General features: G+C 72.1%; 408 protein-coding genes, 4 tRNA genes and 4 pseudogenes (2 of these 416 only partly in view). 186 read left to right on the top strand and 230 right to left on the bottom strand.

Annotated features, from left to right (window positions below; genetic code table 11):
- Together otsB and ABZ738_RS04475 are read left to right on the top strand one after the other, a co-directional pair.
- Positions 1-476, top strand: partial view of a trehalose-phosphatase gene (gene otsB / locus ABZ738_RS04480; protein WP_131055138.1) — the final stretch only. It extends 2,086 nt beyond the left edge of the window; only the last 476 of its 2,562 coding nucleotides appear in the window; its start codon lies off the left edge, out of view; its stop codon occupies positions 474-476.
- A gap of 787 nt (positions 477-1,263) precedes the next feature.
- On the top strand, positions 1,264-1,848 hold the full coding sequence (locus ABZ738_RS04475; protein WP_357210860.1) for a hypothetical protein: 585 nt from the start codon (positions 1,264-1,266) through the stop codon (positions 1,846-1,848).
- A gap of 428 nt (positions 1,849-2,276) precedes the next feature.
- Here ABZ738_RS04475 and cobA read toward each other — a convergent pair whose 3' ends face one another.
- Genes cobA through cobC form a run of 3 tightly spaced genes read right to left on the bottom strand, consistent with a single transcriptional unit; the run spans position 2,277 to position 5,685 of the window.
- Entirely contained in the window at positions 2,277-3,524 is a 1,248-nt protein-coding gene (gene cobA / locus ABZ738_RS04470; protein ID WP_131052208.1) for a uroporphyrinogen-III C-methyltransferase, read from the bottom strand.
- On the bottom strand, positions 3,521-4,603 hold the full coding sequence (gene cobT / locus ABZ738_RS04465; protein ID WP_357210957.1) for a nicotinate-nucleotide--dimethylbenzimidazole phosphoribosyltransferase: 1,083 nt from the start codon (positions 4,601-4,603) through the stop codon (positions 3,521-3,523). Before cobT ends, cobA begins: the two co-directional genes overlap by 4 nt.
- Positions 4,603-5,685 (bottom strand): Rv2231c family pyridoxal phosphate-dependent protein CobC, encoded by a 1,083-nt coding sequence (gene cobC, locus ABZ738_RS04460; protein WP_176095051.1) that lies wholly within the window; start codon positions 5,683-5,685, stop codon positions 4,603-4,605. Before cobC ends, cobT begins: the two co-directional genes overlap by 1 nt.
- 121 nt (positions 5,686-5,806) lie before the next feature.
- On the opposite strand from cobC, the gene ABZ738_RS04455 reads away from it, so the two are divergent.
- Positions 5,807-7,939 (top strand): transglycosylase domain-containing protein, encoded by a 2,133-nt coding sequence (locus ABZ738_RS04455; RefSeq protein WP_131057339.1) that lies wholly within the window; start codon positions 5,807-5,809, stop codon positions 7,937-7,939.
- 25 nt (positions 7,940-7,964) lie between these two features.
- Here the strand turns inward: ABZ738_RS04455 and ABZ738_RS04450 are convergent, their stop codons facing one another.
- A complete protein-coding gene (locus tag ABZ738_RS04450; protein ID WP_176095052.1) occupies positions 7,965-9,422 on the bottom strand; it encodes a cobyrinate a,c-diamide synthase in 1,458 nt (485 codons plus the stop codon).
- Positions 9,423-9,658: 236 nt separating this feature from the next.
- On the opposite strand from ABZ738_RS04450, the gene ABZ738_RS04445 reads away from it, so the two are divergent.
- Positions 9,659-10,510 (top strand): SURF1 family protein, encoded by an 852-nt coding sequence (locus ABZ738_RS04445; protein WP_131057625.1) that lies wholly within the window; start codon positions 9,659-9,661, stop codon positions 10,508-10,510.
- Between the two features lie 33 nt (positions 10,511-10,543).
- Here ABZ738_RS04445 and ABZ738_RS04440 read toward each other — a convergent pair whose 3' ends face one another.
- The 4 genes and pseudogenes from ABZ738_RS04440 to ABZ738_RS04425 all read right to left on the bottom strand — a co-directional run.
- Positions 10,544-12,103 (bottom strand): ATP-dependent DNA ligase, encoded by a 1,560-nt coding sequence (locus ABZ738_RS04440; protein WP_357210854.1) that lies wholly within the window; start codon positions 12,101-12,103, stop codon positions 10,544-10,546.
- Between the two features lie 63 nt (positions 12,104-12,166).
- Positions 12,167-12,373, bottom strand: coding sequence for a hypothetical protein (locus tag ABZ738_RS04435; protein ID WP_131055226.1), 207 nt, complete (start codon positions 12,371-12,373; stop codon positions 12,167-12,169).
- Positions 12,374-12,436: 63 nt separating this feature from the next.
- The gene (locus ABZ738_RS04430; protein ID WP_357210954.1) at positions 12,437-13,792 is read right to left on the bottom strand and encodes a dipeptidase; all 1,356 of its coding nucleotides are present in this window, start codon (positions 13,790-13,792) and stop codon (positions 12,437-12,439) included.
- A pseudogene (locus tag ABZ738_RS04425) lies at positions 13,785-14,622 on the bottom strand (hypothetical protein); the annotation flags it as partial. The gene ABZ738_RS04430 and the pseudogene ABZ738_RS04425, both read right to left, overlap by 8 nt.
- Between ABZ738_RS04425 and ABZ738_RS04420 the strand changes: the two are divergent.
- Positions 14,557-14,958 carry a rhodanese-like domain-containing protein gene (locus tag ABZ738_RS04420; RefSeq protein ID WP_131055236.1) on the top strand — a complete coding sequence of 134 codons (402 nt, stop codon included), beginning with the start codon at positions 14,557-14,559 and terminating at the stop codon, positions 14,956-14,958. The pseudogene ABZ738_RS04425 and the gene ABZ738_RS04420 overlap by 66 nt on opposite strands.
- Before the next feature lie 44 nt (positions 14,959-15,002).
- Here ABZ738_RS04420 and ABZ738_RS04415 read toward each other — a convergent pair whose 3' ends face one another.
- The 4 genes from ABZ738_RS04415 to ABZ738_RS04400 form a co-directional block, all read right to left on the bottom strand.
- Positions 15,003-15,623, bottom strand: a complete 621-nt coding sequence (locus ABZ738_RS04415) for a hypothetical protein (RefSeq protein ID WP_357210851.1) — start codon at positions 15,621-15,623, stop codon at positions 15,003-15,005.
- A 103-nt stretch (positions 15,624-15,726) separates the two neighbouring features.
- Complete coding sequence (locus tag ABZ738_RS04410) at positions 15,727-17,268, bottom strand: cobyric acid synthase (protein WP_131055232.1); 1,542 nt, start codon at positions 17,266-17,268, stop codon at positions 15,727-15,729.
- Positions 17,265-18,251 carry a cobalamin biosynthesis protein gene (locus tag ABZ738_RS04405; protein WP_357210848.1) on the bottom strand — a complete coding sequence of 329 codons (987 nt, stop codon included), beginning with the start codon at positions 18,249-18,251 and terminating at the stop codon, positions 17,265-17,267. Before ABZ738_RS04405 ends, ABZ738_RS04410 begins: the two co-directional genes overlap by 4 nt.
- Positions 18,252-18,323: 72 nt before the next feature.
- Positions 18,324-19,142, bottom strand: coding sequence for a single-stranded DNA-binding protein (locus tag ABZ738_RS04400; RefSeq protein WP_357210845.1), 819 nt, complete (start codon positions 19,140-19,142; stop codon positions 18,324-18,326).
- Positions 19,143-19,476: 334 nt separating this feature from the next.
- On the opposite strand from ABZ738_RS04400, the gene ABZ738_RS04395 reads away from it, so the two are divergent.
- The 7 genes from ABZ738_RS04395 to ABZ738_RS04365 all read left to right on the top strand — a co-directional run bounded on the left by ABZ738_RS04395 (position 19,477) and on the right by ABZ738_RS04365 (position 24,657).
- Positions 19,477-19,902: an HPF/RaiA family ribosome-associated protein gene (locus ABZ738_RS04395; protein ID WP_131051752.1), complete on the top strand. Its 426-nt coding sequence runs from the start codon at positions 19,477-19,479 to the stop codon at positions 19,900-19,902.
- Positions 19,903-19,962: 60 nt separating this feature from the next.
- Positions 19,963-20,169, top strand: a complete 207-nt coding sequence (locus tag ABZ738_RS04390; RefSeq protein ID WP_161594905.1) for a hypothetical protein — start codon at positions 19,963-19,965, stop codon at positions 20,167-20,169.
- An 82-nt stretch (positions 20,170-20,251) separates the two neighbouring features.
- Positions 20,252-21,271: an alpha/beta hydrolase gene (locus ABZ738_RS04385; protein ID WP_357210842.1), complete on the top strand. Its 1,020-nt coding sequence runs from the start codon at positions 20,252-20,254 to the stop codon at positions 21,269-21,271.
- A gap of 169 nt (positions 21,272-21,440) precedes the next feature.
- Positions 21,441-21,513 (top strand) — tRNA-Arg (locus tag ABZ738_RS04380).
- A gap of 292 nt (positions 21,514-21,805) precedes the next feature.
- Complete coding sequence (locus ABZ738_RS04375; protein WP_357210840.1) at positions 21,806-23,302, top strand: alpha/beta hydrolase; 1,497 nt, start codon at positions 21,806-21,808, stop codon at positions 23,300-23,302.
- Positions 23,303-23,376: 74 nt separating this feature from the next.
- Positions 23,377-23,844 (top strand): MarR family winged helix-turn-helix transcriptional regulator, encoded by a 468-nt coding sequence (locus ABZ738_RS04370; RefSeq protein WP_357210838.1) that lies wholly within the window; start codon positions 23,377-23,379, stop codon positions 23,842-23,844.
- Positions 23,845-23,868: 24 nt separating this feature from the next.
- Positions 23,869-24,657 (top strand): AraC family transcriptional regulator, encoded by a 789-nt coding sequence (locus ABZ738_RS04365; RefSeq protein ID WP_131051747.1) that lies wholly within the window; start codon positions 23,869-23,871, stop codon positions 24,655-24,657.
- Here the strand turns inward: ABZ738_RS04365 and ABZ738_RS04360 are convergent.
- Complete coding sequence (locus tag ABZ738_RS04360; protein ID WP_201272288.1) at positions 24,589-25,134, bottom strand: dihydrofolate reductase family protein; 546 nt, start codon at positions 25,132-25,134, stop codon at positions 24,589-24,591. The two genes, ABZ738_RS04365 and ABZ738_RS04360, sit on opposite strands and share 69 nt — an antisense overlap.
- Positions 25,135-25,666: 532 nt before the next feature.
- Complete coding sequence (locus ABZ738_RS04355; protein WP_131051746.1) at positions 25,667-27,172, bottom strand: PQQ-dependent sugar dehydrogenase; 1,506 nt, start codon at positions 27,170-27,172, stop codon at positions 25,667-25,669.
- 319 nt (positions 27,173-27,491) lie between these two features.
- Here ABZ738_RS04355 and ABZ738_RS04350 point away from each other — a divergent pair, with 319 nt between their 5' ends.
- The 4 genes from ABZ738_RS04350 to ABZ738_RS04335 all read left to right on the top strand — a co-directional run bounded on the left by ABZ738_RS04350 (position 27,492) and on the right by ABZ738_RS04335 (position 31,317).
- A complete protein-coding gene (locus ABZ738_RS04350; RefSeq protein ID WP_131051745.1) occupies positions 27,492-28,670 on the top strand; it encodes an ATP-binding protein in 1,179 nt (392 codons plus the stop codon).
- Positions 28,671-28,722: 52 nt separating this feature from the next.
- Positions 28,723-29,850: a hypothetical protein gene (locus ABZ738_RS04345; protein WP_254877080.1), complete on the top strand. Its 1,128-nt coding sequence runs from the start codon at positions 28,723-28,725 to the stop codon at positions 29,848-29,850.
- Positions 29,823-30,536 carry a response regulator transcription factor gene (locus tag ABZ738_RS04340; RefSeq protein ID WP_131051743.1) on the top strand — a complete coding sequence of 238 codons (714 nt, stop codon included), beginning with the start codon at positions 29,823-29,825 and terminating at the stop codon, positions 30,534-30,536. Before ABZ738_RS04345 ends, ABZ738_RS04340 begins: the two co-directional genes overlap by 28 nt.
- Positions 30,537-30,615: 79 nt before the next feature.
- A complete protein-coding gene (locus tag ABZ738_RS04335; protein WP_357210835.1) occupies positions 30,616-31,317 on the top strand; it encodes a hypothetical protein in 702 nt (233 codons plus the stop codon).
- Positions 31,318-31,394: 77 nt separating this feature from the next.
- Here the strand turns inward: ABZ738_RS04335 and ABZ738_RS04330 are convergent, their stop codons facing one another.
- The 9 genes from ABZ738_RS04330 to ABZ738_RS04290 all read right to left on the bottom strand — a co-directional run bounded on the left by ABZ738_RS04330 (position 31,395) and on the right by ABZ738_RS04290 (position 40,780).
- Positions 31,395-32,141 carry a lysophospholipid acyltransferase family protein gene (locus ABZ738_RS04330; RefSeq protein WP_131051741.1) on the bottom strand — a complete coding sequence of 249 codons (747 nt, stop codon included), beginning with the start codon at positions 32,139-32,141 and terminating at the stop codon, positions 31,395-31,397.
- A 76-nt stretch (positions 32,142-32,217) separates the two neighbouring features.
- On the bottom strand, positions 32,218-34,278 hold the full coding sequence (locus tag ABZ738_RS04325) for a glycogen debranching N-terminal domain-containing protein (RefSeq protein WP_131051740.1): 2,061 nt from the start codon (positions 34,276-34,278) through the stop codon (positions 32,218-32,220).
- Positions 34,278-34,646 carry an SCP2 sterol-binding domain-containing protein gene (locus tag ABZ738_RS04320; protein WP_131051739.1) on the bottom strand — a complete coding sequence of 123 codons (369 nt, stop codon included), beginning with the start codon at positions 34,644-34,646 and terminating at the stop codon, positions 34,278-34,280. The genes ABZ738_RS04325 and ABZ738_RS04320 overlap by 1 nt, the downstream gene beginning before the upstream one ends.
- 200 nt (positions 34,647-34,846) lie before the next feature.
- Positions 34,847-35,263: a CBS domain-containing protein gene (locus ABZ738_RS04315; RefSeq protein WP_131051738.1), complete on the bottom strand. Its 417-nt coding sequence runs from the start codon at positions 35,261-35,263 to the stop codon at positions 34,847-34,849.
- Positions 35,264-35,323: 60 nt separating this feature from the next.
- On the bottom strand, positions 35,324-36,346 hold the full coding sequence (locus tag ABZ738_RS04310) for an aspartate-semialdehyde dehydrogenase (protein WP_131051737.1): 1,023 nt from the start codon (positions 36,344-36,346) through the stop codon (positions 35,324-35,326).
- A 73-nt stretch (positions 36,347-36,419) separates the two neighbouring features.
- On the bottom strand, positions 36,420-37,766 hold the full coding sequence (locus ABZ738_RS04305) for a pitrilysin family protein (protein ID WP_131051736.1): 1,347 nt from the start codon (positions 37,764-37,766) through the stop codon (positions 36,420-36,422).
- A 174-nt stretch (positions 37,767-37,940) separates the two neighbouring features.
- Positions 37,941-39,233 carry a pitrilysin family protein gene (locus tag ABZ738_RS04300; protein WP_131051735.1) on the bottom strand — a complete coding sequence of 431 codons (1,293 nt, stop codon included), beginning with the start codon at positions 39,231-39,233 and terminating at the stop codon, positions 37,941-37,943.
- Between the two features lie 82 nt (positions 39,234-39,315).
- Positions 39,316-39,531 carry a hypothetical protein gene (locus ABZ738_RS04295; protein WP_131051734.1) on the bottom strand — a complete coding sequence of 72 codons (216 nt, stop codon included), beginning with the start codon at positions 39,529-39,531 and terminating at the stop codon, positions 39,316-39,318.
- A 94-nt stretch (positions 39,532-39,625) separates the two neighbouring features.
- Entirely contained in the window at positions 39,626-40,780 is a 1,155-nt protein-coding gene (locus ABZ738_RS04290) for an alkaline phosphatase PhoX (protein ID WP_357210829.1), read from the bottom strand.
- 299 nt (positions 40,781-41,079) lie between these two features.
- On the opposite strand from ABZ738_RS04290, the gene ABZ738_RS04285 reads away from it, so the two are divergent.
- The 3 genes from ABZ738_RS04285 to ABZ738_RS04275 all read left to right on the top strand — a co-directional run bounded on the left by ABZ738_RS04285 (position 41,080) and on the right by ABZ738_RS04275 (position 42,927).
- Entirely contained in the window at positions 41,080-42,186 is a 1,107-nt protein-coding gene (locus ABZ738_RS04285) for a 3-deoxy-7-phosphoheptulonate synthase (protein ID WP_131051732.1), read from the top strand.
- A gap of 253 nt (positions 42,187-42,439) precedes the next feature.
- The gene (locus ABZ738_RS04280; RefSeq protein ID WP_131051756.1) at positions 42,440-42,682 is read left to right on the top strand and encodes a hypothetical protein; all 243 of its coding nucleotides are present in this window, start codon (positions 42,440-42,442) and stop codon (positions 42,680-42,682) included.
- Between the two features lie 47 nt (positions 42,683-42,729).
- Entirely contained in the window at positions 42,730-42,927 is a 198-nt protein-coding gene (locus ABZ738_RS04275) for a hypothetical protein (protein WP_131051755.1), read from the top strand.
- Between the two features lie 86 nt (positions 42,928-43,013).
- On the opposite strand, the gene ABZ738_RS04270 is transcribed toward ABZ738_RS04275, so the two are convergent.
- From ABZ738_RS04270 to ABZ738_RS04260, 3 genes are all read right to left on the bottom strand, one after another.
- Positions 43,014-43,544: a DUF1360 domain-containing protein gene (locus ABZ738_RS04270; protein ID WP_131051731.1), complete on the bottom strand. Its 531-nt coding sequence runs from the start codon at positions 43,542-43,544 to the stop codon at positions 43,014-43,016.
- A 98-nt stretch (positions 43,545-43,642) separates the two neighbouring features.
- Positions 43,643-43,966 carry an SRPBCC family protein gene (locus tag ABZ738_RS04265; RefSeq protein ID WP_131051730.1) on the bottom strand — a complete coding sequence of 108 codons (324 nt, stop codon included), beginning with the start codon at positions 43,964-43,966 and terminating at the stop codon, positions 43,643-43,645.
- Positions 43,966-44,289 carry a DUF6158 family protein gene (locus ABZ738_RS04260; protein ID WP_131051729.1) on the bottom strand — a complete coding sequence of 108 codons (324 nt, stop codon included), beginning with the start codon at positions 44,287-44,289 and terminating at the stop codon, positions 43,966-43,968. The genes ABZ738_RS04265 and ABZ738_RS04260 overlap by 1 nt, the downstream gene beginning before the upstream one ends.
- A 125-nt stretch (positions 44,290-44,414) precedes the next feature.
- On the opposite strand from ABZ738_RS04260, the gene ABZ738_RS04255 reads away from it, so the two are divergent.
- Together ABZ738_RS04255 and ABZ738_RS04250 are read left to right on the top strand one after the other, a co-directional pair.
- Complete coding sequence (locus ABZ738_RS04255; protein ID WP_131051728.1) at positions 44,415-44,888, top strand: hypothetical protein; 474 nt, start codon at positions 44,415-44,417, stop codon at positions 44,886-44,888.
- A 25-nt stretch (positions 44,889-44,913) separates the two neighbouring features.
- Entirely contained in the window at positions 44,914-45,252 is a 339-nt protein-coding gene (locus ABZ738_RS04250) for a DUF3817 domain-containing protein (protein WP_131051727.1), read from the top strand.
- Positions 45,253-45,276: 24 nt separating this feature from the next.
- Here ABZ738_RS04250 and ABZ738_RS04245 read toward each other — a convergent pair whose 3' ends face one another.
- Positions 45,277-45,807, bottom strand: a complete 531-nt coding sequence (locus ABZ738_RS04245; RefSeq protein ID WP_357210822.1) for a DUF6232 family protein — start codon at positions 45,805-45,807, stop codon at positions 45,277-45,279.
- Positions 45,808-46,260: 453 nt separating this feature from the next.
- Here ABZ738_RS04245 and ABZ738_RS04240 point away from each other — a divergent pair, with 453 nt between their 5' ends.
- On the top strand, positions 46,261-47,232 hold the full coding sequence (locus tag ABZ738_RS04240; RefSeq protein ID WP_131051726.1) for a C40 family peptidase: 972 nt from the start codon (positions 46,261-46,263) through the stop codon (positions 47,230-47,232).
- An 84-nt stretch (positions 47,233-47,316) separates the two neighbouring features.
- On the opposite strand, the gene ABZ738_RS04235 is transcribed toward ABZ738_RS04240, so the two are convergent.
- The 3 genes from ABZ738_RS04235 to ABZ738_RS04225 all read right to left on the bottom strand — a co-directional run bounded on the left by ABZ738_RS04235 (position 47,317) and on the right by ABZ738_RS04225 (position 50,590).
- Entirely contained in the window at positions 47,317-48,306 is a 990-nt protein-coding gene (locus ABZ738_RS04235) for a sigma-70 family RNA polymerase sigma factor (protein ID WP_176095990.1), read from the bottom strand.
- 419 nt (positions 48,307-48,725) lie between these two features.
- The gene (locus ABZ738_RS04230) at positions 48,726-49,679 is read right to left on the bottom strand and encodes an N-acetylmuramic acid 6-phosphate etherase (protein ID WP_357210818.1); all 954 of its coding nucleotides are present in this window, start codon (positions 49,677-49,679) and stop codon (positions 48,726-48,728) included.
- A complete protein-coding gene (locus tag ABZ738_RS04225) occupies positions 49,676-50,590 on the bottom strand; it encodes a MurR/RpiR family transcriptional regulator (RefSeq protein ID WP_131057883.1) in 915 nt (304 codons plus the stop codon). Before ABZ738_RS04225 ends, ABZ738_RS04230 begins: the two co-directional genes overlap by 4 nt.
- A gap of 189 nt (positions 50,591-50,779) precedes the next feature.
- Here ABZ738_RS04225 and ABZ738_RS04220 point away from each other — a divergent pair, with 189 nt between their 5' ends.
- A complete protein-coding gene (locus ABZ738_RS04220) occupies positions 50,780-51,475 on the top strand; it encodes an SDR family NAD(P)-dependent oxidoreductase (protein WP_357210816.1) in 696 nt (231 codons plus the stop codon).
- On the opposite strand, the gene ABZ738_RS04215 is transcribed toward ABZ738_RS04220, so the two are convergent.
- Positions 51,460-52,248, bottom strand: coding sequence for a dTMP kinase (locus tag ABZ738_RS04215; RefSeq protein WP_357210814.1), 789 nt, complete (start codon positions 52,246-52,248; stop codon positions 51,460-51,462). The genes ABZ738_RS04220 and ABZ738_RS04215 overlap by 16 nt on opposite strands.
- Before the next feature lie 94 nt (positions 52,249-52,342).
- Between ABZ738_RS04215 and ABZ738_RS04210 the strand changes: the two genes are divergently transcribed.
- The 10 genes from ABZ738_RS04210 (at position 52,343) to ABZ738_RS04165 (ending at position 61,739) form a co-directional block, all read left to right on the top strand.
- The gene (locus ABZ738_RS04210) at positions 52,343-52,969 is read left to right on the top strand and encodes a nucleotidyltransferase (RefSeq protein ID WP_255446618.1); all 627 of its coding nucleotides are present in this window, start codon (positions 52,343-52,345) and stop codon (positions 52,967-52,969) included.
- Positions 52,966-53,241: a hypothetical protein gene (locus ABZ738_RS04205; protein WP_131053599.1), complete on the top strand. Its 276-nt coding sequence runs from the start codon at positions 52,966-52,968 to the stop codon at positions 53,239-53,241. Before ABZ738_RS04210 ends, ABZ738_RS04205 begins: the two co-directional genes overlap by 4 nt.
- A gap of 9 nt (positions 53,242-53,250) precedes the next feature.
- Positions 53,251-54,027, top strand: coding sequence for a metallophosphoesterase (locus tag ABZ738_RS04200; protein WP_131053598.1), 777 nt, complete (start codon positions 53,251-53,253; stop codon positions 54,025-54,027).
- Positions 54,018-54,161: a GPGG-motif small membrane protein gene (locus ABZ738_RS04195; RefSeq protein ID WP_162854360.1), complete on the top strand. Its 144-nt coding sequence runs from the start codon at positions 54,018-54,020 to the stop codon at positions 54,159-54,161. The genes ABZ738_RS04200 and ABZ738_RS04195 overlap by 10 nt, the downstream gene beginning before the upstream one ends.
- A 215-nt stretch (positions 54,162-54,376) precedes the next feature.
- Positions 54,377-54,871: a TspO/MBR family protein gene (locus ABZ738_RS04190; RefSeq protein ID WP_176095072.1), complete on the top strand. Its 495-nt coding sequence runs from the start codon at positions 54,377-54,379 to the stop codon at positions 54,869-54,871.
- A gap of 602 nt (positions 54,872-55,473) precedes the next feature.
- Complete coding sequence (locus ABZ738_RS04185) at positions 55,474-56,829, top strand: ABC transporter substrate-binding protein (RefSeq protein WP_131053596.1); 1,356 nt, start codon at positions 55,474-55,476, stop codon at positions 56,827-56,829.
- Between the two features lie 69 nt (positions 56,830-56,898).
- Positions 56,899-57,954: a sugar ABC transporter permease gene (locus ABZ738_RS04180; protein ID WP_131053595.1), complete on the top strand. Its 1,056-nt coding sequence runs from the start codon at positions 56,899-56,901 to the stop codon at positions 57,952-57,954.
- A gap of 1 nt (position 57,955) precedes the next feature.
- Positions 57,956-58,921 carry a carbohydrate ABC transporter permease gene (locus tag ABZ738_RS04175; protein ID WP_131053594.1) on the top strand — a complete coding sequence of 322 codons (966 nt, stop codon included), beginning with the start codon at positions 57,956-57,958 and terminating at the stop codon, positions 58,919-58,921.
- 64 nt (positions 58,922-58,985) lie between these two features.
- Positions 58,986-60,020: a LacI family DNA-binding transcriptional regulator gene (locus ABZ738_RS04170; protein WP_131053603.1), complete on the top strand. Its 1,035-nt coding sequence runs from the start codon at positions 58,986-58,988 to the stop codon at positions 60,018-60,020.
- Positions 60,021-60,080: 60 nt separating this feature from the next.
- Complete coding sequence (locus ABZ738_RS04165) at positions 60,081-61,739, top strand: glycoside hydrolase family 13 protein (protein ID WP_176095991.1); 1,659 nt, start codon at positions 60,081-60,083, stop codon at positions 61,737-61,739.
- Between the two features lie 209 nt (positions 61,740-61,948).
- Here ABZ738_RS04165 and ABZ738_RS04160 read toward each other — a convergent pair whose 3' ends face one another.
- The 3 genes from ABZ738_RS04160 to xylA form a co-directional block, all read right to left on the bottom strand.
- Complete coding sequence (locus ABZ738_RS04160; protein WP_357210809.1) at positions 61,949-63,373, bottom strand: MFS transporter; 1,425 nt, start codon at positions 63,371-63,373, stop codon at positions 61,949-61,951.
- Positions 63,374-63,720: 347 nt separating this feature from the next.
- Positions 63,721-65,139, bottom strand: coding sequence for a xylulokinase (gene xylB, locus ABZ738_RS04155; protein ID WP_357210806.1), 1,419 nt, complete (start codon positions 65,137-65,139; stop codon positions 63,721-63,723).
- Positions 65,140-65,148: 9 nt separating this feature from the next.
- Entirely contained in the window at positions 65,149-66,336 is a 1,188-nt protein-coding gene (gene xylA / locus ABZ738_RS04150; protein WP_131057701.1) for a xylose isomerase, read from the bottom strand.
- A gap of 49 nt (positions 66,337-66,385) precedes the next feature.
- Here xylA and ABZ738_RS04145 point away from each other — a divergent pair, with 49 nt between their 5' ends.
- Together ABZ738_RS04145 and ABZ738_RS04140 are read left to right on the top strand one after the other, a co-directional pair.
- Entirely contained in the window at positions 66,386-67,645 is a 1,260-nt protein-coding gene (locus ABZ738_RS04145) for an ROK family transcriptional regulator (protein WP_357210803.1), read from the top strand.
- Between the two features lie 135 nt (positions 67,646-67,780).
- Entirely contained in the window at positions 67,781-69,436 is a 1,656-nt protein-coding gene (locus ABZ738_RS04140; protein WP_357210801.1) for a PP2C family protein-serine/threonine phosphatase, read from the top strand.
- Positions 69,437-69,446: 10 nt separating this feature from the next.
- Here the strand turns inward: ABZ738_RS04140 and ABZ738_RS04135 are convergent, their stop codons facing one another.
- Complete coding sequence (locus tag ABZ738_RS04135) at positions 69,447-70,004, bottom strand: MarR family winged helix-turn-helix transcriptional regulator (RefSeq protein WP_131055790.1); 558 nt, start codon at positions 70,002-70,004, stop codon at positions 69,447-69,449.
- 98 nt (positions 70,005-70,102) lie between these two features.
- On the opposite strand from ABZ738_RS04135, the gene ABZ738_RS04130 reads away from it, so the two are divergent.
- Entirely contained in the window at positions 70,103-71,230 is a 1,128-nt protein-coding gene (locus ABZ738_RS04130) for a PP2C family protein-serine/threonine phosphatase (RefSeq protein ID WP_176095078.1), read from the top strand.
- 10 nt (positions 71,231-71,240) lie between these two features.
- Here ABZ738_RS04130 and ABZ738_RS04125 read toward each other — a convergent pair whose 3' ends face one another.
- The 7 genes from ABZ738_RS04125 to ABZ738_RS04095 all read right to left on the bottom strand — a co-directional run bounded on the left by ABZ738_RS04125 (position 71,241) and on the right by ABZ738_RS04095 (position 80,262).
- Positions 71,241-72,728, bottom strand: coding sequence for a sugar transferase (locus ABZ738_RS04125; RefSeq protein ID WP_131055794.1), 1,488 nt, complete (start codon positions 72,726-72,728; stop codon positions 71,241-71,243).
- Positions 72,729-72,937: 209 nt separating this feature from the next.
- On the bottom strand, positions 72,938-74,701 hold the full coding sequence (locus tag ABZ738_RS04120) for a substrate-binding domain-containing protein (RefSeq protein ID WP_357210798.1): 1,764 nt from the start codon (positions 74,699-74,701) through the stop codon (positions 72,938-72,940).
- A 145-nt stretch (positions 74,702-74,846) separates the two neighbouring features.
- On the bottom strand, positions 74,847-75,881 hold the full coding sequence (locus ABZ738_RS04115) for a lactonase family protein (protein WP_357210796.1): 1,035 nt from the start codon (positions 75,879-75,881) through the stop codon (positions 74,847-74,849).
- Positions 75,882-76,022: 141 nt separating this feature from the next.
- On the bottom strand, positions 76,023-76,625 hold the full coding sequence (locus ABZ738_RS04110) for an ATP/GTP-binding protein (protein ID WP_131054266.1): 603 nt from the start codon (positions 76,623-76,625) through the stop codon (positions 76,023-76,025).
- Entirely contained in the window at positions 76,606-76,995 is a 390-nt protein-coding gene (locus tag ABZ738_RS04105) for a DUF742 domain-containing protein (protein WP_131054265.1), read from the bottom strand. The genes ABZ738_RS04110 and ABZ738_RS04105 overlap by 20 nt, the downstream gene beginning before the upstream one ends.
- Entirely contained in the window at positions 76,985-77,404 is a 420-nt protein-coding gene (locus ABZ738_RS04100; RefSeq protein WP_176095081.1) for a roadblock/LC7 domain-containing protein, read from the bottom strand. The genes ABZ738_RS04105 and ABZ738_RS04100 overlap by 11 nt, the downstream gene beginning before the upstream one ends.
- Positions 77,404-80,262 (bottom strand): nitrate- and nitrite sensing domain-containing protein, encoded by a 2,859-nt coding sequence (locus tag ABZ738_RS04095; protein ID WP_357210948.1) that lies wholly within the window; start codon positions 80,260-80,262, stop codon positions 77,404-77,406. The genes ABZ738_RS04100 and ABZ738_RS04095 overlap by 1 nt, the downstream gene beginning before the upstream one ends.
- A 377-nt stretch (positions 80,263-80,639) precedes the next feature.
- Between ABZ738_RS04095 and ABZ738_RS04090 the strand changes: the two genes are divergently transcribed.
- The 3 genes from ABZ738_RS04090 to ABZ738_RS04080 all read left to right on the top strand — a co-directional run bounded on the left by ABZ738_RS04090 (position 80,640) and on the right by ABZ738_RS04080 (position 82,677).
- Positions 80,640-81,236, top strand: coding sequence for a hypothetical protein (locus tag ABZ738_RS04090; protein WP_131054263.1), 597 nt, complete (start codon positions 80,640-80,642; stop codon positions 81,234-81,236).
- Positions 81,237-81,246: 10 nt separating this feature from the next.
- On the top strand, positions 81,247-82,170 hold the full coding sequence (locus ABZ738_RS04085; RefSeq protein WP_357210793.1) for a hypothetical protein: 924 nt from the start codon (positions 81,247-81,249) through the stop codon (positions 82,168-82,170).
- Positions 82,171-82,299: 129 nt separating this feature from the next.
- Entirely contained in the window at positions 82,300-82,677 is a 378-nt protein-coding gene (locus ABZ738_RS04080; RefSeq protein ID WP_357210791.1) for a hypothetical protein, read from the top strand.
- A gap of 146 nt (positions 82,678-82,823) precedes the next feature.
- On the opposite strand, the gene ABZ738_RS04075 is transcribed toward ABZ738_RS04080, so the two are convergent.
- Positions 82,824-84,629, bottom strand: coding sequence for a glycoside hydrolase family 6 protein (locus ABZ738_RS04075; RefSeq protein ID WP_357210789.1), 1,806 nt, complete (start codon positions 84,627-84,629; stop codon positions 82,824-82,826).
- Between the two features lie 535 nt (positions 84,630-85,164).
- Between ABZ738_RS04075 and ABZ738_RS04070 the strand changes: the two genes are divergently transcribed.
- The gene (locus tag ABZ738_RS04070) at positions 85,165-86,145 is read left to right on the top strand and encodes a hypothetical protein (protein WP_357210786.1); all 981 of its coding nucleotides are present in this window, start codon (positions 85,165-85,167) and stop codon (positions 86,143-86,145) included.
- Positions 86,129-86,854, top strand: a complete 726-nt coding sequence (locus ABZ738_RS04065) for a class F sortase (protein WP_131051856.1) — start codon at positions 86,129-86,131, stop codon at positions 86,852-86,854. Before ABZ738_RS04070 ends, ABZ738_RS04065 begins: the two co-directional genes overlap by 17 nt.
- 156 nt (positions 86,855-87,010) lie before the next feature.
- On the opposite strand, the gene ABZ738_RS04060 is transcribed toward ABZ738_RS04065, so the two are convergent.
- A complete protein-coding gene (locus ABZ738_RS04060) occupies positions 87,011-92,062 on the bottom strand; it encodes an NAD-glutamate dehydrogenase (protein WP_357210783.1) in 5,052 nt (1,683 codons plus the stop codon).
- A 290-nt stretch (positions 92,063-92,352) separates the two neighbouring features.
- Between ABZ738_RS04060 and ABZ738_RS04055 the strand changes: the two genes are divergently transcribed.
- Positions 92,353-94,305: a penicillin-binding transpeptidase domain-containing protein gene (locus ABZ738_RS04055; RefSeq protein WP_357210781.1), complete on the top strand. Its 1,953-nt coding sequence runs from the start codon at positions 92,353-92,355 to the stop codon at positions 94,303-94,305.
- Positions 94,306-94,309: 4 nt separating this feature from the next.
- On the opposite strand, the gene ABZ738_RS04050 is transcribed toward ABZ738_RS04055, so the two are convergent.
- From ABZ738_RS04050 to ABZ738_RS04025, 6 genes are all read right to left on the bottom strand, one after another.
- Positions 94,310-95,545 (bottom strand): arginase family protein, encoded by a 1,236-nt coding sequence (locus tag ABZ738_RS04050; RefSeq protein ID WP_357210778.1) that lies wholly within the window; start codon positions 95,543-95,545, stop codon positions 94,310-94,312.
- Between the two features lie 121 nt (positions 95,546-95,666).
- The gene (locus ABZ738_RS04045; RefSeq protein ID WP_357210776.1) at positions 95,667-96,581 is read right to left on the bottom strand and encodes a tetratricopeptide repeat protein; all 915 of its coding nucleotides are present in this window, start codon (positions 96,579-96,581) and stop codon (positions 95,667-95,669) included.
- A gap of 101 nt (positions 96,582-96,682) precedes the next feature.
- Entirely contained in the window at positions 96,683-98,371 is a 1,689-nt protein-coding gene (locus ABZ738_RS04040) for a methylmalonyl-CoA mutase family protein (RefSeq protein WP_131056815.1), read from the bottom strand.
- Positions 98,372-98,473: 102 nt separating this feature from the next.
- A complete protein-coding gene (locus ABZ738_RS04035; protein WP_131056813.1) occupies positions 98,474-98,878 on the bottom strand; it encodes an Asp23/Gls24 family envelope stress response protein in 405 nt (134 codons plus the stop codon).
- Positions 98,879-98,966: 88 nt separating this feature from the next.
- On the bottom strand, positions 98,967-99,968 hold the full coding sequence (meaB, locus tag ABZ738_RS04030; protein ID WP_131056811.1) for a methylmalonyl Co-A mutase-associated GTPase MeaB: 1,002 nt from the start codon (positions 99,966-99,968) through the stop codon (positions 98,967-98,969).
- Between the two features lie 91 nt (positions 99,969-100,059).
- Positions 100,060-101,259 carry an acetyl-CoA C-acetyltransferase gene (locus tag ABZ738_RS04025; RefSeq protein WP_176095092.1) on the bottom strand — a complete coding sequence of 400 codons (1,200 nt, stop codon included), beginning with the start codon at positions 101,257-101,259 and terminating at the stop codon, positions 100,060-100,062.
- 61 nt (positions 101,260-101,320) lie between these two features.
- On the opposite strand from ABZ738_RS04025, the gene mce reads away from it, so the two are divergent.
- From mce to ABZ738_RS04010, 3 genes are all read left to right on the top strand, one after another.
- Entirely contained in the window at positions 101,321-101,785 is a 465-nt protein-coding gene (mce, locus tag ABZ738_RS04020) for a methylmalonyl-CoA epimerase (protein ID WP_131055907.1), read from the top strand.
- Between the two features lie 685 nt (positions 101,786-102,470).
- Complete coding sequence (locus tag ABZ738_RS04015; RefSeq protein ID WP_131055905.1) at positions 102,471-103,739, top strand: DivIVA domain-containing protein; 1,269 nt, start codon at positions 102,471-102,473, stop codon at positions 103,737-103,739.
- Positions 103,740-103,915: 176 nt separating this feature from the next.
- A complete protein-coding gene (locus ABZ738_RS04010) occupies positions 103,916-106,216 on the top strand; it encodes a hypothetical protein (protein ID WP_357210770.1) in 2,301 nt (766 codons plus the stop codon).
- A gap of 172 nt (positions 106,217-106,388) precedes the next feature.
- Here the strand turns inward: ABZ738_RS04010 and ABZ738_RS04005 are convergent, their stop codons facing one another.
- The gene (locus tag ABZ738_RS04005; RefSeq protein ID WP_131056397.1) at positions 106,389-106,733 is read right to left on the bottom strand and encodes a hypothetical protein; all 345 of its coding nucleotides are present in this window, start codon (positions 106,731-106,733) and stop codon (positions 106,389-106,391) included.
- A gap of 349 nt (positions 106,734-107,082) precedes the next feature.
- Here ABZ738_RS04005 and ABZ738_RS04000 point away from each other — a divergent pair, with 349 nt between their 5' ends.
- From ABZ738_RS04000 to ABZ738_RS03990, 3 genes are all read left to right on the top strand, one after another.
- Positions 107,083-107,883, top strand: coding sequence for a helix-turn-helix transcriptional regulator (locus ABZ738_RS04000; protein ID WP_131056395.1), 801 nt, complete (start codon positions 107,083-107,085; stop codon positions 107,881-107,883).
- On the top strand, positions 107,874-108,056 hold the full coding sequence (locus tag ABZ738_RS03995) for a DUF397 domain-containing protein (protein ID WP_131056393.1): 183 nt from the start codon (positions 107,874-107,876) through the stop codon (positions 108,054-108,056). The genes ABZ738_RS04000 and ABZ738_RS03995 overlap by 10 nt, the downstream gene beginning before the upstream one ends.
- Before the next feature lie 446 nt (positions 108,057-108,502).
- Positions 108,503-109,606, top strand: a complete 1,104-nt coding sequence (locus ABZ738_RS03990; RefSeq protein ID WP_236145967.1) for an AI-2E family transporter — start codon at positions 108,503-108,505, stop codon at positions 109,604-109,606.
- A gap of 10 nt (positions 109,607-109,616) precedes the next feature.
- Here the strand turns inward: ABZ738_RS03990 and ABZ738_RS03985 are convergent, their stop codons facing one another.
- From ABZ738_RS03985 to ABZ738_RS03970, 4 genes are all read right to left on the bottom strand, one after another.
- Positions 109,617-110,426, bottom strand: a complete 810-nt coding sequence (locus ABZ738_RS03985; protein WP_131056390.1) for an alpha/beta hydrolase — start codon at positions 110,424-110,426, stop codon at positions 109,617-109,619.
- A 226-nt stretch (positions 110,427-110,652) separates the two neighbouring features.
- The gene (locus ABZ738_RS03980) at positions 110,653-110,979 is read right to left on the bottom strand and encodes a hypothetical protein (protein WP_131052243.1); all 327 of its coding nucleotides are present in this window, start codon (positions 110,977-110,979) and stop codon (positions 110,653-110,655) included.
- Positions 110,980-111,090: 111 nt separating this feature from the next.
- Entirely contained in the window at positions 111,091-112,857 is a 1,767-nt protein-coding gene (locus ABZ738_RS03975) for a 3-hydroxybutyryl-CoA dehydrogenase (RefSeq protein ID WP_357210763.1), read from the bottom strand.
- Between the two features lie 168 nt (positions 112,858-113,025).
- A complete protein-coding gene (locus ABZ738_RS03970) occupies positions 113,026-113,430 on the bottom strand; it encodes an FHA domain-containing protein (RefSeq protein WP_236145640.1) in 405 nt (134 codons plus the stop codon).
- A 273-nt stretch (positions 113,431-113,703) separates the two neighbouring features.
- On the opposite strand from ABZ738_RS03970, the gene ABZ738_RS03965 reads away from it, so the two are divergent.
- Positions 113,704-115,200, top strand: a complete 1,497-nt coding sequence (locus ABZ738_RS03965) for an aldehyde dehydrogenase family protein (protein ID WP_357210760.1) — start codon at positions 113,704-113,706, stop codon at positions 115,198-115,200.
- A gap of 102 nt (positions 115,201-115,302) precedes the next feature.
- A complete protein-coding gene (locus ABZ738_RS03960; protein WP_357210757.1) occupies positions 115,303-115,980 on the top strand; it encodes a class I SAM-dependent methyltransferase in 678 nt (225 codons plus the stop codon).
- 66 nt (positions 115,981-116,046) lie between these two features.
- Here the strand turns inward: ABZ738_RS03960 and nucS are convergent, their stop codons facing one another.
- Positions 116,047-116,706, bottom strand: a complete 660-nt coding sequence (gene nucS, locus ABZ738_RS03955) for an endonuclease NucS (protein ID WP_131052248.1) — start codon at positions 116,704-116,706, stop codon at positions 116,047-116,049.
- Positions 116,707-116,777: 71 nt separating this feature from the next.
- Between nucS and ABZ738_RS03950 the strand changes: the two genes are divergently transcribed.
- The 5 genes from ABZ738_RS03950 (at position 116,778) to ABZ738_RS03930 (ending at position 120,159) form a co-directional block, all read left to right on the top strand.
- Positions 116,778-117,398, top strand: coding sequence for a DUF4126 domain-containing protein (locus ABZ738_RS03950; protein ID WP_131052268.1), 621 nt, complete (start codon positions 116,778-116,780; stop codon positions 117,396-117,398).
- A 51-nt stretch (positions 117,399-117,449) separates the two neighbouring features.
- Complete coding sequence (locus ABZ738_RS03945) at positions 117,450-117,893, top strand: DUF4878 domain-containing protein (RefSeq protein WP_131052249.1); 444 nt, start codon at positions 117,450-117,452, stop codon at positions 117,891-117,893.
- A gap of 73 nt (positions 117,894-117,966) precedes the next feature.
- Positions 117,967-118,266, top strand: a complete 300-nt coding sequence (locus ABZ738_RS03940; protein WP_131052250.1) for a DUF1540 domain-containing protein — start codon at positions 117,967-117,969, stop codon at positions 118,264-118,266.
- 160 nt (positions 118,267-118,426) lie between these two features.
- Positions 118,427-119,317, top strand: coding sequence for an ABC transporter ATP-binding protein (locus ABZ738_RS03935; protein ID WP_357210753.1), 891 nt, complete (start codon positions 118,427-118,429; stop codon positions 119,315-119,317).
- A complete protein-coding gene (locus ABZ738_RS03930) occupies positions 119,314-120,159 on the top strand; it encodes an ABC transporter permease (RefSeq protein ID WP_131052252.1) in 846 nt (281 codons plus the stop codon). Before ABZ738_RS03935 ends, ABZ738_RS03930 begins: the two co-directional genes overlap by 4 nt.
- Before the next feature lie 145 nt (positions 120,160-120,304).
- On the opposite strand, the gene ABZ738_RS03925 is transcribed toward ABZ738_RS03930, so the two are convergent.
- The gene (locus ABZ738_RS03925; RefSeq protein ID WP_131052253.1) at positions 120,305-121,153 is read right to left on the bottom strand and encodes a 3-hydroxyacyl-CoA dehydrogenase family protein; all 849 of its coding nucleotides are present in this window, start codon (positions 121,151-121,153) and stop codon (positions 120,305-120,307) included.
- Between the two features lie 75 nt (positions 121,154-121,228).
- The gene (gene murA / locus ABZ738_RS03920) at positions 121,229-122,671 is read right to left on the bottom strand and encodes a UDP-N-acetylglucosamine 1-carboxyvinyltransferase (RefSeq protein WP_131052254.1); all 1,443 of its coding nucleotides are present in this window, start codon (positions 122,669-122,671) and stop codon (positions 121,229-121,231) included.
- Between murA and ABZ738_RS03915 the strand changes: the two genes are divergently transcribed.
- The gene (locus ABZ738_RS03915; protein ID WP_131052255.1) at positions 122,670-123,242 is read left to right on the top strand and encodes a cob(I)yrinic acid a,c-diamide adenosyltransferase; all 573 of its coding nucleotides are present in this window, start codon (positions 122,670-122,672) and stop codon (positions 123,240-123,242) included. The genes murA and ABZ738_RS03915 overlap by 2 nt on opposite strands.
- A complete protein-coding gene (locus ABZ738_RS03910; protein ID WP_131052256.1) occupies positions 123,218-123,637 on the top strand; it encodes a VOC family protein in 420 nt (139 codons plus the stop codon). The genes ABZ738_RS03915 and ABZ738_RS03910 overlap by 25 nt, the downstream gene beginning before the upstream one ends.
- A 31-nt stretch (positions 123,638-123,668) precedes the next feature.
- Here ABZ738_RS03910 and ABZ738_RS03905 read toward each other — a convergent pair whose 3' ends face one another.
- From ABZ738_RS03905 to glyA, 14 genes are all read right to left on the bottom strand, one after another.
- The gene (locus tag ABZ738_RS03905) at positions 123,669-124,475 is read right to left on the bottom strand and encodes an SGNH/GDSL hydrolase family protein (protein ID WP_357210748.1); all 807 of its coding nucleotides are present in this window, start codon (positions 124,473-124,475) and stop codon (positions 123,669-123,671) included.
- A 247-nt stretch (positions 124,476-124,722) separates the two neighbouring features.
- Positions 124,723-125,181 carry a DUF2550 domain-containing protein gene (locus ABZ738_RS03900; RefSeq protein WP_131052258.1) on the bottom strand — a complete coding sequence of 153 codons (459 nt, stop codon included), beginning with the start codon at positions 125,179-125,181 and terminating at the stop codon, positions 124,723-124,725.
- A 12-nt stretch (positions 125,182-125,193) separates the two neighbouring features.
- On the bottom strand, positions 125,194-125,478 hold the full coding sequence (locus tag ABZ738_RS03895) for a F0F1 ATP synthase subunit epsilon (protein WP_131052259.1): 285 nt from the start codon (positions 125,476-125,478) through the stop codon (positions 125,194-125,196).
- An 89-nt stretch (positions 125,479-125,567) separates the two neighbouring features.
- Positions 125,568-126,716, bottom strand: coding sequence for an LCP family protein (locus tag ABZ738_RS03890; RefSeq protein ID WP_131052260.1), 1,149 nt, complete (start codon positions 126,714-126,716; stop codon positions 125,568-125,570).
- A 226-nt stretch (positions 126,717-126,942) separates the two neighbouring features.
- Positions 126,943-128,394 (bottom strand): F0F1 ATP synthase subunit beta, encoded by a 1,452-nt coding sequence (gene atpD, locus ABZ738_RS03885; protein WP_117225973.1) that lies wholly within the window; start codon positions 128,392-128,394, stop codon positions 126,943-126,945.
- Entirely contained in the window at positions 128,394-129,332 is a 939-nt protein-coding gene (locus ABZ738_RS03880) for a F0F1 ATP synthase subunit gamma (protein WP_131052261.1), read from the bottom strand. The genes atpD and ABZ738_RS03880 overlap by 1 nt, the downstream gene beginning before the upstream one ends.
- A 9-nt stretch (positions 129,333-129,341) precedes the next feature.
- A complete protein-coding gene (gene atpA / locus ABZ738_RS03875) occupies positions 129,342-130,985 on the bottom strand; it encodes a F0F1 ATP synthase subunit alpha (protein WP_357210741.1) in 1,644 nt (547 codons plus the stop codon).
- 92 nt (positions 130,986-131,077) lie between these two features.
- Complete coding sequence (locus tag ABZ738_RS03870; protein WP_357210738.1) at positions 131,078-131,899, bottom strand: F0F1 ATP synthase subunit delta; 822 nt, start codon at positions 131,897-131,899, stop codon at positions 131,078-131,080.
- Positions 131,899-132,429, bottom strand: a complete 531-nt coding sequence (locus ABZ738_RS03865; RefSeq protein WP_131052264.1) for a F0F1 ATP synthase subunit B — start codon at positions 132,427-132,429, stop codon at positions 131,899-131,901. The genes ABZ738_RS03870 and ABZ738_RS03865 overlap by 1 nt, the downstream gene beginning before the upstream one ends.
- A gap of 29 nt (positions 132,430-132,458) precedes the next feature.
- Entirely contained in the window at positions 132,459-132,683 is a 225-nt protein-coding gene (gene atpE / locus ABZ738_RS03860; protein ID WP_357210735.1) for an ATP synthase F0 subunit C, read from the bottom strand.
- 85 nt (positions 132,684-132,768) lie between these two features.
- Complete coding sequence (atpB, locus tag ABZ738_RS03855) at positions 132,769-133,548, bottom strand: F0F1 ATP synthase subunit A (RefSeq protein WP_131052265.1); 780 nt, start codon at positions 133,546-133,548, stop codon at positions 132,769-132,771.
- A gap of 42 nt (positions 133,549-133,590) precedes the next feature.
- Positions 133,591-133,812, bottom strand: a complete 222-nt coding sequence (locus tag ABZ738_RS03850) for a hypothetical protein (RefSeq protein ID WP_131052266.1) — start codon at positions 133,810-133,812, stop codon at positions 133,591-133,593.
- Between the two features lie 164 nt (positions 133,813-133,976).
- Complete coding sequence (locus tag ABZ738_RS03845) at positions 133,977-134,411, bottom strand: hypothetical protein (RefSeq protein ID WP_176095105.1); 435 nt, start codon at positions 134,409-134,411, stop codon at positions 133,977-133,979.
- On the bottom strand, positions 134,408-135,694 hold the full coding sequence (glyA, locus tag ABZ738_RS03840; RefSeq protein ID WP_131054806.1) for a serine hydroxymethyltransferase: 1,287 nt from the start codon (positions 135,692-135,694) through the stop codon (positions 134,408-134,410). Before glyA ends, ABZ738_RS03845 begins: the two co-directional genes overlap by 4 nt.
- Positions 135,695-135,729: 35 nt before the next feature.
- On the opposite strand from glyA, the gene ABZ738_RS03835 reads away from it, so the two are divergent.
- Positions 135,730-137,214: an SDR family oxidoreductase gene (locus ABZ738_RS03835; RefSeq protein ID WP_131054807.1), complete on the top strand. Its 1,485-nt coding sequence runs from the start codon at positions 135,730-135,732 to the stop codon at positions 137,212-137,214.
- A gap of 15 nt (positions 137,215-137,229) precedes the next feature.
- Here the strand turns inward: ABZ738_RS03835 and ABZ738_RS03830 are convergent, their stop codons facing one another.
- The 4 genes from ABZ738_RS03830 to prmC form a co-directional block, all read right to left on the bottom strand.
- The gene (locus ABZ738_RS03830; protein WP_357210731.1) at positions 137,230-139,341 is read right to left on the bottom strand and encodes a transglycosylase domain-containing protein; all 2,112 of its coding nucleotides are present in this window, start codon (positions 139,339-139,341) and stop codon (positions 137,230-137,232) included.
- Positions 139,342-139,436: 95 nt separating this feature from the next.
- Positions 139,437-140,048: a phosphotyrosine protein phosphatase gene (locus ABZ738_RS03825; protein ID WP_131054809.1), complete on the bottom strand. Its 612-nt coding sequence runs from the start codon at positions 140,046-140,048 to the stop codon at positions 139,437-139,439.
- Positions 140,049-140,693: an L-threonylcarbamoyladenylate synthase gene (locus tag ABZ738_RS03820; protein WP_176095993.1), complete on the bottom strand. Its 645-nt coding sequence runs from the start codon at positions 140,691-140,693 to the stop codon at positions 140,049-140,051.
- Positions 140,693-141,652 carry a peptide chain release factor N(5)-glutamine methyltransferase gene (gene prmC / locus ABZ738_RS03815; RefSeq protein WP_201272447.1) on the bottom strand — a complete coding sequence of 320 codons (960 nt, stop codon included), beginning with the start codon at positions 141,650-141,652 and terminating at the stop codon, positions 140,693-140,695. The genes ABZ738_RS03820 and prmC overlap by 1 nt, the downstream gene beginning before the upstream one ends.
- 74 nt (positions 141,653-141,726) lie before the next feature.
- Here prmC and ABZ738_RS03810 point away from each other — a divergent pair, with 74 nt between their 5' ends.
- Complete coding sequence (locus tag ABZ738_RS03810; protein WP_357210728.1) at positions 141,727-143,277, top strand: GGDEF domain-containing protein; 1,551 nt, start codon at positions 141,727-141,729, stop codon at positions 143,275-143,277.
- A 6-nt stretch (positions 143,278-143,283) separates the two neighbouring features.
- Here ABZ738_RS03810 and prfA read toward each other — a convergent pair whose 3' ends face one another.
- From prfA to thrB, 4 genes are all read right to left on the bottom strand, one after another.
- Positions 143,284-144,372, bottom strand: a complete 1,089-nt coding sequence (prfA, locus tag ABZ738_RS03805; RefSeq protein ID WP_131056837.1) for a peptide chain release factor 1 — start codon at positions 144,370-144,372, stop codon at positions 143,284-143,286.
- Positions 144,373-144,466: 94 nt separating this feature from the next.
- Positions 144,467-144,691, bottom strand: a complete 225-nt coding sequence (gene rpmE / locus ABZ738_RS03800) for a 50S ribosomal protein L31 (RefSeq protein ID WP_131056839.1) — start codon at positions 144,689-144,691, stop codon at positions 144,467-144,469.
- A 329-nt stretch (positions 144,692-145,020) separates the two neighbouring features.
- Positions 145,021-147,069, bottom strand: coding sequence for a transcription termination factor Rho (gene rho / locus ABZ738_RS03795; RefSeq protein ID WP_357210724.1), 2,049 nt, complete (start codon positions 147,067-147,069; stop codon positions 145,021-145,023).
- A gap of 296 nt (positions 147,070-147,365) precedes the next feature.
- Positions 147,366-148,319, bottom strand: coding sequence for a homoserine kinase (gene thrB / locus ABZ738_RS03790; RefSeq protein ID WP_357210721.1), 954 nt, complete (start codon positions 148,317-148,319; stop codon positions 147,366-147,368).
- A 117-nt stretch (positions 148,320-148,436) separates the two neighbouring features.
- Here thrB and ABZ738_RS03785 point away from each other — a divergent pair, with 117 nt between their 5' ends.
- The gene (locus tag ABZ738_RS03785; RefSeq protein WP_254876969.1) at positions 148,437-148,913 is read left to right on the top strand and encodes a hypothetical protein; all 477 of its coding nucleotides are present in this window, start codon (positions 148,437-148,439) and stop codon (positions 148,911-148,913) included.
- A gap of 10 nt (positions 148,914-148,923) precedes the next feature.
- Here the strand turns inward: ABZ738_RS03785 and ABZ738_RS03780 are convergent, their stop codons facing one another.
- The 3 genes from ABZ738_RS03780 to ABZ738_RS03770 all read right to left on the bottom strand — a co-directional run bounded on the left by ABZ738_RS03780 (position 148,924) and on the right by ABZ738_RS03770 (position 155,470).
- On the bottom strand, positions 148,924-150,168 hold the full coding sequence (locus ABZ738_RS03780) for an MFS transporter (RefSeq protein ID WP_357210719.1): 1,245 nt from the start codon (positions 150,166-150,168) through the stop codon (positions 148,924-148,926).
- A gap of 109 nt (positions 150,169-150,277) precedes the next feature.
- Positions 150,278-153,562 (bottom strand): efflux RND transporter permease subunit, encoded by a 3,285-nt coding sequence (locus tag ABZ738_RS03775; RefSeq protein WP_357210716.1) that lies wholly within the window; start codon positions 153,560-153,562, stop codon positions 150,278-150,280.
- A 9-nt stretch (positions 153,563-153,571) separates the two neighbouring features.
- Positions 153,572-155,470 (bottom strand): ABC transporter ATP-binding protein, encoded by a 1,899-nt coding sequence (locus ABZ738_RS03770; protein ID WP_236145624.1) that lies wholly within the window; start codon positions 155,468-155,470, stop codon positions 153,572-153,574.
- 76 nt (positions 155,471-155,546) lie between these two features.
- Here ABZ738_RS03770 and ABZ738_RS03765 point away from each other — a divergent pair, with 76 nt between their 5' ends.
- Positions 155,547-156,110, top strand: a complete 564-nt coding sequence (locus tag ABZ738_RS03765) for a TetR/AcrR family transcriptional regulator (protein ID WP_357210943.1) — start codon at positions 155,547-155,549, stop codon at positions 156,108-156,110.
- Between the two features lie 12 nt (positions 156,111-156,122).
- On the opposite strand, the gene ABZ738_RS03760 is transcribed toward ABZ738_RS03765, so the two are convergent.
- The 5 genes from ABZ738_RS03760 to argS all read right to left on the bottom strand — a co-directional run bounded on the left by ABZ738_RS03760 (position 156,123) and on the right by argS (position 162,928).
- A complete protein-coding gene (locus ABZ738_RS03760; RefSeq protein WP_161594916.1) occupies positions 156,123-157,331 on the bottom strand; it encodes an acyltransferase family protein in 1,209 nt (402 codons plus the stop codon).
- Positions 157,332-157,405: 74 nt separating this feature from the next.
- A complete protein-coding gene (gene thrC / locus ABZ738_RS03755) occupies positions 157,406-158,455 on the bottom strand; it encodes a threonine synthase (RefSeq protein WP_131052105.1) in 1,050 nt (349 codons plus the stop codon).
- A 73-nt stretch (positions 158,456-158,528) separates the two neighbouring features.
- Positions 158,529-159,839: a homoserine dehydrogenase gene (locus tag ABZ738_RS03750; protein WP_201272314.1), complete on the bottom strand. Its 1,311-nt coding sequence runs from the start codon at positions 159,837-159,839 to the stop codon at positions 158,529-158,531.
- A gap of 8 nt (positions 159,840-159,847) precedes the next feature.
- The gene (gene lysA, locus ABZ738_RS03745) at positions 159,848-161,260 is read right to left on the bottom strand and encodes a diaminopimelate decarboxylase (protein ID WP_131052097.1); all 1,413 of its coding nucleotides are present in this window, start codon (positions 161,258-161,260) and stop codon (positions 159,848-159,850) included.
- Positions 161,261-161,263: 3 nt separating this feature from the next.
- Positions 161,264-162,928 carry an arginine--tRNA ligase gene (gene argS, locus ABZ738_RS03740; protein WP_357210711.1) on the bottom strand — a complete coding sequence of 555 codons (1,665 nt, stop codon included), beginning with the start codon at positions 162,926-162,928 and terminating at the stop codon, positions 161,264-161,266.
- 101 nt (positions 162,929-163,029) lie between these two features.
- Between argS and ABZ738_RS03735 the strand changes: the two genes are divergently transcribed.
- The 7 genes from ABZ738_RS03735 to ABZ738_RS03705 all read left to right on the top strand — a co-directional run bounded on the left by ABZ738_RS03735 (position 163,030) and on the right by ABZ738_RS03705 (position 169,987).
- Positions 163,030-163,845 (top strand): DUF3105 domain-containing protein, encoded by an 816-nt coding sequence (locus ABZ738_RS03735; protein WP_131052095.1) that lies wholly within the window; start codon positions 163,030-163,032, stop codon positions 163,843-163,845.
- A gap of 28 nt (positions 163,846-163,873) precedes the next feature.
- On the top strand, positions 163,874-164,503 hold the full coding sequence (locus ABZ738_RS03730) for a DUF305 domain-containing protein (RefSeq protein WP_236145623.1): 630 nt from the start codon (positions 163,874-163,876) through the stop codon (positions 164,501-164,503).
- Between the two features lie 398 nt (positions 164,504-164,901).
- Positions 164,902-165,594 (top strand): winged helix-turn-helix domain-containing protein, encoded by a 693-nt coding sequence (locus ABZ738_RS03725; RefSeq protein ID WP_131052104.1) that lies wholly within the window; start codon positions 164,902-164,904, stop codon positions 165,592-165,594.
- Positions 165,595-165,860: 266 nt separating this feature from the next.
- Positions 165,861-165,935, top strand: a tRNA-Arg gene (locus ABZ738_RS03720).
- A gap of 211 nt (positions 165,936-166,146) precedes the next feature.
- Positions 166,147-166,851, top strand: a complete 705-nt coding sequence (locus ABZ738_RS03715) for a hypothetical protein (protein ID WP_131052091.1) — start codon at positions 166,147-166,149, stop codon at positions 166,849-166,851.
- A 20-nt stretch (positions 166,852-166,871) separates the two neighbouring features.
- Positions 166,872-169,226, top strand: a complete 2,355-nt coding sequence (locus ABZ738_RS03710; RefSeq protein WP_131052090.1) for a metallophosphoesterase — start codon at positions 166,872-166,874, stop codon at positions 169,224-169,226.
- Positions 169,227-169,393: 167 nt separating this feature from the next.
- Positions 169,394-169,987, top strand: a complete 594-nt coding sequence (locus ABZ738_RS03705; protein WP_131052089.1) for a DoxX family membrane protein — start codon at positions 169,394-169,396, stop codon at positions 169,985-169,987.
- A 237-nt stretch (positions 169,988-170,224) separates the two neighbouring features.
- Here the strand turns inward: ABZ738_RS03705 and ABZ738_RS03700 are convergent, their stop codons facing one another.
- Together ABZ738_RS03700 and ABZ738_RS03695 are read right to left on the bottom strand one after the other, a co-directional pair.
- Entirely contained in the window at positions 170,225-171,187 is a 963-nt protein-coding gene (locus tag ABZ738_RS03700) for an ATP-dependent DNA ligase (RefSeq protein ID WP_357210706.1), read from the bottom strand.
- Positions 171,188-171,342: 155 nt separating this feature from the next.
- Positions 171,343-172,113, bottom strand: a complete 771-nt coding sequence (locus ABZ738_RS03695) for an isocitrate lyase/phosphoenolpyruvate mutase family protein (protein ID WP_131054001.1) — start codon at positions 172,111-172,113, stop codon at positions 171,343-171,345.
- Positions 172,114-172,239: 126 nt separating this feature from the next.
- Here ABZ738_RS03695 and ABZ738_RS03690 point away from each other — a divergent pair, with 126 nt between their 5' ends.
- Positions 172,240-172,788, top strand: a complete 549-nt coding sequence (locus tag ABZ738_RS03690; protein ID WP_131054002.1) for a TetR/AcrR family transcriptional regulator — start codon at positions 172,240-172,242, stop codon at positions 172,786-172,788.
- A 38-nt stretch (positions 172,789-172,826) separates the two neighbouring features.
- Entirely contained in the window at positions 172,827-175,061 is a 2,235-nt protein-coding gene (locus ABZ738_RS03685; protein ID WP_131054003.1) for an MMPL family transporter, read from the top strand.
- A gap of 117 nt (positions 175,062-175,178) precedes the next feature.
- Here the strand turns inward: ABZ738_RS03685 and ABZ738_RS03680 are convergent, their stop codons facing one another.
- A complete protein-coding gene (locus tag ABZ738_RS03680) occupies positions 175,179-176,435 on the bottom strand; it encodes an erythromycin esterase family protein (protein ID WP_357210702.1) in 1,257 nt (418 codons plus the stop codon).
- Between the two features lie 74 nt (positions 176,436-176,509).
- On the opposite strand from ABZ738_RS03680, the gene ABZ738_RS03675 reads away from it, so the two are divergent.
- Positions 176,510-176,701 (top strand): DUF2795 domain-containing protein, encoded by a 192-nt coding sequence (locus ABZ738_RS03675; protein WP_131054005.1) that lies wholly within the window; start codon positions 176,510-176,512, stop codon positions 176,699-176,701.
- Positions 176,702-176,781: 80 nt separating this feature from the next.
- Here ABZ738_RS03675 and ABZ738_RS03670 read toward each other — a convergent pair whose 3' ends face one another.
- Positions 176,782-177,684, bottom strand: a complete 903-nt coding sequence (locus ABZ738_RS03670; protein ID WP_131054006.1) for a Gfo/Idh/MocA family oxidoreductase — start codon at positions 177,682-177,684, stop codon at positions 176,782-176,784.
- Positions 177,685-177,833: 149 nt separating this feature from the next.
- On the opposite strand from ABZ738_RS03670, the gene ABZ738_RS03665 reads away from it, so the two are divergent.
- Both ABZ738_RS03665 and ABZ738_RS03660 read left to right on the top strand, forming a co-directional pair.
- A complete protein-coding gene (locus tag ABZ738_RS03665) occupies positions 177,834-178,229 on the top strand; it encodes a hypothetical protein (RefSeq protein ID WP_176095118.1) in 396 nt (131 codons plus the stop codon).
- Positions 178,222-178,638, top strand: coding sequence for a hypothetical protein (locus ABZ738_RS03660; protein WP_357210698.1), 417 nt, complete (start codon positions 178,222-178,224; stop codon positions 178,636-178,638). Before ABZ738_RS03665 ends, ABZ738_RS03660 begins: the two co-directional genes overlap by 8 nt.
- 86 nt (positions 178,639-178,724) lie before the next feature.
- Here ABZ738_RS03660 and fabG read toward each other — a convergent pair whose 3' ends face one another.
- On the bottom strand, positions 178,725-179,483 hold the full coding sequence (gene fabG, locus ABZ738_RS03655) for a 3-oxoacyl-ACP reductase FabG (protein WP_357210695.1): 759 nt from the start codon (positions 179,481-179,483) through the stop codon (positions 178,725-178,727).
- 114 nt (positions 179,484-179,597) lie between these two features.
- Positions 179,598-181,250 (bottom strand): alpha-amylase family protein, encoded by a 1,653-nt coding sequence (locus ABZ738_RS03650; RefSeq protein ID WP_131054010.1) that lies wholly within the window; start codon positions 181,248-181,250, stop codon positions 179,598-179,600.
- 94 nt (positions 181,251-181,344) lie between these two features.
- Here ABZ738_RS03650 and ABZ738_RS03645 point away from each other — a divergent pair, with 94 nt between their 5' ends.
- A complete protein-coding gene (locus ABZ738_RS03645) occupies positions 181,345-181,935 on the top strand; it encodes a DUF1349 domain-containing protein (RefSeq protein ID WP_176095119.1) in 591 nt (196 codons plus the stop codon).
- A gap of 58 nt (positions 181,936-181,993) precedes the next feature.
- Positions 181,994-182,653 (top strand): DedA family protein, encoded by a 660-nt coding sequence (locus ABZ738_RS03640; protein ID WP_176095120.1) that lies wholly within the window; start codon positions 181,994-181,996, stop codon positions 182,651-182,653.
- A gap of 387 nt (positions 182,654-183,040) precedes the next feature.
- Here ABZ738_RS03640 and ABZ738_RS03635 read toward each other — a convergent pair whose 3' ends face one another.
- Positions 183,041-184,444 carry a cellulose binding domain-containing protein gene (locus ABZ738_RS03635; protein ID WP_176095121.1) on the bottom strand — a complete coding sequence of 468 codons (1,404 nt, stop codon included), beginning with the start codon at positions 184,442-184,444 and terminating at the stop codon, positions 183,041-183,043.
- Positions 184,445-184,639: 195 nt separating this feature from the next.
- Positions 184,640-186,058, bottom strand: a complete 1,419-nt coding sequence (locus ABZ738_RS03630; RefSeq protein WP_176095122.1) for a carbohydrate-binding protein — start codon at positions 186,056-186,058, stop codon at positions 184,640-184,642.
- 258 nt (positions 186,059-186,316) lie between these two features.
- Here ABZ738_RS03630 and ABZ738_RS03625 point away from each other — a divergent pair, with 258 nt between their 5' ends.
- From ABZ738_RS03625 to ABZ738_RS03605, 5 genes are all read left to right on the top strand, one after another.
- The gene (locus tag ABZ738_RS03625; RefSeq protein ID WP_176095123.1) at positions 186,317-187,465 is read left to right on the top strand and encodes a glutamate--cysteine ligase; all 1,149 of its coding nucleotides are present in this window, start codon (positions 186,317-186,319) and stop codon (positions 187,463-187,465) included.
- A gap of 14 nt (positions 187,466-187,479) precedes the next feature.
- Positions 187,480-188,853 (top strand): FAD-dependent oxidoreductase, encoded by a 1,374-nt coding sequence (locus ABZ738_RS03620; RefSeq protein WP_176095124.1) that lies wholly within the window; start codon positions 187,480-187,482, stop codon positions 188,851-188,853.
- A gap of 87 nt (positions 188,854-188,940) precedes the next feature.
- On the top strand, positions 188,941-190,359 hold the full coding sequence (locus tag ABZ738_RS03615) for a WGR domain-containing protein (RefSeq protein WP_357210687.1): 1,419 nt from the start codon (positions 188,941-188,943) through the stop codon (positions 190,357-190,359).
- Positions 190,360-190,367: 8 nt separating this feature from the next.
- A complete protein-coding gene (locus ABZ738_RS03610) occupies positions 190,368-191,228 on the top strand; it encodes an aminoglycoside phosphotransferase family protein (protein WP_236145953.1) in 861 nt (286 codons plus the stop codon).
- Between the two features lie 189 nt (positions 191,229-191,417).
- Positions 191,418-193,016: a ricin-type beta-trefoil lectin domain protein gene (locus tag ABZ738_RS03605; protein WP_357210684.1), complete on the top strand. Its 1,599-nt coding sequence runs from the start codon at positions 191,418-191,420 to the stop codon at positions 193,014-193,016.
- Positions 193,017-193,109: 93 nt separating this feature from the next.
- On the opposite strand, the gene ABZ738_RS03600 is transcribed toward ABZ738_RS03605, so the two are convergent.
- Genes ABZ738_RS03600 through ABZ738_RS03590 form a run of 3 tightly spaced genes read right to left on the bottom strand, consistent with a single transcriptional unit; the run spans position 193,110 to position 195,025 of the window.
- Positions 193,110-193,916: a DNA-formamidopyrimidine glycosylase family protein gene (locus ABZ738_RS03600; RefSeq protein WP_131056550.1), complete on the bottom strand. Its 807-nt coding sequence runs from the start codon at positions 193,914-193,916 to the stop codon at positions 193,110-193,112.
- Between the two features lie 31 nt (positions 193,917-193,947).
- Entirely contained in the window at positions 193,948-194,145 is a 198-nt protein-coding gene (locus tag ABZ738_RS03595) for a DUF397 domain-containing protein (protein WP_117226020.1), read from the bottom strand.
- Positions 194,138-195,025: a helix-turn-helix transcriptional regulator gene (locus ABZ738_RS03590; protein ID WP_357210681.1), complete on the bottom strand. Its 888-nt coding sequence runs from the start codon at positions 195,023-195,025 to the stop codon at positions 194,138-194,140. The genes ABZ738_RS03595 and ABZ738_RS03590 overlap by 8 nt, the downstream gene beginning before the upstream one ends.
- Positions 195,026-195,343: 318 nt before the next feature.
- Here ABZ738_RS03590 and ABZ738_RS03585 point away from each other — a divergent pair, with 318 nt between their 5' ends.
- From ABZ738_RS03585 to rocD, 6 genes are all read left to right on the top strand, one after another.
- The gene (locus ABZ738_RS03585) at positions 195,344-195,559 is read left to right on the top strand and encodes a hypothetical protein (protein ID WP_131056545.1); all 216 of its coding nucleotides are present in this window, start codon (positions 195,344-195,346) and stop codon (positions 195,557-195,559) included.
- Positions 195,556-195,879: a hypothetical protein gene (locus ABZ738_RS03580; protein WP_131056543.1), complete on the top strand. Its 324-nt coding sequence runs from the start codon at positions 195,556-195,558 to the stop codon at positions 195,877-195,879. The genes ABZ738_RS03585 and ABZ738_RS03580 overlap by 4 nt, the downstream gene beginning before the upstream one ends.
- A 110-nt stretch (positions 195,880-195,989) precedes the next feature.
- Positions 195,990-196,682 (top strand): SDR family NAD(P)-dependent oxidoreductase, encoded by a 693-nt coding sequence (locus ABZ738_RS03575; protein ID WP_131056541.1) that lies wholly within the window; start codon positions 195,990-195,992, stop codon positions 196,680-196,682.
- A gap of 265 nt (positions 196,683-196,947) precedes the next feature.
- Complete coding sequence (locus ABZ738_RS03570; protein ID WP_357210677.1) at positions 196,948-198,084, top strand: hypothetical protein; 1,137 nt, start codon at positions 196,948-196,950, stop codon at positions 198,082-198,084.
- 874 nt (positions 198,085-198,958) lie between these two features.
- The gene (gene ddaH, locus ABZ738_RS03565) at positions 198,959-199,774 is read left to right on the top strand and encodes a dimethylargininase (protein WP_201272469.1); all 816 of its coding nucleotides are present in this window, start codon (positions 198,959-198,961) and stop codon (positions 199,772-199,774) included.
- On the top strand, positions 199,771-200,985 hold the full coding sequence (rocD, locus tag ABZ738_RS03560; protein ID WP_201272468.1) for an ornithine--oxo-acid transaminase: 1,215 nt from the start codon (positions 199,771-199,773) through the stop codon (positions 200,983-200,985). The genes ddaH and rocD overlap by 4 nt, the downstream gene beginning before the upstream one ends.
- 53 nt (positions 200,986-201,038) lie before the next feature.
- Here the strand turns inward: rocD and ABZ738_RS03555 are convergent, their stop codons facing one another.
- The 6 genes from ABZ738_RS03555 to ABZ738_RS03530 are packed head-to-tail and all read right to left on the bottom strand — an operon-like array spanning position 201,039 to position 208,371.
- Positions 201,039-202,187: an FHA domain-containing protein gene (locus ABZ738_RS03555; RefSeq protein ID WP_131055763.1), complete on the bottom strand. Its 1,149-nt coding sequence runs from the start codon at positions 202,185-202,187 to the stop codon at positions 201,039-201,041.
- The gene (locus ABZ738_RS03550; protein ID WP_131055761.1) at positions 202,184-202,477 is read right to left on the bottom strand and encodes a 4a-hydroxytetrahydrobiopterin dehydratase; all 294 of its coding nucleotides are present in this window, start codon (positions 202,475-202,477) and stop codon (positions 202,184-202,186) included. The genes ABZ738_RS03555 and ABZ738_RS03550 overlap by 4 nt, the downstream gene beginning before the upstream one ends.
- Positions 202,478-202,534: 57 nt before the next feature.
- Positions 202,535-206,146 carry a hypothetical protein gene (locus ABZ738_RS03545; RefSeq protein ID WP_357210672.1) on the bottom strand — a complete coding sequence of 1,204 codons (3,612 nt, stop codon included), beginning with the start codon at positions 206,144-206,146 and terminating at the stop codon, positions 202,535-202,537.
- A 48-nt stretch (positions 206,147-206,194) separates the two neighbouring features.
- Positions 206,195-206,515: a divalent-cation tolerance protein CutA gene (gene cutA, locus ABZ738_RS03540; RefSeq protein ID WP_131057047.1), complete on the bottom strand. Its 321-nt coding sequence runs from the start codon at positions 206,513-206,515 to the stop codon at positions 206,195-206,197.
- 9 nt (positions 206,516-206,524) lie between these two features.
- Positions 206,525-207,541 carry a 1-acyl-sn-glycerol-3-phosphate acyltransferase gene (locus ABZ738_RS03535; protein ID WP_131057049.1) on the bottom strand — a complete coding sequence of 339 codons (1,017 nt, stop codon included), beginning with the start codon at positions 207,539-207,541 and terminating at the stop codon, positions 206,525-206,527.
- Positions 207,541-208,371: a patatin-like phospholipase family protein gene (locus ABZ738_RS03530; RefSeq protein WP_131057051.1), complete on the bottom strand. Its 831-nt coding sequence runs from the start codon at positions 208,369-208,371 to the stop codon at positions 207,541-207,543. Before ABZ738_RS03530 ends, ABZ738_RS03535 begins: the two co-directional genes overlap by 1 nt.
- Positions 208,372-208,540: 169 nt before the next feature.
- On the opposite strand from ABZ738_RS03530, the gene ABZ738_RS03525 reads away from it, so the two are divergent.
- Complete coding sequence (locus ABZ738_RS03525; RefSeq protein WP_176095133.1) at positions 208,541-210,130, top strand: serine/threonine-protein kinase; 1,590 nt, start codon at positions 208,541-208,543, stop codon at positions 210,128-210,130.
- A 237-nt stretch (positions 210,131-210,367) separates the two neighbouring features.
- Here ABZ738_RS03525 and ABZ738_RS03520 read toward each other — a convergent pair whose 3' ends face one another.
- The 7 genes and pseudogenes from ABZ738_RS03520 to ABZ738_RS03490 form a co-directional block, all read right to left on the bottom strand.
- A complete protein-coding gene (locus tag ABZ738_RS03520) occupies positions 210,368-211,429 on the bottom strand; it encodes a glycosyltransferase family 4 protein (protein WP_131055004.1) in 1,062 nt (353 codons plus the stop codon).
- Between the two features lie 148 nt (positions 211,430-211,577).
- Positions 211,578-212,249 carry a BON domain-containing protein gene (locus tag ABZ738_RS03515; protein WP_131055000.1) on the bottom strand — a complete coding sequence of 224 codons (672 nt, stop codon included), beginning with the start codon at positions 212,247-212,249 and terminating at the stop codon, positions 211,578-211,580.
- Between the two features lie 180 nt (positions 212,250-212,429).
- A pseudogene (locus ABZ738_RS03510) lies at positions 212,430-213,898 on the bottom strand (trypsin-like peptidase domain-containing protein).
- Positions 213,899-214,237: 339 nt separating this feature from the next.
- Positions 214,238-215,797 (bottom strand): HAMP domain-containing sensor histidine kinase, encoded by a 1,560-nt coding sequence (locus tag ABZ738_RS03505; protein WP_131055001.1) that lies wholly within the window; start codon positions 215,795-215,797, stop codon positions 214,238-214,240.
- Entirely contained in the window at positions 215,794-216,495 is a 702-nt protein-coding gene (locus ABZ738_RS03500) for a response regulator transcription factor (RefSeq protein ID WP_131055002.1), read from the bottom strand. The genes ABZ738_RS03505 and ABZ738_RS03500 overlap by 4 nt, the downstream gene beginning before the upstream one ends.
- Before the next feature lie 71 nt (positions 216,496-216,566).
- Positions 216,567-217,514, bottom strand: a complete 948-nt coding sequence (locus ABZ738_RS03495) for a lysophospholipid acyltransferase family protein (protein ID WP_357210665.1) — start codon at positions 217,512-217,514, stop codon at positions 216,567-216,569.
- On the bottom strand, positions 217,511-218,275 hold the full coding sequence (locus ABZ738_RS03490) for a GNAT family N-acyltransferase (RefSeq protein WP_357210663.1): 765 nt from the start codon (positions 218,273-218,275) through the stop codon (positions 217,511-217,513). The genes ABZ738_RS03495 and ABZ738_RS03490 overlap by 4 nt, the downstream gene beginning before the upstream one ends.
- A gap of 171 nt (positions 218,276-218,446) precedes the next feature.
- Between ABZ738_RS03490 and ABZ738_RS03485 the strand changes: the two genes are divergently transcribed.
- From ABZ738_RS03485 to ABZ738_RS03460, 6 genes are all read left to right on the top strand, one after another.
- On the top strand, positions 218,447-219,127 hold the full coding sequence (locus tag ABZ738_RS03485; protein ID WP_131053077.1) for a hypothetical protein: 681 nt from the start codon (positions 218,447-218,449) through the stop codon (positions 219,125-219,127).
- A 112-nt stretch (positions 219,128-219,239) separates the two neighbouring features.
- The gene (locus tag ABZ738_RS03480) at positions 219,240-220,175 is read left to right on the top strand and encodes an ATP-binding cassette domain-containing protein (protein WP_131053078.1); all 936 of its coding nucleotides are present in this window, start codon (positions 219,240-219,242) and stop codon (positions 220,173-220,175) included.
- Positions 220,172-220,987 carry an ABC transporter permease gene (locus tag ABZ738_RS03475; RefSeq protein ID WP_131053079.1) on the top strand — a complete coding sequence of 272 codons (816 nt, stop codon included), beginning with the start codon at positions 220,172-220,174 and terminating at the stop codon, positions 220,985-220,987. Before ABZ738_RS03480 ends, ABZ738_RS03475 begins: the two co-directional genes overlap by 4 nt.
- A 268-nt stretch (positions 220,988-221,255) precedes the next feature.
- Positions 221,256-225,005, top strand: coding sequence for a multifunctional oxoglutarate decarboxylase/oxoglutarate dehydrogenase thiamine pyrophosphate-binding subunit/dihydrolipoyllysine-residue succinyltransferase subunit (locus tag ABZ738_RS03470; protein ID WP_131053080.1), 3,750 nt, complete (start codon positions 221,256-221,258; stop codon positions 225,003-225,005).
- 75 nt (positions 225,006-225,080) lie between these two features.
- Complete coding sequence (locus ABZ738_RS03465) at positions 225,081-225,260, top strand: DUF6104 family protein (protein WP_131053081.1); 180 nt, start codon at positions 225,081-225,083, stop codon at positions 225,258-225,260.
- Positions 225,261-225,360: 100 nt separating this feature from the next.
- On the top strand, positions 225,361-226,386 hold the full coding sequence (locus ABZ738_RS03460) for a glycoside hydrolase family 6 protein (RefSeq protein WP_131053082.1): 1,026 nt from the start codon (positions 225,361-225,363) through the stop codon (positions 226,384-226,386).
- 44 nt (positions 226,387-226,430) lie between these two features.
- Here ABZ738_RS03460 and ABZ738_RS03455 read toward each other — a convergent pair whose 3' ends face one another.
- Together ABZ738_RS03455 and ABZ738_RS03450 are read right to left on the bottom strand one after the other, a co-directional pair.
- Positions 226,431-228,584 carry a glycosyltransferase gene (locus ABZ738_RS03455; RefSeq protein WP_236145717.1) on the bottom strand — a complete coding sequence of 718 codons (2,154 nt, stop codon included), beginning with the start codon at positions 228,582-228,584 and terminating at the stop codon, positions 226,431-226,433.
- A 140-nt stretch (positions 228,585-228,724) separates the two neighbouring features.
- The gene (locus tag ABZ738_RS03450; RefSeq protein ID WP_131053084.1) at positions 228,725-229,258 is read right to left on the bottom strand and encodes a hypothetical protein; all 534 of its coding nucleotides are present in this window, start codon (positions 229,256-229,258) and stop codon (positions 228,725-228,727) included.
- Between the two features lie 121 nt (positions 229,259-229,379).
- Here ABZ738_RS03450 and pta point away from each other — a divergent pair, with 121 nt between their 5' ends.
- On the top strand, positions 229,380-231,476 hold the full coding sequence (gene pta, locus ABZ738_RS03445; RefSeq protein WP_201272370.1) for a phosphate acetyltransferase: 2,097 nt from the start codon (positions 229,380-229,382) through the stop codon (positions 231,474-231,476).
- A complete protein-coding gene (locus ABZ738_RS03440) occupies positions 231,476-232,597 on the top strand; it encodes an acetate kinase (protein WP_357210657.1) in 1,122 nt (373 codons plus the stop codon). Before pta ends, ABZ738_RS03440 begins: the two co-directional genes overlap by 1 nt.
- A gap of 26 nt (positions 232,598-232,623) precedes the next feature.
- Here ABZ738_RS03440 and ABZ738_RS03435 read toward each other — a convergent pair whose 3' ends face one another.
- Positions 232,624-232,791, bottom strand: coding sequence for a hypothetical protein (locus ABZ738_RS03435; RefSeq protein WP_162854353.1), 168 nt, complete (start codon positions 232,789-232,791; stop codon positions 232,624-232,626).
- A gap of 163 nt (positions 232,792-232,954) precedes the next feature.
- Here ABZ738_RS03435 and ABZ738_RS03430 point away from each other — a divergent pair, with 163 nt between their 5' ends.
- A complete protein-coding gene (locus ABZ738_RS03430; protein ID WP_131053087.1) occupies positions 232,955-233,809 on the top strand; it encodes an alpha/beta hydrolase in 855 nt (284 codons plus the stop codon).
- A gap of 97 nt (positions 233,810-233,906) precedes the next feature.
- On the top strand, positions 233,907-234,887 hold the full coding sequence (locus ABZ738_RS03425; RefSeq protein WP_176095146.1) for a chlorophyllase: 981 nt from the start codon (positions 233,907-233,909) through the stop codon (positions 234,885-234,887).
- Positions 234,888-235,034: 147 nt separating this feature from the next.
- Here ABZ738_RS03425 and ABZ738_RS03420 read toward each other — a convergent pair whose 3' ends face one another.
- From ABZ738_RS03420 to ABZ738_RS03410, 3 genes are all read right to left on the bottom strand, one after another.
- Positions 235,035-235,997 carry a zinc-binding dehydrogenase gene (locus ABZ738_RS03420; protein WP_131055284.1) on the bottom strand — a complete coding sequence of 321 codons (963 nt, stop codon included), beginning with the start codon at positions 235,995-235,997 and terminating at the stop codon, positions 235,035-235,037.
- Positions 235,998-236,086: 89 nt separating this feature from the next.
- On the bottom strand, positions 236,087-237,265 hold the full coding sequence (locus tag ABZ738_RS03415) for an NADP-dependent malic enzyme (RefSeq protein ID WP_176095148.1): 1,179 nt from the start codon (positions 237,263-237,265) through the stop codon (positions 236,087-236,089).
- 141 nt (positions 237,266-237,406) lie between these two features.
- A complete protein-coding gene (locus ABZ738_RS03410) occupies positions 237,407-237,739 on the bottom strand; it encodes a S24/S26 family peptidase (protein ID WP_131055289.1) in 333 nt (110 codons plus the stop codon).
- Positions 237,740-237,824: 85 nt separating this feature from the next.
- On the opposite strand from ABZ738_RS03410, the gene sodN reads away from it, so the two are divergent.
- Both sodN and ABZ738_RS03400 read left to right on the top strand, forming a co-directional pair.
- Positions 237,825-238,229, top strand: a complete 405-nt coding sequence (gene sodN, locus ABZ738_RS03405; RefSeq protein ID WP_131055291.1) for a superoxide dismutase, Ni — start codon at positions 237,825-237,827, stop codon at positions 238,227-238,229.
- A gap of 183 nt (positions 238,230-238,412) precedes the next feature.
- A complete protein-coding gene (locus ABZ738_RS03400) occupies positions 238,413-238,820 on the top strand; it encodes an anti-sigma regulatory factor (RefSeq protein WP_131055293.1) in 408 nt (135 codons plus the stop codon).
- Between the two features lie 7 nt (positions 238,821-238,827).
- On the opposite strand, the gene ABZ738_RS03395 is transcribed toward ABZ738_RS03400, so the two are convergent.
- Entirely contained in the window at positions 238,828-239,217 is a 390-nt protein-coding gene (locus ABZ738_RS03395; protein ID WP_131055295.1) for a hypothetical protein, read from the bottom strand.
- Between the two features lie 42 nt (positions 239,218-239,259).
- On the opposite strand from ABZ738_RS03395, the gene ABZ738_RS03390 reads away from it, so the two are divergent.
- Both ABZ738_RS03390 and ABZ738_RS03385 read left to right on the top strand, forming a co-directional pair.
- On the top strand, positions 239,260-240,204 hold the full coding sequence (locus tag ABZ738_RS03390) for a diacylglycerol kinase family protein (RefSeq protein WP_131055297.1): 945 nt from the start codon (positions 239,260-239,262) through the stop codon (positions 240,202-240,204).
- 445 nt (positions 240,205-240,649) lie between these two features.
- A complete protein-coding gene (locus ABZ738_RS03385; RefSeq protein ID WP_007072794.1) occupies positions 240,650-240,907 on the top strand; it encodes a WhiB family transcriptional regulator in 258 nt (85 codons plus the stop codon).
- Between the two features lie 145 nt (positions 240,908-241,052).
- Here ABZ738_RS03385 and ABZ738_RS03380 read toward each other — a convergent pair whose 3' ends face one another.
- The 4 genes from ABZ738_RS03380 to ABZ738_RS03365 are packed head-to-tail and all read right to left on the bottom strand — an operon-like array spanning position 241,053 to position 244,501.
- A complete protein-coding gene (locus tag ABZ738_RS03380; protein ID WP_357210936.1) occupies positions 241,053-241,814 on the bottom strand; it encodes a CbiX/SirB N-terminal domain-containing protein in 762 nt (253 codons plus the stop codon).
- A gap of 29 nt (positions 241,815-241,843) precedes the next feature.
- Positions 241,844-242,617, bottom strand: a complete 774-nt coding sequence (locus ABZ738_RS03375) for a phosphoadenylyl-sulfate reductase (protein ID WP_176095149.1) — start codon at positions 242,615-242,617, stop codon at positions 241,844-241,846.
- Complete coding sequence (locus ABZ738_RS03370; RefSeq protein ID WP_162854390.1) at positions 242,614-242,775, bottom strand: hypothetical protein; 162 nt, start codon at positions 242,773-242,775, stop codon at positions 242,614-242,616. The genes ABZ738_RS03375 and ABZ738_RS03370 overlap by 4 nt, the downstream gene beginning before the upstream one ends.
- A 13-nt stretch (positions 242,776-242,788) precedes the next feature.
- Positions 242,789-244,501 carry a nitrite/sulfite reductase gene (locus ABZ738_RS03365; RefSeq protein WP_357210649.1) on the bottom strand — a complete coding sequence of 571 codons (1,713 nt, stop codon included), beginning with the start codon at positions 244,499-244,501 and terminating at the stop codon, positions 242,789-242,791.
- A gap of 334 nt (positions 244,502-244,835) precedes the next feature.
- Here ABZ738_RS03365 and ABZ738_RS03360 point away from each other — a divergent pair, with 334 nt between their 5' ends.
- Entirely contained in the window at positions 244,836-246,443 is a 1,608-nt protein-coding gene (locus ABZ738_RS03360) for a glycosyltransferase family 39 protein (RefSeq protein WP_357210933.1), read from the top strand.
- Positions 246,444-246,539: 96 nt separating this feature from the next.
- On the opposite strand, the gene ABZ738_RS03355 is transcribed toward ABZ738_RS03360, so the two are convergent.
- Together ABZ738_RS03355 and ABZ738_RS03350 are read right to left on the bottom strand one after the other, a co-directional pair.
- A complete protein-coding gene (locus ABZ738_RS03355) occupies positions 246,540-248,111 on the bottom strand; it encodes a histidine kinase N-terminal domain-containing protein (protein WP_357210647.1) in 1,572 nt (523 codons plus the stop codon).
- A gap of 25 nt (positions 248,112-248,136) precedes the next feature.
- Complete coding sequence (locus tag ABZ738_RS03350) at positions 248,137-249,168, bottom strand: SIS domain-containing protein (RefSeq protein ID WP_131054333.1); 1,032 nt, start codon at positions 249,166-249,168, stop codon at positions 248,137-248,139.
- A gap of 194 nt (positions 249,169-249,362) precedes the next feature.
- Here ABZ738_RS03350 and ABZ738_RS03345 point away from each other — a divergent pair, with 194 nt between their 5' ends.
- Positions 249,363-251,015, top strand: a complete 1,653-nt coding sequence (locus tag ABZ738_RS03345; RefSeq protein ID WP_357210645.1) for a tetratricopeptide repeat protein — start codon at positions 249,363-249,365, stop codon at positions 251,013-251,015.
- A 121-nt stretch (positions 251,016-251,136) separates the two neighbouring features.
- Here ABZ738_RS03345 and ABZ738_RS03340 read toward each other — a convergent pair whose 3' ends face one another.
- The gene (locus ABZ738_RS03340; protein ID WP_131054328.1) at positions 251,137-252,717 is read right to left on the bottom strand and encodes an MDR family MFS transporter; all 1,581 of its coding nucleotides are present in this window, start codon (positions 252,715-252,717) and stop codon (positions 251,137-251,139) included.
- Between the two features lie 108 nt (positions 252,718-252,825).
- On the opposite strand from ABZ738_RS03340, the gene ABZ738_RS03335 reads away from it, so the two are divergent.
- Complete coding sequence (locus ABZ738_RS03335) at positions 252,826-253,416, top strand: TetR/AcrR family transcriptional regulator (protein ID WP_201272417.1); 591 nt, start codon at positions 252,826-252,828, stop codon at positions 253,414-253,416.
- A gap of 37 nt (positions 253,417-253,453) precedes the next feature.
- Here ABZ738_RS03335 and ABZ738_RS03330 read toward each other — a convergent pair whose 3' ends face one another.
- From ABZ738_RS03330 to ABZ738_RS03300, 7 genes are all read right to left on the bottom strand, one after another.
- Complete coding sequence (locus tag ABZ738_RS03330; RefSeq protein ID WP_357210643.1) at positions 253,454-253,966, bottom strand: GNAT family N-acetyltransferase; 513 nt, start codon at positions 253,964-253,966, stop codon at positions 253,454-253,456.
- Positions 253,963-254,178 (bottom strand): biotin/lipoyl-binding carrier protein, encoded by a 216-nt coding sequence (locus ABZ738_RS03325; protein WP_093405215.1) that lies wholly within the window; start codon positions 254,176-254,178, stop codon positions 253,963-253,965. Before ABZ738_RS03325 ends, ABZ738_RS03330 begins: the two co-directional genes overlap by 4 nt.
- A 365-nt stretch (positions 254,179-254,543) precedes the next feature.
- The gene (rsrA, locus tag ABZ738_RS03320; protein WP_131054331.1) at positions 254,544-254,831 is read right to left on the bottom strand and encodes a mycothiol system anti-sigma-R factor; all 288 of its coding nucleotides are present in this window, start codon (positions 254,829-254,831) and stop codon (positions 254,544-254,546) included.
- A 1-nt stretch (position 254,832) separates the two neighbouring features.
- The gene (locus ABZ738_RS03315) at positions 254,833-255,648 is read right to left on the bottom strand and encodes a sigma-70 family RNA polymerase sigma factor (protein ID WP_162854371.1); all 816 of its coding nucleotides are present in this window, start codon (positions 255,646-255,648) and stop codon (positions 254,833-254,835) included.
- Positions 255,649-255,909: 261 nt separating this feature from the next.
- Positions 255,910-256,524 (bottom strand): alpha/beta family hydrolase, encoded by a 615-nt coding sequence (locus ABZ738_RS03310; RefSeq protein ID WP_176095154.1) that lies wholly within the window; start codon positions 256,522-256,524, stop codon positions 255,910-255,912.
- A 208-nt stretch (positions 256,525-256,732) separates the two neighbouring features.
- The gene (locus ABZ738_RS03305; RefSeq protein WP_131054846.1) at positions 256,733-257,125 is read right to left on the bottom strand and encodes a WhiB family transcriptional regulator; all 393 of its coding nucleotides are present in this window, start codon (positions 257,123-257,125) and stop codon (positions 256,733-256,735) included.
- 196 nt (positions 257,126-257,321) lie between these two features.
- Positions 257,322-258,032, bottom strand: a complete 711-nt coding sequence (locus ABZ738_RS03300; RefSeq protein WP_131054847.1) for an SOS response-associated peptidase — start codon at positions 258,030-258,032, stop codon at positions 257,322-257,324.
- Between the two features lie 102 nt (positions 258,033-258,134).
- Here ABZ738_RS03300 and aroA point away from each other — a divergent pair, with 102 nt between their 5' ends.
- From aroA to ABZ738_RS03280, 4 genes are all read left to right on the top strand, one after another.
- Entirely contained in the window at positions 258,135-259,436 is a 1,302-nt protein-coding gene (gene aroA, locus ABZ738_RS03295) for a 3-phosphoshikimate 1-carboxyvinyltransferase (protein WP_357210635.1), read from the top strand.
- Positions 259,406-260,530, top strand: coding sequence for a ribosome small subunit-dependent GTPase A (rsgA, locus tag ABZ738_RS03290; protein ID WP_357210633.1), 1,125 nt, complete (start codon positions 259,406-259,408; stop codon positions 260,528-260,530). The genes aroA and rsgA overlap by 31 nt, the downstream gene beginning before the upstream one ends.
- 64 nt (positions 260,531-260,594) lie before the next feature.
- Positions 260,595-261,398: a histidinol-phosphatase gene (gene hisN / locus ABZ738_RS03285; RefSeq protein WP_357210630.1), complete on the top strand. Its 804-nt coding sequence runs from the start codon at positions 260,595-260,597 to the stop codon at positions 261,396-261,398.
- A 59-nt stretch (positions 261,399-261,457) separates the two neighbouring features.
- Positions 261,458-262,447 (top strand): hypothetical protein, encoded by a 990-nt coding sequence (locus tag ABZ738_RS03280; protein WP_201272449.1) that lies wholly within the window; start codon positions 261,458-261,460, stop codon positions 262,445-262,447.
- Here ABZ738_RS03280 and ABZ738_RS03275 read toward each other — a convergent pair.
- Positions 262,402-263,604 carry a glycosyltransferase gene (locus tag ABZ738_RS03275; RefSeq protein ID WP_357210627.1) on the bottom strand — a complete coding sequence of 401 codons (1,203 nt, stop codon included), beginning with the start codon at positions 263,602-263,604 and terminating at the stop codon, positions 262,402-262,404. The two genes, ABZ738_RS03280 and ABZ738_RS03275, sit on opposite strands and share 46 nt — an antisense overlap.
- Positions 263,605-263,739: 135 nt before the next feature.
- On the opposite strand from ABZ738_RS03275, the gene ABZ738_RS03270 reads away from it, so the two are divergent.
- The gene (locus ABZ738_RS03270) at positions 263,740-264,762 is read left to right on the top strand and encodes an SDR family oxidoreductase (RefSeq protein WP_357210624.1); all 1,023 of its coding nucleotides are present in this window, start codon (positions 263,740-263,742) and stop codon (positions 264,760-264,762) included.
- Positions 264,763-264,771: 9 nt separating this feature from the next.
- A complete protein-coding gene (locus ABZ738_RS03265; protein WP_131056431.1) occupies positions 264,772-265,344 on the top strand; it encodes a DUF5709 domain-containing protein in 573 nt (190 codons plus the stop codon).
- Between the two features lie 78 nt (positions 265,345-265,422).
- Here the strand turns inward: ABZ738_RS03265 and ABZ738_RS03260 are convergent, their stop codons facing one another.
- Together ABZ738_RS03260 and ABZ738_RS03255 are read right to left on the bottom strand one after the other, a co-directional pair.
- Positions 265,423-266,067, bottom strand: coding sequence for a response regulator transcription factor (locus ABZ738_RS03260; protein ID WP_131056433.1), 645 nt, complete (start codon positions 266,065-266,067; stop codon positions 265,423-265,425).
- Between the two features lie 14 nt (positions 266,068-266,081).
- Positions 266,082-267,218 (bottom strand): DUF5931 domain-containing protein, encoded by a 1,137-nt coding sequence (locus ABZ738_RS03255; protein ID WP_131056429.1) that lies wholly within the window; start codon positions 267,216-267,218, stop codon positions 266,082-266,084.
- Between the two features lie 104 nt (positions 267,219-267,322).
- Here ABZ738_RS03255 and ABZ738_RS03250 point away from each other — a divergent pair, with 104 nt between their 5' ends.
- Positions 267,323-267,793 (top strand): ATP-binding protein, encoded by a 471-nt coding sequence (locus ABZ738_RS03250; protein ID WP_131056427.1) that lies wholly within the window; start codon positions 267,323-267,325, stop codon positions 267,791-267,793.
- 15 nt (positions 267,794-267,808) lie between these two features.
- Here ABZ738_RS03250 and ABZ738_RS03245 read toward each other — a convergent pair whose 3' ends face one another.
- The 6 genes from ABZ738_RS03245 to ABZ738_RS03220 form a co-directional block, all read right to left on the bottom strand.
- The gene (locus tag ABZ738_RS03245; RefSeq protein ID WP_131056425.1) at positions 267,809-268,642 is read right to left on the bottom strand and encodes a phosphoribosylaminoimidazolesuccinocarboxamide synthase; all 834 of its coding nucleotides are present in this window, start codon (positions 268,640-268,642) and stop codon (positions 267,809-267,811) included.
- A 75-nt stretch (positions 268,643-268,717) separates the two neighbouring features.
- On the bottom strand, positions 268,718-268,960 hold the full coding sequence (locus tag ABZ738_RS03240; protein WP_131056423.1) for a hypothetical protein: 243 nt from the start codon (positions 268,958-268,960) through the stop codon (positions 268,718-268,720).
- A 145-nt stretch (positions 268,961-269,105) separates the two neighbouring features.
- A tRNA-Met gene (locus ABZ738_RS03235) sits at positions 269,106-269,179 on the bottom strand.
- Between the two features lie 152 nt (positions 269,180-269,331).
- Positions 269,332-269,405 (bottom strand) — tRNA-Met (locus tag ABZ738_RS03230).
- 143 nt (positions 269,406-269,548) lie between these two features.
- Positions 269,549-272,548 carry a UPF0182 family protein gene (locus ABZ738_RS03225; protein ID WP_357210618.1) on the bottom strand — a complete coding sequence of 1,000 codons (3,000 nt, stop codon included), beginning with the start codon at positions 272,546-272,548 and terminating at the stop codon, positions 269,549-269,551.
- A gap of 189 nt (positions 272,549-272,737) precedes the next feature.
- Positions 272,738-273,751, bottom strand: a complete 1,014-nt coding sequence (locus ABZ738_RS03220; protein WP_131055852.1) for a PDZ domain-containing protein — start codon at positions 273,749-273,751, stop codon at positions 272,738-272,740.
- A 114-nt stretch (positions 273,752-273,865) separates the two neighbouring features.
- On the opposite strand from ABZ738_RS03220, the gene ABZ738_RS03215 reads away from it, so the two are divergent.
- Positions 273,866-275,188 (top strand): zinc-dependent metalloprotease, encoded by a 1,323-nt coding sequence (locus ABZ738_RS03215; protein ID WP_131055854.1) that lies wholly within the window; start codon positions 273,866-273,868, stop codon positions 275,186-275,188.
- Positions 275,189-275,249: 61 nt separating this feature from the next.
- On the opposite strand, the gene ABZ738_RS03210 is transcribed toward ABZ738_RS03215, so the two are convergent.
- Positions 275,250-275,870, bottom strand: coding sequence for a hypothetical protein (locus ABZ738_RS03210; RefSeq protein WP_357210613.1), 621 nt, complete (start codon positions 275,868-275,870; stop codon positions 275,250-275,252).
- Positions 275,871-275,901: 31 nt separating this feature from the next.
- Positions 275,902-276,423 carry a M48 family metallopeptidase gene (locus tag ABZ738_RS03205; RefSeq protein WP_131057806.1) on the bottom strand — a complete coding sequence of 174 codons (522 nt, stop codon included), beginning with the start codon at positions 276,421-276,423 and terminating at the stop codon, positions 275,902-275,904.
- A 533-nt stretch (positions 276,424-276,956) separates the two neighbouring features.
- Between ABZ738_RS03205 and ABZ738_RS03200 the strand changes: the two genes are divergently transcribed.
- From ABZ738_RS03200 to ABZ738_RS03190, 3 genes are all read left to right on the top strand, one after another.
- Positions 276,957-277,124: a DUF5679 domain-containing protein gene (locus tag ABZ738_RS03200; protein WP_012014940.1), complete on the top strand. Its 168-nt coding sequence runs from the start codon at positions 276,957-276,959 to the stop codon at positions 277,122-277,124.
- Positions 277,125-277,316: 192 nt separating this feature from the next.
- Positions 277,317-278,420, top strand: a complete 1,104-nt coding sequence (locus ABZ738_RS03195; RefSeq protein WP_357210609.1) for a TOMM precursor leader peptide-binding protein — start codon at positions 277,317-277,319, stop codon at positions 278,418-278,420.
- 10 nt (positions 278,421-278,430) lie between these two features.
- Positions 278,431-279,759, top strand: a complete 1,329-nt coding sequence (locus tag ABZ738_RS03190; RefSeq protein WP_131056530.1) for an AarF/ABC1/UbiB kinase family protein — start codon at positions 278,431-278,433, stop codon at positions 279,757-279,759.
- 309 nt (positions 279,760-280,068) lie between these two features.
- Here ABZ738_RS03190 and ABZ738_RS03185 read toward each other — a convergent pair whose 3' ends face one another.
- From ABZ738_RS03185 to ABZ738_RS03175, 3 genes are all read right to left on the bottom strand, one after another.
- Positions 280,069-280,434 (bottom strand): WhiB family transcriptional regulator, encoded by a 366-nt coding sequence (locus tag ABZ738_RS03185; protein WP_131056526.1) that lies wholly within the window; start codon positions 280,432-280,434, stop codon positions 280,069-280,071.
- Between the two features lie 132 nt (positions 280,435-280,566).
- The gene (locus ABZ738_RS03180; protein ID WP_131056524.1) at positions 280,567-280,851 is read right to left on the bottom strand and encodes a hypothetical protein; all 285 of its coding nucleotides are present in this window, start codon (positions 280,849-280,851) and stop codon (positions 280,567-280,569) included.
- Positions 280,852-280,991: 140 nt separating this feature from the next.
- Positions 280,992-283,142: an ATP-dependent DNA helicase UvrD2 gene (locus tag ABZ738_RS03175; protein ID WP_176095164.1), complete on the bottom strand. Its 2,151-nt coding sequence runs from the start codon at positions 283,140-283,142 to the stop codon at positions 280,992-280,994.
- 93 nt (positions 283,143-283,235) lie between these two features.
- Here ABZ738_RS03175 and ABZ738_RS03170 point away from each other — a divergent pair, with 93 nt between their 5' ends.
- Positions 283,236-283,478, top strand: a complete 243-nt coding sequence (locus tag ABZ738_RS03170; RefSeq protein WP_176096007.1) for a mycoredoxin — start codon at positions 283,236-283,238, stop codon at positions 283,476-283,478.
- A gap of 56 nt (positions 283,479-283,534) precedes the next feature.
- On the opposite strand, the gene ABZ738_RS03165 is transcribed toward ABZ738_RS03170, so the two are convergent.
- Positions 283,535-284,851 carry an MFS transporter gene (locus tag ABZ738_RS03165; protein ID WP_357210605.1) on the bottom strand — a complete coding sequence of 439 codons (1,317 nt, stop codon included), beginning with the start codon at positions 284,849-284,851 and terminating at the stop codon, positions 283,535-283,537.
- Between the two features lie 223 nt (positions 284,852-285,074).
- Between ABZ738_RS03165 and ABZ738_RS03160 the strand changes: the two genes are divergently transcribed.
- The 3 genes from ABZ738_RS03160 (at position 285,075) to ABZ738_RS03150 (ending at position 286,844) form a co-directional block, all read left to right on the top strand.
- The gene (locus tag ABZ738_RS03160) at positions 285,075-286,055 is read left to right on the top strand and encodes a helix-turn-helix transcriptional regulator (protein ID WP_131053857.1); all 981 of its coding nucleotides are present in this window, start codon (positions 285,075-285,077) and stop codon (positions 286,053-286,055) included.
- A gap of 68 nt (positions 286,056-286,123) precedes the next feature.
- On the top strand, positions 286,124-286,360 hold the full coding sequence (locus ABZ738_RS03155; protein WP_131053856.1) for a DUF397 domain-containing protein: 237 nt from the start codon (positions 286,124-286,126) through the stop codon (positions 286,358-286,360).
- 211 nt (positions 286,361-286,571) lie between these two features.
- A complete protein-coding gene (locus ABZ738_RS03150) occupies positions 286,572-286,844 on the top strand; it encodes a hypothetical protein (RefSeq protein ID WP_131053855.1) in 273 nt (90 codons plus the stop codon).
- Between the two features lie 242 nt (positions 286,845-287,086).
- Here ABZ738_RS03150 and nudC read toward each other — a convergent pair whose 3' ends face one another.
- From nudC to ABZ738_RS03105, 9 genes are all read right to left on the bottom strand, one after another.
- A complete protein-coding gene (gene nudC, locus ABZ738_RS03145; protein ID WP_131053859.1) occupies positions 287,087-288,040 on the bottom strand; it encodes an NAD(+) diphosphatase in 954 nt (317 codons plus the stop codon).
- A 47-nt stretch (positions 288,041-288,087) separates the two neighbouring features.
- Complete coding sequence (locus ABZ738_RS03140) at positions 288,088-289,425, bottom strand: pitrilysin family protein (RefSeq protein ID WP_357210600.1); 1,338 nt, start codon at positions 289,423-289,425, stop codon at positions 288,088-288,090.
- Positions 289,422-290,735, bottom strand: coding sequence for a pitrilysin family protein (locus ABZ738_RS03135; RefSeq protein ID WP_131053853.1), 1,314 nt, complete (start codon positions 290,733-290,735; stop codon positions 289,422-289,424). Before ABZ738_RS03135 ends, ABZ738_RS03140 begins: the two co-directional genes overlap by 4 nt.
- Positions 290,736-290,841: 106 nt before the next feature.
- The gene (locus tag ABZ738_RS03130) at positions 290,842-291,030 is read right to left on the bottom strand and encodes a hypothetical protein (RefSeq protein WP_131053852.1); all 189 of its coding nucleotides are present in this window, start codon (positions 291,028-291,030) and stop codon (positions 290,842-290,844) included.
- A gap of 216 nt (positions 291,031-291,246) precedes the next feature.
- Positions 291,247-291,450, bottom strand: coding sequence for a cold-shock protein (locus ABZ738_RS03125; protein WP_013735772.1), 204 nt, complete (start codon positions 291,448-291,450; stop codon positions 291,247-291,249).
- 221 nt (positions 291,451-291,671) lie between these two features.
- Positions 291,672-295,031, bottom strand: coding sequence for an ATP-dependent DNA helicase (locus ABZ738_RS03120; protein ID WP_357210594.1), 3,360 nt, complete (start codon positions 295,029-295,031; stop codon positions 291,672-291,674).
- A 25-nt stretch (positions 295,032-295,056) separates the two neighbouring features.
- The gene (locus ABZ738_RS03115; RefSeq protein ID WP_357210592.1) at positions 295,057-298,608 is read right to left on the bottom strand and encodes an ATP-dependent DNA helicase; all 3,552 of its coding nucleotides are present in this window, start codon (positions 298,606-298,608) and stop codon (positions 295,057-295,059) included.
- Positions 298,609-299,026: 418 nt separating this feature from the next.
- Positions 299,027-299,572, bottom strand: coding sequence for a TIGR00730 family Rossman fold protein (locus tag ABZ738_RS03110; RefSeq protein WP_131057487.1), 546 nt, complete (start codon positions 299,570-299,572; stop codon positions 299,027-299,029).
- Between the two features lies 1 nt (position 299,573).
- On the bottom strand, positions 299,574-300,428 hold the full coding sequence (locus ABZ738_RS03105) for a TIGR00730 family Rossman fold protein (RefSeq protein ID WP_131057490.1): 855 nt from the start codon (positions 300,426-300,428) through the stop codon (positions 299,574-299,576).
- 138 nt (positions 300,429-300,566) lie between these two features.
- Here ABZ738_RS03105 and ABZ738_RS03100 point away from each other — a divergent pair, with 138 nt between their 5' ends.
- Complete coding sequence (locus ABZ738_RS03100; protein ID WP_162854397.1) at positions 300,567-300,719, top strand: hypothetical protein; 153 nt, start codon at positions 300,567-300,569, stop codon at positions 300,717-300,719.
- A gap of 106 nt (positions 300,720-300,825) precedes the next feature.
- On the opposite strand, the gene dapE is transcribed toward ABZ738_RS03100, so the two are convergent.
- On the bottom strand, positions 300,826-301,899 hold the full coding sequence (gene dapE / locus ABZ738_RS03095; protein ID WP_131054898.1) for a succinyl-diaminopimelate desuccinylase: 1,074 nt from the start codon (positions 301,897-301,899) through the stop codon (positions 300,826-300,828).
- Positions 301,900-302,036: 137 nt separating this feature from the next.
- Here dapE and dapD point away from each other — a divergent pair, with 137 nt between their 5' ends.
- Positions 302,037-302,996 (top strand): 2,3,4,5-tetrahydropyridine-2,6-dicarboxylate N-succinyltransferase, encoded by a 960-nt coding sequence (gene dapD / locus ABZ738_RS03090; protein WP_357210588.1) that lies wholly within the window; start codon positions 302,037-302,039, stop codon positions 302,994-302,996.
- Between the two features lie 107 nt (positions 302,997-303,103).
- Here dapD and ABZ738_RS03085 read toward each other — a convergent pair whose 3' ends face one another.
- Entirely contained in the window at positions 303,104-306,430 is a 3,327-nt protein-coding gene (locus ABZ738_RS03085) for a S8 family serine peptidase (RefSeq protein WP_176095171.1), read from the bottom strand.
- 140 nt (positions 306,431-306,570) lie between these two features.
- On the opposite strand from ABZ738_RS03085, the gene ABZ738_RS03080 reads away from it, so the two are divergent.
- Both ABZ738_RS03080 and ABZ738_RS03075 read left to right on the top strand, forming a co-directional pair.
- Complete coding sequence (locus tag ABZ738_RS03080) at positions 306,571-307,131, top strand: sugar O-acetyltransferase (RefSeq protein ID WP_357210585.1); 561 nt, start codon at positions 306,571-306,573, stop codon at positions 307,129-307,131.
- A 142-nt stretch (positions 307,132-307,273) separates the two neighbouring features.
- Positions 307,274-309,901, top strand: a complete 2,628-nt coding sequence (locus tag ABZ738_RS03075) for a hypothetical protein (protein WP_357210582.1) — start codon at positions 307,274-307,276, stop codon at positions 309,899-309,901.
- Here the strand turns inward: ABZ738_RS03075 and ABZ738_RS03070 are convergent.
- From ABZ738_RS03070 to fdxA, 5 genes are read right to left on the bottom strand one after another with little or no spacing between them, the layout of a single operon-like run.
- Positions 309,878-310,525, bottom strand: a complete 648-nt coding sequence (locus ABZ738_RS03070) for a nucleoside/nucleotide kinase family protein (protein ID WP_131057041.1) — start codon at positions 310,523-310,525, stop codon at positions 309,878-309,880. The genes ABZ738_RS03075 and ABZ738_RS03070 overlap by 24 nt on opposite strands.
- Positions 310,525-311,169 carry an SIMPL domain-containing protein gene (locus ABZ738_RS03065; RefSeq protein ID WP_131057043.1) on the bottom strand — a complete coding sequence of 215 codons (645 nt, stop codon included), beginning with the start codon at positions 311,167-311,169 and terminating at the stop codon, positions 310,525-310,527. Before ABZ738_RS03065 ends, ABZ738_RS03070 begins: the two co-directional genes overlap by 1 nt.
- 58 nt (positions 311,170-311,227) lie before the next feature.
- Complete coding sequence (locus tag ABZ738_RS03060; RefSeq protein WP_236146008.1) at positions 311,228-312,220, bottom strand: prephenate dehydrogenase/arogenate dehydrogenase family protein; 993 nt, start codon at positions 312,218-312,220, stop codon at positions 311,228-311,230.
- Positions 312,220-313,329 (bottom strand): succinyldiaminopimelate transaminase, encoded by a 1,110-nt coding sequence (gene dapC / locus ABZ738_RS03055; protein ID WP_357210927.1) that lies wholly within the window; start codon positions 313,327-313,329, stop codon positions 312,220-312,222. The genes ABZ738_RS03060 and dapC overlap by 1 nt, the downstream gene beginning before the upstream one ends.
- Positions 313,326-313,652 carry a ferredoxin gene (fdxA, locus tag ABZ738_RS03050; RefSeq protein WP_030490464.1) on the bottom strand — a complete coding sequence of 109 codons (327 nt, stop codon included), beginning with the start codon at positions 313,650-313,652 and terminating at the stop codon, positions 313,326-313,328. The genes dapC and fdxA overlap by 4 nt, the downstream gene beginning before the upstream one ends.
- A 79-nt stretch (positions 313,653-313,731) precedes the next feature.
- Here fdxA and ABZ738_RS03045 point away from each other — a divergent pair, with 79 nt between their 5' ends.
- Positions 313,732-314,706: a GNAT family N-acetyltransferase gene (locus ABZ738_RS03045; RefSeq protein WP_357210578.1), complete on the top strand. Its 975-nt coding sequence runs from the start codon at positions 313,732-313,734 to the stop codon at positions 314,704-314,706.
- 28 nt (positions 314,707-314,734) lie between these two features.
- Here ABZ738_RS03045 and ABZ738_RS03040 read toward each other — a convergent pair whose 3' ends face one another.
- The 3 genes from ABZ738_RS03040 to mshB all read right to left on the bottom strand — a co-directional run bounded on the left by ABZ738_RS03040 (position 314,735) and on the right by mshB (position 316,656).
- Positions 314,735-315,199 carry a hypothetical protein gene (locus ABZ738_RS03040; RefSeq protein ID WP_131056368.1) on the bottom strand — a complete coding sequence of 155 codons (465 nt, stop codon included), beginning with the start codon at positions 315,197-315,199 and terminating at the stop codon, positions 314,735-314,737.
- Positions 315,200-315,277: 78 nt separating this feature from the next.
- Positions 315,278-315,715: a hypothetical protein gene (locus tag ABZ738_RS03035; RefSeq protein WP_131056371.1), complete on the bottom strand. Its 438-nt coding sequence runs from the start codon at positions 315,713-315,715 to the stop codon at positions 315,278-315,280.
- A gap of 14 nt (positions 315,716-315,729) precedes the next feature.
- Positions 315,730-316,656: an N-acetyl-1-D-myo-inositol-2-amino-2-deoxy-alpha-D-glucopyranoside deacetylase gene (gene mshB, locus ABZ738_RS03030; RefSeq protein ID WP_131056366.1), complete on the bottom strand. Its 927-nt coding sequence runs from the start codon at positions 316,654-316,656 to the stop codon at positions 315,730-315,732.
- An 86-nt stretch (positions 316,657-316,742) separates the two neighbouring features.
- Between mshB and ABZ738_RS03025 the strand changes: the two genes are divergently transcribed.
- The 6 genes from ABZ738_RS03025 to ABZ738_RS03000 all read left to right on the top strand — a co-directional run bounded on the left by ABZ738_RS03025 (position 316,743) and on the right by ABZ738_RS03000 (position 326,114).
- Positions 316,743-318,890 (top strand): prolyl oligopeptidase family serine peptidase, encoded by a 2,148-nt coding sequence (locus ABZ738_RS03025; RefSeq protein ID WP_131056364.1) that lies wholly within the window; start codon positions 316,743-316,745, stop codon positions 318,888-318,890.
- 145 nt (positions 318,891-319,035) lie between these two features.
- Positions 319,036-320,472, top strand: coding sequence for a TldD/PmbA family protein (locus ABZ738_RS03020; RefSeq protein WP_357210575.1), 1,437 nt, complete (start codon positions 319,036-319,038; stop codon positions 320,470-320,472).
- 129 nt (positions 320,473-320,601) lie between these two features.
- On the top strand, positions 320,602-321,996 hold the full coding sequence (locus ABZ738_RS03015; RefSeq protein WP_357210573.1) for a metallopeptidase TldD-related protein: 1,395 nt from the start codon (positions 320,602-320,604) through the stop codon (positions 321,994-321,996).
- 270 nt (positions 321,997-322,266) lie between these two features.
- Positions 322,267-323,079, top strand: a complete 813-nt coding sequence (locus ABZ738_RS03010) for a hypothetical protein (protein WP_131052709.1) — start codon at positions 322,267-322,269, stop codon at positions 323,077-323,079.
- An 11-nt stretch (positions 323,080-323,090) separates the two neighbouring features.
- Positions 323,091-325,040, top strand: coding sequence for a fumarate reductase/succinate dehydrogenase flavoprotein subunit (locus tag ABZ738_RS03005; RefSeq protein ID WP_357210570.1), 1,950 nt, complete (start codon positions 323,091-323,093; stop codon positions 325,038-325,040).
- Between the two features lie 3 nt (positions 325,041-325,043).
- Positions 325,044-326,114: a succinate dehydrogenase/fumarate reductase iron-sulfur subunit gene (locus ABZ738_RS03000; protein ID WP_131052711.1), complete on the top strand. Its 1,071-nt coding sequence runs from the start codon at positions 325,044-325,046 to the stop codon at positions 326,112-326,114.
- A gap of 104 nt (positions 326,115-326,218) precedes the next feature.
- Here ABZ738_RS03000 and ABZ738_RS02995 read toward each other — a convergent pair whose 3' ends face one another.
- Both ABZ738_RS02995 and ABZ738_RS02990 read right to left on the bottom strand, forming a co-directional pair.
- Positions 326,219-327,499 carry an ATP-grasp domain-containing protein gene (locus ABZ738_RS02995; RefSeq protein ID WP_357210569.1) on the bottom strand — a complete coding sequence of 427 codons (1,281 nt, stop codon included), beginning with the start codon at positions 327,497-327,499 and terminating at the stop codon, positions 326,219-326,221.
- 102 nt (positions 327,500-327,601) lie between these two features.
- Entirely contained in the window at positions 327,602-328,075 is a 474-nt protein-coding gene (locus tag ABZ738_RS02990) for a (deoxy)nucleoside triphosphate pyrophosphohydrolase (protein ID WP_131052713.1), read from the bottom strand.
- 182 nt (positions 328,076-328,257) lie between these two features.
- Here ABZ738_RS02990 and ABZ738_RS02985 point away from each other — a divergent pair, with 182 nt between their 5' ends.
- The 4 genes from ABZ738_RS02985 (at position 328,258) to ABZ738_RS02970 (ending at position 330,992) form a co-directional block, all read left to right on the top strand.
- On the top strand, positions 328,258-328,581 hold the full coding sequence (locus ABZ738_RS02985) for a 4a-hydroxytetrahydrobiopterin dehydratase (protein ID WP_176095181.1): 324 nt from the start codon (positions 328,258-328,260) through the stop codon (positions 328,579-328,581).
- 73 nt (positions 328,582-328,654) lie between these two features.
- The gene (locus tag ABZ738_RS02980; protein WP_131052715.1) at positions 328,655-329,017 is read left to right on the top strand and encodes a PH domain-containing protein; all 363 of its coding nucleotides are present in this window, start codon (positions 328,655-328,657) and stop codon (positions 329,015-329,017) included.
- Positions 329,018-329,243: 226 nt separating this feature from the next.
- Positions 329,244-329,981, top strand: coding sequence for a class I SAM-dependent methyltransferase (locus ABZ738_RS02975; protein WP_357210564.1), 738 nt, complete (start codon positions 329,244-329,246; stop codon positions 329,979-329,981).
- 288 nt (positions 329,982-330,269) lie between these two features.
- Positions 330,270-330,992, top strand: a complete 723-nt coding sequence (locus ABZ738_RS02970; RefSeq protein WP_131052717.1) for an ElyC/SanA/YdcF family protein — start codon at positions 330,270-330,272, stop codon at positions 330,990-330,992.
- A gap of 20 nt (positions 330,993-331,012) precedes the next feature.
- Here the strand turns inward: ABZ738_RS02970 and ABZ738_RS02965 are convergent, their stop codons facing one another.
- From ABZ738_RS02965 to ABZ738_RS02950, 4 genes are all read right to left on the bottom strand, one after another.
- Positions 331,013-331,951 (bottom strand): hypothetical protein, encoded by a 939-nt coding sequence (locus ABZ738_RS02965; protein ID WP_131052718.1) that lies wholly within the window; start codon positions 331,949-331,951, stop codon positions 331,013-331,015.
- 210 nt (positions 331,952-332,161) lie between these two features.
- The gene (locus ABZ738_RS02960) at positions 332,162-332,773 is read right to left on the bottom strand and encodes a hypothetical protein (RefSeq protein WP_131052719.1); all 612 of its coding nucleotides are present in this window, start codon (positions 332,771-332,773) and stop codon (positions 332,162-332,164) included.
- Positions 332,774-332,808: 35 nt separating this feature from the next.
- Entirely contained in the window at positions 332,809-333,894 is a 1,086-nt protein-coding gene (ychF, locus tag ABZ738_RS02955) for a redox-regulated ATPase YchF (RefSeq protein ID WP_131052720.1), read from the bottom strand.
- Positions 333,895-333,941: 47 nt separating this feature from the next.
- A complete protein-coding gene (locus tag ABZ738_RS02950) occupies positions 333,942-334,427 on the bottom strand; it encodes a hypothetical protein (RefSeq protein ID WP_176095184.1) in 486 nt (161 codons plus the stop codon).
- A gap of 231 nt (positions 334,428-334,658) precedes the next feature.
- Between ABZ738_RS02950 and ABZ738_RS02945 the strand changes: the two genes are divergently transcribed.
- The 5 genes from ABZ738_RS02945 to valS all read left to right on the top strand — a co-directional run bounded on the left by ABZ738_RS02945 (position 334,659) and on the right by valS (position 343,528).
- Positions 334,659-336,263 (top strand): AlkA N-terminal domain-containing protein, encoded by a 1,605-nt coding sequence (locus tag ABZ738_RS02945; protein WP_131052722.1) that lies wholly within the window; start codon positions 334,659-334,661, stop codon positions 336,261-336,263.
- Positions 336,260-336,814, top strand: a complete 555-nt coding sequence (locus ABZ738_RS02940; protein ID WP_176095186.1) for a methylated-DNA--[protein]-cysteine S-methyltransferase — start codon at positions 336,260-336,262, stop codon at positions 336,812-336,814. The genes ABZ738_RS02945 and ABZ738_RS02940 overlap by 4 nt, the downstream gene beginning before the upstream one ends.
- Positions 336,815-337,175: 361 nt before the next feature.
- On the top strand, positions 337,176-338,975 hold the full coding sequence (locus tag ABZ738_RS02935) for an ABC transporter transmembrane domain-containing protein (protein ID WP_357210923.1): 1,800 nt from the start codon (positions 337,176-337,178) through the stop codon (positions 338,973-338,975).
- A complete protein-coding gene (locus ABZ738_RS02930) occupies positions 338,972-340,918 on the top strand; it encodes an ABC transporter ATP-binding protein (protein ID WP_357210558.1) in 1,947 nt (648 codons plus the stop codon). Before ABZ738_RS02935 ends, ABZ738_RS02930 begins: the two co-directional genes overlap by 4 nt.
- Positions 340,919-340,963: 45 nt before the next feature.
- Positions 340,964-343,528, top strand: coding sequence for a valine--tRNA ligase (valS, locus tag ABZ738_RS02925; RefSeq protein ID WP_131053874.1), 2,565 nt, complete (start codon positions 340,964-340,966; stop codon positions 343,526-343,528).
- A gap of 150 nt (positions 343,529-343,678) precedes the next feature.
- Here valS and ABZ738_RS02920 read toward each other — a convergent pair whose 3' ends face one another.
- Genes ABZ738_RS02920 through ABZ738_RS02905 form a run of 4 tightly spaced genes read right to left on the bottom strand, consistent with a single transcriptional unit; the run spans position 343,679 to position 347,127 of the window.
- The gene (locus ABZ738_RS02920; protein ID WP_131053875.1) at positions 343,679-344,389 is read right to left on the bottom strand and encodes an ABC transporter permease subunit; all 711 of its coding nucleotides are present in this window, start codon (positions 344,387-344,389) and stop codon (positions 343,679-343,681) included.
- Positions 344,389-345,342 carry an ABC transporter ATP-binding protein gene (locus ABZ738_RS02915; RefSeq protein WP_357210554.1) on the bottom strand — a complete coding sequence of 318 codons (954 nt, stop codon included), beginning with the start codon at positions 345,340-345,342 and terminating at the stop codon, positions 344,389-344,391. The genes ABZ738_RS02920 and ABZ738_RS02915 overlap by 1 nt, the downstream gene beginning before the upstream one ends.
- Positions 345,339-346,220: an ABC transporter permease subunit gene (locus ABZ738_RS02910; protein WP_131053877.1), complete on the bottom strand. Its 882-nt coding sequence runs from the start codon at positions 346,218-346,220 to the stop codon at positions 345,339-345,341. Before ABZ738_RS02910 ends, ABZ738_RS02915 begins: the two co-directional genes overlap by 4 nt.
- A complete protein-coding gene (locus tag ABZ738_RS02905) occupies positions 346,213-347,127 on the bottom strand; it encodes an ABC transporter ATP-binding protein (RefSeq protein ID WP_357210551.1) in 915 nt (304 codons plus the stop codon). The genes ABZ738_RS02910 and ABZ738_RS02905 overlap by 8 nt, the downstream gene beginning before the upstream one ends.
- A 263-nt stretch (positions 347,128-347,390) precedes the next feature.
- Here ABZ738_RS02905 and ABZ738_RS02900 point away from each other — a divergent pair, with 263 nt between their 5' ends.
- The 4 genes from ABZ738_RS02900 to galT all read left to right on the top strand — a co-directional run bounded on the left by ABZ738_RS02900 (position 347,391) and on the right by galT (position 352,541).
- Positions 347,391-348,950, top strand: a complete 1,560-nt coding sequence (locus tag ABZ738_RS02900; protein WP_357210548.1) for a glycosyltransferase family 2 protein — start codon at positions 347,391-347,393, stop codon at positions 348,948-348,950.
- Positions 348,951-349,057: 107 nt separating this feature from the next.
- Positions 349,058-350,587, top strand: coding sequence for an adenylyl-sulfate kinase (gene cysC / locus ABZ738_RS02895; RefSeq protein WP_176095191.1), 1,530 nt, complete (start codon positions 349,058-349,060; stop codon positions 350,585-350,587).
- Positions 350,588-350,679: 92 nt separating this feature from the next.
- Positions 350,680-351,468, top strand: coding sequence for a DeoR/GlpR family DNA-binding transcription regulator (locus ABZ738_RS02890; protein ID WP_131053881.1), 789 nt, complete (start codon positions 350,680-350,682; stop codon positions 351,466-351,468).
- Positions 351,465-352,541, top strand: coding sequence for a galactose-1-phosphate uridylyltransferase (gene galT / locus ABZ738_RS02885; protein WP_357210543.1), 1,077 nt, complete (start codon positions 351,465-351,467; stop codon positions 352,539-352,541). Before ABZ738_RS02890 ends, galT begins: the two co-directional genes overlap by 4 nt.
- Before the next feature lie 364 nt (positions 352,542-352,905).
- On the opposite strand, the gene ABZ738_RS02880 is transcribed toward galT, so the two are convergent.
- Positions 352,906-354,123 (bottom strand): NADP-dependent isocitrate dehydrogenase, encoded by a 1,218-nt coding sequence (locus tag ABZ738_RS02880; RefSeq protein ID WP_131053261.1) that lies wholly within the window; start codon positions 354,121-354,123, stop codon positions 352,906-352,908.
- A gap of 165 nt (positions 354,124-354,288) precedes the next feature.
- A complete protein-coding gene (locus ABZ738_RS02875; RefSeq protein ID WP_131053262.1) occupies positions 354,289-354,687 on the bottom strand; it encodes a VOC family protein in 399 nt (132 codons plus the stop codon).
- 82 nt (positions 354,688-354,769) lie between these two features.
- Here ABZ738_RS02875 and ABZ738_RS02870 point away from each other — a divergent pair, with 82 nt between their 5' ends.
- Positions 354,770-355,537 carry a TetR/AcrR family transcriptional regulator gene (locus tag ABZ738_RS02870; RefSeq protein WP_236145737.1) on the top strand — a complete coding sequence of 256 codons (768 nt, stop codon included), beginning with the start codon at positions 354,770-354,772 and terminating at the stop codon, positions 355,535-355,537.
- A gap of 124 nt (positions 355,538-355,661) precedes the next feature.
- Here the strand turns inward: ABZ738_RS02870 and ABZ738_RS02865 are convergent, their stop codons facing one another.
- Together ABZ738_RS02865 and ABZ738_RS02860 are read right to left on the bottom strand one after the other, a co-directional pair.
- Positions 355,662-356,612 (bottom strand): malate dehydrogenase, encoded by a 951-nt coding sequence (locus tag ABZ738_RS02865; protein WP_131053264.1) that lies wholly within the window; start codon positions 356,610-356,612, stop codon positions 355,662-355,664.
- Positions 356,613-356,711: 99 nt separating this feature from the next.
- Positions 356,712-357,572: a bifunctional methylenetetrahydrofolate dehydrogenase/methenyltetrahydrofolate cyclohydrolase gene (locus tag ABZ738_RS02860; RefSeq protein ID WP_176095192.1), complete on the bottom strand. Its 861-nt coding sequence runs from the start codon at positions 357,570-357,572 to the stop codon at positions 356,712-356,714.
- Positions 357,573-358,005: 433 nt separating this feature from the next.
- On the opposite strand from ABZ738_RS02860, the gene ABZ738_RS02855 reads away from it, so the two are divergent.
- The 5 genes from ABZ738_RS02855 (at position 358,006) to ABZ738_RS02835 (ending at position 363,784) form a co-directional block, all read left to right on the top strand.
- Complete coding sequence (locus ABZ738_RS02855; RefSeq protein ID WP_357210537.1) at positions 358,006-359,607, top strand: ABC transporter substrate-binding protein; 1,602 nt, start codon at positions 358,006-358,008, stop codon at positions 359,605-359,607.
- A gap of 75 nt (positions 359,608-359,682) precedes the next feature.
- Entirely contained in the window at positions 359,683-360,621 is a 939-nt protein-coding gene (locus tag ABZ738_RS02850) for an ABC transporter permease (protein WP_357210534.1), read from the top strand.
- Positions 360,622-360,781: 160 nt separating this feature from the next.
- On the top strand, positions 360,782-361,738 hold the full coding sequence (locus ABZ738_RS02845) for an ABC transporter permease (RefSeq protein WP_131053268.1): 957 nt from the start codon (positions 360,782-360,784) through the stop codon (positions 361,736-361,738).
- A 5-nt stretch (positions 361,739-361,743) separates the two neighbouring features.
- Complete coding sequence (locus ABZ738_RS02840; protein ID WP_357210531.1) at positions 361,744-362,775, top strand: ABC transporter ATP-binding protein; 1,032 nt, start codon at positions 361,744-361,746, stop codon at positions 362,773-362,775.
- On the top strand, positions 362,759-363,784 hold the full coding sequence (locus ABZ738_RS02835) for a dipeptide ABC transporter ATP-binding protein (RefSeq protein ID WP_131053270.1): 1,026 nt from the start codon (positions 362,759-362,761) through the stop codon (positions 363,782-363,784). The genes ABZ738_RS02840 and ABZ738_RS02835 overlap by 17 nt, the downstream gene beginning before the upstream one ends.
- 97 nt (positions 363,785-363,881) lie before the next feature.
- On the opposite strand, the gene purH is transcribed toward ABZ738_RS02835, so the two are convergent.
- Together purH and purN are read right to left on the bottom strand one after the other, a co-directional pair.
- Positions 363,882-365,453: a bifunctional phosphoribosylaminoimidazolecarboxamide formyltransferase/IMP cyclohydrolase gene (gene purH, locus ABZ738_RS02830; RefSeq protein WP_176095197.1), complete on the bottom strand. Its 1,572-nt coding sequence runs from the start codon at positions 365,451-365,453 to the stop codon at positions 363,882-363,884.
- Positions 365,450-366,061 carry a phosphoribosylglycinamide formyltransferase gene (purN, locus tag ABZ738_RS02825; RefSeq protein ID WP_131053272.1) on the bottom strand — a complete coding sequence of 204 codons (612 nt, stop codon included), beginning with the start codon at positions 366,059-366,061 and terminating at the stop codon, positions 365,450-365,452. Before purN ends, purH begins: the two co-directional genes overlap by 4 nt.
- Before the next feature lie 172 nt (positions 366,062-366,233).
- Between purN and ABZ738_RS02820 the strand changes: the two genes are divergently transcribed.
- Positions 366,234-366,524: a CD225/dispanin family protein gene (locus ABZ738_RS02820; RefSeq protein WP_131053273.1), complete on the top strand. Its 291-nt coding sequence runs from the start codon at positions 366,234-366,236 to the stop codon at positions 366,522-366,524.
- A 13-nt stretch (positions 366,525-366,537) separates the two neighbouring features.
- Complete coding sequence (locus tag ABZ738_RS02815; protein WP_131053274.1) at positions 366,538-367,227, top strand: DUF4190 domain-containing protein; 690 nt, start codon at positions 366,538-366,540, stop codon at positions 367,225-367,227.
- Positions 367,228-367,318: 91 nt separating this feature from the next.
- On the opposite strand, the gene ABZ738_RS02810 is transcribed toward ABZ738_RS02815, so the two are convergent.
- On the bottom strand, positions 367,319-368,611 hold the full coding sequence (locus ABZ738_RS02810) for a DUF6350 family protein (RefSeq protein ID WP_357210527.1): 1,293 nt from the start codon (positions 368,609-368,611) through the stop codon (positions 367,319-367,321).
- Positions 368,612-368,768: 157 nt separating this feature from the next.
- On the opposite strand from ABZ738_RS02810, the gene ABZ738_RS02805 reads away from it, so the two are divergent.
- The gene (locus ABZ738_RS02805) at positions 368,769-369,029 is read left to right on the top strand and encodes a DUF4190 domain-containing protein (protein WP_131056226.1); all 261 of its coding nucleotides are present in this window, start codon (positions 368,769-368,771) and stop codon (positions 369,027-369,029) included.
- A 44-nt stretch (positions 369,030-369,073) separates the two neighbouring features.
- On the opposite strand, the gene sucD is transcribed toward ABZ738_RS02805, so the two are convergent.
- The 3 genes from sucD to ABZ738_RS02790 all read right to left on the bottom strand — a co-directional run bounded on the left by sucD (position 369,074) and on the right by ABZ738_RS02790 (position 372,141).
- On the bottom strand, positions 369,074-369,961 hold the full coding sequence (sucD, locus tag ABZ738_RS02800) for a succinate--CoA ligase subunit alpha (RefSeq protein ID WP_176095199.1): 888 nt from the start codon (positions 369,959-369,961) through the stop codon (positions 369,074-369,076).
- 2 nt (positions 369,962-369,963) lie between these two features.
- The gene (sucC, locus tag ABZ738_RS02795; RefSeq protein WP_357210523.1) at positions 369,964-371,142 is read right to left on the bottom strand and encodes an ADP-forming succinate--CoA ligase subunit beta; all 1,179 of its coding nucleotides are present in this window, start codon (positions 371,140-371,142) and stop codon (positions 369,964-369,966) included.
- A 594-nt stretch (positions 371,143-371,736) separates the two neighbouring features.
- Positions 371,737-372,141: a cobalamin B12-binding domain-containing protein gene (locus ABZ738_RS02790; protein WP_131056220.1), complete on the bottom strand. Its 405-nt coding sequence runs from the start codon at positions 372,139-372,141 to the stop codon at positions 371,737-371,739.
- Between the two features lie 424 nt (positions 372,142-372,565).
- Between ABZ738_RS02790 and ABZ738_RS02785 the strand changes: the two genes are divergently transcribed.
- Both ABZ738_RS02785 and ABZ738_RS02780 read left to right on the top strand, forming a co-directional pair.
- Positions 372,566-373,279: a M23 family metallopeptidase gene (locus ABZ738_RS02785; RefSeq protein WP_131056218.1), complete on the top strand. Its 714-nt coding sequence runs from the start codon at positions 372,566-372,568 to the stop codon at positions 373,277-373,279.
- A 275-nt stretch (positions 373,280-373,554) separates the two neighbouring features.
- Positions 373,555-374,364 (top strand): M23 family metallopeptidase, encoded by an 810-nt coding sequence (locus tag ABZ738_RS02780; protein ID WP_176095200.1) that lies wholly within the window; start codon positions 373,555-373,557, stop codon positions 374,362-374,364.
- A 48-nt stretch (positions 374,365-374,412) separates the two neighbouring features.
- Here ABZ738_RS02780 and pcrA read toward each other — a convergent pair whose 3' ends face one another.
- Positions 374,413-376,812, bottom strand: coding sequence for a DNA helicase PcrA (gene pcrA, locus ABZ738_RS02775; protein ID WP_357210519.1), 2,400 nt, complete (start codon positions 376,810-376,812; stop codon positions 374,413-374,415).
- A gap of 318 nt (positions 376,813-377,130) precedes the next feature.
- On the opposite strand from pcrA, the gene ABZ738_RS02770 reads away from it, so the two are divergent.
- Positions 377,131-377,499 (top strand): chorismate mutase, encoded by a 369-nt coding sequence (locus ABZ738_RS02770; protein WP_357210518.1) that lies wholly within the window; start codon positions 377,131-377,133, stop codon positions 377,497-377,499.
- Between the two features lie 221 nt (positions 377,500-377,720).
- Here the strand turns inward: ABZ738_RS02770 and ABZ738_RS02765 are convergent, their stop codons facing one another.
- From ABZ738_RS02765 to ABZ738_RS02735, 7 genes are all read right to left on the bottom strand, one after another.
- Complete coding sequence (locus tag ABZ738_RS02765) at positions 377,721-378,731, bottom strand: dipeptide ABC transporter ATP-binding protein (RefSeq protein ID WP_131053637.1); 1,011 nt, start codon at positions 378,729-378,731, stop codon at positions 377,721-377,723.
- On the bottom strand, positions 378,724-379,761 hold the full coding sequence (locus ABZ738_RS02760) for an ABC transporter ATP-binding protein (protein ID WP_131053635.1): 1,038 nt from the start codon (positions 379,759-379,761) through the stop codon (positions 378,724-378,726). The genes ABZ738_RS02765 and ABZ738_RS02760 overlap by 8 nt, the downstream gene beginning before the upstream one ends.
- A 156-nt stretch (positions 379,762-379,917) precedes the next feature.
- A complete protein-coding gene (locus ABZ738_RS02755; RefSeq protein WP_131053633.1) occupies positions 379,918-380,856 on the bottom strand; it encodes an ABC transporter permease in 939 nt (312 codons plus the stop codon).
- Positions 380,857-381,014: 158 nt separating this feature from the next.
- On the bottom strand, positions 381,015-382,025 hold the full coding sequence (locus ABZ738_RS02750) for an ABC transporter permease (RefSeq protein ID WP_131053632.1): 1,011 nt from the start codon (positions 382,023-382,025) through the stop codon (positions 381,015-381,017).
- A gap of 100 nt (positions 382,026-382,125) precedes the next feature.
- Positions 382,126-383,763 (bottom strand): ABC transporter substrate-binding protein, encoded by a 1,638-nt coding sequence (locus tag ABZ738_RS02745; protein WP_131053630.1) that lies wholly within the window; start codon positions 383,761-383,763, stop codon positions 382,126-382,128.
- A 374-nt stretch (positions 383,764-384,137) separates the two neighbouring features.
- Positions 384,138-384,824: a response regulator transcription factor gene (locus tag ABZ738_RS02740; protein ID WP_131053629.1), complete on the bottom strand. Its 687-nt coding sequence runs from the start codon at positions 384,822-384,824 to the stop codon at positions 384,138-384,140.
- Positions 384,821-386,089, bottom strand: coding sequence for an ATP-binding protein (locus ABZ738_RS02735; protein WP_131053627.1), 1,269 nt, complete (start codon positions 386,087-386,089; stop codon positions 384,821-384,823). The genes ABZ738_RS02740 and ABZ738_RS02735 overlap by 4 nt, the downstream gene beginning before the upstream one ends.
- Before the next feature lie 171 nt (positions 386,090-386,260).
- On the opposite strand from ABZ738_RS02735, the gene ABZ738_RS02730 reads away from it, so the two are divergent.
- The 3 genes and pseudogenes from ABZ738_RS02730 to ABZ738_RS02720 all read left to right on the top strand — a co-directional run bounded on the left by ABZ738_RS02730 (position 386,261) and on the right by ABZ738_RS02720 (position 389,979).
- A complete protein-coding gene (locus ABZ738_RS02730; RefSeq protein ID WP_357210513.1) occupies positions 386,261-388,024 on the top strand; it encodes a PspC domain-containing protein in 1,764 nt (587 codons plus the stop codon).
- Positions 388,021-388,203: pseudogene (locus ABZ738_RS02725) on the top strand (hypothetical protein); the annotation flags it as partial. The gene ABZ738_RS02730 and the pseudogene ABZ738_RS02725, both read left to right, overlap by 4 nt.
- 528 nt (positions 388,204-388,731) lie before the next feature.
- The gene (locus ABZ738_RS02720; protein ID WP_131053289.1) at positions 388,732-389,979 is read left to right on the top strand and encodes a phosphatidylserine decarboxylase; all 1,248 of its coding nucleotides are present in this window, start codon (positions 388,732-388,734) and stop codon (positions 389,977-389,979) included.
- Positions 389,980-390,039: 60 nt separating this feature from the next.
- Here the strand turns inward: ABZ738_RS02720 and ABZ738_RS02715 are convergent, their stop codons facing one another.
- The 3 genes from ABZ738_RS02715 to ABZ738_RS02705 all read right to left on the bottom strand — a co-directional run bounded on the left by ABZ738_RS02715 (position 390,040) and on the right by ABZ738_RS02705 (position 393,283).
- Entirely contained in the window at positions 390,040-390,957 is a 918-nt protein-coding gene (locus tag ABZ738_RS02715; protein WP_131053301.1) for a CDP-alcohol phosphatidyltransferase family protein, read from the bottom strand.
- 366 nt (positions 390,958-391,323) lie between these two features.
- Positions 391,324-392,229 carry an NUDIX domain-containing protein gene (locus ABZ738_RS02710; RefSeq protein ID WP_357210510.1) on the bottom strand — a complete coding sequence of 302 codons (906 nt, stop codon included), beginning with the start codon at positions 392,227-392,229 and terminating at the stop codon, positions 391,324-391,326.
- Positions 392,230-392,335: 106 nt separating this feature from the next.
- On the bottom strand, positions 392,336-393,283 hold the full coding sequence (locus ABZ738_RS02705) for an NUDIX hydrolase (RefSeq protein WP_131053291.1): 948 nt from the start codon (positions 393,281-393,283) through the stop codon (positions 392,336-392,338).
- A gap of 144 nt (positions 393,284-393,427) precedes the next feature.
- Here ABZ738_RS02705 and ABZ738_RS02700 point away from each other — a divergent pair.
- A pseudogene (locus ABZ738_RS02700) lies at positions 393,428-393,661 on the top strand (PspC domain-containing protein); the annotation flags it as partial.
- A gap of 238 nt (positions 393,662-393,899) precedes the next feature.
- On the opposite strand, the gene guaA reads toward ABZ738_RS02700, so the two are convergent.
- Positions 393,900-395,456 (bottom strand): glutamine-hydrolyzing GMP synthase, encoded by a 1,557-nt coding sequence (gene guaA / locus ABZ738_RS02695; protein ID WP_131053293.1) that lies wholly within the window; start codon positions 395,454-395,456, stop codon positions 393,900-393,902.
- Positions 395,457-395,542: 86 nt separating this feature from the next.
- Positions 395,543-397,249 carry a GMC family oxidoreductase gene (locus ABZ738_RS02690; protein WP_357210506.1) on the bottom strand — a complete coding sequence of 569 codons (1,707 nt, stop codon included), beginning with the start codon at positions 397,247-397,249 and terminating at the stop codon, positions 395,543-395,545.
- A 182-nt stretch (positions 397,250-397,431) separates the two neighbouring features.
- Between ABZ738_RS02690 and ABZ738_RS02685 the strand changes: the two genes are divergently transcribed.
- Positions 397,432-398,544: an LCP family protein gene (locus tag ABZ738_RS02685; RefSeq protein WP_357210503.1), complete on the top strand. Its 1,113-nt coding sequence runs from the start codon at positions 397,432-397,434 to the stop codon at positions 398,542-398,544.
- A gap of 77 nt (positions 398,545-398,621) precedes the next feature.
- Here ABZ738_RS02685 and ABZ738_RS02680 read toward each other — a convergent pair whose 3' ends face one another.
- The 3 genes from ABZ738_RS02680 to guaB all read right to left on the bottom strand — a co-directional run bounded on the left by ABZ738_RS02680 (position 398,622) and on the right by guaB (position 402,893).
- Positions 398,622-400,040 (bottom strand): M1 family metallopeptidase, encoded by a 1,419-nt coding sequence (locus tag ABZ738_RS02680; RefSeq protein WP_357210500.1) that lies wholly within the window; start codon positions 400,038-400,040, stop codon positions 398,622-398,624.
- Positions 400,041-400,175: 135 nt separating this feature from the next.
- Complete coding sequence (locus ABZ738_RS02675) at positions 400,176-401,294, bottom strand: GuaB3 family IMP dehydrogenase-related protein (RefSeq protein ID WP_131053297.1); 1,119 nt, start codon at positions 401,292-401,294, stop codon at positions 400,176-400,178.
- 36 nt (positions 401,295-401,330) lie between these two features.
- Positions 401,331-402,893: an IMP dehydrogenase gene (gene guaB, locus ABZ738_RS02670; protein ID WP_176095206.1), complete on the bottom strand. Its 1,563-nt coding sequence runs from the start codon at positions 402,891-402,893 to the stop codon at positions 401,331-401,333.
- Between the two features lie 221 nt (positions 402,894-403,114).
- Here guaB and ABZ738_RS02665 point away from each other — a divergent pair, with 221 nt between their 5' ends.
- On the top strand, positions 403,115-403,525 hold the full coding sequence (locus ABZ738_RS02665) for a DUF5319 domain-containing protein (RefSeq protein WP_131053299.1): 411 nt from the start codon (positions 403,115-403,117) through the stop codon (positions 403,523-403,525).
- 111 nt (positions 403,526-403,636) lie between these two features.
- Here ABZ738_RS02665 and ABZ738_RS02660 read toward each other — a convergent pair whose 3' ends face one another.
- Entirely contained in the window at positions 403,637-404,437 is an 801-nt protein-coding gene (locus ABZ738_RS02660; protein ID WP_176095207.1) for a helix-turn-helix transcriptional regulator, read from the bottom strand.
- 254 nt (positions 404,438-404,691) lie between these two features.
- On the opposite strand from ABZ738_RS02660, the gene ABZ738_RS02655 reads away from it, so the two are divergent.
- A complete protein-coding gene (locus tag ABZ738_RS02655) occupies positions 404,692-405,075 on the top strand; it encodes a WhiB family transcriptional regulator (RefSeq protein WP_131057755.1) in 384 nt (127 codons plus the stop codon).
- Between the two features lie 57 nt (positions 405,076-405,132).
- Here the strand turns inward: ABZ738_RS02655 and ABZ738_RS02650 are convergent, their stop codons facing one another.
- The 3 genes from ABZ738_RS02650 to groES all read right to left on the bottom strand — a co-directional run bounded on the left by ABZ738_RS02650 (position 405,133) and on the right by groES (position 408,900).
- On the bottom strand, positions 405,133-406,746 hold the full coding sequence (locus tag ABZ738_RS02650; protein ID WP_357210495.1) for a molybdopterin-dependent oxidoreductase: 1,614 nt from the start codon (positions 406,744-406,746) through the stop codon (positions 405,133-405,135).
- A 122-nt stretch (positions 406,747-406,868) separates the two neighbouring features.
- The gene (groL, locus tag ABZ738_RS02645; protein ID WP_357210493.1) at positions 406,869-408,515 is read right to left on the bottom strand and encodes a chaperonin GroEL; all 1,647 of its coding nucleotides are present in this window, start codon (positions 408,513-408,515) and stop codon (positions 406,869-406,871) included.
- Between the two features lie 70 nt (positions 408,516-408,585).
- Positions 408,586-408,900, bottom strand: coding sequence for a co-chaperone GroES (gene groES / locus ABZ738_RS02640; RefSeq protein WP_089155197.1), 315 nt, complete (start codon positions 408,898-408,900; stop codon positions 408,586-408,588).
- A 498-nt stretch (positions 408,901-409,398) separates the two neighbouring features.
- Here groES and ABZ738_RS02635 point away from each other — a divergent pair, with 498 nt between their 5' ends.
- The 8 genes from ABZ738_RS02635 to ABZ738_RS02600 all read left to right on the top strand — a co-directional run bounded on the left by ABZ738_RS02635 (position 409,399) and on the right by ABZ738_RS02600 (position 418,449).
- Positions 409,399-410,643 (top strand): methyltransferase domain-containing protein, encoded by a 1,245-nt coding sequence (locus tag ABZ738_RS02635; RefSeq protein ID WP_357210490.1) that lies wholly within the window; start codon positions 409,399-409,401, stop codon positions 410,641-410,643.
- A gap of 30 nt (positions 410,644-410,673) precedes the next feature.
- The gene (ybaK, locus tag ABZ738_RS02630; protein ID WP_131054914.1) at positions 410,674-411,153 is read left to right on the top strand and encodes a Cys-tRNA(Pro) deacylase; all 480 of its coding nucleotides are present in this window, start codon (positions 410,674-410,676) and stop codon (positions 411,151-411,153) included.
- Positions 411,154-411,351: 198 nt separating this feature from the next.
- On the top strand, positions 411,352-412,446 hold the full coding sequence (locus ABZ738_RS02625; RefSeq protein WP_131054915.1) for a substrate-binding domain-containing protein: 1,095 nt from the start codon (positions 411,352-411,354) through the stop codon (positions 412,444-412,446).
- Positions 412,447-412,548: 102 nt separating this feature from the next.
- Positions 412,549-413,367, top strand: a complete 819-nt coding sequence (locus ABZ738_RS02620) for an ATP-binding cassette domain-containing protein (protein ID WP_131054916.1) — start codon at positions 412,549-412,551, stop codon at positions 413,365-413,367.
- 67 nt (positions 413,368-413,434) lie between these two features.
- Positions 413,435-414,694 (top strand): ABC transporter permease, encoded by a 1,260-nt coding sequence (locus ABZ738_RS02615; RefSeq protein WP_131054917.1) that lies wholly within the window; start codon positions 413,435-413,437, stop codon positions 414,692-414,694.
- A 29-nt stretch (positions 414,695-414,723) separates the two neighbouring features.
- The gene (locus ABZ738_RS02610) at positions 414,724-415,905 is read left to right on the top strand and encodes an ROK family transcriptional regulator (RefSeq protein ID WP_131054918.1); all 1,182 of its coding nucleotides are present in this window, start codon (positions 414,724-414,726) and stop codon (positions 415,903-415,905) included.
- Between the two features lie 145 nt (positions 415,906-416,050).
- The gene (locus ABZ738_RS02605) at positions 416,051-416,788 is read left to right on the top strand and encodes a DUF4142 domain-containing protein (protein WP_131054919.1); all 738 of its coding nucleotides are present in this window, start codon (positions 416,051-416,053) and stop codon (positions 416,786-416,788) included.
- 17 nt (positions 416,789-416,805) lie between these two features.
- Entirely contained in the window at positions 416,806-418,449 is a 1,644-nt protein-coding gene (locus ABZ738_RS02600) for a copper resistance protein CopC (RefSeq protein WP_357210485.1), read from the top strand.
- Between the two features lie 15 nt (positions 418,450-418,464).
- Here the strand turns inward: ABZ738_RS02600 and ABZ738_RS02595 are convergent, their stop codons facing one another.
- The 4 genes from ABZ738_RS02595 to tsaB form a co-directional block, all read right to left on the bottom strand.
- Positions 418,465-418,719, bottom strand: a complete 255-nt coding sequence (locus ABZ738_RS02595) for a hypothetical protein (protein ID WP_131056998.1) — start codon at positions 418,717-418,719, stop codon at positions 418,465-418,467.
- Between the two features lie 14 nt (positions 418,720-418,733).
- Positions 418,734-419,780: a tRNA (adenosine(37)-N6)-threonylcarbamoyltransferase complex transferase subunit TsaD gene (tsaD, locus tag ABZ738_RS02590; RefSeq protein WP_357210482.1), complete on the bottom strand. Its 1,047-nt coding sequence runs from the start codon at positions 419,778-419,780 to the stop codon at positions 418,734-418,736.
- Positions 419,781-419,786: 6 nt separating this feature from the next.
- On the bottom strand, positions 419,787-420,230 hold the full coding sequence (gene rimI, locus ABZ738_RS02585; protein WP_357210918.1) for a ribosomal protein S18-alanine N-acetyltransferase: 444 nt from the start codon (positions 420,228-420,230) through the stop codon (positions 419,787-419,789).
- Between the two features lie 68 nt (positions 420,231-420,298).
- The gene (gene tsaB / locus ABZ738_RS02580) at positions 420,299-420,976 is read right to left on the bottom strand and encodes a tRNA (adenosine(37)-N6)-threonylcarbamoyltransferase complex dimerization subunit type 1 TsaB (protein ID WP_357210479.1); all 678 of its coding nucleotides are present in this window, start codon (positions 420,974-420,976) and stop codon (positions 420,299-420,301) included.
- 180 nt (positions 420,977-421,156) lie between these two features.
- Here tsaB and ABZ738_RS02575 point away from each other — a divergent pair, with 180 nt between their 5' ends.
- The 3 genes from ABZ738_RS02575 (at position 421,157) to ABZ738_RS02565 (ending at position 426,183) form a co-directional block, all read left to right on the top strand.
- A complete protein-coding gene (locus ABZ738_RS02575; protein ID WP_131057862.1) occupies positions 421,157-421,690 on the top strand; it encodes a SigE family RNA polymerase sigma factor in 534 nt (177 codons plus the stop codon).
- Positions 421,674-422,831 (top strand): hypothetical protein, encoded by a 1,158-nt coding sequence (locus tag ABZ738_RS02570; RefSeq protein WP_357210476.1) that lies wholly within the window; start codon positions 421,674-421,676, stop codon positions 422,829-422,831. Before ABZ738_RS02575 ends, ABZ738_RS02570 begins: the two co-directional genes overlap by 17 nt.
- 115 nt (positions 422,832-422,946) lie before the next feature.
- Positions 422,947-426,183 (top strand): S8 family serine peptidase, encoded by a 3,237-nt coding sequence (locus tag ABZ738_RS02565; protein WP_357210474.1) that lies wholly within the window; start codon positions 422,947-422,949, stop codon positions 426,181-426,183.
- A gap of 63 nt (positions 426,184-426,246) precedes the next feature.
- Here ABZ738_RS02565 and ung read toward each other — a convergent pair whose 3' ends face one another.
- The 5 genes from ung to ABZ738_RS02540 form a co-directional block, all read right to left on the bottom strand.
- A complete protein-coding gene (gene ung / locus ABZ738_RS02560) occupies positions 426,247-426,948 on the bottom strand; it encodes a uracil-DNA glycosylase (RefSeq protein WP_357210472.1) in 702 nt (233 codons plus the stop codon).
- 74 nt (positions 426,949-427,022) lie between these two features.
- The gene (tsaE, locus tag ABZ738_RS02555) at positions 427,023-427,529 is read right to left on the bottom strand and encodes a tRNA (adenosine(37)-N6)-threonylcarbamoyltransferase complex ATPase subunit type 1 TsaE (protein WP_131055872.1); all 507 of its coding nucleotides are present in this window, start codon (positions 427,527-427,529) and stop codon (positions 427,023-427,025) included.
- A complete protein-coding gene (locus tag ABZ738_RS02550; protein WP_357210468.1) occupies positions 427,508-428,602 on the bottom strand; it encodes an alpha/beta hydrolase in 1,095 nt (364 codons plus the stop codon). The genes tsaE and ABZ738_RS02550 overlap by 22 nt, the downstream gene beginning before the upstream one ends.
- Complete coding sequence (gene alr, locus ABZ738_RS02545; RefSeq protein ID WP_357210466.1) at positions 428,599-429,717, bottom strand: alanine racemase; 1,119 nt, start codon at positions 429,715-429,717, stop codon at positions 428,599-428,601. Before alr ends, ABZ738_RS02550 begins: the two co-directional genes overlap by 4 nt.
- A gap of 82 nt (positions 429,718-429,799) precedes the next feature.
- Positions 429,800-431,269 carry an NAD(P)H-hydrate dehydratase gene (locus ABZ738_RS02540; RefSeq protein WP_357210463.1) on the bottom strand — a complete coding sequence of 490 codons (1,470 nt, stop codon included), beginning with the start codon at positions 431,267-431,269 and terminating at the stop codon, positions 429,800-429,802.
- Positions 431,270-431,488: 219 nt separating this feature from the next.
- Here ABZ738_RS02540 and ABZ738_RS02535 point away from each other — a divergent pair, with 219 nt between their 5' ends.
- Both ABZ738_RS02535 and ABZ738_RS02530 read left to right on the top strand, forming a co-directional pair.
- On the top strand, positions 431,489-431,785 hold the full coding sequence (locus ABZ738_RS02535) for a type VII secretion target (RefSeq protein ID WP_176095223.1): 297 nt from the start codon (positions 431,489-431,491) through the stop codon (positions 431,783-431,785).
- Entirely contained in the window at positions 431,782-433,395 is a 1,614-nt protein-coding gene (locus ABZ738_RS02530; protein ID WP_357210460.1) for an alpha/beta hydrolase, read from the top strand. Before ABZ738_RS02535 ends, ABZ738_RS02530 begins: the two co-directional genes overlap by 4 nt.
- 10 nt (positions 433,396-433,405) lie before the next feature.
- On the opposite strand, the gene glmS is transcribed toward ABZ738_RS02530, so the two are convergent.
- Entirely contained in the window at positions 433,406-435,319 is a 1,914-nt protein-coding gene (glmS, locus tag ABZ738_RS02525; RefSeq protein ID WP_131053674.1) for a glutamine--fructose-6-phosphate transaminase (isomerizing), read from the bottom strand.
- A gap of 155 nt (positions 435,320-435,474) precedes the next feature.
- Here glmS and ABZ738_RS02520 point away from each other — a divergent pair, with 155 nt between their 5' ends.
- Positions 435,475-436,668 carry a pyridoxal phosphate-dependent aminotransferase gene (locus ABZ738_RS02520; RefSeq protein ID WP_357210457.1) on the top strand — a complete coding sequence of 398 codons (1,194 nt, stop codon included), beginning with the start codon at positions 435,475-435,477 and terminating at the stop codon, positions 436,666-436,668.
- Between the two features lie 98 nt (positions 436,669-436,766).
- Here ABZ738_RS02520 and glmM read toward each other — a convergent pair whose 3' ends face one another.
- From glmM to ABZ738_RS02485, 7 genes are all read right to left on the bottom strand, one after another.
- Positions 436,767-438,119, bottom strand: a complete 1,353-nt coding sequence (glmM, locus tag ABZ738_RS02515) for a phosphoglucosamine mutase (protein ID WP_131053672.1) — start codon at positions 438,117-438,119, stop codon at positions 436,767-436,769.
- Positions 438,120-438,237: 118 nt separating this feature from the next.
- Complete coding sequence (gene rpsI, locus ABZ738_RS02510; protein WP_102658823.1) at positions 438,238-438,702, bottom strand: 30S ribosomal protein S9; 465 nt, start codon at positions 438,700-438,702, stop codon at positions 438,238-438,240.
- A 20-nt stretch (positions 438,703-438,722) separates the two neighbouring features.
- Complete coding sequence (gene rplM / locus ABZ738_RS02505) at positions 438,723-439,166, bottom strand: 50S ribosomal protein L13 (RefSeq protein WP_131053671.1); 444 nt, start codon at positions 439,164-439,166, stop codon at positions 438,723-438,725.
- Positions 439,167-439,373: 207 nt separating this feature from the next.
- The gene (locus ABZ738_RS02500; protein WP_357210451.1) at positions 439,374-440,744 is read right to left on the bottom strand and encodes a nitrate/nitrite transporter; all 1,371 of its coding nucleotides are present in this window, start codon (positions 440,742-440,744) and stop codon (positions 439,374-439,376) included.
- A 101-nt stretch (positions 440,745-440,845) separates the two neighbouring features.
- Positions 440,846-441,139 (bottom strand): type II toxin-antitoxin system PemK/MazF family toxin, encoded by a 294-nt coding sequence (locus ABZ738_RS02495; RefSeq protein WP_131053669.1) that lies wholly within the window; start codon positions 441,137-441,139, stop codon positions 440,846-440,848.
- Positions 441,129-441,386, bottom strand: a complete 258-nt coding sequence (locus tag ABZ738_RS02490; protein ID WP_117226201.1) for a DUF6364 family protein — start codon at positions 441,384-441,386, stop codon at positions 441,129-441,131. The genes ABZ738_RS02495 and ABZ738_RS02490 overlap by 11 nt, the downstream gene beginning before the upstream one ends.
- A gap of 29 nt (positions 441,387-441,415) precedes the next feature.
- Positions 441,416-442,159 carry a class I SAM-dependent methyltransferase gene (locus ABZ738_RS02485; protein ID WP_131053667.1) on the bottom strand — a complete coding sequence of 248 codons (744 nt, stop codon included), beginning with the start codon at positions 442,157-442,159 and terminating at the stop codon, positions 441,416-441,418.
- Between the two features lie 175 nt (positions 442,160-442,334).
- On the opposite strand from ABZ738_RS02485, the gene ABZ738_RS02480 reads away from it, so the two are divergent.
- The 5 genes from ABZ738_RS02480 to ABZ738_RS02460 all read left to right on the top strand — a co-directional run bounded on the left by ABZ738_RS02480 (position 442,335) and on the right by ABZ738_RS02460 (position 450,025).
- Positions 442,335-444,557 carry a molybdopterin oxidoreductase family protein gene (locus ABZ738_RS02480; protein ID WP_357210446.1) on the top strand — a complete coding sequence of 741 codons (2,223 nt, stop codon included), beginning with the start codon at positions 442,335-442,337 and terminating at the stop codon, positions 444,555-444,557.
- A gap of 76 nt (positions 444,558-444,633) precedes the next feature.
- Entirely contained in the window at positions 444,634-446,073 is a 1,440-nt protein-coding gene (locus tag ABZ738_RS02475; RefSeq protein WP_176095228.1) for an FAD-dependent oxidoreductase, read from the top strand.
- Entirely contained in the window at positions 446,070-448,592 is a 2,523-nt protein-coding gene (gene nirB, locus ABZ738_RS02470) for a nitrite reductase large subunit NirB (RefSeq protein ID WP_131055222.1), read from the top strand. Before ABZ738_RS02475 ends, nirB begins: the two co-directional genes overlap by 4 nt.
- Positions 448,589-448,936 carry a nitrite reductase small subunit NirD gene (gene nirD / locus ABZ738_RS02465; protein ID WP_131055220.1) on the top strand — a complete coding sequence of 116 codons (348 nt, stop codon included), beginning with the start codon at positions 448,589-448,591 and terminating at the stop codon, positions 448,934-448,936. The genes nirB and nirD overlap by 4 nt, the downstream gene beginning before the upstream one ends.
- Positions 448,937-450,025, top strand: a complete 1,089-nt coding sequence (locus ABZ738_RS02460; RefSeq protein WP_131055218.1) for a uroporphyrinogen-III synthase — start codon at positions 448,937-448,939, stop codon at positions 450,023-450,025.
- 52 nt (positions 450,026-450,077) lie between these two features.
- On the opposite strand, the gene ABZ738_RS02455 is transcribed toward ABZ738_RS02460, so the two are convergent.
- The 4 genes from ABZ738_RS02455 to ABZ738_RS02440 all read right to left on the bottom strand — a co-directional run bounded on the left by ABZ738_RS02455 (position 450,078) and on the right by ABZ738_RS02440 (position 454,654).
- Entirely contained in the window at positions 450,078-450,701 is a 624-nt protein-coding gene (locus ABZ738_RS02455) for an ATP/GTP-binding protein (protein WP_131055216.1), read from the bottom strand.
- A complete protein-coding gene (locus ABZ738_RS02450; RefSeq protein WP_117226208.1) occupies positions 450,682-451,047 on the bottom strand; it encodes a DUF742 domain-containing protein in 366 nt (121 codons plus the stop codon). Before ABZ738_RS02450 ends, ABZ738_RS02455 begins: the two co-directional genes overlap by 20 nt.
- An 86-nt stretch (positions 451,048-451,133) precedes the next feature.
- Complete coding sequence (locus ABZ738_RS02445; RefSeq protein WP_007465177.1) at positions 451,134-451,541, bottom strand: roadblock/LC7 domain-containing protein; 408 nt, start codon at positions 451,539-451,541, stop codon at positions 451,134-451,136.
- A complete protein-coding gene (locus ABZ738_RS02440; protein WP_357210439.1) occupies positions 451,538-454,654 on the bottom strand; it encodes a sensor histidine kinase in 3,117 nt (1,038 codons plus the stop codon). The genes ABZ738_RS02445 and ABZ738_RS02440 overlap by 4 nt, the downstream gene beginning before the upstream one ends.
- A 447-nt stretch (positions 454,655-455,101) precedes the next feature.
- Between ABZ738_RS02440 and ABZ738_RS02435 the strand changes: the two genes are divergently transcribed.
- The gene (locus tag ABZ738_RS02435) at positions 455,102-456,283 is read left to right on the top strand and encodes an ABC transporter substrate-binding protein (RefSeq protein ID WP_131056511.1); all 1,182 of its coding nucleotides are present in this window, start codon (positions 455,102-455,104) and stop codon (positions 456,281-456,283) included.
- Positions 456,284-456,289: 6 nt separating this feature from the next.
- Here the strand turns inward: ABZ738_RS02435 and ABZ738_RS02430 are convergent, their stop codons facing one another.
- Together ABZ738_RS02430 and ABZ738_RS02425 are read right to left on the bottom strand one after the other, a co-directional pair.
- Complete coding sequence (locus tag ABZ738_RS02430) at positions 456,290-457,150, bottom strand: ABC transporter permease (RefSeq protein WP_176095231.1); 861 nt, start codon at positions 457,148-457,150, stop codon at positions 456,290-456,292.
- A gap of 105 nt (positions 457,151-457,255) precedes the next feature.
- Complete coding sequence (locus ABZ738_RS02425; RefSeq protein WP_131056595.1) at positions 457,256-458,278, bottom strand: ABC transporter substrate-binding protein; 1,023 nt, start codon at positions 458,276-458,278, stop codon at positions 457,256-457,258.
- A 268-nt stretch (positions 458,279-458,546) separates the two neighbouring features.
- Between ABZ738_RS02425 and ABZ738_RS02420 the strand changes: the two genes are divergently transcribed.
- The 4 genes from ABZ738_RS02420 to ABZ738_RS02405 all read left to right on the top strand — a co-directional run.
- Positions 458,547-459,329 carry an ABC transporter ATP-binding protein gene (locus ABZ738_RS02420; protein WP_131056597.1) on the top strand — a complete coding sequence of 261 codons (783 nt, stop codon included), beginning with the start codon at positions 458,547-458,549 and terminating at the stop codon, positions 459,327-459,329.
- A gap of 2 nt (positions 459,330-459,331) precedes the next feature.
- On the top strand, positions 459,332-460,282 hold the full coding sequence (locus ABZ738_RS02415) for an LLM class F420-dependent oxidoreductase (protein ID WP_131056601.1): 951 nt from the start codon (positions 459,332-459,334) through the stop codon (positions 460,280-460,282).
- On the top strand, positions 460,279-460,590 hold the full coding sequence (locus ABZ738_RS02410) for a cupin (protein ID WP_131056599.1): 312 nt from the start codon (positions 460,279-460,281) through the stop codon (positions 460,588-460,590). Before ABZ738_RS02415 ends, ABZ738_RS02410 begins: the two co-directional genes overlap by 4 nt.
- Positions 460,591-460,667: 77 nt before the next feature.
- On the top strand, positions 460,668-461,373 hold the beginning of the coding sequence (locus ABZ738_RS02405) for a hypothetical protein (RefSeq protein ID WP_357210433.1). It continues 1,835 nt past the right edge of the window; only the first 706 of its 2,541 coding nucleotides appear in the window; the start codon lies at positions 460,668-460,670; its stop codon lies off the right edge, out of view.

Here is a 461,373-nt window from a genome sequence, read left to right as displayed (position 1 = left end):
AACTGCGCGACCGGATCGGCGCCAACGTCCTCGAACACGGCTGGCACGAGCAGGCCGAGGCGTACAGCGTCGCGTACGGCGACGAGGACATGGACGCCTCGTCGCTGTGGATCGGCCTGTCCGGGCTGCTGCCCGGCGACGACCCGCGCTTCCTCTCCACCGTGCTCAAGATCGAGGCGGACCTGCGCAGCGGCCCGGTCGTCTACCGCTACCACTGGGACGACGGCCTGCCCGGGCGGGAGGGCGGCTTCCACATCTGCACGTCCTGGCTGATCGAGGCGTACCTGCGCACCGGTCGGCGTACCGACGCCGAGGAACTGTTCCTCCAGATGATCGACACGGCGGGCCCGACCGGACTGCTCCCCGAGCAGTACGACCCGCTCGCCGAGCGTGGCCTGGGCAACCACCCCCAGGCGTACAGCCACCTCGGCGTGATCCGCTGCGCGCTGCTGCTGGACAACATGCTCAAGCAGTAGCCCACGTACGCGCACACGGGCGGCCGGAGACCCAAAGGGCTCCGGCCGCTCCGCCGTCCCCACTGCGTCCTCCCCAGCGCTCCGCACTCTCTCCCACGTCTCACCCCCACACCCCTTTCCCCGCCCGCGCTACGTCCCACCCCCCGGCCCCACCCCGCCCCGCCCTCCCCCGCATATCACTCACCAGTCCCGCCCTGGGATGGTTCGGCCATGGCTCGGGGATGACCTCCCGGTTGATCAAGAAGTTTCAATCCGGATTCGCCGCCCATACACACCAAACTCCTTGATCAACGACTGACCTTGCGGCGGGTCGGCCTTGCGGGCTGGCGCGGACGGGCCCTGCGGGACAGCACGGGAGGCAGCGCGCGCCGGGGATTTCTGCCTGGATGGCGGCCGTGTCCGCTATGAGTCGAATTCGGGTCGGTGCTGGGCGGAATCGGGGTGGGGTCGGGGGCGTTGTCATCGGGTGGCTGACCGCGCAGGACCTCAACCCCGCGCAGGCGGTTCGACTCTCGCCTCGGCGCAGGATGGCGGGCGGGTGTCGGAATGGTCTGGCTCGGTCGGTGGTTATACCTGGTCCCGGCGCCGCGACAGGCTGGTGGATGGCCTGGGAATGATGCGGGCTGCCAGGTGGTTGTGTATTGACCCGACGCCGCAAAGCCGGATCCGCTGATCCCCTTCTCGGACCCGTGTTGCCGTCGGACTTCCCCTTCTTCTAGCGCCTGACGGCGTTTGCGTCACTCTCAATCCCCCTGTGGGTGGCGTCTACCCCCGAATGGAGCTTGTGATGAACTCGAAGCTGCTGCGTAAGAGCGTTCTCGGTGTTGCCGGTCTCGCGTTTGCCGGTGGTGTGTTCGCCGGCCCGATCATGCAGGCTGACGCCACCCCTGTCACGGGTTCGCTGGTGGCGGTGCAGGCGGACAAGCCCGACAGCGGCAAGTTGATTCCGCATGGTGTGCAGGGTGCCCAGTCGCGTATCGACCTGTCCGACGAGCAGGTCGCCAACGCGAAGGCGATCATCGCGGCGACGAAGAAGGCCGGTATGGACGAGCGTGCCGCCGTCATCGCGATCGGCACCGCGTTTCAGGAGTCCAAGCTGGAGAACCTGGGTCACCTCGGTGACCGCAACGACCACGATTCGCAGGGCTTGTTCCAGCAGCGCCCCTCCAGTGGTTGGGGCACGGTGGAGCAGATCACCGACCCCGAGTACTCCACCCTCGCGTTTCTGAAGGGTTTGAAGCAGGTCGACGGTTGGCAGGACATGCCCCTGACCGTGGCCGCGCAGACCGTGCAGGTGTCGGCGTTCCCGGATCACTACGCCCAGTGGGAGCAGCAGGCCGCCGACCTCGTCGCCGAGCACTGGAACAGCTGACCCCGCACCGAACAGACTTTCCTCGCACAAGGGGGAGCAAGAACGCTGCCGGCCGGCACCCACCACGGGTACCGGCCGGCAGCGTCTTCTCCGCGCCCCGGATCCCCGCACGACTTGCGGTGTACGGCGGGGTGGGATGTAAGCAGGGGTCCCCTGCTATACACCAGGCGTTAGCAGGGGACCCCTCCTTACGAAACAAGCAAGCACACGAACAAGCCGGCAAGCAGAATCCGCCGCGCGACCGGGAACAACGAGCTGTGGAGCGCGGTTGTACCGGGCGTCGGTGTGATCCAGTGTCCCCGGGCCTCACCTAAAATGCCGTCGCGGAATACCAGTTCGGCTGGAGCCGCGTCGCGCCACTCGCCGAGAGGCGACCTGCACACCGACCTACTGGCCGGCATCCCACTCGGGGTGCCGGCCAGTCGCCTTCACTCGGACAGGTCGAGAGCAGTGACCACGTCACCGAGTACGACCACGGCGGGCGGGCGCAGTCCCGCGTCGGCGACGGCGGCGGCGACCTCGCCCAGCGTGGCGCGCACGACCCGCTCCGAGCCGGTGGTGGCCTCCTGGACCACGGCCGCCGGGGTGTCGGCGGGTCGCCCGTGTGCCAGCAGGGTGGCGGTGATCGCCGGCAGGTTCTTGAGCCCCATCAGGATCACCAGCGTGCCTCGGAGACCGGCCAGGGCCTCCCAGCGCACCAGCGAGTCCGGTGAGTCGGGCGCGACGTGGCCGGACACCACGGTGAACTCGTGGGCCACGCCCCGGTGGGTGACCGGGACGCCGGCCGCTGCGGGGGCGGCGATGGAGCTGGTCACGCCGGGAACCACGGTGACCGGTACGCCGGCCTCCGCGCAGGCCAGCAGTTCCTCCCCGCCTCGGCCGAAGACGTACGGGTCGCCGCCCTTGAGCCGGACCACGAAGGACCCGGCGCGCGCCCGGTCGACCAGGATCTGGTTGATCTCCTCCTGTGTGCGGGACGGGCCGTAGGGGATCTTGGAGGCGTCCACCAGTTCGACGTCGGAGCGCAGCTCGTCCAGGAGCAGGCCGGGCACCAGGCGGTCGGCGACCACGACGTCGGCCTCGGTGAGCAGACGCCATCCCTTCAGGGTGATCAGCTCGGCGTCGCCCGGCCCGGCACCCACGAGGGCGACAGCGCCGCCCCGACCCGTCCGGGTGTTAACAAGGGGCCCTTCCTCTACCGGAGGCGTTAATAAGGTGCCCTTCCTTACGTGCAGGAGGGTGCGGATGGCGTCTCGGACGGCCATGGCGCGGTGTGGGTCTCCGCCGCCGAGGACGCCGACGGTCACCGGACCGTGCCGGGTCACCGCCGGGGTCCAGGCGGTCGCCGCCGTACGGTCGTCGGCGCGTACGCAGAAGATCCGGCGTTCGGCGGCGGCGGCGCTGACCGTGGCGGCGGCGACCGGGTCGTCGATGGCGACCTGCACCAGCCAGGCGCCGTCGAGGTCCTCAGGGACGAAGCGACGCTCCGCCCAGCGCAGCCGTCCGGCGTCGGCGTGGGCGCGCAGGGCCGGACTGATCTCGGGCGTCACCAGCAGCACGTCCGCCCCGGCGTCGATCAGGGCGGGTACCCGGCGGGTGGCCACCGTTCCCCCGCCCACCACGACCACCGGAAGGCCGGCCAGGCGCAGTCCGAGCGGATAGGGGTTCGCGGTCACTTCTCGGCCACCCCGGCGGAGTCGAAGGTGGCGACCTCGTGCAGGACGCGGGCCGCGCCGGTGACCACGGGCAGGGCCAGCAGGGCGCCGGTGCCCTCGCCCAGCCGCAGGCCGAGGTCGATCAGCGGGTCGAGACCGAGCCGGCGCAGCGCGACCGTGGCGCCCGGCTCGGCGGAGCGGTGACCGGCGATCATCGCGCCGACCGCGTCGGGGGCGAGGGCCGCGGCGGCGAGCGCGGCGGAGACCGCGATCACGCCGTCCAGCAGCACCGGTACGCGTCGCGCGGCGGCACCGAGGACGAACCCGGTCAGTGCGGCGTGTTCCAGCCCGCCGACGGCCGCGAGCACTCCCAGCGGGTCGTCCGGGTCGGGGGCGTGTCGGTGCAGCGCGGCCCGCACCACTTCGATCTTGTGGTGGTACGTCGGGTCGTCGACGCCGGTGCCCCGACCGGTCGCCTCGGCGGCGTCGACCCCGGTGAGGGCGGCGATCAGGGCAGCGGCGGGTGTCGTGTTGCCGATGCCCATGTCCCCGGTGAGCAGGATTCTCGCGCCCGCGTCGATCAGTTCCCCGGCGATCCGGATGCCGACCTCGATCGCCGCCGTGGTCTCCTCGCGGGTCAGCGCGGCGGTGACGGTCAGGTCCCGGGTGCCTCGGCGTACGGGGGTGGTGACCAGTCGGGGCAGCCCGCCGTTGTCGTCCGCGTCGGTCGGGTCGGGGGCGGGCAGCGGGGTGGCCACGCCGACGTCGACCACGGTGACCGAGGCACCGGCCTGCCGGGCGAACGCGTTGACCACGGCACCGCCGGCCAGGAAGTTGCCGACCATCTGCCCGGTGACCTCCTGCGGCCAGGGGCTGACCCGCTGGGCGTGCACCCCGTGGTCTCCGGCGAAGATCGCCACTGCGGCCGGGGTCGGCAGCGGTGGCGGGCAGGTGCCGGCCAGGCCGGCGAGGCGTACGGACAGCTCCTCCAGGGCACCCAGCGAGCCGGCCGGCTTGGTCAGCCGGGCCTGCAACTGGCGGGCCGCGGTCATCGCCGGCTCGTCGAGCGGGCCGATCGCCGCGATGGTGGTCTCCAGCATCATGCCTCCAGGATCTCCGCCAGCACCTCGATGAACGCGTCCGTGGTCGCCCGATCGCGTACGGCGATCCGCAGCCAGTCTGGTCCGAGTCCCGGGAAGGTGTCGCCCCGGCGTACCGCCCAGCCGCGTTCGCGCAGGTCGGCGCGGAGCCGGTCGGCACCGGGCCGCTGCACCAGGACGAAGGCGCTGGCCGGACGGCCGGCGACGCGTACGCCCGGCAGGGTCGACAGCCGGTCGACCAGGTAGGCGCGGTCGTCGGCGAGTTGCGCGGCGATGGCGCGCTCGGCCTGGACCGCGACGTCGGTGGCGCAGGCGGAGGCGGCGGCCAGGGCGGGGGTGGCGACGGCCCAGAGCGGCTGTACGGCGGCCAGCCGCGCCAGCAGCGTCGCCTCGCCGAGCAGGTAGCCGATCCGGAGTCCGGCCAGTCCCCAGGTCTTGGTGAGGCTGCGCACGACCAGCAGGCCGGGCAGGTCACGTCGGGCGGCCAGCGACTCGGGTTCACCGGGTACGCCGGGCGTGGCCGTGGTGTCGGCGAACGCCTCGTCGATCACCAGGACCCGGCCGGGGCGGGCCAGGGTGGCCAGGTCGGCGGCGGGGTGCAGCACCGAGGTGGGATTCGTCGGGTTGCCGATCATGACGAGGTCGGCGTCGGCCGGGATGCGCTCCGGGTGCAGCCGGAAGTCGTCGGCCGCGTCGAGCAGCACCCGTTCCACGGTGTGCCCGGCGGCCCGCAGCGCGGCCTCCGGTTCGGTGAACTGCGGGTGCACCACCACGGGTCGGCGTACTCCGCGCAGCGCCTGGGCGAGCAGCACGAAGCCCTCGGCAGCACCGGCGGTGAGCAGCACCTCCTCCGGTGGGCGGCGGTGCCGGGCGGCGACGGCGGCGCGGGCCGGACGCGGGTCCGGGTATCCGGCGAGGTCGTCCAGGGCGGCTCTGATCGGGTCGCCCAGCCAGGCCGGCATGGGGGCGCGCCGGACGTTGACGGCGAGGTCGACCAGGCCGTCGCCGACCTCCGCGTCACCGTGGTGCGCGAGGTCGGGTTCGGGTGTCGGGTGGGACGCTCCGGTGAGCGGACCGTGCATGCCCGCGATCCTGCCGGGAAGGCGGCGCGGGCGACAGCAGCCCGTGGAGTGCTCCGCATCACCACTGATCACTTCATGAGTATTTCTCATGTGCGAATCGGAAATGTCATAACTTATCGGTGTGAGTAATCGACCCCTTGCCGCCGCAGGTCGACTCGTTCCTCTCCTCCGCGCCGGGCTGATCGCCGGTGTCGTCGTCGCCGCCGTCGCGTACCCCGTGGTCGCCGTGACCGGCCTCGGCGCCAAGGCCACCGCGCACGCCGTGGAGAGCAAGACCCGCCTGCTGGCCACCGCCCTGCCCGCCGAGACCTCCTACCTGTACGCGCCCGACGGCAAGACCGTGCTGACCATGTTCTTCGAGGAGTACCGGCAGTACACCAAGCTGGCCGACATCTCCCCGCACATGCAGCAGGCGATCGTCGCCGCCGAGGACAACCGCTTCTACCAGCACCACGGCGTCGACCCGAAGGGCGTCGCCCGCGCCTTCGTGGCCAACGCCCGCTCCAGCGGCGTCTCCCAGGGCGCCTCCACGCTGACCATGCAGTACGTGCGGATGGCGCTGCGGGACAGCGCCACCACGCCCAAGGAGGTGCAGGAGGCCACCGCGCAGACGCCGATCCGCAAGGTCAAGGAGATGCGGATGGCGGTCGACCTGGAGAAGGAGCTGGGCAAGGAGGACATCCTGGAGCGCTACCTCAACTCCGCGTACTTCGGGCACCGCGCGTACGGCATCTACGCGGCCAGCGAGATCTTCTTCTCCAAGACGCCGAAGGAACTCACCCCGGTCGAGGCGGCCACCCTCGCCGGCCTGGTGAAGTCCCCGTCGCAGTACGACCCGGCCAGCTCCGACCAGAAGGACGCGACCACCCGGCGCAACTACGTGCTCGACAACATGACGCGGCTGGGTTACCTGTCGCCGGACTCCGCCGAGGCGGCCAAGGGCGAACCGATCCGGCTGCGGCTGACCTACCCGCCCAACGACTGCGCGGCGGTCCCGGAGAAGTGGAACAGCTGGGGCTTCCTCTGCGACTACCTGAAGAACTGGTGGAGCGCCCAGCCCGCGTTCGGCAAGAACCGCCTGGAACGCCTGGACAAGCTGCGTCGGGGCGGCTACCGCATCGTGCTCAGCATGGACCCGAAGGTCCAGGAGGCGGCGGAGAAGAACGTCGGCACCGAGGGCAACACCGGCAGCCCGTTCGCCAACGGCATCGTGGTCTCCGAGCCCGGCACCGGGCGGGTCAAGGCGATGGCGGTGAACCGCACCTACTCGTTGGAGGTGAACGAGAACCCGCTCAGCTCGAACCCGGAGGCGGGCCCGAACGTACGGGCCAACTACCCGAACACGGTTGCCCCACTGATGGGCGGCGGTGACCTGCCGGGCTACCAGGCCGGATCGACGTTCAAGATGTTCCCGATGCTGGCCGCGCTGGACGCCGGCATGACGCTGAACACCAGCTTCAACGCCCCGCACAGCTACCGCTCCGAGGTCTACGACGGCTGGCAGCCGTCGAACGCCAGCGGCGCGATGAGCGGTACGCAGACCATGTGGTCCGGCTTCGGCAAGTCGGTGAACACCTACTTCGTCTGGCTGGAGGAGCAGGTCGGGGCGGAGAAGGCCGTCCGGCTCGCCGAGCAGTTGGGGCTGCGCTGGCGTACCGACGTGGACCGCGACCACGCCTCACCGGCGAAGGCGAACAAGTGGGGCGCGTTCACGCTCGGCGTCTCCGACGCCACCCCGCTGGAGATGGCCAACGCGTACGCGGCGATCGCCGCCGACGGACGCTACTGCGAGGCGATCCCGGTGAACGCCATCTACAACCGGGACGGCACGCCCGCGATGTTCACCACCCCGGGCGGTATCCAACGCGAGATCGCCAAGCCGCGCTGCCGCCAGGTGGTCAACGCCGACGCGGCGCGGGCCGCGACCGACGCCGCCCGCTGCCCCACCGGGGACACCCCGGCCAGGGGAAGCTGCGGTGGCTGGTCGACCGCGGACAGCGTGCGCGGCACGGTGGGCCGCCCGGTGGCCGGCAAGACCGGCACCACGGACAGCACCCGGTCGGCCTGGTTCGTCGGCTACACCCCGGAACTGGCGGCGGCCAGCTTCATCTCCGACCCGGACAACCCGTTCAACGCGGTCGGCGACGGCCAGTCGCAGATCCCCATCGCGGCGGTCTCGAACACGCTCCGCGACGCCCTCAAGGGCACCCCGACGCGGGACTTCACACCCCCGTCGGACCGCATCGTCGGCTGACTCCCGACACGCGCCGGAGCGCCGCTCAGGCCGGTGCTCCGGCGGCCGGTTCGGCCGCCACCACACCGGCGGGCGTGATCGGGACACCCAGGTCGGGACCGGCCGGGATCGCGGCCGGCTCGGTCACCGCGGCGGCCACCAGACGCCCGGCGATCCGTGGGTACGCGGCCCAGTGCGGGACGAGCTGGGAGGCGTGCACGCCGCGCCAGACGAAGCCCTCCGGCGCGCCACCCGCCCAGCCCCACGCCGGACGGGGCCCGCCCCGGGGGGTGAGCACCGCGCGGTGCTCCTTGTGCCCGGTCACCACCTCGCCCCGGGTCGCCACCACACTGTCGCTCTGGGCGGTCGCCTCGCGGTACCCGACCACCAGACCGTCCCGGATGCTGCCGATCGCGTCGAGCACCCCGCACATCGGCAACCCGTCGAGTTCCCGAGCCAGCCAGAGCAGCCCGGCCCCCTCGGCGACGACCGGTCGGCCGGTACGCGCCAACTCGGCCACCGCGATGCAGAGCCGCCGGTTGGCGGAAAGCTGCTCGGCGTACGACTCGGGCAGCGCGCCGCCGACCACCAACGCCCGGGTGCCGACCGGCAGCACCTCGTCGACGAAGGGATCGAGCGTGACCACGTCGGCACCGGCGGCCCGCAGCAGCTCGACGGTCTCGGCGTGGCTGAAGCTGCCGCCCGGCCCACCGGCCACCGCTACCACCGGCCGTCCGGCACCGGCCGGCACCGGCGGTGCGGCGGCCCCCTCCGGGTGCGGCGACCACGGCGACACCGCGAGTGCGGGGGCCGACCGGGCCAGCCCGAGCAGCCGTTCCAGGTCGACGGTGGCGGCGACCGCCTCACCGAGCCGGCGGACCGCCCGCGCGGCCTCGCCGCCGTTCTCCAGCACCGGCATCACCCCGTGCCGGCGGCTCGGCAGCACGGCCGGCAGGTCCTGGCGGCGCAGCGCGCCGTAGACCGGTATGCCGATGTCGTCGAGCGCCTCGCGCAGCAGCGTCTCGTGCCGGGCGGAGGCGACCCGGTTGAGGATCACGCCCCCGATCCAGAGCTGCTCGTCGTACGCCCGGAAGCCGTGCACCAGGGCGGCCACCGACTGGCCCATCGCGGCGACGTCGACCACCATCACCACCGGGCTGCGCAGGGCGGTGGCGACCGCTGCGGTCGACTCGGTCTCGCAGCGTCCGCTGAGGCTGTCGTAGAGGCCCATGCTGCCCTGCACCACGGCGAGCCCGGTGTCGGCGGCACCGTGCAGCAGCAGCGGCGCGAGCCGGTCGGTGCCCATCAGCCGAGGGTCCAGGATGCGCCCGGGTCGCCCGGCGGCGAGCCCGAGGTAGGCGGCGTCGACCGGATCCGGGCCGATCTTGAATCCGGCCACGTCGAGACCGCGATCGGCGAGCGCGGCGAGGATGCCGATCGCCAACGCGTTCTTGCCGTGCCCCGACGAGGGGGCACTGAGCACCAGACGCGGCACGACGGTCATCATCGACTCCTCGCGAGCGGAGAGCGTGCCGACCGTCGGCGCGCCCCGTGCGCGTGACGATAACCCACGCCGGTCGCCCGTAGGCGCCGCCCGCCGTCCCGACCCACTTCGATCCGCCCGACCGGAGCGGACCGCCCCGGCACCGACACGCTCCGTCGTCGACCGGCCGGTTTCCGGCCGTCACCTCGACGGGCGGGGCGGCGCAGTGGCGACGGTCATACGGGTAGCCTCGTGGCGTGTACCGGTTCCTGCTGACGCCGCGCTGGCTGGGCATCCTCGCGCTGACCCTGGTCCTCGCCACGATCATGGTGATGCTCGGCAACTGGCAACTGGACCGCTACCACGGTCGGACGGCGGTCAACGAACGCATCGACGCCGGGTTGCGGATGGACCCGATGCCGCTGCGCGAGGCGGTGCCCGCGCCCACCGGCGGCGCTGGCAGCGTCGGCCCGGCACCGGCCGAGGACCGGACCTTCATCCGGGTGATCGCGACCGGCCGGTACGACACCGACAACGTGGTCCTCGTCCGGGGCCGGACGGTGGAGAGCAAGGTCGGCTTCGAGGTGCTCACCCCGCTGGTGCTGGCCGACGGCACCGCCGTCCTGGTGAACCGGGGCTGGATCCCACCGGCGCCCGGCGGCGCGATGGCCCAGCCCGAGGTGCCGGCGGCGCCGGCCGGTGAGGTGACCGTCGAGGGCCGGGTGCACGCCAGCGAGAGCGGCTCCGGCAACGTGGCCCGACGGGAGGGCCGGCTGGAGACCCGCCGGGTCGCCGTACCGCAGCTCGCCGCGCAGTTGCCGTACCCGGTGCACGGGGCGTACGTGCTGCTCGACGAGCAGACCCCGGCCGCCGACCCGGTCTTCCGTGCGGTGCCGGTGGGGCACGCCAACAACTGGCAGAACCTCGGGTATGTCGTGCAGTGGTGGATCTTCGCGGCGATGACGCTCTTCGGCTACGGCTGGATCGCCCGCCGGGAGGCCCGCCGGTTGGCCGGTGTGCCCGACGACGACCGCCCGCGCGACCGGGCCGCCGAACCGGCCCCGAGCAGCCCCGCGACGAGCAGCACGGCTCCGACCAGCTCTGCCTGAGCAGCCCGCCCCGGCCAGCTCTGTCTGCGCTGGTCAGCGGCCGGCGTGGATGGCGCGTACGGCGTCGATGGTGTCGGCCTCGGCGGCGGTCTTGTCGTCGCGGTAGCGGACCACCCGGGCGAACCGGAGAGCCACCCCGCCCGGATAGCGTGAGCTGGTCTGCACCCCGTCGAAGGCGATCTCCACGACCTGTTCGGGCCGGACCCGCACCACCCAGTCCCCGCGCTCCACGGCCAGCTCCAGGAACCGTTCGGTCTGCCACCGCAGCAGCTCGTCGGTGAGGCCCTTGAAGGTCTTGCCGAGCATCACGAATCCGCCGGTGGCCGGATCCCGCGCCCCGAGGTGCAGGTTCGACAGCCAGCCGCTGCGCCGACCACTGCCCCACTCGACGGCGAGCACCACCAGGTCGAGGGTGTGCCGGGGCTTCACCTTCACCCAGGCCGCACCGCGCCGACCCGCGTCGTAGGGCGCGTCGGGCGACTTCACCACGACGCCCTCCTGGCCGGCGTCGAGCGCGGCGGCGAATGCCGCGCCGGCCTGCTCCGGCCCGTCCACCTCGATCCGCCCGACCAGCACCGACGCGTCGACGGTCGCGGCGAGCGCGGCCCACCGCTCGCGACCGGGCAGGTCGATCAGATCCGCGCCGTCGAGGTGCAGCAGATCGAAGAAGTACGGCACGAGCACGGTCTCACCGGTCCGTGCGGCGGCGGCACGGACCGCCGGGGCGACGGATGCCCCGGTGGCCCGCCGGGCGGCGGCGCTCGACGTCTGCTGGAACGGCAACGGGCGGCCGGTGGCGTCCAGCCCGATCGCCTCCCCGTCGAGCACCAACTCGCGGGCGGGCAGGGCGCGGACGGCGGCGACCACCTCGGGCACCCGGCCGGTGATCTCGTCGAGGCTGCGGGTGAAGACGGCGATGTCCTCGCCGCTGCGGTGCACCTGGACGCGGATGCCGTCCAGCTTCACGTCGACCACGGCGGGTGTGCCGGTGGCGGCGAGCGCCTCGTCGACCGTGGCGGCGCTCTGCGCCAGCATCGGCGCCAGCGGTCGCCCGACCCGCAACCCGAACTCGGCCAACGCCGGGGCACCGCCGTCGAGTGCGGCCACCGCGACCGCCCGCAGGTCACCGGCGAGCAGCAGGGCCCGGCGTACCGCGCCGACCGGCACCTCGGCGGCCCGGGCGATCGCGTCGGCCAGCAGCCCGGCCTGGGCGCCCTGACGCAGTTCGCCGAGGAAGAGGCCGGTCAGGACGCGCTGCTCCTCGGCGGTGGCGGCGGTGTAGAGCGCGGCCACCAGGTCCCGGCGGCGGGCCTGCGAGCCCGCGCCGTGCACCGCCGCGATCTCGTCGATCGCCGCGTCGACCCCCGCCACGGTCAGCGTCGCCTCGGCAGCCGGTGGCGGCAGGTCGCGCAGCGCGGCCAAGCCGACGCCGGTCTGTCGCTGGCGCAGCTCGCCCGCGAGCCAACCGGCTCCCGCCGCCACCTCGTCCGGGTCGAGCCGGCGCAGGGCGTCGGCGAGCAGCTCGACCTTGGCCCGTCGGCCACTGACGGCACCGACGGCTGCGGAGGTGGCAGCCAGGTCGAGGAAACGCACGACCTCATCCTGCCAGCCACCCCCGACAACGGGTGTCACCTGCGCGGGAGCTGCTCCGGCGGGTCAGGCCGGGACCGGCTCCTCGACCCGCAGGCCGCGCGCGCGGACCTCCTCGGCGATACGGGACAACGACGCGTCCACGGCGACCAGGGCGGCGGACAGCTCGGCGAGCTGTTCCTTGAGCGTGGCCTCGGGCCACGCGGAGACGTCGACGTCTCCCAGAGCGCTGACGGCGGCCTCCAGCGGGGCCATCACCTCGTTCGTACGCATGTTCGAGAGGCTACAACAGTGACGCGTCCGACACGCCGGAAACCGCCACCATTCGCGCGACGTTCACCGAGTTGGGGCCGCGCCCGCCTCGGCCACCTTGGCCAGCAACAACGCCTCGGCGAGGCAGACCCGGGCGAACTCGCCCAGGTGCAGACTCTCGTTCGGCCCGTGGGCCCGCGCGTGCGGATCCTCCACACCGGTCACCAGGATCGCCGCCTGCGGGAACATCTCCTGGAAGGTGGCGATGAACGGGATCGACCCGCCGACGCCGATGTCCACCGGGTCGGTGCCGTCCCAGGCCGCGCGGAAGGCCGCGCGCGCCGCGTCGAAGACCGGGCCGGAGGCGTCGATGACGCACGGTGCGCCGTCGTGCTCGAAGGTGACGTCGACCTGCGCGCCCCACGGCGCGTGCCGCTCCAGGTGGTCGCGCAACGCGAGGTACGCCTGCTTCGGCTCGTCGCCCGGCGCCAGCCGGAGGCTCAGCTTGGCCTTGGCGGCCGGCACCAGCGCGTTCGGCGCCTCGGCGGTGGCCGGGGCGTCGATGCCGAGCACGGCCAACGCGGGCCGGGTCCAGAGCCGGTCGGTGATCCGGCCGGAGCCGATCAGGCGTACACCCTCGACGAGGCCCGCCTCGGCCCGGAACCGGTCCTCGGGGTAGTCGACGCTTGCCTCGTTCCGACCGACCAGCCCCTCCACCACCACGTTCCCGGCGTCGTCGTGCAGCGTGGCCAGCAAGCGGACCAGCGCGGTGAGCGCGTCCGGCACGGCTCCGCCGAACATCCCGCTGTGCACCGCGTGGTCCAGGGTGCGGACCTCGACGAAGCAGTTGACGACGCCGCGCAGCGAGGTGGTCAACGCCGGCACGCCGACGTCCCAGTTGGTCGAGTCGGCGATCACGATGACGTCCGAGGCGATCGCGTCACGATGGTCGGCGAGCAGCTGCTCCAACGAGTCGGAGCCGTACTCCTCCTCCCCCTCGACGAACAGCACCACGCCCACGGGCAGGCGGTCACCGAAGGCCCGCAACGCGGCGACGTGCGCCATGACGCCGGCCTTGTCGTCGGCGGCACCCCGGGCGTAGAGCCGGCCGTCCCGCTCGACCGGCTCGAACGGGTCGGACTCCCACAGCGCCCGGTCCCCGACCGGCTGCACGTCGTGGTGGGCGTAGAGCATGACGGTGGGCGCGCCGGGCGGGGCGGCCCTGCGGCCGATCACCGCGGGCTGGCCGCCGGCCCGCACGATCTCGACGTCGAGACCGCAGCCCCGCAGCAGCTCGGCCACCGCCTCGGCGGAGCGCTCCACGTGCGAGTGGTCGAATCCCTCGAAGGCGATGCCCGGGATACGGACGAGGCGTTCCAGGTCGGCCCGGACGCCGGGCAGTTCCCGGGTCAGGGCCTCCCGCAACTCGGACTCGGTCATGATCGGTGTGCTCATGACCGGCATGGTATGCCGCCCCCACCTGCGGTTCCCCGCCGAGCCAGATAGTAGTGACGGTCATCGTGCGGCAACCCGGGGTCACCGTCGACCACCAGGTCGGCCCGCCTCTGCGTGTCGTCGGCGGCGAAGTGCGCCTGCTCGGTGTCGTGCCACAAACGCAGCTCCGGCAGGATCCCCGGGCCGTCGCGCGCCACCGCCCGCGCCAGCCGCAACGGGTGCGGCGCGGTGACGAAGACGGCCAGCGTCAGGTCCGGCCCGGCGGCGGCCCGGGACGTGCTGACCCCCTCGACGATCAGCACCGGTTCCACCGGCACCGACACCGGCTCGGGTCGGAAACACCGGCGCACCCAGTCGTAGCACCGGTACGACCCGACCCGGCCGGACCGCACCGGCCGCAACACGTCCCGCTCCAGCCGCGTCCAGAAGGTGAGCTGGTCGTCCCACCCGTCGAGCAGGTCGTCGGTGTGCACCACCGGCGGACGTACCGCCTGCGGCCCGATGCCGCCGAGGGCGTCGGCCAGGCGCGCGGCGAACAGCGTCTTGCCCGCCCCGCTCGGCCCGTCCACGGCCACCAACCGGGTACGCCCCAACCGGGCCGGTGCCGCCAGCACCCGCCCCGCCAGTCCGGCGTACGACTCGAAGACCGCCACCACGGACACCGACGTTACCGATCGGGTTGTCCCGCAGCGCTTCGGACCGCCTGCCGAGAAGCCGCACGGCATGATCGTGGCGTGTCCCATTCCGTGATGAGTCCCGGCGTCGAGGCGTTGCTGGAGCAGGCCCGCTCGGGCATGAACCGGCTGTCCCCACAGGAGACGGTGCAGGCCGCCGCCCGGGGTGCCCTGGTGATCGACACCCGTACCGACGGGCAGCGGCGGGAGCAGGGCGACCTGCCCGGTGTCATCGTGATCGACCGGACCGTCCTGGAATGGCGGCTCGACCCGGCCAGCGACTGGCGGATCCCCGAGGCCACCAACTACGACATGGAGATCGTCGTGGTGTGCCGCCAGGGCTACAGCTCCAGCCTGGCGGCGGCCAGCCTGCGCGCGCTCGGCCTACACAAGGCGACCGACATGATCGGCGGGGTGGAGGCGTGGCGGTCCGCCGGGATGGCCTTCTCCGACCAGCCCGCCGACGTCCGCTACTGATCCACCGCCACGAGGGCTCGACTGCCGGCCCGCCGGCATCCCGCTCAGGCGATCATCAGCGCCAACGCCTCCTCCGCGTACGCGACCAGCAGCGCTTCCGTCTCGGCCTCGCCGGGCACCTCGGCCGCGTACGACATCAGTTCGAGCATCACGAGCGCGTTGCCCCGCGCCACGTACACCGTCGCCCTCCGCCCCGCCACCGGCTCGGAGGAGTCGGGAAGCTCCAGCCCTTCGTCGACGGGTAGCAGCCAGATCCACGCCCCGTCCCCGAGCTGGGGCACCTCGTGCCAGGTGCCGCGAGCCTGCGCCTTCGGTTGCGCGGGTATGCCTTCTTGGGCGAGCTCGGGGGAACCCGTGAGCGTGGTGCTGACGGAGAGGGCGTGCATGGCGGTCGGGTCCCGCCGGCTGGCCGCCAGCCCGCACTTGCTCATCTGCCGGTCCGGCCGAGACGGCCACTCCCGCACCTTCGCGGTGCCGCCGTCCAAGGCTGTCAACGGCTCCGGGTCCAGTTGCGCGCACAACTCTGCGACCAGTTGATAGCTGGCCGGGGAGGGCTGCGGCTCGGCTGCCGGAGCGGGCGGACCCGCACAACCAGCCAGCACCGTGGCAACCAACACGGGTGGCAGCGCCACGGCATCTCGGAGCCGACGGGCGAGAAACGTCACGGCGAGATGATGCCACGACCATCGATCCGACGAAGGCCCGGAGAGTCGATCGACGTCGATCGGCGTCGGGCGACGGCCCCGCCTCGGCTGGTGCGGGCGGCGGCTAGCCGGGGACGCCGGGCGGGATGAAGGGCAGGTCGGCGGGGGGCCCGGACTCGACGAGCCGACGCAGGGCGGCGGTGTCGAGGTGTTCCTCGACGAGGTCGCCGAGCAGGTCGAGGGTGCGTTCGCGGGCGGCGGCGAAGGACGTGTCCGGGGCGACCCGGAAGCCGGTCCGACCGGCCAGGCGGGCGGCCCGGTCGAGGAACCAGCGGCGGAACTCGTCGGACTCGAAGGTGCCGTGCCAGTGCGTACCGTGCACGACTCCCCGCATCATGCCCTCACCGGCACCGTCGGCGTCCCGCAGCAGCGGCGTCGACTCCGGGTCGGTGGCCGAGACGTACCCGTGGTGGATCTCGTAGCCCCGGACCGGAAGCTCCCCGGCGGCGGCGGTGCCGGCCGCCTGGCGGACGGTCTTGCGCGGGTCGAAGGTGATCTCGACGGGCAGCAGTCCGAGACCGTCGACGCTTCCCCGGCGGCTCTCCACCGGGTCGTGGATGGCGCGGGCCAGCATCTGGAAGCCGCCACAGATGCCGAGTAGTGGTCGTCCGGCCGCGACGTGCGCGGTGACCGCGTCGGCGAGGCCGGTCTCGCGCAGCCAGGCCAGGTCGGCGACGGTCGACTTGGAGCCGGGCAGGACGACGAGGTCGGCGGCGGCCAGTTCGGCCGGTTCGACGGTCAGCCGGACCCGCACGCCGGGCTCGGTGGCGAGCGCCTCCACGTCGGTGGCGTTGCTGATCCGGGGCAGCCGCACCACGGCCACGTCGAGCCATTCGGTGCCGCGCGGGGCGGCCGGGCGACCCAGCACCCGGCCATAGGCGAGCGAGTCCTCGGCGTCCAGCCACAGGTCCAGCGCCCAGGGCAGGACGCCGTACGTCGGGCGGCCGGTGAGCTGCCGCAGCGATTCCAGCCCGGGGGCCAGCAGGCCGAGGTCGCCCCGGAACTTGTTGACCACGAACCCCGCGATCAGGGCCTGGTCGGCGGGTTCGAGCAGGGCCAGCGTGCCGAACATGGCGGCGAACACGCCGCCCCGGTCGATGTCACCGACCACGATCGTCGGGAACCCGGCGTGCCGGGCCAGCCCCATGTTGACGTAGTCGCCGTCGCGCAGGTTGATCTCCGCCGGGCTGCCCGCCCCCTCGCAGACCACCACGTCGTACGCCGACCGCAACTCGGCCAGCGCCGCGTACGCGGTCTCGGACAACCGGGGACGCAGGGTCCGGAACGAACCGGCGGTCATCGTGTCGACCGCCTCGCCGAGCAGCACCACCTGACTGCTCAGGTCACTGCCCGGCTTGAGCAGCACCGGATTGAACCGCAGGTCCGGGGCGAGCCCGCAGGCTGCCGCCTGCATCGCCTGCGCCCGCCCGATCTCGCCGCCCCGGCCGTCCGGCCCGACGACCACGGCGGAGTTGTTGGACATGTTCTGTGCCTTGAAGGGCGCCACCCGGACGCCCTCGCGGTGCAGCCAGCGGCAGATGCCGGCGGTGAGCACGCTCTTGCCGGCGTCGGAGGTGGTCCCGGCGACCAGCAGGCCACCGCTCACCGTGTGCCTGTGAGGCGTCGGGCCACCGCGCCGACCAGCCGTCCGGCGGTCAGCGGATACGCCGCCGCGAGGCCGAGTGCGGCCAGTCCGACCGCACCGGAGATCCGGGCGGCCCGAGGCAGGTGCCGTGCCTCGGGACGGGGACCGTCACCGAGGAAGGGCCGCACCTCGGACCGGCCGAAGTAGACGTTGCGCCCACCGAGCCGGACGCCCAACGCGCCGGCCATCGCCGCCTCGCACTGCCCGGCGTTCGGGCTGGGGTGGTCGTCGCGGTCCCGACGCCACACCCGCCAGGCCCGCTCCCGGTCGCCCTTGCCGGCTGGCGCCAGCGCGACGGTCAGCAGGCCGGTCAGTCGGGCCGGCGCCAGGTTCAGCAGGTCGTCGAGGCGGGCGGCCGGGGTGCCGAACCGGGCGTAGCGCGCGTTGCGGTGACCGACCATGGCGTCGAGGGTGTTCACCGCCCGGTAGCCGAGCAGGCCCGGCAGCCCGGCCACCGCACCCCAGAAGAGCGGGGCGACCACGGCATCCGAGGTGTTCTCGGCCACCGACTCGACCGTGGCCCGGGCCAGCTCCGACTCGTCGAGGGCCGACGGGTCCCGACCGCACAGGTGCCCGAGCCGTGCCCGGGCGGCCGGCAGGTCCCCGCCCCGCAGCGCCCGTCCCATGGTCTTCGCCTCGTGCCGCAGACTCTGCCCGCCCAGCACCGCGAACGTGCCGGCGGCCACCAGCGCCGCACGGGCCAACGGCTGCCGCCGGGTCGCGTACGCGAGGGCGGCCCCGGCCAGCACCGGACCGCCGACACAGAGCGCGGTGTGAGTGCCACCGGCCAGCCGGTCGGGCCGGTAGAGCCGACGTTCCAGGGCAGCGGCGGCCCGGCCGAAGCCGGCGACGGGATGGCCGCGACGTGGGTCACCGAAGTACGCGTCGAGCGCGTACCCGGCGACGAGTCCCGCCGCGTTCGCCACTGCACCCGCGTGTCGCACCCGCACCACCTCCGGCCGGCCAGCCTAGCCGAGCCCGGCCACCGGAACCGCTGCTCGACCGCCCCGCCCAGGTCAGACGGGCTGCGGCAGTCGACCCCGCCCCCGCCGGCCACGCCCGGTCGCCGCCGCCCCGCTGCCGGCCTCCACCGGAGCGTCCGCCGAGGCCGTCGTCGAATCCTCGACGTCGTCGCCCCGCTCGCCCGACTCGGACCCACCCGGCGTGCCGTCACCCGTGCCCGGGATCTCGCCCGTGGCCAAGAAGTCGCCCGTGCTCGGGGGATCGCCCGCGAGGCCGCCCGTGCTCCGGAGGTCGCCCGTGCCGGGCAGGTCGTCGAAGGGGTCGGTCCCGCCCAGGTGCTGCGGGTAGCCGGTGCCCGCCGGGACGTACTCGGACAGCTCGAAGTCGTCGTCCAGCGGCCCGTCCTGCGGCAGGGCGGGCGCGTCGTCGTCCGACACGGCCTCGGTCAGTTCGCCGTGCACCCGCTGCTCGGTCTCGGCGTCGGAGACGGTGCTGGTCGCCAGGTTCGGCTTGTTGCGCAGGAAGCGCCCGCGTCCCCGGGACAGGTCGTGCCCCACCGCCACCGCCTCCAGTTCGTAGAGGGTGCGGTGGTTGCCGGCGTCGTCGGTCCAGTCGCGGGTGTAGAGGCGACCGCAGACCACCACCGGGTCCCCGACCATCACCGACGAGGCCACTCCCTCGGCGAGCTTCCGCCAGCAGTTGACGCGTACGCGCAGGCTGTTGCCGTCCACCCAGCGCCCGCTGTCCCGGTCGAGGCGGCGGGCGGTGGAGGCGACCTTGAAATTGGCCACCAGCGTGTTGCTCTGCGTGGTGCGACGCCATTCGGGGGCGGTGAGCACGTTCCCGACGACCGTCACGTAGGTATCGAACATCGTTCCTCCAGCGGAGATCCGGGTCGGCTGGTACCGACTCGCCGCCCAGCCTCGCGCCACGCGGGCCACCCGAGCAGCCCCTCCGGTCGTACCTGTGGACAACCTGGCGGCCTGTGGACGAACGCCTGATCAAGGTCCCGATGTGCTAGGCCGACCGCCCCTGCCCGGCGCGGGCCCGGCGGCGGACGATCGGATCGCACAGGAAACCGTCAGGTTCCGGACCGGTCCGCCTGGGTAGGAAATCGCCAACCGCACCTGCGACGTCGAACGAAAGGTCAGCGATCATGATGATGACCATCGCTTGTTCCGCCCGCGTCCCTGGTCAGGTGCGGCGATGAGCGAGAACCCGGCCACCGTCGACAAGTGTCTGCGAATGGGCGCCGGATTCTCGCAGGCCGACCGGGACTGGATCGTGGTCCAGTTCGCCACGCTCGACGCCCGTCTGGCCGGTTTCCACGCCGACTCCACCGAACTCGAACTCTCGGTCAAGGACCGGGAGGCCAAGGGCCAGCGGGTCACGCTGGAGTGCTGGATCGCCGGCCGACAGAAGATCGTCACGACCTCCTCCGAGGAGGACCTGCGCGCGGCGCTCAACGACGCCCGTGACGACCTGCGCCGCAAGCTCAACGACTCCAAGACCCGTCAGGAGCCGCGCAACAACAAGCACCTGCGGGTCACGCCCCCGCCCGGCGAGCCGACCCCGGTCGACGAGCTGGCCGAGGAACTGGCCGCCGCCGGGACGAAGACCGACGAGAGGTGACCGTGTCGCCGTCCGGACACCCGTCCGGTCGGCGGCGCTGAACAGGGAGAGGTGAACGGCATGCCCAACGTGCAGCAACCGGAGATGCGCCGCAGCGGCGAGACCCGGCTGGTCCAGGACAGCGACGGACCGATCCCGGGGGGTGGCTCCGCGACCAAGCAGGAGCACCGGACGGTCCCGGTGGACCAGGTCTCGCCGTACGGGCCGGATCGTGGGCGGGCCTCGACCTCGCACGAACCGACCGACCGGGACGCCCACGGCGACTGACCCGCCGCACGGTCGTAGCCCCCGTCCCACGCTGGGCGGGGGCTACTACCGTGCGGTAGCTTCCCGGCGTACCGTCGGTCCAGTGGAACCCGACGTGCTGGGACCGCCCTACGAGCGGCACACCATCGACCTTGGCCGCGACGACGAGGGACCGGTGGTCGCGACCCTGGTCCGCCGCCGGGCCGAGCGACCCACCGGGCGCGCGGTGCTCTACGTGCACGGCTTCGTCGACTACTTCTTCCAGACCCACGTGGCCGACTACTTCGCCGCCCGGGGCTGGGACTTCTACGCACTCGACCTGCGCAAGTACGGCCGCAGCCTGCTCCCCCACCAGACCGCCAACTTCTGCCGCGACCTCGCCGACTACTTCCCCGAACTGGACGCCGCCGCCCAGATCATTCGCACCGAGGACGAACACGACACACTGCTGGCCATGGGCCACTCCACCGGCGGGCTGATCGTCTCGCTCTGGGCGGACGCCCGCCGCGACACCGGGCTGGTCGACGGCATCTTCCTGAACAGCCCGTTCTTCGACCTCAACGCCCCCTGGTTCGTGCGTCGACCCCTCGCGGCCGCCGTCGCGCGCCTGGGCCGTCGGGCACCTCACCGCGTCCTCCCCTTCGGCCTCGGCACCGTGTACGGCGAGAGCCTGCACGCCGACCATCGCGGCGAATGGACGTACGACCTGGCCTGGAAGCCGCTCGCCGGATTCCCCGTCCGGGCCGGCTGGCTCAACGCCGTCCGCACCGGCCAACGACGCCTGCGCGCCGGACTCGACATCCCGGTGCCGGTGCTGCTGGCCTGCTCGACCCGCTCGTTCCGGGGCGCCAAGTGGCACGATTCGGCGACCCTCGCCGACGCCGTCCTCGACGTCGAACACATGGTCCGCTGGGCTCCCCGCCTCGGCCAGCACGTCACGCTCGCCCGCTTCGACGGCGGCCTGCACGACCTGACGTTGTCCGGCCCCGCCGTACGCGACAAGGTCCTCACCGAGGTAGGCCGCTGGGCGGACGCCTTCCTCGACGCCGGACCGACGCCCCCTCCCCCACCAGCCCCACGCCGCCCGGCCGACAGCGAGTCCACCTCGCACGCCACCCCCTGATCCATCGGCCGCCTGGGCCGCCGTCTCGCCTGGCCCCGGGTCCGCCCGGGTCTGCCGACGCCGTGGATTCGCAGGTGCGCGGGGTCCATGGCGCGTGCGACGCTGACCGGGCACCCGTTCCGTCGCGCCGGGCCGGTGCGGCGGTACCCTTCTCGCGCGATACCACAGCGCGCCCGTAGCTCAGCGGATAGAGCAGGGGACTTCTAATCCCAAGGCCGCAGGTTCGAATCCTGCCGGGCGCACCTCTGTTCGCACTGCTCAGCGGCTAGTCGCCGAGTCGAGTCGACACCCGGATCGCGGCGATGGCGGACATCGGAACCGCCTCGCGCGCTCTTTGCTCTCGCATCCACCACAAGATCGCGCTCGATCCGGGATCAAGTGGCTATCGTCGCGCTCCGAAACCACTCGATCCCGGATCCGGCGTGATCTCGAATCGCGGATTAGACACTGTGTGTATAGCCTGTGTGTATAGCGGCCCGGACACCGTCGGACTCCGGTGGGCACGGGAGGGCCGCGAGAGACGGAGGCTGTGACGTGAGACGACAGACGCTGACCGGTACGGCGGCCGCCGCGCTGGCGACCGTGGTGGCGCTCGGCATCACACCCGCCCAGGCGAACCCACGGACCGAGGCACCCGCCGCCGGTACGGGCATCGCGTGGGAGCCGTGTGACGACGAGCCGGAGGCGGAGTGCGGCAGCGTGACCGTACCCGTCGACTGGTCCACGCCGGACGGCCCGACGATCGACGTCGCGCTGGCCCGCCGGACCGCCACGGACCCGACCGCCCGGATCGGCACGATCCTCACCAACCCCGGCGGACCGGGTGCATCGGGGGTGCAGGACGCCATCCTCGGCGGCATCGGCGGCAGCTTCAGTGACGAGGTCCGCCGCCGCTTCGACGTGGTCGGCTTCGATCCTCGGGGTGTGGGCGGCAGCGACCCGATCCGGTGTCAGGTGCCGGAGGGCCCGGAGCCGAAACTGTTCCCCACCACCGCCGAGGAGTTCGACGGCCTGCGCGCCTGGACCCGCGCGTACGGCGAGAGCTGCCGGGAGCACAGCGGCCCGCACGTCGACTTCCTCGACAGCCGGACCGTCGCCCGTGACATGGACGCGATCCGGGCCGCGCTCGGCGAGAAGAAGCTGACCTTCTACGGCAACTCGTACGCCACCATGATGGGACAGCAGTACGCCACGCTGTTCCCGCAGCGGGTGCGGGCGATGGTGCTCGACAGCACGATGGACCACAGCGCGGCTACCACGTGGGACTTCCTGCGCAGCGAGACGAAGGCGACGCAGGACAGCTTCGACAGGTACGTCGAGTGGTGCCGCACCTCGACCGAGTGTGCGCTGCACGGCCAGGACGCCCGCACGGTCTTCCGGGAGCTGTACGCCAAGGCCGAACGCGGTGAGCTGGTCGACCCGGGCAGCTCGCGGACGATGAGCCCGACCGATCTGCTGGAGGACATCCAGTGGACGTTCCTCGGCCCGTACTGGACGCAGTTGTCGGAGCGGCTGGCGGGCCTGTCGGCGGGCGAGCCCGGCCCCACGACGGACGCCGCCCGCCCCACCACGGCGCGGACGGCGACGACGGAGCAGGAGCCCGTCGAGGATCCGAGCCTCGCCATCTTCTGCCAGGACTGGAGGTTGCCGGTGCGCGACGTCGACCAGTTGCGGGCGTACCAGGAACGACTGGCCCGGGTGGCACCGGAGATGAAGCTCAACCTCCAGGCGTGGGGCTCGACGATGGCCTGCCTGGGCTGGCCGACCGAGGTCCGCAACCCGCAGGCGCCGCTGCGGTGGAAGGGCGTGCCGCCGGTGCTGGTGCTCAACAGCCGGTACGACCCGGTCACGCCGCACGAGTGGGCCCGGAACGTGGCGCGCCAGTCGGGTGCGACCCTGCTGACCTACGAGGGTGCGGGGCACGGCGTCTACTCGTTCGGCAGCGACTGCGTCGGCGACGCCACCACGCGGTACCTGATCCACGTCAAGACGCCGAAGAAGGGTGCCCGCTGCCCGGCCGTGGCGCAGTGACCGGCGTCTTGACCTGAATCGGACGTGAGGTTCTACGTTCCTCCTCCAACCGTTCGCCACTCGGAGGAAGACCCATGACGACGGAACAGCTCTCCGACGCCGAACTCGCCGCGCAACCCGCCGCCTACTGGACGGGTGTCGCGTACCAGTCCCTGATCACGTTCACCCGCGCCCGGCACGTCGAACTCGGCTTCACGCAGCCCCAGTTCTGGCTGCTGCGCAACCTCTCCGCGCACGACCTGCGGCCGGACGGCAGCGGCATGACGGTGCCCGAACTCGAACAGGCGATGAGTTCGTACCTGCGGCCCGAGGACGACCTGGACGCCGAGGCGACCGTGTTGCAGGAGCGCGGGTGGCTGACCCGGGACGGTGACGGGCGGCTGTGGATCACCGGGGCGGGCGAGGAGGCGCGCGTCAGCCTCAAGCAGCACGCACCGTCGATCCGCGCCCGCATCCACGAGGGCATCGACGACGCGGACTACGTGGCGGCCCTCAAGGTGCTCCGCCAGTTGATCCGCAACACCGGCGGCGCGGTGGACTGACAGCCACGTCGTAGTGTTGCCGGCGTGGGGCTGGTGAACACGTCGCGTTCCTCGGACTCACCGTGGATCTCCTCGGTGTGGACCGGTCACAGCACCCAGGTCTCGCAGATGACGTCCGTCGCCAGCGAGACCTGGGGGCTCGTGTTCTGGGAGTCCAGGGGTACGCCGTTCGCCGCTGTCGTCGGCCCGGAGGACCGCACCGACTCGGCACCCGTACCGCAGGAAGCCCGGTTCGTCGGCGTCCAGTTCGCCGTCGGCACCGTACTGCGGGCGGCACCCACGTCGACGCTGCTGAACTCGGGGATCGAGCTGCCCGACACCACCTCCGGGCGGTTCTGGCTCGACGGCGGGCGCTGGCACACCCCGCGTGTCGACGACGACGCCGAGGCCCTGGTGGCGAGGCTCGTCCGCGCCGGCGTGCTGGTGCGCGACCCGCTGGTGCAGGCGACACTGGACGGCAGTCCGGTGGCCACCGCGAGCCGCACCGTGGAGCGCCGCTTCCGGGCCGCCACCGGCCTCACCCGGGGCACCGTCGCGCAGATCGGACGCGTCCGGGCCGCCGCGGAGCTGCTGTCGGCGGGCGTCCAGGTCAGCACCGTCGTGCACTGGCTCGGCTACTACGACGAGCCGCACCTCGCGCGGGCGTTGCGACGGTACGTGGGGCGTACCGCCGGTCAACTCCGCAGCGGCGCCGGCGGCGCGATCGCGCTCCCGGCGCCAGCCGACGACGCCGCGCTCACGGCGTTAGCGGACGACGTCGTAGACGGCCTTGAGCACGCCGTTGCCGTAGGCGGCGGAGTCGCGCAGCGCTAGCCGCTGCTCCCGCTGCTCGCGCCGGGGGAACACGCTCTTGCCGTCACCGAGCAACACCGGAAAGACCAGCAGGTGGTACCGGTCGACCAGCCCGGCCTCGGCCAGGCTCCGCGCGAGTTCCGCGCTGCCGTGTACGAAGATCGCCCCACCCTCGGTCTCCTTGAGCGCGGCCACGTCGTCCGTCGACCGCAGAACGTGCTGATCACCCCAGTCACCGACCAGCGCGTCCTCCCCGAGCGTCGAGGACACCACGTACTTCGGCAGATCCCGGTAGGCCACGTGGTCCTCGGACTGCGGCCAGATCGGTGCGAACGCCTCGTAGCTGCGGCGTCCGAACATCAACGCGCTGGTCTCGGCGAGTTCCTCACCCTTCAGCGAGTACGCCTCGGGGTCGAACTCGGTCCGGAACACCCATCCCCCAGCGGGGTGCCCTTCGACCGTACCGCCGGGCGAGTCGACGATCCCGTCGATCGACATGAATCCGGTCCACACCAGTTCGCGCGTCACCACTGTCTCCGCTTCGGTCCTCGTCACACCTGCACCTCGGCCCGAAGGTCCCACACCCCGCGCCACACGGGTGACGCTATCGCCCCCGCCCCCACCGGTCTTGTACGAAACCGACACCCCCGACTCACCCCCCACTCACCGACACCCACCCGACGACCCGGGCCCACCCGACGACCCGGGCCCACCGGAGATGACCAAGGAGTTCGCACGCTCAGACCTGCCCCTCCGTGACCAAACTCCTTGATCAACGCGGAGGTCGGCGGGGGTCGGCGTGTGGGCGGGATGCTTGCGCCCGGACGGGGCACGATCCGCGCAACTTCAGCGATATTGCTGTCTCCGCGCGCGCCTGAGGCAGCAGTATCCGTGAAGTGACCCGGATGGGGGATGGTCCCGGGCAGCCCACCCTCGACGGGTGGGCTGCCCGGGTCGGCGCCGTGGCGCCGGTCGCCCGGGGACGCGGGCGGGAATCAGCTGAGCCGGCGCAACGTGCTGCCGACGGCAATCAGCTCAGCTGGCAGGACGTGCCGTTGAGGCGGAAGTCGCCGGGACGGTCGTTGGTGCCGGAGTAGGTGGCTTGGAGGCCGAAGGTGGCCGTGCCGTTGGTCGGCAGGCTGCCGTTCCAGGACACGTTGCGCGCGGTGACGGTCCGGCCGGACTGGGTGACCTGGGCGTTCCAGGCGTTGGTGACCTGCTGGTTGCCGGCGAACGTCCAGGTCAGCGTCCAACTGGTCAGGGCGGACCCACTGTTGGTGACGCGCACGTCGGCGGTGAAGCCGTTGCTCCACTGGTTGGCCGTCCAGCTCACCGCGCAGGCAGCCGGGCCGGTCGTCGGCGGGGGCGTCGTGGGTGGCGGCGTCGTGGGAGGGGGCGTGGTCGGCGGGGGCGTGGTGCCGTCGCGGGGCGGGAAGCGCAGCACCCGGTCGTCGGTGGACGCCGGGGTGCCCCGGCCGTCACGGTTGCTGGTGGTGACCCAGAGCCAGCCGTCGGGGCCGTACTCGACGGTGCGCAGGCGTCCGTAGGTGCCCAGCAGTTCGGCGGTGGGGGTGCCGACGCCACCGGAGCCGTTCAGCGGCACGTTCCAGAGCCGGGTGCCGCGTAGGCCGGCCACGAAGAGGCGGTTCCCGGCGATGGTGACGCCGCTCGGGGACGCCTCGGCCGGCGTCCAGACGAGCAGGGGGTCGCGGAACCGGGGGTCGTTGGCGCGGCCCTCGACAGTGGGCCAGCCGTAGTTGCCGCCCGCGACGATCAGGTTGAGCTCGTCCCAGGTGTTCTGACCGAACTCGCTGGCATATAGTCGGCCTTGGGCGTCCCAGGCTAGACCCTGCACGTGGCGGTGGCCGAGGCTGTAGACGGGTGAGCCGGCCGTCGGGTTGTCCGGCGGGACGGTGCCGTCGGGTCGGATGCGCAGGATCTTGCCGTTGCGGCTCTGTGGGTTCTGGGCAGTCGCGGTCTGTCCGGCGTCACCCACTCCGACATAGAGCATGCCGTCCGGTCCGAAGGCGATCCGGCCTCCGTTGTGGATCGACGCACGGGTCAGTCCGGTGAGGATCGGTTGCTGGTCCTGCACGGCGGTGAGCCGGAACCGGGAGATGCGGTTGTCGGTCGCGGTGGTGAAGTAGACGTAGATCCAGCCGTCCTGCGCGTAGGTCGGCGAGACGGCGAGACCGAGCAGGCCACCCTCGCTGGTCGCGGCCACTCCGGAGATCGTGACGACGGGTACGGGCTGCTGGCCGGGACGGACCCGGACCACCTGGCCGGTGGGACGTTGGGCGACCAGGGCGCTGCCGTCGGGCAGGAAGTCCATGCCCCATGGCACCTGGAGCCCGGTGGCGACCGTTTCCGGGCGGGTGAAGTCGAAGTCGCCGACGGCGAGCAGCCCGGGGGCTGCGGCGGTGCCGGCGGACGGGCGTTCGACGGCGGGTACCGCGCCGGCGAGACCACCGACACCGACGGCACCGGCGACCAGCCCGGCGGTGAGTACGGCCCCGACCCTGAGTCGGATTTTCATGCCACCTCCCGAAATAGAGATGTTTATCAATGTAACATGCGCGAATTCCTGACGCGCGGGATCACGCCCCGAAGAAACAGCCACGGAGCAGGAAAAGGTGGGGAGAATTCATATTTCTGTCTCGGACTCGCATCGACTACGGTAGGAAACACAGGTGATCCAGACCGGGTCGCCAGACGACGGCGACGGCCGCCCGCACAGCAGCAACAGCCTCGACACGCTCGGTCACCGAGAACGCCGACACGTGCTATTCTCCGGCGTCGATCTCCGCAGCGCGGACCCGGATCGGGTCGATTGTCGCAAAGGACGCCCTCCCCCGATGTCGGTCCACACCGCTTCGACCGCGCCACCCACTTCGGTGCAGCGCCCCGCCACCGGTGCGTTCACGCTGATCTTCACCCGGTTACCGGCATTGCTGCGACTGTCCTGCGGCCTTTTCGTCGCGGTGGTGGCGCTCTCCGTCCGTACCCCTCCGGTCCGGGTCGAGTTGTTGATCCCGGCCGTGACGGTGTTGACCGCCTGGGCCGTCTGGTATTCGCTGCGTGCCTTCCGACACGGCATCGGTGCGGCCATGGTCACCGGGGACGTGGCCCTGACCACCCTCGCGTGCCTGGCGATGCCGGTCCTGGTCGCCCCGGAGGTGCTGCCCGGCGAGGCGAGCTGGATCGCGGTGCTGGCCAGCACCACGGTCATCAACGCCCAGGCGACCGCTCCGGCGCGCTGGTCGATCACCGCCGGTCTACTGGTCACCGCGAGCTACGCCGTCGGCGCGTACGCGGCCGCGGACCCCGTCGAGGCCGGCGCCCACTCGGTGACGCTGCTGGCACAGATCGCCTGCACCGCCATGATGACCGCGGTGATGCGTCGCCGGATGCTCCGCGCCGACGCCGAGTTCGTGACGAGCCAGAAGGCCACCCGGGAGGCGCTGCTCGCACGTACCTCGCGGGAGTCGGAACGGCAGCAGAACCGCGACCTGCACGACACCGTCCTGGCGACGCTGACCATGGTGGGACAGGGTGCCGTACCCGGCCCGTCGCCGGCCCTGCGCGACCGGTGCGCCACCGATCTGCGTACCCTCGCCGCCCTGGCGGACGCCCGGTCGGTGCCGGCGGGCGGCACGGCCCGGGTGGACGAACGGCTGCGGGCGGTGTTCGCCCGGCTGCCCGGACTGCCGGTCAACGCCGACCTGCCGCCGTGCCCGGCACCGGCGCCGGTCGCCGAGGCGCTCGCGGAGAGCACCCACGCGGCGCTGACCAACGTGCTCCGGCACGCGCCCGGCGCCGCCACCACCGTGCGGCTGCGGCGCATCACCGGCACCGTCGCGGTCGAGGTGGTCGACGACGGTCCCGGTTTCGACCCCAGCACCGTCCCGGCGCACCGGTACGGCCTGCGCGAGTCGATCCACGGCCGGATGGCCACGATCGGCGGGCGGGCCGAGGTGGACTCCGCCCCCGGTCACGGCACCCGGATCCGGTTGGAGTGGTCGGATGTCGGCTGAGGCGGGGACGGCACCCGGGGCGGTGGTGCGGCCTGCGGCGCGTACCCCCGGGATGGTCGACGGTGCCGACGCCGGCCGGGCGGCGGCTGCGGTGGCGCGGATCTCCGACCGGGGTGCCCGGGTCGTCGCGGTGACCATCGCGCTGGTCTGGCACCTGGCGATCGGGCTGCCGGCGGTGCTGTCCGCCTGGTCCGAGCTGGCGGTGCCGCAGGTGGTGCTCGGCGGCTGGCTGCTGGTGACGGCGGCCGGGGTGACCGCCGGCGTACGCCTGCTGCACGACCACCCGCTGCCGGCGGCGCCGATGGCCGGGCTGCTGCTGGCGGTCGACGTGGTGGTCTTCGCGGCGGTCGGCCGGGTGCACCTGTTCAGTCCCGCCAACTGGGTCTGGGGCACGCTCGCCTGGTTCTTCCTGGTGGTGCTCTGGGGGCAGCGGGTGCGCTGGCTGCTCGCCCTGCTGGTGGCGCACGCGGCGATCGCGATGTCCGCCGTCGCGTTGTACGGCGCGACCGGCGCGGCGGACCTGGCCCGTTCCACGATGGCGTTGTACGGCACCTCCTCGCTGCCGGCGGCGGTCTTCGTCGGCGCGGTGGCCCTGTCGCTGCTCTCTCGCGAGCGGGCCGCCACCGTCGCGACCACGAACGCGATGGTGGCCGAACGGGAGGCCGCCGAGCACGCCCGACGGGAGCGGCGGGAGCGGCTGGCGCTGGCCAGCGCGGCGGCCAGCGAGGTGTTGACCGAGCTGGCGCAGGGCCGGGCCGATCCGGCCGACCCGGAGGTGCAGCGCCGCTGCGTACGCGCGGCCGGACAGTTGCGTCGGTTGATCGCCGAGTCCGACGACGTGCCGCATCCGCTCCTGCACGAGCTTCGTGCCGCAGCCGACCTGGCGGAGCGCAACGGTCTGCCCATCGACCTGGTCACAATTGGTGCACCGCCACCGTTGCCGGTGCAGGTCCGCCGGAGCCTGACCGATCCGCTCATCGCCGTCCTCGCCGAGGCACGGGAGTGGGCCCGGATGACAGTCGTCGCCGGCCCCGACGAGGTGGTGGTCAGCCTGGTCACACCGGACCGGGGCGGCCCGGAGGCCACCGGGCCGCCGCCGGAGGACGGTGACGCGCAGGTCGAACAGGTACACGAACGGGACGGGGAGATCAGATGGACGCAGACGCGGTGGCGCCGTTGACGCCACACCGCCCCGTCGGAGTGGCCATTGTGGACGACCATCCGGTGGTCATCGACGGGGTACGCGCCTGGCTGGCCACCGAGCCGCGACTGACCGTACTCGCCACCGGCGACGACCCCGACGAGGTGCTGCGCGCCGCGCCCGAGGCCGACGTGGTGCTGCTGGACCTGCGCCTGCACGGCCGGCTGGTGCTGGACAAGCTCGCCGAGCTCTGCGCCTCGGGCCGGCGGGTGGTGGTCTACTCCGAACACTCCGATCCGCGCACCATGCTCGCCGCGCTCGATGCCGGGGCGGTGGCCTTCCTCGCCAAGCACGAGGGGCGGGAGCACTGCGTGGCGACGGTGCTGGACGCGGCGAGCGACCGTCCGTACGTCGCCCCGTCGTTGGCGGGCGCGATGGTCGGTGACCCCCGACCGGACCGGCCGGTCCTCTCCGACAAGGAGCGCGAGGCGCTGCTGCTCTGGTTCCAGTCGATGTCCAAGGCGTCGGTGGCCCGCCGGATGCGGATCAGCGAACACACCGTCAAGCAGTACGTCGACCGGGCGCGGATCAAGTACACCCGGGCCGGACGGCCGGCGGCCACCAAGGCGGCACTGCTCGCCCGGGCGATCGAGGACGGACTAGTCCGACCAGAGGAAATAGGCATCTATCGGTCGCACGCGTCGACCGATTGGCCGACCCCCTAACGGGCGTCATGACAGGGAGTGTCGGATTGGGCGAGGCTCGTGATCAGATGCCCCCGCCAGCACCGGAGGTTCCGTCCCGATGCACGATGATGCGTCCCCGTTCTTCATCGCCCCGCATCGCTTCGACGCGGTGCACGACGACGCCGGCCCGGTCCTGGACCGCCGGCACGAGCTGGTGCCGGAGGCCGGCGAGCAGGTGATCGGCCGCCACCGACTGAACGTGGCGGGCTACCTGCTCGGACCCACGGACGCCTCCCGGTCGTGGACGCTGCCCGCCCCGGTCACCCTCACCGTGACCGATTACCGCATGGTCTACGTCGGGACGCGTTCCCACCTCGCCCTGGTCGGTTCCCGTTCCGGCCCGGACGGCCGGACCCCGGGCCTGGTCAGCGGGCAGATCCGCTGGCAGTGGCCGTCCCGGCTGGAGTGGCTGCCGGGCACCGGCGACGACGAGATGCGGTTGCTGGTGGTCTGCGACGCGTTGCGGACCATCCGACAGCCGGCGCTCGGCCTGACCGGGCAGCGTGCCGAGGTGAGTGAGCTGGCCCGGCAGATCCGCCGCGCGGTGGCCGTTTTTCGGCTCACCCGGCCGGAGCTGGTGGACCTGTCGCCGCCGGAGCGGGACGCGCTGGCCCGGGTCGCCCGCAGTACGCCGCTGGCCGGCCCGGCGCGGGTGGTGCTGCCCGGCTCTCTGCCCGTCGAGTTCCACTCCCGGGACGACTACTACCGGCCCCGGCACTCCGATCCGATGCCGTACGACGCGGCCTCCGGGCTACGGTGATCCGCCCGCCGACCTGAACCCGCACAGCCCTGATCCGCGCCGGTCCGATCGGCACGGTCTGTCGTGCGCCGGGCGGGTCAGGGGTTCCGGGCACCCCGTCCGGCGTCGATGGCGTCGGCCTGCTCCGGGGTCGGCGCGGTGCCGCCGAGGTGGGCCGGCAGCCACCAGCGGTCCTCCGGCCCGGCGGGCTGGTCCGGGTACTCCCGTTGGACCCGGTCCACCATCGCGCCGAGCCGGGCGGCCAGGTCGGCGGTCATCGCGGCGGTGTCCGGGTACGCGCCGGGCAGCATCGGCTCGCCGACCAGGATGGTGATCGGGGTGTGCCGCCGGCTCAGCGTGCGCGGTCGGCCCTTGGTCCAGAGGCGCTGGCCACCCCAGAGCGCCACCGGCAGCACCGGCACGTCGGCGTCGCGGGCCATCCGGGCGGTCCCGCTCTTGAGAGTCCGCAGGGTCAGGGACCGGCTGACGGTGGCCTCCGGGAACACTCCGACCGCCTCGCCGGCCCGCAACGCGCGCACGGCGGCGGCGTACGACTCGGCACCCGCCTGCCGGTCCACCGGGATGTGCCGCATCCCGCGCATCAGCGGGCCGGACACCCGATGCCGGAACACCGCGTCCTTCGCCATGAACCGGACCAGTCGCCGGGAATCCAGCGCCCCCAACCCGCAGAAGATGAAGTCCAGGTAGCTGACGTGGTTGCTGGCCAGCACCACACCACCGGTGCGGGGCACGTGGTGCGCCCCCTCCACGGCCAGCTTCAGGTCGAGTACGCGGAACATCGTCTTACAGGCGGCGATCACGGGCGGATACACGAGTTCCGGCATCCGGTAACTTTACCCCTAGTAGGTTACGCGCTGGTAGGACGCCCGTCCGGGCTGCTCAGCCACCATGACCGCGCCCTCAGTCGGCGAGTTTGTGCAGTTCGAGCCGACCACGGGCGAAGGCGTCCACCCGGCCCCATCGGCCCGGGATGTCCAACACCTCGATCCGACCCATGCCCACCGGCAACCGTGGCTCGACCGCCAGGTGACCCTCGTGCGGCTCCAGGCCCAGCATGGTGCGCAGCAGCAACAGTGGGGCCCCCGTCGACCAGGCCTGCGGGCTGCACGCCGTCGGGTACTCCACCGGGAACTTCGTCTGCTCACGCTGGTAGCCGCCGAACGCCTCGGGCAGCCGCCCGTCGAAGTAGCGGGCGGCGTCCAGGATGCCGTTGGCGATGACGGCCGCCTCCTCGGCGAAGCCGTACCGGCGCAGGCCCCAGGCACAGAACGAGGTGTCGAACGGCCAGACCGTGCCGTTGTGGTAGCCGATCGGGTTGTACCGCACCTCGCCCTCGGCCAGCGTGCGTACCCCCCAGCCGGAGAAGAGTCGCGGCCCGACCAGGTGGTGCGCGATCTGCGCGGCCCGGTCCTCGTCGACGATCCCGCTCCACAGCAGGTGACCGATGTTCGAGGTGAGCACGTCGCACTGTCGTCCCTCCGGGTCCAGCGCCAACGCGTAGTAGCCGCCGTCGGAGACCCACCAGTCCCGGTTGAACCGCTCCTTGAGCGCCGCCGCCTCCCGCTCCAACTGGTCGGCGAACCCCGGGTCGTCCCAGAACTCGCGGGCCAGCCGGGCGCCGCGCATCTTCGCGTCGTACGCGTACCCCTGCACCTCACACGTGGCCCGGGGAAACGGCGGCAGGCTGCCGTCGGCGTACGAGATGGAGTCCCAGGAGTCCTTCCAGCACTGGTTCTCCAGGCCGGTGTCGGTGTTGCGGCGTTCGTACCAGATGTAGCCGGTGCCGACGAGGTCCGCGTAGTCGTCCATCCACCGGAACGCCCGACGGCACTCCTGCTCCAACTCCTTGACCAGCGCCGCGTCTCCGCTCCACCGCTCGTACTCGTCGAGCAGCACCACGAACAGCGGGGTGGCGTCCACCGAGCCGTAGTACGGCGAGTGCGGCTGCTCCTCGAACGCGGCACTCTCGCCGTAGCGCATCTCGTGCAGGATCCGACCCGGGTCCTCCTCCCGGAAGTCGTCGCACCGGGTGCCCTGGAGTGCGCCGAGGATCCGCAGCGTGGTGGCGCTCAGCTCGGGCGTGAACGGCAGGGTCTGCAGGCAGGTCAGGATGCTGTCCCGGCCGAACATGGTCATGAACCAGGGCAGGCCGGCCGCCGGCAGCGTCTGTCCGCCGAGCGAGAGCGGCGCGAACCGCAGCGCGGCCAGGTCCACGATGCACCGCCGGTACGTCGCCGCGACCTGGTCGTGCTCGCTGTTCACCTTCGGCGCCTTGGCGATCCACTCCTCCAGGTCGTGCTGGAGGGCGAGCCGCTCGGTGCCGTGCACCCGCAACCCGATCCGCAGGTCCCGGTGGTCCGGGCCGAGCGCCAGCGTCTGCACGTCGATGGTGGTGTGCCACTGCTCGTTCGGTTCCAGGTGGATCGTGTACGAGAAGCCGTTGCGGTCGTACCGGGTCGGCTCGGAGGAGGAGATGACGGTCTCCCGCCGGAAGTTGCCGCGCCGGTAGCCGATGCGCAGCTTGTCCGAGTCCACCTCGGCGTACGTCTCGCCCTTCTTGTTCAGGATCTCGTCCTTGACCTCGAACAGGTCGGCGAAGTCGCACGCCGCGTCCATCCGCACCTGGAGGTCGACGGCCTTCTCGTCGTGGTTGAGGATGGTGATGTTCTCCCGGAAGCTGCCCCCGACGGCCCGCTCGCGGATGATCGACAGTTTCGCGTCCACGTAGTGCGTGGCCAGGCCGGGCACCAGGAAGAAGCGCGACTCGAAGTACTGGAGATCGTCGTAGGAGAGCGCGTTCAGCCGCTCACCGTTGACGGTGAGCACCCACTTCGACAGGTAGCGGGTGTCGAAGGAGAACAACCCGGTCGGCTCGGTCGGTGTCGCCTCGATGTCGCCGGTGGCCTCGCAGACCACGAAGGTGCTGCCGTCGAGGATCCGTACGGTGTGACTGGGAGCCATCAGCGGACCCCCTTGCGGTACCGACGCGGCCCCTCGGCCTGCGGCGGCCCGGGAAAGAGCCGGTCCACCTGGACGACCAGGCGCGCGTCGCCGGAGACCGTGACGTCCCCGCGCAGCAGCGCCGCCAGCCCGTTCTCCCGACCGGTCACCAGGTCCTCGAACAGCTCCGGGCTGGTCCCGACCACGGTGTCGGCCGCCAGGTCCTCCCGGGAGACCGTCAGGTTCCCCCGGTCGATGCGCAGCAGCCAGTGGCTGGTCCGGGGCCCCTCGTGCAGATCGAAGCGCAGGGCGCCCGACGACTTCGCCAGCAGGGGCTCGTACCCCCGGTGGTCGAGGTCCTCGAAGAACCGTGTGGTCGCGTCCGACATCACCGCACTCCTCCCGGTCGCTGTGCTCTCCGGAAGGCGGGTCCCCATGCGCGACGGGGTCAACCTCGCCCGGATCGGGTGAGCTGAGCGGGATCCTCACGGCGACCGGCGGGCGGCGCGGCGCTGCCGGCACGCCTGCGGCGGGAAGCGTCGACGCCGGCCCCCGAGGCGGGGACCGGCGTCGCACGGGCGGGGAGGCGTCAGTTGTTGGGATCGTCGGCGCTGATGTCGGCCAGCACCGACTGGGGCTCCCGCTCCACGGCCAGGTCACCCATGGAGACCAGACCGATCAGCCGGCCGTCCTCGACCACCGGCAGCCGACGTACGGCATACGTCCGCATCAGGTCGGCGGCGGCCACGGCGTCGTCGTACTGACTGACCGTGATCACGTCCTTCGAGGTGATCTGGTCGAGCTGAGCGGTGTTCGGGTCCATGTCCTCCGCGACGCCCCGGACCGTGATGTCCCGGTCCGTGATGATGCCGACCACGTTGTCGCCGTCGCACACCACCACGTCGCCGATGGCGGAATCCCGCATCTCCTGCGCGGCGGCGGCGAGCGTGGCGCTGCCGTCCATGGTCACCACCCGGGTCGTCATGAAGTCTCCGACCGTTGTCATGGCGCCTCCCTCTCGGTGTGGGCAACCCGGTGTCTACCCCACGACCGCAGGCAGTAACGCTCAGTGCTCGGCGGCGACCAGCTCGGCGAGCTGCACGGCATTGAGCGCGGCACCCTTGCGCAGGTTGTCGTTCGCGCAGAACAGGGCCAACCCGTGCGGGACCGTCTCGTCGGCGCGGATCCGGCCCACGAACGTCGGATCCTGCCCGGCCGCCTGCAACGGGGTCGGCACGTCGGAGAGCGCCACGCCCGGCGCGTCGGCGAGCAGCTCGTGGGCCCGCTGCGGGCTGATCGGCCGGGCGAACCGCGCGTTGATCTGGAGCGAGTGCCCGGTGAACACCGGCACCCGGACGCAGGTGCCGGAGACCTTCAGCTCGGGGATCTCCAGGATCTTGCGGCTCTCGTTGCGCAGCTTCTGCTCCTCGTCGGTCTCGGCGGAGCCGTCGTCGACGATCGAGCCGGCCAGCGGCAGCACGTTGAACGCGATCGGCCGGGCGAACGAGCGCGGGGCCGGGAACTCCACCGCCGCACCGTCGAAGGTCAGACCGGACGCGGTCTCCACCACCTTGCGGACCTGCTCGTCCAGCTCGGCCACGCCGGACAGCCCGGCACCGGACACCGCCTGGTACGTCGAGACGACCAGGCCGACCAGCTCCGCCTCGGCGTGCAGCGGACGCAGCACCGGCATCGCGGCCATCGTGGTGCAGTTCGGGTTGGCGATGATGCCCTTGGGGCGGACGGTGGCGGCGTGCGGGTTGACCTCGGCCACCACCAGCGGCACCTCCGGGTCCATCCGGAACGCCGACGAGTTGTCGATGACCACGGCCCCGGCGGCGGCGACCCGGGGCGCCAGCTCCTTGGCGGTGCTCTTGCCCGCCGAGAAGAGGACGATGTCCAGCCCCGAGTAGTCGGCGGTGGTCGCGTCCTCGACCGTGACCTCCTCGCCGCGCCACGGCAGCGTCCGCCCCGCCGACCGCGCCGAGGCGAACAACCGCACCTGCTCCGCCGGGAACTCCCGATCCGCCAACACCTGCCGCATGACGCCACCGACCTGGCCGGTGGCCCCCACAATGCCGATCCTCATGCCCGCGAGGCTACCCAGCGGGCCGGTGGCGGTGGGAACGCTTTCCCACCGCCCGGACCGTCCGATCGCCTGATCAGCGCGTGGCGTCGATCACCTCGCCCAGATCCGCCGCCACGAGTTCGTCCCTGATCACCGCCGCGTCGCCCTCGACGACGAGGGTCAGCGACTCCGGGAACAGGTGGGCGGCGGCCGCCGCCGAGACCTCCGCCACGTCGGCGGCGAGCAACGACTCACGCAGCCGGGCGTGGTAGTCGTCCGGCAGGTCGTGCACCACGAGCGTGGTGAGCGCACCGGCGATCGCACGGGGACTCTGCAACTCGACCGAGAGCTGCCCGGCCCGCCAGGACCGGGCCACCGCCAGCTCCTCCTCGGTCACCCCACCGGCCTGGGTACGCGCGATCTCCCCGACCGCGTCCACCAGAGCCGGCGCGGTGACGGCGGTCTGCACGCCGGAACTGACCCCGAACCGGCCGAACCGGCGCGACGAGGCGAAGTCACCCCGGATGCCGTACGTGTAGCCGCGTACCTCACGGATCAGGTGGTTCAGCCGGGACGTGAAGGCACCACCGAGCACCGTGCCGGCCAGCGCGATCGGCACGTGGTCCGGGTGGGCCCGGTGCGGCGCCGGATGCCCGAGCCGCAGCGTGGACTGCACCGAACCGGGCCGGTCGACCAGGATCACCCGGCGGCCGGAGCGCAGCGGCACCTCGATCGGCGTGCCCCGGTCCACCGGTCCACCACCGGTGCCGGCGAACGCCGTCGCGGCCAGCGCGTCCAGGTCGAGCCGGTCCAGGTCACCGGCGACGACCAGGGTCCCCGGGCGGATGAACCACTCCGAGTGGAAGACCGTGACGTCCTCGACGTCCAGCCCGGCCACCGATTCCGGGTCGCCGTACATCGGGCGGCCCCACCGGGTGTCGCCACCGAACAGGTCGGCGCGCAACGCCGCGTCGGCCCGTGGACCCGGGTTCGCCCAGTCCATCCGCAACGCGGTCGCCTCGTCGTCCCGGACCCGGCGTACGTCGTCCGGGTCCAGCCTCGGCGTCCGCACCGCCTCGGCGAGCAACTCCACGGCGGCGCCCAGTCGGTCCACCGGCACCTGCACACTGGCCTGGAAGGTGTCCCAGTCCAGCCCGGTCACCAACTCGGTGCCGAGCGCCTCGATGGCCAACGCGTACGCGGTGGCGTCCCGCTGGCTGGTGCCCTCCTCCAGGGCCTTGGCCAGGACCCCGCCCAGCCCCTCCTTGCCCACCGGCTCCCGGCCCGCGCCCGCGTCGAGCAGCAGCAACGCGACGGCCAGGTTCTGCCCGGGCAGGTGCGCGGCGACGACCTGCCCGCCCGCCACGCTCCGACGCACCACCTGTGGGAACCGGTACGGACGGGCCGCACCCGGTCCCGGACGATCGGCAATCAACGTCACTGGGCTTTCCTTTCGTTCGCGACTGCGGGGCTCGCGCACACCAGGCCACGGCCACCAACCGGTCCGCGCCGCTCACTCCTCGCGCTCACCGGGCTTTCCTTTCGTTCGCGACTGCGGGGCTCGCGCACACCAGGCCACGGCCACCAACCGGTCCGCGCCGCTCACTCCTCGCGCTCACCGGTTGTCCTCCGGAACATAGGTCAGAGTCGCCCGGTCGGCGGGGGCGAGCACGTCGGCGGCGACCTCGGCGATCTGCTCGGCGGTCACCGCGAGCCAGCCCGGCAGCCGATCGGCGAGCACCCGGGGGTCACCGAACTGGGTGGTGTACCGGCCCAACGCGTCGGCCCGACCGTCCACCGTGGACATCTGCCGCCACCAGGCGGTGGTCAGCAACGCCTTGGCGCGGTCCAGCTCGGCGGCGGTGACCGGCACGGTGGTCAACTCGTCGATCACCTCGGCCAGCCCGGCGGCCAGTCGCTCGGCGTCCACGCCGGGACGGGCGGTGGCGGTGGCGATCAGCGGTGCCGGCGCGTGCGCCAGGTCCACCCCGTACGCCCCGACCAGATCCGGCTGGGCGATCCGCTCACCGTCGGCGAGGCGCTGGTAGAGGCGACTGCCCCGACCGCTGCCGAGCACGGTGGCGAGCACCGTCACCACGTCGTACCCGGGGGTGCCGAAGGGGTGCGTGCGGTGCGCGACGTACACCCGGGGTGCCGGAACGTCCGCGACCACCGTCTCCCCCACCGGCTCGCCGCTACCGGCGACGACCAGGCCGTCCGGGGCGGAGGGGATCTCCGGCCGGGGCGGGATGGCGCCGAAGTACTTCTCGGCCAGCGCGGTGACCTCGTCGACGGTCGTGTCACCGACCACGGTCAGCACCGCGTTGTTCGGTGCGTAGTACGTCCGGTGGAACGCCTGGAAGGTGGCCAGGTCGGCGGCGTTCAGGTCGGCCATCGAGCCGATGGTGGCGTGATGATACGGATGGCCCGGCGGATAGAGCAGCGGCAGCAGGCGCAGCCAGGCGTCGCCGTACGGCACGTTCTCGTAGCGCTGACGGCGCTCGTTCTTGACCACGTCCCGCTGGTTGTCCAGCGTCTCCTGGGTCAGCGCCGGCACCAGGCCGCCCATCCGGTCGGCCTCCAGCCACAACGCCAGTTCGAGGTGCTCGGCCGGGACCGTCTCGAAGTAGTTCGTGCGGTCCGGGTTGGTGGTGGCGTTGAGCGAACCCCCCGCGCCCTGCACCAACTTCATGTGTTCGGTCTTGGCGACGTTCACCGAGCCCTCGAACATCAGGTGCTCGAAGAGGTGTGCGAAACCGGTCTGTCCGGCCGGCTCGTGCCGCGAGCCGACGTCGTACCAGAGGTTGACCGCGACCGCCGGGGCGGTGCGGTCCTCGCTGACCACCACGCGCAGGCCGTTGTCCAGTCGGGTCGTCGAGATGGGCCAGGGATAACCGCTGTCGGGCATGGCCCCGACGCTATCCGATCTCCCGGCCCGGGCGGGGGTGGGACGCGGCGCCCGTGTCGCGGGCGTCCGCGTCCCGACACGGTCAGTCCGGCGGCTCGATCGGGGTCACCGTCTGCTCCGAGGTACGCCGTTCCAGGACGGTGTCCGGTGCGGCGTTGCGGTCGGCCTCGCGGAGGTCCGACTCGGTCAGGATCGCGTCGGCCTGGGCCTGGGGGTCGTCGCTGCCGACCGCCGCCTCCTCCGGCAGCAGGTGGGCCCGCGACTCGATCCGCTCCTGGTCGCTCTGCGCGTTCGTCATGCCGGTTCCTTACCCCCACCCCGTTGCTCACACGCGTGTAAGGAAGGGCCCCTTACTAACGCCTCGTGTCGTACCCGGGTCCCCTCCTTACATCTCAGGCGCGGAACGGCCCACGGACCTCGTAGGTGATACCGCCCGAGGAGGACCCGCTGGTGCCGCGCTGCGAGGAGAAGTAGAACCGGGTGCCGTCGGGCGAGAAGGCCGGCCCGCAGATCTCCGAGGAGGACTGGCCGGTGATCCGTAGGAACGGCGCGACCACCTCGTCCGGGGTGATCACGCAGATCTCCATGGTGCCGCCGTCCTCGGCGACGTAGAGATCACCCGAGCGGGCACCGGTGATGTTGTCCACCCCGGTCAGCGGTGCGGTGCCGGAGACCAGCGAGTCGTCGTACGCCAGGTCGATCCGCTGCCGGACCGCGTCGTACGCCCAGACCCGGTTGTCGCCCTTCGTGGTGAACCAGCAGGTGCCGTCGGCGTACCAGCAGCCCTCTCCACCGTTGAAGCCCTTGGCGCCGGAGACCTGGCGGCGGGTGAGCGTGCTCGACGCCGCCGGGTCGGGCACCCGCGCCCAGGTGACCGGGCCACTGGTGCCGCTGCCGGCGACCAGCACCTCCAGCATGCCGGTGGAGAGGTCGCCCCAGTTCGTCGGCCGGAAACGGTAGAAGCAGCCGTCGGTCTCGTCCTCGGTCAGATAGATCACCCGCCGGTCCGGGTCGCAGGCGGCGGCCTCGTGCGTGAAGCGGCCCATCGCCGCCCGCCGCACCGCCGTGGTGCCGCCCTGCGGGTACGTCTCGTAGACGTACCCGCGACTCACCTCCTCGCAGGAGAGCCAGGTGCCCCACCCGGTGGCGCCCCCGGCGCAGTTCTGGTTGGTGCCGGAGAGGAGCCGGTACGCCGACGCGACGCTTCCGTCGGCGTGGAACCGGACCGCCGAGGCCCCGCCGCCCGGTGTGATCTCAGAGTTCGAGACGTAGATCCAGCCGGTGCCGGCGGCGAAACAGGCGCCGCCGTCCGGTGCGTCGTGCCAGACGTATGACGTGCCGGGCACCGCCTGGCGGGACCGGGCGATCACCCGGCTGGTGAATCCGGTCGGCAGCATGATGCCGTTGGCGTCGGCGGTGCGCAGCGGACCGTACGGGCCGGCACCGGGTTGAGCAGGGGCGGCGACGGCAGCGCCGGCCCAGAGACCGCCGGAGAAGGCGGCGGCGCCACCGGCGACGGCGGTACGCAGAACGGTACGACGATCCATCGGAACCCCTCGGGAGACGTCTGTCGGTCGCGCCGAAACTACCGAGCGTTTCATCGACGAGGGTGAACCTGAGGCGAGGCTTCGGCGACGAGAAGGTGAGCATCCGCGCACCGTCAGGTACTCTTACCGCCGTGACGCGGTCGTATCGATGGTTTAGGCAGCCGGCTCGGCCGGTGACCTCACCATGATCTGACGTCACCGAATTCGAGCCGGCCGGGCAGGAGCTTTCGTTCCTGCCCTTTCGCGTACGAGCAGCCGGCTCGACCCGGGCACCGGCCCCGGGTGCGGTCGGCGAAAGGATGCCCACCGTGACGACCCCGGAGAACCACCGGGTCATCGACCAGCGGATCGACCGCGTCGTGCCGCTGACCACCCCGGCTCTGCTGCTGCACGAGTTGCCCCTGGACGCCGGCCTCACCTCGGCCGTGCTGTCCGGGCGACGCGCCGTCGGGCAGGTCCTCGACCGTGCCGACGACCGCCTGCTGGTGGTGGTCGGGCCGTGTTCGGTGCACGACCCCGCCGCCGCCCTGGACTACGCGCACCGGCTGCGCGAGGCGGCCGACCGGGTCTCGGACGACCTGTTGGTGGTGATGCGGGTCTACTTCGAGAAGCCGCGTTCCACGGTGGGCTGGAAGGGCCTGATCAACGACCCGGGGCTGGACGGTTCCGGTGACGTGAACACCGGCCTGCGGCTGGCCCGGGCGCTGCTGCTCGACGTGCTGCGCCTGGGGCTGCCGGTGGGCTGCGAGTTCCTCGACCCGATCACCCCGCAGTACATCGCCGACACGGTGGCGTGGGGTGCGATCGGGGCGCGCACGGTGGAGAGCCAGGTGCACCGCCAGCTCGCCTCCGGCCTCTCCATGCCGATCGGCATGAAGAACCGCCCCGACGGCAGCATCTCCACCGCGGTGGACGCGATCCGGGCGGCCGGCGTACCGCACGTCTTCCCCGGCATCGACGTCTCCGGCACCCCGGCGATCATGCACACCCGGGGTAACGCGGACGGCCACCTGGTGCTGCGCGGCGGTGGCGGTCGGCCCAACTACGACGCCGAGTCGGTCGCCGGTGCGCTGGAGCTGCTGCGGGCCGCCGGCCTGCCGGAGCGGCTGGTGGTGGACGCCAGCCACGCCAACAGCGGCAAGGACCACCGCAACCAGCCCACCGTGGCCGCCGACGTGGCCGCGCAGATCGCCGCCGGCCAGCAGGGCATCGTCGGGATCATGCTGGAGAGCTTCCTGGAGCCCGGCCGGCAGGACCTGGACCCGACCCGCGAGCTGACCTACGGGCAGTCCGTGACCGACGCCTGCATCGGCTGGGACAGCACCGACGAGGTGCTCGACGCACTGGCCACCGCCGTCCGCACCCGCCGCGCCCACCACTCGCAGACCCTGCCCACCCCCGCCTGACCTGCTCCCGTCGATCGGAGGTCGGCGTGCGGCGCGACCAGCGAGAACGCCGCCGACCTCATGATCGCCCCGGTTACAGGGGGAGTTTGGCCGGGTGGGGTGGGGGTAGGTGGCGGACGTGACCGATGACGTACCCGTGACCGGGGCACCCGTGGTGCCCACGGCACCGACGACCGAGGCGCGGCTGCCCGACGCCATCCTGGCCGACGTGCCCGTGGTCGACACCGCGGGCATCGACCCGGCCGTCACCGACCTGCCCGGTACGGCTGCCGCCGTACCCGACGAGGTGGAGACGGAGGAGGTGGACACCCGGCCGCTCGTCGATCTGCTCGACGACCTCTACCACGGTCAGGAGCGGATCAGTCAGGTGGACATCTACCGGCGGGCGGTCGCCGCGGAGTTGCCGGCGCAGCTGCTCTCCCGGCTCAACGCGCTGCCCCAGGGCGAGTACGCGGTCGACGAGGTGACCGACCTGCTGGGTGGTACGGCGGGGTGACGTCCGGCGCCGACCCGGCCGGTGCCGGCGACGAGAAGAGGAACACGATGTCGCAGCCCGAGGAAGACCAGGACGACCGGATGCCCGCGCTCGGCCAACCCCCGGAGGGCACCGACACCCTCCCCGAGCCGGACTTCGCCAACGAGCACGACCGCACGGCCGTGGACCGGGACATCATCACCGGCGACGACGAGGGCGAACGCGAACCGGAGTCGCCGCGCGGCTGGTCCGGCATGCAGCGCTGACACGACCGGCGTGCGGCGCTGACGCACGCGCACGGAGAGGCCCGGTGTCCCGGCGGCACACGCCACCGGAGGACACCGGGCCCACGTCACTCCTTGTGGTCGCCCTCGGCACCTCGCTGCGCCATCGCGTACGCCATCTGGAGGAAGTCCGATGCGGTCACCGCGGTCAGGGCGGTGGCCACCAGTCGGGTCAGCCTCGGCGTGAGCACCAGCGCACCGGTGAACCCGGTGGCCACCCAGACCGCCAGGCAGAACGGGCAACTCAGCAGCTCACCGATGGCGTGCCGGGTGGAGCTGCCGGAGTCGCGTACCTGCTCCATCACCTCGCCGCTGCCGATCGGCCGGTCGTACTGCGTGAACGGCGCCCGCAACGGACTGGTCACCGCGTCCTTGGACAGCAGCCGGCTGAGCTTGTGGGTGGCGATGGCCAGGAGCACGACGTCGGACGTGGCGGGCCGCTCCGGCACCGGGCGGCCGGTCGCCTTGACCAGTCCGGCGATGGCACCGGTCACCGCGGCGTAGGTGCCCATCGCCGCCAGGTAACCGCCCAGCGGGCGGTGCTCGTGCGGGGCGTACGCCTGACGCAACCGCGCCACCTTCTGCTTCAGCTCGCTCACCCGGCCTCCTTCGTCTCACGCGGGGGTGAGCCGTCCCGGCCGGGACGGCCCAGATCGCCGCCCGGACTCCGGGCGGCTCTGGTCGGTGTTTCGGCGGGTCAGCCGGCCTGGAGGTTGTCGTCCACCTCGCGGGCCAGCTTGGTGAGGGCCTCGTCGGCGAGCCGGTCGGTCTCGGCACCGCCGCCGGAGATGTCCAGGCGGACCCGGGCACCACCGGCGTCGACCGGCTCCACCCGCAGCTCCGCCCACCAGTCGGTGCCGTGGCCGGCCCACCGGGCCCGCATCCGGTCGCCGTCGCCCTGGTCGGACGAGTCGCCGGTGCGCAGGGGTTCGGGCAGCCAGGCGGCGACCCGGTCGGGATCGGTCGCGGTGTTGAAGACGACCTCGGGGGGCGCGGACACACCGCGTTCGGCGTACGCCATCACGCGTCCCGCAGCCGGCTCGGGTCGACCTCCCGCCCGGGGTGCCGGGCGAGGTACTCGGTCTCGAGTTCGGCGGTGCGCCGCAGGTGGTTGGCCAACGCCGAGTCGGTGGCGTGGCGCAAGGTGTCCAGGCGGGTGCGGTGCAGGCTCTGCACCTCACGGATCAGGTCGTCCTCGCTCAGCTCGGCCGGGTCGACGCCGGGCAGGTCCCCGTCGAGCGGGCCGGCTGTCGTCCGGTCCTCGCCCCACTCGGGGATCCGCTGCTCGGGGCTCACCTCGGTGCCACCGCCGGGAAACCCGTCCGATCGTCCTGATCCGGTCATCTCGCGCCCCCTCGTCCGTGCTGGGCTGGCATCTGTACGGTTGCCCACGCCGGGTGCGGCCAAACCAGCGCGGCCACTACGACACCGCGTCGGAGAGCGGAGCCGCTCCCGGTACCCTCGTTGCCATGAAGCGGCTCTGGACCCCGGCGTGGATCGCCCGCCACGTGGCCCTGGTCGTGCTGGTCACCACCTTCCTCAGCCTCGGCTGGTGGCAGGTCAGCCGGGCCGCCGCCGGCAACGCCATCAGTTGGGGTTACGCCGTGGAGTGGCCGATCTTCGCGGGTTTCGTGGTCTTCGTGTGGTGGCGCGAGGTGCGCCACACGCTGCGGGAGCAGCCGACCGCCGAGTCCGGCGACAGCACGGGAGCGCCCGACACCTCGACGGCGCCCGACACCTCGGCCGGCGGCGACCAGGCCGGAGTGATCGCCGGTACGCCGGAGGCGGACCGGCCGCGATCCGGATTCCGCCGCCCGGTACGGGTGGCCCGCGCCACCGCCGTCGAGGAGGTCTCCGACGACGCGGACCTGGCCGCCTACAACCGCTACCTGTCATGGTTGAACGCCAATCCGGGCGCCAAGCCCGGTGACTACCCCGGCTGAGCCCGGGCCGGAAGGACTGACGGACGTGCGCGCTGCCCTCACCCGCTACCGCGTGATCGCCTGGATCGTCGGCGTGGTGCTGATCCTGCTCGTCGTGATCGGCATGCCGCTCAAGTACGGCTTCGACAACCCGATCCTGGTGGAGACCGTCGGCCAGGCGCACGGCTTCCTCTACATGCTCTACCTGGTCGCCGCGTTCGACCTCTCCCGGCGGGTCAACTGGCCGCTCAAGCGGATGGTCCTGGTGATGCTGGCCGGCACCGTGCCGTTCGTCTCCTTCTGGGCCGAGCGCCGGGTGAGCGCGTTGTACCTGGCCGAGCAGCGGGAGCGGGAGCAGCAGACGCCGGAGCCGGTGGCCGGCTGACCACCCGCCCCGCGCGGCGGGCTCTCACCGGCGCGGTCGCCACGGGTCGGCGGTCGCCATCGGGTCCTCCCACCCGCCGTAGCTGTGCATCTCCCGGGCCCGGCGCAACGCCCGGCTCACCTGGCCGAACTGCTGCTCGTCGTCGCTGCTGAACAGCAGTTCCTCAAGATCACCGCGACGTCCCCACAGCTCGTACGGCGGCGGGCGCCAGCGGTCCCCGGCCGCCGCGAGCAGCACCGGCACCAGGAAGACCGCCCCCAGCAGCAGGTACGCCTCGGCGGTGAGCCGGTGCAGTCCCCCGGTGAAGCCGAGCACCAGGCCGATGCCACCGATCACCACGGCGGAGACCAGTACGGCCCGGGCCGCCACCGGGTCGTGATCCCCCCGGGTGGTGTGCAGATGGGTCAGCTCGGCGACCCGCCAGCTGCTGCGCCCGACGGTGAACCGGTCGGCGGTGACGACGATCCCGGGTCGGGCGTAGAGCAGCCGTTGGCTCCGACGGGCACCCCCGGGCGCGGAGCGTGGTGGTCGTGTCCTCGCACCATCCGGATTCACGGCACCTCCTCCCCCACCACCGGGCACCGCCGGACCGGTCCACCGATCCTCGGTGCCGGGCTGACGGGAATCCCGGCTGTGCGCCCATTGTCTGCCGGACGCGCCAGCCTCACCGGCCTGTTTCCGGTGGTCACGCCGCTTCCTCGGCCCGCCAATGCCGGAAAGAGCCGCCCAAGTCCGTCTTATCGGTTATAGCGCCGAGGCATCCGACGTCATATGCCGAGAGCGACCAGTACGGCATCTGCCCAGATAACCCTACATACCCCCTTAGGGTGAATCAGATTCGCCACACGCTCCTCACATGTCCCGACAATCCCTGCCGGTAACTCTGTTCCCGTACTACCTTGGGCAGGTCGGCCCGGTCGACCGCCGTCCACCCGGACGGCACCGGGTCGGTGCCGTCGCGGAGCGTCAGCAGGCCCGCGCCGGCCCTGGGAGAGGAGCATCGAGCTCTTGTCGTCCCTGACGAACACGCTGCGCGCTCTGGCCGTGGCCGCCTGCTCGCTGGCGCTTGTCGCGCCCGCCACGGTGGCCCGAGCCGAGCCGTCGACCGCCGAGTTGACCCGGCGGATCGACAAGTCCTCCGCCGAACTCCAGGACGTGGTGGAGTCACACAACGAGCTGCGCGAAAAGATCAAGGACAACCGGACCGCTGTCGACCGGTTGCAGGAGCGGATCGGTCCGCTGGAGCAGCAGGCCGAACAGAGCCGGGCGGACGTCGGCCAGATGGCCGTGACCGCGTACAAGACCGGCAACCTCGGCGCCGCCGAGGCCCTGCTGCGCACCGACGACTCGACGTCCATGCTCGACCGGCTCGGCACGCTGGACCACCTGACCCGGCAACGCCAGGCGACCGTGGCCAGCTACACCGCCGACCAGCAGCGGCTGCTCGACGAGAAGACCCGGCTGGACGTCACGCTCAGCCGACAGGCCGCACAGTCCCGGGAGTTGGCCGCCGCGAAACGGCGGATCGAGCGGGACCTGGCCAAGCTCTACGAGATGCGCCGGCAGGCGTACGGCCGGGCGACCGAACGCCCGACCAGCAACTCCGGCGGCGCCGACAACGCGCCCTCGGTCTCCGGGCAGGCCGGTGTGGCCGTCCGGTTCGCCTACGGCGCGCTCGGCAAGCCGTACGCCTGGGGGCAGGACGGGCCGAACGGCTACGACTGCTCCGGGTTGACCTCGGCCGCCTGGCGGGCCGCGGGCAAGTCCCTGCCGCACAACACCCGGATGCAGTGGGGCAAGGTGGCACAGATCAGCCGTGGCGAGCTACGCCCCGGCGACCTGGTCTTCTATCGCAGCCTCGGGCACGTGGCGATCTACGTGGGCGACGGTCAGGTGATCCACGCCCCCACGTTCGGCCGCAACGTGGAGAAACGTGCCGTCGACCTGATGCCCCCGTACGGCTACGGACGGGTGCGCTGAGTCGACGGCTCGGCGCGCCCGCAGACGGTGAACGGCCGGCGTCCCCCTATCGGACGCCGGCCGTTCGCCGTCATTGATACCAGCTCAGGCGGCCTGTAGGCCCTCCGCGCGAGCCAGCTCGCGCAGGCGCCCGAGCGCCTGGATCTCCAACTGCCGGATCCGCTCCCGGGAGAGCGAGAACCGCGAGGCCACCTCGGTGAGCGAGTGCTCCCGACCGTCCTCCAGCCCGTAGCGGGCCCGCATGATCCCGGCCGAACGGTCGTCGAGGTGGTTGAGCAACCCCTCGATCCGCTGCCGCTCCAGCCCGGTGAGCACGATCTCCTCCGGCGACGGCGCGTCGCTGTCGGCGACCAGGTCACCCAGGTTGGTGTCGCCGTCGTCGCCGACCGGCGTGTCCAGCGACACGGTGTCCTGCGACCAACGGACCAGCTCGTTGACCCGCTCGACGGTCACGCCGAGCGCCGCGGCGATCTGCTCCGGCTCCGGGTCGCCGCCCAACTCGCGGGTGAGCTGGCGAGCCACGTTGCGCATCCGGTTGACGTCCTCCACCAGGTGCACCGGCAGCCGCACGGTGCGCTCCTGCTGGGCGATGGCCCGGCTGATCGCCTGGCGGATCCACCAGGTCGCGTAGGTGGAGAACTTGTAGCCGCGCTCGTAGTCGAACTTCTCGACCGCCCGGACCAGACCGGTGTTGCCCTCCTGGATCAGGTCCAGCATGGGCATCCCGGAGCGGACGTAACGGCGGGCGATCGACACGACGAGCCGGAGGTTGGCCCGGATGAACAGGTCCTTTGCCCGCTCGCCCTCGGCGACCAGCCGGGCCAGGTCGTCCCGGGTGGCACCGTCGGGAATCCGGTCCTCACCGAGCAGGTGCTCGGCATAGAGGCCGGCCTCGATCGCCTTGGAGAGATCGACCTCCTTGGCGGCGTCCAGCAGTGGCGTCCGGGAGATCTCGTGCAGGTAGACTCCGACCAGGTCGCGCTCCTCGGCGACCTCGTCGGTGCGCATTCCGATGTTCTTGTCCACGTTGCCCACGGTCCCCTCGCTCGCGCCGGTTGCCCGGTTCCTTGCCATCCCCACGCCCATCGGCCCTCCCCGCGCCTTCCGCTGTGCCCACCGGAGCCGGCATCTACACAACAGATGAGACGTGTCAGGGATTCCATGTCGTGGGTCGAAAGTGTCACGAATGCCTGATAATCCGCTGAGAGCGCGGTCCACGTTTGCTGTCAGCACCCTGCCTGACTGGGGTCGGCAGGCACCTCGTGAGGTCGACGGATCGACGGATCGCCGTCCGTCCCGGTCCATGGCAACACTGCCCGGCCGACCGACACAGCGACCCGGGTCACCGCCGTGCTGCGATCCTGGTCACTGGCTGATACGCGTACGCGGACCAGTCGGTTCATCCACGCCGGTGGTAATACCCCACGCCCAGATGAACAATCCGTGCCCCGCTTCTATGCCCGGCCCGTCGGGCGCCCGTGGGCGTGTCGGATTCAGGACGCGAGGAGCGCGAGCGCACCGCGTACCTGGTCGGCGGAACGCGCCAGAGCCGCCCGCGCGGTCGGCGCCCCCACCCCCGAGACGAGGCTGACCAGGGCGGTCTTCAGATCGCCGTCCGCCTCGTCGAGGGCCTGCCGGGCCCGCTCCTCGGCACAGCCGGTCGCCTCGACCAGGATCGAGAGCATTCGCCCCCGGAGCTTCGCGTTGGTCGCCACCATGTCGATCATCAGGTTCGAGTAGACCCGGCCCAGCCGCACCATGACCGCGGTGGAGAAGCTGTTCAGCACGATCTTCTGGGCCGTGCCCGCCTTCATCCGGGTCGACCCGGCGACCACCTCCGGCCCGGTGTCCAGGCCGATGAAGACGTCCACCGACCGGGCGGCCGGAGCGTCCGGGTTCGCGCAGAGCAGCACCGTCGAGGCACCCTCGGTCCGGGACGCGGCGAGCGCCCCGAGGACGTACGGGGTGCGACCGCTGGCGGTGAGACCGACCACCACGTCACCGCTACGTACGCAGTCGGCCGCCTCGGCCACGCCTCGGGTGTCGTCGTCCTCGGCGTCCTCCACCGCCCGCCACACGGCGTCCGGTCCGCCGGCCACGTGGGCGCAGAACCAGTGGCGGGGTGAGTTGAAGGTGGGGGCCAGCTCGGCGGCGTCCAGCACGCCCAGCCGCCCCGAGGTGCCGGCCCCGAAGTAGTGCACCCGGCATCCACCGCGCAGCGCCGTGACGGCGAGGTCGACGCTCTCGGCGATCCGGTCGAGGGCGGCGGCCACCGCGGCCGGTACTCGCCGGTCGGCTTCGTTGATCACGGCCAGCACGTCCCGGGTGGACATCAGGTCCAGATCGACGCTGAGGGGGTTGCGCCGCTCGGTCGGCGCACCGACCCGGATCGTCGGGCGGACGGCGACCGGGGCCACCGCGTCGGGCTCCACCGCACCGGCGGTCATGCCCGCCTCCGGGCGGACCCGACCCGGTGGGACCGGACCGCCTCGGCGGTCGCCTCCAGCGCCTTGCGGGCCCGGGGACGGTTGCGCGCGGCCACCCCGACGAAAAGGCAGTCGACCACGGTGAGCTGGGCGATCCGGCTCGCGGTGGCGCCGGAACGGTACGTCGTCTCCCGGGCGGCGGTGGTCAGGATGTGGTCGGCGACGTCGGTCACCGGCGAGCGCGGGAAGTTGGTCAGCACCACCGTGGTGGCACCTCGGCCCCGCGCCTGCTCCAGCACCTCCACCACGTCCGACGTGGTGCCGGTGTGCGAGATGCCGACCGCGACGTCGCCCCGGCCGAGCAGGGCCGCCGAGGTCAACGCGGTGTGCACGTCCGGGAAGTAGAAGGCGGTCCGACCGATACGGTGCAGCTTCTGCTGGAAGTCCGAGGCCACGAATCCGCTCGCCCCGGCACCGTAGATGTCGATCCGTCCGGCGGCGACGATGGCGTCCACCACCCGCTCGCAGACCGCCGGGTCGAGTTGCTCGGCGGTCTCCTCGACGGCACGGGCGTCGTTGAACGCGATGGTCGCGATGATCTGGGCGAAGTCGGCCCCGGGCGGGATGTCACCGCCCACCACCCGCGCGTCCGGCGGTTCGATCCGCCGGGCCGCCTCGGCGGCGAGCCGGATCCGCAGTTGCGGGTAGCCGTCCATACCGACCGAGCGGCAGAACCGGATGACGGTGGCCTCCGATGTCTGGGCGGTGGTGGCGAGGTCGGTGATGGTGCGCCGGGCCGCGTCGGCGGGGTCGGCGACCACCAGCCGGGCGACGCGTTGCTCGGCCGGTGACAGCGACGGGAGCAGGCCGCTGATGTGGACGATCAGTCCACCCGGCTCCTGACTCGCGGAAATCTTCGGACTCTTCCCCACGTATGAAACTTACTTTCACACGCCGTGAGCGTCAACCACGCCGCGCCCGCCCGACGGACGACACGTAGCGGGCGCACGACCACAGCCTGCCACCCGTCCGAAGGGGCCCGCCTCCTCCGGCGGGCCGGGTCCGGCCGGTCGGGTGGGGCCGACCGGGGGCCGACCGGACGGCGGCACTAGCGTGAAGCCATGACGCGACGCAGTGTGCTGGTCACCGGGGGCACGGGCGGGCTGGGCGGGGCGGTTACCGCCGCGTTCGCCGAGGCGGGCTGGCGGGTGGTCGCGCCGCACCGCGACCGGTCGACGCCGGAGGCCGACCCCGAGGGCGACGCACCGGTCCGACCCGTCGCGGACCTCACCGACCCGCAGGACGTCGCCCGCGCCGTCGAGGTGGCCGCCGGCGACCCCGACGCGCCGTTGCGCGCCGTGGTCAACCTGGTCGGCGGGTACGCCAGCGGTGGCCTGGTGCACGAGACCCCGATCGAGGAGTTCGAGCGGATGCTCACCCTCAACCTGCGCCCGACCCACCTGGTGACCCGGGCGGCCCTGCCGCACCTGGTCGCGGCCGGCGGCGGCGCGGTGGTGTGCGTGGCGGCCCGGGCGGCCCTCGCGCCGTTCCCCGGGGTGGCCGGCTACGTGACCGCCAAGGCCGCCGTGCTCGGTTTCGCCTCGGCCGTGGCGGTGGAGTACAAGGCTGCGGGCGTGCGCTGCAACACGGTGCTGCCCAGCGTCATCGACACGCCTTCCAACCGGACCGCGATGCCCGACACCGACCACTCCCGCTGGGTGGTCCCCGCCGAGATCGCCTCGGTGATCCGCTTTCTGGCCTCCGACGATTCCGCGCCGACCAGCGGCGCCGCGGTGCCGGTCTACGGCCGGGCCTGAATCGCGACCGGCCCGGTCGCCCACGGCAGGGCCTGGATCGGGACCAGCGCGGTCGCCGGACCGGGCAGCCACGGCCTGACCCGCCGTGGACCCGGCTCGTCCGGCTCGTCGTCAGCGGGAAGCCATGCGGCGAGATGGTCACGGATCTCGCGGGCCACCAGGTCCGCCGGCCGGTCCCCGTCGACCGGTACGAAGCCCGGCGACTCCGGCAGGGTGCGGTAGGCGAGGTCGGCGGCGGTCAGGTAGGGCAGGCTCTCCTGGTCGGTGCCGCGCCGCTCGATCCGCCGGTACGCCTCGGCCGGCGGCACCGTCAACAGGAACGTCACCTGCGGCTGCGGAAAGACCCGGTACGCGGCCCGGACCAGCCGCTCCCAGCGCTGGCCCCCGTGTGCCCGCAGGCTCGCGTACTGGCATGCGGCGTACCGGTCCATTACCGCCACCCGGCCGGTGCACAGGCTGCCGAGCAGGGCCATGGCGATGGCGAGCCAGCGCAGCACGGACTCCAGCAGCAGCATGCCGTCGCGCCCGACCAGTCCCTGGGCGTCCGGTCGGCCGAGCCGGTGCGCGGCTCGCCCCAACCAGAGACGTCCCCCGGCGTTGCGGTGATAGGTGGCCGGGTGGCCGGCGGCGGTGAGCGCCTCGGCGAGCCGGTGCGCCTGAGTGGTCTTGCCCGAGCCGTCCACCCCGATCAGGGCCACGGTGCGCAGTCGGGCCGTGCCGCACCGAATACCCGTCGATCTGGCCACTCTCGACAGGATATCCGAACCCCGCATCACGGCCGAGAGGTTCATCCCGTTATGTGGTTGATCGCGCCCTTACCCGCGCCGCACAGGTGTGGGCGACCGGATTGCCGGGTACCGATCCGGCATCCCACCGGTAGCACTGAACGAGTTCGACGGGAGAGGCGACATGGCCGAGCGCGACGACGAGACTCTCCTGCACACACTGAAGAAGGTCGCCGCCGTGCTCAAGCAGTCGGACATTCCGTTCGCACTCGGCGGCAGCTTCGCCGTGTACGCGCACGGCGGTCACTCCAGCGAGCACGACGTCGACTTCCTCATTCGTGAGCCCGACGTCGAAGCCGCCCTGGAGGCGCTGGTGGCGGCCGGGTTCACCGCCGAGCGACCCCCGGAGGACTGGCTGGTCAAGGTCTACGACGGCGGCCGGATGGTGGACCTGATCCACCGCCCGATCGAGACGCCGGTGACCGAGGAGACCTTCGCCGACACGGTCGTGCGGCCGGTCGACGCCATCCACATGCCGGTGCTGTCCGCCTCGCAGTTGATGGTGCACAAACTGCTCAGCTTCTCCCAGCACTACTGCGACTTCGCGCGAGGGCTGCCGCTGGCCCGGTCGCTGCGGGAGCAGATCGACTGGGAACGGGTACGCAAGGAGACGCAGCACTCGCCGTACGCGGAGGCGTTCCTGGTGCTGCTGGACAGGCTGGACGTCGTGCCCGACGGCGGCACGGCCGACGGGAGGGGAACACCGTGACCACGTACCGCGACCCCGGCGCCGGGCCGCCGGACGAGTACGTCGAGGCGGAGATCCACCGGCTGCTCGCCGAGGATCCCGCCGTCGCCGAGCAGGGCATCTCCGTGGTCCGTACGGATCGCGGTCTGGTGCTCCGGGGTGAGGTGGAGAGCGCCCACCGACGGGAGGAGATCCTGCGCCGGGTAACCGAGCGCTTCCCCGAGGAGCCGGTCACCAGCGACATCGGGGTGATCCGCGCGCAGGCGCCCACTGAGATCGAGCAACTGCCCTGAGGAGGCGCGATGGCTATCCGGATCGCCGCGGTGGGCGACGTACACGTGGACGAGGATGTGGTCGGCCGTTTCCGGCCGGCCCTGGAGGAACTGCCGGACAAGGCCGACGTGCTGCTGCTCGCCGGTGACCTGACCCGGCACGGCACCGAGGCGGAGGCCCGGTGCGTGGCACGGGAGTTCGGCGGGCTGGGGGTACCGGTCATCGCCGTGCTCGGCAACCACGACCACCAGTGCGACCAGGTGCCGCAGGTGGTCGGCGCGTTGCAGGAGGCGGGGATCATCGTGCTGGAGGGCGACGGCGTGGTGCTGGACTGCGCCGGCGGCCGACTCGGCGTCGCCGGGGTGAAGGGCTTCGGCGGCGGGTTCGCCGGTCGGTGCGCCAGCGACTTCGGCGAACCGGAGATGAAGGCGTTCGTCCGCACCACGACCGAGAGCGCGGACCGGCTGAGTGCCGCGCTGCGCTCACTGGACTGCGACACGTTGGTGGCGTTGACCCACTATTCGCCGGTGCCGGACACGCTGGCCGGGGAGCCGCTGGAGATCTACCCGTTCCTGGGCTGCTACCAGCTCGGGCAGGCGGTCGACTCGGCACCCACCGCGCTGGCCCTGCACGGCCACGCGCACCACGGCTCGGAGCGCGGCACGACGCCGGGCGGGGTACGCGTCCGCAACGTCGCACACCCGGTGATCAAGCAGGCGTACAGCGTCTTCCATCTGGGTGAAGACCTTGATCAGCCGCAGGTTTCCGGAGTCGGAGTGGGGGGTATTCAGCAAACATGGAGCTGATTCTCTGGATTCTCGCAGTCGTACTGGTGGTCTCCGGCATCCTCGCGCTGTTCCGCCGGCAGATCCTGTGGGGCATCGTCCTCATCGTTGTTGGCCTGCTCGTGGGCCCGGGTGGTGTGAGCATCTTCAGTTGACGTGGCGGCGCAACGCGTCGCCTGTCCCGGACCCGCCGGGGTCGTCGTGACCGGAACTCCGTCCTCCCGACAGGAGTCACCGGCCACGGCGACCCCGGCGTGCTTGCGTCCGGGCCCGGTCCGCGTCGCGGGCCGGGATACCGCCGATCCACCGAGGCGGGAGCCCGCCCTGCCGGTGGGGTTTGCCGGCCTGACCGACGGAGAAGCAGGTGAGCATGCGAACGAGTGCGAGCGACACCCGGCGAGGCGGCGCCCGGCAGTGGTGGGCGTTGGCCGGGTTCGCGGCGGCGGTCATCGCGGCAGCGGTCATCGGCAACCTGGCCGCCGTCGGCGCTGCGGACGAGTACCGCAGCGTCGAGCAGCCCTCCTGGGCACCCCCGTCCTGGTTGTTCGGCCCGGTCTGGACGCTGCTGTACGTGACCATCGCGCTGGCCGGCTGGCTCGTCTGGCGCCGGGTCGGTTTCGGCCCGGCCGTGCTCGCCTGGGTGGTACAGCTGGCGCTCAACGCCGCCTGGACCCCGCTGTTCTTCGGTGCCGGGCGGTACGGCCTGGCCTTCGCGGAGATCGTGCTGCTGTGGTTGGCGATCGGCGTGACCGTCCTGCTGTTCCGGCGGGTCAGCACCGCGGCGGCCGTCCTGCTGCTGCCCTACTGGGCCTGGGTGACCTTCGCGGCGGCGCTGAACTACTCGATCTGGCAACTCAACGGCTGACCCGCCCGACGGCCCCTGCCGACCAGACGGGCGGATCGCCCCGATCAGCAGCAGGCCACGTCCGGCACCCTTCGCGATCGTGCCGAGGCAGCCATCCGCATCCGCGCACCGACCGCCCGTGTTGATCAAGAAGTTTGGTCACGGAGCGGGACGACTCAGGGTGCAAACTTCTTGGTCAACTCCTGCGGACCCGACCCGTTGAGGGTGCGGTCGACCGTCGACGTGGGTCGGCCGTCGGGAATAGGTCGACCGGCGGCGGGTCGCCCCTGTCACAGTGCACCGGGCATTGGGAGTGGGGCGGCGGCAGCAGGTCGCGCCATGACAATCGGCGGCCCTTGGGAGTGGGGCGGGCGTGAGCGTGGGCTTGTCCGGGGGGTGGTCCGTCGGGCCTGGAGGTCGGGGACGCCGATCGACGAGGGTGATCGCCGACGCTGGGAGCGCACCCACGCAGCGACGACAGGTTTCCGGATTGTTACTCGGTCGTGTCCGTCCCAGGGCTGGACCGCGCGAGATGCAAGCGCTTACATGTGAAAACGCCCATCGGACCGGCGCCAGGTCACCGGATGCGATCCCGGCCGGCGCCGGCTAGGAAGGAGGACGGCATGGCAGTCTTTGCCAGGCCACGCCAGGCCCTCGTGATCGCCGGCGCGCTCGGACTGGCGCTCGGCGCCACCGCCTGCGGCACCGGCAGCAGCACCAGTAGCGGCAACAACACCAACGCCGATTCCGCCGAGTGTGCCCCGTACGAGAAGTACCAGGGCCACGACGGCAAGAAGGTGTCGATCTACTCGTCGATCCGGGACATCGAGGCCGACCGGCTGGACGAGTCGTGGAAGCAGTTCGAAGAGTGCACCGGCATCGAGATCAACCACGAGGGCAGTGGTGAGTTCGAGGCGCAGCTGCCCGTACGCGTCGACGGCGGCAATGCCCCCGACCTGGCGTTCATCCCCCAGCCCGGTCTGATCCAGCGGTTCGCCGAGCGGGACCAGATCAAGGCCGCCGGCGCCGAGACCAAGGCGATGGCCGAGGAGAACTACCCGGCCGACTGGCTGACGTACAGCACGGTCAACGGCACCTTCTACGGCGCGCCGCTCGGCTCGAACGTGAAGTCCTTCGTCTGGTACTCGCCGAAGATGTTCCAGGAGAAGGGCTGGGCCGTCCCGACCACCTGGGACGAGATGATCAAGCTCAGCGACACGATCGCGGACAGCGGCACCAAGCCGTGGTGCGCCGGGATCGAGTCCGGCGAGGCCACCGGCTGGCCGGCCACCGACTGGATCGAAGACCTGATGCTGCGTACGCAGACTCCCGAGGTCTACGACCAGTGGACCAAGCACGAGATCCCGTTCAACGACCCCCGGGTCGCCGAGGCGCTCGACCGCGCCGGCACCATCCTGAAGAACGAGAAGTACGTCAACGGCGGCTTCGGCGGGGTGCGCAGCATCGCCACCACCTCCTTCCAGGAGGCGGGCGTTCCGATCACGGCCGGCAAGTGCGCGCTGCACCGGCAGGCCTCGTTCTACGCCAACCAGTGGCCGCAGGGCACGCGGGTGGCCGAGGACGGCGACGTGTTCGCGTTCTACTTCCCGGCCATCGACCCGGCCAAGGGCAAGCCGGTCCTGGGCGGCGGCGAGTTCGTGACGGCGTTCAGCGACCGTCCCGAGGTGCAGGCGGTGCAGACGTACCTCGCCTCCGGTGAGCACGCCAACAGCCGCGCGAAGATCGGCGACTGGGTGTCGGCCAACAACAAGCTCGACCTGGCCAACGTCGCGAACCCGATCGACAAGCTCTCCGTGGAGCTTCTCCAGGACGACAGCTCGGTCTTCCGCTTCGACGGGTCCGACCTGATGCCGGCGGCCGTCGGCAACGGCACCTTCTGGAAGGGCATGGTCGAGTGGATCAACGGGCGGGACACCGCCACGGTCCTCCAGGGCATCGAGAGCAGCTGGCCCAAGTAAGTCCAGTGGTGGGCCGGTCCGCGAGCGCGGGCCGGCCCACCGGCTCTGCCGACACCTCTGGGAGGGTTGATGAACTTCGACTTCGCCGCACAGGCGCCGAAACTGATGATGTTGCTGTGGGGGCTGGTCGCCTTCGCAGTGGTGGTCGGCGGCCTGCTCATCCTGCTCGACGTGGTACCGGCGTTCTTCGCCCGGCGCCGTGAGGCGCAACTCGTCGCGGCCTCCGCCGGCGGCGGCGTGCCCCTGCCCCGCCGGACCAAGCCCCGGGAGGGGCTGTTCGCTCTCTTCTTCCTGCTGCCGACCGTACTGCTGCTGATGATCGGCCTGGTCGTCCCGGCGATCCGCACCACGCTCCTGTCCTTCATGGACGGCGGCAGCCAGAACTGGGTCGGTCTGGACAACTACCGCTGGATGTTCGCCGAGGACGCGATCGTCCGGGTACTGATCAACACGCTGGTCTGGGTGACGCTGGTCCCGCTGGTCGCCACCGGCATGGGCCTGCTCTACGCCGTGCTGGTCGACAAGGCCCGGCTGGAGTCGCTGGCGAAGTCGCTGATCTTCATGCCGATGGCGATCTCGTTCGTGGGCGCCGCCATCATCTGGCGGTTCGTCTACGCCTATCGGGGTGAGGGCCAGGAACAGATCGGTCTGCTCAACCAGATCGTCGTCAGCCTCGGCGGCGAACCCAGACAGTGGCTGCTCGACTCACCACTGAACACGCTGCTGCTCATCGTGATCATGGTCTGGATCCAGGCCGGATTCGCCATGGTGGTGCTCTCCGCGGCGATCAAGTCCATTCCGGCCGACATCGTGGAGGCGGCCCGCCTCGACGGGGTCACCCCCTGGCAGATGTTCCGGCAGATCACCGTGCCCAGCATCCGGCCGGCCATGATCGTCGTCGTGGTCACCATCTCGATCGCCACGCTGAAGGTCTTCGACATCGTCCGCACCACGACCAACGGCAACTACGACACCAGCGTGATCGCGAACGAGATGTACAACCAGGCGTTCCGGTACGGCCAGAACGGGCAGGGATCCGCCCTCGCGGTCTTCCTCTTCATCCTGGTGCTACCGATCGTGATCTTCCAGATCCGGAACCTGCGTCAGCAGCGACGGGAGGGCTGAGATGACCACCACCACTCCCCCGGTCGCCGCCGGCGCCCAGGACACCAACGGCCCGTCGACGCGGGCGTCCCGGGTACGCAAGCGGCTGAACAGCCGTACCGCGACCGTGGTCGCGATCGTCATCGCGGTCGTCTGGACCATCCCGACGTTCGGCCTGCTCGTCTCCTCGTTCCGGCCGGAGCCCCAACTCAAGACCACCGGCTGGTGGACGTTCTTCCGGGACCCGCAGTTCACCCTGCAGAACTACCAGGACGTGCTGTTCGGACAGGCATCCGGCTCGGGACAACTCGCCAACTACTTCGTCAACTCGCTGGTCATCACCCTGCCGTCGGTACTGTTCCCGCTCGCGTTCGCCGCGCTGGCCGCGTACGCGCTGGCGTGGATCAACTTCCGCGGCCGGGACTGGGTCTACATCGGCATCTTCGCGCTCCAGATCGTGCCGTTGCAGATGGCGCTGGTGCCACTGTTGAGCTTCTTCTCGCGCGGAGTCAGCATCGGCGGCGTCACCCTGATGCCCGCCTGGAACCTCGACGGCGCGCAGAACTTCGCCCAGGTGTGGTTCGCCCACACCTGTTTCGCGTTGCCCTTCGCCGTGTTCCTGCTGCACAACTTCATCTCGCAGCTACCGAAGGACCTGATGGAGGCGGCGCGGGTCGACGGGGCCACCCACCCCAGGATCTTCCGCACCATCGTGTTGCCGCTGGTGGCGCCCGCGCTGGCCGCGTTCGGCATCTTCCAGTTCCTCTGGGTCTGGAACGACCTGCTGGTCGCGCTCATCTTCGCCGGTGGCAGCGACGTCACCGCACCACTCACCGTCCGGCTGGCCGAACTGGCCGGTACGCGCGGCAACGAGTGGCAACGGCTGACCGCCGGGGCGTTCGTCTCGATCGTCGTACCGCTGATCGTGTTCCTGTCGTTGCAGCGTTACTTCGTTCGAGGGCTGCTCGCCGGCAGCGTCAAGGGCTGACACCCCGGGTGGTGCCGCCGTCGACGGCGACGGCGGCACCACCCGGGACATGAGCGGGGTAAGCGTGACCAGGATCGACGACGTCGCCCGGCTGGCCGGAGTCTCCACGGCCACCGTCTCCCGGGCACTACGCGGACTGCCGACCGTGTCGGCCGCCACGCGACACCGGGTGCTGGCCGCCGCCGAGCAGTTGCAGTACGCCGTGTCGCCGAGCGCCTCCCGGCTGGCCGGCGGACGTACCGGCACCGTCGCGGTGGTCGTCCCCCGGATCACCCGGTGGTTCTTCGGCGTCGTCGTCGAAGCGGTCGAGGACTTCCTGCACCAGGCGGGCTACGACCTGCTGCTGCACAACCTCGGTGGCCGGGAGCAGAACCGGCAACGGCTGCTGCACCCCGCCAACCTGCACAAACGGGTGGACGCGGTGATGCTGGTCGCCACCCCGCTGCGGGCACCCGAGCTGAGCGCCCTCGCCGCACTCGACCTGCCCGGCGTGACCGTCAGCTCCGGCACCGACGTACCGGGCTGGCCCTGCGTACGCATCGACGACGTGGTTGCCGCGCGGACCGCCACCCGGCACCTGCTGGACCTCGGCCACCGACGCATCGCCCACATCTCCGGCGACCCCGACGACGAGCTCGCCTTCACCGCGCACCTGGACCGGCGCCGGGGCTATCAGGAGGCGCTGCGCGCCGCCGGGTTGTCACCCGACCCGAGCCTCGACGTGGAGTCCCGGTTCGACATCGCCGGTGGCACCCGGGCCACCGAGGAACTGCTGCGTCGGGGCGACCCGCCCACCGCGATCTTCGCCGCCTGTGACGAGATGGCGATGGGCGCGCTGACCGCGTTACGCGACGCCGGCCTGCGGGTACCCCAGGACGTCAGCGTGATCGGCATCGACGACCACGCGCTCGCCGGGGTGCTCGGGCTGAGCACCATCGCCCAGCCCGCCGCCGAGCAGGGCCGGTTGGCCGCGAAACTGCTGCTCGACCCGCTCGCCGGACCGCCCCGGCAGCCCGGACCGCACCGGGCCACGTCGCCGGTGATCCTGAACACTCGGCTCGTCGTGCGGGAATCGACCGCACCGGCGCGGGCACACTAACGACCAGTCACCATCGTCGTCCGGCGACCCGCCGGGCCGGCTCGATTACGGGAGTCCGTCCTGAACGACAACGCGACGCAGCAGACCACGCCCTCCGCCCCGATCACGGGCTGGTGGACCGAGGCGGTGATCTACCAGATCTACCCGCGCTCGTTCGCCGACGCCAACGGCGACGGGATCGGCGACCTGCCGGGAATCACCGCCCGCCTCGACCACCTCGCCGAACTGGGGGTCGACGCGGTCTGGCTCTCCCCGTTCTATCCGTCGCCGCAGGCCGACGCCGGTTACGACGTGGCCGACTACCGGGACGTGGAGCCGCTGTTCGGCACGCTCGCCGACGCCGACGAGCTGATCGCGCAGGCCCGCGCCCGGGGGCTGCGGGTGATCGTCGACCTGGTGCCCAACCACACCTCGTCGGCACACCGGTGGTTCCAGGCCGCCCTGGCCGCCGCGCCGGGCAGCCCCGAACGGCAGCGGTACGTCTTCCGCGACGGCCGGGGCCCGGACGGCACCGAGCCGCCCAACGACTGGCAGAGCGTCTTCGGCGGACCGGCCTGGACCCGGGTCCCCGACGGGCAGTGGTACCTGCACCTGTTCGACACCGCCCAGCCCGACCTGAACTGGGACGCACCGGAGGTACGCACCGAGTTCCTGGACGTGCTGCGGTTCTGGCTGGACCGGGGCGTGGACGGCTTCCGCGTCGACGTCGCGCACGGGCTGGTCAAGCAGGCCGACCTCGCCGACTGGCGGGAGCCGCAGGAGATCCTCTCCGGGCAGGAGGCCGACAAGCCCCGCCCGCCGATGTGGGACCAGGACGGCGTACACGAGATCTACCGGGAGTGGCGGCGGCTGTTGGACGGCTACCCCGGGGAACGCGTCCTGGTCGCCGAGGCGTGGGTGGAGCCGGCCGAGCGGCTGGCCCGCTACGTCCGCCCCGACGAGATGCACCAGGCGTTCAACTTCGAGTACCTGGTCGCCTCCTGGACCGCCCCCGCCCAGTACGCGGTGATCACCCGGTCTCTGGAGGCCACCGACGCGGTCGGCGCACCCACCACGTGGGTGCTCTCCAACCACGACGTGGTCCGGCACGCGTCCCGGCTCGGGCTGCCGGTCGGCACCGCCCGGCCCAACGGCATCGGCGTCGGCGACGAGCAGCCGGACGCTGCGCTCGGGCTGCGCCGTGCCCGGGCGGCCACCCTGCTGATGCTCGGTCTGCCCGGTTCGGCCTACCTCTACCAGGGCGAGGAGTTGGGTCTGCCCGAGCACACCAGCCTGCCCGACGAGGCCCGGCAGGACCCGACCTGGGAACGCAGTGGGCACACCCAGCGGGGCCGCGACGGCTGCCGGGTGCCGATCCCGTGGGAGGCCGACGCCCCGTCGTACGGGTTCGGGCCCACCAACGCGAGCTGGCTGCCGCAGCCGCCGGTCTGGGCCGAGTACGCCCGGGACCGCCAGCGCGACGTGCCCGGCTCGACGTACGAGATGTACCGCACGGCGTTGCGGCTGCGGCGTACGCACGGGTTGGGTCGGGGCACCCTGGAGTGGCTCTCCTCCGGCGACGACGTGCTGACCTTCCGCAACGGCGACCTGGTCGTCTCGACCAACTTCGGCCCGGAGTCCGTGCCGGTGCCCGACGGCGAGGTGCTGCACAGCAGCGCCCCGCTCAACGAGGACGGCTCCCTCCCCACCGACGTCACCGTCTGGCTCCACACCCCCTGACCGACGTAGGTCCGGTGCAAGGAAGGGCACCTTATTAACGCCTGAGGTAGAGGAAGGGCCCCTTGTTAACACCGCCCGCCGCGTGCTGCGGCGGGCCGGGCGCCGCCCTCCCGGGGATACTCGGGTAGGGCTCGCCGGCTGGCGGCTGCTGTTAACAGGGGGCCCTTGCTATGCACGAGGCGTTAACAAGGGGCCCTTCCTTACATCTGTCACAGCTTTTCGGCGCGGGTGTGCAGCAGGTCGCGGACGTCGGCGATGTCCTTGGGCGACGTCCGGGCGGCGAACCAGTACATGATCCCGGTGGGGATGAAGAAGAGCTGGAACGCGGCCAGCCCGACGGCGTAGTTCAGCGGCGGCGGGAAGGCCGCCCGCAGAGCGTGGAAGACCACGCCGACCAGCCCGTTGCCGGCCGCCCGCCCCACCCCGTTGACCAGGTTGCCGAGGCTGTAGACGGTGCCCCGGTGCTCGGGCGGGTTGGCGTCGGCGATCAACGCGAACCAGTTCGGTGAGTTCGCCGACGTCAACGCCAACGCCAGCAGCGCGGTGAGCAGGCTCAGCCCGACCGTCGGCTCGGTGAACACGCTGCCCACCACCGCCGCCACCACCGCGCCGGTACCGGCGCCGTCGGGCACGTCGATGCGGATCGGCACGAAGAACAGCACCAGGTAGAGCGGGACCGCGGCGAGGATGCCGACCGCGGCGACCAGGGCCCGGCCGGAGGGCGTACGCCGTTGCAGCGCGTCGCCGATCAGACCGCCGACGATGGAGAACACGCCGCCGAGCTGGAACAGGGTGGCGAAGACGCTGCCCACCACGATCGCCGTCGCCGGTGAGTAGCCCTGGTCGCGTGCCCGCTCGGTGAAGAGCACCGGCAGCCAGACCAGCGAACCGAACGCGGCCTGTGCGGTGAGGCCCTGCAGGACGAGCCACCGGTTGGTCCGCCGTCCGAGGATGACCGGCAGGTCGGAGCGGCTGATCCGGTGGTCGTACTCGGCGCCGCTCGCGAGCGCGGCGGCCAGTTCCGGTTCGCTCTGCCCGCGCCGGATGTCGTAGGTGAACAGGTACGCCGCGGTGGCAGCCAGGCCGACGACGGTGAGCAGGAGGAACGGGCGTCGCCAGTCGGCCGCGCCCAGCAGCCCGCCGACCAGCGTGCCGGCCAGCGTGCCGATGCCCTGGGAGAGTCCCCAGAAGCTCATCACCAGGCCACGGCGGCGGGGCGAGATCAGGTCGGTGACGACCGAGAAGCCGACCGATCCGACCGCACCGAGCCCGATCGCCGCCAGCAACTGCGCGGCGAGGAACGTCGGGTAGTTGTCGGCCAGACCGCTACCGCCGGTGCCGACCGCCCAGATCAGCGTGCCGATCATGAGCAGTGGCTTGCGGTTGGTGCGGTCCCCGAAATACGCCCAGCCGACCGCCGCGACGGCACTGATCAGGAAGCTGATCGCGGTGACCAGGCCGAGCAGGCGCTGCGGCACCGCGAAGGAGTCGGCGATCGCGCCGTAGAGCGGCGGCACCAGCCCGATCGCCACGTTGTCCAGCGAGGCGAGCAGCACGAAGACCACGACGCTGTAGATCCGGTGCGTGGCGCTCCCGCCCCACACCCGCGCGGATCGGCCCGTGCGCAAGGTCATGCCGGCAGCCAACCAGGAAAGGATATCGGCCTGGTCACCGGGTCCACCCATCCCGTCACCGCGACGGCGGACCGGTCCGAACCCGCGCCACCGATCCGCGCGGCCCGACGACCGTGCGGCCCCGCCTTGCCGAGATCACGCTCGATCCTGGATCGAGTGGCATCCCGGCGCCGCAATGACCACTCGATCCTGGATCGAGCACGACCTTGGGGCGAGCACGACCTTGGGGCGAGCACGACCTTAGGGCGAGCACGACCTTAGGGCGAGCACGACCTTAGGGCGAGCACGACCTTGGGCGGCGGGATCCGGGCCGGGGCGGTGTCGCACCCCGGCCCGGAACGCGTGCGCTATTCGGCCGTCAGGCGGTCCAGGTGACGCTCCCGGGCTTCGGCGTAACGCTCCCGGATGGCCGGTACCGGCTCGGCGGCGTACTCCTCGGTGCCGGACGGTGACCACGACGGCGGTTCCGCACCGCCGAGGGCCAGCCAGGCGGCCTGGCGGGCGGCCCCGTCGGCGACGTACTCGCCGGGGGGTGGGACGACCACCGGGCTGCCGAAGACCTGGGCGGCGATCCAGCGGACGGCGGCGGAGCGGGCCCCACCACCGACCAGGATCACCCGCCGGACGGTCGCCCCGTGGGCGGCCAGCGCGTCCAGCCCGTCGGCGAGCGCGCAGAGCAGGCCCTCCACCGCTGCCCGGGCCAGGTGGGCCGGGGTCGAGGTACCCAGGGTCAGCCCGTGCACCGCCCCGGTGGCCAGCGGCCGGTTCGGCGTCCGCTCACCCTCCAGGTACGGCACTAGGACCAGCCCGTCCGCACCGGGCGGTGCCGCCAGCGCCAGCTCGGCCAACTCGTCCAAGCCGACCCGCAGCATCCCGGCGGCGGCGTCCAGCACCCGGGCCGCGTTGAGGGTGCAGACCAGCGGCAGGAACCGGCCGCTGGCGTCGGCGAAGCCGGCGACGATCCCGGTCGGGTCGGCGGCCGGGGCGTCGGCGACGCTGAACACGGTGCCGGAGGTGCCGATCGAGACGACCACGTCGCCGGGTCCGGCGCCGACCCCGAACCCGGCGGCGGCGTTGTCCCCCGCGCCGGGTCCGAGCAGCGCACCGCCGGGCAGCGCGCCGGCCGCCTCGGCGGCACCCAGCACGGTCGGCACCCGTACCGTCCGGCCGAGCGCCCGTTCCAGCAGGTCGGGGCGGTACTCGCCGGTGGCCGGCGACCAGTATCCGGTGCCGCTGGCGTCACTGCGGTCGGTCCGCAACGCCGCCAGGTCGGACGACCCGGACAGCCGCCAGGTCAACCAGTCGTGCGGCAGGCAGACGGCGGCCACCCGGTCGGCGTTGGCCGGCTCGTGCCGGGCCAGCCAGCGCAGCTTGGTGACGGTGAAACTCGCCACCGGCACGCTGCCCACCGCGTCAGCCCAGAACTGCCGGCCCGCCGTACCGGCGCCGGCCTCCTCGACCAGGTCGGCGGCGGCCTGCGCGGAGCGGGTGTCGTTCCACAGCAGCGCCGGCCGCACCACCTCGCCCGACTCGTCCAGGCAGACCATGCCGTGCTGCTGGCCGGCGACGGAGACGGCGGCGACGTCGTCCAGCCCACCGGCGGCGTCGATCGCCGCCTGGAGGGCCGACCACCAGGCCGAGGGGTCGACCTCGGTGCCGTCCGGGTGCGGGGCCCGGCCCTGGCGGACCAGGTCACCGGTGTCCGCGTCCCGGACGACCACCTTGCAGGACTGGGTGGAGGAGTCCACCCCCGCGACGAGCGGCATGCCGTCGCCTCAGCGCGCGCCGAGCACGTGCTCGACGGCGAGCTGGTTGAGCCGGATGAAGCCGAAGCCCTTGGCGCCGGCCGCGTCGACGTCGTAGCCCTCGAACGCGCTGGTGTCGGCGAGCAGCTCGGCGTAGCCCTCACCCTCGCCCAGGGTCGGTACGCCCAGCTCGCCGACCTTGGCGGCGGCCAGTGCCTCGACCACCTCGGGGTCGGCCCGGAACGCCGCGGCCCGCTCCTTGAGCAGCAGGTAGGTCCGCATGTTCGCGGCGGCGGAGACCCACACCCCGTCCATGTCCTCGGTGCGGGAGGGCTTGTAGTCGAAGTGGCGCGGCCCGTCGTACCCCGGGCCGCCACCCGGGGCGCCGTGCTCCAGCAGGTCCACCAGCGCGAACGCGTTGAGCAGGTCACCGTGGCCGAAGACCAGGTCCTGGTCGTACTTGATGCCGCGCTGGCCGTTGAGGTCGATGTGGAACAGCTTGCCCTGCCAGAGCGCCTGGGCGATGCCGTGCACGAAGTTCAGCCCGGCCATCTGCTCGTGGCCGACCTCCGGGTTGACGCCGACCCGGTCGGGGTGGGCGAGCGTGGAGATGAAGGCCAGCGCGTGCCCGACGGTCGGCAGCAGGATGTCGCCGCGCGGCTCGTTCGGCTTGGGCTCCAGCGCGAAACGCAGGTCGTAGCCACGGTCGACGACGTACTGGCAGAGCAGGTCGACCGCCTCGCGGTAGCGGTCCAGCGCGGCCTGAACGTCCTTGGCGACGTCGTACTCGCCGCCTTCCCGGCCGCCCCACATCACGAAGGTCTGTGCGCCCAGCTCGGCGGCGAGGTCGACGTTGCGCAGTACCTTGCGCAGCGCGTACCGCCGGACGTCGCGGTCGTTGCTGGTGAAGCCGCCGTCCTTGAAGACGGGCTGCTGGAAGAGGTCGGTGGTGACCATCGGCACCACCAGGCCGGTCTCGTCGAGCGCCTTGCGGAACCGGGCGATCTGGCCGTCGCGGGCGGCGGCGTCCGCACCGAACGGCACGAGGTCGTCGTCGTGGAAGGTGACGCCGTACGCGCCCAGTTCGGCGAGCCGGTGCACCGACTCCACCGGGTCCAGGGCCGGTCGGGTGGCGTGACCGAACGGGTCTCGGCCCTGCCAGCCGACCGTCCAGAGGCCGAAGGAGAACTTGTCGGCGGGGGTGGGACGGGATGCCATTACAGACCTCCGGTGGTGTCGTCCGCTATTTGTTCAGTGGTTGAATTAAATGGCTGCGATGTGGCAGTGTCAAGGGGTGACCCGACTCGCAGCCCCGGCCGGTGGCGTACGCCAGGGCAGCCTGCGTGAGCTGAACCTCGCCCTCGTCCTCGGCCGGATCGCCGCGGCCGACCGCCCGCCCTCCCGGGCCGCGCTGGCGGCCGAGACCGGGCTGACCCGAGCCACCGTCTCGGCCGTGGTGGAGGACCTCGTCGCCGGTCGACTGGTCACCGAGGCCGAGCCGACGCCACGCGCCGGTGCCGGGCGACCCGCCCGTGGCCTGGTGCTCGCCGGTGACGGCCCGGCCGGGCTCGGGCTGGAGATCAACGTCGACTACCTGGCCGCCTGCGTGGTCGACCTCTCCGGCGAGGTCCGGCACCACACCGTGCACCGGGCCGACCTGCGCCCGGTCTCCCCCACCGACGCGCTGGCCCGGCTGGCCCGGCTCGCCGCCCAGGCGCGCGCCGACGCCGACGCCCAGGGCCTCACCCTGGCCGGCGCGGCCCTCGGCGTACCCGGGTTGGTCGACGACACCGGCCGGGTCCGCCTCGCGCCGAACCTGAGCTGGCGCGACGTGCCGGTGCCGGAACTGTTGGCCGCGCTCCCGCCGCTCACCGAGACCGTCGAGGGCGTACCGGCGCTGGTGGTGGACAACGAGGCCAACCTCGCCGCGCTCAGCGAACTGCACGCCGGCGCCGGACCGGGCAGCTTCCTGCACCTCTCCGGCGAGGTCGGCATCGGTGCCGGGATCGTGCTCGACGGCGCGTTGTTCCGGGGCGTCCGGGGCTGGAGCGGCGAGATCGGGCACATCCCGGTCCGGCCGGACGGACCGCCCTGCCGGTGTGGCGGGCGGGGCTGCCTGGAGCGTTACGCCGGACAGGAGGCGATCCTCGCCGCCGCCGGCCTGGCCGGGGCCGACCTGCCGGCCGACACCGCATCGGTGCGGCTGGCCCAACTCGCCGAGGCCGGTGAGCCCACCGCCCGGCACGCGCTGCACGAGGCCGGTACGGCCATCGGGATCACCGTGTCGAGCGTGATCAACCTGCTGGACCTGGACACCGTGGTACTCGGCGGCGGTTACGCCCCGCTCGCCCCCTGGATCCGGCCGCCGGTGCTCGCCGAGATCGAACGTCGGGTACTCACCGCCGCCTGGTCACCGGTGACCGTACGACCGGCGACCCTCGGCGCCACGGCCGCCGCGGTGGGCGCGGCGGGCTCGGTGGTGCGCCGGATCATCGCCCGCCCCGCCGGATGGCTGGCCCGGCTCTAGACCCCCGGCTTTCCTGGACGGACGGCCCTCGGAGGACCTCGGTACCCTTGCCCCCAGGCAACAAACCCGTGGACCCGAGGAGCAGAGCACCGGCATGCGTACAGGTCGACAGCGCGTGGCGCAGGGCGACCGCCGGTGACCAGGACCCGACGGGGCCCGGCCGCCGGCGCCACCGGCCGTGGGCGAGCCGGCCGCCTCGGCTCCGCCCCCTCGGTGGACCCGGATCTCGCGCGGGAACTCCTCGACGGGCTCGCCGAGGCGGTGCTGATCGCCGACAGCGTCGGGCAGGTTCTCCTGGTCAACGCCACGGCCAGCGCGCTGCTGCCGGAGCTGCACCCGGGCGTCGCCCTGCCCGGATCCCCGGTGACGATGCTGTCGCAGGCGTACGCGACCGGCGCGGACGACGTCGAGGGTGAGCACCGGGACCGGCGGCTCCGGGGCATCCGCCGCCCGTTGGCCGGTGACCGGTCGGCGTGGTACGTACGGGACGTCACCGACGACCATCAGCGCGCCGAGGCGCTGCGGACCGAGCGGGGGCGTACCGACTTCCTGGCCCAGGCCGGCCGCCGTCTCGGCCTGGCGCTACAGCGCGAGCAGGCGCTCCAGGCCGCCGCGACGCTGCCGGTGCCGTACCTCGCCGACCTGGCCCTGGTCGTGTACCTGCCGAGCGGGACGGTCGAGTACCAACCGCAGTGGATCCGGCACTCCGGCCACGGATCGACGCCGACCCTCGGCGCCGCCGGCTGGGACGCGGTCAGCGCCGTACCCGGGCTGGTCGAGGCGCTCGACGGGGAGACCGGCGTCCCACGGCCCTGGCCCGTCACCGAGCGCGGCGGAGCCGGGCCGCTGATCCCCGACGACCTCGATCCGGCCGCGACGCTGCTGGTCAGCCCGATGCCGGGGGCCGGGCGGACGGCAGGCGCGCTGGTGCTGGTGCGGACCGGAGCACGTGACGGGTTCGACCGGCGCGACGTCGAGCTGGTCCGGGAGTTCGCCGCCCGAGCCGGTGCCGCCCTGGCCACCGCGCAGCTCTACGACGAGCAGATCCACCTGGCCCGGGTCCTGCAGAACAGCCTGCTCCCGCCGGACCTGCCCGCCGTGGGCGGCGTACGGCTCGCCGGTGGGTACCGGGCGGCCGGCGACAGCCTGCGCATCGGCGGTGACTTCTACGACGTGCTCCCGACCGACGGGGGCGCGCTGTTCGCCCTCGGCGACGTCAGCGGCAAGGGCGTCGGCGCGGCCGTGCTGACCGGCCGGGTCCGGCAGTCGTTGCAGACGCTGCGGCTGGTCGAACACCGGCCCCGGGAGTTGCTCGCCCTGCTCGACCGGGCTCTGCTGGACATCCCGGACGCGACCCGTCGCGGCCAGTTCACCACCCTGCTGCTGGGCGCGCTGCATCCGGAGCCGGACGGCGGGCTACGGGTACGGGTGGCCGGCGGCGGGCACCCGCCGCCGCTGCTGGTCGACGCTGCCGGGACGGTGACCCCGGTCCAGGTGGGCGGCATGCCGGTGGGTGCGGTGCCGGGGGCGCGGTTCGACGAGGCCGAGATCCGCCTGCGGCCGGGTGAGCTGCTGCTGGCCCGCACCGACGGGGTCACCGAGGCCCGGGGCGGGCCGCACGGCACCGAGATGTTCGGCGAGCGGCGGCTGCACCGGGCCCTGGTCGAGGTCGCCGGGTCGTCACCGTCGGCGCTGGTCGACCGGGTGCTCCGGTTGGTCGACGAGTGGTGCGGCGGGCACCGGCACGACGACGTGGCGATGCTGGCGGTGGGCCCGGCCGGGCACGGCTGAGCGCCGCCGGTCAGGCGGTGCGGGAGACCGAGGTCTCCCCCGCGGACCAGCCCCGTGCCGGCGGCTCGGCGACGTGCTCCACGGCGGTCAGCCCCGCCGGCAGCTGTTCCGGGTGCGTCTCCTGCTGCGGCACCAGCGGCGACACCGGCCGCATCACCCGCGCCCGGGCCGCCGCGTCGAACTCGCGCAACCCGTGCAGCAACGCCTCCCGGGCCTCCGGGGCCATCGCGGCGAGGATCGTGGCCAGATGCTGACGGCGGTCCTCGCGCAGCTCGGCGAGGAGCCGGCGGGCCTCGGCGGTGAGGTGCAGCGAGATCTCCCGGCGGTCGGCACGGCCGGGCTCGCGTTCCAGCATCCCGGCGGCGACCAGCCGGTCGCAGAGCCGGCTGGCCGAGGAGAGCAGCATGTCCAGCCCGGCGGCCAACCGGCGCAGGTTGATCCCGTCCTGCCGTTCGACGAGCATGACGGCTCGCAGCTGGGCGGTGGAGATCCGGTTGGCCGTTCGTTCCCGTGCACCGTCCCAGACGGTCAGCAGGGCGCCTGCCGCGGTATCCAGCTCGGCAGCCATACTCGTCTCAGGTCCCGGTGGACCATGCAGTTCCGCCATGGTGGGCCTGAGCGTACTCCGATTCTGTCGCCGCATGGGCTTGTGATCAAGGAGAGACGATGAGCGAGCCGGTCGACGAGGCCCGTGCCACACTCACGGCGGCCCCGGCAGACCTGCTCGTCCGGCGGGTCGCGGAGCTGCTGGAGCGGGAGTACGGCATCACCGAGACCGAGCTGCTCCAGGTCGACTACCGCCTGGCCGCGCTGCTCCCGCTCACCGGGGGCGACGAGGTGACCAGCCCCGGTCACCCCGCCTGGCGCTGTTTCGACCACGAGACCCCGGTGTACGCGGACGGCACCGGTTACCTGCCGGTCAACATGCGCGGTGAACGGCGCGGAGTGCTCCGGGTCGCGCCGCTGGCCGACGACGGGCTGCTGGGCGAGCTGCTGGAGATCGCCACGTCCCTGGCCCACGAGCTGACCGCGGTCGACCCCGGCACCGACGTGTACCGCATCGCCCGGCGTACCCGACGGCTCACGCTCGCGGCCGAGGTGCAGTGGGAACTCCTCCCCGGGCGCAGCCGCACCCGGCCCTCGTTCAGCCTGGCCGGCCAGCTCGAACCCGCGTACGCGGTGCGTGGCGACAGCTTCGACTGGTCCGACGACGGTGAGCGGGTCTGGACCGCGACGATCAACGGGATGGGCGAGGGGGTGGCCGCCTCGATGCTCACCACGCTGGCCACCTGCGCACTGCGCAACGCCCGACGGGCCGGCATCCCGCTGGCCGACCAGGCGACCCTGGCCGACCAGGCGATCTACGACCTGCACCGGGGTGAGCAACATCTCTCCACCCTGCTGCTCGAACTCGACCTGCGGACCGGCCTGCTCACCGCCGTCGACGCCGGTTCGCCCCGGCTGGTGCTGCTGCGGGCCGGCCAGGTCACCGTGCAGCCGCTGGAGGCGCAGTTCCCGCTCGGCATGTTCGAGGGGACGACCTACGTCGAGCAGTACATCCAGCTCCAGCGCGGCGACCGCCTCTTCATGATCAGCGACGGGGTGATCGACGCCACCGGGCGCAACATCCGGTACGGCGAGACCGCACTGGACCGGATGTTGCGCCGTACCGCGCCGATGACTCCGCTGGACGCGGTCCGTTCCCTCCTCGGCGATCTGCGGGCCTTCGTCGCCGGCGACCTGACCGACGACGCGGTCGTGGTGTGCCTGGACTGGACCGGCCCGCAGCCGTAGCCACCTCGGGTCAGTACGCGCCCCGACTGTTGATCACCGCGCCGAAGGTCTTCCAGAGGATGGTCAGGTCGGCCGCGAGCGACCAGTTCTCCACGTAGTAGAGGTCCAACCGGATGCCGTCCTCCCAACTCAGGTCGGACCGGCCGCTGACCTGCCAGAGACCGGTCATTCCGGGCTTGACCAGCAGACGGCGGGCCACGTCGCCGTCGTAGCGGGCCACCTCCGACGGCAGCGGCGGCCGGGGCCCGACCAGGCTCATCTGCCCCAGCAGCACGTTGACCAACTGGGGAAGCTCGTCCAGGGACCACTTGCGCAGCAGCCGACCGACCCGGGTCACCCGGGGGTCGTCCCGCATCTTGAACATCAGGCCGTCGGTCTCGTTGCGCACGGTCAACTCGGCCAGCAGGGCGTCCGCGTTCACCACCATGGTGCGGAACTTGAAGACGCCGAACTCACGCCCGCCCTGACCCACCCGGGTCTGCCGGAACAGCACCGGCCCCCGGCTGTTCACCTTCACCGCGAGCGCGATGGCTGCCAGCAGCGGCAGCAGCAGGGTCAGCGCCACCAGCGAGACCGAACGGTCGACCAGCCCCTTGACCAGTTTGCGCACCCCACGGAACTCGGGTGCCTCCACGTGGATCAGGGGCAGCCCGGCGACCGGGCGGGTGTGGATGCGCGGGCCCGCGACGTCGGTCAGCGCCGGGGCCAGCACCAGGTCGATGCCGGTTCCCTCCAGCTGCCACCCGAGCCGGCGCAGCCGGGTGGCGGTCAGCTCCCCGCAGGCGGTGACCGCGACCGTGTCCGCACCGATGGCGTCGGCGGCCTCCGGGATGCCCCGGAACGAGCCGACCACCGGCACGTCACCGAGCCGCTGCGCCACCGGAGCCAACAGTGCGTCCGGGATGCAGGCGCCGACCACCTGGTAGCCGGCGTACGGCTCGCGGCGCAGCGTGTGCACCAGCTCCAACACGTGTGCGGTGTCACCGACCACCAGCACCCGCCGAGACCAGCCCGTCCCCCGCGACCGGGCTCGGTGCAGACGTTTGCGCGCGGCGAACCGGGCCACTTCCAGCCCGATCGTGCCCACCGCGAACGAGATCGCCAGGAAGCCACGGGACACGCCGACGTCGGCGACGTACCCGAGGATCGCGACGGCGCCGGCCAGCCGGAGGCTGGCCATGCTCACCCGCCGGTACTCGTCCGCGCCGTAGCCGACCACCCGGTCGTCGTAGCAGCGCAGGACCTTCAGGGAGACCAACCAGGCCAGCACCAGGGCCGGCGCGAACAGGACGTAGGGCACGTGGGTACCACGTGGCACGGATTCGCCGAATCGAGCCGCGTAACCGATGAGCACCGCCACGGACAGGACGGTGGCGTCCAGCACGACCAGGGAACGGACGTACGTCCGCTGGTCGCCACGCACCGACCCGCTCGATGGCGGAGTGTCACCCGATCGCGATGACGATCTGGCGGGGGTCAACAGCGTCGCCGAGGTCACCAGCCCTCCCACACTTCGCTCGGAGACGGCCCGGGACCGGCCGGGACGGAGGCCAGATCTGCCGGTGCACGAGAACATCCTGCCTTGATAACTATGACGGCCGATTGCTTCGGACGTATTGCCGTCACTTTCCGGGGTGGAGGACGACCGGAAAGGGGCCTGTCGTACCGCTTTCTCCGGTACCGCAGACCCCGTCCCTGTGCATTCGCTCAGGCCGGCGCCTTCCTCAGGGCGATCGCCCTGAGGAAGATGTCACTGATGTTGGTGGGGTCGGCGGCGATGAACGCCCCGCCACCGGCTGCCCCGGCGATGGTGTCCAGCTCCGACTTGCTCACCTCGGTGCCGATACCCACGATGATGACCTGGATCGGCTGCTCCGGGTCCTTGATCCGATCGAGCTCGGCGAGCAGATCACGTTGCGAGATGCCGTCCGGGTTCTCGTTCTTGCCGTCGGTGAAGAGCACGATCGAGTTGACCTTGCCCGGTTCCCAGTTGCGCTGGACGTCCTTGTAGGCGGCCAGCAGCGTGTCGTACAGCCCCGTGTCACCGCTGGACGAGGTGACCGTGTCCAGTCCCCGCTCCAGCGTGCCGCGCTGCCGTGACAGCGGCCCGATCGGCACCAGCTCGCGGTAGTCCCGCGACCCGGCCAGCTTGGTGGAGAACACCCACAGCCCGATCGACCAGGAGTCGTCGAAGAGGTTCAGGCCGCGCCGGGCCGCCTCGATGGTGACCTGTTGCCGGGTTGCCCCGTTGGCCGTCGGCACGGTCTTCTTCATCGAGCCCGAGACGTCGATGATGCAGAGCATCCGGCCGGACAGGGTCGCGATCGACCAACTCGACACCGCCCGCTCCACCGCGTCCGGCGCCAGTCCGCCGGCGGCCACCCCGCCCTGCGGCGGGGGCGCTGCGGAGGCGTCGCCACCGGCCGGAGAGGGCGCGCCCTGCGGGGCGGCGAAGCCGCTCCCCCAGTTCCCGTCCGGCCCGCGCAGCGACTGCGCGGCCAGCTTGTCCTTGAACGACGAGGTGGTCAGCGCCTCGAACAGCACCCGGGCGGCGGACGCCTTGGCCGGATCGATACCGGGCAGTACCGCGTACGGATAGTCCAACGGCAGCGGCGCCGGTTTGAGATAGAGCGCCGCCAGCGGCACCGGAGGCTTGCGGGCGTTGTACTGGATGACGTCCTCTTCGGAGAGGGCCGCCGCACCGAGCGCACTGGCGAGCGTGGTGTTGTCCGTCGAGGTCGGGAACTTCGCGAGCAGGTCCTGACGCAGCGCCGAGGCGCCCGACGCCAGCGCCCGCAACGCGCCGACCCGGTCCTGCTCGGCGGTGGCACCACCGGTGGACGACGCCGCGGTCATCAGCGACAGCAGGCCGGACAGCCCGGCGGCGTCCCGGGTCGGCTCCACGATCCCGGTCCGCAGCGGCCGGTCGCTGTTGACCCGGGCCAGCAACTGGGTCCAGTCGAGTTCCTTCTGCGGCCAGCCCAGCCGGGCGGCGATCGGCTCGGGCATCGCGACGACCACCGGACTGCTGGCGATCGACGCCCCGTTGCCCGGCTCGAAGGCCGCCGCGCCACCGGTCTTGAGCCGCAGCAGCCAGGTGGAGGAGTCCGGGATCCAGACATCGGGGCTCACCGCGGTGCCACTGGCCTGGCCGACGCCGGCCAGGGTCGCGCCGTGCTTGGCCGCCACCACCGCCGCCACCTCGACCGGGTCGGCCGCCGAGACCGTCACGTCGATGCAGGTCCCCTCGACGGCGGCACCCTTCTCCTCCCACTCGGTGGCCGCTTGGTCCACCGCGGGAGCGAGCTCGTTGGCCACGGCGACGGACAGCTCGATCTTGCCCGAGCAGTCCTGACCCGCGAGTTGGCGATAGCCGACCCACCCCCCGGCCGTGACGACGAGAACGCCGACCGCCGCCGCGGCGGCGGCGCCGTGAAAACCTGAACGCATGCGATGGCGGCCTGCTGACACGCAGACCATCTTGCGTATCCCGCCGGTGGACTGCCATGGCCGTTCGGTCGAAAGTTACAGAGGAGAAACAGTTTCCCTCGATTTGATAACTTTGCGTGACGAAGCCACGGCGCAATGTGGATGCATCTATGTCTCAGGCCCACGATCAGGGCAGAACGCAAGTGGGGCTCGCGACCACGAGCGGCTCCCCCAGTGGCGCCGGTACGCCGGTCTCCCGATCGAGGAGAAAAATGCGTACCATATCCGCCCGCTCGTCGGCGACATAGAGGTGCTCGCCGATGATGACGAAGTGGCGCGGCCACTCGCCGCCGGTGTCCACCTCGGCGACCTGCTCCGGAAGTTTCGCGCCGAGGGCGAAGACGGTGATCGTGCCCACTCCCCGGTTGGCGACGTAGAGGAAACGCCCGTCGGCACCCACGGCGATCTCCGACGGCTGTACGTGCCCGCCCCTGCTGCTGGCCTCGACCCGACCGAGTTCCTGGAGCCCACCGTCGCCGGTCACCTCGTACGTGAGGACCGAGCCGTCCAACTCGCCCGAGACGTAGCAGCGCCGGCCGTCCGGGTGCCGGGCCAGGTGCCGCGGCCCCACCCCCGGGGCGGTCCGTACCCGGGCGCCCCGGGGCGACAGTGCGCCCGCCGCGTCGAGGTCGTACCGGTAGATCGAGTCGGTGCCCAGGTCGACGGCGAACAGCGGTGCGCCGTCCGTGCCGGGCACGACCATGTGGGCGTGCGCCTGCTCCTGCCGCTCGGGATCCGGCCCGTGCCCCTGGTGGGCCACCACGTCGGTACGCGCGCCCGGGACACCGTCGGCGTCGAGCGGGAACACCGTCACGCTGCCGCTGCTGTAGTTGGCCACCACGAGATGCCCGCCGTCCGGCGTGACTGCCAGGTGGCACGGATCCGCGCCACCGGTCGGCTGAGTGCCGGCGGCGTCCAGCTCTCCGTCGGCCCCCACCCGCCAGGCGCTGATCTCGCCGGTGGGTAGTTCGTTGACCGCGTACAGCATCGGCAGTCGGGGGTGGCGGGCGAGGAAGGACGGCGACGCGGTGACCGCGACCGTGCCCAGCGACGTCAGGTCGCCGGTGTGCGGATCCCGGCGGGCCGCGACGATGCCGGTGGCCCGGCCGCCGCTGGACGCCGTGTAGCCGCCGATGTGCACGATCTCGCCCTGAACCGCCACCGTGTTCCGCCTCCCTGCCGAATGTCGTGTCGATCTCACCAGAAGCCTTGCCCCGATGCGGGCCGGTTAGACCTGGAATCCGCGACGGACCTCCGGTCCGTCCCGGAGCAGCCCGGCCCCGGCCCGCCTCCGGGATCCGGGTCAGGCGGCCGGCACCGGCTCGCCCCGCTGCCGGGCCACGTGCTCGACCAGGGAGATCAACACTGTCTTGCCGGACTGCCGGTCGCGGGCGTCGCAGAGCACCATCGGCACGTTGCCGTCGAGGTCGAGAGCGCGGCGGACCGCCTCCAGGCTGAACCGCTGCGAGTTGTCGAAGCAGTTGACGCCGACCACGAACGGGATGCCACGCTGCTCGAAGTAGTCGATCGACGGGAAGCAGTCGGCCAGCCGCCGGGTGTCCGCCAGCACCACCGCACCGAGCGCCCCGAACGCCAGCTCGTCCCAGAGGAACCAGAACCGGTCCTGCCCGGGCGTACCGAACAGGTAGAGCTGGAGGTCGTCGTTGATGGTGATGCGGCCGAAGTCCATCGCCACCGTGGTGGTCGACTTGGTCTCCACCCCGGAGAGGTCGTCGGTCTCGATGCCCGCCCCGGTCAGGATCTCCTCGGTCTGCAACGGCCGGACCTCGCTCAACGCGCTGACCAACGTCGTCTTGCCGGCGCCGAAGCCACCGGCGACGAGGATCTTCAGCGCGATCGGGATACCGTGTTCCCGCCGCTCGCCGTCATAACGCACGGAGTCCATCGACCACCGCCTTGAGGATGTCGTTGTCGGGCAGGTACGTGGCACGTGGCGGCTGGTGCACGGCGACCAGTCCCCGGGAGAGTAGATCGCCGAGCAGTACCCGGACCACACCGATGGCGAGATTGAGGTCGGCGGCGAGTTCCACCACCGGCGTTCCCCGACCGGCGAGTTCCACCAACAGCCGGTGTTCCGGGTACAGCTCCGGGTAGGCGCCGAGGTCCGGGTCCGGCTTCGCCAGCACGTACGCCACCAGGTCCAAGGCGTCCGCGCTGGCCCGTACCCGGCCACCGGTCAGCGTGTACGGCCGGACCACCGGCCCGGCATCGGCGTCGAGCCATTCGTGCTGGTTCCCCGGTAAGTCAGTGCGCATCGGCGGCACCCACCGACGCCCGGGTCGGTGTCCCGAGATTCTCGCCCACCCGGGTCACCAGCATCGCCATCTCGTACGCCACCAGGCCGATGTCGGCATCGGCGTCACTGGCGACAGCGAGGCAGGCACCCTGCCCCGCCGCCGTCACGAAGAGGTACGCGTCCTCCATCTCCACCACCGTCTGGCGCACCGGCCCGCCGGTGAGGTGGCGGCTCGCGCCCCGGGCCAGGCTGGACAGTCCGGAGGCCAGCGCACAGAGGTGCTCGGCGTCGGCCTTGTCCATCCCGGTGGAGCAGCCGAGGAGCAGCCCGTCCGCCGAGAGCACCACCGCCTGCCGCGCGGTCGGTACCCGCTCCAACAAGTCGTCCAACAACCAGCCGAGATCGGCACTCTGCCTCGTCGAATGCATCAGGCGTCCCTCTCAGTCGCGGTCGGGGGTTGCACAGTCGCCGGGTCACCGGCCGGCGGCCCTGCCGGCTCGGTGTCTCGGTCCTGCTCGTGGTCGGGGGAAGCCACACCGGATCGACCCGGCGAGAGCGATCCGGTACGCCCGGCCTCTCCGGTGGGTGCTCCGGCCGTCACCGCCTGGTCGGTCGGTGATCCGCTACGTCCCGCCTCGCCGTTCGGCGGTCCGGTACGTACCGCGTCACCGGTGGACGGTCCGGTGGACCCCGCGTCGTCGTTCGGCGCGACGGCGGCGCGTCGGCCCCGCGCGGTGCCCGCCTGGAGTGCCGACATGAACCGGCGGGCCTCCTCCGGGCTGCGGGGGGTCGGCTCGCCGAGCGGCCGGATCGGCCCACGCGGGACCACCACCGGTTGCCGCATCGTCGGCCCGTCGATCGCCGAGGACACCGCCGGCATCTGCACCGTCGGCGCGTCGAGGCCGCCCTGCGCACGGCGCGGTGCCGCCCGGTGCCCGGCCGGACCGGACGACCCGTCACTGGACGCACCGCTGCCGGACGGACCGGTGCCGGAGGCCACTGGGGGCGTCGACCCGACCGGTGCCGGTCCGGCGGCGTCGGCGACCGGGGATGAGGTGGCGGCGGAGGGTACGGCGGTGTCTGGCGACGCGGTGACGGCCGACGGCGTGGTGGCGGCCGGGCCCCGCTGACGGATGCGGCGGGGCAGACCGTCCGCCTCGGCCGGGCCGACCGTGGAGCCGAAGGTGGGACCGCCCCGGCCACCGGTCGTACTCGCCGGCACCGCCTCGGTGGTGGTCGGCTTCTCCGGCTCGGCCTGTGATCGCGTGGTCTGCCGGGGCACTGTGGTCAACCGGGTGGCCCGGGCCAGCCGGCGCTGTTCCGGGGTGGTGGCCTGGTCGTCCCCGGCGGGAGTGTCCAGGTCGGGCAGGGGTGACGGCTCGGCGGTGATGAGTGCCCCCGGGATCAGCACCACGGCGGTCAGCCCGGTCCCGTCCGACTCCCGCAACCGCACGCGTACGTCGTGCCGGGCGGCGAGCCGCGCGACCACGAACAGCCCCAGCCGCGCGGTCTCGGCCGGGTCGAAGTCCGGTGACCGGGCGAGCTTGCGGTTGGCCTCCTCGATGGCGGCGGCCGTCATGCCGAGCCCGTGATCGGTGACGGAGAGCGCGTACCCGTGGGCGACGTGCTCGCCCGAGATCTCCACACGGGAGTCCGGCGGCGAGTACGCGGTGGCGTTCTCGATCAGTTCGGCGAGCAGGTGGATGACGTCGCCGACGACCCGACCCACCGTGCCGGCGGCCTGGACGTTGACGATGTCCACCCGGTCGTACGACTCGACCTCGGAGATCGCGCCCCGGATCAGGTCCACCATGGCGACCGGGTTGCGCCAGCCCCGCCCGGGTGCCGCACCGGCGAGGATGACCAGGTCCTCGGCGTGCCGCCGCAGCCGGGTGGCGAGGTGGTCCACCCGGAACAGTTCGGCCAGGTGGTCCGGGTCCTCGGCGTCGCGTTCCATCCGGTCGAGCACGGTGAGCTGCCGGTGCACCAGGCCCTGGCTGCGTCGGGCGATGTTCAGGAAGACCTCGTTGAGGCCGCGACGCAGGCTCACCTCGACCATGGCGGACCGGATCGCGGCCTTGTGCACCTCGGTGAACGCCTGGGCCACCTGGCCGATCTCGTCCGCGCCCCGGTCGGCCAGCGGCGCCTCGTGGGCCACGTCCACCTGCTCGCCCCGGCGCAGCCGCTCCACCACCTCGGGCAGGCGCTCCTCGGCCTCCTTGACGGTGCCGCGTACCTGGGTCAACCGCTTCGCCAGCGACCGGCCGACCCGCAGCGCGACGACCAGCGAGAGCACGACGGCGACCAGACCGAGCAACCCGGCGGCGGCCAGCCGGACCAGGGTGCGCACCGCCATCGGCACCGAGCGGTCGGCCAGACCGTCGGCCTGGGTCAGCTCGAAGTCGCGCAGCGACCGCTGCACCGTGTCGTAGCTGGTCTGCCAGGCCTGCTGGTCGATCCGGAGTCGGGCCGAGGGATCGGCGGCGACCAGCTCGTCCTGCATCTGCCGCAACTGCGTGAACTCGTCCTGCTCGGTCAACCGCTGGTACGCCACACGGTCCGGCTCCGGCAGGTCGGCCACCGCGCTCTCGGCCAGGAAGCGCTGGTTGGCGATGCCCTGCACGAGCAGCGTGTGCTCGCCCTCGGCGAGTCGTCCGCCGATCAACGCGCCGGCCAGCAGCGCGTCGGTCTGACCGAGCAGCTCCCGCGAGCGGCCGATGTCGGTCAGCGCCCGCGCCTCCCGGTTGAGATCCTGGTCCGGCAGGTTCGCCAGCGCGGAGAAGGTGTGGAACGCGGACGAGATCATGCCACTGTAGAGACCGATCACCCCGGCCCGGTCGAGATCCCGGCGATCGATGAACGCGCGCCCCGACGGCAGCGCCTCCAGTTCGCCGAGGAGCCGGTCCAGCCGGGTCTCCAGCAGCTCACCGGCGGCGTCGCGCAGTTGCTCTCCGGAGACCCGGCGCTGGAGTTCGGCGATCGCGATGTCGGTGCGGTCCCGCTGTGCGACGAGCTCCGGCAGTACGCAGTTGGTCGGTGGTTGACCGCAGACCGTGCGCGGCGAGCCGAGATGGACCACCGAGAGCCGCCGCTCCCGTTGCAGCTCGGCCACCACCGTCTCGCCCGGCCGGCCCAGGTCGTACAGAAGGGTCCGGGCGGCGAGCAGATCCAGTGCGGGGCCGAAGGTGAGCGTGGTCGCGAAGATCCACAGTGCCAGCAGCGCGGTCACCGGCACCACGACCAGCGCGGTCAGCTTGGAGCGGATCGGCCAGTCGCGGGTGTTCAATCGGACCTCGCCCGGGAGGGTGGCTGGAAGGGCTCCGGCACGGCCGGGCAGCACCGTCACCGACACGCGCCTCGGCTGCCCGCCGGGGCGCCGGGGTTCGGGCGCCTTGGGCAGGATACGTAATCCCCGCCGGACGCACTACCGTCTGTCGAGACTACCTATACGGTGCCGGACGTACCGAGGACGCCCCTGCCGCCCGCAACGGGCGACCGTGCGGTGCCCGTCCCGTTCCCGGCCTCGGTCGATGTGACTGTCCGCCCTTCGCCCCCTTCGGACGACGTTCCGCCCTGGCCACCACCGATCCGGATGAGGAAAGTGCCCCGGAACGGGATTGGCGATCAGTGCCAGGAGGGAATACCTGAAGCGAAGGAGGAGCCATGTCGCCCACGCAGATAGTCGTCACCGTCCTCGTCATCCTGGTGGTCGCCGCCGTGGCCGCGGCCGTCGTCGTGGCCGGCCGCCGCCGTTCGCTACGGCAACGCTTCGGCCCGGAGTACGACCACGTCGTCGCCGAGCGGGACAGTCGCAGCGACGCCGAGCGCGAGCTGCGGGACCGGGAACGCCGGCACGCGGATCTCGAACTCGTCCCGCTGGACCCCGAGTCCCGCGCCCGGTACGCCGCCGCCTGGGAGGAACTCCAGGTGCGTTTCATCGACTCCCCCGCCGAGACCGTCGGTCAGGCCGACGAACTGGTCACGCGACTCGTCGCCGAGCGGGGTTACCCCACCGGTGACTTCTCCGACCAGCTCGCCCACCTCTCCGTCGAGCACGCCCGGACGCTCGGCCACTACCGGGACGCGCACGAGATCCACCTGCGCAACTCGCGGGGCGAGGCCGGCACCGAGGACCTTCGCCAGGCCGTCGTCCACTACCGCGCCCTCTTCGCCGACCTGCTCGGCGAGGAACCGGTCGCGTCGACCACCACCCCGGAGCAGCGCCACCCCGAGGCCGCCCATGACGCCACGAACCGCTGAGGAGAGCACCATGCGGCAAGACGAGCAGCAGCTCAACAACGACCACCCCGAGGCCGTCCGGTCTGCCCCGGTGGCAGTGCCGCCGAACGGTGACCACCGGGACGTACCGGACGACCTCGACCACACAGACGAGCCGACGGACCGCGACCGGGTGGAGTCCACCGACCGTAACCGCCCCTGGGACGGTCGGCCGGGCGACGACGACCGTGCCGACGAGGTGACCGATCCCGCTCCGGTGCCGACCGCTTTCGGTGCCACCTCGGTCGGTGGCGCGGTGGCCGCGTCCGCGCTGGCCAGCCCGCGCCCGGAGGACGAGATCGACCCGCGCGAGGAGCGCACCGCGGCGCCGGGCGACGGCGCGGTCGACGGTGAGCGGGAGGGGCTGCGGGCCGACCCGACCGCCGAGTTTGACCGGAGCGGCGACGACCTCGACGAACTCGACGACACTGGTACGGCCGTCGACCGTGGGCCGGGCGGCCACCGGGCCGACGACCTCGACGGGCGGATCGAGTCGCGGGACCTCCCCGGTGACGCGTCGACCGTCGACACCACCGACGTGGCGGCGGCCGGCGGCCCCGGTTACGGCAGCGCCACCCCGACGATGGTCGACCCGGACGGGCAGTCGCCGGCCGGCGGCACCGACGCCGGATCGACGGTTCCGGCCGGCGCGGCGACCCTCTTCGACGAGTCGACCGCACAGGGCTTCCGGGACCGCTGGCGTGACGTCCAGCTCCGTTTCGTGGACGACCCGCAGGCCGCCGCCGGTCAGGCGCAGTGGCTCGTCGACGAGGCCATGCAGGCGCTGTCCGCGGCGCTGGCGGAGCACAAGAGCAAGCTCGGCGGGTGGCAGGATGCGGGCTCGCCCGACACCGAGCAGCTCCGGGTGGCGGTCCGCGGTTACCGCGACTTCCTCGACCGGGTGCTCGGCCGCTGATCACCGTCGAAGGCGGGTGTCCCCGAACGGGACGCCCGCCTTCGTCGTGTCGTCGCAGGCATGGCCCGGTGACCGGCGGGTACCCGCAGGGGGCCGGAGGAACCGTGCGGCGGACAGGAGGGCGGCAGGATGACGGATCGCGACCGACCGCTGGAGGAGCGCCCCGAGGTGGCCGCGGCGGTGGACGACGACAGCGGCGTGCCCGAGCTGATGACCGGCGGCGGGACCGACCGGGACACCCCGGCCTTCGCCGGGCCGGGTGAGCGGATCGACCTCGACGCACCCACCGAGGACGTCATCGCCGACCCGTACGCGGCGGGCACCGGCGCGACCGGGACCGGCACCGGAGCCGCCCCGGCCGACATCCGTACCGGCGCCGAGCAGCCGTGGGACCCGGAGGACCTGGTGATGGCCCGGGGCCAGGACCTCACCCCCGAGAACATCGAGCGCGCCCGGCGTGAGCTGGCCGAGACCGGCCGGGCGGCGATCGAGAAGACGGTGCCCTGAGCACGGGACGGGCCCACCCGGTTCGAGTGGACCCGCGCCGCGCGGCGAGAGGGGCCCCTGGTCCGACCGGTGCGGTCGGACCAGGGGCCCGGGGAACCCGCCGCCGCAGCGCCTCACCTACTGCTGGCGGCCGGTATGCCTGACCGTCAGGACAACGGCGGGTAGGCGTTGCGCATCAGCTCGGCGAACTGCGCCGAGAACCAGGCGCCCGAGATCGGGGCGTCGGCCAGGGCACCGCTGCGGCTGTTGCCGTTACGGTCGTTACCGGTGTAGGTCGGGTCGCACATCCGGTCGAAGCCCTTGCCGTCGTTGTTCGGGATCTCGCGGCTGGAGCCGTCCGACTCGCCCGGGGGCTTGGCCCAGACGTACGCGTCGATACCCGCCGCCGGCGCGGCCTTCGGCCGCTCGCCCATGCCCGCACCGGCCTGGTTGCACCAGTTGCCCTTGTGGATGCGACGGTCGACCCGGCCACCGTCCACGTAGGCGTCCACGCTGGTCGTCGGGCCCGCGCCGGTGGGCCGGGCGCTGCCGCCCCAGCCGTTACGGGAGGTGTCGATCAGCATGCCGATGCCGCTCGGGAAGCCCTGCCGGACCAGTTCCTGCCGGAACGCCTGAGCGAAGCTCTGCTCGTCGTTGTAGAAGTTCCAGTCGATCCACTTGGCCTGGCGCACCGTCTGCCCGTTGACCGTGTCGCTGATCTTCGCGTACGGCTCGATCAGGGCGGAGTAGTTCGCCGTGTTGGTGATGAAGCCGTGCACGTGGTTGACCGTGCTGCCGGAGGCGGTCGCGGCCTCCTTCAGGACCTGGGCGCTCGGGACGAAGTTGCTGTCCCAGCCGAGCCAGCCGTGGTGCCCGGCGTCGACGTAGTTGTAGACGTTCGAGAGCGCGCCCAGCTTGGCCAGCGCGTAGCCGACACCCTGCACGTACGCGCCGTTGGCCTTCACCGTGTCGCACATCACGGTGCCACCCGGGTTGTTGGAGGTGTTGGTCACCAGGTTCGGCAGCGAGTCGACCTCGATGACGTTGATGATCCGCAGGTTGCGGTACTTCGCGTCACCCATGATCGCCGCGATCGGGTCGATGTACTCCGCCTTGTACTTCGGCAGCTCGTCGGCCTTCAGCTCACCGTTGGAGGCGAGCGCCGCGCAGTCACGGCCGGGCAGGTTGTAGATGACGAACTGGATGTACTCGGCGTTCTGCCGCAGCGCCTCGTCCAGGTGGTCCCGGATGCCCATCGGGCCGTTGGACTGGCTGTTGTCCGTACCCTCGATCGCGGCGATCCGGTCGATCCAGACGGCGGTCGAGATGCTCGACACCCGGTTGCCGCCGGTGACCGACTCGGCCCGGGCCTTCCACTCCGGGTTCACGTAGCCCCGGGCGTTCAGGTACGGGTTGTCGACCTTGGTGCCGGGCGGCGGCGTCGTGGGCGGCGGGGTGGTGGGCGGAGGCGTCGTCGGCGGAGGCGTGGTGGGCGGCGGAGTGGTCGGCGGCGGAGTGGTGGGGGGCGGCGTGGTCGGCGTGGTGCCGCCGTTGCAGGCGACCCCGTTCACCGTGAACGAGGTGGGCTTGGGGTTGCTGCCGCTCCAGGCGCCGTTGAAGCCGATGCTGGTGCTGGCACCGGTGGCCAGGTTGCCGTTGTAGGACTCGTTCTGCGCGGTCACGTTCCGGCCAGACTGGGTCCAGCGGGCCGACCAGCCCTGCTGGACGCGCTGGTTGGCGTCGGGGAACGTGAAGCCGAGCGTCCAGCTGGTGAGCCGGTCACCGATGTTCCGGATGGTGATGTTGGCGGTGAAGCCGCCCTGCCAGTCGTTGGTCGTGTACGCGACGTCGCACTGCGTCGCGGCGTGCGCCGCGGTGACGGGGATCGTCACCAAACCGCCCGCGACCAGCGCGCTCGCGCCGGCCAGCGCGACAGTCCGTCGTCGACTGGACAGCCTTCTCCACACATTCATGCCACTGATCTCCTTGGGCGAGACCGGATCCGCGTACGGCCCGGCACGTGGCGTCCGAGGGACGTCCTACGCGGACGACCGCCGATGCCAACGGGATTCTTCGGGAGCGCCCGACCCGGGCGGGCGTTGGTGGTGGTGCACGACCGGCGTACCCGGTCGACGGCACGGTGGTCGTCCGGTGACACCGGCTGCCCTCGACACCTGCCTGCGCGGTGTGGCTCCGATCACCGCGTGCAGCGATTCTTGCATGGGAGCGCTTCCATGGCAATGGTTCGATATTTTCGAAAGCTTAACCCGGCATTTCTGGCGCTGCCCGTGACACACCGCCACCGGATGACGTCCACCGACCACAGGACGTGAACCACCCCACCCGGGACGCCCCGGCACGCGTCCCTCAGCAGAACCCGACCGATCGGGTAAACCGTATGAATGCCAGAACACGAATCTTTCCCTACATAGGTCATGAAACGGTCTAACGTCAGTTCTGGCTCGGTTGTGCGGGCCGCAGGACAACAGGGATGGAGTGACACAGGTCATGGCTAAGAAGATGCTGGGGAAGGTCGTTGCGGGTGCCGCCCTCGGCGGTGCTTCCCTGCTGGTGTTCGCGCCCGGGGTCGCGCTCGCCGACGGCCACGCTCCCGAAGACGAGGGCAAGGTCTTCGCCAAGCCGCACGCGGTGAAGCCCGGCGACGAGGTCAAGCTCGTTCAGATCTGCGAAGAGGCGCAGGAGCACCCCTTCGTCTGGTCCAAGGTCACCGGCAAGGTCAAGCTCGAAGCGGCCCACAAGGGCGGCGACAAGGGTGACCAGGGCGGCGACCGGGACTGGAAACAGGACCGCAAGGACTGGCAGGACAACAAGGACTGGCAGGACCGTGGGGACTCGCAGGACGGCAAGGACTGGCAGTCCGGCGGCGAGGACCGCTCCGAAGGCAAGGACTCGGGCGAGGACCGCTCCGAGGGCAAGGACTGGTCGGGCGAGGCCGAGTCGGCGCCGGAGTCCAAGGGCGCCGGTGGCGGTGCGGCCGACGCGGCCGACGCCGGAGGCAAGGACCGCGACTGGAAGGCCGAGGAGCACGGCCAGGACGCGGAAGGTGCGCGGGACCACAAGGCCCCGTCCGCCGAGGAGGAGCACGGCGCGAAGTCCGAGAAGGACTGGTCGAGCGAGGCCGAGCGCGAGTGGTCCGGCGAGAAGGACTGGTCGAGCGAGGGCGACTGGTCGGGCGAGCGCGGCAAGGACGACTCGGGCGACCGCTGGGAGCACGAGAAGGACTTCGTCTACTACGGCGAAGCCCGCGTCGCCAAGGACGCCAAGCCCGGCACGTACGAGCTCAAGGGCTCCTGCGGCGTCGGCGAGATCGTGGTCCTGCCGCACGGTGGGGTCGACGGCGGAGACGGTGGCATCGCCACCGGCGCCAACGGTGGCCTGGCCACCGCCGGAGCGGGCATGGTCGGTGCGGCGGCCCTCGGTGGCCTCGTGCTGATGCGTCGGCGCCGGGTCGATGAGTTCGCGGCCTGACGCGACGGCGAGACGGGCCGGCGGCCGTCACGGTTCTCCGTGGCGCGCCGTCGGCGCCGCCGTCGTCGTCCTGCTGGCCATGGTGGGTTCCGGGCTGATCGGCGCGTCGCTGCGGCCCGTCGAGCCGGTACGCCCACCGCAGCCCCTGGCGCAGGCCGGTCCGAGTACCCCCGAGCCCCGCGCGTCCGAGCCGTTCGACGACGCGGACCTCGACAGTGGTGATGCCGTCACGACCCGCCCCGCGACCGGGCTGCCCCGGTCCGCGCCGACCACGATCACCATCCCCCGCATCGGCGTCAACGCGAAGATCATGATGCTCGGCACCAATGCTGACGGCACCGTGGAGGTCCCCCCGCTGGACCAGGCCATGCTCGCCGGTTGGTACTCGCCGGGTCCCAGCCCGGGCGAGGTGGGCAACTCGGTGATCGTCGGGCACGTGGACTCCGCGGCGATCGGTGCGGCGGTGTTCTTCTCCCTCGGCGCGCTGCAGTCCGGCGACGTCATCACGGTCAGCCGGGCCGACGGGGGCTCCGTCGACTTCCGGGTCGACTCGGTGGCCGCCCACCCCAAGGACGCCTTCCCCACCGAGCAGGTGTACGGCCCCTCCGACCGACCCGGGCTCCGCGTGATCACCTGCGGCGGCCAGTTCGACGAGGTCAAGGGCGACTACCCGGACAACGTGATCGTCTTCGCCTCGCTGATGAGCTGACCGAGAAGTCGGTGATGAGCCGACCGGGACGTCGGTGATGAGCCGACCGGGACGTCGGTGATGAGCCGACCGGGACGTCGCCGGTGAACCGACCGAGACGTTAGGAAGGGCCCCTTCCTATGCACGAGGCGTTAGAAAGGGGCCCTTCCTTACATGTCAGCTGGCTGAGGAGGTCCGCACCAGCGTCCGGATCTGCCGCAGCAGCACCGAGAGCGCGGCCAGGTCGGCGCGGGACTCGTCGAACTCCCCCATCGCCCGCTCGGCGCGGTGGATCGATGTGGCGTTCGACTGTTCCCACTGCTGCACCCGCTCCGACGGCGAAAGGTCACCCGGCGTGGAGTCGAGCACCTCCCCGGTGAGCGCGGCCAACGCGGCGTACAGGTCGTAGCGCAGCGCCATCCGGGCCAGCGTCTGCCAGCGGTCCTCGCGAGGCAGCAGGGAGATCTTCGACAGCAGCGAGTCGACCCGGAACCGGTTCGAGAGCACGAAGTAGACCGAGGCCACCTCGCTCACGTTCCGCCCGCTGCCGGCCGCGGTCTCCACCACGTCCAGCAGACCGAAGCTGTACATCAGGCGGGTGTTGCGCTCGGCCAGCTCACGCGGCACGCCCCGCTCGGTCATCGAGTCGATGTGCGCCGCGATGCCCTCCCGCTCGGTGCCGTAGAACAGCGTCTCCAGCTTCGGCAGCAGCTCCGCCACGCCCTCCCGCAACCGGGCGATCTCGGCCGGCACGTCCAGCGGCGAACGCCGGTTGGTGACCAGCCAGCGCACCGCCCGGTCGAGCAGCCGCCGGGTGTCCAGGTAGGCGCTGGTCTGCAACTCCGGGTCGACGCGGTTGTCCAGGGCTTCGATGGCGTCCCAGACCTCCCGCAACCCGAACACCTCGCGGACCACCACGTACGCCCGGATGACGTCGGCGGCGGTGGCGGCGGTCTCCTCGACCACCCGATAGACGAACGAGATGCCGCCCCGGTTGATCGCCTCGTTGACCAGCACCGTGGTCACGATGTCGCGACGCAGCCGGTGCCGGTCCATCCGGTCGGCGAACCGCTCCCGCATCGGGGTCGGGAAGTAGTTGACCAACACCTCGTTGGTCCACTCCTCGTCGGCCAACCCCTCGGCGATGATCTCCTTCTCCAGGGCGATCTTCACGTACGCGAGCAGCACCGCGAACTCCGGCGCGGTCAGCCCGGACTCGGCGCGTACCGCCAGTTCCTCGTCCGGCGGCAACGCCTCCAGCGCCCGGTTCAACTCGCCGGAGCGTTCCAGGTGGGTGATCATCCGCCGGTGCACCGGCAGCAGCGACGCGGCCTGCGTCTGGGCGTTGTTGATCGCGCGGGCCTGGTCGTAGTTGTCCCGCAGCACCAGCTCGGCGACCTCGTCGGTCATCCGGGCCAGCAGGTCGTCCCGCTCGGGGACGGACAACTCGCCGTCGGCCACCGCCGTGTTCAGCAGGATCTTGATGTTCACCTCGTGGTCGGAGCAGTCCACCCCGGCCGCGTTGTCGATGAAGTCGGTGTACATCCGGCCGCCCGACTGGGCGTACTCGATCCGGCCCTGCTGGGTGAAGCCCAGGTTGCCGCCCTCGCCGACCACCCGGCAGCGCAGGCTGCGCCCGTCCACCCGGATCGCGTCGTTGGACTTGTCGCCCACCTCGCCGTTGGTCTGGGTGGAGGCCTTGACGTAGGTGCCGATGCCGCCGTTCCAGAACAGGTCGACCGGTGCGGTGACGATCGCCTTCATCAACTCCTGCGGGCTGATCTGCGTCACGTCGTCGGGCAGCCCGAGCACGGCGCGGACCTGCGGCGACACCGGCACCGACTTCGCGGTACGCGGGTAGACGCCGCCGCCCGCCGAGATCAGCTCGGTGTTGTAGTCCTCCCAGGTCGAACGGGAGAGCTCGAACAGCCGTTTGCGCTCGACGAACGAGGTGGCCGCATCCGGATTCGGGTCCAGGAAGATGTGCCGGTGGTCGAAGGCGGCCACCAACCGGATGTGCTCGGAGAGCAGCATCCCGTTGCCGAACACGTCGCCGGACATGTCGCCGACGCCGACCACGGTGAAGTCCTGGCTCTGGGTGTCGTGGCCCAGCTCGCGGAAGTGCCGCTTGACCGACTCCCAGGCACCCCGGGCGGTGATGCCCATCTTCTTGTGGTCGTACCCCGCCGAACCGCCGGAGGCGAACGCGTCGCCCATCCAGAAGTTGTGTGCGACGGAGATCTCGTTGGCGATGTCGGAGAAGGTCGCGGTGCCCTTGTCGGCCGCCACCACCATGTACGGGTCGTCGCTGTCGTGCCGGACCACGTCGTCGGGCGGCACGATGTCACCGGCCACGATGTTGTCGGTGACGTCCAGCAGCGCCGAGATGAACTCCTTGTAGCAGAGCACGGCCTCGTCCCGGTCGCCCGGCTTCTGCTTGAGCACGAAGCCGCCCTTGGCGCCCACCGGCACGATCACCGCGTTCTTGACCATCTGCGCCTTGACCAGGCCGAGCACCTCGGTGCGGAAGTCCTCCCGCCGGTCGGACCAGCGCAGCCCGCCCCGGGCCACCGGCCCGAACCGCAGGTGCACACCCTCGAACCGGGGCGAGTAGACGAAGATCTCGAACTTCGGCCGGGGCGCCGGCAGGTCCGGGATGGCCTGCGGGTCGAGCTTGAACGCCACGTACGACTTGGGCCGCCCGCCGACCGGCTTCTGGTAGAAGCTGGTCCGCAGGGTGGCCTGGATCAGGTTCAGGTACGCCCGCAGGATGCGGTCCTGGTCGAGGCTGGCCACGTCGTCGAGCGCGGCGTCGATCTCGGAGACCAGCTCCGCCGCCCGCTCCTCCCGCTGCTCGGAGGTGAGCGACCCCGGTTCGAACCGCGCCTCGAAGAGCCGCACCAGCAGTGTGGCCATGACGGGGTACGCGATGAACGTGGACTCCATGTAGTCCTGGGAGAAGACGGTGCCGGTCTGACGCAGGTACTTGGCGTACGCGCGCAGCACCACCACCTGCCGCCAGGTGAGCCCGGCGCGCAGCACCAGCTCGTTGAAGCCGTCCACCTCGGCCTCGCCCCGCCACGCCGCCGCGAAGGCGTTCTCCACGTGCGGGCGGACCTCGGCCAGCTCCTGGTGGCCCTCGGGCAGGCGCAGCCCGAAGTCGTACAGCCAGATCCGGCCGTCGACGCGTTCCACCTCGTACGGGTGTTCGTCGACCACCTTCACGCCGAGCGAGTGCAGCACCGGCAGCACCGCGGAGAGCATCATCGGCTCGCCGTAGCGGTAGACCTTGAACCGGACGTCCATCGACTCGTCGACATCGGACCGGACGACCGCCCGCGGCAACGGCTGCTTGCGGAACAGGTGCATCTCGAGCTGGCCGGACTCCTCCAGCAGCTCCAGCTTGGCCAGGTCCTTCATCGCCTCGTACGGCGTGTGCCCGTCCTTGTAGCCCTCCGGGAACGCGTCGGCGTACCGGGCGAACAGGTGTTTGGCCTGCTCGTCACCGAGCTTGCGTTCCAGCACCAGCCGGTAGTCGTCGTCCCACAGCCGGGTGGCGTCGGCCAGCTCCTCGGCGAGCAGGTCGGCGTCGATGTCCCCGGGCGGGCTGCTCGGGTCGGTACGCACGATGAAGTGCACCCGGGCCAGCATCGACTCGGTGACACGGGTGGTGTAGTCCACCCCGACCCCGTTCAGCTCGCGCAGCAGGATGTCCTGCATGCGCAGCCGGTTCTGGGTGGTGAACCGGTCCCGGGGCAGATAGATCAGGCAGGAGATGAACCGCCCGTACGCGTCCCGGCGCAGGAACACCCGCAGTTGCCGGCGACCCGCCATCCGCAGTACGCCGATCACCGCGTGGTAGAGGTCGTCGGTCTTGATCTGGAACAGCTCGTCGCGCGGGTACGTCTCCAGGATCTGCAACAGGTCCTTGCCGGAGTGGCTGCGCTGGCTCAGTCCGGAACGGTCCAGCACCTCGGCGACCTTGCGTCGCACCACCGGCAGCTCCTGCACGCTGGTCCGGTACGCGGCGGTGGAGAAGAGCCCGAGGAACCGCCGCTCGCCCACCACCCGACCGTCGGCGTCGAAGATCTTGAAGCCGATGTAGTCGAGGTACGCCGAGCGGTGCACGGTGGCCCGCGAGTTCGCCTTGGTGATGATCAGCAGGCGCTTCTCGGTGACCTTCTCGTGCGCCTCGGGTGTCATCGACGACAGCGCCCGCGCCTCCGGCGAGTCCTGCCGCAGGATGCCCAGCCCGGTGCCGAGCACCGCCTCCAGCGCCGGCCCGCTCTCGGCCGAGTTCTGCACCAGCCGGTACTCGCGGTACCCGAGGAAGGTGAAGTGGTCGTGGGCCAACCAGCGCAGCAGCTCGACCGAGTCGGTGATGTCCTTCTCCGGCACCGGCGGCCGGTTGTCGCTGGTCCGCGCGGCGGCCAACTCGTCGGCGAGGGAGAGGGCCCGCTGGCGCATCTTGGGCCAGTCCTCGACGGCCTCGCGCACGTCGGTGAGCACCCGCTGCAACTCGCGGCGCAGCTTGTCGCGTACCTCCTGGTCGCGGACCGGGTCGATCTCGATCCGCATCCAGCTCTCGACCAGGTCACCGTCGATCGCGTCGTCCGGCTCCACGTCGGCGGCGACCTCGACCAGTCGTCCCAGCGGCTCACGGCGCACCACGACCAGCGGGTGCACCAGCAGGTGCACGTCCAGGTGGTGGCTGTTGAGCAGGGCGGTCACCGAGTCGACCAGGAACGGCATGTCGTCGGTGACGATCTCGACGACGCTGTGGTGCTGCTCCGCGTCGGGTGAGTGGATCCGCAGCTTCAACTCGCCCGGCACCCGCTGGTCGGCGAGCTGGCGGTGGGCGCGTGCGGCGTCGAGCATCTCCTCGGCGGTGAAGCCGATCAGCTCCTCGTCCGGCGCGAACCGCCAGAACCGACCCACCAGGGTCGCCGCGTCGTGGTCGTCGCCGGCGAGGGCGACCGCCTGGGCCACCAACCGCTCGGCGTTGGGCACCGGCTCGTCGAGTTCGGCGTCCTCCACGTCGTCCGCCAGCGCCTCTGGTGGCAGACCCAGGTCGTAGAGGGTGTCGATGCTCGAACCGGTCATCCCGGTCGTTCCTGTGTCGAGTCGGCCGTAGCCGTCTCCGTCGGTCGCCGTGTCGAAGCTGTCGTCCCGGCCGGTGTCAGCCTGCCGGAGGTCGGGTCCCGGTTTGATCGCCGGACGCCGGTCCATTCGGTGCCACTCCCCTCGACCCACCGCGTTGTGGGTCACTCTCGCCGCCCAGCCTAGGCCAGACCGACCGGTCGCCCCGTCGGCGTACCACCTGCCGGACTTCCGGTGCGTGACGTCGTCCTTTCGCCCGTTGCGGTACGAGGTTCGGCCGGGTCAGGAGTACCCCGCCAGATGTTGTTCATCACACCGGCGCGGCCCCGTCTTTCGCCCACCTGGGACATCACGGGGCAACCCCAGGTGCCGCGGCGTACTAGCGTGCAGGGCAGCCCGAGCAGGAGGACCCCAGGCTGATGCACCGTGCGTACCGCAACCGTCACGTCTCGTCACGATTGGCCGCTGTCGCCGCCTGCCTCGTGATCTCGGCCACTCTGGTCGCCTGCTCCGGTGAGGACGGCCCGGAACGCAGCGTGGACGCCTTCCTCTCCGGCTGGCCCACGGGTGATCTCCAGGCGGTCGGCTTCGTCGACCCGACCGGCAGCCGGCTGGCCGCCGCCGACGTCGCTCGGGAGATCAAGGAGCTCTCCGGCGAACTGGCCGAGACGCCGCCCAAGCTGAGTCGACAGGGCAAGCCCACGGTGGAACAGGAGACCGCGACCAGCACCGTCCGCGTCGAGTGGACGCTGCCCGGCGACGTCACGTGGACGTACGACCGGCCGGTCCGGCTGGTCAAGGGACGCGACGACGTCTGGCAGGTGATCTGGGAGCCGCAGGTCCTCGCCGAGCAGCTCACCCGCGGCGACCGGCTCGGTCTGCGGCGCGACCCGGCACCCCGCGCCGGGCTGCTCGACGGTGCCGGCGCACCGCTGGTGGCCCCCCGGGCGGTGGTCCGGGTCGGGTTGGAACCCCGCGCGGTGACCGACGTGAAGGCCGTCACACGCGACCTGGACGCGGCGTTCCGGGCGATCCGCCCGGCGATCACCCCGCCGGTCGACCTGTCCGGTCTGGCCGACCGACTCGACGAGGCGAAGCCGGACGCGTTCGTCGAGGTGGTCACGCTGCGCGACGAGGCGTTCCAGCAGATCAAGTCACGGATCGACGGCCTGCCCGGGGCCATCACCCAGAACGACGAGTTGGATCTCGCCCCCACCCGTGAGTTCGCCCGCGCGGTGCTCGGCACGGTCGACCCGGCCCAGGCCGACGACCTGACCAAGTTCCCGGACCGCTACTCCCCCGGCGACATGGTCGGGCACGGCGGCTTGCAGGGCCGCTGGGACGAACGGCTCCGCGGCGTGCCGGGCCTCACCGTGGTGGTCACCCGGGCGTCGGCGACCGGCACGGTGGAACGCACCGGCACCGAACTGTTCCGGCACGACCCGAAGCCCGGCGAGCCGGTGCGGACCAGCCTCGACGTGGCCACCCAGAACGCGGCCGACCAGGCGCTGCGCGGCGAGCGGCGACGCTCCGCCCTGGTCGCCGTCAGGATCGGCGACGGCGCGGTGCTCGCCTCCGCCAACGGCCCCGGTGCCGCCGGGGAGAACCTGGCCTTCACCGCCCAGGTGCCGCCGGGCTCCACGTTCAAGATGGTCAGCGCGCTCGGGCTGGTGGACCGCGGCGCGGTGACCCCGGACACCCGGGTCGACTGCCCCAAGACCCAGGTCGTCGACGGCCGGTCGTTCAAGAACTCGAACGACTTCGCCCTCGGCGAGGTGCCCTTCCGCACCGTCTTCGCCCGGTCCTGCAACACCACGTTCGCTGCCCTGGCACCGCAGCTCGGCGGCGACGGACTGGCCGCGACCGGCCGGACGCTCGGCCTGGAGGGCCAGTGGACGGTCGGGCTCGACGCCTTCACCGGCAAGGTCTCCGCGAACGGCGGCGCCACCGAGCAGGCCGCCGCCGCGATCGGCCAGGGCACGACCCTGGTCAGCCCGTTGGCCATGGCGGCGGCGACCGCAGCGGTGGCCAAGGGCGGTTTCACCCCGCCGAAGCTGGTGCTGGACCCCGCGCCCGAGGCGACGGCCGCGCCGGGACCGGAGCTGAACGCCGAGGCGGTGGCGGCGGTTCGGGGGATGATGCGCGAGGTCGTGACCAGCGGCACCGGCAGCGCGTTGAAGGACGCCCCGGGCGGGCCGGTGCACGGCAAGACCGGCACCGCCGAGTACGACGACGACCCGAAGAACACCCACGCCTGGTTCGTCGGCTGGCAGGGCGATGTCGCCTTCGCCGTCTTCGTGGAGAAGGGCGGCTCGGGCAGCGGCACCGCCGTGCCGATCGCCGAGCGATTCCTGCGCGCGCTGTCCCGCTGACCGCTCAGGCGGTCAGACCGCCCGGTGCCGACGCGGGCCGGGTCACGTCGTCGGCCGGGTCGACGTCGTCGACTTCGGCCTCGTCGGAGTCGGCGCCGTCCGGTTCCGACTCCGGGTACGCGCCGTCCGGTTCCGGCTCCCGGTCGGTCCGGACGTCCCGCTCGGGTTCGCCCCGGCGCTCATCGGTCGGCGGGGCGGCGGCGACCGGTGGCACCACCGGCAGGAGCGGTCCGGCCGGTGGCGGGTCGACCGGGTCGAGGCCCCGGCGCGGGGCCGGAGCGGGGCGCTCGACGGTCTCGGGACGCAGCCGGGGCGGCACCGAGCCGGGCGCGGTCACCGGGCGCAGCCCGGCCACCAGCGTGTTGACGATCTCGGCCGCGTACGCGCCGTCCGGGTCGTAGTCGGGGTCGAAGACGGTCAGCTCGACGCCGAGGCAGTGCGGGGTGTCGACCAGCCCGGCGAGCAGGATCTCCAGCTCGGCGAAGGCGATCCCACCCGGGTCGGGCGCGTCGACCGCCGGCATCACGGCCGGGTCGAGGACGTCCACGTCGACGTGCACCCAGTAACCGGCGCAGTCGGCGAGCTGCTCGTGCGTCCACTGGGCGGTGCGGGCGGCGCCCTCGGCCCGCAGCGCCGGGACCGGCCGGGTCAGGATCCCGGCGGCCTGGAGGTCCAACCGGTACTCGTCCTGGGCACGGATGCCGAGCACCACCACGTCGATGTCCCGGAAGTACGGGCGTCGCCCCTCGATCGCCGCCAGGTCGGCCTGACCTCGGCCGGTGACCAGGGCGAGGTCCTCACCGGCCGCAGCGCCCACGTAGGAGGCGTTGCCCGGATGCCGGAAGTCGGAGTGCCCGTCCACGAAGACCAGGCCGATCCGGCCGCCCACCGCCTCGCCGAGCCGATGCATGGCCAGTGCCGAGCCGAGCAGGATCGAGCAGTCGCCACCCAGGATCACCGGGAACTCACCCCGGTCGATGATCGCGCCGATCCGGTCGGCCAACCCCACCGAGTAGTCGGCGATCTCCCGGGCGTGGCACACCCCGTCGCCCGGCCGCCAGTCCCCGGCGTCGTACCGGGGCGGCGTCAGATGACCGGCGTCACGGGCCCGCAGCCGGGGCAGCAGACCCTGGTCACGCAGTGCGCCGGGCGCCTTGCCGCAGCCCGGCACCGAGGTCGGCGTGGGTGGCCGCAGGCCGAGGTTGCTCGGCGCGTCGAGGACGGCGATCCGACGCATCATCGACCGCTTTCGTTCGCGACTGCGGGGCTCGCAAGCTCACTCCTCGCGCTCACATGGGCTCCCGTCCTCCGATGTCGGGCGGGCCGGCATCACGCCGGCCCGCGCTGGCGTGGTAAGTGACTCAGAACAGGGCGCTGGCCAGGGCCCGACGCGCCGACGCGACCGCCGGATCCTCCGGACCGGCGATGGTGAAGAGGCCGACCAGGTGCTGTCGTACCTTCTCCCGGTCCTCCCCGGTGGTCCGCCGGACCACCGAGACCAGCCGCTGGTACGCCTGCTCGGCCAGACCGCTGAGCACCTCGATGTCGGCGGCCAGCAGTTGCGCGTCGACGTCGTCGGGGTCGGACGCGGCGGTGGCGAGCGCCGCCTGCGGGTCCGCGCCGGCCACCCGGCGGGCCAGCCCGACCTGGGCCAGCCCGGCCGCCGCCGCCGCGTCCGCCGGCGTCTCCGCCAGGATCTTGCGGTACGCCTGCTCGGCGGCGTCCAGGTCGCCGGTCATCAGGGCGTCGTCCGCCTCGTCCAGACGCGGGTCCTCCGGCTCGGCGACGGCCACGCCGCCGGCCTTCAGCACCGCCCCGATCCACTGGCGGAGCTGCGCCTCGGGGACCACGCCGGAGAAGGCGTCGACCGGCTGCCCGCCGACCACCGCGTACACCATCGGGATGCCCTGCACCCGGAACATCTGCGCCAGTCGAGGGTTGGCGTCCACGTCGACCTTGGCGAGCACCCAGGCGCCGCCGCCCTCCGCCGCCAACCGCTCCAGCACCGGGGAGAGCTGCTTGCACGGCTCGCACCACTCGGCCCAGAAGTCCACCACCACGGGTGTGGTCAGCGAGCGCTCCAGCACCTCGGACTGGAAGGTCGCCTCCGTCACGTCGATGACGGTGACGCCGCCGCCGACAGGGTTGCCGGGCACGGCGGCGGGCGGGCCGGACTGGGCCGGTGCCGGGGTGGGACTGGGCGCGGCGGGGCGCAACGCGCTGAGGTCGACCGCGCCGCGGGTGAAGATCGACGAGGTGATCCGTGGGTCGCTCATGGTTACCTAGTCTCGCACGCGATTTGCCGAACTCAGGTGCAGCCACCGCCCGTGCGGTTGCCGCTGTCGCCCCTGCCCAGACACCCCCGCCGGAGCGGGTGTCAGAACCGGGCGGGCTCGCGGTAAACGCCCCATTCCGCACGCAGCGCGTCGCAGATCTCGCCGAGCGTGGCCTCGGCCCGGACGGCGTCGAGCATCGCCGGGATCATGTTCTCCCCGGTACGGCTCACCGCCACCATCTCCGCGACGGCCGTCCTGGCCCGGGCCTCGTCCCGGCCGGCCCTGCGCGCGGCCAGCAGCCGGCGCTGCTCCAGCTCCACCTCGTGCGAGATGCGCATGATCTCCAGTTCCTTGGCGACCGTGCCGGTGTGGCAGTTGACGCCGACGATCTTCTTGTCGCCCTTCTCCAGCGCCTGCTGGTAGACGAAGGCCGACTCGGCGATCTGGCCGGTGAACCAGCCGTCCTCGATGCCGCGCAGGATTCCGGAGGTCATCGGACCGATGGTGTGCGGACCCTCACCGCCCAGCGCGCGGATCCGGGCGAAGATCTCCTCCGCCTCCGCCTCGATCCGGTCGGTCAGCGCCTCGACGTACCACGAGCCGCCGAGCGGGTCGGCGACGTTGGTCACCCCGATCTCCTCCATCAGCACCTGCTGGGTCCTCAGGGCGATCTCGGCGGAGGAGTCGGTGGGCAGCGCCAGCGTCTCGTCCAGCGCGTTGGTGTGCAGCGAGTTGGTGCCGCCGAGCACCGCGGCGAGCGCCTCGACGGCGGTACGCACCACGTTGTTGACGGGCTGCTGGGCGGTCAACGACACCCCGGCGGTCTGCGTGTGGAAGCGCAGCCAGAGCGCCTTCTCGCTGGTGGCGCCGTAGACGTCGCGCAGCCAGCGGGCCCAGATCCGGCGGGCGGCGCGGAACTTGGCGATCTCCTCGAAGAAGTCGACGTGCGAGTCGAAGAAGAAGCTCAGCCCCGGGGCGAAGACGTCGACGTCCATCCCGCGCGAGAGCCCCAGCTCGACGTAGCCGAACCCGTCGGCCAGCGTGTACGCCAACTCCTGCGCGGCGGTCGAGCCGGCCTCGCGGATGTGGTAGCCGGAGACGGAGAGCGGCTTGTAGCGCGGGATCTCCCGGGCGCAGTACTCCATCAGGTCGCCGATCAGACGCAGGTGCGGCTCGGGGTCGAAGAGCCACTCCTTCTGCGCGATGTACTCCTTGAAGATGTCGGTCTGCAGGGTGCCGTCGAGCGTCGACAGGTCGGCGCCCTGCCGCTCGGCGGCGACCAGGTACATGCAGAAGACCGGCACCGCCGGACCGGAGATGGTCATGCTCGTGGTGACCGCCGCCAGGTCGATGCCGTCGAAGAGCGCCTCCATGTCGACGGCGCTGTCCACCGCCACCCCGCAGTGGCCCACCTCGCCGAGCGACTGCGGGTCGTCGGAGTCGCGGCCCATCAGGGTGGGCATGTCGAAGGCGACCGAGAGACCGCCGCCGCCCGCGCCGAGGATCATCTTGTAGCGCTCGTTGGTCTGCCGGGCGTTGCCGAAACCGGCGAACTGCCGGATGGTCCAGGTCCGCCCGCGATAGCCGGTCGGGTGCAGGCCCCGGGTGTACGGGAACTCGCCCGGCCAGCCGATCCGGTCGAAGCCCGGGTACGCGGCACCCTCCGGGGGCCCGTAGACCGGCTCGACGGGCAGCCCGGAGAGCGTGGTGAAGTCCGCGTCCCGCTTGTGCGCGGCGTCGTACCGGGCCTGCCAGCGGGCCCGTCCGGCGGCGATCTCGTCGGCGTTCATCCCCGGGCTCCTCCTCGAGTCCTCGACAGCACGTCGAGTGTAGAGCCCCTACCTGAACGATCGCTAAGGAAACTCCTACCGGTCGGTAATGTCGAACCGCCCTCAGACGGCGGGACCACCGATGGCGACGTCGTCCACCCGGATGTTGATCTCGTCGACCCCCAGGCCGTACGCCTCGATCGCCTGGGTCACCCCGACCCGCACCGCCGAGGTCACCTCGGGCACCGCGTGCCCGGCGTCGATCACGATCACCAGGTTGACCACTGCCGCGCCGTTGGTGACGTGCGCCGAGCACCCGCGCCGGGCGTCACCCACCTGGTCCAGCCCGACCCGGTCGAGCACCGCGTTGAAGAACCGCGCCACGTCACCGCCCAGCTCGACCACACCGGGCACGGCCTTCGCCGCGGCCACCGCGATCTTCTCCACCACCTCGTCCGAGATGTCGGTACGACCGCCCGGCACCGCGTCCGGCGTCATCGGCAACTCCTGCGTCATCTCGTGGTCCATCTCTCTCCAGCAGCCGTCACACCACCCCACGCGCTCTGCGAAGGCGGTGCGAGCGTAACCGCCGGAGACGGTCCGCAGTGGACTACGTTCAGCCGGAGAGCTGGGCCAGCAGGGTGTCCGCAGCGGCGTACGGATCGACCGCACCGGCGGCGACCTCGGCGGCGAGCGCCGGCAACTGCGTACCGTCGCGAAGCGAGCCGATCCGGGCGCGCAGCGCGCCGAGCGCGATCGCCTCGATCTCGGCGGCGGCCCGCGCCTCCCGGCGGCGGCGCAGCTCGTCGTGCGCGACCAACCAGTCACGGTGCTTGTCGACGGCGGCGGCGACGTCGTCGATGCCCTCGCCCCGCACGGCGACCGCCCGCACCACCTGTGGCCGCCACTGCCCCGGTCCGCGCTCACCGAGCGCGATCATGCCCTGGATGTCCCGGACTGTCGCGTCGGCGCCGTCCCGGTCGGCCTTGTTCACCACGAAGATGTCGGCGATCTCCAGGATGCCGGCCTTCACCGCCTGGATCGCGTCGCCCATGCCCGGCGCGAGCAGCACCAGCGTGGTGTCGGCGAGCGAGGCCACCTCCACCTCGGCCTGCCCGACCCCGACGGTCTCCACCAGCACCACGTCGCAGCCGGCGCCCTCCAGCACCCGCACCGCCTGCGGGGTGGCCGCCGACAGCCCGCCCAGGTGACCCCGGCTGGACATCGACCGGATGTACACACCGGGGTCGGTGGCGTGGTCCTGCATCCGTACCCGGTCACCGAGGATCGCCCCACCGGTGAACGGACTGGACGGGTCGATCGCCAGCACGCCGACCCGGTGCCCCCGCGCCCGCAGCGCGCGGACCAGCTCGTTGGTGGTGGTCGACTTGCCCACCCCCGGCGAACCGGTCAACCCGACCACCTGGGCCCGGCCGGTGTGCGGTGCGAGCGCCGCCGCGATGCGCGGCAGCGTCTCGTCACCCGACTCGACCAGGGTGATCAGGCGGGCGACCGCGCGCGGGTCACCCTCGCGGGCCCGCTCGACCAGCATCGGTACGTCCCGACTGCGCCGCACCGAACCGGCCGCGGCCGGCGCGCTCCCCGTCGCCTCGCTCATGCAGCCGCCCTCGACCGCACGACCCGCCCGCGCACCGCGCCACTCGTCGTTCCCGACTGCCGGGCTCGCCGGACCGGCGTGTTCCTCGTGCTCACAGGTCGGTCTCGGTGGGGGCGGGGACGTGGATGATCAGTGCGTCGCCCTGGCCGCCGCCACCGCAGAGCGCCGCCGCGCCGGTGCCGCCGCCGCGCCGCTTGAGCTCCATCGCCAGGGTCAGCACCAGCCGGGCGCCGGACATGCCGATCGGGTGCCCCAGCGCGATCGCGCCACCGTTGACGTTGACCTTGTCCGGGCTGATCCCGAGATCACGGGTGGACTGGATGCCGACCTGGGCGAACGCCTCGTTGACCTCGATCAGGTCGAGGTCGGAGATGCCCAGCCCGCCCTTGCGCAACGCGTGCTGGATGGCGTTGGACGGCTGCGAGTGCAGGGAGTTGTCCGGGCCCGCCACGTTGCCGTGCGCGCCCACCTCGGCCAGCCAGGTCAGCCCGAGTTCCTTGGCCTTCGCCTTGCTCATCACGACCACCGCGGCGGCGCCGTCGGAGATCGGCGACGAACTGCCGGCGGTGATGGTGCCGTCCTTGGCGAAGGCCGGACGGAGCTTGCCCAACGTCTCGACGGTGGTGTCCGGACGGATGCCCTCGTCCTCGCTGACCACCAGCGGGTCACCCTTGCGCTGCGGGATGACGACCGGGGTGATCTCGTCGGCGAAGTGACCGTTCTTCTGCGCGGCGGCGGCCCGCTGGTGGCTGGCGGCGGCAAAGGCGTCCTGCTCCTCGCGGCTGATCTCCCGCTCGGCGCCGTGGCGCTCGGTGGACTCCCCCATCGAGCAGCAGTCCCACGCGTCGGTCAACCCGTCGAGCGCCATGTGGTCCTTGACCACCACGTCGCCGTACTTGTAGCCGCCCCGCTGACCGAGCAGCAGGTGGGGGGCATTGGTCATCGACTCCATGCCACCGGCCACCACCACGTCGAACTCGCCGGCCCGGATCAACTGGTCGGCCAGCGCGATCGCGTCCAGGCCGGAGAGACAGACCTTGTTGATGGTCAACGCGGGCACCGACATCGGGATGCCAGCCTCCACCGCCGCCTGGCGGGCCGGGATCTGGCCGGTACCGGCCTGGAGCACCTGCCCCATGATCACGTACTGGACCTGGTCCGGGGCCACGCCGGCACGTTCCAGTGCCGCGGAGATGGCGATACCGCCCAGTTTCGTCGCGGGTAGGTCCTTCAGGTTGCCCAGCAGGCGCCCCATCGGGGTCCGCGCGCCACTGACGATCACCGAAGCCATGACTGCCTCCGAGGGGGTGCCGACCTGTACGCCTTAACTATCGTTCGGCCAGACTAGCGTCATGCCTGAGAACTCCCCCGCCGAGCCCGCTGCCGACTATGTCACAGACATCGGTCTACGCCGCATCGACCATGTCGGGATCGCGGTCGCCGACCTCGACGCCGCGATCGACTTCTACCAACGGACCTTCGGCATGCGCTGCGTGCACACCGAGGTCAACGCCGAGCAGGGGGTACGCGAGGCGATGCTGACGGTCGGACCGACCGCCGAGGGCGGGTGCGTGCAGCTGCTCGCCCCACTGACCCCGGAGTCGACGATCGGGAAGTTCCTCGACCGCAACGGCCCCGGCGTGCAGCAGGTCGCGTACACCGTGGCCGACATCGACGTGGCCTGTGCGGCCCTGCGCGAGCGCGGCGTACGCCTGCTGTACGAGACGCCCCGACGCGGCACCGCCGACTCCCGGATCAACTTCGTGCACCCCAAGGACGCCGGCGGCGTCCTGATCGAGCTGGTCCAACCCGCCTGAGTACCCGACGTCGAGCGCGCCGTGGTCGAGCGCGCCGTGTCGAGGCCCGACGCCGGGGGTGCGGTGTAAGGAAGGGCCCCCTGCTAACGCCTCGTGCATAGCAGGGGTCCCCTCCTAACACGCAGCGCGCCGCACGCACCCGCACCGCGCCGCACGCGCCGCACGCACCCGCACCGCGCCGCACGCACCGCACGCACTCGCACCGCGCCGCACGCACCCGCACGCACCCGCAGTGCGCCGTGCGCATACGCAGCTCGCCCTCACCCACACCCAGCGCGCCGTACCCTCGCGCAGTTCGCCCGCACGTACACGCAGCGCAGCGGATGCAGCCGCAGCTCGCCGGGACGACGCGGCTCGGGTGCGGGCGGTCACTGTGCCCGGGTACGGCGGAGCGGACGCGACGGCTGACCTCACGGACGAGGTCCCGGTGGCCATTCGGTGAACCGCCTTTGGCTTTCCCAGAGGTACGCCGACACCCATTCGAGTGGGACGGGGCGGCCGGAAACATAAGGACACCGGGCCCCTTTTCCGCGTCACGCTGCGTGCCATCACGCTCGCCTCGGAGCTGGCAAGATCGCCACTTCCCCCGGCGGTCCGGCGCGCTGTCGAGTTGACCATGTAATGAGGACGGCAAAGGGCGGCACGCTCTTGCGAAGCACCCCGGGGGGTCTGCCAGTATGTCCCAATGCCCCAGCAGCAGTCCTCCCCTCTCGCGTTCTTCGATAACGCGAACTCGCAGCCCGATTTCACGGTTGGCCTGCGCGGATACAACACCGGTCAGGTCGACGACTTCATCGGCCGGCTCAACGCCGCCCTGAGCCAGGCCAACAAGGATCGCGCTGACGCCGAGCAGGCGCTCAACGACGCCCAGCGCCGGCTCCGGCAGTCCGAGCAGCGGCTCACCGCCCTGGAGCAGAAGCTCACCGACACCAGCAAGCAGCTGGAGGAGAACAGCCGCCCGACGCTCTCCGGTCTCGGCACCCGGGTCGAGCAGATCCTCCGGCTCGCCGAGGAGCAGGCCAACGACCACCGCAACGAGGCCAAGCGCGAGTCGGAGGGCATCCTCTCCGCCGCCCGCCTCGAGGCGCGGGAGATCACCGACAAGGCCCGCGCCGAGGCCGCGGCCATGAAGGCCAGCGCCGAGCGGGAGGCGGGCAACGTCCGCACCGCCGCCGAGCGCGAGGCGGCCGAGGTCCGGGTGCAGGCCCGCCGGGAGGCCGACACGCTGCGCGCCGACGCGGAGCGGGAGACCAAGCAGCTGCGTACGGTGACCGCGCACGAGGTCGCCGAGCTGAAGTCGACCGTCGAGCGTGAGGTTGCCACGCTGCGGGCCACCGCCGAGCGGGAGATCACCCAGCAGCGGGCCAAGGCCGCCCGTGAGGCCGAGGAGAAGCGCGCCGAGGCGACCAAGCTGCTCACCGACGCCCGCGACAAGCGTGACAAGGACCTCCAGGCGCTGGAGCTGCAGCTCGCCGAGCGGCGGGAGAAGGCCGAGCGCGAGGAGTCCGAGCGGCACGCCGCCCAGGTCGCGCAGACCCAGAAGCTGGTCAGCGAGGCCGAGCAGCGTGCCCGGGCCGCGCAGGAGCGCGCCAAGGAGATCGAGCAGCGCGCCGAGGCCCGGCGGGTCGAGTCCGAGCGCAACGCCACCGAGACGATCGAGAAGGCCAAGGCGCTCTCCGAGCGGACCCTCAGCGAGGCTCGCGCCGAGTCGCAGCGTCTGCTCAACGAGGCGCGCACCGAGGCCGAGCTGACCACCCAGGCGGCCCGCCGCGAGGTCGAAGACCTCACCCGGCAGAAGGACGCGGTCACCTCGCAGCTCGGGCAGATGCTCTCCGGACTGGCCGGCATCGTGCCGGGCGTACCGAACAACGCGAACGCCGCCGCAGCCGACAAGCCGGCGGCCAAGAAGGCCGACGAGGCCGACGAGAAGGTCGCTGCGGAGACCACCAGCTGATCCGGCGGATCGGGGCATGATCGACGGCGCGGGGTGACACCGGGTGACGGTGCCACCCCGCGCCGCCCTGCATAGGCGGGACGCGTCGGCAACCCGCTCCCCCGGCACGTGAAGTAGCTCCCAACAGGGGCGTCCGTATCGCCCCAGGAGTGGCCGTTGCGTGTGAGGATGGGAGCATGTCGCACGGCGAGGAACTGTTCTCTCTCGGCGGGGATGTGACCACGGAGCCCAGCTTCGAGTCCGCCCTGCGAGGGTACGAAAAACGGCAGGTCGACCGGTATGTCGCTCGTGCGGAGCACGAGATCTCGGCGTTGGCGGCCGAACGGGAACAGGCCTACACCCAGATCCACAAGCTGGCCGGTCAGGTCGAGGTGCTCCAGCGTGACCTCGCCCAGGTCCGTAAGCAGGTCGGCGTGGTCGACCGGGCCGCGTTCCGTCATCTGGGCCCCCGGGTGGAGCAGATCCTCGCTCTGGCCGAGGAGCAGGCCGAGGACATTCTCGGTGCCGCCCACGAGGAGATCGAGGCGCGCCGGGCCACCGCCGAACACATCATCGACGAGGCGCGCGCCGAGGCCGCCAAGGCGCTCAAGGACTTCGAGATCGCGCTGGCCACCCGGCGGGCCGAGGAGGAGCGCCAGGCCGCCGCCCGTAAGGCGGAGTCCGAGGCCGCCGCCCGGGCCGCCCGCGAGGAGGCCGCCCGGCTGCGCAAGGTCGCCCAGGAGGCGCTGGCCAAGGCCGAGCAGGAGGCCACCCAGCTCCGCGACGCCGCCAAGGAGATCCACACCCGGGCCCAGCAGGAGGCGACCAAGCTCCGCGAGGCGGCCCGCGAGGTGCACGCCACCGCCCAGCAGGAGGCCACCCAGCTCCGCGACGCCGCCAAGGAGGTGCACGCCAAGGCGCAGCAGGAGGCCAAGCGACTGGTCGACCAGGCCACCGAGGCGGGTCGCGCCACGCACGCCAAGGCCCAGCAAGAGGCCAAGCAGATCATCGACGACGCCGCCACGGCCGGTCGCGCCACGCGCGACAAGGCCCGCCAGGAGGCCGATCGGCTGACCGCGCAGACCACCGAGGCCGCCCGTCGCACCCGCACCGAGACCGAGGCGTACGCGCAGCGCATGCGCACCGAGACCGAGGCGTACGTGCAGCACGCCCGCGCCCAGGCGCAGCAGGAACTGGGTGCCTGGCGGGCCGGGGTGGAGAAGGAGGTCAACGGCCGGCGGGAGGCGGCGGACCGGGAGCTGGCCGAGCGACGGGCGACCGCCGAGCGTGAGTTCACCGGCCGTCGCGAGGAGCTGGAGAAGCAGTACACGACGCGCAACGCCGAGCTGGACGAGCAGTTCCGGGCCCGTACCGTCGAGTTGGAGTCGGGTTTCGAGACCCGCCGCACCGAGCTCGAATCGCAGTACACCACCCGGAAGAACGAGATCGAGCAGGGCGCCGACGCGATCCGCCGGGCCGCCGAGGAGGAGGCCGCGACGGTACGCGCCGAGGCCGAGGAGCGGGCCACCGCGCTGCTGCGCGACGCCGGCACCGAGGCGGCCGACAAGCGCCGCGAGGCCGACGAGTACGCCACCGTCACCCGCCGCGAGGCCGACGAGCACGTCACCGGTGCGCGCCGCGAGGCCGACGAGTACGTCGCCTCCTCCCGCCGCCAGTTCGAGGAGTACGCCGCCACCACCCAGCAGCACCTGGCCACCACGCAACAGCACCTGGCCGCGACGCAGCAGGAGGCGGCGGCGAGCCGCCAGCAGCTCGCCCAGGTGATGCTGGAGATCGCCAAGGCTCAGCAGCAGCTCGCCGACCTGCGTCAGGAGACCTGGAAGTCCCGGCAGGAGTCCGACGACCTGCAGCGCAAGCTGCTCGACCTGCGGCTGACGGCGGCGACGGGCCCCGACGGTCCGGGTGCTCCCGCCACCGTGGCCGCGCCCGCCCCGGCCGCCGCCATGGCCGCCTCCACCACGGGTGCCTCCGCCACCACCGCGTCTGTCCCGGCTGCCTCCGCCACGGCGCCGGTCGCCGTCAACGGCAACCGCCCGATCAACGGCGTCGTCGGTGCGGCGAGCGGACCGGGTGGCGCGGCCGACACCGCCACCAGGCCCGCGATCGCAGGTGACGACGGGTCGGCGGCCACGGGTGGCGACGGACCGGCCACGGGGCCCGCGACCGCAGGTGACGACGGACCGGCCACGGCGTCGGCGACCACGGACGACGACGGGCCGGCGACGAAGCCGGTCGCGGAGCCGGTCACCACGGTCGAGGACGCGACGGCGAAGCCGGCCACCGAGCCGACCTCGGTCGACGGCAGTACGGCGAGCGCCGGTGTGGACGGCGAACCGACGGTGGCGGCGGTGCCCGGCACCGGCGGACGCAGCGCCACGCCGACGAAGATCACCAGCACCGGCGAGAACGGCAAGCGCCCGACCAAGCCGACCACTGACGAACGCAGCGCCAAGCCGAGCAAGGTCACCTCGGACTGAGCCGGATGCGGGGCGACGCGGCCCTGCCCCGGCCCGCCGAGGGCTGAACACCGCGCCGCGTCCCGAACTCCGGCTTCCGGCACCCGGTAAGGCACCTACCACCCGGCACCCGATGCTCAGCACCCGGTGCTCGGTGCCCGGTGCTCGGTGCTCGGTGCTCGGTGCTCGGCGGTCAGAGTGAGTCGGGGCGGCGGTGGGCGATCGGTCGACGGGCCGCGCCCCAGGCGACGAACCGGTCGAACAGCGTCCGGGGTTCAGGGCCGTCGTGCGGGTTCAGGTGGTACAGGTCCCGCATCGCCTCGTACATCAGACCGGCCAGATAGATGGTGAGGCCGGCGCTGTTGGCGTCGTACTCCATCCGGAGCAGCAGGCGGGCCTCTCCGCAGGGCCACGGCTGCCCGTCGGCGCGGCAACACCAGGTCGGCCGGAGCGGGGTGTGCGGGGGCCGACTGCCGACGGAGCGGGGGCGCTCGGGACGGGGACCGTCACCCGGTACGGGCAGGCGTGTCGTGATCATGACCGGCCGCCCGGCGAACTGCCCTTCGCCCGCCACCTCGTCGGGCACTGGCAACGCTGACTGCGCACATCGACCTCCCTCGGGAAAGCCCGGACACACCTGCCGCTCACGCGACGACGGATGCGGCCAGGACTGCGGGAGGGGCCGCCCACGCGGGGGGAAGGCGGGGGCGGCCCCGGCCTGGCCCAGCCCGCGCCCCCTCGGCTACGAACCAGTCCGGCATGGCTGACAGTCTGCTGAGCAAACCACTACTGTCGGAAGGCATCGAGGCTGGTCGTCGTACCGCTGCGAAGTCCCGCCCCCGACCGGAAATCCCGAGCGTTTCTCGGGCGCAGACTGTGGAGGCACTGTGGAGGGAACGACGGCGGACCTGATCCGGGCGCAGCTTCGCCGACTGCGCGTGGCCGCCGGGCTCAGTCAGGAGGAGTTCGGCAAGCAGGTGCACTACTCGCCGTCGATGGTCTCGGCCGTCGAGACCGGCAGCCGACCGTACGACCGGTCGTTGCTCGCCCGCGCCGACGAGGTGCTGCGCTCCGGCGGGCTGCTGGTCGCGTTGCAGCGGATCGCCGAACGGGAGGGACAGCCCTCGTGGTTCCTGCCGTGGCTGGACGCCGAACGCATGGCCCGGCAACTCCGGGTCTTCCAGCCCACGCTGATCCCGGCCCTGTTGCAGACCGAGGGCTACGCCCGCGCGGTGATCCGCTGCGACGACCTGCTCAGCGACGAGGAGGTGGACCGGCGGGTCGCCGCCCGGCTGGACCGGCAGACCGTCCTCACCCAGCCGGAGCCGCCGCAACTCATCGCGGTCGTCGACGAGGCCGTCCTGCATCGGAGGGAGGAGCGCTTCTGGCCTGTCATGGTGCACCAGATCGAGCACCTGATCGCCTGCGCGGAGCGAACCCAGGTCAGCATCCACGTCGTCCCGCTCGGGGTCGGGGTGCACATCGGGCTCTCCGGTCCGTTCTCGCTGGCCCGCAGCGAGGAGGGCGGCTGGGTGGCGATCATGGAGAACCAACTGACCGCCACGCCGACCGACAGCGAGACGGACCTGGCTACGCTGTTGGCGCGCTGGGAGACGGTGCGCAACGAGGCGCTGTCTCGCCAGCAGTCGATCGAACTCCTCGACAGGGTGGCGAAGTCATGGACCTGAACGGCGCGACCTGGCGCACCGCCAGCCGCAGCGGCAACACCGACTGCGTGGAGGTGGCCGACAACCTGCCCGGCGTGGTCGCGGTCCGCGACAGTAAGGACCGGCAGGGCCCGGTGCTCGCATTCGCCCCGCAGATCTGGCGCTCGTTCATCCGGCAGATCAAACAGCGCTGAGCCGGTGGCAACCGCGAGGGTGAGCGACCACGCGGGTCGGTGACCAGCAGCAAAGCCCCACCGCCCTGGTCGAGTCATCCCGGCCCACGAGCGGTCGGGCGGCTCAGCAGCCCCCGATACGACGCATCTGCTGGCTCGGTCCGCCGACCCCGCATTACCCTGCCGAGCAGGATCCGACGGCCAGCGAGGCTAGGCGGGACCGACACGGCTCAGGCAGCGATCAGCCCGGGCCAGAGCGGGGAGACCGAATGGCGCAGGACGGGCCGGAGCAGCCCGAACGAGAGCAACCCAAACGTGAGCAACCAAGGGCGGGCCAGCACGACAGCGCGAGCCAGGACGACAGGGACCAGCCCCGAGCGGGCCAGCGTGCCGGGGAACAGCCTACGGCGGGGCAGCCCAGGGCGATGGCGGTGAGCTCCGACCACGAGAGCTCGTCGACTGCCGAGATGGCCAGGGAAGCGTCGGCCTCCGGGGCAATGGACGGTCCGGCCGGAGTGGAGGCGGGTCGGTTCGGTACGCCGGGGCGACCGCTGCGGCGCAACAGCTTCCTGGTCGGGTTCACCGGTGCGCTCGGCGTGCTGCTCGCGTACGCCGTCTATCTGGGGTTGCGCAACGCGGCCGGGATGGTCGTGCTGGTGGTCATCGCGCTGTTCCTCGCGGTGGGCCTGCACCCGGCGGTCGTGCGCCTGCGGTCGTGGGGGGTGCCGCGCGGCCTGGCCGTGGCACTCGTGGCGCTCGTCGTGGTGGCGCTGCTGAGTGCGGGCGTACTGGCCCTGGTGCCGCCGATCGTCACCCAGACGACGCAGTTCATCGACCAGTTGCCGAGCTACCTGGAGTCGTTGCGTCGCAACGAGACGGTCAACGATCTGGTGGAACAGTTCGACCTGATGCGGCGGGCGCAGGAGTTGGCCAGCGCCGACGTGGTCGGTCGGGCGCTGGGCGGTGTGCTCGGCGGTGCCCAGTTCCTCTTCGGCACGCTGTTCCGGGTGCTCACCGTGCTGGTGCTGACGATCTATTTCCTGGTCTACTTCGACCGGATGCGCGACCTCGCGTACGCCCTGGTGCCGCGCTCGCGTCGGGAGCGGGTGCAGCTCATCGGGGACGAGATGCTGACCAAGGTCGGCGCGTACATGGTCGGCGCGCTCTCCATCGCCGTGCTGGCCGGTGTCGCCGCCTTCGTCTTCGCGCTCGCGGTGGGCCTGCCGTACCCGTTCGCGCTCGCCGTGGTCGTGGCGATCACGGACCTCATCCCGCAGATCGGCGCGACGCTCGGCGCGGTGGTCGTCAGCCTGGTCGGGTTCGCCACCGAGCCGTCCGTCGGCATCGCCTGCATCGTGTTCTTCGTGATCTATCAGCAGATCGAGAACTACCTGCTCTACCCCAAGATCATGCGTCGGTCGGTGCACGTCAACGAGGTGGCGGCACTGGTCGCCGCGCTCCTCGGGGTGTCACTGCTCGGGGTCATCGGCGCGCTGATCGCCATCCCGACGGTCGCCGCGATCCAGATCGTCCTGCGCGAGGTGGTGATCCCCCGCCAGGATCGCCGCTGACCGGCAGGACTCAGTCGGCGCGACGCTGCTCCGGGCCGGTGACCGGGGTGTCGGCGAAGGCGGCCACCGTGCGGTCGGCGTACGCGCTGGCGTCGCCGGTCTCCATCGGACCGTCCCAGGTCGTCGGCAGCGGCACCGGCACCGCCGGGTTGACCCGCCGGACCACCTCGTCCAACACCGTCTCGGCGTCTCCGACCCAGAGGTGCTTCGCCCCCGGCACCCCGACCACTTCGGCCTGCGGCACTGCGGCGAACCGCTCGCGGGCCTGCTCGGGGCGGAGGTAGTCGTCGAACTCCGGCACCAGCGCGGTCAACGGTCGGCCCGACTCGGCCCAGTGAGCCAGGTCGGCCGGCTCGGAGAAGCGCAGCGGCGGGGAGAGCAGGATCGCGCCGGACACGGCCGGGTCACCGCCGTACTTGAGCACCAGGTCGGTGCCGAACGACCAGCCCAGCAGCCAGATGTTCGGCAGCTCGTGGAACTCGGCGTACTCGATGGCGGCGACCACGTCGTACCGCTCGCCGACGGCCGAGTCGAAGCTGCCCTCGCTGGTGCCGCGCACGCTGCTGGTGCCTCGGGTGTTGAACCGCAGCACGGCCAGGTCGGCCAGCGCGGGCAGTCGCCAGGCCGCCTTGCGGAACACGTGGCTGTCCATCATTCCGCCATGGGTGGGCAGCGGATGCAGGCAGACCAGGGTGGCCACCGGCTCGCGGTCGGCCGGGCGGGCCAGCTCACCGACCAGCCGCAGTCCGTCCGCGGTGTGCAGTTCGATGTCCTCCCGGCGGCCGGGCAGGATCGACGACGCGCGAATGGGTGCACTCACTCCCCCATCCTCCCGTCCCACCGGCCCGGCCGCGCGGGCAGGTGACAAAGATCGCCGGAAGGCGGGTACAGGCTGCCCGCGCCGCCGCAACGGGCGACTCGGCAACCCGGCGACCCGCGACCCGGCGACCGGCGACCGGCAACCCGGCGACCGGCGACCGGCAACCCGGCGACGGGCGACGGGCGACTTGGCGACCCGGCGGCCGACGACGGACGTGCGCCGGCGTTCAGCCGTGGCGGGGGGCGCTGCGGCCGCGCTGGATCCCCGGTGTCCGCCGGTCCCGGGCGCGCCAGCAGCCGGTGTGCCAGTGCCGCCGGTCGGTCAGGTCGCCCCGGTCGTCGGCCGGCCAGGCGACCAGATGCGCCACGCCGGGCCGGATCTCCTGGTCGCAGCCGGGACAGCGGTACGTCTTGGTCGACCCACCGCCGCTGATCGCGCGTACCTGCCAGTCGCCGTCCCGCCACTGCTGCACCGAGGCGACTCCGTGCCGGGCACGTTCGGCGTCCAGACGCGTGTCGTCGTCACGGCGGGGACGGTTGCGACGAGGGCTCACATCACCCAGCGTAAGGCCGGGTGGCACCGTGCTTCGCGTCGGCTGGCCGGCGCTGCGGTTAGCAGGGGACCCTTCCTATACCGCAGGCGTTAATAAGGTGCCCTTCCTTTCTCAGCGGAAGCCGCGCCCGGTGCGGTCGCCGAGGTGACCGGCGGTCACCAACTGCTCCAGCAGTGGGGCCGGGGCGAAGCCTGGATCGCGCAGTTCCCCGTACAACCGCCGCTGGACGGCCAGCGCCACGTCCAGACCGACCGCGTCGAGCAGGGCGAACGGGCCGACGGGGTAACCGCAGCCGAGCCTCATGGCGTGGTCGACGTCGTCGGTGCCGGCGTAGCCGGCCTCCAGCATCCGCACCGCGTCGTTGAGGTACGGGAACAGCAGCGCGTTGACGATGAAACCGGCCCGATCGGCGCAGACCACTGCGGTCCGCCCCAGCGTGGCACAGACCGCCCGCGCGGTGTCCACCACCTGGTCCGAGGTCCGGATGGTCCGCACGATCTCGACCAGCGGCGTCGACGTGCCCGGGTGCACGAGGTGCAGGCCCACCACGTCGTCCGGCCGCCCGGTCGCCATCGCCAGGTCGATCACCGGCAGCGCGGAGGTGGTGGTGGCCAGCACGGCGCCCGGCTTGCAGACTGCGGCCACCTCGGCGAGGAGGGCCTTCTTGACGTCGAGATCGTCGGCCACCGCCTCGACCACCAGATCGGCGTCGGCCAGCGCCGTCGACGCCGTCGACCAGGTGATCCGGCCGAGGGCGGCGACACGGTCGGCCTCGCTCACCCGGTCGGGGGCGACGTTCTCGTCCAGTGCGGTCCGCACCGCCGCACCGGCCGTCGTGGGGTCCCCGGATCCGGGGCCGACCGCGACGACCTGGTATCCGGCGGCGGCGAAGACCGCGACGAGCCGGTGCGCCGACGCGCCTGCTCCGACCACGCCGACGGTGCGTACCGGGTCGGTGGGTGCCTCGCCGGCCGGTGCCGGCGTCCGTGCGTCGGGCACGACGGTGCCGGAGCCGGGCCGCTCGTAGGTGTAGAAGCCCCGGCCGGACTTCCGCCCGAGCAGCCCGGCGGTCACCATCTGGCGCAGCAGTGGTGCCGGGGCGTGTCGGCGGTCCCGGCCGCCACGGCGGTACATGGTGTCCAGGACCTCGTAGGACGTGTCCAGCCCGATCAGGTCCATCAGGGCCAGCGGGCCCATCGGCAGTCCGCAGCCGAGCTTCATCGCGACGTCGATGTCCTCGCGGGTCGCGTACCCCGCCTCGACCATCGCGACGGCGTGGTTGAGGTAGCCGAACAGCAGCGCGTTGGCGACGAAGCCGGCCCGGTCGCCGATGGTGACGTCGACCTTGCCGAGTCGCCCGCAGAGCGCCTCCACGTCGCTCACCACGTCGTCGGCGGTGACGACCGTGCGCACGACCTCGACCAGCTTCATCACCGGTGCCGGGTTGAAGAAGTGGATGCCGATCACCTGTTCGGGCCGGCCGGTGGCGACCGCGATCTCGGTGACGCTCAACGACGAGGTGTTGGTGGCGAGGACGGCCTCGGGCCTGCAGATCCGGTCCAGGTCGGCGAAGAGCCGCCGCTTCAGGTCGAGGCGCTCGGGTACCGCCTCGATCACCAGGTCGACCGCGTGCAGCGCGTCCAGCCCGACGGCGAAGGTGACCCGGCCGTGCAGGGCGTCCCGGTCGGCGGCGGCGAGCCGGCCCTTGGCCACGGCCCGGTCGGTCGAGCGGGTCAGCGTGGCCCGGCCACGGTCCAGGGCGTCGTCGGTGATCTCGACGGCCACCACGTCGACGCCGCTGCGGGCGAAGACCTCGACGATGCCGGCACCCATGGTGCCCAGACCCACCACACCCACGCTGGTGAACTCGCGCGCCACGCCCGGCCTCCCCTTGTCCGCGGAACCGGCGACCGGACTTTAACGGTCGCTCAGGTCATGCGCGCGAGTCTGCCACGTGGCGCGGGCCTGTCCAGACGCGGTGGGGTTTGTCACCGCGCCGGGCACAGGTCGGCGGTCGGGCTCAGGCCAGCGGCCGGGTGCAACAGGTCAGGAGCCGCCGGTGATGGCGCGTGTGGAGGGCGCGACCGGCAGCGGCAGCGTCGGTCGCCGCTCCTGGCGCGGCACCCCGAAGCTGAAGCCCACCGGGTCGGTGAGCGCCACCCCCGGGTCGAAGAACCGCAGGTCGGTACGACCGATCCGGACCACGTCGCCGTCGCTGAGCCGGGTCAGCTCGGTGATCCGGCGTTCGTTCACCCAGGTGCCGTTCGTCGAGCCGAGGTCCACCAGGGACACCCCCTCGCCGGCCAGCCAGATCTCGGCGTGCCGACGACTCAGATGCGGATCGTGCACGACGATGTCGACCGCCGGATCGCGGCCGATCACCTGCGGCTGACGACGCAGCCGGAACCCGAGCCCGCGCATGGGCCCGGCGGCCACTGTCAGCAGCGGCATCAGTTGCGGATATTCCTCCATGGACAGTCGGACCTCCACCCCGCGCGGCCACCCCCGCGTCAGCCTGCCACCACCGGGCGGCCACCTCCACCACCCGGCCAGTCATCACCGAGTAACCGGCCGGACACCTTCCGTTCGACCCTTTCGGTGGACAGGGCACCTGCCTTCCGGCGAAAACTGCTGCTCAGTCCGATTCAACCATCCGCCGCCCAGCCCGCTCGGCCCCGCACCACTCCCCTACCTGTGAGTAATATTCGGGTCTAGACTCCCGTCATGACGGCTCCCCACCGCCCCGGCACCCCGACGATCGAGGGCGGCCACCTGATCTCGACCAACCCGGCCACCGGCGACGAGGCGGGACGCGTACCGGTCGCCACCGGCGTGGAGGTGGAGCGCGCCGTCGCGAACGCCCGCGCCGCCGGCCTGTGGTGGGCCGGTCTCGGCTTCGACGGGCGGCGGGAACGGCTGCTGCGCTGGCGGCGGCTGCTCGCGCAGCGGATGGAGACGCTGGCGGAGCTGGTCCACGCCGAGGGTGGCAAGCCGATCGCGGACGCGCTGGTCGAGATCGTGACCGCGGTGGAGCACGTCGACTGGGCGGCGAACAACGCGCGCCGGGTGCTCGGCGCCCGCCGGGTCCGCTCCCGGCTCATCCTGGCCGAGTTCTCGGCCCACCTGGAGTACCAGCCGTACGGGGTGGTCGGGGTGATCGGGCCGTGGAACTACCCGGTCTTCACCCCCATCGGCTCCGCCGCGTACGCGCTGGCCGCCGGCAACGCCGTGGTCCTCAAGCCGAGCGAGTACACCCCGGTGGTCGGGCAGTGGCTGGTCGACACGTTCGCCGAGGTGGTGCCCGAGCAGCCGGTGTTCAGCGCGGTGCACGGCCTCGCCGACGTGGGCGCGGCACTGTGCCGGTCCGGCGTCGACAAGCTCGCCTTCACCGGCTCCACCGCCACTGCGAAGAAGGTGATGGCGGCCTGCGCCGAGTCGCTGACCCCGGTGCTGTTGGAGGCTGGCGGCAAGGACGCGATGATCGTCGACGCGGACGCCGACCTGGACGCCGCCGCCGAGGCCGCCGTCTGGGGTGCGATGACCAACGCCGGGCAGACCTGCATCGGCATCGAGCGGGTCTACGCGGTGGAGCCGGTCTTCGACGCGTTCGTCGACAAGGTGGTCGAGCGGGCGGGCCGCCTCACCGTGGGCCCCGACGACGCCGACGTCGGCCCGATCACCATGCCCAGCCAGCTCGACGTCATCCGACGGCACATCGACGACGCGCTGACCCGGGGCGGACGCGCCGCCCTCGGCGGCCGGGACGCGGTCCGGCCGCCGTATGCGCACCCGACCGTGCTGGTGAACGTGCCCGAGGACTCTGCGGCCGTACGCGAGGAGACCTTCGGCCCGACACTGACCGTCAACCGGGTGCGGGACGCGGACGAGGCGCTCGCCCGGGCCAACGCCCTGCCCTACGGTCTGGGCGGTTCGGTCTTCGGGCGGCGTCGGGCGGTGGCGATCGCCCGTCGACTCCGGTCCGGCATGGCGTCGATCAACTCGGCGCTCACCTTCGCCGGCATGTCCACCCTGCCCTTCGGCGGGGTCGGCGAGTCGGGGTTCGGCCGGATCCACGGCGAGGACGGGCTGCGCGAGTTCGGCCGGGCCAAGGCGGTGACCCGTCGCCGGGGCCGGACGCTCCTGCCGTCGACCACCTTCGACCGCACCCCTGCTGACGTGGCCCGTCTCGTCAAAGCGGTCAAGGTGCTCTACGGCAGGTGACCAGGCGGTCCGAAAGCCGCCACTGTCGGAAAGCCGATCATCGTCGGCTTCGATACGGGACAGAGGTTTAGCGTCGGTAGCCGCGACGGTACATTCCGTTAAATGCGCCCCCATCGATTGCGATTCCATCTCGTCGACAAGGACGGCTCATGGGCCGCGCGGCAACGCCAACGCCGCGCCGAATGGCTGGTCCGCACGTTTCCCCGGCTGTCCGAGATGAACGTGATCGACCTTGGTGGACGCCTCGGCACCTGGAACCGCGCGGCCGTCCGGCCGGCCCGCGTACACGTGGTCAACCTGGAGCGACCCGCCGTCGACGTGCCCGAGTGGGCCGAGGTCGACCAGGCCGACGCCTGCGACCTGCCGGCCCACATCACCGGGCGCCGCTACGACCTGGTCTTCTCCAACTCGGTGCTGGAACACGTGGGTGGACACGAGCGCCGGCTGCGGTTCGCCGAGGCGGTGCACACGCTGGCCGAGCGGCACTGGGTGCAGACGCCGTACCGCTACTTCCCGATCGAGCCGCACTGGATCGCCCCGGGCATGCAGTTCCTGCCGGTACGCCTGCGCACCGCGGTCGCCCGGCGCTGGCCGCTCGGGCACAAGGCCACCCACTCCCACGACGCGGCCATCCACCAGGTGCTCTGGACCGAGCTGCTGGACCGGTCCCAGATGCGGCACTACTTCCCGCAGTCCCGCATTCTGATAGAACGGGTCGGCGGCCTGCCGAAGTCGCTGATCGCGGTCCGCACCACGATCCCCCGCCAACGCACCACCTGACCGCGCCGCCGACCCTAGGACGACGGCGGCGGGACGGGCGGAGACGGCGGAGTTCCGGGCCGCCCCTCAGAACAGGGTCAGTTCGTCGCGCTCGATGCCGCGCAGCCGGTCGTAGTCGACCACCACGCACCGGATGCCGCGATCCCGGGCGAGCACCCGCGCCTGCGGCTTGATCTCCTGCGCGGCGAAGACGCCGGCCACCGGTGCGAGCAACGGATCGCGGTTGAGCAGTTCGAGGTAGCGGGTGAGCTGCTCGACGCCGTCGATCTCGCCCCGGCGCTTCACCTCGACCGCGACCGTGCCCTGGTCGGCGTCGCGGCAGAGCAGGTCGACCGGCCCGATGGCGGTCATGTACTCGCGGCGGACCAGCGTGTACCCCTCGCCCAGCGTCTCCGGGTTGGCGGCCAGCAGCTCCTGCAGGTGTGCCTCCACCCCGTCCTTGCGCAGCCCCGGGTCGACGCCGAGTTCGTACGAGGTGTCCTGGAAGATCTCCTCCAGGGTGATCCGCAGTTCCTCACCGGCCTTGTTGACCACCCGCCACACCCCGGGCGCCTCCTCCAGCCGACAGGGCGGGCTCATCCAGTTCAACGGCTTGTAGGCCCGGTCGTCGGCGTGGATGGACACCGAGCCGTCCGCCTTCACCATGAGCAGCCGGGTGGCCGGCGGCAGGTGGGCCGAGAGGCGTCCGACATAGTCCACCGAGCATTTCGCAATCACCAACCGCACCCGACGAGGGTAGCGGAGAGGCCGGGCATCGCCGCCGAGCGGCACTGGCGCGCCGGTGCCATGCTGAGATGGTGCTCGAAGTGCTGACCGGTACCGGCCTCGCCGCCTCGGCGGGGCTCAACGCCTACATCCCGCTGCTGTTGATGGGCGGTCTGGCCCGTTTCACCAGCGTCATCGACCTGCCCGGCGGCTGGCAGTGGCTCGGTAACGACTGGGTGCTGGGCATCCTCGCCGTGCTGCTCGTCGTCGAGGTCGTCGCGGACAAGGTGCCGGTGGTGGACCACGTCAACGACCTGGTGCAGACGGTGGTCCGCCCGACCGCCGGTGGGCTGGCCTTCGGTGCCGGCTCCGCCTCGGAGACGGTGACGGTCAGCGACCCGGACAGCTTCTTCACCGACGGCGGCCAGTGGCTACCGGTCGTCGTCGGGGTGTTGATCGCGCTCGGCGTACACCTGCTCAAGTCCGCCGCCCGGCCGGTCATCAACGCCACCACGGCCGGTTTCGGCGCCCCGGTGGCGAGCACCGCCGAGGACGCGACCAGCGTGGTGATGTCCCTGGTGGCGATCGTGCTGCCGGTGCTGGTGCTGGTGTTCCTGGTCGCGTTCGCCCTCTATCTGCCGTGGTTCCTGCGCCGACGCGCGGACCGACGCCGGGAACGCCAGGCCGCCCGGGACGCCGGCTTCCGGGTCTGATCCCGGGTACGCGGGGCAGACCGGTTGCGTAGTGGATCTACGCTGCCCCGCATGACGTACCACCCGACTCCGGTCCCGCCCCGCAACAACCGCCCGCTGAGGATCGTGCTCGTCGTGGTGGGGGTGGTCGTCGCCCTCTGCTGCCTGGGCGGTGCGGTCGGCGGCTGGTTCCTCTACCAGACCGTGCAGGACGCGGTCGGTCCGGCCCGCAGCGCCACCGGCGAGTATCTGGACGCCCTCCGGGACGGCGACCACCAGCGCGCCTACGACCGTCTCTGCCAGCGGCAACGCGACGAGGTCACGGCGGACGAGTTCGCCCGGCAACGGCAGGCGATGCCGAAACTGGTGGAGTACGACATCACCGGGATGCGGGTCTCCACCAACAACGGCCGGACCACCGGGGCCGCGTCGGTACGCCTGGAGACGGCCAACGGCGAGACGAACGAGTCGATCAGCCTGCTCCGCGAGGACGGCGAGTGGCGCGTCTGCCCCTGAGGACCGGCGAATCGGTCCAGGCCAGCCCTCCGAAAGCCTAAAATTAGGGCAAATCAACGGAGGAGGGTGGGTCATGACCGCAGCGATGGAGATGCCCCGGGTCCAGGAGTGCGTGGTGTCCGCCTGCGCGTACAACCACACCGGCGACTGCAACGCCTTCGCCATCACGATCGGCAGCATGGACCACGCGCACTGCCACACGTTCATCGAGATGCCGGCCGTCCGCGCCGGCATCGACGGCCAGGTGGCCCAGGTGGGCGCGTGCCAACGGGCCGACTGTCGGCACAACCAGCAGTTGGAGTGCCAGGCCCCGTCGATCAAGGTCGGCCCGGACGCCGACATGGCCGACTGCATGACGTACAGCCACCGCTGATCGGCCTCCGGGTGGCGTCCGCCGGGCGGACGGACCCGGAACTGTGCAGAACCGCACAGCGGAACGACGGTGACGCCCGGGTCCGAGTCGCCCGTGACGGGGAGGAACCACCACCCCCCGGTGCGGACGGCTGACCCGGGCGCCCCGCACACTTGACGGCATGAGTGACGACGTCGCGATCCACGTCCGGGGCCTGCGCAAGGCGTACGGCGACAACGTCGCCGTGGCCGATCTGGACCTCGACGTCCAGCGGGGCGAGGTGTTCGCTCTGCTCGGCCCGAACGGCGCCGGCAAGACCACCACCGTGGAGATCCTGGAGGGCTACCGGCAGCGCGACGCCGGTGAGGTACGCGTACTGGACGCCGACCCCTCCTTCGCCCACGGCTCCCGGTCGGGCGGATCCCGCGCACCGGGCCGCTCGGTGCGCGACTGGCGGGGTCGGGTCGGCATCGTGCTCCAGGGCACCGGCGAGTTCGACGAGCTGACCGTGGCCGAGGTGGTGCACCACTTCGCCGGCTTCTATCCCGACGGCGACGACCCGGACAAGGTGATCGACCGGGTGGGGCTGACCGCCAAGGCCGGCGCCCGTACGCACACCCTCTCCGGCGGGCAGAAGCGTCGCCTGGACGTGGCGCTGGGCATCATCGGCCGTCCCGAACTGCTCTTCCTCGACGAGCCGACCACCGGTTTCGACCCGGAGGCCCGCCGCGAGTTCTGGGAACTGATCCGGGACCTCTCCGCGGCCGGCACCACCATCGTGCTCACCACGCACTACCTGGACGAGGCCGAGGCGCTCGCCGACCGGGTGGGCGTCATCGCCGGCGGCCGGCTGGTCGAGGTCGCCGTACCCGCCGAGCTGGGCAACCGGCAGGACGCGCTGGCCACGGTCTCCTGGCGTACCCCGGAGGGCACGTCGGAGAGCGCGCAGAGCGCGACGCCGACGGCGCTGGTGGCCGAACTGGCCGCGCGTTTCGGTGGCGAGGTGCCCGGCCTGACCGTCACCCGGCCCACGCTGGAGGACATCTACCTGCGGATGATCGGACACTCATGACCACCACCACCCGACCGGACGCCCCGGTCGCCGCCCCCGCCACCCGCCGCCCCGGACCCGGCGGTCTCGCCCTGCGCCAGGGCCGCATGGAGATCCGGCAGTTCCTGCGCAGCCGGGAGTCCGTCGTCTTCACGCTGGGCTTCCCGATCATCATGGTGCTGATCTTCGCGTCGATCTTCGACGGCGACCTCGGCGAGGGTGTCAGCTACACGCAGTACTTCATCACCGGAATGATCGCCACCGGCCTGATGACGGTCAGCTTCCAGAACCTCGGCATCTGGATCCCGATCGAGCGGGACCGGGGCGTGCTCAAGCGGTACCGGGGCACGCCGATGCCGAAGTGGGTCTGGTTCGCCGGCAAGGTGATCATGGTGCTGGTGACCGGCGTGGTGATGACCGCACTGCTGCTCACGGTCTCGGTGCTGCTGTTCGACCTGAGCCTGCCGACCACCGCGACCGCCTGGGTCACCTTCGGCTGGGTCAGCGCGCTGGGCATCACCGCCTGCACCCTCTGCGGCATCGCCATCTCGTCCCTGGCCCGTACGGCACGCAGCGGCTCGGCCGTGGTCACCCCGGTCGCCCTGGTGCTCCAGTTCATCTCCGGGGTGTTCTTCGTCTTCACCAACCTGCCGAGCTGGATGCAGCAGGTGGCGGCCATCTTCCCGCTCAAGTGGATGTGCCAGGGGCTGCGGGCGGTGTTCCTGCCGGAGAGCTTCGGCGCCAACGAACCGGGTGGTTCGTTCGAGCTGACCCGGGTCGCGCTGGTGCTGGGCGCCTGGTGCGTGATCGGCCTGGTGCTCTGCCTGACCACCTTCCGCTGGACCACCCGCCGCGACGGCTGAGGTGCAAGGAAGGGCACCTTGTTAACGCCTGCGGTAGAGCAGGGGTCCCCTGCTAACAACCCGGCAGCCCTCGACGGGCAGCGCCGTTAAAAGGGGTCCCCTGCTATGCACGAGGCGTTAGCAGGGGACCCCTCCTTTCATCCGGTCAGTACGAGTAGAAGCCCTGGCCGGTCTTGCGGCCCAGGTCGCCGGCGGTGGCCATGCGCTGGAGCAGTTCCGGCGGGAAGAACTTCTCGTCACCGGTGTCGGTGTAGATGTTGCGGGTGGCGTTGAGCAGCACGTCCACGCCGGTCAGGTCGACGGTGGCGAGCGGCCCCATGGCGTGCCCGAAGCCGAGCTTGCAGGCGGTGTCCAGGTCCTCGGCGGAGATCACGCCGGTCTCGACCAGCCGGACCGCCTCCATCGCCAGTGCGGTGATCAGCCGGGTGGTGACGAAACCGGCGATGTCCCGGTTGACCACCACCACGGTCTTGCCGATCTCCTCGGCGAACGACTTCGCCGTGTCGAGCGTGGCGTCACTGGTCTTGTAGCCCCGGATCAGCTCGCAGAGCTTCATCATCGGCACCGGCGAGAAGAAATGGGTGCCGACGACCGCCTCGGGCCGTTCGGTGACCGCCGCGATCTGGGTGACCGGGATGGCCGACGTGTTGGTGGCCAGCACCGCGTCGGACTTGCAGATCTTGTCCAGCGCGCGGAACACCTCGTGCTTGATCTCCAGCCGCTCGAAGACGGCCTCGACCACGATGTCCGCGTCGGCCGCCGCCTCCAGGTCGGTGGTGGCCGTGATCCGTCCCAGCGCCGCCTCGGCGTCATCGGTGGAGATCCGGCCCTTCTCCGCGAACTTCCCCAGCGACGTACGGATGCCGTCCAGACCGCGCCGGGTGGCCGCGTCGTCCAGGTCCCGCAGCACCACCTGCCAGCCCGCCTGTGCCGCCACCTGTGCGATGCCCGAGCCCATCAGCCCGGCGCCCACGACCGCGAGTCGACCCGCCATCTGATACTCCCTCGCTGCGATTTCGAGTGTCTTCCTGCACCCTAGTCGGCGAGCCTGAACGAAGGCTAAGGAGGCTCAGATGGTCAGTTCGGGTTCCTCCGGCGCGGTGGCCCGCTCCACCTCGATGCCGAGCGCCCGCAGGTCGGCCACGAAGTCGGGGTACCCCCGGTCGACGTGGTGCACGTGCGACACCTCGGTCACCCCGTCGGCGCAGAGCCCGGCGATGATCAGTCCCGCGCCGGCACGGATGTCGGTGGCGCGCACGGGTGCGCCGGAGAGTTGCTCGCGTCCGCGTACGACGGCGTGATGGCCGTCGGTCTTGATGTCCGCGCCCAGGCGCATCATCTCGTTGGCGAACATGAACCGGCCGTCGAAGATGTTCTCGGTGATCAGGGACGCGCCCTCGCTGAGCGCGGCGAGCCCGATCGCCATCGGCAACAGGTCGGTGGCGAAGCCCGGGTAGGGCAGCGTCACCACGTCCACCGCCCGGGGGCGGTCGTCCATGCGTACCCGGAAGGCGTCCGGCCGCGTCTCCACCAGGCCGCCGGCCGCGACGACCTTGTCCAGCGCGACCTCCAGGAAGCCGGGGTCGAGACCGGTCACGGTCACGTCGCCACAGGTCATCGCCGCGCCGAAGGCCCAGGTACCGGCGACGATCCGGTCGCCCACCGTGGCGTGCCGGACCGGTTGCAACCGGGGTACGCCGACGATGGTGATCGTGGAGGTCCCCTCCCCCTCGATCACCGCGCCCATCCGCTGGAGCATGGTGCAGATGTCCACGATCTCCGGCTCGCGGGCGGCGTTCTCGATCACGGTGGTGCCCTCGGCCAGCACCGCGGCCATGACCAGGTTCTCGGTCGCGCCGACGCTCGGGAAGTCCAGCGTGATCTCCGCGCCCCGCAGGCCGTCCGGCGCGGCGGCGATCACGAAGCCGTGTTCGCCGGAGATGTCGGCGCCCATCCGGGTCAACCCGGAGATGTGCATGTCCAGACCGCGCGAACCGATCGCGTCGCCGCCCGGGTGGGCCACCCGGACGTAGCCGCGCCGGGCCAGCAGCGGCCCGAGTACGCAGATCGACGCCCGCAGCCGGCGGACGAGGTCGTAGTCGGCCTCGACGCCGGGCTGTTCCGGCACGTCGATGGTGACCGAGCGGGACCGGGCCACCCCGCCGACGGCGACCATCGGGTCCACCGGCTCGTCGGCGTCGAAGCGCACGCCGCAGCCGAGCCGGCGCAGCACCTCGCCCATGATGGCGATGTCGGTGATCCGGGGCACGTTGGTGATCACCGTCCGGCCCGGCGCCAGGAGCGCGGCGGCCATCAGCTTCAACGCGGAGTTCTTCGCCCCCACCACGTGCACGGTGCCGGCGAGCCGGGCTCCGCCGCGTACCCGGATGACGTCGACGTCGGCGACCGCCGCGTCACCCGCGTCACCCGGGCCGACCCCGCTGGACCAGCCCGTACCGGCTGTCGGCCGAGTCGGGATCGTCAGGTCCGGTATCCGTAGGCTGTGCGTCATGGCCGTCCACCTCACGCGCATCTACACCAAGGCCGGCGACGCCGGCATGACCAGGCTGAGCAACAACGAGCAGGTGCCGAAGAACGATCCACGGATCGCCGCGTACGCCGACGTGGACGAGTGCAACGCCACCATCGGCATGGCGCTCGCCCTGGGCGGGCTCGACGACGGGTTGCGAGCGGTGCTGGGGCCGATCCAGAACGACATGTTCGACGTGGGGGCGGATCTGTCCACCCCGGTCGAACCAGACCCGAAGTACCCGCCCCTGCGGGTGACCGAGGAGTACGTCGAGCGCCTTGAGGGCTGGTGCGACGAGTACAACGGGCGCCTGAGCAAGCTCGACTCCTTCATCCTCCCCGGCGGTACCGCGGGTGCGGCACTGCTGCACGCGGCGCGGACCGTCGCCCGGCGCGCCGAGCGGTCGGCATGGGCCCTCGTCGCACACGACCCCGACCGGACCAGCCATCTCCCGGCAAAGTATCTCAACCGGTTGTCGGATCTACTCTTTATTCTGGCAAGAACGGCAAATCCGGACGGAGACGTGCTATGGGTTCCGGGCGGAGGTCGTTGACGCTCGGAGCACTGCACCACGTGGAGGTCTGGGTACCCGACCTGGGCGTCTCGATGCGCAGTTGGGGCTGGCTCCTCGGCCAGTTGGGCTGGACCCCTTTCCAGGAGTGGCCGGCCGGTCGGTCCTGGCGGCTCGGCCCGACGTACCTCGTCCTGGAGGAGTCCCCCGCGCTCTCCGGGCGGCGTCATGACCGTCTCGCGCCCGGCCTGAACCACCTGGCCTTCCACGCCGGCCCGCCGGCCGCCGTCGACCGCCTGGTGGCCACTGCTCCCGGGTACGGCTGGACGCTGCTGTTCCCGGACCGCCACCCGCACGCCGGTGGCCCCGACACGTACGCCGCCTACCTGACCGACGGGCAGGGGTACGAGGTGGAGTTGGTCGCCGCCACCTCGTGACCCCCGCCCGGCCGGCCGGGACGAGCCTCGCTCAGCCGGCCACGGCGCGGAAGACCGGGTAGTACCCGCCGGACTGGCCGGCCGCCGTCGGGTGGTAGGAGACGCCGATGTTGGCGAAGTTCAGCGCGTGCAGCCACTTCTCGCCGTAGCTGCAGAGCTGGTGGCCGACGAACTGGGAGCGGACGTCGGCGAACGCGAAGCCGGCGGCCAGGGCGGCGGTGCGGATGATGTCGTTCACCAGGTTGATGCCCTCGTTGATCTTCGTGCGGGAGGTCGCGCTGAGTCCCGCGCAGATCGTGCCGAGCTGATAGAAGACCGGGTAGGCGGTGACCACCACCCGGGCCGACGGTGCCCGACTCCTGATCCCGTCGTAGACGGCCCGGAGCAGCCTCGGCAGGTCGGCTCGGGCCTTGGCCTGTGCCGCGTCGACCGCGGCGACGCATTCCGTGGTGCCCTGGAGCACGCAGGTGCTCATGATGGTGCCGAAGCCGACGTCGTTGCCGCCGACGGTGACGCTGACCAGCGTGGTCCGACTGGCCAGGGCCGAGAGCTGGGTGTTGACCACGCTGGTGGTGGTGGCGCCCGAGCAGGCGACCGAGCGGTACGACGCCGGGCCGACACGGGTCGCGTAGAGCGCCGGATAGGCGGCGGTGCTGCGTTGGCAGGAGCCGCTCTCGGAGGTGTAGCTACCGGCACCCACTCCGGAGGCGTACGAGTCGCCGAGGGCCACGTAGTGGTCGCTCGGTGCCGCCTGGGCGGGGGCGGCGGTCAGGCTGAGGGTGGTGGCGAGGGCGACGACCATGCTTGTGGCAAGCGTCGCCAGACGGGTTCTCCGCACGTCGTTACTCCGGGGTAGCAGGGGGACGTTCGGAGATTGATATCACTAGATATCGATGAAGGGAAGATCTCTAGGCGATTCCACCGGACACCCGGGCGAGATCTGGCACGGATGTGCCACCACCGCACGGGCACGGTGGTGGCGCTGAGGTCGGTTACCGGGACCGGTCAGACGGGCGGGAGCGACACACCGGGACACGGCCGGACACGGCACACACCCGGTGCGTGCCGTTGAGACACGAGATCGATCAGGCGGCGGGCCAGTCCTGCGACGAGGCCAGACGCGGCGAGGCCGCCCCCGGAGGGGCGGCCTCGAGCCAGGAGAGGAATCCGGTGACGGTGGATCGCGCCATGGCGATCTCGACCGGAGCATGTCCGCTGCTACACCGGAGGATGATCCAGTCCGAGGGCATGGACATTCGCTCCTGCCCCTCGGGCAGGCGCCGTCGATCCACGGTCAGCCCCTCGCGGCACAGCACCCGCTTGGGCCGCACCGCGAAACTGACCAGGCGGTACCAGCGGAGCTCGTCACCGGCGAAGCGGCCGAAGCCGGGCGCCCAACCACGGCCGTCGAGCATGGTGGAGGTCCGCACGCTGAGCCGGATGATCCCTCCGCTACGGGTCACCAGCGCCCGCCGGGCGAAGAGGACCAGGATCGCGCCGAGGATCACGGCGACGCCGATTCCGACCCCTTCGACGATCTCCATCGGCGGGTCGGCTCAGTTGCCCTGAGCGGCGGAGGCCCGGGTCGCGGTCTCGGCCAGCACAGTCACGCCCCGCTCGTTCACCGAGAGGAAGCCGCCGGCCACCTCGTAGACGACCTGCTCGCCGCCGGGCAGCTTGATGCGGACCTGGCCGGAGTCGGCGAGCTGGCCGAGCAGGGGCGCGTGCCCCGGCAGCACACCCAGCTCACCCTCGGTCGTACGGGCCATGACCATCTCGGCCTCGCCCGACCAGACCTTCTCCTCGACGGCCACGAGCTGGACGTTAAGGTGTTGTGCCACGCTGTCTCCTTGCTGAGGCGGCGGATTGGGGAAAGTCTAGTCGCGGCCCTGACCTGTGCTTCATGCGGGTGCCGGGAGCCACGCCGCGATCAGCCCTTGTTGACGAACTTGGGATGTTCGAGCAGGAACGGGTCCAGGAGTTCCCGCTCCAGCGCGACGAAGAAGTCGTCCACCTCGGGCTCGAACCGCTCGCCGAGGTAGTTGCCGTTCTGCAGGATCCCGCCACCCGGCAGCTTGATCATCTGAATGTTGCCGGGCCGGATGTCCTTGAGCGCGAGGCCGAAGTCGATCACGCTGTGCCCCCGGCCGCTGAAGATCAACGACTCACCGGCCGCCCGCAGCACCCGGTCCAGCTTCACCGGGTTGGTCACCACGTCGGCGCTGAGCGCCTGACCGGCCATCGCCTTGACGAACTGCTGCTGGTGCCGCTGCCGGCCGTAGTCACCGTCCGGCACACCGTTCTCCGGGTAGCGCTGGCGGACGTAGTCCAGCGCCTGCCACCCCTGCAGGTGCTGCTTGCCCTTCGGATAGATCGCCTGCGGCCCGATGTAGCCCCCACCGCCGGGCCGGCCCTCACGGTGCTTGCCGTCCGGCTGGCGGTGCCGGGAACGGACCTCCCGCTCGATGTTCATCGTGACGCCGCCCATCGCGTCGACGATCTTCTGGAAGCCGGAGAAGTTGATGATCGCACCGGCGTCGAACCGCTCGATGCCGGTGACCTTCTGCGCGGTGAGGGCGAGCAGCTCGAAGCCGCGCGCGGCGTCCGGCTTCCCATCGGGCACCCGGCTGCCGAAGGACATCGCCGCGTTCAGCTTGGTGGTGCTGCCGTTGAAGTTCGCCTTGGGGAACGCGGGGATCTCGACGTAGAGGTCCCGGGGCAGGGAGAAGAGGTACGCCCGGTCCATCTCCTTCGGCACGTGCAGGATCATGATGGCGTCGCTCAGCGGCGGCCGGTCGTCCCGGACCGGGTCGATGCCGACCAGCAGGATGTTGAGCGGGCCCTCGATGTCGCTCTTGGCCTCGCCCGCCGCCTGGTCACCGAAGAGGTCGGCCTTGCCGATCGCCCCCTCGTAACGGGCCATCAGCGCCTCGGCCCCCACCAGCGACGTGCCGCTGACCATCATCAGCACCACGCCGAAGATGGTGCAGAGCTTCGCCCACAGCGGTACGCCCCGCCAGATCGACGTCTTCTTGCCACCACGCGTGCCGCGCGTACCGCCCCTGCCGGCCTTGCCCACAAGCTTCTCCGTTCGTCGCGTCCCCGGGAGGTGTACGGGTCCGCGTAGCCGAAAGGTTTAAGTCGTTCGCCGCTCATCCGCGCCTGAGCTGCACTAGACGGTATCTCGGGCACGGCGTGATCGCCGAGCACGGGAAACCGGGCAGCCAGGATGGTACGTCCCGTAGATGAACGAAAGGCCGTCCCGGCGTGAACCGGGACGGCCTTTCTTCGTTCGAACCGAAGGGTCAGCCCTTCATCAGCTCGGCGGCCTTCTTCTCCAGGTCGTCGAGCCCACCGCACATGAAGAACGCCTGCTCGGGGAAGTGGTCGTACTCACCCTCGCTGATCTTCCGGAACGCCTCGATGGTCTCCTTGATCGGGACCGTCGAGCCCGGCACACCGGTGAACTGCTCCGCCGCGTAGGTGTTCTGCGACAGGAAGCGCTCGATCCGACGGGCCCGCTGGACCGTGATCTTGTCTTCCTCGGAGAGCTCCTCGATACCGAGGATGGCGATGATGTCCTGCAGGTCCTTGTAGCGCTGGAGGATCCGCTTGACCTCGCTGGCCACCTGGAAGTGCTCCTGGCCGACGAACTCCGGGGCGAGGATCCGCGACGAGGACGCCAGCGGGTCCACCGCCGGGTAGATGCCCTTGTCGGAGATGGACCGCTCCAGGTTGGTGGTGGCGTCCAGGTGGGCGAAGGTGGTGGCCGGGGCGGGGTCGGTGTAGTCGTCCGCCGGCACGTAGATCGCCTGCATCGAGGTGATGGCCTGGCCCTTGACGGAGGTGATCCGCTCCTGGAGCTCGCCCATCTCGTCGGCGAGGGTCGGCTGGTAACCCACCGCGCTGGGCATCCGGCCCAGCAGGGTGGAGACCTCGGACCCGGCCTGGGTGAAGCGGAAGATGTTGTCGATGAAGAGCAGCACCTCCTGCTTCTGCACGTCACGGAAGTACTCCGCCATGGTCAGCGCGGAGAGCGCGACGCGCAGCCGGGTGCCCGGCGGCTCGTCCATCTGACCGAAGACCAGCGCGGTCTTGTCGATGACGCCGGACTCGGTCATCTCGTGGATGAGGTCGTTGCCCTCACGGGTCCGCTCCCCCACACCGGCGAAGACGGAGGTACCACCGAAGTTCCGGGCGACTCGGGTGATCATCTCCTGGATGAGCACCGTCTTGCCCACGCCGGCACCGCCGAACAGGCCGATCTTGCCGCCCTTGACGTACGGGGCGAGCAGGTCGATGACCTTGATGCCGGTCTCCAGCATCTCGGTCTTCGGCTCCAGGTCCGCGAAGGCCGGGGCCTTGCGGTGGATGCCCCAGTGGTCGTCGGCGGAGATGGTCTCGCCCTCGGTGAGGTTGAGGCACTCGCCGATCGCGTTGAAGACGTGGCCCTTGACCGCGTCGCCGACCGGCACCCGGATCGGGAAGGCGGTGTCCCGCACCTCGGCGCCCCGGACCAGACCGTCGGTCGGCTGCATCGAGATCGCGCGGACCAGGTTGTCACCCAGGTGCTGGGCGACCTCCAGGGTCAGCGTCTTCTCGCCACCGGAGAGGGACACGTTCACGTGCAGGGCGTTGAAGAGGTCCGGCATGGCGTCGCGCGGGAACTCGGCGTCGACGACCGGGCCGATGACCCGGACCACGCGACCGGTGGCGGTCGTGGTCTCGGCTGGTCCTCCAGCAGTGGAAACAGTCATCACACTTCACTTCCCGACGCGGCCAGCGCGTTGGCGCCGCCGACGATCTCACTGATCTCCTGGGTGATCCCGGCCTGGCGGGCCGAGTTCATCTCACGCGTGTACTTGTCGATCATCTCTTCGGCGTTGTCGGTGGCGCTCTTCATCGCCCGCCGCCGGGCCGCCGACTCGCTCGCCGCCGACTCCAGCAACGCCGCGTAGATCCGCGTGTTGATGTACTTCGGCAGCAACGCGTCGAGCAGTTCCTCCGGGTTCGGCTCGAACTCGTAGTCGGGCAGCAGCCCGGGGGCCGCCTCCGACCGAGGCCGCTCCTCCACCTGCAGCGGACCGATGATCCGGGTCACCGGCGTCTGGGTCATCAGGGACTTGAACTCGGTGAAGACGATGTGCAACTCGTCCACCCCGAGTACCCCGTCCGCACCCGGACCGCCGTCGAGGTCGTCCGCGCCGGCCGAGAACGCCTTGACCAGCGTCTCGCCCACCTCGCGGGCGTCGGCGAACGACGGCTGCTCGGAGAAGCCGGTCCAGCTCGCCTCGATCGGCCGGTTACGGAACCGGTAGAACGAGACGCCCTTGCGACCGACGACGTAGAGCACCGGCTCCTTGCCGTCCTCCTTGAGCCGCGCGACCAGCGACTCCGCCGTCTTGATGGCGTTGGAGCTGTAACCGCCGGCCAGACCCCGGTCGGCGGTCACCAGCAGCACGCCCGCCCGCCGCACCCGCTCGCGCGGGGTCAGCAACGGGTGGTCGACCGACGCGTTGGACGCCAGCGCCGTGAGCACGCCGGTGATGGCCCGGGCGTACGGCAGGGACGCCTCCACCCGGGCCTGGGCCTTGGCGATCCGGCTCGTCGCCACGAGCTCCATCGCCTTGGTGATCTTCTTCATCCCCTTCGCCGAGCGAATGCGTTGACGAAGAACACGTACCTGCGCCGCCATGGCCCGGCCCTAACGCTTCTGGGCCGGCGCTGCGCTGTAGCGGGTGACCGTCTCCTGCTCGGCCTCGCCCTCCAGCGGCGCCGCCGGCGCCTCGTTGATCGTGCGCTCGTCCTCCCGGCCGAGGAAGCCCTGCTTGAACTCCGTGACGGCCGCGTCGAGGGTGGCGATGATCTCGTCGTCCCACTTGTTGTCCGCGATCGCCAGCAGCGTGGCGTTGTGCTTGCGCCGCAGGTGCTCCAGGAACTGGGTCTCGAAGCGCCGCACGTCGCCGACCGGAACGTCGTCCAGCTTGCCCTCGGTGCCGGACCAGACCGCGATGACCTGCTCCTGCACGGAGTACGGCGAGTAGTTCGGCTGCTTGAGCAGCTCCACCAGGCGGGCACCACGATCGAGCTGGGCGCGGGAGGCCTTGTCCAGGTCCGAGGCGAAGGCGGCGAACGCCTCCAGCTCGCGGTACTGGGCCAGGTTCAGCCGCAGCGAACCGGAGACCTTCTTCATCGGCTTCACCTGCGCCGCGCCACCGACCCGGGAGACCGAGGTACCGACGTTGATCGCCGGCCGGACGCCCTGGTTGAACAGGTCGGTCTCCAGGAAGATCTGACCGTCGGTGATCGAGATGACGTTGGTCGGGATGAAGGCCGAGATGTCGTTGGCCTTCGTCTCGATGATCGGCAGACCGGTCATCGACCCGCCGCCCATCTCGTCGGAGAGCTTCGCGCAGCGCTCCAGCAGACGGGAGTGCAGGTAGAAGACGTCACCCGGGTACGCCTCACGGCCCGGCGGGCGACGCAGCAGCAGCGACACGGCCCGGTACGCCTCGGCCTGCTTGCTCAGGTCGTCGAAGACGATCAGGACGTGCTTGCCGCCGTACATCCAGTGCTGACCGATGGCCGAGCCGGTGTACGGGGAGAGGTACTTGAAGCCGGCCGGGTCGGAGGCCGGGGAGGCGACGATGGTGGTGTACTCCATCGCGCCCGCCTCCTCCAACTGCCCCTTGATGGAGGCGATGGTGGAGGCCTTCTGGCCGATGGCGACGTAGATGCAGCGGACCTGCTTCGTCGGGTCGCCGGAGGCCCAGTTCTCGCGCTGGTTGAGGATGGCGTCCAGGGCGACCGTGGTCTTGCCGGTCTTCCGGTCACCGATGATCAGCTGCCGCTGGCCACGACCGATCGGGGTCATCGCGTCGATGGCCTTGATGCCGGTCTGCATCGGCTCGGAGACGGACTGCCGGGCCATCACGTTCGGGGCCTGGAGCTCCAGCTCGCGGTAGCCCTCGTCGGCGATCTCGCCGAGGCCGTCGATCGGGACGCCGAGCGCGTTGACCACGCGCCCCAGGAAGGCGTCACCGACCGGCACGGAGAGCACCCGGCCGGTGCGCTTGACCCGCTGGCCCTCTTCGAGGCCGGCGTAGTCGCCCAGGACGACGACACCGATCTCGCGGACGTCGAGGTTCAACGCCACGCCGAGCGTGCCGTCCTCGAACTCGAGCAGCTCGTTGGTCATGGTCGAGGGCAGGCCCTCGACGTGGGCGATACCGTCGCCGGTGTCAGCGACGGTACCGACCTCTTCACGGGAGACGTCGGGCGAATAGGAGGAGACGTAGCGCTCCAGGGCGCCGCGGATCTCCTCCGTCGAGATGGTCAGCTCGGCCATCCTCTGCTTCCTTAAGTATCAGGGGCCCGGGATACCTAGTACCGACCGGTCCTCGGGTCGACTGTTATTCCGGGCGCTTCGCGGGGTGCTGGTCAGCGCTTCGCGAGCGCGTTGCGGGTCTCGTTGAGGCGACGCAGGATCGTCCCGTCGTACAGGTCCGAACCCACCCGGACGCTCGCTCCGCCGAGGATCGTCGGGTCAACCGTAAGCTTCACCGCGACCGCCCGGCCGTAGATGGCCGAGAGCTGGTTGGTGAGCCGGCTCTCCTCCTCCGCGGTCAGCGGGGCCGCGACGGTCACGTACGCGACCTGACGGTCACGGCGCTCGGCCGCCAGCTCCACCAGCCGGGACAGCGCGGCGGAGAACGACCGACCGCCGAAGCCGGCCAGTGCCGCCTCCACCAGTCGCACCGTCACCGGCCGTGCCTTGCCCGTCAGGAGCATCCCGATCAGCTCGGCCCGCTGGGCCACCGGTGCCGCCGGGTCGGACAGGGCGTTGGAGAGCCGCCGGTCCGCCGCGACCACCTGGCCGAAGCGGAACAGCTCGTCCTCCACCTCACCGAGGTCGTCGGCGCGGTCCGCGCTGGCGAGCAGCGCCTGCACACCGAGACGCTCGGCACCGTCGAGCAGCTCCGACGGTGCCGACCACCGGCCGGCGACCAGTGCACCGAGCAGGTCGAGCGTGTCCGCGCCGACCTTGCCGGAGAGCACCGAGGTGAGCAGGCCGCTGCGGTCCGCACCGGCACGGGCCGGGTCGGAGAGAGCCCGACGCAGCCGGACCTCCCGCCGCAGCAGGTCCGCCACGGCGAGCAGCTCGGCACCGGTGGTGGCGAGAGCCGTCGAATCGGCGCCCCGGACGTACTCCTCCAGCCGCTGACTCACGGCGGTGTAGGACTCCCGGCTGGCGGCCTGCATCAGCGGGCCCCCGCGCTCTCGAGGTCGGTGAGGAACCGCTCGACGGTGCCCTTGCGGCGGGCCTCGTCGGCGAGCGACTCGCCCACGATCCGGCCGGCCAGGTCGACCGCGAGACCGCCGACCTCCGCGCGCAGCTCGCGCACGATGGTCTCACGCTCCACAGCCAACGAGTCCCGGCCGGCGGCGATGATCCGGTCGGACTCCTCCCGCGCCTTGGCGAGGATGTCGGTGCGGATCGACTCGGCGTCGGCCCGGGCGTCGTCCCGGATCCGTGCCGCCTCGGTACGCACCTCGGCGAGCTGGGCACGGTACTGCTCGAGCAGCTGGTTGGCCTCAGCCTGCGCCGCCTCGGCGCGCTTGAGGCCACCCTCGATCGCTTCGACCCGCGCCTGGTACATCGCCTCGATGCGCGGCATGACGAACTTCAGCAGCACGAAGCAGAGCAGGGCGAAGGCGATCGTCCCGATGACCAGCTCCTGCCACAGCGGCACGAGCGGGTGGTGCTCCACACCTTCGGCGGCGACAAACATTTCAGACCTCCGGGTCGGGAAGCGGACGGTCAGTTAACGGCGAAGGCGAGCACCAGGCCGAACAGGGCGAGCGCCTCGACCAGGGCGAAGCCCAGGACCAGCCAGGTCCGGTTGTAGCCGGCCGACTCGGGCTGACGGGCGCTGGAGTTGATGTACGCCACGAAGATCAGGGCCACGCCGATCGCGGGGCCGACAGCGGCGAGGCCGTAGCCGATCGTGTTGACGTTACCGCTGATCGCAGCAATAGCACTCATTGCGGGTATTCCTCCTGTTTGACACGTGAGGTTTCACGCGTACCGGTCGTACCTGAAGCTTTGGGCGGGTGCCCCGCGAAAAGGATCAGTGTTCGGTTGCGAGCGCCGATCCCATGTAGTTGGCGCTCAGCGTGACGAAGACGTATGCCTGCAACAGCGCGATCAGCACCTCGAAGAAGGCCATCACGATCGCCATGATGAACGAGAAGATCGAGGTCGCCTGGATGAAGATGTTGTCCGAGGCGAGCAGCACGAAGCCACCGATGGTGAAGACCAGCAGGATCAGGTGACCGGCGAACATGTTGGCGAAGAGACGCACCGCCAACGTGACCGGCCGGTTGATGAAGGTCTGCAGGAACTCGATCGGGATCAGCAGGATGTGCATCGGCCACGGGATGCCCGGCAGGATCAGGCTCTGCTTGAGGTAGCCGCCCACGCCGTGCGTACGCATGCCCATGTAGATGTACATCACGTAGGTGATCGCCGCGAGCACGATCGGGAAGGCGATGTGCGAGTTCGGCGAAATCTGCAACCCCGGGATGATGCCGAAGAGGTTGGTCAACGCGATGTAGCAGAAGAGCACCGTGAAATAGGGCGCGAACTTGACGCCCGCGCTGCCCATCTGTTCCTTGGCGATGTTGTCCCGGACCAGGCCGTAGATCGACTCCGCCATCCACTGGCCCTTGGTCGGCACCAGCTTCGGGTTCCGATAGGTGACCATGAAAAAGATGATCAGCAGGCCGACGGCCAGCCAGATCATGAGGGTGAACTTGGTGACGAATGGGCCGGCCACTTCCGGCAGATAGAAGTCCGAGACCCCCGGGGGCCAGGGCAGCCCTTCAGCGGCGACAAGCTGTGCGCTCACCGTGTCATCCTCCGCACTCGACAGACCCGCGTGTGCCGAAACTCAGGCACCGAGCCTCTTCATGATCAGGTAGATCGCTCCGGCTGCGCCGAGCATCATGCCCACGCCGATCCCGATGCCGGTCGGCAGGCCGAGGAGCGTCCCCGCCAACCAGCCGAGGAATCCCCACACGAGGATGCCGGCGAGCAGGTAGCCAAGAACGGCTCCGGCAACGCCTTCCGACGAGTGCTCGTCGGAGCTTCCGCGATGAGGGTTGTCGGCCATGACGAGGCGAACTTTATCAGCCGGGGGTTTCGCGAGTGTGCGGCACCCCCCACACTGCGAGCAGCGTGCGGGCAATCGATACGGCGCCTCAGCCGCGCTCAGCTTACTCCTGCACGGCCCGCCGGGAAGGGGGGCGAAACGCCGGGCGAACACCGGCCGTACGGTCAGTGACCCGACGCCCGGTCGACGGTGGGCAGCGGGGAGCGCCAGGCCCAGGTGGTGTGCGCGACGATCCACACCAGCACGCCCGCGATGATCGCCACCCCCATGTCGGGCAGCCCGGGCCAGCCGGCCTGCGCCACGGCGGCCATCACCACGCCCAGGAACACCATCTTGGTGGCGTAGGTGACCAGCCCCACCGGCATGACCATCTTCGGGCTCACCGCGTCCGCCCAGGCCACCGAGAACCCGGAGACCAGGTAGCTCACCATCACCAGACCGATCCCGGCGGCCACCCCGGCCGCGCCGGTCGGGCCCCGCAGCAGCGCGGCGACCGGCACGCCGACCACGGCCAGCCCGGCACAGGCCAGCAGCGGCAGGCGCAGGTGCGGCAGGCGGGCACGGATGGCGCCGGGCTCCCCCGCACGAGGCGCGGTCATCGGGCGTACGCCGGGAACTCGGCGACCAGCTCGGCCACGTCGGAGGCGACGCGGGCCAGCTCGTCGGTGCCACCCGGAGCCGCCGGGTCGGTGCGTACCGCCCGGGCGATCAGCTCGGCGACCTGGCGCATCTGCGGCTCGCCCATGCCCTGCGTGGTGACGCTCGGGGTGCCCACCCGGATGCCGGAGGCGACCATCGGCTTCTGCGGGTCGTACGGGATGGCGTTCTTGTTCAGTGTGATGGTCGCCGCGTCGCAGCGGGCCTCCGCCTGCGCTCCGGTCACCCCGGTCTCCCGCAGGTCGACCAGGGCCAGGTGGGTGTCGGTGCCGCCGGAGACCGGCCGCATCCCCTCCGCCGCCAACCCGTCGGCGAGCGCCTGCGCGTTGGCCACCACCTGCGCGGCGTACGTGCGGTACTCCGGCTGCGCCGCCTCGCGCAACGCGACGGCCTTGGCCGCCACCGCGTGCATCAACGGTCCGCCCTGGGTGAACGGGAAGACCGCCTTGTCGATCCGCTCGGCCAGCGACTCGCGGCAGAGGATGATCCCGCCGCGTGGACCGCGCAGCACCTTGTGCGTGGTCGCGCAGACCACGTCGGCGTACGGCACCGGGGAGGGGATGGCCTGCCCGGCGACCAGCCCGATGAAGTGCGCCGCGTCCACCATCAGGTACGCGCCCACCTCGTCGGCGATCTCCCGGAACCGGGCGAAGTCGATCAGCCTCGGGTACGCCGTCGCGCCACAGATGATCATCTTCGGTCGGTGCGTGCGGGCCAGGTCACGAAGATCGTCGTAGTCGATCAGCTCGGTGTCCCGCCGGACGGTGTAGCCGACCGTGTCGAACCACTTGCCGGAGAAGTTCACCCGGCTGCCGTGGGTCAGGTGCCCGCCGTGCGGCAGTTCCATCGCCAGCACCGTGTCACCCGGCTGCACCAGCGCGGCGTACGCGGCCAGGTTGGCGCTCGCGCCCGAGTGCGGCTGGAGGTTGGCGTGCTCGGCGCCGAACAGCTCCCGGGCCCGGGCGATGCCGAGTTCCTCGGCCCGGTCCACCTGGGCGCACCCGCCGTAGTAGCGCCGACCCGGATAGCCCTCGGCGTACTTGTTGGTCAGCGTCGAGCCGAGCGCGGCCAGCACCGCCGGGGAGGTGAGGTTCTCGCTGGCGATCAGTTGCAGACCGCCGCGCAGCCGGTCCAGCTCGCCGAGCACCACCTCCGCGATCTCCGGATCCGTGGTGCTGAGCTGCTCGAAGTCGGGCCCCCAGAAGGTGCCCTTACCGGTCTCCACAGCGCCCGAGTCTATTCGGCCGCAGACTGGAGGCCGTGAGATGTCTGGTGACCGGTGCGACAGGCTACATCGGCGGGCGGCTGGCGCCGCACCTGCTGGCCGAGGGACACACCGTGCGCTGCCTGGCCCGGCGGGCCGGACGGCTGCGGGACGTGCCGTGGGCCGGGCAGGTCGAGATCGCCGAGGGGGACCTGAGCCGGCCGGAGAGCCTGGCCGGGGTCTTCGACGACGTCGACGTCGCGTACTACCTCGTGCACTCGCTCGGGCAGGCCGGTTTCGAGGACGCCGACCGGCAGGCCGCGTCGGCCTTCGCGACGGCGGCCCAGGCGGCGGGCGTACGCCGGATCGTCTATCTCGGGGGGCCGGAACCGGCGGCCGGTGACGCCTCCTCGGCGCACCTGCGCTCGCGGACCGAGGTGGGCCGGATCCTGCTGGGCAGCGGCGTGCCCACGGTGGTGCTGCGCGCGGCGGTGATCATCGGTTCCGGCTCGGCCTCGTTCGAGATGCTGCGTTACCTGACCGAACGGCTGCCGGTGATGGTCACCCCGCGCTGGGTGTCGAACCGGGTGCAGCCGATCGCCGTCCGGGACGTGCTGCGCTACCTGGTCGGCTGCGTGGGCCTGCCGCCGGAGGTGAACCGGGCCTTCGACATCGCCGGCCCGGACGTGCTCACCTTCGGCGACATGATGCAGCGGTACGCCCGGGTCGCCGGACTGAGCCGCCGGGTCCTGCTGCCGGTCCGCGCGTTGACGCCCCGGCTCTCCTCGCACTGGGTCGGTCTGGTCACCCCGGTACCGAACGCCCTCGCCCGTCCGCTGGTGGAGAGCCTGGTGCACGAGGCGGTGGCGCACGAGCACGACATCGCGGCGTACCTGCCGGACCCGCCGGAGGGGTTGACCGGCTTCGACCGGGCGGTCGATCTGGCGCTGGCCAAGGTCCGCGACGCCGAGGTGGAGACCCGCTGGTCGTCGGCGGCGGGCCGGGACGCCCCGGCCGAGCCGCTGCCCAGCGACCCGCACTGGAGCGGCGGCAGCGTCTACACCGACGTGCGGGAGCAGCCGGTGGCGGCCTCGCCGGAGGCGCTGTGGCGGGTCGTCGAGGGGGTCGGCGGCCAGCACGGCTGGTACTCGTTCCCGCTGGCCTGGTCGGTGCGCGGCTGGCTGGACCGGCTGGTGGGCGGCGTCGGGCTGCGCCGGGGCCGGCGGAATCCGCACCGGCTGCGGGTGGGCGAGGCGCTGGACTTCTGGCGGGTGGAGGAGATCCTCCCCGGTGAGCTGCTCCGGCTGCGGGCCGAGATGCGGCTGCCCGGCCGGGCCTGGTTGGAGATGCAGGTGCGGCGCGACGACGACGGGCAGGTCCGGTACCGCCAGCGGGCCGTCTTCATTCCCAGGGGCCTGGCCGGGCACGCGTACTGGGCGGCGGTGGCGCCGTTCCACGCGGTGGTCTTCGGCGGGATGGCCCGCAACATCGCCGCCGACGCCGAGCGGACCGCCGTCGAGGCGCCACCGGCGGCGCGCTGACCGTCGCCCGCTCGCTCAGTCGCCGCTGCGGGTGGTGGTGTACCGCCACGCGGTCGTCTCGCTGGGCGGCACGAAGTCCCGGGACGGCACGTCGCGCAGCGCGAAGGCGAGGATCTCCCCCACCCCCTCCACCATCCGGCTCTGCACCGCCCGGCCGACCGCGTCCTGCGGATCGTCCGGGTTGGCCGCCATCGCCGCCGCCGCGAGCTGCGGGGTGAAGGCCACCACGGTCTCCGTGGCGTACCGCTCGGAACTGCCCGTCTTGCCGGCCACCGGCCGACCGAGCTGTCCGCGCAGGGCGGTGGCGGTGCCGCCGTGGCAGCCCTGGTACATCGACTGGTCCCCGACCGGGCAGCGGGCGGCGTCCGCCGCCGCGCGGGCCACGTCCACGTCGAGCACCTGGCGGCAGTCCGGTTGGCCCGCGGTCACCCGGCGGCCGGTGCCGTCGACGATCGAGGTGACCGGGGTGGGCGCGCACCACGTCCCCTCGGCCGCCAGCGTGGCGTACGCCCCGGCCAGGTCCAGCGGGGTGGTGGCGGCCACCCCCAGGGTGAACGGCCCCCACTCGCGCGCGCCGTGCCGGGCCAGCCGGACGTCGTCCTCGGCCCGCAGCACGATGCCGAGCCGCTCGGCCATCTCCACCACGCGGTCCGCGCCGACCCGCTCGGTCAGCCAGACGAAGTACGTGTTGACCGACTCGCCGAACGCGGACCACATGTCGTGCTCGCCGCGCATCGAGGCGCTGGCGTTCGACGGGCACCAGTACCCGCCGCAGTTCGTCTCGCCGCTGATCCGGTAGTCGGTGAGGATGCGGGTCGGCGCGTCGTAGACGGTCCGCAGCGGCATCCCGGCCTCCAACGCGGCCAGCATGGTGAACAGCTTGAACGTCGAACCGGCCTGGTACCCGACGATCGTGCCGCCCCCGGCGACGAGCTGGTTGACCGTGTTCGGGTAGTTGGTCTGCCCGTGCGGGTTGGCCGCGACGCTGTAGTTGCGGTTGACCGACATGGCGAGCACCCGACCGGTGCCGGGCTCGACGACCGCCGTCGGCATGGCATGCGGCTCGTCCACCGAGTAGACCCGCCGCACCTGCTCGGTGGTGGCCCGCTGCACGCTCGGGTCGAGCGAGGTGACGATGGTGAAGCCGCCCCGGCGCAGGGTGCGCTGCCGCTCGTCGACCGTGCCGCCGAACGCCTTCTGCTCGTTCCACCAGCGGGTGAACCAGTCACAGAAGAAGCCCCAGTCGTTGTGTCCCGAGGGCACCGCCGTGCAGTCGTTCGGCGTCTCGCTGGGGCGCAGGTTCAGCGCTTCCGCCCGGGCCGCGTCCGCCACCTCGCCGGTGACCTGACCGGTGGCGACCAACTGGTCCAGCACGTACCCCCGGCGGGCGGTGGCCGCGTCCGCGTCACCGTTGATCGGGTCGTCGGTGTGCGGGGAACGGACCAGCCCGGCCAGCATCGCCGCCTGTGCCAGCGTGAGCCGGTCCGGCGAGGTGGAGAAGTAGCGCTTGCTGGCGGCGGCGACGCCGTACGCCCCGGCACCGAAGTACGCGATGTTGAGGTACCGGGCCAGGATCTGGTCCTTGGTCAGCTCCCGTTCCAGCGCCAGCGCGTACCGCATCTCCTGGATCTTGCGGGCGGTGCTCACCTCGGTGGCCGCCGCCCGTTGCGACTCGGTCAACCGGGGGTCCGTGCTCAACACGTTGCGGACGTACTGCATGGTCAGCGTGGAGGCACCCTGCCGGGTGCCGCCGGAGCCCTGGTTGGCGGCGAAGGCCCGCGCCACGCCCCGCAGGTCGACGCCGCTGTGCTCGTGGAACCGGACGTCCTCGGCGGCGATGATGGCCTGGCGCATCACCGGGGCCACCTCGTCCAGCGGCACGTCCACCCGGTCCTCCTGATAGAAGGAGGTGATCAGGGTGGTGCCGTCCTTGGCGTACAGGTTGGACCGCTGGGCCGTGGGTGGCGTCCGGAGTGTGTTGGGCAGCTCGGTGTACGGCTCGGCCACCGCCGAGAAGCCGATCCCGAACACCAGCGCGGCCGGCAGTGCCGCCACCGCCAGCGCCAGGCCGGCCAGCGTGCCGGCCAGCAGAACGGTGAACACTTTCGGCAGGAACGCCCGGGTCATCAGCTCTCCCCGCAGGAGCCGTCAGGACCCTCCCAGAATGGCGCTAACCACCCTTTACGCCTCGGTTTTCCTCAAACCCGGAGGTAATTCACCGATCAGGGCAGCAGGATCGCCGCGAGCGGATGGATCGTCTCCTCGATCTCGTCCGCCACCCGGCTGAAGCACTGGTCGCCGCGTCCCCACGGATCGTCGAGGTCGTCGCTGGGCAGCAACGACGTGCCCTGACGGGCGACGTTCGCGGCCTCCACCACCGCCACGCCCCGGGCGTACACCGCGTCCGGGGTGGCCTCGACCGAGGGCAGTCCGTCGCGGTCCAGCGCGGTCAGCAGCCGACCGAACTCACCCAGCACGAAGGTGCGCGCGGCGGCGTCGGGGCGCAACGCCACCACGTACTCCTGCTGGTCGGCGGTGGCGGTCAGGACCAGGTCCGCGGCGTCGATGTGGTCGGAACGCAGCTTCCGCGCGGCGAAGCCGCTCACGGTGCCGCCCCGGGTGGTCACCTGGCGGGCCGCCGGCGGGTTCATCTCCTCGCCCGCGTGCCAGCCCCCGGTGCCCGCGCTGTGGCTGTGCAGCAGCTCCTCCACCCGGCCGGGGTCCAGGTCACGCCGGGCCAGTCGCTGGCCCACCGCGAGGGTGAGCAGCCGCTCCGCCATCGGCGAGCGGCAGATGTTCCCCATGCAGACGTGCAGGACGGTGAACGGAGGCATTCACGCCACCCGGCTCTCGACCAGCTCCGGCACCACGTCGCGCAGCCGGGCCAGGTCGATGGCGCCCTCACGGACCATCGTCGGCACCTCGCCGGTCAGGTCGACGATCGTGCTGGGCAGCGGGTCGACGGCCGGTCCGGCCTCCAGGTACGCCCGCACCGAGTACGCCAGCTGCTCCCGCGCCTCGTCGGCGGTCTGCGCCGCCGGACGGCCGATCTTGTTGGCCGAGGCGACCGCCATCGGCCCGGTCTCCCGCAGCACCTCCAGCGCCACCGGGTGCAGCGGCATCCGGACCGCCACCACCCCGCTGTCGTCACCGAGATCCCACCGCAGGCTCGCCGAGTGCTTCACCAGGATGGTCAGCGCCCCCGGCCAGAACGCCTCCACCAGATCCCGGGCGGCCTGCGGCAGCGTGTAGACCAGACCGTCGAGGGTGTGTCGGGAGCCGATCAGCACCGGCGGCGACGCCTGCGTCCCACCCTTGGCGTCCACCAACGCCTTCACCGCGTACGGCGTGAAGGCGTCGGCACCGACCCCGTACACGGTGTCGGTCGGCAGGACGACCAGTTCGCCGTTGCGCACCGCCTCGATGGCCGCAGCGATGCCGCGGTCCCGGTCGGCGAGGGACCGGCAGTCGTAGAGCATCACGAGGAGCCAGTCTGCCACGTGTCGGCCGTCGCGGGTCGCCGGTGGTCCGTGCGACGGAACGCGGTGGCGAAACGGGAGCGGCCGGCGAGGTCGTGGTGCGCGGTGATCGCGGTGTACCGGCCGTCGGCGGCGAGCAGGTCGGGCACCGACGCGCCGTGGGTGTCGTCGTGCTCCACCCCGAGCGCACCACCGGGCCGCAGCAGGGCCGCCGCCCGCCGCAGCACCGGACGGATCACGGTCAGACCGTCGTCCCCGCCGAACACCGCCTCCGCCGGGTCGTGCCCGGCCACCTCCGGCGGTACGACCACCGCGAGCGGCACGTACGGCGGGTTGCAGAGCAGCACGTCCACCCGGCCGACCAGCTCCGCCAGCAGGTCCGGTGCGGTCACGTCGGCCGCCAGCACCTCGATCGGCCGGTCCCCCGCCGCCGCCCGGGTCGCCGCGTTGCGACGCAGCCAGGCCAGCGCGGCAGGCGCACGTTCCACCGCCACCACGCGGGCGGCCGGCACCTCCTGCGCCACCGCCAACGCGATCGCCCCCGACCCGCTGCACAGGTCCACCACCACCGGCGTCACCCCGTCGGCCACCCGCTCGGCGGCCCGCTCGACACCCCAGCCGGCGAGCAGCTCGGTCTCCGGGCGGGGCACGAAGACGCCCGGCCCGACGGCCAGTTCCAGATGCCGGAAGCCGGCGCTCCCGGTGAGATGTTGCAGCGGTTCACGCCGGCAACGCCGGCTCACCAACGCCTCGAAACGGTCGCGTTGCTCGTCGGTGAGACCGTCCGCGAGCGCCAGCCGTCCCCGGGGCACGGCCAGCACGTACGCGGCCAGAATCTCCGCCTCGGCACGGGCCGAGGGCACCCCGGCGTCGGCCAGCGCACGGGCGGCCCACGCCAGCACGACGGTGGGGCGCTCACGTCTCGTCCCTTCGGACGGGTGTTGCGGCACGGAGGTCACGCCATAATCATGAGTCGTCGCGGTGCACGTGCATAAGCGGGTGCATCCGGCGACACACCGACGGGAGGTCGCGGGTGGGCTGGCTCGACCGGGTCGATGACCAGGTTGACGCCCTGACGAAGGCGCGGGCGTTGCAGGAGGTGAGCCGCTCGGCCGAGGCGTCCGCGCTCCTGGATCGGGTGCTGTGCACCAGCAGCGACTCCCGGGTCCGCGCCGACGCGCTCGTCCAGCGGCTCTCGGCGTTGATCAATCTCGGCCGTACGGCGGAGTACACCCGGGCGATCGAGGAGGCGTCCGCCGCCGTCCGCGACCTCGCCGAGCCGTACCTGCACGGCCACCTCAACGCGCTGGCCGCGCTGGCCGCCCACCACCAGGGCGCGCTGGACCGCTGCGTGACGCACCTGGTGAAGGCCGCCCGGGCGCTGGGCGCGGTCGACGACCCGGACCGCGACACCGCCTGGGGCTGGCACGACCTGGCGATGGCGTACTCCTATCTCAGCTTCCACGGGTACGCGCTCGGTGCGATCGAACGGGCCCGTCAGCTCGGCACCGCCGCCGGAATCCCGGAGGAGACCTTCGCCGCCCCCGGGATCCGGCTGCGCAACGCGGTCGCCCTGGACCACACCGGCGACAGCGACGGGTGCCTGCGGGTCCTGCGGGACGTCGCCACCGACCTGGACCGGTTCGTCACCGCCGGCCGCGCCGACCGGTTGCGGCCGAGCAGCCTGGCCGCGTACGGCTACGCGGCGGCCCGCCGGGCCGCCCTCGGCGACGTGATCGACTCGCCGTCCGGGGCCGACCCGGCCCGGTTGCTCGGCCACGGCGCGGACAGCGCCCGGGCCCGCGACATGCGCCAACTCGGCCAGGCCTGCCTGGCGGTGGCGGCCGGTCGGCCGATCGAGGCGGTCACCCGCCTGGACGCCGTCCAGGTCTCCGCCGAGACGCTCGGCGCGGCCGAACCGGCACGCCTGCGCAGCATCGCGTTGGCCCGCGCCGGTGACCACGCGGCGGCGCACCGCGCCGACCGGCTGGCCTTCCGGCTCGCCGCGCAACGACACGACCGGCTCCGCGACGTCTACATCGACGGCATCGCCGCCCGGATCGACCACGAGGAGATGCGGCGCGAGGCGGCCCGGTTCGAGGGCGAGGCGCTGACCGATCCGCTGACCGGGCTGCCGAACCGGCGCCGTCTGGAGCGGTACATCGCCGCGGTGGTCGCCCGGGGCGAACGGGTGGTGATCGGCGTCTGCGACCTGGACGGCTTCAAGGCGGTCAACACCCGGCACGGCCACCACTCGGGCGACCTGGTCCTCCAGCGCGTCGCCGGGGTGATCAACCGGGTGATGCGCCGGGGCGACTTCGTGGCCCGCTACGGCGGCGACGAGTTCGTCGTGGTGCTGGCCGGTGCCGGGATGTCCGAGGCCGCCGAGGTCGCGCGCCGGATCGACGCCGCGATCCGGACCGAGGACTGGGAGTCGCTGGTGCCCGGCACGCCGGTCGGCGTCAGCATCGGCTTCGCCGAGGTGGGCGCCGCCGGGCCGGGACAACGCGACGCGCTCGGCGCCGCCTTCGAGGCCGCCGACCGCGAGATGTTGCAGGCCAAGGTCCGGCCGCGCAGCGCCTGAGCGGCGTCAGCGGCGGGTCAGCTCCGGGTCGCCGGCCAGGCGGGCGGCCCGGTCCGCCTCACTGAGCGCGTCGAGCACGCCGTCCAGGTCGCCGGCCAGGGCCAGATCCAGGTTGTACGCGGTGTAGCCGATCCGGTGGTCGGTGATCCGGTTCTGCGGGAAGTTGTAGGTGCGGATCCGCTCCGAGCGGTCCACCGTACGGACCTGCGCCTTGCGGGCGTCCGACGCGGCGGCGTCGGCCTGCTCCTGGGCGGCGGCGAGCAGCCGGGCACGCAGGATCCGCAGGGCCTGCTCCCGGTTCTGCAACTGGGACTTCTCGTTCTGGCAGGAGACCACGATGCCGGTCGGCAGGTGGGTGATCCGCACCGCCGAGTCCGTGGTGTTGACCGACTGGCCACCGGGACCGGACGACCGGAACACGTCGATCCGCAGCTCGTTCGGGTCGATGGTGACGTCGACCTCCTCGGCCTCCGGCAACACGAGGACGCCGGCCGCGCTGGTGTGGATCCGCCCCTGCGACTCGGTCACCGGCACCCGCTGCACCCGGTGCACGCCGCCCTCCCACTTGAGCCGGGACCAGACGCCGTTGCCCCCGTCGGGTACGCCCTTGGTCTTGATCGCCAGCGAGACGTCCTTGACCCCACCGAGGTCGGAGTCCTGGGCGTCGATCACCTCGGTGAGCCAGCCCCGCCGCTCCGCGTACCGGGTGTACATCCGCAGCAGGTCACCGGCGAACAGCGCCGACTCCTCGCCGCCCTCACCGGCCTTGATCTCGACGATGACGTCCTTGGCGTCGTGCGGGTCGCGCGGGATGAGCAGCTCGGCCAGGCGTTCCTCCAGGGCCGGCAGCGTCGACGCGATCGTCTCCGCCTCGGCCGCGAACGACGCGTCCTCGGCGGCCAACTCCCGTGCCGCGACCAGGTCGGCCCGGGCCTGCGCCAACTCCCCGGCGGCCTTGTGCAGCGGCACCAGTTCGGCGTACCGGCGGCCGACCCGACGGGCGGTGCCCTGGTCGGCGTGGATGGCGGGGTCGGCCAGGCGCTTCTCCAACTCGGCGTACTCGTCGAGGAGGGCGGCCAGGCGCTCGCTGCTCATGCTGCGGATCGCTCCTTGGACGGCGGGGAGACCGGACGACAGACGGACGACGCCCGCGTCCGGGAGAAACCGGACGCGGGCGTCGGACCAGGAGCTACTTGGCCTTCTTGGCCTGAACCTTGGCGTACTTCTGCTGGAACTTCGCGACCCGGCCCGCGGTGTCCAGGACACGCTGCTTGCCCGTGTAGAACGGGTGGCAGGCGCTGCACGTCTCGACGTGGATCGCGCCGCCCTTCGCGGTGCTGCGGGTGGTGAAGGTGTTGCCGCAGGAGCAGGTGACGTTCGTGGTCACGTACTCCGGGTGGATGTTGGACTTCATCTCGCCTCGGTCCTCTCGTCGTGGTCGCCGGGTCGCCCTCGCGCGCCAGTACGCGCGAACGGGGCGTGAACCGGAACCGGTGGCCGATTGACCAGTCTGCCATGGGGCCCAGCAGACCCGCGAAGCGGGCCGTACCGGCTGATCGACCAGGTCAACGCCGGACCCGTCCTCGGCATTCCCCGCGCGGGCTCGCGCATTCCGACCTGCCGGCGGCGGTACGCGAGAGGTCGGTGGGGCCGCCGTGGCGCAGGAGAGAACCTCCGGCGGGTACGGCGAAGGGGCGCGACCGTGTCGGCCGCGCCCCTTCGCCGAGTGTCACCCGGTGGAGGTCACTCCCCCGGCGTCGACTTGGCGATCTGCATCAGGAACTCGATGTTGGTGCGGGACTGCTTGAGCCGGTCCAGCAGGAGGTCGAGCGCCGCCTGCGAGTCCAGCGAGTGCAGCACCTTGCGGAGCTTGTGCACGATGGCCAGCTCCTCCGGCGCGAGCAGGATCTCCTCCTTGCGCGTACCGGACGGGTGGATGTCGATGGCCGGGAAGGTCCGCTTGTCGGCGATCTTCCGGTCCAGCTTCAGCTCCGCGTTGCCGGTGCCCTTGAACTCCTCGAAGATGACCGTGTCCGCCATCGAACCGGTCTCCACCAGCGCGGTGGCGAGGATGGTCAGCGAGCCGCCGTTCTCGATGTTCCGGGCCGCGCCGAGGAACCGCTTCGGCGGGTACAGCGCGGTGGAGTCGATACCACCCGACATGATCCGGCCGCTGGCCGGCGCCGCCAGGTTGTACGACCGGCCGAGCCGGGTCACCGAGTCGAGCAGGACGACCACGTCGTGACCCAGCTCGACCAGGCGCTTGGCCCGCTCGATCGCCAGCTCGGCGACGGTGGTGTGGTCCTGCGGCGGACGGTCGAACGTGGCCGCGATGACCTCGCCCTTCACCGACCGCTGCATGTCGGTGACCTCTTCGGGTCGCTCGTCCACCAGCACCACCATCAGGTGGCACTCCGGGTTGTTGTGCGTGATGGCGTTCGCGATCGCCTGGAGCACCATCGTCTTACCCGCCTTCGGCGGCGAGACGATCAGTGCCCGCTGGCCCTTGCCGATCGGCATGACCAGGTCTATCACCCGGGTGGTGAGGATGTGCGGCTCGGTCTCCAGCCGCAGCCGCTCCTGCGGGTACAGCGGGGTGAGCTTGTAGAACTCCGGCCGACGCTTGGCCTCGTCCGGCTCCATCCCGTTGATGGTGTCCAGCCGGACCAGCGGGTTGTACTTGTCCCGCCGCTGCTCGCCGTCGCGTGCCGCGCGGACCGCGCCGGTGATCGCGTCACCACGCCGCAGTCCGTACTTCTTGATCTGGGACATCGAGACGTACACGTCGTTGGCACCGGCCAGGTAGCCGGTGGTCCGGACGAAGGCGTAGTTGTCGAGCACGTCGACGATGCCGGCCACCGGGACGAGTACGTCGTCCTCGCTGACCTGCGGCTCACGACCGCTATCGGTGCCGCCGCCCTCGTTACGGTCGCCACGACCGCGTCGGCGGTCCCGGAAGCGGCTGCGCCGGCTACGCCGACCGCCGCCCTCGTCGTCGTCACCGTCGTTGTCCCGATCGACCCGCTGCCCGCGCTCGCCCCGGTCACCCCGGTCGTTGCGGTCACTGCGGTCGTTGCGGTCGCCGCGGTCACCCCGCTCGGTGCGCTCGCCCCGCTCGGTGCGGTCAGTGCGCTCGCCCCGCTCGGTGCGGTCGCCACGGTCGCCCCGCTCCGCACGCTCGGCGCGGTCGGTGCCACGCTCGGCGCGGTCGGTCTTCTCCGCGCGGTCGGTGCCGCGCTCGTTGCGCTCGCCCCGCTCCGCACGGTCGCCACGCTCGGCGCGGTCGCTCCGCTCCGCACGCTCGGCGCCGCGCTCGCGGCCGGACCGGCCCTCGGTGCGCTCACCGGTCTCGGCGGCGGGCTCCTCGGTCCGGGGCTCCTCGGTCCGGGGCTCCGCAGCGGCGGTCCGGCTGCGCCGGGTCCGGCTACGTCCCTCGGTCTCGACGCTCGCCGCCGGCTGCTCGGTGCGGCGCTCGGCCTCCGGCCGCTCACCCGCGTCGCGGACCTCCGCGTGAACCTCCTCGCGGACCGGTGCGGCGGCCGCCGCGACCTCGGCCCGTGGTCGAGGGGCCCCGGCGGCGCTGCCCTGGCGCTCGGAGATCGCGCTGATCAGCTCGCCCTTGCGCATACGAGCCGTACCCGAGATGCCGAGCGACGCGGCCAGGCTCTGTAGCTCCGGCAGCAGCATCGCCGACAGGCCGGTGCCGCTGCGCCGACGCCGGGCAGGGGCAGCGGTGGTGGCATCGCCAGCGACGTTGGAAACATCCGACGTCACGTCGGTGGTGTCGCTCAATGGATTCCTTCCCTCGATAAGGCCGGGACTGCCCGGAATCGACTAACAGGTGGCCGGGCGGCCTCGGTGCACCCGCCTCGCATGACGCTTCGCGGGAGTCTGTGACACAGCAGCCGGTCGGTCGCCCGACCCACCAGGAAGCTGGTGAGCGGGTTTCGCCGTCTGCGGCGACCAGTGAAGACTGCGGTGCGGCGTGTGCCTAGGCAGGGGTGACGGGCTTACCGCCGAGAGCTTCGGGGGTGCGCCGACCCGCAGGAGATCGCATGCTTCGCGGCTGTGCTAAGTCTAGAGCGTAATCAACTCTTCCGACCTGCGGCAACAGGGTCCCGCTCCGCGTGTCCGAGTCTACCCTGCTCGACCTGCGCGCCGGGCACGTCTATCGGCAACCGCAGAATCTGCCATTCTGTTCCCGCGTCGAAGCCTTCCGGCAGCTCAGACAGGGCGAGCACGGTCGGTCCGGCACCACTGACCACGGCTGCCACACCGGCCGCACGCAACTCCTCGACCACTGCGGCCGTACCCGGCATCGACGATGCGCGATAACTCTGGTGCAACCGGTCGACGGTGGCCGGCAGCAGCAGACCCGGCTCGGTGGTCAACGCGTGCACCAGCAGCGCCGCCCGTCCGGCGTTGAGCGCGGCGTCGGCGTGCGGCACGGTCGCCGGCAACGCCGCCCGCGCCGACGCGGTCAGTCCGCGCTCGGTCGGCACCAGCACCGTCGGGTGTACGCCCTCGGCCACCGGCAACGACACCGCCCGCGCACCGCCGGACTCCGTCCAGGCCAGCGTGAACCCGCCGAGCAGGCAGGGCGCGACGTTGTCCGGATGCCCCTCGATCCGGGCGGCCAACCGCAACGCGGCGGCCTCGTCGAGCCGCTGCTCCCCGTCGACCACCAGGGCACGGGCCAGCAGCACACCGGCCACGATCGCGGCCGAGGAGGAACCGAGGCCACGCGCCTGCGGGATCCGGTTGACACACTCCAACGCCAGCCCGGACGGCTGGCCGCCGAGCTCGTCGAAGGTCGCCCGCATGGCGCGTACCACCAGGTGTCCGTCGTCGACCGGCAGGTCGTCGGCGCCCTCACCGGCCACCGACACGGTCACGCCACCCGCCGTCACCTCGGCGGCGACGTCGTCGTAGAGCGCGAGGGCGAGGCCCAGGGCGTCGAAGCCGGGACCCAGGTTCGCACTGGTGGCGGGGACCCGGACCCGGACCGGGCCGGCGGCGAATGTGGTCGGCACGCCGCCCATGCTAGGGCCCCACCGGCGACGCCCGACGCGCTGCCCGCCCCCTGGGACGCACCTCGCGCCCGGCACCCTTGCCCACAGGTCCTAGTCTGCCCAGACCGACGGCTTCGGGAGGACTGCGTGAGCGACGTCAGATATCTGCTGGTGCAGGTAGCGATGGATCTGCCGACGTTGATGGTGCTGATCACCGGAGGTGTGCTGGCGACGTCGGCCCGGGGGCGGCTGCCGGGAGCGGCCCGTCGTCTGCTGCTGGCCGGGCTCGCCGTCCTGCTGGCCGCCACGCTGATCAGCCTCGTGTGGTCGGTCGCGTTGCCCTGGGCGGTCACCGGGGGTACCGCCCGGTTCAGCGCGCTGTCCCTGGTCGTCGGGGTGATCAACGCACTGCTCTTCCCGGCCGGAGTCGGGCTGCTGATCGCGGCCGCGCTGGTCGGCCACCGGAGGGCGCCGGCACCGGGCGCCGCCGCACCGGGCGCCCCCACGGCCTGGGGTCCGCCGCCAGCCGACGCGTACCGACCTCCGGCGGACGCGTACCAGCCGCCGGCCGACCCGTACGGACCTTCGGCGGACCCGTACCGGCCGCCCACCGTCACGCGCTAACGGGGCGGTTCTACCGGGTCCCGGTCTCGGCGACGGTCGGCGCCGGGGCGGCGAGCGAGAGCCGTCGGGTGGCCACCCGCCAACCGATCGCGTACGTCAACGTGACCAGGCCGCAACTGGCCAGCACGATCCGTTCGTCCACCACGTCCACCACGGCGGCGACCGCGAGCTGGCTGACCGAGATCGCCAGGGTCGCCAGCATCATGTCGGTGGCGAACACCCGGCCCCGTAACCGGTCCGGCACCTCGCCCTGCAACGCGAAGTTCGACATCACCCAGTTGCTGCCGCCGGCGAAGTGCGCCACGAAGACCAGCACCAGCACCAGCGGGAACCAGGGCACCACCGAAGTGCCCAGATAGGCCAGCCCGTACGCCGACATGGACAGTGCCAGTCCGGGCAGCAGCCAGGCCCGGTTGGTCAGTACCCGGCGCATCAGGATCGGGCCGACCAGCGCGCCCGCGCCGCGTACCGCGAACAGCAGGCCGGTGCCGAGCGCGCCGACCCCGTACACCCCGGCCAGCAACGGGAAGACGGTCAGCACGCCGTTGCCCAGGCCGACCGCCGACTTCACCGTCACCAGGGCCAGCACCCGTGGGCGGTGCGCGATGTAGCCCAGCGCCTCGCGGATCGCCGCCCAGGTCTGCGGCGGCGCCTCGTCCTGCTCGCGCGCCGCCTGGAGGGGCCGGCGGATGCGGGTGGCCAGCAGCGCGGCGAGCACCAGCGCGACCGCGGCGACCCAGAAGCAGACGTACGGCCCGGCGGCGGCACTGAGGACCCCGCCGAGGGAGGCACCGACGACGGTCATGGTGCCCCAGGCCGACCCGGCCACCGCGTTGCCCGCCGCCAGCTCGTCCGGGTCGAGCACGTTCGGCAGGGCCGCCTGCGCGGCCGGGGAGTAGAACGCCTTGGCCACCGCGATCACGCCGATACCGAGCATCGCCAGCCAGGCGGTGCCGGCGTCGCGTACGCCGAGCAGCAGCAGGGCGCCGACGAGCGCGGCCACATTCGCGGCGATCATGATCGTACGACGGTCGAAGCGGTCGGCGACGGTCCCGGTGTACGGCAGCAGCAGCGCCACGATGCCGGTGTCCACGGCCAACACGAGCGCGCCCCACACGCCACTGCCGGTGAGCTGCGGCAACAGGACCAACAGCGGCACCATCACGAACCAGTCGGCGCCGAAGACCACCAGTTGAGCCAGGAAGAGACTGCGGAAGTTCCGGTTGCGGGTGATGACCCCGACGGTGGACGCCACGAGCCGGACCCTACCCGGCCGTACTCCCCCGGTGAGTCGGGGCGCGGACACCCGGATGTAAGGAGGGGTCCCCTGCTATGCACGAGGCGTTAGCAGGGGACCCCTCCTTTCACTCGGTGGGTGGGAACGGTGAGTTGCGGGTCTTCGGCAGCCGGAGCACCTCGAACTGGTCGGTGCTCTCGATCAGGGCGCCGGAGGGTGCCGCCGGCACCGGCCGGCTCTCCGGTCTGCGCTCCTCGGCGGGCGGCGCGGTCGCCGTCGCCTCCCGTCCGGCCGGCTCGTCGCCGGGCGCGTCGTCCGGGTCGGCGTCGCGCGGCTCGTCCTCGGACGACGGGCCGGACCGGCCCCGACGCCGGGCCAGCACCGACTCCTTGGTGTCCTCCACCATGGCGTACAGCGTGGGCACCAGGATCAGCGTGAGCAGGGTGGAGCTGAGCAGACCGCCGATCACCACGATCGCCAGGGGCCGGGAGATGAAACCGCCCTCGCCGGTGAGCCCGAAGGCCATCGGCGTCAACGCGAAGATGGTCGCGATGGCGGTCATCAGGATCGGGCGGAGCCGGTGGCGTCCACCCTCGACCACCGCCTCCCGCACGCCCATCCCCTGGGCGCGGTACTGGTTGACCAGGTCCAGCAGCACGATCGCGTTGGTCACCACAATGCCGACGAGCATGAGCACGCCGATCAGCGCCGGCACGCTCAACGCGGTGCCGGTGGCCAGCAGCAGGGCGACCGCGCCGGTGGCCGCGAACGGGATCGAGACCAGCAGGATCAGCGCCTGTACGACGCTGCGGAAGGTCGCCATCATGATCAGGAACACGATCGCGATCGCGGCCAGCACGGCCAGACCGAGATCGGCGAAGGTGTCCCGCTGCTCGGCGCTGACGCCACCGATGGTCAGGGTCGCTCCGGGTACGTCGATCGCGTCCAGCTCGCGTTGCAGCTCGGCGCTGATCGCACCCAGGTCGGAGCCGGTGACCGTGCCGGTGACCGAGACGCTGCGCTCACCGTCGATCCGTCGCACCTGCTGCGGTCCGGTGGTCTCGGTGACCTCGGCGATGTCGTCCAGCTTGACCGCGCCGACCCGCATCTCGCGCAGCTCGGTCACGGTCGTCGGCGGCTGCGCGGACAGCCGCAGCACCACGTCGCGCGCACCGCCGTCCAGGCTCACCTGGCCGAGCGGCGTACCCCGGAACGCCTGCGCGACGAGCTGACCGACCGCGGCCTCGGTGAGCCCGGCCCGGCTGACGGCCGTCCGGTCGACGGTCACCTCCACCCGTGGCACCTGCTCGGTCAGGGTGGACGAGACGTCCTCGACGCCCCGCAGGCGGGTCAGCACCGCCTGCGCCTGCTCGGCCGCGCGGGTCAGCGCCTCGGGGTCGGCGGCCCGCACCACCACGGCCAGCTCGTTCGCGGACGCGCCGCCCTGGCCCGCCGGGAACGTGATCTCGCCCGCGTCGGCGCCGAGCGCGCCGATCCGGTCCCGCAGGATGCCGCGCATCTCCTTGGCATCGGTCCCCTCGCCGAGCAGCAGCGCGTAGCTGGCCACGTTGTTGCCGGCGCCACCACCCCACGGCGAGTCGCCGCCACCGGCGGTGACCTGGTACGACCGCACCCCCGGCGTCTCCGCCAGCACCGCCTCGACCCGGCGGGCCGCCGCATCGGTGCCGCCCAGCCCGGTGCCCACCGGCAACTCCTGCCGGATGTTCAGGGTGTCCTGGCCGGAGTCGTCGAGAAAGTTGGTCTCCAACTGCCGGGCCAGGCCGAACGTGCCGAGCAGCACCACCAGACCGGCCGCCAGGGTGGCCAGGCGGAACGCCCGCCGGCCGGTGGCGAACCGGATCACCGGCAGGTACGCCCGCTGCAACGGGCTGCGCAGTTCCCGTTCCTCGGCGGCACGGCGCACGGTCGCCCCGTGGGCGCCGGTCACCGGCTTGAGGAACCAGTACGCGAGCACCGGCACCACCGTCAGCGAGACCAGCAGCGAGGCCAGCAGCGCCACCGTGACCGTGATCGCGAACGGCGCGAAGAGCTGGCCGACGAAGCCGCCGACCAAAGCGATCGGCGCGAAGACCGCGACCGTGGTCAGGGTGGAGGCGGTGACTGCTCCGGCCACCTCGCGGACGGCGGTGAGGATCGCCTCCCGCTTCGGTCCGCCGTACGTCAGGTGCCGTTTGATGTTCTCCAGCACCACGATCGAGTCGTCCACCACCCGCCCGACGGCGACCGTCAACGCGCCGAGGGTGAGCAGGTTGAGCGAGTAGTCGCCGATCCAGAGGGCGAGCAGCGCGACCACCACCGACAGCGGGATGGAGACCGCGGTGACCACGGTGGAGCGGATCGACAGCAGGAACACCAGGATGACCACCACGGCCATGATCAGGCCCAGCAGACCCTCGGTGCTCAACGTCTTGATCGACTTCTCCACGAACGGGGCCTGGTCGAGCACGACGGTCAACTCGGCACCGGTGGCGGCCCGCAGTCCGTCGAGCCGGTCGGCCACCTCGTGCGAGATCTGCACCGCGTTGCCGTCCGGGTCGGCGGTGACCGTGATGCCGAGGCTCTCACGACCGTTGGTACGCGTGATCGCGGTGGCCGGGGCGAGCTGCTCGGAGACGGTGGCGACGTCACCCAGACGGACCGGACCGGTCTTGCCCTTCGGCGGCGCGACGATGACGGCCCGCAGGTCGTCCAGCGTGGTCAGGGGCGCGCCCACCTGCACCGGCAGCGCCCGGTTGCCGTCCAGGACCGCCCCGGCGGGCACCGACACCCCGTTGGCCTGCAACGCGGTGCCGATCGCGGTCGGCTGCACCTTGGCCCGGGACAGCTTGGCCGGGTCGGGGGTGATGACCACCAGGTCGTCACGGACGCCGGTCAGCTCGACACCGCGTACGCCCTCGATGGCCGCCAGCTCGGGCACCACCGTGTCCCGCAGCTTGGCCGCGAGGGCACGCTCGTCGTCACCGCCGCTGGCGGCCAGCACCACGGCCGGCAGGTCGTCCGTGCTGCCCGCGATCACCTGCGGCTCGACGTCGTCGGGCAACCGGGTGCGGTTGAGCGCGGTCTGCATCCGGTTGACCACGTCGTCCAGGTCGGTGCCGAACTCGTACTGCACCTGGATGGTGCTCAGTCCCTCGCGGGAGGTGGAGGTGACGCTGTCCAGCGCGGGGATGCCCCGCAGGCTGTTCTCGATCGGGACGGTCACCTGGGACTCGACGACCTCGGGTCCGGCACCGGGGTAGGACGCCACGATGAACGCGGCGGGGAACTCCAACGAGGGCAGGAGTTGCTGCTTCAGCGACGGCACGGCGTACGCACCGAACGCCGTGGTCACCACCGCGATGAGGGCGACCAGCCCTCGGTTGGCGAGGCTGAATCTGGCGAGCAGCGACATCGGCGTGGCTCACTCCTGGGGGAGACGTTCGAAGGGCACGAGCAGTGTGCCCGACCCGATTCGCCCGTCGGTGTCCGGGGCGGGCCCGGCGGGCACCGGTTCGGCGGTGCCGATCCGCAGCGACGCCACCAGGTCCCGATACAGCTCGTCGGTGCGCAGCAGGGTGGCGTGGTCCCCGACCGCGCGGATCCGGCCCCGCTCCATCACCACGATCTGGTCGGCGTCGAGCACGGTGGAGAGTCGGTGCGCGATCGTCACCACCGCACCTTCCTCGGCCCGCTGCCGGACGCACCGGCTCACCACCGCCTCGGTCAGGCCGTCGACCTGCGAGGTGGCCTCGTCGAGCAACAGCACGTCCGGCGTCCGCAGCACCGCCCGCGCCAGCGCGATGCGCTGCCGTTCGCCGCCGGAGACGGTGGTGGCCGCCAGCGGCGTGTCCAGCCCGAGTTCCAGCCCGCTCACCTTCTCGTGCAGGTTCACCGCCCGCAGCGCGGCCCAGAGTTCGTCGTCGCTCGCGTCGGGGTGGGTGAAGCGCAGGTTGTCCCCGATGGTGCCGGGCACGACCGGCGCCTCCTGCTCCACGTAGGCCAGACGCCCACGGATCTGCGCCGGGGTGTGGTCCGGGTAGCGCCGGCCGTCGAGCAGCAGTTCCCCGTGCTCCGGTTCGACGAAGCGCAGCAGCAGGGAGAAGAGTGTGGTCTTGCCGGCTCCGGAGGGCCCGACCAGCGCGGTGTGGCCGACGCGGGGGATCTCCAGGTCGATGTCGCGCACGGCGGGTGGCGCGGAGGGCGCGTACCGGGCGGTGACGCCCCGCAGCGTCAGCACCGGCCCGGAGCGGTCGCGGTGGCCGGCGGTGACGACCGGCGGTACCGGCTCCGGCGCGGCGGACGCGGTGACGGTCGGCGACGAACCGGGTTCGGCCTCGACCGCCTCGATCTCACGGAGCCGACCGGCCGCCGCGATCCCGGCCTGCATGGCGGTGAGGTTCTGGGTCAGCTCGCCGATCGGCCCCATCAGCCCGAAGGCGTAGAGCAGGAACGCGATCAGGGTGGAGACCTCGATCAGGCCGCGTTCGGCCCGTGCCGCCCCGACGCCCAGGATGACGATGACGGCGAGCTGGATGCCGGTCCAGGAGATGGTCCACACCAGGGCGCTGCGTCGGGCCGCGCGGAGCCCGTGCTCGGCGGCCTCGCGGGCGTGCGTGGTGAGCGCCGACGTCTGGCGCTGCTCGGCGCGACTGGCCTTGACCGTCCGGATGGCGCGCAGAGAACCCTCCAGGGCCCCGCCGAACCGCCCGACGGATTCCTGCGCCGCTTCCTGGGCGCGGCCGATCGAGGGCAGCAGGTATCCCATCAGGACCGCCACCACGACCACCGCGACCATGGTGGCGCCGAGCAGCACCAGGTCGAGCGCACCCATCAGCACCAGCGTTCCGACCAGCGCCAACGCACCGTTGGTCAGGCCCACCAGGCTGCCGGACGCCTGGTGCAGCAACGCAGGGTCGGAGGTGGCCCGGGTGACCAGTTCACCGCCGGAGCGGTGCGTGAGCTGGTCGATCCGGGCGGCGAAGTAACGGCGGATCACCCCGGTGCGGGCGTCGAGCACCACCCGTTCGGCGATGCGGCCCATCAGGATCCACTGCCACAGCGAGATGGCGGCACCCACCACCACGAGCACCAGCAGCACGGCGACCGGTCGGGCCAGCGACTCACCGGCGCCGAGGGTGTCCAGCACCCACTTGGTCACCAGCGGGGTGGCCAGCCCGGCCGCGTTGGCGACCAGGCCGAGCAGCAGCCCGACCAGCATGGCCGGCCAGTGCGGCCGGAGGTAGGTCAGCAGCAGCCGGGTCCGGGCCCTCGGGGCGGTCGGCTCCGATTCGGTCGCGGCGGGTACGGCGGTCACAGTCACCCGGCAATGGAACACCACTGTTCCACTACGGGCAAGCAATATTCCGAATCTGTACGTTGGTAACCTGTCCGGCGTGATGACCACCGACCAGAGCGGCAGCCGGGCGCGGACCCGGCAGGCGATCCTGCAGGCCGCGATCGAGGTGCTCAGCCACAACCAGGCCGCCAGCCTGAGCGAGATCGCCACCGCCGCCCAGGTCGGCCGGACCACCCTGCACCGCTACTTCGCCGAACGCTCCGACCTGCTGGCCGCCGTGGCCGCCGAAGGCGCGAACCGGCTCAACGAGGCCACCGGACGCGCCCGCCTGGCCGACGGCACCGGCGCCGAGGCGCTGCTCCGTCTCTGCGCGGAGTACTTCGACCTGGGTGACCTGCTCTCGCTCGTCTTCGCCGAGCCGACGATCATCGAGGACCCGATCTGGGGCACCGAGGTCTGCGACGACGACTTCTACGCGATGATCGCGCGCGGCCACGCCGACGGCAGCATCGACCCGGCGCTGCCCGCGCCGTGGGTGCAGTCGGTGCTCTGGTCCCAGCTCTACGCCGGCTGGAGCTACCTGGCCTCCCACGAGGTCTCCCGGCACGAGGCCCTCGGCCTGGTCATCCGGACCGTCGCCGGCGCTGTCGCACCCCGGGGCTGACCCTCCGCCGGCTCACCCTCGTTCAGCCCCGACCGGCGGCATCGGCCCGTCGACGGCGGTCCGTCCACGCGGCACGCCCGCACCACCACGGCGCGTCGAGCGGGACACCGCCGGGGCGCCCACCCGCAGCAGCCGTGGACGCCGCCGGGCGGCGAGGTCCTCGATCCACCCGACGGCCAGCGCCGCGACGGCCGTCAGCAGGACCATCCCGACCAGCCGTATCCCCACGTGGGCGACGGAGTCGAAGGAGAGCCACGGCATGAGCAGGGCGGTGATCGCCGCACTGGCCGGGATGTGCCACAGATAGACGGTGAGCGCCCGGGCGTTGACCAGGCGCAGCAGCCCGCCGCCCCGCGTCGGCCGGACCTCCCCGGTCGACCGGGCAACAGCGGTCGACCGGGGGGCCCACCGCAACAGCGCCGCGACCCAGGCCATCGACCAGATGGTGGAACCGGCCGGGATGTGGTTGAGCTCGCCCGGCGCACCCGTGGTGGCGGCGAGCAGCACCCAGGTGCCACCGACGGTGGCCAGCACCAGGACCAGACCGTGGTAGAGGCGGGCCGGCACCCGCCGCAGCAGTCCGTCGTGGTACGCGAAACCCAGCAGCCAGCAGGGCAGGTACGACACGACGAAGTAGAACTGGGTCACCCCGGCGAGATGAGCACACACCGGCAGGGCGGTGGCCGCCGCCAGCACGGGCCACGGCCAGCGGCGGTACAACGGCAGGAGCAGCGGTGAGAGCAGGGTCAGCCACAGGTACGTCGAGACGTACCAGAGGCCGACGGTGAACGCCCACCCCCAGGACATCGCGCCGGCCGACGGCACCCGCAGCGGCAGCAGCCACCAGCAGACGTCGCCCCAACCGAACCCGCTCGGCGTGCCGGAGACCTGACCGGCGACGGCCACCAGCACCAGCACCGTCGCGCCGAAGGCCCAGAACGGCACCAGCAGCCGCCGCATCCGACGGCCGACGGCACGGGTGCCGTACCGGTCCAGCGACGCGGCGAGCAACGCGCCGGCGACGCCGAACATGACGCCCATCGCCGGGACCAGCAGGCTCAGCCACAGCCACCCGGTGGCGTGGTACAGCAGCACCCGGGCCAGTGCCGCCGCGCGCAGCAGGTCCAGGTAGGAGGTCCGTGACTGCGCGGCCACCACGGGCGCGACGCCTGTCGCGTCGGGTGTCCGCCGAGCCTCGGCAGCCACCGGGTCGGTAGCCACCCCATAGTTGTACCGCCAGAAGACGCCTTTGCGACCAAAATGCCCATAAAGGAGCAAGTGTCGGTTTGGCTGCCTCAGGCGAGATCGAGCGAACGGGCGGCGGCGAGCGGGTCGTTGGCGATGGTGACCGGCGCCGGAGCCGTGGTGATCGCCCACTCCGGATCCTTCAGACCGTGCCCGGTGACCGTGCAGACCACGGTGGAACCGGCCGGCACCCGCCCGGCGGCGGCCTGCTGCAACAGACCCGCCACGCTGGCCGCGCTGCCCAGTTCCACGAAGACGCCGACCTCCCGGGCCAGCAGGCGGTACGCGGTCAGGATCTCCCGGTCGGTGACCGACTCGATCAGGCCGCCGCTGGCGTCCCGGGCGTCCAACGCCTTCGTCCAGCTCGCCGGGTTGCCGATCCGGATCGCGGTGGCGATCGTGGACGGCTCGGGCACCACCTGCCCGGTCACGATCGGTGCGGCACCGGCGGCCTGGAAGCCGTACATCTTCGGGGTGCGGGTGGCGTTGCCGGCGGCGGCGTCCTCGCCGTAGCCCATCCAGTACGCGGAGATGTTGCCGGCGTTGCCGACCGGCAGGCAGTGGATGTCCGGCGCGTCGCCGAGCGCCTCCACGATCTCGAACGCGGCCGTCTTCTGACCGTGCAGCCGATCGATGTTGACCGAGTTGACCAGCGCCACCGGGTAGTCCTGGGCGAGCTTGGCGGCGAGTGCCAGACAGTCGTCGAAGTTGCCGGTGACCTGGAGCAGCTTCGCGCCGTGCACCAGAGCCTGGGCCAGCTTGCCGAGGGCGATCTTGCCCTGCGGCACCAGCACCGCGCAGGTCACCCCGGCGCGGGCCGCGTACGCGGCGGCGGAGGCACTGGTGTTGCCGGTGGAGGCGCAGATGATCGCCTTGTTACCCGCCTCGACCGCCTTGGAGACGGCCATCGTCATGCCCCGGTCCTTGAACGAACCGGTCGGGTTGGCGCCCTCCACCTTGAGGTAGACGTCGCAGCCGAGCCGCGCGGAGAGCACCGGCGCGGGCAGCAGCGGCGTGTTCCCCTCGTGCAGCGTGACGACCGGCGTGGCGTCGGTGACCGGCAGCCGGTCCCGGTACGCCTCGATCAGACCCCGCCACATGCCGCTCTCCTCGCCTCTCGTACCCGTCACCGGTCACCACCGGCCGGGAGCCGCACCCATCCGGTCCGCCCGCTCACGAGCCCCCCTCGACCCGCAGCACGCTCGCCACCGAACGGACGATATCGAGCCCGCGCAGTTCGCCGACGGTCGCCGCGAGCGCCGCGTCCGGCGCCACGTGGGTCACGATGACCAGGATCGCCTCGCCCGCTCCCCCGGTACCGCCGCCGGCCGGCCCCTGCCGCACGGTGGCGATCGAGACGTCGTGGCGGGCGAACACCCCGGCCACCGCCTCCAGCACACCCGGACGGTCGGCCACGTCGAGACTGATGTGGTAGCGGGTGAGCGCCTCGCCCATCGGGCGTACCGGCAGGTCGGCATAGGCGGACTCGCTGGCCGCCCGGACCCCGGCCAGCCGGTTGCGGGCCACCGCGACCACGTCGCCCAGCACCGCGCTGGCGGTCGGCGACCCTCCCGCGCCCCGGCCGTAGAACATCAACTGCCCGGCCGCGTCGGCCTCGACGAAGACCGCGTTGAACGCGTCGCCGACGCCGGCCAGCGGGTGGCTCAGCGGGATCATCGCCGGATGGACCCGGACGCTGACCGTCTCGCGGCCCTGCCCGTCGGCACCGCGCGCGGCGATGCAGAGCAGCTTGATCGTGCACCCCATCGCCTTCGCGCTGGCCACGTCGGCGGCGGTCACCTCGGTGATGCCCTCACGGTGCACGTCGTCGGCACCGACCCGGGTGTGGAAGGCCAGCGAGGCGAGGATCGCCGCCTTGGCCGCCGCGTCGAAGCCCTCCACGTCGGCGGTCGGGTCGGCCTCCGCGTACCCCAGCTCGGTGGCCTCCTCCAGCGCCTCGGCGAAGCCGGCGCCGGTGGCGTGCATGGCGGAGAGGATGAAGTTGGTGGTGCCGTTGACGATGCCGGTGACCCGGGTGATCCGGTCACCGTGCAGCGACTCGCGCAGCGGGCGCAGCAGCGGGATCGCCCCGGCCACCGAGGCCTCGTAGTAGAGGTCCGCGTCGCCCTCGGCCGCCGCGTCGTGCAGCGTGCCGCCGTCCTCGGCGAGCAGCGCCTTGTTGGCGGTGACCACGCTCTTGCCGGCCCGCAGCGCCTCGACCAGCCAGCCACGCGCCGGTTCGATGCCGCCGACCACCTCCACGACCACGTCCACGTCGTCGCGCTTGATCAGCCCGAGCGCGTCGGTGGTGAACAGGGCCGGATCGACCGGCAGGTCACCACGGTCACGCCCGAGCCGGCGTACCGCGATGCCGGCGATCTCCAGCGGAGCACCGATCCGGGCAGCGAGGTCGGCGGACTGCACGTGCAGCAGCCGCACCACCTCGGCGCCGACGGTGCCGCAGCCGAGCAGGGCCAGGCGCACAGGTTGATTCATCCCACATCCAAGGCGAGCAGGTCCTCTTCGGTCTCCCGTCGAACGATCAGCCGGGCCTGGCCGTTCCGCACCGCGACCACCGGGGGGCGGGGCACGTGGTTGTAGTTGCTGGCCATGCTGCGGCAGTAGGCACCGGTGCCCGGCACCGCGACAAGATCTCCGGGCTGCACGTCGGCGGGCAGGAATTCATCCTTCACCAGGATGTCCCCGGACTCACAATGCTTTCCCACCACGCGGGCGAGCATCGACCCGGCGGAGGTCGCCCGGGAGGCCAGCGTCGCCGAGTACGCGGCGTCGTAGAGCGCGGTCCGGATGTTGTCGCTCATCCCCCCGTCGACGCTGACGTAGGCACGGTGCCCGTCGGCCGCGTCACCACCGGCGCCGACCAGCACGGACTTCACGGTGCCCACCTCGTAGAGGGTGAACACGGCCGGGCCGACGATCGCCCGACCCGGCTCGATCGAGACGCGCGGCACGGCCAGCCGCTCCGCCGCGCACTCCGCGTCGACGATCCGGCGCAGCCGCTTGGCCAGCTCGTGCGGGGTCGAGGGGGCGTCCTGGGTGGTGTACGCGATGCCGAAGCCGCCGCCGAGGTCCAGCTCCGGCAGCTCGACACCACGGGCGTCACGGATCTGCGCCTGGAGCGCGAGCACCCGGCGGGCGGAGACCTCGAAGCCGCTGGTGTCGAAGATCTGCGAGCCGATGTGCGAGTGCAGGCCGCGCAGTTCCAGCACGTCCTCGTCGAGGATGCGCAGCGCCGCCGCGCTCGCCGCGCCCCCGGCCAGCGAGAAGCCGAACTTCTGGTCCTCGTGCGCGGTGGCGATGAACTCGTGGGTGTGCGCCTCCACGCCGACGGTGACCCGGATCATCACCCGGGGCCGGACGCCCCGCTCGCGGGCCAGCGCGGTGAGCCGGTCGATCTCGGCGGACGAGTCGACGATGATCCGGCCCACCCCGGCGTCCAACGCCCGGGTCAGCTCGGCCACGGACTTGTTGTTGCCGTGGAAACCGATCCGCGCCGGATCCATCCCGCCGGCCAGCGCCACGGCCAGCTCCCCGCCGCTGCACACGTCGAGGAAGAGGCCCTCCTCGGCGATCATCCGGACCACCGCCCGGCAGAGGAACGCCTTGCCCGCGTAGTAGACGTCCTCGTCCGGAAAGGCGTCCCGGAAGTCGCGGCAGCGCGACCGCAGGTCCTCCTCGTCCAGCACGTACACCGGGGTGCCGAACCGGGCGGCCAGGTCGCGGACGTCCAGGCCGGCGACGACCAGCGCGCCGTCGTCGCCGCGCCGGGTCGTGCGCGGCCACAGGCGCGGCACCAGGGCGTTGACGTCGGCCGGGGCACGCAGCCACGACGGCCCCCGGTTGCCGATGTCACCGTGCAGCGCACCGGCCTCGTGAGCGCGCATCGGTCACATCCTCTCGGGGGCCGAGACGCCGAGCAGGCGCAGGCCGTTGGCGATGACCACCCGGGTGGCGTCGTTCAGCCAGAGCCGGGCCCGGTGCAGGTCGGTGATCTCCTCGTCGCCCCGGGGCAGGACCCGGCAGTTGTCATAGAACCGGTGGTACGCCCCGGCCAGGTCCTCCAGGTAGCGGGCCACCCGGTGCGGCTCGCGCAGCTCGGCGGCGGCGGCCACCACGGCGGGGAACTCGGCGAGCGCCTTGAGCAGCTCGTTCTCCTTGTCGTGGTCGAGCAGCTCGGGCCGGAACGAGCCGGTGTCGCCCCGGGTCAGCCCGACCTCGGCGGCGTTGCGCGCGACGTTGGCCGTCCGGGCCGCCACGTACTGCACGTAGTAGACCGGGTTGTCGCGGGTGGCCCGGGTCCACAACTCGATGTCGATGTCGATGGGCGAGTCGCTGGAGTAGCGGGCCAGCGCGTACCGGGAGGCGTCCACCCCGATGGCGTCGACCAGGTCCTCCAGGGTGATCACGGTGCCGGCGCGCTTGCTCATCCGTACCGGGGCGCCGTCGCGCACCAGGTTGACAAGCTGGCCGATGAGGATCTCCAGGGTCTGCTCCGGCTCGTCGCCGAAGCAGGCGGCCATCGCCTTCATCCGGCCGATGTAGCCGTGGTGGTCCGCGCCCAGCATGATCACGACCCGGTCGAAGCCGCGCTCCCGCTTGTCCAGGTAGTAGGCGCAGTCGGCGGCGAAGTACGTCCACTCGCCGTTGGACTTGCGCAGCACCCGGTCCTTGTCGTCACCGAAGTCGGTGGTGCGCAGCCAGGTCGCGCCGTCGGCGTCGAAGACGTGCCCCTGCTCGCGCAGCCGGGTCAGGGCGTGCTCCAGCTCACCCCGGTCGTGCAGGTCCTTCTCGTTGAAGTAGGTGTCGAACTCCACCCCGAAGTCGCGCAGCGAGGACTTGATCTCCTCGAACATCAGCGCGACGCCCTCCACCCGGAAAACCTCCTGGGCGGCGGTCTCGTCGAGCGACAGCACCTCCGGCCGCCGGGTGGTGACCTCGGCGGCGATCTCCGCGATGTACGCCCCGCCGTAGCCGTCCTCCGGCGCCGCCTCGCCCCGGGCCGCGGCGAGCAGCGAGCGGGCGAACCGGTCGATCTGGGAACCGGCGTCGTTGAAGTAGTACTCCGTACCGACCTCGGCACCGGCGGCCCGCAGCAGGCGGCTCAGCGCGTCGCCGACCGCCGCCCACCGCACGCCGCCGATGTGCACCGGTCCGGTCGGGTTGGCCGAGACGAACTCCAGGTTGACCTTCAGGCCGGCGAGCCGGTCGCCACGGCCGTACTCCTCGCCCGCCTCGACGATGCTCCGGGCGAGCTGGCCGGCGGCGGCGGCGTCCAGCCGGATGTTGAGGAAGCCGGGGCCGGCGATCTCCACCGACTTGACCCCCGCCGTGCTGCCCAGCGCGGCGGCGAGCCCGGTGGCCAGCTCGCGGGGCGGTACGCCCACCTTCTTGCTGAGCTGGAGCGCCAGCGTGGAGGCGTAGTCGCCGTGCTCGGGGTTGCGGGGCCGCTCGACCGTCGTGTGCTCCGGCAGCGCGGAGCGGTCCAGCCCCCGGTCGGTGAAGACGGCGTGAGCGGCGGCCAGGACGGCTTCGGCGAGTTCAGCGGGAGTCACCGAACCATGTTATCGGGGGTAGACTCGGTCCCCGCGGCGGCGACCCGGCATCGGGGGCTGGGCCGCCGGACTCCTCTGACCGACCGACCTGACGAGGCACGATGAGCATCAGCACCCCGGGCGGCCCGCAGCGCCGCCCGACCGTGGTCAGCACCGGTAAGAAGCCGGCGGCTGGTCGGCCGGCCGCCGGCGACAAGCCGACCGGCGACAAGACCGGGTCCGGCAAGCCGGCGACCCCCCGCTCCGGCGGTGGCAAGGGTCCCCGCAAGCCGATCACCCCGGTGAAGGTCAGCCAGGGGCGCTCCTGGGGGCCGATCGCCCTCTTCGTCGCCGTGGGCGTGCTCGCCACCTCGATCATCGGCTTCGGCGCCTGGGCGACCTTCAAGGGCAGCCAGTCGTGGCAGGACAAGGCTGCGGCGATCGACGGCGTCGTCAACTTCCGGGAGAGCGACCCGGAGAGCATCGCCAACCAGGAGCACCGGGCCGGCAAGATCGAGTACCCGCACAGCCCGCCGGTCGGCGGCCCGCACAACAACACGTGGCAGCGCTGCCAGGGTGACGTCTACACCGCGCCGATCGCCAACGAGCACGCGCTGCACAGCCTGGAGCACGGCGCGGTCTGGATCACCTACCGCCCCGACCTGCCCGAGGCGGACGTGGCGAAGCTCGCCGACATCATCCGCGGCAACGACTTCATGCTGATGAGCCCCTACGAGGGCCTCGACAAGCCCGTCTCGATCCAGGCGTGGGGCTACCAGCTCAAGGTCGACGACGCCGGCGACTCCCGGCTGAAGGAGTTCGCCACCGTGCTGGCACAGAACGCCTCGATGGAGCCGGGCGTGCCCTGCTCCTCCGGCAACTACACCACCGGCACCGGCACCGAGCCGCGCGAGATGCAGCCCACGCAGGGCGGCTGACATGCCCACCGCCGTGCAGGACCCACCGGTGACCGAGCAGACGGGCGGGGCAGCACCCCGCCCGGCCTCCCGGACCCTGCGGTACCTGACGCTGGCCGTGACCGCGCTGATGCTGCTCGCCGTCGGGTGGACGGCTGCCACGCTGGCCGCCGGGCGGACGCCGGGTGAGGAGTCGGCCGAGGCCGGCTTCGCCCGGGACATGTCCCGGCACCACGCGCAGGCGGTCGAGATGGCCATGCTCGCGTACGCCAAGGGGCAGGATCCGGCGATCCGGCAGATGGGGTACGACATGGCCCTCACCCAGCAGGCGCAGATCGGGCACATGCAGCGCTGGTTGCAGGAGTGGGACCTGCTGCCCACCGGCACCCGGCCGGCGATGGAGTGGATGCCGGACGGCGTACGGGTGGACGCGAACGGGCTGATGCCCGGCATGGCCACCCGGGAGCAGATCACCCAGCTCCACGAGGCCCAGGGTGCCGAGGTCGACCGTCTCTTCATCGACCTGATCATCAAGCACCACCTCGGCGGGATCCACATGGTCGACGGGCTTCTCAAGACGTCCGACCGGGCCGAGGTGGTCCGGATGGCCGAGGCCATGAAGCAGGCGCAGCAGAAGGAGATCAACGAGCTCCGGAAACTCCAGCAGGCCGCCGGCTGAGACCGGGACGGTCCGCGACCGCCGCGACACGTGTACGACCGGAGAGGGGCCCCGCCGGAACACCGGCCGGGCCCCTCGCCCGTCCGCAGGTCAGCCGGCGACCCGTAGGTCCCACGGTGGTCCCGGTCTCCTCGGCACCACCCGCAGCCGACGTCCGCCGGGCACTTCTCCGTCTGACCGGAACGAGCTACCGGGAGTGGCCCGACGCGCACCGCCACCACGTCGCGTCGGGCCGCTCCGGCGTCAACCGGACCTGCCGTCCCGCCGACCGCCCGACCGCCCTAGATGATCCACATCCACTATCATCCGATTTGACACATCTGAGCTATTTACTGAGCTTGACAACCTTTCTCCCCACATATCGTGACCAGTTGGGATTCGGGCTCGTTGCGCAGGACGTGGGGGTTGCACTCAGAGACGCACGGCGTTCGGTCACCAGCTGGTGCCGACGCCACACCATCGGCGGTGACGGGACGGTGGCAGCCGTCCGTCGCGGACAGCGGCAGAGCGAGTCGGGAGCGCTCAGCCGCGAGCAGGAGCTGGAACTCATCGACACCCTGCGGGGCGTCCACCCCGACGAGTTCGGGCTGGACGAGGAACTCTGGACTCGCCAGAGTCTGCACACCCTGATCGAGCAGCACTTCGGGCTGACCCTGGACGCCGGGGTCGTCGGGGCGTACCTGCGGGCCTGGGGGCTGGGCCCCCGCGAGCCGCGCGAGCGCGCCTGCGGGCTCTGCGTCGGCGCGGTCGAGCGGTGGGTACGCGGCGAGTACCCGGCCATCACCCGGGCCGCCCAGGAGCACCTCGCCGAGGTCTACTGGCTCGGCCGGGTACGCCTCCGGGGCACCATGCCGGCAGCCGACGTGATCTCGGCGGTCTCCTCGCGCGGCCGGGTGCGGTTCATGGTCACCACGCCGTCGGTGGATCCGGCACTACCCCGGGACTTCGTGCTCCGCCTCAGCGGCACCGAGCAGCGCACCGTGCACCTGATCGTGGACGGCTCCTGGGCCCGCAACGAGTGGCCCCGCCGCCTCCCCCGACGCATCGTGCCGCACCCCCTCCCGAGCTGCGGCCGAGCCCAAGCCGCCTGACCCACCCCACCCCGTCCCCGCCCCGCCCCGCCCCGTCCCATCCCGTCCTCGTCCGCCCACCAGCCTGACGTCGATCATGGAGTTGTGGCACCCGCAAAAGCCCACATGAAGGGTTAAAAGGTCGCCACAACTCCATGATCACCGGGGTTAGGCGGGGTGAGGGCGCGGGGTGGGGCGCAGGGTGGGGCGCGAGGCGGGCGCGGGGTGGGTCGGGGTGCCGGTTCGGCGATCGGGGGGCGGGTTTGCTAGTCTTCTCCAGTCGCTGAGCCCCCGTAGCTCAGGGGATAGAGCACCGCCCTCCGGAGGCGGGGGCGCAGGTTCGAATCCTGCCGGGGGCACCAGAGCAGACCAGCACGAGCAAGGCCGTTGACCAGAAATTCCCGGTCAGCGGCCTTTTTCGCGCCCAGCGGGCAGCACCGGACACGCACCGACCAAGGTCGGATCGCCCTTCCGGGCCGTGACGACCCCCGATCGGCGGTCAGTACGGGGATGCGTGCCGACACTATGCTGTGAGCACCTCGCCACTCTGCGGAAGGGCTGCCGGTGCCCCGGGTGAACGTACGGTGGTCGCGGATCTCGGCCACCGAGAAGGCGTCCTACGGTGGTGCGGCGATCGCGGCCTCGGCCACGGTGGCGGTGGCGGTCGTGCAGGGCGCGGTGCCGTTGCTCGCCGGGCAGGGCGGAGCGGTCGCGGTCGCGGTGGTGTCGTTCCTCGCCGGGGTGGCCGTTACCGGCGCGACGGTCGCGGTGGTCGCCACCGTACGCCGACGATCCCTGGCCGGTGACGGACCGGAGTTCGACGTCTTCGTCTCGACGCCGATGGCCTCCCTGCCAAAGTCGGAGTACCCGGCCCACCGCCGACAGATCATGACGCTGATCCGGGAGATCGAGCAGCGCGCCGGGCTGAGCTGCTACTACGCCGGACGGGACCGTCCCGAGATCGCCGACTTCCCCGCCGTCGACCTGGGGTTCCGGGACGAGTTGCGGGCGCTGACCCACAGTCGACACTTCCTGCTGGTGCTGCCCGTGTCGAATCCGTCGAGCGCGCTGGTCGAGGCCGGGGTGGCGATCGCCCTGCGCACACCGTCCATCTATTTCAGACACACGTCCGCGGTGCTGCCGTTCCTCCTCCGGGGAGCGGCCAACTCCAATCATCCGGACATACCCCGAATCCGGGTCTACGAATACGCTGATTTCAGCGAGTTGGCGACCCTGGTCCGGGTCAACGGCAAGGGCCTTTTCGAGAGCCACACCTGACCAGCACGATCGGAACGTGGATGTCGAACATCTCGGGCGCCAAGAAACTCTTCGTCATCATGCCGTTCGGTCTGAAGCGGCTGCCCTCCGGCCTGATGCACGACTTCGACCGCTTCTATCACGGGATCCTGCGCCCGGTGGCTCAGGACGCCGGGTGGTCGGTGTTCCGCGCCGACGAGATCACCGAGCCGGGCACCATCGTCAACCAGGCGTTCCGGCACCTCCAGGCCGCCGACGTGGTGGTCGCCGACATCAGCTCGCCCAACGGCAGCGTCTACTACGAGTTGGGCGTGCGGCAGGCCATCTCGCCGGGCAAGACGATTCTCGTCGCGGTGCACGGCACCGAGTTGCCGTTCGATCTGAAAAGCCAGCGGGTGCTCTTCTACAGCCCACAGTTCGACCAGGATCCACGGTTCCGGTTCGCGTACCGCGAGGCGCTCATCTCGGACAGCCCGCACGTCCACAATCCGGTCCGGGACGCGTTGAGCGACCTCGGGTTGAACTTCCATCCGCGTACCGACCGGGTCGCCTTCGAGCAGGAACTGCACCACAAGATCGAGCGGAGCCGCAACATCGAGCAGTTGCTCGCGGTCTGGCACTGGGCGCGGCAGTCGGGTGACCTGCCGACCGGGGCGTTGCTGTCGTTGAGCAACCGGTTGGCCGCCGAGGGCGACTACGCCAGCGCGGTGCAGGTCCTCGACGCCGCCTTCCCTGAGGCTGACGGCGACTGGGAGGTGCACCGGCAGCGCGGCTTCTACCTGCGCAAGCTGACCCGGCTCGACGCGGCCGAGGTGGCGCTGAACCGGGCGTACGAGCTGAACCCCTCGGACCCGGAGACGCTCGGCATGCTCGGCGGCGCACTGAAACGTCAGGGCCGGTACGCCGAGGCGCTGCGCCTCTACCAGCAGGGTGCCACCCTCTCCCCCACCTCGTTGTACCTCGCGGTGGCCTGCGCCGGCATGCTGGCCATCGCCGATCCCGGCAACCCCGAACCGGCGCTCGCCCGGTACCGGCAGTTGCTCGACGAGATCGACTCCCGCCCCGGGCAGGAGACCGACTCCTGGGCGAACCTGGTCCGGGCCGAGGCACACTTCGTGCTGGGCGACGTGGAGGCGGCCCGCCGCTTCGGCCGGGCGGCGGTCCGGTACGGCGCGGAACGGCTGCACCTGGAGTCGACCGCCGACCAGATTCTCATGCTGCACGCCAACGGCCTGCCGCTGCGCGACGCGGACGGTTTCGCGCGCTGGCTCGTCGACGGGGCCAGGGACCCGGCGTCCACGACCGTGGAGGAGCGGGGCGCACCGGCGACCGATCCGGACTTCCCTCGTCGGATGATCTTCCACATCTCCGACGTCCACTTCGGATCGATCACCGAGGACGGCAGCCGCATCGACGTGCACCGGTTCGCCGACACCGAGAACTCCGACCGGCTCAGCGTCGAGCTGACCCGGGAGTTCCACGGCGCCCTCAAGCGGTCGGGCTGCGCCGCCTCGGACGCCGTCCTGGTGGTCTCCGGCGACTCCACCTACACCGGTCGGCAGGACGAGTTCGACCTGGTCCGGCAGTTCCTCACGGAGCTGTGCGAGAACACCGGGATGGACCGCAGCCAGGTGGTGCTGGTCCCCGGCAACCACGACATCGACTGGCTCCAGACCAAGTCGAACCGGGCCAACCGCTTCGACAACTACCTCACCTTCGCGCACCAGTTCTATGGCGAGGAACTGTTCCACGAGGTCTATCCCCGCATCGAGTGGGACCTGCGGACCTCGGGCACCCGGCCGGAGGCGAGGGAGATCGTCTATCGGCGTACCGACCGGACGATGACCGTCGTCGGGTTGAACTCCTGCATCTTCGAGGACGACCAGAACCACTACGGCTACATCGGCAAGCGTCAGCTCGACATCGTCAAGGACCTGCTGGAGCAGGAGCCGCCGGAGAACGTACGGGTCGCGGTCATGCACCACCACCTGCACCCCTTCCCCGAACCGCTGGAGCCGCGACGGGGTGACGCGGTCGTGCTCGACCTGTCCACCGTCCGCGACGCCGGGCTGGTGGAGCAGCGCCTGGAGCGGCTCGGCTTCTCGCTGCTGCTGCACGGGCACAAGCACAAGCCGCAACTGCGCGAGACGCTGGTGCGGATCCCGCAGAACGACTCCAGCGTGACGCCCCGCCCGCTGATCGTCTCCGGCTGTGGCAGCACCGGAGTCAGCCAGCACGAACTGGAGCACAACCAACCGAACCACTTCGCCGTCCTGGAACTGGCCCAGCCGGTCCGGGTGCCGGGTGCCGACTTCCTGGTCATCGAGTGGCGCGAGCTGGCCGTGGCACCGGGCGCCGAATGGGTCACCAAGCAGCGCTGGACCATCAAGGGCTGACCTCGCCCGGTGCCTCCGCGAGGGCCGGGTCCGCGCACGTGCCGGTCGCCGAGGGGCCTGTCGGGGACGGGACCTTGGTCCTGCCCGGCTCAGGTGTTCCGGCCCGGGTGCCGGAGCCCCGGCGCGGGGGATGGTGATCCCGTAAGAAGCTGACTGCGGAGGCGACGATGACCATCCACCACGGCACCCGACGATCGATCGAACGGCCGCTGGAGCACGCCGAGATGCCCGGCGCCATGCTCACCGTCACCGCCGCGCGGGCGCTGGCCGTGCTGCGGGTCGCCACCGGCCTGATCTTCCTCTGGGCCTTCCTCGACAAGACCTTCGGCTTCGGGTACGCCACCCCGGCCGAGCGGGCCTGGATCAACGGTGGCTCCCCCACCCGGGGCTTCCTCGCCAACGTGGAGGTGGGCCCGTTGCAGTCGATCTCCCACACGATCGCCGGCACCTGGTGGGCCAACGTGCTGTTCATGGTCGGTCTGGCCGCCATCGGCGTCGCCCTGGTGGCCGGTGTCGGGCTGCGCGTCGCCGCCGCCTCGGGCACCGTGATGATGGCGCTGATGTGGCTGGCCGAGTTCCCGCTTGCCCGGTTCACCGCCGCTGGCGACCCGACCGGCTCGACCAACCCGCTGGTCGACTACCACCTGATCTACGCGGTGGCGCTGATCGCCCTCGCCGCCGCGTACGCCGGACACACCTGGGGTCTGGGGCGGATCTGGGCCCGCCTGCCCTTCGTGCAGCGGCACCGCTGGATGATCTGACGCCCCGACCGACGCCGGGCCGGACCGCCTCCAGGGTCCGGCCCGGCGTCGTGTCGGCACCTGTCGACGAACCCGCACCGTCTTCCGGCGGACCGGACCCGGCACAGCACCAGGCGGACCGGACCCGCACCGCACCGCACCGGGCAGACCGGACCTCAGCCCGACTCTCCGGAACGGGTTCCTCGACGCGTCGGTCCTCTGCTGCCGCCCTCGGCGCGCCGGCCCATCACCCCGTCCTCAGCCGCCCTCGGCGCGCCGGGCGCGGGCCCGGCGCCGGCCCTCGTGCATGGCCTGCACCCGGGGTACCGGGATGGTCCGCCCCTCCTCGACCAGGTCGGCCGGGAGCGGCTGCGGGGACGGCATCGCCTCGGCCCACGGGTCACCGTCCGCGAGCAGGCCGGGCACCGTCCGGATGGTGAACTCCGCCGGGGCCACCGACTCCAGGTCGGCCCAGGGCACCGGGAAGGAGACCGGCACACCGGGCCGCAGCCGGGGGCTGTAGACGGACACGACGGTGGCTCCGCCGGACCGGGTCGGGTCCACGAAGACCTTGCCGGCCCGGTCCTCCCGGATGAACGCGGTGGTGGCCAGCGCCGGATCGAGCCGTTCCGCACGGGCCGCGAGGGCCCGGGTGGCGGCGGCCAGTTCCTCGGCGTCCGGACCGGCCGCGATCGGCACGAAGACGTGTACCCCCTTGGCGCCGCTGGTCTTCACCGCACCGGTCAGCCCGGCGTCGGCGAGGGCCTGGCGGACCAGCAGGGCGGCGGCCACCCCGGCGCCGAAGCCGCCGTCGGAGGGTGGGTCGAGGTCGAGCACCAGGTGCGTGGGACGGCTCAGGTCGTCGACCACCGCCAGCGTCGGGTGGTACTCCACCGCGCGCTGGTTGGCGAACCAGAGCAGGGTACGGCGATCGTCGCAGAGCGCGTACGCGATCTCGCGGTGGGACGCCTCGGCCCAGACCGGCGTCCGGCGTACCCAGTCGGGGGTGTAGCGGGGCAGGTTCTTCTGCATGAACGGCGGCTGCCCGGGGCGTACCCGGACCACTGACAGCGGCCGTCCGCGCAGGTGCGGGACGAGCCGGTCGGCGACCGCGTCCAGGTAGTCGACCAGGTCCCGTTTGATCGCGCCGGACCCGTCGAAGAGCGCCTGATCGAGGTTGGTCAGCGCCACGCCGTCCCTGGTCTCGTCCCCCCGACTCATCCGCCCACCATCCCGCCGCCGCGACACGCGGTCAACCGGAACGCGCCGATCCGCCTACGCACTCAGCTCGAAAGGCGCACTGGCGCACTGGGGCGCGGACGGTCGGCTCGACTCACCCGCGGGACGGGGCACCCGGCTCCGCCCAGCTCACCCGCTCAGGCCAGTCGTTCGCCGGCGGCGACCGTGGCGAGCAGTCGGGCGGTGTGCGCACGGATCGCCGCGTACACAGCGGAGCCGTAGCTGATCCGGGCCACGCCGAGCGAGGCGAGTTCGGCGAGCGTCGGTGCCGCCGGGCGGGCCAGCACGTTCACCGGTCCGGGCACCTCCGCCACGAACGTCCGCAGGTCGGCGGCGTCGGCGAGCACGATCGGATAGACGCAGTCCGCACCGGCCGCCAGGTAGCGGCGGGCCCGGCGGATCGCCTCGGCGAGTCGCCGGGCCGGGTCGCCGGCCTGCTGGAGGAAGACGTCCACCCGGGCGTTCAGCACCACCGGTACGCCGGCAGATCCGGCCGCCGCCCGGATCTCGGCCAGCAGGTCGGCCTGCTTCTCGGTGTCCACCATCGCGCCGCCGGCCGGCTCGGAGTCCTCCAGGTTGAGCCCGACCGCGCCAGCGTCGAGCAGGCGCTCGACCAGTTCCGCCGGAGGCAGGCCGTACCCCCGCTCCAGGTCGGCGGTGACCGGCACGGTCACCGCACGGGCGATCCTGGCCACCGCCGCGAACATCTCGGCCGGTGGGGTGCGCTCGCCGTCGGCGTAGCCGAGCGACTCCGCGACGGCGGCGCTGCCGGTGGCGACAGCGGGGAATTCGGCGTCGGCCACGGCCCGAGCCGAGCCGGCGTCCCAGGCGTTGGGCAGGACGAGTGGTTCACCGGGACGATGCAGCGCGCGCAGTGCCGCCGCCCGATCGATCGCGGTAGAGGTCATAGCGCGATTCTGGGCATCGGACGGGCGGGAGCCCGAGAGCCAATCACACCCGGGTGGTTGTGGCGAAGACCACTGATCTGACCGATCGGTCAGCCTCTGACCGATCGGTCAGGCATGCTGGCTGCCATGGCCCGCCCGACCCAGCAGACCCACGACGAGATCCTGGCCGCCGCCACCCGGCGGTTCGCCGCCACCGGCTACCGGGGCACCTCGTTGCAGGACATCGCGCGCGAGGTCGGCTGCTCCAAGGCGGCGGTGCTCTACCACTTCGCCAACAAGGAGGCGATCCTCACCGAACTGATGGCGCCCGCCGTCGAGGTGTTGCAGGCGCTGGACGACCGGATCGCGGCGCAGGCCGACCCCGCCCGCGCCCAGCAGGTCGCCACCGAGGGTTTCGTCGACCTCGCCGTCCGGTTCCGTGGCGAGATCGCCCTGCTCCGCGGCGAGTTCCCCGAGCTGCTGCAACAACCCGACTTCGCGCACATCCACGAGATCTCCGAGCGGCTCATCGCCGCCCTGGCCGGACGCTCGTCCCGGGACTCGGCCCGGATCTGCGCGCTGGTGCTCCTCGCCGGCATCGCGGAGACCTGCGGACAGTTCGCCGAGGTGTCCGACGAGGACCTGCGGGCCGCCCTGCTCGCCCTGCTGCGACGGGCGCTGGAGCCCGTTCACTGACCCGTTCCACCATTCACTGAACCGAGGGAAAGGACCTCATGGCGACCCTGCTCTACCGGCTTGGCCGGGGTTCGATGCGCCGACGGCGGCTCGTGGCCGCGATCTGGCTCGTCGTACTCGTCGGGCTCGGCCTGGCCGCAGCGACCCTGCGCGGCCCGACGGCCAGCAACTTCACCATGCCCGGGACCGAGTCGCAGCGCGCTCTCGACCTGCTCGCCGAGCAGTTCCCGGCCGCATCCGGTGCCACCGGCACGATCGCCGTCAAGGCGCCCACGGAGGGACAACTCGGCACACCCGAAGGCCAGGCGGTGGTCCAGTCGATCACCCAGGAGGCCACGGCGGTTCCCGGCGTCCTCGCCGCCGTCGATCCGTTCCAGGTCGGCGCCGTGTCGCCGGACGGCCGGTACGCCCTGATCCAGGTGCAGTTCGGCGGTGGCTCCGACGCGATCACCGACGAGCAGCGCGAGGCGTACGAGCAGGTCGGCACCCAGGCCGAAGGCCAGGGCTGGCAGGTCGCGCCCGGCGGTGAGGTGCTGAACGCCGAGCCCGAGGTGGGCTCGACCGAGGCGATCGGTGTCGCGGTCGCCCTGGTCGTTCTGGTGATCACCTTCGGTTCGCTGGTGGCGGCCGGGATGACCATGCTCAACGCGCTGATCGGTGTCGGCGTCGGCATGGCCGGTCTCTTCGCGCTCAGCAGCGTGGTGGAGCTGACCAGCACCGCGCCGATCCTCGCGCTGATGCTCGGCCTCGCCGTCGGCATCGACTACTCACTGTTCATCACCTCCCGCTACCGGCAGAACCTCCTCGAAGGACTGCCCGCCGACGAGGCGATCGGTCGAGCGGTCGGCACCGCCGGATCGGCGGTGGTCTTCGCCGGGGCCACCGTGGTCATCGCCCTCGCCGGCCTGTCGGTGGTGAACATCCCGTTCCTGACCGTGATGGGTCTGGCCGCGGCCGGCACGGTGACCGTAGCCGTGCTGGTGGCGATCACCCTGCAACCGGCCCTGCTCGGCTTCGCCGGCCGCCGGGTGCTGCCCCGCAAGCTGCGTACGGCCGCACCGCAGGCCGCCGACGGCGACCAGAGCACGCCGGAGCCGACCGAGAGCGGTGCGGGCACCGACGTGGCCGCCGTCACCGGCGAGGACCGGTCGACGTTCGGGTTCCGCTGGGCGGCATTCCTCACCCGCTTCCGGATCCCGGTGATCCTGGCCGGCGTGATCGGTCTCGGCCTGCTCGCGCTGCCCGCGCCGGACATGCGTCTGGCCCTGCCCGACGCCGGCACCGCGCCGGCCGGTTCGGCTCCCCGGGTCGCCAACGACCTGATCACCGAGGGCTTCGGACCGGGCTTCACCGGCCGTCTCGCGGTGGTCGTGGCCGGCGACGACGCGCAGGCCACCGCCGCTGCTGTGCCGCAGGTGGCGAACCTGGTGCAGAACACCGAGAACGTGCTGGCGGTGGCTCCGCCGCAGCTCAGCCCGGACGGCCGAACCGCGCTGCTCGGGGTGATCCCGCTGACCGGCCCGACCGACCCGGCCACCGAGACGATGGTGCACGACATCCGTACGGCGGTCGACGGCGTCCAGGGCGCCGACGTGCTGCTGACCGGCGTGACCGCGATCGGCATCGACATCTCGGAGAAGCTCTCCGACGCGATGCCGGTCTATCTGGGCCTGGTGGTCGGCCTGTCGATCCTGCTGCTGATGCTGGTGTTCCGGTCGGTGCTGGTGCCGGTCAAGGCGGCGCTGGGCTTCCTGCTCACCGTGGCGGCCACCTTCGGTCTCACGGTGGCGGTGTTCCAGCAGGGGCACCTGGCGGGCCTGCTCGGCCTGGACACCCCGGGCCCGCTGATCAGCTTCCTGCCGATCCTGCTCATCGGCATCCTGTTCGGCCTGGCCATGGACTACGAGGTCTTCCTGGTCTCCCGGATGCGGGAGGACTTCGTCCACGGTGACACCGCCCAGCAGGCCACCATCAACGGGATGGGGCACGGTGCCCGGGTGGTCACCGCCGCCGCGCTGATCATGACGTCGGTCTTCGGCGGCTTCGTCTTCCTCGACGACCCGGTCATCAAGTCGATGGGCTTCGCGCTGGCGGTCGGTGTGGCCATCGACGCCTTCGTGGTCCGGATGACCATCGTCCCGGCGGTGATGTCGCTGCTCGGCAAGGTGGCCTGGTGGCTGCCGCGTTGGCTGGACCGGATCCTGCCCAACGTCGACATCGAGGGCGAGAAGCTGCGCGCCAAGCTCGACGACAAGGCGCACGCCAACACCTGACGGCATGCGTGAAAGGAAGGGTCCCCTGCTAACGCCTCGTGCATAGCAGGGGACCCTTCCTAACATCAGCACCCCGAGCGCCCGCACCCCGCACCGCACCGCAGCGCGAGCGCGCGTTCAGACGCCCGCTGGATAGGTCTCCATCTCGCCCGGTGTGGTCAGCGCGGGCAGCGGATGCAGGGCGGTGGTCTCGTCACACCAGACGAAGGCGTCGTACCGGTCCCCCAGCCGGGTCGGCACGTAATTGCCCCACGACTCGAACGACGGGTCGTAGACCACGCCGATCGCCCGGTGGTCGAGCGTGTCGGTGACCCAGCCGGGCTGGTCCGGGCCGCCGAAGACCAGCACCGCCCGGTCCGGCATCAGCTCGTGCAGCCGGTGCTCCAGCGAGCCGGGGCGGGCCGGCGGCACCACCATCGCCTCCGCCGGGGACCCCCAGCGCGGTGCCGCCGTCACCGTGCCGTGATAGCTGCCGAAGCCGATCAGGGCCACCCCGTCCGGTCCGTACCGCTCCCGGGCCAACTGGCCGATGGTGAGCATCCCGTCGTCGGTCATGTCGGTGGCCCGTGCGTCGCCGACGTGCGTGTTGTGCGCCCAGACCACGCCCCGGGCACCCGGCCCGTAGCGGTCCAGCAACCGGTCCAGGGTGTCGGCCATGTGGCCGTCCCGGATGTTCCACGACCCCGGCCCGCCGGCCACCATCTCCCGGTAGTACCGCTCCGCGCCGGCCACCACCTCCGCGTTCTGCCAGGCCGAGAAGGCGCCCGGCCCGTCCGTGGCGGCGTGTTCGCGGGTACGCGCCAGCAGCCGCACCACCTCCTCCTCGCAGCGGGCGGAGACGAAGCGGCTGGCCAACCCGTACTCCTCGACCTGCTTGCCGTACGGCTCGAAGCACCGGTAGGCGTCCTGGGCGGCCTCCAGCGACGCCGGGTCCTCCTCGCCGAGGTAGTCGAAGATCGCCTGCATGGACTCCCAGAGGCTGTACACGTCCAGCCCGTGGAACCCGGCCCGGGACGTCTCGGGCCGTTCCAGGTTCCAGGCTCGAAGCCAGCGGCAGAACCGGGCCACCTCGGCGTTGGACCACATCCACGTCGGCCAGCGTTCGAAGCGTTCCAGCGCGGTCTGCGGCTCTGTCGCCCCACCCGACGCAGCGGTCACCGACCGGTTCACCCGGTCGCAGTCCGGCCAGTCCCCCTCCACCGCGACGAAGCTGAACCCGCACTCGGCGATCAACCGCCGGGTGAGCTGTTCCCGGATGCGGTAGTAGTCGTGGCTACCGTGCGTGGCCTCGCCGATCATCACCACCCGGACGTCCCGGACTCGCTCCAGCAACGGGTCGAGGTCGCTCGGTGCGCCGAGCCGCTGTACCAGCATGCCTGCGGCTACCCGGCACCCCCGGCAGCAAACCCGGGGGTGTGCCGGGCGCCTCGGGCGGGTAGGCCGTCAGCATGACCGACAGTGGCGCCCTCCTGCCGGAGCAGATCGCGGGGCTGGACTTTCCCGTCTCCCGCGAGGACCTGATCCGCTGGTGCCAGGAGAACGGCGCCAGCACCGAGCAGTTGGAGGCGGTCCGGGCGCTGCCGGTGGCGCACTTCGGCTCCCCGGCCGACCTCGGCGAGGCCCTACGCGCGGCGACCTGAGCAGACGTCACCGTGGTGACCTGACCGGCGTCAGCGTGCGCTGCGCGGCGACCTGAGCCGACGTCAGCACGGGACGCGGGTCAGGCGGGCAGGTCGACGGTGGCGGAGCGGGTCCGGGCGGTCTCGGCGGCGGCCAGGACGGCGACCACCTCACGGCCGAAGCGGACGTCGCAGCGGTGGTCCCGGGTGCCGCCGTCCACCTCAGCCAGCAGTTGGTCGATGGCCACGCCGAGGGCGGTCGCGGAGGAAGCGCTCGGGTTCGGCAGCCGCTCGACGCCGTTGTCGCCGTAGAGGGTGAACTCCGCCGCCACCGCCTCGGGCGGGGCGTCCAGCGTCAGCGACACCGTGCTGGTGGCCCCGCCGTCGTGGGTGAGCAGCAGGTGCACCAGGTCACCGGGGCCGTCGACGGCCGCCACCCGCCGTACCCGGCCCAGCACCGGCAGCAGGACGGCCAGCGCGTGCGGGCCGATGTCCCAGAGCGCGCCGCGTTCCCGTCGCCAGGGCGACTGGGCGTACGGGCTGCTGGGCTGGAAGACCGACGCGAAGCGGACCACGTTGGCGGTGTGCCAGCCGCCGGCCGCCGCGACGGCCGTGAGGAAACCGGCGACCTCCGGTTGGTACCGGCCGGTGAAGAAGACCACCGAGGCCACGCCCGAGGTGGTGGCGGCCTCGACCACCCGGTCGGCGTCGGCGACGGTCAACGCCAGCGGCTTGTCCAGCAGCAGGTGACGCCCGGCGGTGGCGGCCCGGACGGCGATGTCGGCCTGTACGTCCGGGGGCAGCGCCACGGCGACCGCCTCGCACGCCTCGATCAGCGCCTCGACCTCGGCGAAGGCCGGTACGCCGTACCGGGTGGCGAGCGCGGCGGCCCGATCCGGGTTGCGTCCCCAGACGCCGACCAGTTCCGCCCTCGGGTGCGCGTCGAGCGCCGCCGCGTGCGTCTGTGCCGCCCAGTGGCCGGTGCCGAACAACCCGAACCGCATTACCGGTACCTCCGCCGTCTCGCCTGGCTGCCGCGTACCCGCAGCGGGTCCACGCTAGTCCCCGGTCGGTCCGGCCCGGCGCCCCGCCGCCTGTACTACGGGGGTTAGTAGAGTGGGCCGGTGATCGGAACGAGCACCGGACGGACCCGGTGACCGCCGCGCCCGTCGCCGGGTCCCCGGTCGACGGCGTCCCGGCGACCGTCGCCATCGTGCTGTCGCTGCTGGTCGCCGTGTGGGCGCTGGTGGCCACGCTGCGCCACCGCGCGCCGGACCGGGTACAGATGATCGGCCTGGCCGTGCTGGAGTTGGCGTTGCTCGGGCTGGCGGTGCTGGCCGGGGTGGCCCTCGCCGGTGGCGAGCAGCCCGGCGAGCCGGGCGCGTTCTTCGGCTACCTGGTGACGCTGGTCTGCCTGCCGCCGCTGGCTGCGGTGCTGGCCCGGATGGAGCCGACCCGCTGGGGTTCGGCGATCGTCTGCGCGGTCTGCCTGGTGACGCCGGTGGTCGTGGTGCGGCTCCAGCAGACCTGGGAGGTGCTCGGTGGCTGAGGCGCGGACCGCCGGGACGGCCCGGACCAACGCCGGCCCCGGCCGTCTGCTGATCGCGGTGTACCTGCTCTTCGCGATCGCCGCCACCAGCCGCGCCGGCCTCCAGATCATCACCCGGTTCGACGAGGCGCCGCTGGCGTACCTGCTCTCGGCGTTGGCCGCACTGGTCTACATCGTGGCGGCGGTGGGGCTGGCCCGGGCCGGGCACACCGGTCGTCGGGTGGCCCTGGCCTGCTGCCTCGTGGAGTTGGTCGGCGTGGTCGGGGTGGGCGCGTTCAGCCTGGCCCGCCCCGACCTGTTCCCGGACGAGACGGTCTGGTCCGGTTTCGGCAGCGGGTACGGCTACATCCCGCTGGTGCTGCCGGTCCTCGGCCTGGTCTGGCTCTGGTCCACCCGCCCCCGGATGTAAGGAAGGGCCCCCTACTAACGCCTCGTGTATAGGAAGGGTCCCCTGCTAACACCCAACACTCACCACCCACCACCAACAGGAGCGGGTCAGTCACGCGGCCCGCCCGCGACGTAGACCACCTGACCGGAGACGAAGGACGCGCCCTCGCTGGCCAGGAACGAGATGGTGTGCGCGACGTCCTCGGGCCGCCCGACCCGACGGACCGGGATCTCCCCCTCGGCGTGCTTCTGCATCGCCTCGAAGTCGATTTTCATCCGGGCGGCGGTGGCGGCGGTCATGTCGGTGACGATGAAGCCCGGCGCCACCGCGTTGACGGTCACCCCGAACGGCCCCAGCTCGATGGCGAGGGTCTTGGTGAACCCCTGCATCCCGGCCTTCGCGGCGGCGTAGTTGGCCTGCCCCCGGTTACCGAGCGCGGACGTGCTGGAGAGGTTGACGATCCGACCCCACTTGGCCTCGACCATGTGCTTCTGCGCGGCCTGACTGACCAGGAACGCACCCCGCAGGTGTACGCCCATGACCGTGTCCCAGTCGGCGTCGGTCATCTTGAACAGCAGGTTGTCCCGCAGTACCCCGGCGTTGTTGACCAGCACGGTCGGCGCGCCCAGCTCGGTGGCGACCCGTTCGACGGCGGCCTCCACCTGCGCCCGGTCCGACACGTCCGCGCCCACGCCGAGCGCCCGGCCACCGGACGACGTGATCGCCTCCACCGTCTCGGCGGTCGCCGACTCCTCGATGTCGACCACCGCGACGGCCAGCCCGTCGGCGGCCAACCGCCTGGCGGTGGCCGCGCCGATTCCCCGCGCCGCCCCGGTCACGATCGCGACCCGCTGCCCCTCCGACATGCCTACCTCCCGGTAACCTCGCTCGACGGCAGGAGCCTAACCCACCGTGCGCCCACCTCCGGCCCACCGAGATCCCCGACCGGCCGGCGACGGTCGGGGAATCCGGTGGGGAGGCTAGACGGACCAGGATCGACAGAGCCGGATCCACCGGTACCCGTGGCCGGCGATCTTGAGCTTGTCCAGCTTGCCCACGTCGTCGTAGTTGCGGTCGGCGAGCACGTCGATCGGCAGCTCCGCCTCCGACTCCAGCAGGCTCAGGTCGACCTCGGCGTCGTCGGTGCCCAGGTTGTGCAGGAAGACCATCGTGCCGGTCGGCCCGTCGGCCCGGTGCGCCAACACCCCCGCAGGCATGGGTACGTCGATGTGGGTGGTCGAGCCGAAGCCGATCTCCGGCGCCTCGCGCAGCGTACGGATCATCCGCTCGAACCAGCCGAGCAACGAGTTGCGGTCCCGTCGTTGCAGGGTGACGTTCACCTTCTCGTACCCGAACTCACCCTTGTCGATGACCGGGCGCACGAGCTTCTCCGACTCCGCCCGGGAGAAGCCGGCATTGGGCTCGTAGGACCACTGCATGGGGGTACGGATCGCCTCCCGCCCCGGCAGCGCCAGGTCCTCGCCCATCCCGATCTCCTCGCCGTACCGCAGCACGGGCGTGCCGCGCAACGAGAACTGGAGCGAGTACGCCAGCTCGATGCGCCGCCGGTCGTTGCCGAGCATCGGCGCGAGCCGCCGACGGATGCCCCGGTCGTAGATCCGCATGTTCTCGTCCGGGCCGAACTGCGCGTACACCTGGTTGCGCTGTTCGGCGGTGAGCCGGGACAGGTCGATCTCGTCGTGGTTGCGCAGGAAGGTGGCCCACTGGCCGCCCTCGGGCAGGGCCGGGGTGTCGCGCAGCGCCTCGATCACCGGCTCCGGGTCCTGGCGCGCCATGGCCAGCATCAGCCGCCCGTTGAGCATGAAGTCGAAGAGCATGTGCACCCGGTTCGCCGAGCCACCGCGGTCGCCGAAGAAGGCGGGCAGTTGGTCCGGCTCGACGTTCGCCTCGGCCAGCAGCACCGCGTCGCCCCGACGCCACTGCACGTGCTGGCGCAGCTCGGTGAGGAACTCGAAATCCAGCTCCGGGTTCGGGTCGCCGGGCTCGGTGCGCTCGATGATGAACGGCACCGCGTCCATCCGGAACCCGGCCACCCCGAGCTGGAGCCAGAACGACATGATCTTCTTGATCTCGGCGCGTACCTGGGGATTCGTGGTGTTGAGGTCCGGCTGGAACTTGTAGAAGCGGTGGTAGTACCAGGACTTGGCGGTCCGGTCGTAGGTCCAGGTCTCGTGCTGCTCGCCGGGGAAGACCATGCCCTGGTGCCGGTCCGCGGGCTCCTCGTCGGACCAGACGTACCAGTCGCGGTACGGCGAGTCCGGCGACGACCGGGCGGAGACGAACCAGGGGTGCTGGTCCGAGGTGTGGTTCACCACCAGGTCGATGATCACGCGGATGCCCCGGTTGCCGGCCTGGTGCAGCAGCTCGGCGAAGTCGCCGAGGGTGCCGAAGCGGGGGTCGACGTTGTAGAAGTCGGTCACGTCGTACCCGTCGTCACCGTTGGGCGACGGGTGGATGGGGTGCAGCCAGAGGCAGGTCACGCCCAGCCGGGCCAGGTAGTCCAGCCGGCCGATCAGACCCCGGATGTCACCGACCCCGTCGGCGTCGGAGTCCGCGTACGTGTCGATGTCGAGGCAGTACACGACCGCCTCGGAGTACCACCTGTCAGACATGCCCGGGAACCTTCTCCGTACGGCTCGCCCGGCAAACCCGCCGAGGTCGCGGGCGGGGCCCCGCCGGGGGGCGGCTGCTCGGTACGGTGCCGTCATGCGGAGCATCGATTGGTCCAGCGGGACCTGGCACGGGCAGCCGGTGCGGACGACCCAGGAGCCGGCCGGCGTCCTGAGCGTCGAGCCGGGGGCGAGCAGCGACCTGTGGCGGCACACCAGCTACGGATTCGTGCACGACGACGCCCCGGCCCTGCTCACGCCCTTCCCGGTGGGCAGCGCGATGGAGGTGGACTTCCCGCTCGACTACACCGAGCAGTTCGACCAGGCCGGCGTACTCGTGTGGGTGGACGACCGCACCTGGGTCAAGGCCGGGGTGGAGGTCAGCGACGGCCACCCGCAGGTCGGTGCCGTGGTCACCCGGGACTTCTCCGACTGGTCGGTCGCCCCGGTGCCCGAGTGGGCCGACCACGAGGTGACGGTACGCGTCAGCCGCACCGGCGACGCGCTGACCGTACGCGCCCGGGTGGCCGGCGAGCAGTGGCGGCTGGTCCGGCTCGCGCCGCTCGCGCCCGACGCGGTCGCCTCCGCCGGGCCGTACTGCTGCTCTCCCAGCCGGGGCGGGCTGACCGTGCGCTTCACCGACTGGCGACTCGGCCCGGCCGACGCCGCCCTGCACCCCGAGGAGTAGCAGCGGCTCCGGGCGGGTAGGAGCCTTCCCTCTACGCCGATCCTCGCGGAGGCACCGGATGGCACTCGCCCAGGACGTCGACCCGAGCCAGATCGGTGGACTGACCGGCTGGGTGGCCGGTGTGATCGACGCGGGCGGTGCGGTCGGCGTGGCGCTGCTGGTCGCCCTGGAGAGCATCATCCCGCCGATCCCCAGCGAGATCGTGCTGGCGATGGCGGGATACCTGGCCGGCGAGGGCCGCTTCAACGTGGTCGTGGTGACCGTCGCGGCCACCGCCGGTTCCCTGCTCGGTGCGCTGGTGCTCTACTGGCTCGGCGCCGCGCTCGGCGAGGAACGGCTCAAACGCTGGCTCGACCGGCTGCCGCTGGTGGACCTGGAGGACCTGGAGAAGGCCGACCGCTGGTTCGAGCGGTACGGCCGGTGGGCGGTCTTCTTCGGCCGGATGGCACCGGTGGTCCGCAGCCTGGTGTCGGTACCGGCCGGCGCCAACCGGATGCCGCTGGTCGAGTTCGTCACGCTGACCACGCTGGGCAGCGGCATCTGGAACGGGCTGTTCATCGGGCTCGGCTACGCGCTCGGCTCGCAGTGGCACGAGATCGACCGCTACAGCTCCTGGTTCGACTACGGCATCATCGCCGTCTTCGTCTTCATGATCGCCTCCTGGGCGATCAAGAAGAAGCGCCGCCGCGCCCGCCCCCGCACCCCCGTCTCCCGCTGACCCCACCCCCGCGCCTCACCCTCCTCCCCGCCCCGCCCCCGCCCGCCGCGCCCCCGCCCGGCCACGCCCGGCCCCGCCCGGCCCGGCCCGGCCCGGCCCGGCCCGGCCCGGCCCCGCCCGGCCCCGTCGATCATGGAGTTGTGGCGCTCGCTTTGACCCTTTGTGCAGTCTTTGTCGAGGCCACAACTCCATGATCGACGTTCACGACGCCGCGTTGCAGCTCCCGGTCGACCTTGTCCAGCGCCGAAGGGCCAGAGCTCCATGATCGGCGCGGGCAGGGCGGGCAGGGCGGGCAGGACGGGCAGGGCGGGCAGGGCGGGCAGGGCGGGCAGGACGGGCAGGGCGGGCAGGGCGGGCAGGGCGGGCAGGGCCGCGAGAGTCAGGCGGTCAGGGGAGGGTGCGGAGGTGGGGGGCGACGGTGCGGGCGAAGGAGTTGTTGTGGGTGACGTCCCAGTTGATCGACCAGGTCATCGCGCCACGCAGGCCGGGGTAGGTACGCGGCGGACGGAAGCTGCCGCAGTTGGTGCCCCGGGTGAGGCAGTCCATCGCGGCGTTGACCACGCTGGGCGCGACGATGCCGCCACCGGCAGCCCCGGGACCGGCCGGCAGGCCGAGCCCCACCTGGTCGGGCCGTAGCCCCGCCTCCAACTGGATGCAGGCCAGCGCGACGATGAAGTTGACCGTGCCCTGGGCGTACGCGGCGTTGTTGTCGCAGCCGAGCATCGCCCCGGAGTTGTAGAACTGCGTGTTCACCACGGTCAGGATGTCCTTGATGTCCAGCGCCAGCTTGAAGTAGCTGGTGGTGGGGTTCTGCATGTCGATGGTCTGCGGCGCCATCGCGATGATCAGTCGGCTGCCCACCTTCGCCCGCAGGGAACGCAGCGCCTGCCCCATGTAGGTCGGGTTCAGGCCGTTCTCCAGGTCGACGTCGACGCCGTCGAAGCCGTAGCGCTGGATCAGCGCGTACACACTGTCGGCGAAGGCCACCGCGGACGCCGCGTCGTTCACCGCGACCCGGCCGGTCTCACCGCCGACCGAGATGATCACCTTCTTGCCGCGGCTCTGGAGGGTGCGCACGTCGGCCGAGAAGTCGGCGTCGGTGTAGCCGCCGAGGGCGGCGGACAGGCCCGGGTCGATGGCGAAGGAGACCGCGCCGGGCGTGGTGGTGGCGTCGGCGAAGGCGACCGCGACCAGGTCGTACTCGGTGGGCACGTCCCGCAGCCGCAGCTCGACGGCCGGGTTGTCGAAGTTGTGCCAGTACCCGGTGAGGATGTGCTTCGGCAGGCCGGTGACCGGCGGCGGGCTGGTCGGCGGCGGTGTCGTCGGAGGTGGCGTGGTGGGCGGCGGCGTCGTCGGGGGCGGGGTGGTCGGCGGCGGGGTGGTCGGGGTGGTGCCGCCGGCGCAGGCCGCGCCGTTGAGCCGGCAGTTCGCGGGTACGCCGGAGCCGCTGCCGAGGAAGCCGAAGGAGACCGACGCGCCGGGGGCGATGGTGCCGTTCCAGGAGCGGTTGGTGAACGTGTGGCGCTGGCCGCTGGAGGTCAGCAACGCGTCCCAGTAGCTGCCGAGCGTGGTGCCGCTGGGCAGGTCGAAGGCGAGGCTCCAGCCGTTGACCGTGCTGCTGCTGCCGTTGGTGATGGTGTACTTCGCCTCCCAACCGGAGCCCCAGTCGGACGTCTTGGCGAAGCTGGCGGTGACTCCGGCGGCGTACGCGGCGGGCGCCAGCCAGACCGCACCGAGTGCGGCGGCCAGTGCGCCGACCACTGTGAGCACCAGGGTTCTGGACCGTTTCATGTGAGCCTCCAGACCGGACGGAAATCCATGGGCATCGACCTGGCGCTCATTATTAAGACTGTTAACTATTTCTGTCCAGGGTTGGTGTGAGGTTGTTAGGAGGGGTCCCCTGCTATGCACGAGGCGTTAGCAGGGGACCCCTCCTTGCACGGACCCGCGTGCGCGACGAGCACCGCCCTGCCGGGCAGCGTGTGCTCAGCGGCGGAACTGGAACCAGTTGACGTTGACGAAGTCGTTCGGCTGGCCGCTGCTGAACGTCAGGTAGACGGTCTGCCGGCCGGTTACCGAGGTGACGTTGCCGGGCACCGAACGCCAGCTCTGCCACCCGCCGGTGTTCGCGAGGGCGAAGCTGCCGATCGGCGTACTCGTCGGGCTGCCGATCCGCACCTCGACCAGACCGCTCACGCCGGCCGCCGCGCCGGAGGCCACCCGGGCCACGAAGTCGCGCGGCGCGGTGGAGCCGAAGTCGACGTTGTCGAAGCGGACCCAGTCACCGTTGCGCAGCGCGGCGATGTTCTGCCCGCCCTCGGAGCACGCCTCGACGATCACGCCGTTCTGCGCGTTGTACGACTCGGCCTGGATGGTGCCGTACGCGTCCCGCACCCCGGTCGGCGGCGGGGTGGTCGGCGGCGGCGTGGTGGGCGGGGTGCTGCCGCCACGGCTGTAGACGGCCACGTAGTCGACGAGCATCGGCCGCCCCGGCACGGTGCCCGAGGTCGGCGTGGTGCTGCCGGCCACCCCGTTCGGGAAGGCGCCACCCATGGCCACGTTGAGCAGCAGGAAGTAGCCCGCGTGGCTGGTCATCTGCGACCAGTACGGCTCGCCGACCCGGGACTGGCTGACGGAGTGGTAGAGCTGCCCGTCGACGTACCAGCGCAGTTGCTGGGGGCTGGTCGAGGCGTCCCACTCGAAGCGGTAGGTGTGGAAGGCCGACTGGCAGGTGCTGCCGGGGCAGGCGCGGGAGCCGCCGATGCCGTTGAACTCGTCGCACGGGCCGCCGGGCGCCACGCCGCAGTGCAGCACGCCCCAGACGGTGTTGAGCCCGTTCACGTTCTCCATCACGTCGAACTCGCCGATGCCGGGCCAGTTCTGGTAGTTGCCCCGGTACGGCGCGCCGAGCGCCCAGAAGGCGGGCCAGTAGCCGGAGGCGGCGGCGCCGGTGACGTTGGGCATCTGGATGCGTCCCTCGATGGCGAGGATGCCGCCGCTCGGGGCCTTGAAGTTGCTGCGGACCGTCTCGATCCGGGCCGAGGTCCAGCGGCCGGAGCTGTCGCGCAGCGGCGTGATCCGCAGGTTGCCGGCGCCGTCGTGGCTGACGTTCGCGGTGCTGTTGGTGTACGTCTGGATCTCGCCGGTGCCCCAGTTGGGCGGCCCGCCCGGGTAGCTGGTGCCGGTGTCGATGATCCAGTTGTTGGACGACGGGAGGGTGCCGGCGGCGCCGGTGAAGTCGTCGCTCCACACCAGGCTCCACCCGGACGGGGGCGTCGGCACGGCGGCGTCGGCGGTCGCGGCGAGCCCGGCGACGCCGGTGACGGTGGCGGTGATCAGGGCCAACGCGAGCCGCAGTCGGCGTCGCGCGGGCAGGGCGGCGGGCGCCGCCGGGGCAGGTGTCATGGGACGTACCTCTCTGCGGGACGGAGGTGTGAGAGCGCTCTCTCAGGAGTTGTACGTCCCACTCGAACAGTTGTCAATGTCGATCGACGGTGCTCCGGTTCCGCCGGATGTTAGGAGGGGCCCCCTGCTATGCACGAGGCGTTAGCAGGGGACCCCTCCTTGCACCGAGCAGGGCGGGTTTCCCTGGACCACCACGGGGGGTAATTGCCGGCCGACGGCGCGGACGTACCGCCCCGGCAGAAGCGGACGGTGGTAGTGATGGTCAGGCAGGTGGCGACGGCGCCGACCCGGCCGGTCGAGGAGACCGACCTGCTCACGGTGGGAGTCGAGGAGGAGTTCCTGCTGGTCGACCCGGACGGCGGCGCCGCGGTGCCCGCCGTCGAGGCGGTCATGGAACAGGTACCGGCGGAACTGCACGGCCAGGTCGAACGCGAGTTCCAGACCAGCCAGATCGAGATCGGCAGCCCACCCGGGCTGGAACTCTCCTCGATCCGGCACTCCCTGGCCCTGCTCCGCGCGGGGCTCGCCGACGCCGCCGAGCGGGCCGGTGCCCGGCTGCTCGCCATCGGCACCGGGCCGATCGACGGGCCGGTGCCGCCGGTGGTGGACAAGCCCCGCTTCGACCGGATGATCGAGCGCTACCGGCTGCTGGTGCCGGGGCCGGGCAACAACGGCATGCACGTGCACGTCGGGGTGCCGGACCCGGACACCGGGGTGCAGGTGCTCAACCACGTCCGGCCGTGGCTGCCGATCCTGCACGCGGTGACCACCAACTCGCCGTTCTCCGCAGGCGAGGACACCGGGTACGCGAGCTGGCGCTCGATCGAGTGGGAACGCTGGCCGTCGGTGGCGCCGACCCCGTTCCTGACCTCCCACCACCACTACCGACGGCTGATCGACCAGCTGATCGGCAGCGGGGTGATGCTCGACGAGGGGATGCTCTACTGGTATGCCCGGCTGTCGGCCAAGTACCCGACGGTCGAGCTGCGCATCGGCGACGTCTGCCCGACGGTGGACGACGCGGTCCTGGTCGCCGGCCTGGTCCGCGCGCTGGTGGCGACCGCGCTGGACGACATCGCCGCCGGACGGCCGCCACTGCCCGCCGACCACCACCTGCTGGTCGGCGCGCACTGGCGGGCCGCGCACGACGGCATGGAGGGCGACGCGGTCGACCTGGCCACCGGTGAGCTGCGCCCGGCGTGGGACCTGCTGAACCAGCTCGTCGGTCGGCTCGGCCCGGCGCTGGACCGGCACGGTGACCTCGCCGAGGTGACCGAGCTGCTGGACCGGCTGCGGGAGCACGGCACCGGCGCGACGCGGCAGCGTGCGGTGTTCGCGCGTACCGGTCGGTTGGAGGACGTGGTGGCGGACGTGGCGCGACAGACCCGGGGCGAGATCCCCGGCTGAGGAGGAGGATGGCCGTGGCGGAACGGTTGATCGTCGTCGGCGGGGACGCCGCCGGCATGGCGGCTGCCGCCCAGGCGCGGCGCCGCCGCGGCCGGGAGGACCTGGAGATCGTCGCGTTCGAGCGGGGGCACTACACCTCGTACTCGGCGTGCGGCATCCCGTACTGGATCAGCGGGCTCGTCGCCGACGCGCAGCAACTCGTGGCCCGGGATCCGGCGACCCACCGGGAGAAGTACGACATCGACGTCCGACTCCGGCACGAGGTCACCGAGATCGACCTGGACCGCCGCGAGGTGGTCGCCCGCGATCTGGACGGCGGCGGCGAGGTCCGGGAGGGCTTCGACACCCTGATGTACGCCACCGGCGCGGTGCCGACCAAGCCGGACTGGGCGGGTACCGACGCGCTCGGGGTCTTCGGGGTGCAGACGCTCGACGACGGCGCGGCCCTGCGCACGTGGCTGGAGTCCGACCCGAGGCCGGAGCGCGCGGTGGTGGTCGGCGGCGGCTACATCGGCGTGGAGATGGCCGAGGCACTGGTCCGACGTGGGCTGTCGGTGACCCTGGTCGAGCGCGACGAGCAGCCGATGTCGACCGTGGACCCGGACATGGCCACGCTCGTCACCGAGGCGATGCGGGGCCTCGGCGTGGACATCCGCACCGGCGTGCAGGTCGAGTCGCTCGGTGTCCGCGACGGCCGGGTCAGCGAGGTGGTCACCGACGACGGCCCGATCCCGACCGACGTGGTGGTGCTCGGCCTCGGCGTACGCCCCAACACCGCACTCGCCGAGGCCGCCGGTATGCCGCTCGGGCCGACCGGCGGCATCCGGGTGGACCGCCGGATGCGGGTGGCCGAGGTGCCCGGGGTGTGGGCCGCCGGGGACTGCGTGGAGACCCTGCACCGGGTCAGCGGCATGCCGGTGCACGTGCCCCTCGGCACCCACGCCAACAAGCAGGGCCGGGTGGCCGGCATCAACATCGGCGGCGGGTACGCCACCTTCGCCGGGGTGATCGGCACGGCCGTGGCCAAGGTCTGCGACCTGGAGGTCGGGCGGACCGGGCTGCGGGAGCGGGACGCGCTGGCGGCCGGCTTCGAGTTCGTCTCGGTGATCGCCGAGTCGACCAACCGGGCCGGCTACTACCCGGGCGCCCGGCCGATGACGGTCAAGCTGATCGCCGAACGCCCCAGCGGGCGGCTGCTCGGTGCCCAGATCGTCGGCTGGACCGAGGCGGCGAAGCGGATCGACACGTTGGCCGTGGCGCTGTGGAACCGGATGACGGTGGACGACATGACCGCGCTCGATCTCGGCTACGCCCCGCCGTACGCCCCGGTCTGGGATCCGGTGCTGGTCGCGGCCCGCAAGGCCGTCGACGCGCTCGACCCGCGCTGAGGTCTGCTCGGATCTCTGTCGGTGGGGGTGGCTAGGTTGTGCCTGCCGCCCCAGACAGGGGCGGTGCCGACCCCTCGGAGGACCCGCATGTCGCAGGAGACGACCTACCTCGAACTGTCCGAGACGGACGGAGCGCACAAGTTCTACGAGGTGGTGGTCGACGACACCACGCTGACCGTGCGCTACGGCCGGATCGGCGACCAGGGTCAGGTCAAGACCTCCGGCTACCCGGACAACGTGCGGGCGCGGGCCGCCGCCGCGAAGAAGATCGGCGAGAAGGTCCGCAAGGGGTACGCCCCGGCGGTGCCGGGCGTCCGCCAGAAGCGTTCGGTGTCGCGGCGGCAGATCGTCAGCACCCGCTCGACCGCCCGCACCGCCCCGGTGCTGTGGCGATACGACTCCGGCGCTCCCGCGTTCGGCATCTTCATCGACGGCCGCACCTGCACGGTCGGCAACGAGCGGGGCGTCATCACCACGCTCGACCACGACGCCCGGGTGCTGGACCAGGTCCGGCTGCCCGACGGGGTGAAGTGCATCGTCGCCGACGACGCCTGGATCTACGCCGGCTGCGACGACGGCAACGTCTACGACCTCTCCGGCAAGATCCCCCGGGTGGCGTACACGATCGCCCCCGACATCGACATCTACTGGCTGGACATCCACGACGGCGTGCTCGGTGTCTCCGACGCCGACGGCGGGATCGCCGCCGTCGACCACGAGGACGAGTTCCTCTGGCGGCGGGGCGGGCGCGGCAGTTCGGCCTGGATGGTGCGCTGCGACAGCGACGCGGTCTACCACGGCGACTCGACCGGGGTCAGCGGCTACGACTGGCGTACCGGGCAGGAGCTGTGGCACACCCGCACCGGCGCGGTGCTGTTCGGCTGGCAGGAGCGCGACGCGGTGTTCGCCGGCACCGCGACCCGCGAGGTGGTCCGCATCGGCAAGGACGGCCGGCACGCCCGCACCTACCGCGCCGATGCGGCGGTCTTCTCCTGCGCCACCGCCTCCGACGGCCGGTACGTCTTCGCCGGTGACAGCCAGTCCTCGATCTACTGTTTCGCCGAGGACGGCACCCGGTTGTGGAAGCTCGGCACGGGCTGCGGCTCGGCGTACTCCATGCAGTATCACGACCAGCGCCTCTACGTGGTGACCACCAGCGGCCACCTGGCCTGCATCGACGCCAGCGAGCCGGCGATCCGGGCGGCCGAGGCGGGCAGCGTGCCGACCGTGGTCGACGTGAAGGCACCGGCCCGGATGCCCGAGCCGGCGGCCGTCACCCAGGTCGAGGTGGTCGCCGACGGCGGTGACGGGGTGATCGTCGAGTGCGTCGAGCAGGGCGGTCGGCTGCGGGTGCACGTGCTCTCCGCCGGCTACCACCAGAACTGGTCGGTGCAGTTCCCCAAGGGCATCCGCCAGCCGGGCGCCCGCTACCTGGTCACCGAGGTCCGCGAGTCCGGCCGGGGCGGTTTCTACCGCGCCTACGGCGACATCCGCCGCCTGCGATGACCCACCCGGTGCGGATCCCTGACGAGTTGACCTGGTTGCGCTCGATGCCGGGCGGTCCAGAGTGGTTGGCCGGGCTGCCGGAGCGGCTGACCACCTGCGCCCGGCACTGGTCGCTGCGGGTCGGGCCGCCCTTCGGGCACGGCACGACCTCGCTGGTGGTGCCCGCTGACCTGCCCGACGGCACCCGCGCGGTGCTCAAGTTGCAGTTCCCGGACTCGGAGAGCGAACACGAGGCGACCGCGCTGCACCACTGGGACGGCGACGGTGCCGTCCGGCTGCTCGCCCACGACCCCGACCTGCGGGCGCTGCTGATCGAGCGTTGCGATCCCGGTACGCCGTTGCGCGTACTCCCCCTGGACGACGCGGTGGACGCGGTGGTGGCGCTGCTCCCGCGCCTCTGGCTGCCCGCAGATCGGCCGTTCCTGTCGCTGGCCGAGGCGGTGCGGGGCTGGGCGGTCCGGCTACCGGCCGCCTGGGAACGGGCCGGGCGACCCTACGAGCGGCGGTTCGTGGACCTCGCCCTCGACCTGCTCACCGGGCTGGCCGCCAGCCAGGGCGAGCAGGTGCTGGTCAACCAGGACCTGCACGCCTCCAACGTGTTGCGGTCCACCCGCGAACCGTGGCTGGCGATCGACCCGAAACCGCTCGTCGGCGAGCGGGAGTTCTCGGCGGTGCCGATGGTGCGCGGCACCGAGCTGGGCCATTCCCCCGCAGCCGTGCGCCGCCGACTGGACCGGCTCAGCGCCGAGCTGGGCCTGGACCGGAGCCGGGTACGCGACTGGACGATCGGCCACACGATGGCCTGGAGCATCGCCGGTGACACGGTCTTCACCGACCACATCGAGATCGTCCGCTGGCTCCTCGACTAGTGCCTGTCTCCTGAGGGCGGCCGGCCGGTCCTCAGGAGACGGGCCCCGAGCGCGGAGGACGTCCCCCGGTCCGCCGTAGGATCCGGCCGTGATCCGTGCCCCGGAAAAGTATGTCGGCGAGGTCGTGAACGCGAAGCGGTCAGGATCCGTCGCCACTGGTGTCGCCACGCCGAAAGGGATGGCCTACCTGTGACACGCGACCTCCTCCTCAAGAAGCTCAAGCTGGAGCGGATGCCACGCCGGTTCGTGGCGTTCGTCCTTGCCGCGCTGGCGCTCCTCTCCGCCGCCACCGCCGTCGGTTTCGGCGTCGCCTCCGCCCGTGACGACGTGCTTGTCGGCGACGCGGTCACCGACAAGCAGATGACGGTGCTCATCGCTGCCGCCGGGTCCTGCCCGACACTGACACCGGCGAGGCTCGCCGGGCAGCTCATGGCGGAGTCCGGGTTGGACGACCGGGCGGCGAGGACCATCTCCGGCGGTCAGGGCATCGCCGGACTCGAAGACGACAAGTGGAAGACGTGGAAGCCGTGGCCGGACGCCCGACGCTCCGACATGTCGGCGAACATCCTGGCCCTCGCCCACCAGATGTGTGACCTCACCGGTCACCTCCGGCTGGCGGGTGCCGCCGGTGACCAGTGGCGTCTCGCGGTGGCGGCCTTCCATGTCGGGCTGAACTCCGTCGCCGAGGTGCGCGGGGTGCCCGACGCCGCCACGACCTACGTCGACCGGGTCAGCGCCTACGCCGGGTACTACGGCAAGCTGCGGCAGTTCGGTGGGCCCGGTGAGGCCGACCGGACGGCACCGGCCGCCGAGGCGAAGGGGGTTCCCGCCGAGTACGTGCAGCACATCAACCGGGCGGGTTCACTCTGCCAGGAGGTGACCCCACCACTGGTCGCCGCCCACATCATGGCGCAGTCCGGGTTCGACGCGAACCGGCTCGGTGCGACCGGTCAACGCGGCGTCGCGCAGTTCCGGTCGGACATGTGGCAGTCGTACGGGCCGAAGGGTCGTTCGGTGTGGGAGCCGGAGGTCGCCGTCCCCACCATGGGCTACGCCCTGTGCAGCCTGGTCCGCGAGCTCTCCGGCCTGAAGGGTGACCCGCTTCAGTTGGCGCTCGCCGCGTACCGCAACGGCACCACGGCGGTGCGACAGAACGGTGGCACCATCGACCGGCAGACCGAGACGTTCCTGCGGTCGGTGAAGACCTTCACCGACGTCTACGCGCTCGACAGCCGGCTGACGGCGAGCCTGCCGACCAGCCCCTCCCCCTCACCCACCCCGTCGCCGTCCGGGTCCCCGAGCCCGAGTCCGGACGCCAGCCCCTCCGGCAGCCCGAGCCCGAGCAGCCCCAGTACGGCGGGGGCGAACGCGGGCGCATCGACGCCGCCGGCCCCCGACCCGAAGCCGACGCGCCCGGCCGACGCGGTGCAGATCCTGCACGTGCAGACCAAGCGGTGCGTCAGTGCCGGCGGTGGCGACGGTATGCAGCTCAAGTTGCGCACCTGCACCGAGGATCCGGCGCAGTGGTGGACCTTCCGCAGCGACGGCACCATCCGTGCCCGTGGCCTGTGCATGGACATCGCCTGGGGTGGTTCCGAGGACAACACGGTGGTGCAGGCGACCACCTGTAGCGGTAACCCCGCTCAGCACTGGCAGATGAACTCCAAGGGCCGCATCGTCAGCAAGCTGAACGGCAAGGTCCTCGACACGATCATGGCCGACCCGGAGAAGCCGCTCATCATCTACACCGACAAGGGCTACGCCGACCAGAACTGGCGCAAGCAGTAGTAGCACCACCCCGGATCGGCGGGCGCGAGCACCGTCGCCGGGCGTTAGGAAGGGTCCCCTGCTATACGCGAGGCGTTAGCAGGGGACCCTTCCTTACATCTGGCACGTCGAGCACCAGTACAGGTTGCGGGCGCCGAGGGTGCCCCGGCTGACGGCGGTGCCGCAGACGTGGCAGGGCTGGGCGGCACGGCGATAGACGTACACCTCGCCGCCGTGCCGGTCGACGCGGGCCGGGCGGCCCATCGCCTCGGGCAGGTGCGCGGCACGAACGGTGTCGATGCGACCGGCGGCGACGGCGAGCGTCATCAGCTCGACCAGGTCGGCCCAGATGGCGTCCCAGGCGGGACGGCTCAGCTCCCGGCCGGGCATCCTCGGCGGCAGCCCGGCGCGGAACAGCGCCTCCATCACGAAGATCAGACCGGTGCCGGCCACCACCGACTGATCGAGCAGCAACGAGGCCAGCGGCGTGGAACTGCGCCGGATCCGGTCGTACGCGCGGTCCGGGTCGGCATCGGCACGCAGCGGATCGGGGCCGAGGCGGGCCCGCAACGCCGCCACCTCGGGCGGGGTGAGCAGCTCACACGCGGTCGGCCCACGCAGGTCGAGCCAGTGCCGGTCGCTGGCCAGCCGCAGCCGGATCTGCCCCACCGGCTCCGGCGGCTCACCGTCACCGTCGGTCACCTTGCCGTAGAGACCGAGGTGTACGTGCAGGGTCCGCTCACCGGCGTAGTGGTGCAGCAGGTGCTTGCCATACGCCTCGGTGGCCTCCAGCACACTCCCGGAGAGCAGCGCGGCACCCTCGGCGAACCGGCCCTGAGGGCTGGCGGCGAGCACCTTGTCCCCGGCGAACAGCTCGGCGTGCCGAGCCGCCAGGCGATGGATCGTATGTCCCTCTGGCACGACACCAAGCGTAGTCAGCCCGCCGTCGTGGTCAGTGTGAGCGGTGCCGCACCTGCCGCACGAAGGCCGTCCAGGCGTACGGCGTGACGGTGAGCACCGGGCCGCACGGGTCCTTGCTGTCCCGGACGGCCACCACGCCGGGCAGGTTGTCGGCCACCTCGACGCAGTCGCCTCCGCTCCCGCCGCTGCGGGTGCTCTTGCGCCAGACGGCCCCGGCCAGATCAGTCATGATGCTCCTCGATGATCATGTTGATCATTTTCTCTGATTCTGCCTCACCGGAGGCGAGTGACTCCAGGTCGTTCCAGACGTGTGCGAAGGCGGCCACCTCCGTCGGCCGGTCGAGATAGAGCGCGCCGGTGATGTTCTCCAGGTAGACGGTGGTGGGCTCGGTCGAGACCCGGCCGAGCCCCTGCGGGAAGCCCAGCACGACGAAGGTGCCGGTCTCGCTGGCCAGCGGCGGGCCGGCGGCCAGTGGCAGGACCCGCAGCGAGACGTTCGGCAGCGCGGCCACGTCGAGCAGGTGGCGGAGTTGCTCGACCATCGCCTGCCGGTCGGGGAGGGTGCGGCGCAGCACGGCCTCGCTGAGCACCACCCTGAGGGTGGGCGCGACGGGCAGCCGCCGGACCAGGATGCTCTGCCGTTGCAGGCGCACCGCCACCAGTTTCTCCCGCTCCTCGGGGGTCATCGTCGGGTTCTTGCGGCGGAAGAGTTCGCTGGCGTAGGCGCGGGTTTGCAGCAGCCCGGGAATCAACTCGGAATCGTAGCGCCGAATCAGTGAGGCGGCCGATTCCAGGCCGACGTAGAGCGAGAACCAGGACGGGACCACGTCGCCATAGGAGTGCCACCACCCCTTGGCCCGGGTCTCCTTCGCGAGCCCGGCGACGATCGCCGCCATCTCCTCCGGCACCCGATAGAGATCACACATCGCACGGGCGTCCACCAGCCGGACCGGCACCAGGCCCTTCTCGATCCGCCAGATCTTCTGTCGTGAACAGTCCAGCGCCCGCGCCGCCTCGTCGAGGGTGATCGTGGCGTGTTCCCGCAGCTCGGTGAAGAGTCGCCCGAGCTGCCGTCGGGGCACGGTGGACCCGCTTGTTTCATCCAGCATGCAACATCACCGCTCTCCTTCCTGCAACACGTGATGTTCCCGGACGCACGCGATCGCGTTTCCGGACGCACGCGATTTATTTCCATTCGTCGCGTGCAATTACCGAAAGGCAGTAGGGCGGTGCGGAACGTTGCGCAAGACGGGCGGGAGACGGATTGTGGAGGCCGTCCGGGGCTGAATGAAATGCCGTCATGAATTGACGTGAAAACGCAACGGAGCACTTCTTGCCGACGATCATCGCCGCGCCGAGAGGACCACGATGGGCGTAGCCTCCACGACCACGACCGGCACGGTCGCGTACTCCCCGGGTGATGCACGGTGACCCGCCACGGCCCGGTGCTGCCCACCTGGATGTGCGCCGGATGCGACCGGCCCTGGCCCTGCGCCCGCCGCCGCATCGAACTCCGCGCCGAGTACGACCAGGCGCCCGTCTCGCTCCGGCTCTATCTGGGCTCCTGCCTGGTGGCCGCCAGCCAGGACATGTCCTGGGCCACCGCGGGCACCCTGCACCACCGCTTCCTGGGCTGGCTGTGACCCGCCACCTCCCCACCGACCGCGTCCCGGCCGAGCGGGGGCACGACGGTCAGCTTCGGGCCGGTGACCTGGTGCGCGTGACCCGTCGGGCCAGCGTGCAGTTCCATCGGTCGATCATGTTCCGGGTGATCCGCGAGCTGGACTGGACCACCTACGACGGGTGGGTCTGGCTGGACGGATACCAGCTCGACATCCAGGGTCACGCGGTCACCCGCCGGTCGATATTCGTCCAGCGCGCCGGCCTCACCCTGGTCCGCGCCGCACCCCGCCAGACCTCCGCCCGCACCACACGGAGTCCGGCCCGAGGCGTACGCCGATAGCCGGCCGGACTCCCTACTCATTGGTAGGGAGTACTCAGAAAACTCTGGTTCAATTGCGCCTCGGGCCGCCGGGAGGGCGGGCACCATCGGTGCGATGAGGACGGTGGGGCATGGCGGAACGAATGCGCTGCGCAGTGGTGATCGGCAACAGTGACGGGATCGGGTTGGCGTTCACCCGACGGCTGCTCGCCGACGGCTGGCGGGTCGCCGGAGTGTCCCGCCGCGACAACGGCATCGGAGTCCCCACGTACGCCCACCACACCGTCGACGTGACCGCGCCCGACTACCCGGAGGTGCTGACGAAGGCGATCGACGAGCTGGACGGGGTGGACCTCTGCGTCTACGCCGCCGGCATCGGCGAGCCCGTCGACCTGGCCGACCTGGAGGCGCAGACCCGCACCCTGGAGGTCAACCTGATCGGGGCGGCCCGCACGGTCGCCACCGTCGTGCCGAGGATGGTGGCCGCCGGTGACGGGCACCTCATCGGGCTGTCCAGCATGGCGGACCGGATGGTCTCCGGCGACGCACCCGGGTACGCCGGGTCGAAGGCGGGACTGTCGTCGTACCTGCTGGGGCTCTCGGCGGCGCTGCGCGGACAGGGCGTGAGCGTGACCACCGTGCGGTTCGGGTTCGTCGACACCAAGATGGCCAAGGGCCCGGTCCGGCCGCTGATGATGACGGTGGACCGCGCGGTGGACGTCCTCGTCCGGTGCGTCCGCAACCGTCCCGTCCTGGTCTCCCGCCCCCGGCGGGCGGCCCTGCTCACCACCCTCCTGGCACCCCTCACCCGCCCCCGCCGCTGACCCTCGCTGCCCGCCCTCGCTGCTGGGCCTCGCTGCCGGGCCGGATCCGCCTTCGCTGCCGAGCCGGTCCTGCCTCGTTGCTGAGCCGGATCCTGCACCGTCGCTGCCGGGTCCTTCCTCCCCGGGAACCGAGCTTCCCAAGATCTAATTGGCTCGATGCCGCACGGGTGTCGGGAAAGTGCGGGCTGGGTATCTCGATGGCGTTGACGCGTGGCGGGCGAAGGACGGGGTCGGCGCCGGCCACGCATGACCTGGAGGTGAACCCATGAGATTTCCTTCGCTGTCCCGCCGGGAGGAGCCCGCGCCGCCCCCGGCCGCCGGTGACGAGGCCGACCGCACCGGCACGGTGGCCACCGAGGCCCGTCCCGCCGACCGCCCGAGCGTCGAGGAACGCACCGACGACGGCACCACCTACCGGGGCGCGGCGGCGACCACCACCACGACCACCGACCCGGACCGCACCGCCGCCGAGCGCGCCACAGGCCGATACCGCGCCGCCGCCGAGCGCGCCACCGACCGGCTCCGCGCCGCCACCGGACGCGCCACCGGTCGGGACCGCACGGCCGCCACCCCCGCCGCCGTCGAGGACCGCGCCGACACCGGCCGGGATCGCTCCGTCGGCGCCGTAGCCGCAGATCGCACCGCTGCCGACGCGGACCACGCCGCCACCGCCCGTGCGACCGACCGAGACCGCACGGCTTCCGCGCGGGCCGCCGACCGGGACAACGCCGCCGGTGCGGCCACCACCACCGAAGCCGGTACCGGTCGGACGACCGACGGTCCCGCCGCCGAGCGGGCTGCCGTGGCGCGTGCCGTCACCGCCCGTTCCGGCGTCGACGGTTCCCGCCGCGCCCGCACCACCGCCCCGGTCACGGCCTCCGCCCCGGTCACCGAGACCGACCCGGACGTGCGTACCGACCGGGCCCCGGTCACCACCGACCGCGACACCGTGGGCGACCGCGACACCGTGGGCGACCGCGACACCGTGGGCAGCCGGGACACTGTGGCCAGCCGGGAGACGACGGCCGACCGGGACACCGTTCCCGCTCCCGACGCACCGCCCGCGCCCGCCGGGCCGCGCCCCCGGGCCAGCCTGCTGGCCACACTGGGCCTGATCGTCGGCGTCGGCGGCATCCTCTTCGTCCTCACCGGAACCCTCGCCGGATACGGCATCGCGGTCGGCGCGATCGGCGCGGTCCTCGCCGTACTGGGCCTGATCGCCACCCGGCGGCGGCACATCGCCGGCAAGGCCGACGCGCTGTTCGGCATCGCCATCGGCCTCGGCGCGGTGGTCCTCGGCATCCTGGCGATGACCGGCCAGTACGACTGGCCGACCACCGACGGCGACACCGTGGCCCGCTTCCGCGAGTGGCTTGACTCACAGTTTGTCGATCGCATCTAGAGGGCACATTTCAGCCCGCCGGTGGTTCACCGGCGCCCGGCCGGCGAGGTACCGGCCGTAGCCCGACCAGTTCTGGTGGTTCACCAGCCGGGCGCACACACCCTCGTCAGGGGCGGCGATTCGCCGCCCCTGACGCGCGTCCGGGGCACCTCGAACAGTCCTCTCGATGCGGTGGCGTGAGCAGGTCCGTGGAGCCACGCAGCGGCGTGAGTAAGGCCGTGGGGCCACGCAGCGACGTGAGCAGGTCCGTGGGGCCACGCAGCGGCGTGTGAGCGACCCTTGTGGGCCGAGAAGCGGGAACTGGGGCCTTGCCGGGCGGAGCGGGCGAGGCGTGCGGTGGCCAGGTCACGTGACCGCGTCCTCCGAACACACCCCGAGCAGGATTCGCCTGGCAATCTTGGACAGTTTCCGTTAGCAGCTAACGGAAACTGTCCAAGATTTGCGTTGCGCTGACGGGACCGTGGGCGTTGTGAGGTTCGCCGGTCCGCCGGTCGCTCGAACGGAGGCCGCTCCGGCCGATTCCACCCGACCAACGGTGTCCAGGACACCGACAGCACCCCCGACACCGCGAGCACCGATAGCGCCAGGGAGCCAGGCAGCGTCCGGCTGCCGCGCCACCGCTGCGGACGTCATCGACCGCGCGGCGAGACGACCACGCACGGTGAGCAAGCCGAGGGCCTCTCGCACGAGGCCATCGAGACGTGAACGCAACGATCAACCGCCACCGCCACCTGAGACGCAACGATCAGTCGTACTGCGCAAGGGTCGGCGGTGGATTATGCGGCTGGGCGGCGCATAACGTTGAGCAACGGCGCCAGCCCGTGGGCCGACGGTGGCCAGGGCGCGCCCGAGCCCTGGGAGCAGGACAATGACGATGGACGCCACCAGCCAGCGCTTCCTGATGTGCCGGCCGACGTACTTCGCCGTCGACTATGCGATCAACCCGTGGATGGACCCGACCGCCCCGGTCGACACCGACCGTGCCGTGCGGCAGTGGGAGCGGCTGCGGCAGGTGTACCGCGACCTGGGTCACGTCGTCGAGGAGATCACCCCGCTGCCGGGCCTGCCCGACATGGTCTTCGCCGCCAACGGGGGCACCGTGATCGGTGACCGGGCGATGGCCGTGCAGTTCCGCGACCCGCAGCGCGCCGACGAGGCGCCCGCGTACCGGTCCTGGTTCGAGAACGCCGGCTTCGAGGTGTACGACCCGAAGCACGTCAACGAGGGCGAGGGCGACGTCCTGCTCGCCGGTGACGTGGTGCTCGCCGGCACCGGCTTCCGCACCGCGCACGCCTCGCACGCCCAGTTGCAGGAGGTGTTCGGCTACCCGGTGGTCACCATGCACCTGGTCGACCCGCGCTTCTACCACCTGGACACCGCGCTCACCGTGCTCGACGAGCGGACCGTGGCGTACCTGCCGGAGGCGTTCTCCCCCGGCAGCCAGGCCGTGCTGCGCCGGTTGTTCCCGGACGCGGTGCACGCCACCATGGCCGACGCCGAGGTGCTGGGCCTGAACGCGGTCAGCGACGGTCGGCACGTGGTGCTGCCGGAGCAGGCCACCGGCCTGGCCGCGAAGCTGCGGGACCGGGGCTACCAGACGATCGGCGTCGACCTGTCCGAGCTGCGCAAGGCCGGCGGTGGACCGAAGTGCTGCACGTTGCGACTCCGTCAGGGAAAGGCGAGCCAGTGATCGAGGACATGCTGCGGACTCCGGCCGTGGTGCGGGACGCCGAGCGTCACACCGCGCACAACTACCACCCGCTGCCGGTGGTGATCTCCTCCGCCGAGGGTGCCTGGGTCACCGACGTGGACGGTCGGCGGTATCTCGACTGCCTGGCCGGCTACTCGGCGCTGAACTTCGGGCACCGGCACCCGACGCTGATCGCCGCCGCGCACGCCCAGCTCGACCGGCTGACGCTGACCAGCCGGGCGTTCGTGCACGACCAGTTCGCCGACTTCTGCCGGGAACTCGCGGCGCTCTGCGGCAAGGACCTCGTGCTGCCGATGAACACCGGCGCCGAGGCGGTGGAGACCGGCATCAAGGTCGCCCGCAAGTGGGGTTACCAGGTCAAGGGCGTACCGGACGGGCAGGCCACCATCGTGGTCGCCGACGGCAACTTCCACGGCCGGACCACCACCATCGTCAGCTTCTCCACCGACGAGGACGCGCGGGCCGACTTCGGGCCGTACACGCCGGGCTTCCGGATCGTGCCCTACGGTGACCTGGCCGCGCTGGCCGAGGCGGTCGACGAGCACACCGTGGCGGTGCTGCTGGAGCCGATCCAGGGCGAGCAGGGCGTGGTGGTGCCGCCGGAGGGCTACCTGGCCGGTGTCCGGCGGCTCTGCGACGAGCGCACCGTGCTGTTCATCGCCGACGAGATCCAGTCCGGTCTGGGCCGCACGGGCGCCACCTTCGCCTGCGAGCAGGAGGGCGTGGTGCCGGACATGTACCTGCTGGGCAAGGCGCTCGGCGGCGGCATCGTGCCGGTCTCGGCGGTGGCCGCCGACGCGGCGGTGCTCGGGGTGCTCCGGCCCGGCCAGCACGGCTCCACCTTCGGCGGCAACCCGCTGGCCTGCGCGGTGGCCACCGAGGTGGTCCGGCTGCTGGCCACCGGCGAGTTCCAGCGGCGCTCGACCGAGCTGGGCGAGCGGCTGCACGCCGGCCTGCGCGCACTGATCGGCAAGGGCCTGGTCGCGGTACGCGGCCGGGGGCTGTGGGTCGGGCTGGACATCGACCCGACGCTGATGAGCGGCCGGGAGGCGTGCGAGCGGCTGATGGAGCGCGGCGTACTCGCCAAGGACACCCACGGCTCGACCATCCGCCTCGCCCCGCCGCTGGTGATCACCGAGGAGGAGATCGACCACGCGGTGGCCCAGTTGACGGCGGTACTGGCCGGCTGACACCCGCAGGGCGGGCGTCGGGACCACGGTCCCGGCGCCCGCCGTCGTCCGCGTCAGCGGGGCAGGCGCATCGCCATGGTCGGCGCCTCGGACATCACCGAGTCGGGGTTGTACGGCGCACCCGAGGGCAGATCGCTCGGCCGCCCGATCTGCACGCCCGGGTACAGCTCCACCATGTCCCCGCTCCCGAGGGCGCGGGACTGCTGCGGCGCCAGCGGCAGGCGGTCCGACTCGGCCATCGAGCCGCCCGGCCGGATGCCGGAGCCGTTGGTGCTCACGTCGGTCGCGACGATGTCGCCGCCCCGCAGCTCAAGCCGCAGATGACTGCGGCTGATCCAGCGCCGGGCCTCGTCGTTGAGCCACTGGCCCAGCATGATCGCGTTGGCGCTCTCCGGGGCGCGGCCGATCGTGACCGGCTGGTCCTCGGTGAGCACGAAGCGACGCCGGATCAGGCCACCGACGCGTACCGCCAGGACCTCGCTGCGCGGCCGGGGGCCGTCGTCGCGGAGCCGGGTGCCGTGCCGGGGGCAGGTGGGTACGCCACCGCGCAGCGACGGTGGCGGCTGGCCGGTCGGCGCGCGGTCGATCCGGGCCAGGTCGGCGAAGGCACCCCCGCCGCCGGCACCGCCGAAGAGGGTGCAGCCCGACTCGGAACAGCGCCACTGCCGGGCGAGCAACTGGACACCGGCCGGTGACGGCGGCCCGGTGAGCGGGATGTGGCCGCCACCGACATGGGCGATGAAGACCGGCCCACCGGCACCGGGCACCGGGGCGAGCACCCGGCCGGGCTGGTCGACCAGCCAGGGGAACCGCCCGCGCAGGCCGTCGAAGCGGACCCGGCTGAGCACCGGCAGGCCGAGCAGGTCGGCCACCTCAAGCATCCGGTCACCCGGATTGTCCAGCACCTCGACCAGGCCGTCGTCGGCCCAGCGGCGGACCACCATCCGCTCGTTGGAGGTCAGGTCGGCGTCGGAGAGCACCCCCCGGTGCACCACCGCGTAGACCGGGACGGTGTCCTCCTCCAGGCTGCGCGCCAGCGCGTCGAAGACCATGCCGAGGCGCAACGTGCTGGCCGGTCGGCCGCCGTCGAGGTCCTGGTAGCGGATGACCTCGGCGAGGTCGATCACCGCACGGACGAGCTGCGGGTCGGTGCAGACCCGCCCCTCGATCGCGTCCAGGACCTTGCTGATCTCGAACCTCATCGGGCCGCCCCCACGATCTCGTCGATCCGCCGGGCCAGCTCGACGTCGCGCAGGGTGACGCCGCCGGCCGAATGGGTGACACAGCGGAACGTCAGCGTCCGCCATCGGATGTCGATGTCCGGGTGATGGTCCAGCTCCTCCGCCACCACGGCGACCCGGTCGACGACCGTGACGGCGGCCGGGAAGCTGGCCAGCTCCACCGTGCGAATGATCCCGGCGGGGTCTCCCGACCAGTCCGCCAGTCCACCCAGCTCGTTTCGCACCGCCTCGGCGGTGAGCACGTCAGCCATGGCAAGGACCCTACCTGTGCCGTCCGACGGCGGCGCGACCAGCGGCTGCGCCATCGATCAGCTCATCCTGCCCATGGCGTCACGGAGACGACCCAGGTCGCGACGGCGGCGTTCGTAGGTGGCCGCGAGACCGATCAGCGCCAACCCGGCGACGGCCAGGAAGACCCACCGGGGCAGCAGGTCCCAGCTACGTCCCGCCTCGTGCAGGGCGAGCCGGGCGAGGGTCAACCCGCCGAGCACCACCGGCGCCTGCCAGCGGCGGACCGCCCCGAGCAGCGTGACGGCCAGCGCGGCGACACCGAGCAGCAGACGGCGCCACGGCTGGTCGTCGGCGTCGAACAGCAGGGTTCCCAGACTGGGCAGCAGCAGCGCGACCAGACCCGGGCCGAGGGCGAGCCAGCTCTTCAACCCCGGCCGGGTACGCATCGCCACCGCACCGAACACGAGCGCCAGCACCGCCGCCGGCACCGTGTACGCCTCGACCACCCGCACCTCGCCGGAGCGCAGCAGAAGCCAGATGGCGAGGAGTTCGCTGCCACCGGCCACCGTGGCGAAGACCCACCGTCGTCCGGTCGACTCGCCCCGGCGCAACAGCCGTACCCCGACCGCCACTCCCCAGAGCACGCAGATCGTCGCGGCGTACCGGCCGGAGCCGACGGTCAGCAGCACCGCGACCAGCGCCACCGCCTGCGCGGTGACGTCCAGCACCGAGCGGACCGCCGACAGGGCGACGGCCAACGCGAGGACCAGCACCGCGACACCGAGCACCGTGAACCCGGCCACCCGCAGCGGCAGCCCACCGGCCAGCGGGGCGGTGATCGCGAGACCGATCGCCGCCGCGATCGCGACCAACCAGCCGACCAGGCGTACCGCGACCGCCCGGGCGGCCACCCCGACCACCGTCGCCGCCACCACGAGCAGGCCCAGACCGGCCAGCGTGCCCGCCCTGGTGGCCTGGAGGTTGAGCAGCCCGGCACCGGTCAGCACCAGACCGACGGGCAGGCCGGCACCGAGCAGCGCGCCGGACCGGCCGCGCAACGCGGTGACCAGCAACGCGGCCACCCCGCCGAGCAGCGCCGTCGCCGGCACCAGCGGCCAGGGTGCGGCGGCGGCCACCAGCAGCACCGGCCCGGCGGCGGCCACGAACGGCAGCAGCACCGCGACCGTCCGACCCCGACCGGCCCGGTGAGCCGGCCAGGTGGCCAGTGCCGCCGCCAGGGCCAGCACGGTCAGCGCCACGCCGACCGGCAACGCGCCCGGGGCGGCCACCGTCGACGGCACGCCGGACCACGGGACGGGCGGCGGGCCGTACGGGGCGACCAGCGCGACCACGGTCACCGGGAGCGCCGCCAGCACCGCCGCCACGGCCAGCCACACCCCGGCCACCAGCGCCGGAATCGGCGGGCGGGACCGGACCACGGAGACCGCGAGCAGCAGCGCCGCGACCGCCGCATAGACCGCCAGCCGCTCGTCCCCCGGCACCATCAACGGCGCGAGGCCGGTCAGCAGGGCCGCCACGGCGAGACCCGCCGAGGCGTACGGGTGCAGGTCCGACCAGAGTCGGCGGACGACGAGCAGCACGACCACCGGCAGGGCGAGAGCGGCCAGGGCCGCCCGTGCCTGCCACCACGGGGTTGCGCCGGCACCGATCAGCGCGATCGCCGTGCCGGCCGGCACCACCAGCACCGCCAGGGCGGCACCGACGCCACCGACGGCACGCTGCACCACACTGCCGCGCCGGCCCAGCACGGCCGCGCCGACGCCGACGGCCAGGATCACCGCGCAGGCCGCACCGGCTCCGGCCGGTGCGGCCAACCCCACCAGCAGACCGTGCCCGAGCAGCGCGACACCGGTCAGCGCCGCCGCCACCGGAAGCACACTCCGCGTCGCCGGGCGGGCCACCGCGACGAGCACCAGCGCCGCCCCCACCGGCAGGTCGAGGGCGACCAGCGCCGGCCACGGCGCGGCCCAGGACAGCGGCACGGCCAGCGCGGCCAGACCGACGCCCGCCGCCACGACCGCCGGACGGGCCGTCCGGGGCAGCAGCCACCCCACCGCGACCGCGACCAGGGCGACCGTCACGGCGAGCTGCCAGCCCAGGTCGAACGTCTCTCCCGCCGCAGCCCCCCGCCACGGCGGCAACGACCTGCCCACCGCCATCGCGGCCGTCACCAGGGTCGTCAACGTGACCAGCAACCCCACCCCGGCGACCACCAGCATGGTGCCCGCCCGGGGACCGGGCCGCCAGGAGGCCGGCAGCAGCCCCAGCGCGCCGACCAGCGCCACCGCGAGCAGGCCCCCCGCCAGCAGCCACACCGACGGCTCCACCTCGGCGACGGGCCGGAGCACCGCGCCGGCCAGCACCGGCACCAGGAACGCGCCGGCCAGGGCCCGCCCGGTCGGGCCACCGGCCCACAACGACGCCCCGAGCAGGGTGAGCGCCACCAGCAGCATCGGCCCGCCGGCCAGCACCGTGCTGCCGCCCGCCTCGCCGACCAGCAGCGGCACCAGGGCACACCCGGCGGCGAACAGCACCGCCACGGCGTACCCGACCCAGGCCGCCATCTGACCGGCGAACCTCGGCCCCGGAGTCGTCGTGGCCCCCTCGCCCGCGACGACGGTCCGGCGCCGTAGCGCGACGATCACGGCCAGGTCCACCAGTGCCACCCCGACGAAGGCCACCGCCCATCCCGCCGCGCCCGGCCGGGCCTCGGCGGCGAGCAGCGGCACCACCGGCTGCGCGGCGAGCAGCGCCGCGAACCACGGCACGGTCAGTCGGCTGATCAGGGCGTACCCGGCGGCCACCCCGGTCGCGACCACCGCGACCAGCCCCGCGTACCGGCTGCCCGGCCAACTGGAGACCCCGAACAGGTCCACCGTCCAGGCGGCGTACCCGTCGAGCACCACCAGCAGCAGGCCGACGGCGGCGAACGTCTCGGCGGTGCTGTACAGCCGACGCCAGCGGGCGACGAACGGCACGGTGAGCATCAGCGCGGTGATCGCCAGCAGGATCAACGCCCGGCCGGGCACCCCGACCGACGCCCAGGCGACGGCGGTGAACACCGTCGCGGCCGTGCCGAGCAGCAGACCGCCGAGGACGAAGAGCAGGTTCTGCACCGTCTTGGTGGAAGCCTCCGCCCCGCCCGGCCCGGCGGCGTTCGCGACCGGCATCGCCGGCACCGGCGGCCACCCCGCGCCGGGCCCAGGCCCCTGCGGCTGCGGTCCGCCGGGGACCGGTCCACCGGGCATCTGCCCCGGCGGCAGTTGCCTGCCCGGCACCGGGCCGCTGGGAACCGGGCCGACTGGCAGCGGGCTGCCGGGGATCGGGCCGCCGGGGATCGGGGCCCGGGGTGCGCCGGGGACCGGCGCGGCCGGAGCGGCCGTCGCGGCGACCGGCACCCCCGGCCGACCCGCCACCGGACCCGCCGGGAACTCGGCGCGTACGGCGGCGGCCAGCTCGGCCCGACGCCGACGGACCGCCGACAACCGGCCGGTCAACCCCTCGAACGCCTGACGGGCCCGTTGCACCTCGCCGCCGAGCACGACGATCTCCCGGTCGAGCCGGATCACCTCGGCGGCGGCGGCGTGCGGCGGGCGACCGCAACCGGTGCACCCGGAACTCAGAGTCGCCGGTGCGCCGCAGGCCGGGCAGGGGTAGCCGTTGTCCACCAGGTCATCCTTGACGGGCGACCCCCACCAGCACCAGAGTGCGCGTACTCAGGCCCGGGTGTGCTCGAACACCCAGGTCGCGTACGCCGGGTCGCCGCAGTCCACCCGGCTGACCAGGATCTCCGGCACCTCGTACGGGTGGCTGGCGCGGATCTGCTCCACCAGCGCGTCGACCCGGTCCGGTGCGGTCTTGAACTGCAACGACCACTCGGTGCTGGTCTCCACCCCGGAACGCCACCAGTAGGTGCTCTCCACCTGGCCACCGACCTGGGCACAGGCCGCCAGTCGACCGGCCACCGCGGCGGCGGCCAGCAGATCGGCGACCGACCGCGCGTCCACCACCGTCGTCACCACGCTGATCTGGTCCATCCCGGAACCCTACGCGGCGTCGTCACGATTGGCCGCGATCCACTCGTCTATCCGACTCCACCACTCGTACAGCCAGTCGATGCGCTCCTGGCGGCCGGTCGGGACCTCTTCCGGCGGCACCGACCAGAACCGCATCACCAGCCGCTTGTCCATCGGCAGCTCGCGCCACACGTCGGCGACGGTGAGCATCCGGTCCAGCCCGGTGTGCGCCACGAAGATCACTCCGGCGTCCGGCGCCGCGTCCAGCGCCGCCAGCAGGCCGCCGGGCTGCGGGGCGAGGACGTGCTGCATCGCCTCGGCCTTGACCGCCATCCGCTCGTGCCCCCGGTCCCGCAGCCGGGCGATGGCCCGCAACCGCCGCTTCGGGGTGAAGTTGCCGCCCTCCGGGAAGATCACGAAGGCGTCGTCGTCGTCCAGACCGACGGCGAGGTGCCCGATCTGGTCGGTGAGCGAGCCCCGGCCGTCGCGCCCCGGCGCGATGAACCGGCTCGGCAACCGGTTGAGCAGCACGTCGATCGCCGGGTCCCACTGGAGGGAGTCCTTGAGGACGATGCGCGGCTCCCGCTGGAACCAGTTCACCAACGCGTGGATCAGGATGAACGAGTCGCCCGGACCGGCGTGCCGGCAGACCACCAGCTCGGGTCGGCCGGGCAACGCGGTGTCCGGGTCGGTGCCGACCACGTCGATGGTCAGCCGCAGCGTCCACTTCGCCTGCCAGAACAGCACCCGCAGGAACCAGCCCGCCAGCACGTAGTGGGCGCGCTGGAAGGCCGGCGAGCCGACCCGCCAGCCGAAGCCGGAGGCGACCCAGAGCCCGAAGAGACAGAGCAGCGCCGCCGCGTCCCAGAGGAGATAGCAGAAGCCGATCCAGAGCACCCGCAGCGGGCGCAGCCGCCCCGGCACGAAGGGGGACACGGCCAGGGCCAGCACGGCCCACACCGGCACGGTGGTCACCAGCAGGAGCACCAGCAGCACCATTCCCGGCGCCAGCAGCAGACGGCGGATCCACCGGTGCGGTAGCGGCATCAACGCTCCAGATTCGCCAGGTAGTGCCGGGAGGCCGAGTACGCGCGGCTGATCCGCCGCCCCACCGCCGCCATGTCCCGGTACGCCCACGGGGTGTCGTCGCGCGGTTCCAGCCCGCCGGTCGGCAACACGTGCACCTCGACCCCGTCGGGCAGGGCCGCCATCTCCCGGGCGAACCGGTGCCGGCGGGCGATCTCGAAGGCCACCTGGGCGATCTCCCAGGGCCGCCGGGGCGGCGCCAGCGCCCGTTCGATCCGTCCCACCTGGAGGACGAAGATCCGGCCCGCGCCGGCCACCACCGCCTCGCCGATCGGGATCGAGTTGACGATGCCGCCGTCGACGTAGTGCTGGTCGCCGATCCGGGCCGGCGGCAGCAGCCCCGGCACCGACGCGGAGGCGAGCACGGCGGGCACCACCGCCCCGCTGACGAACCAGTGCTCGGCGGCCCGCTCGATGTTCGCGGCGCAGCAGCGGAACGGGACCTGAAGGTCGGCGAAGGTGGTCTCCGCGCCCAGCTCGCTCTCCAGCAGCTTGCGCAACGGTCGGGGCGAGTGCAGGTGGGTACGCGCCGCGAAGCGCCGCAGTTGCCGGGCCACCGAGTCGCCGTACACCTCACTGGCCTCGGGGGACGCCCAGAGGCGGACGAGCCGGTCGGTCACCGCCTCGGTCGGATCGGCCGCCACGAGTGCGCCGTTGACCGCGCCGATAGACGTGCCGAGCACCATGTCCGGGCGGATCCCGGCGCGGAACAGGGCCCGCAGCATGCCCACCTCGACCGCGCCGAGGACGCCACCGCCCCCGAGCACGAACGCCACCGGTCCCCGAGCCATGCCGTTCATCCTGGCACGTCCGTGCCGTACCCCGTTCACCCCGGCACAGCAGGCCCCCCTGCGTACGCACCGTGTCCGAACCGGTACGGGCTGCCCGGCCGACCGTTGACAGGGCGGCAACATTCGCGCAACCTGATACCGCTCCCACCTATGAGGGCAGGTGCGATCCGTGAAGCCAGCACTGCAGCCCGGCCGGTTGCTGGCCACCCGTTACCGGCTGATCGACCAGATCGGTGCCGGTGGCATGTCGGTGATCTGGCGATCCCACGACGAGGTGCTCGACCGGGTGGTCGCACTCAAGGTGCTCGCCCCGTCGCTGGCCGCCGACGCCCGGTTCCGCGACATGGTGCGCGAGGAGGCCCGCGCCGCCGCCGCGCTCGTGCACCCGCACGTGACGTCGGTGCACGACTACGGCGAGACCGTGTCGCCGGACGGCTCCATCACGTCGTTCGTGGTGATGGAGCTGCTCACCGGCGAGGAGTTGGAGTTCCGGCTCACCGAGGGGCCGCTGCCGTGGACCGAGGCGGTGGAGATCGGCGCGCAGGTCGCGGACGCGCTCGCCGCCGCGCACCGGCTCGGCATCGTGCACCGCGACGTCACCACCGCCAACGTGATGATGACGCAGGTCGGCGCCAAGGTGCTGGACTTCGGCATCGCCACCCGCATCGGCGCCCCCGACGACGACGAGGACGGCGGCACCTTCGGTACCCCGGCGTACGTGGCTCCGGAACGGCTGGACGGCGCGCCGACCCAGCCCGCCACCGACGTCTACTCGCTCGGGGTGCTGATCCACGAGATGCTCACCGGCCGGGTGCCGTACCCGGCGGACACGTGGGAGGAACTCAGCCTCGCGCTGGCCGAGGGGGCACCGCCCACCCTGGACGGTGTGCCGGGGCTTCCCCCGACGGTGGCCCAGGTCTGCCTGCGGTGCCTGTCCCGCGACCCGGCCGACCGTCCCACCGCCCGCCAGGTGGCCACCGTGCTGCGGGACCAGATGCTCCCGGCCGACCCACAGGCCACCACCATGCTCTCCCCCACCGTCACGCTCCCCGCGCTGACGTCGACCCGCGCCACCGCCGCCGTCGGTCCGGCCCACAGCACCATCGTCGGGCCGGTCGTTCCCGGCGCCAGCGGAGCGGCCGGTGCCCCGACGACGGCCACGGCGGCCGGGGAACCCACGCCCGGCGGCCACCAGCCGGGAACGCGCTCCCCCGGCGACGACGCCCCGACCGAACGACGCCGACGGCTGCTGCGACCGGCGGTCCTGGTCCCGGCAGCGATCCTGGTGATCGGGGCGGCGCTGCTGGTCCCGGCACTGCTGCCGGAGGGCGACGAGCCCCCTGCGGCGCTGCCCACGCCCCAGCCGAGCGCGTCGGCCGGGCCGACCGCGCCGGACGACACCGCCAGCGCGCAACCACCCGTGGCACCGCCGATCACCTCGGCCGCGCCGCCCCCGACCAGCGCCGCGCCCACCCGGGCGAGCCGACCGGACACCCTGGTCGAGGCCGCGAACCGGCTCGACCGGGTGATCGGCGCCGGTCTCGCCGACGGCGGCATCCGCGACGACGTCGCCCTCGACCTGCGCAACGAACTACGCAACCTCACCCGGGCGGTGGCCCAGGGCGACGGTGAACTGGGACCCGAGGTCGCCCGGCTCCGCGAGAAGGTCGCCACCCGGCTGCGCGAGGAGGGGCTGAGCCCGGCGTACGCCCGGCAACTGGACGCGGCGATCACCGCGCTCGGCGCCGCGCAGGTCTAGGCCGCACGGGGTCCGCGCCGCTCGGCGCCGCGCAGGTCCAGGCCACGCAGGGGGTCCATGCCGTCACGGGTCTAGGGCCTGTGTCGAAGTCCTCGGTCGAGCCGAGGCGGAGTCCAGGCTGCGGTCCGGCAAGGCGGGAATTGGTCCGGATACCGGTGTTGTATCCGGACCAATTCCCAACGCGGCCGGTCGTCGCCTGGGCCCGCCGCAGGCCGGCCAGGGACTTCGACACAGGCCCTAGGCGCGGGTCACCCGAGCCGGTTCCCGTGTCGCGGACCGTGGGGTGGCCGCCGCCAGGAACCGGCGGTACACCTCCTCGTAGCCGGCCGCCATCCGCTCCACCGAGAAGGTCCGGGCCACGTGCGCCACGCAGTCCGCCGGGTCGAGGCGGGGTGCCTCGCGCAACGCCGCCGGCAACTCCTCCGGACGCTCGCAGATCAACCCGGTCACCCCGGGCCGGACCAGCTCCGGCACCGCGCCCCGGCGCAACGCCACCACCGGCGTGCCGGTGGCCATCGCCTCCAGCATGACGATGCCGAAGGGCTCCTCCCACTGGATCGGCATGATGAGGCAGGACGCCTCGACCAGCAGCCGCAGCGCGACCTCCCGGTCGGCGTCGCGGACCACCGTGACGTCCGGGCCGAGCAGCGGTCGGACGACCTCGTCGAAGTACCGCTGCTCCGCCGGCTCGCTGCACTTGCCGGCCAGCACCAACGCCAGGCCGGCCTCCCGGCAGGCACGGATGGCCAGGTCCGGCCCCTTGTCCGGACTGAAACGGGCGAGCCACAGCACCGGCCCGTCACCGGCTGCGGTCTTACGCGGGAACCCGCCGACCTCCATCGCGTTGTGCACGGTGCCGACCCAGGGCAGTCGCGGGTTCAGCCGCCGTTGGGCATGCGAGATGGCGACCAGACCGACGCCCTGGTCGGTGTCGCTGAGCACGGTGCCGTACTCGCCCACCGGGTTGCCGTGCACGGTCGCCACGGTGGGCACCGCGCGACGTCCGGCGACCAGCGGACCGATCGTGGTGTGGTCGTGCACGACGTCGAAGTCGGCCGCGCTGAGCAGATGGTTCACCCGGGCCAGATGGGCCAGTTCGGGCAGTGACTCACCGAGCCGGTCGTACTGCAACTCGTCGAGGGTGGCGAGGAAGTCGCCCGCGGTGCCGTGCGCCGCACCGGCGCCCATCAGGGTCACCGCGTGTCCCCGGTCGACCAGGGCGTCCACCAGGCCCGCCACCACCTGCTCCAACCCGCCGTAGCCGGGCGGGGGCACGGACAGCCAGGGTGGCACCACCATCGCGATCCGTAGTGGGCGTTCCCAGGGAACGTTGTCGGCCACGAGCCCTCCCCGTCCGTCTCCGCTGGCCCCGATCCCCGGTACGGCGGTCGGGGATCGAAGCGGTTTCCCGGTGCCGCCGCCGGCAAACGGGACACCGCATCGCGGCTCAGCCGCCCACGATCAGTTCGTCGCGTACCACCGACACCCCCTCGGCCGACCAGGCCATCCGTTCCGCCTGGTCGCGTTCCCACCACGACCGCACCACCCCGGTCAGGGTCACCGTGTCGCCGCTGACCTGCACGGTCACCCGTTCCGTGCCGATACCGCGCAGCAGGGCACGTTGCACGTCGCGGCGTACCCGGTCGCCGTCGGGCGGGACGGCGGACCGCACCCCGACCAGGTTCGTCACCCCGCGTACGCCCCGCAGCCGGCGCAACTCCCGCTCGGCGGTACGCCGTTGCCACCCGAACTCCACCTCGCCGCGCAGCATCAGCCAACCGGCGGCGACGGTGACGTCCAGGCGTTCGGCCGGCACGAAACTGTTCCACTCCAACGCCCGAGCGGCCGCGATCGCCAGTTCGCCGTCGGTGATCCCGTCCGGCCCGGCGGGACGCACCTCGATCTCGTCGGCTATCGCGCGGACGCCGCGTACCCGTCGGGCCGCACCGACCGCCGCCCACCTGCGGGCCGCACCGTCCACCGCACCGGTCAGCGTCACCACCCCGTCGTGCACGGTGACCCCGATGTCGGTTCCGCGTACCCGCGGATCCCAGTCGAGCTCGTCCAGTACGTCCCGCTGGACCCGGTCGTCGGTCCGGGCCGTCGCTGCCGTGGTCATGGGTCCCCCCATCCGCCTGACCTGCTCCCGCAGCGCTGAGCCTGCCCGAATACCGGGTGAGCGCGGGTCACCCGCTGCGGGTGACCCGTGCCGGGACCACGAAGAGGGGCGGCGGGTGCCGCGACCAACCCCCTTGGCCGCGCCACCCACCGCCCCGGAGGGAGGAAGCAGATCCGTGCGTCAGGACGCCTCGGCGAGCGTCACGGTCACCGTCGCCTCGGCGCTGTTCCGCACGTAGGCCACCTCGACCTGGTCACCGACCTTGCCGGCCTGCACGGCCCCGACCAGGTCGGTGGAGTCGTTGATCCGCTTGTCGCCGAAGCGGATGATCACATCGCCCAGTTGCAGGCCGGCCCGCTCGGCGGCACCGCCCGGAAGCAGGGAACCGACCATCGCACCGCCGCCGGGCGCAGCGTTCACACTCACCCCGAGCGACGGGTGGCTGATCTTCTCGCCGCGTCGCAGCTTGTCCGTGACGTCCTTGGCCTTGTTGCTGGGGATCGCGAAGCCCACGCCGATGTTGCCGCTGGAGCCCTGCCCGGAGGTGGCGATGGCGGTGTTGATGCCGATCACCTCGCCCCGCGTGTTGACCAGCGCACCGCCGGAGTTACCGGGGTTGATCGGCGCGTCGGTCTGCAACAGCCCGGAGATCGAGCTGGCCGACTGGCCGGGCTGTCCGCTGCCGGCCTGGATGGTGCGGTCCCGGGCGCTGAGGATGCCCGCCGTCACCGAGCCCTGGAGGCCGAGCGGGCTGCCCAACGCGAGCACCGTGTCGCCGACCTGCATGGCGTCGCTGTCGCCGAACGTGGCGGCCTGGAGGTTCGTGACCCCGTTCGCCTTCAGCACCGCCAGGTCGGTCTTCGGGTCGGTGCCGACGATCTCGGCCCGTGCGGTGGTGCCGTTCGCGAAGATCACCCGGACGTTGTCGCCGCCGTTGGCGATCACGTGGTTGTTGGTCAGCACGAAACCGTCGGCGCTCAGCACCACCCCGGAGCCCCCGCCGCTGTCGGTGCTGATCGACACCACGCTGTCCTGCACGGAAGCGGCGATACGCGGCAGGTCGGCACCGTCGATCACCGGCGCGGCGGAGAACGTGCGGTTCCCGCTGCCGCCGTCGTTCAGCATCAGCGCGAGCGACCCGCCGGCCACACCGCTGCCGAGCATCAGCACGAAGACCGCGACACCGGCGCCGATGAACTTGGCGACCCGCCCCGGCTTGGACCCCTGGGACGGGGCCGGTCCCCACGGGGCGGGCTGGCCCGGGTAGCCGCCGGGTGCCCCCGGCTGACCCGGGTAACCCGAATGCCCGGAGCCGCCGCTCTGGGTGCCGCCGCTCCAGCTCGACTGGCTCGGGTACCAGGACGCGCCGGAGTAGCCGGCACCGGATTGGGGGTAGCCGGACTGACCGGGCTGACCGGGCTGGCCCCCGTACCCGGACTGACCGGACTGGCCGCCGTAGCCGGACTGACCGGACTGGCCCGGCTGGGCGCCGTAGCCGGACTGCGCGCCGTAGCCGGACTGCGCGCCGTAACCGGACTGGCTGCCGTAACCAGACTGCGCGGCGTAGCCGGACGGGGCGCCGTAGCCGGCAGGGTTGCCGTAGCCGGGCTGGGCGGAGACCGGCTGGCCGGGCTGGTGCGGTTGCCCACCCGACGGCGACCAGGTGGGTCGACCGGAGGCCGGCGGAGCCGAGCCGGCGGTGGGTAGGCCGGTCATCGTGGGCTCGTTGTCCTGCCCACGGGTGCCCGGCGCGTCGACCGCCCGCACCGGGACGGTCGGCGCCTCGGCGGTCCGGTCGGCACCGCCGCCGGAGGCCGGAATGCCAGGAGAGTCGGTCCGCGCGTACTCGGCACGGGACAGCTCGGGATGCGACGGCTCGGCGTCGGTCGGTGCCGGCCGGCGCGGGTCGGACTCGTACTCGCTCATGCCTCTACCTTTACCCATCGCACTGCGTTCCGCCTTAGCCGGGCCTGAGCGTTCGCTGAAAATCATTCGTCATCGATGTCCGTGGCGGGCGCCAACGGCAGCCGGATCCGGAAGGTGGCACCCCCACCCGGTGTGTCGGTCACCTCCACGGTGCCCTGGTGCACCGACACCAGAGCCGCGACGATGGCCAGGCCCAGGCCGGTACCGGTGTACGACCCACTGCGTCGGGTCCGCGAGGCGTCCGCCCGGTAGAAGCGTTCGAAGACCCGTTCCGCCTGCTCGCCGGTGAGCCCCGGCCCGGTGTCGGCGACCTCGATCACCGCCAGGTCGCCGGGTTCGGCGCGCAGCCGCAGCGTCACCGACGCCTCCGACGGGGTGTGCCGCAGCGCGTTCGTCATCAGGTTGCCGATCACCTGCCGCAGCCGGGCGTCGTCGCCGCGCACCACCAACGGCCCGGAACCCGACTGGATCTCCAGCTCGATCCGCCGGTCCGGCGCGGTCGCCCGGGCCGCCTCCACCGCGTCGGCGGCCAGCACGGGCAGTTCCACCGGGGCGAGCGACAACGGCCGCTCCAGGTCCAGCCGGGCCAGCAGCAACAGGTCCTCCACCAGCAGACCCATCCGGGACGCCTCGTCCTCGATCCGACGCAGCAGGTCGGAGGTCTGCTCGGGGGCGCGGGCCGCACCCTGCCGGTACAGCTCGGCGAAACCCCGGATGGTGGTCAGCGGGGTCCGCAGCTCGTGCGAGGCGTCCGCGACGAACTGCCGCATCCGCTCCTCGGAGCGGCGGGATCGCGCCTCGGAGGCACGGGCCGCCTCCGCCGCCTCCCGGGCGGCGCTCTCGGCGGAGCGGGCCGCGAACTCGGACGCCGCACGGGCGGTGAAGGCCATCTCGATCTGGCTGAGCATCGCGTTCAACGCACGGGACAGCCGACCCAGCTCCGAGGTGGGACAGGGCTGCCCGTACTCGGGGTCGGGCACCCGGCGGCTGAGGTCACCCCCGGCGATCGCGGCGGCGGTACGTTCGATCTCCACCAACGGTTTCAGGCTGGTCCGCACGATGGCCGCGCCGACCGAGGCGAGCAGGATCAGCACCGCCCCACCGACCAGCATGTCGATCAGGATGAGCCGCTTGACCGCCGCCTCGACCTCGGTGAGGTGCTGCCCGATCGCCAACACCTCGCCGTCGGACACCTCGACGTAGTACATCCGCCACCGGGTGTGCCCGTCCCACGACGTCACGGTCCTGGGCTCCCCCACCCGCTCGGAGAAACCCTGCACGTCGTCGGGGACGCGCGGCAACTGCTGCGGACCGAAGGTGTTGTCGTCGTAGTACGGCCGGGTGAGGCCGAGTTCCGGGTTCGCCAGCACCACGAAGTAGTCGCTGGGCAGCATCGCTCCCACCCGGCCGGTCTTCATCAGGGGGACCAGCGGACCGAGCGTCTGGCCCGAGCCTCGCAACTGTGTGTCGATCTGCCCGACCAGGTAGCTGCGGAGGAAGATCGTGGTCAGCGAGGCGATAACCAGCAGCGCAGCCGCGACCAACGCGAGTACGGCCGCGACGAGCTTGACCCGCAGCGGTACCGAGCGGAGTCGGGTCTTGCCCTGCTGGACCGGGTTCACGCCGCCGGCTTGCGGAGTACGTACCCGACCCCCCGCAGGGTGTGGATGAGCCGGGGCTCGATGGTGTCGACCTTGCGCCGCAGGTAGGAGATGTAGGACTCGACGATGTTGTCGTCGCCCCGGAAGTCGTAGTTCCAGACGTGGTCGAGGATCTGCGCCTTGGAGAGCACCCGGTTGGCGTTGAGCATCAGGTAACGCAGCAGCTTGAACTCGGTCGGCGAGAGCTGGACCCGCTGACCGGCCCGATACACCTCGTGGGTCTCCTCGTCCAGCTCCAGGTCGGCGAAGGTGAGGCGGGCGGGCGTCTGCTCGCCGGTGCTGGTGCGGCGCAGCACCGCCCGGATCCGGGCGGTCAACTCCTCCAGGCTGAACGGCTTGGTGACGTAGTCGTCGCCGCCGAGGGTCAACCCACGGATCTTGTCGTCGGTGGCGTCCCGGGCGGTGAGGAAGACCACCGGCGTACGGGTGCCGCCCTCGCGCATCATCCGGATCACCTCGAAGCCGTCCAGGTCCGGCAGCATCACGTCGAGCACCACCAGATCGGGCCGGTGGTCCCGGGCCGCGCTGAGCGCGGCGCTGCCGCTGGTGGCGGTGGCCACGTCGAACCCGGCGAACCGCAGGCTCGCGGAGAGCAGTTCGAGGATGTTGGGATCGTCCTCGACCACGAGCAGTCGGGCCTCGGTCTGGGTAGCCGCCATGCCGCCCATCATCCGCGCAGTCGCTGCGCCCATGCTGGGCGGTCACTGAAAAAACCCTGTGAGCGAACGGCTCAGGCGGCGAGCGGCATCTCGGGTCCGGTCGTACCGGTCGGCGACGGCCCGACCACACGCTGCGGGGGCCTCCACAGCGACCGTACCGGCACCGGCGCGGTGGGCGGCACACCCGCCGACGACGGTACGAGGTGCACCGCCGATTCGGCGACCCGGGCGAGCGCCCGACGGTCGGCGGTACGGGTCGGGTACAGCGGCGCGGCGATCTCCACGGTGACGGTCAGCTCCCGCAGGGCGAGCACCCGGCAGACCGACCGCAGCAGGCTCTCCGCGCCGAGGAAGGCCGGTGCCGTGGTGGCTGGTCCGGTCGTCCCGAGCCGGTAGCCGATCCGCAGCGGCACCACGGGCGCCCCGGCGTCGATCGCGGCCTGGAACATCGCCGGCCGGAAGCCGGTCCGAGGGCGGCAGGCGGCACCCGTACCGCACCAGGTGGTGCCCTCCGGGAACACCGCGACGGAGCGGCCCGCCCGCAGGGTCGCCGCCACCCGGTCCACGGTGGCCGGCAGGCGGCGCGGGCGGGTGCGGTCCACGAAGACCGTGCCCGCCGCCCGGGCCAGCAGGCCCACCAGCGGCCAGCGACCGACCTCCCGCTTGGCCACCAACCGGGCCGGGGCGACCGCCAGCAGCGCCGGCACGTCCCACCAGGAGACGTGGTTGGCGACCAGCAGGACCCGCCGCCGGGGCAGCCGCCCGCGTACCCGCAGACGCACCCCGCAGGCCCGGGCCGTGGCGCGGGCCCAGGCGCTGGTCAGGCCCGCCCACTCGCGGGCGGGCAGCAGCGGGAGCAGCGCGGCCACCCCGACGCCGAGCCCGAGCATGCCGAGCAGGGCGGTGGCCCGGAGCAGCCGTCGGGCCACCGGGACGGTGTGGGTGTCGTCGGTGCGGGACAGGCACTCCGGACCGCAGGTGGAGTCGGGTCGCCACAGCGGGTGGGCGAGCGCGGTCACGGTCGACCACCGAGGAAGTGCCGCCGGTAGCGGGGGTTCATCCGGTCCAGGTCGAGCAGCACGTAGTAGTCGGCCACCCCGAAGTCCGGGTCGTACCCCGGCTCGCCGCAGACCTGGGCACCGAGCCGCAGGTAACCGCGGAGCAGCGGCGGGATCAGCCCGGCGGCACCCGCCACCGGCACGCGCGGCACGCCCGGCTCGGCGAACCAGGGCCGCAGCGGACGGACCCGCAGCGCGGGCGGCGCCAGGTGGCGGGCGCGCACCTGCGCCCAGATCGCGGCGGCGGCCAGGCCGCCGTCGGCCACCGGCACCGAGGCGCAGCCGCCGAGCCAACGCAGGCCGCGCAGGTGCAGGTAGCGGGCGATGCCCGCCCACATCAGGTTGATCACCGCGCCGGTCCGGTGGTCCGGGTGTACGCAGGACCGACCCGCCTCGACCAGTTGCCCGTCCAGCGGGTCGAGCGGGGCCAGGTCGAACTCTCCCGCCGCGTAGCGACGGTCCGTCCGCCCCGGCGGCAGGAGGCGGTACGTGCCGACCACCGCCCCGGTGTGCTCCTGGCGCACCAGCAGGTGGTCGCAGTACGGGTCGAGGGCGTCGGTGTCCAGGCCGGGTGCGTCCGGCGCGACGGTCGCGCCCAGCTCGCCGGCGAACACCTCGTGACGTAGGCGTTGCGCGGCCTCGACCTGGCGGGGTCCGTCGGCGATCGAGAGGGTGTAGCCGCTGGTCGTGATAGGTACGTCCGCGGCGGACAGAACAGCCATGCCCACTGTGTAGCCCCCGACGGGTTGCCGGCTCCGGTGGCGACCGGTGTCGATCCGGTGAACGCCGGTGGGCGACCGGTGGCTGACCCGTCGGCCGGTCCGGCCCGGGGATCGTGCGAGGCTGCCCGGGGTCCGCCCGGCGACGGGGCCGGGCGCGGCGGAAGGAGTCCGATGATCATCGAGGCGCGCTACCACGGGCCGCCCGGCTCCGGCAACGGCGGATGGAGCGCGGGCGTCTTCGCCTCGGCGTACGGCGGGTCCGGGCCGGTGGAGGTGACTCTGCGTCGACCGCCGCCACTGGACACGCCGCTGACGCTGACCGAGGGCCAGGTGCACGATCCGGCCGGCGAGGTGGTCGCGCAACTCCGTCCCGCCGAGCCGTTCGACGTGGTGGCGCCGCCGGTGGACTCGGCCACCGCCCGATCCGCCTCGACGGCGTACCCGGGTCTGGTGGACCACCCGTTCCCCGGCTGCTTCGTCTGCGGCCCGGAGCGCGCCGACGGCCTGCGGATCTTTCCCGGACCGCTGCCGGAGGGCCGGACGGCCGCCCCGTGGCGGGTGCCGGCGCAGGTGGGCGTGCCGACGGTCTGGGCCGCGCTGGACTGCCCGGGCGGCTGGACGGTGCTCGGCGCGGACCGGCCGTACCTGCTCGGGCGGATCGCCGCGCGGGTCGAGGCGCTGCCCGAGCCGGGCACCGAGTGCGTGGTGACCGGTGTGGTGATCACCACGCAGGGCCGCAAGGCGTTGGTGCACACCAGCCTGTACGCGCCGGAGGGTGATCTGCTGGCCCACGCCCGTGCGATCTGGATCGCGGTGGAGGACGACCGTCGATCGGGTCGTACCTGGGGATGAGGCAGCTCCTGCCTGGGACGGAGCACGATCTCCGGAACGCGCCCGATTGATTTGCCTGACCATTACCGTCACGCTGTGCAACGGCGCACCCCGGCGCCACGGGAGGAGAATGATGTCCGACGGGCAGTCACGCCCCAATAGCGACGCGCAGATCGTGGTCTCCGGTCTGACCAAGCAGTACCGCAACGTGCTGGCGGTCAACAATCTGTCGTTCACGATCGAGCCGGGCCGGGTCACCGGATTCCTCGGTCCGAACGGCGCCGGCAAGACCACCACGCTGCGGATGCTGCTGAACCTGGTCACCCCGAGCGCCGGCACCGCCACCATCGGTGGCCGCCGGTACCCGGACCTGGTCGACCCGCTGCGGCACGTCGGCGCGGTGCTGGAGGCGTCCAGCGCGCACAAGGGGCGTACCGGAATCAACCACCTGCGAGTGATCTGCGCGGCGGCCGGGTTGCCCCGGCAGCGGGCCGACGAGGCGCTCGCCATGGTCGGCCTGAGCCCGGCGGCGAAGCGCAAGTTCAAGGGTTACTCGCTGGGTATGAAGCAGCGCCTCGGCATCGCCGCGGCGATGCTCGGCGACCCCCAGGTGCTCATCCTCGACGAGCCGGCCAACGGTCTGGACCCGGAGGGCATCCGGTGGATGCGCGGGTTCCTCAAGGGCCTGGCCGCCGAGGGCCGCACCGTGCTGGTCTCCAGCCACCTGCTGTCGGAGATGCAGTTGCTCGCCGACGACGTGGTGATCATCGCGGCCGGGCAGCTCGTCCGGCAGGGACCGGTCGAGCAGGTGATCGGGTCGATGGCGCAGGGTGCCCGGGTCCGGGTCCGCACCCCGCAGGCGGACGCGCTGACCGCGGCGCTGGCCGGCGGCGAGGCCACCGTGCAGACCGACGAGCACGGCACCCTGCTGATCGCCGGGGTGGACGCCCCGACGGTGGGCCGGGCAGCCCTGGCCGCCGGGGTGGAGCTGCACGAGCTGAGCACCGAACGACCCGACCTGGAACGCGTGTTCCTGGAGCTGACGGCCGGAAAGGCGGGCATCCGATGAGCAACCTCGTCCGCGCCGAACTGCTCAAGATCCGCACCACCAGCACCTGGTGGTGGCTGGCCATCGCGGCGTTCCTGTCGATCGCCATGGCCTTCCCGTTCAACGCCTGGCTGGCCAACGAGACGCTCAGCGGCGGCGGGGAGGAGTTCGGTTACACCGGCGACGCCGCCTCCGCGCCGGCACAGGCGGCGAACATCTACACCTCGGGTCAGTACCTCGGCCTGATGTTCGTGATGCTGATCGGCATCCTGATGGTCACCAACGAGTTCTTCCACCAGACGGCGACCACCACCTTCCTGGCCACCCCGCGGCGGACCGCGGTGATCGTCAGCAAGCTCATCGCGGCCAGCCTGCTGGGCTTCGCGTTCTGGCTGGTGACCACCGTGATCGACCTGGGTGCCGGAGCGCTGTTCCTGACGCTCAACGACCACGGCACGATGCTCGGCGAGTGGGAGGTCCAGCGGGCCCTGCTGCTCAACCTGATGGCGTACGCCATCTGGACCGTGCTGGGCGTGGGTATCGGCACGCTGATCACCAGCCAGCTCGGTGCGGTGATCACCGCGTCGGTGCTTTACCTAATTGGTACACAAGTTGTCGGTCTGCTGTTCCTCCTGCTGTCGAACTGGCTGGACAACATGGCCGTGATCAAGTGGCAGGTGATCTGGCCCGCGGCGGCCTCCCAGATCATGATCACCCCAGGTGAGAACGAGATGTTGCCCGCCTGGTGGGTCGGTGCCGTGGTGCTGATCGGCTACGCCGTGGTGAGCTGCGTGGTCGGCATCCTGATTACGCGGCGTCGCGACATCTCCTGATTCGCGGACCCGGAGAGCGACCGGGCCGGGCCCGGTCCGATCGGCGACGAGCCGGTCGGGCCGGGCCCGTGTCATAGCAGCTAGCAGGGCGACACGCTGGGCTTACGGAACTTCTGGCATCTTCTGTGAATCGGACCACGGGACGGAGGTGGAAATGCCTCAGCGATCAGTACGGCGTAGCCTTGAACCCGTCCTGTGTGCGCTCGTCCTGGCGCGGACGGACACCGCGTGACACACCAAACCCGCGTGAAAGAGGCGATTACCGGCCGTGTCGACCCAGCAGACTTCGCAGGAGAACCCACTGGCGGGTTTCGGCCCGAACGAGTGGATCGTCGAGGAGATGTACCAGCGCTACCTCGCCGATCCCAGCAGCGTCGACCCGGCCTGGCACGACTTCTTCGCCGACTACCGGCCCGGCCCCGGCAAGGGCCGCTCCGCCGACGGTGACGGCCCGGCGACCACCACCGAGTCCGCCCCGAAGGCCCCGGCCAAGACCGAGCCGAGTGCCGCCAAGTCCGAGCCGAGCGCCAAGGCCACACCCGCGGCCAAGGCGGAGCCGGCCAAGTCCACGGCACCGGCGAAGGCCAAGCCGGCCGCCAAGTCCGAGCCGGCCAAGGCGACCACGACGAAGTCCACCCCGGCGAAGTCGGCCCCGACCGCCACCGGGCCGCAGACCACGCCGCTGCGCGGCGTCGCCGCCCGGATCGTGCAGAACATGGACGCCTCACTGGCCGTGCCGACCGCGACCAGCGTGCGCGCGGTGCCGGCCAAGCTGCTGGTGGACAACCGCATCGTGATCAACAACCACCTCGCCCGAGGGCGCGGTGGCAAGGTCAGCTTCACCCACCTGGTCGGCTACGCGCTGGTCCGGGCGATGGTCGCGCACCCGGAGATGAACAACTCCTTCGCCGAGGTCGACGGCAAGCCGGCGATGGTCCGCCCCGAGCACGTCAACCTGGGCATCGCCATCGACCTGGCCAAGCCCGACGGCAGCCGGACCCTGGTGGTGCCCTCCATCAAGGGTTGCGAGCAGATGGACTTCCGGCAGTTCTGGCAGGCGTACGAGGACGTCGTCCGGCGGGCCCGCCGCAACGAACTGACCATGGACGACTACTCCGGCACCACCATCTCGCTGACCAACCCCGGCGGCATCGGCACCGTGCACTCGATGCCGCGCCTGATGCAGGGCCAGAGCGCGATCATCGGCGTCGGCGCGATGGAGTACCCGGCGCCGTACCAGGGCATGAGCGAGGCCACCCTGGCCGAGCTGGCGGTCAGCAAGGTCATCACGCTGACCAGCACGTACGACCACCGGATCATCCAGGGCGCGCAGTCCGGCGAGTTCCTCAAGGTCATGCACGAGCTGCTGCTCGGCGAGCACGGCTACTACGACCAGATCTTCACCTCGCTGCGCATCCCGTACGAGCCGGTGCGCTGGATGCGCGACGTCGCGGTCGACAGCGAGGGGCAGATCAACAAGACCGCGCGGGTGCACGAGCTGATCCACTCCTACCGGGTCCGGGGCCACCTGATGGCCGACACCGACCCGCTGGAGTTCAAGATCCGCAAGCACCCCGACCTGGACGTCCTCCAGCACGGGCTGACCCTGTGGGACCTGGACCGCACCTTCCCGGTGAACGGCTTCAACGGCCGGCAGCGGATGCGGCTGCGGGAGATCCTCGGGGTGCTGCGCGACTCGTACTGCCGCCGGGTCGGCATCGAGTACATGCACATCCAGGACCCGGCCGAGCGCCGCTGGATCCAGGAGCGGGTCGAGCGCAAGTACGAGAAGCCGCCGGCCGACGAGCAGAAGCACGTGCTGAACCGGCTCAACGCGGCCGAGGCTTTCGAGACGTTCCTGCAGACCAAGTACGTCGGGCAGAAGCGCTTCTCGCTGGAGGGCGGCGAGTCGCTGATCCCGCTCCTCGGCGAGGTGCTGGAGGCGTCCGCCGAGAACGACCTGGACGAGGTCGTGATCGGCATGGCCCACCGGGGTCGTCTCAACGTGCTGGCCAACATCGTCGGCAAGCCGTACGAGAAGATCTTCTCGGAGTTCGAGGGGCACCTCGACCCGCGCTCCACCCAGGGTTCCGGCGACGTGAAATACCACCTGGGCCAGAACGGCAAGTTCACCACGCCGGCCGGTGACCACTCGGTCAAGGTCTCGGTGGTGGCGAACCCGTCGCACCTGGAGGCGGTCGACCCGGTGCTGGAGGGCATCGTCCGCGCCAAGCAGGACCGCATCGACCTCAAGCTGGAGGGCTACACCGTGCTGCCGCTGGCGGTGCACGGCGACGCCGCCTTCGCCGGTCAGGGTGTGGTGGCCGAGACGCTCAACCTCTCCCAGCTGCGCGGCTACCGCACCGGTGGGACCGTGCACGTGGTGGTCAACAACCAGGTCGGCTTCACCACCGCGCCGGAGTACTCCCGGTCCAGCCTCTACAGCACCGACGTGGCGCGGATGATCCAGGCGCCGATCTTCCACGTCAACGGCGACGACCCCGAGGCCGTGGTCCGGGTCGCCCGGCTGGCCTTCGAGTACCGGCAGACGTTCAACAAGGACGTCGTGATCGACCTGGTCTGCTACCGGCGGCGCGGGCACAACGAGGGCGACGACCCCTCGATGTCCAACCCCCAGATGTACAAGATCATTGACTCGAAGCGCTCGGTCCGCAAGCTCTACACCGAGGAGCTGATCGGGCGGGGTGACATCACCGTCGAGGACGCCGAGGAGCTGCTGCGCGACTACCAGGCGCAGTTGGAGCGGGTCTTCAAGGCCACCCGCGACGCGGCCAGCACCCCGCGCCAGGTCAGCCGCCCGGCCCGGCAGGACGAGCCGGAGCCGCAGGTGGAGACCGCGACCGACGCGTCGGTGGTCAAGGCCGTCGGCGAGGCGCACGTCAACCTGCCGGACGGCTTCACCCCGCACAAGCGGATCCAGCAGTTGCTCGACCGGCGGGCCCGGATGTCCGTCGAGGGCAACATCGACTGGGGCTTCGGCGAGATCATCGCCTTCGGGGCACTGCTGCACGACGGGGTCACCGTCCGGCTCGCCGGACAGGACTCCCGGCGCGGCACCTTCGTGCAGCGGCACGCCTCGATCGTGGACGCCGAGACCGGTGACGACTACCTGCCGTTGCAGTCGCTGACCGGCGACGGCGAGCGGTCCCGGCTCTTCGTGCACGACTCGCTGCTCTCCGAGTACGCCGCGATGGGCTTCGAGTACGGCTACTCGGTGGAGAACCTGAACGCGCTGGTCTGCTGGGAGGCCCAGTTCGGCGACTTCGTCAACGGCGCCCAGTCGGTGATCGACGAGTTCATCTCCTCCGGTGAGGTGAAGTGGGGCCAGCGCTCCGCGGTCACCCTGCTGCTGCCGCACGGCCACGAGGGACAGGGCCCGGACCACACCTCCGGCCGGCCCGAGCGGTTCCTCCAGCTCTGCGCCGAGGACAACATGCGGGTGGCCATCCCGACCACCCCGGCGAACTACTTCCACCTGCTGCGTCGCCAGGCCCTCTCGCCGAAGCGCAAGCCGCTGGTGGTGTTCACGCCGAAGTCCCTGCTGCGGCACAAGCTCTGCGTCTCCCCGGTCGAGGACTTCACCACCGGCACCTTCGCACCGGTCCTGGCCGACCAGGCGGCACCCGCCGCCGATCAGGTCAAGCGGGTGCTGCTCTGCTCGGGCAAGGTCTACTACGACCTGTTCCAGGCGCGGCAGGAGCGCGGCGTCACCGACACCGCGCTGATCCGGCTGGAGCAGCTCTACCCGATGCCGGTGGAGGAGATCCGGGCCGCGCTCGCCCAGTACCCGAACGCGGAGGACTTCGCCTGGGTGCAGGAGGAGCCGGCCAACCAGGGTTCCTGGTCGTTCGTCGCGCTCAACCTGCTGGAGCACCTCGACGGGGTCCGCCTGCGTCGCATCTCCCGCCCCGCCGCCGCCGCCCCGGCCGTCGGCTCGGCGAAGATGCACGAGGTGGAGCAGAACGCGCTCATCGAGGCGGCGCTGCCCCGCCCCTGACCCACCGACCGCGAACACCGGGGCGGGCCATCGGAGACGGTGGCCCGCCCCGGTGAGCATGTCCGAGGAGACCTGATGTACTTCACCGACCGTGGCATCGAGGAGTTGGTCCAGCGCCGGGGGGACGAGGACGTCACCCTGGAGTGGATCGGCGAGCGGCTGCGGGACTTCGTCGACCTCAACCCCGAGTTCGAGACCCCGATCGAGCGCTTCGCCACCTGGCTCGCCCGGCTCGACGACCCCGACGACGAGTAGTCCGCAGCCCGGACCGCCCCGGCACCGGGCGTCGGTGCCGACGAAGAAGCCCTGGTAGGCCCGGTCCCCACCGGCCGGGCCGGCGGGTATGGTGACGGCCATGCTTCGCAGCTCCCGCCGCCCTGCCCTGGTGGCGGCGATCGCGCTGACGCTCCTGCTGACCGGGTGCGGCGACGAGGCGCCCGAGCGTCCACCGACGGAGACCGTCAGCGCCGACCGCTCGTCACCGCCGCTGCCGCCGACCTTCTACGTCGACCCGCGTGGCGCGGCGTCCTGGCAGGTCACCGAGTGGGCGCAGGAGGGACGGGCCGAGGACGCCGCCATACTGCGCCGGATCAGCACCCGCCCCACCGCCCGCTGGCTGGTGGGCGACTCCGCCACGGTCACCGAGGAGGTGTCGGAGTTCCTCGCCGGTGCCAGCCGCTCCGGGCAGACACCGGTGCTGGTCACCCACAACCTCCCGCAGCGCGACTGCGGACGGCAGGGTCAGGGCGGCGCCGAGTCGGCCGGGGCGTACCAGGACTGGATCCGGCGGGTGGCCGCCGGGGTGCAGGGACGCCCGGTCACCATCGTGGTGGAACCGGGCGCGGTGCCGGACGCCGTGGACCGGTGCGTCGACGACGTCGACGAGCGACTGGACCTGCTGCGGGACGCGGTGACGGTGCTGGGCAGCACCGGGAGCGCCCGGATCTATCTGGACGCCGGGCACCCCGGCTGGATCACCGACGGCGCCCGGCTGGCGGCGGCGCTACGCCGTGCCGGTGTCGCCGAGGCCGACGGCTTCGCGCTCAACGTGGCCAACTTCGTCGGTACGCCGCAGAACGTCACCTACGGCCACGAGATCTCCGACGCCCTCGGCGGCACCACCACCTTCGTCATCGACACCAGCCGCAACGGCCGGGGCCGGTATCCGGGCGAGACCGTGCGGTCGGCGCCGAGCTGGTGCAACCCGCCGGGCCGGGCACTCGGCGCGGACCCCACCACCGACACCGGCCTTGAGCGGGTCGACGCCCTGCTGTGGGTCAAGTACCCGGGCGAGTCCGACGGCGCCTGCCGCCCGGGCGAGCCGGAGAGCGGTGCCTGGTGGCCCGAGTACGCCCTCGGCCTCGCCCGACGCGCCGGCTGACACTCTCGGGCGAGGGATGTCCGGGCGTACCGGCTGTCAGCAGGTCAGGGGCGTCCCCGCCGGGCGGTGGCGGCCACCGGGGCGGGCACCGGTGACGGTGGAGCCGCCGGGCCGACGGGCGCCAGTCCGGTGCGCTTGAGCTTCTGCCAGCCCAGCCGCCCGCCGGTCAACGCGGTGACCACCGACTGGAGCAGCACGAGGTACATCAGCTGGCGATAGACGAACTGCTGCAACGGCAGCACCCAGAGGACGCCGAGCTTCTCCTTGTCGAGGCGGAACGCCACGATCGCGGTCAGGAACTGCAACCCCAGCATGGCGGCCCAGGCCAGCGCCGTCTCGGTCCGGTTCAGGAAGATCAGGCCGTAGATGGCGAGCAGGTCGATCACCGGGGCGGTCAGTGGGAGCAGCACCCCGAACAGCGTCAGGAAGGCCAGGCAGCGGCGGCTGAACCGGCCGGAGGCGCCCTTGTCGAGCACCGAGCGGCGGTGCTTCCACATCGCCTGCATGGTGCCGTAGCTCCACCGGTACCGCTGCTTCCACAACTGCCCGAAGCTGGCCGGTGCCTCGGTCCAGGCGCGGGCGCTCTCCTCGTAGACCACCTTCCAACCGGCGCGGCCCAGGGCCATGGTGATGTCGGTGTCCTCGGCCAGCGTCTCGTCGGTCATCCCACCGGCGTACTCCAGCGCCTCGCGGCGGAACGCGCCGATCGCGCCGGGGATGGTCGGCATGCACCGCAGCGTCTCGTAGAGCCGGCGATCGAGGTTGAAGCCGATCACGTACTCGATGTGCTGCCACTTGGCGATCATGCTGCGCCGGTTGCCGACCTTGACGTTGCCGGCCACCGCACCCACCTGCGGGTCGCCGAAGGGCTGGACCAGGCGACGGACGGCGTCGGGCTCGAAGACGGTGTCCCCGTCGACCATCACGATCAGGTCGTGTCGGGCCAGCGCGACGCCGGTGTTCAGCGCGCTCGGTTTGCCGCCGTTGGGCTTGCGGACCACCCGTACGTTCGGCAGGCCGAGCCCGGCGGCGATGTCGGCGGTGCCGTCGGTCGAACCGTCGTCGACCACCACCACCTCGATGCCGCCGGGATGGTCGCCGGTGGCGAGTGAGCGGACCGCCTCGGCGATGCCCTCCTTCTCGTTGTACGCGGGCACGATCACCGACACCGGTTCGGTGACCGGCGGTCCCCAGGCGAAGCCCTTGCGGCGTCGTTTGCGGGCGTGCCGTCGCGCCAGCACGAACAGCAGCACGGTCCGCCCGATGGTGAGCGTCCCGACCAGCACGAAGAGGACGCCGAAGAGGACGAAGGTGCCGTCGGCGGCGCGTACCGCCATGATCAGCATCTGGCCGCGCCAGCGCTCGGTGAACGTCGCCTCGGTCGGTCCGGCCGTGGTCCCGGTGGCACCGGCCTCGGCCAGCGCCCGGTTCAATCCGCCACTGATCGTGGTGAAGGTGTATCCCCGCTCCTTCATCAACGGGATGTACCGGTCCAGCGCCTCGACGGTCTGCGAGCGGTCGCCACCGGAGTCGTGCCAGAGCGTGACCGCTCCGGAGTAGCCCTCCGGTACGGTCCGCTCGATCATCCCCTCCACGCCCTGCCGCTCCCAGTCCCGGCTGTCCAGGTCGTTGACCACGCTGAGGTAGCCGAGCTCACCGGCCTGTTGCAGCAGCGGCCAGTCCTGGTCGACGAAGGCGTCCGCCCGCGACGAGTACGGGAACCGCAGCAGGTTGGACCGCTGGCCGGTGGCTCCGGCGATGACGAGCTGGGTCTGGGTGTACTCCATCCGCCGCTGCCATCCCGGGATCTGGGTGAGGTGCGGGTGGGTGAAGGTGTGCACGCCCAGTTCGTGCCCCTTCTCGGCCAGCTCGCGGACCAGGTCGGGGCTGCGGACCACCTGGTTGCCGAGGACGAAGAAGGTGCCCGGGACCTGGTGCTTCTCCAACACCTCCAGCACGGCCGGGGTCCAGATCGGGTCGGGGCCGTCGTCGAAGGTCAACGCGATGGTCCGCGCCGGCAGCCGGTACGACTGCGGCCGGTCGGCGGTGGTGTTGACGATCGGGCCGCCTTCGAGGATCTCGTCGGGGACGTCGTCCTGGCCGCTGCCGAAGGTGTTCTCCGCCCGGTAGTCCGGGATGAACGAGCCGTTGGCGTACGCCTGGACGAAGAGGATGCCGCCGAGCAGCACGAAGACCATGGCGTAGACCGCCCAGCTCGGACGGGGGATGAACCGCCGGGCGCGGGCGGCCGGACCGGGTCGGGCGTGCTGCCGGGGCTGTTCGGGCGTCCGGCTGGGGGGTGGGTGTGTCGGTCGGCCGGGCGGGTAGGGGTGGCTCATCAGGGAGCGGTCGCCTCACTCGTGTCGTTCGGGTCCGGCGACGGCGTTGTCGTGGGCGTCGGGCTGCTCGGGGGCGGGGTGCTGGGCGGCGGCGTGCTGCGGGGCGGGGTGCTCCGGGACGGGCTGGCCGACGGCGTCCGGCTGGGACGGGCGCTGGTCGGCGCCGTCCGGGACGGGCTGGGGGTGGGACTGGCCGAGGTCGTGCCGGCGCCGGGCGTGGAGGAAGGGAGCACCGGGCGCTGCGGCGTGACCTGGGTCGGCGGCGGCGCCGGGGAAGTCGAGCGGCTGGGCGAGGGCGTCGGGGAGACCGGCGGCGCTTCCCAGGTCTCGGCGGGCTCGACGAACGGGATGATCGTCTCCGGGCGGACCGGTCCGCCGGCGAAGCTGATGCCGACCATCATGGTGTACGCCACTCCGGCCAGGCCGAGGGCGTACGCGGTCCGGCGCAACCACCGCCTGCGTCGGCCACTCGGATCGACGAAGACGGGGGATGGTTCCGGGGCGACAGGAATGATCTGTGTTGGTCCCTCCACCTGGGCGAGTCTAAACGTGAAAAGCTCTCGCTTTCTCGCCCAAGTGTCCCATCTGACATGCGAAAACAGGCGCAACCAACCCTAGATGGTTGTCCGAGGACAACCAACCGGACCGAGTAGGTTGGGCCGCATGGCTCGCAGCGTCTACCTCACCAGCGTGGGATCCGGCGGCGGAAAATCCGCCATCGCGTTGGGTCTCGCCGAGCTGCTGTCCCGGCAGGTCGAACGGATCGGCGTGTTCCGGCCCCTGGTGCCGTCGAACGGACCCGACCACATCCTCGCCCTGCTCAGCGAGCGCTATCGCGTGCAGGTTAACCCGTCCGACCTGTCCGGAGCCACATATGCCGAGGCCACGGCGCTGGTATCGGACGGACGGCGGGAAGAACTGATCTCCAGGGTGGTGCAGCGCTACCGAGCGGTCGAACGGCAGTGTCCGGCCGTCGTGGTGGTCGGAAGTGACTTCGCCGACTCCGGCGACGGCACCACCCCCCGGGAACTCGCCTTCAACGCCCGACTGGCCACCGAGTTCGGCAGCGTGGTGGTGCCGGTCGTGGACGGGCAGGGCCAGTCACCGGCGGCGATCGCGGCGGCGGCCCGGGGCGCGTACCACGACCTGGTGGACCTCGGCGCGACGGTGCTCGCGGTCATCGCCAACCGGGTGCCCGAGCCGATGGACCTGCCCGACCTGCCGGTGCCGGCGTACGCCATCCCGGAGGTGCCGACCGTGTCCGCGCCGACGGTGGCCGAGGTGGCCGCCGCGCTCGGCGCGACGCTGCTCACCGGCGACGAGGCGGCGCTCGGCCGCGACGTGCTCGACTACGTGGTCGGCGCGGCCCACGTACCCACGCTGGTGGAGCACCTGACCGACGGCTGCCTGGTGATCACCCCGGGCGACCGGGACGACCTGCTGGTGGCCGCCGGTGCCGCGCACGTCTCCGGCCAGGTCTCGATCTCCGGGCTGGTGCTCACCCTCGGCGAACAACCCGACCCGCGCGCCCTGCGCCTCTTCGAGGGACTGAACACCGGCCTGGCGGTCCTCAGCGTCGCCAGCGACAGCTACGACACGGTCGCGGCGTCCAGCCGGATCGAGGGACGGCCCAGCGCGGCCAACACCCGCAAGGTGGAGGCCGCCCTCGGCGCGTTCGAGGCCAACGTGGACACCGACGAACTGGCCCGCCGGCTCGCGGTCACCCGCTCACAGCGGGTCACCCCGCTGATGTTCGAGTACGACCTGATCGACCGGGCCCGCGCCCAGCGCCGCCACCTCGTGCTCCCCGAGGGCACCGAGGACCGGATCCTGCGGGCCACCGAGATCCTGCTGCACCGGGGGGTGGCCGACCTCACGCTGCTCGGCCGCCCCGACGACGTGGCCCGCCGGACCCGGGAACTCGGCGTCGACATCACCGGGGCCACCATCGTCGACCCGGCGACCAGCCGGTGGCGGGACGATTTCGCCGAGGCGTACGCGAAGCTGCGCGCCCATCGGGGCGTCACCGTCGAGCTGGCGTACGACGTGGTGGCCCAGCCGAACTACTTCGGCACCATGATGGTCTGGGCCGGGCACGCCGACGGCATGGTCTCCGGCGCCACCCACACCACCGCCGCCACCATCCGCCCCGCCTTCGAGATCGTGAAGAACCTGCCGGACGTCTCCGTCGCGTCCAGCGTCTTCTTCATGCTGCTCGCCGACCGGGTGCTGGTGTACGGCGACTGCGCGGTCAACCGCGACCCGGACGCCGCCCAGCTCGCCGACATCGCGATCTCCTCGGCCGACACCGCGGCCCGGTTCGGCATCGAGCCCCGGGTGGCGATGCTGTCGTACTCGACCGGCAGTTCCGGCGCCGGTGCCGACGTGGAGAAGGTCGCGGCGGCCACCGCGCTGGTCCGTGAGCGTCGGCCCGACCTGGCCGTGGAGGGCCCCATCCAGTACGACGCGGCGATCGACCCGGCGGTGGCGGCGACGAAGCTGCCCGACAGTGCGGTCGCCGGCCGCGCGACGGTCTTCATCTTCCCGGACCTCAACACCGGCAACAACACCTACAAGGCGGTGCAGCGCTCGGCCGGGGCGGTGGCCGTCGGGCCGGTGATGCAGGGCCTGCGCCGGCCGGTCAACGACCTCTCCCGAGGGGCCACCGTGCCGGACATCGTCAACACCGTGGCGATCACCGCCATCCAGGCCGCCGCCCTCACCGACGCTCCCGCACCCGGAGGTGCCTGATGACCGACAAGGTGCTGGTGCTCAACTGCGGGTCGTCCTCGGTCAAGTACCGGCTGTACGACGGTGACCGGGTGCTCGACAAGGGCACCGTCGAGCGGATCGGTGAGGCCGGTGGCGACGCGCCCGACCATGCCAGGGCGGTCCGGCGGATCCTGGCCGGGCTGGACCTGACCGGGCTCACCGCGGTCGGGCACCGGGTGGTGCACGGCGGCCGGCGGTTCACCGCGCCGACGCTGGTGGACGACGCGGTGCTGGCCGCCATAACCGACCTGGTGCCGCTGGCACCGCTGCACAACCCGGCCAACCTCGCCGGCATCGCCGAGGCGCGCGCCGTCCTGCCCGAGGTGCCGCAGGTCGCCGTCTTCGACACCGCGTTCCACCACACGCTGCCCGACTCCGCCGCCACGTACGCGATCGACCGGGACGTCGCACAGCGGTACGGCGTCCGGCGGTACGGCTTCCACGGCACCTCGCACTCGTACGTCTCCCGGCGCACCGCCGAGCTGCTGGACCGCCCGTACGCGGAGGTCAACACGATCACCCTGCACCTGGGCAACGGTGCCAGCGCGTGCGCGGTCGCGCAGGGACGCAGCGTGGCCACCTCGATGGGGATGTCTCCGCTGGAGGGGCTGGTGATGGGCACCCGCAGCGGTGACCTGGACCCGACCGTGGTGTTCCACCTGCGCCGCGAGGGCGGACTGGGCGTGGACGAGATCGACGACCTGCTCAACCACCGCAGCGGCCTGCTCGGGCTCTCCGGCGTCAACGACATGCGGGAGGTGCTGTCCCGGCGGGCGGCCGGGGACGAGGCGGCGACGCTCGCCTTCGACGTCTACTGCCGGCGGATCACCGGCTACGTGGGGGCGTACTACGCGTTGCTCGGCCGGGTCGACGCGGTCACCTTCACCGCCGGGGTCGGCGAGCACGCGGCACCGGTACGCGCGGTGGCACTGGCCGGGCTCGAACGGCTCGGCATCACCGTCGACCCCGAGCGCAACACGGGCAGCGGTGACCGGTTCATCTCACCGGACGGCGCGGAGGTCGCGGTCTGCGTGGTCGGCACGGACGAGGAGCGCGAGATCGCCCGGGCGGCACGCGCGGTGGTGGCGGCCACCGCCTGATCGGTCGGCGGCCGGCGGCGAACCGATCAGGCGAAGGCGAGCCAGCTCGCGAGCGCGACCAGCACCACGGCGACCACGGCGGCACCGATGATCAGGCCGTTACGGGAGGCCGTCTCAGCGGGCGCGTCCGGGGTGCCGGCGAAGGCGCGGAACGCCTCGGTGTTGCCGCTCGGATCGGTGTAGTTCTCAGTCATGCCGTGACCTTAGCGAAAGCAGTCCAGTCGGACGGTCCGTGCGCGCCGTCCGAACGGATGGCGTACGGCACCGGTCAACCGGACCCGGACGGGTGACCCGGGGTCCTACCGTGATGTCGTGGGAATCGCACGGGGGTTCACCGCACTGGTGTCGGCGCTGCTGATGGCGTTGACAGCCGGTTGCGCGGCGAGCGGCGAGCAGTCCGGCCAGGCGCTCGGGGGCCGGCTGGCGCCGGAGGTGCCGTACGCGGTGGGTGTGCGCACCCTCACCGTCGACCCGGCCTCGGAACGTCCGCTGCCGGTCACACTCTGGTATCCGACGCAGGGCAGCCGGGTCGCCGAAGGGCGGTTCCCGGTGGTGATCTACAGCCACGGTCTGGCCAGCCTGCCCGAATTGCACTCCGGACTGACCGCCCGGTGGGCCGCCGCCGGCTTCGTGGTGGCCGCGCCGACATACCCGCACACCCGGCGCGGCGCGAAGCGGTTCTCCCGGGCCGACGTCCGCCACCAGCCGGCCGACGGGTGGCGGGTGATCCGGCACCTGGTCCGGCTCGACGGCCGCTCCGGCGACCCGCTCGCCGGTCACCTCGACGTGCAGCGGGTGGCGGCGGCCGGACACTCGGCGGGCGGCTTCACCACCGCCGGCATGTTCACCGCCGGGCACCCGTCCCGGCTGCGGGCCGGCATCGTGATCGCCGGAGGCGGGATGGCGGGCAGCTTCGCCGGCCCGAGCGCCCCGATCCTCTTCGTGCACGGCACCGCCGACGCGGTGGTACCGCTCAGCGTGGGGCGGGCGGCGTACGGCCGTACCCCCGGACCAGCCTCCTTCCTCAGCCTGCTCGGCCAGGGCCACGGCGAGTACCTCGTCCCCGGCCGGCCCGGTTTCGCCCAGGTCCTCGGCGCCACCACCGACTTCCTGCGCTGGACCCTCTACGGCGACCAGGAGGCCGGGCGGCGGCTGCCCGGCCGGGCGCTGCTGGCCGGCGTCACCAGCTTCGAGACGCGACCAGCGGGCTGACCTGCCCGACGGCGTCACCTGCACGTCAGGTGAGGGCGTGGGCGCAGCACGTGGAGCGCCGGACGGTTCGGTCGTCGGGCGAGGCAGAATCGGAGTCATGTCGCGCCGCGCCCTCCCTCTCCTGCTCGCCAGTACGCTCACCGCCGTCCTGCTGGTCGGCTGCTCCGCCGACCGCGAACCGGACGAGCGGGCCGAGGCGCCCGCCCCCTCGGCGACCGCCTCCGCACCGGCCGCGTCGGCGCCGGACATCCCCGCCGGCACCGCGCCGGAGCAGACCTTCGCCGTCGGCGTACGGCAACTCAAGCTCAACCGCGACGGCAACCGACCGCTGCCGGTGACCGTCTGGTACCCGGCGGCCGGTCGGGCCGGCGGGAAGCCGCAGTCGTCGGCGGACGCCGCCGAGGGGCGGTTCCCGGTGGTCATGTTCAGCCACGGCCTCGGCGGTCGACCCGCCGACTACCAGGCGCTACTGACCCGGTGGGCCGCCGCCGGTTTCGTGGTGGCCGCGCCGACGTTCCCGAACACCTCGAAGGCGGGTGGCGAGAACAACGTGCTCGACGTGCTCAACCAGCCCGCCGACGTCTCGTACGCGCTGACCGAGGTGCTCGCGCTCGACGCCCGCGACGGCGACGTGCTGCGGGGCCGGCTCGCCACCGACCGGGTGGCCGCCGCCGGGCACTCGGCGGGCGGGGTGACCACCATCGGGCTCTTCACCGCCGGCCGGGACGAGCGGCTGGCCGCCGGGATCGTCTTCGCCGGCACCGCGCTCGGCGTGGGCACCGCCTTCGCCGGTGCCGCCGCACCGCAACTGTTCGTGCACGGCGAGGCCGACGAGGTGGTGCAGTACACCGCCGGCAAGGCGGTCTACGACCTGGTGCCCTGGCCGAAGGCGATGCTCAGCCTGCCCGAGGGCGACCACGGCCGGAAGCTGCTGAGAGACGACACGTCGCTGGGCGTGGTGGCGAACACCACCGCCGAGTTCCTGCGCTGGACGCTCTACGGCGACGCCGAGGCCAAGGAGCGCATCCCCACCGCCGCCGCCCGCGACGACATCGCCACCCTCGACAGCAACCTGTAGCTCCCGGGGTTTGTCGTAAGGAAGGGTCCCCTGCTAACGCCTCGCGTATAGCAGGGGACCCTTCCTAACGCCGCACGCCCTAACGCCGCACGCCCTAACGCCGCACGCCCTCACACTGAGCGCGTGCGCCTCGACGCGTGCCGTGCGTCAGCTGGTGTGGTCGATCACGACCTTGCCGAAGGCGTCGCCGGAGTGCAGGCGGGCGAACGCCTCCTCGACCCGGCTGAACGGCACCACGCTGTCCACCACCGGGCGTACCTTCCGCTCGGCGCAGAACGCCAGCAGGTCGGCCAGATCGGCCTGGGTACCCATCGAGGTACCCAGGATCTCCAACTGCATCGCGAAGACCCGGCGCAGGTTGACGGCCGGCTCGTGCCCGGCGGTCGCCCCGGAGACCACGATCCGCGCGCCCGGCGCGGCCGACTTCAGGGAGTGGTCGAAGGTGGCCGCACCGACCGTCTCGATCACCACGTCGACCCGCTCGGGCAGCCGGGCACCCGTCTCCAGCGCGGTCGCCCCCAGCCCGGCGACCCGCTCCCGCTTGGCCGCGTCGCGGCTGGTCGCGTACACCCGTTTGCCCATCGCGGTGGCCAGCACGACGGCGGCGGTGGCGACGCCGCCCCCGGCGCCCTGGACCAGCACCGCCTCGGCCTCGTCGACCCGGCCCTTGGCGGTCAGCATCCGCCACGCGGTCAGCCAGGCCGTCGGCAGGCACGCCGCGTTCGCCGCCGACAGGCCCGCAGGCAGCGGAAGCAGATTCCACCGGGGTACGGCCACCCGCTCGGCCAGCGTGCCGGGGAAGTGCTCGGAGAGGATGGAGATCCCGCGCGGGTCACCCGGGGTGGGCACCACCGGGTAGACGACCACCTCGTTGCCCTCCGGGTCGACACCGACGGCGTCGCAGCCCAGGATCATCGGCAACTGTTCGGCTCGCAGTCCGACACCGCGCAGTGACCAGATGTCGTGGTGGTTGAGCGAACTGGCCGTGACGCGCAGGGTCACCCAGTCGTCGTCGGGCAGGCTCGGCTCGGGCTGCTCACCCACGGTGAGCGCGGCGAGCGGATCGGCGTCGTCGAAACGGGAGGCGAAGGCGGCACGCATGATCCGCACCGTAACAAGCTGAGCGGCCGTTAAGAAGGGTCCCTTCCTCGACACGAGGCGTTAGGAGGGGACCCTTCCTTACACGTCAGGCTTACACGTCAGGCGCGAGCGACGCCGTCGCGGCGGGCGGCTTCGGCGACCGCTTCGGCCACCGCCGGGGCGACCCGGGGGTCGAGCGGCGAGGGCACGATCGCGTCGGGCGTGAGCGTCTCGGCCACCACGGCGGCGATGGCGTCGGCGGCGGCCACCTTCATCGACTCGGTGACCCGGGTGGCCCGGGCCTGGAGCGCGCCCCGGAACACGCCCGGGAAGGCCAGCACGTTGTTGATCTGGTTGGGGTAGTCGCTGCGGCCGGTGGCGACCACCGCGACGTGCCGGGCGGCGACGTCCGGGTGCACCTCGGGGGTGGGGTTGGCCAGCGCGAACACGATCCCGCCGGAGGCCATCCCGGCCACCGCCGCCTCCGGGATCTGACCGCCGGAGACACCGATCAGCACGTCGGCGTCACGCAACGCCTCGGTGATGTCGCCCTGCCGGCCGTCGGCGTTGGTCAGCTCGGCCAGTTCGGCCTTGGTGCCGGTGAGGCCGTCACGCTGACGGGAGACGATGCCCCGGGAGTCGCAGACCACCACCCGCTGCGGGTCCACTCCCCCGGCCACCAGCATCTTCGTCACCGCCACGCCGGCCGCGCCCGCGCCACTGACCGCCACCCGCAGGTCGCCGAGCTTGCGGTCGAGCAGGGTCGCGGCGTTGCGCAGCGCGGCCAGCACCACGATCGCGGTGCCGTGCTGGTCGTCGTGGAACACCGGGATGTCCAGTGCCTCGTCGAGGCGGCGTTCCACCTCGAAGCAGCGTGGCGCGCTGATGTCCTCCAGGTTGATCCCACCGAACGACGGCGCGAGCGCCTTGACCGTTGCCACGATCTCGTCGACGTCCTGCGTGTCGAGGCAGACCGGCACCGCGTCGACGCCGCCGAACTGCTTGAACAGCACAGCCTTGCCCTCCATCACCGGCAGCGCGGCGCGCGGGCCGATGTTGCCCAGGCCGAGTACGGCCGAACCGTCGGTGACGACCGCGACGGTGTTCGACGCCCAGGTGTACTCGTACGTCAGCGACGGGTCGGCGGCGATCGCCTCGCACACCCGTGCCACGCCCGGCGTGTACGCGAGGGAGAGGTCTTCGCGGCTGGTCAGCGGGACGGTCGAGAGGACGGCCATCTTGCCGCCCCGGTGCAGTTGGAAGACGGGATCAGCGGGGTCCACGGTGGACGAAGGCATGGTGACTCCAGTGTCGTTTCAGCAGCTGGGCCGGCCGGTCGGGGCGCACGGTGAGGCGAGCGAGCGGCGGCACGAGTGCGGGGGGTCACCCAGGCACTTTTCGAGCATAGTCACGCCACCGGCAGCCAGAGGTGAGCAGGGTCATAACGGCTGCGGCGGCAATCGGCCGGGGCGGGGCCAGTAGCGGAACACCACCCGACCGAGGACGTCGGCCACCCCGTACGCCCGGGAGTCGTCGGTCACCAACTCGTTGTCACCGTACAGCCACCAGCCGCCGTCGACGGGTCGGACGGCGCGTTTGACCACGAGCAGCTCGGGGCGGCTGCGGAAGACCGCGACCACCACGTCCCCCGGCCGGGTGGCGCGACCCCCCGGGCGGACCAGCACCGCGTCGCCGTGCCGCAGGGTCGGCGCCATGGACGGACCGGTCACGAGTACGGCCGAGAGCGGTCGCCGGAGACGGGGTACCGGCATGTGGTTTCACCTCCTGCGGCCTCGGGGACCACGTCCAGGAGTAATGTCGTCATGGATCATCGCAAACTTCCCATGGAGGATCCCGATGCGACTTCCACGCATCCTTGCGCCCCGGGTGACCGCGAGCGCGCACTGCGACCTGCCCTGCGGCGTCTACGACCCCGCGCAGGCTCGGATCGAGGCCGAGTCGGTGAAAATGATCTGCGAGAAGTACCAGGCCAACACCGACCCCGAGTTCCGTACCCGGGCCATCCTGATCAAGGAGCAGCGGGCCGAGCTGGTCAAGCACCATCTGTGGGTGCTGTGGACCGACTACTTCAAGCCGCCGCACTTCGAGAAGTACCCGCACCTGCACCAGCTGTTCAACGAGGCCACCAAGCTGGCCGGCGCGGCCGGCGCCAAGGGCGCCACCGACCCGTCCAAGGCCGACGAGCTGCTGCAGAAGATCGACGAGATCTCGAAGATCTTCTGGGAGACCAAGCAGGCGTGACGTGACCCGGTCACGCCTGTCGTCGGCGGCCGGCCCTGCCCCTCGGGGCGGGCCGGTCGCCGACGCGTTTCCGGTCGAGCGCCCGGTCCGTACCAGGTCGCCCGGCTCGCCGTCCGCCGCGCTGACGGCCCTCCGCCGCCCCGCCGCCTGAGCGGGTAGAGTCCCCGACCGGGGGGATGAGTCGTGACTCAACTGACCGGACAACCGACCACCGACGACGACGTGGTGCACCTCACCGTGCCCGCCGACGGCGGCTATCTGAGCGTCCTGCGTACGGCCACCGCCGGTCTCGCGGCGCGTCTCCAGTTCGCCCTCGACGAGATCGAGGACCTACGCATCGCCGTGGACGAGGCGTGCGCCATGCTGCTCGCCATCGCGCCCCGGGGTGCCGAACTGGACTGCCGCTTCGCGGTCACCGAGGACGCGTTGACCGTCGAGGTGACGGTGCCGACCGTGCCGGGTGCCCGACTCCCTGCGGAGTCGTCGTTCGCGTGGAAGGTGCTGACCGCGTTGACCACCTCCGCCTCGGCGGGAGCGGCTGACGGCCGGGCCACCATCTCGCTGCTCACCCGCCGCGCCTCCGGCTGGTGAGCGGAGCTCACTCGAAGCCGAGGGCCCGCGTGGTGGGCGGGCTCACCAGCAGCCAGGTGACGCCGAGCCCGAGCGCGATCAGCGGTACGCCGAGCCAGCCCAACCCGCCCTGGATCATGAACCAGCCGATCGGCAGCAGCATGAGTTGCAGCACGATGGCGGGTGCCCGGGCGCCCGCTCGACGGCGCAGCAGCGCGCTGCCCAGCGCCCAGAGCGCGATCGCCGCGCCGATGGCGAACGCCGTCACCAGCAGCGCCGACACCAGGTCGGTGGTGGCGGCGGTGAAGTCGGCGACGACCAACCAGGCCGCGATCAGCCCGACGGCGATCGCCTGACCCCGCAGGAGGAAGACCGCCCACCGGAGGGTCACCGGGGTCGGGTCGGAGTCGATTGCCACGCGGTCACGATACCCGTGGCGGGTCGGGGTACAGTGCCGCCCATGCGGGCCGTCCTGCTGGTCAATCCGAAGGCCACCACCACCAGCGAGCGTGCGCGGGATGTGCTCGTCCGAGCGCTGCGCAGCGAGGTGGATCTCTCCGTGCGCTACACCCGGCGCCGCGGCCACGCCACCGCGCTGGCCCGGGAGGCCGCGGTGGAGGGCGTCGACGTGGTGGTCACCCTCGGTGGTGACGGCACGGTCAACGAGGTGGTCAACGGCCTGATGACGGCGACCAGTGCCGGCGGTGCGGCACCGACCGCCGAGCGGTTGCCCGCGCTGGCCACCGTGCCGGGCGGCTCGACGAACGTCTTCGCGCGGGCGCTGGGCCTGCCCAAGGAGTGGCCCGAGGCGGCCAGCATGCTCCTGGAGGGGCTGCGGCTGAGCCGGCACCGGACGATCGGCCTCGGCCGGGCCGACGACCGCTACTTCACCTTCTGCGCCGGCTTCGGGCTCGACGCGGCGGTCATCCATCGGGTCGAGGAGGCCCGTCGGCGGGGCCGGGTCTCCTCGCCGGGGCTCTATTTCCGCGCCTTCACCGCGCAGTTCCTGCTCGGTGCCGAGCGGCGCAACCCGGCGATCCAGTTGGAGCAGCCGGGCGAGACCACGGAGGGCGATCTGGCAACGGTGATCGTCCAGAACACCGCCCCGTGGACGTTCGTCGGCGACCGGGAGGCCAACCCGAACCCGGAGGCGTCCTTCGATCTGGGCCTCGACGTGATGGCCCTTCGCCAGCTAGGCGTCGCCAGTACGACACGGACAGTGAGGCAATTCCTGTCCGCCACGCCGGATCCGCAGGGTCGCCAAGTTCTTCGTCGGCACGATGTTGCCGAGTTCACGCTGGTAGCGAGCCGTCCGCAGGCGTTTCAGCTCGACGGCGACTACCTTGGCGAACGAGAAAAAGTTGGATTCGCCTCCGTTCCGGCCGCACTCAGAGTAATCTGTTAGGTCTCCGGTACCCCCGGGCGGAGAGGTCGGCGCGCCCCCGACACGCGACGACTGCGACACCTGGGACTCGTGCCGGAAATGTCGGCAATGAGCGCGGGACTGTACTATATTGATCCTCGACTGTGATAAGCCGGGTAAGCCAGCGCCCCCTGGAACCGGGACAAATGGGTTGTGGGCTTGCTCACCGCCCGGAGTTTTTCCAAGCGTCACCCTTGACATCGCCAGAGTTCGTGAAAGTATTCACAAGCGAACTTGAGTTACCGGGACATTGCCTGGACATGCTCGGCAGGTTGAGCTGTTCCAGCAGGTCCCCCGGGCCAACAGCCTGCTCACGCACTGCCGAATTGACGAACGCAAACCGTCACCATCGGCAATGCGGATGCATATAGGAAAAGCACGAAGAAGCAACATCTGCCACCCATCCAGAATGAGGAGTGTTGCCGCCATGGACTGGCGTCACCATGCTGTCTGCCGCGACGAGGACCCGGAACTGTTCTTCCCGATCGGGACGTCCGGTCCGGCTCTCCTGCAGGTCGAGCAGGCCAAGGCCGTCTGCAGGCGCTGCTCCGTGACCGACCAGTGCCTGCAGTGGGCGCTGGAGTCCGGTCAGGACGCTGGCGTCTGGGGCGGGATGAGCGAAGAGGAGCGCCGCGCTGTCAAGCGTCGCGGTGGCCTCCGGGTGCTGCGCGCTCACTCCGCCTGACCACAACCGCACCGAAGCGACACGCCCCGGCCGGGCTCAGCCCGCCGGGGCGTTCTGCTGTCCACCCGCACCTGGATGTAAGGAAGGGACCCTTCCTATACACCAGGCGTTAGCAGGGGACCCCTCCTTACATCCACAAGGGCGCTCAGCGCGTCGAGGGCGCCTGGACGTCCACCCGGTCCAGCACCAGCCCCACCAACTCCGGCGCGTCGGTCAGCGGCGCCGCCACGGCGACCGCGCCGGCCTCCCGCGCCGACACCGCCACCGCGTCGTGGAACAACCCGGGCGCCAGGAAGTACGCGGCCACGGCGACCCGCCGCGCGCCCCGCGCCCGCAACCGGGCCACCGCCGCGCCGACGGCCGGTGGCGCCGCCGAGGCGTACGAGACCCGGGTCGTGGCACCCAGGACCGCACCGAGTTCCCGGGCCACCCGGCCGACCGAGGCACGGGCGGACGCGTCCCGGGTACCCGCCGCCGCCAGCACCACCGCGTCGAACCGACCCGGTTCTGCCTCCGCCAGCCGCCGCCCCAGCGCGTCCAGCAGCGACCGGTCCACCCGGTTGCCGACCGGGCCGAGCACGTCGGTGACGGTCACCGCGATCGGCGGACCGGACTCCTGGGCGGCCGCCACCGCCGCCGGGATGTCCACCCGCCGGTGGTACGCGGCGGTCAGCAGCAGCGGCACCAGGACCGCCCGGGAGTGCCCGGCGGCGGCCAGTCCTCGCAGTACCTCGGTCGGACCGGGCTCGGTGTGGTCCAGCCAGCTCGCCAGCACCGGGGTGCCGGGGCGGGCGGCCGACACCGCCCGCGCCAACGCCCGGGTGGCCTCGGCGGCCCGTGGATCGCGGCTGCCGTGGGCGACCAGGAGCAGCGGGTCCCGCCCCGACCCTGGCGGGCCGGGGCGGATCGGGCCGCCGTCGGTTTCCGCCGCCTCGGTCAGAGGTGCAGTCCGCACTCGGTCTTCTCGAACATGGCCCAGCGGCCGGCGCGCGGGTCCTCCCCCGCCGTGGTCCGGCGGGTGCACGGCCAGCAGCCGACCGAACCGTAGCCGCGCCGGAGCAGTTCGTTGACCGGCACCTTCCACCGCGCGACGTACGCGTCGACGTCCGCCTGGCTCCAGGCCGCGATCGGGTTGACCTTCACCCGACCCCGGCGCGGGTCGAACGCCACCACCGGCGTGTTGGCCCGGGTCGGCGACTCGTCCCGGCGCAGTCCGGCGGCCCATGCCTCGTAGCCGGCCAGCGCCCGTTCCAGCGGCTCCACCTTGCGCAACCGGCAGCACTCGTCCGGTGACCGGTTGAACAGCCGGGGCCCGTACTCGCCGTCCTGCTGACCGACGGTGAGTCGGGGCCGGATCGACCGGACGTTCACCGGCAGGGTGCGGGCGACCTCGTCGCGGACGGCGAGGGTCTCCGGGAAGTGCAGGCCGGTGTCGAGGAAGACCACGTCCACCCCGGGTGCCACCCGGGAGACGAGGTGGGCGAGCACCGCGTCCGCCATCGAGCTGGTCACGCAGAACCGGTCACCGAAGGTCTCCGCGGCCCACCGGGCGATCTCCAGCGCGGGCGCGCCCTCCAGTTCCCGGCCCGCCCGGTCGGCGAGTTCCCGCAACTGCTCGGGGCTGCGGCGGGTCGGGTCGGCCGGCGCGACCGCCGGGGCGGGCGCGGTGTCGACGAGTCCCAGACCGGCTGCGGAGACCAGCGCGCTCATCGCCGCACCGCCTGGGGGAGCAGACCGGTGAAACGGACCGTGAACACTCGGGCGCAGCCGTGGCACTCCCAGGCGCCGTGCCCGGTCTCGCTCGGCCGCAGGTCCTCCTCGCCGCAGTAGGGGCAGTACAACGGCGCGGCACGGGTCTCGCTGCTCATCGCGTCACCTCGCTCATCGCAGTAGTTCCTCGTCGGCCCGGACGACCCAGTTGGCGAACGTCTCGTTCTCGGTCCGGCCGTCCAGGTAGCGCCGGGCCAGCCGTTCGACGTACTCGGGAAGCTCGTCGGCGGTCGTCTTGAGACCGCGCAGCTTGCGCCCGAACCCGGCGGTCTGGCCCTCGGCCATGCCCAGCCCGCCGCCGAGGTGCACCTGGTAGCCCTCGACCTGCTGGCCGTCCGGGCCGGTCACCAGTTGTCCCTTGAGCCCGATGTCGGCGACCTGGGTGCGGGCGCAGGCGTTCGGGCAGCCGTTGATGTGGATGGAGATGTCCGTGTCGAAGTCACGCAGCCGCTGCTCCAGGCGGGCCACCAGCTCCTCGCCGCGCGCCTTGGTCTCGACGATGGCGAGCTTGCAGTACTCGATGCCGGTGCAGGCCATGGTGCCGCGCCGCCAGCTCGACGGGTGGGCCTCCAGACCGATCCCGCGCAGCGCGGTGACCAGCGAGTCGGTCCGCTCCTGCGGGACGTCGAGGACGAGCAGTTTCTGGTACGGGGTGAGGCTGATCCGGCCGCTGCCGTGCGCTTCGACGACGTCGGCGAGCTGGGCGAGCTGGGTGCCGGAGACCCGCCCCACCACCGGGGTCGCGCCGACGTAGTTTCGGCCGTCCCGCTGGGCGTGCACGCCGATGTGGTCGACCGGCCGCTCCGGCAGGTCCGGGGCCGGGCCGTCCAGCAGCGTCCGGCCGAGGTACTCCTTCTCCAGCACCTCGCGGAACTTGGCCACGCCCCAGTCGGAGACCAGGAACTTCAACCGGGCGCGGTGGCGCAGCCGGCGGTACCCGTAGTCGCGGAAGATGCCGACCACGCCGACCCAGACGTCCGGCACCTCGTTGAGCGGAACCCAGACGCCGAGCCGCTGGGCCAGCATCGGGTTGGTGGAGAGCCCGCCGCCGACCCACACGTCGAAGCCGGGGCCGTGCTCGGGGTGGTCGACGCCGAGGAAGGCGATGTCGTTGGCCTGGTACGGGGTGTCCACCAGCCACGAGATCGACGACTTGAACTTGCGGGGCAGGTTGGAGTACTCCCGGTCGCCGACGTACCGCCGGACGATCTCGTCGATCGCCGGGGTGGCGTCGATCCGCTCGTTCGCGGCCACACCCGCCACCGGGCTGCCCAGCACGATGCGGGGGCAGTCGCCGCACGCCTCGGTGGTCTGCAGGCCGACGGCCTCCAGCCGACGCCAGATCTCGGGCATGTCCTCGACCCGGATCCAGTGGTACTGGATGTTCTGCCGGTCGGTGATGTCGGCGGTGTCGCGGGCGAACTCGCGGGAGATCTCCGCGATGGTGCGCAGCTGCGCCAGGTCGAGCTGGCCGCCGTCCACCCGCACCCGGAGCATGAAGTACTCGTCCTCCAGCTCGTGCGGCTCCAGCACGGCGGTACGTCCGCCGTCGATGCCCGCCTTGCGCTGGGTGTAGAGGCCCCACCAGCGGAACCGACCGCGCAGGTCCGCCGGGTCGATGGAGGCGAAGCCGCCGTGGGCGTAGATGTTCTCGATCCGCTCCCGCACGTTGAGCGGGTTGTCGTCCTTCTTGCTGCGCTCGTTGGGGTTGAGCGGCTCGCGGTATCCGAGCGCCCATTGGCCCTCGCCGCGGGGGCGGCGGGGAGCCCGCGCGGGGCGCGCCGTGGGGTCCCCGGGTCGGGCCGGAATCTCGCTGACCGCCATCGCGGCGTCCTCCGTTGTCTGCTGTGCCTCGGCTGGGGTAAGCGGACGCGATCGGCTCCCGGAAAGGGGCCGTGGACGGCGATGTCAGGAACGGCCGGCGCGCCAGGTGCCCGAGGCAGGGTGGTCGGGCGTCGTCAGTAGGCCGGACAGATGGCGCTGCGCACGCGGCCGTAATCAACGTGGCGGCGAGCCACGAAGCGGCGCACGACGGCGGCAGTCATGAACGTCATGTTGCCACACCGGGTATGGGCCGGCCAATGACTGCGTGCCGCATCCCACATCACGGGCGGTCGCTGCCGCCACTCGGAGCGCGATCATGTGGCAGGCTCGCGATGTGGGGGATTTGTCCGATAGGTCGGTCCCGGTCGCCGGAACCGGCGTCCGGCTCAGCGGCGTACGCCTGCGTGCCCTGCCGGTCTGGCTGCTTCCGGTGGGCCTGACCCTGCTGGTGACGCTGGCCGGGTTGGACTCCGCCCAGCCGTGGCGGGACGAGTTGGCCACCTGGAGCGCCGCCACCCGGCCGGCGGCCGACCTGTTCCGGCTGACCGGCACCATCGACGCCGCCGCCGCGCCCTACTACCTGCTCGTGCACGCCTGGACGGCGGTGGCCGGCGACTCGGTGGCCGCGCTGCGCCTGCCGTCCGCACTGGCCATGGCCGTCGCCGCCGGCCTGACCGCCACGCTCGGTCGACGGCTCTGGGACGCCCGCGTCGGCACCCTCGCCGGGCTGCTGTTCGCGGTCCTGCCCAGCACCTCCCGCTACGGCCAGGAGGCCCGCCCGTACGCGCTGGCCACCGCCCTGGCCGTGCTGAGCACCCTGCTGCTCGTGGACTCGCTGCACCGTCCCGGTCCACGCCGCTGGGCCGGGTACGCCGTGACCACCGCCGCCCTCGGGCTCACCCACCTGGTCGCCCTCACCCTGCTCGCCGCGCACGCCGTCGCCGTACTCACCGCCACACCCCGCACCGCTTCACCGGGCACCACCGCACCGCCCGCCGCCGATCCGGCGTCATCGGACCGGGCGTCGACCCCTGACCCCGGGCCCCGGGCCGCAGGCGACCTCGGGGCCGGTGGGGGGCGGCGGCGGTTCCGGCGACGGGTGGCGTGGGGGTGGGTGGCCGCGTTGGTGCCGGTGTTCGCGGCGGTCACCCCGTTGGCGCTGCGGGCCCGGGGGCAACGGGCCCGGCAACTGGACTGGGTGGACGCGGCGCGGCCCGGGGACCTGGCGGCGCTGCCCGGCGGGGTGGTACAGAGCGGGGTGGTGGGCGGCCTCCTGGTCGGGCTCGCCGCCCTCGGTACGGTCCGGGCCGGTCGGCGGGCGCTGCTGCCGGCCAGTTGCGTGCTGCTGCCCGTGCTGCTGCTCTTCGTCGCCGGGTCCGTCGTCCCGCTCTGGGTTCCCCGCTACCTGGTCTTCGTGGTGCCGTTCGGCTGCCTGCTGGCCGGTGCGGCTCTGCGTACGGTCCGGGCGCCCGGTGCACTCGCCGTGGTGGCCCTGGCCGGGCTGCTCGGTCTGCCGGACCAGGCCGCGTTGCGACGTACCCACGAGTGGCCGCGCAGCGCCACGGTCGACTACGCGGGCGCGGCCCGGATCGTCGCCGACGACCTGCGCCCCGACGACGCGGTGGTCTACTCGCCCCGGGAGAGCTGGCTCTTCCTCGACCTGGGGCTGCGCTACCACCTCGGCGAGCGGACCCCCCGGGACGTACTGGCGGTGGCGGACCCGCAGCGCCGGGGCGATCTCTGGGCCACCGAGTGCGACCGGCTGACGGAGTGCCTGGCGGGGGTGGACCGGGCCTGGCTGGTGGTCGCCGGCGGTCCGGACGACCCGCTGGCCGCCGTCCCCGGGGCCAAGGGTGACGCGCTGCGGAGCGGCTACACCGTCACCCGGGTCTGGCGCCGACCCGGCCTCACCGTCGCCCTGCTCACCGCCGACGACCGCTGACCGCCCGCCGGGCGCGGCACCGAGGGCGACCGGCGACACTCCCGGTCGGCCCGAGGCACAGTCGACGCCGGGGCACGCTCAGGCGCCAGGGCACGCTCAGGCGCCAGGGCGTTCCGGGGCGGTGCGGGCCAGCGGGACGATCAGGATCGCCTCGGTGCCGCCCTCGGCGCCGGGCCGCAGCTCGATACTGCCCCGCAGCTCGCCGGTGACCAGGGCGCGGACGATCTGCAGACCGAGCTTCCCGCTGCCGGAGGCGTCGAAGTCGTCCGGCAGCCCCCGACCGTTGTCGGCGACGGTGACGTGCAGCATCTTGCGGGCCCGGTGCGCCGACACCACCACCTCGGGCGCGTCGGCGGTGGCCGGGCCCGGTGGCTCCGGCTCGACACCGACCTCGTCCTCGGCCTCACCGGTCGGCGGGAAGCCGTGCTCGACGGCGTTGAGCAGCAGCTCGTTGAGCACCATCACCATCGAGGTGGCGATCTCGGCCGGCAGCACGCCGAAGCTGCCCGTGCGTCGCATCCCGACGCTCACCTCGGTCGCCGCCACCTCGGTCGCCGCACTGGCCACCCGGTCGACGATCCCGTCGAACTCGACCGCCTCGTCGCTGGACATGGAGAGCGTCTCGTGCACCAACGCGATCGAGGCGACCCGGCGTACCGACTCCTCCAGGGCGACCCGCGCCTCGGGTATGCCGACCCGGCGGGCCTGGAGGCGCAGCAGCGCCGCGACGGTCTGGAGGTTGTTCTTCACCCGGTGGTGGATCTCCCGGATGGTGGCGTCCTTGGTGATCAGGGCCCGGTCCCGGCGGCGTACCTCGGTGATGTCCCGGACCAGGACCAGCGCGCCGATCGGCACACCGGCGGGCATCAGCGGCAGGGCCCGGGTGAGCATGGTCGCGCCCCGCGCGTCGATCTCGCGCCGGGGCGGTGCCTCGCCGCGCAGCGCGGCGAGGATGCCGTTGCCGGCCTCGGTCCCCTCCAGCGGGTCGTTGGCCAGTCGGCGGTGCAGCGCCGCGAGATCCTCGCCCACCAGGTGGGAGGCGTAGCCCAACCGGCGGTACGCGGACTGCGCGTTCGGACTGGCGTAGGTGACCTTGCCCCCGGCGTCCAGCCGGACCAGCCCGTCACCGACCCGGGGCGCCGAGGTGGTCTCGCCGGGGTGCCGGGGCGGCGGGAACGTGCCGTCGGCGATCATCTGCGCCAGGTCGTCGGCGGTGGTCAGGTAGTTCAACTCCAGCTGGCTGGGCGTACGGGCGGTGGACAGGTTGGTGTCCCGCCCCACCACGGCGATCACCTCGTCGGACTCCCCGTCGGCGGCTCGCAGCCGGACCGGGATCGCCTCGTGTCGGGCGGGCACGTCGCCGTACCAGACCGGATCGCCCTCCCGCCAGATCCGGCCCTGTCCGTAGGCGACGTCCAGGTGCGCCACCTCCGGGCCGCCGACGATGCGTCCCACCTGGTCGTCCTGGTACGCGGTGGGCGCGGTGGTCGGGCGGACCTGGGCCACGCAGAGGAAGCTCCCCTCACCGTCCACGGGGACCCAGAGCAGCAGGTCGGCGAAGGACAGGTCGGACAGCAACTGCCAGTCACCGGCGATGCGGTGCAGGTGGTCGATGTCGGCCGGACGCAGACGGGTGTGCTCCTCGGCGAGATCGCGCAGCGTTGACACGCCGACCAGCGTGCCACGCCGAGGGTCACCTCGTCGCGGTGACCTTCTTCAGGCCCCGGGGCGCGTCCGGGTCCTCGCCCCGGGTCAGCGCGAGGGCCAGCGCCAGCCGTTGCAGCGGCAGGATGTCCAGCAGCGGGGCGTAGCGCTCGTCGACCTCGGGCACGCCGAGCCGGGTGGCCCCCTCGACCTCGGCGGAGCCGACCACGACCACGTCGGCCCGACGCTCGCCGAGCCGGGGCAGCACCTCGCGCATCGCCTGCCCGCCCGGCCCGGAGCCGACCACGGCCAGCACCGGCACGTCCGGGTCGGTCATCGCGAGGGGGCCGTGCAGCAGGTCGGCGCCGGAGAAGGCCAACGCCGGCAGGTACGACGTCTCCATCAGCTTGAGCGCGGCCTCCCGGGCGGTCGGGTACGCGTACCCCCGGCCGGTGGTGACCAGTTGGCCGGCGAAGCGGTAGCGGGGGGCGAGCTCGGTGGCGGTCGGGTCGGCGAGGGTCCGGGCGGCCAGTGCCGGCAGCGCGGCCAGTGCCCGGCGCTCGTCGTCCGGAAGCGTGCCGTCGCCGGACCGGATCCCCTCGACCAGCAGGAGCAGGGCGAGCAGCTCCGCGGTGTACGTCTTGGTCGCCGCCACCGCCCGCTCGTGTCCGGCGGCGATGTCGACGGAGAGTTCGGCGGTCCCGGCCAGCGGAGAGTCCGGTGCGTTGGTGACCGCGAGGGTGAGTGCGCCGGAGTCCCGGGCGCTCCGGAGCACCTCGGCCAGGTCGGGCGAGCCGCCGCTCTGGCTGACGCCGACGACCAGGGCGTCGGAGAGGTCCGGCCGGGCGCCGAAGAGGGTCACGGCGCTGGGCGAGGCGAGCCCGGCCGGCAGGCCGAGACGGATCTCGGCGAGGTACGCCCCGTAGAGCGCGGCGTGGTCGGAGGTGCCGCGCGCGGTGAACACCACGTGCCGGGGGCGGCGCTCGGCGATGGCGGCGGCGACCCGGGCGATCGGTGTCGCGTACTCGTCGGAGAGCAGTCGCTCGTAACCGGCCGGCTGCTCGTCGATGTCGGCGGCCATGCCGCTTCCTGGGCGCGTCACGCGAACTCCTCCCCTGCGCGGTCCCCGCGCGTTTGATGCTCAGTCTTGCAGGATTCTTCACGTATGAGCAACCGAACGCGCAGTACTGCGCAGTGGATCACCAAAACTAGGAGTCGTCACCTACGCTGACCCGACCTCACCGCGCAACCCGTACCTACCACCGAGAGGACGACGTGGCCGAGGGAACCGACGATCGGGCGTTGCCGGCGACGGAGGAACTGGCCCTGGCCCGGCAGGCCCTGGACTCCGGCGACCTGGCACACGCCGCTGACCACGTGGCGGCTGCGCTGGCCCGGGCACCGACGCTGCCCGAGGTGCACGAGACCCTGGCCCGACTGGCCGTGGCCGGCGGCGACGACCCGGTGGAACTCTTCCCTCTGCAACACCACACCTTCATCGGCGCGGTCGTCGCCCGGGCACACCTGCTCGCCGCCACCGGCCGTCCCGCCGAAGGGCTCGACCTGCTGGTGGCCGCCACCGCGCACGCACCGGGAGCGGACTGGGCCGGTGTCCCCTGGGTCACCTCACCCGACCTGGCCGAACGCCTCGGTCCGGACCAGGCGGCCCGGGTCCTGATGCAGGTCTGCGCCGCCGCCCCCGACCCGGTCCCCGCGTCCGACCGGGCCGCCCTGGCGGCCTACCTGACGCTGGCCCGCAACGCGGTCACCGTCCACCCGGAACACGGGCTGCTGCTGGGCACGGCCTCCGCGCTGGCCCGGCGGGTCGGCGAGGTGCCGCTCGCGGTCCGCTGGGCCAGTCGGGGCGTACGCGCCGCACCGTCCAAGATCGGCGAGGTCTGGCTCGGGTACGCGTTGCGCAGCGCGGGCCGTACCCGGGAGGCGCTCGTCGCGCTGCGCCGTGCCGTCGACCACGACCCGGACGACCTCGCCGTGTACGCCGACATCGCCGGCACGCTGGCCGACCACGGCCGGCTCGACGAGGCGCTGGTCTGGATCGAGCGGGCGTTGACCCGCAACCCGTCCTTCGACTGTGCCGTGCACACCGCGCACCGGCTGCGGTTCCAGCGCGACGCCGACGTACGCCACCTGGTCGCGCTGGCCGACTTCGTCCGCGACCATCCCGACGACTCCCACGAGCACGGCGACCTCGCCGAGTGCTGCCGTGGCCGCCCCTGGCTGGGACAGGTGACGCCGGTCGCCGCCCGCCCGCCGTCCGACACCGCGGAGCGGGCACGCCCGACACCGCCACCGCCCTCCGCGGACGCGGCCCGGCGACTGCAGCAGCTCGCCCACCCCGCCTGGCCGCACCCACCGGCCGCGTACGACACGGCGGTCGGCCTGGCCACGCTCGACCTGTCGGACCTGCTCGGCCTGCTGGCCCACCCGCCGGAGGCTCCGCCGACCGCGTTGGGCCGGGTGCTCGCCGGGCAGGATCCCGCGCTCTGGGTGCGCTGCGTCCAGGTGTGGGCCTGCCTCGGCCTGCTGCACCACCGCACCGACGAGCCGTGGGCCGCCTCGACGCGACGGCGGGTGCTCATCGAGTTGACCGACACCGAGGAGGTCGCCGAGGCGGCCCTGTTCGCGTTGGTCACCGCCGCCTGGGTGGACCCGTCGGTCCGGCCCGACGTGGCCGGGCTGGTCGCCGCCCGACTCGCCACGGTGGCCGAGGCGACCCGGCAGGGCCCGGTGCCGATGGCCGCCTCCCTGGCCCACCTGGCGCTGGCCACCCCGGATCTCGACCCGGACAGCGTCGCCCTGGCGCGCACCCTGGCCGGCGCACCCGCCGGAGGGCACCGCTCGCCGCTGCGCGCACTGCTGCACCGGCTGCTGCGCCCGTTCCGCCCCCGCCTACCCGGCCCACCCTGATCCGCGCATCTCGCGCTCACGGATGTAAGGAGGGGTCCCCTGCTATGCACGAGGCGTTAGCAGGGGACCCCTCCTTACATCCGACACATCCGGAACATCCGGAACAGCCGGCTCATGCGGCTCACGCGGACGGGGAGCGGGCCAGAGCGGTCTCGGCCTGCTCCTCGGGCGTGCCGGTCGGTTCGTTGCTGGTGCGCAGCGGGATCTCGCGGATGAACCAGGCCAGCACCGGCACCAGCACGGCGAAGAGCACCGCCCACAGGAAGACGTGCGAGATCGCGTCAGCCAACCCGCCGAGCACCGCCTCGCGCGCCTGTGCCGGCAACTCCCGGAGCTGGTCGATGTTCATCGCCGCCCCGGCCTCGCCGCCGCCGCTGAAGGCACCACCGGCGGCGGTACCGGCCAGCCGGTTGGCGAAGATCGCACCGAACAGCGAGATGCCGAACGAGCCGCCGATGGAGCGGAAGAAGGTGGCCGCGCCGCTGGCCGCGCCGAGGTCCTTCTGCTCCACGCTGTTCTGCGCGATCAGCATCGACGTCTGCATGAGGAAGCCCATCCCGACGCCGAGCACGATCATGTAGAGCGACGACTGGACCTTGCTGGTGTGCACGTCCAGCAGGCTCAGCAGGGCGAGCCCGACGGCCATCACCGCGCCACCGACGATCGGATAGATCCGGTAGCGACCGGTCCGGGTGATGGCCCGGCCGACGAGCAGCGAGACCACCAGCATGCCGAACATCAGCGGCAGCAGGAGCAGGCCCGAGTTGGTGGCCGAGGCGCCCTGCACGGTCTGCTGGTAGAGCGGCAGGAAGTTCATCGCGCCGAACATCGCGAAGCCGAGCAGGAAGCCGATCGTGGAGATCAGGGCGAAGTTCCGGTTGGCGAACAGACCCAGCGGCAGGATCGGCTCGGGGGCGCGCCGCTCGACGAACCCGAAGGCGACCAGCGCGACGAGCGCCAGGGCGGCGAGGCCGAGGATCTGCGGGGAGCGCCAGGCGTACTCGTTGCCGCCCCACGTGGTGATCAGCACGATCGCGGTGATGCCGACCGACAGCAGCGCGGCGCCGAGCCAGTCGATCCGGTGCTCGGTGCGGTACCGGGGCAGGCGCAGGGTGGCGATGAGCAGCACCAGCGCCACGCCGCCGAGCGGCAGGTTGACGTAGAACGCCCAGCGCCAGGAGAGGTGGTCGGTGATGAAGCCGCCGACGAGCGGTCCGGCGACCATGGCGATGGCCATGATGCCGGCGATCATGCCCTGGTACCGGCCGCGCTCACGAGGCGGGACCAGATCGCCGATGATCGCCATCACGCCGACCATCAGGCCACCGGCACCGAGGCCCTGCACCGCGCGGAAGGCGATGAGCTGGACCATCCCGTCGTCGGGTCCGCCGAGGGCCGACGAGCCGGCCATGCCGCAGAGCGCGGAGCCGAGCAGGAAGAGCACCACGGCGGTGAGGAAGACGTTCTTGCGGCCGTACAGGTCGCCGAGCTTGCCCCAGATCGGGGTGGAGACGGTGGTGCCCAGCACGTACGCGGTCACCACCCAGGTGAAGTGGTTGAGCCCACCGAACTCGCCGACGATGCGGGGCAGCGCCGTGCTGACGATCATGTTGTCGAGCATCGCCAGCATCATGGCGATCATCAGCCCGAACAGGACGAGTCGAATGTTGGGTCGCACGGCGGCCTGTTGTTGTGAGGCCATCGGTAAGCTCTCCCCCCGAGACGTGACGCACTTACTTGCCGACCGGCTAGCTACCTTACTAGCCGGACGGTAAGTTGGACAGCAGATGACGGTCAACTGGATTAGGTGGTGCAGGTGAGCCAGAGCACAGGCGGCACCCGGGAGCGGATCAAGGCCGTCGCGCTGGAACTCTTCACCGAGCAGGGCTACGAGGCGACATCGCTGCGTGAGGTCGCCGAACGACTCGGCGTGACCAAGGCCGCCCTCTACTACCACTTCAAGAGCAAGGACGAGATCGTCACCAGCGTCGTCGAGGACCGGCTGGGCCGGATGGACACGCTGATCTCCTGGGGCGAGGGCCAACCGGACACGCTCGCCACCCGCCGGGCGCTGATCGAGCGGTACGCCGACGCGATGTTCGGCGGCGAACAGCCGTCGGTGATGCGCTTCTTCGAGCAGAACCAGACCGCCCTGAAGAACCTCTCCGCCGGTCGGGACATGCGCGAGCGGATGTTCCGGCTGGCCTCCGTGCTGTGCCGGGGCGACGACAGCGCCGGTGCCCAGCTACGCGCCGTGCTGGCCCTGTTCGCCGTGCACAGCAGCTGGTTCGCCCTGCGTACGCCGGACATCACCGACGCCGACCGCAAGCGGGTGGCGTTGGAGGTCGCCTACGAGCTGCTGGCCGCGATCGCGGTACCGGCCGCACCGGCCGAGGCGTGACCGCCCGACCGCCGACGCCCGCCGGAGGTCCGAGCGCTCAGCCGGCCGGGGTCAGCGTCAGTCGCAGGGCGAGCAGGTCGACACCGGGCATCGGCGACCAGTCCTGTTCCGGTACGCGGACGAAGCCCCGCCGCCGATAGAGCCGGTGCGCCGGCTCGGCGTGGCCGGCGCGTACGCAGATCACCAGCGCGGTGCAGCCCCGCCCGGTCGCCTCCGCCACGCACGCCTCGACCAGGGCGGCACCGGCACCCCGTCCCTGTGCGGCCGGATCGACGGCCAGCATGCGGAACTCCGCCTCGTCCGGTCGGCACAGCTCGGCGTACCTGCTGCCGGGCAGGACGAAGGTGACCGTGCCGAGCACCTGACCGGTGGCCGGGTCGACGGCGACCAGGATCCGGCCGTGTGCCGCCCGACCACTGACGTCGGCCAGCACCTCGGCGTAACCGTTCTCGCCCTTCAACTGGCCGTCGGCCTCGTACGCGGCGACGGTCAACCGGGCCACCGCGGCGAAGTCGGCCGGCTCGGCCGCGCGGACCAGGACGCCGGTCAACCGATCACCGCGATCAGGTCACCGTCCTGCACCACGTCGCCCTCGTTGACCGCGAGCTGCTGCACGACGCCGTCGGACTCGGCGATCACCGGGATCTCCATCTTCATCGACTCCAGGATCACCAGCGTGTCCCCCTCGGACACGGTGTCCCCGGCCGACGCGACGACCTTCCAGACGTTCGCCACCATCTCGGCGCGGATCTCCTCGGCCATCTCCCGGCCCCTTCTCTCGCGACTGCCTGCGCCACATCCAATCATGTGGCGGTCCTCCCCGGGCGGCGAGCAGCAGCCCCGGCGAGGATGCGTCGACGCCGACCGCACTAGCATCAACAGGTCGGACCCTGGCTCCGGAGGGCCGGTAGCGTGCCCCGGGGTCGAGGTCGTGCGCAGACGATCATCACGAGGAGGTCACCATGGCGAAGAAGGCCCGCAAGAAGAAGGCCCGGAAGAAGAGCGCCGCCAACCACGGCAAGCGCCCCAACTCCTGACGACGACGCTCCGGTCCCGGCGGACCGGACAGCGAGACGCCGGTGGCCCGTCCGGGCCACCGGCGTCGTCGTCCCTCCCGCGCCGACCGGTCAGTCGGCCAGTTCGCGGGACTCGGTGCTCTCGAACACCACGATCTCGCTGAGGCGTACCCGCAGTCGCTCGCGCAGTTCGTCCGGCGCGGACTCGTTGCCGCAGCAGCGGGCCACCAGCGCCTTCACCTCCTGCTCGATGCCGTACTCCCGCAGGCAGGGACCGCATTCGTCGAGGTGGTGACGGATCCGGGAGCGCCGCTCCTGGGCGCACTCCAGATCGAGGTAGAGGTAGACCTCGGCGAGGACCTCGCGGCAATCCGTCTCGTGCGGGTCTCCACAACTCACGTCACACCTCCCGGCCGGTGGCAGCGGAACTCCGGGCCGTCGACGGCGCGGCCGAGAAGCCGCGCTCCGCGGCGTAGCCCTCAAGCAGCTTGCGCAGATTACGACGACCGCGGTGCAACCGCGACATCACGGTGCCGATCGGCGTACCCATGATGTCGGCGACCTCCTTGTAGGAGAACCCCTCGACGTCGGTCAGGTACACCGCCAGCCGGAACTCCTCCGGCAGCTGCTGGAGGGCCTCCTTGACGTCACTGTCGGGCAGCCGGTCGAGCGCCTCCGTCTCGGCGGAGCGCAACCCACTGGAGGTGTGCGACTCGGCCTCGGCGAGCTGCCAGTCGGTGATCTCGTCGGTGGGCGCCTGCACCGGCTGCCGCTGCCGCTTGCGGTAGGAGTTGATGTAGGTGTTGGTCAGGATCCGATACAGCCAGGCCTTCAGGTTCGTGCCCTGTTCGAACTGGTGGAAGGCCGCGTACGCCTTCAGGTAGGTCTCCTGGACCAGGTCCTCGGCATCCGCCGGGTTACGCGTCATTCGCAGGCCGGCCGCATAGAGCTGATCGACGAATGGCATCGCGTCCCGCTCGAACCGGGCCCTGCGCTCGTCCGTCTTCTCGGTGGTCAACCGCACATCCCCTCGGGTCGGATGCTTCCCCGCCGAGGATACGCGCACGGACCTCCCGGCAGATTCGGTTCCGACGGGTGTGCCCGTCGCCACCTCGGCCGGTGACACCGTCGCCGGCCAGTCCGGGCCCGCCAGCAGCTGCCGTAGCTGCCGCGCGTCCCGCTCGTCGCGTTCCCGGTTCCGGATCTCGGTCGGCACCGGTCACCCCCTCGCACAGTGGTCATCCGAGGGGTTCAACACCCACCGCAGGCCAGGGCATTCCGGATCCGACTCCCGATCCTGGTCCCGGCCGCGCGGATCACACGGCTGGGACCAGGAAGGGCCTGGGAGCCCGGTGCGACCGCCCCGACCGGGCGGGCGACACCATCGGATGCAACGACCCGGCGCGGCCACCGGACACGGCGCGGGCCCCGACCGGCACCGCGACGGCCGCGTCCCGGCCGGGCGGACGACGGGCGGTCAGGACCGCACCCAGCCGTGCGCGCGCAGCCAGTCGATCACCAACGCCGCCGTGCCGGGTGGGTCGCCACGCAGGTCGTGGCGCTGGCCCGGGCGGACCACCACCTGCACGCCGGGGCCCGGCTCGGGCACCCCGAACGGGTCCCGGTCGCCGTTGACGACCAGTGTCGGCACCCCGCTGTCCAGCTCGGCGGCCCGGCTGCGTTCCGGGCGGCCGGGCGGATGCAGCGGGAAGGCGAGTGCGACCACCCCGGCGGCGCCAACGCCACGCGCCGTCCGGCAGGCCACCCGCGCGCCGCTGGAGCGACCTCCCACCAGCACCGGTACGCCCGGATGACGCCCCCGCAGCACGGTCGACACGGCGGTCCAGGCCGTGTCGAGGTGTCCGGCCGGAGCCGGAGCCCGCCGACCGGCGACCCGGTAGGGCTGTGTCACCCGGGCCACGACCAACCCGACAGCCACCGCCGCGTCGCGTAGCGCGAGCAGGTCCGGTGCGTCGACACCGCCACCCGCCCCGTGCCCGAGCACCAGCAGCGCGCCGGCCGGGCCGGGCGGTCGGTCGGTGTCCACCCGCGCCGGGCCGTGCGGGGTCTCGATGAGGTCGTCGTGCGGCACGGCTCCATTCTGCGGGCCGCACGCTCTGCGCCACCGGCGGTCACGCCGCCGCCCGCGCCACCGGCGGCCGGGCTGGTGTCCGGGCACCACCACCGCCGGCCGGTCCGCAGGTCGGCGTGCCTCGTTCCCGCCGACGACGTCGGGCCGCCTCCGGGGCGGGACGGTCGCGTCCGACGACACGGCGTCCCGCCCCGGACCGGCTCATCGATCAGCTCAGCGGCACCAGGGTGAGCAGTCGATCACGCACCGGCGGACCCGCCTCGCTGGCGGCGTCCGGATCGGGTTGGACCTCGTCACGCCAGGCCACCAACATCGCCCGCCGCTCGCGGGGTGTGGTGCCACCCCACACGCCGTGGCAGTCGCCCACTTCCAGCGCCCAGGCGAGACAGGAACCCTGCACGTCACAGCTGTTGCAGAGTGCCACCGCCGCGTCGGCCGGCTCGTTCGGTGCCGGAAAGAACGTCTCCGGATCGACGCTCTGGCATGTCCCCCTGGTACGCCAGGCTTCGTCTTGTCGCCGCTCGTGCAGCGCCCTCAACAGTCGTGGATCACGCCGTGCGGCGGCCACCTCGTGCGGACGGGGCATACGCGCCCGTGTCATCCACCCACCTCCCCCGTGGGACCAGCAATATCGATGAGCATCGTTCACAGGACGCGAACGACACCCACCACCGGCGCTGTGTTCTATCGCATTTACTGGCACGGGGACAAGTGTCTGCCGGGAAGTTGCCAGAAAGAGCCCTGCACCTTTCACCCGCAACTGCGGCAAATCACTCCCGACAATATGCGGGGTGCAATCAGAACAGAGTCGCCTCTTCCGGGCCGGCCGGGGACGACAGTGGCACCCGGGCGGTCAACCGGGGACCGTCGTTGCGGACGTCGCCGACCGCCGGCCCCACCGGGCGCACCTCCAGCCCGGCCAGCCACTCCGGTGCCGGCGGGACCAGCAGCTCCGCCGGCTCACCTCCCCCGCCCAGCCAGGTCGCCCACCGCTCCGGCGGCAGCAGCAACGGCATCCGGTCGTGCACCTCGGCCAGCTCACCCAGGGCGCCGGTGGTCACCACGCTGCACGTCATCAGCGGGTCGTCGGGGCCGCCCCAGACCGACCAGATGCCCGCGAAGGCGAGCACCGACCCGTCGCGTGGGGTCAGGTAGAACGCCTGCTTGGTGCCGTCCGGTCGACGGACCCACTCGTACCAGCCGTCGGCCGGGACCAGGGCCCGACGGCGGGCGAAGGACGGCGCGTACGCCCGGCTGGTGGCGACCGTCTCGGCGCGAGCGTTGATCATGCGTGCGGCGCCGGCGGGCGACCGGGACCACGGCGGCACCAGGCCCCAGCGGGCCAGACAGAGCACCCGGTGCCCCTCGGAGCTGACCCGCACCAGCGGCACCGGATCGGTCGGCGCCACGTTGTAGTCGACCGCCAGGTCGCCACCGGTCTCGTCGGCGGACTCGAACAGCCCGCTCAGGTCACCGGAGCTCCGGGTCGTGGCGTACCTCCCGCACATGTCCGACACGCTAGCGCGCCACCGGCCGGGCGGCTGTCCCGTTCATCGGGAGTGGGAAACGGCGAGGTCCGCCGACGCCCGGCACACGGCAGAATGGGAACCGTGGGGAACCTGACCGCGACCCGGCCGCTACAGCCGTGGACCGCCCCGACGGCCAGCGATCCGGTGTCGGCGTCGCTACGCCTGCCCGGGTCCAAGTCGATGACCAACCGGGCCCTGGTGCTCAGCGCGCTGGCCGCCGGCCCCTCGACACTGGCCGCGCCGCTGCGCGCCCGGGACACCGAGTTGATGGCCGGTGGGCTGCGGGCGATGGGCGCGCACGTGTCGATCGCCGACGACGAGCGCTGGCTGGTCCGGCCGCACCCGCTGGTCGGCCCGGCCCACGTCGACGTCGGCCTGGCCGGCACGATCATGCGGTTCGTACCGCCGGTCGCCGGGCTTGCCGACGGCCGGGTCACCTTCGACGGCGACCCGCACGCCCGCACCCGGCCGTTGGGCCCGCTGATCGAGGCGCTGCGCTCGCTCGGCGTCCGCATCGACACCACCGGTCCGGGCAGCCTGCCGCTGGCCGTCCTCGGCACCGGGCGGGTGACCGGCGGCGAGGTGGTGATCGACGCCTCCGCCTCCAGCCAACTCGTCTCCGGCCTGCTGCTGGCGGCCCCGCGCTTCGACCGGGGCCTGGTGGTACGCCACGTCGGCCCGCCGGTGCCCTCCGCGCCCCACCTGCGGATGACCGTGCAGATGCTGCGCTCGGCCGGCGCGGCAGTGGACGACAGCACGCCGGACGTGTGGGTGGTCGAACCGGGCCCGTTGACCGGGCGCGGCTGGCAGATCGAGCCCGACCTCTCCGGCGCGGTGCCGTTCTTCGCCGCCGCGCTGGTCACCGGCGGCGAGGTGACGCTCCAGGGCTGGCCGGGCAGCAGCGCACAGCCGGTGGAGCGGCTCCGCTCGCTGTTGCAGCAGATGGGCGCGGAGGTCGCGCTCACCACCGAGGGGCTCACCGTACGCGGCACCGGGACGGTCCACGGGCTGCGCGCCGACCTCTCGGACGTCAGCGAGCTGACCCCGGCCCTGACCGCGCTGGCGATGCTGGCCGACTCCCCCTCGGTGTTCACCGGCGTCGAGCACATCCGGGGGCACGAGACCGACCGGCTGGCCGCGTTGGCGCGGGAGTTCGCCGCGCTGGGTGCGGACGTCACCGAGGCGTCCGACGGGTTGGAGATCCGCCCCCGACCGCTGCGGGGTGGCGTGTTCCACACCTACGATGACCACCGGATGGCGCACGCCGCGGCGATCACCGGCCTGGCCGTCCCCGGCATCGAGTTGAACGACGTGGCGTGCACCTCGAAGACCATGCCCGAGTTTCCGGCACTATGGTCGGCGATGGTGACCGGCAAGAGCTGACCGACGACGGAGGGGCGGACCTGGCGACCAAGCGACGCGAGTACGACGAGGACGACGTCCGGGTCCGGCCCGGGAAGTCCTCGCGTCCGCGTACCCGCACCCGCCCCCGGCACGCCGACGCCCGGGACGGCTTCGTCTTCGCGGTGGACCGGGGACGCTACTCCTGCGTGCTGACCGGAGCCGGGCCCGACGACCCCACCGTCACCGCGATGCGCGCCCGCGAGCTGGGCCGCAAGTCGGTGGTGGTCGGGGACCGGGTGGCCCTGGTCGGGGACACCTCCGGCGCGGCCGGGGCGCTGGCCCGCATCGTCCGGATCGCCCCCCGCCACTCGGTGCTGCGGCGGACCGCCGAGGACGACGCCAGCACCGCCGAGGGGCGGCTGGAACGGGTGGTCGTCGCCAACGCCGACCAGCTCGTGATCGTCAGTGCGCTGGCCGACCCGCCGCCGCGTACCGGATTCATCGACCGCTGCCTGGTGGCGGCCTACGACGCGGACATCGAGCCGCTGCTCTGCCTGACCAAGGCCGACCTGGCCGGGCCCGAGGCGGTGCTCGACTACTACACCGAGCTGGAACTGCCGTACGTGCTGATCCGGCCGGACTCGCCGCTGGACGCCCTCCGCAGCCTGCTCGCCGGCCGGGTGTCGGTGCTCGTCGGGCACTCCGGGGTGGGCAAGTCGACGCTGGTCAACCGGCTGGTCCCGGAGGCCGACCGGGCGGTCGGCACGGTCAGCGCGATCGGCCGGGGGCGACACACCTCGACCAGCGCGGTGGCGTTGCGGCTGCCTGCCCTGCCGGGCGCCGCGGACGACCCTGGCTGGATCGTGGACACGCCGGGCGTCCGCAGTTTCGGGCTGGCACACGTCTCGGCCGAGAGCCTGCTGCACGGCTTCCCCGACCTCGTCGAGGCCACCGCCGACTGTCCGGCCAACTGCCCGCACACCGCCGACGAGGCCGACTGCACGCTGGACGCCTGGGTGGCACTGGGGCGGGCGGATCCGCGCCGGCTGGCCTCGTACCGCCGCTTGCTGGCCTCCCGCTCCGGCGACCTGGAGCCACGCGGCGAGGTCGAGCCGCGCGGGCATCCGGAGTGAGCCGCGCCCAGGTCACGACGGCCCGGCGGGACCGGCCGCGACCGGCGTCGCTACCGTGTCCGGCATGACGGGGTACGCCGACGATCTCGCTCTCGCCCACCGGCTCGCCGACGCCGCCGACGCCATCTCGGCGGCCCGGTTCCGCGCGCTCGACCTGCGGGTGGAGGCGAAGCCCGACCTCACCCCCGTCTCCGACGCGGACACCGCCGTGGAGCGCGCGATCCGGTCGCTGCTGACCGAGCACCGGCCGGACGACGGGCTGCTCGGCGAGGAGTACGGCGCATCGCCGGCCGCCGGCACCCGGCAGTGGGTGGTGGACCCGATCGACGGCACCAAGAACTTCGTCCGGGGAGTGCCCGTCTGGGCCACCCTGATCGCCTTGCTGGAGGACGGCCGACCCGTCGCCGGGCTGGTCTCCGCACCGGCCCTGGGCCGCCGCTGGTGGGCGGCGACCGGCACCGGGGCGTACGCGGGCCCGGACGCCGCCTCGGGCGAACCGATCCGGGTCTCCGCCGTCGCGGAGCTGGCCGACGCGAGCTTCTGCTACTCCTCCCTCAGCGGCTGGGAGGAGGCCGGTCGGTTGGCGCCGATGCTCCAACTGATGCGGGACACCTGGCGCAGTCGAGCCTACGGCGACTTCTACGGTTACATGCTGCTGGCCGAGGGCGCACTGGACGTCATGGTCGAACCCGAGCTGTCGCTCTGGGACGTGGCCGCATTGGTACCCATCGTGACCGAGGCGGGGGGTACCTTCACCGATCTGGCCGGTCGACCGGCCCCCGCCGGAGGCGAAAACAGCGCGGTGGCCAGCAACGGAATACTGCACGCCGAACTCCTCGACAGGCTCGGTCGGCCCGCCGCGCACTGACGTCCGGTTACCTCTATCCTCGCCAGGTGGCTACCTCGGGTTGGTGTTTTCTCGCGGCGATGATCGTCGCGTACGGCGTTGCCAACCTGTTGCAGTCGGTCGCCGCAGCCCGCACCACAGTGCAGCACACCTTCGATCCCGGTCTGCTGCTGCGCCTGGCCGGACACCGCGCCTACCTGATCGGCCTGGTCTGCCAGGTGGGCGGCTTCGTGCTGGCCTTCCTGGCCCGCCGCGACCTGCCGCTGTTCCTGGTGCAGGCCAGCGTGGCGGCCGGGCTCGGGGTCACCGCGATCCTCGGTGTCCTGGTGCTGAAATGGCGGCTGCCGGTGGCCGAGGTGGTGCTGCTGCTCCTGCTCTTCGCCGGGATCACCGCGTTGGTGCTCGCCGCCCAGCCGGCACAGTCCAAGCCCCTCGGCACCGCCGGGATGATCGCCCTGCTGGTGACGCTCGGCGTGATCGCGGTGCTGGGCTTCTTCGCGGTCCGGCTACGCGGCGCTCCCGGCTCGGTGGCGCTCGGCTCGCTGGCCGGGCTGGCCTTCTCCGCCGCCGCGATCGCCGCCCGCCCGTTGGCCTCCGCACCGACCTGGGACGCGTTCCTCGCCGACCCGCTGCTCTACGTGCTGGTCGGGCACTCCGTGGTCGGGCAGCTGCTGCTCGGCCTGGCGATGCAGCGCGGCTCCACCACGGCGGCGGTGGCCGCGATGGACGCCGCCGGGGCGGTCCCCGCCGCGATCGTCGGGCTGCTGCTGCTCAACGACAAGATCTGGCCCGGCCGGGAGTGGCTGGCCGGAGTCGGTTTCCTGGTCACCCTCGCCTCGGTCATCGGCCTCACCCGGTACGCCGAGCCGCAGCACCACCACGCCGTCGCCCAGGAGACCTCGCGGGCGGTCGTCGCCGGCAAGCCGCTGATCGGGCCGCAGCCGAGCCGGGCACGCCCGGGCGGCACGGACGGGCCGATGCCGCACCCCGCCGCCCAGCTCTCCCAGACCGGCTCCGGTCTGGCTCAGGCCGCCTCGACGGGCCTGCGCCGGCCGACCACCCGCTCGTAGAGCCGTTCCAGGGCGGAGGCGGTCCGCTCCCAGGTGTAGCTGCACCGGACCCGGTCCACCGCCGCGTGCCCGTACGCGAACCGGCCCGCGTTGTCGGTGAGCACCCGACGCAGCGTCATCCCCAGCGTCCGGACGTCGCCCGGCGACACCAGCTTGCCGGTCACCTCGTCCACCACCGCGTCGGCGATACCGCCCATCGCGTAGCCGACCACCGGCACCCCGCAGGCCATCGCCTCCAGCGACACCCGTCCGGCCGACGAGTAGTGCGGGGTGCAGGCGACCACGTCGGCCGAGCGGTACCAGGTGGCCATCTGCTCGTGCGGCACGGCGCCCACCAGGTGCACCTGCTCCCCCACGCCGATCCGCTCGGCCAGTTCCCGCAGCCGACGGGCCTCGGTGTGCTTGGCCAGCCCCTCGGCCGGCGGGCCACCGGCGATCACCAGTTCCGCGTCGCCCACCAGGCGCATCGCGCGGATCAGATCGTCCTGCCCGTGGCCTGGGGAGAGCCCGCCGACGGAGAGGATCCGGGGACGCTGGTCCCGGGGTGCCGCCTCGCCGTCGGGGTGGAACCGGTCGATGTCCACTCCGGTCGGCACCATCGCCACCGAGCTGCGTTGCAGACCCATCCGGGTCAGCTCGTCGACCTCGTCGTTGCACTGGGCGACGGCCATGTCCACCGCCCGGGTCAGCGCCCGTTCCAACGGGATGCGGGTGCCCGGCCCGTCGTACTGCGAACCGAGGTGGCGGAGCTGCTCCATGCCGAGAGAGTGGAACGTCTGCACCACCGGGATGTCGGTCTCCCGGACCGCCTGCGCGGCGGCGAGTCCACCGACCCAGTAGTGGCCGTGCACGACCTCCGGCGTCCAGTCGCCGGACCACCGGTCGGCCAGCCACTGGCCGAACGCCGGCACGTACGGCACCAGCTCGGCGGTGGGGATCGGGGTGATCGGACCCACCGGGGCCCGTTCCATCCGGTACCCGTCGACGAGGTCGCTCTCGGCGACCTCCGGATCGTCCCGTCGGGTGTAGACCCGGACGTCGTGGCCTCTCCCCGCCAGTTCGGCGGCGACCCGTGCGATGTGCTGGTAGGTGCCGACGACGTTACCGTCGCCGGACGGCGGCGAAGCGGCGTGGGCGCAGACGAGGCCGACGCGCATGGGTCACCTCCATGCGGATGGGGCGGTGGTCTCCGGTCAGAGCGTCCCATTAACCGGGCTCCGACGAGCCGAAACATGGCAGATCCCCTGGTGTCCGGCGCGCATGACCCGGACACCAGGGGGTACCGATGAGGAATGCCCCTCGCCCGAAAGCTCGCCGACGCGACCGTGGTGATCACCGGAGCTTCCAGTGGCATCGGTACGGCGACCGCCTACGCGCTGGCCCGTCGCGGCTGCGCCGTGGTGCTGGCCGCCCGCTCCGCGCCGGCCCTGGACCGGGTCGCCGGGCACTGTCGTGAGCTGTGCGGTCGGGCGCTTGTGGTGCCGACCGACGTCACCGACCCGGCGGCGGTGCACCGGCTGGCGGCCGCCGCGGCGGCCGAGTTCGGCCGGATCGACGCCTGGATCAACAACGCGGCGGTCGGCGCGGTCGGGTTGTTCGACGAGATCCCGGAGGCGGAGTTCCGCCGGGTGCTGGACGTGAACCTGCTCGGCAGCGCCCACGGCATCCGGGCCGCACTGCCGTACCTGTCGGCTGCCGGTGGCGGTGTGGTGGTCAACAACGCCTCGATACTGGCCGAGGTGGCGATGCCCTACCAGTCGCCGTACAACGCCGCCAAACACGGCATCCGGGGGCTGGCCGACACGGTCCGCCAGGAGTTGCGGCTCACCGGGCGCGGTGCGATCTCGGTCTGCACCGTGCTGCCGGCCACCATCGACACGCCGTTCTTCCGGCACGCCGCCAACCACAGCGGCCGGGAACTGACGCCCCCGCCGCCGGTCTACCCGCCGGAGGTGGTGGCCGAGACGATCGTCCGGCTGCTGCGCAAGCCGCGCCGCGAGGCGTACGCGGGCGGGGCCGCCCGGCTGATCGGCCTGCCCTGGCGCCTCGCTCCGGCCGCGGCCGAGCGCCTCCTCGGCTGGTACGTCCACCGCACCCAGTTCGGGCCCGCCCCGCGCGCCGAGAGCAGCGGGAACGTGTTCCGCCCGGACGCCGAGGCGCTGCCGGAGGGCGGCTGGTCCGGGCGGCGCCGGCAGCTCGTCCGGATGACCGCCGCAGTCGGCCTGGCCGCCGGCACGGTCGCCGCGGTGGCCCGCCAGCGGCGGCTGCCCGAACGACGCGGACGTGACCGGTTACGGCCGGAGGGCAACGGGTAGTGGTCAGTCATGCGCGACGACGAGTACCCGACCCCCCTGTCCGACCCTGAGGCCGACGGCCTGCCGGACACCGCCGACGACGACTCGACGGCCGGTGACGACGTGCTGACCGGCCGGGAGGCGGACGGCCCGGCGCCGGCCCAGTTGCCCGGTGACCGGACCCCGGTGGCGGTGGACGAGTTCGGCACCACCGCCGAGGAGCAGCTCGACGGCGAGTCGCTGGACTACAAGCTCGGCCGGGAGCGGTTCGAACTGCCGGTCGACGACCCGCTGGCCGGTCCGGTCGACCCGGACATCGCGGCCGAGGCGGACAGCCGGGAGCAGGCGGCGCAGGCGCAGCTCGACGCCGACGTGATCGATCCCGGCCCGACCTCCGACCCGAAATCCCCGGTGTCGCTCTACGACCACGACCGGCTGGGCACCGTCGCCGACGCCACGGTGGGCCGGCTGGTCGAACCGGACGAGGGCGCGCACACCGACCAGGAGACCGACTCCATCGCGTACGACGCGGGAGCGGCCGGTGGCGGAGCCAGCGCGGAGGAGTTGGCCGTGCACGAGACCCGGCCGCCGCACTCGGTCTGAGTCCCGCTCACGACGTCACTGTGCTGCGCTGCGTGCCGCCGTACCTGCTGTGCCTGATGGTTCGCTCGCTGCGCTCGCTCATTCGTCCAGGCCGCGTTCGATCGCGTACCGGGTCAGTTCGACCCGGTTGTGCAGTTGCAGCTTGCCGAGCGTGTTCTGTACGTGGTTCTGCACCGTCCGGTGCGACAGTCCGAGCCGCTCGGCGATCTGCTTGTAGGACATCCCCTTGGCCACCAGCCGCAGCACCTCGGTCTCCCGGTCGGTGAGCCGGGGTGCGGTGTCCTGCGTACCGGCGGGAGCCTGTTCCCGGACGGCGGCCAGCCGGCGGTACTCGCCGAGCACCAGCCCGGCCAGGCCCGGCGTGAAGACCGGCTCACCGGCGGCGGTCCGGCGGACCGCGTCCAGGAACTCCGCCAGCCCGGCCGACTTCAGCAGGTAGCCGGTGGCGCCGGCCTTCACCGCGTCCAGCACCCCCTGCTGCTCGCCGCTGGCGGAGAGCATGAGCACCCGCACCTCGGGCCGTTCCGCCCGCAGGCCCCGGATCACCTGCACACCGGAGATGTCCGGCAGTTGCAGGTCGAGCACCACCAGGTCGGGGCGGGCCGCGGCGATCACCCGGACCGCCTGCCGGCCCTCCCCGCAACTGGCGACCACCTCGTGGCCGGCCTCGGTGAGGTCGCGGGCCACCCCTTCCCGCCACATCGGGTGGTCGTCGACCACCATCACGCGTACGCCGTTCACGATCCCCTCCTCGGCACGGTGAGCTCGACCTCGGTGCCGGAGCCCGGGGTGGAGTTGATCCGGGCGGTCCCGCCGAGTTCGGCGAGCCGGCCCTGGATCGCATGGGTCACGCCGAGCCGGCCCTGGGCGGCGGCCTCGGCGAGTCGTTCCGGCGTGAAGCCCGGCCCCTCGTCCCGGATCGACACGGTGACCGCCGTCCCCTCGTCCTCGACCAGCACCCAGGCACGTCCGTCGCCGTGGCGGGCGACGTTGTCCAGCGCGGCCCCGATCGCGGCGGCCAGTTCGCGGGCCACCGGCGGGGCCAACGGCACCGGAGTGGCCGGCGCGGAGAGCGACACGCCGCCCGAGGCGTACCGGCCGAGCAGCGCGCGCAGGTCCACCGGCGAGTCCACGTCGTCGACGGACATCGGGCCGGTACCGGATATCAACATGCGCAGCGCCGCCTCCTGCTCACCGGCCAGCCGGGCCAGTTCGCCGGCCTCGCCGTCGAGTCGCTCGCCGCGCCGCTGCACCAGGGCGAGCACCTGGAGCACCGAGTCGTGGATGTCACGGGCCAGGCGTTCCCGTTCGCGGTTGGCGGCCTCGATCTCGACCGCCCGCTGCAACCGCTCCCCGGCGGTCACGGTGAGCCGGGCGACGTGCCCGACCACCACGCCGGCGAGCAACATCAGGATCGCGCCGTTGATCGCCGTGGGGGTGGCCATCCCCCGGGTGGCCAGGTCGGTGGCGCCGACGACCAGAGCGGCCAGCGCGCCGCGTCGCCGTCCGCCGCAGACCGCCCAGGCCAGCACCGGGCCGCTCAACCAGGCCACCGCCATGGTCGGCAGGCCGGCGTCCAGCGCGTCGCGGCCCATCACCCAGGGAGTGGCCAGCAGGATCGCCACCACGACGCCGAGATCGGCCAGGAGCAGCGGCCAGCCGCGCCGGGCCGGAGCGGCGTAGCCGATCGCGGTGACGCCGGTCCAGACCGCCATCACCAGCACCAGCACCCCGGCGAGCAGAGGGTGGGCGTAGCGGTCCGCGTCGCGCAGCACGACCACGCAGACGTACGCCAGCGAGGCCACCCGGAAGACCGCGACGGCCCGCCAGAGAGGGAGTTCGAAACCACCGGGGGCGGACACGCCCGTCACCATGCCACAGCCTGTGTGACGGGTCCTCGCCGATGCGGTCCCACGAATCCTGACGTACGGTGGTAAAAGCCGCTTAAAGCTCTGCGATCTCCTGTCGGGACGGGGCCATGACGAACGCAGAACCCCGCACACCGCGTACGGTGGTGCCCATCGAACACACCCTCCTGATCGCCGACGCCTTCGACCAGGCACAGGTGACCGAGCTGCGGCACTCGGTCGCCTCGTGCGTGCGTGCCGCAGGGCTGCGCGACGACCGCCTCGACGACTTCGTGCTCGCGGTCAACGAGCTGATCACCAACGCGGTCCGGCACGGCGGAGGGCGGGGCTGGCTCCGGCTCTGGCGGCAGTCGGAACTGGTGATGTGCGAGGTCTCCGACCACGGTCAGGGCATCAGTGTGCAGCGCCTCGACGACCGCAGCCGGCCGGCGCCGGAGACCGCCGGCGGTTGGGGACTCTGGCTGGCCCGCGAGCTGACCGACGCGATGGACGTGGAGACCGGCCCGGAGGGCACCACGGTCCGCATCACCTCCGCGACCCTCCCCACCGAGCAGCACATCGGCCGGCACCGCAGCGAGTGACGACCGGCGCCGGGGTCACTCCCAGCGGTTGCCGGTGATCTTCTCGTAGACGTCCACGTAGCGGGCCCGGGTCGCCTCGACCACCTCGTCCGGCACCTCGGGCGCCGGTTCGCGCCGGTCCCAGCCGCTGCCCGCCGCCCAGTCCCGCACGTACTGCTTGTCGTAGGAGAACTGCGTACGGCCCGGCTGGTACGACTCGGCGGGCCAGAAGCGGGACGAGTCCGGGGTGAGCACCTCGTCGGCGAGGACCAGGGTGCCGTCCGCCGCCCAGCCCAGCTCGATCTTGGTGTCGGCGACCAGGATGCCGCGCTCGGCGGCCAGCTCGGCGCCCCGGCAGTACACGTCGATGGTCAGCTTCCGCAGCCGCTCGGCGGTCTCCGCGCCGACCTCGTCGACCACCTCGGCGAAGGTCATCGGCTCGTCGTGCTCGCCCATCGGCGCCTTGGTCGACGGGGTGAAGATCGGCTCGGGCAGGATGGACGCCTCGCCCAGCCCACGCGGCAGCGCGACGCCGGACACCGCCCCGGTGCTCTGGTACTCCTTGAGGCCGCCCCCGGTGAGGAAACCGCGGGCGACGCACTCCACCGGGACCATCCGCAACCGGCGGCACCGGATCGCCCGCCCGGCGAACTCGGCCGGCACGTCGGTGGCGGAGATGACGTGGTGCGGCACCAGGTCGGCGAGCTGCTCGAACCACCACAGCGACAACGCGGTGAGCAGCTTGCCCTTGTCCGGGACCGGAGTCGGCAGCACCACGTCGTAGACGGAGATGCGATCCGAGGCGACCAGGATCAGGTCGTCGCCGTCCGCGTAGACGTCCCTCACTTTGCCCGAGTGCAGAAGTTCCACGCGGACAAGTAGACCACGCCCCGGACGCACCACCGTGCCGGGACCGCAGCGCGCGGGAGGCGCTGCGGAACCCGTTCAGCGCCGCCGGTTACGGGTGAGCCGCACCAGCAGCAGGACGACCACGGCCACCACCGCAAGGCAGCAGAGCAGGCCCAGGAAACCGAAGAAGCCGCCACCGCGCCCACGCCGCCGGGCGGCTTCCACGACCAGTTCCCCGGGGCCGGTCGAGGCCCACGCCGCGACCGGCACGAACACCGCCAGCACGACCGTTCCCAGGAGCGTGCCGAGCCGCCCCCACCACTTGCCGATTGAAGACATGGCCTCATCCTCGCGGAGGTCCGCAACCCCTGCCGGGGAACAGCGCACCGCCGAGGCGGGCCCACCGGCCGACGGACGAAGGCCGGAACGGCAGGGATCGGAAACGACGAAGGCCCCGGGAGATCCCGGGGCCTTCGTCGTGCAGTAGCGGGGACAGGATTTGAACCTGCGACCTCTGGGTTATGAGCCCAGCGAGCTACCGAGCTGCTCCACCCCGCGTCGGTATGTGACAACCCTACCCCATGCGGTACGAGCCGCACCGACCACCCCACCCACCCCCGAAGAAGGTGTTCCGGCACCGGTCGGGACGGGCCGCCGCACTCCGGACAACGAGAAAGGCCCCGGGAGATCCCGGGGCCTTTCTCGTGCAGTAGCGGGGACAGGATTTGAACCTGCGACCTCTGGGTTATGAGCCCAGCGAGCTACCGAGCTGCTCCACCCCGCGTCGGTAGATCCACCGTAGCGCACCACCCCGCCCCGCCGCAAAACGACTCACAGAACGCCGTGGGCGACCGGTGGGCCCGGACGCCGAAGGGCCCGCGGCGGCGACCGATCGCCGGCCCACGGGCCCTGTCGGAACGTGCTTCGTCAGCCGGTCGGTGACGGGCTGCCGGTCGGTGCCGGACCGTTCGCCCCGGCCGCCTGCTGCGCCTGCTGGAACGCGGTCAGTGCCTCGTCCAGCGTCTTGAGCGCCCGGCCGTACCGCTCGAAGTCACCGGACGCCTGCGCGTCGCGCACCTCGGTGATCGCCGCACGCACCCGGTCGGCGGCGACCCCCAGGTCGCCGGTGAGCGGCGGCGCCTCGGTCGGCGTGGGCGTGGGCGCCGGCTCCTCGCCGCCCGGCGGCGGCTCCTCGCCTGCGGGCGGCTCCTCCGCGGCCGGCGGCGGGTTGCCGGCCGCCGCCCGCTTGCCCTGCTCCACGAGCTGCCGGATGCCGTCGGCCGGGTTGTCGGCCAACACCACGAACGAACCACCGTCGCCGTACGAGAGCAGCACCTTCTGCAACAGCGGGTACGCGTCGGTCTGGTTGCTCTTCACGTAGACCGGCTCGACGTAGAGCATGCCGTTGCCGAACGGCAGCGAGAGCAGGTTGCCGTACTGCACCTGGGCCTGGTTCGAGGAGAGCAGGTTCAGCTGCTGCCGGATGTTGGCGTTGTTGGTCATCTGCTGGTGCACCTGCACCGGGCCGGAGACCCGGGTCTGGTCGGGCAGTTCCAGCACCTGCAACCTCGGCCGCCCGTCCTGGTACGACGCCGAGATCAGCGCGGCCAGGTTCTGCCGGCCGTTCGGGGTGACCGCGCTGGTGAGCTGGAAGGTCGGCTGCTCCTGCCCGGGCATCTGCGTGTAGAGGTAGTACGGCGGCTGCTTGACCCCGCTGTCCGGCGCGTCCGGCACGTTCGGCACCTGCCAGAAGTCCTGGCCGGAGTAGAAGTCGCCGGGGTTCGTGACGTGGAACCGGGTCAGCAGGTTGCGCTGCACCTTGAACAGGTCGGCCGGGTAGCGGAAGTGGTCGGCCAGCGCCTGCGGGATCTCCTCGCGCGGCGTGATCAGGTCACCGCCGAAGGCCTTGTTCCACGCCTTGAGCACCGGGTCGTTCTCGTCGAACTCGTAGAGCCGGACCGTGCCGTCGTACGCGTCCACGGTCGCCTTGACCGAGTTGCGGATGTAGTTGACGTTCTCCCGGGCCAGCTGGATGGTGCCCCGGCCGGTCAGCTCGTCGGTGGTCTCCTGCTGGAGGTTGACCCGCTCGGCGTACGGGTAGGTGGCCGAGGTGGTGTAGCCGTCCACGATCCACTGCACCCGGCCGTCCACCACGGCGGGGTACGGGTCGCCGTCGAGCGTCAGGAAGGGCGCGACCTTCTCCACCCGGTCCCGGGGGTTCCGCACGTAGAGCAGCTTGGAGTTGTCGTTGACCGCCTCGGAGAGCAGGAAGTTCGGCTCCTGCTCCTTGATGGCGTAGAGCAGCCGCCGGGAGAACGACCCGACGTCCACGCCGCCCTCACCGGTGTAGGTGTAGTACGACTCGCGGCCCTCGCCGCTCTCGCCGGCCGGCCGGTCGAACTCCGCCGGGTTGGCGTCCTCGCTCGGCTTGCCGACGATGGCGTAGTCACCGTCCTGCATCCGCTCGCCGTAGTAGATCCGGGGCTGGCTGGCCGGGATCTGGTCGGTCGGCGAGGAGCAGGACTCCTGCGACCGCTCGCCGAGGAAGCCGGAGACGAAGAAGGGCTGGCCACCGCAGACGACCTGGTTCGCGGGGGCGGCCACCACGCCGAACCCGTGGGTGTAGACGGTGTGCCGGTTGATCCAGTTGCTCTGCTGGGCGGTCAGCTCGCCGTAGTTGATCTCACGTACGCCGACCACGTAGTCCTGGGTCTTGCCGTCGACCGTGTACCGGTCGATGTCCAGCTTGGGGCCGAAGTCGTAGAAGCCACGGACCTGCTGGAGCTGGGTGTAGGTCTCGCTGACCAGCTGCGGGTCGAGCAGACGGGCGTTGGGCACCACCGAGGTGTCGGTGGCCAGGTTCTCCGACGGCGTCAGGTTGCTGGCCGAGTACGCCGAGTTCTCGGCGATGTCCAACCCGTACGAGGCTCGGGTGGCGTCGATGCTGCGCTGGATGTACGGCGCCTCCTTGTCCCGGGCGCTCGGCTTGACCTCGAAGGTCTGCACCGCCCAGGGGTAGATGCCGCCGATCGCCACCGCCGAGACGCCGAGCAGCGCCAGCGAGATGCCCGGCCAGACCAGGTTCCGCATCCAGGCGTTGGAGAAGACGATGATCGCGATCGCCACCACCACGGAGATGTAGGCGAGGATCTCCTTCGCCGGCAGCAGCGCGTTGATGTCGGCGTACCCGGCGCCGTAGACACCGACGCCGTCGTTGTACTCCAGCAGCATCGACCGCCGGTCCAGCACGTACGCGACGGCCTTGAGCAGCACGAAGACCGCGACCAGCGAGCTCAGGTGAGCCCGGGCCGCCCCGCTCATCCGGTCGCCGACGCCCTGCAGGCGTACTCCACCGAAGAGGTAGTGCACGGCCAGCGAACCGATCAGCGCCAGCACCACCGCGGTGAAGCCCAGCCCGAGCAGGAAGCGCCAGAACGGCAACTGGAAGACGTAGAAGCCGACGTCCACACCGAACTCCGGGTCCTGCACGCCGAAGTCACCGCCGTGCAGGAAGAGCAGCCACTGGTTCCAGCGGCTCTGTGCGGACAGGCCGGCGAAGAGACCCACCACCACGGCGGCGGCGGCGATCCAGAGCCCGAGCCGGGGGCCGAGCAGCATCCGGTAGCGCTCCAGCGTCGCCTGCTCCGGCGAGTGCGGACGCATCCGGGGGCGCAGCCGCTGCGCCAGCCAGAGGTTGCCACCGACGATCAGACCCATCGCGACGGCGGCGGCCAGGAACAGCAGCAACCGGGTGACGATCACCCCACGGAAGACGGAGGTGTAGTCGACCTCGGAGAACCAGAGCCAGTCGGTCCAGGCCTGCACCCCCCAGCCGAGCAGGGTGAACAGGACGAACACTCCGATCAGCACCCCGATCGTGACGCGTCCGCGTCGGCTCATCCTCGGCAGGGGGCTGCTGCTACGCATGACCACTGTTGGCTCCGCACGCTCGTTATGATCGGCTCCGACCAGGCACCCAGAGTACGGGGTGTTCCTGAATGCGTTGTGGCAGGTCGCGCCGCGCAGCCGACACCCGGCCCGCGAGCGATCGCACCGACCCGAAGTCGGCCCAGGTCAAGAGCGTGGTCCCGGCGGGACGCCGGGTCGGTCCGGCAGTCAGCAGAGCGTCGGTTCGCCCCCGGCACGCAGCGTCTCCATCGCGCTGAGCGCCTCGTCGAGCGAACCCACCCGGACCAGCGGCAGGTCCGGCTGGCGGTTGGACACCGCCTCGGCGCAGTTGGCCGCCGGCACCAGGAACACCGTGGCGCCGGCCCGCTTCGCGCCGACCAGCTTCTGCGGGATGCCGCCGATCGGCCCGACCTGGCCGGAGTCGTCGATGGTGCCGGTGCCCGCGATGACCCGGCCGCCGGTCAGGTCCTCCGGCGTCAGCTTGTCGATGATCCCCAGGGCGAACATCAGCCCGGCGCTGGGCCCGCCGATGTCCTGGAGGTCGAAGGAGAGCGTGAACGGGTGCGGCTGCTGCTGCTCGATCTCGACCCCGATCCGCGGTCGGCCGTCCTGCTCCTGGGTGGTGATGGTGTCGGTGCGGGCGGCACCGTCTCGGGTGTACCCGACGCGGAGCGCGGTGCCCGCCGGCTTCGCCCTGACCAGCTCGGTCAACCGGCCGGCCAGCGGCACGGGCTCCCCGTCGACCGAGGTCACCACGTCACCGGGACGCAGCACTCCGGCGGCCGGTCCGTCGGCGGCGACGGTCTTGATCACGACCTGCACCTCGTACCCCAGCTCCCGCAGCGCGGCGGTCTCCGCGCTGGTCTGCGAGACCTGGAAGTCCTCGGCGTTGCGCTGCTCGACCTCCTCGCGGGTCTCGCCGGGCGGGTATACCAGCTCGCGCGGCACCACCGCCTGGTCGTCGGAGAGCCAGCCCTGAATGGCCGAGCGCAGCTTCACGGTCGGCTGCACACCCACCGTGGTCAGGCGCAGTTGCCCCGCCGAGTCGGAGGTCTCCCCGCCGGTGACCTGGATCACCTCCTTGCCGTCCTCCTGCCCGAGCGTGTCCACCGTCGGACCGGGACCGAGCACGACATAGGGGACGGGCGCGCCGAGCACCCCGATGCTGAGCAGAGCGGTGAGCAGAGCACCGAGGAGGACGGTCACGCCACGTCGTCTCATGCGCCAGAGCGTACCGAGCCGGTTCTCGGCCTCCGGGCGGCACGACGACGACTTCGCCCTCAGCGCAACTGCGGTGACGGCGACCAGGGGCACGGCGCGCGTACCGTAGAGCTCGTGCCTGATATTCCGTTCGGTTTCGCGCTCCCGGGTGGGCAGCCGCCCGACCCCAACGACCCCGCGCAGATGCAGCAGTTCATGTCGCAGTTGCAGCACCTGCTCTCCGCGCCGGGCAGCGGGCCGGTCAACTGGGATCTGGCCCGTCAGGTGGCGGCCAGTCAGCTCGCGGCGGCGGGCGACCCGGCGGTCTCGCCCTACGAGCGCAACGCGGTCGATGAGGCGCTGCGCATCGCCGACCTCTGGTTGGAGCCGGCGTCGGCCCTGCCCTCCGGCATCAAGACCACGGTGGCCTGGAACCGCAACGAGTGGATCTTCAAGACGCTGGACGTCTGGCGCAAGCTGTGCGACCCGGTGGCAAGCCGGATGGTCGGCGCGATGGGCGACCTGGTGCCGCCGGAGGCGCGCGCCCAGCTCGGCCCGATGCAGTCGATGGTGGCCACCCTCGGCGGTGCCCTCTTCGGCGGTCAGCTCGGTCAGGCGCTCGGGTCGCTGGCTGCGGAGGTGCTATCCGCCGGTGACATCGGCCTGCCGCTCGGCCCCGCCGGGACCGCCGCGTTGATCCCGGCCAACATCCGGGGTTACGGCGAGGGCCTGGAGCTGCCCGAGGACGAGGTACGCCTCTACGTCGCCCTGCGCGAGGCGGCCCACCAGCGACTCTTCGAGCACGTGCCGTGGCTGCGCGGGCACGTCCTCACCGCCGTGGAGACGTACGCGGCCGGGATCCGGGTCAACCGGGAGGCGATCGAGGAGGCGATGGGTCGGGTCGACCCGACCGACCCGGAGTCGATGCAGGCGATCGCCCTGGAGGGCATCTTCACGCCGGAGGACACCCCGGCACAGAAGGCGTCACTGGCCCGCCTGGAGACCGCTCTCGCCCTGGTCGAGGGCTGGGTCTGCCACGTGGTGGACGGTGCTGCGGACGGCCGGCTGCCGAACGTGGTCTCGCTCGGCGAGGCGTTCCGTCGGCGGCGGGCGGCGGGTGGACCGGCCGAGCAGACCTTCGCCGCCCTGGTCGGGCTGGAACTGCGCCCTCGCCGGCTGCGTGAGGCCGCCGCGCTCTGGGCGGCGCTCACCGAGCACCGGGGCATCGCCGGACGGGACGCCCTCTGGGGCCACCCCGACCTGCTGCCGTCCGACGCCGACTTCGCCGACCCGGTGGCCTTCGCCATGGCCGACATGGACCTGATGACCGAGCTGGAGAAGTTCGACTTCTCCGCTCCGGGCGGCCCGGAGGAGAAGATCCCGGGCGAGGTCGAGGGCAAGGGCCCGGACGGTCCGGAACGCCCCGACGACACCGAGGGCGACGACCGCCGCTCCTGACCCCGCCGCACGCGAGCATCGCCGGTCCGGCCTCAGCCGGACCGGCGGTGTGGGTCGCGCGTCAGCCGGTCCGGTCGGCGCCGGTGAGCAGGGCCCGGGTGTGTTCCCAGCCGTCCAGCGCGAGGTCGAGCCGGGCCAGGTCGGCCGGGCCGCGTAGCCGGTGCCAGGACGGGGTGACCGCGAGGTCGCCCGGCTCGGGCGCCGCCGCGCGCACGGCCGCGGGCACGGCGCTGTCCAGATCCAGCGCCGGCAGCCAGGAGGGTACGGGCAGCCGGACCGCCGCCCCGAGCAGTCCCGGCACACCACCCTCGACCGGGGCGAGTGCCACCGGCCGGCTGGTGAGCGGGCGCAGGAGCTTGCCGACGGTGAGTCCGGGCAGGTCGGGGGCGTCCCCGGCGACCACCGCCGCCTGCTCGTAGCCGTCGCCGGAGGCATCGAGGGCGGCGAAGACGGCGTTGGGCGTCGGCTCGGGCACCTCGTACACCGTCGTGCCGGGCCAGATCACCTCGTCGGCCAGCCGGCGGTCCGCCGGGGTGACCGCCACCGCCGTGTCGACCTCGTTGAGCATGGCGAGCAGGTCCACCACGTCCTCGGCGAGCGCGCGCCGCCAGTCCACCGGGTCGATGCCGGGTGGCGTCCAGGTGACCGGGGCGAGCAGCGCCGCCACCACACGTCGAGCCATGCGTCGACCCTACCGCCGGGCGGCGGACCGCTCAGGGCGCGCCGCCCACCGCCGCGACACCCTCCAGGTAGCCCCGGGCGCGTTCGGTCTTCGGGTACCGGCCGACCAGCGCCCAGAACTGCGCGTTGTGGCTGTGCACGATGAGGTGGACGAGTTCGTGCAGCAACACGTAGTCGATCACCCACTCCGGCATCTCCTGGAGCCGGTGGGAGAGCCGGATCGAGCGGTCCGCCGGGGTGCAGGAGCCCCAGCGGCCGTTCTGGTTGCTCACCCACCGGACGCTGGCCGGCACCGCCTGGTCGCCGTACTCGGTCAGGTACAGCTTGATCAGCCGGCCGGACCGCTCCACCAGTTCGGCGTCGGAACGGGTGAGGCGCCCCTCGCGGGCGGCGAGCCGGGCGAGCATCCGGTCGACCCACTCGCTCTCCTCGGCCCGGGAGAACTGGTCGGGGATGAGGACGACGACCCGCTCACCGTCTCGGTAGGCGGACACCGTACGTCGCCGACGCTGGCTGCGCCGTACCTCGACGACAGGCTTCCGCGCCCCCGCCATCAGTGGACCGCGCAGCCTCGGTTTGCTGTCACGTTGGCAAGCTAATGCGTTGTGACCAGGGGTCCGCAAGGGTCAACCCCCCGACACGCGCCCGGAAAATGGGGATTGGTCGCCAGGAGTCCCGAAAAAATTCTTGCCGGAGCATCGCGCGGCGTCACGATCACCCTTCGTGACGGCCGGTGAGGTGTCACAGCACCGACCCGCACCACGGTAAGTGATCATCACTCGACCCCGCCAGCGGGGTCCCAATCTCCGGCCGCACCGCCCGACCAGCGGATTTAGCGGCCTCCAGTCGGCGTGTCCCCGCCAAAAGGACTGATCTGGCGCAATTCGGCGTGCACACTCTCGACGTCGCCTTGCTCACAGTGGCAACGCGCAACTGACATGGAACCACCCGCACCTGGGTAGGGTCCGCCAACCGGTGGTCATGTGGATGACCACGGAGAAGACCCGATGTCGGACGTCGTAGGCGACCGCGCCGGGAGAACCGCCGGACCGGCATCGACCCGGCGGACGAGACGAGGAGGCACACCGTGGCCGACCAGGCCCAGACCTACAACGGTTACTGCGTCAAGTGCAAGGAGAAGCGGGATTTCGAAGGCCGCGTCGAGGTTTCGAAGACCGGCATGAACATGGCCAAGGGCAAGTGTCCGGTGTGTGGCACAACAGTGAACCGCATCCTGGGCAAGGCGAAGGTCTGACGTACGCGTCCGCGCGAGGGGGTGGCCGTCGGCCACCCCCTCGCGGCGTTTCCGCTCACTGTCGGGCCACCGACAGGGTTACCGACGAGTTGTGGAAAACTCGCCAAATCCTGTGGACAGCCCTGGATCTGCGGGTGGCCACCTGTGGACAACGATCGACGGACAGCAGGGAATCGGTCACTGTTCGTACCCATGCCGCCGATCACGGACCACCCGCCGTCGCCCCGACCCACCCTGCTGCCCGGCCTCAGCCGACTCTGGCGCGACCGGCACACCCTCCAGCTCGGGCTGGCACCGGAGCGTGCCGTCCTGGTCGAGTTCGCCGACCCCGGGGCGGTCCGGCTCCTCGACCTGCTCGACGGCACCCGCAGCGAACGGCAGGTGCTGACCGGTACGGGCGGCCGTCCGGAACACGCCCGCGCCCTGCTCGACGCGCTGCGTGAGGCCGGCCTGGTGGTGCCGGCACACACGCTGGTGCCCCGGGATCTCGCCGAGCCCCGCCGGAGCCGACTCGCCGCGGAGGCCGGCGCGCTGGCCCTGGCAGCCGCCCGGCTGCCCGGCACTCCCGCGCAGGTGCTCCGGCGTCGCCTGGCCGCCCGGGTGACGGTCACCGGTCCCGGGCCGCTCGGCGCCGCCGTCACCCTGGCCCTGGCCCAGGCCGGCGTCGGGCACGTCCGACCCGACCTCAGCGGCCCCGTACGCCCCGTCGACCTGGTCGGCAGCGGTATCGCCGCCGCCGATCTCGGCCGGCCACTCGACGCGGCCGTCCAGGCGGCCGTGACGCGCGCCGCACCCGGCACCACCACCGGCCCACTGCGACGGACCCGGCCCGACCTGGTGATCCAGCTCGGCCTCGACCGGCCGGCCGCCCTGGTGGCGGCCGGTCACGCCCAGCGTCGGCAACCGCACCTGCTGATCGACGTCCGGGAGGGCGTACCGGTCATCGGGCCACTGGTCCAGCCGCCGACCGGCCCCTGCCTGCGCTGCCTCGACCTGCACCGCGCCGACCGGGACCCGCACTGGCCGGCGCTCGCCGCCCAGATCGCCCGCGCGCCCGCCACCCCGACCTGCGCCACCGGCACGCTGCTCGCGGCCACCGCCTACGCGGTCACCGAGGCGCTGACGCAGCTCGACGGCGGCACACCGGAGACGCTCGGCGGGGCGGTGGAGGTCGGTCCGGCGGGCGGCGCCCGACGCCGGCACTGGCCACCGCACCCCCGCTGCCGGTGCGGTGCGTACACCGAAGATGAGCGCCAGCCCGGCCGCAGAGCAGCAGCAGGCCCGCCGAGTCGGTAACAATGACCTCGTGACCGACATCCCGCGCCGGGCCGTGTCCCGCACCGCCAAGCTCGCCGCACTGCCGCTCGGCTTCGCCGGGCGGACCGTCCTCGGCATGGGAAAACGTGTCACCGGGCTCGCCTCCGACGTGATCTCCGCCGAGATCCAGCAACGCACCGCCGAGCAGCTCTTCAGCGTCCTGGGCCAGCTCAAGGGTGGGGCGATGAAGTTCGGCCAGGCGCTGTCGGTCTTCGAGGCGGCCCTGCCCGAGGAGGTCGCCGCGCCGTACCGGCAGGCCCTGACCAAGCTCCAGGAGGCCGCGCCGCCGCTGCCCGCCGCCAGCGTGCACAAGGTCCTCGCCGAGCAGTTGGGGCCGGCCTGGCGTGATCGCTTCGTCACCTTCGACGACTCCCCCGCCGCCGCGGCCAGCATCGGGCAGGTGCACCGGGCCGTGTGGCGGATGCCGGACGGCACCGGCCGGGACGCGGCCGTCAAGATCCAGTATCCGGGCGCCGGTGACGCCCTGCTCGCCGACCTCAAGCAGCTCTCCCGGCTGAGCGCCATGTTCCGGGCCATCCAGCCCGGGTTGGACGTCAAGCCGCTTCTCGCCGAGCTGCGGGAACGCATCACCGAGGAGTTGGACTACGAGTTGGAGGCGGAGTCGCAACGCGCCTTCGCCGCCGCGTACGAGGGCGACCCCGAGATCTCCGTCCCGGCGGTCTTCTCCGCCTCGCCCCGGGTCCTGGTCACCGAGTGGGTGGAGGGCACGCCGCTCTCCGACATCATCCGGGAAGGCAGCGAGGAGCAACGGGACCGGGCCGGCCTGCTGATGGCCACGCTCCACCTCTCCGCACCGGCCCGGGCCGGGCTGCTGCACGCCGACCCGCACCCGGGCAACTTCCGGCTGCTGCCGGACGGCCGACTCGGGGTGATCGACTTCGGCGCCGTGGCCCGGATGCCGGAGGGTACGCCGGAACCGATCGGCCGCATCGCCGCCCTGGCCCTGCGGGGCGACGCCGACGGGGTGGAGGCCGGGCTGCGTTCGGAGGGCTTCCTCAGCACCGACGACCCGATCGACGCCCGCGCGCTGCTGGAGTTCCTGCGGCCGATGCTGGAACCGATCGCCGTCGAGGAGTTCCGGTTCTCCCGGGCCTGGCTGCGCGCCGAGGCGACCCGGCTGGCCAACCCGCGCTCCCCCGCCTACCAGTTCAGCCGGCACCTCAACCTGCCCCCGTCATACCTGCTCGTCCACCGGGTGACGCTCGGTTCGATCGGGGTGCTGTGCCAGTTGGAGGCCAAGGCGCCCTACCGGGGCATCCTGGAACGCTGGCTGCCCGGTTTCGCCCCGGTCGGCTGAGCACCGACCCACCACACGACGACGGCGGGCGGGGACCCCTTGGTCCCCGCCCGCCGTCTGCGGTGTCGGTCCTACAGGACGCCCAACTCGCGGGCCGACCGGGTACGGCCGGTCATGGCGACGGTACGGGCGGATCGGGTTGCCTCAGTGCTCGTGGTGGTGCGGCCGGCCTGAGGCCGCAGCATTCGTACCCGCGCCAACGCTTCGTGGAGTAGGTACATGTCGGTGGTTCCGTTCGGCAGGTGCAGCATCGTGGTCAGCTCTCTCTCGGCCGGCGCAGTGCCGGGGTCGGTCTGGTTCGGGAACATGTCAGGCAGCCAGCCGGACCGCGTTGCGCGACGGGGCGAGCCCGTCGGCGGCCAGTCGCGCCTCGGCCTCGACCCGCAGGGCGGCGTCACGGGCGATGTCCTCCTTGCGCGGGCGACCACGGGGCCGCTTGCGCGGGACGACCGCGCCACGCTCGAAGATCTCGCCGCCCCAGACGCCCCAGGGCTCGGCCCGCTCGACCGCACCGGCCAGGCACTCGACGCGCAGCGGGCAGTCCCCGCAGAGCGACTTGGCCAGTTCCAGGTCGGTGGGCGAGTCGGAGAACCACAGGTCGGGGTCGAACTTCCGGCAGGGCAGGTTCGCCTCCATCTCGACGCTCAGGTCAAGTGGGGCCAACGCCAGACTCATCGCCCGGTCACCTCTCTCTCACTTCGATCTCGTGGATCGCTGTTCCGACGTACTCGGCGGTGCAAAAAAACTGAGGCCGCGGATCCCGGTATGCGGGTTCCGCGGCCTCGAGGTGAGCCGGTGGTCTGTTGGTCAGACCGGTCTACCTCGAGGTGGAACACCGCGGACGTCCATCCGCTTGCTGGCGCCATCGACGCCCTTGCCCGTGAAGCCACTGGTCCCCTGGATCCCGTTCGGCTTCGGTGCGAGGATCAGCTCGGCCTGAACCTCGACCCGGTGCACCTGCGGAGCCCACGGTCGCGTGGCGACGACAGTCGCCCGAACATCCGTCGCCGGAACGACGGAGATCAGGGCAGCCGACAGCGGAGCGACGGCAACGGGCAGCGCCGTCGGACGCTGGTTGATGTAGCTCTCCATCGGTGCCACCTCCAGACCTTCACTCAACGATCGACTCGGAACAGATCCCCCGTGAGCAGCCCGAACAGGGCCCCTCAGCGAGGTGTGTCCTGAGGCTATGACGGTCGGTGGGGCGAGGGCAAACGAATTAACGGTCAGATTCAGAAAGTTTTCTGAGGGCAGATCTCATCGACCGCCGCGCCCCCCACCAGCGCCAGCACGGCCTCCCCGTACAGGCCGAGTTTGCGGGGGCCGATGCCGGCGATCGCCACCAGTTCCTCGGACCGGCCCGGCCGCCGCTCGGCGAGCGCGACGAGCGTCGCGTCGGTGAAGACCACGTAGGCGGGGACACGCTGGGCTCCGGCCACCCGGGACCGCCACTCGCACAGCCGCTCGTGCAACTCGTCGTCGATGTCGGACGGACAGGTGGCGCAGCGGCCCAGCTTCCGGTCCGGCCCGGCGAACAGGGTGGTCCCGCAGATCCGGCAGGAGACGATCCGGGTGGCCGCCCGCCGCTGTGCGCCGCGCGCCGGGGCGCCCGCGCTCGCCCGTTCCGTCCCGCCCGGGGCGAGTTGGGGCAGGAAACGGCACGGCCGCCGGGCCCGCCCGCCCGGGGAGCGTGCCGAGGCGTACGACAGCCAGAGCCACTGACGGGCCCGGGTGATGCCGACGTACAGCAGCCGGCGCTCCTCCTCGACCTGCTCGGTGGTGCGCGCGTACGTGGTGGGCAGGGTGCCCTCGGCGAGCCCGACCAGGAACACCGCGTCCCACTCCAGGCCCTTCGCGGAGTGCAGCGAGGCCAGGGTGACCCCCTCCACCGTGGGTACGTGCTGCTGGGCGGCCCGTCGGGCCAGTTCGTCGGCGAAGTCGGCGAGGGTGACCGGGCGCTCGACCGTGGCGGCCACGCCCACCGGCACCAGGTCGGGGGTGGCCGCGTACTCCTCGGCGAGCTGGACCAGCGCGGCCAGCGCCTCCCACCGCTCGCGGGCGGCCCCACCGGGCGGGGGCGCGTCGGGTGCCCACCCGACGGCGGCGAGCGCCTCGACCACCGCCACCGGCAGCGGGGTCTCGCCGGGAATCGACCGGGTGGCCGCGCGCAGCGCCACCATCGCCTGCCGCACCTCGGTCCGCTCGAAGAACCGCTCGGCCCCCTGGACCTGGTACGGCACGCCCGCCTCGGCCAGCGCCTTCTCGTACGCCTCGGACTGCGCGTTGGTGCGGAACAGCACGGCGATCTCCCGTGCCGGGGTGCCGGCGTCGACCAAGGCACGGCAGCGCGCGGCGACCGCGGCGGCCTCGGCCGGCTCGTCGGTGAAGATCCGCCGCTCCGGCTCCGGGCCGGGCGGACGCTGGCCCACCAGTTCCAGGCGCAGCCTCGCCTCGGTGCCACGGGCCTGCGAGATGACCGCGTTGGCGAGCCCGACCACCTGCGGGGTGGACCGGTAGTCACGGACCAGCCGGACCACCGTGGCGCCCCGATAGCGGCGCGGGAAGTCGACCAGATACGACGACGTCGCCCCGGTGAACGAGTAGATCGTCTGGCTGGCGTCGCCGACCACGGTCACGTCGTCCCGGCCGCCGAGCCAGGCGTCCAGCAGGCGCTGCTGCAACGGGTTGACGTCCTGGTACTCGTCGACGACGAGATGCCGGTACTGGTTGCGTACCTGTTCGGCGACGTCCGGGTGCTCCTCGATCCCCCAGACCGCGGCGCGGAGCACGTCCTCGAAGTCGATCACACCTCCGGTGCGCTTGAGCCTCTCGTACGCGGCGAAGACCTCGGCGACCTTGGCCGGCTCGTGCGGCGTCTCGCGCAGCGCCTTCGCCGCCGCCACCACGTACTCCCCCGGCTCGACCAGCGAGGACTTGGCCCACTCGATCTCACCGGCGAGGTCCCGGGCGGCGGTCCGGTCGGTCCGCAGGCCGGCCCGGGCCGCGGCGAGGGTGACCAGGCGCACCTTGCTGTCCAGCAGCTCGGGCATGGCCCGCCCGGCCAGCAGCCGGGGCGCGAAGTAGCGCACCTGGCGCAGGGCCGCCGCGTGGAAGGTCCGGGCCTGGACGCCGGCCACCCCGAGCGCGCCGAGCCGGTGCCGCAGCTCGGCGGCGGCGCGGGCGGTGAAGGTGACGGCGAGCACGTGCCGCGCCGAGATCTCCCCGCTCAGCGCCCGGTGCGCGATCCGCGAGGTGACCGCCCGGGTCTTGCCGGTGCCGGCCCCGGCGAGTACGCAGACCGGCCCGGCCACGGCGGTCACGGCCGAGCGTTGTTCCGGGTCGAGCCCGGTCAGCACGCGTTCGGACGCGGAGTTAACCACCACAGCGGGGAATTGTCGCAGCTCGCCCGGACGTTGCAGAGGTTAGCCTGTGCTGATCTGCGCGAGCAGGCGCGCATGACGTTGGAGGATCTCACCATGCTGACCATGTACTCCACTCCCTGGTGCGGCTACTGCCACCGGCTGAAGTCGCAGCTCGACCGGGAGGGGATCGCCTACCAGGTGGTCGACATCGAGCAGGATCCGGCGGCGGCGGAGTTCGTGATGGGGGTCAACGGTGGCAACCAGACCGTGCCCACCCTGCGCTTCGCCGACGACAGTGCGCTGACGAACCCGTCGATCAACCAGGTCAAGCAGCACCTGGCGAGCATCACCGTCTGACCGAGGACGTACCCGCGGCGGCCGGCCCCCACCCGGGGCCGGCCGCCGCGTCGTCGTCAGTGACCGCCCCGACCGGTCAGCGTCCCGACCGGCGCCGGGTCCCGGTCCTCGGTGGCCGGGCGTGGTGCCGGCACCCGGGTACGCGCCGCCGGTCCGGCCGGCGGGCTCAGCCGGCGCCCGCCCCAGAGGTAGCCGCCCGCGAGCAGGGTGGCCAGGCCGATCGACACGAAGACCAGCCGGTAGTCGAGCACTCCCACGATCAGCGCGCCCACGCCGACCGAGATCGCCTGCGGGCCCCGGATCACCGCCTCCGACGCCGCCGCGACCCGGCCGATCAGCTCGGGCGGGGTCCGCCGCTGAATCAGCGTGTGCAGGCCGACCAGGGTCAGCGGCAGGGAGAGACCGGCCAGCAGCACCGCAGTGAAGCCGAGCCACAGGTTCGGGTACGCCAGCGCCAGTGCCGCCGGGCCGAAGAACGCCACTCCGGCGGCGAGCGTGCCCAGCTCACCGAGCCGACGCAGGACGGCTGGGGAGCACAGTCCGCCGACCAGTCCCCCGATGCCCTGCACGGTGACCAGTACGCCGACGAACGTGGCGTCCCGCCTGAGCCCCGAGTCCACGTACGCGAAGATCAGCGACTCGGTGAAGCCCATCACCAGCGAGCCGAGGCCGTAGCCGACCAACGCCCGCCGCAACGCCGGCTCACCGGCGAGGTGCCGCAGCCCGGCGACCAGCTCGGAGGAGAGGCGTCGTACCCGGGTGACGGCGACGGTCGGGCAGTCCTCCGGATCGGCCGCTCGCGCGGGCGAGTCGGCCATCCGGAGCGTGCCGACCACGGCGGCGGCGGCCAGGAAGCCGACCATCCCGACTGCGGCCAGCACCCAGCCGCCGAGCACCGCGTACAGGCCCGCACCGGCCAGCGGACCGACCAGCCGCAGGCCCTGCCGTGCGGTCTGCAACGCGCCGTTGGCCTCTCCGAGCAGGTCGGACGGGACCAGTTCCTGGATCAGCCGGCTGAGCACCGCACCGACCGTGAGGTTCGACAGGCCGTAGAGCGCGGCCACCGCGTAGATGATCCACATGTCGCCCGCGTCCCGGACCGCGAACAGCGGGGTCAGCAGCACCGCCATGGCGAGGTGGGTGACCACGAAGAAGGGCTGCCGGGGGTACCGGTCGACGAACCAGCCGACCAGCGGCGCGAGGGTCCTCGGCGCGAGGATGACGAAGATGGTGGCACCGGCGAGGCCGTCCGATCCGGTGAGGTCCTTCACCCAGATGGCGAGTGCCAGCAGCAGGATCGACTCCGCGGTCATGCTGGCCAACAGTCCGCCGAACAGCAGGCGGAAGTCCGGGCGACTCAGGACGGTTCGCATTGATCCCTCCGGGGGTGGCGCGACTCGGGCGCGGTCGGGAACCCGTCCGGGGCGGGGACGCAGGTGAAGGCGGTCTCGTTCCGGTGTGTCGGGTGTCCGTATTTCTCATGACACGCCCCCGCCGGTACCTCCGGCGCCGGTCGCGACGTCCATACTGGCCGTGGGGGGCGAATTTCATACAGTTACCGTCGCGTCTGCGGCGGTCGACGGAAAAGAGGACACCGTGCCTCCTGCCGCACCCAGTCCGATCCTGCGTCGGCAGCGGCTCGGCCGCGAACTGCGCCAGCTACGCGAGGCCGCCGGACTCACCGGTGACCAGGTCATCGAGCGTGTCGGTTGGGCCTCCGCGTCGAAGCTGTCCCGGCTGGAGAACGGCCGCAGTCGACCCGACCCGCAGGACGTCCGGGACCTGCTCGACCTCTACGACGCCGACACGGCACGGCGGGCGGAACTGCTCGGCATCACCGACGAGGCCGGTGACATGCGCGGCTGGCTCAAGAACTACCCGGCGATGACGCAGCAGCAACGCGGCTTCGCCGAACTGGAGGCCGGTTGCGTCGAGATCTCCGAGTACAACCCGGTGCTGGTGCCGGGGTTGTTGCAGACCCCCGGGTACGCCCGCGTCCGACTCTCCTCGGCGTACCAGGTCGGTCGGGAGGCCGGCGATCCGGAGACCGAGGAGGAGACCGAGACCCAGGTCAAGGCCCGGCAGGCCCGGCAACTGCTGCTCACCCGGGAGCACGACGCGCCCCGGTACACGGCGGTGCTGGAGGAGGCGGCGCTCGGGCACCGTGCCGGGCCGCCCGAGGTGCTCCGGGAGCAGTTGGCGCAGCTGTGCGAGCTGGCCATGCTGCCCAACGTCACGCTGCACGTCCTGCCCCGGGACACGCCGATCGGGCAGTGGTACCTCCCACCGACCGCGTTCTCGGTCTATCGGTTCGCCGACCCACTCGATCCGGAGACGCTCGCCATCGAAGGTGGCTTCACCGACGTCATGTCGACCGACGTAATCGCCCTAAATCACTATAAAGTGGTGTTCGAGTGGCTACGTACGGCGGCACTTTCCGCAACGGATACCCACTCCTGGCTGGTCAAGTCGTCGGAACGGCTGACCAGTCCGGGAGCATCGTCCATTGTGGCCAATGGATCGGCAACGGCGCCGGCCCAGCGCCGTGGTTCCTCCGGGAGCCTGACGGAGCGGTGACCGAGAAGGGACCGCGCCCGACACGTGCGGCCCCGCTCGATCCATCGGCCCACGTCAGGAGCTCAACCATGAACGACATTCGCACCACGCCGTCCGTCCTCGCGCAGCTCGCGCACGCCCCCTGGCGTACCAGCACGCGCAGCCAGACCTCCAACTGCGTGGAGGTCGCACCGCTGGGCACCGGTCCCGCCGCGGTGGCGCTGCGCGACAGCAAGGACCAGGGTGGCCCGGTCCTGCTGTTCAACCGGGCCGGATGGCTGGGCTTCATCTCCGGCGCCAAGAACGGGCAGTTCGACCTGAACTAGCTCGGGTACGTCTCGCGGGGCCGTCGGCACACCACCGGCGGCCCCGTCGTCGTCCACACCGACCACCCCGGTGAGCAGGCATCGGATGATCGGACGGGGCTGAAATCAATCGCCGTGTTTCACTTGCTGAGATGCGGGCCGGGCGTACGATGGCCGAGTATTGACGTGGAACTTCCACGGTTCCACCCGTCGCGGCACATCGGAGACCCACATGCGGTTCCTGATCGTTCGCACCGACATCCGCGCCGTCGTCGACACCGACATCACGGCCGCCTGGGCCGGCGGTCACCGGCTGCGGGACGAGACCACCCGGCCCGAGCCGCGTCGCCAGGTCGTGCACGCCGAGGACCGTGACGCCGCACTGCACCTCGCCCGCGCCATCGCCACCGTCGGCGCTGTGCGCTGCGGTAAGCAGCGGGTCAAGGTGCTGCCGCTCGACGACCCGAAGCGCTGGCGGGCCCACCCGGGTCCACCCGACACCTGACCTCCCCACGTCCGTCGTGGTCGGCCGGCTCCCCCGCCGTGTTCCTCACCCAGCCGACCACGACGGCCCGTGTCCCCGGCCCGTGGCCGCCGCGGCAACGACGGCCACGGGTCGGGGCCGCACCTCCCGCACCCGCACCGGCACGCACACCCGCGCCGCACCCGCCGCCGTGCTCGGCGTGGGTGTAAGGAGGGGTCCCCTGCTATGCACCAGGCGTTAGCAGGGGACCCCTCCTTACAACCTCAGCAGTGCCCGTCGAACCAGCGGTGGATCAGGAACAGCGCGATCGACGACGGCGGGGGCAACAGCAGGCGGTCGCCTCCGGCGTCCACGTCCCGGCCGGCGAGCGCGGCACCGATCTCGTGCCGGGTGAACCAGCGGGCCTGCGCGATCTCGGCCGGATCGGGCCGGACCGGGTGCTCCGGGTCGGCGGTGGCCAGGAAGCCGAGCATCAGCGAGCCCGGGAACGGCCACGCCTGGCTGCCCGCGTACGTGATCTCACGGACCGGCACGCCGACCTCCTCGCGTACCTCCCGCAGCACGGTCGCCTCGGCCGACTCGCCCGGCTCGACGTACCCGGCCAGACAGGAGAACCGGCGCTGCCCCTTCGGGCTGGGCCAGGCCGCGTTGTTGCCCAGCAGGCAGCGCCCGTCGACGCCGTCGACACCGTCGTGCACCAGCACGATCATGGCCGGGTCGGTACGCGGCCACACCCGCTCACCGGAGCCGTCCACCCGGGACCAGCCCGCCTCGTCGGTGCGGGTCGGTGCGCCGGTGACCGGGTGATAGAGGTGCCGCAGATGCCAGTTGGTCAGCGCCAACGCCGTGGTGAACAGCCCGGCGTCCCGGTCACCGAGCAGGTGCCCGACGCCCCGCAGGTGAGCAGACCGGGTGTCCGGCAGCACCGTCAACGCGGTGTGCACGCAGAAGATCGGCACCCCGTCCGGTTCCACCCCGAGGAACACCGCGTCGGCGGCCAGAGTCGACGGCAGGTCGTCCGCCGCCACCAGGACCAGCTCCGGCACCGGGGTGTCGGTCCGCACCAGCGCCCGGCCGCCGGCCTCCACGTCGAGCACCAGCACCCGCGCGCCGGACCAGGCTCCCGCCAACCACTGCGGGTCGGTACGCCGATGCGCCGCCCGGTCCAGCGTGGAGCGGGCCAGCGGCGGGGCCGCCTCCCCGCGTACCCAGTCGATCGGCTGTCCCCAGCCGTCCGACGGCAGCGCCGTGCCGGTGGGCCCGCTCACGGTGTGGCCGGTGTGGTCTGGACCGGGGTCAGCGTGGACAGCGAGGGCTCGATCCGTGCGGCGTCCCCGAGCACGACGGTGACCGCGCGGGACGGGGCGAGGTAGCGGGCCGCCGCCTCGGTGACGTCGTCGACGGTCGCCTTCGCCAGCCGGGCCGCGTGCTCGGAGAGGAAGTCCAGTCGCAGCCCACTGCCGGCGTACGCGCTGACGAACGACGCCAGTCCCGCCTGGGTGGCGATGCCGAGCTGGAGCGTGCCGAGGGCGTACTGGCGGGCCTGGTCCAACTCCTCCTGACTGGGCGGCACCGTGGCCAGTCGACCCAGCTCGTACGTGGTCTCCAGCAGCGCCGGTGCCGTCACCTCGGTGGCCACCTCGGCGGCGGCCAGCAGCACCGAACCACCGACCGAGTGCTCGACCATCGAGTGCGGGCCGTACGTGTAGCCCTTGTCCTCGCGGATGTTCTCCACCCAGCGCGAGGAGAAGTAGCCGCCGAAGATCAGGTTGGCCAGTTGCAGCGCGGCGTGGTCCGGATGGGTACGCGGCACCGCCGGCAACGCCATCCGCATCGACGACTGCACCGAACCGGGCCGGTCGACCAGCAGCAGCGGGCCCGGTTCCAGCGGCGGGACCGGCGGCACCTCGGCCACGTGCTCGCCGCCCTGCCAACCGGCGAGCGCCTTCTCGGCGGCGTCCAGCGCCCGCTCCGGGCGTACGTCGCCGACCAGCACCAGCACCGCGCCGGCGGGTCGGACCCGCTGGGCGTGCAGCGTCCGCAGGGCGGCCGGACGGACCTCCCGGACCTGCTCGGGCTCCGGGGTCTGGACCGCGTACGGGTGCCGGCCGAAGATCCGCCGCAGCAGCGCGGTACGGGCCAGATGGGCGGGCTGGCTGCGGGCCACCCGAATCCCGTCGACCAGCCGGTCCCGCTCGACGCCGACCCACTCGGCCGGGTAGTTGGCACCGGTCACCACGTCGGCGAGGATCTCCAGCATCCGGTCCAGCCCGGTGGCCAGGGCGGTGCCGGAGAGCATCAGCCGGTCCGGGTCGAGCCCGGCGGAGAGCCCGCCGCCGATCCGCTGGAGTTCGGCGGCGATCTGCACGCTGCTCATCGTCTCGGTGCCGGAGAGCAGGGTCTGCGCCAGCAGGTGCCCCCGGGCCAGGTGGGCGCGGACGAACGGCATCCAGAGACGCAGTTCCACAAGCGGCACCGCCGGGCGGCGTACCACGATCACGGTGAGCCCGTTGGCGAGCGTGCGTTCGGCCTGCCGGGGCAGCTTGAGCCGACGGGTCGGGCCGAGCGGCGGCAGCGTTCGTGTGGGCGTACTCGTGCTCATGAGCGGCCACCTCCGGGGATCACCTCGACGGACGCGCGGCGCTCCGGCCGCAGGGTGGCCGCGGCGGCGCGGACCTGCTCGTCGGTGACCTCACCGACCAGCCGGGGCAGCTCGCCGAGCAGACCGGGCTCACCGCGCTGCTGTTCCAGCACCGCCATCCGCAGCGCGCGGGCCAGCACCGCGTCGGTGTCGCGCAGCAGGTGGGTGGCCATCCGGGCCTGGGTACGGGCCAGCTCACCCTCGGTGAGTCCGTCGGTGGCGACCCGGTCCAGTTCCTCGTCGACGGTCCGCAGCACCTTGTCGACGTCGCCGCCGGGCGGCAGGTGCGACTGGATCAGCAGGGCGGTCGGGTCGCGCACGTCGAAGGGGTCGCCCATGAAGCCCAGGTAGCCGCCGATGCTGGTGACCGTGCGGTCCCGGTGCACCAGCCGTTCGACCAGCCGGGAGGCGTCGCCGTCGGTGAGCACCTCGGCCAACACCACGAAGGGCAGGTAGTCGGCGAAGTTCCCGATCGGGTCGGGCACCCGCCAGCCGGAGGCCACCGCCGGCAGCGGGGCCAGCCTGTCGTCGTACGCGGTGCGCCGCTCGACGGTCGGCGCCGGCTCGGCGAAGTCCGGGCGGGCCGGCGCCGGACGGGCCGGCACGTCGCCGAAGTGTCGTTCGATCAGCTCGACGGCCTCGGCGGTGTCGATGTCGCCGCTGACCGCGAGCACGGCGTTGCCGCTGGCGTAGTAGCGCCGGAAGAAGTCGGCCGCGTCGGCGACGGTGGCGGACTCCAGGTCGTCGAAGGAGCCGTACCCGTCGTGCGCGTTCGGGAAGGTGTCGAACATGACCGGCGGCAGGGTCAACCAGGGGAACCCGCCGTACGGCCGGTTGAGCACGTTGACCCGGATCTCCTCCTTGACCACGTCCACCTGGTTGCGCAGGTTCTCCTCGGTCAGCCGAGGGCCGCGCATCCGGTCGGCCTCCAGGAACAGCGCCCGTTCCAGGGCGTTGCTCGGCAGGGTCTCGTAGTAGTCGGTGTAGTCCAGGTGGGTGGAGCCGTTGAAGGTGCCGCCGGCACCCTGGACGTGCCGGAAGTGGGCGAGCTTCTCCAGGTTCTCCGAACCCTGGAACATCAGGTGCTCGAAGAGGTGCGCGAAGCCGGTCCGTCCCTCGGGCTCGGACCGTATGCCCACGTCGTAGACCACCGCCACGCCGATCACCGGAGCACTGCGGTCGGGGGTCAGGACCACCCGCAGGCCGTTGTCGAGGGTGAACCGCTCGACGGGGTACTTCGCGGCTGGGATTCTCGCTCTGCGCGTCGGCACGGCTCCGACCCTAACGCCTCCGCCGAGCCGGGGAGGCGGGTAAGGGCGGCGGGTGTTAGCCGGGGACCCCTGCTATACCCGAGGCGTTAGGAAGGGGCCCTTCCTTTCATCCGGCGGTGCTGCCCGGCCGCGCGGTCGCGGGGGCAGGGCCGTGCAGGTCCACCAGGCCGGACGGCGCCGCCCCGCCCGGCGTGACGGGCCAGGGAGCGAACGCCACGGCCGTGGCCAGCAGCAGTCCGACGGCCGCCACCGCGACCACCAGGAGTAGTTCCCGCACCGCCGCCGAACCCACCATGGTCGTTCCTCCCCGAGCTGAGCCGATCCCCCCGGCTCATCCCCCGGCACCCAGCGTTCCCTGGCCGGGAGGTGGTGACAGTCGTCCACCCGACGATTGGACGGCTGATTACCGACTCAGGTTCCGCCGAACGGCGCCCGACATGCGGACGGCCGGGCCGCCTCCGATCCCAGTGGGTGACGGAGGCGGCCCGGCCGGCGCGGGTGAACCCGGCGATCAGAGCGGACGGATGTTCTCCGCCTGCGGGCCCTTCTGGCCCTGGACGACCTCGAACTCGACCCGCTGGTTCTCGTCCAGGCTGCGGTAGCCGGAGCTCTGGATGGCCGAGAAGTGAGCGAAGACGTCGGCGCCGCCGCCGTCCGGGGTGATGAAGCCGAAGCCCTTGTCAGCGTTGAACCACTTGACGGTGCCAATAGCCATGCTTGTTTCGTCTCCTTGACGGAACGTCGGACCCGCACCTGTTGCGGGGCCGAAAGAGTGAGAGCTCCGGGCGGTTCCCGGAACTTCTGTCGCTGCTGGTCGCCCCGCCCGGAGAGGTCCGGACATAACAAAGAGCGCCTGGGGCCACAATCCGCCAGGCGCAAACAGAGCTGGTAACCAAAACTGCAACGCGGGCACAGTACCACGGATTCGGGCCCGCGCTACCTGTCCAGCCCACATTCCGGCAACGACATGATCAGGGCGGAGAGTCCGTCGACGTCCAGCAGGTCCGCCGGACGGACGGTCGCCCCGTCCCGCACGTAGTGGAACGCCGCGCCGACCCGGTCGACCGGGATCCCGGCCAGCTCGGCCCAGGCCAGCCGGTAGACCGCCAACTGCACCGAGGCCACCTCGGCCGCCGGTCCCGAGGGCTGGGCACCGGTCTTCCAGTCGACCACGTCGAAGCGGTCGCCGGGCCGGCGGAACACGGCGTCCATCCGGCCGCGTACCACCACACCGCCGAGCACCGTCGCGAACGGCACCTCGACCTCGATCGGCGTACGGTCCGCCCACTCGCTGCTCAGGAACCGCCGTTGCAGCTCCGCCAGCACCTCGTCCGGGGCCGCGTCGGCGTCCGCCGCACCGGGCAACTCGTCGGTGTCGAGCAGCCGGTCCGCGCCGAAACGCTGCTCCAGCCAGGCGTGGAAGGCGGTGCCCCGGCGGGCGTACGGGTTCGGTGCGGACGGCAGCGGCCGACGCAGCGACCGGGCCAGCGCCGCCGGGTCCCGGCGCAACGCGACCAGTTGGGTGACCGACAGGTGCCCGGGCAGCGTCACCTCGACCGGACCGGAGAGCCGGCTCAACTCCGCCCGCTCGGCGAGCAGCAGATCGGTCTCCCGCCGCCACCGGTCCACCTCCGGATCCCGCGCCTCGTCGTCCGGGGTGTCCGGCACGTCGTCGGTCAGGTGACGCCGCACCAGCGCCGCCGCCTCGGTCAACGTCGGTCGGCGTACGCCCAGTGGGTCGGCCGGCCACTCGGCCCGGATCACCACCTCGGTCGTCGGGTTCACCGCGTCCGGCGACGGTTCGGGCGCCCACTCGTCGACCAGGTGACCGGCTCCGGCGTCCAGGCAGGCGTCGTGCACCTCGCGCAACAACCCGGACGGGCCGCGCGGGCGCTTGGTGCCCTCACCCCACCAGTGGCCGGAACAGAGCAGCAGGCGACGCGGACGGGTCACCGCAACGTACGCCAGCCGGCGCTCCTCCCGCTCGTCGTGGGCCCGCCAGGCGTCGGTGAAGTCCTCCACCGCCCGGGCCACGCCACGCTGGTCGTCCACGTCCGCCAGGGCCAGCTCGGGCAGACCGTCGGCGTCACCGCGCAACGGGAACGGCAGCACCCCCAGCCCGCCCAGCCAGTGGTCGGAGTTGCGGACCGGTCCCGGCCACACCCCCCGGCTCAGCCCGGCCACCGAGACGACGTCCCACTCCAGCCCCTTGGCGGCGTGCGCGGTCAGGATCTGCACCGCCCCCTCGACCACCTCCACCTCGCCCGGCGACAGACCGCGCTCCTCGTCCTCGGCGGCGGCCAGGTAGGCCAGGAAACCGGCGAGCGTGGCCCCCGGCGTCTCCCCGCTGAACCGCGCGGCCACGTCGCCCAACGCGTCCAGGTGACTGCGGGCCAGACCGGCGTCGCCGGCGCCCTCGCCGCCGGCGCGTACCGCCACCTCCACGTCCAGGCCGGTGGTCCGCTCCACGTCCGCGATCAGCTCCGGCAGCGACTGGTCCAGCCGGTACCGCAGCAGACCCAGTTCCCGGGCGTACGCGCGCAGCCGCAGGTAGCCCTCGGCCGAGTACGCCTGCGCGGGGCCGAGGTCGGCCAGTGCCTCGACCAGCGTCGCCTCGTCCAGCCGGTCCGGCGTGATCTCGGCCGTACCGTCGTCGGCGAGCTGGCGACGGGCCGCCGCGATGGCCTTGGCCCGACGGTGCAGCGCGACCAGGTCCCGTGGCCCGATCCGCCACCGGGCACCGGTCAGCAGGCGCAACAGCGCGGCACCGTCGGTCGGGTCGGCGAGCACCCGCAGCGTGCACACCACGTCGCGGATCTCCGGGGTGTCCAACAGCCCGCCCAGCCCCACCACCTCGACCGGCAGGCCACGTTCCCGCAGCGCCCCCGCGATCGCCGGAATCTGGCTGCGCAGCCGGACCAGCACCGCCGTGGTCGGGCGCAGGGTCACCGGGATCTGCTCGGGCAGCACACCCGGCATCCGCGCCACACCACGCCAGGCGGCCAGCACACTGTCGGCGATCCAGTCGGCCTCGTCGGCGTACGTCGTCAGCAGTGCGCAGTGCACGGTCCCGGCGGCGGCGCCACGCGCGCTGCGGTGCGGGATCGGATCGCGGACACTGAGCGCGGCGTGCAGCTCCGGCACCTGGGCGCCGGCCGCCCGCAACGGGGTGGAGAGCGCGTTCGCCACGGCGAGGATCTCCGGCCGGTTCCGCCAACTTGTGGTCAGTCCGAGCACCTGGGCGGGTTCCCCGTCGGTGCGGGCGAACTCCGTCGGGAAGCGGTCCAGGGTGCCGGCGCTGGCCCCCCGCCAGCCGTAGATGGACTGGCAGGGGTCACCGACGGCGGTCACCGGGTGACCGCCGCCGAACAACGCGCCGAGCAGCACCACCTGGGCGTGGCTGGTGTCCTGGTACTCGTCGAGCAGCACCACCCGGTAGCGCCCGCGCTCGATCTCGCCGACGCCCGGATGGTCCCGGGCCACCCGGGCGGCCCGGGCGAGCTGGTCGGCGAAGTCCATCGCCTCGAAGTCGTCCTTGCGCCGGGCGTACGCGCGCACCAGCGGCAGCAGCTTCAACCGGGTCTGCTGGAGCGCGAGGGCCTTGCGCACGTCGGCGTAGACCCGCCCGGGACGGGACTGCACGTCGGCGAAGAACCGGCCGGTCCACGCGGCCAGGGAGTCCGGGTCGATCAGGTGTTCGTCCAGTTCACCGGAGAGCGCCAGCACCGCGTCGGTGACCGTGCTGGGCATCCGGTCCACCTCCGACATGTCCCCGTCGTAGTTGCGCACGATCAGGTCCACGAGCTGCCAGCGGGACGCCTCGGTGAGCAGCCGGGTGGAGGGCTCGTAGCCGGCCCGCAGGCCGTGCTCGGTGACGATCCGTCCCGCGTACGAGTGGTAGGTGGCCACCGTCGGTTCGCCCGCGAACGGGTCGTCGAGCGGGTCCCGTCCGCGCCGCCCCAGCCGGCGCACCAACTGGTCGAGCCGGGTACGCACCCGGTGTGCCAGCTCACCGGCGGCCTTACGGGTGAAGGTGAGACCGAGCACCTGCTCGGGCCGGACGTACGAGTTGGCCACCAGCCAGACCACCCGGGCGGCCATCGTCTCGGTCTTACCCGAACCGGCTCCCGCGACCACCAGCAGCGGCTCCACCGGCGCGGCGATGATCGCCGCCTGCTCCCGGGTCGGCGCCGGCAACCTCAGCAGCTTGGCCAGCTCCACCGGCGTGTACCGGGGACCGACGGCGGCCGCCCGGGGCGCCGGTGCCGTGGGATTGAACAGGGCGGGCTGGGTCATGCTGCCTTCTTCGGAGCTGGCACGCTCACTCCTGGTGCTCCGGTCGCCGGACGGTCGGTGGCTCGACCACCTGCCGTCCCTGCCCGGAGACCGGGCAGCTGGTCCGCACCGGGCAGACCCGGCACTTCGAGTTGGCGACCGCGGCGAAGGTGGCGGCGGCCATCGTATCGGCGGTCCGCCGGACCAGCGCGGTCGCCCAGCCGGCCTCGGGTCCGTCGGTCGACGCGGCCTGCGCCTGCTCCCGGGCGTCCCGCGCGCCGGTGCCGAGCTGCACCAGCGTCGCCCCGCCGGGCTCGTCGCCGTACTCGGCGAACGCCCCCGCCTCCACCGCCGCCTGGTATGCGCCGAGCTGCGGGTGCTCGGCCAGGTCCCGCTCGGTCACGGCGGTGGACTTGCCGGTCTTGAGGTCCACCACCACCAGCCGGCCGTCCGCGTCGACCTCCAGCCGGTCCACCCGCCCGACCAGCTCGATCGGCCGGTGCGGATCGTCCAGGCGTACCGCGAACTCGTGCTCGATGGCGAGCAGCCGGCGCGGATTGGCGGCCAGCCAGCGCAGCAGCTTGTCCACCATCGCCTCGGCGCGGGTCCGCTCCGGCCCGACCATCCACCGCGCGGCCAGCTCGATCGCGTCGAACCGGGCAGCCACGTAGTCCAGCAGCGCGCCCCGGTCCGCGCTGGCGTCCTCGGCGAGCATCGCCGCCGCGTGCACCAGGTTGCCGACCCCCTGGGCGGCGCTGGCCGGTGGGCTCCCGCCGTGCCGTTCCAGCAGCCAGCGCAGGCTGCACCGCAGCGCGCTCTCCATCGCCGACGGCGTCACCCGGACCGGCTCCCCCTCGTCCACCAGCGGCCGGTCGTCGGAGAGCGGTCGCAGCCCCCACCAGTCGTCCGGGTGCGCGCCGGCGACCCCGGCGGCGGCGAGTCGGGCCAGCTCGGCCGCTGCCGCCCGCCGCCGGGCGGTCGACGCCGCCGGGTCGGCCACCGCGGTACGCAGCTCCGCCACCAGCGCGGGCAGGGTCAACGCCCGGGGCGGCCGACTCAACGGCAGCGTCCGTGGCCCGACCCCGTCGTCCCGGTCCGGAGCATCGTCCCGGTCCGGAGCGTCCTCCTGGTGCTGAGCGTCGTGCCTGTCGTCGACCTGCGGCGCTCCGCTGCCCGCTCCGGGCGTCGACGGCTCCGGAGAAGCGGGCGGCGGTGGCCCATCGGGGTTCGGGGTGGGTCCGTCGCCGGGTGGATCGGTCGGCCCGAGTTCGTAGAGGAAGCGGCTGGGCTGCTCCTCGTGGTCGTCGCCGCCGACGGCCGCCGACGCGACGGCGCTGACCAGCAGTCGCCGCCGGGCCCGGGTCACCGCGACGTGGAACAGCCGCCGTTCCTCGTCGAGCAACGCGGAGGTCTGTCCGACCAGGGTGGCGACCTCCCCGGCACCGTCCGCCCGGCCGGTCATCACGTCGACCAGCCGTTCCGAGCCGAGCAGGCTGCCGCGCAACCGCAGGTCCGGCCAGACGCCCTCCTGCACCCCGGCGACGGCGACCAGATCCCACTCCAGGCCCTTCGCGGCGTGCGCGGTGAGCAGGCGTACCGCGTCGCCCCGGTCGGCGGAGGAGGCGAGCGTGTCGGCGGGGAGTTCCTGGGCGAGCACATGGTCGAGGAAGACCTCGGTCCGCGCGCCCGGTAAACGGTCGGTGAACCGGGCGGCGGCGTCGAAGAGCACCAGCACCGCGTCCAGGTCCCGGTCGGCCGCCTCGGCCCGACGCCGCCGGGCCAGGTCGCCCTCACCGGCCACGGCCGGTCCCCGGGCCAGCGCGGCGGACCACAGCTCGGCCAGCCCGCTGGCCTGCCAGACCGCCCAGAGGACGTCCTCGACGGTGGCGCCCGGTCGACCGGCCGTCTCGCGGGCCACCGCCAGCAGCCCGGCCACCGTCTGCGCCGACTCGGCCCAGCGCCGCTCCACCCCGGCCAGCTCGGCCGGGTCCTGCAACGCCTCGACGATCAGCTCGCCGGAGGGCCGACGGTCGCCGCCGGCCAGGGCGAGCGCGCGTAGGCCCTGCCGCAGCCGGCGCTCCGCCAGCGGATCGGCACCGCCGAGCGGCGAGTGCAGCAACGCGACGGCGGCCTCCTCGTCCAGCCGCTCCGGCTCCAACGCGCAGCGCAACAGCAGCAGCAGCGGCGCGACCGCCGGTTGCAGGTGCAACGGCAGGTCCTCGCCGTGCACCACGGTCGGTACGCCGGCGGCGTGCAGCGCCCGCCGCAACCCGGGCAGTTGCCGCCCGGTGGAACGGACCAGCACCGCCATCCGGGCCCAGGGCACGCCGCCGAGCAGGTGCGCCTCGCGCAGCGCGTGTGCCAGCCAGGCCGCCTCGCTGGTGGCCGAACGGAAGGTCCGGACCTCGACGGTGCCCGGTGGCGTGTCGGGCAACGGGTGCAGCCGACGGTGTGCCGCCGGACCACGCAACCGTCGACCCAGCCGGGACGCGGCAGCGAGCAGCCGCTCCCCCGCGCGGTAACTGGTGGTGAGCAGCACCTGCGCGGCCGGCGCACCGGAGGCGGTGCGGAACCGGTGCGGGAACGTCGTCACACCGGCCGGATCGGTGCCCCGGAAGGCGTACGTGGAGGAGTCGGGATCGGCGAAGGCCACCAGCGGCGTGCCGCCCCCGGCGACCGTGTCCAACAGGTCGAGCTGCGCAGGGTCGGTGTCGGCCAGCTCGTCGACGTAGACGTACGCGAGACGACGCCGCTCGGACGCCAGCACCTCCGCGTCGTCGCGCAGCAGACCGGTCGCCGCCCGGACCAGCTCCGCCGGGTCGTACGCGACCGAGCCCCGGTTGGCGACGTCCCGCAGCGCCAGCACCGCGACGTACTCACGCAGGAAGCGGGCGGCGGCCGGCCAGTCGGCGCGGCCGAGCCGCTCGCCGAGCCGGGCCAGCTCGACCGGACCGACGCCCCGCTCCGCCGCCCGCATCAGCAGGTCGCGGAGCTGGGCGGCGAACGCCCGGGTACGCAGTGCCGGTCGCAACTCCTCCGGCCAGCCACCCGGTTCGTCGCCGGGCTCCTCCCCCACCACGTCCAGCAACTCACGGATGATCAGATCCTGCTCCGGACCGGTGAGCAGCCGTGGCGACGGCTCACCCCGCTCGGCGGCGGCCCGCCGCAACAACCCGAAGGCGTACGCCGGGAAGGTCCGCACCAGCGGCTCCCGCACCACCCGCCGCCCGTTCGCGGCGATCCGCGCCTCGATCCGGTGCCGCAGGTCGACCGCGCCCCGGCGACTGAAGGTGAGCACCAGGACCCGCTCCGGATCGACCCCCTCCTCGACCCGGGCGGCCACCGCCTCGACGAGCGTGTGGGTCTTCCCGGTGCCCGGTCCTCCGAGGACGAGCATCGGCCCGTCGGTGTGTGCCACGACCTCGGCCTGCCGAGGATCCGCCGACGTCTGCTCCCCGCCGGACGCGGGTGCGGGTGCGGGCGCGGACGCGGGTGCGGGTGCGGACGGCGGGCCGGCCAGGTCCGGAGAATGCCCGGTGGCCGGGTCGTTCTCCTGGGTCGGCCCGCCGGACCGACGCACCAACCGGTACGCCTGCATCCCGCCATCCCATCACGGCCCTGCGACACTGCCCGACGCGCCACACCCGCCGACGACCCGACGCCCACCCGTCCTCACCGGTCCCGTCCGCTGGTCCCGGTCGCCGCTCCCTCGCCGGCCCCGGCAGTGACGTGCGGTGGTTCGCGTGCCACCACCCCGACCGGTACCCCGCTGGTCGCCCTTTGCTCTGCTTCACCCCACGCAACGGTTCGGACGAACTTCTGTTGCGCGGGGTGAAGCAGAGCAAAGGCGGCGAGCAGGTATACCCCGGGAGTCGGCTCAACCCGAGACGGCGCGACCCGAGACGGCGCGAATCACCACACCGGCGTGCGGCACCGGGCCACCGCCCGGTGCCCCTCGGTGAGCGCGGCCGCGTGGGGCAGGCGGCAAGGGTCAGGCGCGGTGTGGGTGGCGCCGCCTAGGTGAGGGCTGCCTCGATGACGTCGAGGGCGGTGGGGACGGTGTCGGCGACCTGGACGAGATCGAAGCCGGCGGGCTTGAGGAAGCTCTGGTCGGTGACCGCGCGCAGCCAGTCCATCAACGGGGTGTAGAACCCGTCGGTGTCCACCATCACCATCGGTTTGCGGTGCAGGGCCAGGGTGGCGGTGGTCCAGACCTCGAAGAGTTCGTCGAGGGTGCCCAAGCCACCGGGCAGGGTGAGGAACGCGTCCGACTTCTCGACCATGAGGACCTTGCGGTTGGCCATCGAGTCGGTGATCAGCAGTTCGTCGGAGGCGACGTCGGCGACTTCCAGGTCGACCAGCACCTGCGGGATGATCCCGACGGTCCGGCCGCCGGCCGCGCGGGCCCCCTCGACCAGCGCGCCCATCATGCCGACGCGACCACCTCCGCTGACCAGCGTGTGCCCTCGTCGGGCGAGTTCCGCGCCGGTGGCCTCGGCGAGGTCGAGCCACCGTTGGTCGAGGGTACGGGAGGAGGCGCAGAACACGCAGATCGCCGCCACCTCAGCGCTCCGCCTGCTCGGCCCGCTCGGCCGACTCGGCTGCCGCCTGCTGGTCCGCCGCGGTACGGGCCACCGCGTCGGCGCGTACCGCCTCCTGCTCGGTGTTGAGCGCGGCCTCGGCCTCCACGATGTGCCGGACCGCCGCGGCGACGTCGTCGGTGACGCAGATCAACTCCAGGTCGACCGGTCCGATCTTGCCCTCGGCGGCCATCGTGTCGCGCAGCCAGTCGAGCAGCCCCTGCCAGTACTCGGCACCCATCAGCACCACCGGGAACCGGGTCACCTTGCCGGTCTGCACCAGGGTGAGCGCCTCGAACAGCTCGTCCATCGTGCCGAAGCCGCCGGGCAGCACGACGAACGCCTGGGCGTACTTGACGAACATGGTCTTGCGGGCGAAGAAGTAGCGGAAGTCGATGGCCAGGTCGACCCACTCGTTGATGCCCTGCTCGAAGGGGAGTTCGATGCCGAGACCGACGGAGTGCCCACCGGCCTCGCTCGCGCCCCGGTTGGCCGCCTCCATCACGCCGGGTCCACCCCCGGTGATCACCGCGTAGCCGGCACGGGCCAGGGCCGCGCCGAGCGCCTCGGCGAGCTGGCACTCCGGGCTGTCCGGCTTGCTCCGGGCGCTACCGAAGACGCTGACGGCGGGCGGCAGGTCGGCGAGGGTGTCGAAGCCTTCGACGAATTCGGAGAGTATCCGTAGCGCCCGCCAGGCGTCCTTGGTCTTCCAGTCCGCGCGGGTCCGCGAATCCAGTAGCCCTTGGTCCGCTGTGCTGGTGGTGATCGCCTGGCGGCGCAGTGTGACGGCGCCGCGGTGCCGCTCCCGTCCTGGTTCGCGGCGGTTGCTCTGAGTCATGGGAGCAACCGTAGTGGAGTTCCGCCGGGGCGCCCGGCAAACACTTCGTGATCTTGTGCAACCAATTCGCTTTCCCGTACGTCTTACTATTCACATACCGGGTATGCCCGGCGCGCAGGCTTCGGGGGAGGAGACAGCGTGATCAGTAGCAACGAACGGATCCGGATGAGGCGTCAGATGCAGCGACGCATCCGCGACGTGGTGGCCGAGCGCCGCCGTACCCGGCTGCTCGAAGACCCGCCCGAACCGCCCGCGGAGCCCGCTTCCGACACGGCGCTCACCCGCGTGTAGCGCGGGGCCTGGACACCCTGCGCCTGAGCCCCGCGCGCCGGTCACCCGGGCGGGCGCGGCGGCACCGCACCGCCGCCCGCACGACCGGACGCGCGAGTCCGCCGGGTCAGGCGGAGGCGAGCCAACGGTGCAGCGTGGCGGCACCGTCACGGATCTTGCCGATCTCGACGTGCTCGTCCGGGTGGTGGGCGAGATTGGGATCACCCGGACCGAAGTTGAGCGCCGGGATCCCCATCGCCGCGAAGCGGGCCACGTCGGTCCACCCCAGCTTGCCGATCGGGGCGGCACCCACCGCCGCCAGGAACTCCTGGGCGGGTGGGGCCTCCAGGCCGGGCAGCGCACCGGGCGCGCAGTCGGTCACCGTCACCTCGTACCCGGCGAGCACCTCGCGCAGGTGCGCCTCCGCCTCGGCCGGCGTACGGTCCGGCGCGAAACGGTAGTTGACCTCGATCTCGCACCGGTCCGGGACCACGTTGCCGGCCACCCCACCGTTGATCCGCACCGCGTTCATGCCCTCGCGGTAGTCGCACCCGTCGATGGTCACCCGCCGCGCCTGGTACTCCGACAGCCGCCGCAGGATCTCACCGGCACCGTGGATCGCGTTGACGCCGTGCCAGGCGCGCGCCGAGTGGGCCCGTACGCCGGTGGTGACCGCCCTCGCCCGCATGGTGCCCTGGCAGCCCGCCTCGACGATCCCGTGCGTCGGTTCGAGCAGCAGGGCGAAGTCGGCCGTCAACCACTCCGGGTACGCCTCGGCCACCAGCCGCAGGCCGTTGTACCGGGACTCGATCTCCTCGGCCTCGTAGAAGAAGTACGTCACGTCGTAGCGCGGGTCGGGCAGGGTGGCCGCGAGGTGCAGCGCGAAGGCCACCCCGGACTTCATGTCCGAGGTGCCGCAGCCGTACATCAGGTCGCCGCGCAGCGTGGACGGGAAGTTGTTGTTCAACGGCACGGTGTCCAGGTGACCGGCCAACACCACCCGGGACGCCCGCCCCAGGTCGGTACGCGCCATCACCGTGTTCCCGTGCCGGTAGGTGGCCAGGTGGGGCAGCTTCCGCAGCACCTCCTCGACGCAGTCGGCGATGGCCTTCTCGTTGAGCGAGACCGACTCGATGTCGACCAGGGCGCGGGTCAACGCCACCGGATCGGCGAGGACCTCGGGGGTAAGCGGGTTCTCCATGGTCCGCACGGTACCGTCACAACCGGCGACCGCGAGACGCGAGCCCGCGAGCCCTTCGACGACGCGCGAGGAGTGAGCTCGCGCACCCCGCAGTCGCGAGCAGCAGCCAGCGCAGCATGCGAGCGAGAGGTGAGTAAGTGACGTCCACAGAATCCGCGTGGGGCATCGGCCTGGCCACCGTGACCGCCGACGACCAGGTGCTCGACACCTGGTATCCGACCGGCAAGCTGGGCCTCGGCGAGCTGCCGTTGGTCCCCGGCGAGGACCAGGCAGACGTGCTGGACCTTCCGCCGGGTGCGATCGGCGACCGGGCCCTGCCGGGTCTGCGTACCGTCCAGGTGATCACCGTGATCGGCTCGCTGGACGACCCGATCAAGGACGCCAGTGACGCGTACCTGCGACTGCACCTGCTCTCCCACCGCTTGGTGCGGCCCAACGAACTCAACCTCGACGGCGTCTTCGGCAAGCTGGCCAACGTGGCCTGGACCTCCGCCGGGCCGTGCCCGCCGGAGCGGGTCGACGAGCTGCGCGTCATCGAGCGGGCCGCCGGCCGTCACCTGGCCGTGTACGGGGTGGACAAGTTCCCCCGGATGACCGACTACGTGGTGCCCTCGGGTGTCCGGATCGCCGACGCCGACCGGGTCCGCCTCGGCGCCCACCTCGCCTCCGGCACCACCGTGATGCACGAGGGCTTCGTCAACTTCAACGCCGGCACGCTCGGCACCTCCATGGTCGAGGGCCGGATCGTGCAGGGCGTGGTCGTCGGCGACGGTTCCGACATCGGCGGCGGCGCCTCCATCATGGGCACGCTCTCCGGCGGCGGCACCGACAGGGTACGCATCGGCGAGCGCAGCCTGATCGGGGCGAACGCGGGTGTCGGCATCTCGCTGGGCGACGACTGTGTGGTGGAGGCGGGGTGCTACATCACCGCCGCCTCGAAGCTCGCCCTGCCGGACGGCCGGGTGGTCAAGGCCCGCGAGCTGTCTGGAGTCGACGGGCTGCTGTTCTGGCGCAACTCGATCACGGGCGGGCTGGAGGCCCGGCCGCGTACCGGTCAGGGCATCACCCTGAACGCCGCCCTGCACGCGAACGACTGACGCCTCCGCGCGGACTCGTGCAAGGAAGGGTCCCCTGCTAACGCCTGGTGCATAGCAGGGGACCCCTCCTTACATCGGTGCCGACGGTGCCGGCACCACCGACGTGATCACTTCAGGCGGTACGCCTGGATGATCCGCTGGGTCACCGTGTTGCCGCCGCTGTCCCGGGCGGCGGCCCGCAGGGACACGTGGCCGGTGCCCTTCGGATGCTGCACGGTGGCCTTCCAGCCGCTGCCGGCCTTCTTCACCCGGGCCCGCTGCCAGGTCCGGCCACCGTCGTAGGAGACCTCGACGGTCACCGAGGTGGTCCGCGCCGACGGCGCACCGGGCTGCCGCTGCACCTGGACCGGGATCACGAAGGACCGGCCGGCCGGGGCGGTGTGCGCCCCGTCGAGCCGAGGCGTGAACCTGATCGCCGAGGCGGGCAACGCCACCGGATCGTCGCCCCGGACGTGCCGGGACCGGAAGGTCCAGGCGGCGGCGACCTCCGTGCTCAGGTCGGTGAAGCTGCGCTTCACTGAGGTCTCCATCCGGTACGTCGCCGTCCCGGCCGGCACCTCGAAGTCACCCCAGCCGTTGTCCGGGCTCTCGCCGACCAGCTTGCCGTTGCGGTAGAGCGCGGTACGCGAGGTGTCCGCCACCGAAGCCCCGTGGTGCCCCGCGGCGTCCCCGTGCAGCGGCACCGCCAGGCTGATCACGTCACCCCGCCGGGTGAGCCCCTCCCCCGGCCACTGCGGCACCGCGAACGACGGCCCGTAGGGAGCGCTGTTCCAGGTGTCCTGGTACTTCTTCCCCGCCCGGTAGGCCGTCGGGTCCGAGAAGAGGAAGGCCACCCCGACCGGCCACCCGTCGTCGGACGGTACGCCGAAGGTCAGGTCACCGTTCCAGCGGATGCCCTTGGTGTTGTAGTACTCGACCCGGCTGCCGGGGGCCTCGGTGGGCAGGATGATCGCCCAGCCGCCGACGTTCACCTCGTGGACCGGATAGACGGCCCGTTCGGCGACGGTGTCCGGGTACCCGCTGCGGAACTTCTGCGTGACGGTGGCCAGGTCACCCTTGCGGTAGTTCCGGATCAGCCCGGTCGGCATCCGACCCGGGACGCTCTCCGCCAGGGCATAGAGGTAGGAGCTGCTCTCCGCCTCCACGTCGGCCCACTGACTGCCCACCGTGCCGAGGAACCTCTTCGGCGAGACGGGGCGGCCGAGTTGCCCGGTGCTGATGCCGGTGAAGTCGAAGGCGAGCAGGCCGTAGCTGGCGCCGCCGTCGTCCAGGAGGAAGTTCGCGCTGATGTCCACCAGGGCCGGCGTCGCCGACCGTTGCGGCACGGTCATCCGCACCGGCTTCGCCCGGCGGGCGTCGACGGTGACCGTGGTGTCCCTCGTGACGGCCAGCTCCGGCCGGACGAGGAACGCGGACTCCTCGGTCTCCATGTCGAACAGGTAGCTGTTCAACCCGTACCGGCCCTTGGGCACGCGGACCTCGGCGGTGCCCGACGGGTCGTACGCGAAGTAGTCGACGAAGTCGTCCAGGCCCAGCAGTGAGGTGCTGTAGTCCTCCGTCGGCGTACCGTCGGACCCGAGGTGCCGCACCGTCACGGTGTAGCTCTCCACCTCCTTGTGGACCGCCAACGGGGTGAGGGCCACGGTGTCGCCGGCACGGGCCACGATCCGGCCGGTGTAGTGACCGTCCGGGCCGTCCACGCTGGTGTCGGTGGTGACGGTGGCGGACGCCGTGCCGCCTGCGGGCACCACGACGCTGCTCGTGCCCAGCGTGAACATGCCGGCCGGTGCGGGCGTCCCGTCCGGGCCGGTGACGTCGAGGACGAGGTCCAGGGTGAGCGCGGTGCTCCCGGTGTTGTGCCAGTTCACTTCGCGGGTGATCGGCTCGTCGTCGGCGTGCGGCCAGAGGGTGCGGCCGAACGAGACGCTCGCCGGCTCACTGGTCACCTGCTGGGTGATCGCCCTCGCCACGTCGACCCGTCCGGCGCCCTGCTGATAGGCGGTCAGCTCCGGATGCGGCGCGGCGGAGGACATCAGGGTGGCCTTGAGCTGGGCTGCCGTGGCGTCGCCGCGCTGCTGGGCGAGCAGTGCCGCCGCACCGGCGACGTGCGGCGCGGACATCGAGGTGCCGGAGAGCGACACGTACTGTTCGCCGACCGGATCGCCGAGCAGCGTGCCCTCGCCCCGGGCGGCGACGATGTCCACTCCCGGCGCGGTGATGTCCGGCTTCAGCGCGTCGTCGCCGACTCGCGGACCCTGGCTGGAGAAGAAGGCGAGGTCGTCGTCCCGGTCGACGGCCCCGACGGCGAGTGCGGAGTCCGCGCTGGCGGGTGAACCGACCGAACCGGCCCGGCCGCTGTTGCCGGCCGAGATCACGAAGAGCGCCCCGGTCTGCGCGGTCAGCGTGTCGACCGCCAGCTCCAACGGGTCGACCTGCGGGCTGTCCGTCCCGCCCAGGCTCAGGTTGATCACGTCGGCCTGCTGGTCGACGGCGGCCCACTGCATCCCGGCCAGGATGGCGGAGTCGGGGCAGCCGTACTCCTCGCAGACCTTGCCGTCGAGCAGCGTCGCGTCCGGGGCGACCCCTCGGTTCCGGCCGTCGGATGCGGCGCCACTGCCGGCGATGATCGACGCGACGTGGGTCCCGTGGCCGACGATGTCGCCGGGGTTCTCCTCCTCGGTGAAGTTCTCCGCCGCGCCGACCCGCCCGACCAGGTCGGGGTGCGCGGCGTCGACGCCGGTGTCCAGCACCGCCACCCGTACGCCCCGACCGGTGAAGCCGGCCTGGTGGGCGGCGGGCGCGCCGATCTGCGGCACGCTGTGCTCCAGAGTCAGGTGTCGCCTGCCGTCGAGCCAGAGCCGCTCGACACCCCCCGCCGCGTCGATCCGCGCACTGCCACCGGCCAGGGCGGCCCAGAGCCGATTCGACTCCTGCTTGTCCAGGGTGGCCGCGACGCCGCCGATGGCGGCCAGGTCACGGGTGACGGTTACCCCGTCGGGCACCCCGGTCCGCCGCGCGGCGCCCTCCGGGTACGTCATCAGCAGCGGCAGGTCGCTGCGGTGGCGGTCGTCGTAGCCGGCGGCGATCAACCCGGTCACGTCGAAGAGACGCCGGTCGACGCGGCCCGCCTGGATCAGTGGCAGGGCGTCCTGCGGCACCACCCAGAGGTGGTCCTGCCGGCGTTGGGTGAGGAAGCGGATTCCCGAGCGGCCCTCGGCCGGGCGCACGCTCGCCGCACCGGAGGGGCTCACCGTGACGCGGTCACCGGTGATCAGGGTGACGGTCGTGTTCCCGGCCGACGCCGCACGGGCGGCGGGCGACGGGGTGGACCCCGGTGCGGCGGTGGGGGACGGACCGGCGGTGGCCGTGCCCGGTGCGCCGAGCACGAGGCCCAGCACCAGCCCGATGGCGGTCAGTCTGCTTTTGCGAGGCAACCGAACCCTCCTTCTGGAGTGTCTTATCGATGTGAGTCACATCGACACCTGCCAGGATTGCATACCGAGTATGCACAAAGGAGTCAAGAATTCGACGAAGTCGATACCAGCGCGTCGCGGATGACGGCATGATCGTGCGGGTGGCATCCATGAAGGAACGCATGCTGGCCGGAGAGCCGTACCTCGCCGAGGGGCCGGAGATCCTCGCCGACCTCCAACGCGCCGCCCGACTGATGGAACGCGTCAACACCAGCCCCGCCGACAACCCCGACGCCCGGCTCGCCGCACTGCGGGAACTGCTCGGCGAACTCGGCGAGGACACCTGGATCCGCCCGCCGTTCTACTGCGACTACGGCTACCACATCCGGATCGGGCCACGCAGCTTCGTGAACTTCAATGCGGTCTTCCTCGACGTCGCACCGATCACGATCGGCGCGGACGTGCAGGTCGGCCCGAACGTACAACTGCTCACCCCGACCCACCCGGTGGACCCGGAGCAGCGCCGGGCGAAGTGGGAGGCGGCCAAGCCGATCACCATCGGCGACAACGTATGGCTGGGCGGCGGGGCGATCGTCCTGGCCGGTGTCACCGTCGGGGAGAACACGGTGGTCGGCGCGGGTGCCGTGGTGACCAAGGACCTGCCCGCCAACGTCGTCGCCGTCGGCAACCCGGCCCGCCCGGTCCGCCAACTGGACCAATAACCCCCGCACACTCGGTCACCGTCCGGACCGGACCAATCTCCGCGAAAAACGTTCCTACCTGCGAAAACATCCTCGCGGTGGATGGCACTCCCTCCACAGTTCAGGCACTCTGGGTTACAGAGTCGTCACCGGGAGGCGTGCCATGAGCGGTCGGATCCTCGAACTGCGCGTACACGGCGTGTCGAACACGCCGCCGGCCGAGACCCTGGGTGTGCCCACCGAACCGGGCACCGAGCCCGCTCCGCCGCGACTGGTCGCCGGAGGACCGGTCACCGGCTTCTACCGCTCCCCCGGCACCTCGACGGGCGACCCGATCGTGGTCGAGGCGTACAGCTGGGGGCAGTTGACCTCGGGCGCGCGGACCGCGCGCGACGTGGAGCGGGCCCTGTGGACGCTGCTGCTGCCCTTCACCCTGGCCAACGTGGCGCTGCACGCCCGGCCCGGCATCCCGGCCGACCCGACCAGCGAACGGTTCGCCAGCCGGTCCGGGATCACCGCCTGGCTGATCCGACTGTTCTGCCTGACGCTGACGGCCACACCCGTGCTGGCGCTCACCGGCGTCGGCGTCGACCTCATCGGCTGGCAGTGCGTCGACGACAGTTGCCTGGGCCGGATCCCGGGGCCCTGGCAGTTCCTCGCCGACCCCTGGTGGCAGCGGGGCAGCCGCGCGCTCGCGGTCGGACTGCTCGTGCCGCTCGCCCTGATCGTGGTGCTCGGCCTGGTCGCCTGGCGGACCTACCAGTACGAGGCGGTGATGCCCGCCGACCCGACCGATCCGCCGGTCCGCCAGCCACCCGGACCGGCCGACGCCGACCTGCCCGACGGCCAGCCGGAACAGGAGCCGCCGTCGCCGCCCGAGCCACCCCGGGGCCCGCTCGCCAACCCACTCGAAGATCCCACCTTCTGGTGGGGCGAGGGGCAGCTCCGCCGCGCCGCCGTCCTGCACCTCTGCACCGGTACGGTGGCCGCCGTCGCCGTCCCGCTCGGTACCACCCTCGCCCTGCACCCACCGCACGGAGCCCGGGCGGTCATCGCCTGGCCCACCGTGGCGTTGCTCGTCGCGGTCGTCGTGATCACGGTGGTGGCGATCGGCCGGCCGTTCCTGACCCGGCGCGACGGGGCGACGCCGCTCGGCCCGTGGAGCGTCACCGTCATCGTCCTCACCGGCCTCGGGCTGGTCGGCACCGTCCTGGTGCTGATGCTGCCGGACAGCGCGGGCGGTGCGGCACAGCTGGCCACCCTCCGCCCACCCGCCGGCTGCGGCGACGCGTCGTCACTGCCGGGCTGCCAGGAGGACCGGTCCCTGCCCGGCTTCGACCGGGTCCTCGCCTGGCTCGGCACCGGCCAACTGCTGCTACTCATCGCGATCGGCGCGACCGCCCGCTCCGGGCGGCGCGGCGGTGCCACACCGGCCGCCGCCACGGTGCTGATCACCGTCGGCGCCGCCTGGTGCCAGGGCTGGTTGCCGTTCCTGCCGCCGGCACCGCTCGCGGTGTGGCAGGTCGTCCCGGCACTGCTGCTCCTCGCCGCAACCGGCCTCCTGATGCCGCGTACCCGACCCAGCGACGTGACCCAGCCCCTCGGGCCCTACACGGACCTGGCCTGGCGTGGTCGCGGCCCGGCCGTCATCGCCGGATTCGGGTGGCTGCTCTGCCTCGCGTACAGCACCGGCCTGCTCTACTGGGTCAGCGACCTGCTCAACCGGGACGCCACCGACAGCGGACGTCCCCCGGTGGTGCCGCCGGTCCCGGTGACCTGGTCCGGTCTGGTCTTCGGCATGGCACTGCTGCTGCTCGCCCTGGTCGCGATCCGTGCCGTCGTGCTGTTCCGCCGACTGCGCCGGCAGGAGTACGCCGAGCTGCGGGCAGAAGGCGGTCTCTCCGCGCACGACCTGCGCCGCGCCCGGGACGTCAGCACCCACCAGGCCCTGCACCGCCTGGTCGGCGAACACGCACTGCGACTGATCGGCTGGTACGCGGGCACCGCGGGGACACTCGCCGCGCTCGGCTGCATGGTCGTGCTCTCCCCCGCCCGCCCGCACGATCTCACCTCGGGCACCACCGGCACCGTCATCGGGGTCGTCGCCGACGTCGGTGACCGGCTGCTCGGGTGGCTGCCTCTGGCGATCGCCGCGATCGGTCTGCTGGTCTACCGCAACGACACGGTCCGGCGGTCGGTCGGCGTGGTCTGGGACGTCGGCACGTTCTGGCCGCGCGCCGCGCACCCGCTCGCCCCACCGAGCTACGCCGAACGGGCCGTGCCGGAACTGCTCACCCGCACCGCCGGGCTGCTCGCGCTGACCGAACACGATCCCCGCCGGGTGGACGGCATCATCCTCTCCGGACACAGCCAGGGCACCGTCATCTGCACCGCCGTCATCCTCCAGATCCCGCAACGCTGGCGGCAACGGATCTGGTTCTTCTCCTACGGGTGCCAGCTCACCCGGCTCTACGGCCGGATCTTCCCGGCGTACTTCGGCCCGGACCGGCTGCCGGTGCTGACCCGGGCACTGACCCGCCCCTCGGCCGGGACCCGGTGGACGAACTTCTGGCGGGACACCGACCCGCTCGGGTGGCCGGTCACCGCCGGGGAACGCGACATCGCGGTCACCGACCCGGAGGCACTGCACCCGAGCGACGGCGAGGTGGCCGACCCGCCGATCCGCAGCCACAGCGGATACCCGGAGGCGGCCGAGTTCCAGCGGGAACGGTCCCGGGTGGCGTGGATGCTGCGTCGGGCCGTGCCGTCACCCCGGAGGGGGGTCGGCTAGCCGGACCACCAGGTCGGCCCGGACGGCGGTCTCGGCCACCAGCGCGGCGTTGACCTCGTCGCTGCCCAGCGCCCAGGCGCGCGCCTCCTCGGCCGACCGGCCGTACCCGACGTGCCGGGCCACGAGCCGACGCCGTCGCAGGTCGCCGTCGAGATCCAGGAACCACGCCTCGTGCAGCAACGCCCGCATCTCGTCCCACGGCCAGTCCGGCACGAGCAGGTAGTTGCCCTCGGTCACCACCAGCCGGACCTCCGGCGGCACCTCGATCGCGCCCGCGATCGGTTCCTCCAGCTCCCGGCGGAACTCCGGCGCCCAGACCGACGTCGGCTCCTTGCGCCGCAGGCGGCGCATCAGCGAGACGTACCCGTTGGCGTCGAAGGTGTCGATCGCCCCCTTGCGGGCGGCGCGGCCCAGCCGGTGCAACTCGGCCTGGGCCAGGTGGAATCCGTCCATCGGCACCAGCCGGGCGGACGCACCGATCGCCGCGACCACCTCGGCGGCCAGCGTGGACTTGCCCGCACCGGGTGCGCCGGTGATGCCGAGCAGTTGCCGGGGACCCGCGTCGGCCAGGGCGCGGGCCCGCCGCACCAACTCGTCGACGGGCAGCACCCGGGCCTCGGTCATCAGGACAGGACCGGCCGGGTGATCGCGAACCGGGCCCGCACCGCCGCGTGCACCGACTGTGGTTGCGGATCGAGCTCCAACTCCGGCACGGCGGTCGACTCGACCCCACCGGCGTCGAACGACATCCGGGCCATCATCGGCTGCCCGCCGCCCTCGTCGGCGAGCTCGATCAGGTCGGTCACCCGCGCGTCGAGCGCCTCGGCGTACTCGCGGGCGCGCAGCAGGGCATCGGCGATCGCGGCATGCCGGGCCTCCCGGTAGGCCGGGCTGTCCGGCCGCAGCGACCACCAGGGCCCGGCGACCGCCACCTGGTCCTGGTCGGCCAGCCGCAGCATCAGTTCGCCGAGCGCGGTGAAGTCGCTGACCGTCACCGTGGTCACCACCGAGCCGTGCCAGGCCACCACCCGCTCGCCGGACCGTCGTGTCTCGGGCCGCACCCGCAGGTCGCCGGTCTCGCGGCGGTCGATCGTCGGCCCGTACGAGTCGAGCAGCACCCGGATCGCGGCGGCCCGCTCGGCCAGCCGGGTCAGCGTGGGCTCGCGCTCCCGGTCGCGCGCGAGCGCGGTCACCGCGAACCGGGCCTCCTCCGGAGCGACTTCCCGGTACGCCTCACCGCGTACGGTCACCACCGGTCCGTCCACCATGCCCTCACCCTAGCGGCGGCTCACGTACCGCGCCCACCGATGCGTCCCGCCCGACGGATCAGCCGGCCTGCGGGAGCTGCGCAGTGTACGAGACCACCTCGTCGAGGACCCGGCACCCGCTGAGGTGACCGCCCGCCGCGCCCAGCCCGGTCAGCCAGGCGACCTCGGCGGTGGCCTCACCGTCGACCGGGAACGGGCGGACCGTCGGTTGGTACGGCCGTCCGGCGAGGGCGACCCGGGCGGCACCCGCCTCGGCGTACCGGGCGGTGAGCGCGTCACCGTCACCGGCTCGCAGCGCCTCGGTCAGCTCGTCGAGGTAGGCGGTGACCTCGGCCAGGGCGGCCAGCACCTGCTCACGGTTGCCGCGCAGCATGTTCGCGGTGCGCGGGGCCGGGGTGCCGGCGACCCGGGTGCCGTCGCGGAAGCTGCCGGCGGCCAGCGTCAGCACGGCGTCGCGCAGCGGCGAGCGCTGGGCGGCACCGGCCAGGGCACCGGCGAGCAGGTGCGGCACGTGCGAGGAGAGCGCGACCACGGCGTCGTGCCGGTCCGCCGCCATCGGCACCACCCGGGCCCCGATCACCTCGGTGACCAGGGCGGCCAGCCGGCGGAACGCGCCCAGCCCGTCCGGCGCGGGACAGAGCACCCAGGCGGCGCCCGCGAACAGCTCGGGCCGGGCCGCACCGAGACCGGCCCGGTCGGTGCCGGCCATCGGATGACCGGGCACGAAGCGGTGGGTCAGGCCCCGGGTCGCGGCGAATGCGGCCAGCTCGGCCTTGGTGCTGCCGACGTCGGTGAGCAGGCAGTCCGGCCCGGTCGCCGCGGCCACCTCGACCAGGGTCTCCGGCAGGGTCGGCAGCGGCCCGCCGAGGAACACCACGTCCCGGCCGGCCACCGCGTCGGTCAGCCGCTCGGAGGTGGGTACGCCGGCCAGCCGGGCCTGGCGGCGGGTCGCGTCGTCCGGGTCCCAGCCCGTCACGTCCAGCCCGGCGGCGTGCAGCCGGAGCAGCACCGACCCGCCGATCAGGCCGGTGCCGACCACCGCCGCGCGCATCAGGGGCCGGCGAGGCGGGCGGCGACGGCGGCGACCCGCTCGTCGGACTCGGTCAGCGCCACCCGGACGTACTGCCCGGCGGTGGGCCCGTAGAAGACACCGGCGGCGACCAGGATGCCGCGCCGGGCCAGCCAGTCGACCGTGTCCCAGCAGTCCTCGCCCCGGGTCAGCCAGAGGTAGAGCCCCGCCTCGGAGTGCGTGACGGTGAACCCGGCCCCGGTGAACGCGGCCCGCAGGACCTCCCGGCGTGCCCGGTAACGCTCCCGCTGCGCGGTGGCGTGCTCCTCGTCGTGCAGCGCGGCCACCATCGCCGCCTGCACCGGCTTGGGCACGATCATCCCCGCGTGCTTGCGGATCTTGAGTAGCTCGGCCACCAGAGCGGGGTCACCGGCCACGAACCCCGCCCGGTACCCGGCGAGGTTGGACCGCTTGGAGAGCGAGTGCACGGCCAGCACCGAGTCGTACGAGCCGCCGCAGACCTCCGGCGAGAGCACCGAGACCGGCTCGGCGTCCCAGCCCAGCGGCAGGTAACACTCGTCGCTGGCGACCACGGCGCCACGCTCCCGGGCCCAGTCCACCACCTTGCGCAGGTGGGCGGCGGGCAGCACCCGGCCGGTCGGGTTGCCCGGCGAGTTGACCCAGACCAGGCGTACCCGGGAGGTCGGACCGACCGCGGTCAGCGAGTCGGCGCGGACCGTGGTGGCCCCGGCCAGCCGGGCCCCGTCCTCGTAGGTGGGGTAGGCCACCGACGGCACCACCACGACGTCACCCGGCCCGAGCCCCAGCAGGGTCGGCAACCAGGCGACCAGCTCCTTCGACCCGATCGTCGGCAGCACCCCGAGCCCGTCGACGCCCGCCCCGCAGGACCGGGCCACCCAGGCCGTGATCGCCGCACGCAGGTCCGGGGTACCGGCGGTGAGCGGGTACCCCGGTGCGTCCGACGCCTCGGCCAGCGCACGCCGGATCACCTCGGGCACCGGATCGACCGGCGTGCCCATGGAGAGGTTGATCAGGCCGTCCGGATGCGCCGCGGCCAGGGTCGCCGCGGCGTCCAGCGTGTCCCAGGTGAACTCGGGCAGCCGCGACGAGACCGGCGCGGGGGCGTTCAGTGCCCCTCGCCGCGCGGCGGCTGCGCGGCGACGAAGGTGGCGTCCTTCTCCACCTTGCCGACCTTTGAGGCACCCCCGGGCGAGCCCAGGTCCTCGAAGAACTCGTAGTTTGCGCCGGTGTAGTCCTTCCACTGCTCGGGGACGTCGTCCTCGTAGAAGATCGCCTCGACCGGGCACACAGGCTCACAGGCACCACAGTCGACGCACTCGTCGGGGTGGATGTAGAGCATCCGGTTGCCCTCGTAAATGCAGTCGACCGGGCATTCCTCGATGCATGCCTTGTCGAGCACATCCACGCACGGCTCGGCGATGATGTAGGTCACCGGTCTTCTCCTCCGCAAGACTCGTCGCGATCACACGCGACGGTAAGAGCCTAGTATCTCGCCGGGGAGGAGGTCGATCGTGCTCCGAGAGCAGGATGTGGGACACCGGATCGTGGTCCGGCGGATCGTGGGCTCACGCGCCGGTCGGCCGGTGTTCACCGACGCCCTCGGCGAGCTGGTCGAGCTGACCGAGACCCACCTCACGATGACCACCCGGCAGGGTCGGCTGCGCGTACCGATCGCCGAGGTGCACCGCGCCAAACGGGTCCCGCCGACCCGCCGGCCCACCGCCGACGCCGTGGTCGCGCTGGAACTCGCCGCCGACGAGGCGTGGCCGGCGCCCGTCCGGGGTCGGCTCGGCGACTGGCTGCTGCGCTCCGCCGACGGCTGGACCGGCCGCGCCAACTCCGCGCTGCCGGTCGGCGACCCCGACCGGCCGCTGCCGGCCGCACTCGACGCGGTCGAGCGCTGGTACGCCGAACGGGGCCGGCCGGCGATCGTCAACACGCCGTTGCCGCTGGCCGCACCGGTCGGCGCCGAACTCGACCTGCGCGGCTGGGAGAGCCGCCCGCTGGTGCTGGTGCAGACCGTGCCGCTGGCCGCCCTGACCGCACCCGACGGCCGGGTTACCCGCGCGGCCACCGCCGCCGCACCCGCCGTCGAACTGGCCGCCGCGCCGACGGACGACTGGCTCACGGTGGCCGCCGGCCGCAAGGGCGGGCTGCCGGCCGCCGCCCGGCACGTGCTCACCGCCGTCGGACAGGTCCGCTTCGCGCACGCGTACGACGGGGACACGCTGGTCGGGGTCGGCCGGGGCACCGTCACCGGCGCGGGCCGCTGGCTCGGACTGTCCCTGATCGAGGTGCTGCCCGAGGCCCGCCGCCGAGGGGTGGCCGTGGCCGTCATCGGCGCGCTCGCCGAGTGGGCCGGCACGGCCGGCGCCACCGACGTGTTCCTCCAGGTCGAACAGCACAACGTGCCCGCCGTGACGCTCTACCGGACGCTGGGCTTCACCACCCACCACACCTACCGGAGCCGGATCGCCCCGAGCTGACGGCGCGACCCGTGCCGGGCGTACCCGGTCAGCGACGCACGCTGCGACGCGGCTTGCCCGAGCCGCTCTCCGCGTACTCCTGGAGGCTCTGCGACCGGTGGTCGCGGCCCAGCGTGGTGAGCAGCAGGTAACCCAGGATCGTGCCGACGGTGGTCGCGACGAGGTAGAGCACGACCTGCCAGAAGAAGGTGGCGCTGCCGTCGGCGAACGGGCTCCGGCCCACCAGCAGCGGCCCGACGAACATGGTCAGCGCGAGCGCGATGCCGATCGCGCCGGCCAGCTCGGGGCCCCACTGGGCCACCGGACGCGACTGGCCCCACGAGTAGGCCATCCCGGCCAGGATCAACCCGATCACCGCGAACATCCCGAGGGTCACCCGATCGGCGGCGGCCTCGTCACCGTCGAAGCCGAACCGGATCACCAGTCGGGCGACCACGTTGACCGCGAACAACGCGATCGCGAGCACTCCGATCGCGCGCCACCGCTGCCCCATCGCACGCCTCCCGCCGTACCGCCCGCCCCGGTGGCGGGCCTCCTGGCAGGAATGTCTATCACCCGGGACGGGGTGGCGTCAGTACCGCCTGGACGGCGGGTTCGGCGCGAGGATCGACCGGAACGCCATCACCGCGAAGGTCATCGACCCGGCCACCACCAACGTGAGCCCCACCCAGTTGCCGACCAGCAGCACGTCGCCCTCGGTGGTCCGGTCGGCCGCCGCCACCATGATCACGACCCACGGCAGCGCCGGCAGCACCACCGCCCACCGGGACCCCACCGTCTCCATGGCGAACCAGCTCAGCACGATGTTCGCGAGCACGGCCACCAGCACCGCCGCCCCGATCAGGTACCCACCGACCCGCAGCGGGGCGAGCAGCAACTCCAGCACCGCCGTCACCGCCCCGGCGACCAGGGCGACCACCCCGCCGAGCGCCCGCAGGCCGAGGTCCACGGGTCGCCGCCAGGCCCGCGCGGGCGGTGGCGGCTGGTGTCCGGGCGGGGCGACCGACATCGCGGTGGGCACGGTCACCGGAGACCGGCCGTACCGACCGGTGTGCGATCCGGGTCGTCGGCGGTCTCCAGCCCGGCGAACAGGTCCGACTCCCAGCCGTACGGGCCGCTGCCCGGTCCCTTCGCGCCCACCGCGAGGGTGAAGTACTCCACGCCCATGAACTCGGCGCCGAAGTTGCCGGCGATCGAGTAGAGCCAGGAGGTGGCCGGGATCTGGGTGGCGTGCGCCCGCATCGCCGCCTCCTTCGCGGCGTGCTGCTCGGTCGCGTCGATCCGCGCCGCGATGTCCTTGTCCGGCGTGCAGAAGGGCAGGTCGGTGGCGTTCTCGATGCCGGCGAAGGGGTTGTCCGAGGACTCCTCGAAGTGCGTCATCCCGGCCTCCAGGACGCTCTGCGGCATGGCCGTCCAGTAGACCTTCGCCGGGGCGATCCCCTCGGCGGCGGCCAGCTCGACGGCCCGCATCGCGACCCGGTGCGCCTGGATGTGGTCGGGGTGGCCGTAGAAGCCGTTCCCGTCGTAGGTGATCACCACCTGCGGGCGTACCTCCCGGATCACCTCCAGCAGCTGGCCGGCGGCCTCGTCCAGGTCGGCCTGCCAGAAGGCGCGCGGGTGGTCGTTGGTGGCCAGGCCCATCATCCCCGAGTCGCGGTAGCGTCCGGCGCCACCGAGGAAGCGGTGGTCGGTCACGCCGAGCTCGGCGCAGGCGGCGGCCAGCTCGGCGATCCGGAACCCCCCGAGCTGGTCGGCCTCGGCGGCGGCGAGCCCGACCAGCTCCGGCACGTGGATCTCGCCCTCCTCGCCGAGTGTGCAGGTGACCAGGGTGACGTGGGCCCCGGTGGCGGCGTAGTGCGCCATGGTCGAACCGGTGCCGATGGACTCGTCGTCGGGGTGCGCGTGGACCAGCAACAGGCGGCGGTCGGGCAGCGTCGTCACGAGGGTCACTCTAACCGGCGGTTCTCGCCGATCACCCCCGACGCGTCCGCTCGGGTCCGGCACATCGCGCTCGGCCGCCGCATACGATCTGGCCTGTGGACTTTCCCGAGCTGGCCGCCCGCACCCGCCGGTTCAGCCACGGGGCGCCGCGCGCCGTCTCCGTGGCCGACGACGGGGCCCGGGTGGTCTTCCTGCGTTCCGCGGGGCCGGAGGACCCGGCCGACGCGCTCTGGCAGCTGGACGTGGCGAGCGGCGAGGAACACCTGGTCGCCGACCCGGTCGCGCTGCTCGGCGAGGACGCCGACCCGGCCGCGCTCAGCCCCGGCGAACGGGCCCGACGGGAGCGGCTGCGGCTCTCCGCCGCCGGCATCGGCGCGTACGCCCTGGACGCCGCCGGCCGGGTGGCGGTGTTCGCACTGGCCGGTCGGCTGTTCCGGGCCGACCTGGTGCACGGCGACGTGATCGAGGTGCCGGCCGCCGGCCCGGTCCTCGATCCCCGGCCGGACCCGACCGGCCAACGGCTCGCGTACGTCACCGACGCCGCCGAGGGGGTACGCCGGGGCGAACTGCGGATCGTCGACGTCGACGGCACCGACACGATCCTGGCCGGCGAGGACTCCGGGGTGCTGTGGGGGCTGGCCGAGCACATCGCGGCGGAGGAGTTCGACCGGCACCGGGGCTACTGGTGGGCACCGGACGGCCGGTCGGTGCTGGCCGCCCGGGTCGACGAGTCCCGGCTGCCCCGCTGGCACCTGCACGACCCGGCGCAGCCGGCGAGCCCGCCGGTCAGCGTCGCGTACCCGGTGGCCGGTGGACCCAACGCGGAGGTCAGCCTGCACCTGTTGGACCTCGACGGCGGCTGGGTGGACGTGCACTGGGACCGGGAGACCTACCCGTACCTGACCGCGGTGCACTGGGCCGAGGGTGCTCCGCTGGTCACCGTGCTGCGCCGCGCGCAGCAGCACGGGCTGGTGCTCGCCGTCGACCCGCGCACCGGCGAGACCCAGGTGCACGCCGAACTGGCCGACCCGCGCTGGGTGGAGCCGATCGCCGGTACGCCCGCACACCTGCCGGACGGGCGGGTGCTGGTCGGCGGCGAACTCGCCCACGACGGGTACGACGCGCGGTGCCTCTTCGCCGACGGCACCCTGCTCACCCCGCCCTCGCTCTACGTCCGCCGGGTGGTGGGCCGGCTGGCCACCGGCACCGGGCCGGCGGACCTGCTGGTCGAGGCGAGCGACGGCGAACCGAGCGAGCAGCACCTGTTCCGGGTCCGCACCAGCATCGGCGGCGGCGTCGACGCCCGCCGCCTGACCAGCGACGCGGGATGGCACCACGGTGCGGTCGGCGGGGACGTGCTGGTCGTCGGCGTCGCCTCGCTCGACCACCCGGGTGTGCGGTGGACGGTCCGGCAGGGCGACCGCGAGGTGGCCGTGCTCCGGTCGCTGGCGGCCACGCCCCGCTACTCCCCGCTGCCGCTGCTGGAACGGGTCACCGACCGACGCCTGCCCTCGGCCGTGCTCTACCCGGACAACCACGTCACCGGCCGTCGGCTGCCGGTGCTGCTCGACGTGTACGGCGGGCCGGGGCACCAGGAGGTGGTCGCCGCCCGCGCGGCCTGGCTGGAACGGCAGTGGTGGGCCGACGCCGGCTTCGCGGTGGTGGTGGTCGACAACCGGGGTACGCCCGGCATCGCGCCGTCGTTCGAGAAGGCCATCCACCGGCGGCTCGCCGACGTGATCCTGCTCGACCAGGTGGAGGCGCTGACCGCGCTCGCCGACAAGCACCCGGACCTGGACCTGTCCCGGGTCGGGGTACGCGGCTGGTCGTTCGGCGGCTGGCTGGCCGGGCTCGCGGTGCTGCGCCACCCCGAGCTGTTCAAGTGCGGGATCGCCGGCGCGCCGGTGACCGACTGGGCCCTCTACGACACCGCGTACACCGAGCGGTATCTCGGCCTGCCCGACGACGGCCCGGACGTGTACGCCCATCACTCGCTGGTGGAGGCGGCCGCCGAGCCGCCCACCGACCCGGCGCAGGCCCGGCCGCTGCTGCTGGTGCACGGCATGGTGGACGACAACGTGGTGGCCGCGCACACGCTGCGGTTCTCGGCCGCGCTGCTGGCCGCCGGCCGACCGCACTCGGTGCTGCCGCTGACCGGTGCGACGCACATGGCCGCCGGTGGGCTCGCCGAGCGCCTCCTGCGCCTGGAACTCGACTTCCTCCGCACCCACCTGTCGGTGTAAGGAAGGGCACCTTACTAACGCCTCGTGCATAGCAGGGGACCCCTCCTTACATCTCAGGGCCCGGCACGGCACGAGCCGTCCGTCGCGCGTACGTCGGTCGGCTGGCCTAGGGTCGGCCCATGAGCGAGCACGACGGGGTGCGGGGATGACCGAGTTCGACGCGGCCGAGGTCGCCGTGCAGGCCGCGCTGGACGCCGGCGCCCGGTACGCGGACGTCCGCGTGATGCACCGGCGCTACGAGTCGATGACGGCCCGCAACGGCGAGGTGGAGGCACTGACCCAGGACGAGAGCATCGGGCTGGGCGTCCGCGCGCTGGTCGGGTCGAGCTGGGGCTTCCACGCCGTACCCGAGGTCTCCGACGCGACCGCCCGTGACGCCGGCCGGCGGGCGGCACGGATCGCCGCCGCGAGCGCGCGGGTGCCCGGCCCCCCGGTGGACCTGGTGCCGTCGACGCCGACCACGGCGAGCTGGGCCTCGCCGTGCGAGGTGGATCCGCTCGGCGTCTCGCTGGCCGCCAAGGGTGACCTGCTGGTGGCGGCGACCCGCACGATGGCCGAGCACGGCGCCGACCTGACCGAGGGCCTCTACCAGGTCTGGGACACCTCGAAGTGGTTCGTCTCCAGCGAGGGCCACCGCATCGACCAGCACATCCGCGAGTGCGGTGCGGGCATCTCGGCCACCTCGGTCGGCGACGGCGAGACGCAGCGCCGGTCCTGGCCGAGCTATCGCGGGCAGTACGGCACCACCGGCTGGGAACTGGTCGACTCACTGGACCTGACCGCGCACGCGGCCCGCATCGCGGAGGAGTCCCGGGCGCTGCTGACCGCGCCGCTCTGCCCGGCCGGCGAGACCGACCTGATCCTCGGCGGCGAGCAGTTGGCGCTCCAGATCCACGAGTCGGTCGGGCACGCCATCGAACTCGACCGCATCCTCGGGTGGGAGGCGGCCTTCGCCGGCACGTCCTGGCTGGACCTCGACCGGCTCGGCTCGCTGCGGTACGGCTCCGACCTGATGAACATCACCATCGACCCGACCATCCCCGGCGCGCTGGGCAGCTTCGGCTACGACGACGAGGGCTCACCGGCGGTCCGGCGTGACGCGGTCCGGGACGGGCGGTGGGTGGGCGTGCTGGCCGGCCGGGACTCGGCCGCCGTCGCGGGCCTGGACTACGGCGGCAGCGTACGCGCCGACGGCTGGGCCCGGCTGCCGATGGTGCGGATGACCAACGTGGGCCTGGAACCCGGCCCGCACACCCTGGAGGAGATCGTCGCCGCCACCGACGAGGGGGTGCTGATGGACGTCAACCGGTCCTGGTCGATCGACGACAAGCGGCTCAACTTCCAGTTCGGCTGCGAGATCGGCTGGGAGATCCGCAACGGCCGGCGCGGGCGGATGGTCCGCAATCCCACGTACACCGGCATCGGGCCGCAGTTCTGGCGCTCGATGGACATGCTCTCCTCCGAGATCGTCCCCTGGGGCACCCCGAACTGCGGCAAGGGCCAGCCGGGCCAGACCGGCCACACCGGCCATCCGGCGGCACCGGCCCGCTTCCGCGGCGTCCGGGTAGGAGTGCGCGCATGAGCGAGCGAATCATCAAGCTCAGCCAAAATGACGACACGCAGCGAAGCGGAGTGGCGTCATGAACGAGCGCAGCGAGCGAATCATCAAGCTCAGCCAAAATGACGGCACGCAGCGAAGCGGAGTGGCGTCATGAACGAGCTGGAGCTGGCCGGGCGGGTGGTGGAGTTGGTCGCCCGGCTGGGCGGGACGGACGCCCAGGCCGAGGTGACGGTGTCCCGGGGCGAGTTGGCGTTGACCCGGTTCGCGAACTCGGCGATCCACCAGAACGTCGCCGAGTCCGCCGTGGAGGTCCGGCTGCGGCTGCACCTGGCGGGGCGTACCGCCACCGGGGTGGGCAGCGCGGTCAGCACCGACGGGTTGCGCGCGCTGGTGGAGCGGGTGGTGGCGGCGACCCGTTTCACGCCGCCGGACCGGGGCTGGCCCGGCCTGACCCCGCCGACGACGATGCCGGCACCGGCGCTCTGGGACGCCGCCACCGCCGACGCCGGTCCGGACGAGCGGGCCGATCTGGTGCGGGCCTTCGTCGACGCGGCCGACGGGTTGGAGACGGCCGGCTACTGCCGCACCGCGCACCGGTCGGTGGCGTTCGCCAACTCGGCCGGACACTCGGCGCAGGGTCGCACGGCGGAGGCCGCGATGGACGGGATCGCCCGGGCCGGTGGCGCGGACGGGATGGCCCGGCACTGCGTCGACCGGCTGGCCGACCTCGACGGCGCCGCTCTCGGGCGACGGGCCGCCGCGAAGGCGCGGGCGGCCCTGGACCCGATCGAGTTGGCGCCGGGGCGGTACCCGGTGGTGCTGGAGCCGGCCGCGGTGGCGGACCTGTTGCAGAACCTCGCCTGGTACGGCTTCAACGGCAAGCGGTACGCCGAGCGGCAGTCGTTCGCCGAGCCCGGAACGGCGCAGCTCGACCCGGCGGTGACACTCGTCGACGATCCGCTCGGCGCCAGCGGGTTGCCGTTCGACCTGGAGGGCACGCCGACCGGCACGGTGACCCTGGTGGACGCGGGCACCACCACGGCGGTGGCACATGACCGGCGCAGCGCCGCCGAGTCGGGCACCACCTCGACCGGTCACGCCGCGCCCGGCAGCGCCACGTTCGGTCCGATGCCGCGCAACCTGCGGCTGGTCCCGTCCGGTCGGGCCGAGGCGGTGGAGACGGTCGGGGCGACGGTGCCGCCGAGCGGGGCGACGGTGGACGCCGACACCGCGGCCCTGGTCTCCCGGATGGGGCGTGGCCTGCTGGTCAGCGACCTCTGGTACACCCGGGTGCTCGATCCGAAGAGTCTCGTGGTGACCGGGCTGACCCGTAACGGGGTCTGGCTGGTCGAGGAGGGTCGGGTCACCCACGCGGTCCGGGACCTGCGCTTCACCGAGTCGTACCCCCGGGCGCTGGCGCCGGGCGGGGTGCTGGAGGTGGGTCGCCGGGCGGTACGCCAGCCGGACCGCTTCGACGGTGTCTGGCGGGAGGCGCCGTCGCTGCGGTTGGCCGCGTGGAACTTCACCGGCGGGGCGTCCGGCTGACCAGCTCATCGGCCGTTTGTCGATCTTTTTCGGACGCTCACATATTGATCATGGCGAGAGACTTTCCAAAGTTCGGGACACACGGGACACTGCCTTGCGCGGACGGCCCGCCTAGATCGGCGTAACGTGTGTCACTTAGCTGCGCCGACAAACCCGGTGCGGTCGTTGGTGTGCGCATGACGTGGCACGTGGGCGCGGGATGACCGGTCCGCCTGCCGACCGGAAGTGTTCCGCCGCCCGTGACAGGGCCCCGTCAGGGAGACGACGCGAATGACATCATCGGCAACGAAACCGAAACCGCGGGGGGCGCGGGCACGTGCCGCCATCGCGGCGAAGACGTTGCGTACGGACCGTTGGTGGCTCGCGCCACTGATCACCGTCATCGGGCTCGGCGCATGGATCACGTACGCGACGGTCCGGGTCTTCATGCACCGGTGGTACTGGGTCGAGGAGTACCACTACCTGACCCCGTTCTACTCCCCCTGCGTGACCGACCGGTGCATTCCGGAGGCGTCGCACTTCGGGCAGTACCTGCCGGGCTGGTGGATCATCCCGGACGCCGCGTTCACCCTGCCGTTCCTGCTGCTGTTCCGGCTCACCTGCTACTACTACCGCAAGGCGTACTACCGGTCGTTCTGGCTCTCGCCGCCGGCCTGCGCGGTGCCCGACGGTCACGCCAGCTACGGCGGCGAGACCCGGTTCCCGCTGATCGTGCAGAACTCGCACCGGTACTTCTTCTACTTCGCCGCGATCATCTCGTTGATCAATACCTGGGACGCGATCGCCGCCTTCCGCAGTCCCGAGGGCTTCGGCTTCGGCCTGGGCAACCTGATCCTGGTCGGCAACGTGGTGATGCTCTGGGCGTACACCATCTCCTGCCACTCCTGCCGGCACATCATCGGCGGACGGCTCAAGAACTTCTCCAAGCATCCGGTCCGCTACCGGGCCTGGGGCTTCGTCTCCTGGCTGAACGTCCGGCACATGCAGCTCGCCTGGATCACCCTCGGCACGTTGGCGCTGACCGACTTCTACGTCATGTCGATCGCCGCCGGGTGGATCTCCGACCTGCGGTTCATCAACTAAGGGCCCCCGACATGACCAATCCTCAGCACGGACCGAGCACCACCACCCGCATCGAGCGACACCACTACGACGTCGTCGTGATCGGGGCCGGCGGCGCCGGCCTGCGCGCGGCGATCGAGGCGCGGCTGGCCGGCAAGAAGACCGCCATCATCTCCAAGTCGCTGTTCGGCAAGGCGCACACGGTGATGGCCGAGGGCGGCGCCGCGGCGGCCATGGGGAACGTGAACAGCCGGGACAACTGGCAGGTGCACTTCCGGGACACCATGCGCGGCGGCAAGTTCCTGAACAACTTCCGGATGGCGGAGCTGCACGCGAAGGAGTCGCCGCAGCGGATCTGGGAGCTGGAGACGTACGGGGCGTTGTTCGACCGTACGAAGGACGGCAAGATCTCGCAGCGCAACTTCGGCGGCCACGAGTACCCCCGGTTGGCGCACGTCGGCGACCGGACCGGCCTGGAGCTGATCCGCACCCTCCAGCAGAAGATCGTCTCCCTGCAGCAGGAGGACAAGCGCGACCACGGCTCGTACGACGCCCGGATCAAGGTCTTCGCCGAGACCACCATCACCGAACTGCTGCTCGACGGTGACCGGGTCGCCGGCGCGTTCGGCTACTACCGGGAGTCCGGGGAGTTCGTCCTCTTCGAGGCGCCCGCCGTGGTGCTCGCCACCGGCGGCGTCGGTCGCTCCTACAAGGTCACCTCGAACTCGTGGGAGTACACCGGGGACGGCCACGCGCTGGCGCTGCGTGCCGGGGCGACCCTGATCAACATGGAGTTCCTCCAGTTCCACCCCACCGGCATGGTCTGGCCGGTCTCGGTCAAGGGCATCCTGGTCACCGAGTCGGTACGCGGTGACGGCGGCGTGCTCAAGAACTCCGAGGGCAAGCGGTTCATGTTCGACTACGTCCCCGACGTCTTCCGCAAGCAGTACGCGGAGACCGAGGAGGAGGCGGACCGCTGGTACACCGACCCGGACAACAACCGGCGTCCGCCGGAGCTGCTGCCCCGCGACGAGGTGGCCCGGGCGATCAACACCGAGGTCAAGGAGGGGCGGGGCACCCCGGCCGGCGGCGTCTACCTGGACATCGCCTCCCGACTGCCGGCCGAGGAGATCCGTCGCCGCCTGCCGTCGATGCACCACCAGTTCAAGGGCCTGGCCGACGTCGACATCACCAAGGAACCGATGGAGGTCGGCCCGACCTGCCACTACGTGATGGGCGGCATCGAGGTCGACCCGGACAGCGGTGCCGCGCACGGATCGGTGCGGGGCCTGTTCGCCGCCGGTGAGGTCTCCGGCGGGATGCACGGCTCGAACCGGCTGGGCGGCAACTCCCTCTCCGACCTGCTGGTCTTCGGCAAGCGCGCGGGTGGCCACGCGGCCACCTACCTCGACCAGCTCGGCGGGCGCCCCCGGGTGGCCGTGGAGGCGGTGGAGCACGCGGTGGAGACCGCGCTGGCCCCGCTGCACCGGGACACCGGCGAGAACCCGTACACCCTCCAGCAGGACCTCCAGGCGGTGATGGGCGACCTGGTCGGCATCATCCGGCGGGAGGCCGAACTGGAGGACGCGCTGGTCCGGCTGGCCGAGCTGCGCGAGCGGGTGGCGAAGGTCAGCGCCTCCGGCGGCCGGCGTTACAACCCCGGCTGGCACCTCGCGCTGGACCTGCGCAACATGCTGGTCGTGTCGGAGTGCACCGCCAAGGCGGCGTTGGAACGCCGCGAGTCGCGCGGCGGCCACACCCGCGAGGACCACCCGACGATGGATCCGCAGTGGCGCCGGGTCAACCTGGTCTGCTCGCTGGAGGGCGACACCGTCCAGCTGGAGCGCAAGCCGCTGCCGAAGATGCGGACCGAACTGATCGGCCTCTTCGACCGCGCGGAGCTGGCCAAGTACCTGACCGACGAGGAACTGGCCGAGTTCGACGCCGTCGCCGCCGCTGACGCTGCCGGGAAGGAGAGCTGAGGAATGGGTACGAAGCGCAACTTCCGGATCTGGCGGGGTGACGCCGACGGGGGTGACCTGCAGGACTACGCCATCGAGGTGAACGAGGGCGAGGTGGTCCTCGACGTGCTCCACCGCCTGCAGGCGACCGACGCGCCCGACCTGGCGTGCCGGTGGAACTGCAAGGCGGGCAAGTGCGGCTCCTGTTCGATGGAGATCAACGGGATGCCGAAGCTCAGCTGCATGGCCCGGATGTCGACGTTCGAGGAGAACGAGACGGTCACGGTGACGCCGCTGCGCACCTTCCCGGTGATCCGGGACCTGGTCACCGACGTGTCGTTCAACTACGAGAAGGCGCGCGAGACCCCGGCCTTCGCACCCCCGGCCGACCTGGCCCCCGGCGACTACCGGATGCAGCAGGTCGACGTGGAGCGCTCGCAGGAGTTCCGCAAGTGCATCGAGTGCTTCCTGTGCCAGAACGTCTGCCACGTGATCCGTGACCACGACGAGAACAAGCCGGCGTTCTCCGGGCCGAGGTACTTCATCCGGGCCGCCGAGCTGGACATGCACCCGCTGGACACCAGGACCGACCGCAAGGAGTACGCGCAGACGGAACAGGGTCTCGGCTTCTGCAACATCACCAAGTGCTGCACCGAGGTCTGCCCCGAGCACATCAAGATCACCGACAACGGGATCATCCCCATGAAGGAACGGGTCGTCGATCGCAGGTATGATCCACTCGTATGGCTCGGTAGCAAGATCTTCCGGAGGGGTCAGGTGCCTCAGACCAGCGTGACCAGCGAACACACCCCGGGCGCCGTGCGCTCCAGCGCCAGCGGCCACGGCGTGCACTCGCACGCGGGCGGCTCCCACGACACCGACGCCGAGGTGCAGGCCCAGCAGGGCGTCAACTGGCACCGCGAGGTGCCCCGGCCGACCGCCCCGGCGGTCGACGCGAGCGGCAAGCTGCCGCTGACGGAGCTCACCTTCGACCGGGCGGCGGCACCCTCGCCCTTCGGCGACGACGTGACCTTCCCGCTGCCCCCGGAGCACCTCAACTTCGCGCATCCGGAGCAGGACGACAAGAAGCACTGACACCCGTTTCGACCGGGGGGCCGTGGCATCCGCCACGGCCCCCCGCTTCGTTCCCGCGCCATGGCCATGCGATCTCCACGTCGACGGCCGTGGTCGCCGTCGGCTCAGATCGCGTGTTCGGCACCGACCTCGGCCGGCACCCGCTTCGCTATCCGCAGGTTCAGCTTCCACGCGGCCCGCTGGGCAAGACCGACCGCCTCCTCGGCGCTGGCGGCGCTGGCCCGCACCTGCGCGACCCGGGAACCCGAGTCGGAGAGCAGCTCCACCGGGGCACCGACCTGGACCAGTGCGGTGACCTCGACCGACGGACCCAGGGCCTGGGCGTCCTCGACACCGTCCAACCCGGCGAAGATCCCCGCCTCCGGCGCGGTCACGAACCAGATCGCCTCGCTGGTGCCGCTCGGCTCGGCGTTGCGCAGCCGCTCCTGCACCGGCTCGCCGAGCACCAGGTCGATCGAGGCCGCCGACATGTCCACCCCGCTGACGATCGACGCCATCCGCCCGATGTCGTCACCACCGAGACGGGCGTTGACCTCCACGATCCGGGGTCCGTCCGAGGTCAGGACGACCTCGGTGTGGGCGGGACCGTCGGTGAACCCGAGGGCGTCGAGCATCCTGACGACGTACGCGCGCACCACCTCGGCCTCCGCGTCGGGGATCTGCGCCGGCACCACGTGCCCGAGTTCGACGAACGTCTCCGGGTGGGAGAACTTCTGGGTGATCGCGAGCACCGAGGTGACTCCGTGCTGACTGATCGACTCGACGCTGAACTGCGGCCCGGACAGGAAGGGCTCGACGATCACGCGGCGGTTGGCGCGGTCGGGATCGATCGGTGACTCCTGGTCGGACGCCCGTCGTAGCGCTGCGGCCAGGTCACTGCCCCGGGTCACCTTCGACACGCCCAGGCTTCCGCAACCGGCGGCCGGCTTCACGATCCAGGCGGCCTCCGGGTGCCCCGCGCCGACGATCGCGGTCAACTCGGCGAGGCTCTCGACGGTGCGGGCCCGGACGTTCTCGACGCCGGCCTCGGCCAGGTGGGTCCGCATCGACTCCTTGTCCACGATGCGCCGGACCACCGAGAGCGGCGGCACGCCGGGCAGGTCGAGTGCCGTGGCGATGCGCGCCGCCAGCACGGTGAGCGGCTCACCCAGGCAGGCGACGGCGTCGAACGGGTCGACCGCGTGGATGGACCGGACCATCTCGACGACCAGGTCGTCGGGCTCGTCACCCTGGATCGCGAGGACGCGCGCGTGGTGTCCGAGACTGCCGAACCAGGTCAGGAGTTCGCGGGAGGTGACGAAGGTGGTGCGGGTCTGCGGGCGGTGCGCCAGGAACGCGCCGTTGCCGCCACCCACCAGGAGGACATGAGAGGGCCGTCCGCTCATCAATGCTCCGTATGCTCTCGGCTACCGGGAGTCACAGTCTCCGTACTGGCACCGTTCGGCACCATCGTCTGACCATCGGTAACACCTGACGCGTACGGCGGGTTACCTCTCGGATGCCGGCCCGTCGGGCGGGGCGTCGGCGGATCCGAGCAGCGGACGGAGGGCGGCGACGATGGGGGCGTCGGCGGGCAGCCAGGTGACGGTGTCCAGCTCGGCGGCGGAGAGCCAGCGCATCCCCGAGTGCTCCAACGCCTGCGGTCGGTCACCGTGCAGCAGGCGGGCCGCGTACACCTTGAGCACCGAGCGGCCGTGTGCCATCCGGACGCTGCGGCCGACCCGGTCGCCGACCTCGACGCGTACGCCGAGTTCCTCGGCGCACTCCCGGGCCAACGCCGCCGTCTCGCTCTCCCCCGGCTCCACCTTCCCGCCAGGGAATTCCCACATGCCGGCGACCTCGGGTGGGGCCGATCGGGCACAGGCCAGCACTCGCCCGTCCTCGATGATGGCCGCCCCGACGATCACCTTCGGGTCCCTGCGGGCAACCTGCCCGCCACCATTAGCCCGTTCGGTCCGCACGGGCGTCCAGCGTGCCAGATCAATCGGCGGTTTGGGTAGCCTGGTCGACCGTCAGGGCAGGAATCCCAAGAAGTGTGGGCGTGGACACACCATCCGAGTGACGTAAGACTAGAGGCACCGACAAGACACGGGGCGGCGACGATTTGGCCACAAGCCGGCAACGAAGCCTGGGAGGTGCGGTGATGCGTGCGCTGTTCGGCGGTCGAGCAAAGCACGACTACCTGAGCGACGCCCTCACCCTACTCAACGGGTGGACGCGCGAGGGCGACCAGATTCGGCGCACTCTGGTCATAGACGACACGCAGCACGCGGCCCTGACCGAACGGGTCAAGGTGGTCGCTGACGCGCTGCACCTGCGACCGGAGATCAGCCGGCGGGCCGACCACACCCAGATCCGGGTCGGGCACCACGACGAGCCCCTCACCGAGGGTGAGGTCCTGCTGGCCGCCCGGATCGAGGACGCCTACCGCGCGGTGGCGGAGCCGGGCGAGGACCGCCTGAGCTGACGCCGCGTCCGGGACGGTCCGACGGACTGACCTGGCGGATCTTGGTTGGCGTCGGCCACCTACCGTGGAGTACATGACGAACGCGACGTACGACCGCAAGGAGCAGTTCCAGCAGATCCAGAGTGGCCTGCTCGACGGGGAACAGATCATCGCCGTCTACGACGCCGTCGGCACCGGCACCGGGTTCATCGGGCTGACCGACCGGCGCGTGATCATCCAGGACCGTTCGTTCGTCGGCAAGAAGTACGCGATCACCAGCATCCCGTACTCGAAGATCACCAGCGTGAGCGTGGTCAGCAACAAGTCCTGGGGCGGCTCGTTCTTCTCCACCGGCGCCATCGCCATCCACGTCGGCACGCACACCTACGAGGTGGAGTTCCGGGGCGACCAGAAGAGCCACCACGTGCACAACGTGATCCTGCACTACATCAGCTGACGACGGCCGACGCGGCACCCACGCGCCGGAAAACGGGTTGCCCGCCGCCATCGAGCCCGCTTGGCTGGTCCTCAGCCGATCGAAGGGAGCGACCGACATGAGGTACGCCACGACGCACGTCCAGCGACCCACAGTCACCGACTCCGTCGAAACGAGGCTTCGTGAGTACGTGGTTTCCCACGATCGAGGCGCCGCACGGCGCCGCTAGCAGCACCGGAGGCCGCTGATGTCGGTCTTCGACGACCCGGGGCACTTCGGCCGGTTCTGGGCCGACACCTACGACCTGCCCGGTGGACTGCCCGACCCGATGCCGGCTGCGGCGTTCCTCGCCGACCTGGCCGGTGACGGTCGGGCGCTGGAACTCGCCATCGGCACCGGCCGGGTGGCCCTCCCGCTCGCCGCGCACGGCTGCGCCGTCGAGGGGGTGGAGGGGTCACCCGAGATGGTCGCGAAACTGCGCGACAAGCCGGGCGGCGCCGACATCCCGGTCGCCATCGGCGACATGGCGGACGTACCCGGGGTCACCGGGCCGTACCGACTGGTGTTCCTGGTCTTCAACACGTTGTTCAACCTGACCCGCGAGGAACGGCAGGCGGACTGCTTCCGCAACGTCGCGCGGGTGCTGGAACCGGGCGGGACGTTCGTCATCGAGACGTACGTGCCCGACCCGGCGGACATCGACCGGGACGAGCAGGTCCGGCCCTGGGAGGTGACCGAGGACTCGGTCGCCATCCGAGTACACCGGTACGACCGTGCGGCGCAGACGTTCCTCCGGCAGACCGTCACCTTCGACGGCACCGGAGTACACCTGCACCCGTTCGCCATGCGGTACATGTGGCCGGAGCAGATCGACGAGATGGCGGCCCAGGCCGGCTTCCACCTCGCCGAACGGTACGCCGACTGGGACCGCTCGGCGTTCGGGGCGGACAGCACCTCGCACGTCTCCGTCTACCGGCTCGGCTGACGACCGGTGCGGGCACGGGACGGCCGTCGTGCCGCTTCGTGCCCGCACCACCCACCAGTCCGGACGGGTACGTCGGGCCCGGAAGCTCGCCCCCTGCGGCCCCTGTCGAGCTGAACCGTTCAGCGCATCACCCAGGCCGGCGGCTCGCACCGAGTGGGCCGATCGATGATCCGTTCGCGCCATCAGCTCGACAGCGTCCATATCCCTATACCGACGCCACCCTCTGCACCAGCCATCCACGTGCCGGCGCGGGGAGTGGCCTCGCCACGGGCTGGGATAATCGATCACATGCCGATCCGTACCGCCGTGTCAGCCGGACTGCGCCGGGTCAGGGAGAACGGCCGGGGCCGCTGGCTGCGCCGGGCGGTGCTCGCCGGCACGGCCGGCGTGGTGCTGGTCACGACCGGAGCCTGGGCCAGCATCGGTTGGATCCGTTCCGGCGCCGACGGGCACACGTACACCGCCGAGGCGGTGCCCGAGGCCCCCGTCGCCCTGGTGCTGGGCACCCGGGTCCAGCCGGACGGCACCCCGTCGCCGTTCCTCAGCGCCCGCCTGGAGATCGCCCGCGAGTTGTACGCCACCGGCAAGGTGCGGGCGATCCTCGTCTCCGGCGACAACATGCGCCACGACTACAACGAACCCGAGGCGATGCAACGTTGGCTGGTCGACCGGGGCGTACCCGCTGACAAGGTGGTGCTCGACTACGCCGGATTCGACACGTACGACTCCTGCGCCCGCGCCAAGCGGGTCTTCGGCGTGGAGCGCGCGACCGTGGTCACCCAGTCGTTCCACCTGGACCGGGCCGTCACGGTCTGCCGTCACCTCGGCGTCGACGCCAACGGTGTGGGCGACGAGACGATGCGGGAGCTGAACAACCGGACCTGGCGGATCAGCTCGACCCGCGAGTACGGCGCGGGTCTGAAGGCGGCGGTGGACGTCCTCTCCGGCCGTGACCCGGTGCACCTGGGCGAGCGCGAGACCGCCCTCGACGACGCGCTGCGCGCCGGCTGACACGCCGCCGCACCGGTGCCTCAGGAGAAGTTCGTCGGATAGACGCGCCGCTTGGCGCCGGTCTGCTGAGCGGCGGTCGCCTGCCGCTGCGCCACCGGGATCTGGGCGACCATCGGCGGCGGCGCGACCTTCGTCAACGGTCCGGGTACGGCCAGTTCCTCGACCACCTGGATCTGGCCCGGCGGGATCACCTCCAGGGTCTGAAAGTTGTTGCTGTCACCGCTCTTGTCCTGGCGCCACCGGTCGTTACCGGTGATGCTCGCCTCCGGCACGTCGAAGCTGAGGACGAGGCCGCCGCACTCCGCCACGTCCCGGAGGGCGGGCTCGTGTTCTTTCATTCCCATGGCCCACTCGGTGTGCTGCCGCGCGTAGGAGAGCGCCACCTCGAAGCTGAGCGTGACGGTGTGCCAGCCCTGGTCCTTGTACTCCGCAGCGACGATGTGTTTCTCCCACCGCTTGCAGCCGATACCGCCACCGGCCTTGCCCGGGTCGAGTCCCACAGCCGAGATGCTGCCGGGCCCGGAATAGAAGTTCTCCCGGTTGGTGCCCTGGTAGAAGCGGCAGATCCCCGGAGGTGCGGGAGCCGGTGCCGGATTCGCCAACCGCCACAGGTGCCCCTGTCGCGTGTTGAACGCCTGGAGCGCGACCGGGTCGCCCACATCCACGGCGAGCTCGTGCAGGCGGGCGGCCAGCCGGTAGAGGATCAGCTTGTCGGCGATGGCGCCGAGCGCCGGACCGGCGTACGTGACGGAGAGAACGATCATGTTGGCAACCGGGAGGTAGTCGCTGCCGACCGGGGTGTCGAGAAGCCCGACACTCAGCGGCGCGGGCTGACCGGCATCGAGTGACGCCACGGCGTCGGCGACCAGCTGGTCCGTCCCGGCCAACTGGTGGAGTCGCGCGGTCAGTCCCGGGTGCGCGGGTGGGGGTGCCGGAAGGGCGCCTGGGGTGGGTTGCATACTCGCGACCCTAGGCCGAACAATCACCCTCTGTCACAACTCGATCGCGAAGCAGACTGACAGATCGCCACGTTGGAAGATCGTGGCAGTGTGGCTGTTCGACACGCCGGGTCCAGAGCAGCTGCACTGCCACGACCCGGGCCGAACTCAGGCAATCACGTGGAAGTCCATCGGGCTACGTGACCGGGCACCGTCAGGCGGCGCGGCCGGTCAGCGACGCCGCATCCAGCTCGGAACTGGCGGCACCGAGACTCGCAACGGCCCGCGTCGGTCGCGGATGTACGTCGCGTAGTCCGAGAAATGGCGGCGGCGACCCAGGTAGTGCGGGTAGTGGTCGAAATGCCACCGGCAGTCCTCAAGGAAATCGGTGTGGTCATCCAGCCCGAGGCGGGCACATGTCCGAGCGAAATCGTCCAAGCCGATCATCATCTCGGCGCACTGGGCGGGCGTCGCGCCATCGGCACCCCACAGCACCCCGGCCGGGAGTTCGTGAACCACGTAGTCAAGCCATTCGCGGTCATGGCGGTAGCGGGCCTGGTCGTCGTCGGCCAAGGCGATCACCAGGCTCTGCTCGCCCTCGGTGGTCTCGATCCCGTCCGGCAGCATCACGACCATCTCGCCGCCGTCGACACTCCCCGCCCCAGCCTCGATCCAGAACTCGATCGGGAAACGCGATCGCGCCGTCACGGTGAGCGTCGTGAGGACGGGCACCTCCGCGACGATGCGATGGTGACGCCCTCGGGCGTCGCGAACGGACGCCTCGACCCAGCCGGGAAAGTCGTCCGAGTGCCAACGCACAGCCACCGCCCTCAGCTTCACCATGGAGCGAAGCCTAGGTGGCAGACGTTGGACCAGGATCAGACGTTGAAGCGGAACTCCACCACGTCGCCGTCCTGCATCACGTACTCCTTGCCCTCGATGCGGACCTTGCCCGCCGACTTCGCCGCCGCCATCGAACCGGCCGCGACCAGATCGGTGTAGGAGACCACCTCGGCCTTGATGAAGCCGCGCTGGAAGTCGGAGTGGATCACCCCGGCGGCCTCCGGCGCGGTCGCGCCGACCGCGACCGTCCAGGCCCGTGCCTCCTTGGGGCCGGCGGTGAGGTACGTCTGGAGGCCGAGCGTGCGGAAACCGACGCGGACCAGCTGGTCCAGCCCCGGCTCCGACTGGCCGATCGACTCCAGCAGCTCGCGGGCCTCCTCCTCGGGCAGGTCCACCAGCTCCGACTCGATCTTGGCGTCCATGAAGACCGCCTCGGCCGGGGCGACCAGCGCCCGCAACTCGTCGAGGAACTCGGCGTTGTTGAGCTCGGCCTCGTCGACGTTGAAGACGTAGAGGAACGGCTTGGTGGTGAGCAGGTGCAGCTCCCGCAGGTGCTCCAGCTCGATCTTGGCTGCCGCCGCGCCCGCGTACAGGGTGGTGCCGCCGTCCAGGACCTCGACGGCCTGCTTGGCGGCGGTCACCGCGGCGGCCCGGTCCTTGCGGAGCTTGGCCTCCTTCTCCAACCGGGGCAGCGCCTTCTCCAGGGTCTGCAGGTCGGCGAGGATCAGCTCGGTGTTGATCGTCTCGATGTCGTCGGCCGGGGAGACCTTGCCGTCGACGTGCACCACGTTCGGGTCGGAGAAGGCCCGCACCACCTGGCAGATCGCCGAGGCGTCGCGGATGTTGGCGAGGAAGGCGTTGCCCCGCCCCTGTCCCTTGGAGGCGCCCCGGACCAGGCCGGCGATGTCGACGAACGACACCGGCGCGGGAAGCACCTTCTGCGAGTCGAAGATCTCGGCGAGCTTGACCAGCCGCTCGTCCGGCAGCCCGACCACGCCGACGTTTGGCTCGATCGTCGCGAACGGGTAGTTCGCGGCGAGCACGTCGTTCTTGGTCAGCGCGTTGAACAGGGTGCTCTTGCCGACGTTGGGCAGGCCGACGATGCCGATGGTGAGACTCACGACGAGCCAGCTTACGCCGTTACCCGCCGACCACGGTCAGCGGTGGGTCAGCTTCGCCGGCTCGGGCCCGCCTGCCGGGGCACCAGCGTGTCGACCCGCAGCGAACCCGGGGCCAGCTCGGCCGCAGCGGCCAGCGGCAGCGTGAACCGGGCGTCCGCGGTCGGGTCGGCACCGTGCGACTCGCCGAGCATCCAGTGCACCTCGTCGGCCGTCCAGCCCAACGTCGACCGGGTGGCGATCTCCCGGAGCAGTCGCAGTGCGGCGCGGGTGTCGTCGTCGTAGAAGCGCATGCACCAGTGGTGCACCCACATGCCCAGGGCCCGTACGCCGTCGTGGTCCAGCGACCGCAGCAGGCGCCCGCAGGCGGTGTCGCCGAAGGCGCGCCCCGGGTCGTCGGCACGGTCCCGCTCGATGGCGCCGACCGCCGCCGGGGCGACGACGCGCATCCGCTCGTAGAAGCGTTGGACGACAGCCTCGTCCAGCGGGGGGTGTCCCTGCCTCGACGCCGATGCCCGACCCGCCACGCTCGCCATCACCGCGCCCCTTCTTGAGTTGGTGGCCGCACGCTACCGACCACAACCGACACTTTCCCCGCGCCCACGTCGCACCCGTGCCCACCATCCCGCCACTCGCCGCAGCTCGCAGCGGGTATGGATGTAAGGAAGGGACCCTTCCTATACACGAGGCGTTAGTAGGGGACCCCTCCTTGCACCGGGTCCGAATTCCGCCAGCCGGAGGTCGGCGGGAGGCGCATCATCGGTGACGTGGATCTGGACTTCGAGCGGTGCTACCGGGCTGTCGACAGCCGCGACCAGCGGTTCGACGGCTGGTTCTACACCGGCGTGACCTCGACCGGGATCTACTGCCGGCCGTCCTGTCCGGCGGTGACCCCGAAGCGGCGCAACGTCCGGTTCTTCCCGTCCTCGGCGGCGGCCCAGCGGGCCGGACTGCGTGCCTGCCGACGGTGCCGGCCGGACGCCTCCCCCGGCTCGCCCGAGTGGGACGTCCGTGCCGACGTGGTGGGCCGGGCGATGCGGTTGATCGCCGACGGCGTGGTGGACCGCGACGGCGTGCCGGGGCTGGCGTCCCGGCTCGGGTACACCGAACGGCACCTGCACCGGATGCTCCGGGCGGAACTCGGCGCGGGGCCGCTGGCGCTGGCCCGGGCGCAACGGGCCCAGACCGCCCGAACGCTGATCGAGACCACCGGACTGGGCCTGGCCGAGATCGCCTTCGCCGCCGGTTTCGGCAGCGTCCGGCAGTTCAACGACACCGTCCGCGAGGTCTTCGGCGTACCCCCGTCCCAGTTGCGCAGTGTCCGCAGGTCCGACGCGGGCGGTGCGGGGACGGTCACCGTGCGGTTGGCGTACCGTCCGCCGCTGCACGCCGCCGCACTGCTCGACTTCCTGGCCCAACGGACGCTGCCCGGGGTGGACGAGGTGCGCGACGGGGCGTACCGCCGGGGGTTGCGGCTGCCCCACGGCCCCGGCGAGGCCGTGTTGACCCCTGCGGACGGGTACGTCGTGGCCACGCTGCGACTGACCGATCTGCGGGATCTCGCCCCGGCGGTGGCCCGGTGCCGGCACCTGTTCGACCTCGACGCCGACCCGGTCGCGGTCGACCAGACCCTGGGTGCCGATCCGGCGCTGGCCGGCGCGGTGGCTACCGAGCCCGGCATCCGTGTCCCGCACGCGGTGGACGGCTTCGAGACGGTCGTCCGGGCGATCGCCACCCAGCAGGTCTCGCTCGCCTCGGCCCGCACCACGCTCACCCGGCTGCTCGCCGCGATCTCCGACGCCCCGCCCGACACGGGCACCCTCAGCACAGGCACGCCCGGCACGCGGACGCGCGGCGTGGGCGGCCGACCCGAGCCAGGCACCAGAGCCCAAGCCGGCACCAAGGCCGAGGCAGACAGGATCGAAGCAGGCGACGGGCCGGGGGCAGGTGACAGTGGTTACGACGACGACCGCCTGCGGGAGCGGCAGGGCTGGCTGCGCGGGTTCCCGACGGCGGAGGAGATCCTGCGGGTGCCCGACGCGGGTTTCCGGATGCCGGTGGGCCGGCGCGAGACGATCCGGCGGGTGGCCCGGGCGGTCGTCGACGGCGGACTCGACCTGGCACCCGGCGGCGACCGGCAGGAGACCGCACGGCGGTTGACCGCGACGTCGGGCATCGGCCCGTGGACGGCGGGCTACCTGGCGATGCGCGCGCTCGGCGACCCGGACGCGTTCCTTCCCACCGACCTGGCGGTCCGCCGGGGAGCTGCCGCCCTCGGCCTGCCCGACGACCCGACGGCCCTCGACGCGTACGCCACCGCATGGCGCCCCTGGCGCTCGTACGCGGTGATCCGACTCTGGAGAGCAGCATGAACCCGACCTTGGAGAAGAGTGTGAACCCCACCTCGCAGAGCCCGGCCGACCCGACCGTCGACTACGCCACCGTGAACACTCCGGCCGGTCCGCTCACCATCCTCACCGGTCCGGACGGCGCGGTACGGTCCGCCGGTTTCACCGCCGACCCGGCACTCCTGCTGCCGCTGATCCATCCGCGCCTGCGGGGCACCCTTCGGCAGCATCGGGACCTCGGCCCGGTCACCGACGCCGTCACCCGGTACCTCGACGGTGACCTGACCGCGATCGACGCGGTGCCGGTCGAGCAGTACACCGACGGGGTGTTCCTGGCCCACGCCTGGCAGGTGCTGCGGGAGGTGAAGCCGGGTGAGCCGGTCACCTACACCGCGTACGCGGGACTGGCCGGACGCCCCGCCGCGATCCGCGCCGCCGCAGCGGCCTGTGCCCGTAATGCCGCTGCCCTCTTCGTCCCGTGTCACCGGGTGCTGCGCACCGACGGGACGCTGGGCGGATACCGCTGGGGACTGCCGGTGAAGGAGTGGCTGCTCGCGCACGAGGGAGGCCGTTGAGGCGCGGGGCCCGACCCGCTTCGCCGCGAGCCGCGCCAGTGCTGACGGCCGGCTGGCGGAAGGGGGCCCGGGCGGCGGAACTGCAGGCGGTAGTTCTCGATGACCGCGATCGCCCCATCCGGACAGCCGGAGTGGCTGCCCGCAGCCCCGGACGCTCCCCTGTGGACAACCGTCCGACAGGGCAACATAGCTGACAACAAACCGACACCGGTGACCCGGCGTTTGCCGCTACCGTCGGGTAGTGGCTGCGGGGAGCGACGGCGGCCCGACCGACCGGGGCGAGGTCGGACGACATCCGCTGCGGAACCTGTGGCGGCTGCGCCGCTACCTGCGCCCACACGCCACCGAGTTCGCCTGGCTGATGCTGGCCGGGCTCGCCGCCACCGGCGCGGGCATCGCCGTGCCACTGGTGGCGCAACGGGTGGTCGACGGTCCGGTGGCCGCGCAGGATCTGCCAGGGCTGCTCAGGCTCGGCGCGCTCGCGCTGGCGCTCGGGCTGGCCGAAGCCGTGCTGATCTTCATTCGACGGTGGGTGCAGTCGTCGTCCTCGGTGGCGATGGAGGCGACCATCCGCGCCGACGTCTACGCCCATCTGCAACGACTACCGGCCAGCTTCCACGACCGGTGGCCGTCCGGTCAGCTGCTGTCCCGGATCACCAGCGACCTGTCCGTGCTGCGCCGGTTCCTCTCCTTCGGGCTGTTCTTCCTCATCCTCAACCTGGTCACCTACCTGGTCGTCGTGGTGCTGCTGATCCGGCTGCACCCGGTCCTGGGGTTGCTGGTGGCGGCCAGCGCGGTGCCGCTGTTCCTGATCGCCCGCCGCTTCGGCCGGCACTACCACACCGCGTCCCGACGGATGCAGGACCAGCAGGGCGACGTCGCCACGCTGGTCGAGGAGACCGCGCAGGGGCTGCGGACCATGAAGGCGTACGGGCGGGGACCGCAGTTGACGGCCCGGTTCGCGGGTGGCACCCGGGCGTTGCACGACACCGGGGTGGGCAAGGGGCGGCTGCTCGCCCGTACCTCCGCCCTGCTCGACCTGGTGCCCAACCTGACGCTCGGCGTGGTGCTGGTGGCGGGCGCGGCGGCCGTCGCCACCGGCCGGCTCACCATCGGTCAGCTCGTCGCGTTCGTCAGCCTCCAGCTCATGCTGATCTGGCCGGTGCAGTCGCTGGGTTGGATCATCGCCAACGGGCAGGAGGCGGCCACCGCCGCCGACCGCATCCAGGAGGTGTTGGACACCGCACCGGGCATCGTCGACGCGCCGGGTGCGGTGGCTCTCTCCGGTCCGGCGGTACGCGGGCGGCTGCGCTTCGAGGCAGTGACGTTCCGCTACCCGGGCAGCACCACCGCCGTGCTGCGCGGCATCGACCTGACCGTGGAGCCGGGCGAGACGCTCGCCGTGGTCGGTGCCACCGGCAGCGGCAAGAGCACACTGCTGTCGCTGGTGCCCCGACTGCACGACGCGACGGGCGGCCGGATCACGCTGGACGGGCACGACCTGCGGGACCTGGGGCTGGCCTCGCTGCGTGGGCTGGTCGGGATGGCCTTCGAGGAGCCGACGCTCTTCTCCATGTCGGTCTGGGAGAACCTCACCCTGGGTCGGCCCGACGCCGGGGAGGACGAGGTCCGGGCGGCACTCACACTGGCCCAGGCCGAGTTCGCGTACGACCTGCCGTGGGGTCTGCGGACCCGGCTCGGTGAGCAGGGGCTCTCCCTCTCCGGCGGCCAGCGGCAGCGGTTGGCGCTGGCCCGGGCGGTGCTCGTCCGGCCCGCCGTGCTCGTCCTCGACGATCCGCTCTCCGCGCTCGACGTGCACACAGAGGCGCTTGTCGAGTCGGCGCTGAAGCGGGTGCTGCGCGACACCACCGCGCTCCTGGTGGTGCACCGGCCGTCCACGATCGCCCTCGCCGACCGGGTCGCGTTGCTGGAGCAGGGCCGGATCACCGCGATCGGTCCGCACGCCGAACTGCTGGCCACGGTGCCGGCGTACCGGGCGGTGCTCTCGGCCGAACCGACCGAACGGGTCGGCCCCGAACGGGTCGCTCCGGCTGGACCGGCTGCTCCGGTCTCCCCGGCCGGGCCGGACGAACCGGTCGCACCGCCGCCCCGGGCGTCCGCCGACCCGGCACCCGACGGCTCACCGCTGGTGCGCTCATGACCGGCGCCGCCGGACCCGAACCGGCCGCCCCCGCACCGACGGCCGCCGATCCCGCGCTGTCCGGCCCGACGATCGCCGCACCGACGACCTCCCGCCCGACGGTCGCCGACCCGACGCACTGGCGCGGCATCGCCCCCGACCCGCACGCCGACCGCAGCCTCGCCGAGGACACCAGCCCGGAGGCGGTGGCCCGGTTGCGCGCCCGCAGCCGGGCGCTGCTGGCCGACGTGCTGCGCCCGCACCGCGCCCGGCTGGGCGCCGCGGTGGCGCTGCTGCTGACCCAGAACGCCGCCGCCATGTCCGGGCCGTACCTGGTGATGCTCGGCATCGACCGGGCCATCGACCCGTTGCGCGAGGGCCGGCCCGGTCCGCTGGTCGCGGTCGCGGTGGCCTTCGCCGCCGCGGCCGGCATCGAGTACGCGGCCCGGCGCGCCTTCCTCGCCCTCTCCGCCCGGATCGGCCAGGCCGTCCTGCTCGACCTGCGCCAGCGGGTGTACGCGCACTTCCTGCGCCTGCCGGTGGCCTTCCACGAGCGGTACACCTCGGGCCGGATGATCTCGCGCCTGACCAGCGACATCGACTCGATCGCCGAGTTGGTCGACGGAGGCGTGGAGAGCCTGGTGATGGCGGCTCTGACGATCGTGTCGGTGGCCGGTATCCTGCTCTGGCTGGACCTGCCGCTGGCGGCGGTGACCCTGCTCGCCTTCCCGCTGCTGTTCTGGTTGTCCCGCTGGTTCGCCCGCGCCTCGGCCGCTGCGTACCGCCGGACCCGAGAGGCGATGGCGCTGGTCATCGTGCACTTCGTGGAGTCGATGCGCGGCATCCGGGCGGTGCAGGCGTACCGCCGGCAGGAGCGCAACCAGCAGATCTTCGCCTCGGTCAACGACGACTACCGGCACAGCAGCCGGCACGCCTTCCGCCTGATCGCGACGTACTCCCCGGGGATCAAGCTGATCGGCAACGTCACCGTGGCGGTGGTGCTCTGCTACGGCGGCGCGCGGGTGCTGGGTGGCGAGACCGGCGTGGGCGTGCTCGCCGCCTTCCTGCTCTACCTGCGCCGGTTCTTCGAGCCGATGCAGGAGCTGAGCCAGTTCTACAACTCGCTCCAGTCGGCCACGGCCGCGTTGGAGAAGCTCGCCGGGGTGCTCGACGAGCGTCCGGAGGTCGCCGAGCCCGCGCAGCCGGTGCCGCTGCCGCGCGGGCCGACCCGGGGCGCGGTGGAGTTCCGGGACGTGTCGTTCGGCTACCACACCGGGCGGGCGATCCTGACCGGCCTGGACCTCGACATTCCCGCCGGGCAGACGGTGGCGCTGATCGGGCCGACCGGCGCCGGCAAGTCCACCGTCGCCAAGCTGCTGGCCCGGTTCCACGATCCGACCGGCGGCACGGTCAGCCTCGACGGCGTGGACCTGCGCCAGGTGGCCGACACCGAGTTGCGCCGGACGATGGTGCTGGTCACCCAGGAGACCCACCTGTTCGGTGGCACGGTCGCGGAGAACATCCGGTTCGGTCGGCCGGACGCCGACGACGCCGCCGTCGAGGCCGCCGCGCGGGCGATCGGCGCGCACGACTTCATCGCCGCGCTGCCCGGCGGGTACGCCACCGAGGTGCACCGGCGCGGCGGCCGGCTCTCCGCCGGGCAGCGGCAGTTGGTCGCGTTCGCGCGGGCCTTCCTGGCCGATCCGGCGGTGCTGATCCTGGACGAGGCCACCTCGTCGCTGGACGTCCCGACCGAACGTCTGGTGCAGCACGCGCTCGGCACCATCCTGCGGGACCGGACCGCAGTGGTGATCGCGCACCGGCTCTCCACGGTGGAGACCGCCGACCGGGTGCTGGTCCTCGACGGCGGCCGGATCGTCGAGGACGGCCCCCCGGCCCGACTGGTCACCGAGGGAGGCCGGTACGCCGCGCTGCACCGCCAGTGGCGCGACTCGCTGCTGTAGAAATTCCGGTGACCGCCCCCCTGGTCCCCCGCCTACGATCGACGGATGACTGATACGGCGAGGACGGCCCGCACCGGCGTCCCCGAGCGTCCGACCCTGGACGGACTCGAGGAGACCTGGTCGCGCCGCTGGCAGGAGGAGGGCACGTACACGTTCGACCGCACGAAGGAGCGGTCGGACGTGTACGCGATCGACACCCCGCCGCCGACCGTATCCGGCGAACTGCACATGGGGCACGTCTTCTCGTACACCCACACCGACCTGGTCGCCCGCTTCCAGCGGATGCGGGGGCGGACGGTCTTCTACCCGATCGGATGGGACGACAACGGACTGCCCACCGAGCGACGGGTGCAGAACGTCCACGGCGTGCGCTGCGACCCGAGCCTGCCGTACGACCCGGAGTGGCAGGCACCGCAGGCGCCGGTGGACGACGCCGCCCGCAAGGACCCGACCCCGATCTCCCGGCGCAACTTCATCGAGTTGTGCGAGCGGCTGACCGTCTCCGACGAGCAGGTGTTCGAGGCGTTGTGGCGGCGGCTGGGGCTCTCGGTGGACTGGTCGCTGATGTACACCACGATCGGTCCGGCGGCCCGGGCCACCTCGCAGCGGGCCTTCCTGCGCAACCTGGCCCGGGGCGAGGCGTACCAGGCGGAGGCGCCGACGCTGTGGGACGTCGGTTTCGCCACCGCCGTGGCCCAGGCCGAACTGGAGGACCGGGAGCGCCCCGGCGCGTACCACCGGCTGCGGTTCCACGGGCCGGACGGGCGCGAGGTGCTGATCGACACCACCCGCCCGGAGCTGCTGCCGGCCTGCGTCGCGCTGGTCTGCCACCCCGACGACGAGCGGTACGCCGACCTGGTCGGCACGGTGGTGCGCACCCCCGTCTTCGGGGTGGAGGTGCCGGTGCGCGCGCACACGCTGGCGGACCCGGCCAAGGGCACCGGCGTCGCGATGGTCTGCACGTTCGGTGACCTGACCGACGTGACCTGGTGGCGGGAACTGGACCTGGAGACCCGGGTGGTGATCGGCCGCGACGGACGGCTGCTGCCGGAGCCACCGTCCGGGGTGCCCGGCGGCCCGTACGCGGAGCTGGCCGGGCAGACCGTGAACGGGGCCCGGCGTCGTCTGGTGGAGTTGCTCGTCGACGCGGGTGACCTGGTCGGCGACGTGCGACCGATCACGCATCCGGTGAAGTTCTACGAGCGGGGCGACCGGCCGCTGGAGATCGTCTCGACCCGGCAGTGGTATCTGCACAACGGTGGCCGCGACGCCGACCTGCGCGAGGCGCTGCTGGCCCGGGGGCGGGAGATGCGCTGGGTGCCGGAGCACATGCGGCACCGCTACGAACACTGGGTGAGCGGCCTGACCGGCGACTGGCTGGTCAGCCGACAGCGATTCTTCGGCGTGCCGGTGCCGGTGTGGTACCGGCTCGACGACGTTGGCGAGCCGGACTGGTCCCACCCTCTCACGCCGGAGGACTCCGCGCTGCCGATCGACCCGTCCGAGGACGCCCCGCCGGGTTACGACGAGTCGCAGCGCGGCGTGCCGGGCGGATTCGTCGGCGATCCGGACGTGCTGGACACCTGGGCCACCTCGTCGCTGACCCCGCAGCTCGCCGGCGGCTGGGAACGTGACCCGGAACTGTTCCGGAAGATCTTCCCGATGGACCTGCGCCCGCAGGGCCAGGAGATCATCCGGACCTGGCTCTTCGCCACCGTGGTCCGGGCCCACCTGGAGCACGGCACGCTGCCCTGGCACACCGCCGAGTTGTCCGGCTGGATCCTCGACCCGGACCGCAAGAAGATGTCCAAGTCCAAGGGGAACGTGGTGACCCCGATGGCGTTGCTGGAGCAGCACGGCTCCGACGCGGTGCGCTACTGGTCGGCCAACGGCCGGCCCGGCACCGACCTGGCGTTCGACCCGGCACAGATCAAGGTCGGTCGGCGGCTCGCCACCAAGCTGCTCAACGCGTCGCGGTTCGCGCTCGGGCTCGGTGCCGCCGACGCCCTGCGCGCCCCGGCGACCACCCCGCTGGACCGGGCGGTGCTGGCCGAACTGGCGTCAGTGGTGGCGGCGTCGACCACCGCGTTCGAGGCGTACGACCACACGGCCGCGTTGCAGGCCGCCGAGTCGTTCTTCTGGCGGTTCTGCGACGACTACATCGAGTTGGTGAAGGAACGCGCCTACGGCACCGGTGCCGGGGCGGACTCGGCCCGGGCAACGCTGGCCACCGCGCTTTCCGTGCAGCTCCGGCTCTTCGCGCCGGTGCTGCCGTACGCGACGGAGGAGGTGTGGTCCTGGTGGCGCTACGGGTCGGTGCACCGGTCGCCGTGGCCCACCACGTACGAGGTGAACCGGGCCGTCCAGGGCGAGGGTGATCCCGCGCTGCTGCGGTTGGCCTCCGACGCGTTGGGGCAGGTCCGGCGGGCCAAGTCGGAGCGGAAGCTGTCGATGAGGGCGGAGGTGCCGCTGGCCGAGGCGCTCGGTCCGGCGGCCCTGCTCGACCAGCTCACCGAGGTCGCCGACGACCTGCGGGCGGCGGGCCGGATCGGCAAACTCGACCTGCTGCCGGACCGCACCACCGAACTCGTCATCGCCTGCGCCTTCTAGCGCTTGGGTGAAAGGAAGGGCACCTTGTTAACGCCTGGTGCATAGGAAGGGCCCCCTGCTAACAACCGGCCGGCACGAGCCCGTCGGAACCGTTAACAGGGGGCCCTTCCTATACCGGAGGCGTTAACAAGGTGCCCTTCCTTGCATCCCTCAGCTGGTTTCGCCGGCCACCGAGAAGGACCGTAGGCGGTCGATGGCGAGCAGTGTGAAGCCGACGCTGACCAGTACCATCATCACCGCCGCCACCGGCACGGAGACCGTCGTGTTGAGCAGCTCGGTCGGGGCCAGCCTGTCGGCGACGGCGATCACGTAGTGCTGGATGGACAGCACCCGGGTACCGGTCACCACGTTGCTGAGCAGCCCTTCCCAGATCAGCACGTAGACCAGGCCGAGCAGCACCGGCCGCCGGGTGAGCAGGCTGCTCGCCACGAACAGGGCCGAGTAGGCCAGCGCACCGGCCGTCGCGGCGACGGCGAGCGCCAGACCGAGGCGGACCGAGTCGGCCAGCAGACCGGCGACGAAGAGCGGCACCGCCACGGTGACGGCGGTGGCACCGGCCGCCACCGCCAGCTTGGGCAGGACGATCTGCCAGCGCGGCAGTGGCGTGGTGAGCACGTGCACCACCGTGCCGTCGTCGATCTCGGCACCGAGCACGCCGGTGCCGACGATGAGCGCGATCACCGGCAGCACCACGGCCAGGCCGAGGCCGACCAGGACCGGCGGTCCCCAGTCGGTGGGCTTCACCCCCAGACCACGGGAGAGTACGGCCAGCACCACCAGCAGGATGGGCAACGGCAGCAGCAACAGGAACCGGCGGCGACCGAACAGCCCGCGCGCGGTGATCCAGGAGACAGTGGACATCAGGCCTCCACCAGGTAGGAGAAGACGCTCTCCAGGGATTCGTCCTCGGGCACGAGCTGGCTGACGCGTACGCCCCGGGCCAGCGCCACCTTCGGCAGCGCCCGGGTGAACGAGCCGTAGTCGCCGGCCCGTACGGTCAGCCCGTTGCGGCCCAGCTCGACGCCGCTGACCGAGGGTTCGGCCATCAGCGCGACGGCCAGCGCCCGGTCGTCGGTGGAGCGGATCGCGAAGACGTGCGGCCGGTTGGTCATCAGTCGGCGGATGGTGCGGAAGTCACCGGAGGCGGCGAGCCGGCCGGCGACCATCACCTGCACGGTGCCGGAGACCTGCTCGACCTCCTCCAGAATGTGCGAGCTGAACAGGATGGTGCGACCCGCGTCGCCGAGCGAGTGCAGCAGCTCCATCATGTGCAGCCGCTGGCGCGGGTCCATGCCGTTGAACGGCTCGTCGAGCAGCAGCACCTGCGGTTCGTGCACCAGCGCCGCCGCCACCCGGGCCCGCTGCCGCATGCCCTTGGAGTACGTGCCGATCCGGCGGTCCTGCGCGCTCTCCAACTCGACGAGGGCGATCGCCCGGCGGGCTGCCTCCTTCGGGTCGGGCAGCTTGTGCATCCTGGCGGTGGCGAGCACGAACTCGTACGCGGTGAGGAACGAGTGCACCGCCTCCCGCTCGCTGACCAGCCCGAGCCGGCGGTACACCTCGGGGTTGCGCCAGGTGGGCCGCCCGTCGAGGGTGACCGCGCCCCGCGACGGGGCGAGGAATCCGGCCATCATGTGCAGCAGCGTGGTCTTGCCGGCCCCGTTCGGTCCGAGCAGACCGGTCACCCCGGGGCCGAGGGACATGCTGACGTCGTTGACCGCGACCACGTTGCCGTACCAGCGGGAGACCCCGGCCAGGTCGAGGCTGCTGGTGGTGGTGGCCGTCGGCGCGGCGGCGGAGGAGGTCGTGGTCATCGTGCGGCCACCTTCCGGTAGCGGGCCAGCAGCAGGGCGACGCAGCCGGCCACGAGCGCGACGGCGGCCACGGCGTACAGCGGGCCGAACGGGCCGAGGTCGGGCACGAAGGCGTCCTGGTCGGTGATCAGCAGGTCGCGCAGTGTCCAGACGCCGACGCCCTGCACCAGGGTGGACGGCGAGGCGAGACCGGAGAGCTGGTTGGCCGCCTGTGAGGGCAGGATCGACATGGTGCCGACGATCGGCGTGGTCATCAGGAAGACCGCGACGATGCCACCGGCGGCGAAGGCCCGCTTGCCGGTCAGCGAGGCGACCAGCAGGCCGATCGAGGCGAAGACCGCCGCCCAGAGCCCGGCGTAGAGCAGCCCGCCGGTCAGGTCCACGAACTCGTCCCAGACCGCTCCGGGACCGTCCAGCGTGAACGCGCCGCCGAGGAACATGAACAGCTGCGGCGCACCGAGCAGCAGCCAGAGCGAGGTGACCAGGGCGAGCAGCTTGGCCAGCGGGTAGTCGGCGCGGGGCAGCGGCCGGGAGAAGTACAGCGGCAGCACACCGCTGCGCAGGTCCCGCGAGACCAGCTCGGGCGCGGCCACCGCGACGAAGAACAGGACCAGCCAGCTCATGTTGTCGGCGAACTGCGCGTACGTCATCACGACCTCGCCGAACTGGGCGCGGATCGCGGTGGCGGCGACGGCCACCATGAGCACGATGCCGACCACCAGCCAGGGGAAGATCTTCGCCTTGGCGCTGCGCCCCAGACCGAAGGCGGTGCGTACGCCGTGCAGGTAGAGCGATCCGAAGACGTACCGGCGGCCGAGCCGGGGACCGGTGTACCGCTGGTAGCCGATGTCGTGGATGACGCCGGTCGGCTCAGGCATGGGTGCTCTCCCTCCGGGAGAAGAGTTCGGAGACCCGGTGTCGGCGCTGGTCCAACCGGTGCAGCGGCAGGTCCAGCTCGGCCACCGCACCGAGGATCAGGTCGTAGGTGCCGTCGTCGGCGAGCGGGACCAGGAGCAGTTGCCCCTCCCGGTTCACCGGCAGGTCGAGCGCGGTCAGCCGGGCCGCCAGTTCGTCGGTGCCCTCGCTGACCTCGACGGCGAGCACGTCGAGGGCCGTGGTCATCGCGGCGATGTGGTCGGCGCGCAGCAGCCGCCCGCCGTCGATCGCGACCAGCGTGTCGCAGATCCGCTCGACCTCGCCGAGCAGGTGGGAGCAGACCAGCACGGAGATGCCGAACTCGGTGCCGATCCGGTGCACCAGGGCCAGCATCGCGTCCCGGCCGGCCGGGTCGAGACCGTTGGTGGGCTCGTCGAGAAGCAGCAGGTCGGGGTCGTGCACCAGCGCCTGGGCCAGCTTGACCCGCTGCTTCATGCCGGTGGAGTAGCCGCCGACCGGGCGGTGTCGCTCCTCGTGCAGCCCGACGTGGCGCAGCGCCTCGGAGGCACGTTCCCGCGCGACCGTCTTCGGCAGGCCGCTGATCCGCCCGAGGTGGGTGACCAGTTCGGCGCCGGACAGGTCGGGTGGCAGGCAGTCGTGCTCCGGCATGTAGCCGACCCGGGCGCGTACCGCCGTGGGATCGGTGGTGGGGTCGAGGCCGAGTACGCGTACCTGGCCACTGGTCGGGGCGAGCAGGCCGAGCAGGAGCTTGATCAGCGTCGACTTGCCGGCGCCGTTGGCGCCGACCAGCCCGACTATTCCTGGCTCCACCGCTACCGTCAGCTCGGACAGTGCGGTGACCCCGCCGCCGTAGACCTTCGTCAACGACTCGGTTGCGATCAGTGTCACGTCGACAGCCTAGAGAGGGTCGGCAATGTTCCGGACCCCGGTGAGGGCCCCTGTTTCCCCTGATCCTCCCCGGGTGGCCGCCCCCTAGGGTGAGGCGTCCCGGACCTGGGCCGGCATCCCCGCCACCACCGGCACGCCGGAGTCGGTTGCGTACGCCGGGCCGGAAGAGGAGGATTCGACCCCGCACACTCAGTGATCGCGGCATTTGGTACACCATGGAGCATGCGACACGACAACCGGCGGAAGTGGCGGGCAGGAGGACGATGACGGCTGGCGGGCCCAAGGTGAGTGTGGTGGTGCCGGCGTACAACGCGGCCGGGACCATCCAGACGCTCGTCGACTCCCTGCTGCGGCAGTCCATGCCGGCGGCGGAGTTCGAGGTGATCTTCATCGACGACGGTTCGACCGACGACACCGGGGCCCTGCTGGACAAGCTGGCCGCCGCGCACCCGCACATCCAGGTGCTGCACACCGAGAACGCCGGTTGGCCGTCGCGTCCGCGCAACCTCGGTATCGCCCGGGCCCGCGGGGAGTACGTCCAGTTCGTCGACGACGACGACTGGCTCGCCGACGAGGCCCTGGAGCGGCTCCACGCGTACGCGGTGCGGCACGACGCGGACATCGCGATCGGCAGGATGGTCGGTCACGGTCGGACCGTGCCCCGGGAGCTGTTCCGCGTCGACCGCCCCGACGCCACGCTCCACGACGCCCCGCTCATCGACAGCATGACCTGCCACAAGATGTTCCGGCGGGCCTTCCTGCTGGAGCACGACCTGCGGTTCCCGGAGGACCGGAGACGTCTGGAGGACCACCATCTGGTGACCCGGGCGTACCTGCTCGCCCGCCGCGTCAGCGTGCTCTCCGGCTACACCTGCTACCACCACGCCAAACGGACCGACGGCGGCAACCTGACCGCCAGCCGACTCGATCCGGCCGAGTACTTCGACAGTCTGCGCGCCGTGCTGGACATCGTCGACGCGCACGTGCCGCCGGGTCCGCAGCGCGACCGACTGCACCGGCGGTGGCTACGCAACGAGATGCTCGCCCGGCTGCGCGGCAAGCGGCTGCGGGACGCGCCACGGGACTGGGCCGACCAGGTCGTCGACGAGGTCGGCAGGACGATCCGGGAACGGTTCGCGCCGGGGGTCGCCGCCGCGCTGCCAGCGCTGCAACGGACCGTCACCGCGCTCGCCGCCGAGGGCCGCGTCGAGGACCTGCACCGCCTGGCCGAGTGGGAGGCGGGCGTCCGCGCCGTCGTCCGCCTGACCGGGTACGAACTGACCGGCTCGACGCTCGTCGTCACCCTGACCGGTCAGCTACGGACCGGCGACGGGCCGATCACGTTCACCCACGTCGACGGGCGGGACCTGCTCGTCGTACCGGTCGAGGAGATCCCCACCGACCTGCGCGACTGCACCGAGGAGCTGCGGCACGGCCGGCTGGACGTCCTCGCCCGGAGCGCCCGGGACGGCACGGAGTCCTTCCTGCCGGTGAGCTTCGAGGTGAAGCGCGTCACCGTTCCCGCAGGTGGCCTGCGCGTGGTCTACCGGGGCACGGCGACGGTCGACGTCGACACGCTCGACGGCGGTCCGGACCCGGGTGACTGGGCACTGAAGGCCCGGGTGTCCAGCTTCGGCTGGACCAAGGACGCGAAGGTGCCGCTGGCGTTGTCGGTCGGGGCCGACGGCCCGGTGGTGGTGGACAAGCGCCCGAGCACGACTCCCCCGCCACCGCCGGAGAAGGTCGGCCTGTGGCGACGGGTGCAGCGGACGTTCGGCCGCCGTCCCGGCGCGACCGGGCCCGGCGCGGTCGGCGCCACCTGACCCTCGGACGGCCGCCGGGGCCGGTGGGGCCGTGGGAGGAGTGGCGCTCTCGACCGATCGGCGACCGGCTGCGAAACTGTGTGCCGGTCGCCGGAGTTGGGGGTCTGATGAGCAACGGGTGGGTGCTGCCCGACGAGGTGCTGCGGGACGCGCCGACGTACACGCCGCGTCCCGGCGAGCTCGCGGATCTGGAGTTGTTGCTCACTGGTGCGTACGCGCCGCTGACCGGCTTCATGACCCGGGCCGACCTGGTCTCCGTCAGCCGCCGTGGTCGGCTCGTCGACGGCGCACCGTGGCCGGTCGCGGTGACCCTCCAGGTGCCCACGACGCTGGTCCAGGGGCTCGACCTGCACGATCCGGAGCGCCGCACGCTGGTGCTCGCCGACGGTGAGGGAGCGCCGGTGGCGGCGCTGGAGGTGGCCGACGCCTGGCAGGTCCGTGACGGCGTGGCCGGCGTCGGCGGCACGGTCCGCCGGCTCGGCGACGGCGGGCAGGGCCCGTTCCAGCGGCTGCGCCGCCCGCCCGAGGAGATCCGGGCCATGCTGCCGCCCGGCCGGGTGCTCGGTGTGGTCGCCGACCGGCCGCTGCACCGCCCGCAACTGGCCCAGATCGCGCACGCCGTCCGGACACTCAGCGCCCACCTGTTGATCATGATTCCGGTGGGCGAGGAGGGCACCGGGGGCATGCCGCCGGAGGCTCTGGTGCGCGGCGTCTTCGCCGCCCGCGACCGGATGCCGCCGGCCACCCTGGTCGCGGTGCCGTTCTCCCGGCGGCGGGACGAGATCAGCGACGCCCTGCTGCGGGCCCGGGTGTCCGCCGCGTACGGCGTCACCCACCTGCTCTCCACCGGTGAGATGCTCTCCGGTGCCGGGCTGCGGGTGCTGGTGCCCCGGGAGCTCGCGTACGACAACCGCGACGGCCAGTGGCGCTGGCGCGAGGACATCCCGCCGCGCAACCGCCGGTTGGCGCTGACCCAGTCCGAGGTCGACGATCTGCTGGACCGGGGTTTCCCGTTGCCCGAGTGGCACACCCCGCCCGCGGTGGCGAAGGAGTTGACGCGGGCCCGGCCACCCCGGCGGCACCGTGGGCTGGTGGTCTTCCTCACCGGGCTCTCCGGTTCGGGCAAGTCGACGGTCGCCCGGGGGCTCGCCGACACGCTGCGCGAGCAGGGCGAGCGTACGGTGACGCTGCTCGACGGCGACGTGGTGCGCCGCGAGCTGACCGCCGGGCTGGGCTTCAGCAGGGCCGACCGGGACACCAACGTGCGCCGGATCGGCTGGGTGGCCGCCGAGATCGCCCGGCACCGGGGCATCGCCATCTGCTGCCCGATCGCCCCGTACGCCCAGGCCCGGGCGACCGCCCGGGAGATGGCCACGGCGGCGGGCGCCGGTTTCGTCCTGGTGCACGTGGCCACGCCGTTGGAGGTGTGCGAGCAGCGCGACCGCAAGGGCCTGTACGCGCGGGCGCGGGCAGGTCTGCTCACCGGCATGACCGGCATCGACGACCCGTACGAGGAACCGACCGACGCCGATCTGGTGCTCGACACCACGGATCTCGCGGTGGAGAACGCCGTGCACGCGGTCCTGCACCAGCTCACCGAGACTGGCTGGGTCGAGCCGCCGCGTCCCGCGCTCTGACCCGGGGATCGTCCCTTCCGGGAGGTTGCCGACCCGCGCTATGTTTGCCCATGTTCGAAGATGTTCGTTGACGTGGGGCGCGGAGGGTGCCGATGCTCGCCCAACAACGCCAGGCGGCGATCCTGGACCGGGTCCGGGCGACCGGCGGGGTACGCGTCGGTGAGCTGGCCGTCGAGTTCGGTGTCTCCGACATGACCATCCGGCGCGACCTGGACCTGCTGCACGAGCGCGGCCTGCTGGCCAAGGTACACGGCGGGGCCACCGTCGCCGGCTCCACCGACGAGCCCGGCTTCCAGGCCAAGTCGGTGCGCCAACAGGTCGAGAAGGCCGCCATCGCGGCCCGCGCGGCACGACTCGTGCACCCCGGCGCGGCGATCGCGCTCTCCGCCGGCACCACCACCGCCGAGTTGGCCCGACGACTGGTCGACGTGCCGTCCTTGACCGTGGTGACCAACTCGCTGCCGGTCGCCGACATCCTGCACGACCAGGGCCGGGACGACCAGACGGTGGTGCTCACCGGCGGCGTGCGGACGCCGTCGGACGCGCTGGTCGGACCGCTGGCCGTGGCGGCCGTCCGGTCCCTGCACCTGGACCTGCTCTTCCTCGGCGTCCACGGGGTCACCGACCGGGCCGGTTTCACCACGCCGAACCTGATGGAGGCGGAGACCAACCGCGCCCTGGTGGCCGCCGCCGATCGGCTCGTGGTGCTCGCCGACCACACCAAGTGGGGCACGGTCGGCCTCTCCGCCATCGCCCCGTTGTCGGACGCGCACGTGCTGGTCACCGACGACCGGCTGGCTCCGGAGGCCCGCCGGCTGCTCGCCGACCGGGTCGGTGAGCTGCTCGTGGTGCCGGCGACCGGACCAGGAGGGCCGCGATGAGGCGTACCGCGATCAAGCTGGCCGACGGCCGAGAACTGATCTACTTCGACGAACGGGACGACGGCGTCCGGGACCATCCGGACCGGCGCGACCTGCCCCCTCCCCCACCCGCCTCCCAGCTCCGCTACGACCCGCTCACCGACGAGTGGGTGGCGCTGGCGGTGCACCGGCAGACGCGCATCTTCCTGCCGTCGGCCGACCAGTGCCCGCTCTGTCCCTCGACCGACGAGTGGTCCAGCGAGATCCCGGCGCCCGACTACGACGTGGCGGTCTTCGAGAACCGCTTCCCGGCCCTGAGCGGCAACGTGGTCGACGAGCCCACCGAGATGACGCCGTTCACGGCGGTCCGGCCCGGGCAGGGGCGCTGCGAGGTGGTCTGTTTCACCGACGACCACCATGGCTCCTTCGCCGGCCTACCGCCGCGCCGGGTCCGTACCGTGCTCGACGCGCTGGCCGACCGGACCGCCGCGCTGGGCGAGTTGCCCGGAGTGGAGCAGGTGTTCTGCTTCGAGAACCGGGGGGTGGAGATCGGCGTGACCCTGCACCACCCGCACGGGCAGATCTACGCGTTCCCGTTCGTCACGCCGCGTACCCGGTCGCTGTTGGGCGCGGCCCGCCGGCACGCGGAGCGCACCGGAGGCCGGAACCTCTACGCCGACGTGCTCGCCGCCGAACGTGCGGCCGGCGAGCGGGTGGTCGCCGCCAACGACCACTGGACGGCGTACGTCCCGGCCGCTGCCCGCTGGCCGTTCGAGGTGCACCTCGCCCCGCACCGGCCGGTGCCCGACATCCCGGCGTTGGATGAGGCCGAGCGGGACGCCTTCGGCCCGCTCTACCTGGACCTGCTGCGCCGCTTCGACGGCCTGTTCGACGCGCCGATGCCGTACATCGCCGCCTGGCACCAGGCGCCGGTACGCGTGGACCGCGAGCTGGGTCACCTGCATCTGCAACTGTTCAGCGTGAAGCGGGCCGCGGACAAGTTGAAGTACCTGGCCGGTACGGAGTCCGCGATGGGCGTGTTCAGCAACGACATCGCCCCCGAGCAGGCCGCCGCCCGGCTCCGCGCCGTCTGAGTCGACCGCGACGTGCGCGGGACCTGCTGCGGTGACGCGTCGGGGCGGAGAGCAGGGCGCGGGGGGCCCGGGACAGGGCCCCCCGCGGGGAAGGGACGGCTGGCTGTCGGTGACAGCCGAGGAAGGCTGGCTGCTGGGCACGCGTGCCGCGCGGCGGCGACGGTCAACCTTCCAGGACGGGACTGGCATCTCGTCCACCCTGGTCAACGAGGCGCGCCGGAGCGGGTGACGCCGCACGGCGTGTCCGCCCGCGCCGCGCCGCCGGAGCCCGCTAGCCCGCCACCGGCGACCGTCGGCGAGCCCGCCGCAGAGAGCCGCGAGCCCACCGGCGGTCGGCCGGCGGGCTCGCGGATACGGACGGAACTCAGGCGGCCAGGCGGCGGGCCAGGTTCTCGTCGAGCGTGTTCATGAACTCGTCGGTGGTCTGCCACGGGGCGTCCCGCGAGATGAGCAGCGCGAGGTCCTTGGTCATCTGCCCGCTCTCGACCGTGGAGACGATGACCTCCTCCAGGGTGTTGGCGAACTCGGTGACCGCCGGGGTGCCGTCCAGCTTGCCCCGGTGGGCCAGGCCCCGGGTCCAGGCGTAGATCGAGGCGATCGGGTTGGTGGAGGTCTTCTCGCCCTTCTGCCACTGCCGGTAGTGCCGGGTGACGGTGCCGTGCGCGGCCTCGGCCTCGACGGTGCGGCCGTCGGGCGAGAGCAGCACGGAGGTCATCAGACCGAGCGAGCCGAAGCCCTGCGCGACGGTGTCCGACTGCACGTCACCGTCGTAGTTCTTGCACGCCCAGACGTAGCCGCCCTCCCACTTGAGCGCGGCGGCGACCATGTCGTCGATGAGCCGGTGCTCGTAGGTGAGGCCGGCGGCGTCGAACTCCGCCTTGAACTCGTTCTCGAACACCTCGGCGAAGATGTCCTTGAACCGGCCGTCGTACGCCTTGAGGATCGTGTTCTTGGTGGACATGTAGACCGGGTAGCCGCGGTCCAGGCCGTAGCGGAACGAGGCCCGCGCGAAGTCCCGGATCGAGTCGTCGTAGTTGTACATGCCCATGGCGATACCGCCGCCCGGGAAGTTGGCGATCTCCATCTCGACCGGGTCCGACCCGTCGGCCGGGGTGTAGGTGATGGTGACCGTACCCGGGCCGGGGACCACGAAGTCGGTGGCGCGGTACTGGTCGCCGTGGGCGTGCCGGCCGATGATGATCGGCTTGGTCCAGCCCGGGACGAGCCGCGGCACGTTGGACATGATGATCGGCTCGCGGAAGACGACGCCGCCGAGGATGTTGCGGATGGTGCCGTTCGGCGACCGCCACATCTTCTTCAGCCCGAACTCCTCCACCCGGGCCTCGTCCGGGGTGATCGTGGCGCACTTGACGCCGACGCCGTGCTCCTTGATGGCGTTCGCGGCGTCGACGGTCACCTGGTCGTCGGTGGCGTCACGGTGCTGGATCGACAGGTCGTAGTAGTGCAGGTCGACGTCGAGGTAGGGCAGGATCAGCTGTTCGCGGATCTGCTTCCAGATGATCCGGGTCATCTCGTCGCCGTCGAGCTCCACGACCGGGTTGTTTACCTTGATCTTCGCCATCGGCCGGCGCTCCTCTCAGGGGACACATGCTCAAGCAGTACGAGCGTACTGGATCCGCCCCGAGCGGAAACATCGCGGCCACCCGTTCGCCGGCGGGCAGGTGCCGGACGCGGCCTCCGGGCCCGACGGGAGTTACCCCGCCAGACCCGGCGCATGCGCAGTGGATCAGTCGGCCTGCTCGGTGCCGTGCAGCCACTGGACCACCTGCAGGATCACCCCGTTGGGGTCGGTGACCTGGAAGAACCGCTCCCCCCAGGGCTCGGTCTGCAACTCGGTGACGATCGGCACACCGGCGGCCTGGAGGCGGGCGTACTCGGTGTCGATGTCGTCCACCACGAAGACGACGAGCAGGCCCTCGGCCCGCTGATCCTTCAGGCTCGGGGGCTGGAGGCTGGCCAGGCCCGTACGCAGGAAGATCAGGTTGAAGCCGACCCCGTCCCGGGCCAGCGAGACGAACCCGTCGGCCGACATCTCCTCCCGGAACCCGAAGTGCTGCTTGACGAACTCGGCCGACGTCGTCACGTCCTCGACGTTGAGCGAGATGGCCGAACCGGTGATCTGCATGCGCTCTCCCACCTTGCGGAAACTTACTCCGTACATTGTACATCGTACTGCGTACAGAGATTTGGCCTGCAAAGATCGGAGAGTGCCCGACCATCACACCGGAGGCGGCGATCCCGCCCACACGCTGCGCCTGCTCTGGCGGCAGCCCGACGCCGACCCCCCGCGCCGCGGCCCCCGCCAGGGCCGCTCGTTGGACGAGATCGTGATGGCCGCCATCGCGCTGGCCGACGCCGAGGGGCTGGACGCGGTGACCATGCGAGCGCTCGCCCAGGCCGTCGGCGTGGCACCGATGACCCTCTACACGTACGTGCCGGGCAAGGCCGAGCTGCTCGACCTGATGTTGGACGCGATCTATGCGGACATGCCCCGGCCGGACCTCTCCGACCAGCCGTGGCGGGTGCGGGTGGCGGCGCTCGCGCAGGACAACCGGGAGCTCTTCACCGCCCACCCCTGGGCCGCCGAGGTCGCCACCGGTCGCCCGCCGCTGGGGCCGGGCCTGATGGCCAAGTACGAGCACGAGCTGCGCGCCTTCGACGACACCGGCCTGGACGACGTCACCCGGGACGCCGCGTTGACCTTCGTCCTCGACTTCGTCCGGGCCGCGGCCCGCTCGGCGGCCGAGGCGCGCTCCGCTCGACAGCAGAGCGCCTGGACCGACGAGCAGTGGTGGACAGCGAACGCCCCCCTCCTGGCCCAGGTCCTCGACGAACAGCAATACCCCACCGCCGTACGCGTCGGCGCCGCCGCCGGCACCGCCCAGAACGCCGCCTACCACCCCGACCACGCCTACACGTTCGGCCTGACCCGCATCCTGGACGCCCTGACCACCCTCATCGACCAGTCGAGTTGATCAAGAAGTTTGCATTGCCGAAGAGCGATTCGGAGACGCAAACTTCTTGATCAACCCGGGGGTGGAGACAGCGCAGCGCCCCACGACCGGGAGAGGGCGTGGGGCGCTGGGTGGAAGGTCGGGGTTACATGTTGACGACGTCGGCCTGCTTGGCGCGGACGGCCTCGGCGGCCTCCTTGAGGCTGGCCAGCTCGTCGGCGTCCAGGTCGGTCTCGACCACCCGCTTGACGCCCTCGGCGCCGATCGCCGCCTCCACGCCCAGGTAGACACCGGAGATGCCGTACTCGCCGTCGACCCAGGCGCAGACCGGCATGACCTCGCCGGAGTCCTCGGCGACGGCCTTGGCCATCCGCGCCGCGGCGGCCGACGGGGCGTAGTACGCCGAACCGGTCTTGAGCAGGGCGACCACCTCGGCCCCACCGTTACGGGTGCGGACGACCAGGTCCTCGATCTGCTCGGCCGGCATCACCTCACGCAGCGGCTTGCCGTTCACGCTGCTCTGCGACGGCACCGGGACCATGGTGTCGCCGTGCGACCCCAGGGTCAGCGTCTTCACCGACTTCACCGGTACCTCCAGCGCCTCGGCGACGAAGTTGGAGAACCGGGCGGTGTCGAGCATGCCGGCCTGGCCGAGCACCCGGTTACGCGGGAACTGGGTGGCGATCTGGGCCAGCGCGGTCATCTCGTCCAGCGGGTTGGAGACCACGATGACGACGGCGTTCGGGGCGTACTTGGCGACGTTCTCGGCGACCTGGCGCACGATCTTCGCGTTGGTCTCCAGCAGGTCCATCCGGCTCATGCCCGGCTTGCGCGGCAGGCCGGCGGTGATGACGACGACGTCGGAGCCCTCGATGCCCTCGTAACCCTCGCCGGTCGGGCTGGTGGTGACGCCGACGACCTTGGTCTCGAAACCCTCGACCGCACGGGACTGGTTGAGGTCGAGGGCGATGCCCGCGGGCTTGCCCTCGATGATGTCGGTGATCACGACGGTGTCGAAGACGTCGTACTCGGCCAGGCGCTGCGCGGTGGTGGAGCCGTAGAATCCGGCGCCGACGACAGTGACCTTCTTACCCATGGTCGTCCCACTCCCTGCTACCAGTCGGTTTTCCGGACGGTATCAGCCATCCTGGCACCGGGCAGGGCAGGGGCGGACGGTTATGGGCCTTCCGTCACCTCAGCCGCGTTCGGCCCGCTCGACCACGTTGGTCAGCAGCATGGCGCGGGTCATCGGACCGACCCCGCCGGGCATCGGCACCACCTTGCCTGCCACCTCGAAGACCTCCGGGTCCACGTCGCCGGTGTAGCGACCCTTGCCGTCGGAGCCGATCACCCGGGTGATGCCCACGTCGACCACGACCGCGCCCGGGGTGACCATCTCGGCGGTGAGCAGGCCGGGTACGCCGGCCGCGACGATGACGATGTCGGCGGCACGGGTGTGTGCGGCGAGGTCGAGGGTGCCGGTGTGGCAGAGCGTCACGGTGGCGTTCTCGCTGCGCCGGGTCAGCAGCAGCCCGAGCGGACGCCCGACGGTGTTGCCCCGGCCCACCACCGCGACGTTGGCGCCGCGCAGCGGCACCTCGTGCCGACGGAGCAGTTCCACGATGCCGCGCGGGGTGCACGGCAGCGGCGCGTCGTAGCCGAGCACCAGCCGACCCAGGTTGACCGGGTGCAGGCCGTCGGCGTCCTTGTCCGGGTCGATCAGTTCGAGCACCCGCTGGGTGTCCAGGTGTGCCGGCAGCGGCAGCTGGACGATGTAGCCGTGGCATGCCGGGTCGGCGTTGAGCTCCGCCACGGCCTGGTCGACCTGCTCCTGGGTCGCGTCGGCCGGCAGCTCCCGCCGCAGCGAGGCGATGCCCACCTCGGCGCAGTCGCGGTGCTTGCCGTTGACGTACGCCTGGGAACCGGGGTCGCTGCCGACCAGGACCGTGCCCAGCCCCGGCACGGTCCCCCGTTCCGCCAGGGCCTTGACCCGCGTCCGCAGCTCGTCCTTGATCTCCGCCGCAGTCGCCTTGCCGTCCAGAAGCGTCGCCGTCACGACCTGATCGTCTCACGCCCACCACCGTCGCCTCCCCCGACCTGGCGGGCCGACGACGCGGACCACGAAACTACTTTCCGTAAGGTGTCGTTCCTCACTCGGAGTGACGGCTTGTGCCGCCGGCCACGACGGCTCCGGACAACGGGCGCACGAACACCCGCAACCCGACGATCGATTCGTCCGGCCCCGAGAAGGCGTCGACCACTGCGTCACGCCCCTCAACCGTCGCAAGCATCCGCGCGCCGCCGACGCTTTGGGCGGTTCGGCTTAGCACGCCGACAAGCCCTCGCCAACCTGCACGCCCTCGTTCTGTTACCCCTTCGAGACCGGCACGTTGCCGAGTCCCGGTGCACGACCTACCGTTGCCCAGCGTTGCGCAGAGTCACCTCAATGTCGGGCTCAATAGCGCAGCGTAATGAGATGAGGAGGCTCAATGCGCGTTCGTAGGCTCGCCGCCTGGACCGCCCTCCCGCTCGCGGTGACCTTGGGCCTGGTGGCCTGCGGCTCGGGCGGCAGCGGTTCCGGTGAGAGCGACCCCAACGCGGCCGTGCGGATCGAGATCGCCGAGCCGCAGCACCTGGTGCCGACCAACACCAACGAGACGAGCGGTTCCCAGGTGCTCGCCGCCCTGTTCAGCCCGCTCGTCGACTACGACGAGGCCCACAAGCCGTACGAGGTGGCGGCCGAGTCGATCACGTCCGAGGACAACACCACCTGGACGATCACGCTGAAGGACGGCTACACGTTCCACAACGGCGAGGACGTAACCGCCGACAACTACATCGACGCCTGGAACTACGGCGCGTACGCCCCGAACGGGCAGAACTCCAGCTACTTCTTCGAGAAGATCGCCGGGTACGACGACCTCCAGGGCGAGGACCCGAAGGCCACCACGCTCAGCGGGCTGAAGAAGGTCGACGACGACACCTTCACCGTCACGCTGTCCCAGCCGTACAGCGAGTTCACCGCGATGCTCGGGTACACCGCCTTCTACCCGCTGCCGGAGGCCGCGTTCTCCGCTCCCGGCGAGCTGGCCGAGGGGTACGAGCAGGCGCCGATCGGTCAGGGTCCGTTCAAGATGAAGGGCACCTGGCAGCACGACGCCAAGGTCGAGGTCGAGCGCTACGACGCCTTCCCCGGCGAGCAGCCGAAGGTGGCCGGCGTCGAGTTCCGGATCTACCAGCAGCTCACCGCCGCGTACGCGGACGTGCTGTCGGACAACCTCGACGTGATCAAGACCATCCCGACCGAGAACCTCTCCACCGCCGCCACCGACCTGGGTGACCGGTTCCAGCAGAGTCCCGCGTCGTCGCTGCACTTCCTGGCCTTCCCCACCTTTCAGGAGGAGTACAGCAACCCGGACGTCCGCAAGGCCATCTCGATGGCGATCGACCGTGAGGAGATCACCCGGTCGATCTTCAAGGACTCGCAGCAGCCGGCCCGCTCGTTCGTCTCCCCGGTGGTCGCCGGCTACCGGGAGAACACGGTCGGCGCACCGGGCGAGTTCGACCCGACCAAGGCCAGGGCGCTGTACGAGGCCGCAGGCGGGCCGTCGCAGATCACCCTGTCGTACAACGGAGACGGTGGGCACAAGGACTGGATCGACGCCACCTGCAACCAGCTCAAGGCCAACCTGGGTGTGGACTGCGTCGGCAACGCCGAGCCGAAGTTCGCCGACCTGCTCACCAAGGTCAAGGCCAAGCAGCCGGTCGGCCTGTTCCGGATGGGCTGGATCATGGACTACCCGTCCATGGAGAACTACCTGGGCCCGCTCTACAGCTCGAACGGTTCGTCGAACTACTACGGCTACCGCAACCCGGAGTTCGACAAGCTGCTCGCCGAGGGCGCCAGCGCCCCCAGCGAGGACGAGGCGATCGAGAAGTACCAGGCGGCCGAGGACCTGCTGGCCGAGGAGATGCCGGTGGTGCCGCTGCGCTTCGGGCAGAACAACTTCGGTCACTCGACCAAGGTGAAGAACGTGGAGATGGACCTCTTCGACCGGATCGACCTGATCCAGATCGAGGCCGTCTCGTAACGACCACGGGCGCGGGTCGGGTCGAGGTGACCCGACCCGCCACGTGGTTCGCCCTTTTTGGGGAGACTGCCTAGTATGTTCCGCTTCATCGTGCGGCGCCTGCTTCAGATGGTCCTGGCCTTCTTCGGCACCACGCTGATCGTCTACGCGCTGATGTTCGCCGGCCAGGGCGACCCGATCCAGGCGCTCGCCGGTGAACGTCCGGTGACCGAGGCCCAGCGGGCCTACCTCACCGAGAAGTACCACCTCGACGCTACCGGGGTCGGCGGCTTCTTCTACCGCTACGTCGACTACCTCTCCAACCTGCTCCGTGGCGACCTCGGCGAATCGCTCACCGGCCGGTCGATCGGCGACATCCTCGCCACCGCCTGGCCGGTCACCATCAAACTGGCGCTGATCGCTCTCGCGGTCGCCGTGATCTTCGGAGTCACCGCGGGCGTCCTCGCCGGCATCCGACGGGCCAGCATCTTCGACAACGCCACGCTGCTGCTGACGCTGCTGGTGCTCGGCATCCCGACCATCGTGCTCGCGCCGCTCGCGCAGTACTTCCTCGGCGTCCGGTGGCAGGTCTTCCCACCCACCGCCGGTGCCGACCCCGACTTCCGCTCCCTGCTGCTGCCCGGGATCGTGCTCGGCTCGCTCTCGCTGGCCACCGCGCTGCGGCTGACCCGTACCTCGGTGGCCGAGAACCTGCGCGCCGACTACGTACGTACCGCCCGCTCCAAGGGCCTGCCGAACCGGCGGGTGGTCAGCGTGCACGTGCTGCGCAACTCGCTCATCCCGGTGATCACCTTCCTCGGCGTCGAAGTGGGCAACCTGATGAGCGGCGCGATCATCACCGAGGGCGTGTTCAACATCCCCGGCGTCGGCTTCAACCTGTTCCGTGGCATCCGCACCGAGGACGGCCCGCTGGTGGTGGGCATCGTCAGCGTGCTCGTCGTGGTCTACCTGGTCTCCAACCTGGTGGTGGACATCCTGTACGCCGTCCTGGACCCGAGGATCCGCTATGAGTGAGCGCAGCGAGGGGTCGGCATGAGTGAGCGCCAGCGAACGAATCATCAACGCAGCCCAAATGCCTGCACCGAGCGCAGCGAAGGGCCGGCATGAGTGAGCGCCAGCGAACGAATCATCAGCTCAGTGGAAATGCCGGAACCGAGCGCAGCGAGGGGACGGCATGAGTGACTTCGAGACCGTCGCGGCGACGGAGAACCAGGCCGCGCGACGGGGGCCGTCGGGTGAGCCGGGCGCGCCGGACCAGGTCGGCCGACCTCGCAAGCCGCGCAGCCTGGCCGGGGACGCCTGGCGCGACCTGCGCCGCAAGCCGATCTTCTGGATCAGCTTGTTCCTGGTGCTGCTGGTGGCCGCGATGGCCGCCGTGCCCGGGCTCTTCACCGGCAACGATCCGGGCGACTGCGTGTTGTCCCGGCAGCACGCCGCCCCGTCCGGCGGGGCGATCTTCGGGTACGACTTCCAGGGCTGCGACACGTACGCCCGCGCGGTCTACGGCGCCCGCGCGTCCCTGCTGGTCGGCGCCCTCTCGGCGCTGCTCACCGGGGTGATCGCGTTGGTCGTCGGGATGCTCGCCGGCTACTTCGGCGGCTGGGTCGACGCGGTGCTCTCCCGGGTGATCGACATCGTGCTCGGCATCCCCCTGCTGCTGGCCGCGATCGTGCTGCTCAAGCGGGTCGCCAGCGACAGCGCCACGGTACGCGTCGGTGCCGTCATCTTCGTGCTCGCGGTGCTCGGCTGGACCACCGCCGCCCGGGTGGTCCGCTCGTCGGTGATCACCGCTCGGGAGCAGGACTACGTGTCCGCCGCCCGGATGCTGGGCGCCGGCAACGGCCGGATCATGTGGCGGCACATCCTGCCGAACGCGCTCGCCCCGGCGATCGTGGTGCTGACCATCGCGCTCGGTTCGTTCATCGCCGCCGAGGCGACACTCTCGTTCCTCGGCATCGGCCTGCGGGAGCCCACCATCTCCTGGGGTATCGACATCAACAACGGTCGGGTGCACATGCGGGAGTCGGCGACACCGCTGGTCGTCCCGTCGACGTTCCTGGCCCTGACCGTACTGGCGTTCATCATGCTGGGCGACGCCATCCGCGACGCGTTCGACCCGAAGCTGCGGTGACCGACATGACCACGACGCCACCGACCCCGGCCACCCCCACCCCGCCCGGCGGCCACCTGCTCCAGGTACGGGACCTGCACATCGAGTTCCGCACCGGCGAGGGGGTGGCCAAGGTGATCAACGGGGTCAGCTACCACCTGGATCCGGGCGAGACCCTGGCGGTGCTGGGCGAGTCGGGCTCCGGGAAGTCCGTCACCGCGCAGGCGGTGATGGGCATCCTGGACAGCCCACCGGCGCACGTCAGCTCCGGACAGATCCTCTATCAGGGGCGCGACCTGCTCACCCTGCCCGAGGAGCAACGCCGGCAGGTGCGGGGCAAGGAGATCGCGATGATCTTCCAGGACGCCCTCTCCGCGTTGAACCCGGTCTTCCCGGTCGGTTGGCAGATCGGTGAGACGCTGCGCCAGCGGCTCGGCATGTCCCGGGCCGACGCCCGTCGCCGCGCGGTGGAGTTGATGGACCTGGTGCAGATCCCGGCCGCCGGCGCACGTCTGGGCGACTATCCGCACCAGTTCTCCGGCGGTATGCGCCAGCGCGTGATGATCGCGATGGCGCTGGCCATGGAACCGAAGGTGCTCATCGCCGACGAACCGACCACCGCGCTCGACGTCACCGTGCAGGCGCAGATCATGGACCTCCTCGCCGACCTGCGGCGGGACCTGGACATGGCGATGATCCTGATCACCCACGACCTGGGCGTGGTCGCCGACGTGGCCGACCGGATCGCCGTCATGTACGCGGGCCGCATCGTCGAGCACGCCGACGTGCGGTCGCTGTACCGGGCGCCTGCCCACCCGTACACCAAGGGGCTGCTGGCGTCGATCCCGCGCCTGGACCAGCGCGGCGGGCGGCTCTCCACCATCCGGGGCCTGCCGCCGAACCTGATGCGCATCCCCAGCGGCTGTCCCTTCCATCCCCGATGCCCGTTCGCGCAGCAGGTCTGTGTGGACGAGGTACCGCACGACCTGGTCCTCGGCGACGGGCGGACCAGTGCGTGCCACTTCGCGCAGGAGGTACGTGATGACCGCGCCGACTGAGCCCACCACCGTGCGCGGCGAGACGCTCCTCGACGTCGACGACGTGGTCAAGCACTTCCCGATCACGCAGGGGGTGCTGTTCCAGAAGAAGGTCGGCGCGGTGAAGGCCGTCGACGGGGTGAGCTTCCAGCTCCGCCGGGGCGAGACGCTGGGCATCGTCGGCGAGTCCGGCTGCGGCAAGTCCACCCTGGCCCGGCTGCTGATGCGGCTGGAACGCCCGACCGCCGGGCGGGCCACCCTGGCCGGGCAGGACCTCTTCGCCGCCTCCGGCGCCCGGCTGCGCCGGATCCGCCGGAACATGCAGATGGTCATGCAGGACCCGTACACCTCGCTGAACCCGAGGATGACCGTCGGCGACATCATCGGCGAGCCGTTCGAGATCCACCCCGAGGCGGCCCCGAAGGGCAGTCGCGACCGGCGGGTGCAGGAGCTGCTCGACGTGGTCGGGCTGAACCCGGAACACGTCAACCGCTACCCGCACCAGTTCTCCGGCGGTCAGCGGCAGCGCATCGGCATCGCCCGGGCACTCGCGCTGCGGCCCGAGGTGATCGTCTGCGACGAGCCGGTCTCCGCACTGGACGTCTCCATCCAGGCCCAGGTGATCAACCTGTTGGAGCAGCTCCAGGACGAGTTGGGGCTGTCGTACATCTTCATCGCGCACGACCTGTCCGTGGTGCGGCACATCTCGGACCGGATCGCGGTGATGTACCTGGGCCGCATCGTGGAGATCGGCACCGAGGACGAGATCTACCAGCGCGCCACCCACCCGTACACACAGGCACTGCTCTCGGCCGCGCCGGTGCCGGACCCGGACGCCCGGGAGCATCGGACGGTGATCCGGTTGCACGGTGACGTGCCGAGCCCGGCCGACCCGCCGAGCGGCTGCCACTTCCGGACCCGCTGCTGGAAGGCCCAGGAGATCTGCGCCGTCGAGGATCCGCAGGCGGTGCCACGGGCCGCCGACCCGCACCCGTCCGCCTGTCATTTCGCCGAGCTGCGATCGGTGTAAGGAAGGGTCCCCTGCTAACGCCTGGTGTATAGCAGGGGACCCTTCCTAACATCACAGCCGCAAGCGCACACGGCGCCGCCGGTCGCGCGGCGGCGGGTCAGTGGAAGAAGTGCCGGGTGCCGGTGAGGTACATGGTGACGCCGGCCTGCTTGCAGGCGGCGATCACCTCCTCGTCCCGGATCGAGCCGCCCGGCTGCACGATGGCCCGGATGCCGGCGTCGATGAGGATCTGCGGGCCGTCGGCGAACGGGAAGAACGCGTCCGAGGCCGCCACCGCGCCCCGCGCCCGGTCGGCACCGGCCCGGCTGACCGCCAGTCGCGCCGAGTCCACCCGGTTGACCTGCCCCATCCCGACACCGACCGTGGCGCCGTCCTGCGCCAGCAGGATCGCGTTGCTCTTCACCGCGCGCACCGCCCGCCAGGCGAAGGCCAGGTCGGCCAGGGTCGCCTCGTCGGCCGCGTCACCGGTGGCCAGCCGCCAGGTCGCCGGGTCGTCGCCCTCGGCGTCGACCGCGTCGCGTTCCTGCACCAGCACGCCGCCGGTGATCTGCCGCCACTCCGTGGACGGCGGACGGAACTCCGGTGCCCGCAGCAGCCGGATGTTCTTCTTGGCCTGGAGCACCTCGGCGGCCCCCGGCTCGTAGCCGGGCGCCACCACGACCTCGGTGAAGATCTCGGCGATCTGCCCGGCCAGCTCGACCGAGACCGGACGGTTCACCGCGATGACGCCGCCGAAGGCGGAGACCGGGTCGCAGGCGTGTGCCTTGCGGTGCGCCTCGGCCACGTCCGCGCCGACCGCGATCCCGCACGGGTTGGCGTGCTTGATGACGGCCACCGCCGGCTGGTCGGCGAAGTCGTTCGCGGCCCGCCAGGCGGCGTCGGCGTCGACGTAGTTGTTGTAGGACATCTCCTTGCCGTGCAACTGCTCGGCCTGGGCCAGGCCGGGCGGGCTCGCCGGGTCCGCATAGACCGCCGCGCCCTGGTGCGGGTTCTCGCCGTACCGCAGCACCGCCTGCCGCCGCAGCGCCAGCCCGGCGAACTCCGGCCCGCCGTCGGCGGCCGGGGCCAGGGACGTGGCGAACCAGTCGGCGACCGCCACGTCGTACTCGGCGATGTCGGCGAAGGCGCGGGCGGCCAGCGCCCGCCGCTGCGCCAGGGTGAAGCCACCGCCGTCGAGCGCGGCCACCAGCAGCGGGTACGCGGCCGGGTCGGTCACCACGGCCACCGAGGCGTGGTTCTTGGCGGCGGCACGCACCATCGCCGGACCGCCGATGTCGATCTGCTCGACGCACTCGTCCTGGCTGGCGCCGGAGGCGACGGTCTGCTGGAACGGGTAGAGGTTGGAGACCAGCAGGTCGACCCCGGCGATGCCGTGCTCGTCGAGCTGGGCGACGTGGGTGTCCTTGCGCAGGTCGGCGAGGAGTCCACCGTGGATCTTCGGGTGCAGGGTCTTCACCCGGCCGTCGAGGATCTCCGGGAAACCGGTCACCTGCTCCACGGCGGTCACCGGTACGCCCGCACCGGCGATCGTCGACGCGGTGCTGCCGGTCGAGACGATCTCCACCCCGGCGGCGTGCAGGGCCTTGGCCAGGTCGACCAGACCGCTCTTGTCGTAGACGCTGACCAGTGCCCGCCGGATCGGGCGGCGCCCGTCCTCGATGGAACTCACGGAACTGTGACCTTTCTCCCGGTGATCGTCCAGCCGTCGCGGACCAGCCGGCCCACCTGCTCGACGAGTTGCTGCCGCTCGGCTTCCTTGATGCGCTCGGTGAGCGTGTCCACGTCGTCGTCGTCGTGCACCGGCACCGCCACCTGCGCCACGATCGGGCCGGTGTCCATTCCGGCGTCGACGAAGAAGAGCGTCGCCCCGGTGACCTTCACGCCATAGGCGAGCGCGTCCCGCGGGCCGTGGATGCCGGGGAAAGCCGGCAGCAGGGTGTTGTGCGTGTTCAGGTAGCGGTCGCCGAAGGCGGCGAGGAACCGGGAACCGACAAGCTTCAGGAACCCGGCGGAGACGACCAGGTCGGGCCGGTGCGCGGCGACCTGCTCGGTGAGCGTCGCGTCCCACTCCTCGCGGGACGGGTGGTCCTTGACCTTCGCCACGAAGGTCGGCACCCCGGCGGCGGCGGCCCGGTCCAGCCCGGCGATGCCGTCGCGGTCCGCGCCCACCGCGACCACCCGGGCCCCGTACGCCGGGTCGGCGGTCGCGTCCAGCAGCGCCTGCAGGTTGCTGCCGGAGCCGGAGACGAGGACGACGATGCGGGCGGGCTCGGTCACCGGCACACCCTATCCGGCGGCGGATCAGCGCTGGTCCGGTGCCCACCCGATGGGCCGCCGACCCTTCGCCGACCACCGAAGTCGCACAGACCGGGTACGCTGCCGGTCGCTTGGGACCGGCGCATGTCCGGCCCGCACCCGTCAGCGACACGTACGTGAGGAGCTCGTCACCATGCAGCCCGGATACCCGTCCCAGCCGCCCCAGCAGGTCGACAACAACATGACGATGTCGATCGTCGCCATCTTCCTGTTCTGGCCGCTGGCGATCCCCGCCATCATCAACGCCTCGAAGGTCAACCAGCTGCTTCAGCAGGGTGACTACGCCGGTGCCCAGGCCGCGTCCGCCGAGTCGAAGAAGTGGTCCAAGTGGGCCATCATCGTCGGTGTCGCGTGGCTCGTGATCGTGCTGCTCTGCTGCCTGGGCGGTGGCGTCCTCGGTTCGCTCAGCGGCTCGAACGCCTGAGTAACGGAACCACATGCAACCCGGTAACCCCGGTCAGGACCCGTACGGCCAGCAACAGCCGTACGGGGATCCGACAGCTCCACCTCCGCACAACCCGTACGCGCCACCGGCGGCCAATCCCTACGCACCTCCGCCGGCCAACCCGTACGCCACACCGGAGCCGCACACGCCCGCGGTCGACCCGTACCAGCAGGCAGACCCGTACCAGCAGGTCGATCCGTACCAGCAGGTCGACCCGTACGGCCAGCAGCCGCCCACCTCGGGGCAGCCCTACGATCCGTACTCTGCACCGCCCGCCGGACAGCCGGCGTACGGTCAGCCCCCGGCCTACGGGCAGCCGCCGACGTCGGGGCACCCCTACGGCCAGCCCTACCAGGACCCGTACGCCCCGCAGCCGTACGGCGGCGCGCCGATGTACCCGCACGCGGGTTTCGTCGGCCACGGCGGCCAGCAGAACACCCTCGCGCTGGTGGCGATGATCCTGGGCATCGCGTCGATCCCGCTGAACTGCTGCTACCTCGGTATTCCGCTGGGTCTGGCCGCGGTCATCACCGGCTGGCTCGGCAAGCAGAAGGTCGACCAGGGCCTGGCCGGCAACCCGGGGCAGGCACTCACCGGCCTGATCTGCGGCGGCATCGGCCTGCTGCTGGGCCTGCTCTATGTCGTGCTGATCGCGGTGAACTACGCCGTGCCGCGACTTTGAACCAGCAGTACGCGAGGGGCGCTCCGGACGACCGGGGCGCCCCTCGTCGTGAGCAGGCCCGCTGTCGAGGTCTGGCCGCCCTGCGGCAGGTCTAGACGGCGCGTCGGGTGAGCCAGCGGACCGCCCCCGCACCGAGCACCGCCCCACCGCCCGTGATCAGCGTCGCGGCCAGCGCCACCTGCCACCCGACCGGGCCGACCTCGGCCAGCCGACCGGCACCGAGCGGTCCGCCGGAGACCTCCGCGAGCACCCCCAGCAGCACCCCGGCCACCGGACCGACGAGTACGGCCGGCACCAGCAGACGCCGCCAGCGCAGCGGAGCGCGGTCCGCCCCGGCCGACCGGATCAACCGGCGGGCCAGCAGCCCACCGGCGGCCATACCCACCAGGACCGGCATCGCGAGAACCATGATCGAGGCGAGCCCGTCGACCGGCCCGCTCGGCAGCCCGGCGAACAACGGCAGCGCCGGTAGCGCGCCGACGGAGACCTCGCTGGTGCGGACGGCCGTGTCGGTGCCCACGGCGAAACCGGGCCCGAGCAGGTAGCTGGTGGACCAGACGGTGGCGTTGGGCGCGTACGCCAGGCTGACCAGCGTGATGCCAGCCTGCCCGGCCACACCGGTGCGGTAGGCGCCGATCAGGTCGGCCGCGTCGCCCCCGCCGGTCGCCACGGCCAGTCCCGCCCCGGCGGCTCCCGCGCCGAGCAGCACCAACGCGGCCACCAGACCGGCACGGACCCCTTCGCGTACCGGCCCCGGCAGCTGCCCTGCGAGCACCTCGGCCAGCCCGGTGGTCCGGGCCGCGCCGAGACCCGCGGCGAGCGTGCCGAGCACCGCGAGCGTCACGCCGGCCCGTGGCCATGACACACCGGTGCCACCGGAATCGACGAGCAGCGCGGCGAGCAGGCCGATCAGGGCGTACCCGACGCCGACCGCCGCCGCGACGGCGACCGTGCGGCCCGGGGACCGGTCGCCGCGTGCGCCGACCGCACGGCTGGCGTGCACGCCGGCCCGGGTGAGCCGCCAGATCGCCAGCACGGTCACCGCGAGCGGGGCCAGGCCCAGGGGGCCGGCGGCGGTCTCCAGCGGTACGCCGTGCCCGAGCAGCCAACCGGCCGCGCCCGCGCGGATCGCGCCCAGCGGGGTGGCGGCGCCTTCGCTGAGCTGGAACAACCAGAGCACGAGCACCACCGGCAACCAGGAGGTGAGCGCGGCCCCACCGGCCGCCACCAGCGCGGCGACCGCGAGGGGCGGGTGACGGCGGCCGCCGGGTGTGCCCCGTTGCACCGGTACCCGACGGGGCGGGCCGGCACGACCGGGTGGCCGGGCGCCGACCCCACGGGCGTCGGTGGCCCGGCGGGGCTGGTCAGGGGTGACGGAGGACATCGTCTCTACTCTGGCATGTCGGGGCCGCCTCGGCTGTCCGACACCACCCCGTCCGGAGGTGAGTTCGCCTGATCCGCCGTGCCGGCAAGGGGCTCCGGTCTAGCCTCGGCTCAGAGCCGTGGCCGACGTCGCGGCAGTTAGTGTCCGGAGGGAAGCCGTGAACGCTCCGTATCCACCGCCCCCGCCGCCACCGGCGGGCCGGGACCGCACCACCCTGTGGGGCGTGCTGGGCATCGTGACCGGGGTGCTCTGTTGCGGCATCCTCGGCATCGTCTTCGGTTGGCTGTCGATCCGCGACGCGCGCCGCTACCGGCAGTCCCCGGTGCTGGGCTACGTCTCGATCGGTCTGGGTGTGGTCAACATCGTGGTCAGCCTGATCCTGTCCGCCACGGGCAACTACCCGTACTGGAACCGCTGAGGGGCCGACCTTCCGGTCGGCCCCTCGAAGACTGTCGTACCGGCTCAGCCGGCGGACATGATCTCGCGCATCAGCTTGGCGGTCTCGGTCGGGGTCTTGCCGACCTTGACACCCACCGCCTCCAGCGCCGCCTTCTTCGCGTCGGCGGTGCCCGCCGAACCGGAGATGATCGCACCGGCGTGCCCCATGGTCTTGCCGGGCGGGGCGGTGAAGCCGGCGATGTAGCCGACCACCGGCTTGGTGACGTTGGCCTTGATGTACTCGGCCGCCCGCTCCTCGGCGTCGCCGCCGATCTCACCGATCATCACGATGGCGTCGGTGTCCGGGTCTGCCTCGAACGCGGCCAGCGCGTCGATGTGCGTGGTACCGATGATCGGGTCGCCACCGATGCCGACGCAGGTCGAGAAGCCGATGTCCCGAAGCTCGTACATCATCTGGTAGGTCAGCGTGCCGCTCTTGCTGACCAGGCCGATCCGGCCGCTGCCGGTGATGTCGGCCGGGATGATGCCGGCGTTGGAGGCACCCGGCGAGGCGATGCCGGGGCAGTTCGGCCCGACGATCCGGGTCCGCTCGCCCTTGCCCGTGTTGTACGCCCAGAAGGCGGCGGTGTCGTGCACCGGCACGCCCTCGGTGATCACCACGGCCAGCGGGATCTCGGCGTCGATCGCCTCGATGACCGCGCCCTTGGTGAACTGCGGGGGCACGAAGATGACGGTGACGTCGGCACCGGTGTCCTTCATCGCGTCCGCGACGCTGGCGAAGACCGGCAGCTCGGTGCCGTCGAAGTCGACGGTGGTGCCCGCCTTGCGCGGGTTCACGCCGCCGACGACGTTGGTGCCGGCCGCGAGCATCCGCCGGGTGTGCTTGGAACCCTCGGAACCGGTCATCCCCTGGACGATGACCTTCGAGTCCTTGGTCAGCCAGATAGCCATTGTCAGACCCCCGCAGCCGCCAGCTCGGCGGCCCGCTCGGCCGCGCCGTCCATGGTGTCGACCCGCTGCACGAGCGGGTTGTTCGCGCTGTCGAGGATCGCCCGACCAGCTTCGGCGTTGTTGCCGTCGAGCCGCACGACGAGCGGCTTGGTGACCTGCTCCCCGCGCTGCTCCAGCAGGGCCAGCGCCTGGATGATGCCGTTGGCGACCTCGTCGCAGGCGGTGATGCCGCCGAAGACGTTGACGAAGACGCTGCGGACCGACGGGTCGGAGAGCACGATCTCCAGGCCGTTGGCCATCACCGCGGCGCTCGCGCCGCCGCCGATGTCGAGGAAGTTGGCCGGCTTGACGTTGCCGTGCCGCTCACCGGCGTACGCGACCACGTCGAGCGTGGACATGACCAGGCCCGCGCCGTTGCCGATGATGCCGACCTCGCCGTCGAGCTTGACGTAGTTGAGGTCCTTCTCCTTGGCCGCCTGCTCCAGCGGGTCCACGGTCGCCTGGTCGACCAGGGCCTCGTGGTCCGGGTGCCGGAAGCCGGCGTTCTCGTCCAGCGAGATCTTGGCGTCCAGCAGCAGCAGCGTGCCGTCACCGGTCTTGGCCAACGGGTTGACCTCGACCAGGGTGGCGTCCTCGGCGACGAACGCCTTCCAGAGCCCCACCGCGACGTCGACGAGCTGGTCGGCGAGATCGGCCGGGAAGCCGGCTGCGGTGACGATCTCCCGGGCCTTGGCCTCGTCGACACCCTTGACGGCGTCGATCGGGGCCTTGACCACCTTGTCCGGGGTCTCCGCGGCGACCTGCTCGATGTCCATGCCGCCGGCCACGCTGGCGATGCAGAGGAAGGTGCGGTTCGCCCGGTCCAGCAGGTACGAGAAGTAGTACTCGTCGGCCACGTCCGCGGTCACCGTGATCATGACCTTGTGGACCGTGTGGCCCTTGATGTCCATGCCGAGGATGTCGGTGGCGCGGGCCACCGTCTCCTCCGCGCCCTCGGCGAGCTTGACGCCGCCGGCCTTGCCTCGCCCGCCGACCTTCACCTGCGCCTTGACGACCACTCGGCCGCCGAGGCGATCGGCGATCGCGCGGGCCTCCTCCGGGGTGGTGGCAACGCCGCCGGCGAGCACGGGAAGACCGTGCCGCTCGAACAGGTCCCGCCCCTGGTATTCGTACAGGTCCACGATTGCGCGTCCCGTCCCGTCTCCGCGGCGCACCGTCGCGCCGCCACCAGCGTATGGAAAGTAAACAGTGCGGTGCCTGACATCAGTCGAAGTTGACGCAGACCGCTGAACCTCGCACGGCCCGAACCGCACGGCGCTCGCGCACCGCACCCGCCCGGTGGATCCGTCGGACCGTGGGCGGAGGTGGTGCGAGGTCCATTGGGCGCAGCCTAACGATGTCGGCACGGGCGGCAACCGAGCGGGTGCGGGGTGTGCGGTAATCCACAGCCACCACCGACGCTGTGTCACCGGTGTGCGCCACGCCGCAGCGGCCGCCCCGATGTCACCCGTTCGAGCGATCTCGGCGGGCCTGGCAGGGAACCGGACGTCGGCGCGTAACCCGGTTGGCAGGGCCTCGTTGAGTCAGGTGTCGGAGCGCTGAACGGCGCGAGGACGCAAGCGGCCGATGCCCTGTCGGTCGAGGGGTGGCGGCGGGGCATCGTGCATAGAGGGGCCGGACGTGTGAGGGGTGCGTCCGGCCCCTCCCCTTGCCCGCATTCGCCCCACGTCCCCGTACCCGACTCTCGCGTCGGCCCCCGGGTCCGCTCGTCCGGGTCAGCTCACCGGCTGGGCGACGTTGCTACGGACCCACTCCACGATGGACTGGGTGGTCGCGCCCGGCGTGAAGATCTTGGCTACGCCGATCTGCTCCAGCTCCGGGATGTCCGCGTCCGGGATGATGCCCCCGCCGAAGACCACGATGTCCCGGGCGTCGCGCTCGCCCAGCAGTTCGAGCACCCGGCGGAACAGCGTCATGTGCGCGCCGGAGAGCACCGAGAGACCGACCGCGTCGGCGTCCTCCTGGATGGCGGTCTCCACGATCTGCTCCGGGGTCTGGTGCAGGCCGGTGTAGATGACCTCCATGCCGGCGTCGCGGAGAGCGCGGGCCACCACCTTGGCCCCACGGTCGTGGCCGTCCAGGCCCGGCTTGGCGACGACGACCCGAACACGAGAGCTCATCAGCGCATCCCTTTCACCGGCTCCGGGGCTTTCACCTGAACGAACGGTAACCCGCGCCACGGATTCCGGGGAACCGGGGCCGGGACCCGAGGACGGACCCGCCGCCACGACGACCTCACACACAGGCACGACCGACGCGGCTCGGGTCAAGGAGGACGACTCCGCCGATCGGTCACGGTCTGCGACGAACGGACGATAACGAGGGCAGCCCACTAGTGCCGCGAGCCATGACATTAATGGACGGAAAGGGACAGAAAGGTGCAACGAGTTCGGCGCTCCGGCTTGTGGGGCGACTGACGGTTGGCTACCGTGTCCACGGTTGTCATCAGGTTTGCGGACGGGTGACGACGCGACCAGCCGACGGACGGATCACTGATCCGGACGGCGGCCGAACGCTTCGGAACCCCGACAACGGAGGGTGTGCGTGCGCCAGCGCCTGTCGTCTGAGCCCGATCGATATCGCGGTCGCCGCCGCGTACCCACCCCCCCACGTAGCCGTTACGCCGCAGTCGTCACCACCGCCTTCGTCGGTGCCGGCGTGGTGGCACTGGGCGCCGGCGCACTGCCGGACGCCAAGAGCGTCGAACAGTCGGTGCTCGACGAGCTGAAGCAGGCCGCCGTCAGCAGCCAGGGAGCTGCCGAGCGCGCCGACGCCGCCGAGCGGCCCTCCCGGGACGGCCGCAGCGCCCCGGAGAGCGTCGAGGACTCCGGCGTCTGGCTGCTGCCGCTGCAGGGCTACGACTTCAACTCCCCCTACGGCATGCGCTGGGGCAAGCTGCACACCGGCATCGACCTGGTCGCACCGGAGGGCACCCCGTACGTCTCGATCCACGAGGGCACCGTCACCAAGGCCGGCTGGTTCGGCGGGTACGGCAACGCCGTGATCGTCCAGCACCCGGACGGCAGCGAGGCGATCTACGGCCACTCCTCGGCGTTGAGCGTCCGGGAAGGCCAGCAGGTCAAGGCCGGCGACCAGCTCGGCCTGGTGGGCAACACCGGCCACTCCTACGGGGTCCACCTGCACCTGGAGATCCATGTCAAGGGCAAGCCGCTCGACCCGGTGCCCTGGCTCCAGGAGCGCGGAGTGGACATCAAGCTGCAAGTCGAGGCAATCTACAGCGAGGTAACGGAGTCCTGACACCCCGTTGCACCCGTTGACCGCCCGGATCGATCGATCCGGGCGGTTTTGCGTGCGCGGCCCGAACGCAAAGTGTCCCAGGCCACAGGCTGCTTTGTGGCGGAGCGCACACCACAGCCGACGCACCGACCCGGTCATCCGGTGGCAACCGGGGACAGAACCGGGCGGCCGTCCCGCCGCCACCATCCACCCGCCGAACCCCGGTACCCGACACGCACCCGACCGACACCAGGATTTCCAGGTCACGTACCCCTCGATCCAGTGAGGTCCGCTCCGTGCAGGACGACAGCTCCACCCCGAACCGCACGCTCTCCCACGCTCCCGCCCGGCACCGCCGCCGGATCGGCCGGCGCGGCCGTCGGCTGGCCGTCGGCGCGGTCGCCGTGCTGGGACTCGGACTCGGTGGTGTCGTCGTGACCAATCTCGACGACAGCCCCACCCCGAGCCCCGTCTCACTCGACGCGCAGGCCCGCGCCGAAGCCGCCGCCCGCGCGGAGGCCGCCGACCGCGCCGACCGCTCGGCCCGCGAGTCGGTCGCCCCGGCCACGCCGGAGAGCCCGACACCGACCCCGACGGCGAGCCCGACCAGGACACCCAGCGCGAGCCCGACCGCGAAACCCCGCCCGACGGCGACCAGGGCCAGCAAGGCCGCTCCGAAGACCACCACGAGCACCGCGTCGAAGCCCGACTGGGTCATCCCGATGGCCGGCGCCGCCGTCACCTCGTGCTACGGCCCCCGGTGGGGCACACTGCACGCCGGCATCGACTTCGCACTGCCCGCCGGCACACCGGTGCGGGCCGCCTCCAAGGGCACCGTCACGAAGGCCGGCGACGTCGGTGACGGGTACGGCATCTCGGTCGTCATCGACCACGGCAACGGCTACCTCACCCACTACGCCCACCTGAGCACCACCCGGGTGAACGTGGGTGCGAAGGTCAGCACCGGCCAGACCATCGGACTGGAGGGCTCCACCGGCGACTCCACCGGGCCGCACCTGCACTTCGAGGTGCACCAGGGTCAGATGTGGAACCAGATCGACCCGGCGCCGTTCCTGCGCGCCCGCGGCATCGACGTGGCGTGCTGACCTGATCGCCCGGTGCACCGGTCCCACCCGGGCCGGTGCACCGGTCCGTCAGATCTTCTCGATCGGGGCGTGCCGCAGCACCAGCCACAACGTCTGGTCGCCAAAGTCGATCTGCGCGCGGGCACCCGGACCATGGCCCTCCACGGTCACCACCCGGCCGAGTCCGTACCGCTGGTGGTTGACCCGGTCCCCGGCGGAGACCTTGGGGCCCTGGGGCAGCTCGCTCGCGGTGGCCAGCCGGCTGCCGTCCACGCCGAGCTTGCGGGCCAGCTGGACCGCGCGGGGCGTACCCCCGGTGAAGCCGCCGCCCACCCGGTCCGCGCGACCACCCACGCCGCCGCCACCGCCACCGCCACCCCAGGAGGTGTACGACCCCTCCGTGCGTTCCCAACGGACCAACTCGGTCGGCAACTCCTCCAGGAACCGCGACGGCGGGTTGTACGCCGGCTGCCCCCACGCCGACCGGGTCACCGCCCGGGACAGGAAGAGGCGCTGCCGGGCGCGGGTGATGCCCACGTACGCCAGCCGCCGCTCCTCCTCCAGCTCACGGGTGTCGCCCAGCGACCGCAGGTGCGGGAAGACACCGTCCTCCAGGCCGGTCAGGAAGACCACCGGGAACTCCAGCCCCTTGGCGGTGTGCAGGGTCATCAGCGTGACCACGCCCTGGTGCTCGGGATCGTCCGAAGGGATCTGGTCGGCGTCGGCCACCAGGGCCACCTGCTCCAGGAAGCCGGCCAGCGTGGCCCGCTCCCCCTCCGCGCCGGTCGCCTCGATCCGTTCGGTGTACTCCCGGGCGACGCTGACGAGCTCCTGGAGGTTGTCCACCCGGCCCGCGTCCTGCGGGTCCAGGCTCTCCTCCAGCTCGCTCAGGTAGCCCGAGCGGGTCAGCACCGCCTCCAGAACCTCCTCCGGGGTGCCGTCGACGGCCACCTCCCGGGCGGAGTCGAGCAGTGCCACGAAGTCGGCGATGCCGTTGGCGGCGCGGGTGGAGATGCCCGGCGCGTCCTTGGCCCGACGCAGCGCCGCACCGAACGAGATGCGGTCCCGGCTGGACAGTGCCTCCACGCACGCCTCGGCCCGGTCACCGATGCCCCGCCGGGGCGTGTTCAGGATCCGGCGCAGACTCACCGTGTCGTCGTCGTTGACCACCGCGCGCAGGTAGGCGAGCGCGTCGCGGACCTCCTTGCGCTCGTAGAAGCGCACCCCGCCGACGACCTTGTACGGCAGGCCGACCCGGATGAACACCTCCTCGAAGACGCGGGACTGCGCGTTGGTGCGGTAGAAGACCGCCACGTCGCCCGGCCTGGCCTCGTCGGCGTCGACCAGCCGGTCGATCTCCCGACCCACCCAGTCCGCCTCGGCGTGCTCGGTGTCGGCGACGTACCCGACGATCTGCTCGCCCGCCCCGGCATCGCTCCACAGCCGCTTCGGCTTGCGGGAGGTGTTGCGGTCGATCACCGCGTTGGCCGCGTTCAGGATGGTCTGGGTGGAGCGGTAGTTCTGCTCCAGCAGGATGGTGCGGGCGTCACCGAAGTCGCGTTCGAACTCCAGGATGTTGCGGATCGTCGCGCCCCGGAAGGCGTAGATCGACTGGTCCGCGTCACCGACCACGCACAGCTCCGCCGGAGCCAGCCCCTCGGTGCCGGCGACCAGTTCCTTGATCAGCACGTACTGCGCGTGGTTGGTGTCCTGGTACTCGTCGACCAGCACGTGGCGGAACCGACGGCGGTAGGTCTCGGCGACGTGCGGGTGCGACTGGAGCAGGTGCACCGTGGTCATGATCAGGTCGTCGAAGTCGAGCGCGTGCGCCTCGCGCAGCCGTCGCTGGTACAGCGTGTACGCCTCGGCCAGCGCCCGTTCGTTCGGCCCCGACGCCCGGCCCGCGAAGGTCTCCGGGTCGACCAGCTCGTTCTTGAGGTTGGAGACCTGGGCCGCCAGACCCCGCGCCGGATAGCGCTTCGGGTCCAGGTCGAGCTCGCGGGTGACCATCTGCATCAACCGGCGGGAGTCGTCGGCGTCGTAGATCGAGAAGGTGGACTTGAGCCCGGCGTGCTCGTGCTCGGCACGCAGGATCCGGACGCAGGCGGAGTGGAACGTGGACACCCACATCATCCGGGCGCGCGGACCGACCAGGGCGGTCACCCGCTCCTTCATCTCACCGGCGGCCTTGTTGGTGAAGGTGATCGCAATGATCTCTCCGGGATGCACGTCCCGCGCGGCGAGCAGGTATGCGATCCGGTGGGTCAGAACCCGGGTCTTGCCGGAACCGGCACCGGCGACGATCAACAGCGGTGAACCGGCGTGGGTGACCGCGTCCCGCTGGGGGCCGTTGAGGCCCTCCACCAGATCGGCGGGGTCGAGGCGGCCGGGAGCCGGCCGACGCGGCGGCAACGCCCGGTCGGGCTCGGGCGCGGACGGGGACGCGGGGATGTCGAAGAGAGGATGCATCGCAGGGCGAGTCTATGCCGCCGCCCCGACATCCCCGCCCCGCGCCGCCCCCGGTGTAAGGAAGGGCCCCCTACTAACGCCTCGTGTATAGGAAGGGTCCCTTCCTTACCGGTTTCCTTGCGCGGCGGCGGCTGCGGCGGCATACTCAACGGCGTGTTCGACCAGCGCTTCTACTTTTACTACGGCCCCGGGAGTCCGGCAGCCGTAGGTCGCGCCTGATCGACAAGACCTACGAAAAGCCCCGGGCTCTCGGAGTCCGGGGCTTTTGTCGTCCCGGGATCCGGGCACCGGGCACCACACCGTGAGAGGTACCCGAAGATGACAGACGTGATGGAGCAGAACGGCGTCCCAGGCGAGTCCGGCACGACCCCGAACGGCACCGGCGCGGAGGGCGACACCAGCCCCGGCCTGGACACCCCGAAGACCGGGACCGCGGAACCGGGCGCCGCCGCCCGCATCGCCGAGATCCGGGTACGGATCGACGAGATCGACCGCACGATCGTCGAGCTGTGGCAGGAACGGGCCGCCCTGTCCCGCGAGGTCGGCGCGACCCGGATGGCCTCCGGCGGCACCCGGCTGGTGCTCTCCCGCGAGCAGGAGATCCTGGAGCGCTTCCGGGTCGCTCTCGGTGCCGACGGCACCCAGTTGGCGCTGCTGCTGCTGCGGGCCGGTCGCGGCCCACTGTGACCCGAGCGGGTCGGTCGGCGAGGCGCGTCAGGGATCGACCGTCCCCATGAGCAGGCGCCGGGCCGACCGTGGCGGCCCGGACACGCAGTCCGGGCACGGCGGTCCGAACGCGGACCGGGGCGCCGGCCGCTGGTGACGGCCGACGCCCCGAATCACTGAGGAGGCACTACCTTCACCGCCGCTCCCGGTTTGGATGACCGGCCACGACGGCGTCTGTGTGGCTACTCCGTCGCGTGCACCACGTCGCGTACCTCGGCGAAGTGGCAGGCGCTCGGGTGGCCGGACTTGTCCCTGACCTGCAGCAGCGGCTCCTCTTCCGCACAGACGTCCTGCGCCTTCCAGCAGCGGGTACGGAACCTGCAGCCGGACGGCGGGTTGGCCGGCGACGGCACGTCGCCGGTCAGGACGATCTGGTCACGGTGCCCACGCAACGTCGGGTCCGGCACCGGCACCGCCGACAGCAGCGCCTGGGTGTACGGATGCGTGGGCGACTCGTAGATCTCGTCCTCGGTGCCGATCTCGACGATCTTGCCGAGGTACATCACCGCGACCCTGTCGGCGATGTGCCGCACCACGGACAGGTCGTGCGCGATGAAGATGTACGACAGACCCAGCTCGTTCTGGAGCTTCTCCAGCAGGTTGATCACCTGAGCCTGGATGGAGACGTCCAGCGCCGAGACCGGCTCGTCGCAGAGGATGATCTCCGGGTTGAGCGCCAGCGCACGGGCGATCCCGATGCGCTGCCGCTGGCCGCCGGAGAACTGGTGCGGGTAGCGGTTGATGTGGTCGGGGTTCAGGCCGACCAGCTCCAGCAGCTCCTGCACCTTGGGCCGACGCTGGCCCTTCGGCACCACGTCCGGGTGCACCTCGAACGGCTCGCCGATGATGTCGCCGACGGTCATTCGCGGGTTCAGCGAGGTGTACGGGTCCTGCATCACCAGCTGGATGTTCCGCCGACCCCGACGCCGTTCCTCGGAGCCGACCTTGGCCATGTTCTTGCCCTGCACGAACAGGTCACCGGAGGTCGGCGTCTCCAGACCCACGAGCAGCCGGGCCAACGTCGACTTGCCGCAACCGGACTCGCCCACGATGCCGAGGGTCTCGCCGCGCCGCAGTTCCAGGTTGATCCCGTCGACCGCGCGGACCGCCCCGACCTGCTTCTTGAAGACGATGCCCCGGGTCAGCGGGAAGTGCTTGACCAGGTCACGGGTCTCCAACACCACGTCACTCATCGCCCTTGACCTCCTTCCAGAAGTGGCAGGCAGCCGTCCGGCTCGGCGACACCTGGTACAGCGGCGGCGCCGGGTCCTGCTTGCAGACGTCCTGGGTGTACCGACACCGGGGGTTGAAGGCGCATCCGCGAGGGATGTTGGTCAGCGCCGGGGGCAGGCCCTTGATGGCGCTGAGCTCCTGGCCCTTGAGGTCCAGCCGCGGGATCGACTCCAGCAGACCCTTCGTGTACGGGTGGGCGGGGGTGGCGTAGATGTCGTTCACGCCGGCTTCCTCGATGACCCGACCGGCGTACATGACGGAGATCCGATCCGCCACGTCGGCCACCACACCCATGTCGTGGGTGATCAGCACCAACGCCATGTTCCGTTCCCGCTGGAGCTCGGCGAGCAGGGCCATGATCTGGGCCTGCACGGTCACGTCCAGGGCGGTGGTCGGCTCGTCCGCGATCAGCACCTCGGGGTCGAGTGCCAGCGCCATGGCGATCATGACGCGCTGGCGCATACCGCCGGAGAACTGGTGCGGGTAGTCGTTCACCCGCTGCTGCGCCGCCGGGATCTTGACCAGGTCGAGCAGTTCGACGGCTCGGGCCTTGGCGTCCTTGCGGGACATGCCCCGGTGCTTGCGGAACAGCTCGCCGAGCTGGAACCCGACCGTGAAGACCGGGTTCAGCGCGGAGAGCGCGTCCTGGAAGATCATCGCGATCCGGTTCGCGCGCACCTTGCGGCGCTCGGACTCCGGCAGCTTGAGCAGGTCGACACCCCGGTAGAGGATCTCCCCACCGGTGATGAACCCGGGCGGGCTGTCCAGGATGCCCATGATCGCCTGGGCGGTCACGCTCTTGCCGCAGCCCGACTCCCCGAGGATCGCCCGGGTCTCGCCGGCCCGCACGTCGAAGCTCACTCCGTTGACCGCGCGAGCCACGCCGTTACGGGTACGGAACTCCACCTGCAGGTTCTTGACCTGAAGTGGCAACGCGTTCGGGTCGAGGCCCGGCAGCGCGTCCAACTTGACGTTCACATCACTGCTCATGCCGACACTCCGCTTCGCTCCGCGCCGGCCTGAGACACCAACGCGCCGAGCCTGATGATTCGCTCGCTCCGCTCCCTCATGCCGACACTCCGCTTCGCTCCGCGCCGGCCTGAGACACCAACGCGCCGAGCCGATTGATTCGCTCACTCATTCGGATCACCGGAACTTCGGGTCGAGGGCGTCACGCAGTGCGTCACCCATCAGGATGAAGGACAGCACCGTGCCAACCAGCAGACCACAGGGGAAGAGCAGCAGCCACGGGTCCTCCAGGAAGTAGACCTGGTGAACCGAGATCATGATGCCCCACGACTGCGCCGGCGGCTGGAGCCCGACGCCGAGGAAGGTCAGCGTGGCCTCCGCGGCGACGAACGAACCGAGCACGATGGTGGCGTACACCAGCATCGGGGCGATCGCGTTCGGCAGGATGTGCCGGAACATCAGCCGCGAGTTGCGGGCACCGACCGCCTTGGCGGCGTGTACGTAGTCCAGATCCTTCGAGGAGATGACGCTACCTCGGGTGATCCGGGCGATGGTCGGCCAGGCGAGCAGGAACAGCACCAGGGTCAGCGTCCAGATGTTCTGCCGCTTGATGACCGTGAGGAACACGATCGCGCCGAGCAGGAACGGCAGTGACAGGACGATGTCCATCACCCGGGAGATGATCGTGTCGACCCAGCCGCCGTAGTAGCCGGCGAGCAGGCCGAGCGTGCCACCGACCAGCACGATGCCACCGGTCGCCATGACCGCGATGACCATCGACGGCCGCGCGCCGTAGATCGCGTGCGAGTAGTAGTCGCAGCCCAGGATGTCGTACCCGAACGGGTGTTCCCAACTGGGCGAGATCCGGGACCGGTCGGTGTTGCAGGCACGCGGGTCCTGGCTGGTCCAGAGCTTCGGGAAGGCTGCCATCGAGCCCACCACGAGGATGTACAGGGAAGCGATCATGAAGACCGGGTCGCGCAGCAACTGCCGCCGGGCGTCCGCCCAGAGACTGGCGCTGCGCTCCTTGCCGCCGACCGGCGCATCGGTCGTGGGACCGTCGCCGCCCACCGGTGCCCCGCCGACGGCGGTGCCCGCACTGTTCAGGTCACTCATGCCGACGCTCCGCTTCGCTCCGCGCCGCCATGAGGCACCAACACACTGAGCCTGATGATTCGCTCGCTACGCTCACTCATGTCCACACCTCGTTTCGCTCCACCGGCACCCGGGAGCGGTCGGAAGAACCCTGCGTCGGCATCGTCACCACGGTCCGGTCACTCATAACGGATCCTCGGGTCGAGCACGGCGTACAGGAGGTCGACGAGCAGGTTGGCGATCAGGACCACCAGCACCAGCATGGTCACCACGCCGATCACCACCGAGGATTCCCCGGTACGCGCCGACATCGTCACCAGCCGGCCGATGCCCGGCACGTTGAAGATGGTCTCGGTGACCACCGCGCCGGCCATCGCGGCGCCGATGTCGACGCCGAGGAAGGTGATCACGGGGATCAGCGAGTTGCGCAGCGTGTGCACACCGATGACGCGCTTGGTGGTCAGGCCCTTGGCCTTCGCCGTCCGGACGTAGTCGGCCCGGATGTTCTCCATGATGCTGGTCCGGGTGAGCCGGGCGGTGACCGCCAACGACGTCGCACCGAGCACCATGCCCGGGATGATCAGACTCGCCCAGGGGTAGTCGGGCTTGAATCCCGGGCTGAACATGCCGGTGGAGATCACGTCGGGAATCCAGCTCTGGCCGCGCAGGACGTTGCCGAACTTGACGCCGACGAACTCCCGCACGATCAGGCCGAGCACGAAGATCGGCACCGAGATGACGAAGACCGTGCTGATCTTCACCGTGTAGTCGGCGAAGCTGCCGCCCCGCAGACCGGCGAGCACACCGGCGGCGATACCCACGACGGCCTCGAAGACGATGGCGATGAGCAGCAGCTTGAGCGTGAACGGAATGGCGTCCGCCACCAGGTCGGTGACCTCACGCTGGCGCAGGTTGATGCCGAAGTCGAAGTTCAGGAAGATGCCCTGCAGCCGGTCCAGGAACATCCCGAAGCAGGGGTTGCCCTTCTGGTCGAGGCAGGGGTCACCGTAGCCGAGTCGCTCGGTGATCGCCTCCAGCAGCGCGGGCGGCGGCGTCCGGTCCCCGAACAGCGCGCGGACCGGGTTCCCGCTGAACTGGATCGCCAGTGAAGTCAGGTAGTGGAGCAGGAACATGGTGCCCAGCACGGTGGGGATGAACTGGAGCAACCGTCGAATGACGTAGCGCCCCATGTCGGGGTCTCCTCTCGGCGCTGACGTGGCGGCAACGATCACCCTGGTGGGGAGACCGTTGCCGCCACGTCGTGTTACGGCAGGATCAGGCGGTTGAAGCTCAGTTCTGCTTCAGCGAAATCGCTGCGTAGTCGGCGTCCGAGACGGAGTTCCAGACGAACTGGTCGACGTTCTCGCTGTAAAGGGCACCAACCTTGTTGAACCACATCGGGATGACCGGCAGGTCCTCACCGACCAGGTCCTCCGCCTTCTGGTAGGACGGGATCGCGGCCTGGATCGAGTCGGCCGAGTCACCCTCCTTCATGGCGGCGTCGAACTCGGGGTTGCTGTAGGTCGAGTTGTTGCTGCCCGAGCCCGTGGCGTACAGCGGGTAGAGGAAGGTCTCCATGAACGGGTAGTCCGGACCCCAGCCGAGGCGGAACCCACCGGTGAACTTCTTCTGGTCGGCGGTCTCCAGGTACTCGGCGAACTGCAGGTTCACCCGCAGCTCGTAGTCGATACCCAGGGCCTCCTTGATCTGGTCACCGACCGCCTGCAGCCACTGGTCGTGGCCGGCACCGGCGTTGGCCCACAGGATCAGCTTCTCACCGGCCGGCCAGCCGCCGGCCTCGGCGAGCAGCTGCTTGGCCTTCTCGACGTCCTTCTTGGCGTACGGGGTGACGTTCTCCCGAGCACCCTCGAAGGTCGGGGCGACGAAGCCGGTGGCCGGGGTGAACCGGCCGTCGAAGACGGCGTCGATGATCGACTGGCGGTCGATCGACAGCGAGAGCGCCTGCCGGACCCGCTTGTCCTTGAAGTTGTCCTGGTACAGCGGCATACCGACGTAGGTGAAGCTGTCACCCGGCTGCTCGTACATCCGGTCGGCGTAGGTGGCCTTGGCCTCCTTGTACCGGGCCGGCGGCACGGTGTAGAGCACGTCCAGCTCGCCGGCCTGGAAGGCGGCGTAGCCGGCGTCGATGTCGGCGAAGATCCGGTACTCGATGCGGTCCGGCTTGCCGGGGTCGCCCTTCCAGCTGTCGCTGCGGACGACGTTGATCGCGACGTTGTGCTGCCAGCTGCCGTCGATCTTGTACGGGCCGTTGCCGATCGGCTTCTCGTTGCAGGCCGCGATGTCGGCGATGCAGGCCTCGGCCATCGGGAAGAAGCCCGGGTAGCCGATCGTGGTCGGGAAGCCCGAGAACGGGGCCTCCAGCTCGACGGTGAAGGTCAGGTCGTCGACCTTCTTGAGGCCGGACAGCTCCTTCGCCTTCGGCTCCGGGGCCTTCTGCGGGCCGTCGCCGTCCGGGTCCTCGGACTGGACGTCCTTGATACCGGCGATCCGCTTCATGAAGTAACCGTTGTTCTGGGCGTTCGGGCTGTAGGCCGCGAAGTTCCAGGAACGGATGAAGGCGTCGGCGTTGACCGGCTCACCGTTGTCGAAGGTGTAGCCGTCCTTGATCTTGATCGTCCAGAGCTTCTGGTCGTCCGAGTCGACCGACTCGGCCAGGTCCATCTCGACCGCGGCGCTCTCGGCGTTGTACTTGACGAGACCACGGAAGAGCGAACGGATCACGTACAGCGACGGCTCGTCGTCACCGCCGGAGGGCGTCAGGAACGCCGGCTCCGCGTTGTAGACGCGCAACGTACCGCCGGCCTGGCCGCTCGATTCGTTGTCGTTGTCGCTACCACCGCCGCAGGCGGTGGCCAACATGGCGGTGGCGGTCGCCGCGACCGCCACCTTCAGGAATTTCCCGCGCATGGGAGTGCCTCCTCAGGGCGCTCGGCTCACGAGGGGGTTGTGAGGTGCCTGCCACTGTGACACCCGATGCGCCCAAGCCGAAAGGCGTGTTATCAACCCGATACCCGCCCGGGACGGCCTCGACATCGACCTGGAGCCCCGTCCGCGCCGCTCGACAGGCATGCTATGAGCTGCCCGTCAACGGCTTTTTCGGGCCCGATTGGCCGATTGCCGGCGCGGCCGGAACACCCCGGAGCATCGACCAGGAAACCTGAGGTGAATCCCGCCACGTCGCCCCGAATACTAACCGAAAAGACGATGTCAATTCCAGACGGGAGACCGAACCCGTTACTCGGGTGATCGTCCGCCGGAGAGCCCGTACGAGCCCCGTCCGCTCACACCAACCGGCGGTCCGCGGCCCAGCGGGACAACTCGTAGCGGTTGGACATCTGGAGCTTGCGCAACACGTTGGAGACGTGCGTCTCGACCGTCTTGATCGAGATGTACAGCTCCCGGGCGATCTCCTTGTACGCGTACCCCCGGGCCAGCAGCCGCAGCACCTCGCGCTCGCGGTTGGTGAGCTGGTCCAGCTCGGGATCGGCGACCGGGGCGTCGGGGCGGGACGCGAAGGCGTCCAGCACGAACCCGGCCAGCCGGGGGCTGAACACGGCGTCCCCGTCGGCCACCCGCCGGATCGCCGCAGCCAGTTCGTCCGGTGAGATGGTCTTGGTGACGTAGCCCCGGGCACCGGCCCGGATCAGCCCGATCACGTCCTCGGCGGCGTCGGAGACGCTGAGCGCCAGGAACCGCACCTGCGGGTGGCTGCGCCGCATCGCCTCCAGCACCGCGCGACCGCCCCCGTCGGGCATGTGTACGTCGAGCAGCACCACGTCCGGTCCGGTGGCCGCGATCCTGCTGACCGCCTCGGCCACCGTGCTCGCCTCACCCACCACCTCGACGTGCGCGCCCAGTTCGGCGCGTACCCCGGCGCGGAACATGGCGTGGTCGTCGACCAGGAACACGCGCAGCCGCTCGGGTCCGGCTCCCGTCGGCTCGGCCGGTGGCGTCGACTGCTCGGTCATGATCTGTCCCTTTCCGCCGTGGCCGAGTCCCGACTGATCGGCAGGATCAGTCGGACCTCGGTCCCCTCCCCCGGTCCGGAGCGGATCTCCGCCCGGCCGCCGTGTCGCTTCATCCGCCCGATGATCGAGCCCCGTACACCGTGCCGGTGATCCTCCACGGTATCCGGATCGAAGCCCGCCCCCCGGTCCCGTACGAAGACACTGACCTGGTCGGGTTCCACCTCCGCGTAGAGCGAGACGGTCTGCACCCCGGCATGCCGGGCGGCGTTCACCAGTGCCTCCCGGGCCGCGGCCACGATCGCGCCGACCCGTTCGTCGGTGTCCCGGTCACCGACCACCACCGCCTCCACGGTGATCGCGAAGGTGTCCTCGACCTCGGCCGCGGCCTGTTCCAACGCGGCGGCGAACCGTTCGGTCGGCGACGCGGTCGGCTTGTAGAGCCAGTTCCGAAGCGAACGCTCCTGGCCCCGGGCCAGCCGCTGGACGGCCTTCACGTCGCTGGCGTTGCGCTGGATCAACGCGAGGGTGTGCAGCACCTGGTCGTGCACCATGGCCGCCAGTTCGGCCCGTTCCTGTTCCCGGATGCGACCCTCACGCTCCGAGCGGAGCTGGTTCCAGGTCCGCCAGAGCACCGGCGCCGTCACCACCCCGACACCGGCCAGGCCGACCAGCGCGAAGATCACGCCGTTGATTACCGCGTCCAGGTTCTGCGCCGGGGAGTAGACGGCGGCGACACCGATGATGCCGACGGCGACCAACACCCCACCGCCGACGAACCGGAGCACGAAGGCCCGCCGGTCGCTCTCCTCCACCACCGCGCCGAGCCACGGCACCGGCAGCGACTCGCCCCACTGCCGCCGCCGCTCGGGGGTGGACTGGTGCCAGATCACGCCGGCACCCACCGCGATGATCGCGACCAGCCAGCCGGCGGTGCCCGCCGCACCCACCGAGTCGAAGAGCATCATCTGGACCAGCAGTACGCCGAGCCCGATCGCCACGAAGGGCAGCAGCTGCCCGAACTCCCGCCGGGGCGGTACGGCGGTGTCTCCCGGACGCAGCGGCACGACGGCCCAGAAGGCCGCATAGAGCAGCAGGCCGAGCCCGCTCAGCCCGAGCAGCACCATGAAGGCGACCCGGACCCGGCGTACCGGAACGTCGAGGTGCTCGGCGATGCCGGCAGCCACCCCGGCGGCCATCCGGTGCTCCGGGGCGCGATAGAGGCGCGGTGGCTGGCTGACGGTACTGATCACGTACTCCCTGGTCAGGACGGCTCGTGCCGGTGAAGGAGGAATGCGGCGGCGTTGGTCCGATCGTCACACGCGCGGTGGTCGGCCGACCACGGGGACGCCCCGGACATTGGCGGCCCACCGATCTCAGGGTGGGGTCAGGGTCGTCTCCGGAGGCCGCTCGGGTCCGTGGCGCAGCAGTATCGAGACATGACCGACGACGCTGCTCAGCCGCACCGGCCGGGGCCCACGGAGAAGACACCGGGGCACGACGCCCCGGCACCGGACGCGCCCGACACACCGGGCGCCGTTCAGGACGGTCCCGACACACCGGCCGCTGCTCCGGACGGTCCCGACCCGTCGGCCGCACCGCCACCGGCGGGATCGACGGCGTGGGACGCGACGCCCCCGCCGGTCGGCACGCCACCACCCGCCGGGCCGGGGGGGCCGGGCGGGTCGGCGTACACCGAGGGTCCGTCGGCCGCCCCGCCGCCCGGCGGGAGCGGCGCACCACCACCCGGGGGGACCGGCGCACCACCGCCGTCGGAGGGTCCCTGGCCGCACTTCGGCGGCGCGGGATTCACCTCGCGGTACGGGCTGGTCCGCCCCCGCGACGGCCGTTACCTGGCCGGGGTGTGCGCCGCCGTCGGTCGCGCCACCAACACCGACCCGGTGCTCTGGCGGGTGCTGCTCGCCGTGCTCGGCTTCTTCGGCGGCATCGGCATCCTGCTCTACGTCACCGCCTGGTTGATCATCCCGGGCGAGGGCGACACCGCCTCACCTGTCGAGTCCATGCTCGGGCGGGGTCGGTCCAGCATGTCCCCGGTGACCGTGATCGTGCTCAGCATCCTGGTCGCGATCAGCTTCGGCTTCATCGTCACCGACGCCTTCCGGGCGGTGCTGCTTGGCGCGGCGATCCTGGTCGGCGGCGCACTGCTGCTCAACCGCCACCAGCAACGCGGCCCGCATCCTGCGGGCGGTCCGGTCGGCGCACCGGCGCCACCCGCCGGACCTCCGGGTCCGGTGCCGCCGGTGAGCTATCCCGGCCCCACCGGATATCCGCCGCCGCCCGGCGGGTTCGGCCGCACCGTCCCGGCGTTCACCGCGCCGGCCGCCTTCCACGCGCCCGCCCCGGTCCCCGGATCGGCACCCGCTCCGGCCGGGCGCGCCGAGGACCCGACCCGGTTCCTGCCGCCGACCCCCCCGTGGTCCCCGGTGGGCTCCCCCACGCCGCTGGTGGTGCCACCGACCGTGCCGCCGCACTCGTCGACCTACCGTGCCCCGTTCGCCCCGCACGGCCCGTACGCCGGGCAGACCCCGGTGGCACCGCCGCCCAGGCCGCCGAAGCCGCCGAAGAAGCCCCGGGAACGTTCCGCACTCGGTGCGGTGACCTTCTCGCTGATCTTCGTCGCGCTGGGCGCGGTGGGCATCCTCGATCTGCTCGACGTCTTCCGGATCGGCGCGTCGGCGTACTTCGCGGCGGTTCTCGCCGTGATCGCCCTGGGCCTGCTCGTGGGCACCTGGTTCGGCCGGGCCCGCTGGCTCATCGCGCTCGGTCTGGTGGCCTCCGCCGCTCTGGGGGTGGCCACGGTCGCCGAGTCGTACGACCGGGTCCGTGGTGTGGACGGCACCGTGACCTGGGCGCCCACCGACCACCGCGACCTCGCGGTGCGGTACGAGCAGAGCTTCTCCGACGCGGTGCTCGACCTGCGCGCGGTCGACTTCGACCAGAAGGACACCGAGATCACCGTGGTCATCAACTTCGGCGAGGCCACGGTGGTCGTTCCGCCGAACGTGGACGTGACGGCCAACGCACATGTCACCGCCGGTGACGCCAACGTCTTCGGTCAACGCACCGGTGGGCTGGACAACCGACTCACGGAGATCGTCGACCTCGGCGCGGACGGTGTCGGTGGCGGCAAGCTCCGCCTCAACCTGCAGATCAACGCCGGACACATGGAGGTGACCCGGTGAGGGTGCATCGCACGGACCTGGTGTCGTTCGCCTTCGGGCTGCTCTTCCTGTCGCTCGCCGCCTGGTGGCTACTGGCCCAGGTACTCGGCCTGGTGCTGCCGCCGGTGGGTTGGTTCCTGGCCGGTGGGTTGATCCTGATCGGCGTGTTCGGCCTGGTCGGTGCGCTGCGGTCCAGCCGACACAGCCGGACGTCGGCGGACGAGGCCGTCCCGACCGAGCCGGCCGCTCCCCCGGCCGCCGGCCTGGGCTCGCCGACCGCCTTCGAGCCGTCGGACCTGGACTCGCCGACCGCCTTCGGGCCGACCGGCCCCGACTCGCCAACCGTCTCCGGGCCCACCGACCCGGACCCACCGACCGTGTTCCGGCCGACCGACCCGGACTCACCGGCGGGCACCTGGCCCGACCTGGCCGGCGACCCGGCCACCGGGACGGCGCCGGGCCGGGCGGAGACGGACGACCGGACCCTCGGTCTCCCCTACGGGGACGACACGTCGCCGACGCCGCCACGGGGGCCTGCCGCCTGACCATGCGGCGCCTGTCCGCAGCCGCCTATGCTGGCCGGTGTGCTCCCGCCTCCGTCGGCCGGCCACGCCGCAGGGCCTCCTGCGCTGGCCGCCGGCTCGCGCGGGCCGTCCGTGGCAGGCCCGGCCCGCCACTGGCGGTGATCTCGCGACAGTCGCCTCTACCCCGTCAGGAGCCTGTTCGACATGACCCAGTCCCCCGCCGTGCGTGTCCCCGGACGGTCCGGTCCGGTCCGCCTCGGCGAGCGTGCCGCCCGTACTCTCGTCGCCGAGCTCGCTCGGATCAACGACCCGAAGGCCGCCCTGCTGGTGGGCGCTGCCCCGGAGTCCGCTGTGCTGGCCGCAGCGATCGACGCGCTGCTGCCCGGCGACACCCTCACCCTGGTGCCCACCGAGCGCGTCAGCGCGACGGCGCTGCGGGAACACGTCACCGCCCAGGGGCGCTGGGTCGCCGACCGGGTCCGTGTGGTGGACAGCCTCACCGAGGCCGAGCCCGCCACCGTGGTGGTCGCCGGTGAGCCGTTCGTCGGCACCGCGGACGAGACCCGGAGCACCGTCGAGGAGCTGACCAAGTACCTGGCCGACGGCGGGGTACTCACCGTGTCCACGGCGGTCGCCCGGACCGCCGGCGCCGCCGCCGAGCTGGAGCGGCAGGGCGCGCTGCACGGCGTCGGGGCCGACCTGGTGCTGCGCAACTCACCGCCGGTACGCGTGTACCGGCTCCGCTTCACGCCGGCCGACGCCGCGTCGGCGGAGCGTCTCGCCCCCGCCTACCGGCCGTCGAGCGTGCCGCTGACCCGCGACATGCACATCGACTCCAACGGGGTGGCCGCCGCCGGCATCGCCCTCGGTCTGGCCGCGCTGACCCGCCTGGCCCGGCCGAAGTCGAAGCTCTGGTTGCTGCCCGCGCTGGCCGCCGCGCCCGTGGCCGCCTTCTTCCGCGACCCGGAGCGGGACGTGCCGGAGGACCCGTCGGCCGTGGTGGCCGCCGCCGACGGCGAGGTGCTGTCCGTGCAGCGCCTGCACGACGAGCGCTTCGGCGACGGCGAGTTCCTGCGGGTCGCCGTCTTCCTCTCGGTGCTCGACGTGCACGTCAACCGCTCGCCGGTGGCGGGCAAGGTGGTGGACTACTTCGTCGCCGACGGCGGGTTCGTCAACGCGATGAAGCCGGACGCGGAGCACAACGTGGCCGCGTACACGGTGCTGGACACCGCCCACGGCACCGTCGTGGTGGCCCAGCGGACCGGCCTGATCGCGCGGCGGATCGTGCAGCGGGCCCCGATCGGCGCACTGCTGGCCCGGGGCGAGCGGTTCGGCCTGATCCGGTTCGGTTCGCGGACCGACGTCTACCTGCCGGCCGAGGCCGCCGAGCCGCTGGTCGGGCCGGGCGACAAGGTCGTCGGTGGGTCGAGCGTCATCGCCCGCTGGCGCTGAGCGGTACGAAGAAGGGGCGTCCCGGCCGGGACGCCCCTTCTTCGTGCCATGTCGATCAGGTCAGATGAGGGTGCGGCGCTGGCGGAGCCAGAGCACCGGACCGCTGACCAGGTAACCCACCACGATCAGACCGAACGTGACCCGGATGTCGATCAGCGCACCGAGCACCGGGACCACCCAGACCCACGGCGGAAGCTTGACCAGCCGCGCGAGCTTCGCGTACGGGAAGCTGCTGACCATGGTGAAGGCGAGCAGCGCCACCCCGGCGACCTGCACCAGACCCGGCACCGGCAGGCCGATCACGACCATCAGGGCGAGCACGGCCGCCGCCATGGTGGTCGGCACGCCGCAGAAGAAGCGGCCGTCCTGGGGTGAGACGTTGAAGCGGGCCAACCGGATCGCGGCGCACGCGGCGACCAGTGCGGCGGCCACCCCGGCGGCGGCCATCGGCACCTCACCGGCGAGCGAGGCGTAGACCACCACCGGTGCGGCGAGACCGAACGAGCACATGTCGGCGAGCGAGTCCATCTGCGCGCCGAAGGGGCTGGAGACCCCGAGCTTGCGGGCCAGCGCGCCGTCGAGGCCGTCGAAGGCGACGCAGGCGATGAGCAGCAGGGCCGCCAGTTGTACGTCGCCACGCATGGCGACGAAGATCGCGTTGATGCCCAGCACCAGGCTGGCCAGTGTGCAGGCGTTGACCAGGGCGAACTTCATCCGCCGGGCCATCGTCCGCTCACCGGGGAGCAGCGGGATCGGTGTCTGGGCGCTCTCCTCCACCGGAGCCGGCACGACGGCGGGGCTGACCGGGGCGATTGTCTCGATCCGTGTGCGGTGGAACCGCTGCAGGCCGTACCGGCGACGCGGACGGTCCTGGTACCTCGGCTCGGGCAGCACGTCAGCCGTGCCGCCCCCCTCCACACCTCGACGACCGACGCGGACCAACAGGACCTGGCGGGCGAGACTGCCGCTGCGGCGCAGCGGGCCCGTCCAGTTGCGTCCGGCGGGACGCGGGCTGTCAGTGGTACGACGCCGGCGCCATGGGGCTCTCGGCACGCTTCCTCCATCACCGGATCGTTGGCCGCCACCTGGGGCCGGCGTCCGGCTCTCTCGTGCCGGGTCTCTTCGACCCGGCAGCCGTTTTGCGGAGTACACCATTGCATAGGGGGACGGGGATTGGCGATAGCTACCGGCGCTACTTATATCTGCCTCAACCGTGCAAACCGCCGTCTTATTCCCATCCCGGGACATTCTTGCCCGTATTCAGTGTCAGCGCTGCCTCGACTGTACCGGAGCCGGTCATCCCCGGCCCGGTGAGCAGGAGCCCGGAGGGTGCCGCGACCAACGTCACACGAGCGTGTCGAGCGCCCGCGAGGCGATCTCCGTCATCGGCAGTTCTCGCAGCTCAGGAATGGTGAACCAGGCGGCTTGGGCGGTGGAGCCGCCGGCCAGTTCGGTCACCGCCGGAACGGTCGGAACATCGACCAGCACCCGATAGACGACCCGGATCCCGTGCCAGTCGATCGGATACCCTTCCGGACCTAGCGCGACCGGATTGTGCAGATTGTCCACTTCGATCAACTCGGTCACCCGACCCAGTTGTCCGGACTCCTCGACCAGTTCCCGTAGCAGCGCGGTGACCGGCTGTTCGCCATGATCAGTACCGCCGCCGGGCAGGTGCCAGCGGCCGGCACCCGGATAGCCGTCCGCGATCAACGACAGCAGCACCCGGCCCGCCGGGTCGGTGACCACGCCGTACGCCCCGAAACGCTGCCGTCGGCGCGGCTCGGGAGGCGGGAAGGGTGCCGTCCGGCGCAGCGCCGCCGACGGCAACGGGACCACCGGCAGACCGAGCGCCTCGGCCGTGAACGGCAGCAGCGGCAGCACGGACGCCTCGGCCGGGCTGCACCAGCGGGCGAGATCGGTGCTGCCGATCGCCTCGGCCCGCAGCCGCCCGCCCAGCGGGTTGACGTCGAACAGCACCCGGTCGGTGTGCAGGGCCACCCCGAGGTCCGGATAGGGCGTCACGTCGGCGACCACCGCCCGCAGCCCGGTCACCTCGACGACCAGGCCGGTCTCCTCGGCGCACTCGCGGACCACCGCGTCGGCGGGATGCTCGGCGTGCTCCAGGCCACCGCCGGGCAGCGACCAGACCGCGGGGAAGTCCGCCTCCGCCGAGCCCCGCACCAGAAGCATGCGCCGCTCGGCGTCCCGCAGCACCCCGTACGCACCGACCCGCCGCAGCTGTTCCACGTCCCGACCCTAGTCCGGCGTCCGGAGCGGTCACCGGACCGGTCTAGATCGATCATGAAGTTGACGGGTGCTCGCCGCCAACCCCACGATCGTCGGACGGGTGACGTCAGGTCAGTCGAGCCGCCTGCACGGCCTCCGCCGTGACCTCGGTGAGGCGGTCGGTGGGCAGGGCGCCCAACTCCTCCCGCGCGAACCAGCGGGCCTCACAGGTGGAACCACCGACGTCGGCGACGGTGGGCGGGGCGGGCTTGTCGACCACGACCCGGTAGAAGGCACGGACGCCGTGCCAGTCGATCGGGTAGCCCTCCGGGCCGAGCGAGGCGGCGTCCCGGTGGCTGGCGACCCCGAGCAGCTCGACCAGCCGCCCGTCCTGCCCGGTCTCCTCGACCAGTTCCCGGATCAGCGCGGCACCCGGCTGCTCGCCGTAGTCGGTGCCGCCACCGGGCAGGTGCCAGCACCCCGCACCCGGGTAGCCGTCGGAGACCCGGGTCAACAGCACCCGCCCGTCCGGGTCGGTGACGACGGCGTACGCGGCGAAGCGCTGCGCCCGGTGCAGCCCGTCCGGGCCGGGCACCGCATAGAAGGAGGGAAACTCCGGCGCCTCGTCGGGGACGATGTCCGCCGAGGAGGCGGGCAGCCCCAGTGCACGGGCGGTGAAGGAGCGCAGCGGCAGGCGCTGCGCCTCCTCCCGGGTGACCCAGCGGACCAGGTCGGTCGGCCGGTCGACCCGGTCGGTCAGCGAGCCGCCCCGGACCGAGACCCGGTAGAGCAGCCGGTCGGTGTGGATGGTGATGCCCCGCTCGGGCAGGGCACGCATGTCGGCAAGGACGTCCTGGAGGCCGGCCACGGCCACCGACAGCCCGGTCTCGGCGGCGGTCTCGCGGACGACGGTGTGGTGCGGGTCCTCGCCGTGGTCGACAGCCCCACCGGGCAGGGACCACGTGCCGGGTGTGCCGGAGCGCTCCGATGCGCGGACCAGCAACACTCGGTCAACCGAATCAGCACAGACTGCATATGCCGCGATCCTGCGCAGCGGCTCCAGCATGGTGGTCACGGAGCCAAATTCTCCCCGTGTCCGGTTACCGCAGCGGAAAAGAGTCGGATTCCTGACTGATCACTCGCCCCTGAGGGGCAGGTCAGGGTAAGACTCCGGGCCATCACCGAGGTCGATGAGCGTCGCGACGCGGACCGTGGAGTCATGACTTCCACATCGCAGGCCCCGTACAAGCAGTTGCGCCGCCCGACCACCGACCGGATGATCGCCGGTGTGGCCAGCGGCCTCGGCCGGTACTTCGCCGTCGACCCCACCCTGGTCCGCGTCGCCTTCGCCGTCGGCACGTTGCTGACCGGCGGGATCGCCGCGCTCGCGTACCCGGTCATGTGGTTCCTGATGCCCGAGGAGCCGGCCGGTGCGCCGGCCTGGCCGCACCCGGCGGACGCGACGCCCCACGCCGCGCCGCCGCCCGGACCGGCCGGTGGCCCGTCGCACCCCGCCTGGCCCTTCCCGGCCCCGGGAGCGGCCCCCACCGGCCCGGTGACCACCCCGCACGCACCCCCGCAGGCGCCGGTCGTCGGGCCGGAGCCGATCGTCGAATCGGGGCCGGAGGCCGGGCCACAGCCGACCCCCGGAACGTCACCTCAGCCGCCGGACCGACCGGCCGTCTGAGGCGTCACTCCCACTCGATGGTGCCCGGTGGCTTGCTGGTGACGTCCAGGACCACCCGGTTCACCTCGGCGACCTCGTTGGTGATCCGGGTGGAGATCCGGGCGATCACGTCGTAGGGCAGGCGGGACCAGTCGGCGGTCATCGCGTCCTCGCTGGAGACCGGGCGCAGCACCACGGGATGACCGTAGCTGCGCCCGTCGCCCTGCACACCGACGCTGCGCACGTCGGCCAGCAGCACCACCGGGAACTGCCAGACGTCGCGGTCCAGCCCGGCGGCGGTGAGCTCCTGGCGGGCGATGAAGTCGGCCCGGCGCAGCAGGTCCAGTCGCTCCCGGTCGACCGCACCGATGATCCGGATGGCCAGGCCCGGGCCGGGGAACGGGTGCCGCCAGACCATCGCCTCGGGCAGTCCGAGCTGGAGACCGAGCGTACGGACCTCGTCCTTGAACAGCGTGCGCAGCGGCTCGACCAGGGCGAACTTGAGATCGTCGGGGAGCCCGCCGACGTTGTGGTGGCTCTTGATGTTGGCGGTGCCGGTGCCGCCCCCGGACTCGACCACGTCCGGATAGAGCGTGCCCTGCACCAGGAACTCGACGTCACCGTGGGCGGCGACCTCACGGGCGGCGGCCTCGAAGACCCGGATGAACTCCCGGCCGATGATCTTGCGCTTCTGCTCCGGGTCGATCACCCCGGCCAGCGCGCCGAGGAACCGGTCGGCGGCGTCCACCACCTTGAGCTTGATGCCGGTGGCGGCGACGTAGTCCTTCTCCACCTGCTCGGCCTCGCCCGCGCGCAGCAGGCCGTGGTCGACGAAGACGCAGGTGAGCTGGTCACCGACGGCCCTGTGCACCAGCGCGGCCGCCACCGCGGAGTCGACCCCGCCGCTCAGCCCGCAGATGACCTCCTTGTCACCCACCTGCTCGCGGATCCGGGCCACCTGCTCGTCGATGATGTTCTCGGCGGTCCAGGTCGGCTCGATCTCGGCGATGTCGTACAGGAAGCGGGTCAGCATCTCCTGCCCGTGCGCGGTGTGCCCCACCTCGGGGTGGAACTGCACCCCGGCCCGCCGACCGGCCAGGTCCTCGAAGGCGGCGACCGGCGCACCGGCCGACTCGGCGGTCACCGTGAAGCCCTCGGGCGCCTCGGTGACGCAGTCGCCGTGACTCATCCAGACCGGCAGGTCGGCTGGCAGGTCGCGGAGCAGCACACCCGGGTCGAGCAGGCGGGGCCGCAGCGGGGTGCCGCCGTACTCGCGGTTGCCGGTGCGGGCCACCGTGCCGCCGAGCGAGCGGGCCATCGCCTGGAACCCGTAGCAGATGCCGAAGACCGGCACGCCGGTGTGGAACAGCCCGTCGTCCACCTGCGGCGCGCCCGGCTCGTAGACGCTGGAGGGGCCACCGGAGAGGATGATCGCGGCCGGGTTCCGGGCCAGCATCTCGGCCACGGGCATGGTGTGCGGGACGATCTCGGAGTAGACCCGCGCCTCGCGTACCCGGCGGGCGATCAGCTGGGCGTACTGGGCACCGAAGTCGACCACGAGGACAGGACGCGGCAGGCTCATGTGCACGAAGCCTACCGACAGTCACCGGTCGCCCCGGTCGCGCCCTGCGCGGTCCCGTCACCCGTCCCGTGGCCGGCCTCGGCGGGTCACGAGCCGCCCTGGTCAGCCAGCGCTCCGGGTGCGCCCGGCGGCACGGCCGGACGGTGCGGGCGGACCGCGGTGAGCCGCCGGTACGGCGCGCCGAGCGGCGGACGCGGGTCGACCTCACCCCGGTTCGGCCAGAGCGACGTGGCGCGCTCGGCCTGGGCGGTGATGGTCAGCGACGGATTCACCCCGAGGTTGGCCGAGACGGCGGCACCGTCCAGCACGTGCAGCCCCGGGTGGCCGTGGACCCGGTGGTACGGGTCGACCACCCCGTCGGCGGGGGACACGCCGATCACCGCGCCGCCCAGGATGTGCGCGGTCATCGGGATGTCGAACGGCTCGGTCAGCGCGCCGCCCGGCGTACCGTCGATCTCCTCCGCCAGCAGTCGCGCGGCCCGGTGGCCGGCCGGGATCCAGGTCGGGTTCGGGACGCCGTGGCCGGGGCCGGAGACCAGCCGGCCGCCGAACGGCCCGCGCCGCCAGCGGGTGGTGAGCGAGTTGTCCACCGACTGCATGACCAGGGCGATCACGGTGCGTTGCGACCAGCCACGGACGGAGAGCATCCGGACGGCCCGGCCGGGATGCCGGACCAGTTGCCCCAGCCAGCGGCGGACCCGGTGCGGCCCGCCCTCGACCAGCAGCGTCTGGAGCAGTCCCATCGCGTTCGCGCCCCGCCCGTACCGGACCGGCTCGACGTGGGTCTGCGGGTCGGGGTGGAACGAACTGGTGATCGCCACCCCCTCGGTGAGGTCGACACCGCGTGCCCGCGCCTGCCGGCGGGACATCGAGGCACCGAGGATCGCCTCCGAGTTGGTGCGGGTCAGCTCACCGAGGCGGGGCGAGAGACCGGGCAGCGCGCCGACGGCCCGCATCTCGTGCAGCAGCCGCTGGGTGCCCAGCGCACCGGCGGCGAAGACCACCTGGTCGGCCTCGATCACCTGCCGACGCCGCCGCAGCCAGGACCCGGTGCGTTCGGTGTGCACCCGGTACCCGCCCCCGACCGGCCGGACCTCGGTCACCGTGGTCAGCGGACGCACCTCGGCACCGAGCCGCTCGGCCAACCAGAGGTAGTTCTTGACCAGCGTGTTCTTCGCGCCGTGGCGGCAGCCGGTCATGCAGGCGCCGCAGTGCGTGCAGCCGGTGCGCGCGGGACCGGCACCCCCGAAGTACGGGTCGGCGACCGACTCGCCGGGCCGCCCGATGTGCACGCCGACCGGGGTCGCGTGCACGGTGTGCCCCACCCCCATCCGCTCGGCCACCCGCCGCATCACCCGGTCCGCCGGGGTGAGCAGCGGGTACGCGGTGACCCCGAGCATCCGTTTGGCCTGGTCGTAGTGCGGGGCGAGTTCGGCACGCCAGTCCGTGACGTCCCGCCACTGGGGGTCGTCGTAGAACGCGTCCAGCGGCTCGTAGAGCGTGTTGGCGTAGACCAGCGACCCACCGCCGACACCGGCTCCGGACAGCACCAGCACCCCGCCGCCACGTCGCCGGTCGGCGGCCCGCAGCAGGGTGAGGCGTTGCAGGCCGAAGCAGCCCAGCCGGGGCGCCCAGAGGAACCGGCGCAGCCGCCACGAGGTCCGGGGGAACTCGTCGTCGGCGAACCGCCGGCCGGCCTCCAGCACGCCGACCGTGTAGCCCTTCTCGGCCAGCCGCAGCGCGGCGACACTCCCGCCGAAGCCGGACCCGATCACGACCACGTCGTACCGCATGCACGCATCATTACTCGTGAGTAGATCTCGCGCCAGGCGCGGTTTTCGCGCCATCATGCAGCGCACCCGACCGCCGTGGGCCCGACGCGTGCCACGACGCCGTCCCGGACGCCCGCGGACCGGTCCGTGGCAACCCGGCCCGCCGTGCGGCGGCGGCCCGGCATCGCAGGAGGAGGCGGGGGATGACGTTCGGAGGAAACCGTAGACGGCTGACACTGGCGGTGGCCGGCCTGGTCACGGTGGCGGTGGTGGCCGTCGGCGCGGTGGCGGTGGCCCGGACGGCCGGCGACGACCGCACGCCGACCGCCGCGCCCACCGACGTCGCCACCTCGCCGAGTGCGTCGCCCAGCCCCGTCCCGAGTACGCCCCCACCCGGCGCCGACATCACCGGCCCGCTCAACCTGCTGCTGGTCGGCATCGACACCCGGGTCAGCGTGCCCGGCTGGCAGCCGAACGCCGACGCCGTCCTGGTGCTGCACGTGCCGGCCGGACTGTCCCGGGGGTACCTCTTCTCGCTCCCCCGCGACCTGCTGGTGGACATCCCGGCGTTCCCGGACGCCGACTACCGGGGCGGGCGGACCAAGCTCACCCACGCGATGAGTAACGGCAGCCGGGTCCCGGGCCGACCGAACGAACCGGACCCGGCCCAGGGGTACGAGTTGCTGCGCCGCACCGTCAGCGAGTACACCGGGCTGCGCATCGACGCGGGCGCGGTGCTCACCTTCGGCGGCTTCGACAAGCTGGTGGACAGCCTCGGCGGCGTGGACATCCGGGTCGACCAGCGCGTCGTCTCCCGGCACCGCCAGCCGGACGGCAAGCACCGCCAGCCCGGCCCGGGTGTCGGGGGTTACGTCGGGCCGAGGATGGTCTACGAGCCGGGCGACCGGCACCTCAACGGCTGGCAGGCCCTCGACTACGCGCGCCAGCGCTACCTGCCCGGTGGCGACTACACCCGGCAGCGCCACCAGCAGCAACTCATCCGTGCGCTGATCGGCAGGATCCTCGCCGACGACCTGGGCCGGCAACCGCAGCGCGTCGAGCAGGTGGCCGCCGCGCTCGGCGACGCCATGATCTATGTCGGCGGGCGGCGGATCGTGGAGTTCGCGTACGCCCTCAGCACGCTGTCACCGGACACGCTCACGCTGGTCGGCCTGCCCGGGGCGTCGGTCGGCCGGGGCGGCGCGTACCGGGGCGAGGAACTGACCACCGTCGGTCGCCGGTTCCTGGCCGCCCTGCGCGCCGGACGGGTGGACGCGTACCTCGCCGACCACCCGAAGCTCACCGTGCCGGACTGAGCGGCGCACGGCGGCCTGCCGTCTGTCGCCCTGCCCTCCGCCGTCTGGCAGACAGGCGGTCGGGGCGGGTTGGGTGGTCAGGGTAGGCCGGGCGGGGTGGAGCCGGTGAGCCAGGTGTCGAAGAAGGTGCCCAGCGACCGGCCGGAGACCCGCTCGGCCAGGGCGACGAAGTCGCTGGTGGTGGCGGTGCCGTCCCGGCGTTCGGTGGTCCAGGAGCGCAGGATCTCGAAGAAGGCGTCGTCGCCCACCGTACGGCGCAACGCGTGCACCACCAGCGCCCCGCGTTTGTAGACGGCGGTGCTGAACATCTGGCCCGGACCGGGGTCGAGGGTGGGCCGCGACCAGTCGGTGTCGGCGTACTGGAGTTCGAAACTGCGCTGGGCGGTACGCCCACCGTCGTGCTCCGCCCAGAGCCACTCGGCGTAGCTGGCGAAGCCCTCGTTGAGCCAGATGTCGCCCCAGCGGGCCAACGCCACACTGTTGCCGAACCACTGGTGCGCCAACTCGTGCGCGACCACCGCATCGTTCGGTTCGCCGTCACGGAAGAAACCCGGGCCGTAGACCGGCCGCGACTGCGTCTCCAACGCGTACCCGATGCGGCTGTCGTCGACCACCACCCCGCCGTACGCCTCGAACGGGTACGGCCCGAAGCGACCGGCCAGGAAGTCGGCGATCTCGCCGGTGCGGGCCAGTGACCGTGCCTGCGGACCGGTGGCCGGCATCCCGGTCGGTACGGCGGTGACCAGCGGCTTGCCACCGTGGGTGCCGGTCTCGACCCGGTAGTCACCGATCACCAGCGTGGTCAGGTAGCTCGCCATCGGCGACCGCTCGGCCCACCGCCAGGTGGTCCAGCCGTCGGTGCTGGTCCGCTCCCCCGGCACCCCGTTGCTCAACGCGGCGAGACCGTCCGGGACGGTCACCTCGATGTCGTACGTGGCCTTGTCGGAGGGGTGGTCGTTGACCGGGAACCAGGTCGACGCCGAGCGCGGCTGGCCGAGCGCGATCGCGCCGTCGTCGGTGTGCTGGAAGCCGCCGCTGCCCAACACGTTGTCGGCGATCGGCTGCGGCACACCGGCGTACGTCACGTCGACCGTGAACCGGCTGCCCTCGGGAAGTCCCCGGCGCGGGGTGACGGTCAGTTCACCGTCGGCGTGCCGGTGCTCGGCCGGTGCGCCGTCCACGGTGACCGTGTCGACCGCCAGCCCGGTCAGGTCCAGGTTGAAGCGGGACAGTCCGTGGGTCGCGGTCGCCCTGACCTCGGCCCGGCCGGCGAGCCGGTCGTCGGCCGGGTCGTAGCGCACCACCAACCGGTAGTGGTCCACGTCGTACCCGCCGTTGCCGCTGCCCGGCACGTACGGGTCGGCCAGGTCGACGCTGCCCGCCCGGAACCCGTCGCGGTCCGCGGGCTCGCGGTCACCCGTGCAGCTCACCAGCCCCACGGCGGCCACCACGGCCACCACGCCAGCCCGCCACCGCCGCCCCGCACCCCTGCTCATCCGCCAGAGCCTACCGCCGCCCACGTCATCGATCATGGAGTTGTGGCGGCGGCGAACCGGGCAAACCAATACAGGTCGCCTGCCACAACTCCATGATCGACGGAGCGACGGGTGAGGGCGGGGTGACGGGTGGGGTCAGCGGTCGAGGACCAGGCCGACGCGCTGGAACTCCTTGAGGTCGCGGTAGCCGCACTTGGCCATGGCCCGGCGCAGGCCACCGAAGAGGTTCAGCTGGCCGTCGGGCTCGTCGGCGGGGCCGAACAGCAGGCGCTCCATCGAGCCCAGCGGCTCACCGGCGACCTCGAACGCGCCCCGGGGCAGCGACGGGTGGCTGGCCGCCGAGTGCCACCAGGCCCCACCGGCCGGCGCCTCGGCGCAGAGCGACAGCGGCTCGCCGAGCATCACCGCGTCCGCCCCGCACCCGAGCGCCTTGGCGATGTCGCCGGAGGTACGGATGTCGCCGTCGGCGATCAGGTGCACGTACCGGCCACCGGTCTCGTCCAGGTAGTCCCGGCGGGCCGCGGCGGCGTCGGCGATCGCGGTGGCCATCGGCACCCGGATGCCGAGCACCGATTCGGTGGTGGACCACTCGTCCCCGCCGATGCCGACGATCACGCCCGCCGCACCGGTCCGCATCAGGTGCAGCGCGGTCTTGTAGTCGGTGCAACCGCCGACGATGACCGGCAGGTCGAGGTCGGCGATGAACTCCTTGAGGTTGAGCGGTTCGTCGGTGGTCGAGACGTGCTCGGCCGAGACGATCGTGCCCTGGATGACCAGGAGGTCGACGCCCGCGTCGAGGATGACCGGAGCCAACGCCAGGGTGTGCTGCGGGGACACCCGGACGGCCACCGTGCTGCCGCCCTCCCGCAGCTCGCGGACCCGCTCGGTGATCAGGTCGGGGCGGATCGGCTCGGCGTACACCTCCTGGAGACGCTTGGTGGCGCGGGCGTCCTCGCCCAGGTCGGACAGCTCCTCCAGCACCTTGGCCGGGTTCTCGTACCGCGTCCACAGCCCCTCGACGTTGAGCACGCCGAGACCGCCCAGTTCGCCGAGCCGGACCGCCGAGGCCGGGCTCATCGTCGCGTCCGAGGGGTGCCCGACACAGGGGATGCCGAACTGGTACGCGTCGAGCTGCCAGCCGGTGGAGACGTCGTCGACGTCCCGGGTGCGGCGGCTCGGCACGATCGCGATGTCGTCCAGGTGGTAGCCGCGCTGCGCGGTCTTGCCCAGCCCGATCTCGACCACGTCACGCATGGGGACTCCAGATGTCTTCGGGGGTGGAGGGGGTGATCAGCGGGTGTGGTAGTTGGGCGCCTCGACGGTCATCTGGATGTCGTGCGGGTGGCTCTCCTTGAGCCCGGCCGCCGTGATCCGGATGAGCTGACCGCGCTCGTGCAGCTCGGAGATGCTCTCCGCGCCCGCGTACCCCATCGCCAGCCGCAGGCCGCCGACGAGCTGGTGGGCCACCCGGGCGAGCGGTCCACGGTAGGGAACCTGGCCCTCGACGCCCTCCGGCACCAACTTCTCGTCGCTGGTCACGTCCTGCTGGAAGTAGCGGTCCTTGGAGTACGACTTGGCCTGGCCCCGGGACTGCATGGCACCGAGCGAGCCCATGCCGCGGTACGCCTTGAACTGCTTGCCGTTGACGAAGATCAGCTCACCCGGGCTCTCCTCGCAGCCGGCCAGCAGGCTGCCGAGCATCACCGTGTCGGCGCCGGAGACCAGCGCCTTGGCGATGTCGCCGGAGTACTGAATGCCGCCGTCACCGATCACCGGCACACCGGCCGGACGGGCGGCCCGGGCGGCCTCCATGATCGCCGTGATCTGCGGCACGCCGACGCCGGCCACGATCCGGGTGGTGCAGATGGCACCGGGGCCGACACCCACCTTGACGCCGTCGGCACCGGCGTCGACCAGGGCCTTCGCCCCGGCGTAGGTCGCCACGTTGCCGCCGACGATGTCGATCGCCACGTCCTTCTTGAGCCGGCTGACCATCTCCAGCACGGCCCGCTGGTGCCCGTGCGCGGTGTCCACGATGATCACGTCGACCCCGGCGTCGACGAGCGCGCGGGCCCGCTTGTACGAGTCCTCGCCCACGCCGATCGCGGCGGCCACCCGCAGCCGGCCCGCGTCGTCCTTGGTGGCGCTCGGGTACTGCTCGCTCTTGGTGAAGTCCTTGACGGTGATCAGCCCGCGCAGCTTGCCGGAGCCGTCGACGATCGGCAGCTTCTCCACCTTGTGCTGGCGCAGCAGGTCGAGCGCGTCCTCCTTGCTCACCCCGACCGGCGCGGTGACCAGCGGCGCGCGGGTCATGATGTCGCGCACCGGGGTGGCCGGGTCGGAGACGAAGCGCATGTCGCGGTTGGTGACGATGCCCACGAGCTGGCCCTGCCCGTCCACCACCGGCACACCGGAGATGCGGTAGCGCCCGCAGAGCTGGTCCACCTCGCGCAGCGTGTCGTCCGGGCTGGCGGTCACCGGGTTGGTGATCATGCCGGACTCGGAGCGCTTGACCAGGTCGACCTGGAGCGCCTGGTCCTCGACCGAGAGGTTGCGGTGCAGCACGCCGATGCCGCCCTGACGGGCCATGGCGATCGCCATCCGCGCCTCGGTGACGGTGTCCATCGCGCTGGAGAGCAGCGGGATGGAGAGCGTCACGTTGCGGGTCAGTCGAGTGACGGTGTTCACCCGACTGGGCACCACGTCCGACTCGCCGGGTTGGAGCAACACGTCGTCGAAGGTCAGCCCCAGCGGCACCACCCGGGCGGAGCCGGCCGGCAGCTCGGGCAGATGGCCGCTCAGCTCGCCACCCTCGGCGCCGGCGAAAAGGTCGGAACGGGGCGAATTCTCCACGATTGCTCTCCTGAGCTGGTCGAACGGGGCTTCAGCGAGGTGGCACGGGTGGGCACCGGCGAGCGCCGGGCGAGGGTGCGTCAGGGCCATCGTACCCAGTGGCCGGGGTGGTGCCCGCGTCCGGCGGCCCGCGCGGCGAGGTGGCGACGCCCCCACCGGGGTACGTCGGCTTGCGCGAAGGGGGACAGGCGTCCGACGTGCCTTGGGTCTACGGTGAGGGGGTGCACGACGAGCCCATCGACCCGTTCACCGGCGATCCGACCGATCCGTCGGCCGATCTGGAGGGTCCCGGTCGCGACGCCCCGCTGGATCCGCTGACCGACGTCGAACGCCAGGACGTGCTGGAAGACCTCGCCGACCTGGAGATCTACCAGGCGTTGCTGGCGCCGATCGGCGTACGCGGGCTCGTCATCGAGTGTGAGGACTGCCGGGAACCGCACTACTTCGACTGGGACCTGCTCCGGGGCAACCTGCGTCACCTGCTCAGCTCGGGCCGTCCCCGGGTGCACGAGCCGGCCTACGACCCGGACCCGGACCACTACGTCACCTGGGACTACGCCCGGGGGTACGCCGACGGCGTGCACGACACCCTCAGCGAGGGCACGGAGGACGACTCCACCGGCCGGGACTGAGCCCCGCCCGCCGCCTGCCGCCGGGCCGTAGCCGCCGTCCGATGGCCGGTAAGGAGGGGGCCCTTCCTATACACCAGGCGTTAGCAGGGGGCCCCTGCTAACCAGTCGGTGTCAGGCGACCAGGCCAGCCCGGAAACCGGCGGCCACCGCGTGCGCCCGGTCCCGGGCGCCCAGCTTGCGGAACAGCCGCCGGGCGTGGGTCTTCACGGTGTCCTCGGAGACGAACAGCTCGCGGCCGATCTCGGCGTTGCTCTTGCCCTCGGCCATGCCGAGCAGCACCTGGAGTTCCCGTTCGGTGAGGCCCACGGTGGACCGGTCGGCCCGCGCCGGAACGGCCTTGCCGGACTCGGGAGCGGCGTCCGGCTCGGCCGGGTCGTCACCGCGCTGCACCGGCACCATCGCCGGGCCGCCGGCCGCGTCACCGCCCGGCCAGGCCGACGCGGCCTCGCCGGTGGTGGGCCGGGCACCGGGGGCCGGGCGGCCGGAGCCACCGACGGCGGCGGTGTCCCGTGCCGGGTCGGCGATCCGGGGCCGGTTGGCCCGGCCGGAGGCGGCCAGCAGCAGCAGCGCCTTGGCGACCGCGCTGGTGAGATCGTGGTCCACGCCCTGGATCAGGCCGCGCGCACCGGCGCTGATGGTCGCCGCCGCCGCCTCGGACTCCTCCGCGCCGAGCAGCAACACGCTGGCCTGCGGCGCGCGGGCCAGGACCCGCCGGACGAAACCGGCACTGTCGGGCCGGGTGATGGCGGTGTCGGCGAGCACCACGTCGGCGGGGCGCTCGGCGAGCCGGAGCATCACCTCCGGATCGGAGACCGCCGTCCGGACCGCACCCGACAGCCCCAGCCGCGCTGCCGCTGAGGTCAGGTGCTGCGCCGCGAGCGGCGTCCGAACGCACACGAGAACCGTACGCACTGTGATCTCCTCTCCGCACACGAGCAGACCATGACGGGGTGGGGTCGGGAGGAGGTTCCCGGCAACTCTTCCAACTTTTCCGACAGATAGGGCATATGCCCCAATTCGGCAAACGTTTTCGATCACACACGTGTGAGCCGAGAAGGGGCTGGGTACCGAGGGGCTCAGGCCGGGAACGGTGCGCCTGCGCGGCCCGCCGCCCGGACAGCCGGCCACGAAGTATCTCGCGGTGCCGCGCGAGAGGAGGGGTGCAGATGTCGAACGTACGTAGACTGCCCGGACCGATCATCGACCTGTGGGACTGGCAGCGCCTCGGCTCCTGTCGTGGCCGCGACAGCGCACAGTTCTTCCACCCCGACGGCGAGCGCGGATCCTCCCGGCTCCGGCGGGAGTCCTCCGCCAAGAACGTCTGCCGCGCCTGCCCGGTACGCGCCGAGTGCGCCGCGCACGCGTTGGCGGTGCGGGAGCCGTACGGCGTGTGGGGTGGATTCAGCGAGTCGGAGCGCCTGCGCCTGCTCGCGGTCGGCTGGGAGGACCTCGCCGACCGTCGGCAGACCCGGGTCGACGTCAACCGGTTGGAAGCCCGTCTGGGCAGCTCCCACCGGGCGGCCCTCCCGCCCCAACGCAACGTCGCCTGACCGAACGCCCCCGACGCCGCGCTCCCGCCCCCCGGAAGCGCGGCGTCGGTCTGTGCGTCACTCGACCGTCAGGGTGACCGAGTGCCAACCCGTCGCGCCGTCCGGCGCCACGTCCTGCCGCTGCCCGGTCTGCGTCTCGCCGGTGCTGTCCGTCGCCCGCACCTGGAGCGTGTGCTCGCCGGGCGTCGCCTCCCACCGCCAGGACCACTGCACCCAGGTGTCCACCGAGGCCGTCGGCGCCAGCTCCGCCTCCTGCCAGGGTCCGCCGTCGACGCGGACCTCGACCCGGCGTACGCCCCGGTGCTGCGCCCACGCGACCCCGGCCACGGTGACCGGGCCGGCGGCGGGACGGTTACGCGGGCGGGGCGTGTCGATCCGCGACTGCGTCTTCACCGGCCCCTCGGCCGACCAGCCCCGGGGCACCCAGTACGCGTCGAAGTCGGCGAAGCTGGTCAGCTCCAGCTCGGTGATCCACTTGCACGCCGACACGTACCCGTAGAGGCCGGGCACCACCATCCGGGCCGGGAATCCGTGCGCCACCGGCAACGGCTCGCCGTTCATACCGACGGCGAGCAACGCGTCCCGCCCGTCCCGCAGCACCGACGTCGGGGTGCCGCAGGTCCAGCCGTCCACCGAGCGCCCGACCACCTGGTCCGCGCCGTCGAGCGGCTGCACCTCGTCGAGCAGCTCCCGGATCGGTACGCCGAGCCACCGCGCGTTGCCGATCAGATCGCCGCCGACCTCGTTGGAGACGCAGGCCAGCGTGACGTACCGCTCCACCATCGGCCGGGCCAACAGGTCCGCGAAGCTCAGCGTCACCGGATTGCGCACCCGGCCGTGGATGCGCAGCCGCCACGTCTCCGGATCCACCTGCGGCACCACGAGCGCGGTGTCGATGCGATAGAAGCGCCGGTTCTCGGTGACGTACCGCGCCAGGCCCGGCACCTCCAGGTCGACACCGGCGGGCAGCGGCGGCGCGGCGGAGACCGGGGCGGGCAGGCTGATCGCCGCCCGCGCGTCGGAGACACCCCGTTGACCGGCCCACCACCGTCCGGCCGCCCCGCCGACGACGGCCACCCCGAGCACCCCGCCGACACCGGTGAGGAAGCGCCGCCGCGACTCCGGATCGGTCCGCCGCTGCGGACCCGTCCCGTCCGGCTCGGGTGGGTGCTGCGGCCCTGCCCCGTCCGGCGCGGGCGCGCGCTCGCCCGTCGGCGGGGACCAGGGCCACGGATCGAGTTCCAGCGGACCGGCGACGAACGCCCAGAGCGTCACGCCGCCGACCAGCGCGCCGACCAGCGACGGCACCGCGTCCAGGCCGTCCGCGCCGGCCCGGGTCAGCGCCGCCCCGGCACCGAGAGCGGCGAACGCCGCGATGCCGGCCAGGCCGACCACCAGGCGGCGTACGGCCAGCACGCCCAGCAGGGCGGCGAAACCGGCCAGCAGCACCGCCGTCCCGACCAGCAGGGCGATCTTGTCGTACGTGCCGAAGACCGCGATGCCGAACCGCTTCACCGGCTCGGGGGCGGCGTCCACGACCAGCCCACCGACCGCCACCAGCGGGGCGGAACGGGGGCCGGTCAGCACCGCCACGACCTCGGCGGCACCGATGGCCGCCGTTGCGGCGGCGATACCGGCGAGGGCGGCGTACCGGGGTGTCGTACTGCTCACCGGTCCAGTGTTTCCGACCGTACGCCCGACCGGTAGTCACCTCGACCCGGTGTGACCGGGCCGGAACACACGTGGGGCGCACCGTCGTCGACGGTGCGCCCCACGTCCACGTACTCCTCGGGTCAGAAACCCGGGCCGTGCTGGTGGCCGTGCCCGTGCCCGTGGCCGTGGCCACCGGCGGCGGCGGGCTCCGCCTCCTTCGGCTTGTCCACCACGAGGCTCTCGGTGGTGAGCAGCAGACCGGCGATCGACGCGGCGTTGGTGACCGCGTTACGGGTCACCTTGACCGGGTCGATGATGCCCGCCTTGGCCAGGTCGACGTACTCGCCGACGGCCGCGTCGAGACCGGTGCCCCACTCGGCGGCGATGACCTTCTGCACCACCACGTAACCGTCGTGGCCGGCGTTCTGGGCGATCCAGCGCAGCGGCTCGACCAGCGCCTTGCGCACGATCGAGACGCCGACCTTCTCGTCACCGGTGAAGCCCAGGTCGTCGTCGAGCACCGGCAGGATCTGGGCCAGGGCGGCACCGCCGCCGGGGACCGTACCCTCCTCGACCGCAGCCTTGGTCGCGGCGATGGCGTCCTCGATGCGGTGCTTGCGCTCCTTCATCTCGACCTCGGTGGCCGCGCCGACCTTGACCACCGCGATGCCGCCGGAGAGCTTGGCCAGCCGCTCGGCGAGCTTCTCCCGGTCCCACTCGGAGTCCGACGCCTCGATCTCCTTGCGGATCTGGGCGACCCGGTCGGTGACCTCGGTGCCCTGACCGCCACCGTCGACGATCGTGGTGTTCTCCTTGTCGACCACGATGCGCCGGGCGGTGCCCAGCACCTCCAGGCCGACCTGGTCGAGCTTGTAGCCCAGCTCGGGCGCGACCAGCTCGGCGCCGGTCAGGATCGCCATGTCCTGGAGCATCGCCTTGCGGCGGTCACCGAAGCCGGGGGCCTTGACCGCGCAGACCTTGAGGGTCTTGCGGATCGCGTTCACCACCAGGGTGGACAGGGCCTGGCCCTCGACGTCCTCGGCGACGATCAGCAGCGGCTTATTGTTCTGGAGGACCTTCTCCAGCAGCGGCAGCAGCTCCTCGATCGCCGAGATCTTCTGCGTGGTGATCAGGATGTACGCGTCCTCCAGGACGGACTCCTGCGACTCCGCGTCGGTGACGAAGTTCGGCGAGATGAAGCCCTTGTCGAACTGGAGACCCTCGGTCACGTCCAGCTCGGTGTGCAGGGCGGAGCCCTCCTCGACGGTGATCACACCGTCGCGGCCGACCCGCTCCATCGCCTCGGCGATCAGCTCACCGATGGTGGCGTCCTGCGCGGAGACCGTCGCGACGTGCGCCACGGCCTTCTTGTCGGCGACCTCGACGGCCTTGCCGAGCAGCGCCTCGGAGACCTTCGCGGCGGCCGCGTCGACGCCCCGCTTGAGGCCGGCCGGGTTGGCGCCCGCGGTGACATTGCGCAGACCTTCGCGGACCATGGCCTGGGCCAGCACGGTCGCGGTGGTGGTCCCGTCGCCGGCGACGTCGTTGGTCTTGGTCGCCACCTCCTTGACCAACTGCGCGCCGAGGTTCTCGTACGGGTTGGTGAGCTCGATCTCCTTGGCGATGGTCACACCATCGTTGGTGATCGTCGGCGCACCGAATTTCTTGTCCAGGACGACGTTGCGCCCGCGCGGCCCGAGGGTGACCTTGACCGCGTCCGCGAGCGCGTTGACACCGTGCTCCAGCAGGTGCCGGGCGTCGTCCGAGAAGCTCAGGATCTTCGCCATGAATGTCCCTTCGACGCGAGGTTGCCCCGGCCCGGCGAACCGGACCGGGGCAACGTCACTGATCGGTTGGTTACTTCTCGATGACCGCGAGGACGTCGCGGGCGGAGAGCACCAGGTACTCCTCGCCGGCGTACTTGACCTCGGTGCCGCCGTACTTCGAGTAGAGGACGGTGTCGCCGACGGAGACGTCGATCGGCACGCGGTTGCCCTTGTCGTCGATCCGGCCCGGGCCGACAGCGAGGACGGTGCCCTCCTGCGGCTTCTCCTTGGCGGTGTCGGGGATCACGATGCCCGAGGCGGTGGTGGTCTCGGCCTCGTTCGCCTGGACCACGATGCGGTCCTCGAGCGGCTTGATCGCAACCTTGGTCGCGGTAGTCACGGGCATACCCTCCTGGGGTACTTGGTTTCGTTACCGATCGGCATGCCGACCGGCGTCAATTGCCACATGCCACCGGGCGGGGCCGTCGTCGCGGGTGCCGGTCCGCCTGGCGTTCAACCCCCGGGCACCAGGGCCCGGACGTTGGCACCCTCAGGGTGAGAGTGCTAATCGCAGGTTATTCCTCGGCTAGCACTCCGTCAAGGAGAGTGCCAACTCCCCACCTCGTGTCGCCACTCTTCCCCCACTCTTGCCCCCATACTCGCGCCGCCGTTAACCACAGACGACCGCCACCCGAGGCCCGCCACCCGGTCACCTGCCTCCGCCAGGAAGCCATCGACCGCCCGCAGCCGCTCGATCCAGGATCGAGTGGTATCCAGGCGACCGCGAGACCACTCGATCCTGGATCGAGCACGATCATGAACAGGACAGCGGCGGGCAGGACAGCGGCGGGCGGGGGCGGGGGCGGCCGGGGCGGGGACGAGTGGCGGCCCGGACAATGGGCGGGTGGATCTGGAGCAGTTCGCCGCGTTGCGTACCGACGAGGGGTCGGCGGCGCTCGACGCGGCGGGGCGGGTGGCCGGCGGCGACCCGCTGCACGCGGCGGCCACGCTCCGCGCGGCAGGGGTGCCGGCCGGACTGGCGGCGGCGGCACTGACCCAGGCGGAGTTGCGCCGCCGCGCCACCGGCAAGTTCGGGTCGGAGGCCGGCGCCATGTTCTTCACCCGGCCCGGTCTGGAGCAGGCCACCCGGCGGATCGTGGCGGACCGTCGGGCCCGACGACTGCGGGCCGCCGGGGTGGGCACCCTGGCGGACCTGGGCTGCGGGTTGGGCGCCGACGCGCTGGCCGCCGCTCGCGCCGGCATCCGGGTGTACGCGGTGGAGGCCGACCCGCTCACCGCCGCGCTCGCCGAGGCGAACGCTCTCGCTGCCGGGTTGGCCGACCTCGTCACCGTCGAGTGTGGCGACGCGACCGCGTTCGACGTGACCCGGGTCGACGCGGTCTTCTGCGATCCGGCCCGCCGCCGGGCCGGTACCGGTCGCCGGGTCTTCGACCCGAACGCGTACTCGCCGCCGTGGGACTTCGTCACCGGCCTCGCCGAACGGGTGCCGCGCATGGTGGTGAAGGTGGCGCCGGGTCTCGATCACGCCCTGATCCCGGCCGGCGCCGAGGCGGAGTGGGTCGGCGTCGACGGCGACCTGGTGGAGGCGGCCCTCTGGTGCGGCCCGCTCGCCGCACACCCCCGCCGCGCGACCATCTGCAAGGAAGGGCCCCCTACTAACGCCTCGTGTATAGCAGGGGTCCCCTCCTTACATGAAGGCGATGGGGTGCGCGTGCATCAGCTCACCGGGCGGGGGACGGCGGAGGCGCCGGTCGGGCCGGTACGCAGGTTCGTCTACGACCCGGATTCGGCGGTGGTACGGGCACACCTGGTCGCCGAGCTCGCCGCCGACCTGGACGCCACGCTGGCCGACCCGAGCATCGCCTACCTCTATGCCGACCGGGCCACCCCCACCCCGTACGCCCGCTGCCTGGAGGTGACCGACGTGCTGGCGTTCTCGCTCAAGCGGCTGCGGGCGCTGCTGCGGGAGCGCCGGGTCGGCCGGGTGGAGATCCTCAAGCGGGGCTCCGCGCTGGAACCGGAGCGGCTCCGGCGGGACCTGCGGTTGGCCGGTGACCAGCCGGCCAGCCTGGTGCTGACCCGGGTCGCCGGAGCGCCGACGGTGCTGGTCTGCCAGCCGGCGACCTGACCCGCCGGGCGCAGGACTAGGTTGGCGGGCATGGCGGGACGGGGTACGCCGGCGATCGCGCTGCTGGCGAAGCAGAGGATCACGCACCGCACCCACCCGTACGACGTCCCGGCGGACGCCGCCAACTACGGCGCGGTGGTCGCCGCCGCGCTCGCGGTCGCGCCGGAACGGGTCTTCAAGACCCTGGTCACCGAGGTCGACGGCGCGCTGACCGTGGCGGTGGTGCCGGTCACCGGCGAGTTGGACCTCAAGGCCCTCGCCGCCGCCGTGGGCGGCAAGCGGGCGGCGCTGGCCGACCGCGCGGCGGCCGAGCGGACCACCGGGTACGTGCGGGGCGGCATCAGTCCGCTCGGCCAACGCAAGCGGCTGCCCACCGTGATCGACGAGTCCGCCCTGGCGCATCCCACCGTGTACGTGTCGGCCGGTCGCCGGGGTCTCCAGGTGGAATTGGCGCCCACGGATCTCGTGGCGCTCACCGAGGCCAGCACCGCCGCGCTGACCACCGGCTGACCGCACCCGACCTGCCCACTTATCCGTCGTCGCCCGGCCGCGTACCGGGCGGGTGTCGTCGGCGTTGCTGAATTGTTACCGCCGACAACAAACTCATCGCGATCGCACTCTTGTGCTGGCGTGTGGGGCGCAATACGTTGCCGGACACAACAAAACAAACACCGACACCCTTCCCCCACCCTCGAAAGGACCCTGCAGATGCGCAAGGGCTTCCTCGCCGTCGGCGCCGTGGGTCTCCTGACCCTCGGCTCCCTGACGGCCTGCGGCGACGACTCCGGCGGCAACCAGGCCGGTTCCGACAAGACCCCGAAGATCGGGGTGATCCTGCCGGACAGCAAGTCCTCCGTCCGCTGGGAGAGCGCGGACCGCAAGTTCCTGGAGGAGGCGTTCAAGGCCGCCGGCGTCCAGTACGACATCCAGAACGCCCAGGGTGACAAGAACGCGTTCCAGACCATCGCCGACCAGATGATCACCAGCGGCGTCACCGCGCTGATGATCGTCAACCTGGACTCCGGCACCGGCAAGGCCGTGCTCGACAAGGCCAAGTCGCAGGGCGTCGCCACCATCGACTACGACCGCCTCACCCTCGGCGGCTCGGCGGAGTACTACGTCAGCTTCGACAACGAGGCCGTCGGCAAGCTCCAGGGCGAGGGCCTCGTCAAGTGCCTCACCGACGCCAAGGTGGAGAAGCCGGCGATCGCGTACCTGAACGGCTCGCCGACCGACAACAACGCGACCCTGTTCAAGAACGGGTACGACTCGGTCCTCAAGCCGAAGTTCGACTCGGGCGAGTACACCAAGGCCGCCGACGACTCGGTGCCGGACTGGGACAACGCGCAGGCCGCCACCATCTTCGAGCAGCAGCTCACCAAGGCCAGCGGCAAGATCGACGGCGTGCTGAGCGCGAACGACGGCCTGGGCAACGCCGCCATCTCGGTGCTCAAGAAGAACAACCTCAACGGCAAGGTCCCGGTGACCGGCCAGGACGCCGACCCGCAGGGTCTGCAGAACATCCTCGCCGGTGACCAGTGCATGACCGTCTACAAGGCCGTCAAGCAGGAGGCGGACGCCGCTTCCGAGCTGGCCATCGCGCTGGCCAAGGGCGAGCGCAAGGAGACCGGCCAGACGGTCAAGGACCCGGAGAGCGGTCGGGACGTGGCCAGCGTCCTGCTCACTCCGAAGGCGATCTACAAGGAGAACGTCAAGGACGTCATCGCCGACGGCTACGTGACCAAGGAAGAGGTCTGCACCCCCGACTTCGCCAAGCTCTGCACCGAAGCGGGCATCAGCTGACCCACCCGCCTAGGCGGCGCCGCCCGGCACGGCAACCCCGTGCCGGGCGGCGCGACGCCGCTGGACGGGTCCCGATCTCCCTCCGTGTCTAAGGAGAACCCCGTGTCCGCGACCCCACTGCTGGAGCTACGCGGGATCGACAAGAGCTTCGGTCCCGTCCAGGTCCTGCGCGACGTCGCCTTCGCTGCCTACCCGGGCGAGGTGACCGCGCTCGTCGGCGACAACGGCGCCGGCAAGTCGACCCTGGTCAAGTGCATCAGCGGCATCTACCCCACCGACTCCGGGGAGTTCGTCTTCGACGGCCGCCCGGTGCACATCAACAGCCCCCGCGACGCCGCCTCGCTCGGCATCGAGGTCGTCTACCAGGACCTCGCGCTCTGCGACAACCTCGACATCGTGCAGAACATGTTCCTCGGGCGGGAGAAGCGCAGCGGCATCGTCCTGGACGAGCCGACGATGGAGCAGATGGCCGCGGAGACCCTCGCCGGGCTCTCCGTACGCACCGTCAAGTCGCTGCGCCAGCACGTCTCCAGCCTCTCCGGCGGCCAGCGCCAGACCGTGGCGATCGCCAAGGCGGTGCTCTGGAACAGCAAGCTGGTGATCCTGGACGAGCCGACCGCCGCGCTCGGCGTCGCACAGACCGCCCAGGTGCTCGAACTGGTCCGCCGGCTGGCCGACAACGGCCTGGCCGTGGTGCTCATCTCGCACAACATGAACGACGTCTTCGCCGTCTCCGACCGGATCGCCGCGCTCTATCTCGGCCAGATGGTCGCCCAGGTGAGGACCACCGACATCACGCACTCGCAGATCGTCGAACTGATCACCGCAGGCCGTTCCGGCGGGCTCGGGCTCGCCACCGAACCGGCCACCAACGGCAACGGTGGAGCACCCGCCAGCAGCAACACAGGAGGGCTGGCATGAGCGAGCCGCAGCGAGCGAATCATCAACTCCGGGCCGAGGCCGGCCCGCAGCGCAGCGGAGGGTCGGCATGAGTTCCACCGCCGTCAAGCAGGACGGGCCGGCCGCCGTGGCACCGGCACCCTCCGTCGCCAGTCACGTACGCGGCTACTGGCGTCGGGTACGCGGCGGCGACATCGGCGCGCTGCCCGCCGTCGCCGGCCTGCTCGTCCTCTGCACGATCTTCTCGATCATGCGTCCGAGCTTCCTCACCGCGGGCAACTTCGCCAACCTGTTCACCCAGGGCGCGGCGGTCACGTTGATCGCCATGGGGCTGGTCTTCGTCCTGCTGCTGGGCGAGATCGACCTGTCCGCCGGTTTCGCCAGCGGCGTCTGCGCGGCGGTGCTGGCCAACGTGGTGACCGTCCTCGGGTACCCGTGGTACGTGGCGGTGCTCGCGGCCGTGCTCACCGGCCTGGTCATCGGCACCACGCTGGGCTTCCTGGTCGCCAAGGTCGGCATCCCGTCGTTCGTGGTCACCCTCGCCGGCTTCCTCGCCTTCCAGGGCGTGGTGCTGCTGCTGATGGAGGAGGGCCGGAACATCTCGGTCCGCGACCCGGTCCTGGTCGCGATCGCCAACCGCAACCTGCCGCCGGCCCTCGGCTGGGCCCTGACCGCGCTCGCGGTCGCCGGCTTCGCCGCGGTGCAGTTGCTGCGGTACCGCAAGCGTGCCGCACGCGGCCTGATCAACGACCCGCTGGCCATGGTGCTGGGCCGGATCGGCATCCTGGCCGTGGTCCTCGGCGTCGCCGTCTACGTGCTCAACCTGGAGCGCAGCCGCAACGTGCTGATCAGCTCGCTCAAGGGTGTACCGATCGTGGTGCCGATCATCGCCGTCCTGCTCGTGGCCTGGACGTTCGTGCTCCAGCGCACCAGCTACGGCCGGCACATCTACGCGGTCGGCGGCAACAAGGAGGCCGCGCGCCGGGCCGGCATCAACGTGGACCGGATCCGCATCTCGGTCTTCGTGATCTGCTCCACGATGGCGGCGATCGGCGGCATCGTGGCGGCGAGCCGGGCCAACTCGGTCGACCCGAACACCGGTGGCAGCAACGTGCTGCTGTACGCCGTCGGGGCGGCGGTGATCGGTGGTACCAGCCTCTTCGGTGGCAAGGGACGCGTCCTGGACGCGGTCCTCGGTGGCGCCGTGGTGGCGGTGATCGACAATGGCATGGGGCTGATGGGCTACAGCTCGGGCGTGAAGTTCGTGGTCACCGGCGTGGTGCTGCTGCTCGCGGCGAGTGTCGACGCGTTGTCGCGACGACGAGCCTCGGCCACCGGCAACCGCTGATCCGCTGTACCGAAAGTAGTCAAGCCTCGATGCGCGTAGGACCCAGCCAGGACGAGATCCGTCGGCAGAATCTCGGTGCCCTGCTGCGTTACGTGCACCTGCACGGCGCCACCACGCGCGCCGAGCTGACGAACACGCTGGGCTTGAACCGGAGCACCATCGGCGCGCTCACCGCCGACCTCGCCGCCGCCGGACTGGTGAGCGAGGGGGCGCCGAAGGAGACCGGCCGGGCCGGACGACCGTCGCTGGTCGTCCGGCCCGAGTCGGACCGGGTCTTCGCGTACGCGTACAGCATCGAGGTGGACCGGCTGCGGGCCGCGCGGGTCGGTCTGGGCGGTGCGGTGCTCGACCGTTGGGAACTGGACCGCCCGCGCGGGTTGACCGCGACGGAGGCCGCCCCGCTGCTGGCCGGAGCGGTGAAGGAGATGCGGCACGGGCTGCCGCAGGACGCGGTCTGCGTCGGGGCCGGGGTGGCGGTCTGCGGCATGGTGCGCCGCGACGACGGTCTGGTCCGCCTCGGCCCGACCACCGGATGGGTGGACGAGCCGATCGGCACCACCCTCGGCAGCGAACTCGGCGTCGACGTCCCGGTCACCGTGGGGAACGTCGCCGACGTGGCGGCCTTCGCCGAACACGCCCGGGGCGCGGCGGCCGGCTGCGACAACGTCATCTACCTCTACGGCGACGTCGGCGTGGGCGCCGGGATCATCGCCGGTGGCCGCCGCCTCACCGGGCACGGCGGCTACAGCGGCGAGGTCGGGCACATGGTGGTCAGCCGCGACGGGGTGCGCTGCGAGTGCGGCAACCGGGGCTGCTGGGAGACCGAGATCGGCGAGCACGGGCTGCTGCGGGCCGCCGAGCGCTCCGACGCCCGGGGCCGGGAGGCGATGCTCGCGGTCTTCGACGCCGCCGACCGTGGCGACGCCCGGGCCCAGACGGCGGTACGCCAGGCCGGCGACTGGCTGGGTTTCGGTGTCGCCAACCTGGTCAACATCTTCAACCCCGAGATGGTCATCTTCGGCGGCACCATGCGCGACCTCTATCTGGCCGCCGCCGCCCAGGTACGCAGCCGGCTCAACTCCAACGGCCTGCCCGCCTGCCTGGAGCACGTACGCCTGCGGACGCCGAAACTCGGCGAGGACGCCCCGCTTGTCGGCGCCGCCGAACTCGCCTTCGAACGGCTGCTGGCCGACCCGCTCGACGTCGGCTGACCCGACCGGACAAGACCGTGAACCGGTTTCGGAACCGGTGAACTGATCGGCCACTCATTCCGTACCACTGTGCGGACGAGCGGCCGGCGTGTCACGGCCGCCGTCACGTAGTCGACCGGTTCTCGTCCGAGGAGGCGCCGCAGACATGGCACCGCTGGATTCCGCTCGTCGCCGGCAGGGCACCCGGTCCCGTCGCCTGGCGGTGCTGCTCACCACGATCGCCGCCGCTCTCGTCTGGCATCCCGGTGCCGCCGTGGCCGCGCCCGCCGGCCAGCAACTCGCCGCCGCCGACCAGGCCCTGCTCGACGGGGTACGCCTGGCCGGGCTCTGGGAGATGCCGGCCGGACAGATGGCCGCCGAGAAGGGCCAGTCGGCGGTGGTCCGCGAGGTCGGTGCGGAGATCGCCCGGCAGCACGAGGAACTGGACCGACTCACCGTGGAGGCCGCCAACAAGCTCGGCGCGACCATCCCGACCGTGCCGTCCGCACAGCAGCAGCAGTGGCTGACGGAGATGAAGGACGCCACCGGCGCCCGGTTCGACCAGATCTTCGTCACCCGGCTCCGGGTCGCCCACGGCTCGATCCTCCCGGTCGTCACCGCGGTCCGCGGCAGCACCCGCAACGACGTCATCCGCGACCTGGCCAACGCCACCAACAAGTACGTCAGCGACCACATGCTGATGCTGGAGAGCACCGGCCTGGTGCGGTACGCCGAACTGCCGCCCGCCGTGCTGCCCGCGCCCGGCGAGGACGGACTGATCGCCGCCGCGTCGGCCAACACCGCACCGGCGGTGGGCATCAGCAACACCCTGATCTGGGCCATCTTCTTCGTTGCCATCGGCACCGGCGGCTTCCTCAGCTATCGGCTGTTGCGCCGCAGGTAACCAGCCGACCCGCACCGATGGCTCCCCGCACCCGGGCCCTCGCCCTCCTCGGGCTGGTCCTGGCCACCCTGTGCGCCGCCCTGGGTCCCGCCGGCCCAGCGGCGGCGCACGCCGTCGTGGTGGACACCACCCCGCAGCGCGACGAGGTGCTCCCGTACGCGCCACGCGAGGTCCTGGTCACCTTCAGCGAGTCGGTCGCGCCGGTGTCCGGCCGGGTGCAGGTGCTCGCGCCGGACGGTAAGCGGATCAACATCGGTGACCCGGAGGTCCGCGACCGGACCCTGCGGATCATGCTGCGCGCCTCCGACCGGCCGCTCGGCACGTACCTGGTCAGTTACCGCGTCATCTCGGCGGACAGTCATCCGGTCGCCGGCAGCTTCACCTTCGCCGCCGGGGCACCGTCGGTGGCCCCACCCCTGCCGGCCGTGGCGGAGTCGGAGTCACCGGCCGGGGTCCTGGTGCCCGCCGCCAAGTTCCTCGGCTACCTCGGTCTGCTGCTGGCGGTCGGTCCGCCGCTGCTCGCTCCGGCGTTCTGGCCACCCCGGCGGTCCCGGCGGGGTGCGACGGTGACGGCGCTGGTCGGGCTCGGCCTGGTCGCCGTGGCCACCGTCGGCACCTGGGTCGGGCAGGCCGCCCAGGTGGTCGGCGCGCCGGTCGGGCAACTCTCCCCCGCCGACCTGCGCGCCGTCGCCGACACCGACATCGGCCTGGTGCTGGCGGCACGCCTGGCCCTGGTCGGCGTCGCCGCGGCGCTGCTGCCGACGGTCACCCGGGGACGCGCCGGGCGGGTCCGGACGGGGGCGCTGGCCGTGGTGGGGGTGGCCGGGGCGGTCACCTGGCCGCTCGCCGGGCATCCGGTCGCCGCACCGGTGCCGCCGGTGAGCATCGTGCTGACCACCGTGCACGTCGTCGGGGTGGCGGTCTGGCTGGGCGGGCTGCTCGCCCTCACCGTGTTCCTGCTCCGGGGCACCCACGAGCGGGTTCTCGCCCGCATCCTGCCGGCCTGGTCGAAGTGGGCCACGCTGGCGGTGGCCTGGCTGGTCACCGCCGGGGTGCTCCAGGCCGCGATCGAACTCGGTCGGCCGTCGGCGGTGCTCGGCACCACGTACGGTCGGCTGCTCTGCGCCAAGGCCGCACTGCTCGCAGCCGTGCTGGCGATCGCGGCCTGGCAGCGGCGCCTGATCCGGCGGCGGGTCGCCGCCGGGCGGCCCCGCTGGGTCGCCCGCGCGGCCGGTGTCGAACTCGCGGTGACCGCGATGGTCCTGGTGCTGACCGCCGTGCTGGTGCAGACGCCGCCGGGGCGGACGGACGGCGCGACCGCCGACGGGGTCACCCGGGACGGTGTCGCCCAGTCGTTGACCACAAGCATCTTCGTGGTGCAGTTCGACATCTACCCGGCGGCCCCGAACACCGCGAACAGCCTGCACGCGTACGTCTACACACCGGCGGGCAAGGAGCTGCCGGTGGCGGAGTGGAGCGTCACCGCCGCCCTGCCGGAGGCGGGTATCGAGCCGATCGCGATCGACGTACTCAGCCTGGAACCGCACCACGGCAGCGCCGAGATCCAGTTCCCCCTGGCCGGCGAGTGGACGCTGCGGATCAGCGCCCGGACCAGCGACATCGACCGGGCCACCGCGACCACCACGGTGACCATCCGCTGACCGTGGTGGCCCGGTTCAGCGGTCGACCTGGGTGAAGTCCCAGGAGTGCGGCGGCCGGGCGAGCAGCATCACCGGCGGCTCGGGCAGCGGCCGGGGACTGCTGCGCCACTTCGAGATCACCACCACCCGGTGGTCGGTGGAGGAGAACACCTCGCTGGACAGGTGCAGCGGGTCGTGCTCGAACTCGGGCAGGGCGCTGTCGCAGACCCAGGTGATCAACTCGGCGAGCGCGTACGGCTCCGCCCGCGCCTCCCACATCCGTACGATCACGTCGCCGTCCTCCCTCAGACGCTGATCGTGGTCAGCGGCATCGCCGAATCCGCGGGCAGGTCGAGCCGGCTCGGCGCGACCCCCGAGGCGACCAGGTGCGAGCCGAGGGCCGCCACCATCGCGCCGTTGTCGGTGCACAGTCCCGGCCGGGGTACGCGTACCCGGATGCCGTGCCGCGCGGCCCGCTGCTCGGCCAACGCCCGCAGCCGCGAGTTGGCCGCCACTCCCCCGCCGATCACCAGGGTCTCCACGCCACTGCTGCGGCAGGCGTCCAGCGCCTTGGTGACCAGCACGTCGCAGACCGCCTCCTGGAAGGACGCCGCCACGTCGGCCACCGGCACCGGTTCACCGGCCCGCTGTCGTGCCTCCACCCACCGGGCCACCGCGGTCTTCAACCCGGAGAAGGAGAAGTCGTACCGGTGCGCGGCCAGGTCCTTGGCGGCGGTCAGGCCACGCGGGAACGCGATCGACGCCGGATCGCCGGCCCGCGCCTCCCGGTCGATGTAGGGGCCGCCGGGAAACGGCAGGCCGAGCAGCCGGGCCACCTTGTCGAAGGCTTCCCCGGCCGCGTCGTCGATGGTGGCGCCCAGCGGGGTGACGCCGTGCGCCAGGTCGTCGACGAGCAGCAACGACGAGTGCCCCCCGGAGACCAGGAGGGCGATCGCCGGCTCGGGCAGCGGCCCGTGTTCCAGCGTGTCCACCGCCACGTGCGCGGCCAGGTGGTTGACCCCGTAGACGGGCTTCTCGGCGGCGACCGCGTACCCCTTGGCCGCGGCCACCCCGACCAGCAGCGCACCGGCCAGCCCCGGGCCGGCGGTCACCGCGATCGCGTCGATGTCGGCGATCGTCACCCCGGCCTCGGTCAGCGCCCGCCGCATGGTCGGCACGATCGCCTCCAGGTGCGCCCGGCTGGCCACCTCCGGCACCACCCCGCCGAACCGGGCGTGCTGGTCCACGCTGGACGCGAGCGCGTCGGCGAGCAGGGTGTGCCCGCGCACGATGCCGACACCGGTCTCGTCGCACGAGGTCTCGATGCCGAGGATCAGGGGTTCGTCAGCCATGGGTGCTCAGTCCTGGTGGCGCTGCATCACCAGCGCGTCGGTGTTGCTCGGTTGGTAGTAGCCGCGCCGCACGCCGATCGGCTCGAAGTCGTACGACGCGTAGAGGCGCTGGGCCGGCGCGTTGTCCGCCGCGACCTCCAGCAGCACGCTGCGTACGCGCCGCCGGGCGGCCTCGGCGAGCAGGGCCTCCAGCAGTACCCGCCCCACGCCCCGGCGGTGCGCGTCCCGGCGTACCGCGATGTTCTGCACCCACGCCTCGTCGGGCGGCGCGACCGCCAGCCCGGCGTAGCCGAGCACCGCGCCGCCGTCGTCGGTCGCGACCAGATAGAAGTGCCCGTGCGACAGTTCGTTCCAGAACATCGCCGCGGACCACTGCTCGGCGCCGAAGAGGTCCGCCTCGATCGGCAGCACCTCGTCGATGTGCCACCACCGGAACCGGCCGAGCCGCACCAGGTCACGCTGCTTCGAGTCACACTGTGCGAGTTCACGCCGCACCGGATCGGTGCGTTGCCGCTCGCTCACGGCAGGACCGTCTTGCGGGCGGTGGCCGCCACCGCGTCCGGCCGCCGCAGATAGAGCGGGGTCAGCGTCTCGCCGGGCGCGCCGGCCCGGATGCGTTCGGCGGCCAGTGCGGCCAGTGCGGACGCGTCCGGGTAGCGCGGCTCCGGCCGCAGCGGCAGCCCGAGCGTCTCCGCGTACCGGTGCGCGCCGTCACCGACCGCCGCCGTGACGCCCAGTTCCCGGGCCCGCTCGGCGGCGACCGCCGGGGCACCGACCTCCGGCCCGACGAGCCGCTGCCCGGCGCCGTCGAAGACGGCCCAGTAGATCTCCCGGCGTCGCGCGTCACCGGCGGCCAGCACCGGCTCGCCGCTCGCCGCCGGGTATCCGATGGCGTCCAGGGAGCAGACACCGTACGTCGGTATGTCGAGCACCTGACCCATCGTGGCGGCGGTGACCAGCCCGACCCGCAGCCCGGTGAACGGCCCCGGGCCGAGCCCGGCGACGATCGCGTCGAGGTCGGCCGGGCGGACGCCGACGTCGGTCAGCACCGCGTCGACCTGAGGCGCGAGCAGCTCGCCGTGGGCGCGGGCGTCGACGGTGCACCGGTGCGCACGGGTCGTCACCGCCGTCGCGGTGACCTCGACCAGGGCCGCCGTCACCGCCGGCGTCGAGCTGTCCACCACGAGTACGAGCACAATGAGCCAGCCTAGCCGCACCGCCGACCGCCTCGTGGCGCCCCGCCCGCCCCCGATCGAAGCACCCGCACCGGCAGCCACCGCCGCCACCGACAGTGATCGGGCAAGTACTTCCGTTCGCCGAGCAACTTCTGCTCCCGCCACCACCGTCCCACCTCCGGACAGAGGAGGAATGTCGATTTGAAGGCCGCAGACGAGCAAGCGTTCCGGGAGTTCGTGACGTCCGAGATGGCGTCACTGCGCAAGCTGGCCTATGTGACCTGCGGGGACTGGCACGCGGCGGATGACGCGGTGGCCAACACACTGATCAAGCTGTACCCGCGCTGGCGCAAGGTGGAGCGCCCGGACCTGTACGCCAAGACCATGGTCTACCGGGCCGCCGTCGACGAGACGCGCAGGCCCTGGCGTCAGGGGCGGGAGCGGTCGGCCGGCTACGGCATTCCGGACGTTGCGGTGGACGACCCGAACGGCGCAACCGACGAGCGGCTACGGCTGCGCACGGCGCTGAACGCCGTACCCACCGGCCAACGGGCCGCCGTGGTGCTGCGTCACTACCTCGGACTCAGCCTGGAGGAGACGGCCCAGGTCCTGGGTTGCACCGTCGGCACGGCGAAGAGCCAGACGTCGCGCGGTCTCGCCAAGCTCCGCGAACTACTCGGAGCCGACCGGCTCAACAACATCGAGGACAAGGAATGGCATGTCGCAATTGCATGAGATCGTGGCGGCGGTGACCGTGGACGAGCCGCCCATGTCGCGTTCCGTCGACCAGATCGTCACGGCCGGCCGCAAGGCCGAACGTCGCCGTCGGGCGGGATTCGCCTCCGCAGGTGCCGCCGGCCTGGTCGCGGCCGTGGTCGCCGGCACGTTCGCGCTGACGCCGGGTGCGCCGGAGCAGCCGACCACGATCGTCGCCGGGGCCGCCCCGGGCGCGGAGGCCACCTGGTCGGACGCGCCGCCGTTCAGCTTCACGTTCCGCGCGTTCGACGCCGGTCCGCTGCGCGTGCAGGACCCCGTGGTGGTCTCCCCCGCCTATCAGATCGCCTCGGTCTACATGGACGGCAGAGTCACCCACGACCGGCCGGTCGAGGATTCCGAGACGCCCGTCCGTCGGAATGGGAAGCGCCCCCCGGCTGCCGGCACCGACGCGACCCAGCGACCGCTGTACGCCTACCTGACGCTCTACCGGCCGGGCGCGTTCGACCCGGCGGGGATCGTCGGCGGCACCTCGTCGACGATCGCCGGCCGCCAGGCCGTCGAGTCGACCGTCGAGCCGGCCGGCCGGCAGTTGGCCTGGGAGTACGCCGACGACGCGTGGGCCGTGGTGACCGCCTACACCAGCACCCCCGACCCCTCCATCGCGGACCTGTCGGCGCTGGTCACCGCCCTGAAGCCGAGCCCGGCGGTGCCCGCCACGCTGCCGTTCCGGGTCGGCTACCTGCCCGCCGGCCACACTGCGGTGGAGGCCGGCTCGCACGCCCTGCCCGGCCTGGTCGGCATCGCGCAGGCCCGCGCGGGCAACTACGGTGGCGTGACCTACGCCGACCCGGCCCCGGCGACCACCGGCCTGACCGCGCCGTACGGTGACAACGAGAGCGCCACCATCCCGGGCAGTGTCAGCATCTACGTCATGCCCGCCTCCTCGTCCAACCAGCGGGCGAAGGCCGGCAAGACGAAGTGCTACCAGGCGTCGGGGGACGCGTTCTGCAACCGCTGGACCACGGACGGCGCGGTGCAGGTGCAGGTGCTCGGCACCGGCGGGCTCTCCGTCGCGGAACTGACCAGGATCGCGGAGTCGGTCGAGGTGGCCGACGTGAACGACGAACTCACCTGGACCCCGGTGCCCCAGGCGCGGTAGCCCCTGGCCGACACCGACGATCCCGCTCGTCCGGCGCCGTGTCCCCGCCCCCGGGGGCACGGCGCCGTCGCCTGCCACCGTCCCTCATTTGTCCACAATGGAGGAACACGAGTCCATGCGCCCCAGAAGATTCCTACCGGCCGCCGTGGCCCTGCTGCTCGCGGCCGGTCTCGTTCCGGCGTCCCCGGCAGCGGCCGACGCGGCCGGGGCGGCTGCGCCCTCCGGCGGCGGTCGGACCGCGACGCTGATCACCGGTGACCGGGTCACCGTGACCACCGACGGCGGCGTCAGCGTCGTCCCGGGCCCGGGACGGTCGGAGATTCCGATGCTGACCAGCACGATCGCCGGCCGGGTACGGGTGGTGCCGGCCGACGCGCTGCCGCTGTTGCGGGCGGACCGACTCGACCCACGGCTGTTCGACGTGACCGGGCTGCTCGCCGACGGGTACGACGACGACCGACGTGCCGACCTGCCGATCATCGCCTCCACCGACAGTGGCGTCGACGGCACGATCGTGCACCGGATGACCAGCTTCCCGGCCACCGCGATGCACACCCGCAAGCAGGGCCTCGACCGGCTCTGGTCGGGGCTGACCCGCAAGGGCGCGAAGGGCAAGGTCTGGCTGGACGCCGTCGGGCGTTTCAGCGGCGCCGAGGGTATCCAGCAGATCGGCGCCCCGAGCGCCTGGCAGGCCGGCCTGACCGGCCGGGGTGTCACCGTCGCGGTGATCGACAGCGGGATCGACGCCACCCACCCCGACCTGGTCGGCCGGGTAGCCGCCCAGGTCGACTTCTCGCCGGTCTCCGAGGGCGGCGTACCCACCAGCGACGACGTCCGCGACCTGATGGGACACGGCACGGCCGTCGCCGCCGTCGCCGCCGGCAGTGGGGCCGCCTCGGCCGGCCGGTACCGGGGCGTCGCCCCCGAGGCGACGATCATCGACGCCAAGACCGGTGACTGGGACTCGACCGAGTCGGCGGTGATCGCCGCGATGGAGTGGGCGGCCGGCCCGAAGCGCGCCGCAGTCGTCAACATGAGTCTCGGCTTCCCGGACACCCCCGGCGACGACCCCCTGGAGATCGCCCTGCGCCGCCTGAGCGAGCAGCACGGCACGCTCTTCGTGGTCGCGTCCGGCAACAGCGGCGACAACGGCAACAACCCGAACGCCGCCCAGGACTACGACGTCGGGTCACCGGCAACCGCCGATGCCGCGCTGGCCGTCGGCGCGGTCGACCACGACGACCGGCTGGCGTCCTTTTCCAACCGGGGCCCACGTCTCGGCGACGACGCCGTCAAGCCCGACCTCACCGCGCCCGGCGTCGACGTCACCGCTGCCCGCAGCACCGACGCGTACGGCACCGGCCCCTACACCGACGGCCTGTGGGGCACCTCCTTCGCGGCGCCGCACGCGGCCGGCAGTGCCGTCCTGCTCAAGCAGAAGCACCCGGACTGGACCGGAGACATGATCAAAGCCGCGCTGATGGGTACGGCCCGACCGGCGTCGGGCGTCAGCGTGTTCGCTCAGGGCGCCGGGCGCGTCGACGTGGCCGGCGCGCTCGCCGGTACGGTCCTCGCCGACCCGCCCAGCCTGAGCCTCGGCACCCACACGTTCCCGCACACCGGCGCCGCGCCGACCAGCGGGACGGTCACCTACCGCAACACCGGCACCACGCCGCAGACCCTACGACTGAGCCTGACCGTGGACGGGCCGCAGACGGCGCCCACCTCCGGGATGTTCCGGGTGAACCCGTCGACGCTGACCGTGCCGCCCGGCGGCAGTGCCCAGGCCACCGTCACGGCCACCGCCTCGACGACGGCACCGGCCGGGCCGTACTCCGGGCGGCTGACCGCCGGCACCGGCGACGGCAAGCGGCTGACCACGCCGGTCGGGTTGGTCCGGGAGGCCGCCACCCACTCCCTGACGCTGCGGCATCTCGGCGCGGACGGTCAGGAGACCCGGGACTTCTACACCACCGTCGTGGGCCTGGACATCCCGTACACGTACGACTCGCTCCACCACTACGACGACGAGCAGGGCAGTGAGATCACCATCCGGGTGCCCGAGGGGCGCTACGCGGTCGTGTCGCAGATGTTCTCCCACCTGCCGGAGCTGACCTATCTGGCGCACACGAACCTGGCCGTGCGGGCCGACACCGACCTCACGCTCGACGAACGGGTCGGGCGTCCGGTCCAGGTCAGCGTGCCGGCAGCCGACGCGGTCCGCTCCGACAGCACCGTCCAGGTGGGCGTCCGCTCCGGCAACTCCTGGGTGACCGTCGGCGGCAGCAGCAACGCGTCGACCCGGATGCGGACGGCCCAGATCGGCGGGACCGGCAGCCGGGACGAGTTCGTCTCGGTGATCGGCACGGCGTTCGCCGACGGATCGGACCCCAGCCGGTACGCGTACCAGCTCGCCTGGCACCGGCCCGGCGCGCTGCCCACCGGCTTCACCAGGTCCGTCACGGCCGGAGAACTCGCCGTGGACCGGACCTCCGCCCGCGCCCAGGCCCCGGAGGGCCCGGCCGCGATGCAGTCGGCGCCGATCGTGCCGGGCTATCCGCTGACCCCGGCGTACGCCTCCACGCCGCTGGCGCAGACCCGCCACTTCAACACCGACGGCGGCATCAGGTGGGCCTCGCGGGTGTTCCAGTACTCGGACGAGGCCGTCGACTACTACACCGTCACCACGGCCGGACCGGCGATCGCCTACCGGCCCGGGCGGACCTACACCTCCACCTGGAACGCCCCGATCGTCGCGCCCTGCCCGACCGCCGGTGGCGGGTGGTCCGGCGACCAACTGGTCGTGCGGGTCGCCCCCTACTGCGACAGCGCCGGCCACCCCGGCCACGTCGAGCAGGAAACCCTCTCCGGTACGACCACCCTCTACCGCAACGGCACCGAGGTGGCCACCTCGGACCTGCCCGGTCACGCCCGATTCACCGTGCCGCCCGTACCGGGCAGTTACCGGCTCCACGTCGAGTCCACCCGGGCGGCCTCGTTCGGCCTGTCCACCCGGGTCACCGCCGACTGGACGTTCACCCGGCCGGTGACCGCGTCGCGCCTCATGGCGGTCCGCATGGCGCCGACCCTGGACGCCACCGGCACGGCACCCGCCGGCCGGTCCTTCACCATCCCGATCAGCAGCGCCGACGCCACGTCGGTCGGCCTGCGGGTCTCCTACGACGACGGCGCCACCTGGAAGTCGACCCCGGTCACCCGCACCGGCGCCGGCACCTTCCTCGGTACGGTCCGCCACCCGGCCGCCCCCGGGTACGTGTCCGTGCAGGTCACGGCCAGAGGTAGCGCCACCAGCCTGACCGAGACGGTGGTTCGCGCGTACCGGATCGGCTGATCCGAGGTGCCCCTTCACGTCGCCGCACGGGGATGTGAAGGGGCACCTCAGCGCACCAACGGCTCAACCGGCGGTGCGCTCCCAGTCGACGGTGGGCAGGCCGGCGTCGGCGAGGGCCTTGTTGGCCGCGCTGAACGGCCGGCTGCCGAGGAAGCCACGCGGGTTCATCGGGCTGGGGTGGCCCGCCTCCAGCACCACGTGCTGCGGATTGGTGACCAGCGCCGCCTTCTTGCGCGCGTAGCCACCCCAGAGCAGGAACACCACGCGCGACTCCTGGGCGTCCAGCGCCCGGATGGTGGCGTCGGTGAACTCCTCCCACCCCCGGTTGGCGTGCGAGCCGGGAGTGCCCTGCCGCACCGTCAACACCGAGTTGAGCAGCAGCACCCCCTGTGCCGCCCAGCCGTCCAGGTTGCCGCTGCGCGGCTTGGGCACGCCCAGGTCCTCGCCCAACTCCTTGAAGACGTTGCGCAACGACGGCGGCACCGAGACCTCCTCGCGCACGCTGAAACTCAACCCGTGCGCCTGGCCGACCCGGTGATAGGGGTCCTGCCCGAGGATCAGCACCCGGCAGGCCGACGGCGCGCAGAGTCGGTAGGCGGAGAAGAGGTCCTCGACCGGCGGGAAGACCGTCTGGGTCGCGTACTCCCCGGCGACGAAGTCGGCCAACGCGGCCGTGCGGGCCGGGTCGAGGTGCGGGGCGAGCACCTCGCGCCACGCCTCGGGAAGCAGGGCCGGCAGGTCGAGGGCGGGGGTGTCGTCGGGCATCGGCGGCCTTTCACCGGTCGGAACGTTTCCGGGCACTGTAGGCAGTGGGTACGACAGCGTTCGGCGCAGGGCCGTCAGCGCGGGACGGTCAACTCGGCCAGCCGGGCCGCCCAGTCGCCACCGACCGGCTCCAGCCCGACGACCCGGGTGTCGTCGTCACGCCGGTCGATCTGGATCCGCAGGTGTGCGTCGACCAGCTGCTCGACCAGCCCCTCGCCCCACTCGACCACGGTGACCGAGTCCTCCACCGAGGCGTCCAGGTCCAGGTCGTCGATCTCGGCCCGGGGGTCGCTCGCGGCTCCCAGGCGGTAGGCGTCGGCGTGCACCAACGCCACCCCGCGTCCGGTCGCCGGGTCCGGCCGGTGCACCCGGGCGATCACGAAGGTCGGCGAGGTGATGTCGCCGAGCACGCCCAGCCCGGCACCGATCCCCTGGGTCAACGCGGTCTTGCCGGCACCTAGCGGCCCGGTCAGGAGCACCAGGTCACCGGCGCGCAGCAGCCGCGCGAGGCGCCGCCCGAAGGCGTGCGTGTCCGCGACGGTCGGCAGCTCGAAACGGGTCACGGGCGGTCCCGCTCGCACGAGTCGAGGAAGCGGCTGACCGCGATGTTGACCTCGTCGGCGTGCTCCAGCATCACCACGTGCCCACTGTCGTGGATCTTGACGAACTCGGCGTGCGGCAGCCGCCGGACGATCTCCTCGGAATGCGTCACCGGCGTGATCATGTCCTTGTCTCCGACGATCACCAACACCGGCGTGTCCTCCAACGCGGCCAGCGCCGGGAACCGCGAGTGCGTCGCCAGCGTACGCAGATAGCGGGTCACCGTGTCGGCCGAGGTACGCGAGTTCATCTCCTCCACGTACGACACCAGCGACGGGCTCGGCTTACCGGTGCCGAAGCCGTACCTGCGGGTGAGCAGCCAGGCCACGTTGCTGGTGGACTTGCGGGCCCGGTCGATCACCGTTCCGCCGTAGCGGGTGACGTAGCCGGCCGTGTAGAGCACCGGCGCGCCGACGCGCCCGAGCAGAGCGGGCGCGACCAGCTTCGTCTCCGCCAGCAGACCGCCGGAGGTGGCCATCAGCACCGTGCCCACCACCCGGTCGTCGAACATCTCCGGGTACAGCTCGGCCAGCGACATGATGGTCATGCCGCCCATCGAGTGCCCGATCAGGACCAGCGGCCCGTCCGGTGCCACCTCGTCGATCACCCGGCGCAGCGTGTGGCCGAGCGCGACGAGGTCGTACTCGCCGCCCTCCAACCGCCCCGAACGGCCGTGACCGGGCTGGTCGTACGCCACGATCCGGTGCTCGCCCCGCCCGGCCAGCATCTTGCGCTGGAAGTGGAAGGTGCCCATGTCCAGGCAGAAACCGTGCACCAGCACGACCGTCGGGTTGCCCGCGACCGGACGGATCGGCTCGACCACCTCGACGTGCACGTCGGTGCCGTCGGGCAGCTCCAACCGGTGCGCCGCGTCGTAGTGCTGCTCGCCGAAGACCTCGTCGACGTACGGATCGGCCGGGTCGGCCTTGAGCCGGCGGACCAGGGCCCGTTCCGTGGCGACACCGGCGGCGAGCCCGGCGGCGGCCACGCCGAGTGCCGCACCGACCAGCCCGGCGGCCCGGCCGGCGGCGGTACGCGGTCGGGGGACCCTCACGCCGACCCGCCGTCGTAGACACGGGGCACCCGGGTGCTGCCGAAGCGGGTGACGATCTCGTAGTTGATGGTGCCGACCGCCTCGGCCCAGTCGTCGGCGGTGGGCGCACCGTCCGCGCCGTCGCCGAAGAGGGTGACCACGTCACCGGCGTCCACCGGATCGTCGCCGCAGTCCAGCACGAACTGGTCCATGCAGACCCGACCGGCGACGGTCCGCCGCCGGCCGCCGAGTTGCACCGGGCCGGTGCCGGAGGCCTGCCGGGGCACCCCGTCGGCGTAGCCCAGCGGCACCACGGCCAGCGTCGCGTCGCGCTCGGTGAGGTAGGTGTGCCCGTAGGAGACACCGGCGCCGGCCGGTACCCGTTTGGTCAGCATCACCCGGGCCCGCGCGGTCATCGCCGGCCGCAGCCCGTACGTCTGTCCGGCCACCGGCGAGAGGCCGTACACGGCCAGCCCGGGGCGGACCAGGTCGAAGTGGGTGTCGGGTCGGGTCAGCGTGGCCGCCGAGTTGGCCAGGTGCCGGTAGCGCGGGCGCAGTCCGGCCCGCTCGACCATGGCCAGCCCCTCGTGGAAGACCGCCAACTGCCGGTCCGTGGTGGGGTGTCCGGGCAGGTCCGCGTAGACGAAGTGGCTCCACACCCCGACCACCTCGACCAGCCCGTCGGCCTGGGCCTTGGCGGCGGCGTCGAGCAGCGCCGGCCAGTCGGCGACGGTCGCGCCGCCCCGGGCCAACCCAGTGTCGATCTTGAGGTGCAGCCGGGCCGGACGTTCCGCGCGTCGGCTCGCCCCGACCATCTCGTCGAGCTGCGGAAGGCTCGCCACCCCCAGGTCGACGCCGGCCGCGACGCCGGTGTGCAGCGGCAGCCCGGGCGCCAGCAGCCAGGCCAGCACCGGGGCGTCGATGCCCGCCGCCCGCAGGGCCAACGCCTCGTCCAGGGTGCAGACCCCGAGCCAGTCCGCGCCCGCCTCCAACGCGGCGCGGGCGGCCGGGACCATGCCGTGGCCGTAGCCGTCACCCTTCACCACCGCCATCAACTCGGCGCCGGTGCCGGTGCGCAACCGGTCCACGTTCTCCCGGATCGCGTCGAGGTCGACGCGTACCTCGGCCTGCCACATGCCCCCCACCCTACTTCCGCGCTGATCACCCGGGGTCGCCCCCGGCCGAGCACGGGGTGTCGGGCGAGTCCCCGACGACGGGTCAGGTGATCCGGGCCAGCACCGGCCGCAGCGCGTCGGCCACGTCGGCGGCGGCCACCGGACCGCCCCGCGCCGCCTCCCGACCGGCCAACCCGTGCAGGTACGCCGCCGCCGCGGCGGCCCGCTCCGCCGGCAGGCCGGACGCGAGCAGCGCACCGAGCAGCCCGGCCAGGACGTCCCCGGTGCCGCCGGTGGCCAGGGCCGGGGTGCCGGTCGGATTGACGTACGCCCGGCCGTCCGGCGTGCCGATCACCGTGCGGTTCCCCTTGAGCAGCACCACGGCGTTCGTCCAGGCGGCCAGCCGCAGCGTCGCGGCGACCCGGTCCGCGCCGGGCTCCTCGCCGCAGAGCCGGGTGAACTCCCGGTCGTGCGGAGTGATCACGATGGGCGCGTCGCGCTGCCGGAGCCGGTCGGCGAGCCGACCGTCGACCAGCAGCGTCAGCGCGTCGGCGTCCAGCACCACCGGCACCGGCGCGGCGAGCACCGTCCGCAGCTCGGCGGCGGCCCGGTCGTCCGTGCCCAGGCCCGATCCGCACACCCACGCCTGCACCCGACCCGCGTCGACCACCCGATCGGTGGCGATCACCGACGGGTAGCGGCGCACCACCTCCTCGCGGGCACCCCCCGCGTAGCGGACCAGGCCGGTCGGCCCGGCGAGCGCGCCGCCGACCGAGAGCACCCCCGCACCCGGATACGTCGCCGACCCGGTGGCCACCCCGACCACGCCCCGGGTGTACTTCTCCGAGGCCGCGCCGAGCCGGGGCCACCAGTCGACCACGTCGGGCTCCTCCACGACGTGCAGCGCCGGGCTACCCCGCAGCCACGGCCCCAGCCCGATGTCGACCAGCTCCACCTGCCCGGCGAGCGCGGCGGCGGGGCCGACCGCCAGAGCCGGCTTCCAGGCGCCGAAGGTCACCGTCACGTCGGCCCGCACCGCCTCGGGGCGACCGGACGAGGTCAACGGCACCGCCCCGGTGTCCACCTCGACGCCGCTGGGCACGTCCACCGCCACCACAGTCGCGCGACCACCGTCGCGCCCGTGCTGCCGCGACAGGCTCGCCGCCAACTGCTCGGCGGTCTCCCGCAGCCCGCCGCGCCCGCCGATGCCCACGATCCCGTCGAGCACCAGGTCGACCGTTGCCGGCGGGCGCGCCACGACCCGACCACCGGCGGCCCGCAACGCCGCCAGCCCCGCCGCGTGCACCCGGTCCGGCGCGAGCAGCAGCGCCGACACGGCCGCACCCCGCCGGGCCAGCCGGGCGCCCGCGTACAGGGCGTCGCCGCCGTTGTCGCCGGAGCCGACGAGCAGCAGCACCGGTGCCGCGTACACCCCGCCCCGGTCGGCGAGCAGCAACGCGCAGCGGCGGGCCAGCCCGGCGGCGGCGCGCTGCATCAGCGTGCCGGGAGGCAGCGCGGCCATCAGTGCGCTCTCGGCCGCCCGGACCTCCGCCACCCGCCAGACCGGCCGCATGTCACACCCCGTCTCCCGCGTCCCGCACGCGATCGGTGCCGACGATCACGCGGCCACCCTACCGGCGGGCGGGCCGCAGGATAGCCCTTGTCCACATACCCGACGGCCCCTGTGGACGACGGCGGCGGGCGTACCCGGCCGTCGTCCACAGGGGCCGCCTCCGGCGCCCGGCCCCGCCTAGCGTCTGCGCCGGGCGGGAGTCGAGGACGGGAGGGGCCGATGGCGCAGGAGGAGTTGACCGTGCGGCCGGAGACGCTGCACCGGGTGGGGCGGACGCTGGGCGACACCGCCTACCGGTTGGCCCACGGGCCGGCGGGCGTACCGGGGTTGGCGGCACCGGACCGCCAGTGGTCGGCGGCGGGAGCGCTGGCCGCACTGGAGACGTCGGTACGCACCTGGTGCGGGCGGCTCGGCGCGGAGGTGGCGGAGACCGGGGACGCGGTCCGCGCCGCCGCCGGGGCGTACGAGTCGGTGGACGGTCGGGCCGCCACCCGTTTCTCCGCGGTGACCCGGTGACCGGCGCGACGCCGACCCGGCCGACCGCCGTCGGGTACGTCCAGCTCTCCACGGCCGACCCGGCCGGCTGGCGGAGCACCGGCACCGCGTGGGCCGGCCTGGCCGGGCTCGCCGGGCGGCGGGCCGACGAACTCGCCGACGGTGCGGCGGCACTGCGCACCGGCTGGTCCGGGCGGGCCGCCGGATCGGCCGGGGCCCGCCTGACCGGGCTGCGGACCGAGCTGACCGCGCTCGTCCCGGCCGCCGTCGAGGTCGACCAGGTGCTCGCCGGGTTCTCCGCCCGCCTCGCGGCGGCCCGCGCCCGGCTCTCCTCGGCCGTGGCGCTGGCCGCCGCCACCGGTGTGCTGATCGACCGGTCGGGGCGGGTGCGCCCCGACCCGGCGCGGGTGCCGCCGGAGCGGGCCGCCGCCACGGTGACCCCGGTGGCCACCGGCCTGCGGGACGCACTCGACCTGGCCGGGGCGGCCGACCGAGAGGCCGCCGGACGCCTCGGGCAGTTGTCGCGGGACGCCGCCGCCGGTTGGGTGGTCCCGCCTCCGCCGGGCCGACCCGCCCCGCACACCGACCCCGCCCGGGTACGCCAGTGGTGGACCGGGCTCAGCACGGCACAGCGTCGCTGGTTGGTGCTGCACGAGCCGGAGCTGGTCGGTCGCCTCGACGGGGTGCCGGCCGCCGACCGGGACCAGGCCAACCGCTCGCTGCTGGGCATCCGGCGGGAGGAACTCCGGGCGCGGTGGGAACGGCTGCTGGCCCGGGTGCCGCGCGGTCCGGCGGAGGTGGCCGGGCTGCGCGCGGTGGACGCCGCACTGACCGGGCTGGACGCGCTCGCCACCCGGCTCGACGCGACGGGGTCACCCCGGGCGTACCTGCTCGGGTTGGACGTGGGCGGCGAAGGACGCACGGTGGTGGCGCTGGGCGACCCGGACCGCGCCACCGGCGTGGTGACGTACGTGCCGGGGATGACCGCCGGGCTGGACGACGCCACCGGCGAGCTGGGCCGGGCGGCCCGGGTGCTGTCCCGCTGCGCCGACCTGGCACCGGGCCAGGAGACCTCGGCGGTGCTCTGGCTGGACTACGACGCCCCGGACTTCCTGCACGAGGCGGCCCGGGACGGGCAGGCCCGGGACGCGGGCGAGGCGCTGCACCGGTTCCAGGAGGGACTGCGGGCCACCCACGACGGACCACCGGCCCGGCAGACGGTGCTCGGGCACAGCTACGGGTCGCTGGTGGTCGGGACCGCCGCCCGGGACCATGGGCTCGCCGCGGACGCGCTGGTCTTCGTCGGCTCGCCCGGCGTCGGTGTGGGACACGCCTCCGAGCTGGGCGTCCCGCCCGAGCAGGTGTGGGCCAGCACCGCTCCGGACGACGTGATCCGGCTGACCCGCCCACCGGACGAGCTGGCCCGGCAGGCGGTGCTCGGCGCCTCGCCGGTCGGCACGGTCCTGGACTGGCTGGCCGGGTCGGACGACGAACGCTGGTTCGGGCGCGACCCGGCCGAGCCGGGTTTCGGAGGTCGGACGTTCCCCAGTGGCCGGTACGGTCACACCGGCTACTGGGATCCGGCCAACCCCGCGTTGGACGGCATGGCGCGAGTGGTGCTCGGCCGGTGAGCGCCCCGTGCTACTCCACGGTGACCGACTTGGCCAGGTTGCGCGGCTGGTCGACGTCGTGCCCCCGGGCGGCGGCGATCTCGGCCGCGAGCACCTGCAACGGCACGGTGGTCACCAGCGGGGCGAGCAGCGTCGGGGTACGCGGCACGTAGATCAGATGGTCGGCGTAGCGGACGACCGCCTCGTCGCCCTCCTCGGCGATCACGATGGTGCGGGCGCCCCGGGCGCGTACCTCCTGGATGTTGGAGACGATCTTGTCGTGCAGCAGGCCGCGACCGACCGGGGACGGCACCACGCAGATCACCGGGGTGCCCTGGTCGATCAGCGCGATCGGGCCGTGCTTGAGTTCACCCGCCGCGAAGCCCTCGGCGTGCATGTACGCCAGCTCCTTGAGCTTGAGCGCACCCTCCAGCGCCACCGGGTAGCCGACGTGCCGGCCGATGAACAGCACCGTCGGCGCGGACTTCAGCTCCCGGGCCAGCTCCCGGACCGGCTCGATCCGACCGAGCAGTTCCCGCAGCTTGTCCGGCACCTGGTGGAGCTGATCGACCACGGCCGCCACCTCGTCGGCGAACTTGATCCCCCGCACCTGGGCCAGGTGCAGCCCGATCAGATAACAGGCGACCAACTGGGTGAGGAACGCCTTGGTCGAGGCGACGGCGATCTCCGGACCGCCGTGGGTGTAGAGCACCGCGTCGGACTCCCGCGGGATGGTGGAACCGTTGGTGTTGCAGATGGCCAGCACCCGGGCCTTCTGCTCCTTGGCGTGCCGCAGCGCCATCAGGGTGTCCATGGTCTCGCCGGACTGCGAGATCACCACGATCAGGGTGGAGCGGTCCAGCACCGGGTCGCGGTACCGGAACTCGCTGGCCAGTTCCACCTCGCAGGGGATCCGGGTCCAGTGCTCGATGGCGTACTTGGCGACCATGCCGGAGTGGTACGCGGTGCCGCAGGCGACGATGAAGATCTTGTCGACGTCGCGCAGGTCCTGGTCGCTGAGGCGGACCTCGTCGAGCATGATCTCGCCGCTCTCGGTCAGCCGGCCCAGCAGCGTGTCGGCGACGGCCTGGGGCTGCTCCTCGATCTCCTTGAGCATGAACCAGTCGTAGCCGCCCTTCTCGGCGGCCGAGGAGTCCCAGTCGATGTGGAAGTCCTTGCCGCTGGCGGGCTGACCGGCGAAGTCGGTGATCTCGATGGTGTCGGCGGTGATCAGGACGATCTGGTCCTGGCCCAGCTCGACCGCCTCGCGGGTGTACTCGATGAACGCGGCGACGTCGCTGGCGAGGTAGTTCTCCCCGTTGCCGCGCCCCACCACCAGGGGCGAGTTGCGACGCGCGCCGACGACGGCTCCGGGCACCCCGGCGTCCACCGCGAGCAGCGTGAAGGCACCCTCCAGCCGCTGGCAGACCACCCGCATGGCGGCGGCGAGCAACTGCGGCCCGTCCGGGTGGCCGGCGGCCCGCAGCTCGGCCAGGGCCTTGGCGAGCAGGTGCGCGGCGCACTCGGTGTCGGTGTCACTGACGAACTGGACGCCGTCGTCCTCCAGCTCGGTGCGGAGCTTGGCGAAGTTCTCGATGATGCCGTTGTGGATCACCGCGACCCCGCCGTCGGGTGACAGGTGCGGGTGCGCGTTGCGGTCCGTGGGGCCGCCGTGGGTGGCCCACCGGGTGTGCCCGATGCCGGTGGTGCCGTCGCCGATGCCGATCGGGCTGGCTCCGCAGCCGGCCGGGTCCTCGGCGGCACGCTCGGAGAGCACCTTCTCCAGGTTGGCCAGCTTGCCGGCCTTCTTCTCGGTCAGCAGCTGCCCGTCGCAGACCACGGCGACACCCGCCGAGTCGTAGCCGCGGTACTCCAGCCGCCGCAGGCCGTCGAGCACGATACCGAGCGCCGGCCGACTGCCGGCGTACCCCACGATTCCACACATGGGAGGCAGCCTAACCAGATCCGCTCACGATGTCTGCGCGAAAGCCGGGTAAACAATCACTGAATTTGAGCGATTAGCGCTACACGGTGATCGGTGTCACCTCGCACGCAAGCGGGGGCGGGCAGGACGACCGGGCCCAGCCGTACCCTGACCGTGTGACGAGCACCGATGTCGACCCCCTGGTGAGCCGGATGCGCCCGTTCGGGACGACGGTTTTCGCCGAGATGTCCGCTCTGGCCGTGCGTACCGGCGCGGTCAACCTCGGACAGGGTTTCCCGGACACCGACGGCCCGCCCGAGATGCTCGCCGCCGCCGCCGAGGCGCTGCGGGCCGGCCGCAACCAGTACCCACCCGGCCCCGGCGTACCGGAGCTGCGCGCCGCCGTGGCGGCACACCAGCGCCGGTTCTGGGGCCTGGAGTACGACCCGGACGGCGAGATCGTGATCACGGCGGGCGCCACCGAGGCGATCGCCGCCGCGATCCTCGGTCTCTGCGAGCCGGGCGACGAGGTGGTCTGCTTCGAGCCCTACTACGACTCGTACGCCGCCTCGGTCACGCTGGCCGGAGCCGTCCGGCGACCGGTCACGCTGCGGCCCGGCGACGACGGGCGGTACGCCTTCGACCCGGCGGACCTGCGGGCCGCGTTCGGGCCGCGGACCCGACTGGTGCTGCTGAACTCCCCGCACAACCCGACCGGCAAGGTCTTCACCCCGGCCGAGTTGTCGCTGATCGCCGAGCTGTGCCAGGAGCACGGCGCGTACGCGGTCACCGACGAGGTGTACGAGCACCTGGTCTTCACCGACGCGTCGACCGGGCACGTCCCACTGGCCACGCTGCCCGGCATGCGCGAGCGCACGCTCCGCGTCTCGTCGGCCGGCAAGACGTTCTCCTGCACCGGCTGGAAGGTGGGCTGGGTCAGCGGTCCGGCGGCACTCGTCTCGGCGGTGCTGCGGGTCAAGCAGTTCCTCACCTTCGTCAACGCGGCGCCACTGCAACCGGCGGTCGCGGTGGCCCTCGCCCTGCCCGACGCCTACTTCACCGACCTCCGGGACGGCATGCAGGCCCGCCGCGACCAGTTGATCAGCGGGCTCGGCGACGCCGGCTTCGACGTGCTCACGCCGGAGGGGACGTACTTCGTCACCGCCGACATCACCGCCCTCGGCGGCACCGACGGCGTCGACTTCTGCCGGACGCTGCCGGAGCGCTGCGGCGTGGTGGCCGTACCCACCCAGGTCTTCTACGACGACCCGGAGGCCGGCCGGCGGCTGGTGCGGTTCGCGTTCTGCAAACGCCCGGAGGTGCTGACCGAGGCGGTGGCCCGGCTACGCCGGGCAGGCGCGCACGCCTGACCCGGCGGTCACCGCGTCCGGGCCCGACGGCGCGCCGCCGACCAGGTGAGCAGGGGGCACCACGGCCGCCCTGCCGTGTGTACCGGCCGTCGCGTCGGTCAGGCCGGGCTGGCCGTGCGGACCTGTTCGGCGATCCGCTCGGCGACCTTCCGTGCGGTCGCCTCGGTGGCCGCCTCGACCATCACCCGCACCAGCGGCTCGGTGCCCGAGGGGCGCAGCAGCACCCGTCCCGTCTCGCCCAGCTCGGCCTCGGCGCGTTCCACCTCGGCGCGGACGGCGGGCGCGGCGGCACCGACGGTGCGGTCACCCACCGGCACGTTGATCAGCACCTGCGGCAGCTTGGTCACCACCGCCGCGAGGTCCGCCAGGGTCCGGCCGGTGGCGGCCATCCGGGCCATCAGGTGCAGCCCGGTCAGCACCCCGTCGCCGGTGGTGGCGTACGCGGGCATGACGATGTGTCCACTCTGCTCACCGCCGAGCGCCAGCCCGGAGGCGCGCAGTTCCTCCAGCACGTACCGGTCGCCCACCTTGGTCTCGATCAGCCGGATGCCCTCGGCGGACATGGCCAGGCGCAGGCCGAGGTTGCTCATCACGGTGGCGACCAGGGTGTCCCCGGTCAGCGTGCCGGCCTCCCGCATGGCCAGCGCCAGGATCGCCATCACCTGGTCGCCGTCGACCTCGTCGCCGTCGGCGGTGACCGCCACGCAGCGGTCGGCGTCGCCGTCGTGCGCGATACCGAGGTGTGCGCCGTGCTCGACCACGGCCTGTTGCAGGGCGGCGATGTGGTTCGAGCCGCACCCGTCGTTGATGTTGAGCCCGTCCGGCTCGGCGTAGATCGCGACGACCTCTGCGCCCGCCTCGCGGTACACGGCCGGGGCGACCTCGGCGGCGGCGCCGTTGGCGCAGTCCACCACGACCTTGATCCCGTCGAGCCGGTGCGGCACGGTGCCCGCCAGGTGCTGCACGTAGTGGTCGGCGCCGTCGAGCAGGTCGTGTACGCGGCCCACGCCCGCACCGACCGGCCGCGTCCAGGCGGTGGTGGCGTTGGCCTCGATGGCCGCCTCGATCCGCATCTCGATCTCGTCGGGCAGCTTGTGCCCACCAGCCGCGAAGAGCTTGATCCCGTTGTCCGGCATCGGGTTGTGCGAGGCGGAGAGCATCACCCCGAGATCCGCCTTGGCCTCGGCGGTGAGGAACGCCACCGCCGGGGTGGGCAGCACGCCGACCCGGACCACGGTCGCTCCGGCGCTGGTCAGTCCGGCCACCACGGCCGCCTCCAGCATCTCGCCGCTGGCGCGGGTGTCCCGGCCGACCACGGCGATCGGAGCGTGACTGCGATCCGACTCGGCGAGGGTGTGGGCGGCCGCGACGGCCACCGAGAGCGCCAACTCCGGGGTGAGGTCGACGTTCGCCCGCCCGCGTACGCCGTCCGTGCCGAACAACCGGCCCATACCCACCAACCTCCGATGAAACTGCCGTTACAGGTGAAAAGCGGACGGCCGGTCCACCTCCCCGGGTCGAGGGGAGGCGGACCGGCCGTCCGTCAGAAGTACAAGGTGCGGCTGGAGATCAGCGCTTCGAGTACTGGGGAGCCTTACGGGCCTTCTTGAGGCCGTACTTCTTGCTCTCCTTGACCCGCGCGTCACGGGTCAGGAAGCCGGCCTTCTTGAGGGCCGGGCGGTCGTCGGGCTCGTTGACGATCAGCGCCCGCGCGATGGCCAGCCGCAGCGCGCCGGCCTGGCCGGTGGTGCCGCCGCCCCGCAGGTTGGCGATCACGTCGAAGGCCTCGGGCTTCTCGGCGGTGACCAGCGGGTCCTTGATCAGCTGCTGGTGCACCTTGCTCGGGAAGTAGGCTTCCAGGTCGCGTCCGTTGCACGTGATCTTGCCGGTGCCCGGCACGATCCGGACTCGGACGATGGCCTCCTTGCGCCGACCCACGGTCTGGATCGGGCGGTCACCACGAGGCGCGCGGGCGACGGGCGCCGGCGCCTCGGTGGCCTCGGGGGCGACCTCGGTGGCGGTGATGTCGGTCATGCTGCTTCCTTCGCCCGCGCTCACTGCGCGATCTGCTTGATCTCGAACGGCGCCGGCTGCTGCGCGCCGTGCGGGTGCTCGGCACCGGCGTAGACCTTCAGCTTCTTGATCAGCTGACGGCCCAGCTTGTTGTGCGGGAGCATCCCCTTGACAGCCAGCTCGATGGCCCGGTCGGGGCGCTTGGCGAGCAGCTCCTCGTAACCGACCTGCTTCAGGCCGCCCGGGTAGCCGGAGTGGCGGTAGGCGATCTTCTGCTGCCGCTTGTTGCCGGTCAGCGCGACCTTGCCCGCGTTCACGATGACGACGAAGTCGCCCGTGTCGACGTGCGGCGCGAAAGTCGGCTTGTGCTTGCCCCGCAGCAGCGTGGCGGCGTGGGTGGCCAAGCGGCCCAGCACGACATCAGAGGCGTCGATGACGTGCCACTGACGCTCGATCTCACCCGGCTTCGGGCTGTACGTACGCACAGGTCTACCTTGTCTCGTCGTCGGTCTGGGGTAGCGCGCCGAGGTGACCAGGGCTTCCCGGTCGGACCAGCGCGCACGAACGACCAAGCGTACCTCAGGCGGCACGCCCACAGATGTCGTACAACAGCAGGCAACGATACCCGTAGCCCCGTCGGCCGGTCAAAACGGGGGTCCGGCGGGCGCGCCGGATGGAGGGACAATACCCCCTCAGACCCGTGCCCGCGCCATCCGGGACCCCGGCCGGAGGTACGCCACCCAGGTGACCGCCAGCAACACCAGGAAGAAACCGACATAGAAGCGCAGGGCCGGCTGGATCCCGCCGTAGGTCGACCGGGCCCAGGCGTAACAGATCGGCACCAGGAAACCGCCGAAGGCGCCGACCGCGGAGATGATGCCCAGCGCACCGGCGGCCTGCCGACGCATCGCCAGCATCACCTCCGGCGTACCGCCCAGGTCCTCGCCCTTGACCCGGAAGATCTTGCTGATCATCCGGTAGGTCGAGCCGTTGCCCACCCCGGTGGCGACGAAGAGCAGCAGGAAGGCCGCGAAGAAGACACCCATGCTGCGCCGCTCCACCGACCAGAGGGCGGCCAGCGCACCGGCGGCCATCAGCACGAAGCTGACCACCGTGACCCGGGCACCGCCGACGACGTCGGCCAGGCGACCGCCGAAGGGCCGGCAGAACGAGCCGACCGCAGCGCCGAGGAACGCCCAGGCCAACGCGGTGTCCGGCCGGCCGAACACCGAGGTGAGCAGCGTCGGGAAGGCCGCCGAGTAGCCGATGAACGAGCCGAAGGTGCCGATGTAGAGCAGGGACATGATCCAGGTGTCCCGGTGCCGCAGCGACGACCAGACCGGCCCCACGTCGGCCTTGGCCTCGACCAGGTTGTCCATGAAGAGATACGCGCAGACGGCGGCGATCACCGCGAGCGGGACGTACATCAGTCCGGCGCGGGCCAGCACGAGCCCGCCGCCGAGCACGATCACCTGCGGCACGACGAACTGCACCACCGCGACCCCGATGTTGCCGCCGGCCGCGTTGAGGCCCAGCGCCCAGCCCTTCTCCCGTTCGGGGTAGAAGAAGGAGATGTTCGCCATGCTGGAGGCGAAGTTGCCGCCGCCGAGACCGGCGCTCGCGGCGATCAGCAGCAACGGCAGGAACCCGATCTCCGGATGCTCGACCGCCCAGGCCAGGCCGGCGCAGGGCACGATCAGCAGCAGCGCGGAGACGACCGTCCAGTTCCGTCCGCCGAAGACCGGCACGGCGAAGGTGTACGGCAACCGCAGCAGCGCCCCCACCCCGCTCGGTACGGCGGTCAGCCAGAGCGCCTGGCTGGTGGTCAACTGCCACCCGGCGTCGCCGAGCCGGACGACGACGATGCTCCACAGCAGCCACACCGAGAAACCGATGTGTTCCGCGAAGATCGACCAGATGAGGTTGCGTCGGGCGATCCGACTGCCGGTGGTACGCCAGAATCCCGGATCCTCCGGCGTCCAGTGCCCGATCCAGCGACCGGGCCTGCGGTCCAGGTCCTGCGGGTCCTCGATAACCTCGGGGCGCGTGCTCGTGGTGGTCATGGCGCCGAAGCTAGGAATCGAGCGTTACCGTGGCGTTCGCCCTCGGGGTCGACGGCGCAACGGGGAGCGCACCGGCGCCGCGCGCCGGTGGTGAGGAACGGTCAGAGCTGCTGGAGGATGCGCAGCGCCCGGTCGATCCGGCGCATGGTCTCGATGTCGGCGACGTCCACGCACTCGGCGAACCACTTCTTCATCGGAGACGAGATCCGGTCCGGCATGACCACCCAGCCGCCCATCGGCACCGCCAGGGGCGAGTCGCGCAGCAGCGCCGCCTCGACCACCTCGGCGACGATCACGATGGGCACCGCGGTGGAGTTGTAGACATCCGAGCTGATCACGAGCCCGAGCCGCTCGCGAGCCCCGGCGATCCGCCAGACCTCGCCCCTACGCAGCACGCGGGCGACCGCCGAAGAGCAGGTCGTCGACCATGCCCACCTCCTGCGCGTCGGCCAGCGAGGCCGACTCCAGGTCCAGTCCGGCCCGCCCGACCGCGGCGGCGTGCGCCGCGAAGACCTCACGCAGGGCCTTCTCCCGGGCAGCCTGATCCATCCAGGCCGACAGGGAGAGCCCTTCGCGCTTGGCGAACCGCCTGGCCTCCGCGATCGTCTCGTCGGAGAACGACAGAGTCACCTTGGCTGTCATGCCGGTCAGACTACCCGTTGGTATGACCATCAGTCATCCGTCGAGTACCGCGAGCTGTCGCCGGACGGGCCGTTGGCACCCGGGGCACGGCCGCCGAAGACCGCGAACCGCCACGCCTTGAAGAAGCAGTCCACGTCGGTCAGCCCCGCGTCGGACAGCCAACGACACTGCTCCCCCACGGACGCCGGCCGGTCGTACGCCATCCGCTGCGCGGCGGCGGCGATCTCGTCGGCGTCGGAGCCGCGCGCGGTGATCTGGGCCAGCCAGACCTCGTGGTAACGCCGGTCCAGCTCGGCGGTGGGGCCGGCGACCTGTTCGGCGTTGACGAAGACGCCTCCGGGCACCAGCGCCTCGGCGGCCCGCCGGTAGAGGTCCCGCTTTCCGGCGTCGTCGAGGTGGTGGACGGCGAGCGCGCTGACCACCGCGTCGTAGCGCCCGTCGGGCAGCGGGTCGGTCAGGTCGGCCACCACCACCCGGTGCGGCACGCCACGGCTGGTGAGCTGGTCGGCGGCGACGGCCAGCATCTTCGGCGCGGCGTCGACGAGGGTCAGCCGGACTCCGGGCACGGCGGCGGCGACCAGGGACGACAGCAGACCGGTGCCGGCGCCCAGATCCAACACCTCGGGGGTGCGCCCGGCGGCGCGGGCGGCACGCAACGCCGGCTCGACGACCTCGACGGCCGTGCCGTAGAACCCGTCGAAACAGGGCACCAGTCGCCGCCGCGCGGCGTCGTAGCTGCCGGCCACCGCGTCGAACGCCTGGGCCACATCCATGTCGATCCCCCCGATCCGTCGCCGTCGCGCACACTTCCCACATGACAGGATTTTCGTTCCATATTGTAGACCTCTCGACCCCGCGCGCAGCCGACGTGCGGTGTGAGGTGCTCTTGACAGGGCCGAAACAAACGGGACGCCGACCGGAAACCGCCCAACGGCACGCTTTGCCGACATGACAGACGGTGCACGGTCGGCGACTCGATCGGGGGAAACACCCCGGGAGGTGGCGACGCACTGCCCGTACTGCGCCCTCCAGTGCGGGATGACCCTGCGCCAGGACGAGGACCGGATCTCCGTACACCCCCGGGACTTCCCGACCAACCGGGGCGGCCTCTGCCAGAAGGGCTGGACCTCCGCCGAGCTGCTCGACCACCCCGACCGGCTGACCACCCCGCTGCTGCGCGACCCGGCCACCGGCCGACTCGTACCGGCGAGCTGGGAGGCGGCGCTGGACCGCATCGTCACCGGGCTGGGCGAGGTACAGCAGCGGCACGGCCGCGACGCCGTCGCCGTCTTCGGCGGCGGCGGGCTCACCAACGAGAAGGCGTACGCACTGGGCAAGTTCGCCCGCGTGGCGCTGCGTACCCGACACATCGACTACAACGGACGGTTCTGCATGTCCTCGGCCGCCGCAGCCGGGATGCGGGCCTTCGGCGTCGACCGGGGACTGCCGTTCCCGCTCGCCGACCTGGGCCGGGCGGACACCCTGCTGCTGGTCGGCGCGAACCCGGCCGAGACGATGCCACCGCTGGTGCGCTGGCTCACCGAACAGCGGGAACGCGGCGGCACGCTGATCGTGATCGACCCGCGCGCCACCGCCACCGCCCGGCAGGCCGACCTGCACCTGCAACCCCTGCCCGGCACCGACCTGGCGGTGGCCAACGCCCTGCTGCACACCGTGCTGACCGAGGGCTACGTCGACGGGTCGTACGTCGCCACCCGCACCAACGGTTTCACCGACGTACGCCGTGCCGTGGCGGGCTGGTGGCCGGCTCGGGCCGAGGCGCTATCCGGCGTACCCGTGGCCGACCTGGAGGCGACCGCCCGCGCCCTCGGCACCGCCGAACGGGCGATCATCCTCACCGCCCGGGGCGCCGAACAGCACGCCAAGGGCGTCGACACGGTCACCGCCTTCGTCAACCTGGCGCTCGCCCTCGGCCTGCCCGGCCGGCCCGGCTCCGGGTACGGCTGCCTGACCGGGCAGGGCAACGGCCAGGGCGGCCGGGAGCACGGGCAGAAGGCCGACCAGCTACCCGGGTACCGCAGGATCGACGATCCGGCGGCCCGGGCACACGTCGCGGAGGTCTGGGGCGTACCCGCGGACGAGCTGCCCGGTCCGGGCGTGCCGGCGTACCGGTTGCTGGACTCACTGGGCACCGCGGACGGACCCCGGGCGTTGCTGGTCTTCGGCTCCAACCCGGTGGTCTCCGCACCGCGCGCGGCCCGGATCGAGAGCCGGCTGCGCGACCTGGACCTGCTCGTCGTCGCCGACTTCCTGCTCTCCGAGACCGCCGCGCTGGCCGACGTGGTGCTGCCCACGGCGCAGTGGGCCGAGGAGGACGGCACCATGACCAACCTGGAGGGACGGGTGCTGCGCCGACGCGCGCTCCGCCCCCCGCCGACCGGTGTCCGCACCGACCTCGCCATCCTCGCCGCCATCGAGGACCTTCTGAAAGGAAGGGCCCCTTCCTATCGCCTCGTGCATAGCAAGGGTCCCCTCCTAACACCCGGCGCGGACGCGAGCGACGACGCGGGAGCGGGTGTGCCGGAGGCCGATCCGCAGGCGGTGTTCGAGGAACTGCGGCGGGCCTCGGCGGGCGGGCTCGCCGACTACGCCGGCATCAGTTGGGACCGCATCGACGAGGCGGACGGGGTGTTCTGGCCCTGCCCACGCAGCGACGGGCCGGACTCGCCCCGACTCTTCGCGGACCGCTTCGCCACCCCGGACGGGCTGGCCCGGTTCCACCCGGTGGAGCACCGGCCGGCGGCCGAGGAGGTCTGTCCGGAGTACCCGCTGCACTTCACCACCGGCCGGGTACTCGCCCAATACCAGTCCGGCACACAGACCCGGCGGGTGGCGGCGCTGCGCCGGGCCGCCCCCGACGCGTTCGTGGAGCTGCACCCGGATCTGGCCGATCGGCTCGGGGTGGCCGACGGCGAACCGATCCGGGTGGTCTCCCGGCGAGGCGAGTTCCGGGCGCCTGCCCGGCTGAGTCCGGCGATCCGGCCGGACACCGTCTTCGCGCCGTTCCACTGGGCCGGCGCGGCACGGGCCAACTCCGTCACCAACGACGCGGTCGACCCGATCTCCGGCATGCCCGAGTTCAAGATCTGCGCCGTCCGCCTGGAGAAGGTCGCACCAGGCGACGCGGAGCGCAGCGGAGTGACGGCATGAGCGAGCACCAGCGAGCGAATCAGCAGCACAGTGCGGACAAGCCTCATGGCGACGCGGAGCGCAGCGGAGTGTTGCCATGAGCGGCGATCGGGTGGTCGTGGTCGGCAACGGGATGGCCGGTGCCCGGTTGGCGAGCGAGCTGCGCGGGCGGGGCGGGGACCTCAAGGTCACCGTGCTCGGCGCGGAGCCGCATCGGGCGTACAACCGGATCATGTTGTCCACGCTGCTCACCGGCAAGATCAGCGAGCTGGACGTGGAGTTGGCGGAGGCGGCCGGGCGGGGGGTCGACGTCCGCACCGGGGTCACCGTCCGGGCCGTCGACCGGGCCGCCCGGGAGGTACGCACCGACGACGGCGACCGGATCCGTTACGACCATCTGGTGCTCGCCACGGGTGCGCGGGCGGTCGTGCCGCCGTTGCCCGGTCTCGATGCGGCCCACCTGCCGGACCGGGTGGTCGCGTTCCGCACGCTGGACGACTGCCGGCGCATCATCGCGACGGCCCGGGGTGCCCGGCGGGCGCTGGTGCTCGGGGGCGGGCTGCTCGGCCTGGAGGCGGCCCGGGGGCTCGCCGCCCGGGGGCTCGGCGTCGCGGTGGTGCACCGGGTGCCGTACCTGATGGAGCGGCAGCTCGACGCCGTGGCCGCCACGATGCTGGCCGGTACGCTCGCCGACCTGGGGGTGACCACCCACCTGGCCGTCACGCCGACGGCGCTCGCGGCCGACGCCTCCGGGGTACGCCTGGAGCTGTCCGACGGCCGGTGCCTCGACGCCGACCTGCTGGTGCTCGCCTGCGGGGTACGCCCGGAGACCGCCCTGGCCGAGGCGGCCGGACTGGCGGTGGACCGGGGTGTGCGGGTCGACGACCGACTGCGGACCGGCGATCCACGGGTCTCGGCGATCGGCGACTGCGCGCAGCACGGCTCCGCGCCGACGGGGCTGGTGGCACCGGCCTGGGCGCAGGCCCGGGTGGTCGCACACCTGCTGACCGGCGAGGATCCGTCGGCCCGGTACCGGCCCCGGCCGGTGGTGACCCGGCTCAAGGCGGCCGGCATCGACCTTGCCTCGATGGGCGACCCGACCGGCGGCCCGGGCGAGGAGCTGACCTTCGCCGACCCGGCCCGTGGCACGTACGCCCGGTTGCGGATCCACGACGAGCGGCTGGCCGGCGCGATCCTGCTCGGCGACAACCCGTCGGTGGGCACCGTCGTCCAGTTGTTCGACCGGGGTCAACCGGTCCCCGCCGACCGACGGGCGCTGCTGCTGGGCCGGTCGCTCGGTGGTGCGGTCGCGGCTCCGGCCGCCTCCCCGGCGTTGATGCCGGACGCGGCCACGGTGTGTCAGTGCAACACGGTCAGCAAGGGCGCGCTGGTGGCCTGCTGGCGCGGCGGAGCCCGGACCGTCGACGAGGTCGTCGCCCGGACCAGGGCCGGGACCGGCTGCGGCGGTTGCCGCGACGCGGTCGCCGGCATCGTCGACTGGTTGTCCAGATCGGATCCGGTGGAGGTGGGACGATGACCGGTGGCAACGTGGTCGTGATCGGCAACGGCATGGTCGGGCAACGGTTCGTCGACGCGGTGCGGTCACGCGACCCGGGGGGACGGTGGCGGGTCACCGTCCTCGCCGAGGAGACCCGACCCGCGTACGACCGGGTGCGGCTCTCCGCGTTCTTCGACGGGGCCGACGCGGACGAGTTGAACCTGCACACCCCGCACGACGGCGTCGAGTTGCGCCTCGGCGAGGCGGCCACCGGGGTGGACCGGGCCCGTCGGGTGGTGTCCACGGCGACCGGCGAGCACCCGTACGACGTGCTGGTCCTGGCCACCGGGTCGTCGGCGTTCGTGCCGCCGGTGGCGGGTACGGACCTGCCGGGGGTGTTCGTCTACCGGACGCTGGACGACCTCGCGGCGATCCGCGAGCACGCCCGGGGCCGACGCACCGGCGCGGTGATCGGCGGCGGTCTGCTCGGCCTGGAGGCGGCGAACGCGCTGCGCCTGCTCGGTCTGGCCACCCGCGTGGTGGAGTTCGCGCCCCGGCTGATGCCGGTGCAGGTCGACACCGCCGGTGGCGCGATGCTGCGCCGCTACGTCGAGGAGTTGGGGGTGGCCTGTCACCTGGGGGTGGCGACCACCGCGTTGCGACCCGGCCCGGACGGCGCGGTCGGCGGCCTGGAGCTGGCCGACGGCACGCTGCTCGACGCCGACGTGGTGGTGGTGGCCGCCGGCATCCGTCCCCGCGACGAGGTGGCCCGTGCGGCCGGACTGGAGGTCGGCCCGCGCGGTGGGGTGCTGGTCGACGACGCCTGCCGCACCTCCGACGAGCGGATCTACGCGGTCGGCGAGTGCGCGGCGGTGCAGGGCACCTGCTACGGCCTGGTCGCCCCCGGGTACGCGATGGCCGAGGTGGTGGCGGATCGGCTGGTCGGCGGGGAGGCCACCTTCCCGGGTGCGGACACCGCCACCAAGCTGAAGCTGCTCGGCGTCGACGTGGCCTCCTTCGGTGACGCGCACGGCACCACGCCGGGTTGCCTGGACGTGACCTGGACCGATCCGGCCACCCGGGTCTACGCCAAACTGGTGCTCTCCGACGACGCGACGACGCTTCTCGGCGGCGTGCTGGTGGGTGACGCGTCGGCGTACCCGACGTTGCGGGCCAGCGTCGGCGGGCCGTTGCCGGCCGCGCCGCTGGCGTTGCTCGCCCCGGAGCAGGCGGCGGGCGCGACGGCGGGCGCGCTGCCGGCGTCCGCCCAGGTCTGTTCCTGCAACGCGGTCACCCGGGGCGACGTCGACGCGGCGATCGCGGGCGGCTGCGCGGACGTGCCGGCGCTGAAGGCGTGCACCCGGGCCGGCACCAGTTGCGGTTCGTGCGTCCCGATGCTCAAACAGTTGCTCGACGCGGCCGGTGTGGTCCAGTCCCGGGCGTTGTGCGAGCACTTCGACGTCAGCCGGCAGGAGCTGTTCGACATCGTCCGGGTACGCGGCATCCGGACGTTCTCCCGGCTGATCGCCGAGCACGGCCGGGGGCGGGGCTGCGACATCTGCAAGCCGGTCGTCGCCTCGATCCTCGCCTCGCTCGGCAACGGGCACATCCTCGACGGCGAGCAGGCGTCGTTGCAGGACACCAACGACCACTTCCTGGCGAACCTGCAACGGGACGGCAGCTACTCGGTGGTGCCGCGGATCCCGGGCGGGGAGATCACCCCGGAGAAGCTGATCGTGATCGGTGAGGTGGCCCGCGACTTCCGGCTCTACACCAAAATCACCGGCGGGCAGCGGATCGACCTGTTCGGCGCCCGGGTCGACCAGTTGCCGCAGATCTGGCGTCGGCTGGTCGACGCCGGTTTCGAGTCCGGGCACGCGTACGGCAAGGCGCTGCGGACGGTGAAGTCCTGCGTCGGCTCCACCTGGTGCCGGTACGGGGTGCAGGACGCCGTCGGACTGGCCGTCGCCCTGGAGCTGCGGTACCGGGGACTCCGCGCGCCACACAAGCTCAAGTCAGCGGTCTCCGGCTGCGCCCGGGAATGCGCCGAGGCCCGCAGCAAGGACTTCGGCATCATCGCCACCGAGACCGGCTGGAACCTCTACGTCGGCGGCAACGGAGGCTTCCGGCCCCGGCACGCCGACCTGTTCGCCACCGACCTCTCCACCGAGGCGCTGATCAGGACGATCGACAGGTTCCTGATGTACTACGTCCGCACCGCAGACCGGCTGCAACGCACCGCCGTCTGGATCGAGGCGATGGAGGGCGGGCTCGACCACCTCCGCTCGGTGATCGTCGACGACTCGCTCGGCCTCTGCGCGGACCTGGACGCCGCGATGGCCCGACACGTCACGTCCTACTCGGACGAGTGGCGGGACGTGCTCGACGACCCGGACCGGCTGCGCCGCTTCACCTCCTTCGTGAACGCGCCGGACGTACCCGATCCGTCGATCACCTTCGCCACCGAACGCGGACAACCCGTCCCGGTCGGCGGCCGACCACCCGCACCCGACGGCCGCCAGCCGGTCACCCTCGGCCTGCCGGAGGTACGGCGATGAGCATCGCGACGACGCTGCGCTGGCACGTGGTCTGCCCGCTGGACCGGCTGGACCCGGACCGGGGCGTCGCCGCCCTCGTCGACGGGGTGCAGGTGGCGGTCTTCCGCACCGGAGACGGGTTGTACGCGATCGACAACCGCGACCCGGTCGCCGAGGCGTACGTGCTGTCCCGGGGCATCGTGGGCAGCCGGCAGGGCGTGCCGACGGTCGCCTCGCCGCTGCACAAGCAGGTGTACGACCTGCGCACGGGGGTTTGTCTCGACCTGCCCGGCGTCGCCGTGGCCCGGCACGAGATCCGTTGCCGGAACGGCATGGTCGAGGTGCGGCTGCGACAGGAGGGGTGAATGGGCGAGGAACTGGCCGGCTTCACCATCGGGGTGACCGCCGACCGACGGCGGGACGAACTCGCCGCGCTACTGCAACGGCGCGGTGCCCGGGTGGTGCTCGCTCCCGCCCTGCGGATCGTGCCGCTCGCCGACGACACCGAGTTGCGCGAGGCGACCCGTACCTGCCTCGACCGGCCACCGGACGTGTTGATGGCCAACACCGGGATCGGCATGCGCGGGTGGCTGGAGGCGGCCGAGGGCTGGGGCCTGGCCGAGCCGCTGCGCTCCGTGCTCGGCGGCGCGTACGTGGTGGCCCGGGGGCCGAAGGCCCGGGGGGCGATCCGCGCCGCCGGGCTGCACGACCAGTGGTCCCCGGAGTCGGAGAGCTGCGACGAGGTGGTGGACCACCTGCGTCGGCGGGGAGTCGCCGGGCAGGTGATCGCCATGCAGTTGCACGGCGAGCGGCAACCGGAGTGCACCCGCGCTCTGGAGGACGCCGGTGCCACGGTCATCGAGATCCCGGTCTACCGGTGGGCCCCGCCGACCGACCCGGCCCCGCTGCACCGGCTGGTCGACCTGGTGGCCAGCCGGTTGGTGGACGCGGTCACGTTCACCTCGGCACCGGCCGCGGAGGCGTTGCTGCGGGCCGCCGGTGACCGGACGGAGACGGTGCTGGAGGCCCTGCGCGGTGACGTGCTGGCCAGTTGCGTCGGCCCGGTCACCGCCGAGCCGCTGGTACGCCGGGGCGTGCCGGTGAGCGCGCCGAGCCGGGCGAGGTTGGGTGCGCTGGTCCGCACCATCGTCGACGAGTTGCCCCGCCGGACGGTCACCATCAAGGCCGCCGGACACCTGCTCACGTTGCGGGGCCACGCGGCGGTGATGGACGGTGACCTGAGACCGCTGGCCCCGGCACCGATGGCGGTGCTGCGGGCACTGGCCCAGACACCGGGTCGGGTGCTGTCGCGTACCGCCCTGTTGCGGACCCTGCCGCGTGGCGCCGACGAGCACGCGGTGGAGATGGCGGTGGCCCGGCTCCGGGCCGGGCTGAAGGCCCCCCGGGTGGTGCAGACGGTCGTCAAACGCGGGTACCGACTCCGGGTCGACTGACCGTACGCGGGAGCCCGCCGGTGGAGGTCCACCGACGGGCTCCCGCCGACACTCAGCCCACCGGGGTCGGAAAGCCCCGGTCGTGTTCGGCCTGCAACCGCGCCATGGCGTGCTCGACGACGGTCATCAGCACCCGCTTGACCGAGTCCCGCTGCCGGGCGTCGGTCAGCACCAGCGGTACGTCCGGCGAGATGGCCAGCGCCTCGCGGACCTCCTCCAGTTCGTACTGCTGCGCGCCGTCGAACCGGTTCAGCGCGACCACGTACGGCAGCTTGCGGCTCTCGAAGTAGTCGAGCGGAGCGAACGCGTCGGTGATCCGGCGGGTGTCCACCAGCACCGTGGCACCCACCGCGCCCCGAATGATCTCGTCCCACATGAACCAGAACCGGGTCTGCCCAGGTGTGCCGAAGAGGTACAGGATCAGGTCCTGTGCCATGGTGATACGGCCGAAGTCCATGGCGACCGTGGTGGTCTCCTTGCCCGGCACCTTGGACGGGTCGTCGATACCGACGCCCGCTGCGGTCATCACCGCCTCGGTGGTCAGCGGTGTGATCTCCGAGATCGCCCCGACCAACGTGGTCTTGCCGACACCGAAGCCACCCGCGACGACGATCTTCGCGGAGATGATTCCCCGGCTCTGGCGGGCCCCGGCGGGGTCATAGCTCGCGAAGTCCACTCAGCACCCTTCCCAGCATTTCCATCCGCTCCTCGAAACCTGTGGCGGGAGCGGCCGTCTGTAGCGTCAACAGGCCCTCGGCCACCATGTCGGCGACCAACACCCGGGCGACACCCAGCGGTAGCCGGGTGTACGCGGCGATTTCCGCCAGCGATTCGGGCCGGCTCTCGCAGACCATGGCGATGCGATGCTTGTCATGCCCGGCAAACCGCGACTCGGCGATCTGGGTGGGGCTGGCGACCAGCACCGCTTCCAAGGCGATGTCCTGCCGCGGCTCGGTCCGTCCCCGGGTGACCGCGTACGGCCGCACCAGTGCACCACGCGGGTCACGTCGGTGTTGCTCCATCCGCGATCACCTCCTCTCCCCTCCGCCGGCATGTCGCCACCGGATCTCCTCCGTACCGGCGCGGGGTTGCGCCGGTCCTGTCCCTGTTATGACCGCACCGCGTCCCGGGGCAGCGGCACCAGCGCCGCGCCGACCCGCTCGACCAGCAGTGCCATCTCGTAGCCCACCTGCCCGACGTCGCAGCTTCGCGCCGCGAGCACGGCCATCGACGACCCGTCGCTGATCGACATCAGGAACAGGTAGCCGCTGTCCATCTCGATGACCGTCTGCAGCACCCCGCCGGCACTGAACATCCGCGCGGCGCCCTCGGTCAGGCTCACCACGCCGGAGGTGATCGCGGCGAGCTGGTCCGCCCGGTCCCCCGGCAGGTCACGGGAGGAAGCGAGTAGCAGTCCGTCGGCGGACACCGCCACCACGTGGGCGATACCCGCCACGCTGTCGGCGAAGTTGGTGAGCAGCCAACCCATGTCCTGCATGGCCGCTGGCCTGTTCATCGGCTCGTCTCCTTGGTCGAGGTGCTGTCCTGGCTCGCTCCGGCCGTCCGTCCGCGCTGCACGCCACGGTGGTAGGCCGAGAGCAGACCGCGTACTTCGTCCGGCGTACGGCGGCTGCGCTCACGTCCGCTGCGGGGCTCGATCCCACCGGGGACGAGCTGCTGCTGCGGCACCCGCTTGGGCAGTCCGGACCGGGTGGTGCCGGCCGGGGTCGGCTCGGCCGCCTTGCTGGCCCGCGTCCAGCCGTCGTCGGCCGCGGTCCGCCAGGCGTCGGACTCCGAGGCCTGCGGGGCCGCCGGCGACGGCGCCGGGGGCGGCGTGGCCGAGGTGGCCGGTGGCGGTGCCGCCGGTGGTGGCGCGGCGGGCGGAGTCACCGTGGGCAGTGGCGTGGTCGCGGCGGTCGTCGCGGTCGACGCGGCCGGTGACGACTGGTACGCGGGTGGCGGCGCGGGCTGCGCGGCGGCAGCCGCCCCGGGTGTACGTGTGGGCAACGGGCTCCGTCCCCGAGTCGGCTCGACGGCCGGCGCGGGTGGGCCGGCAGCCGGCTGCGGCGGCTCGTCGAACTGCGGTCGGCTGAAGATGGCGGTGGCGTCGTTGCCGTGCGAACGGAACCAGACCGCCTCCATCTCGCGGAAGATCGGCGCCTCGGCCTGGGGTTCCGGCGGGGCGGTGATCGGCGCGGTGGCCTGTGGTGCCGTGGCGGCCAGGCTGGCGCCCAAGCCACGGAAGGGGGTGTCGGTCTGCGGGGTCGCACCCACACCGAACGCGGTCGGTGCGCTCATCGGTGCCCCGGCGACCGGACCGGCCGGCAGCGCCGGGTCGGGCCGGGCGGCGGGCGGTGCGCTCCGCTGCGGCAGCGGATCGAGTGACGGCTGGGCGACCGTCGGCGTGCCGGCGTTGAACCCCCCCGCGAAGGCGGGCGGTGCGGTACGGGCCGGCGGGGCCGGCGGCTCCGGGGTCGGGGCCGGGTTCGCGGTCGGCCACGGCGCCGACGAGGGGGTGGTGTCGCGCCACCGCTCGGTCAACGTGGCGAGGTTGGTACGACCGGTGCCGGTGAGCGGCTCACTGGGGGCCGGCGGCGTCGGGGTCTGCTCGACGGCGAGCGGCTGACGCGGCCGGGTGATCTGGTCGCGGCCCCGCAGGCTCGGCAGGATCACCGTCGAGGCCGGCAGGGTGATCTGCGCCACGGTGCCGCCCTCGACGTTGCGGCGCAGCTCGACCCGGATGCTGTAGCGGGCCGCGAGGCGGCTGACCACCGCGAGACCCATCAGCCGGAAGGCGGCCACGTCGACGGTGGACGGCGCGGCGAGCCGGCGGTTGAGCGAGTCGAGCTGCTCGTCGCTCAGCCCGAGGCCCCGGTCCTCGATCTGGATGAGCACGTAGTCGCGGATGCGGCGGCCGTCGGCGACCACGGTGGTGTTCGGCGGCGAGAAGCGGGTGGCGTTGTCGAGCAGCTCGGCCACCAGCCGCACGACGTCGTTGACCGCGTGCGCGGCCACCGAGACGTCGGTGTCGACGGTGCCGAACTCGATCCGGTTGTAGAGCTCCACCTCGGACTGCGCGGCGCGCAGCACGTCCACCAGCAACGCGTCGTCGCGACGCGGCACGGCCGAGTCCGCGCCGGCCAGCACCAGCAGGTTCTCGTCGTTGCGGCGCATCCGGGTGGCGAGGTGGTCGAGCTCGAAGAGCTGGGCGAGCCGCTTCGGGTCCTCCTCGCCACGTTCGATCGCGTCGAGTTCACCGATCATCCGGTCGACCAGGGTCTGACTGCGCCGGGCCAGGTTGAGGAACATCGCCGAGACGCTGGTCCGCAGGGCCGCCTGTTCGGCCGCGACCCGGACCGCCTCACGGTGTACGACGTTGAAGGCCAAGGCGACCTGTCCCACCTCGTCGCGGTTGTTGAGCTGGATCGGGTCGCGTACCTCGCGGACGATCTCGTCGACGCTGCCGTCGCTGACGTTGCCCATGCCCTGGAGGCGGCGCACCGCCTCGGGCAGGTCGTGGTTGGCCACCGAGAGCGCACCCTCACGCAGCCGGCGCAGCGAGTGGTTCAGCGAACGGGCCAGCACCACGGCCAGCGTCACCGCGATGATCAGGGTGAGCAGCACCAGCGTCGACTCGACGATGGCCTGCCGGATGACGTCCGTCCGTGCCTGTTCGGCCTGGGCGAGCAACTGGTCCTGAAGCTCGATCTCGGCCCAGCGCATCAGCTCGTTGACCGCGCCGATCGCTGCGGTGGCGTCCTGCGCGCTGACCGGCGAGCGGTTGCCCACCGAGCGGCTGATGTCGGTGGCGATCCGGTCGGCCAGCACCACCGCGTCACCGGAGACGGTGCTCTCGACCAGGGCCCGCTGGGCCGGGTCGGCGGCCAGCGAGAAGGCCAGCAGCGCCTCCTGCTGGCCGGTCAGGGTGGCCACGAACGCGGAGAACTGTTCGTTGTCCAGCCGGCCACGGGTCAGCGCCGTGAAGGCGATCGACTCCTCCTCGGCGACGGCGGCCTTCGCGCGGGCGAAGGCGGCCACCGCGCGGCGGGTGTCGGCCAACCGCTCCTCACCCGGCAACTGGGCCAGGCCGTCGCCGTAGGCGACCAGGTCGGACAGGACCACGCCGTACCGCAGGGCCGCCTCGGCGACCTCCATCTGCGAACGGTCGAGCACCTCCTGCCGGGTGCCGTCCAGCGTGTCCAGGTGCGTGTCGATGGTCCGTAGGCGGTCGCCGACCGCGCTGGGCACCTCACCGACCTTGGACCGCTCCGCGCGGTACGCCTCGATCCGCTGCTGGGTCTGCCGGACCCGGAGGTTGTACGCGTCGGCCTGCGGCTGCGGCTGGGCCAGGTAGGCCGCTGCCGCCATCCGTTCGGCGTGCAGGTCGTTGGTGAGCGCGGAGATGTTGATGGACAGTGCGGTCAGCGATCGGGCCTGGGTGGCGTCGTACGCGCCCTCGCCGACAGAGACGAGACGGACGGTGGCCAGCGCGATGACCGCGGCGACCGGCACGACCAGAATCAGCGCCAGCTTGGACCGGATCCGGGCGTCACGCAGCCGGAACAGGCGGCGAGGCGCCTTCGGCACGGCGTCACCGCTGGCGGGCAGGGTCGTCGGTCCGGTGCTCACGACATCGCCTCCGTCGTTTTCTCCACGCCTGGCCCGTCGATCCGTGCATGGAGCGACGGCCAGCGCCACGCGCGGCACGGCCGCGATTTCATCAGACGAGATCGTGTTTGGGAAGCCGCAGGCGGGCAGGAATCGGTCGGACGTCGCGCATCCCGTGATCCGGTCAACTAATACCTACATTTCCACAGCGCCCTGATCAGGGCATGTAACTCCAGAGTGGCGAAGCATGTCGCCACAGTGAGCAACGGAAAACATCTGGTTACCCCAACATGTGGGATCGGCGTCCCGAAACGCCTCCAGTGGTCCCGCTTGACCGCAGCGCCCGGCATTGGCAAGGTTTTGCAGGCTTCGCGCACACGGTACGGCAGACCCTTCCCGATTATCCACAGTGGACGGTTGCCGACACCAGTGACCGGGCCCCGCCCGCGCCACACCAGGAGGACTGAGTTGACCCCCTTCCGCTCCGCGACCGCCACGGCGCTCGCATCCACCCTGCTGGCCTCCATGCTCGCCGGCTGCCAGTTCGGCGGAGAGGCGAGGGACACGAGCCCGATCGTCATCGCCGCCGACCTGGAGCTCTCCGGAGCAGCGGCCGGGGTCGGCAAGGCGTACCGGCAGGCACTGGAACTCAAGGTCGAACAGTTGAACGCCTCGGGTGCGCTGAACGGCCGGTCGATCGATCTGCGGGTGAAGGACAATCGTTCCGACGCCAGTGAGTCGCTGCGAAACATCGCGGACTTCAGCAACGATTCGGCGGTCAGCGCCATCATCATGGGCGGCTGCAACGAATGCGCGGTCGGCGCGGTGCGCACCATCAACGAAAAGCAGATCCCGACCATCGCGCTCGCCGCGGCGGGCGCCATCACGAGTCCGGTCGCAGAACGACGGTACGTGTTCAAATTGGCACCGAACGCAGCCGACAGTGCCGACGCGCTCACCGTCGAACTGCGCCGCCGCAGCATCGACACGATCGGCATTCTGCACACCGAGGACACGTACGGCCGGGAGGGTGTCACCGCGCTGCAGCGCGAGTTCGACAACGCCGGCATCCAGGTGGTGGCCCAGGCCTCGGTCCGGGCCACGGACACCGAGGTGGACGGGCAGGCCAGCACGCTGGCCGCCGCCAACCCGGAGGGGATCATCATCTGGACCTCGCCGGAGCAGGCCATGCTCGCCGCCGCAGCGGTGAAGCGGGCCAACTTCTCCGGGGCGCTCTACCTCGACGCCGCCGCGGCCGGTGACCTCTTCCTCGGGTCGGCCTCGCGGGCGGTGGAGCGGGCGACCCTGGTGTTCACCCAGACCATGGTGATCGACGACGTCATCGCGACCACCCCGGCGAAGGCCGCCCGCCGCCAGTGGTTCCAGGACTACACCGCCCGCTTCGGCGGCTACCACGGCTCGTCCTCCTTCGCGGCGGACGCCGTCCAGCTCATCGCCGACGCCGAGCTGCGCTCCGGCGGCCCGGCCGGACAGGTCGACCGTGACGGCCTCCGCGACGTGCTGGAGACGTCCCAGTTGGACGGCCTGTCCGGACCGATCCGGATGACGCCGGACAACCACTCCGGGCTGATGCCGCAGGCGCTCACCACGCTGGTCGCCCGGAACGGCCGGTGGCGTCTGGCCGGCTGAGCCGGGTCAGCGGCTGGAGGTGGTCTCGCGCACCCAGGGCAGGCTGCGACGCTCGACGAGCACCAGCACGGTGTACAGCAGGATGCTGACCAGGGCGACGAGGATGATCGCCGCCCACGCCGTGGCGGTGTCACCGATGCCCGCGTACTGCTGGATGACGAAGCCGAGACCACCCTCACCGGCCTGGAACTCGCCGATCACCGCGCCGATCGCGGCCAGCGGCATGGCGACCTTGAGCCCGACGAAGATCTGCGGCAGCGCGGCCGGGAAGCGGACCTTACGGAACGCCTGCCAGCGGGAGGCGTTCCAGGACCGGACCAGCTCGGCCAGCTCGGCCGAGGTGGTGGTCAGGCCGGTCGCGGTGGAGAGCACGATCGGGAAGAAGCAGAGCAGGAAGACCATCGTCAGGATGGGCTTCTGACCCCAACCGAGCGCCACCACCAGCAGCGGGCCCAGGGTGATCTTCGGGACCGCGTTGACGGCGACCAGCAGCGGGGTGAACATCCGCTCGACCGTCCGCGAGGCGGCCAACGACAGTCCGATCAGCACACCCGCCACCGCCGAGAGCAGGAAGCCGAGCAGGATCTCGCCGGTGGTGGTGACGGTGTGTTCGAGCAGTCGGTCCTGCCCCATGCGGAACGCGGTCAGCACGTCGCCGGGAGGCGGCAGGGCCGCCGGGTGGACCAGCTCCAGCCGGGCGACCAGCCACCACACACTGAAGGCGATCAGCAGGCCGGCGGCTGGCAGCAGCGCGGACGTCGCGCCGTCCCGCAGGTCTCCCGGCCGCCACCGCCGGCCACGCGGTGCGGCCGGGGCCGGCTCCGGGGCGGGCGTCGCCTCCGGCTGCCGTGAGCGGACGTCGGTCATCGGATCCTCCTGCGGTTCGGGTGGTCAGACGCGGGATCGGGGTACGCCGTACCGGCTGACCGGCACGGCGTACCCCGCGGTGGAACTGGAACGGACTGGTCGACCTCAGGCCTTGGGGGCCAGGTTGAAGTCGATGATCTGGTCCGGGCTGAGGTCGGACTTCAGCGCACCGGCACCGCGCAGGATCGCGATGCTCTTGGCCACCCGGCCACTGTCCAGCGTGCCCAGAGCGGTACCGGAGTTGCTCGACCGGACGTACCCGGCCATCAGCTGCAGCTCGGCGGCGGCAGCGGCGGGCACCACGGCCTCGACGTTCTTGGCCAGGATCTCGGCGGCCTCCTGCGGGTTCTCCAGGGCGTACTCCAGGCCCTTGAGCAGGGCCGCGGTGAACCGCTTGACCATCTCCGGCTTCTCGGTGGCGACCTGCTTCGAGGTGATCAGCACGTTGCCGTAGAGGTCCTGCATCACGTTGCTGTACGGCAGCAGGACGGCCTTCTTCTTGGTCACCGCCTCGATGGTGGGCTGACCGACGACGAACTGGCCGATGCCGTCCACCGAGCCGGAGGCCAGCGTGCCCATCAGGGTCTGGGCGTCACCGTTGACCCAGGTCACCTTGTCGTAGTCGATGCCGGCCATCCGCGCGTACGTCGGGAAGAGGTTCCGGACGACCGAGCCGGGGGTGTCGGCGAGCTTCTTGCCCTCCAGGTCCTTCGGCGTGCTGATGCCGGTGCCCTCGACGGTCGCGATGGCGGCCATCGTGCGCTGCTGGATCGCCGCCACCGCGACGAAGTCCTTGGCCTGGCCGTTGCCGAGCTGGAGCAGACCACCGGTCAGGTCGATCGGGCCGAACTGCGCCTGACCGCCGACGATCGTCTGGATCACGGCGTTGGTGCCCTGGCCGGGCTTGATGTCCACGTCGAAGCCGGCGTCCTTGAAGAAGCCCTTCTCCTTCGCCACCCAGGCGTAGGCGTCACGCCCGAAGTTGCCGAACGAGGTGAGGTAGGTCACCTGCTCCATCGAGGAGCCGACGTTGTCGTCAGCGTCGTCCGAGCCGCTGCCGCACGCGGAGACCAGGGCGAGCGCGGTGGCCATCGTGGCCGCGGCGACCGTACGGGTCAGCCTTCTCATCAGTACACCTTGTCCTTTCCCACCGGAGGCGTCGCGGGCCTCCGGGAGGGGATGTTGGGGCGGTACCGGCAGCCGGGACGGAAGCCGACACCGCGTATCGAGGGGACTCTTCGCGGGCACAGCGTACGAGAACCTCACCTTTGCGACGCCAGGCATACCGGGTTGCGGAACGGAAACAACTCATCTCCACCCCGGACGGTGAGATAACGGTGGAGACCGCTAACCTTTGGGCGGAATCCTGACTACTCACTCAGGGAGGCCGTCGGAGATGATCCGCCTGTCCGAGGTTTCGCGCACCTTCGACGGCCGTAGTGGCCGCGTGGAGGCGCTGCGCGGCATCAACCTCGACGTGGCCGACGGCGAGTTCGTCGCCATCCTCGGTCGCTCCGGCTGCGGCAAGTCGACCCTGCTCCGGCTGATCGCCGGTCTGATCCCGGTCACCTCCGGCGAGATCACCGTGGGTGGCGAAACGGTCACCAAGCCGCGCCGCGACATCGCCATGCTGTTCCAGCGGCCGGCTCTGCTGCCGTGGCGCACCGTGCTGGACAACGTCCTGCTGCCGGTGGAGATCTTCGGCTGGAAGCGCGCCGACTACCGGGACCGTGCCCGGCAACTACTCGACGTGGCCGGGCTGGCCGGTTTCGAGAAGCGGCTGCCGCACGAGCTGTCCGGCGGCATGCAGCAGCGGGTGTCGCTCTGCCGGTCCCTGATCGGCGACCCCCGCGTGATGCTGATGGACGAGCCCTTCTCCGCGCTGGACGCGCTCACCCGGGAGGAACTGTCCGGGGAGTTGCAGCGGGTGCACATGCGCAGCCGGGCCACGGTCGTCTTCGTCACCCACTCCATCGACGAGGCGGTACTCCTGGCCGACCGGGTGATCGTGCTCAGTCCGCGCCCCGGCCGGGTCCGCAAGATCGTCGACGTGGCCATCCCCCGCCCCCGCACCCTCGGCCGCCACGCGCACCTGGCGGAGGTCGCCCAGGTCAGCGCCGACCTGCACGAGCTGCTCATGGAGCGGGACCACCCCGCGACCGCCGGTACGCGGCGGTGACCATGCGGGTCACCGTCTTCACCGAGCCGCACCGGGGCGCCAGCTACGACGACCAGCTCCGCTTCGCCCGACTCGCCGAGGACGGCGGTTTCGAGGCCTTCCTCCGCGCCGACCACTACCAGTCGATGAGTGACGCGCCGGCGCTGCCCGGCCCGACCGACGCCTGGCTGACGCTCGCCGCGCTCGCCCGGGAGACCAGCCGGATCCGGCTCGGCACCCTGGTCACCTCCGCGACCTTCCGGCTGCCCGGTCCGCTCGCGGTGATGGTCGCCCAGGTGGACCAGATGAGCGGCGGCCGGGTCGAGCTGGGCATCGGCGCCGGATGGTACGCCCGCGAGCACACCTCGTACGGCATCCCGTTCCCCGGCACCAGCGAACGCTTCGACCGGCTCACCGAGCAGCTCGACGTACTCACCGGACTGTGGCGGACCCCGTCGGGCAGCACGTACAGCTACAGCGGCGACCACTACCAGTTGGTGGACGCCCCGGCGCTGCCCAAGCCGGTGCAGACCCCGGGGCCGCCGATCATCATCGGCGGACGCGGTCCCAAGCGCACCCCGGACCTGGCGGCCCGCTTCGCCGACGAGTTCAACGTGCCCTTCACCGACGTCGCCCGGACCGCCGAGTCCTACGAGCGGGTACGCGAGGCGTGCGACCGGGTCGACCGCGCCGGCACCGGCCGGGCACCGCTGGTGCTCTCCGCCGGCATCGTGGTGGCGATCGGACGCACCGACGCGGAGGCCCGACGACGGGCGGCACCACTGCACGTGACCAGCGCCCTCCCGCCCGAGGAGGCGGTGGTCGGCTCTCCGGAACAACTGGTCGACCGGATCGGCGAGTTCGCGGCCGTCGGCACCGCCCGCGTACACCTGCGGTTGGTCGACCTCGACGACCTGGACCACCTGGAGCTGATCGCGGCCGAGGTGCTGCCCCGACTGGAGGGAACCCGATGACCGAGACCCCCCTCGACCTGCCCACGCTCGGCCCGGTGGGCCAGGAGGTCGTCTTCGAGAACGACCGGGTCCGGGTCTGGCACATCCGGCTGGAGCCGGGTGAGCGGCAGCCGCTGCACCGGCACGACCACCCCTATCTGGTGGTGGCGGTGCAGGGTGCGAAGAACGTGGTGCAGACCATCGACGGCACCACGATCGACGCGGACGAGCCGACCGGCGGCGTGGTCTACCGCGACCCGGGCGCGGTGCACATGCTGACCAACGTCGGGGACACGACATACCTGGCTCGCCTGGTCGAGCTCAAGTAGACCCGCCGGACGCAGGTAGCAGCCGTCCCACGGCGCGCCGGTGGCGATCGGCCGCCACGGACCGTAACGTGCCGACCATGGCCCATCGGACCTTGAGCCGGCTACTGCTCACGGCGTTCGGCGTCAGCCTGCTGGCCGCCGCCGGTCAGCTGGGCGTCGCCTTCGGCTTCGGCATTCTCCGCCTCACCGGCGCCTTCACCGGCACCACAGTCAACCAGTGGCCGGCCCAACTCGTCTGGGCCGGGTGGTTCGCGGCGAACGCCGCCGTCGTCGGCGCCGTACTCACCGAACGTCTCGCCGAGCGCCACGGTGGGCTCACCGGTACGCATCGTCAACTGGCCGTGGCGTGCAGCGCCGCGCTGGGAGCCGTCGTGGTGGCGCCGCTGTGCATGCGACCGGCCCGCGCCGTCGAACTCGTCTCGGTCGACCCGGTCTGGGCCGTCGCCATCTGCGCCGTCCTCGGTGCGGTGGTCGGCGCGGGCGCCGCGCTGGCCGCCCTGCTCCGGCCGGCCTTCGCCTGGAACATGGCCGGCATCGCCGGCGCGGTGTGGCTGCTGGCGCTGCTGTCCGTCGCACCGTCGCTGGCCGCGACCGGGCCACTGACCCCGGTACGCCTCGGCGTGCTGGAACCGAGTTGGCTCTCCGCCGACGCGGCGCAGCGGTTGGCCCTGCTGCTCCTGCCGCTGATCGGACTGCTGGCCGGTGCCGCGACCGGCGCCCTGGCGCGGTGGCGCGGGCAGCCGCCGCTGATCAGCGGCCCGAGCGGGGTGGCCGGGCCGATCC

The organism is Micromonospora sp. NPDC047793, from assembly GCF_040642635.1.
Classification (GTDB): domain Bacteria; phylum Actinomycetota; class Actinomycetes; order Mycobacteriales; family Micromonosporaceae; genus Micromonospora.
Note: the sequence above shows the minus strand (reverse complement) of the source record. Positions and strands in the feature narration are given on the sequence as shown.

Coding starts and splice junctions, on each gene's coding strand:
- ABZ738_RS04475 (WP_357210860.1), top strand. CDS start 1,264: ATGAACTCGAAGCTGCTGCGTAAGAGCGTTCTCGGTGTTGCCGGTCTC.
- cobT (WP_357210957.1), bottom strand. CDS start 4,603: ATGCTGGAGACCACCATCGCGGCGATCGGCCCGCTCGACGAGCCGGCG.
- cobC (WP_176095051.1), bottom strand. CDS start 5,685: ATGCACGGTCCGCTCACCGGAGCGTCCCACCCGACACCCGAACCCGAC.
- ABZ738_RS04450 (WP_176095052.1), bottom strand. CDS start 9,422: ATGACCGTCGTGCCGCGTCTGGTGCTCAGTGCCCCCTCGTCGGGGCAC.
- ABZ738_RS04435 (WP_131055226.1), bottom strand. CDS start 12,373: ATGCGTACGAACGAGGTGATGGCCCCGCTGGAGGCCGCCGTCAGCGCT.
- ABZ738_RS04430 (WP_357210954.1), bottom strand. CDS start 13,792: ATGACCGAGTCCGAGTTGCGGGAGGCCCTGACCCGGGAACTGCCCGGC.
- ABZ738_RS04420 (WP_131055236.1), top strand. CDS start 14,557: ATGAGTCCCGGCGTCGAGGCGTTGCTGGAGCAGGCCCGCTCGGGCATG.
- ABZ738_RS04400 (WP_357210845.1), bottom strand. CDS start 19,142: ATGTTCGATACCTACGTGACGGTCGTCGGGAACGTGCTCACCGCCCCC.
- ABZ738_RS04395 (WP_131051752.1), top strand. CDS start 19,477: ATGAGCGAGAACCCGGCCACCGTCGACAAGTGTCTGCGAATGGGCGCC.
- ABZ738_RS04390 (WP_161594905.1), top strand. CDS start 19,963: ATGCCCAACGTGCAGCAACCGGAGATGCGCCGCAGCGGCGAGACCCGG.
- ABZ738_RS04370 (WP_357210838.1), top strand. CDS start 23,377: ATGACGACGGAACAGCTCTCCGACGCCGAACTCGCCGCGCAACCCGCC.
- ABZ738_RS04360 (WP_201272288.1), bottom strand. CDS start 25,134: ATGTCGATCGACGGGATCGTCGACTCGCCCGGCGGTACGGTCGAAGGG.
- ABZ738_RS04355 (WP_131051746.1), bottom strand. CDS start 27,172: ATGAAAATCCGACTCAGGGTCGGGGCCGTACTCACCGCCGGGCTGGTC.
- ABZ738_RS04350 (WP_131051745.1), top strand. CDS start 27,492: ATGTCGGTCCACACCGCTTCGACCGCGCCACCCACTTCGGTGCAGCGC.
- ABZ738_RS04345 (WP_254877080.1), top strand. CDS start 28,723: ATGGTCGACGGTGCCGACGCCGGCCGGGCGGCGGCTGCGGTGGCGCGG.
- ABZ738_RS04340 (WP_131051743.1), top strand. CDS start 29,823: ATGGACGCAGACGCGGTGGCGCCGTTGACGCCACACCGCCCCGTCGGA.
- ABZ738_RS04335 (WP_357210835.1), top strand. CDS start 30,616: ATGCACGATGATGCGTCCCCGTTCTTCATCGCCCCGCATCGCTTCGAC.
- ABZ738_RS04330 (WP_131051741.1), bottom strand. CDS start 32,141: ATGCCGGAACTCGTGTATCCGCCCGTGATCGCCGCCTGTAAGACGATG.
- ABZ738_RS04325 (WP_131051740.1), bottom strand. CDS start 34,278: ATGGCTCCCAGTCACACCGTACGGATCCTCGACGGCAGCACCTTCGTG.
- ABZ738_RS04320 (WP_131051739.1), bottom strand. CDS start 34,646: ATGTCGGACGCGACCACACGGTTCTTCGAGGACCTCGACCACCGGGGG.
- ABZ738_RS04315 (WP_131051738.1), bottom strand. CDS start 35,263: ATGACAACGGTCGGAGACTTCATGACGACCCGGGTGGTGACCATGGAC.
- ABZ738_RS04310 (WP_131051737.1), bottom strand. CDS start 36,346: ATGAGGATCGGCATTGTGGGGGCCACCGGCCAGGTCGGTGGCGTCATG.
- ABZ738_RS04300 (WP_131051735.1), bottom strand. CDS start 39,233: ATGCCCGACAGCGGTTATCCCTGGCCCATCTCGACGACCCGACTGGAC.
- ABZ738_RS04295 (WP_131051734.1), bottom strand. CDS start 39,531: ATGACGAACGCGCAGAGCGACCAGGAGCGGATCGAGTCGCGGGCCCAC.
- ABZ738_RS04290 (WP_357210829.1), bottom strand. CDS start 40,780: ATGGATCGTCGTACCGTTCTGCGTACCGCCGTCGCCGGTGGCGCCGCC.
- ABZ738_RS04285 (WP_131051732.1), top strand. CDS start 41,080: ATGCCCACCGTGACGACCCCGGAGAACCACCGGGTCATCGACCAGCGG.
- ABZ738_RS04275 (WP_131051755.1), top strand. CDS start 42,730: ATGTCGCAGCCCGAGGAAGACCAGGACGACCGGATGCCCGCGCTCGGC.
- ABZ738_RS04265 (WP_131051730.1), bottom strand. CDS start 43,966: ATGGCGTACGCCGAACGCGGTGTGTCCGCGCCCCCCGAGGTCGTCTTC.
- ABZ738_RS04260 (WP_131051729.1), bottom strand. CDS start 44,289: ATGACCGGATCAGGACGATCGGACGGGTTTCCCGGCGGTGGCACCGAG.
- ABZ738_RS04255 (WP_131051728.1), top strand. CDS start 44,415: ATGAAGCGGCTCTGGACCCCGGCGTGGATCGCCCGCCACGTGGCCCTG.
- ABZ738_RS04235 (WP_176095990.1), bottom strand. CDS start 48,306: ATGGCAAGGAACCGGGCAACCGGCGCGAGCGAGGGGACCGTGGGCAAC.
- ABZ738_RS04230 (WP_357210818.1), bottom strand. CDS start 49,679: ATGACCGCCGGTGCGGTGGAGCCCGACGCGGTGGCCCCGGTCGCCGTC.
- ABZ738_RS04220 (WP_357210816.1), top strand. CDS start 50,780: ATGACGCGACGCAGTGTGCTGGTCACCGGGGGCACGGGCGGGCTGGGC.
- ABZ738_RS04215 (WP_357210814.1), bottom strand. CDS start 52,248: ATGCGGGGTTCGGATATCCTGTCGAGAGTGGCCAGATCGACGGGTATT.
- ABZ738_RS04200 (WP_131053598.1), top strand. CDS start 53,251: ATGGCTATCCGGATCGCCGCGGTGGGCGACGTACACGTGGACGAGGAT.
- ABZ738_RS04195 (WP_162854360.1), top strand. CDS start 54,018: ATGGAGCTGATTCTCTGGATTCTCGCAGTCGTACTGGTGGTCTCCGGC.
- ABZ738_RS04190 (WP_176095072.1), top strand. CDS start 54,377: ATGCGAACGAGTGCGAGCGACACCCGGCGAGGCGGCGCCCGGCAGTGG.
- ABZ738_RS04185 (WP_131053596.1), top strand. CDS start 55,474: ATGGCAGTCTTTGCCAGGCCACGCCAGGCCCTCGTGATCGCCGGCGCG.
- ABZ738_RS04180 (WP_131053595.1), top strand. CDS start 56,899: ATGAACTTCGACTTCGCCGCACAGGCGCCGAAACTGATGATGTTGCTG.
- ABZ738_RS04175 (WP_131053594.1), top strand. CDS start 57,956: ATGACCACCACCACTCCCCCGGTCGCCGCCGGCGCCCAGGACACCAAC.
- ABZ738_RS04160 (WP_357210809.1), bottom strand. CDS start 63,373: ATGACCTTGCGCACGGGCCGATCCGCGCGGGTGTGGGGCGGGAGCGCC.
- xylB (WP_357210806.1), bottom strand. CDS start 65,139: ATGCCGCTCGTCGCGGGGGTGGACTCCTCCACCCAGTCCTGCAAGGTG.
- xylA (WP_131057701.1), bottom strand. CDS start 66,336: ATGGCATCCCGTCCCACCCCCGCCGACAAGTTCTCCTTCGGCCTCTGG.
- ABZ738_RS04145 (WP_357210803.1), top strand. CDS start 66,386: ATGGCTGCGATGTGGCAGTGTCAAGGGGTGACCCGACTCGCAGCCCCG.
- ABZ738_RS04135 (WP_131055790.1), bottom strand. CDS start 70,004: ATGGCTGCCGAGCTGGATACCGCGGCAGGCGCCCTGCTGACCGTCTGG.
- ABZ738_RS04130 (WP_176095078.1), top strand. CDS start 70,103: ATGAGCGAGCCGGTCGACGAGGCCCGTGCCACACTCACGGCGGCCCCG.
- ABZ738_RS04110 (WP_131054266.1), bottom strand. CDS start 76,625: ATGGACTCCGTGCGTTATGACGGCGAGCGGCGGGAACACGGTATCCCG.
- ABZ738_RS04105 (WP_131054265.1), bottom strand. CDS start 76,995: ATGCGCACTGACTTACCGGGGAACCAGCACGAATGGCTCGACGCCGAT.
- ABZ738_RS04100 (WP_176095081.1), bottom strand. CDS start 77,404: ATGCATTCGACGAGGCAGAGTGCCGATCTCGGCTGGTTGTTGGACGAC.
- ABZ738_RS04090 (WP_131054263.1), top strand. CDS start 80,640: ATGTCGCCCACGCAGATAGTCGTCACCGTCCTCGTCATCCTGGTGGTC.
- ABZ738_RS04085 (WP_357210793.1), top strand. CDS start 81,247: ATGCGGCAAGACGAGCAGCAGCTCAACAACGACCACCCCGAGGCCGTC.
- ABZ738_RS04080 (WP_357210791.1), top strand. CDS start 82,300: ATGACGGATCGCGACCGACCGCTGGAGGAGCGCCCCGAGGTGGCCGCG.
- ABZ738_RS04075 (WP_357210789.1), bottom strand. CDS start 84,629: ATGAATGTGTGGAGAAGGCTGTCCAGTCGACGACGGACTGTCGCGCTG.
- ABZ738_RS04070 (WP_357210786.1), top strand. CDS start 85,165: ATGGCTAAGAAGATGCTGGGGAAGGTCGTTGCGGGTGCCGCCCTCGGC.
- ABZ738_RS04065 (WP_131051856.1), top strand. CDS start 86,129: ATGAGTTCGCGGCCTGACGCGACGGCGAGACGGGCCGGCGGCCGTCAC.
- ABZ738_RS04060 (WP_357210783.1), bottom strand. CDS start 92,062: ATGGACCGGCGTCCGGCGATCAAACCGGGACCCGACCTCCGGCAGGCT.
- ABZ738_RS04055 (WP_357210781.1), top strand. CDS start 92,353: ATGCACCGTGCGTACCGCAACCGTCACGTCTCGTCACGATTGGCCGCT.
- ABZ738_RS04050 (WP_357210778.1), bottom strand. CDS start 95,545: ATGATGCGTCGGATCGCCGTCCTCGACGCGCCGAGCAACCTCGGCCTG.
- ABZ738_RS04045 (WP_357210776.1), bottom strand. CDS start 96,581: ATGAGCGACCCACGGATCACCTCGTCGATCTTCACCCGCGGCGCGGTC.
- ABZ738_RS04040 (WP_131056815.1), bottom strand. CDS start 98,371: ATGAACGCCGACGAGATCGCCGCCGGACGGGCCCGCTGGCAGGCCCGG.
- ABZ738_RS04035 (WP_131056813.1), bottom strand. CDS start 98,878: ATGGACCACGAGATGACGCAGGAGTTGCCGATGACGCCGGACGCGGTG.
- meaB (WP_131056811.1), bottom strand. CDS start 99,968: ATGAGCGAGGCGACGGGGAGCGCGCCGGCCGCGGCCGGTTCGGTGCGG.
- ABZ738_RS04025 (WP_176095092.1), bottom strand. CDS start 101,259: ATGGCTTCGGTGATCGTCAGTGGCGCGCGGACCCCGATGGGGCGCCTG.
- mce (WP_131055907.1), top strand. CDS start 101,321: ATGCCTGAGAACTCCCCCGCCGAGCCCGCTGCCGACTATGTCACAGAC.
- ABZ738_RS04015 (WP_131055905.1), top strand. CDS start 102,471: ATGCCCCAGCAGCAGTCCTCCCCTCTCGCGTTCTTCGATAACGCGAAC.
- ABZ738_RS04010 (WP_357210770.1), top strand. CDS start 103,916: ATGTCGCACGGCGAGGAACTGTTCTCTCTCGGCGGGGATGTGACCACG.
- ABZ738_RS04005 (WP_131056397.1), bottom strand. CDS start 106,733: ATGATCACGACACGCCTGCCCGTACCGGGTGACGGTCCCCGTCCCGAG.
- ABZ738_RS03995 (WP_131056393.1), top strand. CDS start 107,874: ATGGACCTGAACGGCGCGACCTGGCGCACCGCCAGCCGCAGCGGCAAC.
- ABZ738_RS03990 (WP_236145967.1), top strand. CDS start 108,503: ATGGCCAGGGAAGCGTCGGCCTCCGGGGCAATGGACGGTCCGGCCGGA.
- ABZ738_RS03970 (WP_236145640.1), bottom strand. CDS start 113,430: ATGCCGCTGCTGACAGTGGCCGCCGGGCCCATGCGCGGGCTCGGGTTC.
- ABZ738_RS03965 (WP_357210760.1), top strand. CDS start 113,704: ATGACGGCTCCCCACCGCCCCGGCACCCCGACGATCGAGGGCGGCCAC.
- ABZ738_RS03960 (WP_357210757.1), top strand. CDS start 115,303: ATGCGCCCCCATCGATTGCGATTCCATCTCGTCGACAAGGACGGCTCA.
- ABZ738_RS03945 (WP_131052249.1), top strand. CDS start 117,450: ATGACGTACCACCCGACTCCGGTCCCGCCCCGCAACAACCGCCCGCTG.
- ABZ738_RS03940 (WP_131052250.1), top strand. CDS start 117,967: ATGACCGCAGCGATGGAGATGCCCCGGGTCCAGGAGTGCGTGGTGTCC.
- ABZ738_RS03935 (WP_357210753.1), top strand. CDS start 118,427: ATGAGTGACGACGTCGCGATCCACGTCCGGGGCCTGCGCAAGGCGTAC.
- ABZ738_RS03930 (WP_131052252.1), top strand. CDS start 119,314: ATGACCACCACCACCCGACCGGACGCCCCGGTCGCCGCCCCCGCCACC.
- ABZ738_RS03925 (WP_131052253.1), bottom strand. CDS start 121,153: ATGGCGGGTCGACTCGCGGTCGTGGGCGCCGGGCTGATGGGCTCGGGC.
- ABZ738_RS03915 (WP_131052255.1), top strand. CDS start 122,670: ATGGCCGTCCACCTCACGCGCATCTACACCAAGGCCGGCGACGCCGGC.
- murA (WP_131052254.1), bottom strand. CDS start 122,671: ATGACGCACAGCCTACGGATACCGGACCTGACGATCCCGACTCGGCCG.
- ABZ738_RS03910 (WP_131052256.1), top strand. CDS start 123,218: ATGGGTTCCGGGCGGAGGTCGTTGACGCTCGGAGCACTGCACCACGTG.
- ABZ738_RS03900 (WP_131052258.1), bottom strand. CDS start 125,181: ATGGAGATCGTCGAAGGGGTCGGAATCGGCGTCGCCGTGATCCTCGGC.
- atpD (WP_117225973.1), bottom strand. CDS start 128,394: ATGACTGTTTCCACTGCTGGAGGACCAGCCGAGACCACGACCGCCACC.
- ABZ738_RS03880 (WP_131052261.1), bottom strand. CDS start 129,332: ATGGCGGCGCAGGTACGTGTTCTTCGTCAACGCATTCGCTCGGCGAAG.
- atpA (WP_357210741.1), bottom strand. CDS start 130,985: ATGGCCGAGCTGACCATCTCGACGGAGGAGATCCGCGGCGCCCTGGAG.
- ABZ738_RS03870 (WP_357210738.1), bottom strand. CDS start 131,899: ATGCAGGCCGCCAGCCGGGAGTCCTACACCGCCGTGAGTCAGCGGCTG.
- ABZ738_RS03865 (WP_131052264.1), bottom strand. CDS start 132,429: ATGTTTGTCGCCGCCGAAGGTGTGGAGCACCACCCGCTCGTGCCGCTG.
- atpE (WP_357210735.1), bottom strand. CDS start 132,683: ATGAGTGCTATTGCTGCGATCAGCGGTAACGTCAACACGATCGGCTAC.
- ABZ738_RS03850 (WP_131052266.1), bottom strand. CDS start 133,812: ATGGCCGACAACCCTCATCGCGGAAGCTCCGACGAGCACTCGTCGGAA.
- ABZ738_RS03845 (WP_176095105.1), bottom strand. CDS start 134,411: ATGACCGCGCCTCGTGCGGGGGAGCCCGGCGCCATCCGTGCCCGCCTG.
- ABZ738_RS03830 (WP_357210731.1), bottom strand. CDS start 139,341: ATGACCCGGGCGTTCCTGCCGAAAGTGTTCACCGTTCTGCTGGCCGGC.
- ABZ738_RS03825 (WP_131054809.1), bottom strand. CDS start 140,048: ATGCCTCCGTTCACCGTCCTGCACGTCTGCATGGGGAACATCTGCCGC.
- ABZ738_RS03820 (WP_176095993.1), bottom strand. CDS start 140,693: ATGCTCTACGACTGCCGGTCCCTCGCCGACCGGGACCGCGGCATCGCT.
- prfA (WP_131056837.1), bottom strand. CDS start 144,372: ATGAGCAGCGAGCGCCTGGCCGCCCTCCTCGACGAGTACGCCGAGTTG.
- rpmE (WP_131056839.1), bottom strand. CDS start 144,691: ATGAAGTCCAACATCCACCCGGAGTACGTGACCACGAACGTCACCTGC.
- thrB (WP_357210721.1), bottom strand. CDS start 148,319: ATGGGCGGCGTGCCGACCACATTCGCCGCCGGCCCGGTCCGGGTCCGG.
- ABZ738_RS03775 (WP_357210716.1), bottom strand. CDS start 153,562: ATGTCGCTGCTCGCCAGATTCAGCCTCGCCAACCGAGGGCTGGTCGCC.
- ABZ738_RS03765 (WP_357210943.1), top strand. CDS start 155,547: ATGACCACCGACCAGAGCGGCAGCCGGGCGCGGACCCGGCAGGCGATC.
- thrC (WP_131052105.1), bottom strand. CDS start 158,455: ATGTGGCGGGGTCTGATCGAGGCGTACCGGGACCGGCTGCCGGTCACC.
- lysA (WP_131052097.1), bottom strand. CDS start 161,260: ATGCGCGCTCACGAGGCCGGTGCGCTGCACGGTGACATCGGCAACCGG.
- ABZ738_RS03735 (WP_131052095.1), top strand. CDS start 163,030: ATGAGCATCAGCACCCCGGGCGGCCCGCAGCGCCGCCCGACCGTGGTC.
- ABZ738_RS03710 (WP_131052090.1), top strand. CDS start 166,872: ATGTCGAACATCTCGGGCGCCAAGAAACTCTTCGTCATCATGCCGTTC.
- ABZ738_RS03705 (WP_131052089.1), top strand. CDS start 169,394: ATGACCATCCACCACGGCACCCGACGATCGATCGAACGGCCGCTGGAG.
- ABZ738_RS03700 (WP_357210706.1), bottom strand. CDS start 171,187: ATGAGTCGGGGGGACGAGACCAGGGACGGCGTGGCGCTGACCAACCTC.
- ABZ738_RS03695 (WP_131054001.1), bottom strand. CDS start 172,113: ATGACCTCTACCGCGATCGATCGGGCGGCGGCACTGCGCGCGCTGCAT.
- ABZ738_RS03690 (WP_131054002.1), top strand. CDS start 172,240: ATGGCCCGCCCGACCCAGCAGACCCACGACGAGATCCTGGCCGCCGCC.
- ABZ738_RS03685 (WP_131054003.1), top strand. CDS start 172,827: ATGGCGACCCTGCTCTACCGGCTTGGCCGGGGTTCGATGCGCCGACGG.
- ABZ738_RS03680 (WP_357210702.1), bottom strand. CDS start 176,435: ATGCTGGTACAGCGGCTCGGCGCACCGAGCGACCTCGACCCGTTGCTG.
- ABZ738_RS03675 (WP_131054005.1), top strand. CDS start 176,510: ATGACCGACAGTGGCGCCCTCCTGCCGGAGCAGATCGCGGGGCTGGAC.
- ABZ738_RS03670 (WP_131054006.1), bottom strand. CDS start 177,684: ATGCGGTTCGGGTTGTTCGGCACCGGCCACTGGGCGGCACAGACGCAC.
- fabG (WP_357210695.1), bottom strand. CDS start 179,483: ATGTCGGAGGGGCAGCGGGTCGCGATCGTGACCGGGGCGGCGCGGGGA.
- ABZ738_RS03650 (WP_131054010.1), bottom strand. CDS start 181,250: ATGTCTGACAGGTGGTACTCCGAGGCGGTCGTGTACTGCCTCGACATC.
- ABZ738_RS03645 (WP_176095119.1), top strand. CDS start 181,345: ATGCGGAGCATCGATTGGTCCAGCGGGACCTGGCACGGGCAGCCGGTG.
- ABZ738_RS03640 (WP_176095120.1), top strand. CDS start 181,994: ATGGCACTCGCCCAGGACGTCGACCCGAGCCAGATCGGTGGACTGACC.
- ABZ738_RS03635 (WP_176095121.1), bottom strand. CDS start 184,444: ATGAAACGGTCCAGAACCCTGGTGCTCACAGTGGTCGGCGCACTGGCC.
- ABZ738_RS03630 (WP_176095122.1), bottom strand. CDS start 186,058: ATGACACCTGCCCCGGCGGCGCCCGCCGCCCTGCCCGCGCGACGCCGA.
- ABZ738_RS03625 (WP_176095123.1), top strand. CDS start 186,317: ATGGTCAGGCAGGTGGCGACGGCGCCGACCCGGCCGGTCGAGGAGACC.
- ABZ738_RS03615 (WP_357210687.1), top strand. CDS start 188,941: ATGTCGCAGGAGACGACCTACCTCGAACTGTCCGAGACGGACGGAGCG.
- ABZ738_RS03595 (WP_117226020.1), bottom strand. CDS start 194,145: ATGACTGATCTGGCCGGGGCCGTCTGGCGCAAGAGCACCCGCAGCGGC.
- ABZ738_RS03590 (WP_357210681.1), bottom strand. CDS start 195,025: ATGCTGGATGAAACAAGCGGGTCCACCGTGCCCCGACGGCAGCTCGGG.
- ABZ738_RS03575 (WP_131056541.1), top strand. CDS start 195,990: ATGGCGGAACGAATGCGCTGCGCAGTGGTGATCGGCAACAGTGACGGG.
- ABZ738_RS03570 (WP_357210677.1), top strand. CDS start 196,948: ATGAGATTTCCTTCGCTGTCCCGCCGGGAGGAGCCCGCGCCGCCCCCG.
- ddaH (WP_201272469.1), top strand. CDS start 198,959: ATGGACGCCACCAGCCAGCGCTTCCTGATGTGCCGGCCGACGTACTTC.
- ABZ738_RS03555 (WP_131055763.1), bottom strand. CDS start 202,187: ATGAGGTTCGAGATCAGCAAGGTCCTGGACGCGATCGAGGGGCGGGTC.
- ABZ738_RS03550 (WP_131055761.1), bottom strand. CDS start 202,477: ATGGCTGACGTGCTCACCGCCGAGGCGGTGCGAAACGAGCTGGGTGGA.
- cutA (WP_131057047.1), bottom strand. CDS start 206,515: ATGGACCAGATCAGCGTGGTGACGACGGTGGTGGACGCGCGGTCGGTC.
- ABZ738_RS03535 (WP_131057049.1), bottom strand. CDS start 207,541: ATGCCGCTACCGCACCGGTGGATCCGCCGTCTGCTGCTGGCGCCGGGA.
- ABZ738_RS03530 (WP_131057051.1), bottom strand. CDS start 208,371: ATGGCTCGGGGACCGGTGGCGTTCGTGCTCGGGGGCGGTGGCGTCCTC.
- ABZ738_RS03520 (WP_131055004.1), bottom strand. CDS start 211,429: ATGGTGGTGCCACCCTGGCTGTCCGTGCCCCCGCCCGGCTACGGCGGG.
- ABZ738_RS03515 (WP_131055000.1), bottom strand. CDS start 212,249: ATGACCACGGCAGCGACGGCCCGGACCGACGACCGGGTCCAGCGGGAC.
- ABZ738_RS03500 (WP_131055002.1), bottom strand. CDS start 216,495: ATGGCGGCTACCCAGACCGAGGCCCGACTGCTCGTGGTCGAGGACGAT.
- ABZ738_RS03490 (WP_357210663.1), bottom strand. CDS start 218,275: ATGGCTGTTCTGTCCGCCGCGGACGTACCTATCACGACCAGCGGCTAC.
- ABZ738_RS03485 (WP_131053077.1), top strand. CDS start 218,447: ATGATCATCGAGGCGCGCTACCACGGGCCGCCCGGCTCCGGCAACGGC.
- ABZ738_RS03480 (WP_131053078.1), top strand. CDS start 219,240: ATGTCCGACGGGCAGTCACGCCCCAATAGCGACGCGCAGATCGTGGTC.
- ABZ738_RS03475 (WP_131053079.1), top strand. CDS start 220,172: ATGAGCAACCTCGTCCGCGCCGAACTGCTCAAGATCCGCACCACCAGC.
- ABZ738_RS03465 (WP_131053081.1), top strand. CDS start 225,081: ATGTACTTCACCGACCGTGGCATCGAGGAGTTGGTCCAGCGCCGGGGG.
- ABZ738_RS03460 (WP_131053082.1), top strand. CDS start 225,361: ATGCTTCGCAGCTCCCGCCGCCCTGCCCTGGTGGCGGCGATCGCGCTG.
- ABZ738_RS03455 (WP_236145717.1), bottom strand. CDS start 228,584: ATGGTCTTCGTGCTGCTCGGCGGCATCCTCTTCGTCCAGGCGTACGCC.
- ABZ738_RS03440 (WP_357210657.1), top strand. CDS start 231,476: ATGACCGACAAGGTGCTGGTGCTCAACTGCGGGTCGTCCTCGGTCAAG.
- ABZ738_RS03435 (WP_162854353.1), bottom strand. CDS start 232,791: ATGACTGAGAACTACACCGATCCGAGCGGCAACACCGAGGCGTTCCGC.
- ABZ738_RS03430 (WP_131053087.1), top strand. CDS start 232,955: ATGGCGTTGACAGCCGGTTGCGCGGCGAGCGGCGAGCAGTCCGGCCAG.
- ABZ738_RS03425 (WP_176095146.1), top strand. CDS start 233,907: ATGTCGCGCCGCGCCCTCCCTCTCCTGCTCGCCAGTACGCTCACCGCC.
- ABZ738_RS03415 (WP_176095148.1), bottom strand. CDS start 237,265: ATGCCTTCGTCCACCGTGGACCCCGCTGATCCCGTCTTCCAACTGCAC.
- ABZ738_RS03410 (WP_131055289.1), bottom strand. CDS start 237,739: ATGCCGGTACCCCGTCTCCGGCGACCGCTCTCGGCCGTACTCGTGACC.
- sodN (WP_131055291.1), top strand. CDS start 237,825: ATGCGACTTCCACGCATCCTTGCGCCCCGGGTGACCGCGAGCGCGCAC.
- ABZ738_RS03390 (WP_131055297.1), top strand. CDS start 239,260: ATGCGGGCCGTCCTGCTGGTCAATCCGAAGGCCACCACCACCAGCGAG.
- ABZ738_RS03385 (WP_007072794.1), top strand. CDS start 240,650: ATGGACTGGCGTCACCATGCTGTCTGCCGCGACGAGGACCCGGAACTG.
- ABZ738_RS03375 (WP_176095149.1), bottom strand. CDS start 242,617: ATGAGCGCGCTGGTCTCCGCAGCCGGTCTGGGACTCGTCGACACCGCG.
- ABZ738_RS03370 (WP_162854390.1), bottom strand. CDS start 242,775: ATGAGCAGCGAGACCCGTGCCGCGCCGTTGTACTGCCCCTACTGCGGC.
- ABZ738_RS03365 (WP_357210649.1), bottom strand. CDS start 244,501: ATGGCGGTCAGCGAGATTCCGGCCCGACCCGGGGACCCCACGGCGCGC.
- ABZ738_RS03350 (WP_131054333.1), bottom strand. CDS start 249,168: ATGGCCGCCGACATCGACGAGCAGCCGGCCGGTTACGAGCGACTGCTC.
- ABZ738_RS03340 (WP_131054328.1), bottom strand. CDS start 252,717: ATGGCCTCACAACAACAGGCCGCCGTGCGACCCAACATTCGACTCGTC.
- ABZ738_RS03325 (WP_093405215.1), bottom strand. CDS start 254,178: ATGGCCGAGGAGATCCGCGCCGAGATGGTGGCGAACGTCTGGAAGGTC.
- ABZ738_RS03305 (WP_131054846.1), bottom strand. CDS start 257,125: ATGACACGGGCGCGTATGCCCCGTCCGCACGAGGTGGCCGCCGCACGG.
- ABZ738_RS03300 (WP_131054847.1), bottom strand. CDS start 258,032: ATGTGCGGGAGGTACGCCACGACCCGGAGCTCCGGTGACCTGAGCGGG.
- rsgA (WP_357210633.1), top strand. CDS start 259,406: ATGGTCGGCGATGGTGACCGGCAAGAGCTGACCGACGACGGAGGGGCG.
- hisN (WP_357210630.1), top strand. CDS start 260,595: ATGACGGGGTACGCCGACGATCTCGCTCTCGCCCACCGGCTCGCCGAC.
- ABZ738_RS03280 (WP_201272449.1), top strand. CDS start 261,458: ATGATCGTCGCGTACGGCGTTGCCAACCTGTTGCAGTCGGTCGCCGCA.
- ABZ738_RS03275 (WP_357210627.1), bottom strand. CDS start 263,604: ATGCGCGTCGGCCTCGTCTGCGCCCACGCCGCTTCGCCGCCGTCCGGC.
- ABZ738_RS03270 (WP_357210624.1), top strand. CDS start 263,740: ATGCCCCTCGCCCGAAAGCTCGCCGACGCGACCGTGGTGATCACCGGA.
- ABZ738_RS03265 (WP_131056431.1), top strand. CDS start 264,772: ATGCGCGACGACGAGTACCCGACCCCCCTGTCCGACCCTGAGGCCGAC.
- ABZ738_RS03260 (WP_131056433.1), bottom strand. CDS start 266,067: ATGGTGGTCGACGACCACCCGATGTGGCGGGAAGGGGTGGCCCGCGAC.
- ABZ738_RS03255 (WP_131056429.1), bottom strand. CDS start 267,218: ATGGTGACGGGCGTGTCCGCCCCCGGTGGTTTCGAACTCCCTCTCTGG.
- ABZ738_RS03250 (WP_131056427.1), top strand. CDS start 267,323: ATGACGAACGCAGAACCCCGCACACCGCGTACGGTGGTGCCCATCGAA.
- ABZ738_RS03240 (WP_131056423.1), bottom strand. CDS start 268,960: ATGTCTTCAATCGGCAAGTGGTGGGGGCGGCTCGGCACGCTCCTGGGA.
- ABZ738_RS03225 (WP_357210618.1), bottom strand. CDS start 272,548: ATGCGTAGCAGCAGCCCCCTGCCGAGGATGAGCCGACGCGGACGCGTC.
- ABZ738_RS03220 (WP_131055852.1), bottom strand. CDS start 273,751: ATGAGACGACGTGGCGTGACCGTCCTCCTCGGTGCTCTGCTCACCGCT.
- ABZ738_RS03210 (WP_357210613.1), bottom strand. CDS start 275,870: ATGGCTCGACGTGTGGTGGCGGCGCTGCTCGCCCCGGTCACCTGGACG.
- ABZ738_RS03205 (WP_131057806.1), bottom strand. CDS start 276,423: ATGGCGGGGGCGCGGAAGCCTGTCGTCGAGGTACGGCGCAGCCAGCGT.
- ABZ738_RS03195 (WP_357210609.1), top strand. CDS start 277,317: ATGCCGCCGATCACGGACCACCCGCCGTCGCCCCGACCCACCCTGCTG.
- ABZ738_RS03185 (WP_131056526.1), bottom strand. CDS start 280,434: ATGAGTCTGGCGTTGGCCCCACTTGACCTGAGCGTCGAGATGGAGGCG.
- ABZ738_RS03180 (WP_131056524.1), bottom strand. CDS start 280,851: ATGGAGAGCTACATCAACCAGCGTCCGACGGCGCTGCCCGTTGCCGTC.
- ABZ738_RS03170 (WP_176096007.1), top strand. CDS start 283,236: ATGCTGACCATGTACTCCACTCCCTGGTGCGGCTACTGCCACCGGCTG.
- ABZ738_RS03165 (WP_357210605.1), bottom strand. CDS start 284,851: ATGCGAACCGTCCTGAGTCGCCCGGACTTCCGCCTGCTGTTCGGCGGA.
- ABZ738_RS03155 (WP_131053856.1), top strand. CDS start 286,124: ATGAACGACATTCGCACCACGCCGTCCGTCCTCGCGCAGCTCGCGCAC.
- ABZ738_RS03150 (WP_131053855.1), top strand. CDS start 286,572: ATGCGGTTCCTGATCGTTCGCACCGACATCCGCGCCGTCGTCGACACC.
- ABZ738_RS03140 (WP_357210600.1), bottom strand. CDS start 289,425: ATGAGCACGAGTACGCCCACACGAACGCTGCCGCCGCTCGGCCCGACC.
- ABZ738_RS03130 (WP_131053852.1), bottom strand. CDS start 291,030: ATGGTGGGTTCGGCGGCGGTGCGGGAACTACTCCTGGTGGTCGCGGTG.
- ABZ738_RS03125 (WP_013735772.1), bottom strand. CDS start 291,450: ATGGCTATTGGCACCGTCAAGTGGTTCAACGCTGACAAGGGCTTCGGC.
- ABZ738_RS03120 (WP_357210594.1), bottom strand. CDS start 295,031: ATGACCCAGCCCGCCCTGTTCAATCCCACGGCACCGGCGCCCCGGGCG.
- ABZ738_RS03115 (WP_357210592.1), bottom strand. CDS start 298,608: ATGCAGGCGTACCGGTTGGTGCGTCGGTCCGGCGGGCCGACCCAGGAG.
- ABZ738_RS03105 (WP_131057490.1), bottom strand. CDS start 300,428: ATGACTCAGAGCAACCGCCGCGAACCAGGACGGGAGCGGCACCGCGGC.
- dapE (WP_131054898.1), bottom strand. CDS start 301,899: ATGGAGAACCCGCTTACCCCCGAGGTCCTCGCCGATCCGGTGGCGTTG.
- ABZ738_RS03075 (WP_357210582.1), top strand. CDS start 307,274: ATGAGCGGTCGGATCCTCGAACTGCGCGTACACGGCGTGTCGAACACG.
- ABZ738_RS03070 (WP_131057041.1), bottom strand. CDS start 310,525: ATGACCGAGGCCCGGGTGCTGCCCGTCGACGAGTTGGTGCGGCGGGCC.
- ABZ738_RS03065 (WP_131057043.1), bottom strand. CDS start 311,169: ATGGTGGACGGACCGGTGGTGACCGTACGCGGTGAGGCGTACCGGGAA.
- ABZ738_RS03060 (WP_236146008.1), bottom strand. CDS start 312,220: ATGCGCGCGGCGGTGGTCGGCACCGGCCTGATCGGCGGGTCGGTGCTG.
- ABZ738_RS03040 (WP_131056368.1), bottom strand. CDS start 315,199: ATGGGGCAGCGGTGGCGCGCGATCGGAGTGCTCGCGATCGCGTTGTTC.
- ABZ738_RS03035 (WP_131056371.1), bottom strand. CDS start 315,715: ATGTCGGTCGCCCCGCCCGGACACCAGCCGCCACCGCCCGCGCGGGCC.
- ABZ738_RS03020 (WP_357210575.1), top strand. CDS start 319,036: ATGACCGAGTTCGACGCGGCCGAGGTCGCCGTGCAGGCCGCGCTGGAC.
- ABZ738_RS03015 (WP_357210573.1), top strand. CDS start 320,602: ATGAACGAGCTGGAGCTGGCCGGGCGGGTGGTGGAGTTGGTCGCCCGG.
- ABZ738_RS03010 (WP_131052709.1), top strand. CDS start 322,267: ATGACATCATCGGCAACGAAACCGAAACCGCGGGGGGCGCGGGCACGT.
- ABZ738_RS03005 (WP_357210570.1), top strand. CDS start 323,091: ATGACCAATCCTCAGCACGGACCGAGCACCACCACCCGCATCGAGCGA.
- ABZ738_RS03000 (WP_131052711.1), top strand. CDS start 325,044: ATGGGTACGAAGCGCAACTTCCGGATCTGGCGGGGTGACGCCGACGGG.
- ABZ738_RS02995 (WP_357210569.1), bottom strand. CDS start 327,499: ATGAGCGGACGGCCCTCTCATGTCCTCCTGGTGGGTGGCGGCAACGGC.
- ABZ738_RS02985 (WP_176095181.1), top strand. CDS start 328,258: ATGCGTGCGCTGTTCGGCGGTCGAGCAAAGCACGACTACCTGAGCGAC.
- ABZ738_RS02980 (WP_131052715.1), top strand. CDS start 328,655: ATGACGAACGCGACGTACGACCGCAAGGAGCAGTTCCAGCAGATCCAG.
- ABZ738_RS02975 (WP_357210564.1), top strand. CDS start 329,244: ATGTCGGTCTTCGACGACCCGGGGCACTTCGGCCGGTTCTGGGCCGAC.
- ABZ738_RS02970 (WP_131052717.1), top strand. CDS start 330,270: ATGCCGATCCGTACCGCCGTGTCAGCCGGACTGCGCCGGGTCAGGGAG.
- ABZ738_RS02965 (WP_131052718.1), bottom strand. CDS start 331,951: ATGCAACCCACCCCAGGCGCCCTTCCGGCACCCCCACCCGCGCACCCG.
- ABZ738_RS02960 (WP_131052719.1), bottom strand. CDS start 332,773: ATGGTGAAGCTGAGGGCGGTGGCTGTGCGTTGGCACTCGGACGACTTT.
- ABZ738_RS02950 (WP_176095184.1), bottom strand. CDS start 334,427: ATGGCGAGCGTGGCGGGTCGGGCATCGGCGTCGAGGCAGGGACACCCC.
- ABZ738_RS02940 (WP_176095186.1), top strand. CDS start 336,260: ATGAACCCGACCTTGGAGAAGAGTGTGAACCCCACCTCGCAGAGCCCG.
- ABZ738_RS02935 (WP_357210923.1), top strand. CDS start 337,176: ATGCTGGCCGGGCTCGCCGCCACCGGCGCGGGCATCGCCGTGCCACTG.
- ABZ738_RS02930 (WP_357210558.1), top strand. CDS start 338,972: ATGACCGGCGCCGCCGGACCCGAACCGGCCGCCCCCGCACCGACGGCC.
- valS (WP_131053874.1), top strand. CDS start 340,964: ATGACTGATACGGCGAGGACGGCCCGCACCGGCGTCCCCGAGCGTCCG.
- ABZ738_RS02920 (WP_131053875.1), bottom strand. CDS start 344,389: ATGTCCACTGTCTCCTGGATCACCGCGCGCGGGCTGTTCGGTCGCCGC.
- ABZ738_RS02915 (WP_357210554.1), bottom strand. CDS start 345,342: ATGACCACGACCTCCTCCGCCGCCGCGCCGACGGCCACCACCACCAGC.
- ABZ738_RS02910 (WP_131053877.1), bottom strand. CDS start 346,220: ATGCCTGAGCCGACCGGCGTCATCCACGACATCGGCTACCAGCGGTAC.
- ABZ738_RS02900 (WP_357210548.1), top strand. CDS start 347,391: ATGACGGCTGGCGGGCCCAAGGTGAGTGTGGTGGTGCCGGCGTACAAC.
- cysC (WP_176095191.1), top strand. CDS start 349,058: ATGAGCAACGGGTGGGTGCTGCCCGACGAGGTGCTGCGGGACGCGCCG.
- ABZ738_RS02890 (WP_131053881.1), top strand. CDS start 350,680: ATGCTCGCCCAACAACGCCAGGCGGCGATCCTGGACCGGGTCCGGGCG.
- galT (WP_357210543.1), top strand. CDS start 351,465: ATGAGGCGTACCGCGATCAAGCTGGCCGACGGCCGAGAACTGATCTAC.
- ABZ738_RS02880 (WP_131053261.1), bottom strand. CDS start 354,123: ATGGCGAAGATCAAGGTAAACAACCCGGTCGTGGAGCTCGACGGCGAC.
- ABZ738_RS02875 (WP_131053262.1), bottom strand. CDS start 354,687: ATGCAGATCACCGGTTCGGCCATCTCGCTCAACGTCGAGGACGTGACG.
- ABZ738_RS02865 (WP_131053264.1), bottom strand. CDS start 356,612: ATGGGTAAGAAGGTCACTGTCGTCGGCGCCGGATTCTACGGCTCCACC.
- ABZ738_RS02855 (WP_357210537.1), top strand. CDS start 358,006: ATGCGCGTTCGTAGGCTCGCCGCCTGGACCGCCCTCCCGCTCGCGGTG.
- ABZ738_RS02850 (WP_357210534.1), top strand. CDS start 359,683: ATGTTCCGCTTCATCGTGCGGCGCCTGCTTCAGATGGTCCTGGCCTTC.
- ABZ738_RS02845 (WP_131053268.1), top strand. CDS start 360,782: ATGAGTGACTTCGAGACCGTCGCGGCGACGGAGAACCAGGCCGCGCGA.
- ABZ738_RS02840 (WP_357210531.1), top strand. CDS start 361,744: ATGACCACGACGCCACCGACCCCGGCCACCCCCACCCCGCCCGGCGGC.
- ABZ738_RS02835 (WP_131053270.1), top strand. CDS start 362,759: ATGACCGCGCCGACTGAGCCCACCACCGTGCGCGGCGAGACGCTCCTC.
- ABZ738_RS02820 (WP_131053273.1), top strand. CDS start 366,234: ATGCAGCCCGGATACCCGTCCCAGCCGCCCCAGCAGGTCGACAACAAC.
- ABZ738_RS02815 (WP_131053274.1), top strand. CDS start 366,538: ATGCAACCCGGTAACCCCGGTCAGGACCCGTACGGCCAGCAACAGCCG.
- ABZ738_RS02810 (WP_357210527.1), bottom strand. CDS start 368,611: ATGTCCTCCGTCACCCCTGACCAGCCCCGCCGGGCCACCGACGCCCGT.
- sucD (WP_176095199.1), bottom strand. CDS start 369,961: ATGGCTATCTGGCTGACCAAGGACTCGAAGGTCATCGTCCAGGGGATG.
- ABZ738_RS02790 (WP_131056220.1), bottom strand. CDS start 372,141: ATGAGCTCTCGTGTTCGGGTCGTCGTCGCCAAGCCGGGCCTGGACGGC.
- pcrA (WP_357210519.1), bottom strand. CDS start 376,812: ATGCATCCTCTCTTCGACATCCCCGCGTCCCCGTCCGCGCCCGAGCCC.
- ABZ738_RS02770 (WP_357210518.1), top strand. CDS start 377,131: ATGACAGACGTGATGGAGCAGAACGGCGTCCCAGGCGAGTCCGGCACG.
- ABZ738_RS02765 (WP_131053637.1), bottom strand. CDS start 378,731: ATGAGTGACGTGGTGTTGGAGACCCGTGACCTGGTCAAGCACTTCCCG.
- ABZ738_RS02760 (WP_131053635.1), bottom strand. CDS start 379,761: ATGAGCAGTGATGTGAACGTCAAGTTGGACGCGCTGCCGGGCCTCGAC.
- ABZ738_RS02755 (WP_131053633.1), bottom strand. CDS start 380,856: ATGAGTGACCTGAACAGTGCGGGCACCGCCGTCGGCGGGGCACCGGTG.
- ABZ738_RS02750 (WP_131053632.1), bottom strand. CDS start 382,025: ATGGGGCGCTACGTCATTCGACGGTTGCTCCAGTTCATCCCCACCGTG.
- ABZ738_RS02745 (WP_131053630.1), bottom strand. CDS start 383,763: ATGCGCGGGAAATTCCTGAAGGTGGCGGTCGCGGCGACCGCCACCGCC.
- ABZ738_RS02740 (WP_131053629.1), bottom strand. CDS start 384,824: ATGACCGAGCAGTCGACGCCACCGGCCGAGCCGACGGGAGCCGGACCC.
- ABZ738_RS02730 (WP_357210513.1), top strand. CDS start 386,261: ATGACCGACGACGCTGCTCAGCCGCACCGGCCGGGGCCCACGGAGAAG.
- ABZ738_RS02720 (WP_131053289.1), top strand. CDS start 388,732: ATGACCCAGTCCCCCGCCGTGCGTGTCCCCGGACGGTCCGGTCCGGTC.
- guaA (WP_131053293.1), bottom strand. CDS start 395,456: ATGAGCCTGCCGCGTCCTGTCCTCGTGGTCGACTTCGGTGCCCAGTAC.
- ABZ738_RS02690 (WP_357210506.1), bottom strand. CDS start 397,249: ATGCGGTACGACGTGGTCGTGATCGGGTCCGGCTTCGGCGGGAGTGTC.
- ABZ738_RS02685 (WP_357210503.1), top strand. CDS start 397,432: ATGACGTTCGGAGGAAACCGTAGACGGCTGACACTGGCGGTGGCCGGC.
- ABZ738_RS02680 (WP_357210500.1), bottom strand. CDS start 400,040: ATGAGCAGGGGTGCGGGGCGGCGGTGGCGGGCTGGCGTGGTGGCCGTG.
- ABZ738_RS02675 (WP_131053297.1), bottom strand. CDS start 401,294: ATGCGTGACGTGGTCGAGATCGGGCTGGGCAAGACCGCGCAGCGCGGC.
- ABZ738_RS02655 (WP_131057755.1), top strand. CDS start 404,692: ATGTCGAACGTACGTAGACTGCCCGGACCGATCATCGACCTGTGGGAC.
- groL (WP_357210493.1), bottom strand. CDS start 408,515: ATGGCGAAGATCCTGAGCTTCTCGGACGACGCCCGGCACCTGCTGGAG.
- groES (WP_089155197.1), bottom strand. CDS start 408,900: ATGCCCGTGACTACCGCGACCAAGGTTGCGATCAAGCCGCTCGAGGAC.
- ybaK (WP_131054914.1), top strand. CDS start 410,674: ATGGCGGGACGGGGTACGCCGGCGATCGCGCTGCTGGCGAAGCAGAGG.
- ABZ738_RS02625 (WP_131054915.1), top strand. CDS start 411,352: ATGCGCAAGGGCTTCCTCGCCGTCGGCGCCGTGGGTCTCCTGACCCTC.
- ABZ738_RS02615 (WP_131054917.1), top strand. CDS start 413,435: ATGAGTTCCACCGCCGTCAAGCAGGACGGGCCGGCCGCCGTGGCACCG.
- ABZ738_RS02610 (WP_131054918.1), top strand. CDS start 414,724: ATGCGCGTAGGACCCAGCCAGGACGAGATCCGTCGGCAGAATCTCGGT.
- ABZ738_RS02605 (WP_131054919.1), top strand. CDS start 416,051: ATGGCACCGCTGGATTCCGCTCGTCGCCGGCAGGGCACCCGGTCCCGT.
- ABZ738_RS02600 (WP_357210485.1), top strand. CDS start 416,806: ATGGCTCCCCGCACCCGGGCCCTCGCCCTCCTCGGGCTGGTCCTGGCC.
- tsaD (WP_357210482.1), bottom strand. CDS start 419,780: ATGGCTGACGAACCCCTGATCCTCGGCATCGAGACCTCGTGCGACGAG.
- ABZ738_RS02570 (WP_357210476.1), top strand. CDS start 421,674: ATGTCGCAATTGCATGAGATCGTGGCGGCGGTGACCGTGGACGAGCCG.
- ABZ738_RS02565 (WP_357210474.1), top strand. CDS start 422,947: ATGCGCCCCAGAAGATTCCTACCGGCCGCCGTGGCCCTGCTGCTCGCG.
- ung (WP_357210472.1), bottom strand. CDS start 426,948: ATGCCCGACGACACCCCCGCCCTCGACCTGCCGGCCCTGCTTCCCGAG.
- alr (WP_357210466.1), bottom strand. CDS start 429,717: ATGTGGCAGGCCGAGGTACGCGTCGACCTCGACGCGATCCGGGAGAAC.
- ABZ738_RS02540 (WP_357210463.1), bottom strand. CDS start 431,269: ATGCGGCCGGTCTGGCGGGTGGCGGAGGTCCGGGCGGCCGAGAGCGCA.
- ABZ738_RS02535 (WP_176095223.1), top strand. CDS start 431,489: ATGGCGCAGGAGGAGTTGACCGTGCGGCCGGAGACGCTGCACCGGGTG.
- glmS (WP_131053674.1), bottom strand. CDS start 435,319: ATGTGTGGAATCGTGGGGTACGCCGGCAGTCGGCCGGCGCTCGGTATC.
- glmM (WP_131053672.1), bottom strand. CDS start 438,119: ATGGGCCGGTTGTTCGGCACGGACGGCGTACGCGGGCGGGCGAACGTC.
- rpsI (WP_102658823.1), bottom strand. CDS start 438,702: ATGACCGACATCACCGCCACCGAGGTCGCCCCCGAGGCCACCGAGGCG.
- ABZ738_RS02500 (WP_357210451.1), bottom strand. CDS start 440,744: ATGACCACCACGAGCACGCGCCCCGAGGTTATCGAGGACCCGCAGGAC.
- ABZ738_RS02490 (WP_117226201.1), bottom strand. CDS start 441,386: ATGACAGCCAAGGTGACTCTGTCGTTCTCCGACGAGACGATCGCGGAG.
- ABZ738_RS02485 (WP_131053667.1), bottom strand. CDS start 442,159: ATGGATGTGGCCCAGGCGTTCGACGCGGTGGCCGGCAGCTACGACGCC.
- ABZ738_RS02480 (WP_357210446.1), top strand. CDS start 442,335: ATGACAGACGGTGCACGGTCGGCGACTCGATCGGGGGAAACACCCCGG.
- ABZ738_RS02475 (WP_176095228.1), top strand. CDS start 444,634: ATGAGCGGCGATCGGGTGGTCGTGGTCGGCAACGGGATGGCCGGTGCC.
- nirB (WP_131055222.1), top strand. CDS start 446,070: ATGACCGGTGGCAACGTGGTCGTGATCGGCAACGGCATGGTCGGGCAA.
- nirD (WP_131055220.1), top strand. CDS start 448,589: ATGAGCATCGCGACGACGCTGCGCTGGCACGTGGTCTGCCCGCTGGAC.
- ABZ738_RS02460 (WP_131055218.1), top strand. CDS start 448,937: ATGGGCGAGGAACTGGCCGGCTTCACCATCGGGGTGACCGCCGACCGA.
- ABZ738_RS02450 (WP_117226208.1), bottom strand. CDS start 451,047: ATGGAGCAACACCGACGTGACCCGCGTGGTGCACTGGTGCGGCCGTAC.
- ABZ738_RS02445 (WP_007465177.1), bottom strand. CDS start 451,541: ATGAACAGGCCAGCGGCCATGCAGGACATGGGTTGGCTGCTCACCAAC.
- ABZ738_RS02430 (WP_176095231.1), bottom strand. CDS start 457,150: ATGACCGACGTCCGCTCACGGCAGCCGGAGGCGACGCCCGCCCCGGAG.
- ABZ738_RS02425 (WP_131056595.1), bottom strand. CDS start 458,278: ATGAGAAGGCTGACCCGTACGGTCGCCGCGGCCACGATGGCCACCGCG.
- ABZ738_RS02420 (WP_131056597.1), top strand. CDS start 458,547: ATGATCCGCCTGTCCGAGGTTTCGCGCACCTTCGACGGCCGTAGTGGC.
- ABZ738_RS02415 (WP_131056601.1), top strand. CDS start 459,332: ATGCGGGTCACCGTCTTCACCGAGCCGCACCGGGGCGCCAGCTACGAC.
- ABZ738_RS02410 (WP_131056599.1), top strand. CDS start 460,279: ATGACCGAGACCCCCCTCGACCTGCCCACGCTCGGCCCGGTGGGCCAG.